Here is a 424,417-nt window from a genome sequence, read left to right as displayed (position 1 = left end):
TGATGTCAACCGTGACGGTGTCCAGAACACGGGTGACACGGCCATCCCAGGTGTGGTAGTAACGCTCTACCAAAACGGTTCGGCTATCGCTACGACCACCACGGATGTCAACGGTCTGTACTCGTTCACAGGGCTGACCCCTGGCTCGAGCAACAGCTATGCGGTGGGCTTCACCACGCCGACTGGTCTGTCGGCTACTTCGCCCAACGTGGGCTTTGATGGGCTGGACTCGGATGTGGATCCGATCACAGGGCGGACTCAGGCGGTAACCCTGAGCAGCGGGGAGAGCAACACGTCAGTGGATGCTGGCTTCTTCCAGCCAACAGCAGGCCTGGGTGACTATGTCTTCGAAGACAAGAATGCCAACGGCATTCAGGACGCGGGTGACGTGGCTATCCAAGGGGTGTTGGTGACGCTGTACCAGAACGGTACCGCTATCGCAACCACTACGACAGATGGTTCCGGTCTGTACTCGTTCACGGGGCTAACCCCAGGTAATCAGAGCGTGTACCAGGTTGGATTCGCCACACCGTCAGGCTTTATGCCGACGACGACCAATGTGGGTGTCAATGATGAGATCGATTCGGATCTGATCATGATGACTAGCCGGACAGGTACATATACACTGGCTTCGGGTGAGTTTAACCCAACTGTGGACGCTGGTTTCTATAAACCTGCTTCACTGGGTGATTATGTGTTCAATGATAGAGATCAGAATGGCGTTCAATCGCCAGGCGACACGCCGATTGCTGGAGTGACTGTTGTTCTCTACCAAAATGGTACGCCGGTCGCTACAACGACTACGGACGTAAATGGCCTCTACTCGTTCACGGGTCTGACGCCAGGCGCATCGAATACGTATAGCGTCGGTATCACAGCACCATCGGGTTTCACGGCTACGACGCCACTTTCAGGAACAGATCGCTCTGCTGACTCGGATATCAATCCGATCACAGGCCGTAGTGCAGGACTGACTCTGACTAGCGGCGAGAGCAACTCAACTGTTGACGGTGGCTTTGTTCAGCAGACAGCAGGCTTGGGTGACTATGTCTTCGAGGATAAGAATGCTAATGGCATTCAGGACGCGGGTGACGTGGCCATCCCAGGTGTAGTGGTAACGCTCTACACCAATGGCTCGGCCATTGCTACCACGACAACGAATGCATCTGGTCTGTACTCGTTCACAGGGCTGACCCCTGCTACACAGTACGTGGTAGGCTTCGGGCAGCCAGCTGGGTACATGCCAACGCTGGCGAATGTGGGCAGCGACGCCCTGGATTCGGATGCGGATAAGCTGACGGGTCTGACGGGTGTGTACTCGCTGACGGCTAACGAGTTTAACTCGACAGTGGACGCCGGTTTCTTCAAGCCTGCTTCCCTGGGTGACTATGTCTTCAACGACACGAACCGCGATGGTGTGCAGAACACAGGCGACACCCCAATCTCGGGTGTTGTGGTGACGCTCTACCAGAATGGTTCGGCCGTGGCTACAACGACAACCAACGGTTCGGGTCTGTACTCATTCACAGGGCTGACCCCTGGTTCGAGCAACACCTACTCGGTAGGATTCACAGCTCCGACAGGTTTTGTACCAACGACACCGAACGTCGGCTTCGATGGGCTGGACTCGGATATTGACCCTGTGTTGGGTCGTACGACGGGTGTAACCCTGAGCAGCGGCGAAAGCAACACCTCCGTAGATGGCGGCTTCTTCCGGCCAACAGCAGGCTTGGGTGACTACGTCTTCGAAGACAAGAATGCCAACGGCATTCAGGACGCGGGCGACGTGGCTATCCCAGGTGTAACAGTAACGTTATATACGAATGGCTCAGCCATCAGCAACGCGGTGACGAATGCAAGCGGCTATTATTCGTTTACGGGTCTGACGCCAGGTACACCGTATATGGTGGGCTTCGGTCAGCCAATGGGTTACTTGCCAACGATGCCGAACGTAGGCAGCGATGCGCTGGATTCAGATGCGGATAAAGCAACGGGTCTGACGGGTGTGTACTCACTGACGGCCGACGAGTTTAACTCAACGGTAGATGCTGGATTCTTCCGGCCTGCCTCACTGGGCAACTACGTGTTCGTCGATGTGAACCGTAACGGCATCCAGGATCTGGGTGACAGCGCACTGCCAGGCGTGGTGGTGACGCTCTACCAAAACGGTTCGGCCGTGGCTACTACGACCAGTGATGCAACGGGTATGTACTCATTCACGGGTCTGACACCTGGTACAGGCAACAACTACAGCGTCAATTTCACGACGCCAGTAGGGTATACGGCAACAACGCCGCTGTCTGGCACCAACCGGGAAAATGACAGTGATATCGGTGCTGATCCGCTGACAGGACGTAGCCAGAACATCACGCTTACGAGTGGTGAATACAACTCGACGGTTGATGGTGGATTTATCCGCAACGTGGGTGCCATTGGTGACTACGTGTGGTTCGACTACAACAACGACGGTCAGCAGGGTGCTATTGGTGTAGAGCCAGGCGTACCAGGTATCACGGTACAGCTCTTTGCTGCCGCGAATACCAGCACGCCACTGGCCACGACCACAACCGACGCCATGGGTAAGTACCTCTTCGACAACCTGCCTTCGGGTACGTATGTCGTGAAGTTCACTGCCCCTGCCGGAAGTGTGTTTACAACAAAGAACAGAACGGGCGTTTCGACTGAATTCGACAGCAATGCCGGTGTAGTTGATGGACTGACGGATGTCATCACCATCGACGTAACCCAACCGCTCTCGAGCACAGCCCGTGTTAACCTGACCATTGATGCCGGTATCGTTCCGTACGGTTCAATTGGCAACTATGTATGGCGCGATACGAACAACGACGGTATCCAGAATGACGGTAACACTGGCATTGCCGGTATTACTGTGCAGCTCTTCGGTAGCGGAGACCTCACCAACGCACTCTCTGAGACGGTGACGGATGGTACGGGTTACTATCTGTTCGATAACCTGATCTCGGGTACGTATAAAGTGAAGTTCACGCTGCCAACGGGTGAGACCTTCACCCTGAACGAGGTGGGCAATGACCGTGCGGTTGATAGCGATGCGGGTGCTGATGGATTCAGCAAACTGATCACGATCAACACGTCACTGCCGCTGGGTAACGTAGGCCGGAACAACCTGACTATCGATGCCGGTGTGCAAACGAAGTGCGCTACACCGCTGATGCTGGTAGCCGGAACAACGAATATGAGCCTCTGCGTAGGTGGTGCCACTTCGGTGAGCGCTATTGCTGCAGGTGCCTCGAAAGTGAACTGGTACCTCGACGCCACGGCGCAGGTGCTGTCGTTCACAACCGCAAGCGGTCAGTTGGTCGAAGTAGCACCAACGACTAATCTGACGTACTATGTACAGGCCGAAACAGCCGACGGTTGTAAGAGCGAGGTTAAGCCGGTGGTCATCATCGTCAACGCCCGCCCGAACACACCATCGTGCCTGAAGGAAACGACGATCTGCAAAGACAAGACGTTTGACCTGACAACGGTGAAACTGAACAATGTGCCACTTGCCGGCAGCACGCTGGAATGGCGCACGGGCATCAGTGAGACCAGTCCGCTGGTAACGAACCTGACCGCCGTAGGCGCAGGTGAGTACTACCTGTTCGAGCGCTCACGCTACGGATGCTACAGCTACCCGGCTGTACTGACGGTGAACACGATCGATTGCAGCTGCCAGAGCGTGGCCGCTGTGTCGACCAGCCTCACATCAGGCTCGGTTTGCGAAGGTGATAAGATTACGCTGGTAGCTTCAATCGGCGGCTCGGCAACGGGTGTGACCTGGATGCCATCTAACACGGCTACTGCCGGCACGCTAACAGGTAGCAACAGCCTCACGGCGATGTATACGCCGTCGGCTGCGGATATCGCTGCTGGTCAGGTGCTGTTTACGGTGGTTACCAATGACCCTGACGGAAACGGTGTTTGCACACCTGCCCGCAGCACGGTAGCCGTAGTGATTAATAAGCGGCCCGACGCACCAATTGGTGTAGCCTGCGAAGAGGAGATCCTCTGCAAAGGCAGCAGCACCAAGCTGTTCGGGTTCACAACGGGAGCAAAGCTCAACTGGTATGCAAATGGCGTGCTGATTGGTGCAACAACCAGCGGCAAGAGCCTGACCATTACACCACTGGTGTCAACGACCTACACAGCTGAAGCCGTAAGTGCGGCGGGCTGCACAAGTCTGCTGTCAACGCCGGTGATTGTAACGGTGAAAGCTACCTGCTTGGCCGACCTCGCCGTAGCGAAGAAAATAATGACGGAAGGGCCGTATAAGATAGGTGATGTAGTTGCCTATGGTATCACGGTAACCAACAACGGACCTGTCAACGCCACGGCAGTAGCGGTAACCGACATGCTGCCTGCCTCACTTGAGTTCGTGAGCGCAACGCCAGCTAGCGATTACAACGCCAGCACGGGTATCTGGACAGTAGGTAATCTGGTGAATGGTGCCGATCGCAGCCTGATTCTGCAGGTGAAGATCAAGGGTGGTGGCTCAGTAGTGAACCGGGCAACTGTAGTAGGTGTCAATGATGACCCGAACCGGCCGGAGAACAATACCTCTACCGCGGGTATCACGGTGGTGGATTGCAACACGCCTGCACCAACGATCGCCTGCGCTATCACCGCGATCTGCCAGCATGATCCAGCCGAATCGACGGTGCTCACAGCCCGCGATTGTGGTGGCACTGTGAAGTGGTCGAACGGGATGACGGGTAACCGCATCGAAGTCTTCCCAACCATGACAACGACCTACACGGCTAGTTGTGTAGTAGGTACGTGCATCAGCGAGAAGTCGAACCCGATCACGGTAACGGTAACAGAAGTGAACGCACCAACTATCCTGGCTAGCGCCGACAAGGTTTGCGCTGGTGGTGTAGTGAGCCTCACTGCGGTTGGTTGCCAGAATGGCCAGCTCTTCTGGTCTGACAGCCGACTGACCGGTTCTGTGGTGTCGCTGACGGTTACGTCTGAAACGCGCCTCACCGTACAGTGCCGGATCAACAACTGCTACAGCACGTCGACGGAGAAGGTTATCAAAGTGGGCAACGATCTGCCGAAGCCAACGGTGGTTTGCAGCACAACGGAAGCTTGCCCAGGCGAGTCGGTTGAGCTGACAGCTAAGAACTGTGTTGGTACGCCACGCTGGAGCACAGGTGAAACCACCGCAAGCATCATTGTGATGCCAACGGAGGGTAACAACAGCTACTCAGTACAGTGCGTAGATGGTGCCTGCACCAGCCCACGCTCGAACGACTACACGATCAAGGTGATACCAGCGGCGGTACCAACGGTAGTGGCCTCTGCGTCGTCTGTTTGCACGGGCACGGTAGTTTCCCTGACGGCTACAGGCTGCGCCGGAAACGTAACCTGGAGCAACAACATGACGGGCAGCGTTATCTCGGTAACTATGACCGCCACGTCGAGCTACTACGCATTCTGTAAAGTTCGCGAGTGCATCAGCCAGCCATCAAAATCGGTGACGATCCAGGTAGGCAAGCCATCTGCACCAACGATTCGGGCTATCCCGAACACGGCCATCTGCTCGGGTGAGTCGGTAACATTGACTGTCGCTGAAGGCTGTGCCAACGGAACAGTTAAGTGGATGCCGGGTAATCTGACAGGCAGCTCGGTGATTGTTGTACCAACGATCAACACCGACTACACGGCGATCTGCGTAACCGACAATTGCGAAAGCGTACCATCGAACACCGTGAAGGTGATCGTGAAGACGGCCGGAACAGCACCAACAATTGCCGCCTCGGCTATGTCGGTCTGCAACGGTGGCAGCGTAACGCTGACAGCTGGTAACTGCACGAACGGCATCGTGAACTGGTCGAACGGCATGACGGGTACGTCAATCGTGGTGATGCCAACGGCCGACGCCAACACATTCTCGGCGAGCTGCAAGCAGGCAACAACCTGCGGAAGCCCACAGTCACGTGTGATCACGATCGGTATCACGACACCACCAGCACCAACAGTAGTCTGCAGCACCTCGGTGATCTGCCCAGGCGAATCAGTTGAGCTTACGGTGCAGAACTGCTCAGGTACGCCAATGTGGAGTACGGGGGCGGCCGATAACGGAAAGGCAACGATCTCTGTGTCGCCGACCAGCACAACCAGCTACTCGGTTAAATGTGTAGATGGTGCCTGCATGAGCGCACCGTCGCAACTGTACACGATTCAGGTGGTGCCTGTAACGGTGCCAACCGTATCGGCCAGCAGCACGATCATCAGCGAAGGCGAAAGCGTGACGCTGACAGCATCGAACTGCCCAGGTACGGTAACGTGGAACACTAACCAGACGGGTACGTCAATCGTGGTGGCACCAGGTGCTGCTGTCAGCTACTACACGGCCGTGTGCCGCTTCCGTACCTGCAACAGCGATCCGTCGCCAACGATCACGGTTCGCAAGCGCCTGCCTGACATGTGCACAGCTAAAGCCGGTTCGCTGGTGGCTACTGTGAGCGAAGTATGTGCCTCGACAATGACAACGGTAACTCTCTCGGCAACCGACAACGGCGGCCGCGTGGTACCAGCCAACTTCGCAGTCCGCTACGTGCTGACGAAAGGAGCCAACCTGGTGATTCAGCAGACCAGCGCAACACCAACCTTCACGGTGCCTGCGACTGAAGCCGGAATCTACACGATCCATACGCTGGTCTACAACCCGGCTACCCTCGACCTGTCGGTGGTGGTTCCTGGAACAACGACTGGCTCGGATGTGCTGAACCTGATTCACACGAAGATGATTTGCGCAGACCTGGATGTAACGGGTGCCCGTACGAAAGTGAAGTACGTACCTGCTCCGATTATCCTTGGCTCGGGCAAAGCAAACCGTTGCTACGGTGAGGTTGTCTCGCTGACGGCTACAGGCTGCGAAAACGGTCAGGTGAGCTGGGGTGGTGGCGCCGTGGGTAGTGTCTTTACCTTCACGGTTGTTCACGACTCATGGTTCAGCGCAGTATGCACCGTAGACGGTTGCAGCAGCAAGCCTTCGGAAATGATCGACCACTACATGGTTCAGCTGAAAGTGCCAACGATCGGTTGCGACAAGCCAACTGTGTGTGCGGGTGACCCAGCTACACTGACGGCTCAGGGATGCGAGAATGCCGGTTACCTCTGGAGCAATGGCGCAATAACGTCGAGCATCGTGGTAACACCGGGCGAAAGCACAACCTACGCTGTGAAGTGTACGCTTGATGCCTGCCAGAGCGATTGGTCGCCTGCCTGCAAACTGACGGTTGGTCAGCCAGGTACGCCAACGATCACGGTCAACAACTCGACCAACAACGTAACAACCTGCTTCGGCACGCCGGTTACGCTGACGGCCAGTGGTTGCCCTGCCGGTGCCTTCGCTATCTGGAGTAACAACCAGGTAGGTAGCAGCATCACCGTGAACCCAGCCACAACGGCAACGTACACGGCGCAGTGCTGCACCTCGAACAACTGTAAGAGCAAGGTGTCTAACGCCATCGTGGTGACGGTGCTGCCAAAAGTGCCACAGCCTAAAACAACAGATCTAAGCAATGCCTGCCCAATTCTGGCCGTAAACCTGGCTAGTGCGGTAGGTCCTGTGCAGACAACTGGTGGCACGCTGGAGTACTACTCAAGCAGCACGATAAGCCCGGCTACGAAGCTGACCAACACCAACGTAACGGTGTCAGGTACGTACTACGTAGTGGAGAAAACGACCAGCGGCTGCTACAGCCTGCCATCGCCAATCCAGGTGAACATTATCGGATGCGGCGATCAGCTGCCATGCGGTGACAACCCAGTGACGGCGAGTGCTGGTCTGGATGCTGCAGTATGCGCAGCCAAGACGTATAAATTAGACGGTAAGGCAACCGGAAATAACCTGACAACCCAATGGACAACCAGCGGAACAGGTACGTTCGACAATGCCTTTAGCGGTCAGGCTCTGTACACTCCGTCGGCGACGGATGTACAGGCCGGCCAGGTCACACTGACATTCTCAGTGAAAACCAACAACACGGCCTGTGGCACGAAGAGCGACGCCATGGTACTGACCTTCAATGGACCGAAAGAGCAGCCGACCGTGTCGGTGATCGGGGCCACCCAGCTTTGCTTCGGTGACTCAGTGAAGCTTCAGGCACCAGCCGGGTTCACCTACCTCTGGACCAGCTCGACGGGCAGCAAGGCAACGACGCAGTCGATTATGGTAAAACAGGGCGGTAGTTACAGCGTTCAGGTCTTTGACCAGAACGGCTGTAGCTCGGTTCCATCGGCTCCGGTAACCATCCACGTAGCGGCTCCGGTAGCAGCTCCGCTGGTTGCCAACCTGCGCAACGCCTGCCCGGCTACTACGGTTAGCCTGAGCACGGCTCTGGCTGCTACCACGGCCGGAAGTACCTACGAGTTCCGTATGGGTGAGTCAGTATCGTCGGCACTGGTAATGAACCCAGGCGCCGCTGGTGACGGAACCTACTACGTCTTCGAGCGTACTACCAGTCAGTGTGTGAGCATGCCGGCCAAAGTGGTGGTGAAAGTGATCAACTGCGCCGTTGATAACGGGAAGTCGGCCGACGTGGCCATCACCAAACTGGTGAGTAACACATCGGCTAAGGTGGGCGAAGCGCTGACTTATACACTGAAGGTGAAAAATAACGGTCCGAACAAAGCATACAACGTGGACATCCGCGACGTACTGCCGCAGGGGCTGAACCTGGTAGTCTCTAACTCGCCCGTATCGTATACGGTAGCGAACGGAGCGATCACGAAGCGGTTCGACAGCCTGGCTGTTGGTGCCTCCGATTCGATCGTGTTCATGGCCCGCCTGACTAAGAAGGGTAGTGTGATGAACACCGCCAGCATTACCTACAGCGATGTCATTGATGCCACCACCGGTAACAACACATCGAGCGTAACGGTAACTGACAACTCACCCTTCAAAGCCGGCCTGATTGGTCTGGCCAAAGAGGTGATTGGCAGCCCATCGTTTACGAACGACAGTACACTGGCCGTAGCCTACCGGTTTGCTGTCACCAACTATGGTGATGAGGACCTAACGGCAGTTGGTGTAACGGATGATCTGGAGGCTGTTTTCGGAGCGGGTAAAGTACTTACGACCCAACTGACAACGACTGAGGGCAGCAAACTGGTTGCGAACCCCGCCTTCACCGGCGCCGGTAGCACAACTCAGATGCTGGCTGCCAGCAGCACGCTGGTTGCTGGTCAGACAGCTACGTTTATGCTGACGACTACGGTACGGCTGAACAAAGCCGACTCTGTAGACCGGACGTTCATGAACACGGCTATGGCAACGGCCATGAACTCGACTACGCAGGTGAGCGACGCATCGGTGGCTGGTAATGACGCTGACCCTGATAAGGACGGTGATCCAACCAACAACAGTGGTGGCACGTCGATCACGATTCAGGCAACGCCGAAGCCACAGGCCAAGCAACTGGGTGTAGCCATGTCGGTTGCCTCGGTGGCGAAGCAGGCTGACGATAGCTACAACGTGACCTACAAGGTGTATGTGAAGAACTTCGGTAGCACTACGCTGACAAACGTGAGTCTGCTCGATACCATTGCCAATGCATTCCCAAGCCCATCGTCGTACTCAATCGTGAGTGGCCTCGTGGCAAATGCAGGTAGCCAGCTGGTAGTGAGTGGGGACTTTGATGGAAGCAATGCGCCGTACTACCTGAACAGTTGGGCAAGTCGCCTGGCGGCTGGTAAGCAGGATACGCTCACTTACACGATCAACGTGAAGCCAAACGGAGCCAACGGACCATTCTACAGCCAGGTACATGCCTCGGGTAAGCCAGAGAATACGACACTGACGGTCAGCGACAAGTCGAACGCCGGTACAATGGTTGTGCCTGAAGATGATACGCGGACAGCGGTTCGCTTTGATCTGCCTTCGTCGCTCATTGGCCTGGCCAAGGCAGTAGGTACTCCGGTGCGGGTAGCCAACAACGTGTGGGATGTGCCTTACTCGATTAAGGTTTGTAACCTGGGTACGACGGATCTGAAGCAGGTGCAGGTAGTTGATGACCTGTCGAAAGCGTTCGGTAATGGAGCACAGGTGACAAGCGTAACGGTAACGGCCGATGCCGGTCTGAAAGTAAACCCTGCCTACACGGGTCTGGGTCTGCTGACTAACCTGCTCGATACCACGGCTAGTAGCCTGCCGGTGAAAGCGATTCGCTACGTGCAGTTGGTTGTTCGGGTTGATGTAACGCAGGCTACGTCGCTAAGCTTCACCAACATTGCTCTTGGTTCGGCCATGGGTGGTTCGGTAGCCGTGCGTGATACGTCGAACACCGGTTCGAACGTAGACCCAGACGGTGACCTGGATCCGCGCAACAATAACAACGGAACCGGTGTGGTGCTGAACAGCCTGCCAGGTGCTCCGTACATTGGGGTGGCGATGATGGTGAGCGATACGGCTCGTCAGGCCAACGGAAGCTACAATGTGACCTACCGCGTGCTGGTTAAAAACTACGGTACGGTGGCCCTGAGTAATGTGATGTTGACGGATAGCCTGTCGAAGGTGTTTAATCCACAGGTTGGCGCCAGCTTCAGTGTTCTTGGCACACCAATTGCATCGGCAGGTAGTAAGTTGAAGGTGAACCCGGGCTTTAACGGCAACACTGATCCTGTGCTCGTAACCGGTGATTCAACGAGTCGCCTTGCAGTAGGAGCAACGGACACCCTGTTGGTGCGAATCAATGTGGTGACCGCCGGACAGACAAGTACGTTCTTCAACACGGTGTATGCGGTGGCGAAGGCTGGTCTGGAAACGGTTCGTGACGTGTCGACAAACGGCATGAACCCTGATCCGAATGCGAATAGCAACCCGACTGATCTGAACGAAAGCGAAGCGACACCGCTGAACTTGCCGCTAAATCTGCAAACGTTGTTTATTCCTGAGGGCTTCTCGCCAAACGGAGACGGTGTAAACGATACCTTTGTGATCACGGGTGCGCAGGGGCTGACAGTTAATCTTGAAATCTTCAACCGTTGGGGCCACCGTGTCTACGTCAGCGAAGACTACAAGAACGACTGGGATGGTAAGCCGAACACGGGAGCACAGGTTGGTAACACCAGCAATGGGCTACCAGACGGTACGTACTTCTACGTCGTGAAATTGAGTGATGGCCGGGAATTTGTGAGATACATGACGATTAACCGGTAAAAAGTAGGTTCACTGTGGCTCGCCGCGGCGGGCTACAGTGAACCGAAAACTACCAAAGCAGTCTACCTGATATGTGTAACAAACACGCTTTTAAACTTTGGGCAGCTGTGCTGCTCCTAACCCTCGGGGTTGGAAGCAGCCGGGTCCAGGCGCAGCAGGACAAGATGTTCTCGCAGTACATGTTCAACATGATGGCGCTCAACCCGGCCTATGCCGGTAGCCGCGACGTGCTGAGCATGACAGCCCTTTACCGGGCGCAGTGGATCGGTCTGGAGGGTGCCCCGCAAACGGCCACGTTCACTGCCGACATGCCGCTGAACCGGGAACGGGTTGGCGTTGGACTTCAACTCTACAATGACCGTATCGGTAAGCAGATGGAAACGGGGGCTTATGCTTCCTACGCCTTCCGCTTTCGGGTAGGCGAACGATCAACCCTCTCGCTGGGCTTAACCGGTGGCGTATCGGCTTACAGCAACCGGCTGTCGGAAGTAGTGACGTCGCCTGGTCAGCTTGGGCCGGTCGATCCGGCTTTTGCAACCGACATCAACAAGATGCTCCCCAACTTCGGAACGGGTATCTACGTGAGCAATGACCGGTCGTATCTTGGTTTATCGGTACCCCGTCTGCTGCGCAACAACCTGAGCGATTTCAACGCTCCGGGTGTTCGTTCCCGGCAGGCCCGTCAGGCCTATGCGATGGGTGGGTTTGTGATCGGCCTGAGCCCCGCGCTGAAGCTGAAGCCGTCGATGCTGGTGAAGTACGCCGAAGATTCGCCACTTGGCTTTGACGGTAACGTAAACCTCTGGATCAATGATCGGGTAGCTATCGGTACGTCGTATCGCCGCAACCAGTTCTACACGTTCACCGACCAGACCAACGATGCCATTGTGGGCCTGCTTGAGCTGCAACTGAGCGATCAGTTCCGATTGGGCTACGCCTACGACCGCACGCTGAACGGCCTGATGAAGTTTGCCCCCAGCTCACATGAGATCATGCTTCGTTATGAATTGGGCTTCAACCGGAACAAAATCCTGACGCCACGTTATTTCTAAGAGTTCGGCAAAGTATTTGCTATTCAGAGGGTATATGCTCCAATTGGAGTGTATACCCTTTCTTCGTTCTAACCCATTCTCATACAGCATTACCACGTATGAACGTTCGTTTCTCTATCCCCGTCTGCTGGCTATTTCTCTTACTCGGGCACCTTGCTGTTGCTCAGAACGCTACCAAACGCGCCGATCAGCAATTTGCTCAGTTGGCGTATGCGCCAGCCGCTGAACTCTACGAACAAGCCATTAAAGAGGTTCAGCTACCAACCGAAGCCGAGGTACGTCAGGTTAGGGCTAAACTGGGGTACTGCTACCGTCAGCTGCGCGACACAAAAAACGCCGAACGGGTGTATCGTGAACTGATCGGGCAGGGTGAACTGCCCCCCGATTATGCCGATGCATACCTGCACTTTGCTCAGGCCCTGGCCAGCAACGGAAAGTACAAAGAAGCCCAGGAAGCTTACGAGACGTATGGCACCCTGCAGGGAGCTGACAGCCGGGCACCCCGGTTCTCGAAACTCTACCGGGACGTGAGCGCCCTGACCGAAAACGCGGGTAGCTACCGGGTCGATTTCCTGGACCTCAACACGCGACAGCCCGAATTTAGCCCGGCCTACTACCGCGAGGGACTGGTATTTGTAACGTCGTCCAAGACTGAAAATGGGGTTCGCCGTGTGTTTAAGTGGGACAATACGCCATTTCTCGACCTGTATTTTCTGCCTGAGCGTAGCACTGTGAAAGGGAGCCAGCCAACCGATATAAGCGCGGGCAAAGCCAATCGCCGTCAGTTGAGAGCCCAGTCGTACCGGCCGCTTGGTCGCGACGATTTTACGGCCAGTACGGCCAATGACAGCCGCACGCCCGGTGTGTTTGGCGGTAGTCAGATGGCGGCCGGCGAAGGCTACGGCATGGTGCCCGTCTCTGAATCGGAGCAGTTCAGCCAATCGTTGAACAGCAAATACCACGAAGGTCCCGCCACATTCAGTGCCGACGGTACCCGGGTTATTTTTACCCGCAACAACTACAACAACGGTCAGTCGGCCGCCAGCAAAGACGGAGTAAACAAGTTGAAACTATACACTGCCCGTCAGGTAAATGGTATCTGGGTCGACATTGAGGAAATGCCGTTCAATAATGACGAATATTCGACCGGGCACCCGGCGCTAAGTCGCGATAACCAGCGGCTCTATTTTGCTTCAGATATGCCCGGTGGCTTTGGCGGCACCGATATCTACGTGTCTAAGTGGGAGGGAACCCGCTGGTCGGCCCCAGTGAATATGGGTGCCGAGGTCAATTCAAAAGGAAACGAGCTCTTCCCGTTTGTCGACGAAAAGGGGAATTTATATCTGGCTTCTGACGGGTTACCGGGACTGGGTGATCTCGATATGTTTTATGTTGAGCTTACGCCCGATGGAAAGGCGACGAAGAATATACGTAACCTCGGCGAGCCACTCAACTCAGCCAAAGATGACTTCGGTATCGTGACAGACGGCGACCGTAAATCGGGTTATTTCAGCAGCAACCGTAAAAATGGAGGCTCTGATGACGACATCTACCGGTTCAGCCGCGAAGGTTCCCTATATCCATGCCGCCAGCTTACCGTCAACGTATTTGATGAGGTGACCAAAGCGCCGCTGCCAAATACACTGCTAGTGCTGCAGGGTGGCGAGCCCGGTAACGACCGGAAAGAACTACAGACCGATGCCAACGGCGATGTCAGGATATGCGTTGATGCCGAAAGTGAACTGACGCTGTTGGCTATGCATACAGGATACATCAGCAGCAAGATTGGGTTTGCGACGCACAACCTGCAGGACGATCAGCCTTCGCGGCTTGAAATAGCGTTGAGTCATCCAACGCCAGCGCCAGTGGTGGCACCAGCGGTCGCTACGGCCGGGGCCGTAACGGGGGTAGTTGTGCAGCAGCAGGGTAAGGTAGTGCGGCAACGCGATAAAGCGCCCGTGTCGGAGGCTAAGATCAGGCTGGAGAATGAATGCGACGGGTCGTCGTGGACGATGGTATCTGACGGAAACGGGCTGTACTCGTTTACGACTATTCTGGGCTGCGAGTACAAGCTGGAAGCCACGGTAGATAACATGGTGACGATTGGATCGCGTATTGCCGCCGATGGCACCGGAACCCCCGACCTGACTATGCTGATGGCCGGTGATATTCTGACGATAGACAACATCTATTATGATCGTGGTAAATCAAAAATACGCCGCGATGCGGCCCTTGAACTGGATCGGGTCGTGTACATGCTGAAGCGGTACCCCGGTATTACCATCGAGATGCGCTCGCATACAGATAGCCGGTCGAAGGCGATGTACAACAAAACCTTGTCGACTAACCGGGCCAAAGCCGCTGTTGCCTATCTAGCGTCGAAAGGCGTCACCCTGAACCGAATGAAAGCAATGGGCTATGGCGAGTCAGTCCTGGTGAATGGGTGTAAAGACGGCGTGAACTGCACCGAAAAGCAACACCAGCAAAACCGACGGACCGAAGTCAAGATCTTAACGGTAGAATAAGTGGTGGTCAGGTACGTACCTGATGCGCTACTTTCCAGAAGCCGGGCTCAGTTATACTGGGCCCGGCTTCTGCATTTAACAATTCTTATGTTGACGCAGGTTAGCCAGGCACCGCATCTTTACGCTTTAACCGAATGCGGCGTTACTTATGCGATTAACCGTTAGTTTACTTTTGATACTGGCTGGGTTACCGGGACTGGTGAGGGGCCAGTATACCCAACGGCGGGTGGGCAATTGCGTTGTGTTTACTGTTCCATTCGCTAGCCCGTTCCCCAACGATTCTGTTTCGTTTGCAGTTGTTTCATCGCGCGAGACCCTGTTAACGAAGAAGCCGATTTTTCTGTTTCGGCAAGGCTCGCTGCCTATCCCGCTGTTAACGGTTAATCCCAAAACGGGCCAGCCTGCGCTGACGGAATTACCCCGAACCTGTTACAGCCACGAAGCGGAACAGTACAGTATCATGATTGCCAAACCGGGTCTGCCGCTGGTGGTTAATGATGCGTATCTGGATACGTTGTTCAGCACTCGTGAAAAGCCCCACCCGGCTATGTACCCGGCAACGTACCTGACCCGTAATTACCTCGATTATTATGTGGCCCAAACTAACGCTGTACTCGATTTTGTGTTGAAACAGCGCTGGGCCGATTCGAAGCGAGTGGTACTAGCGGGTGGTTCTGAGGGCTATCATGTGGCCATAAAAACAGCATACACTAATAAGCAAATCACGCACTTGATTGCCTCGTCGGGTGGACTGGAAGGCCGGTTTCAATCGATTATTCGCACTGAACGGGCTAAAGCGTTTACGGGTGAATACACTCATGAAGAGGCACAGCGCCGGGTGACAGCGTTGCAGCAGGAATGGGCCGCCATCTGCCGCGATTCGCTAGCGGTAACTGGTGCTGTAGGCGACCCGAATCGAACTACGTACTCGTTCTCGCATGACCGTAACAAAGAGTACCTGCTGGCACTGACCATTCCGATTTGTATCATTTACGGCACGGCCGACGTGGGCTCCACCTCCAATGATATTCTCCCGCTCGAATTTGCCCGACGCGGCAAAACAAATCTGACGCTGAGAGCTTACCCAAACCATGACCATACCTATCATAAGCTAACGTACGACAATGCCGGCAAGTTGGTTGGCCGCGTATATAACGGCGAAGCGGTAGAGGCCGATTATTTCGAGTGGTTAAACAGGCATTGACCCTACTTTTGCATAAAACGCTGTTATGTTGCTCGAAACCCTCACTTCCCTCTTTCAACGCGATCTTGCTAAAGTCAGCAGCGAGCTCAACCAGTACTCAAACGAAGAACAGATCTGGGCTGTACCGCCAGGAATTACCAACTCGGCGGGTAATTTGTGCCTACACCTGATTGGCAACCTGAACACCTACATCGGTGGCGAACTGGGGCAGTCTGGGTACGTTCGTCAGCGCGACCTTGAGTTTTCACTTCGTGACATTCCCCGGGCGGTGCTGCTGGCTCAGCTCGATGAAACGGCCTCGCTTGTATCACGGACGTTGTTGAGCCTCGATGAAGCCCGTTTACAAGAGGAATACCCGCTGCTGGTCTTCGAGAACAAAACATCGACGGGCTTTCTATTGGTGCATCTGGCCACCCATCTGGCTTATCACCTGGGACAGATCAATTACCATCGGCGGCTGGTTACTAGGTAGTAGTGACAGTCCTTGTCGCAACAGAATTAGTCGTCGTTAAGGCAGCTACATACCTCGATTTCAGTCGACATTGTTTAGGGTCGGGTAAAATGGCTTGGGGCGGATTGCGCCATACTCAGGCGTTGTTCCTGCGTCCACTAATTGCAATGATATTGTCAATTTGGTGTTGATAATCAGACTGTTTGTCAAAAATTGTCTATCGGATTTATCCAACGGTAGGAACTGTCTCAAAATCGATAGCATTTGGCTTAAATCCAAAAGTCGGTTCGGTGGAAGCAGAGGAATATTGTAGTGTCGACGGCTACTGCCAGCGGCAGCTACTGTTATCCTCGCCACACCCATGAATACGCTCCGTACTCTTTTTCTCCTGATTGTACTGACAACCCGTGCGTCTGCTCAGACTACCCTCACCGGCGCAGTGCGTGATGGCGCTGGTAAGGGTATCCCATTTGCCAGCGTCGCCTTGTTACATGCTCGTGATTCGAGCCTTGTAAAAGGGACGATCAGCAAAGAAACGGGGAGCTATGAGTTCGTAGCTATCAGGCCCGGACACTACAGGCTATCGTCTTCGGCAATAGGCTACGGAGTTACCCAGTCAACGGTGTTTGAGGTAGGTACGTTGCCACTGGACGCTCCACCGCTTACCATGATCGAATCGGTGAACACCTTAAAGGAGGTGACGGTAGCGACTAAAAAACCATTCGTTGAACAGGAAATTGACCGATTGGTGATCAACGTGGCGGGCAGTATTATCGCGAGTGGCAGTACGGCGCTTGAGGTGCTGGAAAAAGCCCCCGGCGTAACCGTCGACCGGCAGAATGATGCCCTGCAATTGCGCGGTAAAGACGGGGTCATCGTGCAGATCGATGGAAAACAAACGTACCTGTCGATGCAGGACGTGGTAAACCTGTTGAAGAATATGCCGAGTGATAACGTCGAGAAGATTGAACTGATCACCAACCCTGGCGCTCGGTACGACGCTGCCGGTAACTCTGGCATCATCAACATTCGCCTCAAGAAAAACAACAGTGTAGGGACCAATGGAGCGACTTCGATTACGGGCGGGTCGGGCCGGCACGACCGGGAGCGGGCCAGTCTGCAACTGAACCATCGCGAATCGAAGGTAAACCTGTTTGGTAATTACAGTTTCAGCCGGGGCGGCGATTACTGGGACTTTGTTGCTACCCGCGACCAGTCTGATCCGGTGCCGGGCTCCAGCAGTTCCGCAGACATAAACCGGCGTAATAATGCTTTGCAGAAAACGAGCTTGTTGTTCAATAACCTGGCCCAAAACGCGAAGGTTGGGTTGGATTACATGCCCACCAAACAGACGACCATTGGCCTTGCCTGGACCGCTTTCTGGAGCGATAACGGCGAACGTGGCCCCGCTACGGCTGTGTTCCGGCGTGGTACTTCGTTACCTGTGTATCTGCAAACAGAAACGGATAAAAGGCAGCAGACTGACGCCAGTAATCAGTTGGGAAACATCAACTTCCAACACACGTTTTCCGAAAAAGGAGGTCAGCTAACAGCTGATTTTGACCTTGGTCATTACCAGCGGCAGTTCGAAAATACGTTGGCGACTACCACAGCTTTGTATACTGAGGGGGAGGTGCCGCCGGTAGCTCTGTTGGTTAGCCAGATGCCCACTACGGTCGACATTCGCTCGGCCAAAGCCGATTACAGCCGTTCGTTGCCCAACAAATGGAAGCTTGAGGTGGGAGTGAAAACTGCTTTTGTTCGCACTGATAATGACCTCACCATACAAACGGGTACAGAACGAACCATACAGATTGATCCGGCCCAATCGAATCATTTTCAGTATACAGAGCAGGTCAGTGCGGCATACGTCAGTATGTCGGGGAAACTAGCTACCAAAACAGACGTACAGCTGGGGCTCCGCGTTGAGCAGACCCATTCGGAAGGTAATTCGCTGACGTTACGGAATGTTGTGGAACGTACCTACCTGAACGTGTTTCCGAGCTTGTTTGTCATGCAGCCCATCGCCAAAGAACAGGCCCTGACACTGTCGTACAGCTACCGCATCGACCGCCCCAACTACCAGAACCTGAACCCTGCCCGTTCATTTATTGATCCGTATGCGTTCTCGCAGGGAAACCCTTATCTGAAACCCCAGTACACGCACTCGATCGAGCTGAAGCACAGCTACAAAAACAAGCTGTTCACGTCGCTGGGGGCCAGCTATACAACCGATCTGGTTTTCCCGATTCTGTATCCCTTCGATGGCAACAGAGCTTATCGTGTGTATGAAAACATTGGCCAGTCGCAGGGGTACAACCTCACCGTTAGCTTCCCGATCAACATTACCAAAAGCTGGATTATGCAAACAACGCTATTGGGGTATTACAACCTGTTTGACTTTACCTACGAATCTGTTCCGCTGCTTGTCAGGCAGCTATCGGGTCGTTTGACTGGTACCAGTGCGATCAGGCTGGGGAAAGGGTGGACGGCCGAACTTAGTGGGCGGTTGAGTGCCCCCAGTGTAATTGCCTTATCTACATCGCCCTGGCTGGGTTCGGCGGATACGGGTCTGCAAAAAACAGTTAGCAGTAGCCTGAAAGTGAAGCTAAGCATTCAGGATTTGTTACACACCAACCGATACATCATCACGCAGCAGGCACCATCAAACGCCCAGTCTATTCGCATCAGCTTCGATTCGCGGGTGACACTTCTGAACCTGAGCTACACGTTTGGGAACGAGAAGCTAAAAGCCGCCCGTCAGCGCCGCACGGCTGCCGAGGAGGAGATGCAGCGGACCAACTAGCTTGATTGAGAATCGATGACGTGCTGGGTAACAGCGCGCCTTTTCAGTCCATTGCGACGGGCAGACATCGGTGAAATCGACAGCTTATTTACCCTCAGCCGAGTACGAATGCACTGGGCGGTTATGGGGGCTGGATCGGGAAAGCAGTAGCGGGTTATAGCGATAGTGCTTTACGCTATATTGCCGCCTTGATTCTGGCCGCAACATCCTGATCTATAGTCTCCCATGCCCAATCCGATTTTTAAAGTCAACAGGCTCTCGTTTGTGTTGCTATTTCTTTCCTGCCTAAACGCGCCAGCACAGGAAGTGGGTATGGTAGCGGCAACCCGAAGCGCCTTTTTACAAATGATCGATCGTCCACGTGTGCCACTGGCGGCGGCGGTTAAGGTCCTGCCCAATGCAGATGGATTGACACAGGAGCAATTTTCGTACACCAGCGAACAGGCGCAGCGGGTGCCGGGAATTCTTCTGAAAAAGACAGGTCTCGGTCGGCGGCCGGCGGTCATTGTACTGCACGGTACAGGCGGCAATAAAGAAGGTCAGCTTGGGTTGCTGAAAACCCTCGCTGCTCAGGGGTTTGTGGCCATTGCTATTGATGGCCGGTACCACGGTGAGCGGCAAACCGGCACAGGCGCCACCCAATATGTAGAGGCTATGCTGCAAACTTACCGCACAGGTAAAGGCCGGCCGTTTCTGTACGATACCGTCTGGGATGTACTGCGGCTTCTGGATTATTTAGAGACAAGGCCTGACGTCGATGCCGCCCGTATTGGTGTGATCGGCTTCTCGAAAGGGGGGATGGAGACGTACCTGGCCGCTGCCGTAGACCCGCGCATTGCCGTGGCCGTACCGCTGATTGGTGTGCAAAGTTTTCGCTGGGCACTTGATAACGACATGTGGATGTCGCGGGTGGGTACGTTCCAGGCGGCAGTAGATGCAGCGGCTAAAGACGCGGGTGCAGGCCAGGTCGATGCCGCGTTTGTTCGTCGCTTTTATGATCGGGTTGCACCGGGGATCTACACCCAGTTTGATGGGCCGGCCATGCTGCCCCTTATTGCGCCACGGCCTTTGCTGGTCATTAATGGCGACTCCGATGCCCGGACACCATTACCTGGCCTGACAACTTGCATTACGGCTGCCGAACAGACCTATAAACAGACCGGAGCGGCCGATAGGTTACGGCTTCACCTGCAGAAAGACACAGGTCATGCGGTAACCCCGGCTGCTCTTACTAGGGCGACAGACTGGTTTGTTCAGTGGCTGAACCCGTAGCCTCCGTTAGTTCTTCGCCTTCAAATCAGCCACAATCTGCACCAGCGTCGCCACACGCTCGCGAAGAGCATCGGGTGAGGCAGTTTCTCCGGTAAACAGCTGTGAGCCGAGACCCACGGCCGTCACGCCCGCACCAAACCAGGTAGTGAGGCTCTCGGCGGTGGGTTCAACGCCACCGGTCACCATCAGATTCAGCCAGGGCATAGGCCCTTTTACCGCTTTAATGAACCCTGGCCCGAGTACATTGCCCGGAAACACCTTTACAGCTTCAGCACCCAACTGGGTAGCCTGGTAAATCTCGGTCAGGGTTGCGCCTGCCGGTACCCAGGGCAAGCCGCGTTTCCGGCAGGCTTCGCCTACCTCGGCGGTCATCACGGGCTGCACCACAAAGGCAGCGCCAGCGTCGATGAACCGGTCGGCGTCGGCGGCGGTCAGAATGGTGCCAATGCCCAGCGCAAGGCCGGGGCAGTGTTCGGCAACGTACCCAGCCAGTTCGGTAAACACGGGCAGGGCTGCTTCACCGCGGTTCGTGAATTCAAATACCCGCATCCCACCGTCGTAACAGGCTTTCAGAATCGATTTGGCATGTTCGGCGTCGGCGTGGTAGAATACCGGCACCAATGGATGGTCAGCTAAGGTCTGGAGGAAGGTCGACATGGTTGTATTCCGCTAATCAGCGTGTTAAGGTTAATACGTCGGCAACGGTTTGTTTGGTATCGTCGCCAACTTCGCTCAGTTTACCAAAGGCGGCGGCCGTTGCGAAATTTAAAATGGTTTGCGGTTCATGGTTGTTGTAAAGGCCATACAGTAGCCCGGCCATGAAGCAGTCGCCACTACCAATCTGGTCAACGACCGTATCGGCTTCATATAGGGGCGATACATACGTTTTACCCTCCGTAAACAGGGTTGTGTAATAGCGGATACCGGTTGGTTGCTTACTAAACCGGAATGTGTTCGCCACCACTTTGCAGCGAGGAAAATGGGCCTGAATGGCTTCAGACGTAACCTGCGAATGTGCTACGTAGTCATCCTGCGTACTTTGCTCGGTGATGTGGTCACCAACCGGGATGCCTAGCAGCGTATTGGCCGCCCAGATGTTACCCATCACCACGTCGCAGTACTGCACCAGGTCGGGCATGATAGCAACGGGTTTTTTGCCGTATTGCCATAGCCGGGCGCGGTAGTTCAGATCGATGGAAATGGAAATGCCCTGGGCCGACGCCGTGGCGAGTAGTTCGCGGCAGACCTCAGCGGCCTGTGCGCTCAAGGCCGGGCTGATGGCGCTGATATGGAGCCGCCCAACGCCCTGGAGAACGGGCTCCCAGTCAATCTGACCTGGTTTCAGCTCGGCGAAGGCAGAACCCGCCCGGTCGTAGATTACGCCCGCGTTTTTCAGGTCACTGCCCTGAGGCAGATAATAGGTGCCGATCCGGTTGCCGGTAGTCTGACCCGGCTGGTTATGAATGAGGCCAGATGGGTCAACGCCCCGCCCGGTGATGTAGTCGGTAATATCGCTGGCAAGTGCGTTGACAGGCATGCCCGTGGCGTAGCGAACAGGTACGTTCCAGTTCGACAGGGCCAGGGCCACATTCAGTTCGGCGCCACCCACAAAAACGGGCATTGTCGATTGTTGAATCCATCCTCCGTTCGCCACCGGCGAAAACCGTAACAACACTTCACCAAAACAACAAATTGTAGACATAAGAGGAATGGTAGTTGGCAATTGCTTGCGTGCGCCAGCGTGGTCAGTAAAGCTTAATTGGCGGCTAATTTAACCACCGGGATTGGTGACACCAGCATATAGGTGCCTACTCAACGTACCCAGCGCCCAGAAAATGCAGGAACGGGTGGGAGCCGCTGTCAGTGATTGGAAAAACGGCCCGTATGAAACAACTTGCAGTTGTTGTAACTCCAATCCAATGCGCTACTCTGCCCGTATTCTCTTCTTTGCCTGTTTATCAGTTGGTTGGTTACCCGTACTGGCGCAGAAAGAAGTTCTCTATTCGCAATATCAGGTAAACCCAATGGCCATCAACCCGGCTTTTGCGGGGGTGCGTGAAGATTTTAGCATGACGCTTGGCTTTCGGGGACGCCTGTTCAGTTTTTTAAGCCAGAACTCGCAGCAGGTGGCTACACCGATTACCCAGACCTTCGCCGCCGACGGTCAGCTTGGTAGCGGGCCTGTTGGGTTAGGTTTCCAGGTGCTCAACGACCGCAACAGTACACTCGGCAACGTGGGGCTGTCGACCAACCTGTCGTATAAAATTGAGTTGCCTAACCTGGCCCGTCTGTTTTTTGGCGTACAGGGTGGGGTCAATATCCTGCCCGTCGTGGGCACGGGTACCAACCTGGGTGGTAGCAGCGCCCTGCTCAGCTATGGTGTAGGAATCTACTATGACGCCTCCACATTCTTTGCCGGAGTTTCGGCTCCCGAGCTAAATAACAAAGCGTTTGGCCTGGGTGGGTTTCTGTACCGGCAACCCGTGTATGTGCAGGCAGGCGGAAAACTAGATCTCACCGATGACTTCAAAGTGATTCCGTCGGTGGTGCTGTCGCGCGCTGGCTCCGAGCCAATGGCCGTTGATCTGAACGCCCGCGTCTGGTACGCCAACCGGGCGGCCGTGGGCGTGTCGGTTCGGCAGAATAATACCTTCACCAACGGTACGTTCAGCTACGTGCAGGGTAGCCTCGAGTATCAGCTGTCGGGCAATGTTCGGTTAGGGTACCTCTACAATTCCATTGCCCCCGAGGCCCCACTGACGGCTTTTCAACGAACGATGCACGAGCTCGTTTTTAGGTATACGCCTAACCCCAATACGCTCAAATTTTCGTACTTTTAACCCCGTATGCCCAACCAACGCGTTATTCAGGACCTCTTCATTACTCACGATTTAGACCGTGAGTTTCCGCTGGCGGCTCATTTCGTTCAGACCTACGGGGAATATCCCAACTACCTCTTCACCCACGAAGATTATAAAATCGAGCTGCATGACTGGCTGCTGGCGCGTGGGTTCACGGTCATCAATCAGTCGATGCGGTTAACCCGGGAAGGGTTACGGACGAATGAACGGATTTATGCACATCCGAACGGCATCATGATCAATGGTGAGTTCATGTGGGATTCGTATTGCCGTTTTTCGGGGTTCTACCGCGACGCTGCCGTGTTGCATACGGTGCTCGAAGGAGTTGAGACCCTTATTTCCGAACAGGAGCCTGAGCAAACCAATATCTACCTGATTCAGAGTGGTCTGGGTGGTCTGCATACCGAACGGGTGGAGATTGAGCCGCCGCAGATCGATTTGGAATTGTACTATAACGACGGGTTCCCAGAGGTGCACGAGCGGCTGGTGTCGTTGCTGAATCGACCAAAGTACAAAGGGCTGATTCTGCTGCATGGCGAACCCGGTACTGGTAAAACAACCTATATCAAGTACCTGAGTTCGCAGGTGCGGAAGAACATGCTGATTCTGCCGCCCTACATGACTAACTTCCTGACTTCACCTGACCTGATTCCTTTTCTGCTTGAACAGCGCGACTCGGTGTTGTTGATCGAGGATGCCGAGCGGATATTGCAAGCCCGCGAAGCAGGTGGCGATACAAACAGCGTGTCGAATATTCTGAATCTGACCGATGGCCTGCTGGCTGACTGTCTGCATATTCAGATCATCGCTACGTTCAACGCCAATAAGAGTTTGTTGGATAAAGCGCTGCTACGCAAAGGACGGTTAATGGTCGACTATGCGTTTGGTAAGCTGTCGGCTCCCAAGGCCAATGCGCTATTAACCAGCCTGGGAAGTGATTTTCACACCAACGATCCGATGACGCTGGCTGATATCTTCAACATAGAAGGACAAACAATCTCCGGCGAGCGCACGGAGAACAACTCGAAAGTAGGCTTCTAAACCTGCTTTTGGTGGCTTACTGAGCCGTTGTTGGAATCAGTGGCGGTACGGTCACCGTTAGTACCCAGCCAGCACCTTGAACAGTCTGTTGCACCTGAAGTGTGGAGGCTACCTCCCAGGAAGGCACGTATGTGGTCGTGTTGGAGTTCCATTGCATACTTCTACGTATGCAACTATTGGGCCAGTGAACTGCAACTTGAAAGAATTGCCTACACAGTAAATAAATGGTGTAGAAGTTGGCTAAATAGCAGCCGTTTTCTTATTCTGTGCACCTCGATAAAATTAATGGCGTGGTTTTTGATAACGGCTTTTTTTTGATTGGATAAGCTACCAGTCATGTCCTGTGCTAACCCGAAACAAAGCGTAGTAGACTGCCTGATAATCAATTTGTTGTTGTATTGGCAATCGCATACCGGCTACGGTGACCTGCATAAGCAGGGAGGTAAATGCTGCTCCAGTAGCATCAGAAAAGACTAGGCACTACGAATGCCTACGTTTGCCCGCTGATGGGTGTTGATAAGCTGCCTGGCAGGCTCCGGCTACCTGTAAAAAGAGTTACCTTTGCGCCCAAGGCATGGCTCTGGAGAGTGATGTCTTTTTTTTAAGATGGAAATTCGCAAATCAGACCGGCTCACCCACCTCAAATACGACATTCGGGGGCCGGTTTATGAAAAGTCACTGGAACTGGAGAGCCAGGGCTACAAGATTATTAGTCTCAACATCGGCAATCCAGCAGCATTTGGCTTCGATACGCCCGATGAGATCGTGCATGATGTAATCCTGAACATCCGAAATGCGCAGGGATATGCTGATTCACGTGGTCTGTTTGCAGCCCGCAAAGCCGTGATGCACTATACCCAGAACCTGGGGCTACCGGGCGTTACCATCAATGATATCTATATTGGCAATGGGGTGAGTGAACTCATTTTATTGTCGATGCAGGCACTCATCAATGAGGGTGATGAAGTGCTGGTGCCATCGCCCGACTATCCGCTTTGGACAACATCGGTGGCCCTTTGTGGTGGCAAACCCGTTCACTACAGTTGCGATGAGGCGGCTGGCTGGAACCCTGATCTGGTTGATCTGGAAAGCAAAATTACTGACCGTACCCGGGCCGTGGTACTGATCAATCCCAATAATCCTACGGGTGCCGTTTATGACAAACGGATACTGGAAGGAATTGCCCGCATTGCTGAAAAGCATCAACTAATTGTGTTTGCCGATGAGATCTACGACAAAATCCTCTACGACGAGGCCGTTCATCACCCGATGGCGCGCTTTGTTCATGATACCCTATGTATCACGATGAACGGGCTGTCGAAGAATTACCGGGCGGCCGGCTTTCGGGGTGGCTGGCTGGTCATGACGGGGGCAAAGCATAAGGCTAAGTCATACATTGAGGGGTTAACCCTGCTAGCCAGTCTACGGCTGTGCGCCAACGTACCTACGCAGTATGCCATCCAAACGGCGCTGGGTGGTTACCAGAGTATTCACGACCTGGTTATCCCGGCGGGTAGGCTCTACCGGCAAATTATGCTGGCCTATGAACGCATGGTGGCCATTCCGGGCATTACCTGTGTGAAGCCGAAGGGAGCTCTATACATATTCCCGAAAATTGATCTGAATCGATTTAATATTAAAGACGACAACGAGTTTGTTTACGATCTGCTGGTCGAGCAAAAAGTGTTAGTTGTAGCTGGACAAGGCTTCAATTTTAGAAGCCCTGACCATTTTCGGATCGTATGCCTGCCCAACATCGACGAGATGACGCTGGCCCTGAACCGTATTGAAGCTTTTCTGGAAAGTCGCCGCAAGGAGCCGCAACGGGTCAGTGCCGTGCTCGTTCATCAGTAGCTTTCTATGGCCGAAAGCGGTGCTGGTTTACGAACCGGCCCCGCCGCTTTCAGAATTTGCCTGGCTAATTTAGCGACGAGCGTTTCGCGCCGAAACTGGTTGATAAACGCCGTGCGTGTGGTGGTCTCGTAGGGTGTGGTAAGCAAGTAGGTTGCCAGTGCTGCCGCATCGCCGGGGGCAAACACAAAACTATTAGGTACGTGTTTATTGATGAATTTAGCCGCATAGCCCGCCACTCCAGCCACGACGGGCTTGTCGGTAGCTGCGTATTCAAACAGTTTTGACGGTAAGCACCGTTCAAAGGCCGTCAGGTCATTGAGGTGCAGGAACAGGTAATCGGCCCGTTCATATTCAGCCAATAGCCCGGCCCGCGTTACGGGCGGCCGTATCGTGACGTTGTTCAGCCCGGCATCGGTCACGGCCTTGTCGAGCTTGCTTTTGGTAGCGCCATCACCTACTACAACAAATTGATAGGTTGGGCCAAGCAACCGGGCCGTAGCTGGAATAATTTTCTCCAGACCCTGCCCGTCGCCAATATTGCCGGCATACAGAATAGTACGTTGCTGGGGTGACTCGGTACTCGCCGGTGAGCCAGGTAGATCGAGAAAATAGTCGTCGATCCCGTTGGTGACATGGCTGTAGGTCGCCTGATCGTAATCAGCAAAATAGTCGCTGAAGCCATCCGACACCAGATTGATGTGTTTAGCGTACCCAAAGGTATATTGTTCAACTGCCCGAAGCGTAGGCGAAAGAACCAGCCGGGCGACCGGGTTTTTTATCAGCTCCAGAATATTCACTCGGAACAGATCGCGAATGTCGAGCACCAACGGTACTTGCCGACGTCTGGCTACTTGCGCACCTAAGAAAGCGGAGAACAGGCGCGACGACGACGCAACGATTACATCGTATGGATTATCGCGGGTCAGGGTAAGGGCCTGACTGTAAAAACAAACGTAGGAGCGAATCTGATCGGCAAACCCGCTGGTATGGGCTGGTACCGTGATCCGGCTAATGCGAAGGTTATCGTGCTGTTCTTCGGCGGCAGCTTCGATTTTGAACGATTGGTACCGGTTAGGTTGTGTGGTCACTACATGAACAGTACCTGAATCGCCAAGCTGCCGCGCCAGTTCATAAGCCAGCGGTGTGTTTCTAAATGAACCGGCACTGAGGTCAGGCGAGAAATAGTAGGTAAGTAAGAGTATGTTCATCATTACGTAGAAAAGTGGGTTGTTAATTCGGTACTGAAATCGAGCGAGACGCAGGGGGCGGCTACGGTATGGTTGAAGCCGAGCGAATGATCATAGCTGGCCTGGTTAATGATCGGCGGTGGGCCTTTTGTGGTGCAATGGATGGTGACAGGCCCTACCAGAATGACCTGTTGGTCGACGGTTACGCCAGACTGATGGGCAAAATAGAGGTGGGCTCGCAGCGGTTGATTGCCGGGGGAAAGGTGGTCGGTTATAGTTAGCGTATTGCCGCTGTGCAGTGTCCAGCGTCGGGTATGCTGTTCTGTCAGGTGAGCATAGCCCGTGTGGGTAGCCTCTACGCAGGAGGATGTATCGGTGTGTAGCTGCACCCGCGCACGCCGGCCTAACCGAAATGTGCTCCAGACCTCCGATGAGTTGTGCCCTCCCACGGTCACCGTATTGTGCGCCGCTGTACTGCGTTCCCACGACCGCCGCTCGCCAGCCCGATAGGTCGACGTACCCGGGTCGACCACAAGGGGCTGCCCATCCACGTGCAGGATGAACGAAAAGGTGTCGGCATGCGCATGGCCGGGCTGATGATCGGGCCCTACTGGTCCAACGTCGATAAATAACTCGAGCCTGTCGGTTGTCAGCATCCGGTAGCCGCTATCGGTCAGCGTGACAGGCGCTGGAACGAAATTGAGGGGGCGGGCTTTGGCCAGCAGTTGAGCTGTAGTAGGGGCAATGCCATGGGCGGCATCATTGACCATAGGTACCGACCCATCACGGAACGTAACTGTCACCAGCCAGTTCAGCATGGCGGCAACTTTTTCCTGTACGTACCCGCCCAGGTCAGGATCGTTGCTCCACGTATCGGCTTGTAGCGTCTCGTACACAGTCAGCAGGCGGTCAGTCAGCAGTTGATGATACACCGGGCTGCGTTCGTAGTGGCCTCCATCAGTCAGAATTTGCTCGGCGAGTTGAGCCCGCAACAAGGCTGCGCCAACGGTAAACCAGGGTCGGTGGCGGAAATGAATAGCCATAACAGTGAGCGCACAGGCATTTTCGAGCAGGTGGTTACCGCCAAGGTGGTATTCCAGACGAGTGCGCAACAGGGCTGTTTGCTGGTACAAATGCTGCTCGATCAGTGGGTCATGTATACCGTTTCTCCGAATAAAAGCCCGCCAATTCAGTAGGCGTAACGAGGTTGGGTAAGGCTCAAACCCATCACGAATGGTGGCTGTCTGTCGAATAAAATCATGAATGAGCGCCAGGCCGTCTACCCGGGAATCAAGCCAGTCGAAATAAGTCAGAGTATAAGTCCAGAGTTTACCAAACCGGGCATAGTTCCAGTCGATCTGATTAGTAAAAGTAACTGACTGGTTCAGGCAGGTAAACGACACGGGGAACGAGAGAGTCGGTCCGGTTGGGACTAGGCGTAACGTGACTGGTTGCAGGCGCGGCTGACTGCGTAGCCTGTTCCATACCTGGTAAACCAGTTGTTGTGGTTTCAGATAACGTAAGGTTCGCCAGTATAAACCTGTAGATGTCAAGGGTAGCCAGTCGCTTCGGTGGAATAGTACCCAATGTTACATCCTTTGCATGTAACTTGCCAGTATACAAGGAGCTATACAGGTTGAATTTATTAAACGAGAAGTACCCAGTTATTTTCTTGCAAACTACGCAGGGCAGCAAGTGCGGTAGCAGTCGTGTTTATGATGTCTGAAAATGGAATAATAAGGCCTTGGCCAGTGCGTAAATAGCTTATTAACTGGCTAAACTGCTCGGCGTGCCCTTTGTCCTGTTTGCCTGAAAAACTTGAAAATCCCCGAAATCCATAGCCGGTCAATGAACTAAAATTATCAAGGATGAGGGTCCGCTCTTGTGAGTAAATTTCTATGCGCTCCTTTGCGTATGCCTTACTACCATTAGCGAAATAGTTTATAACGCCGGTAGAGCCGTTTTCATAGCGTAGCAGCATGCTGGCCGAATCGGTTGTCTCAGACGGTGCTTGGCCCATAGCGTTCAGGCAAACGGCCGTTACGCGGCTGCCGGTCAGGTACGTTAGTAAATCGATATGGTGACAGGCTTCACCCAGAATCCGACCACCACCCACCGCCCGGTCGTGCACCCAGGCATTGGCAGGAATGGCCCCGGCGTTTATGGTAGCAACAATGGCCATGGGTACCGCACCACTGGTGTCACCACCCAGCAACGATTTGGCTTTACGAGCGGTTGGCGAGAAGCGTCGGTTAAAGCCCACAGTCAGTAACCGGTCGCTGGCCTTACTGGCAGCGGTAATGATCGCGGCCAACTCATCCTCATAGATAGCGAGTGGCTTTTCAACAAACACGTGTTTACCCGCCTGCAGTGCCTCAATCACCAGTCTGGCGTGGCTGTTGTGGCGGGTCGTTATCACGCAGAGGTCAATGGCAGGCTCGTCGAGTAGGGTTTGGTAGCGGGTTGTACTATGAGGAATGCCGTATTTTTTAGCGAGTAGTGTGCCGCTCATGCCGTTGGCACTGGCAATGGTATGTAGCGTCGCTCCGGCTTTCCTGAGTGCGGGTAACACCGTAGCCCCGGCGAAACTACCTGCACCGATAAGCCCCACAACCCCCGCCGAGGGAACTATCGTGGCTCTCTCACGTAGCGTAATCGACGTACCCAGCCGAGCTGTGGCCTCGGGCGTGTCGGGATAGCTCAGGATTGAGGCAATGGTATGACTACCCGACGCGCCCAGTTGTCCGTAAATCTGCTGGTAGTCGGTCAGGGGTACAATCTGCGAAATCAGGGGGGCAACCTGCAACTGCCCGGTGCTCAGGAGTTGAAGAATAGTCTGGAAGTTTCGATTCTCGGTCCAGCGCACGAAGGGCAGGGGGTAATCGAGGCCAGCTTGTTCATAGGCCGAATCGTATCGACCGGGCCCATACGAGCACGATACCTGAAAAGAAAGCTCCTTCTCGAAAAAGTCGGCCCGATTCAGGTGAAGGTTAACCACGCCGATCAGCACAATACGCCCTCGTTTGCGGCTCATCCGGGCCGATTGGGTCATAATCTCGTCGGTGCGTGTAGTAGTTGACTTTGTTGAGGCCGTAATTACAACGCCATCGGCTCCAACCCCACCTGTTAGTGTCATAACCGCTTTTATCACATCGGTATGCGATGGGTTTAGGGTTTCTATCCCAACGGTTCGGGCGAGTGTCAGTTTGTGTTCATCGGGGTCTAGGCCAATTACGCGGCACCCGTTCAGGCGGAGCAGTTGAGCGGTCAGCAATCCAACCAGCCCCAGACCTACTACAACCACTGTTTCCCCCAGGGTTGGGTTCAGGAGCCTGATCCCCTGTAAACCCACTGCACCAATGACGGTAAAGGTGGCCTGATCGTCAGTCACTGAGGTCGGAATTTTAGCCACCAGATTGCGCGGTACACAGACCACCTCGGCATGGTGCCCGTTCGACGCTACGCGGTCGCCAATGGCCATATCGGTCACGTCGGCCCCCACGGCGATAACCTCGCCAACGTGGCAATACCCAAGCGGAAGCGGCTGGTCGAGCTTCCGGAAAACGGCTTCCAGCGTTGGGAGGAGCCCGTCAGACTGAATCTTTTCGATTACCTGCTTTACCCGCTCCGGCTGCTGCCTGACCTTGCCCAACAGGCTTGCTTTGCCAAAATCCACCAGCATACGCTCTGTTCCAACCGATACCAACGTACGCCGGGTACGTATCAGGACATATCCGGCACGTACCTGAGGGGCGGCCACAGTGACCAGTTCAGTTTTGCCCGATGTTAGATGTTGTATAAGCTGGTACATGCGTAGGTGGTGGAGACGGTGGTGTGGTACAGCGTGGTAATTGCGAAGAACGAATTAATTAGCAGGCGAGTGTTGTGTCAGAATTCACTGGTCTACAGCCAGAATGGCGGCAATCCGCTCGGCAGCGTAACCGTCCCATAAGGGGGGAAGGGTGCCTTTTTTAGCCGTTCCAGTGCGAATAGCTGCCAGATGGGTCTGCACCGTCGCCGGGTTCAAGTCGGGGAGTAGCAAGTTGGTACCTAGAGTAACGGTGCAGGGGCGTTCGGTGCTGGTCCGGAGGGTTAGACACGGTACTTGCAAGTATGTTGTCTCTTCCTGAATGCCGCCTGAATCGGTCACAACCGCCTGCGCATGCTCCATCAGATTTAAAAACTCCAGATAGCCCTGCGGTTCGAGCAGCCGTATGGCTGGCTGGTCGGCCAGTTGATCGAGTAGCCCATAGCGAATCAGGTTGGCGCGGGTACGTGGGTGGACTGGAAAGACAACAGGGCTGTGTTGAGCGGCGTCGAGCGCAATTTGCGCAATCGCCTGGAGGCCGCTGGCAGAGTCGACGTTAGAAGGTCGATGCATTGTGAGCAGTACATAGCCGCCCGGTAGTAGCCCCAGCGTACCCACCGTATCCTGCTGGCTGGCTTTTGCCCGATAGTGTACCAGCGAGTCGATCATCACGTTGCCTACAAACCGGACTTTGCGACTGTCGATGCCTTCGCGCTGAAGGTTGTCGAGACCTGCCTGTTCGGTAACAAACAAGAGATCAGCGAGATTGTCGGTCAGTATCCGGTTGATCTCCTCGGGCATGCTCCGGTCGCCTGAGCGCAGCCCTGCTTCCACGTGGGCTACCCGAACGCCCATACGCACGGCCACCAGCGCGCAGGCGAGCGTGCTTGTGACATCGCCTACCACGACTACCCAATCAGGTTGTTCTACCTGAATCACAGCCTCGAATTTGACCAGTATGTCGGCGGTCTGCTGCGTTTGTGTGCCTGTAGTAACACCCAGGTAATGGTGGGGGATTGGCAGTCCCAACTGGTCGAAAAAGACACCGCTCATTCGGGTATCGTAGTGCTGGCCGGTATGTACAATCTTCGACTTCACGCCCTGTTGTTTACTGAAGGCGCGGTGAAGCGGTGCCACTTTCATAAAGTTGGGTCTGGCTCCGACGATGCTTAAAATCTTCATTTCTTCTGAAAAACAACCACAAAAAGAGTGTCAGCATACGTAGCCGGTAAGCAGTTGCGTAGCAGGCGGGCCATGGTGTTGGTACCGCCGAATGATTGCTGGGTAAGCAACTGGTAGGCACCGGCTGGCAATTGAGTAGCAACAGACCCGGGTGTGGCATACTGTACCACATGCTTTAGGTAAGGCGGTCGGCCGATGAGGGTATAAGCGAGGCGCTCTAGCCGACGATATATGGAGCGGCGGTTGGGTAAAGACAGCATTAGATAGCCACCAGGACGCAGAAACTGGTCAAAAGTCTGGAGCGTCTGGGTTAGATCAGGTACGTATTCCAGCACGCTCGATGAAACAATGACGTCGAACGGGGCTTCTGCCGGGACTTCGGTCAGGGGCAGTATCGCTACCCTGAAGGTAGCCGCCGGAACGGTTGACTGCTGCTGGCATAGCCGAATCATTTCTGCCGATCCGTCGATACCCAGCACTCTACACTGCCGGCTGGCTAGATACCGGCTGAATACGCCTGTGCCACAACCCGCGTCGAGCACGTGCGCGCCGGGTAGAACATAGATGTCGAACAGCGATGTCCAGACGGCGAAGCGTTCCCGAAAGTCGGCCGATTGTTGATACCGGTTGCCAAACGCGCTGGCAATATCGGAATGGAAGTCAACGGCGTTCATCGGGAAGGAGGTCGGGAAGAGGCTTCAATGTAAACAGTGGCTATCATAAACTGGTACAGACAGGCGTGGCTGAAATGGTAGATAAATCCGGCCCTACCATCCAGAAAGCCAAGCAGCAGCACATAGCGGTAGAAAAAATAAAGAAAAGGGCGTAAAAGTACAGGAACGTGGCCCCAGACATGCTCTTTTACCCACCGTTTGCGGTCGCGCTGGGTGTGGGCATCGGCCCAGCGCAGGGTTTTTTGACGCGCTGATTTCAGCAGATCAGCGACCTGAAACTGCGTGTAGCGCGCATGCTTTTCGTACCAGAACCGGACCGACTTCCGATCATGATGTACGAAAGGTTCGTTGAGGTAGCCGGTAGTGCCACTCACGGTAATCTGCTCGTCCATCTCGCGGTCGATACGCTGCACCGCCGACCGTCGGAAAAGTCGGAGTATATAGGTTGGGTAGTAGCCGCCATGCCGTATCCAACGGTTCATAAAGATAAACCGAAAGGGAATAAAAAAGCCGTTATGCGCGGTGGGTTGTCTTACCACCAGGCTGATCTGTTCTTTGAGGGCATCGGTGGCGTATTCGTCGGCGTCTAGAAATAGCACCCAGTCGGTTGTAATCGGCAGCGCGTGAACAGCGTAATGACGTTGGGCGGCGTACTGATCGAACGGGCGGTGAAACACGGTGGCGCCCCTTGCTGCTGCCAGTTCTGTGGTGCGGTCTGTTGAGCCCGAATCGAGCACAAATACGGCCGCGGCCCAACCCGAGAGGCTTTGCAGGCAATGCGGGAGGTTGACTTCTTCGTTAAGGGTTAGAATCAGAACGGTGATCGGCAGCATGCGCGAATAAATGACGGGATGAATGGGACACGGGGGTAGTTCAGAAATCGCTTACACGTCGATGTCGTTGCGGTCGAGCCAGTCGTCGAGTACGACCAGCAGCCAGATCTGATTCCAACTGGTACCCGGTTCGCCCCGCAAAAAGTGCTGGTAATGCGTTTGTAGGGTCGCAGTGTCGAAGAGGCCCCGCTGGCTAAGCCGTTGGATTCGTTCGGTACAAAATGCCCGCAGGTCCTGTCGCATCCACTGTGCCCAGGGAAAGCTGAAGCCCATTCGGGAGCGCTTGGCTAATTGGCCGGGCAACAAAGGCTGCAGGGCGTCGAGAAGAAGTTGCTTGGGTACGTTCGTTTGCTTGTAGTGATCGGGAACCTGAAGTAAAAACTCAATGAGTGTATAATCGAGCAGGGGTACGCGCAACTCCAGCGCATGGGCCATGCTCATCTGATCGTAGTCGCGCAGGAGCAGCGGCTCGGTATAAGTCAGGAGTTCGTTTACGGTTAGCTGACTCAGTGGTGCCAGTGGCCTTTGACCAGGCTGTGGCAACTGAGCAAACGAATGTTGCGCCAGGGGCGTACCTAAGAGCTGGTTGGCGATTGGCGCCGAAGTCGATTGTCGTAATAATGGAAACAGGTACGCCGGGTCGAGGGAGGGGAGCGAAACAAGGCTGGCTAACTTTTGCGGGTTGGCGCCCGGCAAGGCCCAGAAAAGTAGCTGGTGTCGAACGGCCGTGGGGAGCTTCCAGAGCCAGTTTAGTTGCCTTAACCGGGCGTACCGTTTGAACGTAGAGTACCCTGCAAACACTTCGTCGCCGCCCAAACCGCTTAGTGCTACGGTAATGCCTGCCGCTTTGGCCAGCTTCGAAACCATGTAGGTATTAGGCCCATCGCCGCTGGGCTGGTCCATACTGGCCAGAATACTGGGTAATTCGTCCAGTAGCTGACTGGCCGACAATGGCAATTCGGTATGCCTGGTGTTGAACCGGCGGGCAATGGCCCGGGCATGCACCGACTCGTCGAACTCCGACTCCCGAAAGGTAACGGTGAACGTATTAATCGGCTGTTCGCTCTGTTCGGCCATCAGAGCCACCACCGCACTCGAATCTACCCCCCCCGATAAGAACGCTCCGATTGGTACATCACTGATTAACCGCCGCGCTACCGATTCCTGCAAGAGGTGACGTACCTGTTTTTGAATGGAAGTCTGGTTGTGTAGCAGGGCCGGATCAGCCGCTGTAAGTTCGGTGGGAGTCCAGTAGCAGGTTTCTGCCCATTGATGTGCGGCCAGCAGCCCAAAATGGCCGGGAGGCAACTGCCTTATGCCAGCCACCAGGGTATAGGGTGGTCCCACGGTTTGGTACATGAGGTAGTGAGGCAGTACGCTGGTATTTAACCGACGTGGCACCAGCCCGGTGCTCAGCAGCGCCCGTACCTCCGAGGCAAACACAAATACGTCATTTGTCTGGTAATAGTAGAATGGCTTTTTGCCGAGTCGGTCGCGGGCGGCAAAAAGTTGTTTCGTGTGCCGGTCCCAGATGGCAAAGGCAAACATACCGTTCAGGTGTTGTAAGCAGGCGGTGCCCCACCGCTCGTAGGCCGCCAGAATAACTTCGGTGTCTGAATTTGTCTGAAATGAATAGCCGGTCAGTTGTGCTTTGAGCGACAGGTAGTTATAAATCTCACCGTTGAATGTAATAACGTACCGCTGATTACTCGCTAATAGCGGCTGATTGGCTCCCGACGTAAGGTCGATGATCGATAGCCGCCGATGTCCCAGCGCCACCTGCTCTTCAGCCCAGATACCCTCAAAATCAGGGCCCCGATGCTGTAGCTGGGTGGTCATAAACCGAACCAGTTCCGGGTTGGCTGGCGATTCTGGTCGTGTAATAAGCCCCGCTATTCCGCACATAGTTGCGATGATAAGGTATTGGTTGTCAATGCCTGATAGGTACTTAGCCACCGGTAGCTATTGGTGGTGCTATCAAACTGCTGGCGGGCCAGCGCACTCGCCTGCTGGCGGTATCGACCGTAGGTAGCGGCCGGTAAAGACAAAGATGTATCCAAGGCACGAGCCAACTCGGTTGGGTGGTTAGGTACCCAGAAGCCTGCCTCGTTGGCCGGAAGAATGGCCCAGGGTGTGCCGGTCGAGGCTATTACCGGTGTTCCCTGCGCCAGAGCTTCGACCACCACATTGCCAAAATTTTCGGTATGCGAGGGCAGTATCAGTGCATAGGCTCCTGCCAGCAAGGTCTGTTTGGCCTCGCCCGAAACGGGCGCTTCGAAAGAAACCCGATCGGCCAGCCCCAGGTCGGTAGCTTGTTGGCGAAGGAGGGAACCATAGCCCTCTGTGTCGGCACCCACCAGCCGGAGTTGCCACGGCCCCCGCCCGAAAACAGGCGATAGGGCCAGCGCATCGAGTAACCGATCGAGGGCTTTTATAGGATGCAGCCGGCCCAGGTAGAGCAGGTAGGGAGTTGGTTGCCCGGTGTCTGGCGGGGCAACGCGGGGGGGGAGGTCTATGTAGTTGGGTAACTCAATCAGTCGGGCTGTTGTGCCGAAGCAGGCTTGTACCTGTTTCGTTTCGTCGGGCGATGTGGTGTGGAACGTAACCGCCTGCGTAACCCTGGCGAGCAGGTGGAGCACGGCTCGTTTCAGTATGGGTCGGGTAGCAAGTGCCGCTGGGGCCAGTTCGCCTCGGGGCGACCAGACGACGACCTTACGCTGCCAGATTGCCAGCAGACCTAAAACGAGTGATAGCGGATAGAATAGGCTGGTTAAATGCACAATGTCGGCGGTGGGGAACAGGCGCCAGGCTTGCTGGATTGCGCCCAGGGGCAGGTTGTGGAATCGGCTGGGTACGTACCTGACCCTACCGGCGTCAGAGCTAACCCAGCAGTGCCGTGGTGTGCTGCCGGGCTGATCGGTGGCTGTCGCAACAACCGTCACCCTGACTCCTTCGCGCACCATTGCTTTTGCCAGCCAGTAGACCGAATTGCTTGGCCCGCCCGACTGAGCCGGATAAAACGTACCGATAGGATAAAGTATATGCATGATCGGCTATGTGGCTAGAATCTGGTTGTAGAGTGTACTGTACTGCGTAGCTACCTGATCAATTGTGTATCGGCTGGCGTTTGCGTACCCCGCCCGTAACAACTGCTCGCGGTACAGACCATCGGTTAGAATTCGAAGCAGTCCCTGCCGAATTGAGTCGACCGAAAATGGATCGACCAGACAGGCTGCCTGCCCGGCTACTTCGCTCAACGGCGACAGAGCCGATGTAAGCACCGGCCGTCCAATGGCATTGGCTTCAATAATGGGCATGCCAAATCCCTCATAGGTAGAGGTAAAGGCCACAACATCGCAGCTAAGGTATTCGGCCGCCATCTCTGCCTCAGAAAGGCAGTCCTTTTGCGTGTACTCAATTCCCGACGCTCGAAGCTGTTCTTCCTGACCGGGCGACAGCGTACCCACAATCGTGAGTGTACAGCTCAGTCCGGTCAGCGCTTCAATCAGGCGGGGGAGGTTTTTGTGAGCCGCCGTACCAATCTGTAGTATGGACGGCTTTTGTGCGTTGAAAAGCTTCGGAGATGCCTTGAACCGCGGATTGTAGTGGTTCGGAATAACGGTGACTTTGCTGGCTAGCGCAGCCCCCATGTAATGCAGTATCTCTTGTTTTGATTTCTCTGAAACAGTGGTGATATACCGGGCCCGACGCATTGGCAAAAAATAATAGAGTAGCCATAATACACTGAATCGAATCGGATTACCTGCTTCGCGCTGTCGGTTGAGCGATACGCAGTCGTGGATCGTCAGTATGGTACGAGCCGACGGCAGGGCCAGCATCAGGTAGTGTACATCGCCGGTAATATGGTATAAATCTGACGCTGGCTGGCGGGCAGCAAACCGGAGGTTTTCATACAGGCACGACAGGCTCAGTTCCATTCGGGGCGCATGGGCTTCGGTAATGGTGTGTACTGTTTTGGCTCGTAAATGACCAGCTAGCTGGCTAAATAAGCCTTCTATGCTGTACCCTGCGCCCCGCTTGCGAAATAGGTACGTTAGTTTCATGCAGTAAGTACCCGTTTATATAGGATAAGAGCGACCATAAACTGGAAAGCCATGCTGAGTACCATAGCGTAGGCTGCACCGGCGGTACCAAACCGAGGCAGCAGCAGAAAATTTAAACCCAGGTTGATTGTTGCCGTGCCAATTGAGTTTAGCAGAACGTACTTCGTTTTTTCGAAGGCAAAAAACGTCGATTCAACAAGCTGTGTGCTCGACAGAAACAGGTAGGCCGTGGCAATGAGTGGTACAATGGCAAATGAAGGGCGATACGTACCCGACAGAAACAGGTTGCCGATCGGCTCCTGAAAGCAGAATAGAACAAGCGCAGCACTGCCACCCAGCAACCAGACAAAGCAAAGGCTTTTTTTGAGGTCGGCCGTAGCGACAGCGGGCGACTGACTGGTTCGCCGAAGCGCATACAAGCGCATCGTCAGTTGAGTGACAAACGGGCCCGTCAAAATCATCAGCCGCGACCCCATACTGTACCCGGCAGAATAGTAACCAACTGCAGCCTGGGTCAGCAGCAGACTGATGATGTACTTATCTACGTAATTGATGAGCCAGGCAAAAATCGCCTGTGCGAAGAGCGGCGTAGCATACCGGCGAAAATGAATGCTCGCCGGACGGACGGTCACTGAGCTGGTAACTACCGGTTCGCTAGCCAGCCGGCGCCTATAATAAGCGCTGACAAGCCAGAGTGTGCCGTTTAGCAGGATGGCGCAGCCCCAAAGTGCGGTGGTGGTAACGGGCTGTCCGGTGCTGATGAGCGCAACCAGCAAGAGTAGGTTGATGGCAGGGTTTAGCGCTTGAATCAGGGCCAGCCTATTTATGTACCCGTAGGCTGTAAAATAGCTGCTGTTCATCAGGTACATACCCTGTAGGCAAGTGACGAGCCACATCAAAAGGCCTACAGCCAGCCATTGATGCGTGGCGGCATAGAGGAGTGTACCCGCCAGCGAAACAGCGTAGATAACTGCAAGCATCTTTATATAGAACCGGCGGGCCACGGTCGGATCATACTGCTGCAGGGCAGACATGTAGGTCTGTATAGTTGGCGACACAACGATGCCATGAAGCAGCATTGTTGTAGCCAGTTGCAAATTGAACGCGCCTAGGGTAGCGGGGGTAATAAACAGCGCTGTTACTTTGCCATATGCCACGCCCGTTGCCGCACTGATTCCCTGGGCCCACCACAAAGCGGCAGTACGCTGCCAGATAGAGCTGACAGCAGCAGACAAACGGGACCAGGCAGGAGCGAACGTCACGGAATTACGGGTGAATAGGAGGGATCAGAAAAGGAGCGATAGCAGTTGTTCGGCGCGATGCAGGTACGTGTGTCCTTGCTGCACCCGTTCATAGCCTCGTTGTCGAATTTCGGCCATCAGGGTAGGGGTACGCAGGGCGTTGTCGACAACCACGCACAGGCTTTCGTCGGTATCGAAGTAAAGGGCGTGTTCATCGGGCAGGAAGGTATCGGCCATCTCGGGGCAGGCACTCACAACCTGAAGCCCACGCGCAATCAATATTTCGAAAAAACGCATGTTCGCGGCGGGGTAACCAGTCGCATCAATGAGATTCAGGTTAAGTCGGCTCTGGCCAAACAGTCTGGCGCAGTCGCGACCCCGTAGCGGAGTCAGGTGCAGATGAGGCTTAAGGGCCGGGCTTTTGCTGCGTTGCCAGTTTGTGCCCCAGATGCCCAGCTTGCGCTCGGAAAACTGCGTTGCCAGCACTGCAAGCGCCCGCTCGCGCTCGGGGCGCCAGTCGCCCACAAATGAAAAATCATACCTGAACTCATCACCGGTCGGTTGGTAGCCATGCAGCGAGGGGTCGGCCGCCAGCGGTACCCAATGCGGATTGGTGAAACCCAGCCGCCTAAACATGGGTACAGATGCCTGGCTATACGTTGCCACGCAGTCGTAGAGCGCTGCCGATTCCCGTACGTGTGACTGTAGGCTCGTGAGCGGGTCGGGCCATAGCAGCACAAACAAGCAGGCGTGTACTGATTTAACAAAGGCCAGGGTGCTGAAGGTAATGCGGGCGTTACCAACTACCAGCACCAGATCGGGTTGGGCGGTACGCAGACTAAGGGCAAGGTCACGGTTCAGTTTTTGCCGCCACGCCTCAACGGTGATGTACTGGTTGAAGACCAGGCCCAGCCGCCCAAACCGAACGAAATCGCCGGCGCGTTTTTCGATATCGTAGATAGACACCGCGTGCCCCAATGCTTCGAACGCCCGTTTGTACGACTGTTCCAGGGCCGTTTCGCTGCTGTTACCTACAATACAAATGGTCATGATAAGGTGCGGAAAGCTGATTTTAACGATTCGCCAGTCTGGTGATAACTATACTGGTTTATAAGCGCTAGCGAAGCATCTCCCATCTGTTGTCGCTCGGCGGCGGTCATCGCTAGTATCCGCGAAAGCCGGTCAGTAAGCTGCTCAATATCGCCGCATGGATAGCTATATCCGTTTATGCCTTCGCGAACCAGATCTGCCGCGCAGCCAATGGCGTCGGAGAGCACAAGCGGCAACCGAAAGTTCATAGCTTCGTTGGTCGACAGCCCCCAGGTTTCTTCCTCTGTCGAGCACATTACATAGAGATCGGCAGCCGCGTAGTAGGCGCCAATCTCCGCCTGATTGATAAAGCCCGTTAGAAAGACCGACTTGAGTGCCTGCTCATGAATGTACTGTGTCAGTTCAGCCCGGAGGTATCCGTCGCCAACTAGTACAAGCGTAATGTTGGGCCGGTGAAGGCTGGCGAAGGCCCGCAACAAGTCCATTGGCCGTTTCTTGGCGATATACTTCCCTGCCGACAGAATCACCAGGCCGTCGGCCGGGAGCTTCAACCGGGTACGTATGTCGCTCTTAGACGTTGCCAATGACGCTACGTAGTGTTGAAACCGATCGTTGTCGACCGCGTACGGACAGAAAAGTAGCTTAGCTGACTTCACGCCCATTCCCTGATAAAACAGCCTATTCTGCTGCCCGATATAGAGGAAATAATTGATTAACGGAAATAAACCACGGCTCAACAGGCGTTTCCGCAGTTGTTGGCGCCAGCCCGATTTGCGCTGTTCCAGTTTCTGAGGGCTTTCGCCGCGCAGACAGACCGTGTGGCCAGATAGTCTGGCAAAGCTGATTGCGATCCAGCAGAGCGCGTAAGCCCAGCCGTGCACAATGACAATGCTTTTTCTGGGTGCTCGCCATATGTGCAGTAGTACAGATAGATTCAACAGGCCCCAGAATCCGTAAATTGATGGAGAAGGTGACTGGTTCGATAAAAATTTGTGTGTATACCCATCCAGCAACGGAATATTCCATTGTACAGCCTGCCCAAATTGTTTGTCTGTCTCCCCCGAAAGACCGTGTCTGGAGCCGTACAATACAGTTACAGAAAAGGCAGGGTCAGCTGCTAAATGCCGATAGAGCGGCGCAAAATATTGAATGGGGTGTGAGTTGATAATCAGCAGCGGAATTGATTGGTCACTCATGCTGAATCGGTTAAGGAAATGGTGTGTTTAGAAAGCAATTAACTGAGTTGATACTAGAGTTGAATAGAGAGCCGTTTAGTTGTATTCCAGAAGATAAAAATAAACGTAGCCATCGTCGCAAAACTTCCCCAAATGGTAAGCACATCGGTTTCAAGAGTAAGGCATCCAACGAACAAACAAGGTAGCCACAATAAGATGGATGGTTTTTTTTCGGCGAGCCTACAGATTTTGTGAAAACAAAAATTAAATAGTAAGCCAAAGAAAAACATAAATAGAATCCCGCCAACCCGACCAAAGTTGACGTAGGCTTCGCCGAAGGGCGAAATATTGGAGCTACTTGTGCTGGAATGAATAAACCGTGTAAAGCGCTCAATATTAGAAGCACCGCCTGTTATTGGCTTGCCATTCCAGATAAATCGGGGAATAAACGGATACACAAAATAGAGCAAAATTTCTCCGTTGGCATGCGGTACAACGCGCGGTACGTAATTCATGGTTTCTGAAATTAGCCGGCCCTGATTCATGCGGTTATAAGTTGAATAAAGGTGGTCGCTGCCGAACAAAAAATCTGTATTGCTAAGCCGGTTAACGGTCAAATCAAGCAGTAAAGATGGGTCGGCACGCCGTTCTGTGAATGACGTACCCCACGTTTTCATGCGGTACTCCATTTTGATAGATTGAACCACAAGGACAAATAGCCCGCCCAGTGCGAGAAGCCCCAGTTTGTAGCCAAAAAAAATCCCGTTTTTGCGACTTACAAGTACGATACAGAAGTAGAGGGTGACAAAATAAAGCAGGGTGCCAAACATGCCTTCGCGCACCGTATTGTACACCAAAACGCCGATGGCTATGACCAGCGAGATGGTTTTTAGTTTTCCGCCTGTGTAATGGCTGTAGAGTACAGCGGTGTATAAGCAGGCTGCAAATAAATAAACGACAGCTTTTATTTCTACAGGCATGTAGTCGAATAAAACGCTGCCGATAACGCCCAGCGCAAGCAGGACTGGAACCGCTTTTTGCTTGTCAGTCAGGTACTCACCCAACTGTTCGAGTAGGTCTTTATGGGGTGTTACTGAATGAAGGCGTAGTAACAAGCCAGTACTAAATGCCAGAGTGGCCGGTAAGGCATAACTCAGATACTCTTCCGACGATAATAACATATCTTCAGGATGTATCTGAAACGCCATTACCGGAGAAAAAACAATGGTCATCCAACAGATCAGTACAATTAGTTCGCGAATGGCAATGCTACGCCCTAACTCATAAAGAAACAGGAGCAACGCGAAAAGCGAAAAACTGAATGACGCCGCTTCCCAGGGATTCAGGTTAGTAGAAAACAAAAGCAAAGCCAATAAGGCAGAACTGATGAGCGCGAAGCGGACGTAGACCGTATTCATAACTGAAATTGTATGGTCGATTACCTGTTTTTTCCAGTCCAGAAGGTGAAGCCAAATCCCTTTTTAGTCACTTTTCTAGGGCTGATGGGTTCGCTCTCGCCGTACGTTGATCGGTACGTGTAGCCGTAGCCCGAATCATAGCCATAGCCGTAGTTATACTCATAATCCTTCTGCATATCAATGCCATTAATGACCAGACACATTGTCGGGAATCGCTTTTCCTGATAAAGCGTTTCGATATTTTTCAGGAAGCCTTTACCGGTGTAAAGGTGGCGGACAATGTAGAGCGTCATGGTAGCGTATTTGGCCAGAATGTTGGCATCCGTAACCAATCCCACTGGCGGCGTATCTACGATGATTACATCAAAATGCTCATGCAGATTTTCGAATAAATACTGCATTTTAGTGCCGCTGAGCAGTTCCGAGGGGTTGGGCGGCACAACGCCACAGGGAATAAAAAAGAAGTTCTCGTAGCCCGTTACCGGCTTAATAATTTCGTCGAGGGTAGCCTGTCCTGATAGGTAGCCAGATAACCCCTGAGAGCTTGTTTGATTGATGTAGCGGTGCAGCTTAGGCTTGCGCATATCCAATTCGAGCATCACTACTTTCTTGTCGGTAATGGCAAGGCTAGCCGCCAGGTTGAGCGAAATAAAGGATTTGCCTTCGCCGCTGATGCTGGAAGTGACCAGGATAGTTTGCTTGCTGTCGCCGTCGGGATTGAAGAACTGAATGTTGGTGCGTAGCGCCCGAATTTGCTCCGACATGAGCGACCGGCTTTGGGAGGTAACCTCGAGCGGCGACTCCTTATTGTCTGACTGAATAACTTCGCCGATGATCGGCGTATGGGTTGCCGCCTCGATTTGTGTTTTGCGGCTCACTTTGTTGTTGAAATAATCAATAAGCCAGAGAACCAGTATGGGAAGCAGTAACCCAACCAGCAAAGCCACCAAATAATAGTTACGTTTTACTGGTTTAACGGGCGTAGGATCGGCTTTGGCATCGTCGATCACACGCAGGTCAGAGATAGTTGACGCAAACGACATGGCGGTTTCCTCACGTTTTTGCAGCAGGTACGTATATAGATTGCTCTTGATGCTGGCCTGTCGTGAGATCTCAAGTAATTGTCTTTCTTTTTCCGGAATGGTCCTGAGAGTCGACTCGATTCGCTTATTTGTGGTTTGAAGGCTATTTTGGGTGGTCTGTAAGATCCGACGCAGCGTCTGTACATTGTCTGCGATATTGCGCTTGGTACTCCTGATCTGGTCATCGATGGTTTCGATAGGAATCGACTTGTCAGGAACGGTACGAATCAATTTCTCTCGCTGTCCTTCGAGCTCCAGCAAGTTGGCAATAAGGGCGCTTAGTGTAGGGCTTTCCAGACCAATTGTTGACGGAGATACGACCCGGGTATCGCCTCGGCTGGCGAGGTATGCCTCTATTTCGCGCAACGTACCCAGCTGTATAGCCACCTGGTTCAGTTGCGCGTCATTTTCTTTTACTTTATCGAGAAACAGCGTTGACTCGGCACTAAGGTCAACAATGCCGGAACTGGTTTTGTATCGTTGAATTGAGCCCTCAACCGCCGTTAACTCATTTGAGATAATGCCCAGCCGATCCTCAACAAAGCGAAGTGTATTGGCTGCCACCCTATTTTTGTCCTGTAACGATGACAATTCGTAGAAATAAATCAGGCGGTTTAGGTACAGTTCTGCCCGGTCAGGGGCGGTGTCTTCCATCGTCAAAAACAATACCGCCGCCGCTTTATTGGGTTGGGCTACGCGCAAGCGCTTCACAAACGATTTGACCACGTTGTCATGGTGTTCCATCGTAATGGTAATCTCGCGGTGCTGCTTTGTAACGCTGTCACGTTTGGTAATTAGTACCAGCCCAAGTGGTGATTGAGTAGGTTTACCAAAGGGGCAAATAACGCCTTCAATGATAGCTTTGCCGGGGGCAACATTTACCTTGAATGGGATATCAAATGATGTCTCAGTGGGTTTGAGCACCTTAACAACAATGGGGGCATCGCGGTGAATGTCGCGTATCCGCCACCGGTCGCGGTACGAGTACACCATGTCGAGCCCCAGGTCGCGAACTACTTTATCGGCTAGTTTATATGACTTCAGTACCTCGATTTCATTGTCGACTTGCTTTCGGGAGCCGAACATGTCGAGTTCTTCCATGAGCGCCTGCTTGGATGAACTTCCCATTTCGTCTTCCTCTTTGATGAGGATGCTCGCCTGGGCACTGAATGAATGTTTCAGGGTGGTCAGGTAGCTGAACATGCCTACCAGACTCATAACCAGGGCTAGTGCAAACCAGTACCAGTTGCGGAGGTACTTCGTTGCCAGAAACTTGATGTATTCCTGCCCAAACTGGTTTTCTGTTTCTCCAATCGCTGTCATGAGCTTTCGTAACGTATCGTGCGGTGCGGTATATACTGCAAGATGCGAACAAAAGTGATAGGTATAAATAATTGGTTACCTACCCGCTCATGACATCGGGTAGGTAACCAGTCTACATTACCGTACCAGGTTCAATACAACGGTCGCCAGCAGGGTTATACCGCTGAGGACAGCTGGAATATAAGGGAGGGTGCGGCTAGCCTGCACCTTCTTGCTACTCTTTGGTTCTACGTAAATTACGTCATTTGGCTTCAGGTAATAACCCGCAGACGTAAAAGTGTTGCGCTGGGTTAAGTCGACCCGGATAAACTCACGCTGGCCATTCGATTCCCGGATGATCATCACGTTGTCACGTTTGCCATACACAGTTAGGTCACCCGCCAGACTAATGGCTTCAGTTAGGGTAATTTTCTCGTTTTGTACGGTGTAGACAGACGGCCGGTTCACTTCGCCCATTACTGATATTTTGAAATTCAGTAGCCTGGCCGAGACGAAAGGCTCGCGCAGGTACTGGCGGAGGGTATCCCGGAGCATGACTTCCAGGTCAGACAGCGTTTTGCCGGCAACTCGCACCGTTCCCAGTTTTGGGAAATTAATGGTGCCAGCTTCGCTCACGCGGTAACCAATGGGCAGGTTGTTATTCTCCTGGGTATTATTGGCGCCAGATGCCAGCGTGAAACCAGTACGGGCGAAGGGATTAAAGGCCAAATCGGCGTCGGCATTCAAACTGGATACGGCAATGGCCAGAATATCGCCTGCCTGGAGCCGATAAATATATGGGCCGGGAGCCGATGCGGAACCGGTACCGATGCGCATAGCCGTGTCGGCAGTGGAGATGTCCTGAAAATAAGTAATATCGTCGCGCCGTTTTTTTGATTGGGCGGTAGCAGATTCCATCATGCCCAACAGCAGGAGGGCGCTCAATAACCAGAAAGCAGGTGTTTTTTTAAGCATCATAATTAATTGAAGTTGAGTAAATTAAAGTCAGATCCGCATAGACACTATAGCTCGGTCAAGTACAGATTTTAAGTCGTAAATAACAGCGTTGTCATGACGGCGCAGCGAACGAATATCCAGTTGCTTGAATGCCTCGTGCGCCACGGCGAGTACAATGCCATCGTAAACCCCCACCGGACTCTCAGCAAGCGTAACGCCGTATTCCGTTGCTACATCATCTGGGTTAGCCCAGGGGTCATAAATTGTAACCTCAATGCCGAAGCCAACCAGTTCGTGGTAGATATCAACAACCTTGGTGTTACGAACGTCAGAGCAGTTTTCTTTAAAGGTGATGCCCAAGAGCAGGACACTAGCCCCCGAGATTGGGTTGCCCGCTTTAATCATTGCCTTTACCAACTTGTTGGCCACGTAAATCGGCATATCATCGTTTACGCGTCGTCCTGACAGGATCACCTGTGGATGATAACCAACACTTTGTGCTTTGTGGGCCAGATAATACGGGTCAACACTAATGCAGTGGCCACCGACCAACCCCGGTTTGAATTTCAGGAAATTCCATTTAGTGCCGGCTGCTTCCAGCACGTCCATCGTGTCAATGTTCAACCGATCGAAGATGAGAGCCAGCTCGTTGACGAACGAAATATTGATGTCGCGCTGGGCATTTTCGATGGCTTTGGCTGCTTCGGCCACTTTCATTGAGGGGGCCAGGTACGTACCCGCCCTAATGATGGATTTGTATAACTGGTCGACAAACTGCGCTGTTTCGGGAGTGGATCCAGACGTTACTTTCAGGATATCGACCAGCGTCCGCTCCCGGTCACCGGGACTGATTCGTTCGGGCGAATACCCACAGAAGAAATCGATATTGTACCGAAGCTGACTGGTTTTTTCCAGGGCAGGCACGCACTTCTCTTCCGTACAGCCCGGGTACACCGTTGATTCGTAAATAACCACGTCACCGGGCTTCAGGTACGTACCTGTTAACCGTGTTGCTGCCAGCAGGGAGGATAAATCCGGGCATTTGTAATCGTCGATCGGCGTAGGCACCGTGATGATAAAGACTGTGCAGCTAGCCAGATCGGCGGGCTGGTTACTAAATAAAACCTGCGGACTAGCTTCAAAAGCTGACGGCGCTATCTCGCGGGTTTGGTCGATCTGTTGGCATAGTTTATCAACCCGGGTCGCGTTGATATCGTACCCAACTGTTGGCCACTTTTTGCCAAACTCAAGGGCAAGGGGTAGGCCTACATACCCCAGACCAATAACACCGATACGTAGTTCACGGGTGAGTGGTGTGGCAAAAGTCATTAACAGAGAACGTGCAGCGAATGAGTTATAATTACCAGTAAAGATAGAACACTACCTGCACATTGGGCAGTTAACCTGTTTAACGGTACCAGGACCGGGGCTCGATCCGGACTGAAATCTACCTACCTGATAAATGTAGGTGTTACAAGTGGAAGCTGACAGAGCTTTTGATAGTCAGTTGTTTGCATGGCTTTCTTCAGCATCGGAAGGTCGCGTGGGCTGTGCAGATCAGATGAGACGAAGTCGACGAGGCCGAGCTGGATCAGGGCATGCGCCATTCGGCGGGCTTCCTGGCCATAGCGTCCTGCCAGCGACATCAGGTTGAGTTGCAACAGACACCCTTGCTCCCGAAGCTCAGCCAGTGATTCGAGCTTACCCCGGAAATACGAATACCGTTCCGGATGGGCCAGTATAGGCTTGTACCCGTGCACCTGCATCTGAAACAGCCACGTACTAAGTTGCATGGGCAGGCTAGCCCAGCCTGTTTCGATCAACACGTAGCGCTCAGCACCAAACGAGAGCAAATCATCGGCTTGCATCCGTTTCACGAATAGCTCATCCACCATGTATTCGGCGGCTACATGGAAAGTGATGGGCAGGTTTTCGGCTTCGAGCTGGGTACGTAGCTCGTCGGCTACTGTACGCAACAGGTCCGACGTGTTCGGATACACGTCCTGGCTGATGTGAGGCGTCGTAACGATATGTTGGATGCCCCAACTGGCAAACTGACGCAGGCAGGTCAGCGCTTCTTCGGTTGAACGAATGCCATCATCTACATCGGGCAGCAGGTGGCTATGCATATCGACAACGTACCCAGCCTGGACGGGAGACGGAGTAGATATTGCTGTTTTTAGCCGGTTTGTTAACGATTGCCAGAATGATGCCAAGGTGATGAAGGAGGATCTACTGCCCACAAATTTGGGCGAATTGTCTGGGAAAGCTACCCTATTTTTGTGAAAACTATGAGAGAACTACAAACGTCGTACCCGTTAACTCCTGAGCCGCAGCCGTTGCGCTCGATGTTGTTGCTATTCGGTTTCATCATGCTCGGGATGACCCTTGGAGCAGCGGCGGCAGCACTGGTTGTCGCTGGCTCAGCTATGGCATCGGGTGGGCTGCCTGGCGATGTCACGGCACTGCTGCAACATCCGGCGTCATTGCCCAACGGCTGGTGGTTACTGATGATTGTACAGACGCTCAGTCATGTAAGTACATTTCTGATTCCTACTTTGTTATATTGGTTTCTCATTGATCGGCGGCAACTGGCTGACTTCAACGGACAGCCGGCCTATCGGGTAGCTGGCTGGGGGCTTGTCATTGTGCTGACAGTTGCCTTTATGCCAGTCAATGGCCTCATCATTGAGATAAATCAGTCGTTGAAGCTGCCTGAATCGCTGGCACCGCTCGAGCGCTGGATGCGGGCTAAAGAAGACCAGATGGCCGAGTTGACGAAGTTTCTGACCACGTTTCGCTCGGTTCCGCAATTGATAATGGCCTTCATAACCATTGCCATTATTCCGGCAATAGGCGAAGAAGTACTTTTCAGAGGAGTTTTTCAACGGAAATTCATTGTCTGGACGGGCAGCGTACACGCGGGCATCTGGCTGGCGGCAGCCCTGTTTAGTGCCATTCACCTGCAGTTTTATGGGTTTGTACCCCGCATGTTGTTGGGCGCTATGTTTGGCTATCTCTATGTGTGGTCGGGTAATTTATGGGTGCCTATTCTAGCCCATTTCATCAATAACGGGTTTACTGTACTAATGATTTTCCTGTACCAGCGCCGCATTACCTCCATCGACGTTGACAGCACCGAGTCGGTATCACTGTCAACAGCTCTGCTGGGCACGGTAGTATCTGTTGGTGCGCTGGTGCTTTTCAACCGAATGAACAAAACGATGAACAAGGTACGATGACAATTGAATGACGGTTGCGTCGCGCCTTGCCCTAAACGGGACGCTTTAGCCAACGGTCGTCCATTTTAATCGATTTATACCCGCTTCACCAACAACTATGACAACAGATTGGGAAAAAGTGCTGATGACAAAACAGCCGTATCAGGCCGAGTTGGCAAAAGCCCAACTTATCGAGAACGATATAGATGCTGTAATTATTAACAAGCAGAGTAGTTCATATCCCGAACTGTTTGGGAATTTCGAGGTGTACGTGCCGACGAAAGATGCTATTATTGCCCGTATAATCCTGGATAATGAAACAACGATTAGCTGAGCTGTCGAATCTGCAGCAGCGCGTAATTGCGGCCATATTCGGCGTAGCCGTCATTCTATTTTGCATCAGCTACAGCGTTTATACGTTCGCCCTGCTGTTTCTGGTTATCAGTGCGCTGGCCCAGATTGAATTTTATCGGTTGTTGGGGCTCGACGGTAATCAGCCGCTCACCTACTACGGAACGGTGGTGGGTTGTCTGGTGAGTGTACTGACGTTCCTGGTCGAGATGGGGTACGTTGCCGAGTCGGCGTATTACCTCATTAGCCCGGCCTCGTCGATGATCTTTCTGATCAAGCTGTATAAAAAGAAAGACATGAAGCCTTTCACCAATATCGGCTTCACTTTTCTGGGTATCATCTACGTGGGCGTACCGTTCGCTCTGCTCAATGTGCTGGCCCTGCGCACCGGTACGTATGAACCGGACGTGATTCTGGGCTGCCTGTTTCTGCTCTGGGCGTCGGACATTGGTGCCTACTTTGCCGGCACGAAATTTGGCAAGCGAAAGCTGTTTGAACGCGTATCGCCCAAAAAATCATGGGAGGGAAGCATTGGCGGGGCCGTAGCCGCCGGTCTAGTGGCGCTGGCCCTAACCTGGTATGCACCCGTGCTCGATCCCTGGCTGTGGTACTGCATTGGGGCTATCATCGTAGTGACAGGTACGTATGGTGATTTGGTCGAGTCGCTCTTCAAGCGGAGTATCGCCATTAAAGATTCCGGGACGAGTATTCCGGGGCACGGCGGTTTTCTCGACCGGTTTGATGGGTTACTGCTGGCTGCACCGTTCATCCTGACATTCCTTAAGCTATTTGCTTAAGATTGACTTAACTGGTGCGAAGTAATACGGGAAAACTCATACTAAAACACACGGCTGCGACCATTAATATTCGTTAAATTCTGGTGCCGAATGGCTTGTTGCAACCCCCAGCCCTATTACTTTGTTAGTACGTGCAACAACCCCTTGCTCTTAAGTGGGGTCTCTGTACCAACCACCCGCTGGCAAATAGGTTGTTTGCCTGGTCTGGTTGCTTTTTTCGTCCGATATGACTCGATTGATCAAACGATATAGTGTGTGGGTTGGCCTGCTGGCCATGCTGCTCTGCCTGTCTGCCGACGGGTGGGCGCAGGGGCAAGGTTCCCAGATTACGTTTACGGGTATCATTACTGGTGGGAGCTCCAACGAGCCGTTGCCGTTGGCCCGGATCTTCATTCCCCGTGCCGGTAAAGGCGTGCTGTCGGCCACCAATGGCTATTTTGCGCTGCCCGTTTTTCCCGGCGATAGCGTAATTTTTAGCTATGTAGGTTTCAAAACGCAATACCACATTATTCCCCGTCGCCTCACCGAGTCAACGTACTCGGCAGTGGTAGCGCTGCAGGAAGACGTGAAGCTGTTATCGGAAGTGAAGGTCTATCCGTATCCAACGGAAGAGTTATTCAAGCAGGCGCTTATTAACATGAAGCTGCCCGATCAGCGCGAACGCGATGCACTGGCCAAAAACACGGATCCACAGGCTTTATTACGTGCCATGGCCGCCACACCGATGGGGGCTTTGTCGAACCACCAGTATTTCATGAATCAACAGTTTTTGGGCCGTGAGTCGTTTGCCAACCGGGGTTCCGTAACGACGTTTCCTTTCCTGAATCCGTTCGCCTGGGCCAACTTTATCAAGTCGGTGAAGCGGGGTGATTTCCAGACGAAAGAGTACCGACAGGGCCTGAATAGTGCCCCGCCTGAGAATATCCGACGCGATCAGATGTTGAATAACTAGATCGGCGTAAGAAATAAAAAGAAGCGGGTTCGTGCACCAACTACATGTTTGGGATACGAACCCGCTTCTTTTTAGCCCGCTGGATAGAGCCGACGGATAAGGCGTTCCATAGTTAGCCCCTGAACAATAACCGAGAACAGCACAACGGCATAGGTAATTGTAACCAGCAATCCTTTGTCGGGGAGTTCATTCGGGATCGACAGGGCCATGGCAATGGAAAGCCCACCCCGCAGCCCACCCCAGGTAAGCATAACGGGCGCCTTGTCATCGAGGTCGAGCCAGCGCCTGGCGGTTCGGAAGGGGAGCCAGATGGAAACAAATCGCGCCAGCAAAACGAGGCCGATGACCAGAAAGCAAATCAGGATATAGCTCGATTTAAATTCTAGGATCAGCAGCTCTAGTCCGATCAGTACGAACAGTACAGCGTTCAGAATACTGTCAACGATTTCCCAGAATTTATCAACATATTCCTCGGTCGTATGGCTCATAGCCCCTTTGCGGGCATTTCCACCCACGTACAGGCCAGCAACAACCATCGCCAGCGGACCCGAAATGTGGAGGGTCTGTGCCAGCAGGTAGCCGCCCATTACCCCAGCCACCGTAATGATCACTTCGGTCTGGTAATGGTCGATTGAACGCAATAGCCGGAAGATGACAAATCCGAGCAGTAGCCCAAACAGCACGCCGCCACCCGCTTCTTCCAAAAACAGCAAGCCGATACTCCCAGCGTTGATGTTATCAGTACCGTTAACGACGATCCGGAAAATAGAGGCAAACACCACAACACCCACGCCATCGTTGAATAAGGATTCACCCACAATATTGAGCTTGACACTGTCGGGTAATTTGAACTTAGCCAGAATGCCCAGCACGGCGATGGGGTCGGTAGGAGAGATGAGCGAGCCAAATAGCAAACAGAGCGGGTAGGCCAGGCCGTAGCCGAGCCAGAGGGCAATGTAATACAAGCCAGTACCAACCAGAAACGTACTGAGCAACACGCCGACGAAGGCAAACAGCATGACCGATCGACGCTCTGCCCGCAGTTGGGCCGGGTCTGTATGAAATGCCCCCGCAAACAGCAGAAAGCTGAGCATGACATCGAACAGAACACGCCCGAAATCGATCTGTTCCACGGTTTGCCGAACGGCGGATAGCCAGCTTGGCTGAATGGCGTTAAGGGCAACAAGCCCCACCGAAAACAGCAACGACAGCACCATTACGCCAATGGCGTCGGGTAATTTCAAAAATCGAGTGTTAATGTATGCAAACAGAGCAGATACAACAAGCAGTAGCGTAATGAGGGTAAATAAGTCCATCGGCTTTAGAAGTAATGGTGTGAGGATATACAAACGTTTAACGGCGTGGTAGACTACTTGAAATTTTCTTGTCTGCCCGCTAACTGCTATATGCCAGCAGGTACGTGCCTGGTTCGGAGTAAACGCCTCCTTATTTGCCCTCTAAGCAAATTATAAGTTTGTCTTAAGCAGCTCCTTATAAGTCGTTCCTAGTTTTCAGGCGTTTTGCGAGGTCATTCATACCTACAATGGTATTGAATTGCTCCGCCATTAGTAACCCTGTCAAGTCATGCTAACGTCTCTGCTCATAATTGGGGCTATTCTGGGAGTGGGTGTGGTTAGCTACGTGACCAGCGCCCGGTTCGGAGTAAACGCCTCCCAGTTCGACAACCGCCCCATGCAGTATGCGCACCTGCGCCGTAAACTGGCAAAAGCGGCCAAAAAGCGGGTATTGTTCACCGACGACTGACCGGCAACGTACCTGAATAGGGCATTGCACCGGCTCAGGTACGCTGTCAGGCTTCTACCAGCATATCACTCATCCGTTGCAGCAGCGTATCTACATCTGATTGTCGGCCAAGCCGGTAGCGCGCAAAGGAAGCGCCCGCCCCAACTTTAATCGTGTAAGCCCAGTTTGGTAACTGCCTGAACATGTCTTCGTCGGTTGTGTCGTCGCCAATACTCACGATGAAATCATACGGTTTCTGATCAAACAGGCTCGCTGCTACGGTGCCTTTGCTATGCTGAGCGGCCTTAACTTCTATCACCTTGTTGCCCTGAATGACGGTTAGCGGAATTGGGAACGAGGTACGGCGTAAGAGTGTGGCCAGTTCAATAGCCTGACTTTCAATATCATCGGCGTCGGCCATGCGGTAATGCCAGACCAGCGCCGTTTCTTTTGTCTCAATGAACGACCCGGCAAACCGATCAACGTACGAACGCATGATGGCGTGAACCGAATCAACCCAATTGTCGGCCGAACGGTCAAGGCGTTCCCAGGAATGATCGGGCCGTTTCAGGAACGCACCGTGCTCGGCTACCAGGTGAACGGGAATAGTGGCGAACGTGGTCTCCAGGAACTGCCGGTTTCGCCCGCTGATCACGGCCAGTTCGCAGTTTTCGGCCAGTTTGTACAAAACTTTTTTCAGCGAGTCGGTGAGTTTTGCCTGAGCTGGGTCATTCACGATCGGGGCCAGCGTGCCGTCGAAGTCGAGCAGGAGCAGGCGCTGGCTGGCTTCACTGAATGCCGATAGAAACGAAGGGATTTGCAGGTTAGTCTCCAGGTCAGTCTGTTGCGCCAGTACATCGTCAAACGCTGCCAGGAAGTTGTGGCTCCACCGAAAAACGTTATGATTCTGCACCTGCTGCCGCATGTGGCGTAAGCGCTGTTCCTGCTCCTCAAGGGGCATGTTAAGGCCCTGGTGAATGGCGTCGGCTACCTCCTGCGTATCGGTTGGGTTAATGATAATGGCTTCACTTAATTCCTGGGCCGCTCCAGCCAGTTCGCTCAGGATCAGCACGCCCTTCTGGTCGAACCGACTGGCAATAAACTCCTTGCAGACCAGGTTCATGCCATCGCGAATGGGCGTGATCAGGGCAATGTCGCAGGCGGTGTACAGAGCCAGTAATTCGGTGAAGCTCAGCGATGAGTACGTATACACAATTGGGCGCCAGCCAATAGTGCCGAACAGTCCATTGATGCGGCCTACGGTTTCTTCAATATCCCGTTTTAGATCCTGATACTGTTCAATCTTGTCGCGCGACGGCACCACCGTCATCACCAGTGTAATGCGATTATGCCAGTCGGGGTGCTGATTCAGGAACCGTTCGTATCCCTGCAGGCGGTATTTGATTCCCTTGGTGTAGTCGAGCCGGTCGACCGAAAAGATGAGCCTGTTTTTGCGGAGCAGTCGCTGGTATCGCTGGCGGGTCCGGGTAACGTCGGCGTCCTGAGCGCTGTCGTTGAACTTGTTGAAATCGATGCTGATCGGGAAGTCGCTGACCAGAACAGATCGGTCGGGCAACACCACCCGCTGATTGATCGCGGGGAACTCAGCTACTTCAGCCACACTTTGCAGAAAATGCTGCACGTAGTCTGTCGTGTGAAATCCCACTACATCGGCCCCCAGTATTCCTTTGATCAAGGCATACCGCCAGGTACGTGGCAAGAGCTTGACGATCTCGTAGTTCGGAAATGGGATATGAAAAAAATAGCCGATCGTGGCCGTTGGTACTGCCTGCCGCAGCATATCGGGCAGAAGCATGAGCTGAAAGTCGTGAATCCAGACCAGATCACCCGGCTCAATCAAGGCCGTAATCTCGTCCAGAAAGCGGGTATTAGCCTGCTGGTAGGCATCGAAGTAACTTTCCTGAAACGAGGCGTACGAGGTAAAATAATGAAATAGCGGCCAGATCAGGTTGTTACTGAACCCCTCATAGAAACCCGTGTGCACGGCCTCGTCCATGAATACGGGGTGGGCAACGAAGGCATCGTTTTCGAGTGTGGCGGCGTCTAGTTGGTGAAGCGCCGCGTCGCCATGACCCACCCAGTGAATTTTGGTTGCTGAATCGGTTTGCTGGCCCATTAGCTCAGCCATAGACAGTACGGCCGATACCAACCCGCCTGAGTTCTGCTGAAGTTGAGGGCCATCGGTCGTCTGTTTTACGGAGAATGGGAGTCGGTAGGAAACAATCAATAAGCGTTTGAACGTCGAGATAGGTGTGTTCATCAGGTTGGTGCGCTGGTAGGCGCGTGGTCCATCCCCAAAAGACGGCCTACTGACTTAGAGTGGACTTAACCTAATCTTAAAATCTCCTTAGAACCTACCTGTAGACTGCCCATAGCCGTGTTTTTCGGGCAAAAAAGCGGTTTTCCGATCCTCTAAGGAATTTCTAAGCCCATTGTAAGCCGATTCTTACACCAATGCCGCAAGTTGCCCATTCAACCAGTTTCGCCGTTCTGTTTGGTAGGGTGGTGGGCTGGCCCAAACAACGTGACCATGATGACTCAACGTAAATCAGCAGCCCCGGATATGCTGCTCTGGTATAAAGGTGCTATCATCTACGAGCTACACATCAAGGCATTCCGAGATGGTGATGGCGACGGGATCGGTGATTTTAAAGGCCTGCTCGAAAAGCTTGATTACCTGCAGGAACTGGGCGTAACGGCAATCTGGCTCCTTCCGTTTTATACATCGCCCCTGCGTGACGACGGCTACGATATTGCCGATTATTACACGATCAATCCTTCCTACGGCACGATCGATGAGTTCAAAACCCTGCTGGCTGAAGCCCATCAGCGCAACCTGAAGGTCATTACCGAGTTGGTTATCAACCATACCTCCGACCAGCATCCCTGGTTTCAGCGGGCCCGCAAAGCACCTAAAGGGTCGCCCGAACGGGATTACTACGTCTGGACCGATAACCCAGAGCAATACCGCGACGTCAGGATCATTTTTCAGGACTTTGAAACCTCAAACTGGACCTGGGATCAGGAAGCGCAGCAGTACTACTGGCACCGGTTTTTCCATCACCAGCCCGACCTCAACTACGATAGTCCGGCGGTGCAGGCCGAGATTTTCAAGCTTATCGATTACTGGTGCGAACTGGGTGTGGATGGGTTCCGGCTCGATGCCGTACCGTACCTGTTTGAACGAGAAGGCACAAACGGCGAAAACCTGCCCGAAACCCACGCCTTTCTAAAGACGCTCCGCACCCACATCGACGAGCATCACCCCGGTGTCATCTTCCTGGCCGAAGCCAATATGTGGCCCGAAGAGTCAGCATCGTACTTTGGCAACGGCGACGAATGCCACATGAACTACCATTTTCCGGTGATGCCCCGTATGTTCATGGCCCTGCAAATGGAAGACAGGTACCCAATCACTGACATTTTCGATCAGACCCCGGCCATCCCCGACAACTGCCAGTGGGCCATCTTCCTGCGCAACCACGACGAGCTGACCCTTGAGATGGTAACCGACGAAGAGCGGGATTACATGTATAAAACCTACGCCAAAGACCCCCGGGCCCGCATCAACCTCGGCATTCGGCACCGGCTGGCCCCGCTGATGGGCAATAACCGGAAAAAGATTGACCTGCTCAACAGCCTGTTGTTCTCGTTGCCTGGTACTCCGGTGATTTACTACGGCGACGAAATAGGGATGGGCGACAACGTATACCTGGGTGACCGCGATGGGGTACGTACCCCCATGCAATGGTCGCCTGACCGGAATGCGGGCTTCTCAACTGCCAACCCGCACCGGCTATACCTGCCCACGATCCTTGACCCAGAATACCACTACGAGGCGGTCAACGTAGAAAATCAGCGGGGCAATACGTCATCGCTCTTCTGGTTCATGAAGCGGATGATTCACCTGCGTAAGAAACACAAGGCGTTCGGGCGGGGCGACATGGTGTTTTTATCCGTCGAGAACCCGAAAGTGCTGGCCTTTACCCGGACTTATGAAGACGAAACGCTGCTGATCGTAATCAACCTGTCGAAGTATGCACAGCCCGCTCCGATTGAGTTGGCTGGCTACAGTGGGTACGTGCCAGTGGAGCTATTCAGCAAAAATGCATTCCCCGCCGTTTCCGAAACGGGCGCATATTTCTTTACGCTGGCGGCCCACGATTTTCAGTGGTTCATGCTCGAAAAAGCGGCGGTTGAGGCCGTCAGCCTGACCCAACTACCGGCGGTCAAAATCAGTAGATGGAGCGAGCTGTTGCAAACCCCCACCCGTGAACGACTGGAAACCGATATACTGCCCGCTTACCTGGCAAAAGCAGACTGGTTTGGCGGAAAGAGAGAAGTCCTGCACGGAATCACGGTCACCAGCCAGACCCCGTTGCCGCTGGCTGAGGGCACCGCATATGTGCTCCTGATTGAGGTCGCTTACGAACGCGGTTTACCCGAAACCTATCAGTTACTACTTGCTTTTGCCACGGGGTTACAGGCCGAAAAACTAGGAAATAACTGCCCGCAATCCGTGCTGGCGACGCTGCAGGTCGGTGACCAGACGGGATTGCTCTGCGACGGCGTGTACGCGACCGATGTGCAGCAGGCACTCTTGCTGACGATGGCTGGCAGTCAGGAAAAAGCCGATGGCATATTGTCGGTTCAACATACTTCATTGCTTAGCGACTACGTGCAACTTCATCCAGATACCAGGTCGAAATTTAGTATTAATGGAGATGGCTATGCGCTGCTAACGTACGATAACCAGTTTCAACTGAAGCTGTACCGGAAGGTGGACCTGGCCACGAACCCCGACGCTGAACTCACCCGCTTTTTGTCGGAAAATGCCGGCTTTGCCAACGTACCCACATTTGCGGGGTCGCTCGAATTGGTAGCATCCGGCAACCGGGTGATGCTGGGTGTAGCGCAACAGGTGGAGGGGAGCCACGGCGATGGAAAGGGGTATGTGCTGGACCGGGTCGCCAACTACATTGAGCGCATTCTGGCTCGCGACAACGAGCAGCTAATCATCATCCTGGCTACCCCGCCCGTGCCGGTTAGCCAGGCTCCGACATTTGGCGATCTGCCCGGTGCGACACAGGAGTTACTTGGGCAACGGGCCGCCGAACAGGCGCGCTTGCTGGGTATCCGGATTGGGCAGATGCACCTGGCGCTGGCCTCTGAAACGAGCCGGAACGAAATGGCGCCCGAAGCGTTCTCGCTGCATTATCAGCGCTCGCTCTTCTCTGGATTGCAGTCGCTGGTGCGGGCGAATTACGAACGACAGCAGCCGCTGTTGCAGCAGTTACCTGCTGCTGTACGGCAGGAGGTTGACCGGGTGCTGGCTCGTAAAGAAGACATACTGGCTCTGTTCAGACGGATTTACCGAGAAAAGATCGATACGGCTAAAATCCGGATTCATGGCAACCTGCAACTCGACAAAATCCTGCTTACTGGCCGCGACTTGCTTATTCATGATTTTGGGGGCGACGCGAGCCGAAGCTATAGCGAACGCAAACTGAAACGGTCACCCCTGCGGGATGTGGCCACCATGATTCGATCGTTTTATTACGTGGCCTACGAAGGGTTTGTGCAGAATGACCAACTGACAACCGATGAGGCCCCACGGCTATTGCCTTTTGCCGAACTCTGGGCGCGGTATCTGAGCGGATTCTTTGTGAATGCTTATCTGGAAACGGTGGAAGGTAGTTCACTGGTGCCGACTCAACCCGATGAACGCCAGATGCTGATCGATACCTTCCTGCTCGAACAGGCATTGACCGATCTGACAAGCGAACTGGAACACCGCCCTGACTGGGTACGTCTGCCTTTACAGCTAATACAGACCATTATGGGCGACAGCACGTCAGAAATGAACCTACAGCAGGCATACGTACCTACAGAGACAGACGCGGCAAGTGCCTAGGTAGTTAGTTCATGGCCGTTTTGCAGACAGGAAGCCTGACCAAAGTGATGAGGTATGGTCAGGCAAAGAAAACAACCGGTACGCTACTTATGGAATAGCTCGTGCAGCGTGTGGGCATACGGTTCATCATAAAGGCAGTCGTTCCGATAGGTTTTTTCAGATGCATCTGAGGCCATTTCCTGTTCCACGAGCAGGTAATAGTGGTGCCCGTCTTTGGCTGTCAGCGCATTGGTGCATTCCCTGATGTCGGTTGGTAAGGTCGGTGCGTCGGAACACGATTGATCAACCTCAAGCCGGATCGCATCAATATGAAAGTCCCGAAACCACATCAGTATGTTTTCTATCAGGAAATGCTGACGGGCTTGCTGCTGCATATCGGCTGAAACGTGCTTGATCTGCTGGTGATAAGTGGTCGGGCAACCAACCGTCATCACTACGGCGATGCCCTCATAATGACAGGCATTGACCAGGTGCTGCAGTTGGCGATAGCCGCCAAACGTGGGTGGAATGGCAAACAGGTAATCATTGGTTACGGACTTGCCTGATGCATCTGAAAACGGCGTAAGCGGCCGTATGCTGATGGCAGTGATACCCCGTTTTTTTAGACCAGGCAAGTGGCCGATCACACTGTTGAGGGTGCCTTCGGGGGTAAATGTAGGCAGGTCTATAGGGTGAATAAGGTATTCATCTGCGGGCGGGTTGACCCAGCAGGTATCTTCCCAGTAAAAATCAACGGTGCTTACCGCCTGTGAGGGGCCATACAATCCCTGCGGTTGCGCCAGCGAAGCCGGATCGGCATAGATATCCAGTTCGTTCAACACAAATGAGTACAGGTCACCGGGCGCGAGTTCATTGGTCGTTAGTTGCCAATAGCCATTATCATGGCTGGTGAGCGGCAGGATGGCCGAGTCGCGGTACCGTTTAACGGCGACCGTGGTGGCCCAGGGTGCCCATAGCGTTATTTCGGCTTCCTGACTGGCGTTGAAGGTGACCCCGATCGATCGTTTGCTGACGTTGAGTTGGTGTATCATAGCTATTGCTGGACGGGAGCGAATACGCAGGAAAGGCCTGCTACTCATCCAGTTTGCAAGATCCATTGGTCACCTTAGAACCAACTTAAGCACGTCTTAGAAACTCCTTAGAAGGACAACCGACCGTTTATTCCACGTAGTCGAGCTCTCTCCCGTACGTTTCGTCGATGGCCCACAACGACCAGGCACCAATGGCGAAACAGAGTAGGCCAACAAGAGCGCCAGCCCCTAGCGTACCCAGCGACGGTACCGTTTTCAGGTATTGAAAGGCCGGAATACTCAGTAGGGTGGTGGCCCGCACGTTGTTGGCGACCGAGGTAGTAGCCGTAGCACGCAGGTTGGTACCAAAACTCTCGGCGGTAACCGTCAGGAACATGGCGATGTAGCCAATGCCGAAGCCCATACAGCCGCAAACGACGTAAAAAACTGGGGCCGAGTTGATGGCCCCCGACAAAAACAAGGCGGCGAAGGCACCCGTAAAGGCCATCATCCAGCCAATGGCCGCCCGTCGCGACCGCAGCCATTGGCTGAAAAAACCGCTGAACAGATCACCCGCCGCCATACCGATGTAAGTGTACATCACGCATTTGCCGGGTAAAATGGGGGTGTCGATGCCCAGCGCTTTGCCAAATTCATTGCCAAACGTAGCCAGCAGGCCAATGATAAAATAGGTGGGCAGCGAAATGCCCATGCAGCGCATGTACCGCAGGAACCGGTCGCGGTTGGTGAAGAACACGCCAAAGTTACCCCGCTTCACTGCCGACTGCACTACATCTTTATACAGCCCGGATTCCAGCACGCCCAGGCGAAGTACCAGCAGGGCCAGTCCCAGGCCACCGCCAATCAGGTACGTCAGTCGCCAGTTGCCCGTAACCTGCACGGTTAGGAAAGCGGCTACTGCCCCCAACAGACCCACGCCCGCCACCACCGACGAGCCGTAACCGCGCAGGTGTTTAGGCAGCACTTCGCTAACCAGTGTGATACCCGCTCCCAGTTCGCCCGCCAGACCCAGTCCCGCCATAAAACGCAGCCAGGCGTAGGTATCGGCCGAGTGCACCATACCGCAGGCCAAGTTAGCCAGCGAGTAGGTAATGATACTGCCAAACAACACCGATAGCCGCCCGCGTTTGTCGCCCAGAATGCCCCAGAGAATGCCACCCAGGAGCAAACCGGCCTGCTGAAAGTTGTAGATACGCCCGCCAACCAGCGAAACGTCTTTCTCAGATAACCCCAGTTCGGTTAGGCTCGGCACCCGCACAATGTTGAACAGGAGCAGGTCATACACATCAACAAAGTAACCCAGCGCGGCGACGAGCACAGGCATGGTGAGCACCGCACGAAGCGTAGGGGTAGGAGTAGGCGGTAGCGTTGATTGCATGCCGGAAATATAAGAATAAGTTGCCGTCAGCTAACGCAGCCGGCACCGATTGATACGTCGCGCTGAGACAACACTGCCAGTTCTGTCGTTACTTTTTTCTCCTTGTCGGTTGCGCCAGCCAACAGGGTTGAGGCCCCATCACTCAGGTTAGCAAACCTTCGACGTACCTGCGCCGTTTTGACTGATATAACTCAACAATCATGAAAAAGTGGATTAGTCAACTGGCTCTTTGTGTGGCCTTTATGGGTACGTATCTGGGTGTACAGGCGCAGGCAAAGCTAGAGCCTGTTTTTAAAGACAACACCTACCAGCTGACAGGCGTAGCGGTGTCGAAGGCAGGGCGGATTTTTGTTAACTACCCCTATTGGTCTGATACCTACAAGTATGCGCTGGTAGAGGTACTGAAAGACGGCTCAGTAAAACCCTACCCCGATGCTAGCTGGAACAGCTGGAAGGTGGGGCAGGACCCAACCAATAAATGGGTCTGCGTGCAGTCGGAGTTCGTCGATGCTAAAGACCGGCTCTGGGTGATCGATCCGGCAAGCCCTAAACAGAAAGGCGTGTATCGGGATGCCCACAAACTGGTCTGCTTCGACCTGGCGACTAATAAAGTGATTCGGCAATACTCGTTCAAAAACGTGGTGGGGCCAGATAGCTACCTCAACGATATCCGGGTCGATACGCAGCGGGAAGTGGTCTACATAACCGAATCGAAAAACGGCGGTATTGCCATCATCGACATCAACAGCGGTAAGATCACCATGAAGCTACAAGGCGACAAATCGGTGAAATCAGACCCGACCTTCAAATTCATCATCGATGGGCGCGAACTGCGCGACGATAAAGGGCCGGTGCGGTTCAATTCCGACGGTTTGGCCCTGACTCCCGACGGTGATATGCTCTACTACAAGTCGCTGACTGACGACCGGCTGTACCGCATCGCTACGGCCGCCTTGCGCGATGCGGCGATGAGCGACGCTGACCTGAAAGCGAAAGTAGAAGACCTGGGCCACTACACTACCACCGATGGCATGATCATCGATGAGGCAGGCAACCTGTATCTGGGCGACATCCTGAACTATGACTTGTATAGCCTGCAAACCAGCGGCAACCCGAAGCCGCCTCTGAAACGCACCAATTTGGTGAAAGACACGGTGCTGCTGCAATGGCCGGATAGTTATGCTATCCACGACGGTTACCTGTACGTGACGACCTCGCAGATTGACCACATGGCCAAGAACAACGGCGGTAAAGACACGCGCAAACGACCCTACGAGGTGATGCGGGTGAAAATTGGAAAATAACGGTTTGCCACGGAGGTACGCAGCGAGTTTATTGGGGGCTTACTCGAAAACATTCTGCGTAACTGTGGGGCAAATCGGTATGTCCCGCTTAATCAATTTGCTAACTATTTTTTTCTGCTTACTAGGATTGTGTAGGTACGTTCTATTTACTTTGCAACTCAAAGTACTTTCAGCACAATGCTTTATCCGACTAAGTTTTTGGTAGAGCGTACTCTACCCGCCGTAACACCATCAAGAGGGAAGGGGCTTATTGCCCTGACCCTGTTGACGGGTACCTGTTTCGTGTTAGCTACCGCCCGTGGCTTACTTACGGGCAACTGGTGGTTCTTTATTTTTCTGGTGTGGAACCTCTTTCTGGCCTGGTTTCCGCTAGGCGTTATGCTGGTACTGCGCGATCTGCGCCAATCGGGTATTCTGGGCCGTGGACCGCGCAATGGACTGATATCGTGGGCAATGGTTGGTGGCTGGCTGCTGTTTATGCCCAACGCGCCGTACATCATCACCGATTTATTTCACCTCCGCATGACCGACGGCAACCTGGTATGGTTCGATACGCTGATGATCTTTGTAGGCGCCTTGTCTGGCCTATTAGCTGGCCTCTATAGCACCCTGCTGGCCCACCGCACCATACGAAGCCTGGCTGGCCCCTTATCAGCCTGGGCATTTATTATGGCTTGTCAGGGATTGGCGGGTTTTGGCATCTACCTGGGCCGGTACATTCGCTGGAATAGCTGGAGTATCATAACTCAACCCATGATTCTTACCCGCAGTTTGTGGACGTCGCTGCATGACCCACTGGCGCAAAAAGTAGTGCTCACCTACGGCTTCGGATTAGCCACGCTGTACGTTGCGTTCTACATTTACGTGGAAAAGGAAGTGTCGTCGGCAGCGCGCTACTAGCTGCCCGGCTTCCTGGTTACTATGATCGACATTGGTAAAGTTTTTCGGAGTTTCCGGTTCGCCGCACAGGGTGTGATCGATCTGTTCCGATTCGAGAATAACGCTAAAATTCACTTGCTGGGAGCGCTGCTGGTTATCGGTATGGGTAGCTGGCTTGGCCTGTCGGTGATGGAGTGGGCGATGGTTGCAACGCAAATGGGCCTGGTCATGGCCGCCGAGAGTTTCAATACCGCTCTCGAAAAACTGGCCGATCGGGTTACCACTGAGCGCGACCCACTCATTCGGGCGGCTAAAGACCTGGCCTCGGGGGGGGTTCTTATCGTCGCCATCGTGGCCTTCGTTGTTGGTCTGCTTATCTTCGTGCCCAAACTCATGAAGAAGTGGGATCTTGGCGTTGGGCTTTCGGAGTGGCTACCCATGATCCCAACTGGTTGAGTAAGCGATGACCAATCCGATTTCTGTAATTCCAAATCCTATACTCAATGACTGAGTCGCGCGAACATCTACAAACGCTGACCGAGATCCGTGGCCTGATGGAGCGGTCGACCAAGTTTCTATCGCTGAGTGGCCTGTCGGGGGTTTCGGCGGGAGTCATTGCGCTGTGTGGGGCCCTGGCGGCTTACCTGCGGCTGCGAAAGGGCTGGTTCACGTTCTTCGATTCCGGTAATTACCAGGCGCTCGCACCGATGACACAACGCGAACTCGCGAAGTTTCTGTTTGTCGACGCCAGTATTGTGCTTGTATTAGCCTTATTGGCGGCCGGGTATTTTACCTTCCGGAAAGCCCGCCGTCAGGGACTGAGTGTCTGGACGTCAGCATCTCGGCGCATGATCTGGGCGCTGATGGTACCGCTGCTGGTTGGTGGTATTTTCTGCCTTGGTCTGGTCTATCACCAGCTTCTCTGGTTGGTTTGCCCGTCTATGCTCACTTTTTACGGACTAACTTTGCTAAACGCCAGCCGCTACACCTACCGCGATCTCGAATACCTGGGTTTGTGCGAGGTCGGTTTAGGATTACTGTCCCTTTTTCTGACGGGCTACAGCCTGCTGGCCTGGACCATCGGCTTCGGTGTGCTGCACGTGGTGTATGGCACCGTGATGTGGCTGAAATACGATAGACCCCAGAACGCACCCGCCGCCGCATGATGAACGACGTACTGTCTCGCTTCAACAAAGCCTTCGAGAGCAAGGCCCGCCTCAGCATCATGTCGGTGCTGATGGTTAATGACGCGGTCAGTTTTAATGAATTGAAAGAATTACTCGGCCTGACAGACGGTAACCTGTCGACGCACCTGCGGGCGCTCGAAGAGCAGGGGTACGTGCTGATTCAGAAGCAGTTTGTTGGTCGGAAACCCAATACAACGTACCTGGCTACTGAGTCAGGAAAACAGGCCTTTACCGATCATCTGAACGCCCTCGAAGCCTTCATTCGCGGTACTGTCTGATCTCATGTTGTTGATAATCAATTAGTTAGTTCTGTCTGGTTGTAGTCAGTTCGCATCGCGTGTACTGGTCGTTTTTACATCATTTTACACTTTGAAAAACAAAGTACTTTATGATCTCAAATTGTAAACTTGTTAGCAAGAGCGCATCCAGCGAGGAAGCGTACTCGACGCCTTTAAGCCCTCAACCGGGAACAGTGAGCGATCATATGGTAGACTGGCAGGCAGCTTTTCGTGATCCCATTTTTCGGGCTGGATTAGTATTTCTAGTTCTATCTGTCATCGCTTCTGTTTTGTATGGGCGGATATCAAGTGATGCTATGCAACAGCAGGAAAGTCTGATTTGGTTTTGCGTTCAATATGGACTAACTGTCCTTTTTGGTTTGCGAGTGATTGCAGGTGGTGGTGTTGCGTACGTGTTCAGAAATGATCGGCGGCAACAGGCTACTACCTGGCTATCGTTGCTGCTCAGCTATATGAGTGCGTTCGCGCTAAACCGCCAAATGGCCGTTTTTGAGCAATCGGTGCCCTGGCTATGCTGGATCATCGTTGGAAGCGGTGCCTTGTTGATACTGCATACCTGGGCTGATCTGCTACCCCGTAGAGGACAACAACTGCTTTACGCCGGGCTGGCAGGTGCTTTTCTGCTCTTTCTGTATCAGAGCGTTTATCTGGCTTCCTTGTACCTCATCAGTATTCCAGGTTTGTTTGCGCTGGGTATATCGTATCACACTTTCGTGCCAGCGCTGCTGGCGCTTGTAGTGGGACGGCAACTGTGGATGGGTGCCCGCCAGCGAACGTACCTGAGAAGGGCGGTGCTTACCGGTCTTGCGGTACCCGTTTCCCTGCTGCTTATTTTTCTGGTAAACTGGTACCACACCGCTGACCGGCTGAATCAGGTACGTATGGAAGCGCCCCTACGCAAAACCAGCGACGTACCCGTGTGGGTGCAGATGGCGCAGCAACTGACGCCCGGTTCCTTTACCGATCGGGTACTAAAGGTGGGGCTGGTGTATGGCACGTCGCCCTGGAGCCGCTCATTTGGTAACCTGACTGCCCTTGACGATGTTCGGCTGCACGATCCGCTGGTCGTCATCGCACAGAACATTTTTCCTGTTTTGCCCTTTACGAGTGATAATCAGACCAAGCTGCTGCGCACTGTTGGTCAGCAGCACTACGGCACTGAAACCAAATTCTGGAGCGGCCGTAATCTGACCACGTCGCAGTTGACCACGCAGGTACGTATCTGGCCGCAGTACCGGCTGAGCTACACCGAGAAAACGATTTGGGTACAAAGTGCCGCGCAGTGGGAAAGCCGGGAGGCGCTCTATACGTTTCACCTGCCCGCGGGCTCGGCCGTATCGGCGCTGTCGCTCTGGATTGGCGGTCGCGAAGAACCGGCTCGGTTAACTACTCAGGCCAAAGCGGATTCGGCTTATACGCAGGTGGTTGGCGTAGAAAGCCGCGCCGTTTCCCGAGATCCATCCATTGTGACCTGGCAGGAGGGTAACCGCGTAACGGTTCGAGTATTTCCGGTACTACCGGGTGAGAGCCGCCAACTGAAGATTGGCATTACATCGCCTTTGAGGTATGATGGGAAAACACTGACGTACCTGAATCCCTGGTTCGAAGGGCCAGATGCCAGCGACGCAACGGAAGTCCTGAAAGTAACTTTCGACCAGGCGCCAACAACGTTGACAATGCAGGGCTTGTCTGGCTCCCTGGCGAATCTGGAGTTAGGTCAACGCCAGTCATACCAACCTGAATGGGCTCTGCAACTAGACGCGCCGCCTCTGTCTGCTGAGCCGTTCAGGCTGGCCGGGAAAACGTATCAGATGCAGTCTGTAACGGCTGCGAATGGGGCGTTTAGGCCGGAAAATATTTATCTGGATGTGAATGCTGCGTGGGATTTTCAGGAATTTAAAACAGCCTATGATGCAGCTACCCAACAAAAAATAACCGCTATCTGGGTATTCGACGATGGCCTTCAACGACTCACACCCGCTAACCTGAAAACGGCGTATGAGCGATTGTCGGCCCAACGATTCAGTTTGTTTCCTGTTTACCGGATCAGTCAGCCCGCTACCGCGTTGCTGGTGACTAAGGGCACTCCAACCGGGCCTACATTGAGTGATTTACAGGGCAGCCCGTTTGGCGATCGGCTGTCGACGCTGGCGGCTCTGGACGGACCAATTCGAACCTTCTGGATGTCGCATAACGGAACCGATCAACTGTCGCCGTACCTGCAGTCGTTGCAGGAGCTTCGGGTGCTGCACGTAGCGCGGGGCGATAGTTTGGCTTATGTTCATCAACTACTGGAAAAGCATGCGTTTCCTACACTGACCGAAACCACCGACCAGGTATTGCTGGCGGGTAGTGGGGTGGTTATCCGGGAGACAGCCGACGTGCCCGACGCTGACGACAGCACTGCCAAAAAAGAGCCGCAACAGGCAACCCTGGCTCCCGATCACCTAGTGCGGTTGTTCACGTATAACCAACTCATGCAACGCGTGGGCCGTCAATATTTTAACAAGGCGTACCGGACCAACGAAACGCTGGCGTCACTGGCGCAGGAGGGCCATGTGGTTTCGCCCGTATCGAGTCTGGTAGTGCTGGAAACCCAGGCTGATTACAATCGATTCGGCATTAAAACCGACAAAAATGGTCTCGACAACGCTACGTTAAAGCAAGATGGTGCTGTGCCGGAACCACACGAGTGGGCCATGATGCTTGGGATCGCCCTATTGGTGGGCTGGTTCTACATGCGACCCCGCTCCAGCGTGTAAAGCAGTTTCCTGTCGGCTTAGTAAGAACGTTGATGACACGATATGCCATTTCTATAAATGCCTGATTTACTCATAGTATTAACTGTAGCGCTGATTGCGTTTGTGCTGTGGCCCGGCCAACCTAACCGGGTTACGTGGCTGCTCCGGCTGGGTACGTTGATGGCCCTATCGCCATTGCTCCGGTACGTCGAGTCTGTGTTTGGCTTTGCCGTGCGGCTTCGACTAAGTGACTGGGCTGGACAGTTGCTTCGTACAGTAGGAATGCCGGTACAGAGTGAAGGCAATCTGCTGATTTTACGCGGTCAGGAAATGGCTGTTGATCCAGCCTGCATGGGCCTGCGCATGACGGGCCTGACGCTGTTACTGGCTATTTTCTGGTTGCTTGCCTACGAACGCAGGCAGGCACATTCGCTGGCCACCGGCTGGGTAATTGGCTACGGAAGCGTGGCATTAAGCCTGACAATAGGGAGTAATCTGGTCCGGATTGTTCTGCTGGTCATGTTTGGCCTTGGCCCTGAGCATCCGCTCCATTCGCTTGTTGGCTTGTTGTGTGTACTGATCTACGCCTGGTTACCGCTTCGGGTACTGGCCCGCTGGCTGGTGGGCTCGTATGGTGTTGCTGAACGCGAATACGGCCTGGCTGGCACTATTGGCTGGCGATATGGCCTGCCTGTTTTTTTGCTGGGCTTAATCGGCTGTGCGTTCATACGTCCTGTTGAGGAACAGTACCGGGTCAATGATCGGACTGGGTACGTTCGCAAAGGCACGCTGTATGGATTTACCCAGTATAGCTGTCCCGGTCAGTTGATCTACGTGAAACCGCTTCCCAATTGGTATAGCGCTGAACATAGCCCGGCTGTGTGCTGGACAGGGCAGGGCTACACGCTCCGGCAGGTGCGCGAAGTGGTCATAGCGGGACAGCGAGTGTATGTGGGTGAATTGCGGAAAAACCACCAGACGCTGCAAACCGCCTGGTGGTTCACTAACGGGCGGCACCAAAGTATTAGTCAGATGGATGTGCGAAGCCGTATACTGCGTGGCGAGCCTGGTTTTGCCCTGGTCAACGTCACGGTACCTAACGCAACTACGTTACCAACTGCGGTCAAGGCATGGCAACAGGGTCTTTCCCAGTCCAGATTTCGCGGCTCCATTTCCGCTGAAATGGCCAGTTACGCTCCCTGAGCGCAAAGGGGCGGTACGCGTGGGCTTCTTTAGGGGTTTGCTGGAAGTACTGATCATCGTCGGTCTGCACCAGGCCCTGATACAGATTTCCTTCACGGACGGTCAGGTCAGCGAAAGGTAATTCCGGCCGCCAGGTTGGGTGTGTGGCGGCCAGCACTGTTTTCAGCAAACCACCCGCCTGAATCCCTACGACGGTGCGTGGCTGAGGGGTAAACCGCCCCTTCGACACGTCAAGGGCGTATTTCAGGTAGGCTTTCAGCATTTTGGGCCCTTCATTGGCTGTGTTTTCTACCGCCAGTTGCTCCGGGTATACGCTTGTGATCAGGTAGGTACGTTCGCGGGCTCTGGTTACGGCTACGTTTAGCCTGTTTTCGCCCCCCGACATATTGAGGCTCCCGAACTGAGCCGACAGCTTGCCGTGTTCGTCGGGTGCGTAGCCAACCGAGAAGATGATCACGTCGCATTCGTCGCCCTGCACGTTCTCGATATTCTTAACGAACCGTACGGCAGATGCGCGACCCGTGTCACTGGCAACCGCCCGGACAATGTCGACACCAGAGTCGATAACCGAAGTAGGTCCCGTACCCTCGTCAGCGGGTTTATCGCCTGCCGGGTTACCAACAGGCGTCAGCATGCTCCCCTTCCGACTGGTCAACAGCCCTCCGTTACGAAGCGGGTCGGTTGACGAGGTTGCTCCTTCCAGCAGTTCCTGGATCAGTTGCTGCTGCTGAAAATTGAAGGTCACCACCCCGATAGAGCGCCCCGGTAGGTCAGTTTGTAACTGATCGATCAGCGACAAGACCGCAGCGGCTTCAACTGGGTTCGTATTGTTAATCCATTGCCCTTTCACATACTGATAGCGAATGCCCGGCTCCGGGTTGTTCACGTCGGTAAAATCGGGCAGGAGGGTGAGCGTGTCGTTGTAGAAATGCTTGTTCGAAAACGCAATGAGGTCCAGGCTTCGGCTGCGGTAATGCCCCGTCAGCGCGAGTTGCGGCAGGTACTGTGCGGCTAGGTCAAGGAGCGACTCCACTTCCAGCATCACCGAATCGCCAGGTACGTCGGTCTGGCCAGGTTCGTTAGTCACGGTTAGTTCGTCGGTATCGAAGCGGGCACGATAGAGGTCGCTGGGGCGCAGTTGCCTGCTGTCGCCGGTGACTACAACCTGGCGGCCACGCAGCATGGCGGGCAGGCCGTTTTCGGCAAAACACTGGGAGGCTTCGTCGAAAATAACCAGGTCGAACAGGCCTTCGCGCATAGGGAACAGGGTCGACACCGATTCGGGCGAGGCCATCCAGCAGGGCACCAGCCGGAACACTTCGTCAGCATGGTGTTCCATCAGTTTACGGATAGGCCAGATGCTCCGTTTCTTCGTTACCTGATGGCGCAACTCGCGGTAGCTCACCAGGTTATTCAGCCGGTTTACAACTAGCGCCTGGTACGTTTGTTCGCGGAGTTTAAGGCCCAGAATAGCATGGGTATGCGCCTGTTTCTGCCGGATGCTATACTGCAACGCCGATTCGGTCTGGCCCATTTTCAGCGATGATACACACCGTAGTTCAGGATGTTGCCGCTCGATCTCATCTATCCAGGCTAATCGAAGCGCATTATCGAACATTGCCACGTGCTTCGCGGCGCTGTGGTCCAGTTGGTCGGGCAGTACGGTATCGGCTACGCGTTTGGCGGCGGTACGTTCCGGCGAGGTAAACGATGCCCAGATGCGATCCATCTCAATCAGGTTGTCGGCATCGCGGCGCAAGGCAGTGCGCAGGATGTCTGCCTGCCTGTCCGGGTCATTAGCAAGCATAGCCAGCTGACCGGCAGTGAGGTATGGCTGCCACCGTGTTTGGCGCGCCACAACATCGGCCAGCAAAAAACGAACGTCCATCAGCCGTTGCCCAAACGACGTACCCGACGCCTCAGTAGCAATGAACTGACGTAGCGCCGGAAACTGATCGGTAAGCGTTCGCCAGACCGATTCAGCGGCTGTAACGGCCGTTTCCAACTGCTGCAACGTTTGCCTGGTCTGGGCTGGCGTGGTGCCCACAACGTCTATGCCGGCAAACTGCTGTCCGGTTTCGTTGGCCCGCGCTTCCCACGACTGCCGGGTCACCCAGTAGGCATCGAGTCGCTGTAGATCGGCCAGTGAAGTATCCAGCCTGTGTTCCTGCGCCAGCGCAGTAAGATAAGCTTTGTCTTTGTAAAACAGCCAGTTGAATACCGATTGCCGCGCCGTAATGCCCTGCCGGAGCCGGTCGGGTAACCCGGTCAGATCGGCCGACTGAAACAGGCCACGAGCCTCGAGCTGGTTTAGGTCAGCTATGTCTGTCGCGAATGTGGCCCCGGCGGATTCGGGCAGCGATCCGGCCGACATACGGGAAAGAACGGCCCAGATCAGCGGGTCGGCTACGGTTTGGGCCAGCGAATCCAGTTCGTTTCGCTGGGGAGACAGCCGGTCGGTCAGGTCGCGCCACGAAGCAGACTGCCCAATCAACGTACCTGCCCGGCTGAGTAGTGCGGGTATCTCGGCGGTGGCTTCGTCGATCGTCTCGCGCAGGCTGTTCAGGTCCTCTCCGTTAAACATGGCGAAGTTGACCCGATCGGTAAACGGATGGTCGGGACCGACATGCACGCCATAGGCGAGGTAATTGCTCAACTGTTCGCGAAACGCACCAACCGTATCGAGCCGGAAATGGTGGAAGATATCCGAGAGTTTTGGGCCGGGCAGGCCATTGGGCGTGCTGCTGAGGTATAATTCTTTAACCGATACGCCGCAGATGCGTTGGTCAAAGAGCGCGTTCTTGAACGTCTGCAACTCGCCCACCAGCGTGTCGATACGGCGGCTTTCAATGTCGAACTCGCGTTCGAGCAAGACCGCATCGAGGCCGTTATTTTGCTGGCGATAGTTCTCTACGGCGTCGATCTGGGCGGCCAGTTGCGTGTAGAGCGGCTTTCGGTCGTCCTGAAAATCGTGCACCAGAGCGGCAAACGGTTCCATGCCCACCTGTTTCAGTCGTTGGTGCACTACGTCGAGGGCGGCACGTTTCTGGCAGACCAGCAACACCCGTTTGCCCTGCGCGGCGGCATCGGCCATGAGGTTGGCAATCAATTGCGACTTACCCGTGCCGGGTGGCCCTTGCACCACCAGTGAATGTCCGGCTTTCACGGCTCGTACCGCCGCTTCCTGCGACGCATCGACGGCCAGCGGCAACAGCAGCGATGATTCTTTGAGCGCTATATGATCGGCCAGTACGGGCAGGGTACGTGGCAAATCGGGCGTGCTTTCCTCCGTTGCTTCCGTTATTGTCAGTCGCTCCTGTTCGGCCAGTAGCTGATCATAGTCGGGCACTAAATAGGAACCGGCTTGCGGAAAAATGCCCAGAATGGCTTCGGGCATCAAAGTCAACTCGCCAACACCTTCCAATTGCGTCAGAGATTTAGCTGACTGCTTATCAAAAGGTTGAAGGAGATTGGTGAAATTTTTGGTATTGAAGTTCAGCTCGAACGGACTGCTTTTCAGCCAGTCGTACAACTGCATCCTGAACGTGAGTGGGTCTTTATCGAACTGATCGAAATCGGGGTCGAGCCATTCGTCGGGGAGCTTGATGCCATTGAAATAACTGTAGGCCAGGCCCATCGACTGGTTGAACTGCACGGGTACGTCGCTCCGTCGTTCCAGGCGCCACTCGTTGCCTTCGTTGGTGAGGTGAACGGGGAAAAATAGCAGCGGGCCATGCACAGGCGTACCATCGTTGAACCGGCCGCGTACAAACGGCCAGCCTACGTACAGATCTTCGGTGCCCCGTTCTTCTTCGATGAACCGCTCGGTACGGGCCAGTCGACGCAGGTGTTTGCTCAGCGTGTTTGTCCGTTCGTCGCGGGGGTCGCTCACGGCGCAGAGCGGGACGTGGCTCTTCCGGGCGATCAGCCCCACCACCAACTCGAACGACGATTTGTTGAGCCGGAAATCAGCCTCGTGCAGATCAACAAACTGATCGACGGGCAGGCTACTCAATAGCAATGATCGATTGCGGCTGCTGAGGTTGGTAAGGCGGCGACGGTAGGTTTTTAGAACGGAGGCTGAGAATTGCATAGACGTTTACTGAATAATGGAACCGCATCGGCGGGCCGTACAGGTAAAACGGATATAGCGGATCAACACAGATTCACGTCACGTAAAATCTGCGTAAAATCCGCTATAGCTAGTAAATCTGTACGATCCGCCGCTTCGGTTCCTATTTCTACGCGTCAACTTCCTTCTTCTCGGGAATCAGGTAGGACGCCAGAATGCTGGTTGCCAGAATCCCGATAATGACGTAGAGTGAATAAGCGGGTTTGAAACCGATGTGTTCGAGTTGCGGCTCCAGCAGCATTTTCAGGCCGATGAACGTGAGCAGAACGGCCAAACCTGTTTTCAGGAAACGGAACTGGTTCATGATGCTCGACAGGAAGAAGAACATCGACCGCAGGCCCATGATGGCGAATACGTTTGAGAAGAAGACGATATACGGATCTTTCGTGATCGAGAAAATAGCCGGGATCGAGTCGACTGCAAACACCAGATCGGTAAAGGCCACGACGATTACGACGATGAACAAAGGCGTGACAAACAGCTTCTTGTCTGTTTTGCGCCGAATGAAGAAGTTGTCGGTCACATTCCGTTTGTAGACGTTCATGTATTTCGAGACGAACTTCACCACGGGGTGATTCTTGGTGTCGATCTTTTCGTCTTCATCACCCTGAAAGAACAGGCTAACGCCCGTGTAGACCAGAAAGGCACCGAACACGTACATGATCCAGTCGAAGCGCTCCAGCAGGGCTGCACCCAGAAAGATGAAACCGAATCGCAGGACGATGGCGCCCAGAATACCCCAGACCAGAATTTTCTTGTAATACCGCTCCCGGACGCCGAATGAGCTAAAAATCAGAATGAAAACGAAGATATTATCAGCCGATAATGAATACTCAACCAGGTAGCCCGTAATGTATTCGAGCGACATATTCTTCTGGAAAATAACCAGGTTGTTGGCAAACGAACCGCCCGTTAGTTGTACGTGATCGGCGTACCGGTCGCGCACTTCCTGTAGCTTGGCCATGTCGTAAATACCGTGAACCAGGTAACCGAAGTTGCGCAGGAAGAAATAGAAACCGATGGATAGGGCAACCCAGATGGCGCTCCAACTAGCGGCTTCTTTGAAGCCAACGACATGGCTTTGCCGGGCTTTTTTAGACGAAAAGACGCCCAGATCGAGCGACATGACAAAGAGAACAAAGACGGCAAAGCCGACAAAAAATAAGGTTTCGCTGGAGAACATAAGCAATGGATAACTGCTGAAATAACGCGCCTTAGCGGGAAAAGTTGACGCTTACCCACAAAACAGGCCGCAATATCACACCTGGCGCGTTAACCGATGGCACGAAATTCGCAGTTGCCACTTCACTTACGTAATTTTGTCTCCATGTATAATGGTAAAAAAGTAGTGGTGGTGATGCCCGCCTACCGCGCCGCCCTAACCCTTGAACGTACCTACCGCGAAATTCCCTTCGATCTGGTCGACGATGTTATTCTGGTTGATGACCATAGCCCTGACAACACTGTTGAGGTAGCGAAAGCGCTTGGCATCCGTCACGTTATCCGCCACGACGTGAATAAGGGTTACGGGGGTAATCAGAAAACCTGCTACAGCAAAGCCCTTGATATCGGCGGCGACATTGTGATCATGCTGCACCCCGATTACCAGTATACCCCGTTGCTGCTTACGGCCATGATCTCGATCATCGGCAATGGGCTTTACCCGGTTGTGTTCGCTTCCCGGATTCTGGGCAAAGGGGCGCTGAAAGGTGGCATGCCTATGTATAAGTACGTAGCTAACCGGTTTCTGACCCTGACGCAAAATATCCTGATGAACCAGAAACTGTCGGAGTACCACACGGGCTACCGGGCTTTTTCGGGCGAGGTACTGCGGGCGCTTGACTTCACGTATAACGACGACGATTTCATTTTCGATAACGAGATGATCGCGCAGATTTTTTATAAGGGCTTCGATATTGCCGAAGTGACTTGTCCCACCAAATACTTCGAAGAAGCCTCATCGATCAACTTCAAACGCAGTTCTATTTATGGCCTTGGCGTTCTGAAAGTATCGCTCCTCTACCGCCTCACCCGCTGGGGCCTCATCGACTGGAAAGTGCTGAAATAAGCAAACGCATCAGCCAGTAGGCGACGTACCCAGAAACGCGTTGATGGCTTCGGCAACGGCGGGTGTGTTGGTAACGTGTATCTTGTGGTTGCCAGGTACGTTAATAAACGGCTCGTCGGGTGGAGCAATCACGGGGTCGCGGCGGTCGTGAAGGCGCAGGTCAGGTAGGCGGGTTAGGGGAGGCGCATCCGAGAAAATTAGCTCATACTGCCAGATCATATACGCCGGGTTCATGCGCTGTACACGGTCTAGCGCCGCCTGAATACGAACGCGGGATTCCCGAAACGGATACAACCGTTTGGCCAAGCCAATGCAAAACGGATGCTGCACGATACCGCTGTTCACGATTTTTCGAATCAAATCCACCCGCCGTAGCGGTGATTTTATCTTACGCGGGTTGGTCCAGGAACTTAGCTGAATCACGGTGGCTCCGGTCAACTCTTTCACGTGCGCCGCCACCCAGCCACCCATCGAATGCCCGATAAGTACATCGCTGGCGGTGATGCGGTAAGCTTGTGCAACGCGTTCGGCCACGGTTCGGGCCGTTACAGGCTGGGTGGTATCCCAGGCGTTAAAGTCAGCCTCCAGGTCAATGCAACGCACAACTGTTGGTGGTAATGACGGTAGCAACGCATCAAACGAAGCCGGAATGTCGAGGTTGCCGTGAATGAGAATCAACCGGTTCATAGGCAAAGGGCAGGGTATGTCAAGGCTGGTAACGTACCCGAATGTAGTGTAGGTACGTCCTGCCCACAAACACGCACCAGGCCTGTGGCGTGATTGTCAGTAGCCGTTGATATCCTGCATTCGTTTCCAGAGCCTGAGTTTTTCCGGGTTGACCTTGACGGGCCCTTTCTTAAGTGTATCAGTCTGATCATTATAAGGTAACCGCCAGCGGGGGTGAATGGTGTAGTCGCTCCATCGCCAGAATTTCAACACATTGATAGGCGATGTACGATACAATGGACTATCGTCTTCGTAACCTGGTTCTTGAGAATTTACCTGGTAGGATGCGTAAACGTCTTCGTATCGCTGTCCGAAAAATTGGTCTTCATACGTCCACCTTCCCTGTTTGGTAACGTAATCAAACTCATTGCCGAACAAGAGTATGATGTTGCCAACTGGGTACGCGTTAGTAATAAGAGCGATCCAGGAAAAGAGCCGAAGCCAACGTTTGATCGTTTGTTTACGGAGGTATTGTTGCATGGCTTTGTTGACTTTTGAACGCAACAAAGCAAGCTACCCGTACCCTTCTTTCACTTGACATCTATCAAGAACGTACCCGGCTATTTTCGTTTACGGAGTCGGCTGACGGTTTCGGGGGTAACGCCAATGTAGGAGGCTATCTGCTTTAAAGAGGCCTGTTTGAAGATGGCTGGGTACGTTGCCAATAGCAGATCATAGCGCTCGGCGGCGGTGTTCATCCGTAACTGAAACAGGCGTTCTTCACTAAGTGCGTAGTATTTTTCAATGAGCTGCCGCCCCACGGAATTGAATGACGGGTGTTTCTGATACAAGTGCTGAAGCTGGCTGTATGTGATACTGACCAGGGTACAATCGGTCAGTGTCTGAATGTATTCGTAGCTGGGTTTTTGCTCGATGAAACTGCGCACCGAAATAATGAAATCGTGTTGCCCCATGAACCAGGCGGTAGCTTCCCGGCCGTCTTTATAGTAAAAAGCACGCGCAGCACCGGCCGCTATAAACCAAACGTGCTGGCAAATATGGCCTGCCTCGAGTAGTATCGTTCCTTTAGGAATAGACTGCACTGTAGTAGCCTGTTCGATATCGGCTAAAACGAGGTCTGGCAACGGCTCCAAGACCGATACGAAGCTAAGCAGTAGTTCTTTAGGTGAAACGGCCATGCTTGTTTGAGTCAACTTCTGGTAGGAGCAAAGATGTACCTACACCGTGACCAGGTCGGCAGCGTTTGTTACTGTTGCTTCCGAAACCGGCGTATAGTTCGCTTCCAGAATCATGGATTCGAGCGTAAGGCCGGGACCGAAAGCGCAACTCAGAATATTGAAGGCACCGTCGCTGTTTTTGTCGGGGTCGGTGGCCGCGTTTTCCAGGTCGTTCCAGATCGCTTTCAACACAAATAGTACCGTCGCCGACGACATATTGCCGAACTCGCGCAGCACCTGGTAGGCGTAGCGGTTGTCTGTCTGGTCGAGGCCCAGTTGCCCTTCAATCACTTCCAGAATACGTCGGCCGCCGGGGTGCAGGGCATACGTACCTATGTCGCCAATGGTGAGGCCACTGCGTTCGAGCAAGCGCGATAGCATTTGCCCAATACCCTGCTGAATAAACGTGGGGACTTCTGATGTCAGCGTCATTTCGAAGCCGAAATCGGTTACGTGCCAGGCCATTGCGTCTTTGCCGGCGGGCAGCAGGTCACAGTAAAACGACCGGAGCCGCAGCGACCGATCGACCCGCGCCTGACCTTCTACGAGTACCGCCGCTGCCCCGTCGGAAAAGAGTGCGTTGGAGAGGAGGTTGTCGAGGTCGTCTTTCTTTTGAAAATGCAACGTACACAGTTCAACGCAAACCACCAGCACCACGGCGTCGGGCGTAGAGCGTACAATGGCGTCGGCGGCTTTCAATCCGTTGAAGGCACCGTAGCAGCCCATGAAGTTGATGGCCATGCGTTGCGTGGTACCGGGCAGGCCCATCGCTTCGATGATCTCTATATCGGGGCCGGGCGCGTACAGGCCTGTGCAACTCACGGTCACTACGTGCGTAATGCGTTGTTTGTCAAAGCCGGGGTAACTGGCCAGGCAGTCATCGATGGCCTTGAGCGCCAGCGGAACGGCCTCCTGGCGATATCGTACCATACGCTGCCCCACCGTTGGAAATGGTTCAAGACCTTCGGTGTTAGGGTAGAACGTATATTCACCCCGCGAACGGCTGTAATCAGGTAACACCGAATGCCGCTGATCGATGCGGGTATGCCGGTACAGGGCCGTAAGCCGACGTTGATCGCGTTCGTCCATGCCCAGGGCTTCGGCCATAAAGCGGGCGATCTGTGCCTGTGGAATGGCGTTGGCTGGTACGGCAGTGCCGAGCGACGTAATAAAACTGGCAGGTACGTTCATTAGGAATGTTGTTGTGCGGTATGACGGGTTATTTGCCAATATACGTGCTTTGTCACCAACACGATGTTATACAGATAACCACGCCGTTACCATAAGGTTGTTTACCCATTCACAATTATGACTTCACAAGTATGACTCCACGCGCTATTTGGCTGCATCTGCGGATGCCTTTCTCTATTTACCTGCTCCCCGTATGCCTATTTGCTATGACTCTCCCGCCGGGAATCAACAACTGGGGGCGGGCCGTGTGGGTGCTGCTCATCATTCATGTGCTGGTGTATCCGGCCGCCAACACCTTCAACAGTTATTACGACAAAGACGAAGGCAGTGTAAACGGCCTGGAGAGCCCGCCCCCCGTCGACAGAACGCTCTTTTGGGTATCTATGGGCCTCGAAGCGCTGTCGCTACTGGCGGCGGTATTCATCAATACCCAATTTGTGGTGTTCATTCTGGTGTATGGCGCGTTCATGAAATGCTACAGTCACACGGGAATACGAATCAAAAAACGGCCGATTGCCAGCTGGCTGTTGATCAGCACGTTTCAGGGCGGATTCGTTTTCCTGATGACCTATATGATCATGCACGATGTAAGCTTCTGGGAGTTATTTGTGATGTCGAAGTCCATTGGTTTGTGGCTGGGTACATTGATTTCGGCGCTGAATATTCTGGCCCTGTATCCGGTTACGCAGGTGTATCAGCATGCCGAAGATGCCAGCCGGGGCGACCTCACCATCAGCCGGTTGATGGGCGTTCGGGGTACATTCATCAACGCCTGGCTATGTCTGTTGGCGTCGGGTATCTGTTTTCTTCTCTTCTACGAAGGCACCTGGCCGTTTTTACTTATGGTCGCCCTGCTCATTCCGGGTGTCGTGTATCTAGCCGTGCTTACCTATAAGGTGTGGCAGAATCCCCGCGCCGCCGATTACCGCGCCGCCATGTGGATGACCCGCCTGACCGGCTGGGGTATGAATATTTTCTTCCTGATCATGCTTGCCTATAGGGGATGAATGGTCGATGAGTACTACTTAATGGCGATATAGTGATAAATATAGATGCGTCTCTATATTTGTTAGCCTAACAAGCTCATAACCAACAACGTCTACACGCTCCGTATGCCATGAAAAAGATCCTACTCTATACAACTCTGCTGGCTTTATTGTGGCTTGACGCCTGCCGTCAGCAGGAGGTACAGCCTACCACGACGACCGACTTTGCCAACGTACCTGCGGCGGTGGTACAGGCAGTAAAAAGCGCCTATCCGACAGCCACGAACCTGAGTTTTTCGGAGATCGACAAGGGCAGCGTTTGGGAGTCTGACTTCACAGTGCAGGCTGTGGCGCATCAGGCTACCGTCAACGCGAAAGGCGCTATTCTGGAAGCATATGCACTGGGTAAAGGCGACGGTAGCACAGGCACGCAGGCGGTAACGCTTCCAGCCGCCGCAAAAGTATACATCGAAAAGACGTACCCAGCCTACAAGATGACGGGCGTGGGCGAGGGGCAGTACAACAACCAGAAAGCCTACAAGGTGGCACTGCGCAACGAAACAGAAGAAGTAACGCTGATCTTCGATGCCAGTGGGGCACTGATACTTGAGTTCAAGGCGACCATCAAACCAGTTACCGAGGCTCCCAAAACGTTTCCGATCCTGAAAGCTGAGGACCTTCCCGGCGCTGCGAGCCAGTACCTGAAAGACAACAGCCTGACCTTTGCCAAAGGAGTAGCTACTGTCGATAAAGACGGTAAGAAAACGTACCTGGTGGTGGCTACCAAAGGGACCACCGTGTATGAACTGGTATTCGACAACGACGGCAAACTAACCAAATCAAGCGCGTCGATACCGCCAGTTACGCCAACTGAACTGAAGTCGATCGCTGACCTACCAGCCGCCGCCATTGCTTTCCTGACGGGTTACACCTTCGAGAAGGGCTCTGTTGCTACGAAAGAGGGCCGGAAAGTGTACTATGTGGTGGTTATGAAAGACGGCAAACGGTACGAGATTACCTTCGACGCCGACGGTAAAGTGCTGGCGAACCAGTATACGCCCCGGGCGGTAGAAAAAGCGATCAATGCGGCCGCTGAGCTACCTGCTCCCATAACCGAATACCTGAATAAAACATACCCCGGCTGGCAGTTTATGAAAGGCGTATCGGTACTAACTGACACAAAACCAACGAGCTATACGGTTGTGGTGAAGGTTGGCGAAACGCTTTACTACCTGTTGTTCAATGGCGAAGGCAAATTCGAATCGGTGAAGAAAGGGTAAACTCGTTTTTGATTACCTCATGGCGTGGTACTGGTTGATTGCCGGGTCAGGTACGTTAACAGGGCGGGCATAAACGGGGTCATACCTTTATAGTCGAGCATGGCGGGCGGGGTGGTGCTAAGTACCTGCGCCAGTTGGCGGGCTGCCTCGTTTCTGGCTGCAATCTCGCTGGCCAGCCGATTCTGATACGTATGAATTCCGAACAGGATTGCCCCCGACCGGGGAAGGCGCGTCAGGGTTTGCCGCTCGATACGGATAAAGAGCTGTTCGCCAATGATGTCGGGCGTGAGGTCCGGTAAACGGCTGGTTAGTTGTTGGTCGAGTGCGGCCGTGTGTCGGCTCGACAGGTCAAGCTGATCGGTTACTTTCAGGCTCCAGTTTGCGCGCCAAACCGGTCGGCCAACTGGCAGTCGTTCCATGAGCGTCTGTGCGGCCCGCATCATCGGTTCAACAATTGGAACGATGGGCGCGTGTATTTGCCAGAAGGGAAGCCTCACCTTCTCGTTGAGGCACCAGCCGTTGGCAAAACACAGTTGACCACCCACCAGCGTCGCCTCCGGGCCTGCCAGCAGCACCAGATCTTCCTGCGCCTGTTGCCCAACCCAGTTGAGCGGGTCGGTGGGTAACGTACCTAACTCGCCAAAGATAAAGGCCGTTTCTTCTCTGAATAGCCGGTTTTGCCAGTGCCAGTGGTCGCGTTCCCGGCGAAGTGTAAACTGCTCGGGGTAAAATCGGGCCAGGTTCTGAAGTACCAGGTCAAGTACCTCCCATTGGGCTATTTCGTAGCCCGGCAGCATCGTATAGTAGTAGTCTGGTAACTCGGTCAATAGCCGCTTTTTGAGCGCAGTCTCGGCTTGATAATGGCTGTCTACCTCGATCAGCTGGTCGCTCCCGGTCAGGGGCGCCGTGCCCATTTTATCGTTGAATCGCTGGCCGAACGGAAAATAGGGGAGCATGGCTACAAACTGACAGGGGGCGTTGCTTTTAGAAAAGGCCATTACTATTGGCTGATTCGCCAGCGATAACCTGTAGTACGTCCCAGTGCTCAACGATCTTTCCGTCTTTATCAAATCTGAAAATGTCGATTCCTGCATAGTCCGAATCACCCGGCCATTGCTGAAAACAATGAAGCATAACCAGGTCGCCTTCGGCTAGTACACGCTTGATTGTGACACGCTTACCCGGATACTCCACCGCCATGCGCTCGAAATAAGCAATGAAGCCCTCCTTCCCATCGGCAACGTGCGGGTTATGCTGAATATAGGTGTCGCCTACATACCGGGCAATGGCTTCGGCAGGTCGACATTCATTGAACATCAGTTCGTAGAAGGCAACGGCGGTCTGTTTGTTCTGTTCGGTCTGGCTCATGCCGGATGGGCGTATTCCGTCCTTTTATCGAATTGGTAGACCGGTGAAAGGATGGAGTACGTGTCTGATTGATACCTTTTTGCTGGCTAAAAACAGTCGACAATGTGTCAACGCCGGTGAAGCGGGGAGCACCTACCAATAGCCAAATTTCTTTTTGGGAAAGATAGCCTTTGGAATCATAGCGTGTACGCCCAACACCTGATCGACTACCTGGCTGATTTCGAGGTCAACGCCGGTGCTGGCAATGGAGAGGGCCTGATTGAAGGTGAAGCCCAACTCCGTCTGGATAAATTGAACGGCTTCGGCGAGGGCCTGCTTCATGGCTTTGTCCAGGTCCTTATCTAGCCCCACAGCAATGAAGTGCGTAGGCGTTTCGGCACGGGGCATTTTCAGTCCGCTGTTTTTGTGCACGATAAACTGCGCCGTCAGGTTCACGGCTGTTTCAATGGCCACCCCACTCACTTCGCCGTTGCCCTGGGCGGCATGCCCATCGCCCGTCGTGAATAGCCCACCCGGCACCGATACCGGCAGGTGAAGCGTCGAATGTTTAGTCAGGTGCTTGATGTCGAGATTCCCTCCGAAAAAAGCGGGTGGAATAGAGCTGACCCGCCCGGTTTCGGGTGGAGGCGACAAGGCCATAACCCCCATAAATGGCTTTAGCGGTATCTCAACGCCGTCGATGAACGTACCTGTGCGGCGTTTGGCATCGTAGCGATACACAAACGTTTCTCGCTGTTTCACCAAATCAGGAATGCCGCCCCCGCCCGGCCACACGCTGTTGACGCCAAAGTCGGCGGGGAGGGTGAGGTCGAGAATACGGATTTCGATGTGGTCGCCGGGCTGGGCATTTTCGATGTAAATCGGTCCGGTCAGCATGTGCCCCCGGATACCAGATGGTTCGGGTTTCACCTGTTTCATAATCGCGATCACCTCCTTTGCATGATCATCGATGGTCAGGTTATTGGTCTTGTAAAACGCTTCCGGATCGGTGCGGCTCACTCCCGACGGGTTCACGGTCTGAATTTCCACGATGTCGCCATCTTTGATGCGGCTAACGGGCGGCACATCGGCCCCAAAGTAGCCCCAGACCATGTTTTCGGGTAATGACCGCACTACACTAGTTGGCTTGAGTCGGGCTGGCTCTGCCAAGTCTATGGTCGTTGCAGCCTGTGCCGTTTCGGTAGAAAATGCCTGGAGAATGGTAGGGAGCGTTAGCGCCGCTGCCCCCCGCTGAGCAGATTGCCGAAAAAAGCGCCGTCGTGATGTACTCATATGGTTTGGGGTTTGTCGGTTGATGATAGTGATTGCTGTACGGTCGTAGTATCTATGATTCGTGAAAATTAGGCTAAATAGCCAAATAAAATGCTTGTTTAGAGCTGTGACCACCCAATTTAGTTTTGTTATTTTACGAAGGGCTTCTTCAAACGATACGACTTGCCATGACTTCACGCCGTCAGTTTATTCGTCAATCGGCCGCCGCCGCTACGGGTGCTATCACACTGCCCCCCTTTTTGCCCGATGTAGCTGGCCAATCGCTGCCCGATGCCGCGTTGAAATCACCGCTGGAATGGGCGCAGGATGAAGATTTCTGGGCGCGTATCAAGTCGGAGTATACTGTGTCGCCCAACATACTCAATCTGAATAATGGAGGCGTTTGCCCGCAACCTAAAGTGGTGCAGGACGCCCATATCCGGTTCTACCAATACAGCAACGAAGCGCCCTCCTATTACATGTGGCGTATTCTGGATCAGGGCCGCGAAGCCCTGCGCGACAAACTGGCCGAACTGGCGGGTTGCTCGTCGGAAGAGGTCGCCATTAACCGAAACGCTACCGAGGGCTTGAATACGGTCATTTTTGGTCTGAATCTGAAGGCGGGAGATGAGGTGGTACTGACCAAACAGGATTACCCGAATATGCTCAACGCCTGGAAACAGCGCGAAAAGCGCGACGGGATCAAGCTGGTATTTCTGAACCTGGAATTGCCCAGCGAAAACGAAGCGGCGCTGGTCAACCAGTACGTCAGCGCGTTTACGTCGAAAACAAAAGTGGTGCACATCACGCACATGATCAACTGGATAGGGCAGGTGATGCCCGTGCGGAAAATTGCCGATGAAGCGCACAAACGTGGTATCGAGGTCATTGCCGACGGCGCTCACTCGTTTGCCCTGTTCGATTTTAAAATTCCTGATCTGGGCTGCGATTATTATGCGACCAGTCTGCACAAATGGCTGGGTGCGCCGTTCGGTAGCGGCATGCTGTATGTGAAGCAGAATAAGATCAAAAACGTGTGGGCGTTGCTGTCGAACAACGAACCCGATGGCCCTGATATTCGGAAGTTCGAGAGTTTGGGTACCCGGTCGTTTGCCTCAGAAATGGCCATTGGCACTGCCGTCGATTTTCATAATGGCATCGGTTCTGCCCGCAAATTTGCCCGGGCGCACTACCTGAAAAATTACTGGATGGAGCGCGTGCGCGACGTACCCGGCGTGAAAATCCATACGTCGCTCAAGCCGGAGTGGGCAGGGGCCGTGGGGCTGGTGTCTATCGATGGGATGAAAGCCACCGAAGTCGATAGTCAGCTAATGGGCAAATACAAGATTCACGCCGTAGGTATCGACTGGGAGAATATCCACGGTGTCCGAATTACACCGCACGTCTATCATTCGCCCAGAGACCTCGACCGGCTGGTTACCGCTATCACGGCGATTGCCGGTAAATCGCGCAAGAACTGAGGTAAGTACGCGCTGTGTTGCTTCGCGCTGAGGCCAAAACGTATTACAAATGACTGACGGGCATGCAGCTCTCGACGGAGACGATGCCGTAGGTACGTCCGTTTCTGACCGTGTAGTTGGAAACGAGTTGCCCGGTTTCGTTCCAGGCTCGCTGAAGCCCTTCTTTTTCGCCGTTCTGGTACGTGCTCTCTTCCCGTTTCCGGCCCGAGGGAAAGTACACGAGCTGACTGCCGTGGTACTGGTCGTCGTTGAATCGAAATACGTAACGGAGCTTGCCGTTGGGCCACCACTGCCTGAAAGTGCCTTCTTTTTTGCCCTCGATAAATAGCCGCTCCAGCAGTCTTTCGCCGGTAGCATACCAGCCTATCGCCAGTCCGTTTTCGTAGCCGTCTATGATTGGTAGCTTATAGACTATACGGTCGTTAGTTTCTTTTTCAACCATGTAACCCGAAAACGGCTGGCCGTTGTAGCGCCAGCCATCGTCCGTTTTCCGAAGTAGGGTATCGGTATTAGTCACCGTAAGGTTGGGTAGCTGCCTGTCTGATCGTGGCGTTGAACAGGCCCAGGCGGCCAATAGAATGGTGCTAAGAGCAAGCTGCCTCAGAACGTGCATGTTACTGCGTCACCAGAAACTGGCCCATCATGCCGCCATCTTCATGGTTCGAAAAATGGCAGTGATACATGAACGCATTGGTATTGCTGGCGAAGTCGTCGTACTTGGCAATAACCGATACACTCTCGCCAACGGGAACGTACACGGTGTCTTTCCAGCCTGATTCGTAAGGAGCAACTGTGCCTGAACTGCGCGAAATGATTTTGAACTGGATGTCGTGAATGTGAAATGAGTGGCCAAAGATGTTGTTGTTCACAATCGTCCACTTCTCAACGGCGTTCAGCTTCACGGTCTGGTTAATCTTCGTTTCGCCGTAGATATTGTTATCGAACGAAAACGCCGTTGCCCCCTGACCACCGGTGATGGTGATCGTGCGGCTATTGGTTACGTCGGCGTTGGTCCAGTAGGTGTTGGTGGTTAATTTGGTGGGTAGCGCTGTGATGCCGGTTGCCGAGGCCGCTTTCACGTTGATATGCAGCACCGAAAAGTCTTTGTTGTTTAGCAGGCTGCCAAAAGGCCCGCCCGTATTGGGTTCGCCGCCGGGGAAACCGAATGCCTGTCCGGCGTTGTAGGCTTTCAGGTCCAGACTCGAACCTACGGCGTCGCTACCCAGGTTGACCAGAATTTCAACCCGTTCGCCAACCATCATCTTCACCCGCGTTACCGGCACGGGAGCATCCAGCAGACCGCCATCGTTGGTAATGACGTAGAATATGCGGTTGTCACTGAAGCCTAGGTTATAGCCGCGCTCAATTTCGGCGTTCAGAATACGCAGGCGAACAAACTGCTTTGGCAGGCTCACCTGTGCGTTTGGCGTGCCGTTGGTAAGCTGGTAATCACCATAGGCCCGATCTGACAGATCAAATCCGTTGGCGGCATTGTAGCTGCGGCTCGTCAGAATCAGCGGAATGTCATCCTCGCCATAGGTACGTGGTAAGGCCAGTGCCGACTCGATTGGGTCTTTGATGATGATCAGGCCACCCGCGCCATAGGTCAGCTGCTCTTTGGTTTTTTCGTGGAGGTGAGGGTGATACCAGTACGTACCGGCGTTATTCTTCACCTCGAACGAGGGCGTCCAGGTGGTGCCGGCGGCTATCAGCTGATGGGGGCCACCATCCATGATAGCAGGAATATGAAACCCATGCCAGTGCGTGGTAGTGGCCTCTGACAGGTTGTTGGTCACGTTGAGTTTCACCAAGTCACCCTTGTTCATCAACAGCGTTGGCCCCCAGAACGACGCGCCATTGTAGCCGTAGGTATTCGTCACCGCGCCCGTCCGCAACTGCTTTGTCGACTTTGCCAGCGTCAGGTTAAAGGTGGTGCCCGTCACGAGAGGAGGAATCCACAAATCACTGTAGGCGCTGGTGCCGGTAGTGGTCGTTGTGGATGTTGTGCCGGTTGGGGCCACCAGCGTATCGCTCGATTTGCTGCAACTGATGATAAGCGCAAAAGCGATAAACAAAGCCAGAATGCTTGTATTGGTCATGGTGGTGGATAGAAACGGGTGGTAATTGGATCGTGTGTTTGGATAGGTAGCGGAAAGCTTACTGGGTTAGACGACACACACGGGTATGTTCCTACGGGCTAAGTTTAAAATTGATTACTTAGCATAAACTTTTATTTATCAGTTAATTGTAACAAAAATGGCTACGGGGTATCCCGTAGCCATGCTGATGTATTCTTTGTTAGGTACCTGATTTACCCGATTTTTTCTTTGTGCAGCAAGGTGGCCACACCGCGTGTTGTTACCTTCTTCGTCTGTGTATCCCGGATTTCGCCCAGAATCTGAGCGGTGTGTTTCGCGGGATCAATCGACTGAACGGTGAAGGTTACGTCGTAGTCGGTATCCACAAACATGGGACGCAAAAACTCCAGCGTCTGACCCAGGTAAACAGAGCCAGGCCCGGGAAATTCGGTGCCCAGTACTTTAGTGAAAATGCAGGCACCCAGCATACCGTGGATAATAGGACGCTTGAAGGGTGTCTGGGCGGCAAAGTCGGCGTCGAGATGAAGTGGGTTATTGTCGCCGGTGACGCGGGCAAAGTCAATTACGTCTTCCTGCGCAAAACGGAATGCGTGGTGGTGAGTGTCGTTGGGTTGCATGGAGCCGGATTGTTGAAAGGTTAGATAGCGGGCATAGGTACGTGGGTCAAAATGGCCTCCTGCGTTTGGCGGGCCACCTGTTCGCCATTCATACCGGCGGGTTCAATGGGGGGGAGCACCGTCCAGGTCATGGGGCTATTGGGGCGTAACGGAAAAAGACCTTCCGGGTTGAAATGGCCGGTTCCGGTAATGGCAATAGGCACGATGAGCGCGTTAGGGCATTTACGAAGCAGGATGGCCAGGCCACCACCGGCAAAGGGTTTGGGGTTTCCGTCGCGGCTGCGGGTACCTTCGGGGAAGATAACTACTGAGCAGGCACCTTCCTTAAGGCGTTGCCCGAGCCGGCCCAGTTCACTCATTGCCTGCCTCGGGTCTTTACGATCAACCAGGGCTGCTCCACTTTTTCGCAGGTTGTACGATACACTGGGCGTACCTGTACTCAACTCGATTTTTGACACAAATACCGGGTTGTAACGCTTTAGATACCAGGCAATTGGCGAAATGTCAAACATGCTTTGGTGGTTTGCCACAAAAATGATTGGCCGGTCGGTAGGTGGGGTATAATCGAACCGGAATTTGTGGGTTGATCCCGTCAGAATCCAGCCCTCCATGATACATCGGTTAAGCCAGTCGGCAACGGGTTTTTGGGCGGCACGGCCGCCAATCCAGAACGCCAGCACCTGTGCTACGTGGAAGAGCAGCAGGATCAAAGAAAAATAAGTGAGATAAACCGCACTAAGCAGGTATTCAGTAGCCCGTTTCAAACGTTGATACTAATAATAACTTGTCTATACTGCACCAAAATTAAGTAATAAGCCCGTTCTTGCTTCTTTTTTTAGCAACACTGCTTAATTGAGTACAGCTAGATCCTGTAAAAAAATAGGCTACTAATTACCGTAACGCGATACCAACCAATGAATTCCCGCATCGAAGTCATGCAGTTTATCGGAACCAAGATCGACACGATCATGACCGATTACCTGAAGCCAATTGACACCAATTGGCAGCCTACCGATTTTCTGCCCGACTCTACCAAGCCGACGTTTCTTGAAGAGGTACGCGACCTGCGTGAACAGGCGGCAGCCCTTCCCTACGATTATCTGGCCGTGTTGATCGGCGATACCATTACGGAAGAAGCATTGCCGACCTACGAAGCCTGGTTGATGGACGTGGACGGGATCGATCAGACTGATCAGAAAGGATGGTCGCGTTGGGTACGTGCCTGGACAGCTGAAGAAAACCGCCACGGTGATCTGCTGAACAAGTTTTTGTACCTCTCGGGCCGGGTAGATATGCGCGCCATGGAAACGTCGACGCAATACCTGATTGCCGATGGCTTTGATATTCAAACGGGCCGCGATCCATACCGGAACTTCGTGTATACCTCGTTTCAGGAACTAGCGACCAATATTTCGCACCGCCGTACGGCTACGCTGGCCAAACAGTCGGGTAATAACCTGCTGTCGCAGATTTGTGGTGTTATTGCTGCCGATGAAATGCGCCACGCCAAAGCGTATAAGTCATTTGTGCAGGAGATCATGGAGCTTGACCCCAATGGCATGATGCTGGCGTTCGAGGACATGATGCGCAAGAAGATTGTGATGCCAGCCCACTTCCTGCGCGAAACAGGTATGAAACTAGGCGACACGTACAGCCACTTCTCTGATGCAGCCCAACGCCTGGGTGTGTATACGGTGCAGGATTACATCGCCATTATGCAGTCGTTGTTGAAAGACTGGAAAATAGACGCTGTAACTGGTTTGAACGACGAAGCCCAAAAAGCCCGTGACTATGTGATGGCTTTACCGGCACGCCTGGCCCGCGTGGCCGAGCGCACCAAGACTCCTGAACTCGCCTACGAGTTTAGCTGGATAGCTTAACTGGTTTGATGTTTGTCGTTTGAGGTTTGATGTTGCGCTGCCAGCCCCCATACGGTGAGTTGACAGCGCAACATCAAACTACTTTTGTATCAAACGCCTTGTGAATACGGGCGCGGAGCATAGCGACGTACCTGGTGGGAAATAGGCGCGTGACCCATTCGATTTGCCGGGCATCGTTGCCGATCAGTATTCGTGCTTTTTGACGAGATACCCCGTCGAGAATAACGCGGGCCGCTTCCTGCGGCGTGGTCTTGGCCGCTTTCGCAAAACTAGCGGTGCTTTGCTTCTGCATTTCGTCGGTTACAAACCCGCCCTTCCCCCTGCGTGCCGCTGCCGCAATATTGGTGCTGATTCCCCCCGGATGTACGCAGGAAACCCGCACGTCAGTAGCCATCAATTCCATTCTGAGTACATCAGAAAAGCCCCGTACACCAAACTTCGCTGTGCAGTAAGCTGACTGGTTTTCGACGCCCGCCAGCCCGAACACGCTGCTCAGGTTCACGATATGCCCCCTGTTGTGGGTGAGCATAAACGGCAGAAACGCTTTTGTCATCCGGATTACACCCCACAGATTGATTGTCAGCAGCCACTCGAAATCGTCAAGATGGGTTTCGATGAATGGGCCACTCCCTAGTGCTACACCCGCGTTGTTGATGAGTATGAGCCGCTTGGTTGGATCGAGCGAGGGAATCAGGTCGGTGGCAAATTGCAGGATAGCGTCCGCATCTGATACATCGAGGCGGTAGGTACGCAGCGAGCCTCCGGCTAATTGGTTGGTGTCGGCGAGCGTGGCCTCATTCACATCCGTGGCAATTACCAGGGCACCCTGTTGGGCCGCTTGCCGGGCCAGTTCGCGCCCAATACCCGACCCCGCGCCGGTGATCAGGATAGTCGTGTTGTCGAAAGATAGTTTCATGTGTGAAGGCTTAAGCGGTCCGCCGCTACAGTCTCAAGTTGTGGCGCTGCTACCTTACACAACGTCGTGGAGCAGCGCCACAACTTGAAACTAGATTACACTAAATGCAACGGGGCCGAGGCCATTTGGCGATGTGTGCCGCCAGGTTGGAGTTTTTCGATCTCGCGAATGACGTCGACGATGCCTTTTAAGGGAATCTTTACCCAGGTGGGACGATAGCTGATTTCATAACCCAGTTCATACACTGCTTTTTCGAGCAGGTAGATCAGCAACAGGTAGTTGATTTCGCCGTTGTCGTAGAACATTGGGTGGGGCGACCCGAACGTACCCAGATATGCATCCAGGTACGTATCGCGAATCAGCTTGTACCAGCGATCTGACACAACTTGCAGTTTGTCGGGGTCGATACCTTCCGTTTCAGAGGCATTGAACAGCTTGGCCGACACCGCATAATGGTATGATCGGATCATACCCGCCACATCTTTCAGGGGCGAATGCTTAATTTTGCGCTCGGCAATGGTGCTTTCGGGTTCGCCTTCGAAGTCGATGATGACGTAATCGTGCTGCGTAGCCAGAACTTGCCCAAGGTGATAATCGCCGTGGATACGCGTGCGGCATGAACCCAACTCGCGCGTTTTGAAATCAGCCACAAAATCATCGATCATTTCTTTGGCTTCCATAAATACCCACGCCAACCGCTGAGCCTGCTCGTCGAGCCGACCGTAGTTATTGACCAGCAAATCGTAGCGCCGTTCGAGCAGATCCGTGAATCGACCAGCCAGGAAAGTGCGGTACTCATCGGTAAATGGCTCGGATTGAAACGCCGGATCGTCGGTTTTGCTGTACAGGGCCAGGTGCATTTCGGCGGTTCGTTGTCCAAGCAACGCTACTTTTTCAAACACATCTTCCTTCACCATAAACACCCGGTTGGGTACCGCATACAGGAAATCGTTGAGGTAATCGCCGGTCATGGCCCAACTGTCTTTATCGTTGGCGACCATGCGCTGCATCATGCCCAGCGTTACGTCCTGTTCTCCCGGTTGATGCCAGGTAAAGCTGCCAGCGTAGGCTGGAATCGCCTCGAACCCACCCGTTTCGGTCAGAAATGCCACCATCTCTACTTCCGGATTGGTTTGTCCGAATAGTTTCCGGTACAGCTTCATGAAGTACATTTCGTTGAATACCAGCGCCGAATTGCTGGAATCGACAGGTAGTACACGCGATGTTACCGTATCGCTGGCAATGAGCCCTTTCCCCTTCTGGAATGTAATGGCTCCTTCGACCTGATTAGCCAACAGGTGCTTGAACAGTGTATTCCGAAACCCTTCGTCGTAGATTGCGTCGATAAGCCAGCCTGAGTCTGTGCCAAATGTAGCTTCCGTCAACATGCCTTTCTCAGGTACGTCGTTCAATTGAGTCTGACTGGTTACGAAGGCCAGGGGCAGCAGGTAGCGCTCTGGCTCGCCGTCGAGGTAGCTAACAACAACAATGAGCAGGTAATAAGGGCCAGTTAGTGAGTGTACTGTATCAATTTGAAAGCCAGCCTGTTGTCTTGCCTTTCCGGCGAACCACCGGCAGGTGTTCAGGTAACTGGGTAAGACGTTTTCGGCAATGGCTTGCCAGGCGGTGTGGTCGATGGCGAAACTTGTCCAGGGGGTCTGCATTCGTTGAGGCATGTCGTTCTGTAGGGTCTGTTGGCTCGATAAGTCTAAAGTTAGTGGCAAAAACGAATCAACCCACGGCCGGGCTCGTTATCACTGTGTATCTTGCTAGACTATGCTGTTCGATAATCACAATCGCCCTATAACGTACCTGCGGCTGGCCGTTACTGATCGGTGCAACCTTCGGTGTTTTTACTGCATGCCCGAAAGTGGCATTAAATACCTGCCGAAGCATCAGTTACTGACCTATGAAGAAATGGAACGGGTGGTGGCCGTACTGGCCCGAATGGGCGTGTCGAAGCTCCGGCTAACGGGTGGTGAACCATTCGTGCGGGCCGGACTGATGCCGTTTATGGAGCGGCTTTCCGAGATTCCCGGTCTGTCAGAACTGCACATGACTACCAACGGTGTACTCACGGCACCGCACGTAGCTGAGATGGCACGCCTCGGGGTGAAATCAGTTAACCTTAGCCTGGATAGTCTGGACCGTGCCCGCTTTCACCAGATCACGCGCCGCGACGAGCTGCCTGCCGTGCTTGGTACGTTGGATGAATTGCTGGCCCATAACATTCGCGTAAAAATCAATGCTGTGGTCATGGACGGGCAGAACATCGAAGACCTGTACCCACTGGCCGAACTGGCACGTACCCAGCCAATCGACGTGCGGTTTATCGAAGAAATGCCCTTTAATGGCGAAGGCAATCACTACCCGGTTCTGACCTGGACGCACCAGCGGATTTTGCAGGAACTGCGTTCGTTTTACCCAACGCTTGAGCAACGCCCCGCTGCCCCGCATGCCACCGCGGCTACCTGGCAGGTACCAGGCTATGTGGGCACGCTGGGTATTATTGCTGCCTATACCCGCACATTCTGCGGAAGCTGCAACAGAATCAGAATGACGGCGCAGGGAATGCTGAAAACCTGTCTTTACGACGATGGTGTGCTGGATATCCGCGCCCTGATGCGCGGTGGTGCGACTGACACCGACCTGATGGCTGCTTTCCTGAAAGCGTTTGCGCATCGCCCTCTCAACGGCTTCGAAGCTGAAAAACTTCGCCAACCTGTCACCGAATCGATGTCTACGATCGGAGGGTAAGGTAGTAAAGAAAAACGTGTGGCTCTGCTGGTGAATGATCTGGTGCACTAGCAGAGCCACACGTTTTTCTTTACTACCTTACTCCTAATTTTTTACGCCCTTGACCATCCGTTCGGCAACGACCTTATAGTGGTCGGCGGGGGCGGCTGGGGTATCAACAACCTGGACGTTGCCAGGAAGCCCCCCTTCGATAAGCGCATCTAGTTGGGGCAAAAAGGCACTACCCTCCCAGCGGAATAGCGTAGCGGGTACAGTTAGTCGTTGTAAGGTATCGGCACGCTCATGATCAAAAGCCGCCTGATAGCCCTGCGCGTAGCCCAAACCGGCATTCAGAAATTCCAGTGCGGTTTGCTGTGCCTGTTCGGGGGTTGGTGGCGGGCCAATCTGGTGCGCTTCGTCTGCCATAAACCAGGGAAAATACTGCATAAAGCCGTTGGCCATTTTCCAGGCTGCCGCCAGATGGCTACCATCAGGGCGCGGCGCTAAGTCGGGGAAAGCATTGGTCAAGATAGCGTGCCGTTCGGCTTCGCTGGCCTGAAATGCATTGTCGAGGAGCACCGTAGTCACTTTGTCGGGATAAGCATTGGCGTAGGCAATCGCTAGTTGAGCGCCGGTGCCGATACCATAAATAAGCACCTGTCGCAAGCCCATCTCCCGGAAAAAGGCCCGAAAGTGAGGGACGTATGCCTGTAGTGAGCCTGGTGGATTAGGCAACGGATCAGTACCGCCGTAGCCAGGCATATCGGGCGCAATGATGCGCATTTTGGGTCTTAGACTACCTAGCTCCGCAAAAAGAGTGGTAAACATTGTTGAGCTACGAGGCGCCGTATGAAGGAGAATAATGGCAGTTTCGGCCGAACTGTCGCCTTGTTGGTGGTAATGCCAGTAACGATTGTCAACGGCAAGCAGATGGCGCGTGGGCATGGGTATTAAATGGGGTGGTCAACGGATCGGAGCGTGGTTAAGGTTGCTCTATATGGTATACATGAGCAACGAGATTTGATACTCATTTAGCTTTTATCCGGGCCTAATAACTAGAATATGGCCCTATTTCTGAGGATATGATGTCGTCGCTAAACGATTCCGGTCATCCGCCTGCACAGGGTTCGTTGAGCGCGCATAAAAAAACGGCGGTCTCTGCTGTGAACAGAAGCCGCCGAATGCGAAAAGGAGGAGGTAGGAATAGTCTGGAAAGTTACTTAATCACATCGCGAAACGCTCGATGGATACGTGTTTTTTAAGGTTACCCAGTGCGCCAAAAATCAGGTTGTATACTGATTGAATATTAATATCCATCAGCTTCGATATTTCTTCATTGCCCATGTTCTGGTAGAACTTCAGGTAAACGGCCTCACGTTGCCGACGGGGTAAGCGGTCGAGGGCACGGGCAAGGCAACTGTTTAGGTGAGTATCCTCCTCGTTTTGAATCAGGGCCATTTCATACGAACGGTCACTATCGGTAAATCCTTCACCCGGACGAAGATCGTCGGGGTTACAGAACTTCTGCTCGGCAGTGATGTGCCGCACCAATTTACGTTTAATCGACGCCATCAGGTAAAACCGAACCGAAGTAGTTGGTCCGATATTCTGCCGGTGCCGCCATAGCTCCACAAACAAATCATGGATGCAGTCCTTAATCAGCGCACGATCTTGCGAAAAGTGGCTGCAGTAATGAAACAGAACATTGACGTACTCCTGATACAGTGTTGCGAAAGCCGGTTGGTTGCCAGACCGGAATTCGTCCCACAACTTAACTTCATCAATTTTGGGAGACGTGCGCTGCCGAGCCATATGGTTAGTAGATTAGTTAGGAGGACTACCGTAAACTTATTAATCTTTCCCTAATAATTATAGGCATAATCCAACAAAATGGCGCAACTGTAAGAAAAGTATTAATGTTGGGTAAAATAATACAGCCTTTGTTACTCCTGGTAACTTGTGAACTAATCAACAAATCATCATTTAATAACTTCCAAGCCGGTGAATCGAAAAGTGCTTCCGTCGAAGAGTCCTTTATCGCTGAGCTTAAGCGCGGGAATGACCAGTAATGCCATAAAACTGAGGGTCATAAAGGGAGCTGCAAGGGTGCTACCAAGATCGCTCTTTACGAATTGATCCAGTTCGGCATACTGCCCGGCTACTACGTACCCATCTACATCAGTCATCAGGCCAGCCACCGGCAGGGGCAGCAGCTTACGAATGTAAAGTGGCCTGGCCTCCTGGTCTATGACGCCTACGGCCGACAAGCCACCCCGCGCCCGAATAACGGCATTGACCGCCTGGCTTAGACTCTCATCGTCGCAGCCCACGGCAGTAATGTTGTGCGAATCATGCCCCACAGACGACGCGATGGCACCCTGTTTCAGCCCAAAATTCTTGATAAAGCCAATGGCTATGGGCACATCGGCATAGCGGTTTACGACCACAATCTTGAGCAGATCGCGGCTGGGGTCGGCTACCCACGCACCTTTTTCAACCCGTCCTTCCAGATGCAGCTCATTGGTGATTAGTTGCCCGTCGATGGCTTCGATCACCCGAAGCTGGCCGTAAGGCCGGTGGGCCTGCAACCAGAAATCGGCGGGTTCTTTACTTGAACAGTTAAATTGGTTGACATGCTCACTTCGCAGGTCGGGCAGGAGTGACTTACCGTCTTTGGCCACTAGTTCGCCATTGATAAAGGTGTCGAGCACCTCAAAGTTGGTGAGGTCGCTGACCACGATATAATCGGCGGGGTCCCCCTCGCGCAGCAGGCCTACGGGTAATCGATAGTGCAATACGGGGTTGATACAGGCAGCCCGCAATACATTCCATTGGTTATACCCCGCCCGAATAGCCCGGACAACCAGTTGATTGATGTGCCCCTCGGCCAGGGTATCGGGGTGCTTATCGTCGGAACAAAACATGACAAGCTGTGGAAACTCGTCGACGAGGGGAATCAGGGCGTCGAAGTTGCGGGCCGCGCTGCCTTCGCGAATCAGAATGTTCATGCCGCGCCGTGCCTTGTCGAGTCCTTCATCGTAGGTGGTGCATTCGTGGTCGGTTTCAATACCGGCGTCGATGTAGCGTTGGGCGTCGTTGCCCCGCAGACCGGGGGCGTGGCCGTCAATGGGTTTGCTGAAGGCCTTGGCGTAGGCGATCTTCATCATTACGTCTGGGTCTTCATTGAGCACGCCGGGGAAACTCATCATCTCGGCCAGGTAGCCAATATCTTTCCGACCGAGCAGGTTTTTTACATCGGTTACGTTGATGGTAGCCCCGGCCGTTTCAAAGGGCGTGGCTGGCACGCAGGAGGGCGCACCAAAGCAAAATTTGAACGGGGTACGTTCAGCATCATCAAGCATATACTCTACCCCGGCAACACCCAGCACGTTGCCAATCTCGTGAGGGTCTGATACGGTCGAAACGGTACCGTGTACAACGGCCAGGCGGGCAAACTGCGTAGGGGTCAGCAGCGAACTCTCCACATGGACGTGGGCATCCACAAAGCCGGGAAGCACATAGGGTTCGCCAACGCGTTCGGGACCAAGCCGATCGATTTGTGCCACACGGCCGCGATCGAGGTGAATGGTGCCGTAATAAATCGACTTATCGAACAGGTTTAGAATGTTGGCGGTCAGCATAGGGTATTCGGCAACGCGGATAAAGTGCAAAGCTTGTGGATTATCAAATGTTGGCAAAAGGAGCGAAGAATCACAAAGAGAACCAGAAAGTTTTAGCTTATGCTGGTACGGGTATATAGCTTCGCGGGGCTACTTTTTTACTCACTAATTGTTCGAGTAGCTAACAATACATGTCAGACTCATTGCTTAAAATTCACCCTGACGACAACGTCATAGTGGCCCTGACCAACATACCGGCGGGAGCCGAGGTCACCTATGAAGGGCATACCTATACAGTACCCCATGGCGTTTCGGCCAAACATAAGTTCGTAACTGAGGCGCGCCAGCCCGGTGAACCAGTTTACATGTACGGGGTTACGGTAGGCCGCGCCACACAGCCAATTCAGCAGGGCGAGGTCATTACGACCTTCAATCTGCGCCACGAGGCCGATCCATACGGACTAGCCCAGCGTCGGCCATATACTTACCAGGCACCTGATGCGGCGGCCTTCGCTAACCGCACGTTTATGGGCTATCACCGCGCCGACGGGCGTGTGGGTACGCGCAATTACTGGCTGGTCATTCCGTTGGTGTTCTGCGAAAACCGGAATGTACTGATCCTGAAAGACGCATTCGAGCGTGAACTTGGCTACGCCCAGTCGGACGTATACCGCGATCAGGTACGTGAACTGCTGCATCTCTATCAGCACGGGCAGATGGACGTGATAAAAAAAATGGAGCCGTTTGTGTCGCCCGAGCAGAATAAAACCCTGCACCACGCGTCGGTTGGTCGTCCATTTGCCAACGTGGATGGAATCAAGTTCCTGACCCACGAAATGGGATGCGGCGGTACCCGGCAAGACTCGGCGGCGCTGTGTTCATTGCTGGCCGGGTATATCAATAACCCAAACGTGGCGGGCGCTACGGTACTGAGCCTGGGCTGCCAGCACCTGCAAACCGATATGCTTGCCAACGAGGTACGTCGGCAGAACCCACAGGGGAAAAAGCCCCTGCTGATGTACGAACAGCAAGCCGGTACCGAGTACGCACTGATGTCGCAGGCGATCAAAGACACGTTTCTGCACCTGATTGAGATCAACAAGATAGACCGTCAGCCCGCGCCCCTGAGCCAACTGTGTGTTGGTCTTAAATGCGGCGGCTCTGATGGATTTTCAGGCATCTCGGCCAACCCGGCTATCGGCTACCTGTCCGACCTGCTGGGTACGTTGGGTGGCCGCACGGTGCTGGCCGAATTTCCGGAACTGTGCGGGGCCGAGCAAAACCTGATCGACCGGATGCCGGACGATCGGCGGGCCGAGAAATTCATGAACCTGATGGAGACCTACGCCGCGCAGGCGGAAGCCGCCGGGTCGGGCTTCGACATGAACCCGTCGCCGGGAAACATCAAAGACGGCCTCATCACCGATGCCATTAAGTCGGCCGGGGCGGCACGTAAAGGGGGACTGGCGTTTGTATCGGATGTGCTCGATTATACTGAACCCATCACGGCGCCGGGGCTTAACCTGCTGTGTACGCCTGGTAATGATGTGGAGGCTACGACAGGCATGGCTGGGTCGGGTGCCAACCTGATCCTGTTCACCACTGGACTGGGCACACCTACGGGAAACCCGATTTGCCCCGTCGTGAAGATTTCGACCAATACCATTCTGAAAAACCGGATGCCCGACGTGATCGACTTCGACAGCGGTCCGGTCATTGATGGGCAGCAAACGATTGAACAAAACGGCGCTGCCCTGCTCGACTGGCTGGTTGAACTGGCTTCAGGCACGTACCTGACCAAAGCCGAACAACTCGGACAAGACGATTTCATTCCCTGGAAACGGGGCGTATCACTCTAAAACTAGTTTGATGTTTGTGGTTTGACGTTGCGTTGCTAACACGCCATCCAACTGTACCGGCAACGTCAAACCACAAACACCAAACTCCATCTATGTTCTCATTGACGAATAAAACAGCTCTGATAACGGGCGGGGCCAGTGGTATTGGGCTGGCCATTGCAGAAACATTTGCGCAGGCGGGTGCCAGCGTGCACCTGCTGGAGTTGAATCTGGCGGCGGCTGAAACGGCGGCTGCTTCAATTCGGGTGGCTGGCGGGCAGGCAAAGGCGCATCAGGTCGATGTGTCGTCGCAGGCTGACGTGCAGGCCGTTGTTGATCGGCTGGTGGCCGAAGGGCCTATTCATATCCTCGTAAACAATGCGGGTATTGCGCATATTGGCAGCGCCGAAAGCACAACTGAAGCTGATTTCGACCGTATTTTTTCGGTTAACGTGAAAGGCGTTTATAACTGTCTGCATATAGTACTGCCTCATATGAAGGCGAATGGCGGAGGCGTCGTGCTGAATATGTCGTCGATCGCGGCTACCCTTGGCCTCTCTGACCGGTTTGCGTATTCCATGAGCAAAGGGGCCGTGCTGAGCATGACGCTCTCGGTGGCGAAAGATTACCTGGCCCATCAGATTCGCTGCAACTGTATTTCGCCAGCCCGGGTGCATACTCCGTTTGTCGACGGGTTTCTGGCGAAAAACTACCCCGGTCGGGAAGAAGAGATGTTTGCCAACCTGTCGGCCTCGCAGCCAATTGGCCGGATGGGCACACCAGCCGAAGTGGCCGCGCTGGCCTTGTACCTCTGTTCTGACGAGGCAGGGTTCATTACCGGCAATGATTATGCCCTCGACGGTGGTGTAATCCGGTTGAGCACCTAGGTACGTATCACGTCCATTTGTCATACTGTCAATCCATCTTCAGCCTGCCATGCACAGCCGACTCGCCTTACTTTTTATCAGTCAGTTTGTGCTGGTAGGGCTGTCGTGGGCGCAGGGGCCGCAGCCTGTTACAGGGCGCGTGTTCGACGGAGAAACCAACCAGCCGGTGCCGTTTGCGAGCGTGTACGTAAACGCATCGACGCGGGGCACAACCGCCGACGCCGACGGGAAGTACCAATTGCCGGGCGTGCCCTCGGGAACGGTAGAGCTGGTGGCGTCGGCGGTGGGGTACGAAACCGTGCGGCAACTGCTGAAGATCGGTGACGTAAAAAATCGCCGGATTAACTTCCTGCTCAAGCCGGACGCTATCGGGCTCAAGGCCGTGACGGTAACCGCCAAGCGTTCGGCGGCCTACAACCGGATGCTGAAACAATTTAAGCGCGAACTACTCGGCGATAACGCTACGGCCGAAAAATGCCAAATTATTAACGAAGGCGTCGTGTCGCTGTCGATGAGTGAAGGGCACTTACAGGCCACGTCCCCCGAGCCTCTGGTGATTGAAAACACGGCGTTAGGGTACCGGCTTGTTTACCAGTTGTTGTATTTCGACAGCTTTCGGGGTGCTACGTATTACGGTGGTGTCAGCCGGTTCGAGCCTCTGAAAGCAACCAACGCCGAGCAGACCGAGCGCTGGGAACGCAACCGCCAACGGGCCTATCTGGGCTCGGGGCGGCATCTGCTGGCAAGTTTGCAGGCAGGTACGTATGAGCAGGAAGGATTTCTGGTGTTTGAATCCAACTACGTGCTTTCAGCCGACATATCGGTGCCGATTGCGCGCTTTGGTAAGGAACCACCCACCAAAGCGGCGCAACCCGATAGCCTGTTTACCCCGGCTGAACTGCCGTCGGAACGAATTTTTTACAGCAAGAAGCCGCTGGAAGTATTCTACACCCGGCAGCGCGCCGCTACGCCTTACCGTGACCTCCCGTATGCCTATTCGCTGGTGTACATGCCGCGAGGCGGCGCAACCGTAACGACCGAGGGCTGGGTGGTGCACCCCAACGGCATGGAGATGCGGGGTGCCCTGAGCGCCGACCGCCTGGCTACGCTGCTACCCGCCGACTGGCAGCCTGCGGCTAAAAAACAGAACGTGCCAACGGCCACGCCTGATCAGGGCGTTGTGCTGCCCCCCGACGCGGTCATCGATTCGCTGGCGGCCAACTGGCGTTCTGCCCAGACAGGAACGGCACCAACGCTGTTTCTGCACACCGACAAAGGCCTGTACGGTACCGGCGATCAGCTCTGGTTCAGTGGCTATTCCCTTGACCCTGCCACCAGCTTACCCGCCGACCAGGCGGTAACGGCTGCAGAATTACCCCTACATGTTGAATTGATTGCACCCGGCGGCCGGCTGGTGGCGCATCAGTGGGTACGTGTCAGCGCGGGCCGTACATCGGGTAGTATTCGCCTGTCCGATTCGCTGGCCACCGGGCAGTATACGTTGCGGGCCTATACCGAAGCCGACCGGGAGAATGTCCAGGCCGCCTTCGAGCGTGCCATTACTGTCGTCAATGGGCTGGCGCTGGGTGCCGACGTCAGGCCGGGTAGTTCAACTAGCCCGGTCGATGTGCAGTTCCTGCCCGAAGGTGGCCGGTGGGTGGCGGGTTTGCCGACAGTGATGGGCATCAAGGCAGTTGATCGGCGGGGGCGGGGTATAGCCGTTTCAGGACAAATTCTGTCGGCAGAAGGCGGTGAGGTGGGTCGTTTCCAGACGAACACGCTTGGCCTGGGGCGGGTTGACCTGGTGCCGCAAGCCAACCAGACGTACCTGGCTCAGGTACGTTGGGCAGGTGACTCGGCCCTGGTTCCGTTGCCAGCCGTTGACCCAACCGGTCTGACGCTCGCCACCGACATCGTTACCGACAGCACCAGACTAGCCATTCAGGTACGTGCCTCGGGAGCGCTGGCTACTCAGCCGGTATACCTGACGGTTCAGAGCAGAGGGCAACTAATTCAGCAACTGAAGGTTACCCTTCAACAGGGTAAGGCCAGGCTGGCTATTCCGGCCGTAAAACTACCCGTTGGCGTGGCTCAGGTAACGCTCTTCGACGCGCAGGGCCATCCGCAGGCTGAGCGGCTGGTATTTATCCCCGATCGTTTTTTGCCACTCGTTGCCGATGTAACGACCAATAAACCAATCTATGCGCTCCGCGAGTCGGTTACGCTGTCGCTCCGTGTGGCCGATGGATTCGGCGATCAGGTGGCCATGATTGGCTCGGCAGTAGTGACGGATGCGCAACAAGTGCCAGCCGATTCCGTGGAAGCCACTATCCGTACGCACCTGTTGCTGACCGGCGAACTGCGCGGTCGGGTCGAGCATCCGAATGAGTACCTCATCAGTGCTCACCCAGCCAGACGGCGTGCGTTGGATAACCTGCTGCTGACCCAGGGCTGGCGGCGAATAAGCTGGCACCTTATGGATAAACCAACGACCGAACGGCCACCAGTCATGGCCGGCATGTTGTTGAAAGGAACTGTATTCAATAAGAAGAACCGCCCGCTTCCCGAAGCCAATTTGCTGCTCACGTTTGCGGGGAATGCCGATAATGCGTTTGCCCGAACGGCACGTACCGACAAACAGGGCCACTTCCTGGTCGATAACCTCTTCCTGACCGACACCGCAACAGTAGCGGTACGGGCCATGACCGCTGATTTTAAAACCATTGCCGACACCCGCGTTACGCTGGACGTACCCGGCCATCAGTTCGGGTCCGTCGATTCAGTAGGTACGTTGGCTCTGGCACCTCTACAGCCCTTTGTTACGGCTATACAGCAACGGCAGGCCAGCGATCTGAGCCGGTACCGTATGCAGGACGTTCGGCAGCTAAAAGAAGTAGTGGTGAAAACCCGGCGGCTCGACGACGATCGGGAGGCAAGGCGAGTGAGCCTGCACGGCACGCCCGACGCCACCGTCATTTTCGATGAAAACGCCCGAACGTTCAACAATGCCTATGAGATGTTGCGGGGTCGTGTGCCCGGCGTACAGGTTGCCAGTAGACGCGATGGCCAGGGCGGTTATTCGGTTACGGTGCGTGGCCCCAGTACGTTTGGCGCCAACACGGCTCCGCTTTACCTGGTTGATGGGATGCCCCTGACAGAGAACGATAACGGTACCGCGCTGCTTATGGTGAACGTAACCGAGGTAGAACGAATCGAAGTGCTTAAAAATGGGGGCGGGGCAATCTACGGTTCCCGAGGCGGGGCCGGCGTCATTGCTTTCTTTTCTAAAAAAGGACCGGCAGGTACGTCGAAAGAGGCGGAGCAGGCGGCTCCCCAACTGATGGTCTATGGCCTTCAGACCGATCGACAGTTTTATACGCCCCGATATACCCTTCCTGCTGACAGTACCGCCAGCCAGCCGGATCGGCGCGATGTGCTGTACTGGAAACCAATGCTGGCCACCAGCCTGTCCGGTTTTTCGACAATAGCCTTTCCGCTCTCGGATCAGGCCCGAACCATCCGATTGCGTATTCAAGGCGTCACCACTTATGGTCGGCCGGTAGTGATCGACCGCTTGATAAACGTCCGCTGAGGTGCATTGGGGCGCTTTCTAGTTTTGCTGGCATGAAACACACCATTACCTGCCTAACACTATTTTGCCTGACGGCCTCACTTCGTACCGCTCATGCCCAGCAGTCAGCTGATGTGCCACCCAACGAGCCGGTGGTGATGAATGGTATTGAATACGGCTACAATATCCGCAACGAGAGTAAGAAGGAGGTGGGCAGTAAAGGAACTTATGCCCGGTATGAAGTTACGCTGTACGTTACCAATCGGAGCGGGTGTAGCAAGATCATGATGCCGCGTCAAACCTTCACGGGGCTGCAGTATCAGGAATTGCTGGCTGAATTTGACTGTGTGAACGCCACGGGTATGCGCCTAACCTCAAAAAGTGGCACCCTGAAAGCCCGCGAGTTTTTCGTGCCCTACAGCACCAGCACAAAAGGGCCCGACGGTAAAGTACTGACCACATCGGTACAGGTACGTGTCGGTAACAGTCTACGCAACGGGGAAACGGTCACCAGCGACCTCATTTTCATTGTGCCCGACGGTGAGCGCCCCGCTTTACGCGTTCGGATGCAGGAACTGGGTGATTTCTAGGTGACTCTTGCTGACGGCTCATAGCGGCATCACCAGCTTCACGTGGGTGTTGGTAAATCCTACGCGTTCGTAGAACTGGTGGGTACGCAGGCGACGGCGGTTCGAGGTTACTTCCAGATTGATCCAGCCTTCCTGACGGGCCACCGCGACGATATGGTCGACCAGCAATTGGCCTACGCCGTGACTGCGCCAGTTGGGGAGGACGTACATTTCCTGAATTTCAGCGACCGGCCCGGCATGGTGCAACAGATGCTGCACATGGCAGTTCAGAAAGCCAACCGGTGCGCCATCTGCTTCGGCTACCACGTACCTGACGGCCGGGGCAGCGATGTTGGCAAGAAAGATCTGCGCAAACGAGGGCTGGTTTAGCACCGTTTCCTCCAGATCGCACAGGCAGGTGTACACAAAGGAAAGGTCGGTCTCCTGGGCAGGGCGTAGGTTAATCATAAACCAAATGTACGGCATAAAATAAGCCAGCATTGCGGCTGGCTTATTCACATAAAGTGTATGTCGGTCCTGGTAGGCAATGGCCTGCGGACCTAGTCCCGGTCGCAATCCAGCCAGTCGTAGCCAGGGTCGATAGGGGCGCCATCGGGGGCGGGGAGCACAGTGCTTGCTGCTGGTTGCTGCGGGTTGGTTTCGTACTGTTGAATAAGCCAGATCAGTTGCGAGCTGCCGGTTAGTTTGGTGGTCAGGTACTGCTGTCGAATGCGTTGAATGGCGTCGTGGGCAGTGGCACGTACCCGGCTGTCGGCATCGCGGTTGGCAGCCAGATCAATCAGGCTTTCCAGCAGGCGACGGCTCGTTAGCTGCCGAATGGCGTCTGGGTACGTTGGCGCATCGCCAGTGGTAGCACGCATGGGAGCAAAGGTGGTGTTGATCAGCCCTGTCAACAAATCCGAGAAGCCGGGCATAGCAGGGTTCAGCGCTTTCTGGTTCAACAGGCGGGCACAGCGTTCGGGGTTTAGTAGCAGGCGCAGCGTCAGGTTGGCGGCAGCCTCGGGCGGGCCCATCGGGTCGAAGGTAAGGCCAGTATGCCGCTTGAATACTTCGCGGGGATTGGCATCGATACCAAAAGCACGGGGTGGAATCAGGCTCAGAATAGCCGTTGGCACTGCCAGGTTCGCGGGATCGAGCGTACTCAGCAGGGCAGTCATGGCCCGGCGTTGCTGGTCGGGAGCAACCGTCTGGGTCACCACCTGCCCATCGCCGCGAAGGGCATAGCTGTAGGTAACGCCCCCCAGGACCTTGCTGGCGGCCTCGACCTGGTAACGGTGAAACATGTACATCGGCACCAGTACCTCTTCCAGCGTTGCCATGGGCATGCCCACCGGAATTTTGGTTTCGTTGAACTGGCTGAGGGCTATTTTACGAATGGCCATCGTGCGCAGCAGCTCCGTAGTGGCGTCGCTGGCACCATCCCAGAGGTGGGTTTGCGGGTGAGCACTGCCTTCGGGGCGCGCGTCCTGATCGCTCAAAAACTTCAGACCCCGTTTCAGGTAATTGTCGATGATGGCTTTAAGGGCCTCCTTCTCGTTGGTGCCTTTCGGAAAATCCTGATAGCCATACGCAATTGCCACTTTATCCCACTCACCAATGCCTACAGCATAGGCACTGTCGAGTTTCAGGGTGTTATTGGCGACGATATCGACCTGCGGATGGGGGTAATCCATCACCGACGACCGGTTGACGGTGCTGGCGATGTAGTTGTGGGGGAGGCCCAGCGTATGCCCTACTTCGTGGGCCGCCAGTTGCCGAAGCCGCGAGAGGGCCATTGGCATCAGGGCGGCGGTGTCGGCCCGGTTGTTCTCAAAACGCGCGGTCAACCCCTGCGCAATCAGGTAATCCTGACGTACCCGGAGCGAGCCCAGCGTGACTTTTCCTTTCAGAATTTCGCCCGTGCGCGGGTCAACAATACTGGCCCCGTAGCTCCAGCCACGGGTCGACCGGTGTACCCACTGCACCAGATTGTAGCGGACGTCCATCGGGTCGGCGTCGGCCGGGAGCAGCTTCACCTGGAACGCGTCGCGGTAGCCTGCCGCCTCAAACGCCTGATTCCACCAGCGGATACCATCCATGAGGGCCGAACGGATGGGTTCGGGGGCACCGGGGTCCATGTAATACACAATGGGCTTCACCGGATCGCTGATGGCGGCGGTTGGGTCTTTCTTTGCCAGTCGATGCCGCACAATATAGCGTTTCGTGATGGGCTGGCTAACGGGTGAGGCGTAATCGTAAAAATCGACGCTGTTCATGCCCGAGCGCGGGTCGAAGAGGCGGGGCTGGTACGAACCGTCGAGCGGGGGAAGTTCAACGAATGAATGGTGCTGGCGCATAGACACGGCCGTGGCGGTTGGCACCACCTGCCGCAGGTACGCTCCGGGCTGGTCGCCGGTGAGGGTGATGGTCACTTCAAACTCGGTGTTCTTCGGAAAGGCCTTGGTGCGGGGCAGGTACATGGCGCACCGGCTGGCGTCGACCCGGAATGAGCCCTGCCGCGTCTGAGAAATGGACTGAACAGCACCTACGGCATCCTGCAACAGAAAAGGGGTCAGGTCGACCAGAGCCTGCCCGCTCTCTTCGGCCACTACCTCAAAGCCGGCATGCACCGATTGGGCGAATGACTCAGCCACGGCCCGGCGCTCCAGCGAGTCGGTACTCAGGGCGCGGTAGCCGTAGTTGGGTTCAATTAAGAGCACCTTGTTGCCGCTCCGTTCAAACCGGACTACATGTTCGCCGCCCAGTTTCCCCCGGTCGAGGCCAATGTCGTTGGAGCCAACCCCCTGCGCAAGGGTTGGGTAGTAGAGAAATTCCTGGCCAAACTTGTCGATTTCGAGCCAGATCTTACCCTTCTTGGCATCCCAGTAATAGGTCATAAAGCCCGGATGTTTCTCCATGCCGTTGGTAAACGTAGCAATGGTCTGGGCAACGAGCGGCTGGATCACAACCGTGAACAGCAGGGTAAACAGTAGACGCATAGGTTGTATAATGAGTGTTTGGGAAAAGTAGCCAGTAAGCGTTGCATTCGCAAAAAGCAGCCTGAATCAGCTGCTATTCCGGGCATAGGATAACAAATTGATGAGAAATGGGCCATTCCGGCGATTCTGTATAAGCCTCGGCCACTGATTGCGTTAGTTTGGTTTCGGGTCAGGCCATGATGTCGCTAATCCGCGAGAAAATTGGGTGCACGTTATACCAATACAGTATTTAAGTCTATAGATTAAATGAATGAATTTGTCCAGTTTGCCCGCCGACGCTGGTATTTGCTAGCCGTCTTTCTAGTCCTGGCCATTGTCATTGCTGTCCGGCAGTATTCGTATCAGGGTGTCAACGGGGATCCATATATCTATTGGGCTGTTGGGGGAAAGTTTTTAGCTGGGCTGCCGTTGTATGAGCCTGTGCCGGGGTCACAGGAGTTTTTGTACCCGCCTATTGCCGTCCTGTTCTGTCAGATTCTGGCCCTGATGCCATTTCCTGTAGCGGTCGTTGTCTTTACGCTGATCAATTTTGCGGCCTGGCTGGTCATGATCGGGCTTACGTACCGGATCTTGCAACGCTATTTTCCCAACACCAATCTACGGGTTGCGCTGCTTGTTGGTCTTGTGGCAAGTATCCGCTATTTCTGGCATAATATCCTCTGGGTAAATGTCAATGAGCTAATCGGTATGCTCTGTTTTGGCGGTTTGCTTGTGTACATGAAAGGTCGCCGGCTCACCGGGCTGGCGTTGCTGACGCTGGCCATGTGGATTAAAGTAATGGCCTTGCTGATTGTGGTGACGCTGTTTATCCGAAAGCCACGTCAAACGGTACTGGCAGTGCTGGGTTTTAGTGCTCTGTATGCCGTGATTCTGATGAGTTTCCGGGGTGTCAACCAAGGGATTCAGGATTACTTCGACTACTGGCATATTACCTTCAAACCGTTCCTGATGGGGAAAGTATTCACCGACTGGATTGCGTTTGGTATCTCGCCGTTGCTCTCGAAACTGTTGACTGACCACGATACGATCAACGGCATCCGGTACAATATCGTGAGTTGGTCGCCGGCAGTAGTTGGTAAAATCAGCCTGATTATTCGGCTGGCTATTGTGGGTATCACCTACAGGTACGTATGGCTGACCCGGAAACACCGCCAACTCCCGATACTGGCCATTCTGCTTACGTTCCTGACCATGCTGCTGGTATCGGGGGTAGCCTGGGAGGGGCACCACGTTACGCTGCTACTGATTGTTACGGGTCTTTACCAATTGTTGAGCAAGCCCGAAACGTATAGCCTGCGGCGTTGGGTGGCAATTATCCCGATCACTGTTGGCCTGATGACCAGCGACCTGCTCGGTAACCGCCTTTCCGATTACACACAGGCTTACACACTGATCACGTACAATGTGCTGTTCCTTTACATTGTAGCCGTTTGGCTGAGCGAGCGTAGCTTAAGCTTAAAGCAGGACAATAACCTGATTGAGCCGAGATCGGAACCCAGTCGGTCGCTAAGCGGGTACGTCAATCAGGAAGCCAGCTAAGCGGTACTTCTGTGCTCCTCAAAAAGCTGCTCCTAAAAGGGCAGGCCCTAAGCGTATTGATAGCGTAACACTGCCGAATCTGGTTAAGACGTATGAACGCAGTGTCAGGTACGTTAGCATTGGTACAAGTAAACCGGGGAGATCCGGGTGAATCTGGTTAGTTAGCCACATAAATAAGGACAAGAAGTACATTCCGGTGGTCTGGGAACGTTTGCAGTAGGTAAACCCGCTAGTTATCTTCTGTAATGGACGATCCTGTTCAGGCTTCTGATAAACCTTGTCGGGTGTCTGCTGTCTAAGTTACAGATTACTCGTTCTGGTACTTGTTTTACCCAATTAACTAACCTCTGATAATGGCACAATCGCCTACTATTTCACGCGCTGACTTCCTGAAAACAAGTGCATTAGCGTTGTCTCTTCCGTTGCTGACCCGTTTCGAGGCTCAGGCGAAACCTATTAAAAATGTGGGTTTGCAACTTTACACGCTCCGGACCGACCTGAGTAAAGATCCGGATGCTACGATGAAGCGGGTCGCTGAAATCGGGTATAAGGAAGTAGAAACATTTGGTTATAACGACGGTAAATTCTTTGGTAAAACGCCACAGGCCTTTAAAGAACAATTAAAAAGTCTGGGCCTTACGTCGCCAAGTGGGCACTATATGCCGAACCAACTGAAAAGCGGTTGGGACAAGATCGTTGACGATGCCGCTACCATTGGGCAGAAATACATGGCCTGTGCCTACATCATGCCCGCTGAACGCACGAAAGCCGACGATTACAAAGGATTTGTCGACCTGTTCAACAAAGCGGCTGAGACCTGCAAAAAGGCGGGTATCCAGTTCGTGTATCATAACCACGATTTCGAATTTCAGCCCCTTAACGGTCAGCTTGGTTACGACATCATTTTGAAAGGTACAGACCCTAAGCTGGTGAAGATGGAACTGGACCTATACTGGACGATCATTGCCGGTAAAGACCCCGTCGAACTGTTCAAGCAGAACCCCGGCCGTTTCCCGCTCGTGCACATGAAAGACATCGCTAAGACTGAGAAAAAAGAGTTTGCTGAGGTGGGCACTGGCTCGGTCGATTTTCAGCGAATCCTGAACGCTGCCAAGATCGGGGGTATCCAGCACTATTTTGTTGAACAGGATGCTGTTACAAAAGGCACTCCACTGGAGGCTATCGCAACAAGCTTTAAAAACATGCAGAAGCTGAGCGTGTAGATCACAGCTCATTTTACATAGAAAAAGCCGGGTACGCTACGTACCCGGCTTTTTCTATGTAAAAGGCTACCAACTTCGTACAGTCGGCTTGGATAGAATGTATAAGCTCGACTGACATCCATGTATACATCCCCGCTCTTTTTTTCCTAAGCCTTCTGACCTAGTCTTTGGTCTTTCGTGTGCCTGGTCAGCCTACTCCAGGCATGGAAGGCGCTACTTTCCACGAGTCCGTTGCGCTTCGAGATGGCAGCACTAAACCGGACTTATTAATTCAACGCTCGTATCTATGTGGAATCATGCGTAAAGGTGGCTTAGCATAGCTGAGGTGAAAATGATTGTGTCAAGCAGTTACGTGTAGCTATTTACGAACATGCCACGCGCTCTGTTATCTACCACTTAATTAGACCCTGAAGTTTCATTAAGAAAGTGAATGTGCTTATTAGAAGTAATATGCATAGTTTGTTTAATATATAATTAATCAGGTTAATTATATATGGTACTATTGACTGCGTAATAAAAAATACTTCAGTTATGTGAGCAATTTTTACAATAAGCTATATATAAATAAGTAGTAGTGATTACTTTATAAGTTAGCAGCTAAACCTGTTTTACTCATGTACACTGGATAAGGCGTTAATTAAACTGTATTGATCAACCTATCTTTTATAGCGCAGTTGTAATTGGCCAACCTATTCTCGGGGCTTTTTGCTAATATGCTCAGAAGACATTATTTGTTTCTGTAGTACTAAAAGTAATTACTGTGTATGCAGCCACACAGTAGATTCTACGACTCAGCTGTACATCGTTACAGGTAACTTTTAGCTATAGTGTACGTACTGGCCAGTGGTGCACGTAAAACATGGTAGCCACGTAAGCAGATTCATCTGCAACTAACTGATTTAGAAAACATAAGTAGCTTAGTTGGTAGATATAACACGGACCTTTACTACGCTGATTGGAATGGGCAGATCTTAGCAAGTCTACCGGGAGTGATGACTACGCAAACCGCTTGCGACCAGGACAAATCCCGGCGATTAACTATCTGAATTTGACTAACCGAAAGTTGTTATTTATTCAAATGAAAGAATTTATATATGAATTAAATATTATGTAATTAATTCCCTAGTTGATGCTACTAATTAAACTTGTCTTAATCATGATAATATTATCCTTAATTAATGTAAATAAAATTTTTGCCGTTTAATAAACATAGATTTATAAAGTAACCTTTCATTGACTTAGCCGGTGAAAAAAACGCAATATTTACTTACATCATTTGAGACATTTAATTTAAATTAAAATACCTCCATTATATGAACATAATTACACGTTTAACCAGGATGGCGTAGCGCTAGGCTTGTCAATTTGTTTTTCGATTTATCAGAGTTTATTAAGCGTTGCGTGGTGGTCAATTGATCGATTGATGTCATCAACTCGTAATTAATTCAAGAATCGTACTTTTCAGTACTCATTTACCTATTCACATCATTTAACTAACCTTTGTCATGAAAAGCAACCCGTTTTTTCGCCTTTTTTTCGCCCTCCTGGGTTTAGTACTTATCTTCCAAAACTGTCAGCCGACGCAAGAGCTACAACCAACAGACAAGCCTAGTCGGTCCGCCAGAAGTTCTGTGTCCGCTGGTGGGTACACAGTCGCCCTGGTCAGTACAACTGGTACAAACTGGCATTACTCCATTACCAACAATCAGAATGAAAACTCAGGTAATTTGAATACGTGGAACCTCAGCCTGGGAGATTGTATTACTGAAGCCGATGTGGCCAGCATTGATGGGTTTGATAGACTGAACGGGAAGTTTGTCAAAGGACAAACCGAGATTGCCATTGCTACTGTTGCCGGCAAATCGTGGATACAAATCACAGGTATTCCTGCCTTGCCAAATGGCCAGTCGTTTGATTTGTCCTTTACGCTTGCCTATGCTGTTCCAACGGTGTCGGTACCTTTAAGTGCGACAACCTCAACGATTGACACCCAAGGAAATTCGTCTGTTTCAGGTACGTTTAATTTTGATATAGATGGACCCGGTTGCCCGCAGATTACAGGAACAGTGTACAAAGCAACCTGCTCAGGTGCAGCGGTAACTCCTTATGCGAATGTAACGGTTACTGCAGCGCCGGGCCTGCTTACCGCCATTACTGGCGTAGATGGCTCTTATACCCTTGCTGGAATCTCCGGACTTACTACGTACACGTTGTCCGTAACTGGCACTCCTGATAACGTTCAAAGCGTTAGCCCTGCAACCCAAACAGCATTTTCTACGGGAGTAGCTAATTTCACAGCCATTACTGGTCCTTGTGGCAATGGCTGCTCAATGTCGCAAGGATTCTATTTCGCGAAGCCAAACTCTCCTTGGACTACAGTAACCCTCGGAGGGTATACGTACACCTACAATGAAGCTAGAGCTATCTGGAACTCGTCGAATGCCAAAGGTATCAACGATACGAAGAAAGCCTTTTTACAGGCAGCTACCATTGCTCTCAGCGCTGGCACTATTAGTCCAACGGCTTCGGTATGGACTGATTATAATACCATCAATACTTATTTGACCAATTTGGGTAAAAAGATTACTGCTGGTGATCTAGGCCCCACCGGAAGTTCGGCCAGCAAAAAAGCGGCAACTGCTGCAGGTAATATCGGCAAGTGGATTCAGGCAAATCACTGCGATTACAGTGACGCTGTTCCCTTGTATTTACCCTAATAGCTGGTCGGCAGTTGCCACAAAAAAACCGTAGGCTACCAGCCTACGGTTTTTTTGTGGCAACTGCCTTATGTGAGGCGTTGCCGTAGTGATAGGCAGGTTGGCACAGGTGCACATGATGCTGCCAGAGAACATAAATCGCGTTAACCTGTACTCTGTGTAAGTCAATCAAAGAAACAAGCTAGCGCAGCGCTAAGCGACTGATTGGAGCCATAGTCATGGTCCGGTTAAGATGAGCAAAGGGATTAATAAGGCCTGTTTTGCTGCCGTTCATCAGGTGGCTTCCCAGTCCTGACTAGGCGAGCATAATTGATCCGGTCTGGGGCAAGTCTGCTTACTGTTCAGGTGCAACAGGCGGTGGTGTTCTACCGGACAGGCAAAAAAATAGCCGAAGTAATTCGGCTATTTTCTGATAAGTATTGATGGTGCACTATTTACTTCGCGTAAGCCACCGAGCGCATCTCGCGAATGACGGTCACTTTGATCTGACCGGGGTACTGCATTTCTTTCTCGATCTTCTGCGAAATTTCGAACGATAACGTACCTGCACGCTCGTCGGTCACGTGATCGGCATCGACCATCACGCGAAGCTCGCGTCCGGCTTGAATGGCGTAACATTTGACGACGCCCTGGAAATTAGTAGCTAATTCTTCGAGTTCTTTCAGGCGTTTGATGTACGATTCCATCATCTCTCGACGAGCACCGGGACGTGAGCCAGAAACGGCGTCACACACCTGTACGATCGGCGAAATCATGCTGGTCATTTCAATTTCGTCGTGGTGAGCACCAATGGCGTTGATCACCTCGGGGTTCTCTTTGTACTTCTTGGCTAACTCCATGCCTAACAGAGCGTGGGGTAGTTCGGCTTCTTCGGGCCAGACTTTACCAATATCGTGGAGCAGACCAGCCCGTTTAGCCAGTTTAGCGTTGAGCCCCAGTTCAGCGGCCATTGTAGCACAGAGCTTTGCCACTTCGCGCGAGTGTTGCAGCAAGTTCTGTCCGTAACTTGACCGGAAGCGCATCCGACCAATCATTTTGATCAGTTCAGGGTGCAGACCGTGAATGCCGAGGTCAATGACGGTACGCTCACCAATTTCAACGATCTCGTCTTCGATGTTCTTGCGCGTTTTGGCAACGATCTCTTCAATGCGGGCGGGGTGAATACGGCCGTCCTGTACAAGGCGGTGCAGCGATAAGCGGGCCACTTCACGCCGAACGGGGTCGAAGCCCGAAATGATGATCGCTTCCGGCGTGTCGTCTACGATGATTTCTACCCCCGTTGCAGCTTCCAGCGCCCGGATGTTACGTCCTTCGCGACCAATGATCTTACCCTTGATATCGTCTGATTCGATGTTGAAAATAGATACGCAGTTTTCAATGGCGTGCTCGGTAGCCGTCCGCTGAATGGTATCAATAACGACCTTTTTAGCTTCTTTAGTAGCCGTCAGTTTGGCTTCCTCCAGCATATTCTTCACATAGGCAGAGGCGCGGGTATCGGCTTCGCCTTTCAAGGTATCAACCATGCGTTCCAGCGCCTGCTCGGCGGAAAGACCCGCAATTTTTTCGAGTTGTGAAACTTGCTCAGCCAGCATTTTATCAGCTTCAGCCTGGCGGCGATCAACGTCTTCATTGCGGCGATTCAGGGCCTCTACTTGTTGAGCCAAGGCAGTTTTCTGTTGAGCAACCTCGTTTTTGAGCTGATTAATCTCGTTTTTGAGCTGATTCAATTCCCCTTCACGGGTACGTTGCTGATCGGCTTGCTGTGCCAGTTGCTGTTCGCGTTGCTTTAGCTTGGCTTCGTTTTGCTGCAGAAGGCCACGCTTCTCGTTGGTTTGCTCTTCAAATTCGGCTTTCAGGCGGAGAAACTTCTCTTTCGCCTCCAGCATCCGGTCTTTCTTGATCGTCTCGGCCTGGAGTTCGGCTGTTTTCAGGATATCGGCGGCTTTCGATTCGGCTTCCTGCTGTTTATCAGCGATAGCGCCCTGAAGCGATTTTCGCCCAAAAAAAACACCGATACCTGCGGCAATTACGCTACACAGGATTATCAGTATTATACTGGTCGTTGTCATTGATTGGTATCGTTTGGGTTGAACATAGTTCATTATGCACCCGCTGCAACACCGGTTCCCGTGGGGAGAAGAAGACTAACGCGCCACCTATGCGAGGCTAGGCGTGATGGTCTGGTTCAATTGGGCAATCCTGTCATAGATGCGGTTCTGCATCTGTCGCGCCTGATCTTCTGATTTCAGGCTCGCTACCAAACAATCGAGGGCCACCAGGGCCAGAATGTCCTGCGTGTCGCGCACGCCCCGGCTTCGGTGTACCTCCATGCGCTCGCGAATCAGCTTACCGGCGTCGCGTAGGAATACTTCTTCCTCGGGCAACGACTTAAAGCGGTAATCGCGGTCGGCAATTTTGATATGTATCGCTAGCCGTTCTTCCATTATGTGTGTGTGGCACTGGCTGACCGGCCCAAACTGTTCGGGTCGGGGTACGCTATTGGTTGTTATGACAAGGTACTCAGATGAGCAATGCACCGGTCAAGGTCCTGGATATACTCATCGAGTTTCTGCTTTACTTCTTCACGGGCAACCGCGTCGGGCAGGTTGCTGCTTACAAGTTTACTTAAATCTTTCGACTTTGTAAACGCCGGTGGTGCATCCACCGCTTTTTTCTGTTGTTGTTTTACCTGGTTTTGGAGGTCTCGAATCGTATTTTGATGGTCCGTGTTCTCCCGTTCCAATTGCTCAATGCGTTGCCGCTGCTGAGCAACACGCTCAGTCAGATCAAAGACTCTGTGCTCAAAGTCTTCCAGCAATACAAAAAGTCTCGATTCAGAAACCATCTTTCTAACCGTTTGACGTTTGTGGTTTTAGGCTTGACGTTGCCTTACGGATTGAATTAGCAGCGCAACGTCAAACCTAAAACGTCAAACTATTTTCTTATTACCGCGCCTAACTCTTTTTCGAACTGACTCATCAGGCGCTGCATCGTTTTGTCAATGGCTGCGTCCGTAAGGGTTTGTGTAGCATCCTGAAGCGTAAAACTGACAGCATAGGCCTTCTTGCCATTGCCCAGATTATCACCTTCATACACATCGAAGACGTTGATGTTACGCAACAATTTCCGTTCCGTTTGTATGGCCAGCTTCTGAATTTGCTCAAATGTTACCGACTTGTCGATCACCAGCGACAGGTCGCGCCGCACCTCAGGAAAACGCGGAACTTCCATGTAACTGGTTTTGCCGCTATATCGTTTGGTCAGTAATGCCCAATCAAAGTCAGCGTAGTACACGGGTTGCTTCGCATCGGCTAATTTAGCCAGTTTTGGATGCACTAACCCGAACGTGACGACTGGCTTTTTATTTATCGTGTAGGTGAGGCCATACTGGAACAATGAACTGTCGGCCTGTTGCTGGTCAGTGGGTTGGATGCGCAGCGATGCCAGCACTGTATGTACGGCTGCTTTCAGATCATGAAAGGCAACAGACTGGCCTTTTTGCTGCCAGCTTTCGGCCGTTTGATCGCCCACCATCGCTAGGGCGAGTCGGGGTGATTCGTGGTATTTTTTTGTCGGCTTGTCTAACTCCGTTTCAGTTTGGCTGCTACCGTATACCTTACCAAACTCGAACAATTTCAGGTCGCGCTGGCGGCGATTCAGGTTATACACCAGCGCCTCGAGCACCGAGAACAACATCGACTGGCGCATTACCGACAACTCATCGCTCAACGGGTTCAGGAGGCGCACGTCGGCCAGTGGCAGGCTGGTGCGGATGGCTTCGTGATAAGCCGGACGCGTCATCGACAGCGACATGGCTTCGACAAAACCGTTGGCGGCGAGTACTTGTCCAATGCGGCCCTGTAGCTGGTTTACATCAGTTGTCGGAAATTCAGATAACGTATTGGCCGACAGGCTGGGCGACAGGGGTACGTTGTCGAGGCCGAAAATGCGGAGAATCTCTTCCACGATGTCAGCTTCGCGGGTTACATCGACCCGGTAGGGAGGAACCACCGCCACAAAACCCGATTCGGTCAGTTCGTCTGTCTGAATGTCGAGCGAATGGAGAATCTCAAGAATTCGCTCGCGGTCGATCTGAATACCGATCAGCCGGTCAATGTTACGGTACGTGACCGGAATCCGGAAGTCGGCGATAGGGTTGGGGTAGCTATCGACAACCTGGGAGGTGACGCTGCCACCGGCCACTTCCTGAATGAGCAGGGCAGCGTATTTCAGCGCAAAGGGCGGCATGTTGGGGTCGGTGCCTCGCTCGTACCGGAACGAAGCATCGGTTTTCAGGCCATGATGCTGCGCCGTTTTCCGAATAGAAGCAGGCGAGAAGTACGCACATTCCAGAAAGATCCGTGTGGTTTTCTCCGATACGCCCGATGTTTTTCCACCAAACACACCACCAATACACATGCCCTCAGAATCGCCGTTGCAGATCATTAGATCAGTGGCCGACAGTTTGCGCTCAATGCCGTCTAGGGTAACGAACGACGTACCTGCGGGCAGCGTTTTTACTACAACTTCGCCCGTTGTGATAGCGTCGGCGTCGAACGCGTGCATGGGTTGACCCAGGCCGTGGCACACGAAATTGGTGATGTCAACGATATTGTTGATCGGCGTGAGGCCAATGCTCAGCAGCCGCTGTTTTAGCCATTTGGGCGATTCGCCAACCGTAAGGCCGCTCATGGTGAGGCCCATGTAACGGGGGCAGGCGGCCACGTCGTCGACACGTACCTGAATGGTGAAATCGGTGGAAGCTACGGTAAAGTCATCGACCGATGGCCACTGGATGGGCGTACCCAGCACGGCGCGCAGGTCGCGGGCCACACCCAGGTGCGACGCGGCATCGGCTCGGTTGGGTGTGAGGCCAATTTCGATGCGTGAATCGGCTTCCAGGTCGAAAAATTTGGCCGCCGGGGTGCCGTTGGGTACGTCGGTGGTAAGCACCATAATGCCCGCGTGCGATTCGCCAAGGCCGATCTCGTCTTCGGCGCAGATCATACCTTCGGAAGCAGCGCCCCGAATTTTAGCCTTTTTAATCGCGAATGGCTCCCCGTTTTTAGGATGAAGCGTAGCACCAACGGTAGCCACCACCACGCGCTGACCAGCCGCCACATTGGGCGCACCGCAAACGATGTTTAGTGGTTGTTCGCCGCCTACGTCTACGGTGGTAATGCTCAACTTATCGGCGTCGGGGTGGCGTTCGCAGGTCAGCACCGTGCCGATCACCACGCCCGTGAGGCCGCCCGGAATCAGGTCAACGCGCTCAATGCCATCTACTTCAAGGCCCGTACTGGTGAGTATATGATCCAGTTCTTGCGGCGTTTTGTTAACGTCGATAAACTGGGTAAGCCAACTATAGGAAATGTTCATGTGTCTATCAAAAAGCCCGACTGGCAGGAGTCGGGCAAACGGATTAGGGACAAAAATAAGCAAGCTTGCACGGTTTCAGACGAAACGGGTGCAAGGAAATGGATAGACTTGTTCCGCTGCTGGGTTGACGGTCGCGTAATCTTTTTATTTTTGAGGCCCTACAAATTTTTACGCACTGCGATATGATGACTGCCAGCCGCCTGATCATTGCCTGTTTATTGCTTCTAGGTACGGTTACAGGCTGCGGCAAAGCAGAAAAAAAGACCGATCAAACCACCGGTTCAGCAGATACGCTGGCCTATAAGCCGGACAGCTATGTAGAGCTGAAACACCCGGATTGGAGCAAAAACGCGACGATTTACGAAGTGAACCTCCGGCAGTACACCCCGGAAGGTACGTTCAACGCGTTTGCCACGCACCTGCCCCGGCTGAAGGCAATGGGCGTGGATATTATCTGGCTAATGCCCATTCACCCCATTGGCCTGAAAAATAGGAAAGGTACCCTGGGAAACCCCTATGCGGTAAAAGACTACTATGGCATCAATCCGGAACTGGGTACGATAGCCGATTTTAAAGCCCTGGTCGCTACCATTCATCGTATGGGCATGCACGTGATCCTCGACTGGGTAACCAACCAGTCGGCTCGGGATAATTCCCTGGTAAACGACCATCCGGACTGGTATACCCAAACGCCTGCCGGTACGCTACAGCCAACGCCGGGATATGATCGAACGGATATTGCCTATTTTGATTACAGCAAGCCGGGTATTCGGGAATACATGGCCAAGGCCCTGACCCACTGGGTACGTGAAACCGATATTGACGGCTACCGTTGCGAGGTGCCCGAATCGATACCAGTCGATTTCTGGGAGAATACCCGCAAGGAGCTTGACATGATTAAGCCCGTGTTCATGCTGGCCGAACGGGAATCCCGCAATTTGCACAAACGGGCATTCGACATGACCTATTCTTCAAGCCTGTACGACCAGATGCACAAGGCGGCTACCGAAACGAAAGGCGTTGATGGGCTGGTCACGTATATGGCGAATGAGGCAAGCACCTTTCCCCGCAATGGCTACCGGATGCTATTTACCGACAATCAGGATAAAAACACCTGGATCGGTGCGCCCTACTCCCAGTTTGGCAAGGCGCTGGACGCCTGCGTGGTACTGACCGCCACCGCGAACGGAATGCCGTTGGTCTACAGCGGGCAGGAGGCCGGCAACCCTAAGCAACTGGAGGTCTTTGAAAAGGATGTGATCGATTGGAAGAAGCACCCGAATGCCGACCTATTTAAAAAGCTGTTCGCCTTAAAACATGCGAACCACGCCCTCTGGAACGGAGCCGAAGGCGGCGAACTAGTGCCCATTGTCAATGATAAGCCCGACCAGATTATTGCCTTTTCTCGTGAAAAAGCGGGCGATCGGGTAGTGGTTATCGTAAACATGAGCGACAAGAAAACTATTGTGGCCCTGCAAACCCAAAAGCAGGCAGGTACGTACCAAAATGTGTTCAAGCCCACTAAGAATGTGTTAACGGGCAAAGACCGCTTCGCTATGGCGCCCTGGGGGTATACAGTGATGGCGGCTACAGGGTTGTAAGTTTTTGTGGTTTGAGGTTGCTCCGTGTGGGGGTAAATCACACATGGAGCAACCTCAAACCACAAAAACTTACTCATGCACATACTGTTCCCCCGCTTTGACCGTGACAGGAAGCTTATTTTCGGGTGGGGGTAGGGGGCAGGCGTAGTTGGGGTTATAGGCGCAGTAGGGATTGTAAGCTGCGTTGAAATCGATCACTACCTGGTTGTTGGTCACGTCGTCCTGATCGAGGTCGATGTAGCGACCACCGCCGTAGCTTTCCTTCCCGGAGGTACCGTCCTGAAAGAGGATAGTGAGGTCATTTTGAAACTTGAGCACCAACAGCCGACAGGTTTTGTCTTGCAGCGTAAACGTGGCGTGGGCGTACTTCTCGTACACCTCTTCGGTACCGTCTGTAAGCTTGATGACCAGTTTTTCGGCTTTCCCCTCCGGAAAAGGCTCCAGTTTGGCGAGTACCCGGAACGATGGGTCAGCGTCGAAATAGGTTAAGCCCTTAAATGCTGCTTTATCAAGAATCGGCGAATCGGCGTTGGTGCGCATGAACGTGTCTTTCTTGACGCGTTCGGCCTGTAGTTCGGCGCGGTAGGCTACGGGGTCTACCTGAGCCGAACTGTTGCTCGCTGACGGAAGGCTGTACAGCCAGATGAGGGCGGCAACAACGGGAAGTACAATCAGCCAGAAAATTGGTTTTTTCAGCATAGAAGCCATGTGGTATTGGAATAATAAAACAAAAGTAGAACGGAAACGCGTGTAATTGGCGTAGCCTCTTGCCGATAGCCGGTCCATGCCGACTTCTGGTTTTTCGTTCTACTTTAGCTCAATGATTCCATTTTTAGATCTTGGTCGAATCAATGCGCCGCACCAGGTGCGTATTCAGGCTGCGGCAGCGCGCGTGCTGGCGTCGGGCTGGTACGTGCTGGGTCCCGAAGTCGCTGCATTTGAAACGGCCTTTGCCAGGTACGTTGGCGTTGATCATTGCATCGGGGTAGCCAATGGGCTGGAGGCCCTGACACTGGTGCTGAAAGCCTGGCGCTTTCCGGCAGGAGGTGAGGTTATTGTGCCGTCGAACGCCTACATCGCTTCGGTGCTGGCCATAACGCAGGCGGGTCTTGTGCCTGTACTGGTTGAGCCCGATCCCGACACGTATACGCTTGACCCTGAACGGCTGTCGGTGGCGCTTACACCCAACACGCGGGCCATTTTGCCGGTGCATCTGTACGGCCGGGTTACCGACATGGCCCCGTTGCTGGCTTTCGCCGAAACGCACGGCTTGCGGGTGTTGGAAGATGCTGCACAGGCACACGGCGCAACGTACCTGGGCAAGCGGGCGGGTGCGTTGGGGCATGCGGCCGGGTTTAGTTTTTACCCGACCAAGAACCTGGGTGCCCTGGGCGATGCCGGAGCCATTACTACCAACGATGCCGAACTGGCCAACCAGCTCAGGATGTGGCGGAACTACGGTTCAGCCCGGAAATACCAAAACGACGTACCTGGCCATAATAGCCGTCTTGATGAACTGCAGGCGGCTATTCTAAGCGGGAAACTGCCCTTTCTGGATGACGAGAATAGCCGACGCCGACACATAGCTCACCGCTACCTGACCGAATTTGACGTACCTGAACTACACCTGCCCCCTGCCGATGCCCTTGAGCAGGATGCCTGGCATCTGTTTGTCATTCGTCATCCCCGCCGCGATGAATTTCGCGAACACCTAAATCAGCAGGGCGTTGGTTCCGATGTGCACTACCCGACTCCGCCCCATCGGCAGCTTGCCTATGCCGGTCAATGGCCCGCCGATGCCTTCCCGATTGCCGATCAACTGCACCGTGAAGTGGTCAGCCTGCCGCTAAACCCTACCCTGACCGACAATGAGGTTGACCGGGTTATTTCCGCGGTAAATAGCTTTTTACCCCACTAAATCGTTGGACCGCCCCAGCCCTTGCCCTGACAACAGGGCAGGGGAAGAATGCTTCGCTTACAAGCAAAGCCACTGTGGGGTATCGGTGGGGTAACGAATCAATCGCGGGCTTGCCTTGTTGGCAGTACATAACACATCTTTACTCACTCCCCCATGTTTACGGGCATTGTAGAAACCACCGGCCGGGTAACCGCCATCGACGCCGAAGGCACCAACCTGACGTTTCATATTGAGTCATCGCTCACCAACGAACTAAAAATTGATCAGAGTGTCAGCCACAATGGCGTTTGCCTGACGGTAACCGGCCTGTCTGGTGATGCCTATAGCGTTACGGCGGTAGACGAGACCCTGAAAAAGACGAATCTGGGGCATCTCGCTGTAGGTGACTCGGTGAATCTTGAGCGGTGCATGCCCGCCACAGGCCGTTTCGACGGGCATATCGTGCAGGGCCACGTTGATCAGACCGGTACGTGCGTGACTGTGCAGGATCTGAACGGCAGTTGGCTGTTCGATTTTCAGTACGATCCCGGCGTGGGCAACATCACCGTCGAAAAGGGATCGATCTGCATTAACGGCGTGAGTCTCACCGTGTTCGATTCGCACGACGATGGGTTTCGGGTCACTATTATTCCGTATACCTACGAACACACTACCTTCCGCAATTTGAAGCCCGGCGATGTCGTTAATCTGGAGTTCGACGTTGTCGGCAAATACATCAAAAAGATGCTGGCATCATATAAATAACTAGGTTGGGGTTCATGGGTTGCTATTTGCCGTTGCGCCGCTAACCAACCAGTTTGTGATTGAGCGGAGCAACATCAAACGTCAAGCCACAAACCCCAAACTATTTATTTCTCTTAATTTTACCGCATGACAAAACTGAGTACCCGTTCGAGCGCTGATCTCCTCATTCATATAGGCCTGATTTTGGCCTTTACGGTGGTCTTGGTGCTGACCTTCTTCTTTGTTTACCTGCCTTTCTCAACCAATCACGGTCAGACTATTACGGTGCCCGACCTACAGCACATGAGTATGGACGAACTGGAAAACTACCTCGAAGACCGCAAGCTGCGCTACGAGGTTAGTGACTGTACGTTTGTGGCTGGTGGTGTGCCACTGACGGTGTTTGCGCAGTATCCAACACCGGGGTCGAACGTAAAAGAAGGCCGTAAAATCTACCTGACAATCATTAAGCGAACCGCTCCTACGGTGGTGATGCCGAACCTGGTGGACCAAACATCGCGTACAGCGGCGTTGCTGCTGGGGTCTATGGGGCTGGTGATGGGCGATCTCACCTATGAGCCGGACCTTGGCAAAAACAAAGTGTTGCGCCAATATGCCAACGGGCAGGAAATTAAACCCGGGTCGCCCATTGCCAAAGGCACGAAAGTTGATCTGATCATTGGCGACGGAGAAGGAAATGTATTCTTCCCGGCCCCCGATGTGGTCGGTCAACCCTATGACGAAGCGGTGACAGCTATTCAGGGGTCGGGCCTAAAGGTGGGAGTACGTGTCCCCGTCGATGATCCCGAGCAGGAAGTGGGTACCGTAATTAAACAGAAACCCAAAGCAGGTGAACGTATCCGCGTGGGGCAATCTGTCGACGTGTGGGTTGTGGGCCCGGTAGCAAGCGATATAAATGAAAATCAGTAAGTTACTTCTAGTGCTTGTCGGCTTGCTGGTTGGGCAAATCGCGGTGGGGCAATCGCTGAAGCTCCCCTTCTTCGACGATTTCTCGACGGCCCGGCAAACGGCTTCGCCTACGCGTTGGGTAGCTGGCAGTAACGTATACATCAACAATACCCTCACAATCAACCACCCGACGGTCAACGTCGCTACCTTCGATGGGTTGAGGCAAACAGGCCTGCCTTATGCGCTTAATGATGAAAATGCAGAAGGCGGTACCGACACGCTGACCTCGCTTCCCATCGATCTGGGTGGGTTAACGGTCAGCAACGGCGTTTACCTGAGTTTTTATTGGCAGCGGCGGGGACTTGGTGAACTACCCGACGCTACCGATTCGCTGACCCTCGAATTTCTGGGGCGTGATGGCGCCTGGCTACAAGCCTGGACACAGGGGGGGGGGACGATCGATAACAACTTTACGTTCCAACTGCTTCAGGTTGCCAATCCGGTCTTTTTTCACCCGGCATTTCAGTTTCGGTTTCGGAGCCGGGGACGACAATCGGGCATGTTCGATTCGTGGCATATCGATTACGTATACCTGAACCAGAACCGGACCGCTACGAATATTCCGTTGCGCGACCGGGCCATGCGGCAACCCGTCACACCGTTGTTGCGTCGCTACACGGCCATGCCACTCGCGCAATTTCTGGCCCGCCCCGCTACCGACTATGCTGACACCGTCAGGAGTGATTTTACGAATCTTTTTACCGAGTTTATTCCGATCAACAGTCGATTCACAGTGCGCGATCTGGTGTCGGGGCAGGTGTTTCAGCGCGATACACTGGCCAATCGGATCAATGCCCTGGGGCTGTCACGAAATCCACTGGCGTTTCGAACCCGGTTGCCAACTGGTTTGTCGGGGCGCGCCTTGTTGCAGACCACGTTTAACCTCATTACGCAGGATGCCAGCAACCCCGACGTACCTGGCCTGAATCTGACACTCAACGATACATTGTCGGCTATTACTGTACTCGACGATTACTATGCTTATGATGACGGTAGCGCCGAAACGGTGAAGCAGGTCAATCAGCGGCTGGGTCGGGTAGCGGTGAAGTTTGTGCTGAACCGGGCTGATGCCGTTCGGGGGGTGCGCCTCAACATTTCACCAACGCGTCGCGATCAGCGTGGCCAAACCATATTGCTGGGCATCTACGCTGATAATAACGGCCAGCCAGCGGCCCAACCGATCTTGCAACAACCGTTCTCCGTATCGTATGCCACCCAGCGGAACGGCTTCACCGAGTTTACCTTTGCCAACCCGGTAAACGTACCTGACTCTGTCTTTTACGTAGCGTTCTCACAACTCGACGACCCGGCTATTCCCATTGGATTCGATCGAAACAGCCCGTTCCGTGATAAGCTGTTCGTGAATTTGGGTACGCGCTGGGATCGCGTTACCGATCAGGACGGAGCGCTGATGTTGCGGCCGGTGATGAATAATGGCCCTGCTGTAATCACTGCTACCGAACCGACAGCGGCAGCATCGGTGTTTCCTAACCCAACGGCGGGCCTTATCAATTGGAGCGGCTCACTGCGGGGAGCCGTGCAACTCGATGTGCTTGATGTAAGCGGCCGACTACTGCAAACACGACCATTATCGGCGAGCCAGATAACCACCGACCTGAGCGATTTGCCCGATGGGTTCTATTTGCTCCGGTTTATTGATGAACAAGCCCGGCCACGAACAACTAAATTGATTATCAGACACTAAACGCAACCCATACAAACGATGGATATTACTGTTCAGGAACTCCGTGAACGCCTGGAAAAGGGCGAAACCCTTAACCTCATCGACGTTCGGCAACCCGACGAATATGAAGCCGATAATATTGGAGCAACCCTCATTCCATTAGGTGAACTCCCCTTCCGGGTCGACGAACTTGACGGACTGCAGGACGAAGAAGTAATTGTACACTGCCGTTCTGGTGCCCGCTCGGCCCGTGCCCAGCAATTTCTGGAAGAAAACGGCTTCAACAACGTTCGCAATCTCGTAGGTGGTATGCTGGCGTACCGTGCCTAATCGGTTCGCCGGGCTACTAACCGTTTTGTAACTAGATTGCAACTGTTGAATATACTACAGCGTGGCGGTTCCCTTCAGGAAGGGAGCCGCCTTTTTTTTGCCATAAATGACCCAATCGTGGCTATATAGGTCTCTAAAGTAAAGGCGTTGGATCGTTAGCTAAGTTTAATTATACCTCGCTACTAAATTCTGGTAGTGTACTTAACATAGCGAACATCTGAATACAGAAGCCTAGCGTACATGTAGGTAGGCTAGCCCTTAGTAAGATAACCAAGGCTCTATGACGAGATATACATTTACTGTTAACCTTATCAGGCAATGAAACGGCGGTTTATTTCAACTGCCCACCAGTTGGTACTTTCCGTGCTACTCTGGTTGATCGGCACTTCGGGATGGGCGCAGCGAATTGGTGCCATCACGTTTCATAAGCTTCCCCAGGATTACCAGCTTTACCCCCGAAATGAGCGGAGCGAAGCGCAACTAGCGGTTTCGGGTCGGGTGGAGGAGGGTGACTGGCAGTATCTATCCGTTCAGGTAAGTAGGAATAATCAGCCGGCCAGCTACAAACGTGTAGCCTTGAGTTATACCGGCGGACAGGCCCACTTTGCCATTGACCCGGTCACTATCAGAGCCGAAAGGGCAGAATACGACCTGTCGGTTTATCTCGTAAAAGGGGCCGACTCAGTTAACGTCGTCACGCGTCAACATATCGTGTCGGGTGATGTGTATGTACTCACGGGGCAGTCGAATGCGTCGAATTTCTTTCGCGAAACGCGCACTAACGAGTTTTGTCGCACTTTTGGCAAAACAAGCGGAACATACGGAACTGAACCTTACAACCCGGCCGATACCACGTGGGCCATATCGAACCAAACGCTGCTTGCGCAGAATGTAGGTACCATGGGCTTCGAGTTCCAGCAGTTGATTCTGGAGAAGTACGGTATTCCAACCTGCCTCATCAACGGTACCTTTCACTGGTCGATGATGGCGCATCATGCTACCCGTACCCCCGGTAACCCCGCCGATCTGAACAACGGCTATGGCCGACTGCTGTACCGCCTACAAAAAGGGGGCATCGATAAAGCGGTGAAGGCTCTGATTTTGCGGCAGGGTGAGTCGGAAGCGTATGGTGAAGGAAATAACTGGGGTGGTTATTTCGACACGTACTACAAGAACCTGAAAATCGACCTGCCCTCGATAAAGCAGCTATACGTGTTTCAGGTCGACATCATCGATCCGGCGGTTCCGGCGGCACCGCTTGTCCGGGAATCGCAACGGGCGTTAGTAGACAAGTACCCCGATATTCAGGTGCTTCCCAGCGTTGGTACAACTGGTTTCGACGGGTTGCACTATACTGACGAAGGGTACATACAGAACGCGGAAGAACTGACCCGACTCGTTGGCCGCGATTTCTACAACTCGTCTGACGTTGATAATATCAATGCCCCTAGCATTCGGCGTGTTTACTACTCTAATGCTGAGCGTACCACCCTGACCCTGGAATTTGGTGAAGGACAGACAGTAAATTGGAATGAGCAGCTTGGGACACTATTGCTGAAGAATTATTTCTACCCGGATGGCCTCGATGGGCAGGTAAGTGCCGGAAAGGCGGTAGGAAGCCGCATTGTGCTGACGCTAAGAAACCCGCTGGCCGCTAGTAAACTAACGTACCTGCCGCCCAAAAACGACCCTAGTACACCGGACACGCCTTTCCGGGGGCCTTACATCACTAATAAGCGAGGTATGCGCGCCCTTTCATTCTATGAATTTCCGATCAGTGGTGTACAGATCGATTCGCCGCCGCTACCTAGCCCTTCGCTGACGGTTGGCGTTGTATCGCCAACCGCACTTCAACTTGTATGGACTGAGGTGCCGACTGCTACCACCTATGTGGTAGAGCGGCAGGACCCGCAAGGAGGGACATTTAAACTGGTGGCACAACTACCCGCTGGTACATTAACCTACCAGACCGATGGGCTTTTGGCTAATACAGACTACGTGTTTCGCCTTAAAGCACTGGGTGCTACGGCCGAGTCCGCCTGGGTGGAGGCCAGGGGAAAAACGCCCGCCTACCTTGCCTTGCCTGAGTTGATTACTACGGTGTTATACAACAACGAAGTGGACGTTGTCTGGAAGCCCATTCCAGGTGCTACGGCTTACCAGGTGGAACGGCAGGCCGGGACTGGTGAATTTCAGAAGCTGGGTACGTTTGGACCAGCAATCATGACTATAAAAGATACTGGTCTGCAACCGGGCACCGTGTACACGTACCGTGTAAAAGCCATTGGGGACAAAACAGAATCACCTGTTTCCAGTGTCAGTATCTCAACGCCCGCTCTACTTAACGCACCGGTAGTTAGCCTGGTTGTTCTCTATTATAATGCGATTCAGGTAAACTGGCAGGCTGTTCCGTCGGCAACGGGTTATCAGCTTAATCGAAAAACAGCGGGTCAGGCGTTTGAGAAGCTGGGTACGTTTACGGCTGATAAGCTATTATTTATCGATACAACTGTGCAGGCAGGAACCGCTTACACCTACAGCCTACAGGCGCTGGGGCGGCTGACAGAATCGGTTGCGGTGACGGCTAACGTGCAGTCACCCGCTTTGTTACCTACGCCAACAATCTCCCTATCGGTTGTCTACAACAATATTGTGCATGTGAACTGGAGCACAGTTCCTAATGCGACTGCCTACCAGATTGAGCGGTACGACACGACTCGGGGCTACCAGGAATTGGGTACGTTTACGCCTGGCACCGTATCGTTTCGTGATACCAGTCTTACACCCGGAACGACCTACACATACCGCATAACTGCCATTGGTAATAAAACAGAATCACCAACTGCCAGCTTAAGTGCAACGACACCAAACCAGTTGAGCCAGCCTGAACTACGCATTACGCCTACCTCATTCGACGCTGTTGGACTCAGCTGGAAAGCTAGCCCTGACGCTATGTATTACCTGCTCGAACGGCGAATAGCGGGGAGCACCACCTACGGAAATCCAGTTAAAGTAGATGGACAGCAAAGCCAATACATCGATACCCAGTTGTCGCCCAATACAACGTATCAATACCGGTTGACGGCCTATGGAGATAAAACACAGTCGATTGGTGTGCTGGCTGAAGGGACCACGCTGATGCTCCTTGCTGTTGGCCAGGAGCCGTTGATAGAGGTAAGTGTCTGGCCCAATCCAGCTCCTGAGGGACAGGTATCGGTGCAGTTTTCAGGCCCGGTTAGCGGCACCTTGCAGGTGCTTGATCTACGGGGTGTGGTACACCTAGAGCAACTAGTAACCAATGCCGATCAGGTACCGCTTACGCTAACAGGTTATCCGGCTGGCGTGTACCTAGTTTGTGTGAAGCGGGCTAATGATAAGCTTGTGAAGCGGTTGGTGATCCGCTAGCGCCCGTTGATTTGTGGGTACGTGCTAGGCTTGCTGATCAAGAATAGCCGTCAGAATTTCCGTTTCCTGTTCCGGGTTGAACCACTGAAAATGGTTCTGATGACGAAACCAGGTTATCTGGCGTTTGGCATACCGACGCGAGTTGCGTTTCAGCAGGTCAACCATCGTGTTGTGATCATAGTCGCCATCGAGGTAGGGAAACACCTCCTTATAGCCTACCGTTTGTAGGGCGGGTGTATGGCGGAATGGGAGCAGTCCACGTACCTCATCGATTAGTCCGTTGGCCAGCATGAGGTCCATCCGCCGATCGATGCGTGCGTACAGCTCTTCGCGAGGCCGTTGCAGCGCAATTAATTGAGTCGAGAAAGGGCGCTCGATCGCATTACGCTGCCGAAACCATGAATATGGTTTACCGGTGGTCAGGCATACCTCCAGTGCCCGCATTACCCGCTGGGTATTGTTCAGATCAGCAAGTGCCGCATAAGCCGGGTCGAGCTGAAGCAAACGTGACTGAAGTGGCGTGATCCCCTCGGCCTCAAACTGCTGCTGGAGCTGACTGCGCAAGAGCGGGTCACCTTCAGGCATATCATCTAATCCGTTCAGTACCGCATTGATATAAAGGCCGGTGCCGCCAGTAAGAATTACAGTGTCGAGCGTGGTAAATAGCCGGTCGAACAGCAGAAGGGCTTCGCGCTCGTATTGTCCGGCGCTTATTGGCTCTTCAATACTGTGCGAGTCGATAAAATAGTGAGGTACGTTTTGCAGCTCAGAAACTGTGGGTTTAGCAGTACCGATTGTCAGCTCACGATACAACTGGCGTGAGTCTGCCGACACAACAACGGTATTGAGCCGCTTTGCCAACTGCACACACAAGTCTGTTTTTCCCACCGCTGTGGGCCCGGCCACTACAATAACTGTCTTACTCACAGAGGAAATCCTGAAAAAGAGAAACCAAACAACTAAGCTACTCGCTCTAGGGCATACTACCGTAACGAACAGACTTACCGTAACATATATTTATCAATTTTAAGCGTGAGTAAACATCCAATTTCACCAACTTAGCGTACGTGGTATTTATATATTTTCCAGATAGTAAGATTGCCCGTTGTGGATAATTGAAAATATTAACTATTATTGATGTGAAAATGACATCTAGTTAACGGTTTTTGTATTCGATACACATATAGTTTCGCGAAAACCTTCACCCGTACATTATTATCTAATTACTACTAACAGGTACATGCTAGAGACTAATCTAGCAACCGCTCAACCAAAAATGAACGAAAGAATTCAACCGGATTTGATGGCCGAAGAAGAACGGCTAGTTGTGAAGAAAGCATTGGAGGTTGTTTGTGGTAAATGGCGGTTGTTTATTCTGCTCAATCTGGGCCAGAAAGTTCGCCGCTACAGCGAAATACGACGGCTACTTCCCGACGTAAGCGAAAAGGTGCTTATTCAGGAGTTGAAAACGCTTGTACAATTGGGCGTTTTGGAGAAAAAGTCATACAACGAGGTGCCTCCACGGGTAGAATATAAGCTATCGGAGCGCGGACTGGCTGTACTGCCTATTCTATTGCAGATTAAGGAAATCGGTCGCCATTTTCCTGAAGCATAACCCCGACTCTGGGTCTTGTTAGTAAAACCCGCCAGCTTTATACTGGCGGGTTTTAGGCGTTTAACGGGAGCGGCCAGCTATGAAATGCCGCCCATCCAGCGTTTCAATGGCTTGGTAAACAGGAGCATGATCACGCCAGCGCCTACACCAAAGTAGGCTACACTCTGAAACAGAGCGGGCATCTGCGATACGTTCTCTTCGTCGAAGCCACCGGCAAACAACCCGGCGATTAGGTTACCCAGCGACGTACCCACAAACCAGATACCCATCAATTGGCTGGTATAGCGCTTGGGAGCCAATTTTGAGAAGGCACTCAGACCAACCGGGCTAAGGAATAGCTCGCCCAGCGTAAAGAACAGGTATGTAAACGTGAGGTATAGGGGCGAGGTGCGTTCGCCAGTCAGCGCAATCTTGGCGGCTACTACCATGATGAAATAGGCTAAGCCTAACAGGATCAGACCGGTGGCTAGCTTTGCCGGGGCCGGGTAATCGATCTTGCGATTGGCCAGGTACACCCATAACATCGCCAGTAAAGGCGAGAAACTCAGAATAAATGCGGGATTGAAGTTCTGGAACCAGCTTGACGGTAATTCCCAACCAAAGAAGTTAAGGTCAGTATAGCGTTCGGCAAAGATCTGCAGCGACGAGCCTTGTTGCTCATTACCAGCCCAATACAGAGCAGCGGCAATGAAAAAGACGAACAGAACGGCTACGCGCTTTTTCTCTTCGGTTGTCAGGCCACCCGCGATCAGGATAAACAGGAAGTAGCTAACGGCGATCAGCGAAATAATGGTCCCCATGGCTTTGGCGAGGCCAATAGCGGTGGTTAGGTCGAGGGCACCACTGAATTGTAACGTACCCAGCAGGCAAACCAGCACGATCAGAAAAGCGATCAGCGGCCGGTTACCGCCCGATTTGCGTTCCGCAGGTTCTGTACGGACAGGTACGTTGCCGAGGTGACCTAAGTGCTTGTGCCCCAGCGTGCGGAAGGTGATCAGTCCCAGTCCCATCCCTACGGCTGCCGCGCCAAAACCGTAATGCCAACCTACTTTCTGACCCAGATAGCCCACCGTGGTGATACCCAGCAGCGAGCCCAGATTGATGCCCATGTAGAAGATAGAGAATGCCGCATCGCGCCGTGCACCGCCTTCCGGGTACAATTCGCCCACGATCGAGCTGATGTTTGGCTTAAGCAGCCCTGTGCCCATAGCCACTACAGCCAGACCCAGATAAAACACAGCGGTGCTGGACGGAAAAGCCAGAATGATGTGCCCGATCATGATGATGATACCGCCGTACCAGATCGATTTTCGCTGGCCCAGGATATTGTCGGCTATCCAGCCACCAGGCAGCGAGAGCAAATAAACGGATGACGTATATAGACCATAGATAGCGGCTCCTTCAATTTCACTGAGGCCCATACCACCCCGAACGTTGTCTATTAGAAACAGCAGCAGGATGGCTCGCATACCATAATAACTGAAGCGCTCCCACATTTCGGTGAAAAAGAGGACATAGAGGCCTGTTGAATGGCCGGTTTGGGGCGGAGGGGCAGGCGTTGTAACGTTCATGCAGCAGGGAAAAGGCAGACAGTCTGGCTACCGATAAAGATGTGTTTGTTGATTTTAACCCCTAAATATAGCATACAAGCCGGTTACTGAACTTCGGCCAGAATGTAGGCCTTCAACGTACTCGGTCGGGTAGCGGGGTTCAGGAACGTACCTGTCAGCTGGCTAACGTGGTAATACGGGAATGTAGCTAGTCGACGTACCTGAAAACCATTTGCCGTTAGCGAATCGGCATAGCTGGGGGTAGTCAGTACCTGAACGGGGCCAGTTGCCGCTGCGCGCCGCAGGGTCGAGTCGGCGTACACGTAGTGCGTGGGGTGCTTGGTGTAGTATTCGTACGACCAGGAGCTTTCACCGTAGGTAGAGCCCCCGTAGAACCAGGTCGTTCGGTGCAGTTCGGGCCGGGCGTTGGTATAGTCGGCGGCTACCATACCAGCCTGATACTGCATGATCGACGGGTATAGGAACAGGTTGATGAGCCCGCCCACAATGACCATCAGCCCAACCATACGACCTGTCAGCGTGGCGAGCGGGCTACCAAAGCGCGGGCTGTAGCGCCAGAAAACAACGCTTGTCAGCAGGGTGATTATAATGATCCAAACTAAGCCGGAGACCAGCCGTTCTGGCTGGTATAAGAGAAGTACGCCTGTAACGCCGACCCCAACAATAATCCCGATCACGGTCTGGGCAATAGTCCAGCGACGTATACCGGCGGTCGATAATTGACTCAGGTAGTGCGCGGCCAGCACAGCATAAAATGGGAAAACAATATTGAGGTAGTGCGGTAACTGAAACCGGGAGGCTGAGAACAGGATGAACAGCGAGAGCCCCGCTCCCAGCGACAGGTATTCGGGCAGGGGCTGAGGCGCGTCCCCCTGCCTGCGACGAAAGAGACCGATAATGGCCCGTCCGGCGGCGGCATATACCAGAAAAGCCCACGGTAGCAAAGCCCAAAGCAGGGTATGAGTAAAAAAGAGCGGATCACCGCTGCCCCGCAAAGGGCCATTGTTCAGGAAACGCCCCATCTGGCTATCCCAGAAAAAGAAGCGCAACCCCGACGTACCCGGCTGCCCATACACGATCTTCTCGGGGTGGGCATCAAACTGCTGGTACAGGGCGTAAAGCTCGGGCGATACAAACAGGGCGGTGAGCAAGCCCGCCAGCAGCCAGCGCGGGTGCCACAGTTGTGCCCATTGGTTGGTAAAGGCACAGTGGGCGACCAGACCGGCTCCAACGCTGGCGATGGGTACCACGGGCCCCTTGGTCATCATGGCACAGGCAGTCAGCAACGAGCCAAGCACCAGATGATACCACCTGCCGCCCTGCACCACCCGCATAAAGTGATAAGCAGGCCCAATGAGAAACAAGGTCAAGAACGGCTCGGCCCGTACATCGGTGTTCGACAGAATGACGTGATAAGCCGTTCCGAAGATTAGGGTGGCAATCTGGGCTACCAGGGTAGGGTAGTTGAGCCGGGCAAAGCGATAGGTGTAGAACAGACTACCGCAGAAGCAAAGCAGGGCGGGCAGTTTGTAGGCCGCCGTAGTCACGCCCAGCAACTTCATGAACAGTACGTTCATCAGGAAAGGCAACCGGGGCTTGTCGAGCCATTCCACTTCGCAGGAATACAGGTTAATGTAATCGCCGGTGAGAAACATACGCTTGGCTACGGTGGCGTATAATCCGTTGTCAGGCTCCATGATGGGCAGGCAAAGCGCAGTGAAATTGATCGCTACTACAGCCGTAAGCAGGGTGTAGAATAACCGATTGGAAAGCGGGGCGGGGGTAAGCATGCCGCAAAATTAGTCTGGAAAGTCGATGAGCGTTAAAAGAGCTACGGATGGAAAGTCGTTAATCGTATATAAAAAGCCGATCGAAACTCAGGACTAGTAACGCTCATCGACTTTCCAGACTAATTTTACCCCATGCAAACCGCTAAACTCCTGATCGTTGATGATGACCCCGATGTGCTGCTGGCGGCCAAGCTGCTGCTGAAACGTCACGTCAGTCAGGTCGACATCGAGAAAAATCCCGATAAACTGCCGTTTCTGCTGGGCAACACCCGCTACGATGCTGTATTGCTCGATATGAACTTTACCCGCGACGTTAGCTCCGGCAAAGAAGGCTTCGACTGGCTCGATCGCATTCTGGACGCCGATCCGACTGCCCGCGTGGTATTGTTTACTGCCTATGGCGACGTAGAAATGGCGGTACGGGCAATCAAGGCCGGGGCCGTTGACTTTGTGCTGAAACCCTGGGAAAATGAAAAACTGGTCGACGTTATTAAAACGGCCATTGCTGGTAAACAGGACGCCGCCGATGGTGTCGCTGTGGCCAAAAAGACTACGTCGGGCAGCACCTTTATTGCTCAGAGTGCGGCTATGCGGCAGATCGCCGAAACAATTGAACGTGTGGCCCCCACCGACGCCAACATTTTAATTCTGGGCGAAAACGGAACGGGTAAAGATGTGCTGGCCCGCGAGGTTCACCGTCTCTCAAATCGCCGCGATAAACCGTTCGTGTGTGCCGATCTGGGTGCGCTGCCCGACAGTTTGTTTGAAAGCGAGCTGTTTGGTCATGTGCGTGGTGCCTTCACCGATGCCCGCGACGACCGCGCCGGGCGCTTTGAAGAGGCACAGGGTGGCACCATTTTCCTCGACGAAATTGGCAACGTGGGGCTGGCACAACAGGCGCGGCTGCTAACCGTATTGCAGCAACGGCAGGTGACGCGGGTGGGGAGCAACAAACCTCGGAACGTGGATGTCCGGCTGATCTGTGCTACCAACGCCGACCTGACTGCCCGGGTAATCGACCGGTCGTTCCGGCAGGATTTGCTGTACCGAATCAACACTATTGAACTGCATATTCCGCCGCTGCGCCAACGGCCAGATGATATTGGGCCACTGGCTGAACATTTTCTGCGCATCTACCGGAAGCAGTACAACCGGCCAGTGGGGCAAATCAGTCCGGACCTGATCAGGCACCTGAAGCAATATACCTGGCCGGGTAACGTGCGCGAACTCCAGCACGCCATTGAGCGGGCCGTTATTCTGGCGCGGGGCACTACCCTTACCCCAGACGATTTCTTCTTCGGCTCGTCGCCGTCGGCGATGCAAAGCGGGGGTGCATTACCCGGCAACGATACGCTTCAGATCGAGGATATGGAGCGGCGGATGATTCAGCAGGCCATGCAGAAACACGGCGGCAACATTACCGATGTGGCACGCGAATTGGGCCTTTCCCGACAGGCACTTTATCGGCGCATGGAGAAGTACGGATTGTAGTTAAGCCTGGCTAGTCGTTGTGAACGAGTCCTGAGTCTGGAAAGTATCGCAAAAAAGACTATTCAGACTCAGGACTCGTTCACAACGACTAGCCAGACTATATAAAAAATGAATCGTTTTGCGTGGGGTATAGGATGGCGGATGGCGCTGCTTGGTTTGCTGGCTGGAACGATGGTGTACATCGGGCCCGCCAGCCGCTTTATGCCGTTGCTGATCGTTACGAGCCTGCTACTATTGATGGTAGCCGTGAACCTGTATCAGTACGTGACGGGCGTCAACCGGAAGCTGACGTATTTTCTGGAATCGGTGCGCTACTCCGATTTTGCCATCAGCTTCAACGCCGACAGTAAACTAGGCCCCTCTTTTGCCCAGCTTAATCAGCAGTTCAACGAAGTGCTGGAAGCATTCAGGCAGGCGCGTGCAGAGAAGGAAGCCAACCTGCAATACCTCAACACCATTGTGCAGCACGTCAGCGTGGGGCTGCTCGCCTTTGACGCCGCCGGGCAGGTTGAACTGGTGAATCAGGCCGCCCTACGGTTGCTGGATACGTATCGCCTCCGACTGCTGACCGACCTTGCCGACCAATATCCTGACCTGCCTGCCCGCCTCACTGGTCCCGATCGGCAGGCGGCCTTTGCCTACACTACCGCTAGTGGCAATGACCTGGCCATTCGCACTACCGACGTGCGCCTGCGGGGACGACTGGTTACGCTGGTTTCGTTGCAGAATATCCGGTCTGAATTGCAGCAGAAAGAAGTGGACGCCTGGCAGAACCTGACGAAGGTGCTCCGCCACGAGATTATGAATTCGGTGACGCCGCTAGTCTCGCTAACCGGCACCATGCAGGCCATCCTGGAGCATGATATCGTAGCCAACCTTCCTCCGCTGGATACTACACCCGGCAGCGCCCCGCCTACGTTGCCCAACGCGGCCATTGTACACGAAGCTGTAACTGACCTGGGAGACGCGCTCAACACCATTGCGCAGCGTGGTGAGGGAATTATGCGCTTTGTTGATGCCTACCGGAATTTTACCACCATTCCGGCACCGCGCGTGAGCTCAATCTCGGTACAGACATTGATGCAGCGGGTGGCGGGTCTGGTTCGCTCTGAATTCGAGGGTCGACGTATTGCAATTACGGTCGTGCAGCCTGATGCGCCACTAACAGTACTGGCTGACGAGGCGCAGGTAGAAATGATTCTGTTGAACCTGCTCAAAAATGCGGGCGAAGCGTTAGAAAAAACCGTCAATCCATCAATCCGCTTCGAGGCGTTGCTCGACGGTACCCGATCGGTAATTGAAGTAGCTGATAATGGCCCCGGCATCGAACCTGAGGCCCTGGACCAGATTTTTATTCCCTTCTTTACGACTAAAAAAACGGGTTCAGGCATTGGATTAAGCCTGTCGCGGCAAATGATGCAGCAAATGGGCGGGCAGCTCACCGTTAGCACCGAGGTGGGTAAAGGCAGCATATTTCGACTCTTATTTTAAACCTTTTTTCCCGACGGCTGTCTATACAGTAGACAAGACCGATAGGCTGCCGAACCATTCCATTAAAATTCTGTTATGGATTGCACAGATGGGGTAATTTGTCGAATATTGCCCTTGATTTAACAAGACATGAACCAGCTCGTTTACATACAGGCCACTTGCCATACGACGCCCTATCGGTTCAGGTCCGTGAGGACCCTATAACTATGTCCTGCCTACGTAGCAGGCCACTCTCGCACCCCCTTTTTTCTCAATTACACTTTTCACATCCATCCGGATAAAAACGTCTCCGTTTGAGGCCGCCGCCGATCGTTGAGGTCGGGCGTTCAATAAATGACGATGATCACGCAAGAAGTAATCAACGACCAGTACATTATTCAGGTAGCCAGCGACGCTCACCTTAATTTGGCTGACACCATCTGCAAAGAGATGGAAAATAGCGCGAAAGCCCGGGGAACCGGTATCGCCAAACGCTCGCCGCTTTACCTGATGCAGAAAATGCTGGAAGGGAAAGCAATTATTGCCCAAACACTGGGCGGCGAATGGGTGGGCTTCTGCTATATCGAAACCTGGGAACATGGCAAATTTGTCGCCAACTCAGGCCTGATTGTTCACCCCGACCACCGCAAAAGTGGTGTAGCGACACATATCAAACAGAAAGCGTTTGAGTTGTCGCGTACCCGCTACCCCGACGCCAAGATTATCGGGCTTACTACCAGCCTCGCCGTGATGAAAATCAACAGCGACCTGGGGTATCAGCCTGTGACCTTGAGCCAGTTGCCCGGTGACGCTGCCTTCTGGAAAGGATGTCAGACTTGCGTTAACTATGATATTCTGACGCGCACCGATCGGAAGCACTGCCTGTGTACGGGTATGCTGTACGATCCGGACGAGCAGAAAAAGGGGAGTAAGAAAGCTCCCTGGAATTTCATTAAAGAATCGAAATTGTACGAACGCTGGCAGCGCCTGAAAGAGCGCGTTCTGCTTCGTTTTAAAGACCATCCAAAGCCTGCTCCCAAGAAAGTGGAGCGTGAACTGGAGCCGGCCTAATCGGTTATTCAGGTACGTTGCCAGCTAAGATCAGGTATGTCTGACTGGATGCGGACAACGTACCTGCACCAAGTTAACTCAGAAGCCGTGGCCAGAAAAGCCCGGCTTTTTTGCGTATGGTTGGGCCGTATGCCCTGTAGCGTCGATATTTGCAGACTCATCGGCAGGCGTACCTACTTCTGTTTAAGCGTACTCGTACCAACGGCCCTGCCTGGTTATCGACCGGTTTCCCGGAAAAAGCCAGGGAGGAGCGTTAATTTTATTGATAAATGGCTGACAAACAAAAAGTCGTATTAGCATTTAGTGGAGGTCTCGATACCTCTTTCTGTGTAAAATACCTGACCGAAGACCGGGGCATGGATGTGTACTCGGTGCTGGTCGATACGGGCGGCTTCTCGTCCGACGAACTCGCTGCTATCGAAGCGCGGGCGTATTCCCTGGGCGTTGTATCGCACGCCGTAGTGTCGAAAACCGATGATTATTACCAGGAGTGCCTGAAGTTTCTGGTGTACGGCAACGTACTGAAGAATAACACGTACCCACTTTGCGTATCGGCCGAGCGTATTTTTCAGGCCATTGCCGCTGCCGAGTATGCCCGCGAAATCGGGGCGTCGGCCATTGCCCACGGGTCTACCGGGGCAGGCAACGATCAGGTACGTTTCGATATGGCGTTCCGGATCATCATTCCCGAAGCTGAAATCATTACGCCGATCCGTGACCTGCGGCTATCGCGCGAAGCCGAAATCGAGTACTTGAAAAGCAAAGGCGTTAATCAGGAGTGGCACAAAGCGGCTTATTCGATTAATAAAGGCCTGTGGGGTACGTCGGTAGGTGGTAAAGAAACACTAACATCCAACGGGTATTTGCCTGAGTCGGCCTGGCCGACACCGGTGACCAAGTCCGGGGAAGAGGTGATTACCCTGACGTTTACGCATGGTGAGCTGAAAGGTATCAAGAGTGACGCGTACGGCGACGAGAAGTTTGCTAATCCCGTCGGGGCCATTCAGCGCCTGACCGAACTGGCCGGACCATATGGCGTAGGTCGTGATATTCACGTGGGTGACACCATCATCGGCATTAAAGGTCGGGTTGGATTTGAAGCCCCCGCTCCGCTGATCATTATCAAGGCGCACCATACGCTGGAGAAGCACGTGCTGACCAAAAATCAGCTGACCTGGAAAGAGCAACTGGGCAATTTCTACGGTACCATGCTGCACGAGGGCCAGTTCATGGACCCCGTTATGCGCAATATTGAGACCTTCCTGGCCGACACGCAGGGACACGTAACCGGACAGGTGCATGTGCAACTGGCTCCGTATCGGTTCACGGTGTTGGGAATTGAATCGACGTATGATCTGATGTCATCGACGTTTGGCTCATACGGTGAAATGAATAATGCCTGGACCGGCGACGATGTGCGCGGCTTCTCAAAAGTAGCGTCGAATCAGGTAATGATTTACGAAAAAGTAAAGGCAGGAAATTAACAGTTGCGGGTTTGATACTGTGTCCTTTAGTTAGCATTTGATTTAAAAATAGCCGACTGAAGGACGCGGTATGAAGCCTGCCATTAATTGCCTATTGTCAGTTTCTTAGATTACTATATTCCCACCACCTTGGACATCGTATTTGATGCCAGTCTTCTAGGCATAGGCCATTTTCACCCGCAGGCTCGCACGGGCGTGAATCGGGTGGCCGAGCATCTGGTACGAGGGCTGGCTGATTCGCCCGATGTGTCTCTGTCGCTGGCAGCTCCTACTCACCTGAGCGAAACGCTCCGCTGGGTTGAAGACGTACTGCCTGGCTACAACCTTCCTTTTGCTAATCGGGGCGGTGAATTAAAACTGGCCGAATGGGAAAAAAATATGCTTCGGGGTATGGATACCCGAAGCCTGACCTCGAAAGTGTTGCGCCAGATATTTTATAAAGGGCGGCGCACTTTTGGCCTCGATTCGTCGAAGATCACCCTGGACCGGTATCCGCTGCGTACCATCTACCACTCGCCGTTCTTTGCTATTCCCAATTACATTGGTGCAGATCGGCGTATTCAGAAGGTGTTGACGGTCAATGATTTGATTCCCATTCATCATCCTGAATGGTTTCTGTCGGGCGAACAGGCCGTGCAACAGGCGATCCGTACGCTATCGAGCGATGCCTACGTGATTACTGTTTCGGAAGCAACAAAGAGCGATTTCTGCGAGTATACCGGATTTGACCCCGAGCGCGTCACGCCTATTTACCTGGCGGCGTCGCGACGGCTGTTTTACCCGGTAACTGATCCAGACCGGCTGCATGCTACCCAAGTCAACTACAACCTCCACGAAGAACCCTATTTGCTGAGCATTGCTACGCTGGAGCCGCGTAAAAACATCCGGCACCTGGTTCAGTGCTTCGCCCGACTGGTGTCTGAGAACGCCATTCCGACCGAACTGAAATTGGTTCTGGTAGGTACGAAAGGCTGGAAGATGGACGAGTGGCTCACCGAGATACGCGCCAGCGAACAATTACTGTCACGCCTGGTGTTCACTGGGTATGTTCCAGACGAAGACCTGGCCGCGTTGTACAGCGGAGCAACGGCGTTTCTGTTTCCATCGCTTTATGAGGGGTTTGGCCTGCCACCGCTTGAAGCCATGCAGTGCGGTTTGCCCGTAATTACGTCCAACGTGTCATCGCTGCCGGAAGTAGTGGGCGATGCTGCCATTACGGTGGCCCCCACCGACGCCGATGCGCTTTGTCAGGCTATTATTAATGTAATTAATTCCGAGAAGCTTCAGAACGAACTGCGCGTGAACGCGCTTCGGCGGGCCAAGCTGTTCTCCTGGGAAAAATTTACGCGTCAACATATCGACGTGTATCGTAACCTATCACATCCATGACAATTCAGGCAGGTATAATCGGTGGCGCAGGCTACACAGGTGGCGAACTGCTTCGCATCCTGATTAACCACCCTTTCGTTTCTATTGCGTTCGTTCATAGCCAAAGCCAGGCGGGGAAACCGGTCTGGGCTACACATACCGATCTACTAGGTGACACTGAGCTGGTATTTAGCGGTGGGGATACCCAGCCGCTGGTAGCGCAAGATGAGCTCGACGTACTTTTTCTATGTTCGGGGCATGGACAGTCGGCTAAGTTTTTGACGGACAATGACGTACCTGAGCACGTTACGATCATTGACCTGAGTACCGATTTCCGCGACGAGACCAACGAGTTTGTGTATGGGCTGCCCGAGTTACAGCGCGAACGGATTCAGCAGGCTGACCGCATCGCGAATCCCGGCTGCTTTGCTACGGCTATCCAACTGGCACTCCTGCCGCTGGCCAGTGCCGGTCGGTTGCTCGACGCCGTGCACATCAGTGCGGTGACGGGAAGCACCGGTGCAGGGCAGGCGTTGGTACCCACAACCGGCTTCACGTGGCGGAATAATAACCTGTCTATTTACAAGGCTTTTACGCACCAGCACCTGGCCGAAATTCGGCAGAGCCTGACGTACCTACAGCCGGGTTTCAGCGAAGCCATCAACTTTATTCCGTACCGGGGCGACTTCACGCGGGGAATCATCGCCAATGTGTATACGCCTTTCTCAGGTACGTTGTCTGATGCGCACCAATTGTACCGCGCGTACTACGAAGCGCACGTATTTACCCACGTTAGCGACACGCCAGTTGACCTGAAGCAGGTGGTAAACACCAATAAAGCTTTGCTTAGCCTGGAAGTGCATGATGGGCAACTGCTGATCACCAGCGTAATCGATAACCTTACGAAAGGAGCTTCGGGGCATGCAGTACAGAATATGAACCTTGTTTTCGGCCTACCTGAAGATGCTGGTCTCCGCCTGAAGCCAGTAGCATTCTAGGCACTGTGCTGCTGATTGTAGCTGGTGTGTATCTTTGAGTGGATATGGATTGTAGGTTTTGCCTACTATCTGTGGTATGAGCTATGAACGACTACCTGCCCTATTTCTTCGGTCCACAAGCTGAGTACTACACGAGGGTTGCCGACGACCTGGATGAGGGTAAGGTGCGCTTCAACGAAGGCGCCTTCTTCTTGGGTATGTTCTGGATGGCCTACCGAAAGATGTATGCCAACGCAGCCATAGCGTTTGTGCTCATCATGGCCGAGAGTGCGCTGGAGGATTGGCTCATTCCTGAACTAAGCAAAACGTTTGCCTACGCCCTGATCTCCAACCTGATTATCGCCAGCGTTGTCGGTTTTATTGGTAATCGCCTGTACATCAACTTTGCCCGCCAGCGCGTAGCTGCCCTGGTGTCAGGTGCTTCTGCTAGCTCGTTTCCCGATCGGGATGTGGTTAGTCAGTTGCGAAGCCAGGGTGGCGTTTCCTGGATGGGACCATTAGCACTCCTGCTGGCATTTATAGGGCTAACTGCCTCCCTATTCTACCTGACTATGTAATACAGCCAGTCGGGTTCAGCGCGCAGCTACTACTTTTCTCGCGGGCAGCAGGCGGGCTGAGAGGTAACGCATGAGCGGTTTTTCGATCAGCCGATGAGTGAGGATACTCAGGTATGTTACCACCAGAATCAGACCGACACACGCCAGCGGAACCCCGATGGGCGAATATGTCGGGAACAGGCGGGTTAACAGCCTTGTGAACGGGATCAGTAGGGGGGTGTGAATCAGATAGATCAGGTAGGAAGCATCACCGGTGCTGATGATCCATTGCGGTACGGTTGGCCGGCGATGGTGTTCATAGGCGAGTACAGCAATCAGAATCAGCAAACTGGCCACGCCATAATGGAGCAAACGCTCAGCGTAAAACTCGTTGGGTGTATCACCGAAGCTATATAGCCAGAGCAGTCCGAGCAGCGCTGCGCCAATGCCTTCCCACTTCGCAATGCTGTGGTGCAAAAAGCCGTAGCCAGCCAAAGCACCCAGGGCAAATTCGGCATTGAGCGGGTTGAACCAGAAATACTCCCACACATTACGCTGGTCTTCGAAATAAACCTGTTTGGTAAAGGCAACGTAGAGCGTTCCTGCCAGAAAGAAAGCAGGAATGACCCACAGCTTTCGCGAGATGATCAGGCAGGCGAAAAGGAGATAAAAAAACAATTCGTGACTCAGGCTCCAACTCACAATGTTGAGGTTGTGGTGGTGCGGTGTTAATAAAAAGGTGTCCAGACCCGGCCACCGCTCAGTAATTACTTTACCTACTCCGTTTGGCCGCAGAAGCAGACTGACGCCCATAAGTGCCGTAATGAGCAGGATCGTAAGCCAATAAATTGGATATACCCGAATAGCCCGCTTGGTCAGGTAGGTCCGTAGCGTTTCAGGCCGACCGATGTACGACTGACTGGTGTAGACGATGACGAAGCCGCTGATGACGAAAAACAGATCGACACCGGCAAATCCACGCTCAAACAAGTCGAACCACAACGACTCCGTATAGGTACCATCAACGAACTGGGTGAGGTGAAAGGCTACCACGACCAGCGCTGCCACACCCCGCACAGCCTGAATCGTTTGCAACTGCTGCCGGGCAGGCATATCTGCTGCAATAATAGGTTCGGGCAAGGGAGTAGACGGGTTAATGGACGACATAAACGACTGGCTGATTCAACGCGGAGGAAGCGGAACGATAACGGACAGCTTGTAACGCTTGGTTCACTATGCGGATACGGATGCTTTGGCCGAACGCGGAATTAATAACGACTGATAAGCACTCAACAACTGATCGGCCACTACCTGAATGTCGTAGCGCTGACGTACCAGGGCCTGGCCGGTAGTGCGAATCTGCTCGCGGTATGCCTCGTCATGCATCACTTTTTCCAGGCTGGCCAGTACGCTGTCGGGCGTAAGCTCAGTGAGGCAGGCGGCGCCGGTTTCGCGAATGACTTCGCCAAAGCCAACCCGATCCGAGACGATGGTTGGTGTACCGGATGCCATGGCTTCCAGAACGGCCATCGAAAAGCCTTCTGAATAAGAGGGTAGCACAAAAACGTTGGCGTCGGCCAGGGCGGCTTTTTTATCGTCATCCATAAGCATACCCACCAGCTTGACGCGGCCGGTCAGGTTGTTATCACGGATAAACGCCTCAGCTGTGGCCTGATAGCCATCGTCGGGGCCAGCCAGCACCAAGAGGGCATCCGGGTGGCGCTCAGCGTACTGCTTAAACGCGGGGAGCAACAGGTCGAGGCCTTTTTTAATATTTAAGCGGCTCATAAACAGAATTAGCGGCTGGCTGGCCGGAATACCATGCTGCTGCCTGAACGTACCCGGCGCGGGTAACGTCTCGAAATCGGCCATTGGGATTCCGTTCGGAATGATCACCACGTTGGGATGCTTATGGCCCAAATACCGGTATAGGTCGCCTTCTTCATCGGTATTGTTGATCTGAATAAGATCAGCCCGATTGAGCAGGCGCTTCTGCAACACGATGGTCAGGAGCTTCTTTTTCCAGTAGCTATGGCGAATGGCCCATTTATCGAGCAGTCCGTGAATGGTGATGACCTTCTTCACCGATTTGTCGAGCAAAAATGGCGCGAGGCTACCAAAATGCCAGATACCGTGGCAATGCACAATATCATATTCGTGAATATGCGCTTTGAGGTATTGATACAGCGGGGCCGAATACTCCCGAAAGACGCGGCTGATCGGTGGCGTACGCAAGACTGGAATCACCCGAACACCCTCGGGGGCCGGATACAGATCGTCGCCGGGCGACATGGGACTGAGAATATCAACCTGATGGCCTCGTTGAATGGCAACCCCGGCATGGTCGTATATGATGCGGGCAGGGCCACCAATGGCCCAGGTATACGCGCAGATATTCAGAATTCGCATGGCAAAGTATCCGGGATAGGCAGTTAAGAATTGTTTGTTGTTAGTTGAACGAGAGCGTTGTACATAGCTTTGCCGACGGTATTGGGGTCAAAGTGATCAACGATCCGGGTCGAAGCAGCCCCCATGCTAGTAAGATCTGAGGCCGAAGCGCACAGTAGACGCCCAACACGATCGGCCAGTTGACCGGGCTGGTCAGGATCGAACCGATAGCCGTTCTGTCCATCCTGCACCAAGTCGTCGACACAGCCACACCGGTCCGACACCAGCACGGGCAGGCCACAGGCCATAGCTTCATTGACCACCAGGCCCCAGGGTTCTGATTGGCTGGGGAGAACCAATACATCGGCAAGCGCCAGAAAACGGGGTACGTCCTGCCAGTTGCAACCGGGCAGAAACCGGATTTTATGGCTCAGACCCAGTGCATGGGCTTGCTGCTGAAGGGCGGATTTCTGGTCGCCTTCGCCCAGTAGAATCAGGCCCCAGTTGGCGGTCGGGTTGGCCTGGCAAGCTTCAGCGAACGCCTGGATCAGGGCGGTCAGGTTTTTGATGGCAATCAGCCGACCAACGTATATTATGTTCCTGGGTGCCAGGTCAAGGGCGCTCTGCTGCTGTTCGCGACTGGGTAGGCTGGCAGTGTACGTTTCTTGCAGAAAGGCATTATCGACAACGGCGTTGTTGGCTACCAGAATGCGCGAAGGATCGGCACCAAGTTGCACCAAGTAGTCGGCGGCCCGTGAGCCAAAGCAGAAATAGCCGTGACATTGCTTCACAAAAGCCCGCTTGATCTGTTCACGCCAACCGGTTCGCGGGTTATCCAGACTGGTCGATTCATTTTGCAGTACCACCCGGCAGCCTTTGGCTTTGAGTACCATGCCCAGCAACAGTTGGGCGGGGTCGTAATAGCCCGTCAGCAGCACCACATCGGGCTTAAAAGCCAGACCATGTGCGAGCAGGCCCCGAATTCGGCTGGGTAACGATACGGCTTCCAGCGGCCCATTATGCAGCAGCGTAAACGGATACCCCACCGCCGACGCGTCGGGAACGCCAAGCCCCTCCCGATGCCCTTCGGTGAGGGCGATCTGAATAACGAGCATGGCATCAACAGGCGTCACCTGTTCAGCTAGCTTTCTGAACAGTAGCGACTTGTAATGCGCCCAAAGGGTATTATGAATAACCAGTAACCGCATAGATTGGGTTAGGCAGGTTGTAAGGTTGGTGGCAGTGGCTGGTCGAGCGGCACTGGGGGAGCTTCAACGTACCCGGGCGTGAGGTCGGGAGTATAGTATACGCCCAGGAAGCGCACGAACAGGCAAAGTGGGTGCAGAGTTGCCATCTCGTACGGTCGACCACTGGTGAAGTAACTGACCAGGAATAGGAAGAACAGGTAGGCGCACAGGACTTCGATGTCGGTCTTCCCCCCCTTGTAGGCGATCAGGAACGATTCTTTGCCAAGCTGATAGAAAATATAGGTGTAGAGCAGGAAACCAAAAATACCCTGGTTGATCAGGGTCTCTAGTATGGGGATGTCCATGAAGAAGTATTTGTAGCCATACCCCATCAGCAAACCCAGTGGGTCACCAATAACGGCGTAGGTCACGAAGGTCCAACTCATTACCCGGTTGACAGATGAACCGTCAAATTCGGCCAGGTCTCCTTTTTCGTTTTCGGCTCCGAGTAATGCAAGGATGTTTTCGCTGAAGCGCCCGAAGATCATGTCGCCGTACAAGGTAACAATATCCCAGATTTCTGGCCTGACAATGATTAGCCCGATGAAGCCGAGGAAGGGCATCGATATCACAATCAGCGATAAGGGGCTGGTGAGCGTTTTAAATATTTTCTGGGGCGATGTATGCCGCAGATTCGCCATCATGTAAACAAAGGCGGCAATAACAGTTGATAAAATAGCTGATTTACTGAAGGTCAGCATCAGGATGATGATGTTGAAAATAACCAGCGAAATGCCAATGAACCGGATAAAGAACGATTGGTTCGGGCGATTTCCCCACATCAGGCAACAGAGCATGCCGATCTGTGCGTTACGGGAAAATACGTGTGGGTTACCCATTTTTTCGCCCGGAGGGCCAAACTGAATAGCCGCCCGTTGCCCCAGTGTCCAATCGGGGTCGGTGATCAGTGCGTACACCAGCGCCAAGTTGGATACCAGCGTAAAAATGACCCCGACAACGACGACGTACTTTGTGATTTCGTTGGGTGTGTTGACCAGGAATAGCGCGAACAGGAAAACGAATAAGTAATAGACAAGGTCACGACTTCGCTCGCCAACGGCCACTTCGTTGAACAAGAAGGAATAGATCACGCACATGATCACAAACGCCATGAGTGCGTTGAAGAGGGGTACGTTGGGGGAATACAACGTGCGTAGGGCTGTGGTCGGCAACATCATGACCAGACCAATCAGCATGAAACCCGCCGTGAAAATGGCCGATTCGATGGGGATACCGACGGTCTCTTTGAAGAAGAAGCCCAGTGGGTAGCCATCCAAGACAATGTAGAGGCCCAAGCACATCCGAATCAGGGCCCATTTGTGCAGAAACTTACTCATTATGTTGACGTAGAGTTAATCGGTGATAGATATAACGAAACTGGCCGCGGGCCAGAAACCAGAGCAATTTGCGGACCCGGCTGTAACGTCGCCACGTTGCCCCGCTCAGTTGACTGGCCAGCAACGGCTGGTACCGCTCACTGATCTGTTTGTGCTCGGTGAGTCCAACGGTAGCGGCAATCTGCGACGACTTGGCATCGGGCTGAATACGGAAGCCTCCCCAAAAGCCAGGTACGTGTTTGAACTGAACATCGCTGCGAACACCCAATCGCGTCACGATCTCGTAGTCCATTACAAACCGTAGTGACTCGTCGAGCCAGCCTGTTTCGGCCAACAGCGTTCGCCGGATAAATAACGATTGGTTAAACACTTGCATACCCTCATGCACCTGGCAACCCGCGCTAAACGACGGAACCCGTAGCTCTTCCTGAATAACGTCCTGCTCATCGATGATGTACATATCACCAAAGAAAACGTCTGTTTGCGGTGCCCGCTGCCAGGCCTCGGCCACCCGCCAAAGGGCGTCGGGCGCAAACACATCGTCGGAATTCTGGTAGGCGACATAATCGCCCGTAGCCAGGCGAAATCCTTTGTTAATGGCATTGGTCTGACCCGCGTCTTTCTCCATGACCCACCCTGTGATCTGATCGGCGTACTTTTCCAGAATAGCCCGCGTGCCGTCAGTCGATCCGCCGTCGATGACGAAAAATTCCAGGTTCGGGTATTGCTGGTTCAGCACACTCAATATGGTTCGTTCCAGGTACTCGGCCTGATTGTAGGACGGCGTAACGACCGTTAACTTAGGCAACGTACCTGCTACCAGCAGTCGTCCCGGACTAATCGGTTGTGGACTGGCAGTGACAAATTCGTGGAGCGATTGGCGGTGTCGATCGCGAAACGATGAAGTAGGCACGTGAGTAAGGTAGGTCGGTCTTGAACGATGGGTGGATTAACTTAACTGGCGGTACAGGGCCTGCGTTTTGGCGGCGGTCTTCTCCCAGGAGAAATCGGCAAGCCGTTCTGCGCCTTTACGCCGCATTTCCTGTTGCAGTGCACTGTCAGTGATGACTTTTTCAACTGCTGCTGCCATAGACTCATCCTGTTCCGGATCGAAATAAATGGCGGCATCGGCACCTACTTCGGGTAACGAACTTCGATTGCTCAGAATGACCGGGCAACCTGCACTAAAGGCTTCGAGTACCGGGATGCCAAAACCTTCGTTGAGCGACGGGAACACAAAGGCCGTAGCCTGATGGTACAGTTCGTACAGCGATAGGTCGGTGATGGACCGGTAATGAACTCGCTGCCCAAAACCAGACGCCTGAAATGTGTCGCGCTCCGTGTTGGTGAACGTACCACCGCCAGCACAGATCAGGTGCAGGTCGGGGTGTTGACGAAGCACCGGCTGAATAGCGCGAAAGAAAGCGTCGAAGTTTTTGTATAGGCCCCGTTTACCCACATATAGCAGGTAGGGATGCGATCCCGGCACGACAGGTACGTGTGATCGCTGCCGACTAAAGGCCGTGCCGAGATGAATGACCTCGATCTTCTTCTCGTCGACAGGAAAGAAACGAAGAATTTCCTGCTTCGAAAACTCCGATACGGCGATGATCTTATCTGCGCGCTCCAGTTGAATCTTTTTCGCGGCCGAGAGGTGTTCGCCTACGTCGGGGTATTGCTTGCCATAACGTTCACTGGTAGCGTCGTGGAAGGTGACGACCAGCGGTTTGTTCCCCAGATTTCGTAGGAAATAGTTGTGGTAATAGGTAGGGTGAAATACCGAATAATCGCCGGTACGTACCCGCTGATTGCTGTAGAGCCGATTCACCGCTGAGGCCAAGCGACTTACGTTTCGCCAGTGCGACAACCCATAACGGCGGTGATTACTGAACGACGCCTTATCGAGGTATTCGTTGTTCGAAAACTGAAGGGACAGTTCGAAATCGATGTCGTTCTGGTCGGCGTAAGCTTGCATTAGTTCATAAAAGTAGCGGGTAACGCCCCCGTAGGTCATGCCGGTGAAGGCCTGATGGTCGTACAGTACTTTCATGTGTTACTAATGCGTGTTTGTATTTTTCTGGGAAATCGGCCGCAAATTAGCCAAAAACACTCGGTTTTTCCCAGAATTTCTAACGAGTGGCCCGCCAGACTATGGGCTGTTCATCGGTGAATGGGCCGTATGGGCACATTGTCGATCCATTTGCTCAGTTGTATCAGCTTCCGTTTCACCGAACGCCGCCAACCCCGCAGGATAACTGGTTCGGGCTGTTGCCCATAAACGGTGGATTGAGTCGGAATATGGAGCGGTAGGCGGGCTTGTTCGTAATTGGCCAGGAGCCTTTTTACATCGGGACGATGCACGATCTGTAATCGGTTCTGCTGCTGGAACAGGCCCTCGTTTTGTTTTGAAAGGCCTAGGAAATCGGCCGTGAGTAGCGGAGAGGCGACGTTTGGGCCGCCCTGTCCGGTTACTTGCCAGCCATCGGGGGTTTCTGTAAGGGTGCGCTGGGGCAGGTTCCATAGTGCCACCTGCACGCCGGGGTTTTTCAAAATACCTACTCCGTCGAACAGCGTAGGTACGTGCATGAGCCAGAGTTGATCGAGGCAACTGCCTATGCAAAAATTGATCGCCGCGTGGTCGAGGCAACGGCTTTCCCACCAGTCGAGCATCCGGTCTGTTTCCGGGCAGCGGCGGAAGCCAATAAACCCACTGCTGAAGAGACCTACATTTTGCAGGTGTTTTTCGTCGGGCAAGCGGTCATCGGTCGGTGCGGCCAGCCAGTGTGGATTTAGCAGGATAGTATGCTGCTCTAGCTGACTTAAAATTAATGTAAGCGGTTGATACACATAGGCCGTGGGGTCGATGTACAGCAGCACTTGCTCGTCGGGGTATCGCTTAAACGCGGCTTTGATCAGGCTTGGTTTAAGAGCTGCTCTGAATTCTGTTGCGGTGTACCGGGCCGATAGCTCAGCAAGTTGGGCGGAACTCAGCCCGGTGTCGGAGATGGCCAGTTCAGTAACCCCTGATGGAGCAGTATGAGTAGCCATACCGATCTGGCCAACCAGTATGAGCTGATCAGGATGCTGCTTTTTTAGCGACTCCACCAGCAGCATGGCGTGTCCGTATTGATCGCTGGTGCAAACAGTTAAAATCATTATTCGAGAAGGTCGCCGGCAGCGGCGATATAAGGTGCCAGCCGATTGGCGTCGGCATCGGCATACCGGTGATAGTGGCCAGCCGCGAGTCCCTGACCCACTGGCCACAGACGCGCCAAACGGCTGTTGGGTAACGTAGCCCGCATGGCAACATGATTCAGGCGCTGCCGCAGATGGGTAAGGCCGGCGGCGGTTGGGCCGGTGCGCTCAATGAGCATTGTCAACAAGGTTTGCCAGCACTGCTTCTCCTGTTGGAAAGGGGCCAGTTTCAGCGCCCGTTCGCGGTTAAAGCGGTCGCGGAGCCGGACGGGCGGACCAGCCTCGGGGGGACGTACCCCAATTTGCTGGGCTGGATGCGTACGGTAAAGTTGCAGCGATTCGGCCACAAACCCGATTTGGTTAGTAGCGGCCGCTACCAGGGCCAGCCAGCCATCGTAAACGTAGCCGCCGGGTACGTTGGCGGGGATGGGAAGCGCCCTCGCCCTGAACGATTGACGAAAAGCCATTGCGCAGCCCATCACGCGGTTTCCGTTGAGTAACACATGCATGGCCGCACCCGCTGCCCATTCCTGTTGGTCGTTTGGGCCAAACCGGACAACGTCCCAGAACTGTCGGTCGGTCGGTTTCAAGTGAGGGTCGGCAACGGTGGCATTTCCAAAAACAACGTCGTGGTCCGGGTGGTCGCTCAGGTACGTTGCCAAGGCTCTTGTTTTATGCGGTAACCAGGCGTCGTCCTGATCGCAGAGGAAAATGAGGTCACCGGTGCAGGCTGCAATGGCTTTTTCGAAGTTGCCGTTGAACCCAAGCGGAGTAGTATTTTCCAGAATCGTTGTGCGAAACGGTGCAGTACCGGCCAGTTCACGAACCAGGTCCAAGGTGCCATCGGTTGAGCCGTCGTCACTGACGATGAGTTCATTGGGTAGCCAGTCCTGCGCCAGGAGGCTGTTCCACTGCTCGCGCAGGTACGCGGCCCCATTGTAGGTACAAAGGGCTACCGATAGGGTAGGTCGCTGGTCAGATGGTGTAGCCATACTGCGCAAAGATAGGACGCCAATAGTCTGTGCCGTGAATATCCCAGGCATGACAGCCAAAGGGGAGCTTCCCGTTGTTGTAAACGGAAATAGCACGTTCGGGGAAAAACTCGACCGCAAACTGCATGGCCGTTCTGAAATCGGGTACGTTGAGGTGAGGCCAGTAACGGTTTACCTCCACGCCCCAGAACACGTCTTCGTTGAACTGGTGCATGGCTACCGTTTCATAGGTTGCCAACTTCGACCGCATGCGGTGCAGCGTAGCCAGCGAATGCGCCACATGCCGAAGCGACAGCCCGCCGTTGCCCACGCCGTTGAGGGTAGTGATTTCGCGCGGGGTGATCCCGTCGGCTTTCCGGAGGTTAAGCCAGAGTGCAATTTGCTTTTTGGCGTTAAACCAGCGCTCGTCCCAGGGACTCTTAAAATCACAGTCGCGCAGCCAGGGTGCTCCCACGTAGTCGTACCCGCGCTGGCACCAACTGGCTAAGTCATCACGGAAGACAAAGGCGTCTAGCTGATGAATGAGCATGTAGTTGAAATCAGTAAATGCTTCGTAAAACGTGGTCGACAGCATGAGCCGGTTGTAACTCTGCACCGATGTGAAGTAAGCGTCACCAAACGACCGGGTTTCTACCGCGTGCGGTATCGTTTGTAAGATGGGGGTAAGGTCGAGCGTGTCTGGCTTGGCAAAGATGATCGGATAGTGACCCAAAACCCGAATGCACTGCGTCAGGGCTACTGTTTCGTAGGGAGTTAGCGTCGCTTTATAAACTGGAATAACTATACAAACGCTCACAGATAAACGGGGGTGATGTGGTGGCCACTGATGCCGTGGGTCGCTACGGTATTGACGCGGTAAAGGTACGGCCTGTGGCCCTGCTTAGCCAATCCATTCGGTCAGCTTTCGCACGGGTACGTTCAGCAGGCGGCGGATGCTGGTGTAGTAGCGTACCGGCGTAGGTTTAACGTATACGCAGGGGTAGGCCCGGTAGGCATCGTTGCCGTTGGTCAGCAGCCGGTTGTGGTAAAGCTGGAAAAGCGGCACCAGATCGGGGCGTTGGTCGAAGGTGTAGCGGGTCTGGTACTTCGATATTTCGTGGGGTTTCTGCACGCCATAGCCGCTGTAGTGAAAGAACTGAAGCGGTACGGTTTCGCCGCCCATTGGGTCTTCGACCAGCCAGGTACCGTCCTGCTCGTTGAGGGTGCGCTCGTGGATGTTCCAATAAGCTACATTGTACCCTTTATGCTTTTCAATCAGTACATTGTCGTGGTAAATCGGGGCGAAATTCACCCACTGCTGGTCTACGAACAGCCCTTCGCACAGGTCGATCCGGCACTCGTAGGTGAGCCGCTGTTTCCACCAGGTCACAAACTGCTGTGCGGTGGCATCATTACGCAGCCCAATAAAGCCCAGGTTGAAAATGCCTGTATTCAGGTGATGCTGCTCGTTGGGCGTTTCCCAGTCTGGTGTAGGGGCAACGGTATGCGGGGTCAGCACCAGACTGTTGTCTTTCAGGGCATTGGCAAGCCGTTCGAGGGGCTGAAAAACGATAATGTCGGGATCGAAATAAATAACCGCGTCGGGGCGGGCGGTTCCAAGTCCGCTCGTAAAGAAGTGATCGATGAAGAAGGGTTTCACCGCCGTATTCAGCTCCGTAATATCATAGCGGGCGCACATACCGGCAAAATCCGGGATATTTAGGGCAGCCACTTCCATCATTGGATAGTCGGGCAGAAGATGGCTGGGCAGGTTAGCGGTTTGCAGGTCATCGACGAGCCCGATCATAAACTGCCAGTCGGGATTTGTTTCTTTCAGTGAGTCGCCGAGGGTGCGGGCCTGGGCGAGGTAATTCACGGAGCAGATGGTAAATGCCAGCGTCATGATCGGGTCAGTGCGGCGACGATCGCCATAAACTCAGTTGTACTTTTTTGCAGGTTGTGCCGCTGCTGAATTTTTTGCCGTAGTGTTTGTCCCTGCTGTTGACGCAAGTCAACGTTTGTCGTTAAGCGCTGAATAGCCTGAGCCATCGCCAGCAGATCGAGGTAGGGCACCACAGCACCGCCATCGGTTTCCACCAGTTCGGCCGCGCCTCCGGCTCCCTCGAAGCAGACGACGGGTATGCCCGACAATCCCGCTTCGAGCATCACAAGCGGATACGGATCTTCGCGCGAGCAAAGCAAGAACACATCGAACCGGGCCATGTAGCGCAGCACGTCGGGTGTAGGAGCGATGAAACGTACCCGGTTGGTCATACCGGCTTTGATCACATCGAGCGTCAGGTCGTCATGTAACTGGCCGGGAGGCAAACCGACCCAAACGAAATAAATGGGTGGCTGATCAGGCTGTGGGTCAAGACTAACCAGCATTCGGGCCAGCGACACGAATAAATCGGTTCCTTTTCGCCATTCGGCGTTGCCACAGCTACCCACAACGATGGCGTTGGCGGGTAAATCGTCCAGACCCGGTAAGGAGCCGGTCCGGCTACCGGCAACATCCAGCGCCTGCTGAATGGCGGGCAGGTCGATATGCGTAAACAGGGTAATGCGCTCGGGAGCTACCTGCCAGGTGGTTTCGTAATACCGCGCTGTGGCCTGCGACACAGTTAGAATACGAGTGGCCCGTTGCAACAGAAACCGAAGGTCGTCGGAATCGGCATACAGGTTTACCGACATGGCCAACTCATGCACAAAAGCCAGCACAGGTACGTTGGGGCGTAGGGGAAGTTGCCGGAAGTACTTGCCGCTGGTTACTGTGTTTACCACTACCAGGTCGACATGGTCAAGATCAAGTGCTTCGCGTAAAGCTTCGTGCTGGCGTTTCTTCTGTTGATGTGCTTGCTGCTGCCAGAGCCCAAGCTTGCTCAACACTTTATCGGCCGTGGGACCAACTACGTGTTTCGCCGATTCGGGCCACAGGGTGACGCTTGCCAACTGTTCATAATCGGTCAGCAATGGCCCGCCGCCGCCCAGCAGCAAGTGTAGCGTAATGCCTTCAGCCTTGAGCTGTTGCATTAGCTGAAGCAGGACCAACTGAGCGCCCGCCCGGTTTGCATCGTGACCGATTAAAAGAATTGTCATTGGTAGTCATTCCGTGGCACCCGCTACCAGTCCCGGTCATTAGCAGTTTTGCTGTCAATGATCAGGGGCTGGTAGCGAATAGACCACATACTGTTTAATACGTTTCGTGGCTGGGCTGGGGGAGCTTCTTGGGTGGATTACCGATGTAAACGCCCCAGGGATCGGAGTTTTTGTACAGCGCCGACGCCATACCCAGCAGCGTGCCCTCGGCTACGGTGAGGTAATCGCGAATGGTGCTGTTGACGCCGAAGAAGCAATACGACTGAATGTGACAGTGCCCCGACATAACTACGTGTGATGTAAAAAAGACGTGGTCGTCGATGCGGCCGTGGTGGCCAATATGGTTACCGCTCCACATTACCACGTTGTTGCCGATGGTAGTAAATGGCTGGATGGTGTTGTCTTCGAGGATAAAGCAGTTCTCGCCAATCTGGTTGCCGAACGTTGTGGCTTTCGAACTGATGTAAGAGATGAACTCGTAGCCTTTGGCTTTGGCCGCCAGATACACTTTTTCGCGGTTACGGTTCATGTTTCGTCCCGTCATGGGGGCGAAAAACTGATACTGTGCTGGCGGGAAAAGCGTTTCCACATCCTCAAACGCCACAACGGGTAACCCTTTGAACGAGTCTTCCTTGAGGTATTCCCGATCCACGGTGAACGCGACGACGGTATGCTCTGAGTCGTTGGTGAGGTAGAAATGGGCTAGTTCTGCCGTATCGAGTACCCCGAAAATGATGATGTTAGCCATAAGCGATTGAATAGGTGATCGTGTTAAAAGCGTAGCTGAGCGACAGGGTGCACACAGAGGCTCACTTACTCTACTGCACGTTCACTCGTTGAAATAAGGTCAAACTGGGTCAGCAACGGACGAATGGACTCGGCATTAACGTTCATCAGCACATCCAGAATCGACAGCCAGGGCACAAACTCGGGTGCGCCAAACTGCGGGTACGTGATGCGATGAGGCTGAATGAAACGTAGCTCGCAGCCGATCGGATCAAATGCGGCTTGGTTGTACAACTCCGTGCCCCCGATCGGATTGATGTACCGCTCGGCCCCTTCCTGCCGACAAATATCAACAATTCGCTCCTGTGCTTTGAGCTGCCCGTTGCCGTAAACGGTCGAAGAAGCTACTAAACGGGTCGTGATACCGAGGTAGGCCGTCAATTCAGTGAAACTATGAAAAATATAGTCCGCAATCGAAACGTCGGATTGGCTTCCGGCCTGGAAGTTGACAATTCGCTCGGTTATAGGCATGACTGTTGTGTACTGCGGCGCTTTCCGGTAACTCTGCTCGATGGTTTTCAACAGTTTGCTCCGCCATTTAGGGTCGTTCGCCAGTGCAATTTCACGAATCGGTTTATTCTGACTAGCCTCTTTTAGTGGAATCGTGAACAGATGCTCTTTTCCGTTGACCAGCAGCCGATTCCGGTTCACCCACCCCCGGTTGATAAACGCCACATCGTCGTAAAACACGAATGTATCTACGGTATTCATCAACTGAATGTACCCGATGTAGGGCAGCACATACGGCTGCATAATGGCGAGGGTCATGGGGGTTTCGAATTTAGGAGCAGGAATGCTAGAGTGGGGATTTGGCCTGCGCAAGAAGCTTACTCACGCAACGGATCAATCTCAAATCCAACATTCGTCGTCCGGCTTTACCTGAGCTTGCGAAGATAATAATCTTCTCCCGGCACTACTACGTAGGGCGAGTGAGCCGCCGCCGTGTCAGTGCCCAGCCTGATGTCGCCGGGGCGGGGTGAGATTACGTTTTTAGAGAAGAACAGGTACGTTGCCTCCTTCGGAATGGGCTGTACACCTTTCTCGAACGGGTTGATAGGAATGAGCCGCCGGGTCAGGTGTTTGCCGTAGAGCGGGTATTCGTAATCGTCGTTGATGGTGCCGAGGGCTACAGTGGCAGAGTCGGGGACCATATCATCGAACCGTTTATAAGGCAAGTACGTATCGGGACGGCCGATGGTCATGACGCGGACACGGTCGGCTTCGAAAACAGACGGAAACCGGAAGCCATCGGGCGTAGTCCAGGCAAACGGAAGGGCCCGAATATTCATGAATACGCAACCCAACGCTGATAACGCACCTAGGCCCAGGGCTAGCGCGACGTAACTTTTCAGGATAGGTTTGCCTGGTTGCGACAGGTTAAGGCGGGGATGCAAAAAGAGCAGGGCCAGAAAAAGAATGCCAAACAGGCCGGTTTCTGTAAAGTACCTCCCTTTAAAGGGATCATATGGGGCCGAGTAGGAGAGGGCCATCAGGTGCAGCAGAATGGCAATGCCTACATACACGTGAACCGTTGACCGAAACACAAACAATAGGGTCAGCACCAGCAGCGGAATGATAAGGCCAAAACCGATGATGCCCCAGTAAGGGTTAGCATTGTAAAAGACGAACTTCCGCTGGAAGGTGAAGGGGATAATCGAGAAGTCAGTCTCTTCATCGAGGCGCATATGCAACTTGTCTTCCAACCAGACAATCGGCTTACGCATGGTCTGATTAATGGCTTCGCCGGTGGCCGTATTTCGCAGACCATCGAGGTTGATATGGTCGTAGGTATAGCGCACTACATTACGTGACCCCTGTTCAAAGAGATTCCGCAAGGGGCCAGCCCGCTCAACAGACTGGTGGCGCAGGGCGGTTGGAGGCCCAATGGGGTGGCCAAACACTTCGATGTTTTTTAAATAACCTGTGGGCAGCATCCACAGGCAGGCGCCAACACCAATAGCTGCCGCCAGTCGGGCTGTGCGTGCGGCGGTAGTAGCGATGGAGTTCGACCAGAAAACGGTGTAGATCATGATCACAAACACCGATGGCAGCAGGAGCGTGAAGGTTACTTTATGCCCGTAGGCCACGCCAAACGCCATACCGGCCAGGTACAGATAGCGGTTATCGCGCGGCGCATTAGCAGAACTGCCCGATGCCCGGTAGGCGAACAGCATATAGAGCAGCACGCTCAGGTAGGCAGTCAGGACAATATCCGTTTCGGTGGTAACGGCCTGCATCAGAAAGTCGGGCAGCAGGCTCATGGCCAGCGCAGCCAGAAAACTTGCTGACAACGAAGTGGCCGAGCTTACAGCTCCCCGCAACTGACTGATTCGCTGAACGATGCCAAATACAGCAACAATCGTAGTCCAGTAGGCGAGGTGGTGAATGAGGCGAAACCCATTTTCAAACCGGCCCGTGATCAGATAGCCATAAATCTGAAGGGTGCAAACACTCTTCGGGTACGTGTCGATATTCCAGTTGGTACCGCCAAAATGCCGCATGGTGCCCCGCTGCATGTACTGCACCACCCGATTCAGGTGGCCAGTCATGCTGTCCCATTCGTTGGGTACCGTGAACAAAACGATAGCCAGGTTCGTAACGGTTAGTACTGATAACGTCAAAAACAAGATGGCGAATAGTGCCTTTGGGTACGTTGGCAGTGCCGCAAACCACTGTCTGGTTAACTGCCAGCGCTGACTAATTAGCTGCAACGGGTTGAATGACATCTGATTGCGTAGTAACGCACGCAGGCTAAACCCGATAAGCGAGGCCGTGATAAAGACCGAAAAGGCCCAAACCCATTCGTGATTGGTCTGGTAGAGTGCCGATAGGATGAAGCCCGTCAGGATAACGCTGCTGGTGTAAAGCAGAAATGATACGAGCAGCCATTCAACTAGCGATGGGCGAGCAACACGGGCAGCCAGCCAGCCAATGTAGGCAACGAAAAGCAGCAGAAAGACAACCATCTTACACTACCTCGGCTACGATAGCCTCATTAACAAGTTGACAGATCCGGGCTACATCGGTTTCGGCCAGACTGGGATACAATGGCAGACTGAGCACGCGTAGAGCAATGTCTTCCGAAACTGGGCACGACTGCGCATTCTCCACGAAGGGCAGCGTATTGAGCGATGGGTAAAAATAACGACGGGGTACAATGCCTTCGGCGGTCAATGTCTCCACTACGTTGAGCAACACTTGCTCAGAAGCGAGTACAATCGGGTAGTAGGCGTAGTTGTAGCGTGTCATGCCCGGCGATAGAATAGGGCGGCTGATCCGGGTAAAATCGAGCAGGCTGTTATACTGCTCAGAGATAGTCTTGCGGGCGGCAATCAGTTCGTCTACTTTCGGGAGTACGCATAATCCCATTGCGGCATGGAATTCAGAGCTTTTGGCATTGATGCCCATGCTGTAATACTCATCGCCGTGATGCCCGAATGTGCCGAAATGCTGCATTTTCTTGGCCAGCTCATCATCTGACGTAATGAGACAACCTCCTTCAACGGTGTGAAATACTTTGGTGGCGTGAAAGCTGCATGTGCTTACATCCCCATAGTCGAGCACCGCCCGTCCGTTGTATTCGGCCCCAAACGCGTGAGCACCGTCGTAGATAACCTTGAGGTTGTATTTCGTTGCCAGTGCTTCAATCTGCTCAATTCGGCAGGCGTTGCCATATACGTGAGTAGCCAGAATAGCCTGGGTATTCTCGGTAATCAGAGGCTCGATCAGATCAGCGTCGATGCAGAAATCATCAGCTCTGATGTCGGCAAAAACTGGCGTGCACCCTTCCCAGAGTAGTACGTTAGTGGTAGCGCAGTACGAAAAAGGGGTAGTAATTACTTCTTTGGTGATACCCAGCGCTTTTAGGGCCAGTTGAAGCACAACCGTACCATTGGTACAGTATTGCAGGTTCCGAATGCCCAGATAGGCCCTCATATTTGCCTCTAACTGCCGAAGTAACGGGCCATTATTGGTAAGATGGACTCGTTCCCAGACGCCTTCCAGCAGACGGGTATATTCAGCGAGGTCGGGTAAATAAGATTTGGTGACGTTGATCATGAGCAGTGGGCGGCTACAAACAGGACGTTGGCGTAAAGGGCCTGTATCGCCGTCAAAAATACAGTGCAATCCCCGGAAATAGCCTACCGAACGTCAATGATAGGTTCCAGGGCGTTGACCCGGAACGGAAACTGAGGCCGAACGTACCCAGGCCATTTGCCATACCAGGCTACCCCTTCCCGGAAGTCCTCCACGTCGAAGGTGATGCCTTCTTCCATGTTGTAGAGAGGAGTAACCGTATCCTTCACGATCATGACGGAAATGGTATAGGTGCCATCGTTCAGAAAATAACCCGGAATAATGCATTCACCCTGAATAAGCCCTTTGCCATAGGCCGTGGATTCACTGCCCACGTTGAAAATGCACTCACCCGTCAGCGAGTATAGATGCAGACTTAAGTTGAGGTTGGCCCGGTCCATCATGTTCCAGAACTCGAACTTCACCCGCATGGGTGTTCTAACGTCGATATGGGTAGTGCCGGGCATATACTCGGGCACCAGTTCCATCCGGTGGACCCGCACTAAATCATTACCGGGTGCATCTTCGGGTGTGTCCCACTCACGGCGCAAACGGGTACGTGACACCTTGCTCAGATACGAGGCAACTACCTGATTTGTTTCGCCCTGCTCAATCAACTGACCTTTTTCAAAGTACAGCGTTTTGTTGCACAGTGCCTGCACAGCCGTTAGGTTATGACTGACAAACAGGATGGTGCGACCACTTGCTGAGTTGTCGCGCATCTTACCGAGGCTTTTCTTCTGGAAATCGGCGTCGCCAACGGCAAGCACCTCATCCACGATCATGATCTCCGGGTTCAGGTGCGCCGAAATAGCAAAGCCTAACCGCACGTACATACCCGATGAGTAGCGTTTCACGGGCGTGTCCAGAAAGCGTTCGACACCGGCGAAGGCGACGATCTCATCGAATGAAGCCCGGATTTCGTCGCGGCGCATTCCCAGGAGCGAGCCGTTCAGGTAAATGTTTTCGCGGCCGGTCAGTTCTGGGTGGAAGCCCGTGCCCACTTCGAGCAGGCTGGCTACGCGCCCTTTGATCCGGACTGAGCCGCTGGTAGGTTCAACAATCTTACTGAGAATTTTAAGCAGGGTAGACTTGCCCGCTCCGTTGTGCCCAACAATGCCAACACGGTCGCCCTGCTCAACAGAGAAGTTTACATCGCGCAACGCCCAGAACTCTTCATGCGTAACCTCGTCATTGGTTTCATTAGACCCGAACCAGCCTTTTACCGTGCCGCTAATAGCGTCGCGCAGGCTGTTTGTGCCTTTGGCCTTTTTGTGGTCAATGATGTAGTGTTTACTTATGTTTTCTACCGTGATGACGGACATGACGCTGATAGTTAAATATCGTCGACGAACGTAGCTTCCCGCTTTCGGAAAAATACGATTGACAGGCTTAAGCAGACCATACTAATGGCTACCGAATATACTAAACTCTGTGGATTGAAGTGTGTTTTACCGCCAAGTAAAGACCAGCGGAACCCGTCAATTATACCCACCATCGGGTTGATGATATAGTATTTTTCGTACCATTCTCCCGATACCTGTGCGCTACTGTAAGCAATTGGACAGATGTAAAACCCTACCTGCACCAAAAACGGAATCAGTTGAGCTACATCCCGGAAGCGCACATTTATCACTGCAAAAAACAAACCAAAAGCAAAGGCCGTCAGCAGGGCAAGCAACACGAAGAAGGGCATCAATAAAATGTGCCAATCGGGAATAAACTGATACCAGATCGATATGACGACAAACAGCACCAGGGCAATCAGAAAATCTACCAGGCTGACGGCTACTGCACTGAGCGGCATCAGCAGGCGTGGAAAATAAACCTTCGTAACCAGGTTGGCATTAGTGGTAATGCTAGAACTGATCTGGACAAATGCGTTTGAGAAAAACGTCCAGATGGTAATACCGGCGAGGACCATCAGGGGGTAGGGTACACCCGGATCGGGCCGGAGTTTGGCTACAACACTGAAGACGAACGCCATCACCAGCATTGTAGCCAACGGCCGTATTAAGCTCCACGAGGCGCCCAGGGCAGTTTGCTTGTACCGAACAGAAATATCACGGACCGACAGGATGTAAAGCAATTCCCGATTCTGCCATAGGTCGCGCCAATAGAACCGTTCGGGTCTTCCTGCCTGAATTATTACTTCGTGGGTTCTCATTACTTAGCTATTCGTGGACATGCTACGCAGTGTCTCACGGATGAATATGATAACAATACCAAGCACCAGACCAATGGCGAAGCCTGCCTGCATGGCAATTTTTGCGGGTATAGTGGTATACAGCGGCAGCGTAACGGGTTCGATGATTGTGAAGAGCGGCTGCTCCCGAATCAACGACAGCTGCAGGTTATCCAGGCTGGACACCGCCGTATAATACTGTTGCGTCAGGAAGGTTGAGCTGCGGTTGAGGCGGCTCTGTCTCAGTTGCCCTTCTGCAACGACTACCTGCTGATTCTGATTTAAGTAACTCGCTAGTTTATCTTCAGTACCACTCAGCACAGCGAATAAGGAATCGACACGGCGTTTCAGGAACGTCTTCATTTCCTGGGTCTTTTTGGTTTGCTTCTGCCGGTAGTCATTTTCGATCGTTACGATGTGGTTCTCCACAAACGCTTTGGCCAGTTCAATGCTTTCCATCTCAGCAACCAGCGCCATGAATGATGACTTCCGATCGACCTGCTTGATCGACATTTCGCCTTCTAGCCGGCCAAGAATGCCAGACATCGCTGCTACTTCCAGCTCATCGTAGTTAACCCGCTCTTTGGCCTCCTTAAATCTGAATTTGCGCAGCGGCTCATTCTCTTCCCATTCTTTATCTAGAATACCACTGTGCTTGATGTAGTAATTGACCAGTAGGTACGACGTGTCATTGATCACTACTGTTTTCATCAGTGTCTTCTCCAGCACAGGAATCGACTTAGTGTACAGCATGAAGTTCTCACCGGTGAAGAGGCTTGCCTCCGGCGCTGCCTGTCCGAGTCCAAACGCGCTGGCGAGTGCTCCGAGGTCAGCCATTTGATTACCGCCACCGCCGCCACCCAGATTGAAGACAATCTTAGCGGCGTACGTTATCTTTTTCCTTGATGTAGCGTCAATGATGTACCCGATGGTACCACTAATCGCGATCAGGCCAACCAGCAACAGCCAGTTGCGTTTTATGATGTGCTTAAAATTCTTGGCCCGGGCGAAGACCTCCTTGGGCGACAGCTGATCGGGCGGCAGGTTATTGCCTGGCACGACCGGTGCATTGATCTGATTAGGCGTGTTCATACGTTATGTTGTTTGCTCGCTTAGCGACCCGAGATCACCGAAATAGCAAGAAGTGTAGAGATTAAACCTAACAAGCCGCTGGCAATACCGCTAACCGTGCCAATGATCTGTTGTGGAGTAATTGGCGTCGTCTTTTGAACCGGAATAATGACTTCGGCACCTGGCTCAACGCGGGGGTATACGTTGAAGAACATGAAACGGCGCGTGCGGTCTACCGACCCGTTGGCGTACACTACGAATGAACGCTTGCGCTGCGAACGCTCTGTGAAACCACCAGCCTGCGAGATGTAGTCCTGGAAGCTCTGACCGGGGCGGTACTTCACCGTAGTTGGCAACAACACTTCACCCTGAATACGAACGGTCTCGAGTTTTTTCGGGATCCGGAGAATGTCATCTTCCTGAATCAGGATATCCTCAGACGAACCGGGATTCTGCATGATTTTTTCCAGGTTGATACCAATCGATTCCTGTTTGTCAGTTACTACTGCCTCTACTTCAACCGCCGACCTACGGTTTAGGTCGTCAGCCAGCTCAGTAACTGACCGCTGACGCTGATCAAGCTCTTCGGGGCTGAGTTTCACCCGGCGTACCAGTGTCGCACCTTTTATGTATGCCTGTGGAGTTAAGCCACCAGATACGACTACGAGGTCAGACAACTTCTGATCTTTTGTTCTGATTGGGTAACGGCCTGGCGTGATTACTTCACCTTCTACCTGTGCATACGTCTGAATCTGGTAATTGGGTGAACGACGCACAACCACCTGATCATAGGGCTGAAGGTAAAATTTGCTCTCGTTACTCAGTTCAAGATTGCGGTCGATGCTGAATTTCAGTACTTCGGCAATCTGACCAGACGTAGACGTTGGATCAACATCTTTCTTGCGGCGAACTACTTCGATTTGCGACAGGGCTGCTGATTCACGAAGGCCACCTACTTTAACCAGCGCATCTTCGAGGGTCATGTTGGATACGTACCCAATGTTACCCGGCTTATTCACCTCACCCTGAATGTTGATGTCGCCAAACTCAGCTAAATCAAATTTAGAGTTCACCACAATCTGGTCTTCACGCTGGAGAGGCAGATCGGCGTCGGTGCCGTTTAAAATCTTAGTCAGGTCGACTGTGATATTCTCAGTCGTCATGTCTTCCCGGGTGCGTACAATGTTCACGCGACCCATCAGCGCTTCACCCCGTGGTCCTTCGGCGCTGGTTACCAGCTCTTTTAATGTCTTGTTCTGGTCAAGTGAATATACGCCCGGCCGATATACTGCGCCGGAGATGGTCACCTGGTTTTCATAGCGGTTCAACACCTGCTCAACCGCGGCAACGTCACCATCCTGTAAGACAAACGACTTGTATTGATCAGCCAGCACGTCGATTACTTTCAGTTCGCGGTTGGTCAGGCGGGTTACCTTGATGCGGCTCTTGTAAGCATTCGCGGCAAATCCACCGCCGTAGAACAGCAGCTTGTCGAGCGTCTCATTTGGCATCAATTCAAAGATGTTGTTCCGACGGGTAGTTCCCTGTAGTTCAACGTGAGACAGGTATGATGGAATGCGGATATTATCGTTGTCTTGCAGGCGAACATTGTTACGCAGCACCCCTGATAGTAGCAGATCATACAGGTCAATTGTGGCGATAACGCGGTTGCCGCGAATCAGTTGAATGTTGCGGAACGATCCCAGATCACTAGGCCCACCCGACGAGTAGATCACGTTCATGGCCGACGAGAGCGACGACACCGTGTACGTACCTGGCTTTACGGCTTCGCCCAGTACCGATACCCGGATACTACGGATGTTGCCCAGCGTGACTTCCAGGTACGTGTTCTTGGGGCCAAACGAACTATTTTTCAGACCCACATAGATCTTGGACAGCCGTTCGCTGATCCGGGCTTTAGCGGCATCGATCGTGAGGCCGGCTACGTGCACCGGACCAATACCGCTTGGCAGGTAGATATTTCCTTCTGGCGTCACCGTTTGCTTAATTGCATCCTGTGAATAGCCATAGATGTTGATATCCAACTGGTCGTTGGTGCCAAGCACATAGTTAACTGGCGTGGCAATATTGATATTTGGCTGGAAGGTAGTAGCCAGCGTCGGATTGTTGAATAGCTCGTAGCCAAACAGCTTACGACGGGTAGTGGCCCGTTCCTGCGCTCTGGCGGCTTCCTGGTCAGACAGAACGTCAGCTGTTTTTTCAGCTCCTTCTTCGTTTGCGTTTAGCGGAACATCGCCGGGAATAGGTTGGCCATTGGCATCAACTGCTCCCTGACCATTCTGTCCGGTCTGGCCATCTCCCGCCTGCGTACGGCCTGCATTACCCTGGTTGGGGTTCGTGTTGGCGCCCTGTTGTGTAGTGCGGCCAGTTTGCGTGTTGCGGCCGGGTGCCTGGCCCTGCTGGATGGTTCCGTTTGGACCGACCCGCATACCGTTTGGCAGCTGAGTGCCGGCCGGAATATTGGCTGGAACCTGAACACCAGCGGGCAATTGTACATTACCTGATGGCGCTGCTTGGCCTGGCCGGCCTGTAGTGGGAACACCGGCGCCAGGCGTACCACCTCCCGAAGGGGTGATCTGGGCTGAAGATGTGGTAACCGCTCCGAAAACTAACCCAATAAGTGCGATTGTGCGCGTTGTGCAACGAAGAGACTGGTCGGAAAGGCTGGCAAACAAAGAAACCCGGGAATGTTGGAATTTGGGCAATTTTTGCATATTTTTAAGATGTCAACCCCGCTAAAGTGAGGTCAGCTGGATGGTAATGAGTTAACGACGTTTCTTGTTATTATGATATTTCAGCACAATCAGCGGGCAAAGTAAACGAACTTTTGCCGGATTATAAATAGTTTTCTAGCAAGTGGATACGTCGTGGCCGTTGGCTGTTTCGTTATAATTTTTCTAATTTTCTGTAGACCCGCCTTATTTGGTTTACAGGTCGTTTTTTGAAGAAACCCCCGATTTCGTCTATTATGGCAGAACAAACACAACCTACCGTACTGTATAACGAAGATAGTATCCGCTCGCTCGACTGGCGGGAGCATATCCGTTTGCGGCCCGGTATGTACATTGGTAAACTGGGTGACGGCGCCGCCGCTGACGATGGTATCTACGTTTTACTCAAAGAAACAATTGACAACTCCATCGACGAACACGTGATGGGAAACGGCAAGGTGATCGACATCAAGGTGACTGATCACCGTATTGAAGTTCGCGACTACGGGCGGGGTATTCCGTTGGGTAAAGTAGTCGAGGTTGTATCGAAAATAAATACAGGCGGTAAATACGACTCTGGTGCATTTCAAAAATCAGTGGGGTTGAATGGCGTGGGTACAAAGGCTGTAAATGCCTTGTCCGGCTTCTTTCGCATTCAGTCCTTTCGCGAGGGAAAAACCGTCTGGGCCGAATTCGAGCGAGGGGTACTGGTTCGCCAGGGCGAAGAAGCTACCAACCAGCGTAATGGTACACTGTCGGTTTTTGAGCCTGACGATACCGTCTTCAAAAACTACCATTACCGCGGGCAGTTCGTTTCCGATATGCTCTGGAACTACTGTTACCTGAATGCAGGCCTGGTCATGAATTTCAATGGCCAGAAGTTCGTTTCGCAAAATGGCCTGCTCGATCTGCTTCGGAGCAAGCACAAAGAAGATGATCTGCGCTACCCCATCATTCATCTGAAGGGAAGCGATATTGAATTGGCCGTCAGCCATGGTAGTCAGTATGGTGAAGAATATCACTCCTTCGTCAACGGACAGTATACCACACAGGGTGGTACGCACCAGAATGCGTTGAAAGAAGCGTTCGTGAAAACGATTCGCGACCACTTCGGTAAGGATTACGATGCTGCCGATATTCGTGCCAGTATCGTGGCGGCGATTAGTATTCGAGTGCAGGAACCGGTTTTTGAGTCGCAGACAAAGACCAAACTTGGTTCGGTAAATATGGCCCCCGATGAGAACGCGCCCTCGGTACGTTCGTTTGTGATGGACTTTTTGAAAGACCGGCTCGACGACTTTCTGCACATGAATCCGGGTGTGAAAGACGCGTTGAAACGGCGCATCGAGCAGTCGGAGCGGGAGCGCAAGGAGTTGGCGGGCATTAAGAAACTAGCCAATGAGCGGGCCAAGAAGGCAAGCCTGCACAACAAGAAACTGCGCGATTGCCGCGTTCACTTGCCTGATCTCAAAGCTGAAGAACGCCTTAATACCACCCTGTTTATCACCGAAGGCGATTCAGCCAGTGGCTCGATCACCAAAAGTCGTAATGTACAGACACAGGCCGTATTTAGTCTGCGTGGAAAGCCACTCAACTGCTTTGGACTGACCAAGAAAGTAGTGTATGAAAACGAGGAGTTTAACCTGCTGCAACATGCGCTGGATATTGAAGAAGGCCTCGATACACTCCGATATAGCCGCATTGTGATTGCTACTGACGCCGATGTAGATGGCATGCACATCCGCTTGCTGATGCTGACGTTCTTCCTGCAATTTTTCCCCGATCTGGTACGTAACGGGCATCTGTATATTCTGGAAACCCCGCTGTTCCGGGTGCGTAATCCTAAGAACCACAAGGAAACGGCGTACTGTTATTCGGAGGAAGAGAAGCAGACGGCGACAGATAAGCTTACCAAAGGGGGCAAGAAAGTGGAAATAACCCGCTTTAAAGGACTGGGTGAAATCTCACCCGATGAGTTCGGCCTGTTTATCGGCGAAGACATGCGTCTGGAACCGGTGATCATGGAAAAAGACGCATCGGTGCCTAAACTGCTGAGTTATTACATGGGCAAAAACACGCCCGATCGGCAACGTTTCATCATCGATAACCTCCGCGTTGAGAAAGACGTAGAGGACGTAGCGCTAGTGTAACAGGGTAGGGGCTTGGGGCGTATTGTGTAGGGTAAAATCTCATTTCCTATGCCCTAAGCCCCAAGCCCTCTGCTTAACTTTGCGGCATGACCCTCGAAACACTCCGTAACGATATTGATGCCCTCGATGATCAGGTGCTGGCTTTGCTGAATCAGCGAATGGAACTGGTGCGGCATGTAGGCGAACTAAAGCGCTCAACAAACTCGATTATCTACCGCCCCGAACGCGAAAGGCAGATCATTGACCGGCTGACTTCGCAAAACAAAGGCCCCCTGAACGAAGCGGCGATTGAAGCCATTTTTCTGGAAGTATTCGCCGTAGCCCGCAATATGGAGTTACCCGAACGGGTGGCTTATCTGGGCCCCGAAGGCAGTTTTACGCATCAATGTGCCGAAAGCCGATTTGGAGCGCTGAGTGCCTACACGGCCCTGCCTACAATCCGGTCGGTGTTCGAGAGCGTAGAAACAGGCCGGGCGCGGTTTGGCGTGGTACCGATCGAGAACAACCAGGAGGGGGTGGTCAACGAAACAATCGACCTGCTGAACGAGCGGGACATCAGTATTGCCGCCGAAGCCCATATCCCCGTTCACTTCACATTCGCCACCCAAACGGAAGATTTGTCGGAGCTGAAATACATCTACTCCAAAGACATCGCTTTCCGGCAGTGTAGCAAGTTTCTGCAGGATACGTTCGATGGCCTGAAGGTGGAGCTTGTGCCTGTTGAATCTACGTCGAAAGCCGCGAAGCTGGCCGCACAACAGCCTAACTCTGCTGCCATCTGTTCACACATCGCCGCTAAGTTGTTCGGCGTACCCGTGCTCTTCGACAACATCGAAGACAGCGACCTGAATCGTACACGATTCCTGATTCTGGCCAAGAATTTTCAGAATCAACCCAGCGGTCAGGATAAGACGACGCTGATTGCCCGCCTGCCCGAAACCATGAAGCCAGGGGTTCTGGCCACGTTCCTTCAGGAGTTCAACGAGCGAAATATTAACATCACCAAGATTGAAAGTCGGCCACTTCGCAATGGCGCTACGTTCCAATACTGGTTCTTGCTCGAGTGCGAAGGGCATGCGCAGGAGCCAGCGCTAAAGGATATACTTGCCAACCACGCCGCCGACCTCAAGTGCCTGGGTAGCTATGTACGGGTTTCGTAACGCTGATAGGCAATTGGCCCTTTGTAAAACACCTCACCAGTAGGCTCCATGCCGAACCGCTGATAAAAGGTGGCAGCATTGAGCCGGGCGTCGCAGCAAATGGTTGACGCGCCCAATCGGCGGGCTTCGGCGAATACGTGCCGGAGCAGTAACGTACCCAGCCCTTTATGTTGCTGATCAGGTCGGGTGGCAAATTTGCGGAAACGAGCGGTTGGTCCGTCGACAAACAGAGAGATGACCGCTACCAGCTCTGTGTCCAGGTACGTTCCGTAATGGTAACCCCGATCGTCGTCGTCAAGTATGACATAGTTGAAAGGTTTGTCGGGCCACAACACCGAGTGTCGAAGTGGGTATGTATCGACTGCTGAAATAGAACCAATGTGGGTTGACATATGGAAAGGTAAGTGAGCATAGCGTGGTCAGCATGCTGGGCAAAAATAGTCCGGCGGCCAAAAGAAGTAAATAAATCAGGAAACCGTACATAACCAACATGATCGCACTCATCACCGGCGCTTCATCGGGCATAGGCTGGGCAACCGCCGAAGCCCTTGCCAAACTAAATTACAAGCTGATTCTTTGCGGACGTCGGCAGGAAAAGCTTGATGAACTGGCTGCTCAGCTACCCGTTGAGACGCACATTGTCACGTTTGATGTTCGGGACAACGAGTCGGTGTCGGCGGCAATTACGGCTCTGCCCGACGCCTGGCAGTCGATCGACGTGTTGGTAAACAACGCGGGTAACGCCTACGGTATGTCGCCGATTCAGGATGGTGAAGTAGCCGACTGGGATGCCATGATCGACGGAAATGTACAGGGCCTGCTTTACGTATCGAAGGCGGTAGTACCCGGTATGGTAGCCCGGCAGCGGGGGCATATCGTGAACATGAGCAGCATTGCCGGCAAACAGACTTACGCCAACGGAGCGGTGTATTGCGCTAGTAAGGCTGCCGTTGAAGCCATCAGTACGGGTATGCGCTTAGACCTTACCCAGCACGGAATCAAAGTGACGAATATTGCCCCAGGTGCCGTTCAGACCGATTTTTCAACGGTTCGTTTCAAAGGCGATACTGCCCGCGCTGCTCAGGTATATGCCGGGTTCGATGCACTGCAGGCGGCCGATATTGCAGATACAATCGCTTATGCTGTATCGGCACCGGCCCACGTGACTATTGCCGACATTACGATTCTGGCCGCGGCTCAATCAGCTGCCACCACCATTCATAGAAAGTAAAACCAGCTATTGGAAGGCCATGTACGTCAATGGACCGGGAAAAGAGCAGCATGCCTACGATGCCATCGTTATTGGGTCGGGGATAAGTGGTGGCTGGGCAGCTAAAGAATTAACCGAAAAGGGGCTACGGACGCTTGTGCTGGAGCGGGGCCGCGACGTGAAACACGTAGCCGATTACCCCACGGCGATGAGCAATCCCTGGGATTTTCAGCACCGCAACCGTATGCCGCTGGCGTTTGACGAGCAAAACCCCATTGCTACCAAGTGTTATGCGCTTGATGAAGGCACTCAGCATTTCTTTGTCAAAGACAAAGAGCATCCTTACGTGCAGGAAAAGCCTTTCGACTGGATAAAGGGCTATCAGGTGGGGGGGAAGTCACTGATCTGGGCGCGGCAAACACAGCGCTGGAGCAAGTATGATTTTGACGCCAACAATCGCGATGGGTCTGCAATCGACTGGCCCATCCGGTACGACGACCTGGCCCCCTGGTATAGCCATGTAGAGCGTTTCGCTGGTATATCAGGCAACAAAGATGGCCTGGACACGCTCCCTGACGGGGAGTTTCTGAAGCCGTGGGAATTGAATTGCGTCGAGAAAGAGGTACAGAAAACGGTAGCCTCACTCTACAAAGACAGGTACGTTATCATTGGCCGTTGTGCTCACCTGACAGAGCCGCAGCAGATTCATTATGACCAGGGCCGGGCGCAATGTCAGGCGCGGCACCTTTGCTACAGAGGTTGTCCCTTCGGTGGGTATTTTAGCAGTAACTCATCGACCCTGCCCTGGGCGGCCAAAACGGGTAAACTGACCCTGAGGCCATTTTCGGTAGTGGAGTCAATTATTTATGATGATGCTAAGCAGAAAGCTACGGGGGTGCGGGTAGTTGACACCAACACCAAAAAAGTGACCGAGTATTTCGCCCGGATCATCTTTGTCAATGCAGCCGCCCTGAATACAAACTTGGTACTACTTAATTCAAAATCTGGGCGGTTTCCGAATGGATTAGGGAATGATAACGGCCTATTAGGCCGATACATCGCGTTCCATAATTACCGGGGTTCCTTAACCGCCACCTACGACGGATTCCCGGACGGCTATTACTACGGTCGTCGTCCCACCACTGCCTTTATGCCGAATTTCCGGAATGTGCACCGGCAGGAAACCGATTTCCTGCGCGGTTACATGGTTGCTTTCAGTGCAGCACGGGGACGGGGCGTTACAGGCGAGGCTACGTTTGGGGCTGAGTTCAAAGAAGATCAGACAAAACCTGGCCCCTGGCATACGTACATGATGATGCAGGGGGAAACCGTCCCTCGCTTCGAGAACCACGTTCGACTAAGCCCTGACCTGAAAGACCAGTGGGGCATTCCGCAACTGGTGACGTCTGTTGGTTATACGGACAATGACGAGAAAATGCTGGCAGATTTTTTGGAACAGGGCCGGTACATGCTTGAAAAATCAGGGCATACCCAGATCAGTGCACACGACGACAAGCGGAATCCCGGACTCGATATTCACGAGATGGGCGGCGTGCGAATGGGGCGCGATCCCAAAACGTCGCTACTGAATGCCCACAGCCAGTTGCACGCCGTTAAAAACGTGTTTGTGACGGACGGGGCAGCAATGACCAGCACCGGTACGCAAAACCCCTCAATCACGTTTATGGCGCTTACAGCCCGGGCTGCCGATTTTGCTATAGCTGAACTGAAGCGCAAGAATCTGTGAACGCACCTGAGGGGTGTGGTACGTCACTCCAGTTTGGTATTGATTTTGGCGTACTTTTCGCGTTGGTGCTTCCAGCGTTTATGCGACCAGAGCCAGTTGGCCGGTTGTTTCAGAATGGTCTCTGTCAACCGATCGCGATAGCGCTCGATGATTTCACCGTTGGGTAAATCGGTGTAAGGAGGAGTAGCCAGCAACGAGAAAGTAGCCGTATAGTAGCCGCGTCGATTACGAATCAGGTCGAGGTAGATAACGGGTAGTTTCTGGCTACGAGCCAACCGTTCGGTACCGGGAAAGAAAGGAGTCTCCCTGTTCAGAAAAGTAGTCCAATAAGCGGCTTCCGGTATGTTGGGCATCTGGTCGGCCACTAAAGCGACAATGCGTGGCAAGTGACGCCGGGCCACCATTTCGCGTGGCAGCCGGTTCATGGGGATCAAATGAGCACCAAACGTACCCCGAATCTGCTGCATGACCCGTTCAGACGAAGCGTTGTGAAGGGGCTTATATACAGAATCGACTGGTATACCACTGACAATCGTAGCGGCAGGCACCCACTCCCAGTTGCATTGATGACCAGCCGCCCCCAATATAGTCTGCCCCTGATCCAGAAACTGCTTTACCATTTCGCGATTTACCAGGGTCACTCGTTTTGCCATTTCTTCGGCCGAAATGCGGGGCAACTTGATTGTCTCGACTAGCACATCACAGAAATTGCGGTAGAAGTCCCGTGCCATTGCCTGTATCTGCTTGTCCGTCGAGTCGGGAAAAGCGTGACGGAGATTATCAAGAACGACGTGCCGGCGGTAGCGAATAATATAAGCGGTAAGCAGATACAACAGATCAGACAGCCAATACAGGGCAAAAAAAGGTAAACGGGCTAGTAAGTTCAGTATAATCATAAGGAACAAATATAGCCGGTCGACTCGCTAATCATTTTACAATGGTCTCTAACGGTCGCATATAAGCCGTTAAATAAAATGGAGTTTTTTTAATCTAAATCTAATTTAAAAAGAGACATCGTTAATAATGCTTAGGTAGAAAGTCTGTTTATTTGCGATTATAATAAGGTTAAGCCCTCAGGTTGGTTCGCATGGATCATACTGGCTTAACTGGTGTGGATATAGTCGGAAAGCTATTTAGGGATCCTGAATAGCTTTTTTTTATGCAATCCATAAACGCACGCTACTGATCCCCACTTTTTTAGGCGCTATTTCCCAGTTGCGTAGCTGTTTCTGCTGGTGCGAATTTTTTAGATTTTTACAAGTAGACCTTGCTTCTGTTTAGCGTCAATGCAATTTTTACGACGGAGTAGACGTTAATCCATTGAAATAGGAGAGTAATTGAGACGGACTTCGCTTGAGGGTCAAACTCTCGCTTATTTAGAGAGCGATACTATACAAATCCTATCTATTTTTAGTTGTCATACGGTAGGCAAATTGCCTTGTGCAGTGGCCGAAATGTATAAAGATCCTTTACAAAGGGAAGGTTGAACATCAGAGCTCGATACAGCAATGTATTAGCTCTGTAATGGTGTGGATAGAAGCGGAAAGCCGGCGGAGTTTCTCCGACGGCTTTTTTGTGCCATATCAGTTATTTAGCATTAAATCTATATTTATTATAGATTTAATGGCTATTTTCTTGAAACTATGTAATTTAGTTACGCGTTTAAGCCTCAGTACACAACAAATCTGATATATGCTCCTAGTTTCCAGAATTAGCCTTGCCCTCCTGCTCTGCCTCGTTTTAACAACTGCCGGGCAATCATCTGATACCAGTGCAGACCGCATTCTGGGCAGATGGCTTTTTCCGAAAAAACAAACCTGTGTGGAGATCTATCGGGAGAATGGACGCTACTTTGGTCGAATGGCAGCTATCAGTGCCAGTTGTGCCAGTGATTATGGCGACATCAAAAATCAGGTTGTACTGACTAATCTGTCATACACTCAGAACGAGTGGAAAGGAGGCACTATGATTCACCCTACCTCAGGGTCAAAATTTGATGTTGAACTCCGTATGACTAGCCCAAACACCCTGGTCGCAACCGTCTATAAGGGTGTACGGTTCATCAATAAAGAACTGGTTCTGACCAGGCAGTCTGCCAGTTAAGCCAGTGGCAGTTTAACCGCCTTTTAAGTCATATTCAACTCTCTTTTAACGGGATGTAGTGAAGTAGGGAGGTAGCTTTGTTCCCTGATTCAATACAACCAGTTATGAAGCTACTTATTACGCTTGGGCTAAATTGGCTCACTTGCGTTGCTTATGCGCAAACTACGCCTGTTCCCGGCCCAACGCCTACCGTTGTCGATTCTCTACCGACAACTTCATCAGTAAGCGGATTACCTGGCAGCCTTGACAAAGCTCCTCAAAAGATACCAGCAACTAAAAACGAGTTGAGGTACAATCTAAACGAGTCAGGCTCACACTTCTTTCGGGTTACTTTCCTCAACCAGACCTGGGTACGTGCTAATCAAAGTAATCCTGGCTCAACAGTCATTCAGGAGCCAGCCTCGGAGACCGTTGATTTTGGCTTGCGGCGTACGCGTATACAGCTATACGGTCAGATCAGCGACCGGGTATTCCTGTACTTTCAGTATGGGATGAATAATTTTAATTACCTGAATGGATTTCCGGCTTTCAACACGACCGGTACTCCCAGCAACCGAAAAGTAGCGGCCTTTTTTCATGATGCGCTGGGAGAATATCAGGTAATTAAAAACCGTGATTACCTCAAAGTGGGAGGCGGACTTACTATAGTGAATGGCCTTTCGCGTTTTACTCAGCCCAGCGTAGGTACGATCATGAGTATGGACGTACCTGTGTTCGCTCAGGCCACAGTTGATCAGACTGATGAGTTTGCCCGGAAACTGACGGTTTACGCCCGTGGTCAGGTAGGACAACTCGACTACCGGTTTGCCATTAGTGACCCATTTCCAATCCAGACAAATGGAGCCGCCCCCCCCGCATTAGGTCCTAATGCCAGTTTTGCGCTTAAAGGCCATCATAAGCAATATCAGGCCATGCTGGTCTACCAGTTTCTGGACAAAGAATCCCATCAGGTTCCAGGCTATATGACTGGAACGTACCTAGGGAAAAAGCGGGTACTTAATCTTGAAGCAGGCTTTATTACGCAAAAAAATGCTACCTGGCTGAAAGCGGCCACTGCATCAGATACTACCTATCAGACTATGAATCTGTGGTCTGTGGCCTCCTTTCTGGACATGCCTCTGAATTCAGCGAAAGGGACAGCTATCAACGCGTACCTGGGTTATTTTCACACTGACTATGGCACTAACTACCTGCGTTTTAATGGGATTATGAATCCGGCTTCTGGAATTGCCAATTCGTTGTCGCCCGGTGGTGGTAGTATTGGCGGCACACAGGGAAATGCGTTTCCTATGTTTGGTACGGGCAGTGTTATTTACTCGCAGGTTGGGTACCTAATGAAACAGGATCTGTTTGGGAGTGGTAATGGTACCTTACTGCCTTATGCACAGGCTCAAATAGCCAGTTATCAACGCGTAAGCAATACACTTGGTGTATATAATGTAGGTATTAACTACTTGATAAAAGGCCACAATGGCAAGTTTACTCTTGACTATCAAAATCGGCCCTATTACCAGGCGCTACTGGATGCTAACCGAATCGTGCCTGCTGGCAGATTGGGCCAGCTAACGCTTCAATATCAGGTATTTATTTAAAGAGAAGATGATTACCTCGCCCTGAGTAGAGCTAATGCTGTCATTATCTCTGGTTATGGCCAATTGTGCTACGATATTTTTTTTGCATCGTAAGAATTTTTAATGGTAGTATGTAATGTTACCACTCGTAACTTAGTCAAGCTATTCTAAGCTGCGTACGACTAAGTAAGTTGTGTTGTCTACCTGAATTCAGGTAAAAACTTATGCATTTCATACACATTATAGTACGCTTCACCTGAGTATACTCACTGTACCCGCTTTACCAACCGTATATTTGTGTAATCACTTGCGTTACATATGGATAAATTGTACTATTCAAAGTTCTTGTCCTTATTCGCTTTATTAGTTTTAACGGGTATTACCTGTTTTTCTGCGCTCGCCCAGACGCCAACCTACGTAGTGAGTGGGACAGTCGTGGATGCCAGATCTGGGCAAGGCGTTCCATTTGCAAGTGTAGCACTTGTTGGACGAAACGTAGGGGTAACTTCTGACGAAAATGGGGTTTTTGAGTTGAAAACCAGCCGGCTTACTGATTCACTGTATGTGAGTTCAATAGGCTTCGGTGTAAAGCGGTTTGGTATCGATAAAAGCAAACAGGTGCAGGTGCTTACGTTGCGCTTACCACCTGCGGGAAAAGTATTACAGGAGGTGATAGTACGTGCTGGAGAAAACCCTGCCTGGGGTATTCTGCGAAACGTGCGAAAGAATCTGGATAAAAACGATCGGAGCCGGATTAGGGCGTACGAATACGATAGTTACGCTAAGACAAGTATCTCACTAACCCATATTTCGGATAAGCTGCGCAGCAACCCACTTATTAAGAAGGTGCTGACGACAATGGACAAAAAAGATTCTGTTGTCGACGATCTCGGGCACAAAATAATGCCGTTGATGATGACCGAGTCGGTGAGTAAATATTATTACCGCGAATCGCCTGAACGCCGTCACGAAGAAATTTTGAAAACGCGGCTAAAGGGGATGGACATTGTAGAGCCTGAAATCATCTCTCAGTTCGTGGGTGGCAATGCGCTTAGCTACAATTTTTATCAAAATTACCTACGGGTTGTAGGCAAAGATTTCGCCTCACCTGTTGGTGCAGATTGGAAGGGCTGGTACTCCATGTACCTAGCTGACACCGTAAAAATCGGCAACTTTGTTTGCTTCGAGATTCAGTTCGACCCAAAAAACAAACAGGATCTGCTGTTTACGGGTAAAATGTGGATCGATACCACTACGTTTGCCCTGACCATGATTGAGGCGAAAGTAGGTGCCGAGGCGAATCTGAATTACGTGCGCCGCCTTGAAATTGAGCAGGAACTTGAGCCAGCGCTCGACTCGATCGGGAATAAGATTGGCTGGATGCCGGTTGCCATGCGCACTACGGCTGAACTCTATGGTATTGGCAAAAATTCTATTGGGGCATTAGCTCAGCAAGTGACTCGTAACGGTGGGTTTATATTGAACAGGCCTAAACCGCTGAGCTTCTATGACCGAACCGTTTCAGTAGCCGATACCGCTAAAACAAATACGGTTCCGATCGAAGAACTGGAAGGTGATGCCAAGCAAGATGCCATTGCCGAAGACATGTATTGGGCTAGTGTACGGCGTAATCTGGGCGCTGCCGATTCATTGAGTGTAGCCGACCGGAAAGTCCAAGAAATGATTGATACCCTGCGGGCCGTACCGTTGATCAGAACAACCGAGATTTTAACCCGGATTGCTACTACAGGCTGGTACCGCCGGGGGCCAATCGATTGGGGTCCTTATCCATACGCTATCGCTGTCAATAACATTGAAGGGCTGCGGTTACGCGCTGGCTTCCGCACCAATGGGAACTTCAGCAAAGCAATGGTATTGCGGGCCTATGCCGCATATGGTACTGGTGACGCTCGCTTTAAAGGAGGACTAGAATATGATTATATTCTGTCGCGGCGGAAATGGACCATTATAGGGGCCAAAGTAGCGTATGATCTTGAGCGGCTTGGCTTTACGCCCGAACTCATCAATGGGAACAAAGTATTCTACGCGTTTAGCCGATTTGGTCAGTACCGGGGCGGTTACTACAGCAATAGTCAGGAACTGTATTTCCGCACTGAACCGCTGAAAGGGGTAATGATTACCGCCGCCATTGGCGATAGAACGTTTATGCCTACGTTCCCTTTCCATTACCGGACGCAGCCCGACTTAGATAATAATTCGCCAACCCGACCCGACTTCAATGACTCATACTGGTCGGCCGAACTAAGATTGGCCCGGAAAGAGACATTCATCATGGATGGGAACGAGCGTATTCCGGTGGCGACTAAGCGCACGCCGGTCGTTTGGTTGAAATATACCCATGGACATCATGCCTTTGGGGGTGACTTTAGCTACGATCGGTACTCCTTGCGGGCGTTTCAAACCCTGAAATTCGGTAAAGCTGGCCGGTCGTCTTACGTGTTGCAGGCAGGTTTTACGCCGTCGCGATTACCGGCACCACTGCTGTTTACCCACACTGGTAACCCGACCTTCTTTTTTGCGCCGAATACATTCAACCGAATGCAGTTTTATGAATTCGTAAGTGATCGGTTTGTGACGGTACACTGGCAACACGGCTTCGACGGAATTCTGTTTAACCGTATCCCTCTGATTAAGAAACTGAACTGGCGGCTCTGGACCAACGCTGATGTACTTTGGGGAAACCGGCGGGAGCCCAACCGCCGTGTTGATGCCCCGCAGGATGTTCGGCCGGGCGTGAGGCCTACGGTATTTGGCTCGCTCGATCCAAACATTCCCTACATCGAGGCTGGTTATGGTATAAGCAATATCTTCAAATTGCTGCGCATCCAGGTTGTTCACCGGCTCAACTACCTGGGCCCCGGTGTCGATCGGTTTGTCGTAAAAGGGGGGATTGAATTCAGCTTTTAGCGCTTGGTTACTACGCCTATATGTTTTTACTGAAATACCCATTAGTACTGGCGTCGGGCTCGCCCCGACGTCGGCAACTACTGGCTGATGCCGGATTTGCTTTCACCATTGAAACGCGCCCGACCGATGAGCTTTTTCCAGCCGACATGCCGGTCGATGACGTTGCTGAGTTTCTGGCTAGGCAAAAAGCGGCTGAATTTGCCCGCGACCTGGGAGAGCGGGTTATCCTTTGCGCCGATACGGTAGTGATTCTTGATAACCAGATTCTGAATAAACCAATCGATGCCGCTGATGCCCACCGCATGTTACGGAGCTTGAGTGGCCGCGCGCATCGGGTACGTACCGGGGTGTGCCTGCTAACCCCCGCTGGCTTAAGTTCATTTACCGACGAAGCTACCGTTCACTTCGCTGAGCTGACAGACGAAGAGATCGACTACTACATTCGGGTTTGCAAGCCATTCGACAAAGCCGGAGCGTATGGTGCGCAGGATTTCATTGGGCTGGTGGCCGTACACCGCCTCGAGGGCTCGTTCTATACGGTGATGGGGCTGCCTACACACCGGGTGTATCAGGCGCTACTGCCTTATCGAGCTTGAGTAGCTACCCAGACTGAACTCTCCCCGCAACGGAACGTACCTACACTGATTTAGTCCGGTTTAGCTGTTTCACCAAACAGTTTTTGCTTTAGGTCGAAGGTATGGCCAGCAAATACGATGAGAATTTGATGCTGGTTAAAAGCGTTGTGAATGGCAATGATGGCTTCACTCTGCGCCGCTGCTGCATTTGTTGTCGACGGATCGATCCAGAACCAGAGGGCAAACTGAATGTTTTCGACCGTAAATCCCCGGTAGTTGAGGTCTACAGATCGACCATTGGCTACAAACGGTAACGCTTGCACGGCTTCTTGTGCCACGCGCTTGGCCACTTCTAAATCGTCTAGGTACGATACGCCAGCAACTACCTCAATACGTCGTAGCCCGTTGCGCGAATGATTGATGATTGGTTTCTGGAAAACATCCTTGCTGGGAATTTCCACCGTTTGTCCCTGGCCGTTATCAAGTAAAACCGACCGGATTCTGACGTTGAGTACCTTCCCGGTAAAACCGTTTGTTTCAATAGTGTCGCCAACCTGAATAGGTCGCGCCAGTGCAATCATAGTGCCCGAGATAAAGTTGGTTGTAAGGTCCTGAAAGGCAAAACCAACTGCCAGGGCAAGTACCCCTGCACCAGCTAACAGCGACGTAACCGTTTTTTCGAGCCCCAACACGCCCAGCGCGATGAAGACGCCCATGGCCATCACAACGACCCGCGCCACCGAACCCGACAGCGCCACCAGCGATTGATTGTTGCTGATCCTCGTCAGGCCGGCACACACCCAGCGACTCACCCAGCGAGACACCATGATGGCTGACGTTAGAATGAGTACGGCCAGAGCAAATCGGGGTATAAGCCGAACGCCGTAGCGCGCCCATGCGGTAAGTTCGTTATAGAGTAGAGCGATTATTTTTGCGTGATCCATAGTACAAAGGTCGGTACAACGCATGCAAACGGTGTAGTAAATGGGCCTGTATACCCTGATTTCTGCCTGACCGGCCCTCGTTAGGTGGAGATCAGCTACCCAAAGGGAGCTGACCTATTTGTACAAAAATGGGTTTTGCGAAGAATGCCCCAACTTTCTCTTGCTTAAAGTAAAAATTGGTGCCAAATTTGTAGTCCGCGTTGTTAATTCACATGCCGAATCGCCTGTTACATCGTTTCTTAACCCTCTCACTTGCCGGGTTGCTACTTCTGCTTCATAGCGGAATTGGCCCGTCGCTGCGTGCCGTTGGGCAACCGGTGAAAGCAGCTACAACGGCAAAGAAAGCTCAGAAAGCGGGCGATCAGAAGGAGGAGACCATTGTTAAGGCCGCCCTCAATGAAGCGGTGGTCGCTCCGGCGCTGTCCTTCGATTTTTCGCAGGTAACGTACCTGCTCTTTGCCGACCAGATTCGGCTCCTCACCCTCGACCGGCCCCTGCTGCGTCGGGTGTTTGATGTTCCTCACTATTATTCGTCGTACTTGCGACAGGTCTTCGGGCACCTCATTGCGCCGAATGCACCTTAATTGGGTTTGCTGTTTGTATTTTGCTGTTTGACGTTGCGCTGCTGATCAACCATTTCTCTGATTAGCAAAGCAATCTCAAACCTCAAATCCCAAACGTCAAACCCATTTTTTATTCTTTTCCATCCAAATTCCAATTCGTAACATCATGCAAAACAGAACCGTCGTTTTGGTTCTGACAGGTATTATAGCAGTGCTTTGCCTCTATTACCTGTCGTTTACCTTCGTTTCGCGTAACATCAAAAAAGACGCAGAACGATATGCTACCAATGCCAAAGGGCAACTGGATATTAAAGCAAAACAGCGTTATATCGATTCACTCTGGAAGCAGCCAGTATACCTGGGCAACACGCTCCAGGAAGTGACCGAACGTGAACTTGGTCTTGGCCTTGACCTACAGGGTGGTATGCACGTGGTGCTGGAAGTGTCGCCCGGCGAAGTGCTGCGCGGTTTGGCCGGTAACACTCGTGACCCACAGTTCAACGAAGCCATTAAGCGGGCTACCAAAGATCAGCAGACAAGCCAGTCGAGCTTCGTTGATCTGTTTGTTAACAACTACAAAGAAGTGGTGCCTGGTGCTAAACTCGCCAGCATCTTTGCCACGAGTGCCAACCGTGCCCGCATCAACTACCAGACGTCAGACGCCGAAGTAAAGCGGTTCCTGAACGAAGAAGTGAGTGGTGCTATCGACCGGTCATTCCGGGTTATCCAGGCACGGGTTGACAAGTTCGGGGTAACAAACCCGAACGTACAACGCCTGCCCGGTAGCGGTCGCATTCTGATCGAGCTGCCTGGTGTTGATAATCCAGATCGGGTACGTCGCCTGCTGACAGGAGCGGCCAAACTGGAGTTCACCGAAGTGTATAAACTCAACGAGATTTCACCGGGCCTTGAGGCGCTGGGTACGTACCTGGCCAAAGCCGAAGCAGAACGCAAACTGGCGGCTGCCAAAGCAAAGCCAACGGCTACCGTATCGGGAACAGCCAGCACAGGTGATCTGGCTGCTCAGCTGGGTGGTGCCAAGAAAGTAGCTACGGCCGATACGGCTAAATCACAGGCCGATTCAGCCCAGACGCAGGCGGCCCTGACCAACCTGTTCATCCCTATCTCGCAGGACCAACTGGCAGTTGATCTGAAAGATACCGCGCGTGCCAACGCAATCTTCAATGATCCAGAAGTACGTGCTGTATTCCCAAATGATATGGTATTTGCCTGGGACCGTAAAGCGACCGAAATCCCTGCGCAGGGAGGTACGCCACGTCGGGAGTTGCTGCCACTCTATTTCGTGAAGAAGCCAGGTGGCAAAGCACCCATGGAAGGTGGCGTTATTTCAGACGCTGGTAACGACTATGATGAGCGTGGACGGCCCGAGGTAACAATGCGTATGAACGCTGAAGGTGCCAAAAAATGGCGTGCCCTGACGGCTGCTAACGTAAACCGTCCGGTAGCGATCTTGCTTGATGGGCTGGTATACACAGCACCGAACGTACAGAACGAAATTCCAAACGGTAGCTCAAGCATCACAGGTAACTTCACCGTTGAAGAAACCAAGGATATGTCGAACGTGCTGAAAGCTGGTAAGCTGGATGCGCCTGCCAATATTGTTGAAGAGAACATTGTAGGTGCTACGCTGGGCTCACAGGCTATTCAGGCTGGTATCATTTCCTCGCTGGTTGGTCTGCTGATCGTACTAATCTTCGTGGCCATGTATTACAGCCGCGCCGGTCTGATCGCCGATATTACCTTGTTCGTTAACCTGTTCTTCCTGATGGGTGTAATGGCTGCCGTGCCTGGTACCGTACTGACCATGCCTGGTATTGCCGGTATCGTACTGACAATCGGTATGGCGGTGGATGCGAACGTACTGATCTACGAGCGGATCAAAGAAGAACTCGAACTGGGCAAAACACTCCGGCAAGCCATTTCCGATGGTTTTAAAAACGCGCTGTCGTCAATCCTTGACTCGAATGTAACGACTTTCCTGACGGGTATCATCCTGTTCCTGTTTGGTACAGGTCTGATCAAAGGTTTTGCTACAACGCTGATCATCGGTATTCTAACTTCGCTGTTTGCGGCCTTGCTCATCACGCGTTTGATGATCGAGTGGTATGTAAGCCGGGGCAACACGCTGAGCTTCTCGTCGCCCTGGTCGAAGAACCTGTTCAAAGGATCTGACTTCGACTTCGTTTCGCACCGCCGTACCTATTACATTATCTCGTCGACGATCATTGCTTTAGGTATTGTTTCGGTACTGTTCAAAGGCTTCGGTCTGGGTGTCGATTTCAAAGGTGGACGTTCGTACGTGATCAAATTTGAAAAGTCGATCACCACCGATGAGGTGCGTGCTGCAGTGACTCCGGCATTGGGTGGAATTGAGCCTGAGGTGAAAACCTACGGTGGCAATGGCATTAGCACCGATCAGGTGAAAATGACAACCAGCTACGACATAGACAACACAGCTCCTGATGCGGATAAGCAAGTCTCGGAAGCGGTATTGAAGGGATTGTCGAGCATCAATGGAAACAAGGCCAATATCGAAAGCTCGCAGAAAGTAGGTCCAACGATTGCCAAAGACTTGATCTATTCGGCCATCTGGTCGATCCTGCTGGCAGTTGCCGTCGTATTCGGCTATATCCTGATCCGGTTTAAGCGGCTTGCCTTTGGGTACGGTGCAGTTGTGGCCTTGTTCCACGACGTGCTGATCATCCTCGCTATCTTCTCGATCGGTAATGGGTTGCTTCCGTTCTCGCTGGACATTGACCAGGCGTTTGTAGGAGCCCTGCTAACGATCATGGGCTACTCGATGAACGATACCGTGGTTGTATTTGACCGGGTTCGCGAGTACCTGGCCGAAAACAAGGGTAAGAAAGAAGACATCGCTACGATTATCAACAACGCCCTGAATAGCACCCTGAGCCGCACGGCGGTAACGGGTCTGTCGACGATGCTGGTACTGCTGGTACTGTTCATCTTTGGTGGCGCTACCATTCGTGGCTTCTCATTCGCCATGCTGATCGGTGTTATCGTGGGTACGTACTCATCGCTGTTCGTAGCAACGCCTATCGTGGTTGACACGCTGAGCAAAGACACGCTCGACGCTGACAAGCCAGCTACCTCATTGGCGCCCAAGACAGGTTACAGCGCGATCCCTGCTGATTTTACCGACAAGGAAGCCGAGACACCTGAAGAGTTTTCGCAAACTGCCGCGGCTAAAGAGAAGAAAGTGAAGACGCCACTGATCAAGCCTTCACAGAAATAAGCTGATTCGTACTTGAAAAGCCGAATGAGGACAGACCTCATTCGGCTTTTTTACACATAGCTATGCGTAAAATCGGTATCTTTCAGCTAGAATTGCCAATTAATACTTCACAGAAAGCTTAAATCACCAAACTTTATTTTCCTTCATGGAAGCAAAACTCAAACCGGCTGATACAACCAGTGTGTGGCGCAAGAAGCCAATGTACCTTTACGAGCAAGACATTCAGAAGAGTGAGCTGAAGCGCGTATTGGGTAAGTGGAGCCTGACCGCTATTGGCATTGGGGCAATTATTGGAGGTGGTATCTTCGTATTGACAGGTACAGCCGCGCATTACCATGCTGGTCCGGCGCTGGCGCTGTCATTCGTTGTGGCGGGGATCGGCTGTATTTTTGCTGCCCTTTGCTATGCCGAATTTGCCGCCATGCTGCCTGTTGAAGGATCGGCTTACGCCTATGCCTACGGTACCATGGGTGAACTCTTTGCCTGGGTTATCGGCTGGGGGCTTATCCTCGAATACGCCATGGGTGCCATGACTGTGGCCGTAAGCTGGTCGGGTTATTTCAATAAGCTGCTTCACCTATTCGGGATCGATATACCCTTCTGGTTGCGGAACGACCCTGTTTCGGCGGCTAAATATGCCGTTGATAATGGCCTGGCCGATCCCGGTTTCTCGGTTAACCTACCCGCTTTTCTGATCGTCTGGGTTGTAACTGCCGTATTGGTACGGGGTATCAAAGAAGCTGCCGGTGCCAACAACGTGATCGTAATCATGAAAGTAGCCGCTGTGCTGTTCGTGATCATCGTTGGTGCGTTCTACGTTCAATCGGCCAACTGGATTCCGTTTATCCCAGCACCGGAAATAATTCCTGGTGAAACCGGTGCCCCGCACGAAGCCTATGGCTGGGGTGGTATCATCTCAGGGGCATCGGCTATCTTCTTTGCCTATATCGGTTTCGATGCCGTGTCAACGCAAGCTGGTGAGGCCATCAACCCACGCAAAGACATTCCGTTTGCTATCGTTACGTCGCTGCTGGTTTGCACCATTCTGTACATCGCTGTGTCGCTCGTTCTGACGGGTATGATCAACTACAAAGACATTGTCGGCGATGCCCTCAAAGCACCCGTAGCCGCTGCATTTGACAGTGCTGGGCAGCCTTGGGCGGTGTTCATCATCACTGCCGCCGCAACGGCCGGTCTGATCTCGGTGATGCTGGTAATGATGCTGGGTCAAACCCGGATCTTCCTTGGCATGGCGAAAGACGGCCTGCTGCCCAATTTCTTCCGTAGCATCCACCCAACGCTGAAGACGCCATTCAAAAGCACAATCCTTGTTGGGCTTGTCGTATCTCTGGTAGCGGCCTTTACGCCCATTAGCATCCTGGGCGATATGTGTTCGTTCGGTACGCTGTTTGCCTTTGCTATGGTGTGTCTGGCTGTTTGGCTATTGCGTCGTAGCGATCCAGGTCGTGAGCGTAGCTTCCGTGCTCCCTTCCTGAATGTAATTGCTCCGCTGGGTATTCTGACGAACTTCTACCTGATCATTAATCTGAGCGAACTGGCTCAACTGCTGGCTTTTGGCTGGTTGATTCTTGGTCTGGGCGTTTACTTCCTGTATGGTCGGCCAAACAGTAATCTGAACAAGCTGTAAGTACACTCGCTTTAGTTGAGGCGCAGATTTGGAGCAATAGCTGCCGATCTGCGCCTTTTTTGTTTTCCAGCTGTTATAGAGTCAACTTAATCGTATTTGCTATGCGCTTTACTTCGCTCAACCCGTACACATCAGAACAATTTGCTGAATACCCAGCTCATTCGGCCGCTCAAATCGATGCCCGCTTACAAATTGCCGAGCATGCAGCGGCCGATTGGTCAATGCGGTCGTTCGCTACGCGGGCCGAATGCTTTACCCGGCTGGCTGGCGTGCTGCGCAACAGGCAGGAGGAACTGGCCTTGCTGATGACCAACGAGATGGGGAAAACCTTAGCAGAGTCGCGGGCCGAGATTGAGAAGTGCGCGGGGCAATGCCAGTATTACGCCGAGCATGCCGAGGCTATGCTCCAGCCAACTGCTATTGCAACCGAAGCGGCGTATAGCGGAGTCAGTTACGAGCCCGTTGGTATTGTGCTGGCGGTCATGCCCTGGAATTTTCCGTTCTGGCAGGTATTCCGGTATGCAGTGCCCGCCCTGATGGCGGGTAATGTGACCCTGCTTAAGCCCGCCCCAAACGTACCTGGCTGTGGGCTGGCCATTGAGGCGGCCTTTCGGGAAGCAGGTTTCCCCGAAGGTGTAATGGCTTGTCTGTTAGTCGATGTACCTGAGCTAAAGGCAATCATTGCCGACGACCGAATTGGGATGATCACCTTAACCGGGAGCGAACGGGCGGGTACATCGGTAGCCGCGTTGGCGGGAGCAAACGTAAAGAAATGTGTGCTCGAACTGGGTGGTTCCGACCCGCTGATCGTTCTGGCCGATGCAGATCTGGACGCCGCTGCCAAGGCTGCCGTTACCTCGCGGATGGGGAATGCGGGGCAGGTGTGTATCGCTGCCAAACGCTGGCTCGTAGAAGCTCCGGTGGCAGATGCGTTTACCCAACGCGTGGCTGAGCTGATTCAGGCCATCAGACAGGGAAATCCACTCGATCCTGAGGTGCAAATGGGCCCCATTGCCCGTCTCGATCTGGCCGACACCTTACGCCATCAACTCACGCAGGCGCTTAGGCAGGGTGCGCATGCGCTGGTTGGCGGGCAGAGCGACGGAACGTCATTTACGCCCACATTACTGACCGACGTACGTCCCGAAAATGTGGCTTTTGCTGAAGAAACGTTTGGACCAATAGCTATAATCACCACCGTTAGAGACGTCGACGAAGCCATCAAATACGCCAATAACTCGCGCTACGGTCTGAGTGCGGCACTATGGACAGCCGACACCGACCGGGCAACGTACCTAGCGCGCCAGTTGCGGGTGGGGAGTGTATTCGTAAATGCAGCAGTACGGTCAGATAGCCGGCTGCCAATTGGTGGTGTAAAGAAGTCGGGCTATGGCCGCGAACTGAGCGAAACAGGAATTCGTGAGTTTTGTGCCACGAAAACGACTTATATCGCGTAGCTGCCTGAAAGCTAGACGGTGCGTAGATATGTATAATGCACTTTTAATTGAACTAGCCTGATTCTGGCACCATTCCGCTGTATCATTGCATTCAACTCCACTGCAGGCATGCGTTTATATCTACCTTTTTACTGCATCATTCTATTCGTAAGTCATAGTCATTCGTTGAGAGGCCAGAATCTTGACGCTAACGTTCGCGTTGGTTTCGATGTATTTGCTGGTGTGGTGAAAGCCGATTATTCGCCAACAAATAAACTGCTGACCGACAACGGCTACAATAGTATCAACCCAACCAGTACACGGTACGGAGTTGGCATAGCGGTATGCGGCCCACTTACGGGGAAGTTGCCTGTTAGATTAGGTTTGCAGGCCATGATGCACTCGAATGAAAACATATCGGGTAACAACCGTACAGCGATTAGCGCAGTGAACACGCAGTTGGCACTTGAACTGGATGTAATTAATAAAGGAGCTATTGTGGCTGGGCCACTTATTGGATTGGGCGTGCTGACATCAACAATCGACGCGTCGAAAGATAACCAGGTAGGCAGTTTCAACGGCTACGTGTCTGGCAACGCCCGCGGCGTTTCCCTCAACCACCTCACCTTCCCTGTGGTCTTCGGCGGGCGGGTCTGGTTTCGGTTGCGTAACACCGCTACCGGCCAGTTCAAGCGGCAGGGATTTGCTTTGTCGGGTGGTTACTTACTGCCACTCGATGGGCAGAATTGGTACTGGGCCAATAACGTCAGTTTACCCAGGGGCCCAAACCAAAACACGGGTACCTGGTACATTCAGGTAGGGTTTGGCATTCGATAAGCACAGCCTGTGTGATAAACGTCACAAAAACGAATTGCCCGACTACGTAGTTTTGTACTGTAATGATGGTACATGAGTTTTTTGGCTACGCAGCGGCAGTACTGGTTGGGCTGGTGATAGGTCTGGCCGGAGGTGGAGGCAGCATTCTGACCGTGCCCATCTTTGTCTATATCTTCGGTATCCCGACCATGCTGGCTACGTCGTACTCACTGTTTGTGGTGGGAACAACCTCGCTGATCGGCTCGCTGAACCACATCTGGAAAAAACGGGTCGACCTACGTGTGACCATTGCATTTGCAGGGCCTTCGTTTATTTCGGTGTACCTGAGTCGCCGTTATCTGGTGCCCGCCCTGCCCGATCCGCTGGTACGCTTGGGCGACATTAACGTACCCAGGAGTGACGCTATTCTCTTTTTTTTCGCCGTCGTAATGATCCTGGCTGCCCGCGCCATGATTCGGGATAAACGGCCCAGCGAGGGCATTGCCGCTGATGGTCGACCACGTTACGGTTCGCTCGCGCTCGATGGTCTCGCCGTTGGGCTACTGACCGGCATAATTGGGGCAGGCGGCGGCTTTCTTATCGTGCCGATGCTGGTGCTGCTGGCAGGTTTACCCATCCAGCGAGCCGTGGCTACCTCAGTGCTTATCATCGCCGTAAATTCGTTTATTGGCTTTCTGGGTGATTTGCAGCACATCTCGCTCAACTGGAATTTCCTGTTACCCTTTACTGGTTTATCCATTGTTGGTATCTTCCTGGGCATGTACCTTGCCCGGTACGTACCTGCCCAGGTGCTTCGAAAAGGGTTTGGCTGGTTTGTGCTGGCCGTAGCAACTTACATGATTGCGCGCGAGTTGTTGTAACAGTGTTGATGACCTCGTGCATAGGGGGCTGTTCGGTAGTTATCGCCATTTTAGTTTAGAGAAGACATTCAGTACGTTAAGAAAGAGACATATGTTTGTTGAACAACTGTATACTGGTTGCCTGGCGCAGGGAGCCTATTATATTGAAAGTGAAGGCGAAGCAGCTATCATCGATCCACTTCGTGAGGTAACGCCTTACCTGCGAAAAGCCGAGAAAGCAGGCGCCACAATCAAATATATTTTTGAGACCCATTTTCACGCCGATTTCGTATCGGGCCACCTTGATCTGGCTAAGAAAACTGGCGCTACAATCGTGTACGGTCCCAACGCCAACACGACTTACGAAGCGCATAAAGCTACTGATGGTGAGGTGTTCAAACTGGGTAATGCCTGGATTAAGGTGCTGCATACACCCGGCCATACCCTGGAATCGGCAACGTACCTGCTGATTGATGAGAGCGGTAAAGACCACGCTATTTTTACCGGTGATACGCTGTTTATCGGCGATGTAGGCCGTCCCGATCTGGCAATAAAAGGTGACCTAACTGAGCGTGATCTGGCTGGTATGCTGTATGACAGCCTGCACACTAAAATTATGCCCCTTGCCGATGACGTAATCGTGTATCCGGCCCACGGAGCTGGCTCTGCCTGTGGTAAGAACATGAGCAAAGAAACAACCGATACCCTCGGCAATCAGAAGATGTTTAACTACGCACTTCGGGCTAAATCGAAGGATGAGTTTGTGGCGCAGGTACTGGACGGACTGAGTAAGGCACCCGCTTATTTTGCTCAAAATGCTCGTCTGAACAAAGAGGGCTACGAATCCATCGATCAGGTCATGCAGCGTGGCACCCAGGCTCTTTCGCCCGATGCGTTCGAGGCGGCGGTAAACGAAACTGGAGCCGTAGTACTCGATGTGCGCAACGCGGCCGACTTCACCGTTGGCTTTGTGCCCAACAGCATTAACATTGGTTTGAACGGGCAGTTTGCTCCCTGGGTTGGTGCGTTGATTCCAGACCTGAAACAACCCATTGCGTTGATTACCCCGGCTGGCCTGGAACGCGAAACCATTGTGCGGTTGGCGCGGGTTGGGTATGATCAATGTATTGGTTACCTGGAAGGCGGCTTTGCCGAATGGCAGCAGGCCGGAAAAGAAGTCGACTCAATCGAATCGATTTCGGCTGAACTATTCGCCGATCGATTACGCGAGCAGCCGTCGGCTTTCGTCATTGATGTGCGTAAACCCGCTGAGTTTGAACCGGAGCACGTTGAACGAGCCGAGAACCTTCCATTGGATACGCTGAACGAACACCTGAGTCAGATACCCCGCCACGAGCCTGTTTATGTGCACTGTGCCGGCGGCTATCGATCGATGGTGGCCAACTCGATTTTGAAAGCGCGTGGCTTCGACCAGATCGTAAACGTAGATGGGGGCATGGCGGCGATTAAACAGACTGATATACCTGTGGTAGCCACACGGGCTGCTAACCATTAACCCCGCCCCGGGTTTTCGTCCATACCCAATCGGGGGAGGGGAGGGTTCAGCAATTTGGGTAATACTTTGACGCGGAAAACGCGCGCTCCACCCACCTCGAAGTCGCAACTATAATAGCCTCGTTCTTTTACACCCCGATACACGGCGGTGTAGTTTACTTTGGCGGGCCAGCCGTTCATGGCCAACTCGCCCGTAATGGCGTCTACAGCTTTACGCAGGTTGGAAAAGAAAACCACTGTCGGCTCGCGTTGACGAACGGTATTGAGCGAGCCAACCGGTAACACGGTCACTTCATAAATCGTAAGGGCCTGACTGCGCATGGCAAGGGTAAAAGGGTAACGTTGACTGACTGAACAGAATTTTCGCGAAAAATAACCAATCTGCGGGCTAACCTGCAATGCCGAAATAGAGCGAGGCTCATCAATCACGTTGATTGATGAGCCTTTTGGCTATATGGCCAACTATCTTGACTATATAATACACTTATCGATCACAAACTAGCACGCTATTGGCAACCAAGAGTAGTCGGATTCGGCCGTTTTCTTTCTAAAGAAAATGCATCGTGCAGCTTAGTCTGCCTCAATGATCAACTGGCATGGAAAGACGAATTGCAGTTAAACAGATGGTGCTTCTAGCCGGGGGCTTGCTAGCGCTGCCAGCCTGGGCTAATGCCTGGACAAAAGCAACTGTAGGCCTTGAGCAGCCACTATTAAGTCCAGCGCAGACCGATTCGCTGGCCAGCCTGATTGATACCTTAATTCCAGCCTCTGATACCCCCGGTGCCCTGGACTTGAACGTACCTGATTTTGTGCAGAAGATGGTAGCCGACTGCTACGAGCCTGCCGTGCATCAACAGGTAAAAGACGGGTTGACTAACGTTGATGCACTGGCGCAGGCCAGCTTCGGCCAGACTCTCACCCGCTGTACCTCCGTCCAGCGGCTCGACATACTGCAAAAAATACAGGCTGATCCTGAGGCCGGGCGTAAGGAATTCTTTACCCTGATCAAGAACCTGACGATTCAGGGCTACACCACGTCGGAATACGTGATGACAACATTTTTGAACTACAACATGGTACCCGGTCATTATTACGGCTGTGTTCCGGCACCGGTAGCCGCTCGATAACCAACAAGCGATATGGCAAATTTTGCAATTGATGCGGCGTCAAAACTATCCGGTACGTCGGACCGCTACGATGCCATCGTAATTGGCTCGGGCATTAGCGGTGGCTGGGCTGCGAAAGAGTTAACGGGCAAAGGCCTGAAAACGCTGGTGTTGGAACGGGGCCGCGATGTAAAACACGTAACCGACTATCCCACCGCTAATCTGAACCCCTGGGAGTTTGAACACCGTGGACAGGTTCCATTGGCGGTGCAACAGCAGTACGGCAACATCCGCTCGTTTATGCGTGAAGAAACCCTGCATTGGGCTATCAAACCAGATGAACAGCCGTTCGTGGAAGAACAGCCGTTTACCTGGACACGCGGCTACCATGTAGGTGGCAAGTCACTGCTGTGGGCACGGCAAACGCAGCGGCTAAGTGATTTCGATTTCGATGGCCCCGCCCGCGATGGGTTCGCTGTCGACTGGCCTATACGCTATGCCGACATTGCTCCATGGTATAGCTACGTTGAGAAATTTGCCGGTATATCGGGCAACAAAGATGGCCTGCCACACTTGCCCGACGGCGAGTTCCTGCCGCCTATCGAACTAAACTGCGTAGAGTCGCACTTGCAGGGTGTCATTGCGCAGCATTATAAAGACCGACAGCTCATCCAGGGGCGTTGCGCGCACATTACCAAACCACAACCCGTTCATACGGCGCAAGGTCGGGCGCAGTGCCAGCATCGTTCACTTTGTGTGCGTGGGTGCCCGTTTGGGGGCTATTTCAGCAGTAATGCCTCTACGCTGCCCTGGGCTGAACGAACCGGTAATATGACCCTGCGTCCGCATTCGGTGGTGCACTCGATTATTTACGATGAGAAAAAAGGGCGTGCTTCCGGGGTACGTGTTGTTGACGCCAACACAAAGGAGATGATGGAGTTTTACGCCAAAATCATTTTCGTGAATGGCTCGGCACTCAATACGAACCAGATTCTGCTGAACTCCACATCGAACCGATTTCCCAACGGGCTGGGTAATGACAGCGGCTTACTGGGTAAATACATTGCCTGGCATAACTACCGGGGGAAAATATCGGCGCAGTACGATGGCTTTCCCGATAAAATGACCGATGGTAAAAACCCGAGCAATGGCTACATTCCCCGTTTCCGGAACTTACACAAGCAGGAAACAAGCGGTCCGGCGTCCCGGTTTTTGCGCGGCTATGCCACGGGCGTTGGTGGCGGACGAGGTTACGCACAAAACCGTGAAGGTATGGGTCTGGCGCTGAAAGAGAACCTGTTGCACCCGAAGCTAGGCCCCTGGGGCGTAAGCGGCTGGATGATGGGCGAAACTATTCCGATCGAGTCGAATCACGTGCGACTCGACAAGCAGCTGACGGATAAATATGGCATTCCGCAGCTGATTACGTCGGCCCGCTGGACTGAGAACGACGACAACATGGTGAAGGACTACATCGAGCAGATGACGGAGATGTTCACCCTGGCTGGATTCAAAAACATCAATGCCGTAGATACGCACGCCAACCCCGGTTCAGACATTCACGAGATGGGCGGCGTGCGCATGGGGAAAGACCCGAAAACGTCGTTGCTCAACAAGTGGAATCAATTGCATCACTGTAAAAATGTATTCGTTACCGACGGGGCCTGCATGACCTCGACGGCCACCCAGAACCCGTCACTGACCTACATGGCCCTTACGGCGCGGGCGGCCGATTTTGCCGTAAAAGAAAGTAAAAAGAAGAACCTCTAATCTGCTTATGTACAACAAAACCACGTTCAGGCTGTTGGCCGCTATCGGTCTGTCGCTCAGTCTCAGCTACTTTCACAACGGGCAAGTGGCTGCTCAGGCGGGCAAACCCGTTTACACCTTTCCGCTTGGTCTGCAGACCTATACCTACCGGAACAGTTTCCCAAAAGATGTGGTAGGTACGTTAGATCTTATCAAATCACTTGGTTTCAAAGAAATTGAAGGCGGTCCACCAAAAGGCATGTCAGTCGAGGAGTTCAGGAAGCTGCTCGACGAACGGGGCATCAAAGTCACCTCGACAGGAGCGGGCTACGAGCAGATTGTAGCCGACCCAATGGCATCGGTGAAGCAGGCGAAGGCCCTTGGCGCTTCGTTTGTGATGGTTGCCTGGATTCCACATCAGAAAGGAAATTTCTCGCTCGAAAACGCGAAAAAAGCCGTCGATGATTTCAATCGGGTGGGGAAGGTGCTGGCCGAAAATGGCCTTACGTTTTGCTACCATAACCACGGTTACGAATTTCAGCCTTATGCTGATGGCACGCTGTTCGATTATATCGTGAAAAACACCAATCCGGCCTACGTCTCGTTTGAAATGGATATCCTCTGGGCACAGCACGGTGGTGCCGACCCCGTTGCGCTACTCAAAAAGTATGGGAGCCGCTGGAAACTGATGCACCTGAAAGACCTGAAAAAAGGCATCAAAGGTGACCTGACTGGTGGCACGCCGCCTGAAAATGACGTAGTGCTGGGCGATGGGCAGATCAATATGCCTGAGGTATTGAAAGAGGCTAAGAAGGCAGGTGTGAAGCACTACTACATCGAAGACGAAAGTAACCACGAAGACACGCAGGTGCCGCAGAGCATCGCGTATCTGAAGGGGTTGAAGTTCTAGTTTACCGGCGCGTAGCTAAATCACGAACTGGTTTTTTAGCAGCGCAACAGCAAACGAGAAACTAAAAAGGCCAGCCTGTGCAATACAGGCTGGCCTTTTTAGGAAAGCTAAAAAACGATTATTTCTTATACATTACGGCTTCTACCGCTTCCAGTGTGCGCTTCAGGCTTGGCAGAATCGCTTCGATGAGCGTTGGTGCGTAGGGGAGAGGCAGATCGAGGCTGTTAACCCGGATAACGGGTGCATCGAGGTAATCGAAGGCGTTCCGCTGAATGTTATACGTCAACTCAGACGAGATCGCCGCCAATGGCCAGGCTTCTTCAACGATTACACACCGGTTGGTTTTCTTCACCGAGTTGATAATCGTAGCGTAGTCGATGGGTCGAACCGTGCGCAGGTCGATTACTTCGGCCGATACACCGTTTTTCGCCAGCTCATCAGCTGCAGCCAGTGCCACTTTCATGATCTTACCGAATGATACGATCGTTACGTCGTTACCTTCGCGAACTACTTTCGCCTGACCAATCGGAATCAGGTACTCTTCTTCAGGCACCTGGCCCTTATCGCCGTACATCAACTCCGATTCCATGAAGATAACGGGGTCGTTATCACGGATCGAGCTTTTAAGCAGGCCTTTGGCGTCGTAAGGGTTCGAGGGAACCACCACTTTCAGACCAGGTGTATTGGCAAACCAGTTCTCGAAGTTTTGCGAGTGCTGGCTCGACAGCATACCGGCGTTACCAGTTGGGCCACGAAATACGATCGGACACGAATACTGCCCGCCCGACATCGACATGATCTTGGCGGCCGAGTTGATGACCTGATCGATAGCCACTAACGAGAAGTTGAACGTCATGAATTCGATGATCGGACGCAGCCCGTTGATGGCTGAACCAACACCGATACCGGCGAAACCAAGTTCGGCAATGGGTGTATCAATTACCCGTTCTGCGCCGAATTCGTCCAGCATTCCCTGACTGACTTTGTAGGCTCCGTTATACTCGGCCACTTCTTCGCCCATCAGGTAGACTGTCGGGTCAAGGCGCATTTCTTCCACCATAGCTTCCCGTAGGGCCTCGCGGAATTGTATTTCTCTCATGGATCAGTGCGTTGTAATCTTCTTACAAACCGAACGGTTACGTTACATGAGCCGTTCAGAAGAATGCGCAAAATTAGGCAAGGATAACCAGAGTGGCAATGCGCGAACGCAGGTACGTTTCAGGTACGTTGATTCTATCAGTATAAGCATCACTTTTTCGGTAACTTAACGAGGAAGCGCCCCTGACGGAACTGAGCCGCACGCCCTGTCGACTCAGTAGAATTCAGTTTAAAATCAATCAGATTGGCCTCGAACCGGCCTTCAAGCGTTTTTTTCCGTGGATCGTATCGTGTTACGCGTACCCAATTTGCTTTCTTTGGTTGTAGCCGAAATCCTCGCTTCAGTCCGGAACCATTGACAAGCCAGGCATACACGACGTCTTTGATGGCGAACGAACCACATTCAGCCAATTTTGACAGCGAATACGTTCCTTTTTTGAGCGGTATGTTGTTGATATACAACGCCTGAGTTGGAACACATTCACCTACACACCCATTGACAGTCTCAGATTTGCTGAACGATTCATTACCTGGGTATGGAATGTCTGTCTTTATCATCAGCATGACTTTGCCTTCAGCGCAGGGTTTGTCAATGAAATTGGCTGCATTAATTGCCTGCACCGTTCCGTACCAGGCCGAGTCATTGAGCATGGCCGTTACATCGTATGGATTGTTGTAGATAGCGGGCGGTCGCGAGCAGGCGACGCAAGAGGCTACAGCGAGTAACAGGAGTGCTTCTTTCATACAGGCAGTCTTGGCCGTGATTAACCTGTACGATGCGCTACTGGGCACAATTCCACACACATTGCGACGAGCGTGATTGGGTAGGGGGCACCAACTGGCAGAGGGGTTAAGTAGTTAATTTGATGGTATATACATGATGCTATATATTTACCGAGTGGTTTGGTGTTACTTTCTTGCTGAGTATGTGTAACTTAAGGCGCTTATTTAAGATGTAGACGCCACAGTACTAACAGCTGAGGCAGCAAACAAAAGATATACTTAGTTAGTGGTTACCAATTTATGAACGTGTCGAATCGGCCTGATACAAGGCCCATGATGCTTACTACTACCAACACGGCGAGTCGGCTTTCGTTGTACGACAAATACGGATCGGTGGCGTATGGCGTTATACTAAAGATTATTCCTCAGCCCCAACAGGCGCAGGAAGTGTTGATCGATCTATTTGCGTCGCCTGATTTACAAGCTGGTTTAGTGCCATCAGCAAACACCACTTGCGTCGTTGTTCGACTGGCCAGAGGGAAAGCATTGGCCTATTGTAAAAAAAATCAGCTGCCCATTCCTGCACTTCCTGCGGAGATTAAACAATCTGAGCTTATTTTTAATCTTTTATTTTACCAAAATCAAACGCCCGACGTTATCGCTGAGCGACTACAGATTCAACGGTCGGCTGTGTTTGGTGCAGTTCGTGAATTTTTCGCCTATCTTCTTCCGTCTTAATCAACCCGTTTGTGAAAAATTATCAGTATTTAACCGATGGCCTGCTGGAGTCCTACATGCTGGGCACATTGTCTGATGACGACCGGGCACAGGCAGAGACGCTTATCGCTACTGATCCTGAGATAGCCCTTCAACTGGAAGAGATTGAAGTCGGTATGGAGCAGTATTTTTTGCAGCATGCCGTTCCGCCACCGCCAACTATCAAAGCGGCTTTGCAACAACGTCTGGTTGGAAACGAGATTCAGAAGTGGGAAGAGCCTGTGCCCACACAGGAGATGCCCCGTCCGCAACCCGCCAGTTCGCCTTATGTTGATGTTGAAGTTGGTGACCCCACGCACATGCGTGTTCACAAAAACTGGCGTGCTGCGTTTATTGCCGTGTTTATTCTAGGCAAAGTTTTCCTGGCTTTTGGTTTATACCAGTATTTCAAGGCCAACAGTCTGGAGCAGGAGATCGAACGTCTTAAAGCCACGCAGACAACTACCTCAGCGCCCGCTGGCCGTTAACATAGTGACTGTCCCGTCATAAAAAAGCCAACCCTGATTCAGGGTTGGCTTTTTTATGGAGTTTGTCTCGGCTTATACCACTACTTCGCCTTATCCGTCGACATTGAGTAGGGGAAATCGCTGGCCGATATACCGCGCTGTTTGTTTGGGGTAGCCGACATATTGAAATCGATTGTGGCTCCCTGAAGCAGTTCGCGGTGGCTGAGCCAGTTTTTGCCATACGGTTTGCGGTTTACCTGCATCGTGTTGATGTACCGGTTCTGGTCGCTGTTGGTAGGCGCATTGATGACAATTTGCTTGCCGTTTTCCAGCGTGGCCGTCACCTTCCTAAAAAGCGGCGCTCCAACCACGTACTGATCAGTGGCCGGACAAACCGGGTAGAAGCCCATTGCCGTAAATACGTACCAGGCCGAGGTTTGGCCGTTGTCTTCGTCGCCGCAGTAGCCGTCGGGGGTTGGCAGATACATCCGGTTCAACACTTCGCGGAGCCAGTATTGTGCTTTCCAGGGCTCGCCCGCGTAGTTGTAGAGGTAGATCATGTGCTGAATGGGCTGATTACCGTGGGCGTACTGGCCCATGTTGGCTATTTGCATCTCCCGAATTTCATGAATCACTCCCCGGTAATAGCTTTCATCATAGACGGGTGGCATCGTAAACACTGAATCCAGTTTGGCCACGAATTTCTGGCGGCCGCCCATCAGATCAACCAGTCCCTGCACATCGTGGAAAACGGACCAGGTGTAATGCCAACTATTTCCTTCGGTGAACGCATCGCCCCATTTAAACGGGTTGAATGGCTTCTGGAACTGCCCGTCTTTGTTTTTGCCGCGCATTAGTCCGGTTTGTGGGTCGAACAGGTTGCGGTAGTTCTGGCTGCGTTTGGCAAAACGGTCAATTTCTTCCTGTGGACGTTTCAGCGCTTTGGCTAACTGATAAATCGCGAAATCGTCGTAGGCGTACTCCAGCGTGCGGGCGGCATTCTCGTTGACTTTAACGTCGTAGGGAACGTACCCAAGCTGGTTGTAATAAGCTACGCCTTTCCGGCCAACGGCATCCATAGGGCCTTCATTTTCGGAATTCTTCAGTACTGCTTCGTACAGCGTATTGATGTCGTAGCCACGTGCGCCTTTCAGGTACGCGTCGGCAATGACCGAGGCCGAGTTGGAGCCGACCATCACGTTGCGAAGCCCCGGACTGCCCCATTCGGGCAACCAGCCTCCTTCTTTGTAGGCATTGGCTAGCCCTTCCTGCATTTGCGCGTTCAGCGATGGATACATCAGATTCAGGAACGGAAACATTGACCGGAACGTGTCCCAGAAGCCGGTGTCGGTAAACATATAGCCGGGTAACACCTTGCCATTGTATGGGCTGTAATGCACGACTTTCTTGGCGGCATCGAACTCGAAAAATTTCCGCGGGAAGAGCAACGACCGGTAGAGGCATGAATAAAACGTTTGCATCTGAGCCAGTGAGCCACCTTCTACCTTAATTCGGTTCAACTCGGTATTCCAGGCTGACTTTGCCTTCTGCTTTACACCGTCGAATGAGTTGTTGCCGAGCTCGTTCAGGTTCAGTTCGGCCTGATCGTAGCTGATAAACGACGAGGCAATACGCACGTGTACCTGCTCACCTTTGGTGGTTTTGAAACCAACTACCGCCCCGGCATGGGCCGCCTGTAGTTCGATGGTGTCTTTAGCCAGCGTTTTGCCATGCCAGGCTTGCGCCATCGTGAACGGCTTATCGAAATAGGCCACGAAGTAGTTCTTGAAGTTGGCTGGTACGCCGCCGCTGTTGCGGGTAGTGTAGCCAATAATTTTACGCTCTTTAGGGAAAATTTTTACGTAAGAGCCCCGATCGAAGGCGTCGAGTACAACGAACGAACTGTCTGTTTTAGGAAACGTAAAGCGGAACATCGCCGCTCGTTCGGTGGGCGCTATCTCGGTGGTCACGTCGTGGTCGGCCAGATAAACGCTGTAATAATAAGGCTTGGCGATTTCGGCTTTATGCGAAAACCAGCTGGCGCGCTCGTCTTCGTCGATGCGTAGTTTGCCGGTTATAGGCATAATGGTGAACTGCCCGTAGTCATTCATCCAGGGCGACGGCTGGTGCGTTTGTTTAAAGCCCCGAATCTTGTCTGATGAATACGTATAGGCCCAGCCATTACCCATTTTGCCGGTTTGTGGCATCCAGAAATTCATGCCCCAGGGTAGCGCAATGGCTGGGTACGTGTTGCCATTTGATAAACTAGGTTTGGAATCGGTGCCAATCAGCGGGTTAACCAGATCAGCCAAGTCGACTACCGATTGCCCCGCCCGGGCAGGAGTGACGCGCCCGCCCCCCGATTGCGCAAGGCCGGAAAGCGAACAGGTAACAAGAAAGAGCAGTACTAGTGAATTTTTCATGCGGGTTGTTTTAACGAAGCAGTAAGGTACTACCTGGTGTAGCATCAGAAAAGCAAAGTAAGTCGTGGGTAACGTGTCCTGATAAAAAGAAGGGGTAAATCAACCGTATTGACTTACCCCCTTCTCACTAGTTTCGGCTGTTATTTCGCCGGATACCCCGGATTCTGTACCAGATTAGGGTTTGCTGCCAGTTGCCGCTGCGGAATTGGAAAAACCGTCTTAGTCGGGTCGCTGGGTTGGTGATCCCACCAGGTGTTGGTCGTGAACGCGCCAAACCGGATCATATCGGTGCGCCGCTTGCCTTCGAAAACAAACTCACGACCGCGCTCGGCTAGTAACTCGGCCGGGGTGAGGGTAGCAGCCGTATAAGGCACATAATCGGCCGTTGCAAATGCCCGTCTCCGTACCGCATTAACCAGTTCGAGGGCTTCCGGCGTAGCTACGTTACCGTTCTTCCGCATCAGGGCTTCCGCTTTATAGAAGTAGATGTCGGTGAGGCGATAAATAACCCAGTCGTTGCTCCAGTATTTAGCTTCCGTTTGCTGGCCAGGCCGGTATTTATTGAACCGGGCGCCACTGTTCTCTTCGCCATCAATCATCGTCGATGAGGTTTTACCTTCACTGGCCCGGCGAATTTCCTTCACAAATACCAGTTGCTTGTCGCGGTATTCTTCTGTACCCAACACTGGCTGTGTGGGATTTGCCGCCTGAAACTGTGGCCCGATCAGGAACCATGTCGATTTACGAAGGTCCTTATCGTTGTACGCATCGTAGGCGCTTGGAATCACCACCACACCGTTGTTACCGTTGGCATCGCCATTATAGATCAACCGCTGGGCGAAGTGGTAAAAATCGCTGTTCCAGCCGCAACGTGTGGGGGTAGCCTGGAAATCGTAGGTCAACTGAAACAGGGCTTCCCGTGAGTTGTCGTTTGTGTTGTTGAACGTGCTGGTCAGGTTGGCATCGAGGGCAGGCGCACCATTGAGGCCGCCCGTTTGTCCGCCGATGATCTTGTCGCAGGCGGCAATACAGTCGTCCCAGCGGGGTGTGCCGGTCCATATTTGTGCATTCAGGTACAATTCAGCCAGGATCGAATAGCCGGCCGCTTTGGTGATCCGACCAATCAGAGATTTGCTCAGGTTGGGCAGTTGGTCAACGCTCTCTTTAAGTTCTTTTTCCACGAAGGCAAACACCTCGGCACGAGGCGCGGTGGGTGGACTGAGCGGAGTACCAACGGTCGTCACGATGGGGATGTTGCCGTACAGGTCCATCAGCTTCATGTAATGCAACGCCCGGAACACGCGCAGTTCAGCCGTAAACGCTGCTTTGTCCGTATCGCTCACCCCAATCTGCGCAAAGTTGAGCCGATTGAAGTCGCCAAGGGTACTGTTGCAGAAACCAACCCCCGTAAACAGCAAGCTCCAGGGGTCCCACATATTGTTTTCGGTGTATGACCAGCTGTGGCCATGCAGGCGAATCCACTGGGCGTCGTCGTAGCCGTGACGCCCTTTTTGTGGCCAGGCTAACTGATCAGCCGTGAGTTCGTTGAGCCGCCAGTAACTATTCTGAGCCGTAGGGGCGATCCAGGCGTTCGCGTGGGTATAGGGGCGCAATACAGCTGCCAGTACTTCTTGCCGATTGTTGTAGTACTGTTCGGCGTTAATCTGGCTGTACAGCGTTTCAGTCAGGTTGGTGCAACCACTGAGGCCTGTTAAGGTGAGCACCATGCCACTGATCAACAGGGATTTATGAGAACGTTTCATGATTAGTCAGATTAAAAGCCAATTTGAAGACCTGCTGTGTATGACTGGGTACGTGGGTAGAAGCCCCGACCGTCGATGCCAGGTGCCAGGCCTACATCATTGACTTCTGGGTCAACACCCCGGTAACCAGTGATTGTTACCAGGTTGCGGCCTGTCACATACAGGCGCAGGTTACGAACGGCTTTCGTTTTGAACTTGAAATTGTAGCCCAGCGTCACGTTGTCGAGCTTCACAAAATCACCCCGCTCGAGGTAATAATCTGAATATTGCAGGGCGTCGTTGATCTGGCTGTTGCGCGTGATCGCATCCTGCAATACGTTGTTGGGCAAGTACACTTTATTGCCGAAGAATACCTGCTGCAGGTTCAAAATGTCGTACTTGAACTTACCCCGGAAGAAGAGTGTCAGGTCCAGGTTCTTATACTGAAAGCGGTTTGTCCATGAGGCGTAGTATTTCGGAATACCATTGCCGATGTAGGTGTAGTCGTCGTTCGGAACAATTTTATCAGCTGTAACAGCCTCGCCGGTAGCTTTGTAGAACAACCATCTACCTTCGGGTGTGAAGCCGGCAAAACGTTTGCCGTAGAAGCTACCCAGAGATCCACCTTCAATTGTCCGGATGGCTGGCCCGAGGGCACCGAAACCGCCAATGTCACCGAAGGTCAGGAAGGTTACTTTGAAGACATCGTTCGAGAAGGACGCCAGTTTGTTCGACTGCGTGCTGGCGATCAGGTCCATGCTCCAGCTAAAGTTGTCTTTCTTCATCACCGTGCCGCTCAATGAAAGTTCAACCCCATTGTTATCGATAGTACCTACGTTGGTGTACAGCGTCGACTGGATGTAGGGAGGCAACTGCGTATTAAAGCTCCCCAGCAGGTCGGTGGTACGGCGGCGGTATACGTCAAGCGTGCCCGTGAGCCGGTTTCCAAAGAGGCCAAAATCCAGCCCCACGTTGAACTCGGCTTTCCGTTCCCAGCGCAGGTTGGGGTTTGGGTTGTTGCTGGGGCCATAAGTTTGCCGCCAGATGCCATCATCGTTGAGGTACTGGTTACCCGTGCTGAGCCGTACCAGCGACTGGTAGTTCGGAATGCCCTGGTTGCCCGTGACCCCGTAGCCGGCCCGCAGTTTCAAGTTGTTGACAAACCGGACGTCACGCATGAACGATTCCTGACTGATTGTCCAGCCTACCGACGCCGCCGGGAAGTTACCAAACTTGTTGTTGGCACCGAAGCGGCTCGATCCTTCGCGCCGCAGAATGAACTGGGCAATGTACTTGTCTTTGTATGAGTAGTTCAGGCGGCCAAAGAAGGCGATCAGCGTATTGTCTTCCTTGAAACTGTAGAGCGACGATTTGCCTAGCTGTAGGAAGTTACCCGCGCCCAGGTTATTTTCCTGAAAAATGTTGTTGAGGAAACCGCTGTTACCTGCCGAGAAATCTTCTGCCGTGCCATACTGATAGCTATAGCCTACCAGCGCCCGTACCGTGTGATCGTCGGCGATGTTCCGGCTGTATTCGGCCGTTGGTTCAAAGGCATAGTTGTTGGTGATATAATTACGCTTGTAAGCGTAACCGGTGCCATTAACAGACGTACCGTTCAGGGTACCAATCTGCGAGAAACGCGAATCGGTACGGCGGTATTCGTTGTCGTTCCAGCTATCACGAACATATGAGCCGAATGCCGAAAGCCGCAGTCCATCAGTGGGCTCCAGCGTGACGCGGGCATCGGCCGACGTCGTCAACTGATCGCGTCGATTGCGTTCCAGCGTCAGTCGGCCAATGGGGTTGGTCGTTGAGCCTTCTTCGTAGAACGTCCCGTTTGGATTGTACACGGGTTGTGTCGGGTTACGACCCAGCGCGTTCTCAAAGTCGCCGCCCTGACCGCCAAGCAGGTTGCCTTTGCTCAGGTTGGTTGCCAGGTTGATCTGCGCCGACAGCCGGTCATTCAACCCACGCTGAAACATGCTCAGGCGACCGCCATACTGTTTCCGGTCGTTCTGGAGCGTAATGGGGTCAGCCCCATTGAAATACACCGACGCCCGATAGTTGCTGGCCGCGGTTCCGCCCGACAGCGCCATGTTATGGTACTGGCTCAGGTTCCCTTTGTTGATCAACTGGCTATACCAATCTGTTGACGCACCCAAGTCGGCCATTTGAGCCGCTTTTACGTTAGTTGGATCAGCTTTGTAGGCCCGCCACTCATCGGCCGTCAGGAAGCGCGGACGCCGGTTGACAACTTCATGCTGCACGTAAGTCGAATAATCGAAGCGAGGCGGTCCTGATTGCCCTTTTTTGGTGGTGATCAGAATAACCCCGGCGTTGGCCCGTGTGCCATAGATAGCCGCTGCCGATCCATCTTTCAGCACGTCGAATGAGGCGATGTCATCCTGCTGAAGTAGGTCCAGGTTACCACCTGGAATACCGTCGATGACGATCAGAGGTGACTGGCTCCCGTTTACCGATACGAGACCGCGCAACTGAATTGACGCCCCGGCGTTGGGGTTGTTGCCCTGGGTACGGGTAATGGTCAGACCGGCTACTTTGCCCTGAATAAGGTCGAGCGGGCTGCGTACACCACCCTGGTTAAAATCTTCGACTTTCACCGTTGATACGGCTGAAGTTACTTCGGCCCGGCGTTGCGTACCGTAACCAACTACCACTACTTCGCTCAATGATTTAACATCGGTGCGAAGCGTGACGTCGATCGTGCTGCGGTTGTCGATGGCTACCTCCTGCGTAGTAAATCCAATCGACGATACCACCAGTGTGCCCGTTCCGTCAGGTACGTTCAGCGTGTAAGCGCCATCAGCGTCGGTAACGGTACCTGTGCTCGATGTTCCTTTCAGCAAAATGGTAACCCCTGGAACGGTTTTACCTAACTCGTCTAAGACGCGACCCCGAATGGTGATTGGCGGTGCTTGTTCTGCTTCTGTGGTCAGGGCAGATGTAGCTGGTTTTGTCGCCAGCTTGCTCCGTGTGAGAATGAGGCGGCTACCCACCATCTCGTATTTTACCTGCAAAGGCCCGAGCAACGACTCAAGCACCTGGCTGAGTGGTTCGTTGACGGTTGACATAGAAATACGCTTGTCGGCCTGAATCAGGTCTGGGCTGTACGAAAACTTAACGTCGGCGAGTTTTTCGATACGGGCCAGTACACTGCTTACGTTTCGGTTTGATACCTGTATGGTGATCCGGCGGCTAAGCACATCCTGTGCGCTGCCGTCTGTAGCTAGAGAAACGTTGCCAAAAATGACGGCTAGCAGTAGTTGAAGTAAGGTTAACCTCATGACTCTCCTACCAATATCCTTGGTAAATAAGTAGTTATTCATAAATTTGACGAGGGTTTTGTTAAGAAAATAAGGACAAAATCTTCCCTGCATCCATGAAAATGGATGTTCGTTTCGCAACTAGGGAAAGTACCGGAATCAGCAATGGGCCAACATTGCTGATTCTTTTTTTACTGGTTCTTTAGGTGCATATGCTATTAATTAAGGAATGGGTAAGACTGGTCGAAACAACTCGATCACGACCCGCAGCCAGCTCCTGAAATGGTAACCTGTCTGTCGGTGATCGTATAGGTTGCTTCAATGCTTTTGCAGATGATCAATAGCTTGTCGGCCAGTGGTTCATCGGTTAAGTCGGCAGTAAGTCGGCACGTACCCAGCGTTGCTTTATCGTAAATCACATTGATTCCGTACACGCGTTCGAGCAGCGAAAATACCTCGCTCACCGGCCTGGCGTCGAACTGAAAGCTGGCAGGAGCAATAGTAAACAGGCGTTGAGCCACGGCCGATGGTAGCTGCTTTGGCGGCGTCATCCGCATCTGTTCCTTACTGAAAACGAGCTGCTGGTTCTTGGTGAGTACCACGCCATCCAGGGTAGGCGAATTGATTTTCTGTACTTTTTCTTCGTCCGACTGAGTGAATACGGCTACCCGACCTGTCCGAACCGTAACGGTTACGTCTTTATCCGATCCATACGCCTTTATAGTGAAGCTGGTACCAAGGACTTTAGTGACCAACTTGTTTGTGTACACAAAAAATGGCCGTTTGGCGTCTTTGGCTACTTCAAAGAAGGCTTCCCCCGCCAGGTATACAACCCGCTTGCCGCCAGTAAACTGTTGTGGGTACCGGATCTGGCTCCCCTTCCGAAGGATAATCGACGTGCCGTCAGATAAGGTAACTACTTGAGGGGTATCGGTTGAATTATGCTGTTCGACATACGCAGACAGCGGTTGAATCACCTCAACTTGCCCTGGTGTTACCGGATTGGCAGTAGGGTAGGTACGTTGCGCCCACCAGCCCAGGCCCAATACGATGACCACAGAGGCTGCAACTGCTAGCCAGCGCCAGTTTGTAGTGAGCTGACGAGTTAAAAAGGGAGCGGCCTGCTGGTCATTCGCCGTCAGCACATGCGTCTTGATGGAGGTCCAGATAGCGGCTTTTTCGTGGGCCGTTGCTGGAGTCGACAAGGCGGCGGTGGCGTCCGACAAGTTATTTACGGTTTCGGCAGCTAGCCGAATCGTTTCTGCTTGTTCCGGATATTTTGCCAGATAGGTCTGCCAGAAGAGCGATGAGGTTTTGTCGGGATGTTTAACCCATTGCCGAAAATAATCGTCGGCCACAAAGTCCTCAATCGTAAAGTAGGTGTAATCCATAATCGCAGCTCGTCTACCTACAATAGACCAAGAAGGCTGCTTTTAACTCTCCTCTTTTGAAGAAAATTTAAGAACTCAACGTTAATACTATGTAAAATATTGATTATCAGAAAAGAGACGCTAAAAACAGGATGAAAGGTGCTTTCAGAAAAGACGCTCTAAGCGTAGTTAATGCTCGATTCAGGTGGTTGATAACCGATTGATGGTTGATGCTCATGATGCCTGCAATCTCGTCGTTGCTAAAATCGTGGTAGAACGCCAGCATGACTGCTTCGCGCTGGCGATCGGGCAATTGAGTTATGGCGCGTTGCAGATGGTCTAATTGGATTGTGCTGGTTTCCTGTTGCGTAATCAGCCATTCTATCGAAGGTGTGAGTTCGTCTTCAAATTCGTGAACATCGCCTTCACTGACTAAATGGGCGGTTTTTTGGTGCACTTTAGATAACCTGTTCCGCATGATTTTAAACAGGTAATACCTGATCGTGTGCAGGTCGCGCAACGTTTTTCGGCGGGTCCAGATGTCGACAAAAATATCCTGAACAAGATCTTTCACCAGATGGTGATCCGCGCATAGCCGCTTACCATAGGCAATCAGCGTGGCCGAGTGCATCTCGTAAATTTCTTCAAAAGCCTCGATATCGCCCTGTTGGAACGCTTTCCAAAGCTGCGCTTCATTTTTAAACATCACACAGGTATGAAGTGTAAGCGTGTATAGTAGCTAAAGCAAATTTTCGCTCTATACTAATGGAAGCAATATTACTTTGATTCAGGCGAAAGCGTGCTACTTAAGTATTTATTCTACTGAGTGGTTTGGTAAGAGAGGAAGGTCAACTCTGCGTCAATAAAGTAGTTAATCGACTTTTAGGGGCGGCCCCACTATCTTCATTTCATGGTCGGCAAAGTGCCTGACCATTTCAGCTTCTGTTGGCTCTTTGTCGAGCTTAGACATCAGCACAAAAAACTCTTCGAGTTTGCCAGCGGGTTGCACAATCACAGTCATGCGGCCTTTTGGGCTTATCTGTGTCCAAGCGTGGGCTATATTCCGAGGTAGAAAAATGCTATCGCCAGTTGTAAGCTGGTATTTATCCTGACCCACCTGAAATAAGTACTCGCCGTCCAGAACCTGAAATATTTCATCCTGTAGGGGATGAATGTGGAGGGGCGTACCCCGTTTAGGGGATAGGCTTGTCTGTTCAAATATTGCCAGACCACCATTAGTGTCTTTGCCCGAAATTTTAACGTCCTGAATATTGGCGTTGACGCCTTTCAGTTGAATATGGCCGTGGTACCTACCTTCGCCCGCTTTCACTTTGAACCCTTTTTGGTCATGGTCAGCAATGGGTTGTTGATGAGCAGTACCAACCAATGGGGTAATGGCAAGGGATACTTCCAGAAAATGTCGACGTTTCATAGCTCACCTGTGTTTATATAGCCTTGATCATCAAGGATTTAGTTTGCTATCCTTGGTGTGCATTAAGCTACACATACGATGACTGCCAACTGTACTTTTCTTATTGAGCGTATGCTATCAGTGCACGAATGGAGATAATCGGATGAAACGGCCACTATATTCCCATAAAAAAGGGTTGCCTCGTCTGGGAGGCAACCCTTTTCCATATAGTTCAGGTACGTTAATAAGCGCGCACTACCTTGCCTTCCATGAAGTTGACAAAAGCTTTATTGACAACTTTATTGCCGCCTGGAGTTGGGTAATTGCCTGTAAAGTACCAATCGCCCGAATGGTTAGGGCAGGCAATGTGCAGATTTTCCACGGTTTGATAAATCACGGCTACTTCAGCGTTAAGGTCAACGGTATCGTTGCGGCGTGGTGTGATGATGTCGGCTACCTTGCGCGAAATTTCGTCATGCGTAAATGGCGCGAAGAGGGCTTTCACGTAGTTGACGTTTGTGGCATTACCCGACTCAATAGCCGCTACTGCCTGCGCGTACACTTCGTCGGCGATGTGGTTCATGCCACGCTCGTTGAGCAATTGCAATACCGCCCGGAACGCAACAAAATCTTTCACCTTCGACATATCGATGCCATAGCAATCGGGGAAGCGAATTTGCGGAGCCGACGAGACGATTACGATTTTCTTAGGCCCTAACCGATCAAGCATCCGTAGAATACTTTTCTCCAGAGTAGTACCCCGAACGATGGAGTCGTCTACGACAACGATAGTATCGATGCCTTTCCGAATCACCTCGTACGTTGTATCGTATACGTTGGCCACCATCTCATCGCGGTGGGCGTCATCGGTAATGAAGGTGCGAAGCTTCACATCTTTTGACACCAGTTTTTCAATGCGGGGCCGGAAAGAAAGTACCTTGTCGAGATCCTGCTCGAAGAGGATACCCTCCATAATGGCTTTCTTGCGCTGTTTGGCCAGATAGTCTTCCAGTCCTTCAACCATGCCGAAAAAGGCTGTTTCGGCGGTGTTCGGAATGTAGCTGAAAACTGTGTTCTCCAGGTCGTAATTGACTTCCTCCAGAATCTGCGGCACTAGTAAGCGGCCCAACTTTTTACGCTCGTTGTAAATATCCGGGTCGGTGGCGCGGGAGAAATAGATGCGTTCAAAGCTGCACGACCGTTTTTCGATGGGCTGGATGAACTCATACTCGCCGTATTCGCCGTATTTATCAATAATCAGGGCGTGGCCCGGCTGCACCTCCTGAATCTGGCTGTACTCGACATTGAAGGCCGTTTTGATAGCCGGCTTCTCTGAGGCCACTACTACTACTTCATCATCGGCGTAGTAATAAGCCGGACGAATTCCGGCTGGGTCGCGGGCCACGAAGGAGGCGCCGTAGCCCGTCATGCCTACCATGGCATAGCCCCCGTCGAAGTCGCGGCACGAGCGGTAGAGTACGCGTTGCAGGTCGAGGTTATCTTCGATGATGTCTGACAGGTCGGGGTTTTCGTAAATACCCTTGAACCGGTCGAATACGCGCTGGTTTTCTTCGTCGAGGAAGTGGCCGATCTTTTCCATGACCGTCACCGTATCGACAAAGTCTTTGGGGTGTTGCCCCAGTGATACCAGCTTGTTGAAGAGCTGATCGACATTGGTCATGTTGAAATTACCCGCCATAACCAAGTTTCGGCTGCGCCAGTTGCTTTGGCGGAGCATGGGGTGACAGTTTTCGATGTCGTTGCTGCCGTGGGTGCCGTAGCGCAGGTGGCCCATCCAGACTTCGCCGGTAAAGGCTACGTTCTCCTGGAGCCAGGCGGCGTCGCGGGCTTTGTCTTTATTCTTCTTGAGGGCCTTGGCAAATTTCTTATTAATCTTGCCAAAGACGTCGGCAACCGGTTGCTGCTCGACCGACCGATACCGGCTGATGTAACGATGACCGGGCGGCACATCGAGCTTAATGTTGGCTACCCCAGCCCCATCCTGACCCCGGTTCACCTGCTTTTCCATCAGCAAAAACAGCTTGTTGGCGGCGTAAAGGGGAGTCCCGTATTTGTCGATATAATACTGATAGGGCTTACGAAGGCGTAGCAGTACAATGCCACATTCGTGTTTAATAGCGTCGCTCATGAGCAGCGTTGACCAGTTAAGCACCAGCGAGACCAGCGCGGTTGGAAGTGTATGCGTATTTAACAGTCTAACGTACCCGTCGCGTCAAATCGTTCGTCGGTAGGTACGTTATCTGCATAGCTAAAGTAGCATCATTTACATAAACGGGCGTAGCGGATACTCACTTTACATCTACCGTAGCGTGGTCATCTTCGTGCCGTACGCAATCATAGCCTCTTGTCAGTCAACGTGTTGCTATCGATGTAGCCCCTAAGTTAAAAAAGGCCCTACTCGCGAAGTCGAGTAGGGCCTTTTGTTACAGTAAATTAAATCGATACTGGACCATGGTTTTAGCCAGCAGCACCAGCTTTTGTGGATCAGGTACTCGAATTCGCTCTTCCTGAATGCGGGAGGCCGGCATATCTTTGATTTTGCAGAACAGCTTCAGGTAATAAATATAGGCTAGATGTACGCCCATGCGGGCACCTTTCGGCAGGTTGAGAATACCCTGGTAAGCCTCGTCGAAGTCGCGCTGAATGTCGTCTTCGATCAGTTGTTTGGCATCGCGCGAAAAATCGGTGAAATCTACGCCGGGGAAGTAGGTACGTCCACGTTCCTGATAGTCACTCTTGATATCGCGCAGGAAATTCACTTTCTGAAAGGCGGAGCCAAGTTTGCGGGCCGGCTCGCGGAGGCGGTCAAATTCATCACAGTCACCTTCGCAGAAAACGCGCAGGCACATCAGCCCCACCACTTCAGCCGAACCGTAGATATAGTCGGAGTAACCCGCTGCGTCATAATCGTGTTGATGCAGGTCCATTTCCATGCTGCGCAGGAAGGCGTCAATCAGGTCGCGTTCAATATTATACTGACGTACTACGATCTGAAATGAATGGAGCACTGGATTCAGGCTGATGCCTTCTTCGATGGCCAGGTACGTATCGGCGCGGAATCGATCGAGTAATCGCTGCTTATCGTAATCGTGGAAGGTGTCAACAATCTCGTCGGCATAGCGCACGAAGCCGTAAATAGCGTATATCGGGAGGTGATATTTCTTGTCGAGCGTTTTAATTCCCAGCGTGAACGAGGTGCTGTAACGCTCGGTGATGAGCTTACTGCACTCCAGCGCAGTCTGGTTGAAAAGGGACATCATAACCAAAAGGGTTTAGATACTGTCTGGGTTAGGAAAGGGAAGCGGTTAGGCCACCGGGTATTCTTTGGCAACTTCATCGGCTACAACTAAACCAGAAATCAGCGAGGGCGGGACCCCCGGCCCCGGAACCGTTAGCTGTCCAGTGTAGAACAGATTACTCACTTTTTTGTTTTTAAGCGACGGCTTCAGGAAGGCTGTTTGCATGAGGGTGTTAGCCAAGCCGTACGCGTTACCCCGAAAGGCGTTGTAATCGTTCTTGAAATCGCTGTGCGCGTAACTTCGTTTGTAAACTACGAAATCGCGGACAGATTCCCCAACGTAAGCCTCTAATCGATCCATAATTAGGTGGTAATAATGCTCACGTGTGGCTTCATCGTCGACCAGGTCAGGAGCGACAGGAATTAGTAAAAACAGGTTTTCTGAGCCCTCAGGCGCTACACTTGGGTCAGTTTTTGACGGAGCTGACGCGTAAAAAAGTGGTTTGCTCGGCCACTTCGGCGTTTCATAAATTTCCTGGGCGTGCAGCCCAAAATCTTCGTCGAAAAATAAATTGTGGTGTTCCAGCTTCGGAATCCGTTTGCTGACGCCCAGGTAGAACAGGAGGGAAGAAGGGGCCATAACGCGCTTGGCCCAGTAACTATCGTCATAGTTGCGTTTGGCCGGATCAACGAGCGCCGTTTCAATGTGGTTATAATCAGCGCTGCCCACTATAACGTCGGCTTCAAATACGCCCTTATCAGTACGTACCCGTTTTGCTTTGTTCTGAGTAGTTTCGATATGCTCAACCGTTTGGTTCAGCAGAATTTTTACGCCTTGTTCTTCTGCCAGCGCTACCATGCCTTCGATAATCTTGTGCATGCCACCCATTGGATACCACGTACCCAGGGCCATCTCTGCATAATTCATCAGGCTGTACATCGCCGGTGTATTTTGTGGCGTAGCACCCAGAAATAAAATCGGGAATTCGATCAGTTGTAGCAGCTTCGGATTGGTGAAGAACTTTCGGGCGTGGCTGGCAAACGACTGAAAAACATCAAGGCGGGTAACGTCGTAAAGGAGTTTTACGCTCATGAACTCGGTAATTGACCGGCTTGGCTTCCAAACAAACTTATTGATACCCACATCGTATTTATACGCAGCCTGCCGCAGGAACTCAGTCAACTGCGCACCGCTGCCAGGTTCAATGCTGTTGAAGAGGGCTGTGAGTTCAGTTATGTTGGCGGGTAGATCAACGGCGTCGGTAGGGCCAAACACCACTTTATAGGAAGGGTCTAGCCGCACCAGGTCGTAGTAATCGGCCGGTTTCTTGCCAAATCGGCCGAAATAAGTCTCAAACACATCGGGCATCCAGTACCAACTGGGTCCCATATCGAAGGTGAAGCCATTGGCCTGAAAAACGCGGGCGCGGCCACCGGCCATCTCATTTTTTTCAACAATTGTTACATCATAGCCTTTTTGGGCCAGACTGGTAGCCACTGACAAACCGGAAAAGCCGGCGCCAATGACAAGTACACGTTGGGGCATAAAAACAGTATCGGGTTACAAGTTTCCTATCTACGAGGTCTGCTGGGGCGGGCCGTCCGGGCTAGAAAACGTCACGTCAATAAGCACAAAAAAAGTTAGATGCAAAGCACCTAACTTTTCAGAACCTTCCTCTTTTTAACCAAAAACTACTCAATCAATTTGTTTGTTCAGGAAAAGTTAAACAAATTTTCCTGTGATGAAATGAACTACGACACCTTATGAGGCGAAGTGAGCATATACGTGCAGTTTGCTTTTCAGCTCTTTGCGGGCGATGTGAATCCGGTTTTTAACCGTACCAATGGGGATATCCAGTTTGGCGGCAATTTCGTGGTATTTGAAACCCCGGAAGTGCATCATGAATGGAGTCCGGTACGTGTCATCAAGGTTGTTTACTGCCCGAGCAATATCTTCCTGAGCGAACGATGAGTACGCTAAGTTATCGGTGCTGCTGTCGGTTGAATTTATGTAGTGCAAATTATCGGTCGTATCGATAAACGTGTTCTTACGAACCATACGCTGATAATTGGTAATAAATGTATTTTTCATGATCGTGTATAACCACGCTTTCAGGTTAGTACCGTCAGTGTACTTATCGCGATTGGTGTAGGCTTTCAGCAGTGTGTCCTGCAATAGGTCATTGGCGTCTTCCGAGTCTTTCGTCAAACGGAGCGCGAACGGGCGCAGTGATTTTGAAACTTTGCCAATGTGATATGTGAATTCGAGCGCAGTCATGAGTACGAAAAGTTTTGTTGAATCAATCTTGATGACACTTAGACAAATTCCTGACCAAGTTTTAAGCGTACTGGTTTATTCCCTACTAAATGAGATCAATCAATTGATAGTGAGCTAATTAAATGGTTGGTTGTTTCTGTGCCAATTAGTATTCAATGCGGTATTCTTAACAGCAATGGGTAAATATTTCCCCACATTGTGGAATCCCCCTTGTTTACTTTGTTCAACAATTGTAGGTCAAAGGTTAAACAAAAAAATGTCTCTACAAAAAAAATCCTTAAAATCATGCCTCTTGGCTCAAAATAGCGTTACCAATTTGTTGCAACTTTGTTGCGAAACTTAATTGGAATGGCCTGTCGACTAGTTCGTTTATCGTTTACTCCCTCTGGTAGCCTGTTATACTGCCTGCTCCTGCTAGGGCTGGGTAATCCGTTCCCCATGTTGGGCCAGGAGGCTTGTAATTGCTTTGTTAAAGGCCAGGTACTGGATCGGGAGACGCGACAACCCATACCGGGAGCAACACTGGTAGTTAAAGAAACAGGGCAGGGTACCGCGACAGACAACCAGGGACACTATCGGATTGACCGGTTATGTGAGGGCTCATATACGTTGATAGCCCGCATTGTAGGCTACCGGGAAATTCAACAACAACTTCAACTCAAGCATCAGCCCGGCGAAGTTCAGCAGGATGTATTGTTGTCTGAGGAAGTGCTGCATTTACAGAATGTAACAGTAACGGCGCAGAAAACAGACGCGCTGTCCAGTCAGGCTGTTGTAGCCTTGCAGGGGCGCGCGCTGGAACAGACCCGCGGCCTTACACTGGGTGATGCACTCCGAAACTTAGCTGGCGTTACCACACTGCAAACCGGTTCGTCGGTTGTGAAGCCAGTGATTCATGGCATGCACAGCAGTCGTGTACTGATATTGAATAATGGTATTCGGCAAGAGGGACAGCAGTGGGGTTCTGAACACGGACCTGAAATTGATCCGTTTGTAGCCAGCCGGTTATCCGTGATAAAAGGCGCAGCGGGCGTTCGATATGGCTCAGATGCTATTGGGGGCGTTATTCTGGTTGAACCTGCTCTGTTGCCAACATCGGGTGGAGTGCATGGTCAACTGAATGTAGCCGGTTTTTCCAACGGCCAGCAAGGTGTACTTTCTGCGCAGGCAGAAGGAAGTTTTGGTCGCTCGTTGACCAATGGCGTGTCTCGCTTTGGGTGGCGCATACAGGGAACTGCTAAAGAAGGGGGGAACCTGAAGACGCCAACCTATTATTTGGCCAATACAGGTGTGCGTGAACGGAATGGTTCAACTGCCATAGCGTATCGGGCCAATCAGTGGCAGTCAGAGCTTTTCTATAGCCGGTTTACCTCACAGATCGGTATTTTCTCGGGATCGCATATCGGTAGTTTGACTGATCTGCAGCAGGTGCTAATCAGCGGAGAACCGTTGATAAAAACAGGCTTCAGTTACGGCATTGGCCGCCCAAATCAGAACATTACGCATGACCTGCTGAAGTGGCGCACGGCATACACAACGGCTTCCGGTACAAATTGGACCCTGACTATGGCTCGCCAAACAGACGATCGAAGCGAGTATGATCTGCATGTGCCGCGTAATGATTCATTAGCTTCATTGAATCGACCCGAACTCCGGTTCCAGCTGACGAGTTACTCCGCTGATCTGATTCGGGAAGGACAAACGCGCAACGGCCGGAGCAGCACAATGGGCGTAAGTGGTCAGTATCAGTACAATATTATGGCGGGACGACCGCTGATCCCTAACTTTCAATTGGCAACGTTGGGTACGTTCTGGATCGGCAAAAAGCGTTATGGTTCGTGGGAGTATGAGCTTGGGGTACGGATGGATTGGCGGCGGCTTCAAATTTTCAGGTACGTCAATCGAATCTATGATGATCCGGTTTTTGTGTATACCAGTCCCTCGGGTACGTTGGGCGTTACGCACTACCACAACGATCACTGGATTACGCGTCTAAATGTGGGCACAGCGTGGCGACCGCCCAACATCAGCGAACTCTTCAGTGATGGGGTTCATCATGGTGCAGCGGCCTACGAGCAGGGCGACGCCCGACTGCGTCCTGAGACCAATAGTAGCCTGAACGCCACAACGGAATGGCGAAGTAACCGGGTGCAAGCGGAAGTGGGGCTTTCATATAATTACATTGTAAACTACATGTATCTGCGCCCGCAACCTGAGCCTATACTGACCGTTCGTGGCGCATTTCCTTATTTTAAATATACCCAGACTGATGCCGTTTACATGGGTATCGACGCTACTGTAGACGTGAAATTAGACACGCGCTGGAACTGGACCACTAAGCCTGCTTATCTTTACGTTCAGGACGTTCGTACCAACCAGCCGATCGTGATGATTCCGCCCAACAGGTGGGATAATAACCTGCGATATTCTCTGTTACGTGCAGACAGAGCCGGCCGCTGGCGGGAACCCTATATCAGTGTTGGTAACCTATTGGTTGCCCGTCAAAACAGGGTACCTGCCAACAGTGATTTCGTTGTACCTCCCCCTGCCTATAGCCTGTGGACAGCATCTGTGGGCGGCACCCTACAGTTCTCTGAGAAACAACACATGGAAATCAGTCTGACAGCAACGAATCTGTTTGATGTGCAGTACCGGGACTATCTGAATCGATTCCGGTATTATGCCAACGACCTGGGTCGAAATATAGCTATTCGATTGAAATGGGCGTTTTAGAAAGGATAGGTGGAGATAGCTTGGCCATTTAAGTCATACGAACAAAAAAGCCCCTGCTGTGTAGCAGGGGCTTTTTTGTTCTAAATTGTCTAAACACCTTTTAGCGCAGGTCTACTACCTCAACACCCGGGTACTTCGCTTTGTCGAACACAAAATAGCTGTCAGCGAGGTTTGGGTTCGGTGTGAACTTACTGATGGTATACACAGTACGTTTACCGTTCTTATCGGTCGTCTGCCAGGTACGTACCGATTTGTCAGCTCGGTCAACGCTAATTTGTACGTTGGCGATCTGCGTATTCTTTTTCTCTGGTTTCAACTCGATAACGTCAAGAGTACGCCCTGCTACCTTCTGTTCGCGGAGGTAGGCATAATTGAACCCCTTTTTGTACATCGTATATACTTTAGTTGGGTTGAAATCGCCGGTTGCAGAAGCGTCGTAATCCTGGATATTTACTTCGTTCGATTCCTTGACGTAAGTCGACATCACTTTGCCGTCAGTGAATACTTCCTGACCAGCAGTTTTAAGACGGAACATTTTACCCTTTACGGCAATATCTCCTTTGTACGTTTCACGGTCGGTAGCATAACTAAATGCGGCCTGATAGCTGTTGAGTGCTTTGTACTTACCACTCATAGCGTCAAGTATCGTTTCGGCGCGTTTATCTTTCTGCGCCAGTAGAGAACCACTTGAGCCAGCTATAAAGAGGCCAATGTATAGGATTCGTTTCATTCGTGGGGAAGTCAATTTCATCTGGTTAGGTGAGAAGTCAAAAAAATGATCAGCTTCTAATATTGGTTAGACGTTTGAACCTACTGAAAAGTTTAAAAGGGCACGCTGATTGCCAGGAGCACCAGTTGAAATAGGGTTACCCGATAATCCTCCCTATTTGGAATAAAATGGTGTGTATATTAGCAGTATTATATCTACCGTAACAACCTGAAATAGTTTAAACATGAAACAGCCAGCTATCTTTCTGGTCGATGATGATGATGATGACGTTTACCTGGCTCGCCTAACGTTTACTGCGCATTTCCCGGAGTGGTTACTGACAAGTTTTGAAGATGGTCAGGCATTGATCGATTATTTCGCCACTCATCCCGACAGACCGTTACCAGACCTCATTATCCTGGATTTGAACATGCCTCGTCTCACTGGTTACGAAACGCTCACGATCCTGAAGCGGCATTCTCAGTGGAAAAAAGTACCGGTGGCGATTCTGAGTACATCTAGCAACATTGACGATCAAACGCGAAGCGAAGCGATGGGGGCTTGTGCCTTCATGGTCAAACCAGCCTCTATCGACCAGTTGGCTCTACTAATTGCCGAAGGGAAGTCCGCCTGCGAACCTGGACATTAATACCTGCCCATTTAACAAGGGAGCAAAGAGTTGATCGCTGCTAGCCCAGGTGTTTCAATAGCTCTTCAAGGTGGGTCATGTCGTGAATTAGTACGTCACGGGCTTTGCTACCTTCAAATGGCCCAACAATACCTGCCTTTTCTAACTGGTCGATAAGTCGGCCAGCGCGATTATAACCCAGTTTAAGTCGGCGCTGAATCAGTGATGTGCTTCCCTGCTGATGGGTGACAATGAGCCGCGCCGCCTCTTCAAACATGGCGTCGCGGTTTGATAGGTCGACATCCTTATCCTCGGTTGACCCGCCAGCATCTTCACCATAGAATTCAGGTAGCGGATAAGCATCGTCGTAACCGCGTTGCCCGCCAACGAATCCACAGATCTCCTCAATCTCGTTCGTATCGACAAACGGACATTGAATTCGAATAATGTCGGAGTTTGATGAGAGTAACATGTCTCCCATACCTACCAGTTGTTCGGCGCCGCCCGCGTCGAGAATCGTGCGCGAGTCAATTTTAGACGTTACTTTAAACGATAATCGAGCCGGGAAGTTGGCCTTGATGAGGCCCGTAATAACGTTTACGGATGGTCGCTGCGTAGCTACCACCAGGTGAATACCTATGGCCCGGGCCAGCTGCGCCAACCGGGCAATAGGCTGTTCTACTTCCTTGCCAGCCGTCATCATCAAATCGGCCAGCTCGTCAATAATCAATACAATATAGGGCAGGTACCGGTGGCCTTTTTCAGGATTCAACCGGCGGTTGGTAAATTTGGCGTTGTACTCTTTGATATTCCGTACTTCAGCATCTTTCAGCAAGTCGTACCGGTTATCCATCTCGATACACAGCGAATTGAGCGTGTTGACTACCTTCTTGGTATCGGTAATGATCGCTTCTTCGGCATCGGGTAATTTCGCCAGGAAGTGCCGCTCAATTTTGTTGAACAGCGTTAATTCTACCTTTTTAGGGTCAACCAGAACAAATTTTAGCTGAGCTGGATGCTTCTTGTATAACAGGCTGGTCAATAGCACGTTAAGGCCCACTGATTTCCCCTGTCCTGTGGCTCCGGCCATAAGCAGGTGAGGCATCTTGGCCAGGTCAACCACCAGAATTTCGTTTGAAATGGTTTTACCCAATACGACCGGAAGATCCATATTGGCTTTCTGAAATTTTTCCGACACCATCATCGACCGCATCGACACCATCTCGCGGTTTTTGTTAGGCACCTCGATGCCGATCGTCCCCTTACCAGGCATTGGGGCAATGATTCGGATACCGAGCGCGGCCAGATTCAGCGCAATATCATCTTCAAGACTCTTGATTTTAGAAATACGCACTCCATCAGCAGGCACAATTTCGTATAGGGTTACTGTCGGTCCAATTGTGGCATGAATACGCTGAATGCCAATGTTAAACTTCGCCAGCGTGTCAACGATCCGATCTTTATTGGCTTCCAGTTCATCGGCCGACACCTGAGCTTTACTGTTCTCGGGGTAGTTAGTTAGTAAATCAACCGTAGGATACTGGTAATGAGGTAGGTCGAGGGTAGGGTCGTATAAGCCATGCTGTGCTACCAGATCACCTTCCACAAACATATCAGGCTCGAAGGGGGGCGTGACTACCGGGGGAGCTTCAGCTAGTTCTGCTTCGGCCAGCGCAATACCTTCTGCAACGGTTAAGACAAGATCGGCCGGCGGGCTTTGTTTTGATGCGGGTCTGGGAACAACGATATCCAGCTCTGCAGTCAGGGGAGCTGGTGTAAAAGCAGGCTGGGGTACATAAGGCGCAGGCTCGTCGAAACTTGCCTCCTGGCTTGCCTCTGGCGTATACATTTCCTGTACGGGTACGTCATACCCATCTGACTCGTGGCCATATTCGGCTGAAACAGGCGCTTTAGGAACGACGGTTTCATTAGCTACTTCAGCCGCTGGCACATTGTTGAAAAACGAAAGGCTAGTGATATTAAAGAAGAACAGCGCGAACACAAATCCCAGGAAGCCGATCAGAACAATGCTGCCGAAGCCGAGCAGTCCGTAGAGAAGCCGGTTTAATTCGTACCCCAGACCACCGCACCAGACACTACCTGTACTGACTGTATCTGTAGCCATAACAACGTACCCAAGCACCAGGCTTAACCATACAGCCAGAAATAGAACGGCCTGTGTAGTACGCGCTAGCGATAGAGGTTCCCTACCCGACGTGAGTTTGAAGCCTGACAGAAAAACAACTACCGGAATGCCCAGGGCGCCCAGCCCGAACCAGCGAAACATGAAGACATGCGCCACATGAGCGCCTAATAGCCCAACCCAGTTTTGTACATCTTTGCCAGCCTCCTTTACCGATTCGTCAGAGCCGATCAGGCTTTGGTCGGCGGGGCCACTGAACAGATAGGAGACAAAAGCTACCAGTAACCCAACGCTTAGCAGCATGAGTAACACCCCAACGGCCAGATTAGTACGGCCGTCGGCCCGGACCCGCTCGAAAGGTAACGTCCAGTTGCGACCGGGTACGTCGTCGGTCCCTTTATCGCGTTTTGATGCGCCGCGGCGTGGACCTTCAGTACTGTCGGAACGGCGGGTATTCTGGCGGCTTTGGGCGGTGGTAGACTGGGCCATTTTCTGTTACAAAAAAAGTGGGTCGGCTTTGTAAAAGTAACGTCTGTTGAGCCGTTCAGCGTGGACGTTAGCTAAAAAATTGCCTAAATCATCTCACCTTTTTGAGACAGTCTCTACGTATCAGCCATTTATGAGGCCTTATCCCTGCTTAACGGATAACCAGCTTACTGCCGCACGCATGAAACAGGAATTACGTACAGATTCGTACGGCTCGTTCAGGGTGAGCGCTACGCTACTGACGCGCGTATTGCGCTGTAGCGATCAAGTTGCAAAATGCCTTATGCGAGATTTTGCATAGGCTGTAAGGTATCAATCGAACAAAGAAAAAGGCCCTCAGGTAGCAACTTGATTAGTTCTACCTGAGGGCCTTTCAGCCTTATTGCTTGTAATACTTATTCTTGTCCCTTACCTATTCGACGCCCGTTATTGGAGTTGGATGGTTAACGGTGCGTCTTATCTTCATAATCGCCAGCCGTCTACAACTGCCGCTTACCAGACTACGAACGGGGTTGCTTTTTTTTTGTTGATCGCTGGTCAATTGAGTCAACTGTTATTTAGCGAATAGAGCCGGAGATGTCACCTAGTACGCCTAAAACTACCGTACCAGCAGGTTGAAGTTAAGATTGATGTCGTCGGAGCCAGGGGATGCTGTTCCATTTTTAACGGCTACACCATTTACGGGTGGTTGGTGCCGCAGACGTACATTGAACTGCCCAGTGCCCGCTGTACCAGTACGTGCTAATCCTGTTAAGCCCACAGGAAAGTTCCGGCTGTCGACATCGCCATAAGTGTAGGTGAGCAGAGTAGCAGGAGTAGCCGCGAATACGAACAGGTGCTCGTCTTTCTTTTCCCGGATTTCATCGGTAATGCTTTCGGCTGGCGTTTTGCTCTCATCCAGTACCTCAACCGTTAGGCTGTAGCTTTTACTGGCAGTCAGCGTAACTGAATCGAACTTGGTTGGTGCGGCACCACCGTCGCCATCTTTATCCTGGAAGGTGAATGACTGCGAGTTAGTTGTTCCCTGCTCAGTGAAGCGAAGAACCACGGTTGTGATGAGCTCATTCTCGTCTGCCGGTTCTGGCTCTGTAGCTTTTTTGCAGCCATTCAACATGAGTAAACTACCGAGGGCCAGTGCCCAGCCGGCGACCGAGATGTGCTTTTTGATTTGTTGATGCATTGTAATGCTGTCGAGTTTTACGATGCAAACATACGTAAACGCAACGTTGTTGCAAATTAATTTGCAACCTTATTGCATTTGCGCTAGTTAACAACTTACTTTTGCACAACAGAATTAGATTTGATTATGAAGTTGGACAACGTTGTTGATAAGAAAGCCGATTACATTGGCATTACGGGATCGGTATTGTGTCTTATTCATTGCCTGACCGCCCCTGTGCTGGTAATGACATCCAATCTGTTTCGTGATGATACCCTGCGGGCAGGCTTTTTGAGTCTGGATTACGTGTTCATTGCCGTCAACATTGTCGCTGTCTACTTTGCCGCACGCCAACATACGTCGTCTGCCATCCGAACAGCCTTATGGGGCTTTTTATTCTTGTTTTCGGTTGGCTTACTGCTGGAAGACGTCAGTCCTTTCTTTGAATACATAGCCTATGCTGCTTCGGCAGGTCTGGTCATTTCGCACCTGTTCAATCTGCGCCAGCACCGATTAGTACATACGCATTGACTGTTAATAAACAGTATAAAACGAAACGAGGCGATCATTCCTGATCGCCTCGTTTCGTTTTATACTGTTCTGCGTCTCATAAGCGAGAAAACAGCGATCAGCACCCAGACCACATTGACCAGCGCCGATGGATAGGCCCCGTGGTAGTACGTGTTCACAATAAAGAACAGGCCCCCTACCAGATTAGCCCAGACGTACCTGGGATCTTTGGCATCTAAACGACCCTGAATATTGAGGAAGTAGGCTCCGACAATCAGTACAGAAGCAACCCAGCCAAGGGTTTCGATGAGGTAATGGAGCATAGTCTAGCTTAAAAATTGGCGATTAGCTGAAGAATCCACTCGGGCCTGATAAACAGTAGCACAACAGGAGGGACTGTAATAGCTAGCGCCACCCATTGGGCGACGGTCAGTTTCACCGGAGTATTGGCAGTGGGCTGACCAGGTACGTCGCCAACAAAGGGCCGGAAGATGAGCAGAAACGGAATTCGGATGTAGTAAAACAGGGAGATAACGGCATTGGCCAGCCCTAACCCGAATAACCAGATGAGCCAGGGATTACCCGTGGACTGGTAAGCACTAAGCAGGGCCGAGAAGGAAAATAATTTGGCCGTAAAACCAACCGTTGGGGGTAGCCCGGTCAGCGCCAGCGCCACAACGACCAGACAGAAGGTAAGCAGAGGCGATGCGCTCATACGCCCGGCGAAATCAGCGATACGCAGCGATCCGTTTAGTGCCAGGGCGTCGATCAGAAAGAAGGCAGCTAATGAGATAAACAGGTACGTTGCCGTGTAGAAGATTGCTGCCTGAAACCCCGTGTCGGATAGGGCCACTACGCCCACAAGCACGAAACCCGCCTGCGCAATGGTTGAATAGGCCAGCATTCGTTTGGCGTCGGTTTGTCTGAGTGCCGACAGGTTACCGATCAAGATTCCGGCGAGGGCTACCATAGCCAGTGGAGTTTGCATACCACCTACCGGCATCGCCGACAGGAGGCGCATCAGCACGAGCAGAGCGGCCGCTTTTGGGCCAATAGAAAAGAAAGCTGCAACCGGGACTGGAGCGGCTTCGTAGGCATCGGGCGTCCAGACTTGGAAGGGCACTGCCGATAACTTAAACAGCAGGCCCGCCATTGTTAACAGCCCGGCAATCAGGCCAATCGTCCCGCTTTTGGCGAGTTCAATGCCGAACACTGTGCTGGTGATGTCGAGTGTACCAGTCAGGCCGTAGAGCAGTGACATGCCGTAGAGCATCACAGCCGAACTAACAGCACCAAAGAGCAGGTATTTCAGGCCACCTTCCGACGCCTTCCGGTCGCCAACAAGGCCTGTTAAGAGGTATGAACTGAGCGAAACCAGCTCAAGGCAGAGGTAGATCGATAGCAGGTTAACGGCCATCGAGAGCAGGAATAGCCCGAGTACCAAGGCGGTCAGCAACGCATACCATTCGGTTGGGAGTTTCCGTTGCGGTGCAAAGCTGGCTTCTGCATCAGTAGACCAAACGCCCGTTTCCCAAAGAACCACAGCTATAGCGCCCAACGCGACAACTCCTTTTATAAGGATAGCCTGATTGTCGAGAAAAAGAAGGTCAAGAAACATACCGCCCCGGTACGTCTCCATAGCGGCTACTCCACCAGCGAGTAGCAACCCTGCCAGCGTCAGGCCAGTAAGCCAGGTACGTGTTTGTCGCTCGTCTCCGCGCCGAATTAGCACCAGTTCAGCAATTAGCAAGCCGCAGAAAACCAGCGTCAGCCAGCCTTCAGCGCCAATGCCGCTAAGGCTATCAATAATGGTTTGTAGTTGATCGGTGAGGGGCAATTGGCAGGCAATTAAGAAGTAAGAAGCAAGAATGAGATGCGTTCAATGAACCAGTATTCCTGCTTCTTAATTCGGCAGTATTAACGCTAAATCAGTCCTTCACGGCTAGCCTGTTCTTCGTATCCCCGCATGTGAATGGGTTTCTGGTTTTTGCGGAGTTTCATATTCAGAAACTCGACCAGTAACGAGAAGGCAATGGCGAAATACAGATAGCCCTTGGGTACCACACCGACGGGGGCGTTGAAGAAGACAACTTCAGACAGGTGTGCGCCTTCGGCAATGAGCATAAAGCCAATCATGATCAGGAAAGCCAGCCCCAGCATTTGAACGCTTGGGTGCTCATTGACAAAACGACCAACGGGACCAGCAAAAAACATCATAATCACTACGGACAACACTACGGCGATAATCATCACGGTTACGTTTTGCGTGAGGCCAACTGCCGTCAGGATCGAGTCAATCGAGAAAACAACATTGATGATGGCAATCTGCGCAACTACGCTGGAAACGGTTGCTTTACCCGTTTTTTTGTCATTCGCCTGTACTTCATCATTATGCGGGTCACCCTCCAGTTTATGATGAATCTCAGAGGTTGCCTTGTACAACAGGAATAACCCTCCCACAAATAGAATGATACTCTGTCCGGTAGGGGCTGCCACCAGCCACTTTGTATCGATGTGCATAAACGGTTTACTGAGCGAAATCAACACGGATATACCAAATAGCAGGGCCACCCGGAAAATCATGGCCAGCAATAAACCAATGTTACGTGCTTTGGGCTGGTCGGATGGCGATAATTTGTTGGCAGCAATAGAAATAAAAATGATGTTGTCGATACCCAGCACGATTTCCAGAAACGTGAGGGTGAGCAGGCTAACAATGGCTTCTGCCGTAAACAGTTGATCCATATAGGTTGATTGTATGAAGGCCCGAAGTTACCGGTGGCAACCGAGCGGTGCAACCGATTTACAGAAATGAACCTACACTAACAGGAAAGGTTCGTAGGCAGGATGGCAGCATACGGGCATGAAAAAACCGCCTGTTGGTCAAACAAGCGGTTCCTTTCTGTACTAGGTTTGAATCTACTCAGCTGCAACAGCTACTGGAGCTGCTACTTCTGAAGCCGGAACGATATTCACCATTGACCGGTCAGCCCGGCCTTTCGTGAATAGAACCGTGCCGTCAACGAGCGCAAACAGGGTGTGGTCTTTGCCCATACCTACGTTTTTGCCGGGGTGGTGCTTTGTACCACGCTGACGAATGATGATGTTACCTGCGATGGCCTTCTGACCACCGAATAATTTGACGCCCAGTCGCTTGCTGATGCTGTCACGGCCGTTCCTAGAACTACCGACGCCTTTCTTGTGTGCCATTTTTTAGGAAATGGTTTGATGTCTGACGGTTGGCGTTCGATGTTGCTTGGCAAACTTGCAGGGCAACCTCAAACGTCAAACAACAAACGTCAAACTAGTTTTAGACGGTGATGTCGTTGATTTGCAGTTTAGTCAGGTACTGACGGTGGCCGTTTTTCTTCTTGTACCCTTTCCGGCGTTTCTTTTTGAAGACGATAACTTTTTCGCCTTTCAGGTGCTCGACGATTGTGGCCGATACCGTTGCGCCTGCTACTGTAGGAGCACCAACGGTAATCGCACCTTCGTTGTCAACCAGGAGAACTTTCACCTGGTCGGAGGCAAGTGCAGCGTCCACGTCACCACCCAGTCTGTGGGTATAGATGAAGCGGCCCTTCTCGATTTTAAATTGCTGCCCTGCGATCTCTACGATTGCGTACATGATTCGTGTGTATATTGAAAATGAGGGTGCAAAGGTAGGAAAAAAAAATTAGTTTGTCGTTTGTTGGTCGAGGTTTGTGGTTAAGCCACTCAGTCGTGAGTTGTTTGATGAAGTGACGCACCCATAAACCATATAGAACAGACTAAAGCTTGATGCCCGTCTGCACCAAGTTGGTGCTACACTTGGCAATCAATTTGCCGGTGGCGCTGGTAATTCGGCCCTCCACATGAATGATGTTTCGCCCGGCCCGCACTACATTGGCTTCGGCAGTGAGTTCGTCGCCTAGACGGGCCGCATTCAGAAAGTCTATGGCTAAGTTTACCGAGGTGAAGGCAAACTCACGGCCCATCGCAAACACAGTTAAGCCGCACAGATCATCCAGAATAGCCGAAGCTGCACCTCCATGTAATACCTGCATAGGGTTCACCATATCGTCGCGTACAACGTACCTGGCCACAATTCGCCCCTCATCGACCTCTATTAGTGTACCGTTTAGCCAGCGCCCTACGCCCGAGGGGCTCTGATTCATCGGTTGGCCGATCAGGGCCTGAAATACGGCAAGTCTTTGGTTTATTTCCATAGAACGAAAATAGCACTTAACTAAGCTATACCGCCTAAAACGGCGTGTATGTGTGTATTTAATTGTGAGTTTCTGGTAAGTCTTGCTACTTTTGCGCGATTATACGATAACATGTACCCGTACAAGATCGAATGAATTATACGTTAACTCAAATTCCTGAACGCACCGCAAAACCACGCCACAGTGGGTTTACGATGGTTATGGACAAAGGCCTCAGCCTGCGCGAGGTAGAAGATATGTTGTCGATGTCAGCAGACTATATCGACATCGTTAAGCTCGGCTGGGCTACTTCTTTTGTCACGCCCAACCTACAACAGAAACTCGACGCCTACAAAGCTGCGGGTATCCCCGTCTATTTTGGCGGTACCTTATTCGAAGCGTTTGTGGTCCGAAACCAGTTTGAGGATTACCGCAGGCTGCTCGATAAATACGATCTCAAATTCGCTGAAGTATCAGACGGCTCCCTGGAGATGGATCCCGACGAGAAATGTGAATACATTCGTACGCTGGCCCAGCAGGTAACCGTGTTGTCGGAGGTAGGCTCGAAAGACGAGGCCAAAATTATTCCTCCTTATAAATGGATCAAACTGATGACCACCGAACTCGAAGCGGGGGCCTGGAAAGTGATCGGCGAAGCCCGCGAGGGTGGTACGGTTGGTCTGTTCCGCGCCAGTGGTGAGGTACGTCAGGGGCTGGTTGAAGAAATCCTGACTCAGATTCCGTCGGAAAAAATCATTTGGGAAGCCCCTCAGAAAGAACAGCAGGTTTGGTTTGTGAAGCTACTGGGCGCCAATGTGAACGTCGGTAACATCGCTCCCAACGAAATTATTCCACTCGAAACTATTCGGCTGGGACTCCGTGGCGATACATTCAGCTTCTTCCTGGACAAATAGCGTGAGCGTCTGAAAAGTCGGTTTAGCTGGGTAACCCTGGTAGAGCAGGCAGCACCGCCTGGTCAGATTAACTTTTACAGACTGCATCCTACCTATATATAACGACTCTTCAGATTTCTTTTCGTCCCCATGGAAATAATTAAATCTCTCCTCGATTTCCTGCTCCACCTCGACAAGTTTCTCGATCTGTGGGCTAATGAGTACGGTGTGCTGCTGTACGCCATTCTGTTCCTGATCGTTTTCACCGAGACAGGCCTGATCGTGATGCCTCTGTTACCAGGTGATTCGTTACTCTTTGCCGCCGGTGCGCTGGCAGCCCGTGATACGAATGAGCTGAATGTGGCGATCATCATCCCGTTGCTTATTGTAGCGGCTCTGCTGGGCGATAATGTTAACTATTTCGTGGGTCGTAAATTAGGCACGCAGATCAAGTCGCGCGAGCGTATCCTGTTTTTTAAACGTGAATACATCACCGAAACCGAGAAGTTTTACGCTAAGCACGGAGGACGTACGGTGATTATTGCCCGGTTCATTCCAATCGTGCGCACAATTGCGCCGTTCGTAGCCGGGGCTGGCAGCATGAATTACAGTACCTATATAAAGAACTGTATAATCGGTGCTGTGTTGTGGGTAGTGAGCATCACGCTGCTGGGCTACTTCTTTGGTAACCTCGAAATTGTGCAGAAGAACTTCGAGATCGTTGTATTCGGTATTGTCGGGCTGTCACTGATGCCAATTATCGTTCAGTTTGTGAAGCAAAAGCTGACCAGCAAGGCGGTTTAGGTGTAAATTCCTGTGTGCATCTTCCCCAATTCGCAAACGATTCGTATCTTTGCGGCCTTGTTAGCGAATGATTGAGGTGAACGAACTGCGGCAATACGATATCAATATCATTGGTTTGGAGCCAAAACGCTACGAATACGACTATTCGTCGGGCGAAGCGTTTTTTCAAGCCCTTGAGCAACAGCTGATTAAAAAAGGTGAGGTGCAGACGCACCTGACCCTTGATAAGTCAGAGACCATGATTCGTCTGGACTTTTCGATCACTGGATCAGTGGAACGTACCTGTGACCGGAGCCTCGATTTGTACGATGAACATATAGATACGCGTCAAACGCTGTTTTTGAAGTTCGCCGATCGCAATGAGGAGCTAACCGACGAAATCGAACTGATCGAGCGGAACACCGCAACCATCAACGTAGCCCGCTACATATTCGATTACATCGTGTTGTCGATGCCAATGAGAGGACTTCATCCCCGTTTTCGTGAGGAAGACCAGGACGATGATCAACTGGATGGTAAATTGATTTATTCGTCTGACGCAGCAACTGAAGCTGAGGAGGATGAAACAAACGAAGAAAAAACCGTGGTGGATCCCCGTTGGGAGGCCCTGCGTAAATTGAGTAATAACTAAAACAACTGTTTGGCGTTTGCCGGTTTACCGGTTCGAGTTGTTATCCCGCCGCAAGGTGTCTAGGTGTACAATCGATGGAAACCCCAAACATCAAACGTCAAACTGATAACTACTTATGGCACACCCCAAACGCCGCCACTCGACTACTCGCCGCGACAAACGCCGGACCCACTACAAAGTAGAAGCTGTAACGCTGGCTACTGATTCAACAACGGGTGAAGTTCACGAGCGTCACCACGCCCATGTATTTGAGGGTAACCTCTTCTATCGTGGCAAAATGATTGTTGAAGGATACCGACCTACGGTGTAAAGCCCGGTTGGTTCCCGACTCTGCCGGGGAGGGTTTTTTCGCCGAAAAAGCACCTTCCTGCGGTACATTCATCGCATGAAGTGAGAAAGTATTTCGCCGACATCGGGTCTAAGATGAACGCGGAATACTTTTTTATTGCCCCTCGGCTACTAATTTTACGCGCCCAATACCTAACTCTGCCGGATATTGGCACATTAAGCTGCTCGATAAAATGAAGATTGCCGTGGATGCCCTGGGTGGCGATTTTGCGCCGGAAGCAATTATAGAAGGCGTTGCTGCTGCCATAAAAGCTGGTCTGCCCGATGATGTTACCCTTGTGTTGATTGGCCCTGAAGCAGTACTAACAGCACAACTTGACCGATTGGGATTGACTAATCATCAAGCTATCACGCTAATCCAGGCTGATGAAGTGATTGGAATGGGCGAGCACCCAACCAAAGCCCTGTCACAAAAACCTAATTCGACCATCAGCATTGGGTTCAAATTATTAAAAGAACGCCAGATAGACGCGTTCTGTAGTGCAGGAAACACCGGGGCTATGCACGTGGGCGCTCTGTTCAGCATCAAAGCCATTGAAGGTGTTATTCGGCCCTGTATTGCAGGTTTTGTACCCCAAATAGACGGTAGCACGGCCGTAATGCTCGATATAGGGGCCAATGCCGATTGCAAGCCCGAAATGCTGGCTCAGTTTGGTGAACTCGGCTCGATCTATACAAAGCACATGTTTGGCATCGATGTTCCCCGGGTGGCCCTGATGAATATCGGCGAAGAGGAACAGAAAGGTTCGCTCGTGGCGCAGGCCGCTCACCAACTTCTGAAAGAATCGCGTCGCATCAACTTTGTTGGCAACATTGAAGGGAAAGACATGTTCATGAACCGTGCAGATGTCATCGTTACAGATGGTTTCACCGGTAACTCCCTGTTCAAGCTTGGAGAGTCTTTTTTTGCCGTGGCCACACAGCGAGGGCTAAAAGACGATTTCATTGATCGGACCAACTATGAATCCATTGGTGGGAGCCCAATAATTGGCGTGAACGGTAACGTTATCATTGCCCATGGTATCTCCTCACCTACGGCAATTAAAAATATGCTCACGCTGGCCATTCGGCAGGTAGAGGCAGATGCCCACACAAAAATTGCCTTGGCGCTTAAGTGAGTCTCCCGTAACATACTATATGATGAAAGCAGCAATTACCGGTGTCCATGGCTACGTACCTGACTATATATTGACCAATGCCGAACTGGAGCGGATGGTCGATACCAACGATGAGTGGATCACCTCCCGCACGGGCATCAAAGAACGCCACATACTCAAGGGAGAAGGTATGGGAAGTTCGCACATGGGCGCTGAGGCTGTTCGTGGGCTACTGGCGAAAACCAACACGGCCCCCGAAGAAGTTGACTTACTCATCTGTGCTACCGTTACCCCCGACTACGTTTTCCCGGCCACTGCAACGCTCATCTGCGAGATGACGGGTATTCGTAATGTGGGCAGTTTCGATATCCAGGCTGCCTGTTCAGGTTTCCTATATGCACTAACCGTAGGAACACAGTTTATTGAAAGCGGCAAATACCGCAAGGTGATCGTTGTGGGGGCCGATAAAATGTCGGCCATTACCGATTATACAGACCGCACAACCTGTGTGCTATTCGGCGACGGCGCTGGCGCTGTATTGCTCGAAGCGGCTGAAGACGGATATGGTGTAATTGACTCGATCATCCGTTCAGACGGTGTAGGGCAGTATCACTTGTTCCAGAAAGCAGGTGGTAGCCGGTACCCACCCACACACGAAACCGTTGAAAAGCGATGGCATTATGTGTATCAGGACGGTCCATCGGTGTTTAAGTTTGCCGTGAAAAACATGGCTGACGTATCTGCCGAGATCATGCAGCGAAACAACCTCGATGGAGGCGATGTGGCGTGGTTGGTGCCGCATCAGGCTAACAAACGAATTATCGACGCCACGGCCAACAGAATGGGAATTGGTTCAGACAAGGTGATGCTCAATATTCATAAGTATGGCAACACCACAGCTGCCACTATTCCACTCTGCCTGTTTGACTATGAGTCGCGGTTGACCAAAGGCGATAACTTGGTGCTTGCAGCCTTTGGCGGCGGGTTCACCTGGTCGGCAGTATACGTGAAGTGGGCCTACTAAATGAATTTGCAGTTTGCAGTCTTCAGTCTTCAGTTGCGCTGCAAAGTCATCTTTATCAACAAATGAAGCAACTGAAGGCTGACAACTGACAACTATTTTTTATGGCAACGACCGCAGATATTCGGAACGGCTTAGTTATCAATCATAACTACGACCTATTTCAGATTGTTGAATTTCAACACGTTAAGCCCGGCAAAGGTGCCGCTTTCGTTCGTACGAAGCTGAAAAGCCTGACCACTGGCCGGGTTATCGACAATACCTTTAACTCTGGAGCAACAATTATTCCAGTTCGGGTTGAACGTCGAAAATTCCAGTATCTCTACAAAGATGAGGCAGGTTATAACTTCATGGATCAGGAAACATTCGATCAGATTAATATCGATGAGAAAATCCTTGATCAGTCTGATCTGATGCGGGAAGGTCAGGAGGTAGAGATTCTGATGAATGCCGAAAACGACACCCCCTTAACCTGCGAGCTACCTGTCTCGGTAGAATTAGAGGTAACTTATGCTGAGCCAGGTCTGAAAGGCGATACATCGAGCGGTGCCAAAAAGCGCGTCGAGGTAGAGTCTGGGGCTATGATTAACGTCCCCTTGTTCATTAATCAGGGCGACAAAATCCGCGTCGATACCCGCACACGGGAATATCAGGAACGAGTTAAGTAAAAGCAGTTTACCGTTTTCAGTTGCTGTTTCCGATGCTGCCGCAAACAAGCTAAGCAGCGCGCGAGCTGCGCAACTGAAAACAGCAAACTGAAAACGGTAAACCCTTTTTTCAAGATATGAGCACACAAGACATTCAACAACTAATTGATTTCATCTCGAAATCAGGCCTCGATGAGGTGAAAATTGAGACTAGCGAGCTTAAGATCAACGTGAAGCGTTCTGCAACGCCAACGGTGATAGCTGCTTCGGCTCCAGCTCCGCTACCGGCTGCCCCAGTGGCAGCACCTGTGGCGCAACCTGTGGCTACGCCTGCCGCGGCTGCACCCGCTCCGGTTGCTGCTGAGGCGTCTGCTTCGAACCACGTTACCATCAAATCGCCAATGATTGGCACATTCTACCGGTCGGCAAATCCTGAATCCCCTATGTTCGCAGAGGTGGGTGACGAGATCAAGCCTGGTAAAGTGGTTTGTATCATCGAGGCCATGAAGCTCTTCAATGAGATTGAAGCCGAGATCTCGGGCCGTATCGTGAAGGTGCTGGTTGAAAATGCTACGCCTGTCGAGTACGATCAGCCGTTGTTTATTGTCGAACCCATTTAAGTTTGCTGTTTGCTGGTTGCCGTTTACAGTTGCTTTGCTTATCTACGATGATTGAGTTGGCAAAGCAACTGCAAACGGCAACCAGCAAACGGTAAACTGTTTTTTATGTTCAAGAAAATCTTAATTGCTAACCGGGGCGAGATTGCGTTGCGGATCATTCGTACCTGCCGCGAAATGGGCATCCGTACGGTGGCTGTTTACTCAACAGCTGATCGCGACAGCCTCCACGTTCGCTTTGCCGACGAGGCGGTGTGCATTGGCCCACCAGCAAGCCGCCAATCGTACCTCAACATTCCGAGTATCATTTCTGCAGCTGAAGTAACCGGGGCCGATGCGATTCACCCGGGTTACGGTTTTCTGTCAGAGAATGCAGAGTTCTCGCAAATCTGCGCCGACTACGGTATCAAGTTTATTGGTGCCACTGCCGAGCAGATCAATAGCATGGGCGATAAAGCTACGGCGAAAGCTAGCATGCGCGCGGCAGGTGTTCCTGTTATCCCGGGTTCAGATGGCCTTTTAGAGTCAATTGAACAGGGAAAAGAGCTGGCCGCCGGTATGGGCTACCCCGTAATTATTAAAGCCACGGCAGGTGGCGGCGGACGGGGCATGCGGATTATTAAAGCCGAAGCCGACTTCGAAAAAGCCTGGAACGATGCTCGTACAGAAGCGGGGGCTGCCTTCGGTAATGATGGCTTGTATCTGGAAAAGTTTGTTGAGGAACCCCGTCACATTGAAATTCAGATCGTCGGCGACCAGTATGGTAAGGTATGCCATCTGTCGGAGCGCGATTGTTCAATTCAGCGGCGGCACCAGAAATTGCTGGAAGAGACACCGTCACCTATCATGACCGATGACCTTCGGGCACGCATGGGTGAAGCGGCTATCCGGGGAGCTCAGTCGATTGGGTACGAAGGGGCCGGTACGGTTGAATTCCTGGTGGATAAGCACGGTGATTTCTACTTCATGGAGATGAACACCCGAATTCAGGTAGAGCACCCCATTACGGAAGAGGTAACTGATTTCGATCTGATCAAAGAGCAGATCAAAGTAGCGGCGGGCGTACCGATCTCAGGAGCCAACTATACGCCAAAACTGTTTGCGCTTGAGTGCCGCATCAATGCCGAAGATCCGGCCAATAATTTCCGGCCATCGCCGGGTAAAATCACGAACCTGCATTTTCCAGGTGGACATGGTATTCGGATCGACAGCCACGTGTATACCGGGTACGTTATTCCACCCAACTATGACTCGATGATTGCCAAGCTGATCGTTTCTGGTCAGTCGCGGGCCGAGGTGCTTACCCGGATGAAGCGGGCCCTACAGGAATTTGTTATTGAAGGCATCAAAACCACAATTCCGTTTCATATCAAGTTGATGGATGACCCTGGTTTTCAATCGGGCAATTTCACTACCGCTTTTCTCGAGGGCTTCGACTTTTCTGATCTGTAAATCAAGTCCACAAGTCAATACTAAAAGCCACGCCTGACTAATTCAGGCGTGGCTTTTTTGTGATCTCAACTACGTGTCAGGCGAGATTCTGCCGGGCAGTGGTCATGCGCTGGTACCACTTTACCTGACGACGCGTTAATGGAAGACGTCGGCGCGAAATGGCAATAGGTTGGTTGCCTTCCAGAAGGAGATATGGATGCGTGTCGCTGAAATTAGTTTCAGCCAGATACGCCAGATTTATAATGGTCGACTTGTGCACTCGGCAAAAAACAGAGTCCATCAAATCAGGTTCGAGTCGCTTTAACGTTTTCGAAGAAAGGTAGCGCTTGTTGTCTCGAGTATGGATGTACGTATAGTTGCCTGCTCCTTCCAGCCAGACTATATCAGCAAAATTCAGGACAAGTAGCCGGTTACGGAAGGGGAGTTCCAGGTGTGTAGGGACTACTGCACGAACCGATTTATTGGCAGGCAGTAGAGAGGTGACAGGAGCATGACAGAATGAAATCATAACAGGATAGTTGGTTGTTTAAGAGGTTCATATGTAAAACTACCCACAGTGTTGCAGGCTAAAAACCACTATCCGCCGAAGGCGTAGAAACCGGTTGTCAGGCGTAGATTAAGCTGTATGAACTGTAGCTGAACTGCCAACGTATCAACAAAAAGGGGCCGTACTACACTAGTACGGCCCCTTTTTGTTGATACGTTGGCAGTCGTTTTTATGGAATCTTGATGCCTGCTGTTACGGTAGCAATTCCCAGGAATCCCTTGATGTTTGTGTCGCGGTATACGCCACCCGCTGGAACAGCATACCGTACATCAAGGTCGAGCCAGCGGAGAGGTGATACACCCAATCCGGCTTCCAGCGCCCAGCTGAACCGTTTTACCTCCAGATTAGCAGCTTCGCGACGACTCAACAGGTTGGTTGTTTCGGGCGTGGCCGGAATCGGGATAGCAGTCGCGAAACCGATGGCAGCATTCGGATTAATCTGCCCCTGAGTACTGCGCTGCGCCTGCGATTTGTTGACAAACAATAGGGTTGGGCCCATGTATACCCGCAGGCGATCGCGCAGCAGGCGACGCCCGAACAGCACAGGTACGTTGAACGACTCGATTGATGATTCAGACGTAACATCAACCGTGGCGTTGAGAAGGCCAGGGGCAAAGCTGATTGGCAACTGCGCAGTCAGGCTCGAATTGGCGTTTACGTCAAGAGTCAGATTCGTGCGTTGTTTGAGCACGTACCTATTGTAGGTTAACTCAACCTGCACATACCCTTTCCGACTGTAATTATTGAAGCGGACAAATGCGCCGCCTGTATACCCTACACCGGTGCCATTGCGTTTGTTGTCGATCTGCGGAACCTGCACGCCCACGATACCCGTTGGCTGCGCTGGAATAGTCGTGTATCCGTGAACAAAGGTAGGTCCGCCTTTTATGCCCACTTCAATAGACCGGATAGGTGATTGGGCAAGCGATTGGGCCATTGATGCTGTTGATGCCAACAGCAGAGCAGCAGTTAATGAATAGAAAGAATATCTCATGTGTTAATTAATGACTGTTAGACCCAACCTGTTTCGAGCGGTATAGTGAATTGGCGAATAGCCGATAAACCAGAACCGGAAGGCTGCATCTGAGAGTGGTTAAGGTTGAACCAGCACTTTGCGGTAGCGCGTTGCGTCGACCTGCGGAACAGAGGCGCTGTACTTTGCATTGATGCTTTTTATGATCTCGTTGGCTAGCAATGCGTAGCCAGCAGGCGTAAAGTGGATGCCGTCGAGGCTCAGTACGCCACCCTGAATGTAGCCGAGATTGAAGGTAACGCCGTTCTGCACAACACCACCTGAGGCAAGCTGAGTGGTCAGCGTGTTGATATCGACCCACGCTAGGCTACGGGCGTCGGCCTGCGCTTTCATGATGCCGTTATACTCGTCGATTTTGGCGTTTACTGCCGCCACTTCTTCGGCGTCGAGTACCAGCTGATTTGCCAGTGGGTTGGTTGCTGACAAGCCATAAGCACCCACTTTGGTACCAACATCCGTGCGACCAATGGTAGCGTAAGCCGCTTGTTGACTCAGTAGGAGTAAATCACCTGCTTTCGTGGCACGAACACCGCCCGGAGCTAGCGGAGACTGAATAACCAGGGCTGGAACGGCTGGTGCACCCGGATTGGCTGCCTGTACGGCGGCTGTTACCCGCGCCAGTATCTGTGCCAGTGTTACTGTTTGGAAGAACGCCGCCGTAGTGACTTTCGGAATACCAATTACAACTCCCTGCCGACCATTGGCATTGAGCGTGCCGAGCAGTGCAGTGTAATTGGCCGTGAACAATGGCGTTGGGGTGAATGGCGTAACACCTCCTGTAGTTGCGTAACCGAGGGCGTCGTTGTTCCCCATGAAGCACGAAAAGAAAGTCGCGTCGGCGACGTTATCCCCCACATATTGCAGGTACGTGCGGTTTGGCGTAAAATCGGGCAGGATACGCTCGAAATACGGATTGCCAGCGGCTGAGCCGTAACCGGGCGTTTGAATATCGCCCATCCGAATACCGGGTACACCCAGGTTGTTGATAGGGCCCGTATATTTAGTAAACAACGGCTGTCCATTAGCCAGGCCACGAACGGCCTGCGGGGCCACCTGGGCTGTAACGGGTAAGCCACCTGAGGCTACCGTAGGCAGGCTGGTCAATTTAAGGTAACCCGTTCCTGCAGCTTGTTCGGCAGTGAAAAGAGGCTGGTTGAACGTACCCCCATTGACCAGTCGAAATTGCTGGGCTAGGATAGACGGATAGGAGTTAAGCTGTCCTTCACGGTATAGGCCGCCATCGGCATACCCGGCTGTCAGGGAATTGCCTACTGCCACGTATTTTAAAAAGTTTGCTGTTCCGGCCGATATTGGATCCGTGCGCCGGGCTAGATCGTCTTCATAACAGCCTGTTGTACTGGCCATAAGCCCAAGGAGGGCCATCCAACGCAACGGGTAAGAAATGCGAAGTTTCATAAAAAATAGAAAAATTATACGAATGATTGACACTTTGTTCAGACAAAGGTACTTATACTCTATTCAGCGGTGGGTGCATTAGATAGAATTCATTCGAGTTTAATGAGGAGTTTTTGCCCGGTTACAAGGTGACATTAGAACAATAACCTCGTCTATCTGTTGGTTTGTAGGGCGAAAGCGCGTTGTTTGTGCCTGTGTTAAACCAATTTTTCACACTTAATCTTTTTGTACACATATGGGTCTGTTAAGTTTTTTCAAAGGTGTTGGTGAGAAAGTCTTCGGTAAGTCAGAAGAAACACCAGCCGCAACTCCTGCCAGTGCTGATCCGGAGCCACTGAAAGCCAGTGCCTTACTCAACCACGTTAAGCAGCTTGGCCTCGCGTATCAAGCGCTGACGATCAAAACTAAAGGCGATACTGTGACCATCGAAGGCCGGGTAGCCAAGCAGGAAGACGCGGAGAAAATTGCCCTGGCAGTTGGTAATGTGGAAGGTGTAACGGTTGTTGATAACCAGTTGGTAGTCGACAGCCCAGAACCAGAGGCTAAGTTTCACACAGTTGAAGAAGGCGATACCTTATCGGCTATTTCTAAGAAAGTGTATGGCGACCCAATGAAATATGGTATCATCTTCGAAGCAAATAAGCCAATGCTGAAAAGCCCGGATTTGATCTACCCTGGTCAGGTACTGCGGATTCCGCAACTGTAAGTCAGTTAGATACGATAATAAAAGGCCCACTTTGTCTTATAGAAGTGGGCCTTTTTGGATTTAACCGGTAGGGAGGAGGAGGAAACTAAGTCTGGAGGCAGTAAGTACGTTTGTGTTGAATCTTCTTTAAAGCAACACATCGAGTTAGTTGTATGCTAAACCAAACTCACGTTTTCAACCACGTCAGTTACCTCTGGGATGAGGCTAAGGCTGCCGAACTGGCTACTGGCGAACCCCACGATCGTGAGGTAGCCTTACTTATATACCGCTCAAACCTGCTAGGCGCCGATCTCCGGCTTACCAATTATGGCGGCGGAAACACCTCGTGCAAAGCGGTGGCAAAAGACCCGCTGACCGGGAAACCCACCGAAGTAATGTGGGTAAAAGGATCGGGTGGCGATATTGGTACGCTTACACGCTCGGGACTGGCTGCACTGTACGTAGACCGGCTACGAAGTCTGGAAGGTATTTACCGAGGAATCGAGCAGGAAGATGAAATGGTTGAGCTGTTCAACTACTGCCTGTACGACCTGGCTTCAAAAGCTCCTTCAATTGATACGCCTTTACACGGGTTTCTGCCCTTCGCCCATATCGATCACCTGCATCCCGACGCCGCCATTGCCATTGCCGCCGCCAAAGACGGTAAGCGCATTACTCAGGAACTGTTCGACGGTCAGGTTGGTTGGGTTGATTGGCAAAAACCGGGTTTCGATCTGGGCCTGCAACTGCGCAACTGCCTGGACGAAAATGCCGCCAATGGCATTCAACTACGGGGTATCATGTTGGGCTCGCACGGTTTGTTTACGTGGGGCGATACAGCCTACGAAAGCTACATCAATACACTGGAGGTTGTAGAGCGCTGTGCTGAATACATCGCCTCGCATACGGGTAAAGACCGCCCGGTGTTTGGTGGTCAACGCATCGAGAGTGCCGCTCCCGACGCCCGGCTCGCTCAGGCAGCGCAACTGGCTCCGATCCTTCGTGGGCTGTGTAGCAGTGAGCGTCACATGATTGGCCATTTTACAGACGATGACCGCGTGCTGGAGTTCACCAACTCAAATGACCTGTCGCGCCTGGCCCCGCTGGGTACGTCCTGCCCCGATCACTTCCTGCGGACCAAGATCAGCCCACTGGTACTGGAACTTGCCCCCGACGAAGCTGTAACCGATACGGCCGCCATTCAGGAGCGGCTTGCTCCGGCATTCGATGCGTACCGGGCTATGTATCAGGAGTATTACGACATGTGCAAACACCCGAATAGCCCCGCCATTCGCGACCGCAACCCGGTAGTGTTGCTGTGGCCGGGTGTGGGTATGTTCACCTTTGCCAAAGACAAGCAGACTGCCCGTGTAGCCGCCGAATTTTATATCAACGCCATCAACGTGATGCGCGGGGCCGAGGCTATCTCTGAGTACACGTCATTACCCCGTCAGGAGGCGTTCAACATCGAGTACTGGCTGCTCGAAGAAGCGAAGCTTCAGCGGATGCCCAAACCAAAACCGCTGTCGGGCAAGATTGCCCTGGTAACTGGCAGCGGCGGTGGTATTGGTAAAGCCATTGCCAAAAAATATGCGCAGGAAGGTGCCTGTGTCATTCTGAACGACATCGATCAGGATCGCCTCGACTCGTCGAAAGCTGAGTTTGTGAAGGCGTTTGGTGCCGATGTGGTAGCAACTACTACCCTGAACGTAACCAATGCGGCCAGCATCGCCGAGGCGTACAAGGCCGCCTGTCTGGCCTTTGGCGGAGTCGACATCGTGGTAAACAACGCAGGTATCAGCATTTCGAGGCCCATCGCCGAGCACACCATCGAGGAGTGGGACCGGCTGTACGATATTCTGGTGAAAGGCCAGTTTATGGTCACCCAGGCCGCCGTAGGCGTAATGCGGAAGCAGAAAATGGGTGGTGATATCGTGAATATCGTGTCGAAGAACGCACTGGTAGCTGGGCCAAACAATGCAGGATACGGGTCGGCCAAAGCGGCGCAACTACACCTGAGCCGGTTAAACGCGGCCGAACTTGGTGGCGATCACATCCGGGTCAACACGGTGAACCCCGACGCCGTTATTTCCGATTCGAACATCTGGGCTGGCGGTTGGGCCGAAGGGCGCGCCAAAGCATACGGTATCACGGTGGCTGAGCTACCCGCTTATTATGCCAAACGTACCTTGCTCAACGAAGTCATTCTGCCCGATGATATTGCCAATGCCTGCTTTGCGTTTGTGGGCGGTCTGCTCAATAAATCAACTGGTAACGTCCTGAACGTCGATGGCGGCGTAGCCATGGCGTTTGTTCGATAGCTAATAAGCGGTTTCCGGTGGTCATTGATCACCGGAAACCGATAACTTTTCCTTCCCATGAACCTCAATCAGAACCAACTACAAGACCACAACGCCAGCCTGCTGGCCGGGCATCAACGCAAACTGGCTCCCTGGACGGGCGAACTGGAAAATGCGGAAGCCGTTATTCAAAAGCTTGTCGATTTTCAGATTGCCATTCCAAGCTGGGCCTTAGGCACGGGTGGAACGCGCTTTGGCCGGTTCCCCGGTGGCGGTGAACCACGTTCGCTGGAGGAAAAAATGGATGATGTGGGGCTACTCCACGCCCTGAACCGGAGTAGCGGTGCTATTTCGCTGCACATTCCCTGGGACGTACCCAGCGACGTGGCTGCCATACAGCAGCAAGCGTCGAAACTGGGGCTGCGGTTCGACGCAGTTAACTCCAACACCTTCCAGGATCAGCCCGACCAGGCGTTGAGCTACAAATTCGGCTCACTGCAACACGCAGACCGTGCCGTTCGGCAGCAGGCAATCGACCACAATATCGAGGTAATCCGTCATGGTGTGGCGCTGGGTTCGAAATCGCTGACGGTCTGGCTGTCAGACGGATCGTGTTTCCCCGGTCAGCTGAACTTCCGCAAAGCGTTCTCGCGGACCCTCGAGAGCCTGCACGCCATTTATGAGGCACTGCCCGACGACTGGAAAGTATTTGTTGAGTACAAGGCATTTGAGCCTAACTTCTATTCGATGACTGTTGGTGATTGGGGTAGCAGCTATCTGTACGCCAGTAAGTTAGGTAAGAAGGCCTATACCCTGGTAGATCTTGGCCATCACCTGCCTAATGCCAATATCGAACAGATTGTGGCTATTCTACTGCAGGAAGGTAAGTTAGGCGGTTTCCACTTCAACGACTCAAAATACGGCGACGACGACCTGACGGTGGGGAGCATCCGGCCGTACCAGCTGTTTCTGATCTTCTGCGAATTGATCGAAGGTATGGACGCCTGTGGTATGAATCACGCCGATGACCTCGGTTGGATGATCGACGCCAGCCATAATGTGAAAGACCCGCTTGAAGACCTGTTGCAGTCGGTAGAGGCCATTCAATTGGCCTATGCCCAGGCCTTGCTGGTCGACCGGGCAGCGCTTGAAGAAGCCCGTGAAGCAAACGACGTAGTGCGGGCGCAGGAGCTGCTGCAGGACGCGTTCCGCACGGATGTTCGTCCGTTGGTAGCCGAGGCTCGTTTGCGGGCGGGTGGCGCGCTGAATCCGCTGGCGTTGTTCCGTCAACTCGATGTACGTGGACAGCTTATTGGCGAACGCGGTTTGAAAACAATAGCGACAGGACTTTAACATTAATGAGTGAAACAGGGAAAGAGTGAAGGGGGCTAACGCTATCTTAGGCTTACTGTTCGCCCTTCCTTCTTTCTGGTATACGACAGTCACGCTTTCACTCTTTTCCTCTTTCACTCGTTGAAAACGCCCGTAATCGCCGTCGTAGATGTCGGCAAGACAAACAAGAAGGTATTTCTTTTTGATCGACAGTATAAGCTTGTTTGGGAGCGCTCAGAGCAATTGACTGAAGCAGTTGATGAAGAAGGCGACCCGTGCGAAGACCTCGAGAAGCTTATCGGCTGGGCGTTGGCCGCCGTTCAAGATGTGCTGGCCATGCCTGAGTTTGATGTGCAGGCCCTGAACTTCACGACCTACGGAGCCAGTTTTGTGTATGTCGACAAAGACGGTAAGCCGGTTGGCTGCCTGACCAATTACCTGAAACCGTATCCGGAGGAGCTTCGCGATCAGTTTTACAACCAGTACGGCCCCTCTGACCAGCTTTCGGTAGCTACGGCTTCGCCCGCGCTCGACAGCCTGAATTCGGGACTGCAACTGTATCGACTGAAACACGAACGCCCCGATCTGTATGAGCGGGTTGCCTATGCCCTGCACCTGCCGCAGTACATGAGCTACCTGATCACCAACCAGCCGGTAGCCGAAATGACCAGCATTGGTTGCCATACCATGCTCTGGGATTTTCAGCGGGCCGATTACCACAATTGGGTAAAGCAGGAACAACTAGACGGGCGTTTGTCCGTTCTGGCTCCGTCCAACAGTGTCAATACAGTATCTATCGGGGGTAAATCCTTGAAAGTAGGCGTGGGACTACACGATTCATCGTCTGCCCTTATTCCGTATCTGGCCTCATTTCGCGAGTCGTTCATCCTGATTTCTACGGGTACGTGGTGCATCAGTATGAATCCGTTCAATACCGATCCGCTCACGGCCGAAGAGCTCCAGTATGACTGCCTCTGCTACCTGACTTACAAAGGACAGCCAGTAAAAGCGGCGCGGCTCTTTGCGGGTAATGAGCACGAACAGCAGACCAGGCGGTTGGCCTCGCATTTCAACGTACCTGAATCGCATTACAAGCGGGTTGCCTATGATGCCGCTTTGATCGACCAGCTTCAGCACGCCCAGTTGGCCGAAACAGAGGGTGACGATAGCTGGCTGGGCATGACACCACCCGCGACTATTCCGCCGTTTACCCAATCGGCGTTTGTCCGACGCGATCTGGCAATCTATCCGGATTATGAAACGGCTTATCATCAACTGATGCTCGATCTGATGGCGCAGCAGTTGATTTCAACGGCGCTGGTTATTCCCGGCGATTTGGTTGGGCCCATAACCCGGATCTTTGTCGATGGTGGATTTAGCCATAATTCGATTTACATGAACCTGCTGGCGTCGGCTTTCCCCGACGTAGACATTTGGGCGGCATCGGTTGCCCAGGCTACCTCGCTCGGTGCTGCGCTGGCAATTCATGAGCATTGGAACTCCGGCCCAATACCCGACGATTTAATCGATTTAACCTATTATCCGGCTCCGCAGGCTGACTAGCGGAGTAAACGACACCTTTCGGTAGTGCTTTCCATGAAGATAGGCTTATTCATACCCTGTTACGTTGACCAGTTTTACCCGCAGGTGGCAAAAGCTACACTGATCTTACTCGGAAAACTGGGTTGTACAGTTGATTATCCGCTTAACCAAACCTGCTGTGGCCAGCCAATGGCCAATTCGGGCTACGCCCACCTGACGGGCGGCTGCGACGATAATTTTATCCGGAATTTTGGCGGATACGATTATGTCGTGTCGCCGTCGGGAAGCTGCACGCTGCATATCAAGCAGCATTTGCACGGCCACAATGCCGCCACCAACGGCGATGCCGCCGACATTCGGGGGCGTGTGTATGAACTCACCGAATTTCTGACCGATATTCTGAACGTACAGGCATTACCGGCCCAAAGCCAGGTACGTCCCCTGCGCGTTGGGCTACACCAGAGTTGTCACGGTCAGCGTGGACTGCACCTGTCGCCCATGTCGGAGCTGATGGGGAAGCAGGGGTTTTCTAAACCCGAAAAGTTGCTGCGAATGGTCGATGGACTTGAGTTGGTGGATCTGGATCGCCGCGACGAGTGTTGTGGATTTGGCGGCACCTTTTGCGTCGTTGAAGAGGCTGTATCGGCCAAAATGGGTAAAGACCGGGTGGCCGATCACCTGCGACACAACGTCGACGTAATTACGGGCGTCGACGTGTCGTGTCTGATGCACATGGAAGGTATTTTGCGCCGCCAGGGAAGTACAGTGTCTGTGAAGCACATTTCGGAGTTGTTGGTAAACGAATAATGAACACTAAATCGCACCCTGAGGCGGCCGTTGTCTTCAATAAAGACGAGGCACGCGTTGACTGGCATGACGAAACGCTTTGGTTTGTGCGCAGTAAACGCGACCGGGCGGCCCAATCTATACCCGAGTGGGAGGGACTGCGTGAAGCGGCCTCGCAGATCAAAAACCATGTGTTGTCGAACATGCATGACCTGCTGTTGCAGTTTGAGCAGAACGCGACTAAAAACGGCATTACAGTTCACTGGGCCGCCGATGCCGCGGAGCACAACGCCATTATTCACCAGATTCTGCGGGACAATGGCGTTAATCAGCTAGTGAAATCGAAGTCGATGCTGACGGAAGAGTGCCACCTGAACGAATACCTGAAGGAGCACGGCGTTGACGTAATCGACTCGGATCTGGGCGAACGCATTGTGCAGATGCGGGGCGAAGCACCCAGCCACATTGTGTTGCCCGCCATTCACCTGAAGCGGAGCGACGTGGGCGATACATTTCATGAACACCTGGGTACCGAAGCAGGGGCAACCGACCCGCAATATCTGACAGAAGCCGCCCGGCAGCACCTGCGCGATACGTTTCTGACCCGCCGCGTGGCCCTAACGGGTGTCAACTTTGCCATTGCCGAAACAGGCGGGTTTGTGGTGTGTACCAACGAAGGGAACGCCGATATGGGCGTGCACCTGGCCGATGTGCACATTGCCTGCATGGGCTTCGAGAAAATCATTCCCCGCCCCGAACACCTGGGCGTATTTCTGCGGCTATTGGCCCGCTCGGCCACCGGGCAACCGATTACTACGTTTTCGAGTCATTTCCATAAAGCCAGAAAGGGACAGCAGATTCACCTGGTGATTGTCGACAATGGCCGGAGCCGTCAGCTTGGTCGGGCCGATTTCCGCAATTCGCTGAAGTGCATTCGGTGTGCGGCCTGTCTGAATACCTGCCCGGTGTACCGGCGTAGTGGTGGCCACAGCTACCATACAGCCATTGCCGGGCCGATCGGGTCTATTCTGGCGCCCAATCTCGACATGACTAAAAATGCCGATCTGCCGTTTGCCAGCACGTTGTGCGGATCGTGCAGCAACGTGTGTCCTGTAAAAATCGATATTCACGAGCAGTTGTACAAATGGCGACAGGTACTGATGCAGGAAGGCCACGGCCCCGCGGCGAAGACCGTTGCCATGAAAACAATGGCAAGTGTGCTTGAGTCGCCCCGGCTATACCGGATGGCGGGTAAAGTAGGACGCGGTGTGCTCCGGTTTGCGCCTTTCGTCGCCTCTAACAGCTTGAATCCTTGGTACAATCAGCGCGAAATGCCCGAACCGCCCAAAGAGAGTTTTCGCGACTGGTACGTAAAAAATGAACGTAATGCTGAAGCTCCAGTTTCGGCTGAGTAACGACGTATAGATGGCCGAAGCTGGAGTTTCGGCACTACCCAACCAAATGACGTCCCGCGATAAGATATTGGCCACTATTCAGGCCAATCAGCCCGAGAGGCTGGCCCTGCCCGAGCAGTTTACTTTCGAAACAACGTACCCAGACCTGGTTACTCAGTTTGCCGAGGTACTGGCTTTTGTGGGCGGAAAGGTCGTGACCGTGGCCGATTATGATGCCATCACCACGTACCTGCGCGACGTCTACGCCGACGTTGTGAACATTGGCACTACCCTGCCCGAACTGGCTGGTGTTGCCGACGTTGACCTGACGACGATTACTGACCCGCATGACCTGGCCGGTCTGAATCTGGCCATAATTGGTGGGCAGCTTGGCGTGGCCGAAAACGCCGCTATCTGGGTCGACGAACGGCAAATACCATCGGCCTTACGGGCGTTGCCTATGATTACGCAGTACCTGGCTATCGTGATTCGGCAGGCCGATCTGGTCACCAACATGCACGAAGCCTACCGGCGAATTGAGGTGGCTGCCACTGGTTTTGGGACGTTTATTTCCGGCCCCTCGAAGACCGCCGACATTGAGCAGAGCCTGGTGATTGGCGCCCACGGCGCACGTGGGCTGACCGTCTTTATACTAAATGACTAGGCTCCGTTAGCCGATGCGGCGATGAATGCGGTACTTTTGTGGGAGCACCTCACTGGTTTGTACCACAGCCAATGCTTCAGCAGATTGCCATCAACGACTTTTCGAGTACGCCTAAGTACCTTCAAATCTACAATTCAATCACCGAAGGTATCCGGAATAAAGATATTCTGCCGGGGGATAAGCTGCCGTCCATTTTCGAGGTATGCGCCGAATTCGACGTGTCGAAACGGACAGTGGAACGGGCGTATGACTTGCTGAAAGAGAAGAAAGTAATCGAGTCGACGAAGGGGAAGGGATCCTACATCAGTGACCTCGAAATCAACCGGGCGCTGAAAGTTTTTCTGCTATTCAATAAGCTCAGTGCCCACAAGAAGATCATTTACGACGCCTTTACCAGCGAACTGGGCCCCGACGTACCTATCGATTTTTTTATCTACAACAACGATTTCAGGCTCTTCAAAACGATCTTGCCGAATCACGCCCACGGCTATACGCACTATGTCGTCATCCCTCACTTCTACGAAGGCGGCGAACGGGCCGTTGACCTGATCAACACCTTGCCTAAGCACAAACTGGTAGTTATGGACAAGTTGATTACGGGGCTGCACGGTAAGTATTCGGCGGTATATCAGGATTTTGAAAACGACCTTGTTCAGGCGCTTGTCCGTGCGTTACCGCTGCTCCGGAAATACGCCACCCTGAATATTCTTTTTCCCGACTACACCTATCACCCCGAAGGGATTCTGGCGGGGTTTCATCGATTTTGCAACGAATATGGCTTTCAGGCGCATGTCACGCCCGACATTGCGTCGGTGGATATCATGCCCGATTGTGCCTACATCAACCTGATGGAGGAAGACCTGGTTACGCTGATCAAGAAGATCAAAGAAACGCCTTACCAGGTGGGGCGTGAGGTAGGGATTCTGTCGTACAACGAAACACCCCTGAAAGAACTGTTGCTGGATGGCATTACGGTAATCTCGACCGATTTCGCGCAAATGGGGCGTACCGCTGCCCAATTGGTAATGGGCAGGGTGGCTGGTCAGATCAAGAACCCGTTTCAGCTTACGGTACGAAAATCATTGTAGGTACGTTGCTGCCTGTAGCACGGCCTTTAGTCTGTTTTTGATGGACGCAAAAACAGACTAAAGGCCGTGCTATATCAAAATCCAGCGCTTGTCTGTCTCTTCAGAGCGGCTTGTATGTCGACAGGTAAGTTGGCAAAAAAACGGAGACCGGTGCGTTTTTCCAGGTCATTGACCGAGAGCCGGTAGGTTTCCCAGCGGCTACCCGATGATGTTTGCTGGTTTGGAATGTAAACGGCAACCACTTGCGTGTTAGGGCCAATGCGGTTCAGATCATCGCTGCCGTTTGGCATGATCAGCAATACCTTCCAGAGCGCCGCCGGAACCGTGATCTTACCACCCCCAATGCTGGTGGCCTCGCCCTGCTCACCAGTACCACCTACGCCCGACGTACCTGCAACCAAATACACTTCATTACCCGTATCGAGCTGTTTACGGGCGTATTCTTCTACATACTTCCATGTTTCGCGGTTGAACTTTGGCGCTTGCGGCACGACGTTTGATAGGACGAAGGTGGCGGCATTGTCAGTAGGGTTGCTATCCCGGTCTTCTGATGGGCAGAGGTGACCCCGGTCAAAGCCTGTTCGCTCGTAATCGCTCGACCGGATGGTGGAAAAGCCAGCCGGCAGATCAGGGTCGGGTCGGAAGGTTTTGGTACGGGCAGCATCACCGCGCCACTCAGGGCTCAGGTGCCAGCTAACCCAGTTGGCAATACCCCGGCTTCGGCTGAAACTGAGCGCGAATTGTGGTTTCTCTACCAGGTAGTTGTCCGGGTCAATCGTGGCCGCCTGACTTGGGTTTCCCAGTGTAAGGTGCTCACTGAAAACCTGTGTAGGTCGGCTGGCTGGTTTTGGGCCGGTAGGCGTAGGCAGACAGCCGGCTAAAGAGAAAAGGAGGCTACCGATGACAACAGTACTTAATAGCCGATTTTGCGTGAACGTTGATTTTGTTAGCATACTTGCGGAACTTTACTTGACTTAGCTACCAGTAAACTGACGTTTACTGAAAACAGACAAAAACCACTGTTACAACGCGTTTTTTTGACAGGCGTTACTGGTTGAACAGGATTTCTTTTCTCCCGGCAATGCTTTAGTATCACAACCCATACGTATGAGTAAAAAGAAACCGGCCGTACCGCAACGTACTGGCTACACAGCCCCACAAACCGCTGCCCCCCGTCCGGTGGTAGCTACTCCTCCGCGACCGCAACCCGTAGCCGCCCCTCGCTCGTCAATACCAACCGTTTCAGACCTGCCCATCGAGCGCAGTCCGGTAGCCTGGTGGCCAATGCTCGCGCTGGCGGCCATTGGGTTATTGCTCTACGCCAACACATTCGGCCATCAGTACGCCCTCGACGACATTGCCGCTATTGGACAGAACCTATTCGTCAAGCAGGGCTTAAAGGGGCTTCCCGATCTGATGCGGACCGAATTCTGGCACTTCAGCAATATTTCGCTGGGCTACTACCGGCCGCTGTCGCTGATTACGTTTGCTCTTGAACAGGAATTTTTTGGCGATAAGCACCCCGAATACAGCCACATGATCAACGCCGCGCTCTACGGCCTTACCGGGCTGAGCATTGGGGCATTGCTGCAAAAATGGTTGCCGGGTAAAACGGTGGTCGCTTTTCTGATTGGCCTGGTGTTCATTACGCACCCGATTCATACCGAGATCGTAGCCAACATTAAAGGCCGTGACGAACTGCTAAGCTTTCTCTTTATCTCATTGATGCTGCTTACTTCCTGGAAGCAGCTCGAAGCCAAAACGTCGTTCTGGTATCAGGGACCATCGTCAGACGTCGCGCTGGGCGGTTTGTTGACGCTCTTCAACGTAGTAGCTGGCTGGGTAATCGGCAGCAGTCTGCTGGTGAACTCGTTTGGAGCTACCGTTGGTGGCGTCATCGGTGTTGTCATCATGGCCGGACTCTCTATGTCGTGGGTTGGCCTGGCGTGTGCCTCGCTGTACTTTGCATTTTTGTCGAAAGAGTCATCGGTGGTGAGCCTGGCGCTGATTCCGGCCATGAACTACTGGTTTGCTCGCCGTAACGTCTACAGGTCGATGATCAGCCTGTGGCCGTTCCTGATTATTGCGGCGCTGTTCTTCTATCAGAAGCAGAAGATGATCGGTACTCTAAGCGGGAACCCGCCCGTCGACTGGGCCAACTACCCGTACGCCATTCTGAATACGAAGACTTCAACCATGTTTAAGTTCTTCATGTATTATCTGAAACTGCTGGTGCTGCCGCACCCGCTGGTGTACGATTACTCGTTCAACGTGATTCCAACAGGAGGCAAAGGCGACGTTATGTCGTGGCTGGGCTTCTTCTCGATGGTTGGCATGGTGGTGCTTACCTGGATCGGTTTCCGCAAGCGTACGCTCTGGGGGTTTGGCCTGTTCTGGTTTTTCGTAACCATGATGCCGGGTCTGGGCTTTATCTATAGCCGCGGTGGTATCCTGGCCGAACGTTTCCTATATGCCGCCGTTATGGGCTTCGCGTTTGTACTGGTTTGGGCTGTTCAGGCGGCTGTAGCCCGGTTTGGGTTGGACAAAGCCAAAACAGACGTACCCAGCGAACCCGTTGAGGTGGCAACTAGTCAGTCGGTGATCGAGTCATTCCGTGCACCGAAGCCTGCTTTTGCCCAGTCAGCGATCAACTATGCGCCTTTGGCTCTTGTTGTGGGTCTAACCTGCGGACTGTATTCATTTAAAACGGTAACCCGCAACCCCGACTGGGAAAATAACTTTGTGCTGTTCAATTCAGCCCTACCTTATGCCCCCACGAGTTGTCAGGTACAGCGGCACGTGGCCAATGAATGGATTGAGAAAGGCCTAAAGGAACGCGCCAGAATCGATTCGGCTAATGTGCGGATGGCTCGGTTTAAAGCCAAGGCTGACTCGGTGAAGAAGTACCAGGCGATGTTGCCGGTGTATGACAAAGAAGCCGGTAAATATGCTCGTTTGGCGCTCGACCACTTACAGGAGTCATGCCGGATTTACCCTAATTTTGGCGAGTCGTACTTCTCAATGGCCTACGTTTTTCAGCGCATTACGCCCAACGTCGACTCGGCCAAGTATTACTATAAGCAGACAATCCGGGCGGCTTCGTCGTATGCGCCAGCCTACAACAACCTGGGTGTGATTTACCAGAATGAGGGTAAATACCAGCTGGCTTCGTACTATTATAACAAGTCGATGGAAGTGAACCCGGCTTATCAGGACGGCAAGAACAACTACGCCGCGTTGAAAAAAGCAACCGGCCTCGATGTTCGTTTCCTGCCCGATTCGGTGATTACCCGAAACTAATAATGTAGCGTCTATACTAAGTGGCGTGGCTAGATAAGGAGCTCGGTAACTGGCTCTTTATCAAGCTACGCCACGCTTGTTTTAGAAATAGCTAAGTTTTATGGCAAGTGATCGTGATTAGCACGTTATGTATATACGTCATTCGGTTTCGAGATACTGTACCTTTGTGGTATAGTACGTCTGTACTTAACACCACCGTTCGATCCTGCAAGTAAACTATGTCTGCCTATCCCCTGAATTCAGATCCGCCAATTGATCTGCACGCTTTATCGTCTAGAAAGGAATTAACTCTACAGGAAAAGTTACTACTGCGTGAAGCGCAGTTGAGTCAGGCGCAACGTATGGCGGGCATGGCTAGTTGGGAGTGGTATTTCGGCACTACGGAAATACGCTGGAGTCCGGAGATGTACCGGTTCTGGGGCTATATGCCAAATGAAGTCAGCGTTGATCTGGAAAGCGTTGCCAAATCGACGCACTCAGACGATCTGCCTATTTTGGAAACGGCCGTTCAACGACTCCTGCAGGGCGATGATGTGGAGATGGAGTACAGGCGATATGACAAAATGGGCCGTGAGATTTTTATCTACACCAATGGGCAGATCATCCATAACGAAGCAGGCGAGCCGATCGGTGTATTCGGCATCGATATGGACATTACCCGGCGAAAGCAGCAGGAACAGCATTTGTTGGAGTTGAATAGGCTGCTGGAAGAGAAGAATCAGAAACTCGAACAGCTGGTTTCTGAAGCCAATGCGCTTACCTATGTTGCCAGTCACGATTTACAGGAGCCGCTTCGGAAGATAAAAAGCTTCAATGAGCTTATTCTGGAAAAGGAAGCAGGTACGTTGTCGGAGCAAGGCAAAGAATTTTTTCGCCGGTCGATTGCCTCGGCTAACCGGATGCAGCACCTGATCCGGGATTTGGTCGCTTACTCACAGCTAAATGCCGTCAAACATCCGGTTGAATCCGTTGATCTGATGGAACTTGTGAACGAGGCGTGTGACGATCAATACGACGTGATTCGTGAAAAACAGGCAGAAATAGAAATCGGCGAACTCCCTGCTGTACAAGTTAGCAAGCTACCTTTCCGGCAGTTACTCGACAACCTGCTTGCCAACGCGCTGAAATACCACCGGCCTGGTTTGCCACCTACCATTCAGATTATGTATGATAGGTTGGCGATCGGGGAGACCGACCCGGCGGAGCCGTCTGACTCCGACCAGCATCAATTAACGATCGCTGATCAGGGAATCGGGTTCGAGCCTGTATACAGTGACCGGATTTTCAAGGTATTTCGGCGGCTGCACAGCCAACACCATTACGCGGGTACAGGTATTGGCCTGGCGATTTGCCAGCGCGTTATGCAAAACCACGGTGGTACTATTGAAGCCATCGGTAAACCTGGGGAAGGGGCTACGTTTATACTTCGCTGGCCAGTAGAATCGGTGCACACCTAGTTGCCACGGCTAAGCTCAATGGCCCGGTCAAGTACCTCGTCGCGACCTGCCCGGATTCCGTCGATAGTAGGCTGCACCACTATATCCGGCACGATGCCAACACGTTGCGTCTCCCGGCCATCGGGGTAGAACACACCAATGCCGCTAAAGGCCGTTCGATAGCCTCCTGGCAAAGGCACCCACGATATGTTACCATCGGCCCCGGCGGTGGTGCTACCAACAAGGGTAACCCGATCGGCCGATCGAAAGGCCATCGCGGTGAATTCAGCCTGACTTTGGGTATCCTCATTCACAAGCACAATACTGTTTCCGGCGAACAGCTTCCCCTTGGCAGGCGGCAGTCTCGACGAACCCATTTTGTCAAAAGTGCCGGGAAATGTCAGATTAGCACGTGTGAACTGGGCGAACGTTGACCGCTTGTTAGTCAGGTACCAACCCACAAGAAGCAAGGTAGCCTTCGGGTAATTGCGCAAGTCGAAAATGATAGTGCGGGCAGGTAGGAGTGGGGTCATCACGCTATCAATTTGGCGTTGCGTCAAATGCCCCATATTGACGTAGGCAGTACTGTCAGTCAGCCACTTACTGACTGGGTGCCGTGCGTTAATTGACTGAGAGGTACTTTTGCCAAACGCGTGATAAGGGTGCCGTAAAACGGTTACTGTCGTGTCGCCATTCCCTCGATCAATGGTCAGTTGTGCCTCCCTGGCCTTACTCACCCCGATAAAACCCCGAACATCACGGAGTACAACCGCTTCATTGGAGCCTGCGATGTAAGGACGAATCCGATCAATATGTGCCCGAATGGATTTGCCGTCGATGGCGCTGATAACGGTGCCAACCGAAAGGCCGGGCGGGATGGGCAGTGGGTCTGCATAAAACCGGGTTATTACGGCTTTATCATTGATAAGCTTAAGCTCGAAAGGCAACCATAACGTACCCAATTCACAGCGCAGACAGCGGGTTTTATCCGTCGACATCATAAAGCCGTGGCTGTCTTTGATGCTGGCTACTAACTGATATAGTGCTTTTTGATACGCTTCCGGGCTGGTCGCCTGTTGAAAAACAGGGATCATGTTGAGAAGTGTATTGTCCCAGCCGCCATCGATCGCATACTTATACGGAAAGAAATATTGGATAATGTTCCAGTACCGGAATAGCGCCAGCAGTCGATACGGCTGATCCGGAATCGACATGTCGGCGTACACTTTCTCATTCTCGAAGCTTGTATTTCGTATCAGTTTATCTTGCTTGACGTAAAAATTAGTCCCCTGATTCCGGTTGTCTTTCAGGTACGTCAATCTGTTTCGAACGTCTTCCGTAAACAGGAGTGAGTCAGTCAAAAAGGATACATCCAGATTCTGCCGCCCGAGCGTTGTGGAGGTTGCTTCCTGGCATTTGCGACAGCGTTTGACCACACCCAGACTGTCGATTAGCCGGGCATAAACAGCATTCAATTGCTGTCTGGTCTCCACTTGTTGAACAATAGGCAGTAGTTGAATGAACTGTTGATCCCAATCGTGCTTGCCTGTTGCTACGGTGGGGTGATAATACTTCAGAAAGCCCCAGACCTTACATAGCGAGGTTAGTCGTTGGGTTTCGGTTACTGGTTGGGCCAGTGAGGTGGAGGCAATCAAACAAAGTAGAGCAACGTAGCGCATAGTTCGGCGTATCTGTATGAGCTATAAAGACCAAAGCCGTTGCTCATGAGTTGGCAACGGCTTTGATAAAAACTCTTAAAGAACGTTAATTCGATTCAGGCAGCAACTCGCGGTCGATCTTAATGAAGCCATCTGTAGGCTGATTTCGTGCGCCTTGACTGCTCATTTTACTACACGGCAGACCCCATCAGTTCAGCCAGGATTTTCTGGGCAGCGATGGAGATAATTGTGCCGGGACCAAAAACGCCTTTCACGCCAGCATCGTACAGAAACTGGTAGTCACCAGCTGGTATTACGCCTCCGGCAATGACCATGATGTCGTCGCGGCCGATGGCTTTCAATTCATTGATCAGTTGCGGTACCAGCGTTTTATGACCCGCCGCCAAACTCGACACGCCAACAATATGCACGTCGTTCTCGGCCGCTTGTCGGGCTACCTCGGCGGGGGTCTGGAACAACGGGCCCATATCGACATCGAAGCCGAGGTCGGCAAAACTGGTGGCGATGATTTTGGCACCTCGATCATGCCCATCCTGGCCCATCTTGGCAACCAGAATCCGGGGGCGGCGACCCTCTTCTGCGGCAAACTGATTGGTCATGTTACGGGCAATGCGGAAGTTCTCATCATCAGATACCTCCGCCGAATACACGCCCGATACCGACCGGATGGTGGCTTTGTGGCGGCCAAATATCGTTTCTAGGGCATCTGATATCTCGCCGAGTGTAGCTCGTTGCCGCGCTGCTTCTACGGCCAGGGCGAGCAGGTTATCGTTACCGCTGGCGGCGGCTGTCAGGGCGGCCAGTGCCTGATCTACCTTCGCCTGGTCGCGCGAGGCACGTACCTGCGCGAGCCGGGCCAACTGTGATTCGCGCACCGCCTGGTTATCGACTTCGAGTAGCTCGATCACCGTATCGGTGGCAGGTTTGTACCGATTCACGCCGACGATCACGTCTTTGCCGCCATCGATACGTGCCTGTTTGCGGGCGGCGGCTTCTTCAATGCGGAGTTTAGGCAGACCTGTGTCGATGGCTTTAGTCATACCGCCCAGTTGTTCTACCTCCTCAATCAGGGCCCACGCCTTATCAACCAGCTCGCTGGTCAGGTACTCCACGTAATACGACCCGCCCCAGGGGTCAACGGCGCGGGTGATGTCGGTTTCGTGCTGGAGATACAGTTGCGTATTCCGGGCAATACGGGCCGAAAAGTCGGTGGGGAGCGCGATGGCCTCGTCTAGGGAGTTGGTATGTAGGCTCTGGGTGCCGCCCAGTACCGCTGCCAGGGCTTCAATGGCCGTGCGGGCTACATTGTTGAAGGGGTCCTGCTCGGTGAGGCTGTAGCCCGATGTTTGACAGTGGGTGCGTAAGGCGAGCGACTTGGCGTTTTGCGGGCCAAACTGTTTTACCAGCGTAGCCCAGAGCAACCGTCCCGCCCGTAGCTTGGCAATCTCCATGAAGTGATTCATGCCAATGCCCCAGAAAAACGACAGGCGCGGCGCAAACTGATCGATGCTCATGCCTGCTGCCAGACCAGTGCGAATGTACTCCAGCCCATCGGCCAGGGTATAGGCCAGTTCGAGATGGGCGGGTGCGCCCGCTTCGTGCATATGATAGCCGCTGATGCTGATCGAATTAAATTTCGGCATATGCTGGCTGGTATAAGCGAAGATATCGCCGATCAGCCGCATCGAAGGAGCGGGGGGGTAGATGTACGTATTACGCACCATGAACTCCTTCAAAATGTCGTTCTGAATAGTGCCCGACAGTTTCTCGGGAGTAACACCCTGCTCTTCGGCGGCCACGATGTAGAAGGCCATAATGGGCAGTACCGCGCCGTTCATAGTCATAGATACTGACATCTGATCGAGGGGAATCTGGTCGAACAGAATCTTCATGTCCTCAACCGAGTCGATGGCTACCCCGGCTTTACCTACGTCGCCCACCACCCGTGGATGATCTGAGTCGTAACCCCGGTGCGTAGCCAGGTCGAAGGCGACCGATAGCCCTTTCTGCCCCCCCGCCAGGTTACGCCGGTAAAAGGCATTTGAGGCTTCGGCGGTCGAAAAGCCGGCGTATTGCCGAATGGTCCACGGCTGCCGTACATACATGCTGCTATAGGGTCCACGCAGGTAGGGAGGGATACCTGCCTGCCAGTTGAATACGCCAGTGGGTACGTCGGCCGGTGAGAAGCGCGGTTTTAGCCGGATACCCTCTGCTGTTGTGTAGGCGGGTAGGGTAGGCTGAGCGTCTTTATCTGGCGCCGTTTTGGCGGGTTGTGAGTCTGTTGAAGGGGTGCGCATAGGAGGTTACAATGCGGGATGAAGGTGTGATACGTACTAAACTAGCACAAATACGGTGTTGGGGCCTGTTATCGAGCAGCCCGGTTCAAGGCTAGGACGACTACTCAAACTCGCTGGCTAGCCGACGAGCAGGTAGCTCAACAGGACTAGTGGACCGATAAACTGCCTTAGCGGCCTCGTCGCCGGCTTCATCATGTCTGAATTTCGTTACGCCAACCAGGACTCGCCCATTCTGTACAGCCTCAACTTTGGCGTCATACGACCTAGCCAGCTCCTGCTGAACGTACTTGGTTTCCATTGCGTTGGTCAAACCGCCTTGTTCCTGAACTTGCTGGAATAACACCCAGGCCGCTTCGGTAAGCTGGTGCGTCAGCGTTTCAATGTAGTAACTGCCTGCTGCGGGATCGGCTACTTTATCCAGGTAACTCTCAGCCTTCAACATAGTCGACACATTGCGGGCAATGCGGTGACTAAACTCGCCGGACTGGTCTTCTGCTTCGTTATGCAACACTGCGTCGTAGGGACGTACGGTCAACACATCGGCGCCGCCAATAACCGCCGCCATCGCTTCCGTGGTGGTGCGAAGCAGGTTGGTGTAAGGCGTGGCCGCCGCTTCGTAAAACGTCGACGTCTGGGCGTGTAACTGAATCCCCGGGCCTGCCGCAGCCGGAGCCACGCGGGATAGCAAGACCCGTAACGCCCGGAGTTTAGCCATTTCCATGAAATAGCTGGTGCCTACTGATATCGAAATTATGGTTTTAGCCACCAGTGGCTCGATAGCTAGCCCTTTTGCCCATAAGCTGGCATAAGTCTCTGCCAGCCGGGCCAGCGTAAAAGCCAGTTCCTGCGTGGCAGTAGCTCCGGCCGAATGAAAATCGTGGCCGCTGACGCCGATCGTGCGAAAGTTAGGCGAATCGGTGCTTTGGCTGATGAGGTCGGCGATTGCCGATGTGGATGCTGGTAGGCTGGTGAGAATACCGCCCCGTAGTTGATACGGGGCAATCTGCCGTAACGTCTGTAGAAAGTGAGCGGAATCCACATCCGCTGCCAGCCTGAAATAAACGGGCGTAGTACTCAGTTTGATGCCGTCGAGCAGGCGTGCCACAGAAATTTCACCGCCAGGTACGTCCACTACCAATGCGTCGGCCCCGTTGGTCAGGGCATCGCGCAGGATGGCGTTTATGTGTTTTTCCTGGCCTACGCCCGCAAAATAGCTCGGTGCGCTGAGCCAGCCGGGCGTAGATTTTTGAGAAATTTGTAGCGTCGAATAATCGAGCGACGCCGTCTGTTCGGCTGTGTAATACGGCTCAACAGTAAATCCCTCGGGCGAAGCCCAGCGCAAGCTTTCGTATACAGTGCTGTCTTTCAGGTCTTTTTGCACCTGGTTCAGCCAGTCAGCATGGGTGGCGGGTGGGAAGGGAGACGGAAATGAGGTCGGCATAGTCGTTTACAAAATCACAGAACGGGCTAAAGGTACGCACTGTTTTTCTCGGCCCGTAATTCATAAATTGTGCTACTTTTGTCTCCCTTTTGGCGACCGTAACCGCCGCTCCACTTAACGTTCATTCAGTGATCACCCCCGTACCACCCGGATCCATGCAACGCGAAGTACATATTGTTTGGAACAATTGTCTGCGTGTTATTCAGGAAATCGTGCCTGAACCAAGTTTCAAGACCTGGTTTGAGCCCATCATTCCTGTGCGGCTCAACGGGAAGGTACTGACGATTCAGGTGCCGAGTGAATTCTTCTATGAGTGGCTGGAAGAAAACTTCATTCATGCGCTCAGAAAAGCCCTCGATTATGCCATTGGCCGCGATGGGCAGCTTGAATATTCAATTGTTGTGGATCAGGGCGATGCGCAGAACCGGCCCATTGCCGTTAGCATGCCTACCACCAAAAGCCCGCAGTCGGCCAAGCCCGACAACGTGAGCCCGGTGCTTCGGTCGCCATTTGCCCTGAAAGACCTCGACTCGCTTACGCTCGATTCGTACCTCAACCCAACTTACACGTTTGATAACTACGTAGAGGGCGACTGCAACAGACTGGCCCGAAATGCTGGCTTCGCCGTAGCCTCACGGCCAGGCGTAACCTCGTTCAATCCGCTGATGATTTACGGCGGTGTAGGGCTTGGTAAAACGCACCTGGTGCAGGCCATCGGCAACTTTATTAAGAATAACAATCAGGATAAATTTGTCCTGTACGTTACATCCGAGAAGTTTACCAACCAGTTTTTGAACGCTATCCGTACCGACGGTATCCGCGATTTTACCTCGTTCTACATGCAGGTCGACGTACTGGTGATCGACGACGTGCAGTTTCTGCAGAAGAAAGAGAAGACGCAGGAAATCTTCTTCCACATCTTCAATCACCTGCACCAGTCGGGCAAGCAGATCATCATGACCTCCGACCGCTCGCCGCGGGCGCTCGACGGCCTGGAAGATCGTCTGCTGTCGCGGTTTAAGTGGGGCTTGACCACCGACCTGCAAACGCCCGATCTGGAAACGCGCATCGCCATTATCCAGAAAAAACTGCAGGCCGAAGGCGTGTACATCGACGATGGCGTGATCGAATACCTGGCCCACAGCATCAATACCAACGTGCGCGAACTCGAAGGGGTAGTGGTATCGCTCATGGCGCAGGCGTCACTAAACCGCCGCGAGATTGACCTTGACCTGGCAAAAGCCACGTTGCGCAACATCGTTGTCAATGATGAAAAGGAGATCAACATCGATACCGTTCAGGAGTTGGTGGCCGACTTCTATAACACGACTATTGCCGATCTTAAATCGAAGAGCCGCAAACGGGAAGTGGTGTATCCCCGGCAGGTGGCCATGTATCTGGCTAAGGAACTGACCGAACTCTCGTTGAAATCCATTGGCTACCATTTCGGCGGACGCGACCACAGCACCGTCATTCATGCTATTCAACTCGTGAATGACTTGCTGAAGGAAAACCCCGAAACCAAAGAGCAGGTCGCCAAATTGAAAGCGTACTTTAAGTAGGTTTGATGTTTATAGGTTGATGTTTGTCGTTACGCTGCTAACTCACCAACTTGTGGCCAAGCGCAACGACAAACATCAACCTATAAACATCAAAGTCTCCTTTGCTCCGCTTCCTGTCCCGCCATCAACTCGATGATCATGCCTGGGATCACTGTGTCGCCAGTGCGCATAATGCGTTGCTGTATGGGCACACGTGGTATCTGGACGCGGTAACGTACCTGCCCGGCTGGCGATGGGAGGGGCTCGTACGTACCAACGTACCTGACGGCAATCCAGTTGGGTATGAGGCTGTGTTGCCCATCCCGTTGCGCCGACGGTGGGGGCAATGGGTAGTCTACCAGCCCCTTTTCTGCCAGTTCCTGGCCATTTTTTCTAATCAGCCAATTGATCCCGGCCCGTTTATTCAGGCCGTGTACGACCGCTACCGACATGGGTCTGTCTGGCAGTTACTACTTGATAGCCCGTTGCCGGGTTTACCTGCTCAGGTACGTCAGCAGGCGTTATTCACGCACGTTTTGCCGTTACGGGATAGCTATAGAAAAACCACGCCCAACTACACGCCCGACCGGCAGATGAACGTGCGGCGTGCCCGGCGTCGGGTGGCTAACGTACTTGACTGGCAGTTGACCGAATCAATCGATGTCGAGCCGCTACTACGATTATTTCAGGAGAATCACGCGGCAGATATAGGCGTTGGTGAATGGGCCTACACCCTTTTTCGGGTTCTGTTCAAGGCGCTGCAAGCACGTGAGCTGGGTACATTGCGCTACGCCTACGCTGATGGGCAGATCGTAGCAGGCGCGCTGTTTGTGGAGCAGCACGGGCGAATTACTTACCTGTTCAATGCGGCTAACGCTGAAGGTCGCTGGTTGAACGCCCGAACGATCCTGCTGGATGAGCTGATTCAGACTGAACAAAAAAAAGCAACGCCAAAGCCAGCGTTGCTTGATTTTGAGAGTCCCGAGAAAGTGGGTGTCGTCTCGTTTTATGAAAGTTTCGGGGCAGTAGCGCAACCCTACGTACGACTCAGCTGGAGCCGATTAACGTGGATAGAGCGGTTAGCGAGAAAATGCGTAACGCGACGAACCGATTAATGGGCATGGATCGGAAACTGATTTTGGGAGGCGCTGATGTGGCGAACAACTGTGGGCTACGTACATCAGCGGCGCAACATCAAACCATAAACTGCAGATCTGTTAGTTTCTAAATGCCAGCGGGTGTTTCAGGCCTGAGTGTGATTTGATATCCATGTCGAGGGAGCCAATCGACAATTCCACTTCGACTTTCAGCGGCACTTTATTTGCGTCGTCGGATACCCACATCAACAGCGCGTTTTCTCCCTTGAAAAATCCGTTGGTCGACAGGATGGGGCTGAGCTTAATGGTGTTGATCTTCCCGAATTTTGTCTTGATCGCCTCCTTACCCCGGTACCTCACTTTCATGTTGTAGACCGTATCGTCATAAAAAGCGGGCAGTTCGATTATGGTACCCACGCCAATTTTGTTGAAGTCGATGGTGCGCAGAAAATAATAGCTGCTCACAACATCGTGCACGTTTTCAGGCACTTTAAACAGATCTTTCTCGGTGCGTTCCTCGGCCTTTACCGTATTGGTCGCGTGGTTGAAGGTCATATTTTCCTCCTTCCGATAGCTGTTTTCCTGAATGTTGGTGTAAAATTTCTGCGGAAGAATAGCCGATGTATCAATGTAAGACCGCCAGGTGTCGCGCACTTTCGTCACTAGATCGAACGCGCCGGTGGTGCGACCAAATACGTTCACCTGGTAACAGGGGCGGCCGTTTACAGAATAGAGCGCCGGAGCCACATCGACCCGTGCTTCGGCAGCGTTGATAATGCCATAGTGCACGCGATATTCGAGATGCTCGCCGGGGCCAAAGCTTGTATTAACAACCCGACGGTACGTGTTAGCCGTTGTAAAGGCGGCCGTAAGAATAAGTAATATGCCTAGCGCGATACCCGTTTTCTTCATGGCAATCAAACAGTTATAGAGACGGATAGGTGTTTTTCAGATGTGATAAATAACGCGGAAAGTCACTATTAAATTGAGTAACAAACTCAGTTTTGAACCGGTTCTGCTGTTTTCTGTACGTTAGAAACCCTACAAAGTACGCATTGTTGGGCAAGTCAGTTTTTAACCAGACCCGTCTATCCACTGAACGGTTCGAACGCATATCTGGCAACGTGTCAGTAGAAGTCATGATCGTTTCAATCAGTTTCCACTTCATAGCTTCTTTGACGGCCACCGGTGTTGAAGGTTTAACGGTTTTATAAGCACTGTCGAGTTTTTGGGTTCCACGCAGAATGTGATCATCGAACCGTTCGTAGTAAGCTTTGGTGGCCAGGTAATTCCGATAAGGCAGCGAATCCCGGCCGTATTTCTGTGCCATGAACCGCTCGGCTCCGTACTCACCCACAAAGTCGGCGAGATTCTCGTTGTATTCAAGTTGATCCTTGATAAACAGTGTACCGTGTGTCAGTTCGTGAATAATCAGTTCGGCCAGACTCCATTCATTTCGTTTCAGCATACTCGACAGAATAGGGTCTTTGAAAAACCCTAATGTTGAATAGGCGGCTACTTCGTTGATACGGGTGTCGTAGCCTTGTCGTTGCAGCGCACTATCAGCTTCTACAAGCCGTTTTCGATCAAAAAATCCTTTGTATGAGAATGTGCCAAGGAGCGGAATGTCGTAAGTGACTGGCTTGAGTTCGTAGCGCTCTGAACCAACCAGAACCCACATCAGCGGTTTTCCGGCCTGATCGTGAAATGTGGTGAAGTTACTGGATGGATTGAGCCCGAGTGAATCCTGAGCAAACTGTTTGATTTCCTGAATAAGCCGAATCTTTGTTTTCAGCGAGTCGGGATAGGTAGGGTTAGCCAGCACCTCGGCAACAGAGCGGGTATGCAGCATGATGTTTAACTGACCCTTCGCCTGCATGTAGCCGTAACTAACCCATTCGCGTTGCCAGATGCCCAGGGCAAGCAACAGCACCAGAAAACCCAGAAATAATCGCCGTATCATGTGAGCAAAGGTAAAAGGTGAATGGGTGAAAGAGGTAGGAGTGCCTCTGTCACGGTAACAACCTGATTATTCTTTGACTCCAGGCCGCTTCCACGAGTCCTGCCCCCGCGCCGCTCGTCACTCTTTCCCCTTGTATTTCTTTCACTCTATACATAAAAGCGGTACGTTCGTAGCTCACTAAACAGCACAAAACCAATGGCAGTCAATGCAAAACACCTGGCCACGTTTATTTTGGGTGCCGCCGCCGGCGTTGCACTGAATAAATACCTGCAAACTGAAGACGGCGAAAAGATGATGGCCGATCTGAAGGAAAAGGGGACCCAACTGAAGTCAGAGGCGGAAGGGGCCATCGACAATGCGCCTGAGTATTTCGAGAAGTTGAAGACACAATTGGCAGAAATGCTGAAAACGAACTTTCCTAACGCTGAACAGGCAATTGACGATGTGCTAGGCAAGAAACCCGAAACAGATCTTCCAGCTTAGGTGCGCTTGTCATCTAGCTAAAGGAGGCCATCGGATACGTCCGGTGGCCTTTTTTGTTAATTAGTAACTCGGCAGGAGGGGTATGAACTCTTCATTCGCGTAGTTCTTTCGCATCAACTGTTTATGTTTTTACTGCCTGTAGCGCAGCAGTTGTTTGCAGGAACAACTAGCCCACCTATGTACTTAATTGCCCACAAAAAGTATGCCTAACACATATGCGCAACTTTCGATATTATTGGAATAGTACAAAAATATAGGCGTTATTGCATTGTGTAATGGTATTATTTGGATATTGTAACTAAATAGGCACATTTACTGGCTATGTTTTCTGCCGCACCAAAAGGCTAGTGTGGTGGCATAATTTTGGCGATGTTTTGGGCGCATACTACCTAGCGACCAAACTATGACCAAGATCTCCCTGCTAAGGTTGACTAACATTGGAAACCAATTAGCGAAGGCCTCATTAGTTGCCGCGGTTGGTCAACGATTAATCCCCCTATTTACCTGTGTACTTCTTGTTCTGACTTCGTCGGTACAGGCCCAGGTGACAGGGACTGTTTTCCGCGACTACAATGCCAACGGAACTTACCAAAGTATTCCTCTTTCAGGTACGTATTCGTATGGCGAACCTGGCGTAGCTGGCATTACGGTAGTAGCCACTACATCCACTACTTCGTTTACAACCACATCAAGTAGTACGGGGAGCTACACGTTTACCAATGCTCAATTGCCGTCTGGTACGGCCGTCCGACTTCAATTTTCTGGCTTTTCGGCGACCAACTTCGATTTTGACGGTGGACAGTTAGCCACAGGTGGTACTACGACGTCGATCCAGTTTGTGACGGCAGGCACCAGCACTACCGCCAATTTCGGGTTTAACTACCCCGGTGATTACTGCCAGACATTTGCCCAAACTACCGTGGTCACCTCCTGTTTCAACGCAAGCGCCGTGTTGACAGATGGAGCTATTGTCGAGTTTGCGCCGTCAGAAATCTCGGATCCCGCACGTCCATTTGTAAATGGCGTTACTACCATCAGTGCCCAGTTTTCGCTGGCTCCCACCATGACCAAACGGGTACTGGCTAACCAGGCGCAGGTTGGTACAGTAAACGGCTTTGCCTATCACCGTCGAAGCAAAATTCTTTTTGCAGCCGCTTTCGCCCGCACAGCTTCACCAGTCCGGAATGGATTGGGGGCTATTTACGCGATCAACCTGTCGTCGCCTACGCCTACCACGGCAGTATTTGCGACCGTTGCCAACGTAGGGGCGCTGATCGGTGGCGTTGTGTCGCAGACAAATGTTGGTAAGGTCGGTCTGGGCAACATTGCTTTGTCGGAAGATGAACGCACGCTGTACGCGATTAACCTGAATGCCCGCACGCTGGTGAGTATTCCCCTCGGTGCCGGTACACCAACGGCTGGAACCGCCACTACCGTGGCCATTCCCGGCCCGGCAGACTGTACTGTCGATTATCGACCTTTTGCCATCCGGGTACACCGGGGCAAAATATACATTGGTATAACCTGCGGTTCGGGTACAGAGGCGAACCTGAAAGGATACGTGTATGAATACAACGGATCTACGTTTACCACCGTACTAACCATTCCGTTTACATACCCCCGCGCCGACGACGGCGTCAGTGAGACAAACTCAAGTGACGCCAACTATTACGGGTTCAACACGTACCCAACCTATATCCGTAACAACATGGGGTGGGTGGATTGGAACACGTATCCCGTGTTAGACGAATTTCCGACAGGCCCATCTACTGCTAGCACGACTGGAGCCGGTCCACGTGCCAAGACACAGCCCTGGCTAACTGATATTGCCTTCGACGGGTCAGACATGATTTTGGGTGTTCGTTCACGGCTCGCCGACGCGGTTAACCTGAGTACCTGGGTTGTAGGTGGGGATATTTTGCGGGCCTGCTCCGTAACACCCGGCAGCTGGACGCTGGAGAGCAACGGGGTATGTGGTGGTGTAAGATCATTTGTAGGCACAGCCCCGCCTACCACTGATCCCTATACGACAAGTCAGCGCGTTCAGGGCAATAGCCGTGGGCCAGGTGGCTATGAGTATTACTGGGGTGACGATGGTTTTGAAGGCGAAGCTTCACAAGGCTCTGTGCTGCAACTACCCGGATCACCAAACGTGATTGTTACGCAGGTAGACGTAGTTGGGCATACCGGGCAGGTCGGGGTGATGAGTATGAGCAACAAAGAAGGCCGCGTAACTGCCGCCGGAAACGTGTTTTACGGATACAATACGGACGGCACCTCATCAAATAACATCGGGAAATCGAATGGATTAGGTGGCCTTGAGGCTACCTGTAATCCGGCCCCCATCGAAATTGGTAACCGGGCCTGGATCGATACTGACAAAGATGGTATACAAGATCCCGGTGAATTACCGCTGGCGGGGTTGGTCGTTCAGCTATTTGCGCCTAATGGCACTACGCCGCTGGCCACTACTGTCACCGACAACAACGGGTTGTACGTATTTCGGTCGACGTCGACTACAGCGTTGACCTACAATACAGCTTACCAGATTCGAATTCCTGCCAGTCAGACCGCACTTACAGGTTATGCCTTTACGGTTCAAAACCAGGGCACCAATGATCTGATCGATAGCGATTTTGTGCCGGGAACAACAACGGCCACGCTTTCGCTCACAACGGGTGGGATAGGACAAAATAATTTCACGTTCGACATTGGTATAATTCCCTGTTCGTTTACCGCTATTACACGGGCTAGCAGCAGTAACGTATGCGTGAATCAGTCGATTTTATTGACCACACAGGTGAGCCCGTCTGGAAGCTACACGTATTCGGTGGCTGCGCCAGCTGGCGTAATTGTTACCGGAGGCAATACGGCTACAGCCACAGTTAGTAATCTGACCACGGGGGTAAACAACTTCACCGTTACTATTTTGAACGGTCCCACCTGCTTCACGACCAATGTCGTGTCTGTTACGGCCAGTGCTACGCCACTTATTACATTGACGGCGTCGCAGTCAGCTGTTTGTCTGGGGCAACCTGTCACGCTGGCTGTGAGTGGGGTACCTCTGGGTGGTGTTGTTACCTACGGTACACTGGGGCCGTTAGGCACGCTACTGAGTCCTACTACGTCGCCAGTATTCAGCCCGACCGCAACAACTACGTATACAGCATCTGTGTCCGTATTAGGCATAGGCGGGTTGACTACAATATTAACCAGCTGCCCGCTAACCGTGTCGGTCAATCAGCCGCCTGTTTTGTTGCCGATTAGTTTGAGTCTATGTGCAGGAACTGTAGTCAACCTGAATAGTCTAAGTGGGTTGAGTGGGTTGACTAATGTATTCCGTACAGGTCTTGTGACTGGTTTAGGAACACAAGTAAGCTCACCGACAACTGTGACTATCGCAACCGGAACGAATCAATTCAATGTAGTGTCGACCAATCCGGCTGGCTGTACAGCAACGGCACCAATCAGCATTACGGGTGTGGCTGTACCTGCATTGTCGCCAATCAGCCTAAGCCTGTGTGCGGGTAGTGTGATGAACCTCAACAGCCTGACAGGCCTGAGCGGGTTGACCAATGTCTTCCGCACGGGTAGTTTACTTGGGTCAGGTACGTTGGTCGGCTCGCCCACGGCCGTTACCATTGGCACAGGCGTCAACCTATTCAACGTAGTGTCGACCAATCCAGCCGGTTGTACAGCAGCCACGCCAATTTCTGTCACGGGTGTCGCCGTTCCCACCCTATCACCAATTAGCCTGAGCTTATGCGCTGGTACTGTGTTGAACCTGACTAGTCTAAGCGGATTGAGCGGTCTGACCAACGTTTTTCGGACAGGTAGCCTGCTAGGGTCAGGTACATTGGTGACTTCCCCAACCACGGTGACCATCAGTAGCGGCGTTAACCTATTCAATGTAGTGTCGACTAACCCGGCTGGCTGTACGGCGGCGGCACCAATCAGCATTACGGGTGTGGCTGTACCTGCATTGTCGCCAATCAGCCTGAGCCTGTGTGCGGGTAGTGTGATGAACCTCAACAGCCTGACAGGCCTGAGCGGGTTGACCAATGTCTTCCGCACGGGTAGTTTACTTGGGTCAGGTACGTTGGTCAGCTCGCCCACGGCCGTTACGATTAGCACGGGGGCGAATCTGTTCAACGTAGTCTCGACCAACCCGTCGGGCTGTACCGCTGCTACGCCAATCAGCGTAACTGGAGTGGCTATACCAGTTCTGTCGCCGATCAACCTGTCATTGTGCGTGGGGACGACTTTAGACCTAACCAGTTTGAGCGGGTTAAGTGGGTTAACGAATGTCTTCAGAACAGGTAGCCTGCTGGGGTTGGGGACGTTGGTGACTTCCCCAACCATGGTGACTGTCGGTACGGGGGTGAATCTGTTCAATGTGGTCTCGACCAATCCGTCAGGCTGCACAGCTGCTACCAGAATTAACGTGACAGGCATCGCCTTGCCAGCCTTGTCGCCAAGCAGTCTAAGTCTGTGTGCTGGTGTTTCGCTGGACCTGACCACCCTAATCGGTGCCAGTGGATTGACTAATGTGTTCCGGACGGGTAGCCTACTGGGGCAAGGGTCACTCATTAGTACACCGACGGCCGTAACCATCGCTGCGGGTGAAAATCTGTTCAATGTGGTGAGTACGGGTACGTTCGGTTGTACGGCGGCGGCACCGATCTCTGTCACCGGTGTGGACGTGCCCGTAACTTCGCCGATCAATCTCTCACTTTGCGCCGACATAGGTACGCCTGTCAACCTAAGCGCTATTCTGGCCAGCAATGGCAGTGTATTGGGTCTAACGTCTATCTTCCGTCTGGGCGGAATCGACGGCTCGGTGATTGCCAATCCTGAAAACGTTAGCCTGGCTGTGGGCAGCAACCTGTTCAATGTAGTGTCGACGAATCCAACAGGTTGTACCATCATTACGCCTATTCAGGTAACACTCGAGGTAAAGCCTGTACTGTCGATCGCGGCTACTATACAGTCACAGACTGTTTGCGAAGGGGCTACTCCGCTGCCCATTACGGCCACTGTAATTAGTGGTACGGTAGCCAGCAGCGCATTCTATGGTCCGCTGGTTGATATAGCCAGCCCATTGGGCACGGCTATCGGTACGGGCCTTAGCTACACGCCAACAAGTGCTCAACTGCCAGCGCCGGGCGAAACCGTCTACTTTGCACTGGTTGCCGACAGCTCGTCAAGTTGTTCAGATGTCGTTTATGTTGCGCTGACAACTGCCCCGTTACCGACTGTGACAACCACGAGCTTGAGTATTTGCCTCGGCGAATCGGTCGATTTGCGCACACGGGTGACGACGGAAGCGGGAGCTACCAGCGCGTTTTTCACGACATTCTCCAACGCCCAGAGCTTACTCAGCCCGCTGACCAGCACCACGGTGACGCCAACGCTAACGACCCCTTACTTTACACGGGTTACCTCGCTGCTTACCGGTTGCTTCAGCATCGAACCGATTCAGGTGACAGTGAAACCAAAACCTGATTTGGTAGCTAGCCAAACGCTCGTCTGCGGACCGCTGGGACAGGCGCCAACATCGGCTACTCTAACTGCTTCACCAACTGGAGGTACGTGGAGCAATACGCCCGGTAATCCATCCCTGGCTAGCTTTACCACCAATGCTGCATCAACAACAGTAGGCGGTTTAGTTGCTGGTACATACCAATTTGATTACACTGCTGACGGCTGTACTGCCACTACGTCGGTTGTGGTGCCGACTTGCGAGATTGTTTGTGCGATTACGCTAACAGCCAACGCAGCGAGTTCAACCGTTGCTGAAGGACAGCCGGCCTACCTGTCGGCCACGGTAGCACCGGCTGGTAGCTACACATATGTGTGGAGTGCTCCGGCTGGGGTAACTATCACGTCAACCAACTCGGCCACGGCGACAACGGCTGGTTTGGCATCCGGTATCTACACGTTTACAGTGACGGCAACAAATGAAGTCGCCTGTACGCAAGTGGCAACGGTTTGTGTTACGGTGCCTTTCACGGTCTGTGCGGGCAGCGACTATGCATTTAGCCTGACTACGGTGGCTGGCTTCAACACATACCAATGGCAGTATACGGCACCCGGATCAGCCACCAGCACAGTGGTACAGAGCTCAAGTGCTAACAGCTACATTGCCACACAGGCAGGCGAATACCGGGTCGTTATTCTGGACAACGCTGGCAGTAGCTGCCCTGGTAATTCGTGCTGCCCGCTTATCATTGTCGAGCGCTCGGCACCAGTTTCGTTATCAGTAACAGCCCTAGCGGCCACTTGTAGCAGCACCGCACCGGCCGCCCAGAATAATGCTCAGCTCGTGTTGGCCGCTCCAGTGGTGTCGGGAGCAACGTATAATATCAGCCCCGGCGCTACATTCTCGGCGGCTAACGCACTATTTGCCACCAATCAGTCGCTGGCGGGTTTAACGACGGGCAGCGTGCTGCAAGCGGATCTGGTTAACCCGGCAACGGCGACAGGCGACACATATACCGTACGTGTGTTCACAGCTGAGGGCTGCTTTGCCGACACAGTGGTTACCATTCCGCGTACCGATTGTGACTGTCCACCTGTTAAATGCGTGCCATTCATGGTCAGAAAAGTGGCAACAAACCGATAGATTGACTGACAGTAAGGCTGCCTCTTCAACGGAGGCAGCCTTAAAAAAGGGGGCTGCTTTGACATAAAGTGCCCGCCCAGGTTGTGGGGAAACACATACTCTATCTCCCGTCAGATCTGTACGAGCTGCCTTAGATACTAAAAAAGCCGCCAGTCTTTCGACTGGCGGCTTTTACCTGTTTAGCTGAACTCACTTCACGATTTTCCACATGGCCTCTACGCTGGTAACGGGGAGTTGACACGCGCGGTTGTAGCACACGTAAATCGCGGTTTGGTCGTTAATCGTGCCACGTTGTTGCAGCAACGGTAACGAACTGCTGTTGTGTGTGCCGGCAATAACTTTATTAGGGAAAAACTGCCGGTCAATTTCCTGCCGATAGGCCATGGCTTCGGGGCCAACGAGGGCTATTTCGGAAGTAGGACGTACCCGCATGGCATACAGCGACGCCCAGTTGGTCAGGTAGCTGACTTCATTGGTCATCAGCGGCTGAATCAGCCCAAGCATGGCGTCGGCCCGCTGCCCGTAGTCGGGGCGTTCCAGCAGTAGGCTGAGCGTGTAGAGATTGTGCGCCATGATCGAGTTCGAAGCCGGGATTACGTTGTCGAACAGCTCTTTCTTACGCGCAATCAACTCTTCGCCCGATTTATCGGTAAAGAAAAACAGTGGATCGGGCACGGCATCTGCGCCTGTTTCCGACGTACCCGGATCATCGAAGTGCGCGAGAACGTATTGCGTCAGCTTGTCGGCTTCGGTGAGCCAGCTTTCAGTAAACGTAGCCTGATACAGCGCCAGATAGCCGTCGATTACCGTAGCGTAGTCGTCGAGAAAGCCGATTTGCCGGGCACGGCCGGGCTCGCCTTCTTTCTTTTTGTAGGTGTGCCAGAGGCGGCCCCCATTGCGCTGGTCGGTCAGTGTCTGGTTGATGAAGAAGGCCAGCCGCAACGCAATCGTCAGGAAATCGGGTTCGCCAAAAACGCGGTAGGTCGTTACCAACCCTTTTAGTGCCAGTCCGTTCCACGAGCACAGAATCTTATCGTCTAGGCCGGGGCGAATTCGTTGATCGCGAACGGCCATCAGCTTCCGGTGTGTATCAGCCAGTTTCTGATCCAGTTCGGCGGCGGACCAGCCTTGTTGATCAGCAAAAGCGGGGTTCGTTTCGGTGCGGTGCAGAATGTTCGTCCGGCCATGCCCATGACCAATGTCCCAGGCACCTTCGGGCGTGATGGTGTATAGCTTCGCGAACCAGTCGTAGTCGTCGCCCAGCACCTGCTGCAATTCGTCGGCCTGCCAAGTGTAGAATTTGCCTTCAATGCCTTCACTGTCGGCGTCGAGGGCCGAGAAGAAACCGCCTTCGGGCGCGAGTAACTCGCGTTCCATGAAGCGGATGGTACCGTACACGGTGTCTTTGTACAGTTTGTTGCCGGTCAGCGTGAAGGCTTCGGAGTAGAGCGTCAGCAGTTGCGCATTGTCGTACAGCATCTTCTCGAAATGCGGCGCAAACCAATAACGATCGGTTGAATACCGCGCAAAACCGCCGCCAATCTGATCGTAGATGCCACCCAGCGCCATGCGGTTGAGGGTGAGCACTAGCTGGTTGAAAGCCGAGGGGTCGCCGGTGAGGTCGGCGTAGCGAAGAAGAAAGCCATAGAGCGCGGGCATCGGGAATTTAGGGGCCCGGCCCGTGCCGCCATCCTCAATGTCGAAGCGCGAGGCCAGCTTGCGGTACATGGCTTCCACCGTTTCAAGGGCGTAGATCGGATCGGTATTGCTCAGCTTAAACCGCTCCGTTTCCGACGAGTTCAGGTGATTGGCAAACCCCTCCGCCGACTCGGCAAGCTGGCTCCGGTTGTCGTCGAACGCCTGCCGAACGCCGTTCAGCAGGTTATGCCAGTTTTGGGGCGGGGCATAAGTGAGGCCATAGAACGGTTTGGCATCGGGCATCAGGAATACGTTGAGCGGCCAGCCGCCCTGAACACCCATGGCCTGCACCGCTTCCATATAAATGGCATCTACGTCGGGCCGTTCTTCGCGGTCTACTTTGATGCACACGAAGTGATGGTTCATTGCCTGGGCAATCGACTCGTTCTCAAACGATTCGCGCTCCATGACGTGACACCAGTGGCAGGCCGAATAGCCAATACTGACTAGAATGGGTTTGTCTTCGTCGCGCGCACGTTGCAGGGCTTCTTCCCCCCACGGATACCAATCGACAGGGTTATGGGCATGTTGAAGCAGATAAGGTGATGATTCAGTGCTAAGGCGGTTCATGGGAAGAAGAGAGGTTTACCGTTTGTGATTTGCCGTTGCGTTGCTAACCAACCACATGGGGAAGTAGCAGCGAAACGCCAAACCAAAAAAGGCAAACTAGTTTATGATCAATTGCTTGCTCACGCCACCGGTGCGTACCAGGTACAGACCGGCGGGGATCGTACTGATATCAATGACGAGCGGGCCCGAAATGTTCACAAATTGGCGGATAACCCGTCCCTGCGCGTCGATCAGGGCCACGTTTTCCCGTTGTCTGGTCTCTACCGTTACCTGATGCCGGGCGGGGTTGGGATAGAGCCGCAGGTCGGGCAGCAGGGGCGATTCGGTGGCGAGCAGGCTCAGATCGTACTGACAAAGCGCCACGTCGCGGCCGGTCAGCGTCAGGCTTCCCTGCCAGCTTTTGTAGCGGATAGGAACTACTGTTTGCTGGTTATCTGCCGCATACGGATTTTGGGCGGCAATCAGTAGTTTGTTGTTGCTGAACACGCCCCGCCAAACGGGTTGCTGGCTGTTCATCAGGTCGCGTGCGTTGGTTTCGGCCACCAATTCGTAGGTGCCCTGAAACTGACTGTTGAACTGCGAGAGTCGATACAGTCCGTGAATAAAATGCTCGTAGGCCGCGTGTATATCTTGCCGGGTGGTCGACAGGCTCAGCTGGTCCCAGAACCAGAGGCCTTTCGCGCCGGCCAACAAGGGGAAAATGGCGGTAGCCTCAGCCATTTGCGGCTGAATAAACGTGGGGTAATTGCCGCAGCAGTCGTGAAACCGCATCCAGACAAACGGAATTACCGGCTTGGCGCTCCAGGCCCGATTCGCTTCAATCTGAAACAACATGTAAGCCAGGTAGTCGCCGGCGAGTGGGCTGGGGCGGTTGTAATAGTAGTAGACCGACGGAGCCAGAAAGTCGAGCTGCTCATAGAAGTAGCCGCCCACGGCTGTTCCTGTCCCCTCTTTTGTGAGGTAACTGAGGCGGGTTGCGTTGGTGGTCCAGTCGGTCCAGGCGTTGGCCACTACGTTCAGGTACGTGTTACGAATGGGTACGTCGCTGTAGGTGCTAACGCGGGTTTGCGTTAGATCGGCCCGCTCGCGAAGGTAACGCAGTCCGTAGGCGTACAGGGCCACCATGTCATTTTTATAGGTACGCAGGAAATCAGCGTCGGGCAGGGCGCGGTACTGGGTGGGTATGGCGGGGTTTGTTTTCAGTCGAAGAATACCGGCGTCGGTGTCAATCTGCCGTTCAATATCGACCATCAGCACGTCGGCGGGGAGAACGAATTGGCCTGCTGCGTTGGTTTGACCGCCCGAGACGTCGCGGAGCCAGTTATCCCACTTGGTACGGTACAGGGCCATGTCATTCCCCCACGGACTTTCGAGCGTTTCCCACGGCTGATTCAGCCCGTAGACGAAGCCGGCGTATTCCAACGCCCGCTGTTGCCGGGTCGGGTTTTCGCCTGCCACCGGCCGCACCAGCCGGTTGAAACCGTGGGTCGATGGGCCATTGGCGTCGCCGGTCAGGCGGGCTCCGCCGTAAATGATAGTAAACGCGTCGGGGAGGGAAAAGGCCGGAAATTTGCTCCATTCGACTCGGTTAGGCTGACTAACGGGCGTGAACGACACGGGGTCGGCGCACCGCAACTGGGCCAGTCCGGGTACGTTGACCAGCAGCAGTAGCGCGAGTGTAAAAAGCTGGGTACGTTGCTGGTTATGCACGGTGTAAGGCCCGAAAGCCTGATTCGTCAGAATGGGTAGGGTATGTCTGGTTACACTCATCAGCGAAGTAACCGGGCGGCAAGGTCCTGCTGATTGGTGAAACGACAAAAATAGCAGGCCGAATCTTATCTAAAACAAGTAATCGATGTACCTGCGTATGGCTGGTTTAGGGTGAACGTCTTTTGGTTAATAAGCTATCAATCAGCCACTTGACGTTGACCATTGCTGTTAGTTTACAGATTGCAGCGCCTTAATGGTGTGTACCGTCCGGGTATTGTAAAACGCGTCGACTGTTGTGCCGTTCACTTCCAGCAGATCACTCGAAATGTAGTAGCGGAATTCGGTAATGGCTCCGTTGGGGGCTGTAATGAGTAACCGATCGGGTTCGTCGCCGGTGGTAAGTCCATCGACCCCAAGCACGCCCGTCACTTTACTGGCCGACGCCGTTACTATTGCTGGATCAGTAGTCAGCAACGACCTGCCGTTGATCTGAATGTCGAGGAGGGTATGGCTGCGCTTGCTGGTATACCGAAACGACACTGGTTTGCCAATCAGGCTGGTGAGGGTGTTGAGGCGAATAGCTGGCAGTTCGTTCAGATTAATGACAAATTGCCCGGGCGTTGGCCGCCCCGCCAGATCAATGTGTAGGGTGCAGTACGGGTAATCAGTATCTTGAACCTGTCTGAGCAGGCCCGTCGCGCTGAGTTCGTCGCTGTTGGTAGTTGTACTTCCTGTTGCTAAGAGGGGCGGTTCGGCCGTCGTTGAAGACACGGACTGCCCGCTTCCCTGCCTGAATACCAGCACGAGTAAGAGGGCAAGAAATACCGAATACCAACGTTTCATGAAATCGATTAGTCTCCCTGTTTAGTATCTGACGGGCTACCAACCAAACAACCGGCCGGGTGAATTATACCATGAACAGGACAGAAAAATCGTTCACAGTTCGTCAGCGCTGACGGGGTAATCGGAGCGATGGCGGCCAATCAGCCAGTATTATTCGGCTATAGGCTCACTAATACTGCAAAAGCCCCCCGGTATTGATAGGAGTCGCGAATCTGGTAGTTGCCGGCTGGATTGTAGCGAACAGCCGGTTCAAGTTGAAACGTAACTTGTGGCGTAACCGCGTACCGTAGCGTTGTTTGTACGCCATACCCCAGTTCAACTCGTGGGGCAACTATTCCCGTATCGGTAGTTGTAGTACTGCCAGCCGACGTAAACGTGGTTCGTTTCCCCGTTTGGGCCCTGTACTCGAACGCAATTCCACCGCCTACATACCATTGCAAACGGCTATTTGGCGCGAGTCGGTAGCCAATAGACAGCGGCGCGGTGATGAGGTGATACTCAGAATCGAACCGGAACACTCGGTTGGGATCGGGGTTAGTAATGTCGATATAATAATCAGAAGCCAGGAACGAAGCCTGGAGCGTCTGACGCTGGTAAAGCAATTTAGCGCCCACCAACCAGCGGTTTACCTGATACGAGGCATCCAGACCGCCATAAGCACTAGTGGGAATATGAATTTGTGTATAGTTTAAGTGTATGTCTTCGTCGACGTAACTGGTCTTGTTGACGCCAACCGTCGGCCCAATCATAAAGGAGCGCTTAGGTGTCGATTGAGCTAGTACCAACTGGGTAGTCAGGCAGCTAAAGGCAATAAGTAAATAAGTGGCTTTCATCGTAGATATGCGTTGAGAAAGGGTGTATACATCAGGATTAGCCTGTTGCAGTGACGGAACACGTCAACGACATACAGATTGGTACCAAGCGTTAAGACCCTTACTGCTGCTTATGGGTTGGTGCCACACCCGACTTTTAGTACTGACCGTGACGTTGATGGCCCCTATAGTCTCTCGCGGCCGGACAGCTTTTCTGGGCTTTCCCATTTTCGAATGCGTATATAGCCCCTATTAGGATCGACACCATCGTAAGGTAATACCTACTATAGTGGCCTGAATTTCAGGTGCCAACAGCAGAATAGTCTATTCAGTAGCCCGATTTTAAAGCTACCCGTCTGACCATTTTGCTCGCCAGTCAGTTAGTCTGTCTAAAGCCAGTTCAACTCTATGCACGCAATTAGTATTACACGCCCCGGTGATTCGTCTGTTTTACAGCTCGAAAATCGTCCTATACCCAAACCCGCTGCGGGTCAGGTGCTGATTCGGATACAGGCTGCAGGCATTAACCGCAGTGATCTGCTTCAGCGACAGGGCGGCTACGGAACTGATCCGACGGGGCAGATTCCGGGGCTAGAAGTGGCCGGTGTAATTGATCAGTGCGGCCCCGGCGTTGATCGCTGGCGGGTAGGGCAACGCGTATGCGCGCTGGTGAGTGGTGGTGGATACGCTGAGTATGTGGCCGTTGATCATCGGCATTGTCTCCCTGTTCCGTCTGAACTTACTTGTATTGAAGCGGCTGCGTTGCCCGAAGCCGTCATGACGGTCTGGTCGACGGTGTTTCAGTGGGGGCGGTTGAGTCCCGGCGAATCGTTGCTGGTGCATGGCGGGAGTAGCGGCATTGGCGTTACGGCAATTCAACTGGCCAAAGCGCTCGGTTCGCCGGTTTACGCCACCGCCGGGAGCGACGACAAATGCGCAGCCTGTGAAGACCTGGGTGCCACCCGTTGCGTCAATTATAAGAAAGACGATTTCGAGCAGGCACTCAACGGCATTCCCATTAATGTGGTGCTGGATATGGTAGGCGGCAAGTACACGGCCAAAAACCTGCGGTTGCTGGCGCTTGATGGTCGGCTGATGTTCATCAACGCCATGCAGGGAGCCGAAAGTCAGCTACATATTCCGACGCTGATGCAAAAGCGGCTACAATTAGCGGGAGTATGCTGAAACCGCGCGACGATGACTTCAAGGCCGCCCTAACCGAAGCGGTCACGCACCACGTTTGGCCGTTATTGGTGAATGGTCGATTAAAACCGGTTGTGTACCGTACGTTTCAGCTGGCCGATGCTGCGCAGGCACAAGACCTGATGAACAGCAGCGAGCATATTGGCAAAATCGTTCTCGAACTGCCTACATAAGCGAGAACACATTCCAGGCGATCAGAATGGTGTTGATCACGACCGTCGGTATTCTAATCAGATTCGCCAGGCGGCTGAGTGACTCGCCCATTCGGATCAGGAGGAAGAGCGAAAGGCTGCATAGGGCTACATTGAGCAGGGTCAGCAGCGTTGGGTGTTGCAGGAAATCGGGAAAATAGCCCAGGTACGTTTGCCGGGCCTGTTCGAACGACAGGCCGACACGGGTTGCCGCGTAAATCCAAAGGCCGAGGTTGAGCAGAACAAGCGCAGATAGAACCAAACCGAGGTAGAACGAAACGTTAGAATTTTTCATAGCGCGACACTGGAGAGGTAAAAACTAAGGTAACGCGGGCGGTAAAGGTACGGGTTTACGATTTAGCAGCGGGATGCGTGCCGGGTATCGTGTGCCGTTTTAAAATACGCTCCTTTTCGGTCTTGGCTGCCTCTGTTTTGCGGGGTTCGTGCAGCTTTATCCGGGCTTCGCGGCCTGTTTGCGTAATGTCGATGATGGGCGCGGGATAATCGAGGCCGACGTGAAAATGGGCCATGTTCTGTTCCAGCGGGGGCATGGTCCAGGGTTCGTGAATGTAGGCCACGGGGCAGTTGGCCAGCTCTGGAATCCACTGTTTAATAAACACCCCGGTTGGGTCGTGCTCCTGCGATTGCTTCACAGGGTTATAAATCCGGACGGTGTTGGTGCCCGTCATGCCTGCCTGCATCTGAATCTGGGCGTAGTGAATACCCGGTTCGAAATCGGTGTAGATCCGGGCCAGGTGCAGCGCGCCCTCTTTCCAGTGCTGCAGCAGGTGATGACTCAGAAAAGAGGTCAGCATGGCCCGCATCCGGAAATTGATGTAGCCCGTGGCAGTCAGGCAGCGCATGCAGGCGTCGATCATCGGGTAGCCCGTTTTGCCATCGTGCCAGGCGGCATAATGCGCTGGGTTTTGATTTTTAGTGAGCGCGTCGAAGGCCCGGTTTACATTCTCGAATTCGATACGGTCTTCGCTCTCAAATTTCTGAATAAAGTGGCAATGCCAACGTAAGCGCGACGCAAAGGCGCTGAATTGCCGGCCAAGTCCAGGTTGCGGTGGGTTCTTTGCCGTCAGCAACTGCGCCTGAAACACCTGCCGGATACTCAGGCAACCCCAGGCAATGTAAGGCGACACCCGGCTGCATCCGCGCCGACTTTCGAGTGGCTTGGAGATCGATTTGGCATAGTGGGCGATACGCTCGGTCAGAAAGCTGTCGAGGTAGCGAAAGGCGTTCTGTTCGCCGCCCGGCTGAAAAAGTGAGTCAGGTACGTGCCAGCTCGCCGGTAGGTCAGGACCACGCTCCGCCTCAAACCAGTCGTCGGGTACGTTAGCGGGTCGCCATCGGGCAAGGTCGGGGTGTTGCTGGGGAGCACGCATGGTTTTCTGCCAATCGTCGGCCCAGGTATCGCGGTTTTTCAATCGACGAATAACGCCGTTGCACTGAAACTCCTGCCAGCTAATTGCCTGCTCGCGGCAGTGACGGGCAATCGCTTTGTCACGGTCATACGTCACTTTCAAACCGGTTTCTTCATGCGAGAACAGCGTATCGATCGTGAATAGCTGATGCAACGTACCCAGCACCTCCAGTACGTCGCGTTGAAAAACCCATACCCGTGGCTGGCCGGTAACGGCTTCACTGGTTGCTTCAACGGGTTCATCATCGAACACAAACGGCAGCCATTCGTGGGTACGTACCTGTGGAGCAACTGTAGTCTGCATCAGCTTCGGCAACTGTCGGTTCAGGTCGGCAAGACACTCGGCCACAAACCGCCAGTGGCGCATGTCGTAATTAGGGTCGGCCATCACCGACGGCTCAAAACAGTATAGCAGCAGCAGTGGCTTGCCTGTGGCAATGGCCGCCTGTAACGGCGCATGGTCGCGTAGACGCAGATCGCGTTTGAACCAGAGAACGTTGATGGCTGGTCGGTGAGACATGTAGTGAGAATTCACTGTTCAGGCAAAATGTTCAGCTCACCACGCTGGCGAGCTGAACATACGCTGACAGCTACTCGTCGCGGTTCTCGTGGTTCGTTTTGCCCAAGAAATCGGGCTTCTCCATGCCATCCGATTCGTCGTTGATCTCGCTGTTATCAACGTCCGTATCCTCATCGATTGATTTTAGGAAATGGCCGGGTGGCGGGCCGTGGGGGACTGTCGACTGGGCGATGGTTGATTCGCCGGCTTCTGGATTTGGTTTTTCGGTCATGATAGTCAGTTCGTTTGCTTCCCCTAAAACCATCCGCAAAACTTAGAAAGCTATTAATTCAAGGCAACGGTTATAACTATCCAGCCCAAATTGAAGTAGTTGGAGTGGAATCAACGCGTTTACGACCACATAACACTATGGGTGATAAAAAATTGTCGGGCCAGACGGCGCTGGTAACCGGGGCCAATTCGGGAATTGGTGCAGGGGTAGCTAAGTCGCTGGGACAGGCTGGTGCCAACGTCATTATCAATTACGTGTCGAAGCCGGAAGATGCCGATGCATTGGTGGCCGAAATCAAAAGCTACGGTGTTGATGCGCTGGCCATTCAGGGCGACGTGTCGAAAGAAGATCAGGTACAGGCCATGTTCAGGCAGGTTGTAGATCACTTCGGTACAATCGATATTCTGGTGAATAATGCGGGACTGCAGCGCGACGCAAAGTTTGACGAATTGACCCTGGCGCAATGGCAAACGGTGATTGACGTGAACCTGACCGGGCAGTTTCTGTGCGCCCGTGAGGCCATTCGCGAGTTTCTGCGCCGCGGGCCACGGCCGGACGTGTCGCGGGCAACGGGCAAAATCATCTGCATGAGTTCAGTCCACGAGGCTATTCCGTGGGCAGGGCACGTAAACTATGCGGCCTCGAAAGGAGCCATTAAAATGCTGATGCAATCACTGGCGCAGGAATACGGCGACCGGCAGATTCGGGTCAACAGCATTTGTCCGGGAGCCATTCAAACACCCATCAATACCGGTGCGTGGAGCACGCCGCAGGCGCTGAATTCGCTGATGACGCTCATCCCCTACAACCGCATTGGGCAACCCGAAGACATTGGCAACCTCGCCGTTTTCCTGGCCTCCGACGATTCCGACTACATCACCGGTGCCAGCATCTTCATCGACGGCGGCATGACCGTACTGGAAAGCTTCTCGGACGGGGGATAAACTGATGGGAATGAACAGCCTTATCGTAAATCGGTTCTGTGCGGGGTAACTCGCATAGCGTAAATTGTAAGTACATGAATCCAGAATTAGACCGCTTACAGGAAAATGCCAAAAAGGCCGTGCCGCTCGAAAAGTGGGGGCCGTACCTGGCTGATCGTCAGTGGGGAACTGTACGCGAAGACTATTCGGCTAATGGCGACGCCTGGAACTCGTTTTCACACGATCAGGCCCGTAGCCGGGTGTATCGATGGGGCGAAGACGGCCTGATGGGGATTGCTGACCGGCGTATGAATGTTTGCTTCGGTCTGGCCCTCTGGAACGGAAACGATGGCTTGCTAAAGGAACGCCTGTTTGGCCTTACCAACAACGAGGGTAACCACGGCGAAGACGTCAAGGAGTTGTATTACTACCTCGACAACACGCCCACGCACTCGTACATGAAAGGGCTGTACAAATACCCGCAGGCGGCATTTCCCTACGAATGGCTGTTGCACGAAAACGGGCAACGTACCCGGAACGATCCTGAATTCGAGATTCTGCAAACCGGTGTTTTCGAGGACGGTCGCTATTTCGATGTGCTGGTTGAATACGCTAAGAACAACCCCGACGATATCTGTATCCGGATTTCGGTAACCAATCACGGCCCCGAGTCGGCCCCGCTGACGGTGCTGCCAACACTCTGGTGCCGCAACCGATGGGCCTTCGATCCAACATTTGCCAAACCAACCATCAGCCGCCGACCCGATATGCCCACGGCGGGGAACGTCTTTCTGTCGCACTTCCGGGCGGGCAACTACTACCTGTATTACCAGCCGGTCGACATTAGTCTGATGACTGATAACGAGTCGAATACGAAGCGGCTGTATGGTATGCCCAATGGGTCGCCTTTCGTGAAAGACGCGTTCCACGAAGCCGTTGCCGAGCATAACGACTACCTCTGCGACCTGCTGCGGGAAAACGAAACAGGAACCAAATTCGCACCGGTCTACAAAAAAGAGGTGGCCCCTGGCGAAACCTGGACCATTGCCCTCCGGCTGTGCAAGACCATCCAGACGCAGCCCTTCGATGCGACCTTCGATCAGGTATTTGCCGACCGGAAAGCCGAAGCCGATGCCTTTTATGAACCCCTGGTTCCTGCTGGTGCGTCGGCCGATTTGAAGCGTATTCAGCGGCAGGCGCTAGCCGGGCTGCTTTGGACCAAGCAATACTATCACTACGATATTCCGCACTGGTTGCGGGGCGATCCGGGGAATCCGCCGCCGCCGCCCGAGCGGCTGCTGGGGCGTAACCATACCTGGCGACACCTCAACAACGAAGACGTGATCAGCATGCCCGATAAATGGGAATATCCCTGGTATGCGGCCTGGGACCTGGCTTTTCACACGGTTCCACTGGCCATGGTTGACCCGGTGTTTGCCAAAAACCAGCTGATCCTGCTCATGCGTGAGTGGTACATGAGCCCGGCCGGGCAGATGCCCGCCTACGAGTGGAAGTTCTCGGATGTGAACCCGCCCGTGCATGCCTGGGCGGCGTTGTCGGTGTACCGGCTCGAACGGGCAATTTATAAGAATGAGGACATTCAGTTTCTGAAACGCGTCTTTCAAAAACTGCTCATCAACTTCACATGGTGGACAAACCGGCTCGACCCCGAAGAAGATAACGTATTTGCCGGGGGCTTTCTCGGACTCGATAACATTGGGGTGATTGACCGGAGCAACCTGCCGCCGGGTACGTTGCTCGAACAGGCCGACGCTACGGCCTGGATGGCCATGTATGCTCTGAATATGATGGACATTGCGCTGGAGATTAGCCGCCATGATCCATCGTTCGAGGATGTTGCCACCAAGTTTTACGAGCAGTTTGTGCTCATCTCCGAATCGCTGAATGAGTCGCTTTGGGACGAGGAGGATCATTTTTATTACGATCGGATCTATTCGCCAACGGCCCCGCCGAGGGTATTGCGGGTACGGTCTATCGTGGGGTTGTCGGTTCTGTTTGCCGTCTCGATTATCAAGCGGCATAAAAGCGAACCGCTGTCGGACTTCCTGAAGCGGGTACGTTTTTTTCAGACCTACCGCGCTGGCCTGAACCTGCCCATGCCCGACCAGCGGGTAACGCCCGATGGCGATATTCTGCTGTCGCTGGTATCGAAAGAACGGCTTGAATACCTGCTGGCCCTGCTGCTCGACGAGACCGAGTTTCTGTCGCCGGGTGGTGTCCGAGCTTTGTCGAAGTACCATGAAGAACACCCGTATGCGGTGCAACTCGATGGGCAGGTGCACTCGGTCAGGTACGTTCCCGGCGACTCCGATTCGGGGTTATTTGGGGGGAATTCCAATTGGCGGGGTCCGGTTTGGATGCCGATCAATTACCTGTTTATCAAATCTCTAAAAAAGTACTACCAGTTCTATGGTGATTCCCTCACGGTGGAATTTCCGACCGGATCGGGTAATCGGCTCAATCTGGTGGAGGTCTCCAACGAGCTGGCCAAGCGCATCGTGGCAACGTTCGAGGCTGATGAATCGGGCCACCGACCCATACATGGTCCGTTTAGCCCGTTCTATCAACGTCCCGAAAACGCAGACTTACTACTGTTTTACGAATACTTCCACGGTGACACAGCACAGGGTATTGGTGCCAGTCATCAAACCGGCTGGACGGCAGTAATCGCCGAACTTATCAACGACGACGCCTGGGAATGGGAGTAGGGCAAAGGTTGGATTGGCGACCGTTATGCCTACCGGTGAAATGGCGTTTACTCTGACCAGCCTGACTGGTCCGGGAAGCTACCTGTTTCGCCAATTGGCTAACGTTACCAAACCGACCGGGCAGGGTGGTAACCCGCCGTGTTGCTATCTTCGCTTTCCGTTTTCGCAGGTACGTCATGAATCTCCCCGTTTTTATTGCCCGTCGCTATTTCTTCTCCCGCCGCAAACGCAGCTTCATCAGCTGGCTGTCGTTGCTGGCCATGCTGGGCGTGGGCGTGGGTACCATGGCCCTTGTCGTGGTTCTTTCAGTGTTCAACGGCATGGAAGACCTGAACAGGCAAATCTTCAAATCGGTTGAGGCTGACCTGACTATTCAGCCCGTGACGGGCAAACGGTTTCAGGCATCACCTGCCTTGGTTGGCCAGTTGCGCAAACTCCCCGGCGTGCAGGTGCTGACGGGCGTAGCTACAGACAACGCCCTGGCCCGCTACGGCGACAGCCAGGCTGTAGTACGGGTAAAAGGTGTCGACAGTACCTACAGCCAGCGACATCAACTTGACTCGGTTATGGTTGAGGGACGGCAGGTGCTGACTCGCAACGGGTATAACTTTGCTATTGTGGCTGAAGGCGTTCGAAACAACCTGACGATTTCGCCCGAAGACCCGCTTACGCCGCTCGAGCTGCTGTTTCCGGACCGAAATAGACGACTTTCGTCTGTCTCGCCCGATGCCTTTCGGCAACAGCAGCTAAACGTCTCGGGTGTGTTTTTCATCGAGGCTACCAACTACGACGATCTTGTGCTGGTACCGCTGTCGGTGGCCCGTGAATTACTTGGCTACGCCGCCGACGAATATGCTAGTCTGGAGATTCAACTAACGCCCGGCACCGATGAAGTAGCGGTGCAAAAGATAATGCAGGAGCTTGTCGGACAGGCATTGCAGGTACGTACCCGTGATGAAATGAATCCCGACTTGTTTCGGGCTATTCGGATCGAGAAATTGTTTGTTACACTCACCCTAGCCTTTATTATCCTGATAGCGAGTATAAATACGTTTTTCTCGTTGTCGATGCTGGTGCTTGAAAAGAAGGCCGATATTGGAATTATGGGCGCGATGGGCGCAGATCCTGGACTTATCCGGCGTATTTTTTTGCTGGAAGGCGCAATTATTTCATTCACTGGTGCCGCAATTGGCTTGATTTTTGGATTGGGATTGTGTTACATACAGGAACGATACGGGCTTGTCGGATTTGGAACAACTTCGGCCATTGTCGACGCCTATCCGGTTAAAGTTGAGTATAAGGACTTGATTGTTACTGTATTAATTGTACTGGCAATAACGGCAATCACATCGCTATTTCCGGCAAAGCGGGCGGCCCACCAATTGGTGAGCGAACGAAAATAAACTATCGAAAACAGGTGTTACTTTCTATTAATATACTCGTCTTATAGACCAATCAATCGAATTTGTTTGCCAGTACGCTTTATCCAACGGATGTCAATTGAAGTACTTCAGTATTAATTATCAATAAAACTCGAAAAGATGTATTGCAAAGTCTCTTAGTTCTATGGATATTTGTAACACCTACCGAGATGACACCGTTAATATGAACTTAGACCAGTTTGTTTTACTATCGTCCGTGTTGGGCGATGAGTTGTACCGCGAAGATGGAAAGCAGTCGGCAACCGCCAGCTTAACCATTGAAAAGCATTTTCAGCTTTTGGCTAACAAGCCCATTGGAGCGTACATGACCAGCGGTTTACCGACCTTCTGGCCACGTAAAAAAACAGTACCGCGTTTCTTTTAGTGATTCCGATTCCGCGTTCACCGTAGCCAATTGCCAAGTACCGTAACGATTAACAAGGAGAGTACCGATTGCGCTTGCCCAAGTACCGTAACAAAAAGGAAGATTACCACGTAACAAACAGAAGAGTACCGAATACCAAACCAAGTAAACGTACCGTAGCTTGATCTTGAAAACCCCGCTCACCAGGCGGGGTTTTCGCTTTTTCAGGGTAGTCAAAAAGTGAGGTAAGGAGCGATCTGTTCAATGGTGCGGGCGCTCAGCACTTTAACGGCTTTCAACGCCTCGGGTGTACTAAAACCACCGTGCTGCGTCCGGTAGTTGACGATCACTTCAGCTTGTCGGCGCGACAGGTAGGGCAGACGGTCCAGATCCCCCGCCGAGGCCGTGTTGATTGGGATCTTGCGCACTGATGACTGCACTTTGGCGTATAGCGTCAACTCGGCCAGGTTAATGGAGTCGAGACCGTAAATTTCGGTGTATTGCTGCGGGGATAGAAAACCGCCAAGCCCGTCGCGATACTGTACAATGCGCGCTGCGAGTTTACTGCCAATGCCTTTCAGGGCGATCAACTGCGTAGTGTCGGCGGTGTTGATGTCGAACGGCTGAATGACCGGCTTTACGTAGCGTTCACGTGCCGGGGCCGCAGCCGGGGCGGGTAAACTTAGGCCGGTGGCCCCGGCCTCGCGTTGAGTATCGTTGGCACCACTGCCAGCCAACCGGGATGCATTGGTGGGTAGCTGAATATAGGGTTCCAGTGATTCGTACACGTCGGGCGGGAAATCGTAAATCTTCAGCAGGTCCTCTTTCTTGCGAAACTGCCCACCTTTGCTGCGGTATTTGTCGATGCGTTCGGCCATCCAGCGGGGGAGCCCTAACTGTTGCCAGCCTGCTACGCTTACCGTATTGGGGTCGAACGGAAACGGTTTCGCTTCCTGATACCGCTCCGATGTCTGGCGATCGTCGTCGGTCTGCGTCGACCCGAACGGACGCTGCTTGTCGCCGTAGCGGGCCTTGTCTTCGGCGGTCCCGGTTTGCTGCATACTGGCCAGCAGACTGTCGAGTTTCTGCTGATCACTGGCACTGGTTTCCTGGGTACGTGTAGGTCGTAAAACGGAATAAAGTAGCGGCGAAATCAGCAGCAGCACAATGAGCAGGAGCAGGGCCAAAACGCCGGTGGCTTCCTTATGCCCAATAGCGAATGTATCGGCCACAAAAGCGCGAAGTTGTTTTAACATGAAGGTGGTACGGTTGGGATACTAGCGGTAAAGTAAGTAGAAAAGGCGTGTAATAATCACTGAGGAAGGTATACGGCTGGATAGTCGGTGGTATTACGCGCAAAAGCTATCTTTGCGGCCATTATGACAACCAATACGTCGGCCGAAGGATCGGCCCCCGCTGCTCCGGCAACTACGCTACAGGATATTATCGCGCATGCGAAAGAATATGGCTTCGTATTTCCTTCGTCGGAAATATATGATGGCCTACAGGCTGTGTATGACTACGGTCAGAACGGTGTTGAACTGAAAAACAACCTCAAAACGGTCTGGTGGAAAGCCATGACCCAACTGCACGATGAGGTAGTTGGTATCGACGCCGCCATCTTCATGCACCCGCTGACCTGGAAAGCCTCCGGTCACGTTGATTCCTTCAACGATCCGATGATCGACAACCGCGACTCGAAGAAGCGGTACCGCGCCGATCAGCTGCTGGAAGCCAAAGCGGAAGAATACGCCAACGCTGGTGACGAGGCCCGTAGCAAAGCCCTGCTCGAAGAAATGGGCCGTCTGTTGGGTGCCGAAGACCTTGAAGGCGTACGCAACCTGATCATTGCTGAAGGCATTAAAGATCCAATTTCGGGCAACCAGAACTGGACCGAGGTACGTCAGTTCAATTTGATGTTCTCGACCCAGGTGGGTTCACTGGCCGAAGATACCAGCACGATCTACCTTCGCCCCGAAACGGCGCAGGGAATTTTTGTGAACTTCCTGAATGTGCAGAAAACGGGTCGTATGCGTGTGCCGTTTGGTATTGCCCAGATCGGTAAAGCGTTCAGAAACGAGATCGTAGCCCGTCAGTTCATTTTCCGGATGCGGGAATTCGAACAGATGGAGATGCAGTACTTCGTGCGTCCCGGTACCGAAATGGAATGGTACAACAGTTGGAAAGAAACCCGGATGAAGTTCCACCAGGCCATTGGTATCCCTGCCACCAGCCTGAAATTCCACGACCACGAAAAGCTGGCCCACTACGCCAACGCGGCCGTTGATATCGAGTACAAATTTCCGTTCGGTTTCCGCGAAATGGAGGGGATTCACTCGCGTACCGACTTCGACCTGAAAGCGCATCAGGAACTGAGCCGTAAGAAGCAGCAGTATTTCGATAACGACGTTGACCCGGCTACGGGCAAGCCCTACGGTAACTACATTCCCTATGTGGTGGAAACGTCGGTTGGGGCCGACCGGCTGTTCCTGGCGACATTTTGTAACGCGTTCACGAAAGAGACGGTAGGGGAAGGCGACCAGCAGAAAGAGCGGACGTACCTGAAACTACACCCGGCGCTGGCGCCGATCAAAGCGGCGGTGTTCCCGTTGGTGCGGAAAGACGGCTTGCCCGAAAAAGCGGAGCAGATCGTGAAGTCGTTGAAATCAGAGTTCCGCGTCATTATGGAGGAGCGCGACGCCATCGGTAAGCGCTACACCCGGCAGGATCTGATTGGTACGCCGTTCTGTATCGCCGTTGATTATCAGACACTGGAAGACGACACCGTGACAATCCGTTACCGCGACACGACCGAGCAGGTACGTGTGCCCATTAGCGAGTTGAAAGCCAAAATTGGATACGAGGTATCCATCGAGCGAATTCTAGAGAAAATGTAGAACTCAGTTTTATGTTCATACGTGACCCAAACCGGACGTACCCGGTCGAGACCGAAACCCGGACGATCATCCGGTTTCAAGACTGTGATCCGCTCCAGCACCTCAACAACGCCAAGTATTTCGATTACTACTTCAACGCCCGTGAAGACCAGGTGGCGAAGTTGTATGGCTTTGCACCGGCGCAGTTATTTCACGAATACAAGTCGAGCTGGGTGGTGTACCAGCATCAGATCGCCTACATCCGGCCGGCGCTCGTGAGTGAGTGGATTCGGATCATGTCGCGCATTGTCTACTTCGATATTGATACCACGATCACGGAATACTACATGACCGACGACCGAAAAGGGCAGTTGAAAAATGTGCTGTGGGTTACGTCTAAATATATCAGCATTGAAACGGGCAAACGGATTCCGCACCACCCGGCGGTAATGGACCTGCTGGATGCCACCAAGGTTCCTGATCTCGACGTACACGCGATCAACTTCAATGACCGGATTAAGGATATCAAGAATCAGTTGATGCACAACGTGTAATTCACCGAAGCAGACGCCAGAAAGGCGCTGCGAGACACCCTTCCCGGTGGCTTGCAGCGCCTTTCTGGCGTTACAGAATGCTTACACTGGTTACCTGAGAAGCGATTCGAGCGCGATTCCATTCAATCAATTTCCGGCGTGTCTAATCTTGTCTAAGCAGCGGAATTAGTCACTCATCAGGCGCGGCAGCCTGGTTAGACCAGGCGTCTGATCGAGGCTGGAAGAGAGCGTACACAGCCTGCATGCGGCTGACAGTGTGTGTTAGGTGTACGAATGGTGTATTTGGTTAAGCGATTGGTTAAAAGGTAGTTGAAACTGGTTTTAAATTAGCCTGACTGAGTGGGCGAATTACCAGAACAGATCTGTTCGGTGCGGCAGGCTACGTACCAGATAGAAGAGTTGAACTATATGAAGCCGTTAATAAAGGAGATGGCAGCTATCGTCGGGTCTGCGAGATACATATCCGGCACGTAATTTAACACACAGGCGGCTGGGTTCGCAGATTTACCATCAGTAGAATAATTCTAACTATAGTTTTCATATAAGTCAGATGAGGGTGTATTGTCTGCCGTAGAAGTACACCATTAAGGAAATAAGTCAATCATTTATACCCTTATAATCAGTATGTTAACTTCCGTCACCGCGGCTAAGCTTGGGATTGCGCTAAGTGTAATCGTTTTAGTAGGTACGTCCTGGATCAGTGGACGGCAAGTCCTGTCTGGCGAACGAATTGCCGACAGCACCAAAGTCGCCAAGCTCAAGGTACTGCCCGGCTTCAAAGCAGAGCACCTCTACAGCCCATCCAACAACAATCAGGGCTCGTGGGTGGCTATGACCTTCGACGATAAGGGCCGGATGATTACATCTGACCAATACGGGTCGCTTTATCGGCTTGAACTCCCGGTGGTTGGCTCAGGCGTACAGAGTCCCCGCGTTGAAAAGCTGAAGATCAGCATGAGTCCGCCCTCAGCGGCAAACCCAACTAAACCACGGGTGGGCATGGGCTACGCACAGGGCTTGCTCTGGGCGTTTAACAGCCTGTATGTGATGGTGAATCACCGGATCGATTCCACCTTTACGAAGGGGAGCGGGCTGTATCGGCTACAGGACACGGACGGAGACGATCAACTCGATAAGATCACCCTGTTGAAAGAACTGAACGGCGAAGGCGAGCACGGGCCACACTCGGTAGTGCTCTCGCCCGACAAGCAATCGATCTACGTGATGTGCGGGAATTTCACCGACTTACCTAAAATGGACGCTTATCGGTTGCCACCTGTCTGGAAAGAAGATAACCTGTTTCCGGCTATTAAAGACCCGCGTGGGCATGCCATTGATCGGATGGCACCCGGCGGCTGGATCGCCAAGATCGATCCCGAAGGCAAAAACTGGGAACTTGTCGGGGGTGGGTTCCGCAATACGTTTGACTTCGCGTTTAATGATGCCGGGGATATTTTCGGCTACGATTCCGATATGGAGTGGGATTTTGGCCTGCCCTGGTACAAACCTACCCGAATCTGCCACATCACTAGCGGGGCCGATTTTGGCTGGCGCACATCGGCCACCAACTGGTCGCCCTCGTTTGCCGACTGCCTGCCTGCTACGTTGAATATGGGTCAGGGATCGCCAACCGGCGTTTTTGCCGGTCATGGGGCTCGTTTTCCACAAAAATTTCAGAAAGCAATATACGCCTTCGACTGGAGCTTCGGTATCATGTATGCGGTGCATCTGCAACCGCAGGGGGCTTCGTATAAAGCCACAGCTCAGGAATTTATTTCCGGTTCGCCGCTACCCCTTACCGACGGCGTGGTTGGCCCCGACGGGGCGATGTATTTCCTGACAGGTGGCCGTCGTCTGGAATCTGATCTGTATCGGGTTACATACGCAGGTGCAGAGGCTACCACGCCGGATACGAAAGCGCCTGTGCTGACGGCAGAACATCAACTTCGAACCAGGCTGGAACAGTATCACGGCGCGCCGAAGGCGGGCGCAATTAGTGCGGCATGGCCTTATCTGAACCACCCCGACCGTTTCGTACGCTACGCCGCCCGTGTTGCCGTTGAGCATCAGCCGGTTGCCGAATGGCAGGAAAAAGCCCTGACCGAAACAGATCCGCAACGGCTCACCTATGCCCTGATTGCACTGGCTCATCACGGTGAGGCCACACTGAAAAGTCGGATGCTGGCGTCGTTGCTGAATGTGAAACTGAACGCCTTAACAGAGCAACAGCAGGCCGATGTGTTACGGGCGATTGAACTAGTATTTACTCGTATGGGCTTGCCTGAAGGCGCCGACCGCGCTAAGGCCATTGCCGTACTGAGCCCCCGCTACCCGGCTGGTTCGGCCATGCTGAACCGGGCCTACAGCAAACTGCTGATCTCGCTGGAAGCGCCGGGCGCGGTCGATAAAACGCTGAAGATGCTGGCGCTCAACAATGAAGACAACGGCCCCGTGGGCGGCGAAACCGTGACGGCATCGAGCGACCTGATCCTGCGCAACCCGCAGTACGGATTAGATATTGCCAAGATGCTGGCCAAAGTACCACCGGCTCAACAAACCTACTACGCCACCATGCTGAGCAGCGCAAAAACCGGCTGGACGCCCCAACTGCGTAATCAATATTTTGCCTGGTTCGCCAAAGCGTTTGGGTATCAAGGCGGTAATAGCTACGTTGGGTACGTCGATAAAGCGCGGAAACTGGCCCTGGCTAACGTACCTAAAGAGCAGTTCGAGCAGTATAACAAATTGTCGGGCGCTGATCTGTTGACAAAATCGGGCAATGATATTGCCACCGATTACTCACCCAAAGGCCCATACCGCAACTGGAAGCTGGAAAACGCAGTGGCAGTGGTAGATAGCGGCCTGATAGCCCGCAATTTCGAAACGGGTAAAAAGCTGTATTCGGCTGTTCTCTGCAGTCGGTGCCATTCGATGGGCGGACAAGGTGGCGATATTGGCCCCGATCTGACGCAGTTAGGGACCCGCTTCTCGAACAAAGACATGCTGGAGGCCATTATTTCGCCCGATAAAACAATCTCCGACCAGTATGCGTCGAGCATTTTCACGCTGAAGAACGGACAATCGGTGCTCGGTAGGCTCATCAACGAAGACAAGGCGAACTACTTCATTTCCCAAAACCCCTTTGCTTCGGACCAACTGCGGAAAGTGGCAAAGAAAGACGTGGTGTCGAGGAAATATTCCCCTTCATCGATCATGCTGCCCGGTTTGATCAACAGCCTGAATGCCGAGGAACTTAAAGACCTAGTCGCCTACCTGAAATCGGGCGGTAATCAGGCCAACGAAGTCTACAAACCGACCGATAGCGGTAAAGGAAAGTAAGGTGCAGGTACGTTACCGGGGCGTATCGCTTCGCCAGGCCATCTATCTCGCGAAACCTGGCCACGCAGAAAAATTGCATACATAGCTGATATCAACTCAAGACTGCATGCTTAAAAAGGTAATACTGCTGGTTGCTGTCATGGCTGCCGGCCTGACAACGACTTGTGAAGCCCAGACCAGCAAGGCGAAAAAAGACGGCTTCGTGCCTATATTCGACGGGAAGACGCTGAACGGCTGGGAAGGTGACCCTACGTACTGGCGCGTGGAAAACGGTGCGCTGGTAGGTGAAATCACGCCAGCTACGCTACTGAAAACAAACTCGTTTATTATCTGGAAAGGCGGTGAGCCTGCTGATTTTGAGTTTAAAGGCGAATTCAACATCACCGCCGAAGGAAATTCGGGTATCAACTACCGCAGCGATCGGCTGACCGATGTGCCGTTTGCCCTGCGCGGCTACCAGGCCGATATCGACGGCAGAATGCGCTATACGGGCCAGAACTACGAAGAACGCAAGCGGACCACACTGGCTTATCGGGGTCAGAAAACTACGATTCCCGTCTACTCGGGCCCGGCCACGCCCGAAGGAGTCCGCGCCAGTGTGAAGAACAACGCCTGGAACGGCCTCACGGTAACAGGTTCGCTGGGTAGCTCTGATTCGCTGAAGACTTTCATAAAAAGCGAAAACTGGAACACCTTCCACCTTATTGTAAAGGGTAACCGGCTGCAACACTATATCAACGGTGTGCTTATGAGCGACGTGACCGATCTGGACACCGTCAACGGCGCATCGAAAGGATTGTTGGGCGTTCAGGTGCACGTTGGCCCGCCCATGAAAGTGCAGTATAGGAATCTGATGCTTAAGACGTTATAGAAACTGGTTTGATGTTTGTCGTTTGAGGTTTGATGTCGCGCTGCTACCTTATCATCTGGTTGATCAGCAGCGTAACAGCAAACCCAAAAGCTCCTAATCCGCCTTGACAACCTACCCCTGGACAGATAAGATCAATAACCCGGCGCAGATCGGCGGCATCGAAACGGCTGTGCTCGACAACGGCGCTGGCCGGGGCGTTCGGGTCGCCTGGATCAACACCGGCACCGGACTACGGTTTAAAGTGGTCATCGACCGCGGCATGGACATTGCCGACGCGTTCTACAACCAGCATTGCCTGGCCTGGCTCAACCACTCGGGCATCACCACGCCACAACCATTCTCCGACCGTGGCCTCGACTGGTTACGTACCTTCAACGGGGGCCTGCTCACCACCTGTGGTCTGTCGCATGTGGGTGGCCCTGAAGCCGACGATTATGGCGAGCGGGGTATTCATGGGCACATCAGCAACGTACCGGCCGAGATCGAATCCATTCTTCAACCCGATCCCGTTACCGGCCAACTCACCATGAGCATTACTGGCCGGATGCGAGAAACAAAAATCTTCGGCCCCAGTCTGGAGCTGAAACGCACCATATCGGCCACGCTCGGTGACCCTACCATTCGGATCCACGATGAGGTAGTGAACCGGGGCAACACACCGGCACCCCATATGCTGCTCTATCATGTAAACTTCGGCTGGCCACTTGTCGACGAAGGGACGAAGCTGATCTGGCAGGGCGACTGGCAACCCCGCGAAGGCGGTATCAACGCTGCTATTTTTCGGGCCGACAATGACTTCAAAACCTGTCCAGCACCGCTGGAGTCCCACCTTGGCACCGGCGAAGCGGTCGTGTTTATCGACGCCAAACCGGATGCGTCGGGCTGGTGTACGGCCGGTTTGCACAACGCGCAACTTGGTTTGGCCGTTGCCATGCGGTTTCAGAAAGCGCAGCTTCCGTGGCTCACCAACTGGCAACACTGGGGCAAAGGCGAATACGTAACAGGTATTGAGCCCGGCACACACCCGCCCATTGGTCAGGCCAAAGCCAGGGAAAACAACACGCTGATTCTGATGCAACCAGGCGAAACACGGCAATACGATCTGGAACTGTCGGTGCTGAGTAATGCAGGGCAGATCGATGACTTTGTGACTAGTCGGTAGTCAAGGGCTACACCGGCCATCAGCCAATGACCTCTTTTCAAAAAAACTAAACCCTTTATGGAAACAACTGCCGCCATGAGTGTAGCTGAAAAAGCCCTGGAACAGGGAAAAGGAATTTTACGGCTGGCCCCCACCTGGGTGCCCCGGTCGTTTTGCGTACCCGGTCGGCGCATCAAGCTCCACCCGAATGACTATTATGTGCTAGGTGGCGAGCGGGGCGGCATCGACGAACGCTGGCTGTCGTCGACCACGCCCGCCAAGAACGGTCCGCTGACCGGCGAAAATGAGGGGCTTAGCGCCATTGTCTTTATGGATGGCGACAGGGAGAAGCAGTTTCTGCTGAAAGATGCCGTCGATGAACTGAAAGGCAGCCTGATTGGCGACCGGCTCTGGAATCAGTACCAAAGCTGGCCTATGTATTCCAAGTTCTTCGACAACATGGGGCCCCTGCCGCACCACCTGCACCATAACGATGAGCAGGCGGCGCATATCGGCCAACTGGGTAAACCCGAAGCGTACTATTTCCCCCCGCAACTGAATAATCACGGCGGCGATTTTCCCTACACGTTCATCGGTATTGCGCCGGGTACGTCCAAAGAGCAGATCAAGGAGTGCCTGATGAATTTCACCAAAGGCGACAACAAGATCACCAACTACTCGATGGCTTATCGCCTCGAGCCCGGCACTGGCTGGGACGTACCCCCCGGATTGCTTCATGCGCCTGGGAGCCTGTGTACCTACGAGCCGCAGAAAGCGTCAGACGTATTCGCCATGTACCAGTCGCTGGTCAACGAAGCCATTATTCCCGAAGAGTTGCTCTGGAATGGCACGCCCAAAGACCGCATCGGCGATTACGATCAGTTGATGGAAGCCATTGACTGGGATCTGAACGTTGATCCTCAGATGATGGCCAATCGATTTATGGCGCCGCTGCCTGTGGGCGACGTTGACGTCATGAAAGCGGCCGGGTACGTCGAAAACTGGGTTTGTTACAAGTCGGATGCCTTCAGCGCCAAAGAGTTGACGGTCATGCCGGGCGCTACCGTCACCATCGAAGACAGCGCTGCCTACGGGCTGATCGTAATGCAGGGCCATGGCAAGCTGGGTGTGTGGGATATTGAAACGCCCGCCCTGATCCGCTACGGTCAGCTCACCAACGACGAGTTCTTTGTAAGCGAACAGGCCGCTATGGAAGGTGTAACGATCGTGAACCCATCCACCACCGATCCGATCGTGATCCTGAAACACTTCGGCCCGAATAATCCAGATTTGAAACTGTGACTTAGACGCAAGAGCTAAGCCGCGGAGGTTCACAAAAATTCTCTTGACTTGCAGACAAAATAAAACCTCTGCGTAACTCCGTGGCCTGGCTTTTAACTCCATTACTCCCAAACATCATGAACGAGAATAATTATCCTAAACTACACAATGCCATGTGGCCTGGCGTGGTCGGTAAAGGACCCGACTCTGAGCCCGTTATTGCCTTCGATACCATGCTGGAACTGACCGCTGCGGCGGAGGTAGATGGCGTGAAGTTCGATGGCGTTGACTTGGCCCTTTTCGAGCATATCGACGTTAATCTGGATGATGATGGCATTAAACGTCTGGCCGATAAAGTGTCGGGCCTAAACCTGAAAATCGGCTCGCTGGTAGCACCTATCTGGGGTGGTCCGGCTATGGGTAGTAAAGAGGAACGTACCCAGTTTGTGGAGATGGTACGTAAATCGTGCCATATCGGCCAACGGCTGACCGAGCTGGGTGTTCGGCCCAGCGGTGTGGTCCGGATCGACTCGGCCAGTTCGCCGCAGAGCTGGGATGCCGACCCCGCCGGGAATACCAAACTCATTGCCCAGACTTTCCGCGAGGCCTGCGATGTTGCCGCCGATTATGGCGAGAAACTGGCCGCCGAAGGTGAAATCTGCTGGGGGGGAATGCACAGCTGGAAAACGATGGTGGAAACGCTCGAAGCCGTTGACCGCCCGAACATCGGTTTCCAGGCCGACATGGCTCACACGCTGCTCTACCTGCTCGGCTACAACCGGCCGCAGGACCGAATTCTCCCCGCCGACTTTGACTGGAACGACCGCGCCGCCCTGACCGAAGGGCTGAAAACCGTAACGGCCGCCCTGCGCCCCTGGACCATCGACTTCCACGTGGCACAAAACGACGGAACGGTATTCGGCTCGGGTTCGCACGATAAAACAGGTCGCCACTGCCAGGCGCTGGACCCCAACGGCAAACTCGACGTGGCCAATGACGCGGGTTTCTGGCTGCGCGACGAAAACGGTCAGCTCACCAAAGCGTTCAAACACATTTGCTGGGATGGCTGCATGTTCCCCAACGCCGTGATGACCAACCAGCAAACCTGGAACGATATTCTAGCCACCATGATCCAGGTACGTAACCAACACGGCTGGTACGAAGCGTAGCTGGGAAACGTCAAACTCTCACCAAAAATGGCAACCAAAAAAGAACTCAGAATCGGCTTAATCGGAACCGGCCTCATGGGTCGTATTCACACCAACGGCTACTATCAGGTAGCTCATTTTTTTCCTGAGCTCGCTTACCGGCCTGTGTTGAAAGCTGTTTGTTCGCGCAATGAAGAAAATGCCCGCAAATTCGCCGAGCAGTGGGGATACGAATCGGTGGAGACCGATTGGCGGGCGATTATTGCCCGCGACGATATTGATGCCATCGACATCTGTACGCCTAACGATACCCACGCCGAAATTGCCATTGCAGCCGCGGAGGCGGGTAAAATGATTTTGTGCGAAAAACCGCTGGCCCGCACCCTGGCCGAAGCACAGGGCATGGTCGACGCCATTAACAAAGCAAACGTACCCAATACCGTCTGGTACAATTACCGCCGTGTGCCGGCCGTAACGCTGGCTAAGCAGATCGTTGAATCAGGTAAGCTGGGCAAAATTTTCCATTACCGGGCCAACTTCCTTCAAGACTGGACCATCAACGCCGACCTGCCGCAGGGAGGCACCGCCCTCTGGCGACTCGACGCCGACGCGGCCGGTTCGGGTGTGACGGGCGATCTGCTGGCGCACTGTATCGACACCGCCATGTGGCTCAACGGGGCCATTACGGATGTGTCGGCCATGACCAAAACATTCATCAAAGAGCGGGTGCACCAGACAACCGGAAAAGTGCAGCCCGTTGGGATCGACGATGCCTGTCTGTTTCACTGTCACTTCGATAATGGTTCGCTGGGTCTGTTCGAGGCAACCCGGTACGCGCGGGGCCATAAAGCACTGTATACCTTTGAAATCAACGGTGAACACGCGTCTATTCGCTGGGATTTACACGACATGAACCGGCTGGAATATTTCGATCATGCTGATGAGTCGGTGGTGCGTGGCTGGCGGAATATCCACGTGTCCGACGGCGATCAGCCCTACATGAACCGCTGGTGGATTCCGGGCACAAGCATTGGGTACGAACACACTTTCCTGCATCAGGTGGCTGATTTTCTGACCTGCCTGGAAACGGGTGAGCCCTGTTCGCCAACTTTCCAGGACGCCCTCGAAACTCAGAAAGTGTGTGAAGCCGTACTGGCATCGGCCGCTTCGAAAAGCTGGAAAGATACCGGCGTTACGGTATAAGGTGACCGTTTTTGGGTTTTATAGTATGCGGGTTGAAGCAGATTCCTGTCAATCTCGTTGAACCGCGTACTATAAAACCGGGTGCCCGCTCACTCATCCGCGTACTAAAAAGATATGAAAACAAACCGCCGTTCTTTTCTGCAACATTCCGCCAGCTTGCTGGCGCTTAGCCAACTGGGTTTATCCGAAGCCATTGCCGGCCGACTTAAACCGGCTGGGTCGAAGGCGGCCAAACCGTATGTAGTCTTTGTTACGGGCGATCATGAATACAGTGGTGAACTGACGCTGCCGGTAATTGCCACCGAACTGGAAAAGAAGTACGGCATGCGCACGAAGGTGCTGAAAGCGTACCCGGACTACAATGCCGAAAAAGATATTCCGGGCCTCGACGCGTTGAAAGACGCTGACCTGGCCGTTTTTTATCTGCGCTGGCGGCAACTACCTCAAGATCAGTTAGATCATATCGATGCGTACCTGAAGTCGGGAAAGCCCGTGATGGGGTTCCGGACTACGACCCACGCGTTCAATTTTCCCGCCGGCGACCCGCGTGAGCGGTGGAATAGTTTTGGTGAATTTGCCTTTGGTGCACCGCCGGGCTGGGGCGGCAAAGCACAGCATACCCACTACGGCCACAAAAGCACGACCGACGTAACCATCATTCCCGAAGCCGCCCAGAATCCGATTCTGACGGGCGTTGCGCCCGAATTTCACGCCGCATCGTGGCTGTATCGCGTCTTGCCCGACTACCCGGCCAAAGGAGCGGTGCCGTTGTTGATGGGCAAATCAGTTAACCCCGACAAGGCCGCTATCGACAATCCGGTGGCCTGGACCTGGCAAAATCAGTGGGGCGGCAAAGCCTTTCTGACCACATTGGGCCATCCCGACGATTTTCAGGTCGAGGCGTTTCAGCGGCTGGTGATCAACGCCACCCACTGGGCGACAGGCAAGGCTGTTCCCAAAAAATGGAAGGGGAAACTAGACATCAACGTACCCTACGGCCATCCTAAAAAATCCTGATCGAATGAACTCGTTCAAACACCTCAAGGTCGGCATTCCGGTTGGGCTTGCCTTGTCTGGGCTGGTTGCCCTTGTCTTCAGCGCCTTTCAGTTCGATCAGGCCGATGTCCTGCCCGTAAAAAAAGGGAGCCACATTATGCTGCTGGGCAACAACCTGGGCTCGCGGATGATGAACTACGGGCATTTCGAAACCGAACTTCAGGTACGTTACCCGGATGATATGCTCTACATCCGGAACATGTGCGACCCCGGCGATACGCCTGGTTTCAGGCCCCGGTCGAGTCGTTTTTCGCCCTGGGCCTTTCCTGGTGCCGAAAAATTTCAGACTGAACTCGCCAATAAATCAGACAGTCAGGGACAGTTTGAGTCGCCCGACGAGTGGCTGAAACGACTGAAAGCCGACGTAATTGTTGCGTTTTTCGGCTACAACGAGTCGTTTCAGGGACCCGCCGGACTGGCTAACTACAAAGCCGAACTCGATGCGTTTGTAAAGCACACGTTGAGTCAGCGCTACAACGGAGCCACGCCGCCGCAACTGGCACTTGTGTCGCCGATTGCGTTTGAAGACCTGTCAGGTACGTATGACCTGCCAAATGGTAAAAAGGAGAACGTAAACCTAGCCCTTTACGCCAACGCAATGCGGGAGGTAGCCGGGCAGAATAAGGTGTTATTTATCGACGCCTACGCGCCGTCTCAGCAGTGGTACGCGGCCAGTAAAGAACCCCTCACCATCGACGGCTCGCAGCTGAACGACGCAGGCTACAAAAAGCTGGCGCTGTTGCTGGCCGACCAGCTATTCGGCAAAACAACGGCCAAAGCAGAAGCCAATCGTAAGCTGGTGCAGGAGGCCGTGCTGGAAAAAGACTGGATGTGGCATAACGACTATAAAATCCCGAACGGCGTGCACGTCTACGGTCGTCGCTACAATCCGTTTGGTCCTGACAATTACCCGGCCGAAATTGAGAAAATCCGGCAAATGACCGCTATTCGCGACACTGCCGTTTGGCTGGCGGCATCGAAAGGGGCCCGCATGGACATTACGGCCGCCGATAAGAAGACAATACCGCTGCCGCCGGTAAAGACCAATTTTAACCCCGAAAAAAACGGGAGCCTGACGTACCTGTACGGGCAGGAAGCGCTGGCTAAACTAAAAGTCCCGGCGGGATACAAAATTGACCTGTTTGCCTCAGAGCAGGAGTTTTCCGATTTGGCTAAACCCATGCAAATGTCGTTCGACACGAAGGGGCGGCTGTGGGTGGCGGTGATGCCGAGTTACCCGCACTACAAACCCGGCGATGCTAAACCGAACGATAAAATCCTGATTCTGGAAGATACCAATGGCGATGGTAAGGCCGACAAACAAACGGTTTTTGCCGATGGTCTGCACCTGCCGCTCGGTTTCGAGATTACCAAAGGCCCAACTGGCGAAACGATGGTCTATGTGTCGCAGGGGACTCACTTTAAACTGTTTACCGATACCAACGGCGACGACAAGGCCGACAAGAGCGAAATCCTGCTTAGCGGCTACGATGACCACGACACCCATCACAACAGCCACGCCTTTACGGTCGATCCGTCGGGGGCAATTTATTCGGGCGAAGGGGTTTTTCTGCACACCAACATCGAAACATCGTACGGACCGGTTCGGGCAACAAACGGTGGATTTTACCGCTACTCGCCTCAACTCCGTAAGCTGGAGCGTACCGCGCAACTCGACATTCCAAACCCCTGGGGCATTGCTTTCGACGATTGGGGACAGCCTTTCTTCGCCGAAACGTCGAGCCCGGACGTGCGCTGGATGATGCCCGGCACCGTGTTGCCGCGCTACGGGCAGGCGACCCATAAATCGGTGCAACTCATCGAAGATGCGCACCGGGTACGTCCTACCTCTGGCCTGGAGTTTGTGTCGAGCCGCCATTTCCCTGACGACATGCAGGGCGACTTTTTGATCAACAACACCATTGGTTTCCTGGGAACGAAGCAACACACGCTGGTCGACGAAGGGACGGGGTATAAGAGCAGGCACCGGCAGGACTTGGTGGTGAGCGAAGACCGCAATTTCCGGCCCGTCGATATGGAATTTGCGCCCGATGGGTCGTTGTACCTCATCGACTGGCACAACATCCTGATTGGCCACATGCAGCACAACGCCCGCGACCCCCTGCGCGACCATTCGCTGGGCCGCGTGTACCGGATTACGTACCCGTCGCGCCCGTTGGTGACACCCGCCAAAATAGACGGTGCCAGTATCGATCAGTTGCTCGACAACTTGAAACTGCCTGAATACCGCACCCGCTACCGCACCCGGTCTGAACTGCGGGGACGGAACGCCGCGGAGGTGTTGCCTAAGTTGACGGCCTGGGTGGCAAAGCTGGACAAGAACGATCGGCGCTACGAACACCACCTGCTCGAAGGCCTGTGGGTAAGCTGGGGCCTGAACAAGGTCGATCAGAAGCTACTCCGCCAACTGCTGAAAGCCAATGACTACCACGCCCGGGCGGCGGCAGTTCAGGTGTTGCGCTACACGGGGCATCAGGTAGCCGATCAGGCCGATCTGCTGATGCAGGCTGTTAGAGATGATAATAGCCGGGTTCGGCTGACTGCCATTGCGGCGGCCTCGTGGATTGGCAAAGAAAAAGGGCTGCCCATTTTGGCCGAGGCGGCTAAAAAACCACTCGACGACTGGATGGTTCATGCGCACGAAACGGCGGTAGCGCACCTCAACGGCGTAAACGTTAGCAAGAAAAAAGAGGTGGCTGCGACCTCGAAGCTGAAAGGCGACGAACTGGCCCTGTTCAATACTGGCAAGGAGATTTATAACCGGGAAGGGTATTGCACGACCTGCCATCAACCTGATGGGCGTGGCCTTGCTGCCGCTGGTTTCCCGCCGCTCATGGGTACAAAGTGGGTATCGGGCAACGAAGAGCGCCTGATCAAGCTGGCGTTGAAAGGCGTGATGGGGCCGATCGACGTGAACGGAAAGACGTATCCGGGCCAGGTGCCCATGACCCCGTTTGGCGGTTTGCTGAAAGACAGGGAAGTAGCCGCCGTGCTGACCTACGTTCGGAATTCATTTGGGAACGAAGCCCCTGCCATTTCGCCCGATAAGGTGAAACAGGTAAGGGCCGCTACAGCGAGTAAAGTTGATTTCTACTCGCCCACGCAGTTGTTGAAGGAACATCCTATGGAAAAATAGGCACCGAAGCTCTAGCTTCGGTAGTGCTGCTATCGTTCATCGACCGCCGAAGCTGGAGCTTCGGTGCTACACCTTTTTACCTATGCCTTCACAAACTACGTCGCCCGTTGGCTTCAATCTCCTGGTCTGGACGGCGGCTATATCTGAGGAAATGAACCCGATTGCCGATCGGTTAAAGCAGATCGGGTATGACGGGGTCGAGTGTTTTATTGATAACCAGGACGTTAGCGTTTACCGGAAATTTGGCGAGCACCTGAATCAGGTGGGCTTGCAAAGTACCTGTGTGACGGTAGTTGGTCCCGACGAAAATCCGGCCAGCGAGTCGGCCAGCGTCCGGCGGCAGGCGGTCGCGCATCTGAAAGGCGCGGTCGACCGGGCACATGCGCTGGGTGCATCGGTGATTTGCGGGCCGTTTCACTCCGCATTTGCTACGTTTACCCGCCGCGAACCGCAACCCGACGAATACGCCTACAGTGCCGAGGTGCTGCATGAGGTGGCCGACTATGCGCAGCAGGCTAACATTGTGCTCACGCCCGAAGCCCTGAACCGGTTCGAGTGCTACCTCTGCAACACGATGGAGCAACTCGCGGAACTGGTACGTCAGGCTAACCACCCCCATGTGCGGGCTATGTTCGATACGCATCACGCCAACATGGAAGAAAAGCGGTTTCCCGAAGCCATCCGCACCATTGCCCCGTATCTGGCGCATGTTCACATCAGCGAAAACGACCGGGGAACGCCCGGCGATGGGCATATTCCCTGGGACGATACCTTCCGGACGCTGGCCGAAATCAACTACACCGGCTGGATGACGATTGAAGCGTTTACCCGCAATGACATCAACTTCGCCAATTCCATCAACGTCTGGCGGGAATACAGCAAGCCCTGGGAGATCGCCGAAAACGGTCTCAAATTCATCAAAGCCATGCAGGCTAAATACGCTTGACGTTTGAGGTTTGTCGTCTGTGGTTTGTGGTTGCGCTGCTTACCTACGACTTGGTGTATTAGCAGCGCAACCACAAACCACAGACGACAAACCTCAAACCATATGTCTTTCCCTTTTCGCTTTGGAGCCGAGGCGTACACCTGGTTCATGAATAACAACGGTCTGACCCACACTAACCGGCAGGGGCACATGATCGACATTACGGCGCAGGCTGGTTTTGCGGGAATTGAGCCGATTTTCAACTGGATGGGCGACCTGCCCGACGCCGAAAGCCTGGGCAAAAAACTAGCTGAACGGGGCGTTGAACTCGCGGCCGTTGCACTGGCCCTCGACTGGAATGGCCCCGAAGAAACCGAACAGGAACGCCGCGAAGCCGATCGGGCAATCGACCTGCTCAGGCACTTCCCGGGCGCGATTCTCTGCACGGTGCAGAAGCCAACCGGGCGGCACGACATCGAGGTCCGTCGACGGAACCTGGTCAATATCGTCAATCGGGTATCGCGGCGGGCGGTCGATGCGGGCGTGCCCTGTAGTTTCCACCCGAACTCGCCCCATTCGTCGATTACGCGCACGGAGGAAGATTACCGGGTCATTCTGGAATCGCTCGACCAGTCGGTGACAGGCTGGACGCCGGATGTGGGCCACCTCATCAACGGCGGTATGGACCCGCTGACGAAGATGAAGGAGTACGCCTCGCTAATCAATCTGGTGCACTTCAAAGACTGGAACGGTGAGCCTGAGTTTGCGCTGCTGGGCAACGGCAAAGTTGATTTTGTTAGCATTACACGCTGGCTGGTCGAGCAGAACTACAGCGGCTGGATTATTTGCGAAGACGAAGGCCCCGAAGCCATGAATGACCCCGACGGCGTGACTCTCCATGATGGCCGCTGGGTGTACGAAACACTGCTGCCAGCTATTTGATTTGGCATTCATTTATTGAACCGGGTAAAAGCCGGTGTGACTCAACTCCCCAATTCTATGCCTTTCATCACAACCAACGGCATCAATTTACACTATATCGAACGCGGATCGGGCGAGCCGTTGCTGCTGATTATGGGTATCACGGCTCCCGGCTCGGTTTGGGAGAAACACGCTGATGACTGGCAACATCGCTTTCGGTGTATCATGGGTGATAACCGGGGCGTTGGGCATTCTGATAAGCCAGTAGGTCCCTACAGTACCGAACAGATGGCTGACGATTATGCTGGTCTGATCGATGGGCTGGGCCTGACTAGTGTGCGGGTAGTAGGCGTCTCGATGGGCAGTACCATCGCACAGCAACTGGCCCTGCGCCACCCCGACAAGGTAAAGTCGCTGGTGCTGATGTGCCCCTGGGCACGCTGTGACCGCACCGCCGAGGCTATTTTCCGGCATATGGCTACCATCAAGGCCCGGCTTCGGCCCGAGGAGTTTGCCAACTACATTCAACTGCTGATCTATTCGAAGGCGAGTTGGGATAACGACGCGATGTATGCTGATTTTCAGGCCGGTCGGCAAGCGGCGGCAATTGATGCCAATCCCCAGCCTTTGCACGGGCTGGAAGGACAGGCCGAAGCCTGCATTGCCCACAACACGCTGGCCGAACTGCCCCGACTAACGCAGCCCGTTCTGGTTATTGGCGGCTGGAACGACAATTTCACGCCGGTCTGGATGGCCGAAGAAGTGGCCGGGGCGATTCCCAACAGCACGCTTCACCTCTACGACGAAGCTGGCCACGCATTCCACTGGGAATGCATCGGCGATTTCAACCCACGCGTGCGCGAGTGGTTACTGGCTCACTAGCAAGGCCACGTACCTAGGTTTTCCGCTTTTTCTTTCTGGCCGACGGAAACAGCACGTTATTCAGGATGAGCCGGTAACCGGGCGAGTGCGTGTGCAGGTTGAGGTCTGTGGGCATACGCCAGCTACCACCGCCCCCGCGAACGTTTTCGGGGTCATGTCCGCCGTAGAACGTCCATTGACCGCGGCCCATTTCGCCGTACAGATACCGGTCTGATGTCGTACTTTGCCCCATCACGAGTGAACTTGACTTAACCGTCGATTTGCGGAAAGCGGTAGTCTGCCCCGTAAATTCTTTAATAACCGCCTCGTGATTCTGCGTCAGCATGGCCGGAATGACGTCCCATTTGGCCGAGAAGTTGAACAGCTCGAAATAGCCGCTCGACGAACCGCCGTATCCCTGTCCGGCAGCCGAATTAATGTCGGAGAACGTTGAAAAGCCACGTCCGAACCCGTTGTCGCCTTCGAGTCTGAAATTGTGAAAGGCAAACGTTTTGCTAAAGTCGAGTTTGGCCTGCGCTGCCGGGTCCATGTCGTCGCCATCGTAGGTATCACCCACAATGTCGACCCCGTCGGCGGCCAGGGCAATGTCGAGCGTTTCGGCAGCTGAGCACATAGCAAACAGGTAGCCACCGCCCGCGCAGAAGGCTTTAATGCCTTTGGCAACAGCCAGTTTCATCTGCGACACTTTTGAGAAACCGTACTTCCGGGCAATCTCTTCCTGCGCTTTAATGTCAGAGACAGTCATGCGCTGCATATTCCGGCCAAACTGACCCGTAAAGTCTTCATGGTGCAGGTGCAACCAGTCATATTTGGGCAGGTCGCCTTTCAGGATTTCTTCGTCGTACACCAGCTCGTAGGGAATCTCGGCGTACGTCAGCACCAGCAAAACGGCGTCGTTATTCTCAAACTCGGCCGGCCCCACTTTAGCGGGCGAGTACACAACGATCTTGGCCGCTTTCTGCAGGGTGACCACGTCCATGTTCAGGTCGGGGTTGGCCAGTTGTCGTTTTATCGAGGCTGCCCCGCCGTCGGTCAACAGCTCGAATGTTACGCCCCGAACGCGGCATTCGTTCTCGAATTTGGCCGAATGCTTGATCATAAAACTGCCGCCCCGGTAGTTTAGCAACCAGTCTACTTCCTGCTCATCTTTCAGCACGGCATAGGCAATGCCGTAGGCTTTCAGGTGGTCGGTCTGGCGGTCGTCCATCGGAATCAGAATCGAGTTGGCAAACGCTGGCGCGGCAAAGCTGGTGATGATCCAGAAGAGCAATAGAAACGCAGTAGTTCGTTTCATAGCAGAAGTCAGTTAACGTACCTGTAAAAGCAGATGGGAAGGCGTTTTATACCGCAAAAAACGCCGGGTAACTATTGCATTGGGGTGGAGTTAATCTAATAACGCTAATGGCCTGACTGTGTTTGACTTTCGGTAATGGGAAGTCCCTTCAGGGCTAGTCTCTTTCGGGGAGATAGGCCCTTGTCTAATTGGCTTATTAAGATACTACAGCTAGCAGGTATTTTCGTGCCGGTCGGCCAAAAAAGAGGGGGGAAGCAGCTTAAAACTGATTTAGTGAACCACCCTGAAGTTGCGAATGGCCGGGCCGCTGAAAACCGGGTAAGTTGGCGTAGGAATTGACTTTCTCTGGAAACGTCAATTCCTATGACCCCATCGCGTCGCACATTCATCCGAACACTCACCGCCGCTTCTGCTCTGGCCGTTACAGAAGCAGTGGCCCGGCCCTTTGGCCCGGTTGCTCCGGCCTATATTCCCAACCTAAGACGCGTTAGTCCGAACGACAAAATCCGGATCGCGACTATTGGCATGGGCATACAGGGTAACTATGATACACAGGCCGCGCTGCGTAATCCCGACGTAGAACTTGTGGCCGTAGCTGACCTGTACGACGGCCGACTTGAGCACGCTAAAACAGCTTTTGGCAAGGATAAAAACCTGTTTGCGAGTCGTGACTTCCGCGAAGTGCTGGCCCGGCCCGATGTAGACGCCGTGCTCGTGGTAACGCCCGACCATTGGCATGATCACATCACCATTGAAGCCCTGAAGGCGGGCAAGCACGTGTATTGCGAAAAGCCTATGGTGCAGCACATAAACGAGGGAAAACCAGTGATCGATGCCTGGAAGAAATCGGGGAAAACGATGCAGGTGGGTAGTCAGCGCATTAGCAGCTCGGCATTTCAGGAGGCAAAGCGCATGGTGCAGGCGGGTGATATTGGTACCATCAACTACATCGAGTCCAACAGCGACCGGTTCAATGCCATCGGGGCTTGGAATTACTCGATCCCAACCGATGCATCGCCTGCTACCCTCGATTGGGACCGGTTTCTGGGCGATGCGCCCAAGCACCCTTTCGACGCGAAGCGGTTTTTCCGGTGGCGCAACTACAAAGACTATGGCACCGGCGTAGCGGGCGACCTGTTTATTCACCTGATCACGGGTGTGCACTTCGTCACCAATTCAATGGGCCCGACGCGCATTTACTCGTCGGGGAATCTAGCCTACTGGAAAGATGGCCGCGACGTACCTGACATCATGACGAGCGTGATGGACTATCCTAAAACGGCTGCGCATGATGCGTTTCAGATGGTGCTGCGAGTGAACTTTGCCAATGCCGGAAAGATCAGCAACGTAACCCGCATCATTGGAAACGAAGGACAGATTGAGTTTTCGGAGGAAAACCTGATTCTGACGAAGCGTAAACTACCAATTGCACCAGGCTATAATGGTTACGATAGTTTCTTCACGTTTACCGAGCCGGTGAAGGAGGAGTTCAAGAGGCAGTATGATGCCAAGTACCCGCCCGAGACGCGAGTGGCCGAGCCAGTAAAGGAGGTTCGGTTCGATGCCCCTAAGGGTGAAGACGCCCACGGTGCTCACTTTGGCGACTTCTTTAAAAACGTGCGGGCCGGTAGTCAGGGAACAATCGAAGATCCAGTATTTGGTTTCCGGGCTGCAGCGCCGGTGTTAGCTAGTAACGAAAGCTATTTTCAGCAGAAAGTAGTGCACTGGAACCCCGAAACAATGACCATGAAAACCGGTGAAGCGCCCGCTTCGACGGTCGCAAAGAAGAAAAAGTAACGCTTGGTAAGCACGTTTGGCAGGATAAACAGAAGTACTTTAGGGGCTAACCCCAAAAGTCCTGTTCGTCCTGCCCAACAAACACCGCTAAACTGCTTCAACGGCTTCTCCTGCTACAGGGGCGGCCGTTGTTTTTTTAACGGGTATATAGTGGCGGAAGAAGCTGTTGAGCTTCATCTGGATCACGCCCAGGATGGCTTCCTTGAAGATCTTCGTCGACATTTTCGATTCGCCGCGCGTGCGGTCGGTGAAAATAATGGGCACCTCGTGAATGCTGAAGCCGTATTTCCAGCAGGTAAACTTCATCTCGATCTGGAAGGCATAGCCCACAAACCGGATCGGGTTCTGGAGCAAAATGTCGAGCACGTGGGCGCGGTAGCAAACAAAGCCAGCCGTTGGGTCCATGATGGGCATGCCAGTGATAAACCGAACGTAAATGCCGGCTCCGTACGACATAAGCACCCGGCCAATGGGCCAGTTCACCACGTTTACGCCTTTGATATACCGCGACCCTACGGCTACGTCGGCGCCTCCGGTTGCGCAGGCCGTGTAGAGCCGAACCAGATCGTCGGGGTTGTGCGAAAAGTCAGCGTCCATCTCGAACAGGTACTCATAGCCACGAGCCAGCGCCCATTTGAATCCGTCGATGTAGGCCGTACCCAACCCGAGTTTACCCCGCCGTTCGAGCAGGTGTAACTGCAAGGGGAACTCAGCCTGTAACTGCTTGACTACCTTGGCGGTGCCGTCTGGCGATCCGTCGTCGACGATCAGCAGGTCGAAGGCAGTTGGCAGTGAAAACACCCGGCGGATGATCGCCTCGATGTTCTCGATTTCGTTGAAGGTCGGTATGATTACAAGACGGTCAGTCACGGTGGCAAATCGTTTAGTACTAAAACAGGCACGTGCTCAAAAATAATGCATTTGGACCGTTAAATAACGTTAATCGATCGGCTTCGTGGCTGTTGACTGGCTTCTATGGATTGGCTATTTCGTTGTCCGTGTGAATCAGTTTTCCGTTCGCGAATTAGCTTGCTGAGGTCAACCGATCGCCCAGCGCTCTGGCTTTACCGATACAGTCGGAAAGCGAAACACCGCCGTACCAGTTGGCACAGATAAAGAGATTGGCAGCTTCTAGTGCGGCAACCGCTGGTTTTACCGCCTGTAGATTTTCGTCGTACTGCGGAATGGCTTTCGGCCAGGGAAACGACTGCTGCCGGACTGGCTTCGGTGCTGTAATGCCAAACGACTCGACCAGTTCTGCATGTACCCGCGCCTGAATCGTGGCGTCGGGGAGGCGGGCGTTTCCGGCATTCTGCTGCCCCCCTACGAAGGTGGTAAACAGTACTTCGTCGGCTGGGCAACGGCCGGCAAAGATTGAGCTGCTCCAGATATGACCAGCGGCGAACCGGCCTTCAACGGCGGGGTTCAGGCCACCAAAACCGTTCAGCGGATGAGTTACATCGGCGCGCTTGTACACCGAATGTACGGCTACCATCGGCGGATACTCGATGTGTCGTAAATCAGTTGAGAACGCCGGGGCGTGGTCGGCGAGCAACCGGGCGGCGGCTTCGGTACTAACCGCCAATACCAGCCTGTCAACCACTTGCGGACCCGTAGGCGTGTGAACCAGCCAACCCGTTTGGGTACGTTCGATACGGCTAACGGGGCAGGAGAAATGCGCCTGCGTGAGCTTGCTGGCCAGCGCGTTGGGTAGCATCTGCATACCATCGCGAAAACTGAACGACTGGCGGCGACCCGTTTTGCTCTGGTTCTTAATCAGCCCTTTCAGAACCGAGCCGTACTCGCGTTCGTACTGCAATAGCACCGGAAAGGTCTCCGATACTAATAGGCGCTCTGGATCGCCGGCGTAAATGCCCGCCACGAATGGCCCCAAGGCATAATCGACAATTTCTGAGGAAAAGCGCCGCCGGAAAAACTGTCCGAGGGTCTCACCAACTGGCGACTGGCTTTTGTTACTAAGCTCTCTAAAAACGGCCCACTTCGTTTTCAGGCTGAAAAAGCCGCCAAATAACAGGGCGGGTGGTGTACCGGGTAATTCACGATAAGCGCCGTCGCGGTAAATAAATCGGGCCTTGCTCACGGCGTTGGCAAAGACCAGATCGGGAGTCAGCCCCAGTCCGTCGAGCCAAGCTAGTAGTGCCTCGTCGCCGAGCAGCGAGTTGGGGCCAAGTTCGCACAGGTAATCGCTGTTGCGTTCCGATCGGATGTAGCCGCCCGCTTGCGAATTAGCTTCCCAGAGTTGGTAGTCCTGCCCGCGCTGTTGCAGTTCGTAAGCTAGAGTAAGGCCCGAGATACCGGCGCCGATGATGCCGGTTATCATTGGGGGGTGGGTTTAGATTTACTGGATCTCTCGGCTTTTTTCCGCTCAATCACGGTTAACTTCTCGACTACCTGCTCATATATTTTGGCAAGCTTGGCGGGGCGAGCCGAGTAATAGATGAAACTTTTGGTATACGAGGCTGTGTCAACGTCGAATTTTTTCAGCGTTTGGGACTGGAGCCGTTTGAACAGCAATGTCGACGTGTCGGTGGAGGGGATAGCCATCTTGCTAACTCTGGCCTCTGCCAGGTGAATCTCCGTCAGAATATTGGCCATTTTTTCTTCATCGACCAGGTTGGCTGGCTCGGCTCCAAGTTCGGTTGAGCCGCTGTTGCATTGAACGAGAAGCAGGCTGAGGCACAGCCAGACGGCAAGTTGACGTATCATTGTAGAGTGCGCTCGTCCGGTCGGACTACAGGGCGAGGCAGATTGCTTTAATGTGATTGTAAAGCGCCTGACAGATTCAGGACGTATTTTTACAAATTAACTCTGAATCGTAGGCAAAACGTTTGCAATAGGGGTACCAAAAATCGTTAAAAGACGCGGCATGGATGATTTTCTGGTAAAGGTTCAGGAGTTCGAGATCCGGATCCGTAAGGCTGTTACTTCGCAGCTTCGGGGAAATTTTCGGTCCGTCTTCAAAGGTTCAGGCCTGGAGTTTGCCGATTTGCGCCAGTATCAGTACGGCGACGACGTGCGGGCTATCGACTGGAACGTGTCGTCGAAGGGCCACGGGGCTTTTGTGAAGGTGTTTCGGGAAGAGAAAGACCAGACCGTCTTCTTCGTAGTCGATGTGAGTGCATCGCAGCAGGTGGGTACGCATCAACGGTCTAAACTCGATACCACCAAAGAGGTCTGCGGTACGCTGGCTATGTCGGCCCTGCGCGAAGCCAGTCACGTGGGTTTATATTGCTTTTCGGATAAGAAAGAGCAGTACCTGAAACCTGCCAACACGCAGAAACAGGGCTACCAGCTGATTACGGCGTTGGGGAAACTCCAGCCCGAATCGGTGAAGACCAATATTGCCGAGGCGCTGCTGTTTACGCTTAACGTGCTGAAACGCCGCAGCTTGGTCTTTTTGCTCTCTGACTTCATCGATCAGGGGTACGAACACAACCTGAAGGCCCTTGCCCGAAAGCACGACTTGGTGGTGATCCATTTCTACGACCCTCGTGAGGTGAACCTGCCCAAACTGGGTGTTATTCCGGTTTATGATATGGAAGAACGGCGTACCGTCTGGATCAATACGTCGGCACCTAGTTTTCGGCAGCGCCTGCACGATCAGTTTGCCCAGAGCCGCCTTCGCCTCGAACGCTTTTGCCGTCAGTATGATGCCGACTACGTGGCGCTCGATGCCCAAGCTGATTTTGTACCTACCCTGGCCGAATTGTTCCGGGTTAGAAAATACAGATAGAGAAGTTACCAATCATGCGCTACTTACTCTTCTTCTTTGCACTGCTTTGTCTGCCCGCGCTAGCGCAGCCTGTTGGTCAGTTTATCGACGACACAATTGAGGTAGGCCGGCCGTTTCGGTATGCCCTGACGGTCAAGCACCGGGCTTCGCAGGATGTATTTTACCCCGACACTGCCCGGCATTTTGCTCCCTTTCTAGTGCAAAGCGTGGCCATCTTTCCAACCAAAACGGTTAACAAAATCAGCCTGGACAGTGCTGTCTATACGCTTGTCTCATTTGAAGTTAGTCGGGCGCGGGTGTTGCAGGTGCCGGTATATATGGCCAACGGAGCTGACTGTACTGCCTTGTTGTCGTCGCCCGATACGGTTTTCCTGCGTTCGCGGGTATTAGCGACGACCCGGCCCGATACGTTGCAATTGGCTGCCAATGCCATACTCACGCCTTTACCCCAGGAATTCAACTATGCGTACTTAACCGTAGCAGTGGGCCTGATGGGCGTAGTGGCTGCCGCCATCTATATCCTGTTCGGCTCGTTATTGCGTCAACGGTGGGAACGATACCTGCTGACCCGCGATCATACCCGCTTTTTGCGGATGTACAACCAGCTTACCCGCAACCTCGGTCCCGAGTCGACTGGCGATACCACGAACCAGGCGATCGTAAACTGGAAAAAATATTTGGAACTCCTGGAAAAAAAGCCCTATACCTCGCTTACCAGTAGCGAAATTGCCGACCGAATCGGCGACGACCGACTGACCGATGCACTTCGTGAAACTGACCGGATGATTTATGGCGGTTCGTTTACCGATCAGTCGCCGCTGGCCCTGCGTGTATTGCGCGATGTGGCCGTAACCGCTTACCAACGTCGCCGGGAGGCGATCAGTTAATTAGCTTATGTCTCTTTCTCTCGACCAGATTATTATTTACCCCATTAAATCACTGGGGGGCGTTTCCGTGTCCGACGCCGTTATTGAGGTTGGTGGCCTGCAGTATGACCGGCGTTATATGCTGGTTGAACCATCATTCGATGACCGTTCAGGCGAGTCAACCGCACCGGCTGACCGGCGGGGTACGTTCATTACCCAGCGAACCGTTCACAGTATGGCCCTGATCGACGTGGCCATGAACGTACCTGACAATGAATTGACGGTTTGGCACCGACATGCGCCAACTGACGTACTAACCCTACCGCTGGTGCCTCCGCCTTCGGCAGAGTCGCCAATAAGTGTGAATATCTGGGATAGCGAAGACGTACCTGCGCAACTGGTGAGCCCTGAGGCCGACGCGTGGTTTAGTCGAGTCATTGGCAAACCTTGCCGGCTGGTATATATGCCCGATAGCACCCGCCGCACAATCACGTCACGGCACATCCGCCGCGATGAGGTGGCTGATCCGGTAGTAAGCTTTGCCGATGGGTTCCCGATACTGCTCATCACCCAGTCGTCGCTGGATGAGCTAAACCGCCGGCTGGCCGATACCGTCGATGAACCGCTGTCAATGGCTCGCTTCCGACCCAACCTGATTGTGGAAGGCCTTTGCTGGCCGCATGACGAAGATACCTGGGCGACCGTTGAACTAGGGGACGCTACCTTCTATGGCGTAAAACCCTGCGTTCGCTGCGTGCTGACTACCATTGACCCTGCTACCGGCGATCGTGGCAAAGAGCCTCTGCGCACTTTGGCTACCTACCGGGCCACAGACAGTAAGGTGTTGTTTGGCGAGAACGTCATGCCCGCACGAAGTAGTGCCGGGCAAACGATTCGGGTAGGGGAGACGGTCCGGGTGCTGGAACGGAAAGAACCGTGGCTGCCCATTGGCGTTTAACATCTGTTTACCGTCTACTGTCTTTTTAGTATGCTATGCGATAAGCGGCATAGGGAAGACAGTAACTCCCGAATTATGCTTCGTCCCGCTATTTATCTGAGTCTACCGGTCGTGCTGGGGGCCGTTTTTTCGAACAGGATGGCCGCCCGGCTGTCTGATGTCGATCCAATTCACTGGGCCACTACCCCGTTGCTGGCCATCGTCGTCTGGATGATCTACACAGTCGATCGGCTGCTGGATGTCCGTCATGCCACCGGACCACTCACATCACGTCACCGGTTTCACGCCGACAATGCCGATGTGCTTTGGGGCGTAGTCGGAGGGCTGGGCGCAGTAGGTGCCATTCTTGTCTTTTTCCTGCCAGCGCCGGTTATCCGGTTTGGACTGGGTCTCGGTGCTTTTTGTGTGGCCTACGTATTCACCGTTTACAAACTCCGCGACCGGCATCCGGCGCTGGTAGTCAAAGAACCGTTGGTCGCCATCCTGTATACTGCTGGCATCTGGGGTACGGTCTTGGTACAGCGCGAAGCTATTGGCTGGCCGTTCAAGGCACAGACGGTGCTGTTCCTGGGCATTGCGTTTCAAAACCTGCTGCTCTTTTCCGTTTTCGAGCAGCGCGACGCATCCAGTTCATCCACCAGTGTATCACTGGCGACTGCCTGGGGCCTGCGCCGATGTGATACCATACTTCGATGGCTTACGTTTCTGATTGTCGCCGGGGCGCTAACCGTCTGCTTTATGGCCGACGATTCGGGGGGCGGTGCCCGTTTTTCGCAACGTGCCAGCCTGATGCTGGGTATCATGAGCCTGGTGCTTTACGCCGTTCAGCGGTACCCGGTCTATTTTCTGAAAAATAACCGATACCGGTTTATCGGAGATGCTGTTTTCTGGTTGCCAGCACTAGTGTTGTAACTGGCTACAGTGGTTAGCCAGCCGCTGAAATGCATCAAAAAGGGCATCCTAACCTAGGTTGGGATGCCCATTCAGCTATAAAACGCAGGTACGTTAAGGCAACGCGGTCAGGTTTACCGCAACAACACGGGTGATCTCTGGTACGGCTTTAAGAATGGCTTCTTCCAGACCTCCTTTAAATGTCATTGCCGACATAGGGCAACTCCCGCACGAACCCATGAGTTCGAGGCGTACGACACCTTCATCGGTAATGTCGAGTACTTTTACATTACCTCCATCAGCGGCCAGGTAAGGCCGCATGCTGTCGAGTGCCTTATCAACGCGGGCAATCAGTGGGTTTACGTTGTCTACGACCATTTGCATACAATCAATGTCTTACTGGTAAATATAGCACAATTCAGGCATTATACCCGTGTAAACTCTACCCGTTTGGTTTCATCCTGGGTGGCGTTCCGGATAGCTACCCGGCGGGCAAGTGCTTCAGCGGCACCCCGGAAGGCATCGGCTGAAGGCCCATCACCAGAAACCAGGGCGGGTTTTCCCTCGTCGCCTGCTTCGCGGATGCTCTGCACCAGCGGCACCTGACCAAGCACAGGGACGTCGAATTTTTCAGAAAGCAAAGCCGCGCCGCCCGAGCCGAAAATATAGTACCGGTTGTTGGGCAACTCGGCAGGGGTGAAGTAGGCCATGTTCTCAACGATGCCCAGCACAGGTACGTTAATCTGGGGCTGCCGGAACATCGCCAGCCCTTTTATGGCATCGGCAATTGCCACTTTCTGGGGCGTCGTTACAATGATGGCGCCAGTAACCGGTACGGTCTGCACCAGCGATAAGTGAATATCGCCTGTGCCCGGTGGCAGGTCAATGAGCAGGTAATCGAGTTCACCCCATTCTGTATCCGAGAAAAACTGCTGTAAGGCCCGACTCGCTACGGGGCCCCGCCACAGCATGGCTTGATCGGGCGGAACAAGGAAGCCAATCGACATTAGCTTAATGCCAAATTGCTGGATAGGCTGTAGCCGATTCTGCCCGTCGATCTGAATAATCTGAGGCTGCATGTCTTCAGCGCCAAACATCACCGGAATAGATGGCCCGTAAATATCGGCATCGATAATGCCCACCTTCGCACCTGATTTATGCAGGGCAATGGCCAGGTTAGCCGTAACGGTCGATTTACCAACACCACCCTTCCCAGAGGCTACCGCAATGATGTTTTTTACACCCGGTAATAGGGGCGCATCGTTGCGGGTCGAGGTTACGTTGGCAGTCATGTCTACCTGGACAGACACTTCCGGACCAATGTGTGTATGAATGGCATCCTCGCAGCGCTGCCGGATCAACTCCTTCAACGGGCAGGCGGGCGTAGTGAGCACCACCGTAAAACGGACCGAATCGACACCCAGTTTGATGTCTTTGACCATGCCCAGCGTAACAATGTCGCGTTTCAGGTCGGGTTCTTCTACATGACCCAAAGCGGCCAGTACGGTGGGTTCGGTGAGTTTGTAACTTGACATTGGTAAGAGGAGTTTACCGTTTGTGGTTTGATGGTTGTCGTTGCACTGCTGACAGACAATATTCGACTGGACAGCGCAACGACAACCATCAAACCACAGACGACAAACTATTTTTAGAGTAAACGATTCAAAATCTCCGCGCGTTCGGCGGTGGTATCAATACTAGCCGGCAATGCGTCGATTTGGTGGCGAATTTTCTGTAAAAAGAGGCGGTGAGCGTCGGTTAAACCGTGTAACGGTCTGTGGGCTAGTGCCCGCCGAATTTGTGCCCACTGCTTAACGAATGCACAAAGGTCGGGGGAAAACGCGCTATCGGCAAACTTCGAAAACACATAATCGTGCGCCTGGGCATTGGGATGAATCAAGTCGGCTTCGTAGAACCGGTAGTCGCGAAGGTCATCTTGCACTAGTTCGTAGGCCGGGAAATAGTGTACATGATCGAACGTACCTGTCAGTTCAGCGCAGAGTACACGGAGAAGCGATTTGCTGGCCGAATTGAGCGTAAGGCCATCGCGGACATGCCGAACCGGGCTAACCGTCAGAACTACCTGTAGGCCGGGATTATGCTCGTGCAGGAGAGTTAGCAGGCTGGTCAATTCGCTGCGAACCGGGTCTATACTACTCAGGTAGTTAGTGAACAACGTACCCGGCATTTTATGGCAGTTCGCTACGATTGCCTGCGTGCTGCGTTCTTCGTACACAACCGCAGAGCCCAGCGTAAGCAACAGCCAATTGGCCTGCCGCAATGTTTCACCCGTCTGTGTGAGCTGGCTCGTGAAAGTGGCTGCTAGTTCGGCCCGTGTGTGCCCCCAGATCGAGGAGTGGGCATCATAGTGAAACCAGAGGCCATCTCGTTCTACGTACAAGGCCTCGTCAGGTACGTTATTGGTCAGCGCCAGCCTGATTACTTTACTAATTGAGAACGGGTTAAATAACGTACCCAGCGGATTAGTAAGCACCGACAGCTTATGATCGGCCAACCGATTGCCCATTACCTCGGCAAAACAGGATCCAATAGTTACGATCTTATCGGTTAACCGGAGTTGGATGGGTAGGCGGTCGGGCGTTAATTCGGTACGAAACTGCATACGAAGTCAACGCAAAAAATAGCCTGATAGTTGGTGCTGCCACCAAACGCTGTATTCAGGAAACGATGGTTGAAGCCTAATACAAATACATATGCTTGGGCACTTCGGGAGCGGTCAGCCGTTCGTTGATCCAGTGCAGACAGGCAAGCCGATTGCCTTCTGTCAGGGTGCGTAATCGGATTGCTGCATAAAGTTGACTGACCCCGCTGTCTGCTTTAGCATGCACATCACACTCGGCTACCAGTGGACACTCTTCTATAACGGTCCGAATATGAGCGATTGAAACGTTGACCCCCGCGATAGGCACAGTTTCGTCTATACGGCCCAGTACTTGTAGCTCGCGTTCAGAAATCCATTCCAGTCTGTCGGGGGCCGGGTATGTCGCTGCGGTATTTGTATTGGTAATCGTAGCGGGTGGACCCGGAAACCGCTTCAAGTAAGGAAACAGCATAAACGGCCGGTCGGGCGCGTGGCGATAAGCTATACCACCGGTATCTGACGAGCCATAAATTTCGGTCAGCCTGACGCCAGCCTCGTTGAGCTGATTGAAAAGATTGGGAGACATTGGTGCTGCTGATGATACGCCCTGGCACCGTATTGCGGGCGGGGCAGGGAGCGATCGGTACAGTAATTCCCAGGTGAGAGGTGTGCCAATGAGCAGGGTGTCTTCTGTTAAGTCGGCGGCTGTTATATGCGTTAATAAACGGATCGGACAACCCCACAGCGATGGAATCAGAATGGTGAAGATAAACCCGTAAATATGGTTGGCAGGAACAGTCGTGATTAGTTGCCTCGGTGTTGGCAGTAACTCAGTTAGAAACTGAGCTTCGGTAAGTAGCGTTGTTAAGGAGTGGGTAACCGCTTTGGCCGCGCCAGTAGTGCCCGACGTGCGGAAAGTCAGCACCTCATCAGCCTGCTCCCGCGCTCGCAGAATGCAGTTTATCCAGTGAGACAGGCTGGTGTGCGCTAATAGATAGTTGTTTGCAGAGGTTTGAAAAATGCCGAACAACTCATTCATATACGCTGCCAACTCCATACGCTGCAGGGAGTTTAAACCCAGATCATACTGGAGGTCTACAGCCGCCAATTCCTTTTCCGGAAACCTAAGGTGCGGTAGCTGAGTAATTCGGCTTGCCGTATCAAGAATAATTCGCCCGACATTATCAGTAGTCCAGATCATGCCCGTTTTCGGATTGCGTCAACCTTAACCAGAAAGTCGGTTACGTCATCGAAAAAGAACAGCAGACTATCCGGCGTGATCTTTTCTATCGTTAAGCTGAAGTGCCGCTCAATTAAGTTGTTTCCGTATGAAAAATGAATAATGTATGGCTCCTGATCGATGATGATGCCCGAATTCAAATGAAAGTTGATTAGCGCTTCCCGAATGATCGGTATGTAGCCAGACAGCGTATCGACGAGGTTGGTACCCGGAAGGTTCAGGTACGTTGCCAGCGGCATCATCAGTTGAACGGCTTTTGGATTTAATTGCCGAATTTCACCAGCTGCGTTGACTTCTACCATTGCTAATGGTGAACGATGGAAAATGGGGAGCAGCCTTTGCAAATGAAGTTGCGCTTCCATCATTAAGAAAATGATTTACGGTCAACCAGGAAGTACTGGTACTGGCTGTCTGGTGATTTAAGCAACCGCAACCGGACTTTGACAGGCTCGCACACATAAGTTAGAATGTAGTCTAGTTCTTCATCTAATTCTGGCTGCGCGTATTTTGAGGCGATCATCATGTTGTTGGCGCAGGGGGCTACTTGGGTAAAGTAGTATTTGCCTAGCGCATATTCCTGCGTAATTCCGGTGATGTGCGATTCTGACTTGCAGTAGGCTGCTACAACGCCATCGCGCGTCATACGTACAATCCCGAATGGAGCGTCATCGAGTTGGTCATCTGTTTGGGCCTCCAACCAGTTGAGCATGTTTGGATCTGAGAAAGTAGTAGGCTGAGTCACGATACGGCTGATTTGAGTGATTAGAGGAGAAGGTATAGTATGGGCAACTGGTTAAAAGATTTTGACCAGGAAGTATTGAAATTTGCTGTATGGTGACTTTAGTAACCGTAGTCGAACTCTGATAGGGTCGCACACATAGGTTAGAATGTAGTCCAGTTCCTCATCTAACTCTGGCTGCGCATATTTTGCTGCCACCATCATGTTATTGGCGCAGGGGGCTACCTGAGTGAAATAGTATTTACCCATTGCGTATTCCCTTGTGATACCTGTAATGTGTGATTCTGATTTGTAATAACCTGCCACAACACCCTCATGAGTCATTCGAACGATGCCAAAGGGGACTTCATCGAGCTGGTCATCCGTCTGGGTGTCTAGCCAGTCGAGTAGTTTTGGGTCCGAGAAGTCAACGAGTTTAATCATGATAGGCTCTGTTTTTCAGAATTTTGAGGTAAAATCTACGCGGGGAGATACACCCTGAATGTGGCTCCCTGGCCCGGCTTGCTCGACGCTGTTATGGTACCTTTGTGATTTTCAATGACTTTTCGGCAAATCGCTAGCCCAATGCCAGTACCCGGGTAGGCGGTTTTGCTGTGTAATCGTTGAAAGAGCTGGAAAATACGGTCGAGGTATTTTTCGTCGAAACCTATACCGTTGTCTTTGATGCTGATTTCGTGGAAGAACTGGATGTTACCCGAACCCTCGTTTGTCATCGACATGTCAGACTGTAGCACCATCGTAGGTAAGTCGGCGGGAGCTACCTTTTGCACCGTTATTCTAACAACTGGTGGTACATTGGGTCGATGGAAAATAATGGCGTTTAGCAGCAGGTTTCTAAACACCTGGCTGAGTTGAGCTCTATCGCCAAGAATGACAGGTAAATCGCTATAGTCAAATACGGCGTCTGATTCTTTAACCGCCACATACAGATCGTCAATGACCGTGCTGATCAGGCGCGTCAACGAAATAGGTTCAAACGGACTGCGTTGCGTGGATACGCGGGAATAGTTTAGCAGATCTGTTATCAGGGTAGACATCCGCTGAGCAGCCAGTTGCATGCGGCGAATCATGTCCCGGCCATTATCATCGAGCAACACAGCATAGTTATTGGCCAACAGGTCGCCGAACGATTGTATTTTTCGCAATGGTTCTTGCAAGTCATGGCTGGCTACATACGCGAATTGCTGCAGATTGTCATTACTTCTGCGTAATTCAGTGTTGGCTACCTCCAGTGCTTTATGCTGGTTTTTTAGCTCCGATACGTCTAGAAACGTAAACAGGACCAAGTCACCATGACGAATGAGTGATGATTTGAACCAACTGTAAACGCCATCGACGATAGTAGGGAGTACCCACTCTTTAGCAACTCCCGTTGTGGCTACTTCAGCTACCAGGTCAAAAAAAGCCTGGCCTTCCTCGTCGGGGAACAAGACAAGCATGCGCTTGCCAATCAGCTGATTCATTGTACGCTTCGACGTCTTGAGTTTGGCACTGTTGACCAACTCAATTACAAAATCGAAAATTTCACCCGGCTGTCCGTCAGCATCTTTCTTTCGGAGGGCTCTGTACAACACTAAACCCGACGGTTGCGCATTGATCACCATCTGCAACAGATCAGCCTGCTCTTTTTGTGCCAACTGCGCTTTATGCTGTTCCGACACATCCATAAAGGTCATCAACACGCCATCACCCACCCGGTTAAACTGGGCATCGAACCACCCGTCGGGGCGTTCGGTGTAGTAGGTGAGGATCATATGCTGGGTACGTCCGGTTTCTACTGTCTCCCGTAAAGCAGTCTCAAATTCAGTGCCTTTGAACCGTGGAAACAGGGTTAGCAAGTCCTGACCAATAAGATACTCATCTGTGTAACCAGTCAGGTAACTATTCATCCGGTTGGTAAGCCGGTATCGGAAATCAACAATCTGTCTGGTGCCATCCCGAACTGCATCCCAAAGCACGAGGCCGGCGGGCGTGTTGTTGCTAATTGATTGTAGAAGCTCCGTTTGCAGATGATTGGCCAACTGCGTCTTTTTAGTCTCTGTTACATCAGTTAAGGTCAGAATTAGTTGATCGCCCTTCGGCGTCATTGACGCCTGATACCAGTGCGTCTGGCTCAGGAGGTTGTAGGGCATTTCAAATTTGTACGCAGACGCTATCTCAACGCACATAATGCAGCGATTAACCAGACTCGACTCGCTATCGCTTTTTACCAGAGTTGTCAATAGTTTATCATCGTGGCTGGTAGCTATGGTACCAAATACTTTTTGAAAAGCGGTATTAGCATGGAGGATCTGAAAGTCGACTATGCGGTGGTTCGGATTTCGAATTGCTTTCAGAACAGCGAAGCCTACAGGTACACTCTCCAAAATGTCGGTTAGCAAATGAGCTTGCTGTTGAGTCGTTTCTTCCAACTTCAGGTGTAGTGTGATGTCATTGTACGTCACCATTACTCCGTTATCTATCCGAAGAATGCTGTACTCGCGCCAGATGTCATACTCTGGGTAGTACTTCTCCCCAGAGACAGGCGTACCCGTCTGATAAACTTGTACGTACTTGTCGAAGAGACCATTGATGCCAGTTGCAGGATAGATCTGCCAGAGTGTTCGGCCTATGAGTTCTTCGCGGGTATAGCCGCCACTCATCTTCAGTCCGGCTTCGTTGATCATCAAGAATCGAAAATCATCTATCTGCCCAGTCTCGTTATGTACAACCTCGAAAATAGTGATTCCGCTAAGTGAGGAATTAAAGGCCTGTGTAAGCACAGTGGCTAACCTGCCGGTTTCCTCATCGGTTTTGGTTTGTGTAATATTCGTGTAGGAAATAACAACGATATCCTCCACTGGCACTGCCGACACATCAAACCAACCCGGTTCTGTCTGGCCATTTAAAATGTATTCATTTTCGAAACGATCTGCTTTACCTGACAAGAGCACTTCCCGGAATCGTAAAAACAATTGATTGTTCACTTCGCCGGGAAAGAGCTTCTTGAATGAGGACCCCAGTAGGTTAATACCAGAGCGGCCCATGTCGCGCTCGGCAACAGCATTGAGCATAATCAAGCGAAGGTCATCGATGATACCCTTGTCATCACGCAAGCCTCTAAACAAAAGAACTCCGCTCTGAGAAGCCGTTACTAAGCTTTTCAGCAGAGCTGGAGCTGATTGAAGAATAGCATTCATATCGCTACATAAAACTGATTACGGGCTGTGAATTCGCCAAACTAATCCACGTAAGACCAGGTGACAATCAATTGTAAAGCTCATCTATGTGCATACAGGAGCAACAGCTTATTTACTTAAAGGAAAAAACTTATAAGGCTGATCCTGTTTGAGAGAGGACAACTGACAAACCGTATCGCTCGCTTTACTATACCTGGTTGGTGTAGTCAAGGCAATACGCGTAGTTAAGCTATTCGGAAGTGGCTGATCAGGCTAATAGACAACCTAATACCGATGATCGTTACTGTGTTACAGCTACGCAAGAAGGCTCTTTCGTAACTTGATTTATGGCAACCCTAGCGAAGTGCTCTGTTGCAGCGTATCGAGCGAATTTTCGGGCTAGACCTATGCTGTTTCTGTGAAAAGACCGCTTGCTATGCAATGTATTTAAGCAACAAACCTGGTTCGCTAACTAGATCAGCTACCACTACTGAGTTATCAGTTGTCCACTTCATGCAGGAGACCAAGAGAACTTTATCTGGTAAATGCGCTGTAACAACTAGATCCAACTAATAACTAGTAAGTAAAGCTGAGTAGTACTAACAGGAATGAGTAAATGTAATTACTTTGTTCAACTTTTCATAAACACCAGCCATAATCAGCATATACTATAAAATAATTTAATAAATAGTTAATTGAATAGGTTACTAAGGAGTTAACTAAACAAAAAAAACGGACCCCTGAGGGTCCGTTTCATATCAATGCAGGTAAACTTGAAGACCTACGTTAGGTTAGCTCTTAAGCTTGCAGCACAATTTCGCCAGCTACCTCTACCGTAACCTGGTGCTTCACTTCCTTATGGAGGTCAAGCGTAGCCTGGTATTCGCCCAGCGTTTTCACGTCTTCGATGGTGATTTTCTTCCGGTCGATATCGAAGCCTTTCTCGCGAAGAGCATCGGCAATTTGTGTGTTGGTAACCCGACCAAAGATTTTGCCGCTTTCGCCAGCTTTGGCGATCAACGTCAGTTTAAGATCACCGATCTGCTCGGCCAGAGCCAGAGCGTCATTTTTGATCTTCTCTACTTTGTGGGCAGCCTGACGAACGTTCTCGGCCACTACTTTTTTATTCGAGGGTGTTGCCATTACGGCAAAGCCCTGCGGAATCAGGTAATTACGACCGTAGCCCGGCTTCACCGAAACGATATCGTTCTTATACCCAACGCCGGTTATATCGGTTTTGAGAATGATTTCCATTGGAAAAATGAGTTTGTCGTTTGTTGTTTGTCGTTTGATGTTTCAAACGCTGGAACGTCAAACATCAAGCAGAAAACAGCAAACTCTATTTAAGTGAATCGGCTACGAAAGGAAGCAGGGCAAGGTGACGGGCGCGTTTAACGGCCTGGCCAACTTTGCGCTGGTATTTCAGGCTGGTGCCCGTGATACGGCGGGGCAGGATACGGCCCTGATCGTTCAGCAACTTCAGCAGGAAATTGGGATCTTTATAATCGATGTACTTGATACCGGCCTTCTTGAAGCGGCAGTATTTCTTGCGGACTTCGCCGCTATTCATTGCTTCGTTCTGTAAGCTCATGGTTATTTAGCGTCTGCAGTTTCTTGTTTTTTCTTACCCACCAGGCCGTTTTTCTTACGGTCGTTGTACTCAACGGCATGCTTGTCCAACACAGTCGTCAGGTCACGAATCACACGCTCGTCACGTAGATACTCAATGTTGAGTTTCTCGATCAGCGACGGATCACACTTAAACTCGAACACCTGATAGTAACCCGTGTTCTTGTTTTTGATGGGGTAAGCCAATTTACGCAGACCCATGCTGTACTCATGTACAAGCTCAGCTCCGTTGCCAGTTAGCAGCGTCCGATACTTGTCAACGGCGTCCTTTATCTGAGATTCAGATAAAACGGGAGTCAGGATGAACACCGTTTCGTAGTTCTTTTGGAACATGATTTAACTTATTTGATTTGAAATGAGGGCGCAAAGGTAAGCAAAAACAAAGAAAGTTTCAAGCTTCAGGTTCTAAGTTTCAAGGGTTTCCCTGATCCACAACGAGGTAGACCGGCAGAACTCCTGAAACCAGAAAGCTGAGACTTGAAACTTTACCTTGAACTTGGTAAGCTTATTTCACTGTGAACTCGCCCTGACCAATGCGGAAGCCTTCCGAGTAAATCTCGACGGTGTGCCGTCCTTCATTGAACCGCTGACCGCCCCGACCATAGATAAAGGCAATTTGCTGGCCTGTGTTGTTGAAATCGATCCGTTGCATGGCTGTGTAGATCATTTCTTTGTTGGCATACGTAAACTCGCCAGAGCCCGTGGCCATGTCAGATACAACCGCACCACTGGGGTCAAGAATGCGCAGGTAAATGTCTTTGGCGTTTTGCTGAGCCAGCGGATTTGGGCTCAGTCGGAACGACACCTTAATTTTGTCAAGGCGTCTGGCTCTGTAACTACCACCATCCTGCTCTTTGCCACGGGTATTCAGCGCAGTTACGGCAATGTCTTCAGCATGTAGGGCCGCCGCAATGGTTACCTTGTCAGTCAGTTCCCGGTTGCGCGCCTGTACCTCCCTGGCTTTGGCCGCGTAGCTGACAACTGTATCAGATAACTCCTGCTTCTCCGATTTCAAGTTGACGTTCTCTGAGGTTAATGCGGTGTTCTGCTCAGTCAGGATGCCGTTTTCTTCTCGCAATCGGGCAATTTCACGATCTTTTTCGGCTAGCAAGTTCTCGTAACGGCTGATCTTCTGATTGAAGGCACGAGCGTTGAAGTTGTTTACGTCGCGCACCTGAATTCTGTCTTTCTCAATCTGCTCCTTTACTTTCAGCAACGAATCGACGCTGCCGCCAAGCTGCTGAATCTCGGCAATTTTAGCATCCAGTTGGGCCGAGATGGAATCGAGTTTCATTTTCGTCACCAGCACCTCTTCGGTCTTGGCGGCGATGGTCGCATCTTTTGTTTTGTTGTTCTCTTTTTCCTGATACCAGAAATAAAGCAATAGCACGTTTAACGCAGCTAACGCCAATAAGGCAATGATAAGAAAACTACGACTACTGTTATCGTTTCTTTTTTCGGGTCGTTGTTCCATAAGACAGGATACAGGGAATGCGGTTAGAGTGGAAACGGCCGCTCACGGACAAATGGTATAGCTTGTTGAGCGAATTCACTGGTTTGAGGGGGAAAAACTACGGCATTCTCCACGAAACTCAAACCTATCTTTGCACAATCTTCCCTAATGGTAGGCCACGTGCCGTGCATTACATATGACAATTCAAGATTCTATACAGCAAATTGAGCAACAAATAGCAGGTAGAGCAGCGCTGGTAGCCGTTACCAAAACGAAACCAGTGGCTATGCTTCAGGCTGCCTACGACGCTGGCTGTCGGCGTTTTGGCGAGAATCGCGTGCAGGAAATGGCCGACAAGCAACCGCAGCTCCCTGCCGATGTGCGCTGGCATCAGATTGGTCACCTGCAAACCAATAAAGTGAAATACATTGCTCCCTTTGTCAGTCTGATCGAGTCGGTGGATAGCCTTAAATTGCTTGAGGAAATTAACCGTCAGGCCCGTAAAAACGATCGTGTGATCGATTGCCTGCTACAGGTATATATCGCTGATGAGGAAACTAAATTCGGGCTTCTTCCCGACGAAGTAATCGATTTGGTACAGTCCCCCGCTTTGGATGAACTGACCAATATCCGGATTGTCGGCCTGATGGGAATTGCTACCAATACAAATGATGAAGGGCAGATACGGCAGGAGTTTAAAAGCCTTAAACAGCTATTTGACGCGCTAAAGTCAGTTGAGCGGCCCAACGTGACTCTGAGTGAACTATCGATGGGGATGAGCAGTGATTATCTGATCGCTATCGATGAAGGGAGTACCATGGTGCGCGTTGGCAGTGCTATTTTCGGTAGCAGAAACAGCTAGTGAGCTACACCAGTCTTTTACTCCTTACACAATCTCCATTCACGTACCTGGATAGGCGCCTGCTGAAGAGCATTGTAGAGCGCTTTGTCATCGGTAAACATAAGCTGCGAAACGGTGTTGTACTCAAGCTGAACGCTGAACTCAGGTACGTCATAAGGCCAGGGGTCAACGCAGAGTGAACCGTCTGGTCGCTGAAGAACAAAATAATGCACGCCGTCGGGGCCAACGCTGATCTCCAATCGGCGGCCTTCCGGCGGTACCTGATTCATGCAAAGAATCAACGAAAAGGCGTCGCACCATTGCACAAAATCGTAGGCGTACTGCGCTACGGCTTTGGATACGCCATATTGCCGTCGCCACGACTTTTGATTGTCTTGCTGCTGATCCAGAAACTGATCCAGCTCAGTTGATTTGCCACGCTTTTCTTCATACAGGAATGTAGCGTGCATAGACACCATCAGGGCATTCCAGCGACTTTTCTGCAAAGCCACTTCTACCATGGTTTTAGCTTGATCAGCCGAGAATTCCAGTACCTGAAAATCAAGTGGAGCACCTGCTTCCGTCAGGTGATTACGTCCTTCGTAGGGGAGTTGACCGTCGTCGTGTTCGGTAAGGGCAATCAGCGTTTCGGGCCAGTGCTGCGGGCGCATAGCCGGTTGCCAATGCATGGCTAACTGAAAAGCCAGTAGACCATGGGCGGGTTGGTGAGCGATTTCCCAGCCCACGTCAACAAGACGAACAATCATGATTAATACGTTTGGTGCTTACAGTTTCACTGTTTGTCGTTGCGCTACTCAGGTACGTATGCTGAACTGGCAGCGTAACGACAAACAGTAAAACCGCAAACGGCAAACTATTAATTGGTGATTTTTACGTTTTCACCTTCTTTGTAGGTGTCACCAGTAATGGCGGCGCGGGCCATCTCGAAAAGGCGCACGATACGGCTGTCGTTCGAGTCCCAATATTCGGCCATTTCGGTATGTACTTTCAACAGGGTCAGTTCAGGATCCTCCTTGCCTTTGGGGAACCAGGGCTTTGCCATGTCTGACCACAGTTCGTCGATCTTAGCCCGGTTGTCTATCTCCTGGGCAGTACCCGAGATCGATACAAAATCAGAGTCTCCCGCGTCGGCGAAGCTAAGGTTAACCTTGCGTTCGTTGTGTTCGACCTGTTCTACTTTCGGCGACGACTTTGCGGTGAAGAACCAGAACGTACCATCGGCATCCATTTGCATGCAGGCCATTGGTCGACTTACCAGGTTTCCCTGTTCGTCAACGGTCGTCATCATAGCGATACGAATGTCATCGACCATTGTTTTGATTTTTTCTAAGCCGGCGTTTTTCTGTTGTTGAGTTTCCATAGTGTTGAGCAAAAAAAAAGTTTACTGTTTTCAGCTTGCCGTTTTCAGGTGAGCTGCCAGTTAAAGCAGTTCGTTGAAAGCAGGAATACTGAAAACGGTAAACTTAAAACTGTAAACTGGTATGATTAGTTATAAAGCGCGTCGCGCAGATCGATGCCGTAGAAGAGCGAAGCTGGCGTTGATGTTGCGATGGTATCCGCTTCGCGGGGCGCATCCATCTTCAGGATGCTTGAGCAGCTAACGATTGTCTGCTGGCACATAGCGTATACCTGCTTTGCCCGCTCACCAGTCAACTGCTGCGCCTCGTTTGCACACTTTTCGCACACTTCGATGCAAGTCTGAGCAAGCAAACGGGTGTTTTCTGATCCACGAACATAAAGCATAGCTACTTGACGACATAGATCGGCACAGTCCAGATTAAGAAAGATGAACCGGTACCAGTTTTCAATATCAGCTGCCCGTGATGATTCGGTGGCAGATTCGTCGCACAAAGCGGCACAGCCGGTTAATGTGTCGTAAATAGTCTTATTCCAGATCATGGTTAAAATGGGTTATCGAGGCGTTTAACTAGGCTTGAGGAAAGTTGTATGCCGATTGTGTTTGAGTGTCGGGATATGACGCACGGGCTTGCCGGCGAGCTTCAATGATACTGGCCTGAATTGCTTCCTGACGATCTACGCCACCGTTGGCCATCATCAGGTTTGCTAATTCAATCGCTTTCGCCCGAGTGCTCGGGCTTAATGACCGCATTGCAGCGGGAAAGTGAGTAGGAGTCCAGTTCATAGAAGTTGTCATATTGCCTGCTGTTCTGCCGACATAGTTAAATAATTGTGCCAGATTAGAAATAAGCTGTAATAGAAAGTAAGCAATCAAAAAAATGTATTGGTAATCAGTGTTTTATGTTTAATTATTGTTGTTTAAAGCGGCAAATGGCTGCTGTATTGCGCGAAAAAGTGTAGACTTTTTTACACACTTTTTTCCACAAAAAATCCCCGACTGTGGAAGGTCGGGGAGTCACACGGACACGTGTGAATACTGATTGTACTACGCCTAGTGACGGGTCGACTAAGTGAAAGTAACGTTGTCCTCAACGGAATTAATCGACGTCCAGGGCATCTACACGGTCGTCAACGCCATCCTTAACTGTCTCTATTGCTTTTTTAGTCGTAGTCCAGCTAGTGGCTGTAACCTGATCAAGTTGTTTCAGTAACCCTGTCATAGTAGCCCGTTCCTTTTTCAGGGTTGAAATGGCAGTTGTCATCTTGGTCTTGGCAACTCCCGAAGCCGATGCCATGTCGCGTTCGTACTTGGCTGTTTTTTCATCTATATCTTCAATTTCGGCATTCAGTTCCTTGCGCATATCATCGCGGTCGGCATCCCACGTCTTCTTGAAGTCTTTTCGGGCCGAATCAAGATCCGCCTGTTTATTCATGACCTCTTCTTTGGTAGCACCGTCTACCTGGGCATCCACCACTTCCTGCTTCGCCTCGGCTACGTTCTCGGCTTTATTCTCGGTCTTCGATTCGCAACTCACCTGGAACGTACCCAGCGCAAGGGCCAGCAGCGCTATTGCATATGTGTTCTTTTTCATAACGTTATCGTTTTTCTCTAGTAAACAGACAGACCTGCTGAAGGTTTTTTGCCGGTGAGGAATCAATTAGGCTGCCCGATCGTGTGCGATAGCTCGCTCGTTGTGCGGAGTAACTTCCCTTTACCCCCGTTTTTTCGTACCTTTGTTCCCTGATTCTTAGAAAAGTACTAAATGAACAGAGAGCAGGAAATTGCCCGTCGGCGGACCTTCGCCATCATCAGCCACCCCGATGCCGGCAAAACCACACTGACCGAAAAACTGCTGCTTTTTGGCGGAGCCATTCAAACCGCCGGCGCTGTAAAATCAAATAAAATCAAGAAGTCGGCTACTTCCGATTTCATGGAGATCGAGAAGCAACGGGGTATCTCCGTGGCTACGTCGGTAATGACCTTCGACTACGACGGAAAGAAGATAAATATCCTTGATACGCCCGGTCACAAAGATTTTGCCGAAGATACGTATCGCACCCTGACCGCTGTTGACAGCGTTATCCTGGTCATCGACTGCGTAAAAGGGGTGGAGGAGCAGACCGAACGCCTCATGGAGGTGTGCCGGATGCGGGATACGCCGGTAATTATCTTCGTGAACAAAATGGACCGCGAAGGCCGTAACCCGTTCGACCTGCTGGACGAACTCGAGGAGAAACTGAACATCCGGGTACGTCCCCTGACGTGGCCCGTTAATATGGGGTCTGACTTCAAAGGGGTGTACAGCCTTTACGAGAAAAAGTTATATTTCTTCCGTGTCAATAAAACCAAAGTAGAAGACGATGTCTTGCCTATCGAGCTGGATGATCCACTGCTCGACGAAAAGGTTAGCACTCGCGATGCCGATCAGCTACGCGAGGATGTGGAACTGATCGAAGGCGTATATGATCCGTTTGACGTAGAAGCTTACCGGGCGGGTAAGATTGCCCCCGTGTTTTTCGGATCGGCGGTTAACAACTTTGGCGTGAAGGAACTGCTTGACGGTTTCTGTCAAGTGTCACCTGAGCCTATTGCCCGGCCAACCGATAAGCGGATCGTGGAACCGGAGGAGCCCAAATTCAGTGGCTTCGTATTCAAGATACACGCTAACCTCGACCCGCGTCACCGTGACCGTATTGCATTTCTGCGGGTATGTTCGGGCTTGTTCGAGCGAGGCAAGTTTTATCACCACACCCGCCTCGACAAAGACGTGCGGTTCTCCAGCCCGTTCAGCTTTATGGCCGACGCTAAAGCCGTTGTCGATGAAGGGTTCCCCGGCGACGTGATCGGCCTGTACGATACAGGTACGTTCAAGATTGGCGATACACTGACCGAAGGTGAAGATTTTCAGTATCAAGGCATTCCGAGCTTTTCGCCCGAGTTGTTCAAAGAACTGGTCAACCTCGACCCGATGAAAACCAAGCAGTTGGACAAAGGCATTCAGCAGTTGACCGACGAGGGCGTGGCGCAATTATTTACATTGGCCCTGGGTAACCGGAAAATTGTGGGTACGGTGGGTGAGCTTCAGTTTGAGGTGATTCAGTACCGCCTCGAACACGAGTATGGGGCTAAGTGCCGCTGGGTGCCTATGAACACGAGCCGCGCCTGCTGGATTACCGCCGACGATAAAGTCAAGCTGAACGAATTTATTCGTCTGAAAGGCAACCAGGTAGCCTACGATAAAGACCAGAATCCTGTGTTCCTGGCTGAGTCGGACTGGATGCTGCGGATGAACCAGGATAACAACCCGGATATCACGTTTCACAAAACATCGGAATTCAAAACCGAGATGGCGTAAGTTGTTATTGAGTAGCTACGAAAAAGGGTCGATCATCAAGTTTGGGATCGACCCTTTTTCGTAGCTACTCAATAAGGCTATGGCTTGCGTTCTAGGGCCTGAATCTTACCCAGGTACGTGGTTGGTAGCAAAATGCGCTGCACCAATGCACGTAGGCCCAGGGAACGGCTTAAGGGGTAGATCCAGAGTAGGCTGGCCAGCCAGGGGCGTTGGGGCAGGTCGAGCATGGTGGCAACGCGGGTTGGGACCAACAGGCTCTGAGCTTGCCGTAGCAAGTCGTACCGCCAATCACCAATTTCTTCACGATACCGCCGGAACAGCGTATCAGTATACGTGCTGCGTTCGAGGTCATTGGCCAGGTGTGCTTGCCGGTCAACAACCCAGTCAGCATACGTAGCGGGTAGGCCAGGTACGTTCATGCCTTCGCCCACATGCCTGAATACCTCGAACAGGTCGTTGCGTTCGGCATCGGTGAGCGGTCGATGAAGCAGGGCATAGGCTCGTTCTGAGTAATCGATCAGCATGTAGAGTACGTCGCGGTAGGCCCAGTCGGGAATGGCGTAACCCCGTTTATTTTCGACGCCCGCATGGATAGACGCCATCCGGCCCACAGCTTGCCGAGCCTGTGCAGCATCGGCAAAAACAATCTGCTGCGCATACTGAACTGTAGAAAACAATCGTCCAATAGGATCGGCGGGGAGCTTTCCGGTAAAGAATAACCAATCGACGGCTTTGTTAAGCGCGAACTCAGCGGCCGACCCGGCGAAGACAAGTAAAATGACGTCGGCGTCTCCCCAAATACGGCGAACAATAGAAGGCTCTTGAATAGGTACCACGGCAGAAATAGAGTCAGGTGCCAAAGGTACTACGCATCGGTATACCAACGGGTTTGCTACAGCACCACAAACTCAACGCGGCGGTTACGGCGTTTATTTTCTTCTACATCGTTGGGCGCGGCCGGGCGGCTATCGCCATACCCTGCACTCTGGAGCCGGGCCTCGCTGATACCTTTTGTGGTCAAATAGTTAGTGATCACCTTAGCCCGGTTTTCAGACAGTAATTTGTTGAGGCGACGGTCACCGACGTTATCGGTATGGCCGGCAATTTCGATTCGAAGTGCGGGCTCGCCCTGGAGGGTGCGGACCAGTTTGTCGAGTTGTTCAAACGACTCGGGGCGCATGTGGTAGCTACTCTGGTCGAAATACACTTTATCGAGCTGAATGGCTTTTCCTTTGGTGAGTTGCCTGAATATGGTGTCAGTCCTGTCGAGTGGAACCGAGTAGCCGTAGGTGGCACAGGTGTCGCAGGGGGCAACCATCACAAATTCACCTTCGTCATAGCCTGGCGCTGAGGCTACCACCAGCAATGAGTCGGCGCGGGTCATGATAAATTCGAAGTCGCGGACGGGGGTGGCTGGACCAGCATAATCTTTTTTTGCCAGATAGGCATGTACTTTAAAAGCAGCGGGAAGTTTTGCGCCTGTTTTGGCATCGACCGCCGCCAGCGAGAAAAGCGTATTCGTTGGCTTGTTGGAGAGAACAATGGGCTGAGCCAACCCAAAGCAGGGCAAAAGCACCAGCAGAAGCAGTAAACGACACATAAGATTAACGGATAGAGATGGGTTAACGAAACGTAGTCAAATTTCGGGCCGAATTCGTGCTGCCGGTGAGCGATTTACGGGCAACATACCACCGTTACCGATCGTTTTGTACCTTGACAACCTAAACACAGCGTAACAATGGCTAAAGCACAGGATGCCCGTTCCGAGAAAAAAAAGGAACCGACTAAATCGCCGAAGGAAAAGAAAGCAGCGAAGCAGGATAAAAAAAATGAGCGCAGCCGCCGTCAGGATTAAATGACGACCCATTCATGTCAACGCACCAGTCCAGTAACGGTCTGGTGCGTTGTACGTTAGGGGCTACCGGTACAGAAATATCGGCCCGAAAGTTGCTGTAGTAGACTGACCGGCTCCAGAGTCGCCTGGCTGCAAATGGAGTGGCTTCGACGCCAACTCATAGCTTATGGCTTGGCTGTACGAATGGCTCAGGCACGGTACAATGACTAAGTTTTTCAGGATATCTCCACCATTTTACGGTTACTAAGCAAACGAACCTACTCTCGCATTCAATTAGGCCGCAATTTTGCCAGCTGATTGTTTTACTCAACACCCATGGATAAACGTCTCCACTGTATTTTGCTGGTCGATGACGACCCCGACGACAACTACATTCACCAGTTGGTCATTGCCGACTGGGGAAACTGCGATACAATTCGCGTAGCCGAGAATGGGAATGAAGCCCTTGCTTACCTGTCTGATACCAGCTCACCTGACTACGTTCGACCAGAGGTCATTTTGCTGGATATCAATATGCCCGGCATGAACGGATTTGAGTTTTTGGAAGAGTACCACAAACTAGCCGATAACCTGAAGAGTAATGTGGTGGTGATGATGCTGACCACGTCGCTCAATCCGAGCGATGAGAGTCGCGCTGAACAGTTCAATGAGGTAACGGGCTACCGAAATAAACCGCTTACTAAAGCGATGCTCGACGATGTGCTGATCGGGCATTTTTCGTAAGTTAGCTTCTGGCAGTGATGGTCAGGCTGGCGGTCTGACCCAACTTTCCCTGCTTCAGTTGTATGCATACGTACCTGTCTTCACCACTGGGCACCCTCCGCATCACCGGCGACGTATCGGGCGTGTCGGCCATTTCCTGCCTGGATGATCCCATGCCCGATCTGTTCCTGATGCGAAATCTGCCCCCGCCCCTTCAACAGGCTGTCGATCAGCTAACCGACTATTTCGATGGTATTCGTAAAGACTTCACTTTTCTGATGAACCCCATCGGTACGCCTTTCCAGCAACGGGTCTGGGAAGCCCTGCTGACGGTACCCTTTGGGCAAACGCGCTCGTACCTGGCCCTGGCCCGGCAGTTGGGCGACGAGCGTGCCATTCGGGCGGTGGCATCAGCCAATGGGCGTAATCCACTCGCCATTGTGGTACCCTGCCACCGTGTCATTGGCTCCGACGGTAGCCTGACTGGTTATGCCGGTGGGCTATGGCGCAAGCAATGGTTGCTGGAACACGAAGGGTCACGCCGTAAAGCCAACGCAGGTCAGTTGAATCTGTTTATGCTATAGCGTACTGCTACCAGGTACGTTACTTTCGCAAGGCCCTGTTCCGGTAATAAACCACCTCATTTATCGTTCGCTTTACTTAATCGGCTGACTATGAAGCTTTCAATATTCTGCGTACTCTTGTTACTGGTCGTTTGCCTGCCGAACTCCTTGAGGGCGCAGGATCAGTTTGTATGGGAACGTTATACGACTGCCTGGGTATCTGACGAAAATGAAGACAGCCAAGATCAACTGCCTATTAGTCGATTACCCAGTTCATTGGGAAAGCCGGGATCGGGTATCCGGCTGATTATTCCCAACAAGGATGCGATTTTTCGCCATGCTAACGGCAGCGAGTATATCAAACTCTACCTTGTCAATGCAACAGCGGATACACTGAACGTACCCCGGCAGGATGCCACCCTTAGCGGCATTGCAACAGAGGTGTTTGTTGATGGGCAATGGAAAATCCTTCAGACCTCGAGTGCCTCATCGTGCGGCAATAGTTACTGGCAAATGACTATGCGGGCAAACCATTTTCTGAGTGTAGAACTGGAGAAAAAGACCAAAGGTGGGATCACCGTTCCATATCGGGTGAGGATGAAAACCCCAACGTTCGAAGTAATCTCAAATGCCACCACGATTCAGTTGACTCCGGCCCTGTTACAGCTAGCTGGAACGAGGCCGCCCGCTATCTCTGGTTAGCCGATCAGCATTCGCTCGGTTTCGGCCCGTCCAGATGACCCAACCCAGTGCTGCGCTGGCCATTGCGGCGGCGAAGAGGCCAATAGTGGGGGCTTGCACCAGGCGCTGAGCGTGCCCGGACAGGAAGGCCCCAATGACGTCGGACAGATTAATGAGTGCCATGTAGGTTGTGAACTGCGAGCCTTCTACATCGGTGCGGCAGAGGGCCATCAGGATCGGGATGGCAGCAACGCTGAGGCTGGGGTCCATCATGTTCCAGCAAATAGCCCCCGCTGCGGCAACGACCTGATTCGTCCAGTAGGGAGCCAGCAGCGTGATGGTCAGCAGGTACGTTACATGGAATGCCATGATATAGGGTATTAGTTTGGTTGCCCCCAACCGATCGGCCAACCAGCCACCCACCAGGATTACAGCAATAACAATCAACACACCATAGCTTCCCGTAAGGCCAGAGAGTGCTGTGTCGCTCCAGCCCAGTTTCTGGATCAAGTGAACGTTATAGGCCCGTATGAACGCGTTTTGAGCCGAATACACTAGCAAGATCGGGATGAACCAGTTCAGGCTTTTGCGGGCCGTCAGACCTCGGAATAATTCTCGAAATAGCCAGCCAATGGGGTGTGTATGCTGCTGAGCGTTGGTAGCCTGTAGCGCGTTGCGGGGTTGACCGGGTATTAAAGCATCGGTGGCCTGCTCGCGAATGAAAAACGTACAGCCTGTGGCAAGTAGTAAGAAAGCCGACTGCGTAAGCACAGCCGTGTGGAAGCCCTCATGGTGCATAATGTAGGATAAACCCGCCGCGCCAAGACCCGTTCCCAGCAGAAAGCCACCGCGCATGCAGGCGTTTATGCGACCACGCTCATGTTGGGGAATGGTCGAGATGGCCATCGCGTCAACGCTGGCGTCCTGCACTGATGCGAAGGTGCCGTGAATCAGGAATGTCAAACCGAGCAGCGTGACATTACTGGCAGGATCATCGATGTACAGCATGGACAGCGAAGCCAGAAAAGCCAGAAACTGCGTTACCAGCACCCACGGTCTGCGTCGACCCAGCGCTGATCCCTGGAATTTATCGATGAATGGCCCCCAAATAAACTGAAACGTCCAGGGCAGTCCCTGCATGGCTACGAACGTACCGATGCGGTCGGGACGAAGGCCTTCGGCAGCGAGGTAGTTGGCGAGTGCAGTCGTGGCGAACCCAGCCGGAACCCCCTGCATCACATAGAGATAAAAGAACGTAACGAATCTCAATCGCCTGCTTTGGCTCAACACAAGCCCGGGGCGGGGGACAGACGGGAAAGCCGTTGTCGGTGAGTACTCTTCCATAGATAGCCTAAACTACAGAGGCCCCCCAACCGGCTATGCCGTACAGTAAAGAATCTGACGTATGGGTCGTTACAACTACTGACGCTGTTGCAAGATCCTTGGTAGTTGTACCGACTGCTTCGAATACATACATCAGGCATCTGCTGGGGTGCTGCCTGTACCGCTACTATATAAAAGAAGCCAGAAGATAGCGAAACAGCGAAACGATATCAGGTTGACCTCACATCGTTTTTCTAGTTCACTATACTCCTGGCCTCAATGTAATCCCGGTCACAGACACTGTTATCAGGATTGAGAACGGATAACTGATTATTAATTACAGTTACCTGATACGATTACTTTTTTCGACACAGATACAGTGGTTGAGTTGCTGGCTGCATTGCCTTTTACGACACCCGTAAGTGTAACGGTGTACTCACCGACGCCCAGCACTGGCTTTACTTCGTCGCCTTTAGCGCAGGTGATATTGCTGCTTGCGTTGTTGCCTGAGAATGAATCGAACAACAGAATGTCAGAGGCCATTTTGCCATTGGCGTTGTAGCCCAGGTAATTCGTAACGGTTGTGTTAGCGATCAGATCGACGTAGTTGCCGTTCGTACCGGCGTTGGTCATGTATCGGAAATCTGTGCCATTTACGATAGAGCTCGAAATCGGGGTCTCGCTCACAACAGTGCCTTCAGCATTGGTGATGGTAATCTTCAGGTCGGTAACCCGGCTTGTAAGGCCATCGTCGGCCAGCAGGCTAAACGAATACTTCAAGGGGTGCGTTTTCGACGACAGGGCAGATAGACCGGCAATGGTTACGTTAACGGGTACCTCAGCTGTTTCTTCACCACCGGTTACCTTCGAATCCCAGGCAGTAAGGGGAGCCACTGTAGCGCCTGTAACTTGATAGGTGTACGACCATTTCCAGCCTCTTGTGCCGTTTACAACTTTCGTGTAGCTGTAATCTGTCAGCTTTCCTCCAGCGTAGAATACACATTTATCGCTGAGCACATTATTATTCCCAATCGGGTCCGGTGCTGGTGCACCCGGTGATGTTTGAATAGAACCAGAACCCGTATTTACCACTGGTCCCGACGGAGCCGATGTGGTGTAGTACGTCTTGGCAGCATCTTTATTGAACGTATACACAACTCCCTGTGTGATCGTAACGGGCGTTACATCCAGGTCGGCCATGATACCCTGAGCCGTACTAGCTGACTCTTTAGCACCCGATGGGCTGGGTAAATTGCGTTGATCAACAGAATCGGTACAGGCAAGGGTAGCCATTACAAGACTGGTAGCGACCAGTGAGGATAGAATAGAAATTTTCATGATGAATAATCGAATTGAGTATCACTTAAGTGTGAATTTTCATATAAATATATGTATACAAGCAGTTTACAAAGCAATACACGAATGAACTAATGAATTATATAGTATTATACTTATGTATTTATTCTTTTAACTACATATGTGTATGCTTTTAACAGTAAAAAGTATAGTAAGTGTTGGTATAATTAAACTAATTAATAAATTAATATATGTAATTATGTTGAAATATTAGTTTGATTACTTAAGTAATAAGTTGCTATGTTATACCTGATCAGCTCTTGTCATTGTCTATTATTGAGATAAGGGTAGTTGAGATGGAATGGGCTGGTAAACTACTTTTTGCTGACAAATCGATTACCTTTCACGTAGTAGCGGTAGGGGAGGTCGACGCCCTGAGTTATGCCAATGCGGGTAGTTGTGACCATCTCAAAGTCGGTGAGTGCGCGGGGGCGAATGGCGACAGGGCCGGTAATGAGCGACGAAAAATTGTGTTCCTGCCGGTTGATCCCCAGGGAGATGACGAGTTTGCCGGGCCCATTGCACAGGTTGCGGAACCCATCGGCAGTTGTAGGGTCGACAGTGTTGTTTCGGTAACGTTCGAAGCCCGTTTTTAAGGCTTCATTACGGCGCATGGCCATCAGCCCGATGCCTTCGGTGGGTTGCAGGGCCCGAATCAGAATAGCCTCGCCCACTCCCTCCGGACCTGTTACTACGTTGATGCAATGGTAGTGGTTATAGATCTGGTATACATACAACGTACCTGCAGGACCAAACATGGCGGCATTGCGCGGAGTTGGGCGGCGATAGGCATGACAGGCAGGGTCGCCGGTGATGTAACCTTCAGTCTCGACAATGATACCCGCTGTAACGCCCTCCGGCGACTCATGGACCAGCTCGCAGCCAAGTAATAACTGAGCTAGCGTGAGGGTGTCGTGTTGCTGATAAAAGTCGAGTGGGAGCGTATTCATGGTTGTTTCTTTGTCAGAAATACAGGATTAAACGGGTTTTGTTTCGTTATTAGTTTGTACCGCCCGGTGGGTCGCTGTGCCCGTCGCCATAACTCCCTCAGACTGATGATCTATACTCCACTTGCTACGTTATTAACCAGCCTGCTTACCCTGACGTTGCTATCGTGCCAGGCACAGAAAGCGCAACCGGCCAACTATACCAATGCGGATGGTGTGTTGCTGGTGTCGGTATACTCGCGGGGGGCTTACCAATATATCCTGGCCATTCCGGACGCCAAATCAGCCACTCGTCTTTATCCGGTGAACCTGACGGAGGGCGTAAAGCAACAAGCGCTCAAGGCCGATCCAGCAGCACCCATTCAGGTACGTTTCTCGGGTAAGCTGACGGGAAAGAAAGAAACGCTGAAGCAAATTACGGCTAATGACGCCGGAGCCGCTGCCGGCCAGATTCCGCAGATCTCCATAACTGCGATTACGGTAAAGAAGTGAGTTGCGTTGGCCGATGCGGAACCCGCAGCACGTACCCATAAAAAGCCGCCCTGTGCAACGTACCTGAGAAGGCGCTGCACAGGGCGGCTTTTTGTGATAGTGAACTGTACTCAGATCACGTTCATCGTTTGCTCCTTGATTTTTTCCAGCTCATCTTTCATCTGTACCACGAATCGCTGAATGGTGGCGTCGTTGGCTTTTGAGCCGATCGTGTTGATTTCCCGGCCAATCTCCTGGGCAATGAAATTGAGTTTTTTGCCGTTTGCTTCTTCCGTTGCCAGCACCTCCATGAAATACAGGAGGTGGTTTTTGAGCCGTACTTTCTCTTCTGAGATGTCGAATTTCTCGACGAAGTAAACCAACTCCTGCTCAAAGCGATTGCGGTCAAAATCGTCGCTGTTGAGCATCTCGGTCAGGTTGGTGCGCATCCGCTCGCGAACGGCAGGAATACGGGTAACGTCCTGTACTTCGATGTCGGCAAGGCGGTTGGTGATAGTCTGGATGTACTCGCGGAATTTACCTTCCAGTGAAGCGCCTTCCTGCTGCCGGAACTCGTTGCAGCGGCGGATAGCTTCGGTCACGGCTTCCTGAATGGTGGCCCAGTCTTCCTGCGCGTTGTCGGAGTTGCTGCTGGTTTCGCTCAGGTACGCGTTGGGCATACCCATAGCCAGCCGGAACACCTCGTCGGGCGATAAGCTCAGCGACGCGCCACTGGCGGCATCGGTCAGGTCTTTGACGTATGCCGCCACCAATGGCCTGTTTACAGTTACCGTTGGCCGTAGGTCGGCCGTACGGGTAATGTTGAGGTTGAACTCTACTTTTCCGCGTTCGAGCTGCTGGGTCAGTAGGTTCCGTACCTCAATTTCGCGGTCGGAAAAGCCGCGTGGTAATCGGCAGAATATATCTAAAAACTTAGAATTCAAGGTCTTGACTTCTGCGGTTGCTGATAAGCCATTGGCTTCGACGGTCGCAGTACCAAAACCGGTCATTGATTTGAGCATGTGGAGTTCTCAGTTTGCCGTTTGTGGTTTGATGCTGCGCTGCCTAAGTCACGATCGACTGACAAGCGGAGCAACGTCAAACCACAAACCGCAAACTTATTTTTTTAGCGCGTTTGCTTCTAATTCCTGGTATTCTTTCCGACGGCGGGCAATGTCGCAGGCGGTGTAAATGGCCTGGACCATCGATGTTTCATCGGCGACACCTTTGCCGGCAATATCGTAGGCGGTACCGTGGTCGGGCGAGGTACGTACCGCTGGCAGGCCGGCGGTAAAGTTTACACCTTCTTCAAACGCGATCGACTTAAACGGAATCAGGCCCTGATCGTGATACATGGCCAGTACAGCGTCGTATTTGCGATACGAGCGGGTTCCAAAGAAACCGTCGGCGGGGAAGGGACCATAAATGAGCTGTCCTTTCTGGCGCAGTTCGTTGATGAGCGGCGTAATGATGTCGTTCTCCTCGTTACCCAGCAGGCCTCGTTCGCCCGCGTGCGGGTTAAGCCCCAGCACCGCGATCTTGGGCCGACGAATGCCGAAATCCTGTTTCAGTGACTTCGTCATCATGTCCAGTTTCTGGGTGATGGCTCCCTTATGGATGCCCTGCCGCACTTTACCAATGGGTACGTGCCCGGTAACCACACCCACTTTCAGGATGTCGCTGACCATAAACATGAGGTCGTCGGGTACACCGAAGGCATTAGCGAGGTATTCAGTATGGCCCGGAAACGAAAAGGCCTCCGACTGGATATTGTGCTTGTTGATCGGTGCCGTGACCAGGCCGTGAATTTTACCGGCTTTCAGGTCGTCAACGGCGCGGGTCAGGCAGGCAAACGCCGCGAGGCCTGCTTCGGGCGTGACCTTACCCGGCTGAATGTCGGTGGCCGGTTGGGGGGGCAGCGGCGTTTCACCTTCCGCTACGGGTGGACTGGGAATGGTGTCGCTGAAACAGGTGATAACGTTGGTCATCTTATGGCTGGCCTGCTCTACGGTTTGAATACCGTTCAGATTCCAGTCTTTCAGGTTCAGCAGGTTCCGGTACCGGTTCAACACCCGCATCGATCCGTAGATAACCGGCGTGCAGATTTTTTGCAACTGGTTGTATTGCAGAGCTTTCAGAATAACCTCTGGACCAACTCCATTGAAGTCACCCAGCGAAATACCGATAATAAGACGTTCCTGCTGACTGGCTTCCGACAAGGGCGTCCGTTCGCTGCGGCCCGACTGGTCATCGCTTTCAAACACAGAGGCACCCGCATACCGGTCAATCGCCATAGGCTCATAGCGCTCCTGTCGCTCAGGACGGGGACGCTCCGGGACTACGTCTTCATTTCGGTCATATACGCTGCGTTCCCGCTCCGGGCGTTCGGTCCGTTCGGTACCGCCCCGGTCGAAGCGCTCGCCGCCACCGCGTTCAGGCCGTTCTGACCGAACCCGCTCGGGGCGAGGGGAACCTCCGTTCGAGGTACGTTCCTGGTTATCGCGGTTACGTTCATTGCCAGGCTGGCGCTGCTGATCGCGCGGTGGCCGACCTTCACGGCCTTCGCGGGGCTCGTTGTTAGACCGGGGCTGGCCCTGGTTGGGCCGCTCACCCCGATTGGTCTGGTCACCGGCGGGACGGGGTGCCGGTGCTGCTTTATCTTTTGGTAGCCCGTTCGTCGCCTCAACGTCGGCGTTGGGTACGCCCACAATTGGCTCGCTGGTCAACTCATCGCCGGTGGCAGCGCCCTGCTCACCGCGGGGTTGCCCGGTGCGGTCCCGATCACGCCCCCGATTCCGGTTGCGGTTACGGTTCCGGTTGCGATTCCGGTCCGACTGACCGCCAGGGCGGTTTTCGGCCGAGCGCTCGTTCTGGTTGTTGGTATTATTAGGTTGTTGTTCCATTGACCTTACAGAGGTGGCTTGTCTTATCCAGTCCAGTCACCCTGAGGATATAATCAGCTTTTGTTGTCTATTAGCCTTTTTTGGCCCGATAGATTGGTATTTGCTGACTGATTCTTGATAATTGCCGTTGCAAGTTACAAACTTCCCTACATGTCAACGAACCAAGCGTCTATTCTGATTGCCGATGAAATGCACCCGTCTCTCTTTGCTATGCTGGATGAGGCCGGTTTTACGTATGATTACCAGCCTACCATTGATCGGCAACACTTACTGACGGCTATTGCCCCGTTTGAAGGATTACTTGTTCGCAGTAAAACCCGCGTTGATACAGAGGTGTTTGATGCAGCACCCAAGCTGCGCTATATTGGCCGGGCAGGGGCTGGTCTCGACCTGATTGATATGGACGAGGCTACTGCGCGCGGGGTACGTGTGGTGCATGCGGGCGAGGGGAATCGCGATGCGGTGGCCGAACATGTGGTAGGTATGCTGCTGGCTCTGTTCATCAACTTGCTCCGCGCCGATCGGCAGGTACGCCAGGGTATCTGGGATCGCGAAGGCAACCGGGGTATCGAGCTACTGGGCAAAACAGTGGGGCTGTTTGGATACGGCAACAATGGCCGCGCCACCGCCCGCCGCCTCAGCGGATTTGGATGCCGGGTGCTCACCTACGATAAATACCGCAGCAACTACGGCGATCAGTATGCCGAGCAGGTCACCGCCGAGCAGATCATGGCCGAAGCCGATATCCTGAGCCTGCACGTACCCCTGAACGATGATTCACGCCGCTGGATCAATGATGATTTTGTGGCCGGTATGGCGAAGCCGTTCTTTCTGGTCAATGCCTCGCGTGGCGAAGTGGTGGTGCTCGACGCCGTGGTGGCTGGCCTCAAGTCGGGAAAGATCCTTGGGGCCTGCCTGGATGTGCTGGAAAACGAGAAGCTAAAAACGCTTACTCCCGCCCAACAAAGCACTTTCGATTACCTCCGTCAGTCAGACCAGGTTATCCTAACGCCCCATATCGCTGGCTGGACCCACGAAAGCTACGTCAGAATTAACGAAGTGCTGGTTAGGCAACTTCTGACAATGAACAAGTAGTAACGATTACCAACGATGCTCGATCTGAACGGGTAACGCCAGGGAACGTACCTGAGCAGCGCCAGTGCGAATCGGGCATCGTTGGTATTCGATTACTTTCCTACACTCCAGAACAGCAAACCCCAGCCTGCCAGGAAGAACAGGCCACCGATGGGTGTAATGGCACCGAGCCAGTTGATGCCCAATAGGCAGAGGACGTAGAGTGAACCGGAAAAAATTAACGTACCTGCCACGAAACTATAGGCCGACCAGTTCAGCGTTTTCAGTGCCGCTGGGTTGTTGGCCAGTAGTTGCGTAATGATGCCTACTAATACCAGCGCCAGTGCGTGGTAGAACTGGTACCTTACGGCGGTTTCAAACGTGTCCATCCGGCCAGCGGCTTCTAGTTTCGCGCGCAGGCTGTGTGCGCCAAATGCGCCGATTCCCACGCCCAGTAAGCCGAGTACGCTTCCTATCTGTATGACCCAGCGGGCCTGTGCAATTAAACTTTCCATGTGGTTGCAGTCATAAATTGATGGCGCAAAGGTACGCTATACAAGGTAGCCCCCCGCTAGATCGATCAGACTACCTGAAGGCTGTCTGGCGATTTAGCGGGGGGCTACCTTATAAATGAACTACCTCTTGCTACTACACCATCCGGAGCAGCACCGACGAGCGGGCTGGGACGTTGAAGGGCTCTTTGACCGTGATCTGCCGACCCGATTCAATTTCACCAGCTGCCGTATCAATGACCACCTCGTAGTGTGTGCGTGACTTGTGCGGCGCAGGCAGGGTGAAGGGGATATCTTCCCAATAGCTATTGAGTACCCATAGGAGTTTGCTGGCTCCTTCTTCGGTTTCATTGATGTACTGGCCGGTCTCGTCCTGCTCACCAACCCGTGCTCCGTCGATCCACAGTGCCAGGCAATGCGTGTCAGGATTGCCGAAATCTTCGGGCTGGAACACCTGACCATCTGGACGCAGCCAGTCGATCTGTTCCATCTCGTAAAATTTGCGGCGGCTCAACAACGGATATTTCTGGCGCAAGGCAGTTAGCTGAGACGTGAAATCGAACAGAGCCTGGTGCTTGTCGTCCCAGTTCCAGTTGAACCAGCAGATTTCGTTGTCCTGGTTGTAGCCATTGTTGTTACCGTGCTGGGTACGTCCGTATTCGTCGCCCATCATGAACATCGGTGCGCCCTGGCTCAGGAGCAACGTGGTCATGAAGTTCCGCTTCTGCTGTTCCCGCGCCGCATTGATCGCCGGATCATCGGTTGGGCCTTCGGCGCCCATGTTCCAGCTTTCGTTGTTGCTTTCGCCGTCATTGTTGTTCTCGCCGTTGGCTTCGTTGTGCTTCTCGTTATAGCTCACCAGGTCATTCAGCGTGAAGCCGTCGTGTGCAATGATGAAGTTTACGCTGTTGCCCGGTCCGCGTCCATCGGCGTAGAGGTCTGGGCTGCCCAGCACCCGTAACGACATTTCGTGCGCCTGGTTGTTGTCACCTTTCCAGAATTTGCGGACGCAATCGCGGTACTTGCCGTTCCATTCCGACCAGCGTACGGGGAATTGTCCCACATCGTAAGAACCAATGTCCCAGGGCTCGGCAATCAGTTTCACCTGGCTTAGAATTGGATCCTGGTTGGCCGTGTCGAGGAAAGACGATACGTTGGCGTCGAGTTCGCGGAGCAGGGCCGAGGCCAGATCGAACCGGAACCCGTCGATGTGCATTTCCTGCACCCAGTAGCGCAGGCTGTCCATCACCACGCGTAGTGTTTGCGAGTGGGTGAGGTTAAACGTGTTGCCCGTACCCGTGTGGTTCATGTAGAACTGTGGCTGCTCGGCTACGGTGTGGTAGTACACTTTGTTGTCGATGCCTTTAAACGAGAGGGTAGGCCCCATTTCGTTACCTTCGGCCGTGTGGTTATACACCACGTCGAGAATAACTTCGATGCCTGCTTCGTGCAGATTTTTTACCATCTGCTTAAACTCCGCCACCACGTTGTCTGACGACGCATAGCCGTTATGGGGGGCAAAAAAGCCAATGCTGTTGTAGCCCCAATAGCTCTCGTTCGAGAACTGATGTACAGGCAACAACTCGACGGCAGTGACCCCCAGTTTCTTGAAATATTCGATTGATTCCGGCGTTCCCAGAGCGGCATACGTACCCCGGATCGACCCGTCGATCGTTGGGTGCTGGTAGGTAAACCCTTTTACGTGCATTTCGTAGATCACCGATTTGTTCATCGGCGTCCGGGGGGCTTTGTCGTCACCCCAGTCAAATGCGGTTGAGTCAATGACTACGCTCTTGGGGGCTACTTTGCCGCTGTCTACATCGCTCATGTGCAGGTAACGGTCGTTGGCTTCGCTCTCGAAATCGTAGCCCAGTATTTCAGTATTACCCCCAACAATGCCGTGTACTTCACGGGCGTAGGGGTCGAGCAGTAATTTATTGGCGTTGAAATAGTGGCCCTCCTGAGGCGCGTAAGGGCCGTCAATGCGGTACCCATAGAGTTGGCCGGGTTTGACGCCTTCCAGGTAAATATGCCAGACGTTTTCGGTCTTTTCGGTCAACTCGATACGGTGAGTTTCTTTTTCACCACGCTTTGATGAAAAGAGGCAAAGTGATACGCTGGTGGCGTTTTCACTGTAAATAGAAAAGTTTACGCCCTGTTCATCTACAGTGGCGCCCAGCGGGTAAGGCTGGCCAGGCCGCGACGGAATAGTGGCCGCAGCAGCATTCGGAGAAGTTGTCATATCGTTGAAATAAGTGGTGCAATCGCACCTGTAGAATAAACCCATATCTGAGAAAAATGTTAGGTCTTTCCCGTAGTTGGTTGAGTATGTTAGAATTGAGTATCAATAGAGCATAAAACTTGAGAATGCGTTATCTTTCAGCCCATGACTTCAAGACGAACTTTTTTGCGGGCAAGCGCACTCCTGCTTCCCCCATTACTGACGAATAAGTTAATAGCTGGCTCTTTACCAGCAGCGGCTCTAAAGCCCGTGGTCGTATCCACCTGGGATAGTGGTGCTATTGCCAATGGGGCTGCCTGGCCCGTGCTGCAACGCGGTGGCCGCGCCCTCGACGCAGTAGAGGCAGCGGGTATTGCTATTGAAAATGACGTAAACTGCTGTGTAGGCCTGGGGGGCAACCCTGACCGTGACGGTTTTGTGACGCTCGATGCCTGCATCATGGACGAGAAAGCAAACTGCGGATCGGTTGCTTTTCTGGAACGGATCAAGCACCCGGTATCGGTAGCCCGGAAGGTGATGGAAAACTCGCCGCACGTAATGCTGGTGGGCACGGGTGCGCAGCAATTTGCGCTTGCCAATGGCTTTACACTCGAATCAGGTACGTTGTCGGCTTCGGCCGAAAAAACGTACCGGGACTGGCTGAAAAAAGCAGATTACAAGCCAATCATCAACATCGAGAATCAGAAGAAAGTACGACCTCCGAAAGGGCACGGCCCATTTGCGCCCTCTTTTTTCGACGATGGTACGCCCAATCACGATACCATGGGCACGGTAGCCCTCGACGCAGCGGGGAATCTGTCGGGGATGTGTACCACCAGCGGAATGGCCTTTAAACTGCGCGGTCGCCTCGGTGACTCGCCGCTGATTGGAGCGGGCTTATTTGTCGATAACGAAGTAGGTGCCGTGACCTGCTCGGGACAAGGCGAAGAGGTGATCCGGATGGCTGGTTCGCATACAGTAATCGAGTTGATGCGGCAGGGGCTGGCTCCCGCTGAAGCCTGTAAGCAGGCGGTCGAACGCATTATCAAGCGCGATGTAGAGAAGGCTAAAACCTTCCAGGTTGGCTTTATTGCGCTAGGACGTACCGGCGAGGTAGGGGCGTACGCCGTTCAGCCGGGGTTCAGCTACACACTGACCAACACCGAGCAGAATGGGGTGCTGATTCAGTCACCGAGTTATTTTAAGTAACTAGTCAGTGAGACATTGGCTGGTAGACGGATGTGTAATCATTGACTAGCCAATGTCTTATCTAGCTACCCAACACTCAATTGCGTGCCCCGGTCAACGTTGATCAGGTACGCCCGGCCGCCGGCGCGCTCGATGGCTTCTGCAACCTGCCCAGGGGTTTCGGACGAATCCACGCCGGGCGCATAGGCAAACATGCAGCCGCCCCCGCCCGAACCGTTTATTTTTGCCCCGTAGGCACCAGCAGCTAAAGCCGCGTCGATCATCCGGTCAATTTTTGGGGTCGAAATCCGTTTGGCTTCGCGCAGGTTCGTCTGGTGTATCGTCAGCAACTGGCCAAACTGACGATGGTCGATGGTCGGTTGGCGAAGGAGTGACAGCGCCTGCCGCAGCACGTCCCGGTCTGACAGGTTGCCACGCACAAGCGTTTGCTCATCGGCTGTAAGTAGGTGAGCGTACCTGTCCAGGTCATCGATAGGCAATGTCTCCAGCGAAAAGGAGGCGTCAACTGCCCGCATCTTTTCCATCGCAGCCAGCATGCCGTACTTAACGTGCTTCAGTAAACCGATCGTGTCTTTAGGTTCGCCCGAATCCCCCAGCACGAACGTACCCAGCCGGTCTTCTGCCGGATCGGTCTGGAACGTCTCGATCCTGATTTGAGGCTGCGACTCCAGATAAATCACGCCGCCCAATGCTGTAGCATAATGGTCCATGCGGCCACCCGGGTCGCCAAATTCGAGTACCTCGGCTACGTAAGCCATCTCAGCCAGTTGAGCCGCTGAAAAACTGCGCGGCTCGTCGGCCAGCTGACTCAGCACGTTCAGCCAGCTAATGAGCAATGCTGATGAACTCGACGTACCTGCGTTAATAGGAATGTTGCCCGATACACTCCCGCTGATACCTGCTGAAAAACGTAGCCCTTCGCGATGCAGCACATTCAGGGCACTGCTGAAATAGTCGCGGTCGTGGAGATACGGTAAGGGAAATTGAGCAATTGAAAAGCTAACTTCCTGCTTCAGGTCTGGCAGGTAAAGACGTACCTGCGGTGGGCCTGCCATGCGGTGGGCTGTAACGTCGATGCGGCGGGATATGGCCGCTGCCAGTACCGGAAGCCCCAGATAATCCTGATGTTCGCCAAACAGGCAAATACGTCCGGGGGTCGAAGCGGTTAATGTCATTTTTAGTCATTGATTGTCACCCGATGGTCGTTGGCCGCCTGTGATCAACAAGCAATGGGTGACCATTGGGTGACTAGTGTACTGGTTGGGTTTAGTAAGTGTCGTCCAGGCCAAAAACGGGTTTGTTGGTTTTCCATTTCCCCCGCGTGAAATCGGGAATATCAACGGGCTTGCTGCCTTTGGCAATGCTTTGCTCAGATAGCGGACTAATGGCGCTCCAGGCGGCGGCATCGTAGACGTCGATGGGCGGCGCGGTCTGGTTCTTAATGGCTTCTACAAACGCTCGGAACACGAAATAGTCGATGCCACCATGCCCCGCTTTTTCGGCGCTGGCAGCATGCTTTTTCCATAGCGGGTGGTCATATTTATCCTGATACTCTTTGAAGGGTTCAAATACGTGCGGCTTGGTCGACACACCTTCCAGATAGATCATGTCGCCGTCGTCCATCCAAACGCCCTGTGTGCCCTGTGCCCGGAAGCCGAGTGAGTAGGGGCGGGGTGAGTTGGTATCGTGAATGATCATGATGTTTTCGCCATTGGCGCACTGGATCATAGTTGTGACAATATCACCCAGTTTGAAATTGACCTTGGCGTTAGGATGGTCTGCCCCGCCCTTATCGACTACATACTTGTGTAGGCTCCGCGACTTGGTAGCCATCGAAGTCAGGTGGAGGAACTGGTTGCCTCGGTTGATGTTCAGCCAGTGCGCTACAGGCCCCAAACCGTGGGTTGGGTACAGATCGCCGTTGCGGTCGACTGAGTGCTGGGTGCGCCAGCGTGCTTCTGACATAGCAGTGGGGCCAAATTCAACACCGCCGCCATACACCTGCTTGCCGTTGTTGAATTTTACTTCGCGCAGGTCGTGTTGGTAACCGCAGTGAGCGTACGTCATTTCCCCGAACATACCCTGCCGCACCATGTTGAGCACAGCCAGTACGTCTCGGCGGTAGCACACGTTCTCGAGTAGCATGCAGTGAGCCCCGGTTTTTTCGTAGGCGTTGACCAAATCCCACGATTCTTTGAGGGTCACTGTTGCCGACACTTCCAGCCCGGCATATTTGCCTGCCAGCATGGTAGCTACAGCCATGGGTGCATGCCATTCCCAGGGGGTGGCAATGAGTACCCCGTCGATATCATCGCGTTTCAGCATCTCTTTGAATGCCTCATCGCCCTTAGTAAATGTAGGGGGTAATGACCGACCAGCTTTTCGGAGCATTTCGTTTGCTTTTCCGATCGACATCGGGTCGATATCGCATAAGGCTGTTACCTGTACGTCGGTCCGATATAGGGCCTGCTGAAGGTGATTACGACCGCGTTCGCCCAGACCTATGAATGCCAGACGTACTTTTTCGAGGGGAGGTTTTACCCCGGACTGCGCCTGAACGGGCTGTGTCAACAGGGACGGAAAGAGGGGAAGAGCAGCGGTACTCAGTGCTGTTGTTCGTAGAAAAGAACGTCGCGAAGGGTGCATGGAAGAGATCGGAGAGTTGAGGGAATCCGTTTGCCAGGTAAATCAGCAACAGAAAAAGAGACCCATTTACCAGACCTACCCAATCCGAATGTATAACAAATAGCCCTAAAACAAAAAAGCCTGCACTCAACGAGCACAGGCTTTCCGATCCCACCATTCACTACACTACCAAAGCCAAGCGTCCCATTGTTGTATGGGCCGACTCGACTTTACTCTTCTGGTTAAGCAGTAACTCACGGGTACTAGCCGCGATGTCTGTCTGCTCCAACACTTCTTTATAGTCATTGAGGGCTTCAGAATCGCCACGCTGGCATTCTTCCGCAACTGCTTTGTCTGAACTGTTTGACACTGCCGATTTGATATTGATCCAGGCACGGTGCAGGTCTGAGGCAAGGCTGGTACCGTTATCGGCATCACCACCTAATGCCCGAATTTCGCGATCTAATTCAACCGCAAACTCGCCCCGCTGACGCGACTGGGCGAGAAACAGACTCTTTAGCTCGGCATCTTTAACGCTTTCAGCCGCTTCCTGATACCCTTTTTCGGCATCGTGGCTACGCGTTAGTAATTTATTTAGCTGATCGAGGATTTCGCCTCGTGTTTCTTTGACATTCATAACGTTGATTGTTGAAATAGAAAATAAATTTTTCAGGGTGTTGAGTAAATCAGAAAGCTGGTTGCCCAGGTTATTTCGTTGGGTCGTGGCCCCAGTTTTTAAGCGAGTAGAGCCAATTGCTCCCGTCAACTTCTGCCGGTTTCTGAGCTGAATGTCGGCGGACATAACTGACGACTTTCTGCATGTGGGCATAATCGTCGTCAGTCAGGTCCGCTTTCTTCTTGCCCAAAATGGTTTTTATCTTTTTGCCTGACTCATGGCCTATTGATTCATCATCGCCATCCTTCTTTTGTCCTACCTTCTTCGACTCGTCGGTATCGAGCCATTTCGTTAGTTCAGAAGCCGACATGTTAACGACATCGTCGAAGTCAGCGTGGATTGATTGTTTGTCTGAATCGGTGTGCGTAGCCATGGGTATAAGCAGGGTTAATCGATGTTACCGTTTTTGGCGTCGCGTTGCATCTTCTCATTAGCAAATACGGCAATATCGACGCGGCGGTTTTTTGATCGGCCAGATTCTGTGCTGTTATCGGCAATTGGCTGTGATTCGCCATAACCTTTCTCTGTTAATCGACCATTCTTTACACCAACCGATCGCAGGTAGCTCGACACGGCCTCGGCGCGTTGGTTCGATAGGCGCAGGTTCAAATCATCTGAACCCGTTGCGTCAGCATGACCCTCAATAACCAGATTCGTATCCGGATACTTGTCGAGCGTTTTGGCAAACTCACTTAGCTGACGTTTTGTCGACTCCTGTAGGTTTGCTTTACCTACGTCGAACAGAATGTCGGAGTTGAAGGTAATCTTAATGCCTTCGCCTACCCGTTCAACGGTAGCGTTCGGTAGATCGCGCTTCAGTTCTTCAGCCTGCTTGTCCATTTTGCGGCCGATTACAGCACCAGCTGCACCGCCGACAGTAGCACCTAAAATGGCACCAAGTACCGTGTTACCTGATTTACGTCCGATAACGCCACCAGCTACTGCACCTGCGCCAGCGCCCACTGCGGCGCCCCGTTGCGTTTTATTCGTATTATTCTTAACTGATTTGCAACTCATTAGGGCATCACTGGACGTGAGTCCGGCGGCCAGGAGCAAGGCTAGGAAGCCTTTGCTGTTAATCTTCATACTATTCATAGCGTGTGAGTGAAATTGATTTCGGATACATATAGCCAAAAGCTGTACCAGCTCGCCCCTTAAACGGGATAATTAACTAAGTGTTAGGCTAAATACTTACTAGACAGGGGATTGCATTTTTGTATACCGAGTTAGTGGCCGTGGTATAACTACAGCAAGACGGTTCGCTGTATAGCACCGATTCGCCACTTTGTGGAATTAATTCTACGTGATAAGTGGGATAATCAGCCTGGCTGATGAAGGCTTTGCAAAAAGAGCTCCTTATAATGGCGACCAAGCGGTATGAGTCGTTCTGCGATCCTTATCTCGTTTTCGTCGAACGTATCAACGAGTTGGGTATTAACAGCATATGACCGGTGCACGCGTACCACTTTTGGATAATCCAGTTTGTCGAGCACAGTGGTCAGTGGCATACGCAGGGAGTACTTTTTGGTGGCCGTCAGAAAGGTGGTGTAAATGTCTTCGGCCACCAGCACATGAATATCGCTGAGATTGATTTTGACAAATTGATAGCCCTGCCGCACAAAAATGTGTTGGCCACTTTTCAGAATCATTTCGCGGGCACTCACCATCGGCTCAACGGCGGGGGGCGGGGGCGAACTGGGCTGAACAGCCCTGGTGCCATTGTTGAGTGCAATTTCAATAGCCAGCCGTAAGTTCATAATGTCGTAAGGCTTGGTCAGGTAAGCAGCGGGGAATGTTTGCTTCGCGCGTGATACTGTTTCGGAGTCAGAATAGGCGGTGAGGTAAATAACAGGTACGTTGCGGATGGCGTTGATTCGCCGGGCGGTTTCGATACCGTCGAACTCACCCTTTATCGTGATATCGCAAAGCAGCAGGTCGACCTGATTGTGTTCGAAAAGGTCAATGGCTTTCGGCCCGTTATTCGCTATCCCCACTACGCGATAGCCTTCTGCTTCAAGGTGATCGCAGAGAGTCATTGCCAAAATGGCTTCGTCTTCAACAACTAAAAGATTCATCGTACTAAGTCAGAGATTAGTAATGAGCGGCTTGTGCTAATTGATCTGGACAGTTGACACCCACTCACTTGGCAATATGTAATCGAAAATGCATACCTAAACCGGGCTGCATAGAACAGGCACCACCCACTTGTTCACTCAGGCCCTCGATCAGCCGCTGCGGTAAGGCTACCCCCGCCCTCGACCAGCGTGCTGTCTGGCTCTCAATTGATGGCCCCTGATCGGTAACTTCAAGCAGTAGCCCATCGCGCTGAGACAAACTTACCGTGAGCATAGGCTGCTTTGGGGCAGCGTGAAGAGCGGCGTCTGCAACCAGTTCGTGCAGGATAAGCCCCACTGGCAAGGCAACATCGGCGCTTAGTTCGTCTATATCCAGCAACAAGGTCAAGTCGGCACCTTCTGTTGAGGTCAGGGTTTGGTAAAGTCGCTGAACGTATTGCCGCAAGTTAATGGCCGTTAGGGCGTTGCCCTGATATAACCGCTGCTGTAAAAGGGCAACTGATCGAACCCTATTCAAACTTTGTTGCAACGGCCGCCGGGCGGGTTGTTCTGACACTTGAGCCAGTTGGATCTCCAGTAACCCGATCACCACTGCTAGGTTGGTATTAACCCGGTGGCTCAGTTCGCGCTTTAATAACAGGAGGTCGTCGTCCTGTCGACGTACTGCACGCCGAAGTTGCCGAAGGCGCAGCAGCAATAGGGCACACGCAATGCCTAAGCTGCCGGGCAGAATGGCAAGCAATAACCAGACATGAAGAAAAGCGAGTAGCGATTGAAACATGAATAGGCCAACCTGTTAGTTGTAACCGATTAGCGCCCTGAAGCGGCGAACGCAATTGGCCTATCAATATGTATAGTTGACAACTCGAATGCTGCTCAATGTCGGTGAAAAGCATAATTGTGGAGGTAGGTGAATGGGTGTTGTTGGTCAACTGGGTTGCATGACCTCTGTAGGAATATGCAGTTTGAAGCAAGTTCCCTGCTGTACATCCACCTGGAGAGAAGCGCCGATCTGATCGCTCAGACTTTGAATGAGCCGACGCCCGAACGATATGGTTCGGTTCATTTCGTGCGGCGCATTCCACTGGGCCACGTTTAAACCCGGTCCGTTATCAGCTACCAATAGATTCAGCCCTGCCTCCTGCCAAATCCGTAGTGTCAGCCGGGGAACCACATCCAGGTCTGGAAAGGCGTACTTGAAGGAGTTCGTCAACAACTCATTCATAATCAACCCCAGCGGAATAGCGATATCGACGTCCACCTCAGTTACCTCAACCGATATGCGCTGGTCGAGATGGCCGGGGTCGTACCCGTAAGCGGCCATCAGTGAGTCAACTAGATTGTGGGTGTACTCAATCAGGTTTATCTGAGTGGCGGTATCCGTTTGATAGAGGCGCTGGTGAATTAGCGACATGGCCTGTACACGCTGCTGGCTTTCAACAAAGGCTTGCCGCATGGGTGTGTCACCAAGACGATTGGCCTGTAACTCCAATAGTCCCGACACTACGGCAAGGTTGTTCTTCACCCGGTGGTGCAACTCGCGCAACAGCAAGCGCATCTGTTCCGACTGGGTTTGAATTTTGGTTCGGCTATGACGTACCCGCCGGTAGAGCAGTAGCAGCAGTCCCGACAGCAGACAGAAAAGGCATGAGCCTACGCTAAGCCAAATTAGCTGCTGGCTTTGTCGGTTGTTGGCTTCGCCCAACTGCTTGATTGTTTGCTGGTTGGCTGCGCTGGCGTATTTGGTTCGTAGCTCGGCTTTATCGAGTTCCGCTTTAGCACGTACCCGCGACAGGTCACGCGCTTTGTTGGCTTCAATCCGGGCTAGATTTTCTTCAAGCTGGAGTAGCAATCGAGCGCGGGTTTCGGCAAGTAAACGATCTTTTTGGGCCGACACCTCTGCCAACTGCCGGGTGCGTTCATTGTCATACTGAGCCTGTAGCGCTACGATCTGCTTGGCTTTATCAATTCGCATGAGCGAATCTTCAATCAGCTTCTGTTCTTCGAGTTGGGCAAGTGCCTGTTTATAGTTACCCAGATCGCGGTAAGTTTCATAAGAAACCTGCAGGGTATTGAACAGTCGGTGAGGGTCTGCGATCTGCCGGGAGTAGTCAATGGCCTTCTGGGCATGAATTGCTGACGTGTCGAGAGACTTGCGCAGCCGGTAGGCTTTGGCCAGGTTGCGGTGATTGTGTTCAAGACTGGTTAACTGATTTATCTTCGTATTGATAACCAGTGCCTTATTAATTGATGCGATTGCCTGATTGTACTGGTTGTTGCTGATCATGATCTGCGCAATGTTGCCATACAGGATTGCCAGCGTTGTAAGATCTTTATTGTTTAGTGTGGCTTGTTGTGGTTCCAGGCGAGCAATGGCCGAGACATACATCTGCCGGGCCTGTTCCATTTTCTGCAAATCGCGAAGGATGATACCTATCGTATTCTGCGCATTAGCGATTACACCTGCCGAGCTTCGGTGCTGGAGAAAAATACCGTATGCCTTTTCGGCATAGGCCAAAGCCTGTTCATACAATGCCGTTACTCGCTGAAAGTCGGCCATGCGTTTGTATGTCAGACCCATACTTTGGTAAATCGTACCAAGGCCTTCCTGATCATGAAGCTTTTCCCGGAACGTAATGGCTTGCCGAAAATGCGCTACTGCATCGGCGTAGTTGCCTCGGTCACGTTCTGTAATTCCCAGCGTTAACAGACTTTGTGCCAGATCGGCAGGCTGTTTACCCTTTTGCGCCAGCTGGTGTAGTTGCTGAGCGTAGTATAGCGCTGAGTCGGGGCGAGTACTACGCACAGCCTGCCACTGCTGATGAATTCTGTTGCGCAGAAGGGTATCTGACACATAGGGAGAGGGCGCCAATGAACCGCCCCCAATCCAGACATAAGCGGAAATAAGAAGGGCGAACGTCATAGAAGGTAGTCGATCAAATAGAGCGGAAAGCTAAACTACTCAATTCGCCTCCTTGTATTAGTATATAATAGTTAGAAAGCGGTATCCTATCCTAGTAAATGGACTACAAATAAACGATTTGGGTAAATATCAAGCTACTAATAAACATTCATCCAGCCGTTTATCGTATTACTTGTATGCCAAGTGAGGCATATTGGTTTATTTGTTCATCTGGAGCATCTTGGTCAGTAATGAGCGTTTGGGCCATTGTGAGGGGGGCAAACTGCAGGTATTTGTCTTGTTCGAATTTAGACGAGTCACAGAGGAGGTACACGTACCTGGCCTGCTGAGCCATGCTGGTAGCGATACTCGCTTCTTTTTCGCTAGTGGCACTCAGTCCCCGAGCGGCTGAAATACCGTCGACACCAATAAAGGCGCGGTCAGCCCGGTACTGACGGATGTGCTGCTCAGCCAGTAAACCATGCACGGCCTGACGCTGCTTGTCTATCTCACCACCTATCAGATTAATCTCAACCGAACTATGCACAAGTTCGGCTACTAGTGGCAGCGAATTTGTGATGACATGAATCCGCTTATGGCGGATATAGGGACAGATTCTGAAAACAGTGCTGCCGCAATCCAGAAATACCGTTTCTCCTTCCTGTATCTCCTGAGCTGCCAATTGGCATATGTGGTCTTTCTGCTCGGCTCGACTAGCGGCCTTGTGCTCGAAACGGAACGGCTGTGTTGCCAGATCGACCCGCATAGCCCCTCCCCGTGTGCGGTAGAGCAATCCCTCAGCCGCCAATTGGGTAAGATCACGGCGGATGGTCATCTCAGAAGTTTGCACGTGAATGGCCAGGTCACGTACGTCTACCGATTCCCGTTGATCGACCAGTTCGAGAATTAAGCGTTTACGGTTTTGATAATTCATACCTAATCGATTCATTTGTACAAAAATGAACAAAATTGAACAAAAATAAACATAATGATGAATCCACGGGTACGAATAACCGACGAAAAGCTGCTATCTGACAACTGGTATGTACTGAAACGGTACACATTTGAGTACCAACAGGCCAATGGTACATGGACTACGCAGCAACGGGAAGCCTATGATCGGGGTAACGGAGCTACCATTTTGCTCCACAACCCTGCCGCTGATACCGTGATTCTTACCTGCCAATTCAGGCTACCGACCTATGTAAACGGAAACGACACAGGAATGCTCATCGAGACCTGCGCTGGCCTGCTCGACGACGATCATCCGGATGATGCCATTCGGCGTGAAATGGAGGAAGAGACCGGGTACCGGATTTCTGCGGTGGAAAAAGTAATGGAAGCGTACATGAGTCCAGGGTCGGTAACGGAACGCCTCTTTTTTTACCTGGCAGAATACAGCGCCGATACGACCCGAACGTCTGGAGGAGGCATTGACGAAGAAGATATCGACGTGTTGGAGCTGCCTTTGACTGATGCCATGCGGATGGTAGAAACGGGCGAAATCATGGATGGCAAAACGATAATGCTACTCTATCACCTACGGTTGAAGCAACTCATGCGATGAGGAGGGAAAGCGCCCGACAAGGGCAGTTTGGACAGGTGAACCACCTGGTACTACCGGGCCGTTCAACCAGATTTTATGCAACTCTATAGAATTTATAGTTAAATGACTAAACAATTAATTCTCCGTTTATGAAAAAGTTAATCGTATTCGCCGCCCTCCTCCTTGTAGGTACGTCGGTTTCGTTTGCTCAGGACGATGCAGCGAAAGCTGCTAAGAAGGAAGCAAAAATGGTTAAAAAAGAGGCCAAAAAAATGAAGCAAAGTGCCGACCGAGCCGATAACGAGGCGGCAAAAGACATGGCCAAAGACACGAAGAAAGCAGCTAAAGCAGCTAAAAAAGAGGCCAAAGACCTGAAAAACTAAGGCTTTCTGTTCTTGATGCTTCACAAAAAAGGGGATTGCCAGCTAGGCAATCCCCTTTTTTGTGAAGCATCATCAATTAGTTAAGCATTTTGCAGCTTGCGCCGGGCCGCTAATGGGTGCGTCGACATGGGCTTGTGCTCATCCAGGTTGATTACGTGGAAATCGCCGCCTGCCAGTTTGAAATCACGCTCGTAGTTGTGCAGGTTCTCCATGACCGTGTGGTCAACGTACCTGGCGTTGTGCAGATCAACGGTCACATGCTGACCTTCTTCCTGCGGAATGGTGTCGAGCTGTTTCTTGATTGACAGGTAGTTGGTAAACACAGCCGCCCCATTGATGGTCAGCGTGTGGTGCGTACCGGTCGATTTAAGAGTCATCTCTGGCTTGAAGAGGTATTTGAGGGGTAATCCCAGCACTACCTGAATGATGAACTCAGCCACAATACCCACGGCAATACCGATCAGCAAATCGGTGGCCAGGGTGGCAATAATGGTTACGACAAACACGATCAGCTGCTCGGGTCCGATCTGATACATATGCCGAAACTCTTTCGGGGCTGCTAACCGGAAGCCGACTGAGATCAGGATGGCGGCCAGTGCTGCAACCGGAACCAGTTTGATGAGCGGAACCAGGGCAACAACGAAGATGAGCAGGAAAGCACCGTGGAAGAAGTTGGCCCAGCGGGTTTTGCCACCGTTGCTCAGGTTGGCCGACGAACGGGCAACTTCAGAAATCATGGGCAGCCCGCCCAGCAGCGAGGCTGTCATGTTACCAATGCCAACCGCCGTCAGGTCTTTACTCAGGTTTGACTTACGTTTGTAGGGATCCAACAGGTCAATGGCCTTACCGGTCAGGAGCGACTCAAGCGAGCCGATCAGGGCGAACATCGCCAGATACTTTAGCGCGATTGGCAACAAGCCTCCGTCCATCCAGGCACCAAAATCGACGTTCATCGATAGTTTGAACTCACCCGGATTAACCAGCGGTTTAATGTCGCCGTATTGCTTTACGTCAGAGAGGTGAAAATATAAGCCCAGCGAGATCGCGACAACCAGCACCACCAGAGCCGGCGGGATACGCTTGACGGATGCGCTCTTGATCATTGGCCAGCCAAAAAGAATAACAAGGCTGACCACCCCAATCACGGCTATGTGCCATTCCATATTCATGAGGCTGTGCGGCACCATCGCAATCAGTTCGAGCGGCTCTTTGCCTTTCAAGTCAGACGGATGTGCCCCCACTGCCAGGTGAAGCTGTTTCGACATGATGATAATGCCGATTGCGGCCAGCATACCGTGAACTGCCGAAAGCGGAAAGAAGTCAGCGAGCTTGGCGACCTTCAACACGCCGAATAGCACTTGCAGCAGGCCAGCCGCCATAATCACACCCAGCGCCAGCTTCCAACCGAGGTCTACATTGCCACGCCCTAATTCTTCGACACAACCAGCTACAATCACGATCAAACCAGCCGCTGGCCCTTTGATCGTTGGCTCGGAACCAGCGAAAAACGCGACAATCAAGCCACCAACGATAGCCGTCAGCACACCCATGATTGGTGGAAAGTTACTGGCTGAGGCAATACCCAGACTAAGTGGGAGCGCAATGAGTGACACTAGAAACCCGGACAGCAGGTCCGATTGCCAGTTTTGCTTTAAGCCAGCAAGGCCTTTGGCAGGTACAAAGTGGGTGGTTGGTTTGGCAACTGTTTCCATATGATGTGTCTAATTCGGTTGTAGCGGAGTTGTAGAAGGACAAAAGTGAGCCAGCGCTATTAAGGGGCCGTTAACCATGTATTTAAATCGAATTAAACGTAGGTTAATCTTACTCCCTGAGCGCTGGAGTAGGATGGAGTTACGACGAGCGGTAGGCGGTCTCGTAAATTGACTTCACATGTGGCCCCAGAAAAATGCGGGCGTAGATTCGAATAATGGCGAGGCCGTCGAGAATGAAACTGAGCGAGACGAAGAAAGCCAGGAGTATCTGACTCTCATGGATATGGCTGAAAATCAAATCTTCGCCAATAAAGGTTGGTGTGATTGGAAAGCCCGTGACACCCAGGCAAGCTAGGAAGAAAACGAACGCTAGCTTGGGGCGGGTCAGCGAGTGGCCGTGGAACTGATCGAGGTTAATGTCTTTCTCCAATGTTTTGATCCGGCTGATGCAGATGAACCCGATGAGGCCAAACAGAGAAATGCCACTTAGATACAGCAGGGTTTGCGTGTAGTGGAAGTTCTCGTTGAAGGAGATCGCAAGGGCCACCCAGAAGTGGTTCATGATAATCAGTAGCCAGCTCATTCGGGCTTTCCGGCGTTCGGTAAAGGCTTTCAAAACCATCACCAGGCCAAGGAAGGCAAAGAAGATGGGCATGTAGCCTTCAACCGTGTCGGGGATCTTTTCTTCGAAAAACAGGCAGACCAGCCCAAGCAGATAAATCGGAACGAAGAAGATCAGCACCCGATTGACCGTTAGAAAATTGAGCCGCGAGCCAGCCCATTTCAGTGGGTTCCAGAGCGACCGGTACATCATCGAATCCAGATTCCACTCCTTAATGCAGAGCATGTAAAAGGTATTCCGCAACCGGGTCGGATACGACTTCTCAATCGACTGGCCCCGGGGCGAAGCATCATAAAACTGCTCGCGGATCAGGTAACTAACCACCGATGGCGACACCAGCAGCTGGTAGGTACGTAGGAAGGCATTACCGGCAAAGTGAAACAGGGCCAGGTTTTCGAAACCAGCCGCCACCTCTACAAAAATCAGCCCGATCTGCGCAATAGACGCATAAGCGATCTGGCTCTTCACCGACGACTGTACCCGGGCGATACCCGTAGTAATAATAGCCGTGATCAGGCCTAGCAGGGCCGTCAGCACACGCATCGAAATCTGATGCTCCCAGAAGGGGTAGGTACGTAGCAGCAGAAAAACGCCGAGGTGCACTGACAGCGAGCCGTAGAAAATGGCGCTCGATGGCGTAGGTCCTTCCATGGCACGGGGTAACCACGATGAAAACGGCAACTGCGCCGACTTGGCCGCCGCCGACAGCAGAATCATCAGTGAAATAAACACGCCGATGAACGAGTGCGTTTGTAAGTGCTCGTGTACCAGTTCGTAGTTACTGAGTTGCAGGAACGTGATGTTCTGATGCCACAGATGATGACTCGCCCACATGGCCAGAATGATACCAATATCGCCGATCCGGTAGATTGAAAACACTTTAACGGCATTTTTTACGGGCAGGTACCGGGTGCGGTAGAAGGCAATGAGCAGGAACGATGAGATGCCCAGAATCTCCCAGCCAATGAACAGCGTTTCGAGGTTGCCCGAAAAAATGGCGACTGTGTAGCCAAAGTAAAAAAACAGGATCGTGTTGAAGAACCGCTTGTAACCCGGCTCACGATGCATGTAGCTGCGGCTGTAGAGGGTGATCAGGAACGTCAGGAAAGATCCGACAAACAGGTAAACCGCCGTGATCCGGTCGAAGTCGAAGTCGATAAAGAATTCGTAACCTCTGGATTGAAACAGGACAATCTCTTTCAGATCGAGCGTTGGAGCACCGTTGACCAGCCAAAAGCCGATAAACGTGAGGGCACCAAGCAAATGCAGGCCTGCCGTCAGAAAAGCGATCAGCGAGATAAGGCTCTCCCGTTTGGCAGGAATCAGCAAACTGAGCAGGAACCCGATCAGGGGAAGGAGGGGAAACAGGGGTAGCAGCGAAATCATAAGTAAGGAGCAAAAAAAGAGAGACTGACTACCGGTATTAATTCAAGACCAGCACCCGGATATTTTCGTGTTCGGCTTCGAGCATAGGTGTCACGTCGGTAACTTCCTGCACCTGCTTCATGATGGGTTCATACAGGCTGAAACTGCCATTCTTGAACTGCCAGAACGTATGTGTATCCGGATCGACGACCACCAGGTGTACCCATTCGTTGATGAACCACTCGTAGGTGGCCGGGTTACGCTGAATGGTCTTCAGCGCCACGTCGGGGTAATGCTCCACGATCATCAGTAGCCGGATCGGGTCGTGTACTTCGATCATCTGGCTGGGTAAGCCCGGCCGCAAATCACCATCGATGCCGTTGGCGACGCCGAAGAGGCCCATTACATTATGGGGTAGCTTGGTCCCTGCGCCCAATTTCTGATTGTCGACCCGCGAAAAGAAATACTCCAGGTTGATGCCGCCGCAAACAGGTGCCGCCGCATTCAGAATACGCATGAGGTACTCCCCGTCGGGATCGACCCGATAGTCGTATGAGTTCAGGAACGAGCGGCGGTCGAGGAAGAGGTGCTTTGATAATGACCGGCGACCCACAATGCACAGTGCATTGGTGGCGTGGTTTAGCTCGGGGCGGGGTTCAAATAAGGATACCGAGCGGAGTTTAATCAGTTTATGAATCGCTTTCGGGGTGCCTTTAGTATCGATCGACATGAATCGGCGCGATCGTTCCTTGGCGTTCAGGTCCAGCGCTTCAGCGAAAATCACCTGGTTGTTCCGGTGGTTTTCCTGGTTGACGGGCGACAATGTGTCTTCGTCGAAGAAAGCAATCTCGTCGCGAGTCGTGTCGTGCAGAGCCCCGATAAACTGGGTACCGTCGGGAATAGCAATGCCGCGTTCGCGCAGCAGAGAACGTACCTGGGCGTGATTAGCCATGTACGACATGGCCCGTGAATTCACCGAACCCGCTCGTCCTGAACAGGCCCCGCAGTCATAGGCGGCATAGTGGGGATTGTTTACGCTGCTTGATCCGTGGCCAACGATGTAAACGATTGGCGCAAAGTCGGTCACCATACCAATACTCTTCAGCAGTCCCTCAACCCGCTGCGCCATTTCATCGACTCGGAACCCAATCTCAAGGCCATTCTCGGCTTTGTCGTCGGGCATGTGCTCAACGGTCAGCGTGGCCGACTTATCCATATGCCGGAACGAGGTGGCTGTGGCGGGGCTCATTGTGGGCCGGAAAATATTGAGCAACAACTTCATGGCCGACCAGAAACCGAGGGTTTGCGAAATCAGCCAGCCGCTGTGAAATGAATGCGCATGTTTACTGAAATGCACATCGCGCTCGTGCTTATGGGGCTTGCCCCGTTCCTTTATCAGAAATTTAGGCGATAGTGGAGCCGGACAAACCTTGTCGTAATACTTGCCGCCTTCGGGCTGGAAATACGTTTCAACGCCAAAAAAGCCGGGTGTGCCGAACGTTTCGCTGCTGGGGTCGAGGTGTTCGAGGTGGCGACGCAGGGAACATTCCCGGTCGTCGATGCAGAACATGGCCTGGAAACTTTTGGCGGGTATGGTCTCCGGCAGTTGCGGTTCCTGGCTAATACCAGCCAGTACCTGATCGTAATACGTCCACTCAAACGCGTCCTGCCAAAGCGAGAGCGCTTCATCCAGTTCTGTTTCGGCAACCGGGCGTAACAGATCGCCCGGTTTATTGCTGGCTTTGATGCAAATCGGTAACCAGTCAGTGCCAAACTGATCATCAAGCGCGTCGATTTCGAGCATAAGCTCGAACATGACCAGATCATGCAGCGAAATAGGTTTCTGATCGAGTAGAGCCTGGGGTTGATCTTCAACCGACGACACCATACCCGACCAGCCCTGATGGGCAAACTGCTGATCAAACATGTACTGTTTGTAGCAGGCTTCATTACCGACTACAATACCCAATAGATCAGTTAGGCTGGTGGTCTCGGAAAGCAGGAGGGCCCGGGCGCGTTTGGTCCTGAAAAAACTGGTGTAGCTGGTTCGTTCCAGATCGCGCAAGGCGGCTAAAAAGGAAGGAGCACCAACTGGAAACGCCCAGATCGAGATACCCTGATCGAGATAGCTGCACAGTATCCGGAAAAGGAGCGGGTGTACCATTGAGTCGAGATCGACGTGATACTGCTTTTTCCAGAAGGCTCGCAACGAGCCAATTCGGGGTAACTCCGTTGGAGCGTAAGTGCCGTTGAGAAGTTTTTGTGTCCAGCTCTCTACCGCTTCGGGGCCCTTTCGTCTGGCAATGGCCTGGTTCAGTACCGATGGATCAATTTGCTTGTCTGCGTATAAGGCCCGGTATTCCTCAAGTGATAGCGACACTTTGTAGCCAAAGATTTGCGATGCACTCTGAATTCCCTGATAGAATGGTAAAGTCTGAAACGCGTGTAATGTATTATGATGAATGAAGTCCTTCAACGGTGCCTGCGCTGGCAAATAATGCTTAAGGTCATGCAGCACGACCTCGGCATCGAAAGTGTTTTTCTGTGGTTTCATTCGGAGCTAATCGATAAAGATCGAGACGATATGGAATTGATTATCAGTGATCAGTATCGGATCGTTAGAAAGGTAGCCCCCCACCCGTTAAAGCGTCGTTAATCTGTCATTAAAAGGGGGTTATAACGTCATTAAGCACATTTACGCAAAATGTTTCGATGATAAAATAGTACAATTTTGAGGCTACTTAAGTGTTTAGACCGTAGCGGAAAGAAGGTTGGTCGACTTACGCATGAAACGCCACAGAGCGAACCACGCCAGAGTAAGTGTAACCAGTCCGTAGAGGGTCAGCGTCTGTAGTTCGGGCAGGATGGCTGATAGGGGCGCGTTGAGGAAAAAGACTTTCCGGAAGCCGCTCAGGAAGTGGGTCAGCGGAATGGCCTGCGCCAGTCCCTGCAGAAAGCCGGGCATCTGGGCAGCGGGCCAGGTGTAACCGCTGATGACGAAGCTTGGTGTAGCCATCACCATCAATAGTTCGGTAGCCCGCAGCTGGTTCGGTACCAGAATGCTGACCAGAATGCCCAGCCCCGTAATAGCCAGCGTAAAGGCGGCAATCAACAATAGGGTTTCGGGAAGCTGCACAATAGGCGGAATTTTCAGCAGCGGAAACAACACGCCCAGTACGAAGGCCCAGATGCCCACGCCCATGATCCAGTAGGGCAGAATTTTGGTGATCAGCGCTACCCCCGACCAGCGGGTTTTGGCCTGTACCTGATCAAAGGTGTGCTCTTCAAATTCTTTGCTGAACGCCAGCGCCAGGGCTAGCAAAAATACTTGTTGCAATACCGCGCCCATTAGCCCCGGCATCATATAGTAACCGTAGTTGCCCGACGGGTTGAAGTAGCGCGTATTGTTGATGCTGAATGCCTGAAACTGGCTACGTGCTTCAATGGCTGGTACGCCCCGTTTCATCAGGCCCTCTACCTCAATGCCAGCGTTCATCGTCGATAAGGTGGTCTGAACGGCCCGCGACACAAAATTGGCGGTCAGAATATTGGCCATGTTCAGATCGACCTGGATTTCGGGCGTGCGGCGTTGCTGAATATTGCCTTCAAACTGCTCGGGAATAGTCACCACGGCCTCGTACTGTCCGGTCTGGAAGGCCTTGCGGGCGCTTACCTCGTCGGTAAAAACGTGTTTGATATGGATAGTTGGGTTATCGTCGAGGGCTGTAATCAGCTTGCTGCTCAGCGACGACTCGTTGAGGTCGAGCACCGCAATAGGCAGGTTCGTTATGGTTGGCCGGTTGTAAGTGAACCCCAGTAACAGCCCGAAAAAGAGCGGCCCGCCAATGAATACGGCCACGGCCACACTGTTGCGGCTAAACTGCCTGAATTCGCGGGCAATGAGTTGAACGAAGGTTTTCATAACGATTTGTTGGCCGACAGTAACACGGTCTGGTTGGTGAGTAAGCTGGCCTGGTCGGCCGGAGCAATCGGATTTAGTTTCAGCTCGTAGGTCGCTTCGCCCAGTTCGTAGTTGGGGTAGCTGCTGGTGCGCGAGGCATAGCTGCTCAATTCTTTAATCGAAACCAGTTTGGCTTGCAGGGTCTTGTCGCCATACGGTAGTTTGGCTGCATAGGTAGTGCCTCTCACAAACTGGCCAACTTCCTTTTCGCTGACGGTGAAGCGCAGGTACGTTTGCCCGTCGGCGTAGCCCGTTGCCACGGCATAACCGGCCGGTGCCAGTTCGCCCTCGTGCAGGCTGATGGTCTCGATAGTCATATCCTGAGCGGCCACGATCACTTTTTCACGCAGGGCCGCCTGTACTTCTTTCAGCGCCCCTTCGGCCCGGAGCATATCACCATACGCCATCTTGATCCGTTCGGCACGTACCTGGCCGTCTACTTCGTCGCGTTTGGCCTGCGTGCCAGTCAACTGGGCTTTGGCCGACTGGTATTTGGTCAGCATCTCGTCGTACTGCTGGGCCGAGATCAGCGAATCGCGGTACATATTCTTAATGCGGGCAAAGCTTTTTTCGGCCAGTGCGTACTGATTCCCAGCGGCTGAAGCGGCTGCATCGGCCTGTTTGCGTTCGTTGGCGGTTGCCCCGTTGCGGGCCATTTCGTACTGGGCTTTGGCCGACGTGTAGGCACCCTGCGCCTGTAGCAACTTGGCTTCTGCTTCGGGAATATCGATGCTGGCAACGGGTTGGCCTTTGTGAACTTTGTCGCCTTCCTGCACCAGAATCTTCGTGATCCGACCCGTTACTTTGGCCGTCACGCTGACGGTTTCTTTCTTCACTTTTCCCTCAATGGCATCAGAGAGGGCCTGTTCGTTCTGGCAGCTGGCAAGCAGCAACGTACCCAGCGATAAAACGGCTACTAAATTGGTTTTCATGGACTTTGTCGATTGATTCTGGTTGGAGTGACTTAGCTTATTGGACATCACTGATTGTTAGGTTACCGGTTGCTTCGAGTTGAGCGACCTGCGCCATCCGCTGATTCACAATGGCCTGCAGGTAGTCGAGTTCGGCTTTCTGGAAATCGCTTTCGGCGTCGAGGCGCTCTGTGATGCGGATCAGGCCCTGCTCATATTGCTTGGTAGCAATCTCCAGCGCTTTGCGGGCCAGCGTTGTTTTTTGCTGGGCTACCGTAAGCAACTGGCTGGCCGTACCTGTTTCTGATCGCGCTTTGGCCAGATTCAGCGCAAGCAGGTCGCGGGTTTGGTCGAGGGTGTTCTGTGCGATCAGCACGTCCTGTTGGGCGGTTCGGCGTTCTGACCGGGCGGCCAGCTTATCGAACAACGTCCAGCGAATGCCCACGCCAACGTACCAGTACGGTTCAATGGCCGATAAATCCTGCCGGCGAAGCTCATTTTTACCGAACGCGTATACCTGTGGCAGATAGCCTGACACCGTGGCTTTCTGTTTGTACAGCGCCGCCTGTTCCGAAAAAGCCAGTGCTTTTACTTCGGGCCGATTTTCTACGCTACTGGTCAGGGTGTCGGCGATCATTGGTTTCAGATCGGGGCGTATTGCGCTCAGCTGTTCGGCGGGTAATCCGGTTAGCTGGGTGAGCCGGGCAATGGCGAGTTGTTTTTTGCCATCGAGTTCTACGTGTTTCGCCCGTAAATCTTGGGCAGCCAGTTCTACTTTGCTGCGGTCGTAGGGCGTGGCCAGCCCTTCTTTCACGGCCCGGTTCACAAAGGTGGCCTGTGCTTTCAGGCGAGCATCTGCTTCGGCCAATACCGTTTCTGATTTAGCCACGAGTGCCAGTTGGTCATAGGCCTGTGCCACCTCCCTAATCACGGTCATTCGTTCTTTCTCAGCCATTGCAGTCACGGCTTTCCCTTTGAAGGTCAGTGCCTTGGTGAGTGTCGGGATTTTGGTGCCCGAGAAAAGTAACATATTGGCCGATACCGTTGCCCGCAGAATGTCGCGTCCCTGAATTACCTGCGACAATTCGTAGGGTCCCTTGTACACTTGTTCGGGCAAGGGCTGGTAAGGCAGGCGGGGAATGGTAATGGAGATGTCGCGGTCAAGATGCGTATAGGTTGGGTTAAAGGTTACTTCGGGTAAATACTGGTTCCGCAACGACTGCGTTTCGATCGCTACTTTAGTCTGTTCGGCCCGGTTGGTCGACAGGGCGTAACTTTTCGTCAATGCTTGTTCAATCAGGGCGGCTCGCGTCAGTGAGGCGTTGGGTGCCTGAACGGGCATGGGCTGGGCATTGGCGACTGACGTGATCAGCAACGTAACCCAAAAAGCGGAGATGAATGACTGTTTCATTGTGCACTAATTACACTAATTATGTTTTTATAGTTTCCTTTGGGGCAAAAAAATAGGTACACGACAGTAGCTATACTGGTGCACCCGTGACAGGCAGCCGATGCTACTCGCGGTAAAACTTATCGGTCAGGATGCTCCGAAGCAACAGATTCACGACCTGCTCGATCGTTTCGCGGGGATCGTCGGCTACGCCGGTTGTCAGCGTAGGGGGAAACTGCTTCAGGAAGTCGGGATCGGTCAGGTTCTGTACGGCGCTGACGTAGATGAGTACCGCCAGTTGCCGGGTGGTATCATCGCGGATGTAGCCAACGCGAGCGCCTTCATCAAGCAACTGAGTGAAGTTCTTTAAGGGCACATCGCGCCGGAAATCAGCGATTTTCTGCCAGGCCAGGGGTTCGGCCCGTTTTAAATCGTCTAAAAACGAGCGACTTATGCTACTAAAGCTGATGCCGATATGCAGTAGGTAGGCGTTCATCTTCTGGCGGAAATTCAAGTCTACATCATTCAAAATGGTTTCCGACCCGCTCATGTATTCCTGAACAACCCGATCGATGCCCGCCATCAGAATATCGGCTTTACCACCGAAATGGTTGTAGATCGTCTTTTTGCTGATTGCCAGTTCGCGGGCAATATCGTCGACTACCACCCGGCTGTAGCCATACCGGAAGAACAGCATCATGGCTGCATCAACAATACGTTGATCCGTGCTAAGTGTACCGGCGGTGTCGTGGGTGGTTAATGTCGTGCTGCGTCTCATGTTTACGTAAGATACAATATTCGTGTATATAATAAAATTTACTTCTTAAAAGTTCGGGATGGCTTTGCTGTACAAGCCAAATAACAGAGCACTATACAGCGACGCCGTAATCTGTGCGTATCAGCTACGCGACATATCGCCGATGCTGGTTAAAGCAAGATTAAGCCGTATTTTTCGGAGTAATGATTCCACTGGACTAAATCATCTTCTATGCGTCAACTTTTCACTTCATCCTGTCTGCTTGTTGCCCTGCTGGGTGCCGCACCGTCACCAACGGCTCAGGCGCAGGCAAAGCGGACTAAAAATGCCGTTGCCACGCAGGCATCGGCAACCCCCACGATCAATGCCAGCCTGTTCAATGGCCTGCGCTGGCGGAACGTAGGACCCTATCGCGCTGGCCGGTCGCTGGCCGTTGCCGGACATCCCGATCAGCCACTGACGTTTTACTTCGGAGCAACGGGCGGGGGTATCTGGAAGACAACCGATGGTGGCCAAAACTGGGCCTGTGTATCCGACAGCACGTTCGGCTCCTCATCGGTTGGGGCAATCACCGTGGCCCCGTCTGACCCGAACATTGTGTATGCGGGTATGGGTGAGGCCGAAATCCGGAGCAACATCAGCTATGGCGATGGTGTTTATAAAAGTACCGACGGTGGTAAATCGTGGCGGCACATGGGCCTGAAACAGGCCGACGCCATTGGTAACATCGAGGTGCATCCGCAAAACCCAAATCTGCTCTATGCGGCGGCACTGGGTAATCCATTTGCGCCCAATGCCGAACGCGGCGTATTCCGCTCGACTGATGGGGGTACGTCGTGGACGAAGGTGCTCTTCAAAAACGACAGCACCGGTGCGGCCTCTGTCCGACTCGACCCCAGCAACCCCAGCATTGTGTACGCCACGCTCTGGCAGGCCTACCGGAACGGCCACTCGATGAGCAGCGGCGGTAAAGGCTGCGGCCTGTACAAAAGCACCGACGGCGGCACAACCTGGCAGTCTCTGAACGAAAAACCTGGTATGCCGCGTGGCCTGCTGGGTAAGATTGGTATCGCCGTGGCTGCTTCTAATTCGAGCCGCCTCTACGCGCTGATCGAGAATGCGAAAGGTGGTCTGTACCGGTCCGACGATGGGGGTGAACACTGGTCGCTGATCAATGAAGACAAAAATCTGTGGCAGCGGCCGTGGTATTACATGATGCTGGGCGTATCGCCCCAGAATGACAATGATCTGATCGTGTTGAACGTAAACGCGTTGCGCTCGAAAGATGGTGGCAAAACCTTTGCTCGTGTACCCGTGCATCATGGCGATACGCACGATGTGTGGTTTAACTCGAAAAACCCGCTAAACTTTGCGATTGCCGATGACGGCGGCGGCGAAATTACCTTCGACGGGGGCCGTACCTTTACCGATGTCGACGTACCCACGGCGCAGTTCTACCACGTATCGCTCGATAACGACTTTCCGTATAACCTCTACGGTGCCCAGCAGGATAACTCGTCGGTTCGTATTGCCAGCCGCACCGATGGCTACAGCATTGGCGCCAAAGACTGGTACCCCGTAGCGGGTGGCGAAGCGGGCTACATTGCTGCCGACCCGAAAGATTCAAAAATTACGTTTGGTGGCGAATATGACGGATTCATGTCGAAGCATGATGCCCGCATCAACCAGAACTACGCCATTTCGGTTTATCCGGAAGGGGCTATTGGCGCGCCTGCGTCGGTAAAAAAATACCGCTTCCAGTGGACGTACCCAATCCTGTTTTCGCCTCACGACCCGAGTGTGCTTTACGCAACCTCGAACCACGTGCATCGCTCAACAGATGCTGGTCATTCATGGGAAGACCTGAGCCCCGACCTGACGCGGCATGAACCACGAACCATTGGCGAAACGGGTGGCCCGATTACCAAAGACATGACCGGGGCTGAGATTTACGCCACCATTTTCACCTTCGCCGAAGCCCCCACTGAGAAGGGTGTGTTCTGGGCCGGGTCAGACGATGGACTCTTACACGTAAGCCGCGACGCGGGTAAAAGCTGGCAAAACGTTAGCCTGCCCGCCAGCCAGCTGGGTGAGTTTGCGCTGATGAACCTGATTCACCCGTCGGAACACGCACCGGGCAAAGCGTACCTGGCGGCTACCCGTTACATGAGCGGCGACCGGAAGCCCTACCTTTTTAAAACGAGCGACTACGGAAAAACCTGGACCAACATTAGTAACGGTATCCCCGCCGACGAATATTGCCGCGTCGTGCGCGACGATCCCGAACAGCCGGGCCTGCTCTTTGCCGGTACCGAACGGGGTATTTATGTGTCGTTCAACGATGGAGCAAGCTGGCAGAAGATGAACCAGAACCTGCCCATGACGCCCATCCGGGATTTGCAGATTCATAAGCGCGAGAAAGACCTGGTTGTTGCTACGCATGGCCGCGCCTTCTGGATCATGGACGACATTACGCCCCTGCGCGAACTGGCCCGTCAGGCTCAGGCCGGTCAGGTACGTGCCGACAGGATGCTGGTGTTTAAACCGCGCCATGCCTACCGGATGGATGGCGGCAAAGGCGGGTCACCCGATGAAGGCGAAAACGCTGAAAATGGCGTCCTGGTCCGGTATTACTTGCCTGCCAAACCTACGAAAGAACTCCGCCTGCAATTCATGACCGAGAAAGGAGACACCATCATTACGTATTCTGACCGGAAAGACAAGAAGGGGAAACCGCTCACGATCTCGAAGGAGTTTTACGAAGATGTGAAGATCAACCGCTCCGGCACCATTCCCGCACAGGTTGGCCTGAACCAGTTTGCCTGGGACATGCGCTACCCCGATGCGGTGGCCGTCGACGGCCTGAACGTGATGTGGTCGGGGAATGGGATCGGTGTAAAAGCAGTGCCGGGCCGGTATCGGGTACGGCTGCTGCACGGCGATTCGCTGGTGAGTGAGCAGCCCATCGAGATTCGCAAAGACCCCCGCCTGACGGTCTCTGATGCCGACTATGCCGAGCAATTTGCCTTCGTGAAAAAGTGCAACGATAAACTGTCGGAGGTGCACCGGGGGATCAACCAGTTGCGGACGGTTCGTTCGGCGGTGAATGGCTACCTGGGCGCGGTGAAAGACAGCACGGTAACGAAGAAGTTTTCGGCCATTACCAAACCCATGCTGGCCGAACTCGATTCGCTGGAAGCCACGCTGATGCAACCTAAAGCCAAGGCCACGCAGGATGTACTGGCGTTCCCGATTCGCCTCAATGACAAGCTGGCGGGTCTGGCTTCCATGATGGCCAACGCCGACGGGAAACCCACCAAAGCGGCGCACGTTGTTTATACCGACCTGGCACGCCAGATCGACGCCGCGCTAGCGAAGCTGAAAGAGGTAACCAGCAAGCAGGTACCGGCTTTTAATCAACTGGTTGCTGAACAGAAGATTCCAGCTATTGTAGTTGATAGCAAAGGCTTCTGATTGCTTTTACCACATTGTCGGGGGCTTCCTGAGGAAGGAGGTGACCCGCGCCACGAATGACGTGCAGCCATGCCTGAGGAAGGTATGGCTGCACTAGTTTTGGCTGGACTGAAGGCGACAAGGCCCGGTCCTGATCGCCCGCCAGAATGGTGACAGGCACGTTCACCCGTGCCATTCGATTCGAAATATCTTCCCGGCTGCCCACGGCGGGCCAGGCAATCCAGCCTTCGGGTGAACTGCGCAGGTTGTCGTAGATGATTTGCTGTCGAACGGCGGCCGAAATCGGTAATTCGGTGATGTTATCGGCGGTCTTTTCGGCGGCTTTGCGTTGTTTGGCTGGTTTCAGACTCGGCTGATCGAGCATCTCCTGCCGGTCTTTGTCGGCAATCGGTTCGGCAACGGGGGGCGATGGAGCCAGTAACAGCAACCCTTCGAGGCCAGCGGGACGGGGCCTTGCCAGCGTACCGGCGGCAATAGCCAGCGCAATCTTTCCCCCCATCGAATGGCCCACCAGCAAAAAAGGTTTTTGGTCCACCTGCGCCTGGATGGCCTCCGCTACCACATCCGCTACCTCATCGACCGTCTGGTGGTCAGAGAGCGGCGTTGAGTCGCCGAAGCCGGGCAGGTCAATCGCAATGCAGTGGAACTCCGTTGCCAGTTGATCCAGCACGGCGTCCCACGACCGGATCGACCCGCCATAATAGTGAAGAAAAATCAGTACCGGCCCGGTTGGATCAGGCGGTGTTCGTGTGAGCGTGTGAAGCATACCAGTTAAAATTCTACCTTCAGCTTGGCGGGTTGATCCGTGATTTCCAGCATCTGGCCGTAAGGTACGATGGTGATCTGACCAAATTCCTGAAGAATCAGTTTATACGCATCGGCAACGGGGCGCGGCTTACGGTCGAGGTCATAAAGCCCACAGGCGTTTACCCGGTTATTCTGCTCGGCAAGTCCCGTATCCCAGTCGATCTGATCGGTCAGGCTATACCAGGTAAAGCCCATGACGGGTACGCCATCGCGGCGCATCTGCATCACGTTGAGCCACTGTTTGTAGAGCCAGGTGGGGGCATTTTCAGCCTCGAACACGTTTGTTTCGGTGTGCATCACGGGCTTATGGTACCGGTTGTAGTACTGCTTCGTGATCTGGTACCAACCCAGCACATCCATTGAGTTCATCAACTCACCGGTGGGCAATTTGATCTGCTCATTACGGCCGTAATAGTCATTGCCCATCACCTGATAACCCGGTGGTTGGCCTGCCATAAACCAATCGTACTCTTTCCGGCTCATGCCGTTGTCGAGCAGGTACAGGCATACGCTGGCACTGGGTGGATGGGCATAAAGCAGATCGAGCGAGAGAAAGCGAAGCTCGTTATGCAGCTTGATCGCTTCGGTAGGTTGCGAACAAACCTCGTGAATGAATTCTGCGCTTTCACTCTGGACGATCACCACGTCGGGCCGACGTTTGGCAATCTGCTGTGTGCCCATGATACTGGCAGCTACGCAGTGCTTCAACGCGGTCACAAACGCTTTGTCGGTCTTTAGCTGCTCATTCCAGATGCCATCTTTGGCGCTGTGTCGTGCCGTGACATAAATCTCGTTGACCGGCGTGTAGAAGCGTACCCAGGGGTAGCGATCGGCCACAGCGGCGCAGTATTCGGCGAAGTGAATCGGCAGTTCGGGATTCTGAAAATTACCGACCCAGTCGGGTACACCAAAGTGCATCAAATCCAGAATCGGCGTGATGCCCTGTCGCTTGATCTCGTTCATGGCCAGATCGGCAAACTCCCAATCGAACTTGCCGGGGCCTTTGTGAATGAGGTGGTAGGGCAGGCCGTACCGCAGTACCTTCAACCCGAGTTCTTTCACCAGCCCGATGTCTTCTTTGTAACGGTCATAATGCCCGCATTCGAGCAACTGGTCGCGGCGTACTTTGCCGTGCTTGATGGTTGGGTACGAACATTCGATACCGGTGGCAAACATGAAGTTCGAAGGGGAGCCATCGGGCAGGCCATTGCCATTCGAAGCTGTAGAGCCGCCGTACTGGTCACCCTCATAGTTGCCAGTTCCGAAGTGCTTTTCAATATGTTTTAAAAAATCCATGGGGCGTATTGTTGATGTCTGGGCACTCACTGGCCCGTTGCTCAGGAGCGAAGAAAATGGTCGGCGGTGCGTAGTGATAAAGCCATGATAGTCAGAGCCGGATTAACGCTCAAGGCCGAGGGGAACGTGGAATTATCGCTGATATACAGATTGGGTACGTCGAACGATTTGCCGTACGAATCAACGACGGCTTCGTCGGGTGAGGTCCCCATACGGCAGGTGCCGATCACGTGGGCGGACCGCGGAAAGGCCCATACGTTTTTGGCCCCGGCTGCCGCCCAGATGTCGCGCATGACCCGGTCAGCATGGGCGTTCATTTTCTGTTCGTTGTCGCCGTTGGTGAAGTAGGTACGTGGTTTGGGTAGACCACGCGCATCCAGCTCGTCCGATAGTTCAAGGTAGTTGTGGTCGTAAGGCAGTCCGTCGCCCAGAATGTTGATGCCTGCTACATGGTTATAGCGGCTCATGGCGTCGTGTAGCGCCTGCCCCCATAAGCCCCGTGCCCGCGCCATCTGCTTTACGTAGGTGACTGGCATTACGCCAATTGACTGGAGTAGGTAACCGCCGGCAAAATCAGCCGAGCCACCCGAGAAGGGGCGGTGCATGTCTTCGGAAATCAAACCGCCGGGAATGCCCTTGTAAGGGCGTATATCTTCCTCGAATTCGCCCCAGATTTGTAGTCCTGTGTGTGCCATCAGGTTCCGGCCCACCTGCCTGCTGCTGTTGGCCAGTTCGTTGATGAGCAACAGCCGGGGCGTTTCTACGGCACCAGCACAAAGAAACACCGCATTGCAGCGCTGCCGGTACGTTTGTCCCTGCTGCACATAGACAACCGCCGTAATGCGTCCCTGGGTGTCGCGGTCGAACGAAATGACAAACGAATCGGGCCGGATTTCAGCACCGTGGTTCCGGGCCAGTGCCAGGTACGTGATGTCCATGCTGGCCTTAGCCCCAACACTGCATCCGGCCTGACAAAAGCCCCGGTTGGTACACGCCTCGCGCCAGCCAACACCAGGCTGGTAGTAACGCCTTGACAGGGCTGCGTTGGCTGCGGCCGAGGTCTGTATGCCCAGGTCGGAACAGCCACGCTCCATCAGTTGGGCCGCGCCGTTGAGGGGCAGGGGAGGCAACGGATAAGCCTGGGTACGTGCCGGGCCCCAGGGGTAGTTGGCCGGGCCGGAAACGCCCAGGAACTGTTCAATCTCGTCGTAATAGGGAGCAATGTCACGGTGAAAATCAACGGGCCAGTCGGCAGCAACGCCAAACTCGGTGCGCATGCGCAGGTCGTCGGGTTGGGCTCGGGGTGTATAGGCTGTGAAGTGCAAAGTGGAGCCGCCTACGCCCGTTCCCGAATTATTTGCGCCAAAAGCCAGCGGATCCTGGCCGGCACTGAGCCGTTCGTCGTTCCAGTAGAGAAAGTTCTGCGCCCGTTCGTCGGTAGCATAGTCTGTTTTTGGGTCCTTCTCGGGACCTGCTTCCAGGGCAACAACCCGCTTGCCCGCCTGCGCCAAGCGAGCCAGAAGCGGTGCGCCCCCTGCACCGGTACCAATGATAACGGCATCGACCGTTTCGTTTCTATTGTAAGTATGTCTCTGTTGAGTCATTTTGGTGCTCGATAAAGTCGGCATGATGGATGAGCGCCAAGGCAGAATGCCGCCCGGCCCCAGCTTCGGTAGTCAGTGTTGCGTTTATACGACTGAAGCTTCAGCTTCAGTGTTCGTTTATAATTCGTTCGGTTCGCGGTCTTCGCGTTCGTTCAGGCCAATTCGTGTCCAGCCAGGTTTGTCGGCCATACCAGCGTACCCGAATCCTTCCTGAACCAGCGGATGGCTGTAGTAAATGACTGCGAGTTCGGCCAGCAGTTCTTCAAAAAACCGGGTTGGCGATAGCTGCTGCCAAACCGTTCCCGGAGCCGTGCCCTGCTGCACCTGCCCAATCAGTTCGTCTTGTTGCGAGTTGGTCAACCGATCGAACGGTTGACCGTATAGCGCCTGTGCTGATTCGTGAAAACCCGCAATGCCCTGTCGAAATGTCTCCCTGTCGGCGGGCATCACGTCGTAGCGCCAGCCGTCGCTTTCATTATTGGTCAGCCGAAGATCAACCGGGCCAATCAGGTCGACAACGTACCCAGCCGTATCTGACTGGGGAACGAGCCGGTCGGCGATTTGCCGTAACGTGCGGGCTTCGTCGGGGGTAAAAAAGCCGAGAGGTCCGGTTGGCCGGTTTAATCGGTCAGTAAGCACCTCGCGGGTGCGGTCGCTAACATGTTCGCTGGCCAGCAAGGTGCGCACGGTGCCGGTTGGGTACTGCGTCGGCTGGCTCATCCTAATTTTCCGCCGGTTACTTCTACCAGACTTCCTGTCATGAAACTGCCGTCTGACGAGGCCAACAATACGTAGGCAGGGGCTAACTCCTCGGGCTGACCGGGCCGTTCAAGAGCTACCTCGTAGCCGAAGTTTTCTACTTCGTCGATGGGCATCGTACCCGGAATGTTGGGTGTCCAGACGGGACCGGGCACTACAGCATTGACGCGAATACCACGCTTGCCCAATTGAATAGCCAGCGATTTTGTGAACGCGTGAATGGCTGCTTTTGTGGCTGTATAGTCGATCAGGATTGGGTTACCGGTAATGCCCACAATACTGCCCGTATTCACAATGGCGTCGCCTGCCTGCAGATGCGGCAAAGCGGCCTGGGCCATGAAGAAATAACCAAAAATGTTGGTCTCGAAGGTACGGCGGAGTTGTTCTTCCGTAATGTCTTCAAACTTCTCCTGCGCCATCTGATACGCCGCGTTGTTCACGAGTACATTCAGCTTCCCATATTCATCGATCGTTTCCTGAACAGCCGCGCGACATTCGTTCGATTCGCGCACGTCGGCCTGAATGACCAGACACCGCGCCCCGTGCGATTCTACCATCCGTTTAGTCTCGTTGGCATCGTCAGTGTTTTCGTTATAAAGTATAGCCACGTCGGCGCCCTCCATGCCAAATGCAATGGCTACGGCACGGCCAATGCCCGAGTCGGCTCCGGTGATGAGTGCTACCTTGCCCTGGAGTTTATTTGCCGCTTTATAATTCGATAAATCACTGTCGGGCTGGCGTTGCATATCCGATTGCCGGGCCGGATACGGTAATTTTTCGCCTTTTATTTCGGCTGAAGTGGGTCGATGCTCCTGCATGTGCATACCGTTGATAAAAATAAATTCGGGTTTATTTCTGTCAACAGGTGGCGGTGAATCTTGGTTATATAAATAGGCTTGAACGGCCAGGAATGTGGCTTAACGTCTTTTTAACAGGGGTTTGGGGGCATTTTAATCTAAAGACGGGAGCTTGGTGGTCAATCTGCCTGCGTACCGAACTACATCTCGACGGGGGTCATTAAATAAGTCGTATTTTACACACTCTCAACTATTGATGGATACTATGTATGTTTCGGATATGAAAGTTCTGGTGGTAGAAGATGAGCCGAAGTTGGCCTCCTTCGTGAAAAAAGGTTTAGAAGAGCAAAAGTGTGAGGTAGATCTAGCCTATGATGGGCAGATTGGCCGGACAATGGCGCTCAGCAACAGTTACGATGTCATTGTGCTAGACGTAAATCTGCCCAAGATCAACGGCCTCGATTTAGCCCAGACAATACGACATGAACAGGTGCAAACGCCTATTCTGATGCTGACCGCTATGGGGTCGGTAGATGATAAACTGGCGGGGTTTGAAGCGGGTGCCGACGATTACCTGGTGAAGCCTTTCGAATTTCGCGAGCTGATGGCCCGCATTCGGGCCCTGCACAAGCGGGGTGCCGAGGGTGGCAGTGCGGTGAGTGTGCTGCGGGTAGCCGATCTGGAGCTTGACCTCAATGAAAAAGTAGCCCGCCGTGGTGGCAAGCGGATCGAGCTGACGGCTAAAGAATTTGGCCTGCTCGAATACCTCATGCGGAACCGGGGCCGGGTGGTATCGCGCATCGATATTGCCGAGAAAGTGTGGGATATTCACTTCGATACTGGTACCAACGTGATCGATGTGTATGTGAATTTCCTGCGAAAGAAAGTAGATAAGGAATTTCCGACCAAGCTCATCCATACAGTTATTGGCATGGGCTACATCATGAAAGAAGAGTGACAATCCGTGCCCGCCTGACGCTGCTGTTCTCGTTGCTGGTTGGTTCCATTCTGTTGCTCTTCTCGGTATCCATTTACTTGCTATATAGTCAATACCGGGAGGTTGACTTTTATGACCGCCTGCGTGAAAAAGCGCTCACGACCGTTCGTGTACGCGAAGATGCCGGTGATCTGGCCAGCACTGATCTGCCTGTTATGGTTGGTGAGCGAGTTACTATTTATAAGCTACCCAATCAGATCCTCTATACATCAGGGCAGGGCTTCAAGCCTGCTCTAACATCAAGTCAATTTCGGCATATTCAGGAGGGGCACGAAGTTCGGCTAACCCACCTCGATACCGAGACAATTGGCATCCGGTACCTGAGCAAAACCAATCAGACACTGGTGGTGGTGGTTACGGCCTATGACCAATACGGGTTCAGTAAGCTGCTCCGTCTCCGTGAGATCCTGATTTTTGGCTGGCTGGCCAGTTTTTTCATGGTGGGTGTCGCGGGCTGGCTTTTTTCGTCTGATGCCCTGCGGCCCGTGTCGGAAATTATCGATCAGGTCAACGACATCTCGGCCACCAACATCCACGAGCGGCTGCACGTAAGTCGTAAACGCGATGAGTTGGCCGAACTGGCCCACACGTTCAACGACATGCTGAATCGGCTGGAAGAGGCCTTCGTGAGCCAGCGGAGTTTTGTTTCCCACGCCTCGCACGAGCTACGTACCCCGCTGGCGATCATGCGCGGCAACATCGATGTAGCCTTGCTGAAGCCCCGCGATGTGCCCTACTATCAGCAGACGCTGGCCGATGTACTCGACGAAGTGCAAACGATGATCAATCTGGCCAACGGGCTACTCGATCTTGCCCGGGCCAGTTCAGAATCAACAGCGATATCGTTTCGGCCTACCCGCCTCGACGAGCTTCTCTGGCAGGCGCGGAGCAAGCTTCTCTCCAAAAATCCGGAGTACGTCATCGATATTGACTTTGAGAATTTACCCGACCAGGACGACGATCTCACCATTCCCGGCGAAGAGGCACTGCTGCGAACGGCCTTTCAGAATCTGATGGAAAATGGCTGTAAGTACTCGGCCAATGGGAGTGTGGTGGTGCGTATCTCATTTGCACCCAATCTGGTTAGTCTGGCGTTCACAGATACCGGGTATGGCATTTCAGAAGCCGATCTGCCCCACCTGTTCGAGCCTTTTTACCGGTCGTCGCTGACGAACAACCTGGCGCCAGGCCACGGCATTGGCCTGGCGCTGACTCACCGCATCGTTCGGCTGCACAACGGGCAGATAACCGTTCAGTCGAAGGAAGAGCAGGGAACAACGGTTACTGTTCAGTTTCCCCTGTCTGTCGTGCGCCCGCTGGCTATCAATGCCTGATTAGTGACTGGTAAGTCCACTGGCAAATCCGTGATTTTTTGGATAGAGACACCCAAAAACGGCACTTTCCTGCTTTGGTGAGTAGGCAGGCAACGTATGCTTAGCCAATCAGGTCAAACTATCCAGTTAACGTATTTCCTAAATCCTTACTGAAATCCTTATGTGTCAACGCCTTACCCTGTTGAGTGTTTTGTTGCTCTCAGCCCTTCTTAGTTTCGCTCAGTCGCCGGCTGGTGATGTGCCGTCGGCCCCGGGCCGGTGGTCGGCTGCCAAAGCTAACGCCTGGTATGCGAAAGAGCCTTTTCTGTTTGGGGGCAATTACAACCCGGCCAATACCATCAATGAGCTTGAGTTCTGGCAGGCCGAAACGTTTGATCCGGCTACAATCGACAAAGAGCTGGGATGGGCAGAGCAAATGGGCGTAAACACGATGCGCGTTTTTCTGCACGATCTGCCCTATCAGCAGGATGCCAAGGGGTTCATCAAGCGCATCGACACCTTCCTGGCTATCTGTCAGAAACACAAGATCCGGCCTATGCTGGTGCTGTTCGACTCGTGCTGGGACCCATATCCAAAACTAGGCAAGCAGCACGACCCGGTTCCGGGCATTCACAATTCGGGCTGGGTACAGTCGCCGGGGGCCGATGCGCTCACGGATGTATCGCAGCACCCGCGGCTGGAAGCCTATGTGAAGGGTATTGTTGGGGCTTTCAAAAATGATAAGCGCGTGTTGATGTGGGATATGTGGAACGAGCCCAACAACACCAACGACAATAGCTATGGCGATAACCACACCATAAAAACCGAACTACCTAAAGCACGCAAAATCGCGATCATTGAGAAGCTGTTGCCGCAGGTATTTCAGTGGGCCCGGTCAGTTACCCCAACCCAACCCCTGACCTCTGGCGTGTGGACTTTCTGGGTGAACGACTGGTCAAACGTGAGCACCATTCCTGCCTTCGATAAAATGCAACTGGCCAACTCCGACATCATCACCTTCCACCAGTATGCCGATGCACCTGCGCTGGAAAAGCTGATTGCCGGTCTGAAAAAAATGGGCCGTCCGCTGATTTGCACTGAGTTCATGGCGAGGGGCGTAAACAGCAAGTTCCAGACGCACCTACCCATTGCCAAACGCGAAAAAGTGGGCATGATCTGCTGGGGCTTTGTAGCGGGTAAATCGCAAACTTTCCTACCGTGGGACAGCTGGCAGAAACCGTACGTAAACGGTCGTGAGCCAAGTGTCTGGTTCCATGAAATTCTGAAAGGAGACGGCACCTTCTACGACCCCGCCGAAGAAACAGCCATTAAAGCAGCTATGGGCAAAAAATAGCGTTAAGCTGAACCCTACAACACACAAAAAAGCGGCTCTGGGTAATCCAGAGCCGCTTTTTTATACCTGAGAGACGCGTGCTTACGCCTTCTTCGTTTTAGTAGTCGTTTTCTTGGTTGTACTCTTCTTGGTGGTAGTACCATCAAGGGTGTTGATCCAGCTAGCCAGTTTTACGGCATCTTCTTTTGGTACCTGCTTCATGGGTGCCATAGCGATATAACCAGGCCAGTTGCTAGGCTTTGGGTTGTAGATCAACTCGACGATCTGCTCGTCGGTATAGTTACGCTTGGCCACGTCTTTATAGGCCGGTCCAACCAGACGAGCATCAACCCGGTGACAGGCAATACAGGTGTATTTGGTCATAAGGGCCTTCATATCATCAGGAATATTATCCTGCGCCTGGGCCGAGAATGATGCCGACAACAAACCGGCGGTAGCAAGGAGGAAGCCGAACGCTTTTTTCATCGTAAAAACTTGATTGGCAATTGAGTTAACTAAGTTGTATTGTAGTATTCTGGTGAAACAAAGGTAAACCGTAGCCAGCGCTGAATCCAATTCAATACCGACTTATTACCCTAGTAACAGGTATAAGACTGCTTTTTACCCTAAAAGTTTAGTCTGTGTCAGGAATCTATGCCAAAAATAACTTGACCGAACTTGCCCAGGCCGCCCGGGGTTTTGACTCTATGACAACCTACGATTTCAAAACTTTCCATACGCGGTCGATCAACGCGGCCACGGCAGAAGAACGGGCGGCCATCAATCAGGAGCTTAAAGAGCTGTATACAAATCTGCCAGACGAAGAGAAGGACGAGTTTAATCAGCAACTCCAGCGCTTCCTGGCCCGCGAAATGGGTCGCCTCAAGTCTGACTATGAATCGGTGAAAGGCGGGCTTCAATAAGGGTGGGCAATACGCTATCTGGTGACTGAAAAGGGCACGGGCAGCGTATAGAGAATGGCTACTGCACGACCTTTTTGCTTACCGGGCGTCCAGTTGGGCATCCGTGCAATAACCCGAACCGCCTCTTCATCAGTCCCGTAATTAAGGCCTTTCAGTAACCGGATCCGGTTGATACTGCCATCCGTATCGACGACAAAACTAACCAGCACCTTACCTGTGATATTATTTTGCCGGGCTGCTTCCGGGTAGCGAATACTGGTTGTCAGGTACGTGTTTAGTGCCTCCAGACCGCCGGGATAAACGGGGTTCTCGTCGGCCTCAGTGATGACTTCGCCGCTGGCAAGTTTGTAATCTCCGCTGGCAAAAGGGACTGCCGTACTCGTCGCTCGTTTGGTATCGGTGCCTAAAATAGACGGGTCGATGCCTTCTCGCAGGGCCATTTTAGGTGAAAAACTGGTCGTTGTTGGTGACACGACCACTGATGTAAGCTCGTAGCCAAATTTACTGATTGATAGCAGATTGTTTTGAGGTACGTCGATCGTGTAGCGGCCGGCACCGTCTGTTTTTGTAGTCCAACCGCGTCCGGATACGCTCACGTCGGCACCTTCTAGGGGTTGCCCTTCGGCAGTGCGGACGACACCGGACAGGTGAACTAGTGGGGCAACAGCGACGATTTCAGAGCCGTCCAACCGCCGAAGTTTTAAACTATGCTTTTCTGCACCTTTCGCCGAAACGAGTATCCGGAAAGTCTTGTGTTCGTCTGCCGAAACAAGGAGGACGGTGCCGCTCGGTATAGCCAGCTGGCAATTACCGGTTGCATCGGTCAATATCGACTGTGTGCCATCTGTCGATGAAACAGTAGCACCCGACAGCGGTCCTGCTTCATCAAAAACGCTGATCCGGACCGAAACAAGATTTTTCGATACGATTCGCGTCATCGCTTGTTCGATGGGCTTCAGGGTAGTGGTGGATGCTGACGCTAGAGCAAGTGCCCCAGTACAGACAGAGAGTAGCGTGAACTGGTTTGCTAAATGCATGGCTATCAGGGTTTAGAGGGTGATGCTAAACCTGATGGATGCTTGCGGTCGTGTGTTTCCACAAACCGAAACGGGCTCAAGTTATCAGCCGGACAGTTGGGCCGATGGATTGTGTCTTGTCGATTGTGGGAAAATGTCGACTTATAAAAAAGCCAGGTACGTCATCCACGTACCTGGCTTGGTAGATTAAAGCGATACAAAAATCAGTCTTTCAGGCTGCTCAGGTACGTCTTGTTGCCGTTTTTATTGATGTAATATTTGCCGCCGCGTGGTCCGGTCATCACCTGCTCTCCATTTGGGCCTTTCATCGATCGATCGACGGGGGCTTTGTAGTCGGCTGGGGTTGCTTTGGTTTCGGCCTTTGCCGTGGCTTTGGCTACCCGGGCTTCAGCTTTGTCGGCTTTCTTTTCGGCCCTGGCTTCCATTTTATCAGCCTTAGCGTCGGCTTTCTCTTTCTTGTCGGCTTTGGTTACCGCGTCGGTCGATTTTCCTTTGGCTTCCTTTTTATCAGCAGCGGCTTCTTTCTTATCCTCTTTTGCGGCCTTCTTTTCTTCTTTAGCTGCTTTTTTCTCAGCTTTAGCCTGCTCTTTGTCAGCGTCAGTTTTAGCGGCCTTCTTCTCGGCTTTAGCCGCTTTCTTGTCTTCTTTAGCTTCCTTCTTATCGGCCTTCGCTTCTTTCTTCTCTTTCTTGGCTTTAGCTTCCTGAGCTGGTGCGTTGAAGGCGATCAACAGGCCGAGCATCAGGCTCAGCCACACTACAGACTTTTTCATGTACATGGTTTGATTAAGGTTAACTCGGTAATTGGACGGAAAAGTGAGTGAAAAGTTGCCCAAAACCAATTCCTTAAGAAAAATTTAAGGTGAGTTATCCTTAAGTAAATATCAGTGCTGCGCTAAAATGGCAACGGGTGCAGCGACTGACTTTTTGAGTACGTATTGAGCCAGTACCGGGAAGTGGTCGGAAAAGGAAACACCTGAGAGCGTTCGGCACGTTTGAATGTGCCATTCCTGGCTCACAAATTGCTGGTCGATACGGACACAGTAAGGGTGCCGATTCAGCGTAAAGCCAAGACCCTGACCGGCTTCTTCAAACGCATTTCTGAAATTTCGGCTCAGTTTCCCATAAGAATAGCCGATTGGCGTTTCATTGAAATCACCGCAGATGATGACCGGGTACCGGCTACCGGCTACATACGATTCTACTTCCTGAAGTTGCTCATTCCGGTGTTCAAAGCCTTCTTTCAGCCGATAAAATGTGTCGCCAACTTCGGAGAAAAATACCCGTAATTCACCTGCTTTCAGGGCGTCTATCGCTTTGCTCGTCCGCACACCCATTGACCAGAGATGCGTGTTGACCACCCGGATCGTATCTGCCCCATACGCGATGTCGGCGCATATAAACCCGTTGATGTCGGGGCCCTGCGTCCGGTTCCAGATGCGGCCGTATTGTTTTACAATTGGGTAGTTCGAAAACAGGGCCAGACCAACCTGTCGATCTGGCGCAAAACAGGTAAGGGTTTCAATTTTGTCGGTGTACTGGCGTTCGATCTGGGCGTTGGGCGAGTATTCCTGAAAACAGGCAATATCGGCTTGTAGTGACCTGTTAAACTCGGAACTGGTGCCGGGTGGAAACGTTTCGCTGTTGAAACTCAAGACCCTAAGTGCCTGAGACTGATTCATTGTCAGGTTGCCCGTACTTGTGCCTACCACTCGTTTCACGAGTACGAAGGAAAACAGAACCCACACCAGCCCGGCCATGCCAATGATATGCTGCCGCCTGTAGAGTAAGTAGATACAAGCCGCAATGCCGCTAAGAATAGCCAGCGGCAAAGTCATCATTACGAATCCCGTGAGCCAATGACCAACGACCGGATAATAGCAGAGAGCGACCGTGCCGAATAGATACAGCAGGGCGGTAAACGCCAGCGGAAACTGCTTGTAGCGCCGCAGAAATAGCCGGGCAGCTTCCACGAGCGTTTCGCCGAAGAAGGGGAGCGCTGATAAGAAACTGACGATATGTTTTCGGATAGTTGTCATAGGGGAAACGGTAGGTTACTGAACACACCAAAACGCATCGGGCTACTTCACGTCGAACTGGCCATCGCCAACCCGGAAGCCATCTGCGTACAGCTCCACGCGGTAGCTGCCCGGTTTGTAGGGCGCATCCCGATGAAAAAAGATGTCGATTCGCTGGTCTGTCGGTTCCAGGGCGATTGTGTGCCGGGTGCTGTACCCAATCTCGCGGCCTTCGTGCCATAGCGTGCCCGCGCTGATACTCTCGCTGACTACGGCGCCCGTTGCGTCGACAATACGCACGTACAGCTCTTTGCTGCCGTCCTGGTTTACCGGGTTTGACGGGATAATGAAAGCAATTTTTAGCCGGTCGATGCGCGACGCTTTATAGGTGCCGCCAGTTCGTTCTTTACCACTGGCTGTCAGCGCCGACACGTTGACAGCTACGGCTTTGATGGTTGAGGCCAGGGTTACTTTTTTCTTCAGGTCGGCATTCTGAACCGAGTAGTCGACTACCGTTTTGGCCAGGGCAGCCCGCTCATACTTCAAGCCCTCGTTTTCGCTCAGAATAGTCTGTTTCTCTTCTTCCAACAGCCGTGCCCGACTGAGTAGGGAGCCATTCTCGGCCTTGAGCTTACCGATCGCGACTTCATTTTGAACCAGGTAGCTTTTGTAATCCCTGATTTTCAGGTCGTATTGCTGAAGCGAGAACGTTAGGTCATATTTCAGCTTCTTCTTGTCGTTTTCGAGCTGCTGCCGAATTCGCTCCAGACCGGTTACGCTGCCGCCTAGCTGACGTACCTCAATTATTTTCTCGTTGAGCACGTTGGAAATCGAGTCGAGCTTCAATTGAACCGACGCAAACTGCTCTACTTTGGTGGTCAGTTGCTTTTGAACTTCCAGTGTTTCGTTGCGCGAACCAATGAACAGATACGCCAGTAGGGAGAGTATGCCAACCAATGAGCCAATCGTCATGTTGATCGCTCCCTGCTTCGTAGATACTGTTTCTGGCTCCATAATCTGGCGGTTGTAGTGTGCTGCAAAGCAACGACACCCAACTTAACCACGACTTAAGCTAACTTTAAAACCACCTTAAATTGGGGCTGCATTGGCCAGTGTCAGCGTAAATGTGGTGCCTTCTGCTCCAGAGCGAACCGCAATGGTGCCTTTGTGAAGCTGGGTAACCTGCAGAACAACGGCTAGCCCCACACCATGCCCTTTGCTTGATTGGGCGGTTGAATTACCCCGGAAGAAAGGCTGAAAAATATGCGCCAGGTCGGCCTCGGCTATGGGCGGACCTTCATTGAACACAGCGATGGTAATCGTATTTGGTTGGGTTTGAAACGTGACCTCAGCTGTTTTTGTGGGGGAAAACTTACAGGCATTATCGATCAGATTCATCAACAGTACTTTCAGGGCGGCTCTGTTTCCGTGGGTGATCAGGGCTTCTTCCTCGTCAGGGAAATCGGTGAACGATAGCCGGACACTGTATGTATCGTGCCACGCCTGTAACTGCGTTTTTGTTTCCCAAAGCAACTCATCCATCCGCACCGGCTCAAAGGGCAGGGCGTTGGCCTGGATGGATGAGTTTGCCAGTTCGAGCAGGGCATTGGTCAACTGGGTTAGGGTGCGTACGTCTTCCTGCAATGACTGAAGCGTTCGTTCATACACTGCCGGCTCGCGCTTTTGGATGAGCGCCACGTCAATCTGCGAATTGATCTTGGTCAAGGGGTTTTTAAGCTCATGCGACACGTTGGCAATAAACATCTTCTGCGTGTTCAGGGCTTGCTCAATACGGTCGAGCAACTGGTTGAAGGTGTTCACCAGCAAGCCAATCTCGTCTGACCGGTTCGGATGCTCTACCCGTCGTTGCACATTGGTCGGAAAGATAGCGTTGACCTGCCTGATGATTCCGGACATGGGCGCCAGAGCCCGATCGGCGAAGAACCAGCCTGAGATGCCCAGCAGCAGAATGGCCGCCAGAATCATAATCAGCAGAATCTTTTTCAGGTCACTCAGTGCGTCGGCTCCAACGTCATCGATACCGCTGGCAATCACCCAGTTGCTACTGTCGCCATTGGTGAGGCGAATGGCGACGAGTTGGTACTCGTTCTGGCGCAGATACAGGGTCTGGGCGGTTGAGTCGAGCTGCGGGATAAACTGTTGGTGAAACTGCGTATTGGCCGGATTAGTCGAAAACAGCATCTCTTTTGTTCGTTCGTTGTAGACCGAAATGCTTTCATTGAGCAGCAGTTTCTTTTCGGCCGTTTCGATGAGCCGCAATACGGTACTATCTGTCTGTTGTAGATCGAACAGGAGGGTAGTGGTGGTCAGGGCCCGGTCTTGCAGCCGCTTGTAAAACCGTTTTTCAAGGTACAGCTTGCTGAAAAAATAAACACCCAGCGAAAACAGGAGCAGAATCAGCGTGACCAGAATGGCAAACTGGTAAGTGAGCCGGGTACGTATATTGACCATCACGACGCTAGCTTTACAACATAGCCCATGCCAATCTGGGTATGCAGCAGTTTGGGCTCAAAATCCCGGTCTATCTTTTTGCGGAGGAAATTGATGTAGACCTCAATTACGTTGGTGCCGTTGTCGAAGGTCACATCCCAGAAGCGTTCGGCTAGTTCTACTTTCGAAATCACCCGCCCCTGATGCCGCAGGAAGTATTCGAGCAACTGAAACTCTTTGGCCGTCAGGGTTATCTCTTTCCCGGCCCGTACCACGCTTTTTGTATCCGGATTTAATTCCAAATCGGCGATTTTCAGCACGTTAGCCGTTTGTACAGTCCCCTGAGTTCGCCGGGTCAAAGCCCTGACGTGGGCCATCAGTTCGCGAAACTCGAAGGGCTTTACCAGGTAGTCGTCGGCGCCGGCGTCAAGACCAAGAATCTTGTCGTCGGTTGTGCCAAGAGCGGTCAGCATCAGAATGGGGGCCGTAACATTGGCATCGCGCAGTTTGCGGCAGAGGTCGAGGCCGTTGATGCCGGGCAGTATAATGTCGGAAATAATAAGGTCGTAGGTTGCCTGACTGGCCAGCCGAAACCCTATCGCTCCGTCGTAGGCAACATCAACATCCCAGTGATGCTCTTCAAGCCCCTGTTTAATACTTTGAACTGTTTTGACCTCATCTTCGATAAGCAGAATTTTCATGATAAACCGTGTTTTGGGCATCATAACACCGGGTTAATATAGCCAACAACCAATAAAACGCGCGTTTTGACTCATCTGACTGGCCGGTAGGGGGGACTTCCCCGGTCGCCAACTGCGCACTTTTTCGTATCTTTACTATACTAAATTTCTCTTTTGCCACCGTATGTTAACAGCGCATTCAGCCCCTTCAACCCGTCCGGAACCTACTGGTCAGGATCCCGTGGTATACCTCAAACGGTATTACGGGTATGATCAATTCCGCCCGATGCAGGAGGCCATTATCCGGTCAATTGTTAGCGGACGCGATACGGTGGTGCTGATGCCGACGGGGGGCGGTAAGTCGGTTTGTTTTCAGATTCCGGCCCTGATGCTGCCCGGTCTTTGTGTAGTGGTGTCGCCGCTCATTGCCCTCATGAAAGATCAGGTGGAGGCGTTGCACCTCAACGGTATTGCGGCTGCCTACATCAACAGCTCGCAGGGGGTAAAAGAAATGCGCGATGTAGAGGCCAACTGCCTGAGCGGTAAGATCAAACTGCTGTACGTATCGCCCGAAAAGCTGCTCTCTGAGTCGTTTTACGTGTTCCTCAATCGGATGACGATTTCGATGTTCGCAATTGATGAAGCGCACTGTATCTCGTCGTGGGGGCATGATTTTCGACCTGAATACACCCAGCTCAACACGCTGCGAAAGTGGTTTCCGAACGTACCCATCATTGCGCTGACCGCCACCGCCGACCGCCTCACCCGGCAGGATATTTCGGAGCGGCTCGATATGCGCGATCCGGCGGTGTTCATTGCGTCGTTTAACCGCACCAACCTGAGCCTCCAGGTGATGCCCGGCACTAACCGCATCGGGCAGATCGTGAAGCTACTGAGCCTGAAACCCGATACGTCGGGTATCATTTATTGCCTCAGCCGAAAATCGTGCGAAACGCTGGCTACGAAGCTGATGGAGAAAGGCTACTCGGCGGCGTTCTACCACGCGGGAATGGACTCGTCGGAACGGGCCCGCATTCAGGAGGCATTCCTGCGCGACGACGTGCGGATCATGTGCGCCACGATTGCCTTCGGCATGGGAATCGACAAGAGCAATGTGCGCTGGGTAATGCACTACAACATGCCCAAGAATATCGAGGGCTATTATCAGGAAATTGGTCGGGCCGGTCGCGACGGACTGCCCTCGCAGACGGTGCTGTTCTATAGCTTTGCCGACGTGGCTACCTACACGCAGATGCTCACCGAGAACAAGCCCGCCAACCTGGACTTACAGTTGGCAAAGCTGGAACGGATGAAGCAATACGCCGAAGCCAACACCTGCCGCCGACAGATTCTGCTCTCGTATTTCTCGGAACAATTAGCTGAACCCTGCGGCAACTGCGACGTCTGCCGTAGTCCACGTATTACGTTCGACGCAACCACAATTGCGCAAAAAGCCCTGTCGGCCATTATCCGGCTGGGCGAACGGGTGCCCATGAATACGCTGATCGACGTGTTGCGCGGGTCGCGGAACTACGCCATCATTTCACAGGGGTTCGACAAGATCAAAACTTACGGTGCCGGGGCTGACCTTAAATTTGAGGAGTGGCGGAGCTACCTGCACCAGCTCATCAACATCGGCGTGATTGAAGTGGCCTACGAAAACCACTATGCCCTCCGCAAAGGCTTATTGGCTGACGATGTGCTTTTCAACGGCAAAACGATCAGCCTCGTTCGCCCCGACGACGTACCCAAGCCGGTTGTTGAGAAAGCAACACGTACCCGCGGTGACGCTGCCGGTTCGGCGGGTCGCGACGAGCTGTTCGAGCGGCTGCGCGTACTCCGCAAGCGCATTGCCGATTCGCAGAATGTGCCGCCGTACGTGGTCTTTACCGACTCGACGCTGGAAGACATGGCCCGGCAGCGCCCCACTACGCCCGATGCCTTCCGGAACGTTTCGGGGGTAGGCGAACGCAAGCTGGAAATGTTTGGCACTGCCTTCCTGACTGAGATCGCTGAATTTGTTGGCGTACAGGTTGGCGAAAGCCCGAGACAGATACGCAGTGAAGGTACCAGCAGGCCTCGTGAAACGGCAAAGCCAAAAGGTTCTACGCAGCAGATGACGCTGGAACTCTACCAGCAGGGCCTGACCATTCAGCAGATTGCGCAGGCGCGTGAGCTGGGTCCGTCGAGCATCGCTAATCACCTGATCCAACTCAGTCAGGGGGGCTACGACGTTGATCTGGCAAGCCTGATTACCCTGGCCGAACGTCAGGAGATCGAGGCGGCTATCGCTACTGTTGGCATTGAAGAAAACCGCACCAAACCCGTTTTTGAACACTTAGGAGGCCGCTACGATTATGGTAAGATCAACATCACGATTGCGTTGATGGGCCGGTAGGGGACGGGTAACATACCTGATGCGACACCAAACGCTAGTTTATTCCGAAGCCTTTTTACTACCCAAGCCAAGGACTCGGGACAGGGTCATTGTCAGGGCCATGCCTGTAATAAAACCGTCGAGGACAGGGGGAATATCGGCAAGCTGCTTGGCCAGTATGTTGGCAAGTAGTAGCGCGATGCCCATATAGGGCAATGCCTGAATCAACGTCTGTTTATTCATCAAGGCTGGTTAAAGTGAGCGGAGTACACTCGTTATTTTCTTAAATAATTCCCCGATTCGATCAGCGTTTGCTGCCCGTCTGCTTTCAGGAAAACATACATCTGGCAGGTCACCTGTTCGTCGCCCATCTGCACAGGTACGTCGATACGGGCGTATTCATCGTCGGGGTGGTTTTCGATGCCTTCATAGTCATCGAGTTGCTTCAGAATCGATTGGTCGTCGGTTAGGGTAAATACGTCGCCCCAAACGCGATAAAGGCTGTCTGGTTCATAAGTAGCACCGGGGTACCAGCCCAGATCAAACAGGCGGCCGGGTACGTAGCCGTGACCAAGCAGGCGAGCGTTTTTCCGAAGCAGTTGTGCCATCGGATTATCGTAGGTGTTACGCAGGGTGCCGTAGACAAATAGATTCATGCCTAAACTTTATAAAGTAGGTACTGACTGTACTGGTCTATGTACATAAATTTGTACAGAACAAGATGCAGGAAGTGAGATTATCTGATTTTCGGCAGAATTTACGTGAAAAATTGGATGCTGTTGTTAATGATGCCGATGTGGTGGTTGTAAATCAGCCTAACAACAAACATGTAGTTGTGATTTCTCTGGACGAGTACAACAGCTGGCAGGAAACACTACACGTATTGAGTTCCGAACGAAACCGTCAACGACTGGCAGCGGCCGTTTCCCGCACGGAGCAGGGACACTATGACAGCCACGAGTTGATCGATGATGAACAACCATGAAACGACAACTTTCATGGGATACTGACGCCTGGGGTGACTACGTGCACTGGCAGCAAACCGATAAGCAGTTGCTGAAACGAATCAATGAGCTAATTAAAGACTGCCTACGTTCACCAGTCAACGGTATTGGTGAACCAGAAGCTTTCAAAGCTGACCTGCGTGGCTACTGGTTGCATCGTATTACAGATGACCACCGACTAGGCTACAAAGTAGATGATGAGCATATATTGATTATTCAGTGCCGCTTCCACGACTAAATTAGTGATTGCCGAAGCTTGCCTACATCTGCTAGGTCGAAACCAAATTAATTAATGAATCCCGAAGAATCCCAAACCCGCCACAGCCAACGGTTGCCGACGTTGTTGTCGGCGTTACATATGCTTTATGTGGGGCGGGCGCTGGCTGGTTTCGTAGCCGACGACCAATCGCCGCGTTTGCCCGTCGACCTTGACGTTGTAGACGCTACTATTGAGGCCTTCACCGACGAAATCTGCGCCACCGAATTGCTGCACGAAGCTGCCCTGCTGGTTGGCGATGTGGCGTAAAAAAAAACAGGTTTCAAGTGCGCTGTTCACTAACCCAATGTTGGTGTTGCAGCGCACTTGAAACCTGATACTTGAAAGCTGAAACGCTCTCTATTTCACCGTCATGGCTAGTTTCACGGCTTCGTAGGCGTTCACAATGCCGCCCGACTTGCTTAGGCTGCTAAACGGAACCAGTGAGCCACCGGCGCGACCGGGTAGCCGAACCATCACATCGGGTTTGTAAGCACTCTTCAGCAGAATGTCTTTCACCTGAACGGCAGTCAGGTTTGGGAAATAAGAGCGGAGTAACGCCGCTACCCCCGCCACGCAAGGGGCTGCCATACTCGTACCTGTTAATTTCTGATAGGTGTTATGAGGCGTCGTGGCGTCGATATCTGTGCCCGGCGCAAACAGGTCGACCCGCGTGCCGTAGTTCGATGACGATGCAGGTAGGGTAGAGCCTAACCGGATGGTTGAGTTACCCACGGTGATGTAATTTTTGGCAATGCTACCATCTTCGTATTCAGGCCGTGGGTACGTTGGCAGCGAGTCAACGTTCTCGCCGTTGTTTCCGGCGGCGTGTACCAGCAGCACATCTTTCGATTCGGCGTAGCGAATGGCTTCGTCGACGGCATCTTTGTAAGGCGAGAACCGCTTGCCGAAGCTCATGTTGATGACCTTGGCGCCATTGTCTACGGCATAACGAATACCGTTGGCTACGTCTTTGTCGCGCTCGTCACCGCCGCTTGGTACCACGCCAACCATCATCAGGCGCACGTTGTCGGCTACGCCGTCAACACCAACACCGTTATTACGCTTAGCGCCAATAATGCCAGCTACGTGAGTGCCGTGCATGGCTAGTTCTTCTGAGCTGCCAATGATCAATTTTGGGCTTCCGTAATAGCGTTCATTCGGATTGTTTGGATCGTCGCCTACAGCTTTACGGGCATTCACGGGTGGCTCGCCAGTGCCAACGTCGGCGATAACCAGCTCTTTCAACTGAGCGTACAGGTCTTTCACCCGCGACGTCAGGAAATTGAATGAACCAGCGCGTGGGTCAAAAATTTCACCAATCAGATACTTGGCACCAATGGCAGCGGTATCGGTTCCAACCTGAGCCGCCGCAACACTCTCGGCCACAAACGGCTTACCAGCAAGGGCCGCCGCCATGGCGTCGATTCCCCGAACGTAAGAGGCCGAATCGCGCACCAGGGCCCGTAGAGAGGCCGACCGCACGTTGGGCTTCAGCGATTGCGCTTTGGCCTTTTGGTAGATGTCATACTGCTTCTTTTCCTTCGCAGATAGCCTGGCAGGATCAGCTTTATCGAATTTGGCTTTCCAGTCGGTGGTAATCTGGCCTACTTCGTCCAGATCAGCTTCGTAGGTGGTACCATCTTTGGCACCCATGAAATTCCAGCCGTTCACGTCGTCGACGTACCCGTTCTTGTCGTCGTCGGCATTGTTGCCGGGCGTTTCTTTCGGGTTTTTCCAGATCACATCGCGCAGGTCTTCGTGCACCAGATCAATGCCCGAATCGACTACGCCAACCGTAACTGGTACGGATTTACGGCCTTTCAGCAACTGATAGGCCTTATCGAGACTGATCCCCGGAATAGAATCGGTAGCCGGATCTTTATACGACCACTGGTTGAATCGGGTAGAGGGATTGAGCGATTGGGCCTGCCCGCAGAAAGGCAGGCTAAGGCTTGTCATCAGGGCCAGCGCTAAAGGCCCGGTGATTGATGTGTTTTTCATTACTGTAAATAACGTTTAAATCCTCGTTTATGTGCGGTCACTCACAGGTTATAGCAAGAGTAAATCTATTTTAGACCTAACTTGCGGCCATTAATCATCGCGTGTTGCTGTCCGTATGAACATCCACGAATATCAGGGTAAAGAAATATTGAAACGCTACGGCGTTCGGATTCAGGAAGGCATCGTTGCCGAGTCACCCGAAAAAGCGGTTGAGGCCGCCAAATTGATCATGGCTCAGACAAACTCAAAGTTTGTCGTCGTGAAATCACAAATCCATGCCGGTGGGCGCGGAAAAGGTCAGGTAAAAGGCGGTACGCAGCGCGGCGTGGCGTTAGCCAAATCGGTTGATGACGTACGTGAGATCGCCAAAAACCTGATCGGTAACGTGCTGGTGACCATCCAGACCGGTCCGGAAGGCAAGAAAGTAAATAAAGTGCTGGTGGCGCAGGATGTGTACTATCCGGGCGAAAGCGACACGAAAGAAATGTACATCGGCATTCTGCTCGACCGGGCGAAAGGCTGTAACGTGATCATGGCCAGCACTGAAGGTGGTATGGACATTGAAGAAGTTGCCGAGCACTCGCCCGAGAAGATCGTGAAGGAATGGATCGATCCGACGGTGGGTCTACAGCCTTTCCAGGCGCGTAAGGTCGCTTTCGGACTGGGTATGACCGGTGAGGCGTTCAAGGAGATGGTCAAATTCGTAACCGCTCTGTACAAAGCCTACGTAGACACCGATGCCTCGATGTTCGAAATTAACCCGGTGCTGAAAACGTCGGATAATAAGATTCTGGCTGTCGATGCCAAAGTAGACATCGATGACAACGCCCTGTATCGTCATCCTGATCTGGCCAACTACCGCGACGTATCGGAAGAAGATCCGCTCGAAGTAGAAGCCTCGGCCAATGACCTGAACTATGTGAAGCTCGACGGTAACGTGGGTTGTATGGTGAACGGTGCTGGTCTGGCGATGGCGACGATGGATATCATCAAACTGAGTGGTGGTGAGCCGGCCAACTTCCTGGATGTTGGGGGTGGAGCCAACGCTAAAACGGTAGAAGCTGGTTTCCGGATCATCCTGAAAGACCCGAACGTAAAAGCCATCCTGATCAATATCTTCGGTGGGATCGTTCGTTGCGACCGTGTGGCAACGGGTGTGGTTGAGGCCTACAAAGCTATCGGCGATATTCCGGTTCCGATCATCGTTCGCCTACAGGGTACCAACGCCGCCGAAGGTGCACGCATCATTGACGAGTCGGGCCTGAAGGTACAATCAGCCGTTGAGTTGAAAGAAGCTGCCGAGAAAGTTCGTCAGGTAATCGCTGCGCTGTAACGTACCTGAGTCAATATAAAAAAGGGCGCTCCTGTTAACAGGAGCGCCCTTTTTGCGCTATTAGAAGGGCCTGCCTGAAGAAGCAGTACGCGTAAGCAGCAATGCCCGACTCTTACAAATTCACCGTCTGCTTACCGGGCTTAAGCGGCAGTGTACGGCCCTGCCAGCGGAGCATGCCGGGTACGTTCGGGGGGAGTGTCACTTCACCTTTCAGCGTGTTGTTTGGACCTTTCTCAAAGTGAACGGCTATGGTACCGGCGGGGTGGGGGAGGCTACCATCCACGCTGGGCAACGTACCCAGGTAAGGCGTGATGTTCACGGATCGGAAGCCCGGTTCGGCAGGGTTAATTCCGCAGACAGTCGACAGGAATTCATACACGGGCGAGGCACTCCAGGCGTGGCAGTCCGAGCGGGTCGGTTCGGGCTGTTCGGCAAAGGTGGTCAGTCCGTTAGCGATCATCTTGTGCCAGGGTTGCAACTGCGGGATGAATTCATCGCCCATCCCGGTCTTTTTCAAGGCCTGAAACAGATAGAACTTGAAATAGTACGTTGCGGGTCGCAGGCTGTCGGCCGGGGTGGGGCGCATCACTTTCGCCAGCAGCTCGCGCTGCTGGGCGGCGGGAATGGCGTTGGTCAGAATGGCCAGAATGTTGGCGTGCTGGCTGAACTGCTTCTTGTCGGGAGCGTCGGCCACCAATCCCCGGGCGGGCGACCAGCAGCGTTCCATAACAGCTTTGTTGAGGCGGCGGCTTAGCTCGCGGTAATGCTCTGCTTTCTGGTTCTGGCCGTAATGGGCAAACAGGTCGGCTGCGCGCAGGTACGTGTACGCCTGCTGCAAGGTCAGAATGCTCGACCCGCCAACGTGTGCCCCGGCTGGTACCCCGCCAATATTATCGGCCGGATTCCAGGGCCAGGCCCAGTCAACGAAGTTCCACCAGGTGAGGTCGCCGTTCAGGCCGGTAATGCGGTCGAGGCGGTTTTCGTGCCAGTTCAACACTTGTTCGATGCCATCGAGACGGGCGCTGACAAAGGCATCGTCGCGGCGGTGCATCCAGAAATCGTGGACCATACAGACCCAGAACAGCGAAAACGTAGGAATTACCTGTTGATCGGCCGATGGATATCGGCTTTGGGTCAGGCCTTCAGCCAGGCGGCTGTTATCGTATTCGAGAAGCGCTTTCCGCATCAGTCGGTCGTCGCCGGTGACATAGAGTGAGATCAGTGACTGAATTCGGGTGTCGCCGACGTACTGTAACTGTTCATAGTAGGGGCAATCGAAATACGTTTCGCCGGCGCAAAGCTGCGCGGTTCGCCAGCCCACGTTCCAGACCTTCGTTAAACTACTGTCGGGAACAGTAAACCGGGCTTTCTGCTCAAAGGGGTAAGCCGTGTAATCGCCCTGCAGGCGGTTGATTGTCAGTGGTTCATCGGCCGTCTGGATGGTCAACTGTAGATACCGATACGTGCGGAACCAGAGCGGTCGGAAAGTGCGTTGCTGGCCGCCATCGGCTACGTATTCGTCGTCGAACCCCTTTATCTGTTTCCCTTCGATTTCGTCTCTGTTGCCTTTTTGCCCTTTTGCATCGACCAGACTTTCGGCGTAGGTGAGCGTCATCGAAGCGCCTTTCCCCGCTGAAACGGTCAGCTCAGGGTAGGCGTTTGTCAGCGTTTTCTGATCAAATAGGATAGTGGCTTTGGTTTTTGCCGGCACAACAACGGTGGCTTTTCCCGTCAGGAAATCGGCCGGAACGGTTACGCCCTCGGCCCGCCGGACGGTGGCTAACTGAACGGGTGCGCTGGCCATCTGTGGAATGGTGCGCGGCACCAGCGCCCAGTTGCCGTCGGAGCCCAGGCCGCGGGGTTTTGCCGAAAACCAGGCGGGTTTAGCAGCGGGCCAGGCCGTGTCGTCAAAGGCGGGTTGTTCCCAGCCCCATGGGTACGTGCCGGCATCGACCCGATCCCCATCACCCACGACGATGTACGTTTTCAGCTTGGCGTTGTCGTTGACAACGGGACTATACGCTTTATTGTGCAGCACCTTCCAACTGGCGTTGGTAGTCACCAGCTTCTCTCCGTCGCCGTCGCCCTGCATCACAAAGCCCAACTGGTAGCTCATCTGTGATACCGGTGCCGATTCGCCCATGTGCCATACCTGCGCGGCCAGTGTGTTGGAACCAGCGGTCAGAAAAGGCCCCAGATCAATGGTTTCGTAGTTCCAGTGTTGCGGATCGCTGCGCGCCGGGCCCATTGCTACGGGCTTGCCGTTCAGAAAGAGCCGGTAGCGGTTATCGGCCGACACATGCACGATAAACCGGCCAGGTTTCTGAGGCAGGCTGAAGCTTTTACGAAAATGATACACACCGTATTGCCGGGCCGACGCGGTGGGGTGAACCAGCCACTTGGCTTCCCAGGTGGTGGTTTGCCATTTCGAGAGCGGAGCTGCCTGTTGAGCGGGCTGGTACACCGTCTGGGCGTGCAGCGTAACGCAGGCGAAAACTAGGAGAGGTAGAAGCAATTGGCGCATGGGCCAAAGATACATAACACAGGCTTCAGCCTGTTTGCCAAAACGGAGGTGCGAATCTTTCCCGCTTCGGCAAACAGGTTACAACCGGTGTTACCGGACTGCCGATCGTAATAGTCCCGCCGGCACACTCAACTCACCGGTTTGCGGGTCGATCAGTCCGTTACGTTCATCTTCGATATTGGTAGCCTGTGTATACACATCACCACCGATAGCCCGGGCGCGTAGTTCCTGCTTAAACTGCCGGATACGCTCGGTGCGGCTTTCAGCGTCTTGTGGGCCGCCATAGTCAGCAAACCCAAATCCGCCCCATTCGCTCACTACCAACGGCACCTGCCTGCGGAAGAAGAACGGGTCGCCAACCACCAGCGGCCGGGCCGCCACCCCCTCTATGTCGCCACGAACGAGCCTGTCGAGCATGCTGCGCCAGTGTTCCAGATCGGGGGTGTAAAGATGGGCCGTGAGCAGGTCCGATTTCAGGCGGCCTTCCTGCGAAATATGGTGCCATCCGTCGTTGTCGACAACCAGAAATTGCGGATGGTTGATCTGCATATAGTGGTACGTGTCGACGATATACTGCCTGGTTTCGGCGTTAGTGGCAATGTCTTCGGCGCCCCAGTCTTCGTTGTATAAGCTCCAGATAATGACCGACGGGTGTGTTTCAATCAGAGCCAGCATCCGATCCAGCTCCGCCCGGTGGTTCTGCCTGCTTCGGTGATTCGACTGGTGAGGACTGGGCACCTCTACCCACAACAATAGCCCCAATTCGTCGGCCAGGTTGTAGATACGGGGGTCAATTCCGGCAATGTGAACGCGCACCAGGTTACAGCCCAGCTTCTGCATGGCGTAGAAGTGACGCTGCATCTCTTCGTACGTTGCCCGACCGGGCTGGTACAGAATACCATCCAGGTACGTCGACTTGCCGTTCAGGTACACACAGCAGCCGCGGGCCTCGGCCTTGCGCAGTCCAAAGTGTGCTTCTATCTGAGCCTTGTTGCCTGTTGAGTCGATCAGTTGTGCCGTGAGCCGGTACAGGTGCGGATCATCGGGCGACCAGAGGCGGGCATCGGGCAGTTCAACGACTACGCGCTGGTTTTTCTGCCCGAATTCGAGCTGAAGCGGAAACTCTTCAACAGCCAGTGCACCTGCTTCGGGGTTGCCCTGATCATCTATTTGAAGCCGCAATGTATAATGGCCGGGGTCATGAATGCGGGTTGTCAGATTGAATCGCACCAGGTTATCCTCAATTATGCTGACGACACCCACACGGGAGCGTAGCCGGTTACGTTCCACCGGTTCGAGCCATACGCTTCTGACGGGGCCCGTATAGGTCTGGTACCAGATGCCTCCCCGTTTATATACCAGCGACTCCTGTTTGCCGCGTGGCAGATCGGCATCCATCGTATCGGCGATACGCACCGTCAGGCGATTAGTGGTTTGCAGCAGTTTCTCACCTAGTTCGTAAGAGAATGAGGTGTATTCGCCATAGTGAATCAGCTCACCCTCGATGGTTTGCAATGGCTTGCCATTCAGCCACACCTGCGTTTCGTAGCCGCAGGCACCAAACGTGAGCTGAAACATGGGTTGTGTGCCGTTGTCGCTGCCCGACTCGCGCTCCGGTAGTTCGAACTCGCGTTCGTACCAGACTACTACTTTATCCTGCCAGCCGGGCCCATCGTTCACCTGGTGAGCCTGGGCAATATGGTCTTCTACCGAGCCGGGCCAATGGGCTGTATAATTGTATTCATGGCCCAACTGCCAATTTTGGGTCAGGCCCTCATCGGCCATGTCGTGTGTAAACTGCCATTCGCCATCGAGGAGCAGGTACGTGTTGGTGCGGAGTACGGCTCGGGGAAGTGGGTTGATTGGGTCGGCACTCAGCGCCGGAGTTGGCAGACTTTCTGTCGCGTTGAAGTTTCGGTACGTGGGATGCATTGTTGGGTCTTTAGGTATACGTACCCAACGCCAGCCAGCCACACGAGTTTAGTAAAACTGATTTACTGTACAAATGGTCGGCAGGCTGTTGGCCCAAGGCAATGAACCACACTACTTCATCTCGCGCAGGCAGAAGCCATACATGACGGCAAACAGTACGCTGAAGAAAACGGTAAACGACGTACCTATCCCGGCCAGCCCCACAAAATAGACCGGTAGTATCGCGCCCAGCAGTACCCCCACCACATAAACGTAGAAGCCAATACGGCGAAGTTTAAAGATAAGTGCAACACCGATCAGGGTGACCAGCGAGTAAACGAACTGCGCCAAACTTAACTGCCGAACAACGCGCGGGTCTTCGGGCATCGGGTTATCGCTGTTGGCTCCACTGTCTTCGTAAAAACTACGGGGGTCTCGGCGATCCGGGTTGGCCTCATTCGACGGTTTATGGCCGGTGAAGGGGGTAGAGGCTACCCGTTCAGGGTTCGACAGCGCCACACTACTTTCTATAAGGCCCCAGGTGCAACTGAGAAAAGAGAAGATGCAAAGAATGGTAAGAAATTGAGAGCGCATAAAGGAGAGTTTGAGGTTTGTCGTTTGCCAATTGTACTTGCTCCACTCAGCCAACGAACGGGTAGTTAGCGGAGCAGCCACAAACGGCAAACGACAAACCTCAAACTATTTTTAGTTGTGAACTTCTGGTTACAGGAATAGTTTTACCCCGTAAACGAGTACAAAAAAACCATATTTCAACTAGAATCATGACACTTCAGGAACTGACCGACAACATTCGCACCCGTGTGACCCAGGCCGATAGCCTAGACGCTACCGCCAAACTCGTTACCGATCAGGGTATTGTCTTTATCGATGCGAAGCAATCGCCCACGGTGGTGTCGAACGACGATCAGCCGGCCGACACGGAATTACACGTTAAGGTGGCCGACCTGGAGCGTATGGCGTCGGGTGATCTCAACCCAATGATGGCCTTCATGACGGGTAAATTGAAGGTAAAAGGCGACATGGGCATCGCCATGAAGATGGGCCAGGTAATGGGCTAATTTCGATAGGTGGATTAGCGAATGAATGAATTAGTGAATAGCTTAGAACAGCTTTCAGTAGAAATAGTCTGAGCCGGGCTATTTACTAATCCACTCATTCGCTCATTACTACTTGTGACCTCTCGAAGAACCTTTATTAAATCAGGTACGCTGGCTGCCATTGGCGGGGCGGCGGCCTTCACTATTGTTCCCCGGCACGTATTGGGGCGAGGCTTCGTTGCGCCATCTGATAAACTCAATATAGCGGCGGTCGGCTGTGGTGGCAAAGCCGATGTGAACATTAGGCTGGCCGTCAATGGAGGTACCGACAACCTGGTGGCGCTTTGTGATGTCGACGACCGGCAGGCTGCTAAATACCGCGCTCAGTTTCCTAAAGCGCCTTACTTCCGTGATTACCGGGAAATGCTCGACAAGGCGGGGTCATCCATTGATGCTGTCATAGTATCAACTCCCGATCACATGCACGCGCCCATTGCCATGGCCGCCATGAACCTGGGCAAGCATGTATACGTCGAAAAACCACTGACCCACGATATCTACGAGGCCCGCATGCTTACCGAAGCAGCACGCCGAAACAAAGTAGTGACGCAGATGGGTAATCAGGGCAGCAGCGGTGACTCGACCCGCTACATTGAGGCACTGATTGAGGCAAAAGTGATCGGTACTGTGCACACCGTTTACTGCTGGACGAACCGCCCCGTCTGGCCGCAAGGTGTACAATCGCCTAAAGACAAGAAAGAATCACAGCCAGTACCCGCTGAGGTAGACTGGAACAAATGGCTCGGCACAGCCCCGTACCGCGACTATCATCCGGCCTATATGCCCACCCGCTGGCGTGGCTACTGGGACTTTGGTACCGGCGCACTGGGCGATATGGGTTGCCATTTTATCGATGTCCCGTTTCGGGCGCTGAAGCTCAAGTACCCCACTTCGGTCGAGTGTAGCGTTGGCTCGGTCTACGCCGATTTTTTTCGGGAGGCTTTCTACGATGACGTTTGTCCGCCTTCGTCGAGCGTGCACATGACGTTTCCGTCGACCGATAAGAAAGGCAAAGAGATCAAGCTGTCGTGGTTCGACGGGGGAATTCGGCCACCCTTGCCGGAAGGGGCTCCCTACGAGCAGGTCTTTTTCAATCAGGATGGTGGCATGCTGTTTATCGGTTCGAAAGGCATGCTGTCGGCGGGGCTGTTTGGCGACAACTACCGGCTGTTACCCGTTGAGAAGTTTGCGGGACGTACCCAGCCTCCACCCATTCGCCAGCTTGTTGACGGAAAAACAGAAGGACATCAGCAGCAGTGGGTGAAAGCCTGCAAGCAGGGATTCGGTGCCTATACATCGTCATCATTCGATCAGGCCGGACCGCTGACTGAAACCGTGCTGATGGGTAACCTGGCAACGCGGAGCTACCTGGCGCGCGACAACGGGCAGTTTCCCGGCCGCAAGAAACTACTCTGGGATGGCGACGCCATGAAAATTACCAACTACAATTACGCCAATCAGTTTGTCAAACGCGACTACGCGAACGGATACACACTGTGATTGATTAGGCACAGGCCACCAATGATAGCTGTTGCCGGCTGGCTCGCCCAACAACTGTCATGGAGTCGTTCAAAAGTGGAAGTGATGGCTGTTCATCAGCCAGTTACGTTTATTTGCACGAATCTTTTGCCTGGTTATAGCTGGCCTGAATGTCGTCGCGCTGGGCCTGTGTGTAGAGCGACGAGCAGGCCAGGGCCGCATCGGCGTAGGCTTTGTAGGCATCTACGTAGGCGTTGCATTTCGTTTTGTTGGTAGGGTCAGCTGCAAACGCATTGGCGGCAGCGGTGAATTTATCAGCCATTGCTGTGGCGTTATTGCAGTCGCCTGGAGAAACGGGATCACTGCTTTTTTTGCAACTGACGAGCAATAGAACGCCGACGAACAGCGAGAGGGATAGAGTGCGGATTGTCATGGGTCAACGCGAGTTTTAGATCAACTGTACGATCAAAATTCGCTGCTGTTCATGCATCCCGAGTACGTCGTTGTGTTAACGGATAACTGACTAATTTAACGGTTAGTTTTTGGCTTGGAGCCCACAGATAGCCCCATGACCACACCCCCGGTTCGATGGGTATGCTGGACATTTTCAGTAGGTTTGCAGTGTTAAATCAATCTGATGCGCGCTTCATTACTAACCTGCCTTTTCTTCTTCGTTTCCTGTTTTTGTCTCGTAGCACAAGTGCCTGTCCGCTATACCGTTAGTGGATACGTGCATGAAGTCGGGAGTCGTGAAGCCCTGTTGGGAGCCTCCATTCGGTTGAATGGCCGGCCGGTGGGTACTCAAACCAACACGTTTGGCTTTTACTCCATCACGTTGCCCGAAGCCGATTCGGTCAGGCTGACCTTTTCGCTCATCGGCTACGAATCGCAGGTACGTGTTCTTGCCCTGCATCAAAATCAGGTACTGAACGTCGAACTGGCGGCGGGCGAATTGCTCAACGAGGTGGTGGTGAGCGAGAAGCGGCAGCAGGACCGTGTCAGCGACAGCCCCCAGATGAGCCAGATCGACTTGCCTATCGCCCAGATTAAGAAGATTCCGGCCCTGTTGGGGGAGAAAGACGTGCTCAAAGTGCTGCAACTCATGCCGGGGGTGCAGAAGGGCTCGGAGGGCCAGAGCGGGCTGTATGTGCGGGGCGGTGGTCCGGATCAGAACCTGATCGTGCTCGACGACGCGGTGGTCTACAACGCCAGCCATCTGTTTGGTTTTTTCTCGGTCTTCAACGGGGATGCCCTCAAGAGTGTGGAGCTGACCAAAGGGGGCTTCCCCGCCCGCTTCGGGGGCCGGCTGTCGTCGGTACTCGACCTGACCATGAAAGATGGTGCCCGCGACAAGCTGCATGGCGAAATAGGGTTGGGACTCATTGCCAGCCGGATCATGCTCGAAGGGCCATTGACCAAAGGGAAGCGACCGGGTCAGCGCTCCGGCTCGTTTGTTATCTCTGGTCGACGAACGTACCTGGATGCCATTTCAGCGCCGATTGTGCGGGCACAAACCAACGGTGAAACATCGGCAGGTTACTATTTCTACGACCTCAACGCCAAAGCCAATTACGACCTCGGCCCGCGCGATCGGGTTTACCTGAGTGGGTATTTCGGACGCGATCGATTTTACGCTTCCGAGACAGTCGATAACACTGGAGTTGGCATGGGTTGGGGCAATGCTACCGGCACGCTCCGCTGGAATCACCAGTTCAACCAGAAACTGTTTGCCAACACCTCCCTGATTTTCAGTGACTACAAATTCGCCATCGACGCCAATCAATTGATCGACTCCAGAAATCGATTTGTGCTGGATTACACGTCGGGCATCCGCGATTTTTCGATAAAGCATGACCTCGATTTCTATCCGGCGCCCAATCACGCCCTGCGATTTGGCATTCAGGCCACGGCCCACCGATTCACCCCGTCGGCCATCGTGTTGCAGAACAATAGTTTGTCGGGGATTCGCCGTGAAGTAGATGAGATCGACGTGCTCGAATCGGGGATTTATGCCGAAGATACCTGGCGGCCGTCTGACCATTGGCGACTAAATGGCGGCCTGCGGATTAGTGCCTTTACGGGAGCTGGCGTCAGGTACATTCGCCCCGAACCCCGGTTGTCGGTGGCCTACATCGTTAAGCCCGATTTGTCCTTGAAAGCCTCCTATGCGCTCATGAACCAGTATGTTCATCTGCTGAGTAACACGGGCATCGGCCTGCCCACCGACTTATGGGTGCCCACCACCGACCGGGTACGTCCCCAGCAATCGCAACAGTGGGCCATGGGAGTAGCCAAAGATTTTTCTAAAGGGAATGGGTTTACCCGTGGTCTGGCGCTGACCGTTGAAGGCTACTACAAGCGGATGGACAATATCATCAACTATAAAGAAGGCGCGAGTTTCCTGCTCGTCGATGATCCGACTTCGGCCAATCGGGTGCGTTGGGAAGATAACGTAACGGCGGGCCGTGGCTGGAGCTACGGAGCCGAGGTGCTGCTACACAAAAAAGAAGGCCGGTTTAGCGGCTGGATAGGCTATACGCTCTCCTGGACACAATGGCAGTTTGCCGAGCTCAACGGTGGCCGCGCATTCTTTCCCCGCTACGACCGCCGCCACGATATCTCACTGGTTGGTATGTACGATCTTACCCCGCACATTACCCTTTCGGCTACCTGGGTCTATGGTACTGGTCAGGCGCTGACCGTTCCCAACGCTCGTTACCGGTCATATGGGCTAAGCAATAGCCTCGATTATCCGAAAGACGCAAGCGGACTAATTACCGGTGTAACCCCGGCAGTGTTTGATGGTGGCGTAGGGGTACGTGATTTTGGCCAGGATAAAAATACCTTCCGTGCAGAACCGTACCACCGCCTTGATCTGGGCGTTCAGTTTCACCGGAAACGCCGGACGCATGAGAGCACCTGGGAGTTTAGCGCCTACAATGCTTACAATCGCCGTAACCCTTTCTTCTACAACATCGAAAGCAAACGGCAGGCAACTGGCCAACCAGATATTACTGTATTGTACAAGTATTCGGTATTTCCCATCGTTCCGGCGATTAGTTACGCCTACAAGTTTTAAAACGGGCTATGCCTGCCTGTCAATTATGAAAGCATTGCTCTGTAGCTTACTTTTTTTCGTGCTCGCTGCCTGCGGAAGTTTGCGTAATGAAGTAAGCCCCTCGTTGTTATCGACCGAAGGCGAAAAGCTGGTGATAAACAGCTATATATCGCCTCAGGACACGGTGTTAACGGTAAAAGTGTCACGCTCGAAGCCCGTATTGGGTGAGCAGACCGATGCACTGCCCTATAATGTAGCCAACGCAACGGTGTCGCTTACCGACGGTAACCGGGTAGTGGTGTTGCGCTACGTGCCGGCTAAAGAGTGGTACCAGGCAAAGGCTAGCTTGCTGCCAATCCTGACCGGGAAAACATACAGCCTGACCGCCAGTACGCCCGACGGTAAACAGGTAACGGCCAGTGCTACAGTTCCGAAACCGGTAGCCATCAACCAGGGTGTGCTCGATTCCACCATCGTGCCACTGTCGAATCGGCTGCAGAAGGTTTATTCGATCCGCTTCGACTGGCATGATCCTGTTGCCGAAGCCAATTACTACGAATACGCCGCCTATTTTTTCTGGGGTAGTGATTACCCTGTCAATAATCAGCCCGCTGACCGGGCTGTTGCGCTTCGCATGCTGGTGTTCCCACGCGAAAACAGGACAGGAAATTTGGTGACCGACGATCGGCAGGACGGAAGCGTACTGACCTCATTGTCGGCCGAAGTAGGGGTGGTGGAAGTCAATGCGAACACGATCAATCCGGAAGCGGCTTTAAAACGAACTACACTGGGAAGGGTATTGCCCGGCGCGCGTGTCATTGCGCAGTTGCTTAGTGCCGAACCGCTGTACTACCGATATAAAGATGCTATTATTCGCCAACGCGAGAACCGCAACAATCCCTTCGCCGAGCCGGTGTTGATCCCCACCAACATACAGGGGGGGCTAGGCTGTTTTGCTGCTTACAACCGCACTGAAAAAGTAATTCCAATTCGTTGACGGGCAGAATAGGCAGGCGAGTGGGCCAGGATCTACTTTTGTAGATTGATGAGCACGCTTCCAACCCCCGAGGTTAGAAGCGGCTCCTGCCTAAAAAACGTCTATGAAAAACCTTGTACTGGCTGCATTACTCAGCTGGCTAAACCTCCACGTGGCTTATAGCCAGCCTAAATCATCTGCTTCGACTGTTACCATTAGTGGGTACGTTCGTGAGGCTGGCTCTCAGGAAGCGCTGATTGGCGTCAACGTATACCGAACAGGCGCAGCAACCGGCAGGTCATGGTCTGGAACCACGACCAACACCTACGGATTTTATTCGTTGACGATCCCGGCGCAGGATAGCCTCCAGCTCACCTATTCGATTGTGGGCTATGACACGCAGCGATTAACACTGGGCGCGCAGAAAAGTCAAACTCTCAATGTGTTGCTGACATCCGGCCGACTGCTCAACGAGGTGGTGGTGAGCGAGAAGCGGCAGCAGGACCGTGTCAGCGACAGCCCCCAGATGAGCCAGATCGACCTGCCCATCGCCCAGATCAAAAAGATTCCGGCCCTGTTGGGGGAGAAAGACGTGCTCAAAGTGCTGCAACTCATGCCGGGGGTGCAGAAGGGCTCGGAGGGCCAGAGCGGGCTGTATGTGCGGGGCGGCGGTCCGGATCAGAACCTGATCGTGCTCGACGACGCGGTGGTCTACAACGCCAGCCATCTGTTTGGTTTTTTCTCGGTCTTCAACGGGGATGCCCTCAAGAGTGTGGAGCTGACCAAAGGGGGCTTCCCCGCCCGCTTCGGGGGACGGCTGTCGTCGGTGATTGATCTGAATATGAAAGACGGCAACAAGGAGAAGCTCCACGGCGAGGGAGGACTGGGTCTAATTGCCAGCCGTCTGACGCTGGAAGGGCCGTTGACCAAAAAGAAAACCGGGCCGGGGTCTACGTCCTTTCTGGTGTCGGGCCGACGTACCTACCTGGATGTATTGGCCGCTCCGCTGATTGCCGCCGAGAGCGACGGAAAGACCAGTGCAGGCTATTATTTCTACGACTTCAACGCGAAGGTCAATACCGAGTTGGGTTTAAAAGATAAGTTGTATCTGAGTGGGTATTTTGGCCGTGATCGATTCTACGCTGATGACCGGTCGTCTGCCAGGCAGAGCACGAAGATTGGTATTGGCTGGGGCAATGCTACTGGTACGTTGCGCTGGAATCACCTGTTTTCTGACAAAGTATTTGGCAACGCTTCGCTTATTTTCAGCAACTACGATTTCTCGATTTCGGCTGACGAAAAAGAAACGTTTGATAACCGTACGAACGAATTTAACCTGCGCTACACGTCGGGGATACGTGATTTCGGCCTGAAATACGACCTGGATATTTACCCTAATCCGCAACATTCGCTGAAGGTTGGCATTCAAGCAACGGCGCACCGGTTTACGCCCAGTGCCGTAGTGCTTCAGAATACTGATATAAACGAAAACCGGTTTGACGTTGAGAAAATCGATGTGCTCGAATCGGGAATTTATGCCGAAGATACCTGGAAGCCCAACGACCGCTGGCGGGTGAATGGCGGTCTGCGGCTTAGTACCTTCCTGAATGACAAGGTCACCTACGTTCGTCCCGAACCGCGTTTGTCAGCGGCCTACATCATCAAGCCAGACTTATCTGTAAAAGCATCGTATGCGCTCATGAACCAGTACGTTCATCTGCTAAGCAACACGGGTATTGGTCTGCCCACCGATTTGTGGGTGCCCACTACCGACCGGGTACGTCCCCAACAGTCGCAGCAAGTAGCGGTGGGTATAGCCAAGGACTTTACCGAGCGTGGGCTAACGCTGACCGTTGAAGGCTACTACAAGCGGATGGACAATATCATCAACTATAAAGAAGGGGCCAGTTTCCTGTTGATCGACGACCCAACCTCAGCCGAGCGGGTACGTTGGGAAGATAACGTGACAGCGGGTAGGGGCTGGAGTTACGGAGCCGAAGTGCTGTTGCAAAAGAAGGTTGGTCGGTTCAGTGGCTGGATAGGGTATACCCTGTCATGGACACAATGGCAATTTGCGGACCTGAACGGTGGGCAGCCTTTCTTCCCCCGGTACGACCGCCGCCATGATCTCTCGCTGGTAGGAATCTATGAGTTAAGTCCACGCATCACCTTATCGAGTACGTGGGTGTACGGAACCGGCCAGTCCCTGACAATGCCACAGGCTACCTACGCAGCCTACGAACAGGGGAATGCTAATTTTTTCAATAGCTCGAGTGGGCAGGTGCCACTAATCAATCAGTTATTCGGCTATTACAGAACAGTCCAGGATTACGGCCCTAAAAATAGCTTCCGGGCGGAGCCTTATCATCGATTTGACGTGAGCATTCAGTTGCATAAGAAAATGAAACGGCATGAACGTACCTGGGAGTTTAGCGCCTACAACGCCTATAACCGTCGTAATCCCTTTTTCTATCAGTTGAATAACGTGTACGAACCGGGAGTGAACGGTCAGCCGGGATCGACCCGTACTGTGTTGAACAGGTACTCGGTATTTCCTATTGTGCCATCGGTCAGCTATAACTTCAAATTCTAATGCGAGCTACATACTACATCGCCCTGTCGGTTGCGTTGCTGTGCCTGATGGGGTGCGGCGGTCTGGTGCAGGAAGTAGACCCTGGTAACGTACCCACGACCACGGCTAAACTGGTTGTGCACAGCTATATTTCTCCGCAGGACACTGTCCTGGCCGTTTTGGTTGAAGCACCAAGGGCGATATTGGGTCAGCAGGCCGACTACAATCGCGTCAGCATCAGCAACGCACTTGTTGATTTATCTGACGGAACAACGACCATACGGCTGCCCTACAATGTCAAAAACAGCTTATACCGTATTGATCCGAAGCAACTGCCGATCATTGCCGGACGCACGTACGTTCTTACGGTTACTGCCCCGAACTATCCAGCCGTAACGGCTCAATGCACGGTACCAATGCCGGTGACACCCTCCGAAATTCGGATAGACTCAACCTATCAGGACTTTTTCGAGCAGCGCCAGCTTGTCACAGTTAGTAAATTGGTTTGGCAGGATCCAGGTGGTCAGGCCAACTATTACCGGGTAACGGGACTATTTTCCAGAACGATACGCACACAATACGCAACCAGTCCTACCAGACCAGCACGCGATACAACGATCGTACAGAGTGGAAGCCTGCGTTTTGATGTCACAGCCGCCCTGGCCAGTGATCAGGGTAAAGATGGCCAACGATTTGTTTCGCCTGCTGCCTATCCGGTAAGCTATGGCTACGGCCAGCAGGAACAGGTCCTTGCGCTCCAGTATAGCATGACGCTGCTCAATGTTGACGTAAATTATTATCGGTACCATGACGCTGCTCAACGCCAGGCCGAGACAGGCGAAAATCCGTTTGCTGAACCTGTACTTATCCCAAGCAACGTTCAGAATGGACTAGGCTGTTTTGGCGCGTTCAACCAGTCATCGATCACGGTACGAATCAGGTAAGCAGTACAAAACACAGCACTGCCGAGTACATAGAGCGAAGAAAACGTCAACTCTATGTACTCGGCGGCGCTGTATTTACTACGTTTCGTTTAAGCGACCGGCGTGCTGTTGATCACCTCAGTCTGCTTCCGGATCGACTCCATGTGGATGATCTTGTATATTTCTTCTACCAGTTCAGGGTACAGGTTCAGCTTGGCGCCCAACTGCTTCCGTGACTCCAGAATTTCTTTCCAACGATCGGGCTGGAACATCGATACGTTATTGTCACGCTTGTATTCGGCCAGTTTCTCAACCAGCGACATACGAGCGGCCAGGTGTTCAACCAATTGACGGTCAACGCTGTCGATTTTCACGCGGATCTGCTCCATGGCGCTCTGGAACTCCCGGTCGCTCGATTCGAGCTGGCGGATGTGCAGATGCTCCAGCATTTCGCCAAACGCGGCTGGCGTCAGCTGCTGTGCCGCATCGCTCCACGCTTTATCAGGGTCGATGTGCGACTCTACGATCAGACCATCATAGTTGAGGTCCATGGCCATCTGGGCCAGTTCGTTCAGGTACGCCCGCTTACCGGCCATGTGGCTCGGGTCGCCAATGATTGGCAGGTGCGGGAACATGGTCCGCAGTTCGATCGCCATCTGCCACATCGGAATGTTGCGGTATTTGCTGGCTTCGCCCGTTGAGAAACCACGGTGAATAGCACCGAGTTTGGTGATACCTGCGCCGGCGATCCGCTCGAATGCACCAACCCAGAGAGCGAGATCGGGGTTAACCGGGTTTTTCACCAGTACAGGTACATCAACACCTTTCAGAGCGTCAGCAATTTCCTGTACGTTGAACGGGTTTACTGTGGTGCGGGCACCTACCCAAAGAATATCGACGCCATATTTCAGGGCCAATTCAATATGTTGCGGAGTAGCTACTTCAACAGCAAACGGGAGACCCGTCTCGGCTTTCGCCCGCTGAATCCAGGCCAGGGCGGGTTCGCCCATACCTTCAAAGCTACCTGGCCGTGTCCGGGGTTTCCACACACCGGCACGAATCGCGTGAACCGACCCCAGCGCAGCTAGTTGGCGGGCGGTTTCTACGAGTTGATCTTCTGTTTCTGCACTGCAAGGCCCTGCAATAATGAGGGGTTTGCCGTCGGTCTTAATCCACGAATCGAGCGGCTCTACGGCTAAATCTGGTTTCATGAGGTTACGTGTACGCTAGTTGTAAGGTTTACTATTTCGCTTGTAAAATTTCCGGGTGCAAATTTATAGTATCTTTGCAGGAGCAGAAGCCCTTTGCGGGGCTCATTCTCACCCAAGTTTTGTACGATTAGTAGTCTGTTAAAAAAAGTAGAGGATAGCTTGAAAACCTTTTTTGGCCCAAAATACGTTTATATTTAGGCCGTTAATGTCAAGCTACTGAACGACCGTATGGCGAACGCACCGGAAACGGCGCATTGACTATGTCGAACCGAAGTAATCTAATCACATCCCCCGTCCAGCCGACTGCTGCTTCAAAACTGAATGCCGCTTTGCCGGTTTCTTTTGAGGACACGTCGATTGCCTTCTCTTCCCAGTCGAATTTCAAACTTCGAAAAACGTACTGGCTTTTTGCGTTGATGAACCAAGGATGGCTCGTAAAAGTAGGGACTTTTTTTATAAAACTGGCCCTGAAACTACAGCTTCCTATTAAAAAGCTCATCAAGAAGACAATTTTTGAGCAGTTCTGCGGAGGCGAATCCATCCGCGATTGCGAGAACACGATTCTACATCTCCACACCGCGCAAGTGGGTACTATTCTCGATTATTCAATTGAGGGTGAGGAGAATGAGAAATGCTTTGATAGCACTGTGCTGGAAATTCTCCGCACGATCGAACGGGCCAGCGAATCGGCCGACATCCCATTTTCTGTATTCAAGGTAACCGGTCTGGCCGAAACTGAATTACTCGAAGCCGTACAACGCGGTGACAAGTTGACAGACGACGAACAGGCCGCTTTTAACCGGGTTCGGGAGCGGGTTGACGTACTTTGTCAGCGTGCCCATGACCGCCATGTCCGGATCTTTATTGATGCCGAAGAAAGTTGGATTCAGGATGCCATCGATTGCCTGGCCTATGAAATGATGGACCGCTACAACCATGAGCAGTGTGTTGTGTACAACACTTACCAGATGTATCGCTGGGAAATGTACGATCAGCTGGTGAAAGCTACTGAGTTGGCCCGCGAGAAGGGCTATTTCCTAGGGGCGAAGCTGGTGCGCGGTGCTTACCTGGAAAAAGAGCGCATCCGTTCACACGAGGAAGAATACCAGGATCCGATTCAGGCAACCAAAGAAGATACTGACCGTGACTTTAACCGGGCCATCGATTTTTGCTTGTCGAACCGTGACGAAGTATCGATCTGTTTGGGAACGCACAACGAGTATAGCTGTCAGTATACGATTGCGCAGATGAAGCGGATGGCCATTGCGCCGAATGATCCGCATATCTACTTCGCGCAACTGCTGGGTATGAGCGACAATATCTCGTATAACCTGGCCAACTCGGGTTACAACGTAGCGAAGTATGTACCCTACGGTCCAGTCGAAGCGGTGATGCCTTATCTGTTCCGCCGGGCTGAAGAAAATAAATCAATAGCCGGCCAAAGCAGCCGCGAGTTTACCCTCGTAAAAAGCGAGCTCGAGCGCCGTAAAGGTTGTAAATAACCAGTTTGAGGTTTGGAGTTTGAGGTTTGAGGTTGCGCTGCTTAAGGAAAGTCCTGAAAAGCAGCATCGTAACGTCAAATGTCAAACATCAGACCTCAAACCTTTTTGTATGATTCAGAAAAATCCCATTCGTTTTTTTTTGCTGGCGTTATTGCTGATTGGTATTGATCAGGCGTCGAAACTTTGGATTCTGCAGTACATGCAGGAACATTTGTACATGCCGATCAACATCATTGGCGATTGGTTCAAGTTCCAGTATGTGCTGAACCCCGGCATGGCGTTTGGGATGGAGTTGAACCATCAATATGGAAAATTAGTCCTGAGTATCTTCCGCTTGTTTGCCATGGTCGGTATTGGCTGGTACCTGGTCTATCTGGCAAAACACGGCGCACCAAATGGCTTGCTTTATGCGATGGCGCTGATTTTGGCCGGTGCCATTGGCAACGTGATCGATAGTACGTTTTATGGGGTTTATCTTCACAACGCTCCCTTCGGCGCACCAACCCCCTGGTTTCATGGACAAGTAATCGACTTTATTTTCTTTGATCTGTGGGAGGGAATCCTACCACGCTGGATTCCAATCTGGGGCGGCAGCTACTTCTCTATGCCCATCTTCAACTTCGCCGATTCCTGCATTTTCGTTGGCGTATGCTTAATTTTATTCTTCCAGCGCCGTTTTTACCAGTTGCAGGCTGAACGCGAAGGATTACTGCCAGATGACCCCGATGCGACCAACGCTTCTGTACTGCCAATGGCGGAAGTTAGTGAGGAACTTGGTGTAAATACAACAGAATCGACTACTCAGGAGAATGCCACAACAGAGTTGATAGACCGGGAGGGAACTGAACCGGAACCAGTCGATAAGCCTTTTCCGGTTTCCGACGAGCCGCTGAAAGAGAAAGAGACGTAACGAGTTCAAGCAATCAAAAGAGGGTCATTACCATGTGGTGATGACCCTCTTTTTTGTTTTTCGGCTAGTTCTACTTCAACAGGGTCAATTTTACCGACGAATCCGGGCTCAGTTGAATTGTATTTTTCTGGAAATCGCCGTCGCTTGCAGTGCTGATGTTCACGAACGTTTGTGGATTGCGATCAACGAGCGGAAACCATGTTGACTGTACTTGAACCATCAACCGGTGCCCCTTCTTGAAGGTGTGCAGGGCGTCGTTGAGTGTAAATGTTACGGGTGTAGGCTGACCCGGCACAAACGCTTCGGGTTTTTCCATTGACTTGCGGAATTTGCCCCGCATCACATCACCCCGAACCAGTCGTTGGTAACCGCCCAACGTGACGTTTTTCGAACCAGTTGTGGTTGGACTAGCCGTTCCAACAGTTCTGTTGGTTGTCGTGTCAGGCAATACATCGATGAGTTTAACGATAAAATCGGCATCGGTGCCGGTCATGGTGACCCGTAAATCGATGCTGATAGGCCCGGCTAGTATGAGATCATTTTGTAACGGCTCGCTTTGAAAGACAACAACGTCGGGTCGACGAGCAGCGAAGCGCTGGTCCTCGATCATGTAGGCATTGTTCCGGCGCGCCCAGGTGCCATCTGTATACGGAACCGGTTTGGCTGGATCGCTCGTGTATTCGACTGGTAGAGCCTGCCCGGCACTAGCGGGCGTTAGCAGATTGCCCGCCAGGAAAAATGATTGCGCCGCAGCGGCTTTAGGAGGCCAGGTTTCGAAGGTACGCCATTGATTGGCACCCGTATCAAACATCCGTGCTTCGGCAGGTACGTAGCGGCCTTTGTCTTTCAGGTGAAACAGGAAGAACGGTGTTTCGACCGAATCGCGGTACGCTTTGGCGGTGTTACTGCCAAACTGGAAATCACCGAAACCTGTCCACTCGCGTCGTGCCCAGGCTCCATGTGTCCAGGGGCCCATTACCAGCTGGTTTCGGTTATTGGCATTCTTCTCCAGCGTTTGATAGGTGTTCAGGGCTCCAAATAAATCTTCGGCATCGTACCAGCCGCCTACCACGAGTGTAGCTGGTGGGGTTGCGCCGGGACGTATCTGGCCCAAGTGCCGCCGAATATCACGGGTCTGCCAGTAGGCATCGTAGGTTTCGTGGGCCAAGTACTCATTCCAGATTTTGCCTTTGTTGTTGTAATAAGCCGGTCCATTCGCATTCTTTAACGGACCTAGTTGCAGGAAAAACTGGTAGGCATCTTTTGCCTTGTAGCTGAATACTTCCGGGTAATCCTCCACGGGCCCTTTGCGGGGAGCATCGAAGTAATTCATGAACGTGAAATTGTCGAGCAGGAAAAACGCGCCATTGTGGCGGGCATCGTCGCCTATAAACTCGTCGGTGACCGGTGCTTGTGGCGATACGGCCTTGATAGCCGGGTGCGCGTTTGGCAGAGCGGCCGTGGCGTAGAAACCGGGATAGGAGATGCCCATAATACCCACACGGCCATTGTTATCAGGTACGTTCTTGAGCAGCCACTCAACCGTATCGTACGTGTCGGTGCTTTCGTCGGTTGGGCCAGCAGATACGTTGGTTGCTCCGCTTGCTTTCCGAGCCGAGCGAGCTGGACGAGGCATCTGATGGGGTGACGGGGTTAGGCCTTTCACTGCCGGGGTCATTTCCTCAAACTGACCTTCGCTCATGTACCGGCCGCGTACATCCTGATTCACGAAAATGAATTTTTCCTGCGAAAGCTCAACTGATGGACCTGGTCCTTGCTTTGGGTAGTTTGTTTCGCCATAGGGGCTGGCGGAGTATGGAGTCCGTTCCATCAGAAATGGATACCGGTTGGTCGGCGACGCATCCTTCGGTACATAAATGACCGTATATAGTTTGGTGCCGTCGCGCATCGGAATCTGCCGGTCGATCTTTGTGTAGTTTGTGCGGACAAAGGCTGTATCAGGTACGGTTTGGGCAACGAGCGTGCTAGCGAAACAGCAACAGGCCAGCACGGTAAGGTAACGGAGAGTCATGAAATATGTAGGTGTTAAGCCAGCAAAACTACAAGGAATGGTACGTTTATGCTGTATGAAAATAATTTTGTTAAATCTTATTATTGTGCAATGATTACAACGTTAAGAATTAAAAAATGGTCTGTATACTTGAGTGAATCCAATTTTTTCGTTAGTTGGTAAATCGAATTAGTCCAAACCACTTGATAACCCCGCCATATACCTTACTAATCGATCTGCACTACCTGCCTTGCCTCGACGTGATGCGAGGGATGGTACTCGCCGACGAGGTGCTGATTGAAGCGCACGAAAACTACCAAAAGCAAAGCTACCGCAACCGTTGCTACGTTCTGACGAGCAATAAAATAGATTGTTTAACGGTGCCTGTGTTGGCTGGCTCACGCCGACAGCCAATACGTGAAGTTCAGATTGATTACGGCCAGCCCTGGATGGATCGGCATCTACGCTGTTTGCAATCGGCCTACGCTAAATCCCCGTATTTTGAGTACCTGATGCCGGAAGTAGAACATATTTTACACCAGCGTCTGCCCTTTTTATTCGACTTAAATTGGTCATTGCTGACATTCTGTCGGAAATGGTTACGTATCAATACCCCGATTAACCTGACAGAATGGTATGAAAAAACACCGCCAATCGGCGTTTTTGACGCCCGTTCCCGCCTTGATCCAGGCCGGCAAGCCGAAATTGGACTGTTTGGTCCAATACCGGCCTATCAGCAGAACTTTGGTGCTGAATTTGTACCAAACCTGAGTGTACTGGATTTGATGTTTATGCAGACGACATTGAGTTAAAGAGACGAATACTAGAGGAGCGAAAGACCATTCTTTTGGCCTTCTTGCCTGACAAGCAGAGCTTCTTCGCTTATTCATACTTTATCTTTTTCACTCATTGGCCTAGCCTGAACAAACCCAAATTAAAATACGTTATTTCAGTAAGACGCTAATACGATTAGGAACCCCAAGCGAATGGAAGCAAAATTCTCAAACCGCGTAAAAGAAGTCATCTCCCTTAGCCGGGAAGAGGCTTTGCGGCTCGGTCACGATTACATCGGCACCGAACACTTGCTGCTGGGCATGATTCGCGAGGGCGAAGGCGTGGCGGTGGGGCTGCTTAAAAAACTGTCGATTTCACTCGACGAACTGCGCATCACCATCGAGCAAGCCACGAAAGGAACCGCAACCAATAACGTTAAAAATCTGGCCAATATCCCCCTGACCCGTCAGTCGGAGAAAACCCTGAAGATTACGTACTTAGAAGCGAAGATTTTCAAGAGCCCGCTGATCGGCACAGAACATCTGTTGCTGTCGATTCTGCGCGACGAAGACAACGTTGCCACGCAGATTCTGCACAAATTCAACGTCAACTACGAAGTGATTAAGGAGATGCTGGAATATCAATCAACCGGAACTCAGCCCAATATGGCGCACGATACCGACGACGACGATGACGCTTCGCGCGGCATGTTCGGCGGTGGTGGTAGCGGCACCGGGCAGGGCAAAGAAAAGGGTTCAGAGAAATCGCGTACACCTGTACTCGACAACTTTGGCCGTGATCTCACCAAACTCGCCGAAGTAGGCAAACTCGACCCGATTGTTGGTCGTGAAAAAGAAATCGAACGCGTGGCCCAAATCCTGAGCCGCCGCAAGAAAAATAACCCGATCCTGATTGGTGAGCCTGGTGTTGGTAAAACTGCCATCGCTGAAGGTCTTGCGTTGCGGATCGTACAGAAAAAAGTATCACGGGTACTCTTTGGCAAGCGCGTTGTTACGCTTGATCTCGCCTCACTGGTTGCCGGTACAAAATACCGGGGTCAGTTCGAAGAGCGGATGAAAGCCGTAATGAACGAGTTGGAAAAATCGCCCGAGGTGATTCTATTTATCGATGAGTTGCACACGATCGTGGGTGCGGGTGGTGCCTCTGGCTCACTCGATGCCTCGAACATGTTCAAGCCGGCGTTGGCCCGTGGCGACATTCAATGCATCGGGGCTACTACGCTCGACGAATACCGTCAGTATATTGAGAAAGATGGTGCTTTGGCCCGTCGTTTTCAGATGGTAATGGTCGATGCCACGTCGATTGACGAAACCATCGAGATCCTGAATAACATTAAGGATAAGTACGAAGATCACCACCACGTAAATTATACGCCGGAGGCAATTGAGGCATCTGTGAAACTGTCGGAGCGTTATATCTCTGACCGCTTCCTGCCCGATAAAGCCATCGACGTAATGGACGAAGTAGGTGCTCGGGTACACATCAGCAACATCACCGTTCCTGAAGATATTCTGAAACTCGAAGAGTCGATCGAGAATATCAAGAAGGAAAAAAATCAGGTGGTGAAGAGCCAGAAGTACGAAGAGGCCGCTCAACTCCGTGATAAGGAAAAGCGCCTGATCGACCAACTGGATCGGGCCAAGCAAGCTTGGGAAGAAGATACCAAGAAGCGCCGCTACACTGTAACCGAAGAAAACGTGGCCGAAGTGGTGGCCATGATGACCGGTATCCCCGTAACAAGCGTATCCAATGACGAGGGCAAGAAACTCGTTCGGATGGGCGACGAACTGAAGGGCAAAGTTATCGGGCAGCAGTCGGCGATCGACAAACTCGTGAAAGCCATTCAACGTACCCGCGTTGGTTTGAAAGATCCCAAGAAACCAATTGGTTCGTTTATCTTCCTGGGCCCAACGGGTGTAGGTAAGACTGAGCTGGCAAAAGTGCTGGCAACGTACCTGTTCGACAAAGAAGATTCGCTGGTTCGGATCGACATGTCGGAGTACATGGAGAAATTTAGCGTATCGCGACTGGTTGGTGCACCTCCGGGTTATGTAGGGTACGAAGAAGGCGGTCAGTTGACCGAGAAGATTCGTCGGAAGCCGTACTCGGTGGTACTGCTTGATGAGATCGAAAAAGCGCACCCAGATGTGTTCAACATCCTGTTGCAGGTGCTTGATGATGGTATCCTGACCGATGGTCTGGGTCGCCGTGTCGACTTCCGGAACACGATCATCATCATGACGTCAAACATCGGGGTACGTGATCTGAAAGACTTTGGTGCCGGTATTGGTTTTGCGTCGAAACGCTCGGCCGAAAGCCAGGACGACATCATGAAGGCTACCATTCAGTCGGCCCTCAAGAAAGCGTTCTCACCGGAGTTCCTGAACCGTCTCGATGACGTGATCGTCTTCAACTCACTGCAGCGCGAAGACATCCACCACATCATTGATCTGATGCTTGGCAAACTGCTGGGTCGCGTACTGAACCTGGGTTACAATGTTGAACTCACTGAGAAGGCGAAAGACTTCCTGGCTGAGAAAGGCTACGACCCTCAGTATGGTGCCCGTCCGTTGGCCCGCGCTATCCAGCGCTACCTGGAAGATCCCGTCGCTGAAGAGATCCTGAAAGGAGAGCTGAAAGATGGCGATGTGATCCTGGCCGATTATAGCGGAGAGGGTGAGTCACTGACAATTACGGTGAAAAAGCCAGAAGCTGTAACTGAGTAATCGGTTTCCCGTTTCATAAACAAAACCCCGGATGGTGTATAACTGTCCGGGGTTTTTCGTTGTACCAGTACGCTTTATACAAACTCAACGAACTGGACTATGAGCATTTCTCTACGTTTAGCCGGGCTTGTCTTCTTGATTTGTCAGGCAAATGGTATTCAATCCGCACTGGCACAGACAGAACAGGGTGTGGGCTGGCTGTCGGGTAGTGTGGGTTGGCAACAAGGCAGTACCGATCTTTTTCAAAACAAAGAAGATCGCATGAGCATCAACGGAACGTTGACGCAGGGAACGTTCATTCGGGATAATCTGATGGTCGGCGCTGATTTGCGACTGGTGCGCACCCGTATCCAATCACAGCAGGGCTTCAACTTCGACGCCATCAGCGATTCACGGGAAACAACCTTCGGCGCAACTCCATTTATCCGGCGATTCTGGGGTCTCAATGCATTGCGTGGGTACGTTGGCGGCGGGCTGGCGGTCACTTACGGGCGCAATCGGCTGCTGACAACTAATACGCAGCAACGCCTTTCCGAGCAGGAATCAACGCAATGGGGGTTTAGCCCCGAATTTCAGGCGGGCCTGTTCTATGCCATTGATACTCGCTGGGGGCTTGAATTGAGCACGCGGTCGGGTCTGTTTCCGGTCTCATTTACCAACCTAAATCTGGGATTGGTTTTGCTGACCGACGTAAAAACCAAGCGGGCTATCATCACCTCAAAGCAGACGCCGAGCCAGTTACTGACTGGCAACTGGCTGCTTAGTGGTGGGTTCGAACTGACCACGAACCGCCAACAATTAATCTCCGGCAGTGATCGCTTAACTACTGTGCAGCGGCAAATAACGAAGCAGTTTACGGTCAGCCCGTCGGTGGGGTATATGCCAGGAAAACGCTGGGTAATAGGCGTAGCAGTGCCAGTACGTCAGCAGGAATTGACCAATGAGTTCAATCGATCAGCCACCGACTTTCAGACGGCTACTGTACTAACTAAATCGATTGGCGTGGAGCCTTTTGCCAAAAAATACCTGTCGAAGACACAATTTGGTCCGTACGTAGCGGGTCGGGTTGGCTGGCGTAGCGAAGCGATTTCGGGAGGCGGGGCCATTGCCTCGAACGCCACTGGGTACAACTGGCGGTTAAGCGGCGGACTGGCTTATTTGCTGGGTACGCGCTTCATCGTGGAAGGAGAAATTGGCGGAATCGGTTCTGATTGGAGTGATACCAAGCAAAACGATGATTCGCGCCGTAGCACAGACCTGACCCTGTCATTGCGGCCAGCCCTATCGTTAACCTACGTGTTTTTGTAATTTTAAGAAGAAATAACTCATACAAATCCGCGAATTGGTTTGAGAGTAAGTATGTTTGGTAACACCAAATGATACCTAAACGTACTCTCTATGAAAAGGCTTTTTGTACTCATTTTTGTTGGCTTGCTGGGTCGTCCATCAGTTGCGCAAACGCAGAAAGGCCAATCGATCACGTCGGGAAATGTAAACCTATCGTTTGACAGGGGGCATCTCGACTCAGACAAGCGAGTCAGCTACTCAGCAGGATTTCTTATAAATCGTGGCCGGTTTGTCCGTGATAATTGGCTACTGGGTGGTACGTTAGGGTTTAGTTATGGTCAGACGACTTACGATAACTCAAACTCTAGTACGTCTCTGAAATCAACAGCTAACAGTGTATCGGCAGGCATTTTCCTGCGTCGCTATTGGCCCATCCTGGATAGGTTATATGTGTATGCTGGTGGTGGTTTGGGAAGCTACCAGTTTAAGAGTAATTACACCAACAACGTTACGTTTGGCACCAGCATCAGGGAATCGTCTGGTGCTTCATCAAACTGGCAACTAAATGCAACAGGACAGCTAGGAGCACTCTATACGCTTACAAACCGGATCGCTATAGAGATGGGTATAAGCAATGAGTTTCCGACCGGGCTGTATAACGCTAATTTTGGCGTGGCCATTTTGGCTGGAAACAAAAGCACATCTATCCCTGTTCTGCCAGATTTTGAGGCGCCCCAAACCCGTAAAGGGCGGTGGTTGCTTGGAGTATCTGCCAACGTAACCGGAACTAGCACGAGTCAGGTCAACGACGAACGAATATCGAGCGTACAATCATCGGCTACCACTGGCGTATCTGCTGGGAATTTTGTCAAAGACAATTTAATCGCTGGTGTGGCTATCAACTATTCGGCGAATCGGTTGGGCGATGCTGATGCGCCTGGTGCAGTGAACTACTCACTGGCAGCGGTCCCTTTCGTTCGCTCCTATAGGGGGGCAAGCCGTTTGCGGCCGTTTGTAGAGGGCAGGGGCGAATACGGGATCATTAAATCGGAAACTAACACGGTTGTTGGCACTCGCTATGTTGGTGCAGGCATTAGCGCAGGCCTAGCTTACATGGCGAGTGAGCGGTTTATCATCCAGACAACGTTGGGGTCACTGGACGGGCGCTATACCTGGTATCCCAGTGCGGGCGGTAGCGAGGTCTACTCAAACTACACGATCAACGCTACAGCAACAACGCTGTCGAACATTTCGGTGGCCTACTCGCTGTAGCTACTTCATAGCAGCAACACACTCGTCCACTTTATCAGTATTGATGATGTCGACGCCAAGTTTATGCAATTTTTTCCAGGTGTTGGGGGTGTCGGGCGTATTCCAGAAACGGATCGGGCAACCGGCTTCATGCGCGCGCTTGATGATGCGCTTTAGCTTGGCTTTGTCTTCGTCAGGTACGTCGCCGATGCCATCCCAGCGGGCGTAGGATCGGAAATTATCGGAGATCAAGGCAACACGTTTGGCGGTTTCATCATCGTATAGTTCACTGGGTCGACCGTCGAAAAACAAATACGATGGGTAATCGAGATAATGCTCGGGCCGGGGGCGATTGCCACTAATCACAACCCGCATGGCCTGCTGCGATATTGACTGGCTAAAGGCAACGAGATTGGCTTCTATCAGGGGCTGGAGTAAGGGAAGAATGTCTTCGGGCTTGTCTTTTAGATCGATGACCAACGTAGGAGCATACCGCCGATCTGCGCTAATACGACCTTGATTTTGGCTGAAAAGCGCCACAATAGGCTTTATGTACAGGTCTTCGAGAAGGCGGGTTGATGTATCAGCCTGTTCTTTTTCATGCGCCACAACCAGTTTTCCGTTGCGAAGGTGTACGTCTACTTCGATGAAGTCTGCTTTGGCGGCAACAGCCCGCAACAGGGGCTGTGACTTGTCATAGTCATTATGCGCAAAAACCTGCTGGGCATAAGCGCCTGTCGAGAGTAACGCAACAAGCAGGAGTGATTGACGTAGGAAATATCGCATGTGTTAGTGAAAAGACAGGCAGTAAAGAGTATGATCAAGGTACACCGCTTAATCGGCAAATGAGCGGGTTAGTTTATGATTCACCAATTTACATCTCTCCAATCGGAAAAGAAGAGGAGGCCTTACGTATACTTAAGCACTGACCAGGAACCAGTTTGAACGAACCTGCTACTCAGCCAATGAAACGCTACTTCTTTTTAGCCCTAAGCTTGTGTCTGTTTGTTGGTTGTCAGAAAGAGTCGACCGATACCGTACAATCAATCCAATTACCGATCACGATCAAAGAAGGCTTCGGACCTTTTTATCCATCGTTTGGCATCCTGAGTCCTGAACTGCCAGATACGCCGATTTGGGGAAAATTAGCCTGTCCATTAAAGGGTAAACCCGCGAATTGGAGCCGGTTGACCCAGACAAAGGTGTGGCTCGATGCCCATCAACTAGTTTACCAGAACGTAAAGGCAGGGAAGGTCGCGTTGGCCGACTACCAGTTTTTGCAGAGAGAGTGGAAATGGACGCCCGATACGACGCAACTGTCGGCCACACCGATTAAGTGCTTCGTCTACATCATTAAAGGCTTCGATGAAAGCCAGGGCAAATGGGCTGTACTGATGGACACAAACAATGATCTGGATTTCAGCAATGAAACACCGGTGTATCCCGAACCAATCCCCCTGGAGCCAATTCCTGACAAACTAGCCAATACGCGGCTAATCCAATATGAGATATATCGGGAGGGGAAGGTCGTTGAGTCACGGGTACCGCTGGTTGTTGGTATCTTAAAGGGAGATTTCGTGTATGGTTTGCCACAGCACGCCGTGGCCACGATACGGCATGGCAACAAGGCCTACGATGTATGTATTACCTCGGGCGCTGGCCGTCCCAGTTTTGAGTCTACCCAGCTCTGCCTCCCCTCATCAATACGATCGTCTGGGAAAGCAGACCCGCAGCAAGTAGTGCAGCCGGGTGAGGTCATAGCCATTGGCGGGGTGCTGTATGTTAACCGGGGTGTCGACCCATTTCATAATTGGCTGACGCTGGAAACAACCGATGCTGCCGCCGTTACAGCCTCACATTCCTTGCAGGTTGGGCAGCCATTTAAACCGTTCGCCAGCCGTGAGGTCAGCACGGGGCAGCTCATTTCGCTTGACAATCTGCGCGGAAAATACGTGTACATTGACTTCTGGGGAACCTGGTGCAGGGGCTGCGTAGAACAGCTGCCTGGTTTAAAAACAGTGTATGAGTCGGTCGACAAAAAGCAGGTGGCGTTTCTGGGCATTGCCTGCAAAAATACACCCGCTCAGGTACGTCAGTTTGCGCGTGCCCGGCACCTGACCTGGCCTCAAATTGTGTCGGACGATACGAATAAACTGGCCGATCGGTATCAGGTAAACTCGTTCCCTACGTCTATACTGCTTGATAAGAAAGGAATTATCATTGCCCGAAACCTGCACGGGGATGAACTGCAAAAAAAACTACGCGAACTAACCAGGCCAAACTAGCAGTCGGTCATCACTTCAGGGGTCCGGGTACGTTGTCGACTAGAAATTTTGTCAATTCCTCCATTCGAACGTCCCGGCGGACGATTCGTCCCTGCTGGTCGAGCAGAAAGTTGCTGGGGTAGGCGTCGATGGCTAAAACGCCGGATGCGAATTGGCCGGATTCGTCGAGGTATTGCGACCAGGGAAGTTCGTGTTTCTGAATCGTCTTTTTCCAAAGGGCTATTTCCGCCTGTTTATCAATCGAAACCTGAACGATGTTGAAATCAGTGCGGGGGTACTGGCTGAACAGCGATTTAAGGGCTGGAAACTGGTCGATGCAGGCACCACAGCGGCTGAACCAAAAATCGACCAGCGTGTAGCGTGCCTGTTGGGGATTCGTTAGCTGAGCGGGTTGACCATCAATCGTGCGGAGCGAGACCGTGGGGAATAGATTACCGATAGCCGCTATACGGGCTGAAGCAAGCATGGTGCCGAGTCGCGCACCGGTAAACGTCTTTTTGAGCGCAGAGTTAAAGGCCAGGTACGTCGAATCCAGGAGGGGGTGGTAGCCGAAACCAAGCAATTGCACTGTTGCCCACAGGCCAACGTACGAATCGGGATGCTGCTTCGCAAAGGCCAGTAGGTTCTGTTTCTGTTGAGTACCTACTACCAGCCGGACAAAAAAGTTGACTGGCGCAGCGTTTACTTCCTGCATACTCCGATTAGTAATACAGGGCACTTCCCGAATAGAATCAGCATTGCATTGAATCGATTGCGTACCTGCTTCGATGATAAACGGATTTGATACATATTCCGGGAAGTTGGCAATCATGAATGCCAACGGGTAGGGTGCCTCGCCAGTAAATGTAAAGCGACCGTCGACAATCGTTGTCTGGTACGTAGCTGTCGTAACCGGATGATTCTCTTTACCCCCAAGCGGAAGGAGTTGAATCATTCCGTTCGGCCGATTAATGGTGCCGACCAGCGTGAATCGGTTGCGTGGTGCCTGCGCTACTGCCGATTCGGAATAAAGCAGATTCAACAGCACCAAAAGGACCAAGAGGTTGATACGGACTAATTTTTCCATCGGAATGCATCATGAGTATACTGGATGGACCCAATATGGGGTGAATAGGTTGGGTCGGTACCAGTTTAGTGCGTCGCGTTTGTTAGGCTCCGCGCTGAGCAATCTACCAAAGCGGTTCCCAGATTCAGGTGAATTGGCAACTGGAAGACTAAACAATGAAAGCCCCCTTTGGCAATTGGCCAAAGGGGGCTTTCGTCTCAAACCTAACGTACCTAGACTAGCTTCCAGCCGTCGCGGTAGTTGCGGGAAACAAACTGGTTAGCTTCGTCGAAGTTGGTGATCTTCATGTTTTTACCGTCCCAGCTCAGTTGCTTGCGGCCAGGGTAGTTGAAACCTTTGCCGTCGGCTTTAGACTCGCGCAGCGTGTAGCTGCGGATAGCCAGGTTACCCATCAATACCGACTCGGTCAGCGGACCGGCAAAATCAAACGATGAGGTAAGCGCTTTGTGCTCCTTGCTGTTGAAACCTGCCTTACACGCCTCTGTCCAGAACGCCTGGTGCCCGTTTTCCGGGAGCGATACGGTGCCGGCAGTCCCCGCTTTAGGCTTAGGAGCTGCTTCGCGTCTGTCGCCGCTCTTGGTGTATAACTTCGGGTTGTCGCCGTACATACCGCAGGCAATCATGCCTTTGTCGCCGATCAGAAACACGCCGTTTTCGCCGTTCTCGGGGAAAGGCTCGCCCGCAGGCAGCATCTCTGGCCGGAACGGACGCAATCCGCCATCCATCCAGATCATTTTTACGGCCGATTTGTTCTTGCTCGATTGCGGGAACTGCAATTCGACATGCGAGGAGGGAGGACATCCTTCCGGATTATATTCGGGAGTCCAGTCTTTCAGGAACACCGAACTGATGCTGGACTCTACCTGTGTGGGGTAGCCCAGACCCAGCACCCGGAACGGTACGTCCATGATGTGGCAACCGATATCGCCCAGCGCACCGGCCCCGAAGTTCCACCAGCCGCGCCACTTGAAGGGATGGTACGCAGGTGTGTACCCCACTTTCTGTGCAGGTCCGAGCCAGAGATCCCAGTCGAGGTCGACGGGTGTTTCAGAGGCTGCCTGTGGTACCGGAATACCTTGTGGCCATACGGGGCGGTTGGTCCAGAGGTGAACCGTGTGAACGTTGCCGATCAGTCCTTTATCAAACCAGTCGACCATTTCCTTCTGTTGCGGGTTCGACGATCCCTGGTTACCCATTTGCGTAACCACCTTGTATTTACGGGCCGCCTCGGTGAGCATCCGGGCTTCGTGGATGTTGTGTGTCAGGGGCTTCTGTACGTATACGTGCTTCCCGCGCTGCATAGCGGCCATTGCTACCACAGCATGCGTATGGTCGGCGGTCGATACCGTTACGGCGTCGATGGTTTTGCCTTCCTTATCAAGCATTTCGCGGAAATCCTTGTACCGTTTGGCGTTTGGGAATTTGGTGAAATTCTCTTTCACCCGTTGCAGACCCCAGTCTACATCGCAGAGGGCCACTACATTGTTGGCACCGTTGTTATACGAGTTGTTCAGGTCGCTGGCTCCTTTTCCCCCGAAGCCTACGCTGGCAATATTTAGTTTATCGGAGGGTGCAATGAACCCTTTCCCCAACACGTGGCGGGGTACGATGAAGAACGAACCAGCCGCCAACGCGCCGGTTTGAAGGAATTTCCGCCGAGTAGGGTCGGTGGGTTGGTTAGTCTGACTCATGAATGAGCGTTGTTAAGGTCGATTAACAATCTACTGTTGTACTAATAAGAAAGACGTAAACGTGATGGCCTTACCTGACCAAGACCGAAAAATAGCGCTATAACCTTCTCAGAGGGCCCGGAAAAGGCCACGTCAGGTACGTTCCCATCGGGGTAATCAGGCCGGAACGCTCTATTTTTTGTTCTTCTTCTGATCTACTTTTGCTCATATCACATAGTTCACCTAAGCCGAGTACATGGATTCATTGACTAAGCCCAAAAAAACGGACACCCTCGACCGGAAAAACGCTGAAGCCCTGTTGGGTGGCGGCCAAAAGCGCATTGACGCGCAACATGCAAAAGGCAAATTAACCGCCCGCGAACGGATTGCTCTCCTCGTTGATGAAGGCTCCTTTGAAGAGATCGGCAAGTTTGTGATGCATCGGACCAAAGATTTTGGCCTCGACAAAGAATATTACCTCGGCGATGGTGTAGTAACGGGTTACGGCACAGTAAACGGACGGCTGGTGTACGTGTTTGCGCAGGACTTCACGGTATTTGGCGGTGCTCTGTCGGAGACCCATGCCGAAAAAATTTGCAAGCTGATGGACCTGGCCATGCAAAACGGAGCGCCGGTGATTGGTCTGAATGACTCGGGTGGTGCCCGCATTCAGGAAGGCGTATTATCGCTGGCCGGTTACGCCGATATCTTTTATCGCAACACGCGGGCGTCGGGCGTCATTCCACAGTTGTCGGCCGTAATGGGTCCCTGCGCGGGTGGGGCGGTGTATAGTCCGGCCATTACTGATTTCATCTTCATGGTCGAAAACACAAGCTACATGTTTGTGACCGGCCCCAACGTGGTGAAGACCGTGACGCACGAAGAGGTTACTGCCGAAGAATTGGGCGGTGCCAGTACCCACAGCACTAAATCGGGGGTGACGCATTTTGCCTGTGCCAACGAACTGGCCTGCATTCAGCACATCAAGCAGGTGCTTAGTTACATTCCGCAGAACTGCGAAGACCAGCCGCCCATGCTGGCTTACGAGTCGAGCGGGCCGGATGCTGAGAGCCGCCCTGCCCTAAATACGGTCATTCCCGACAATCCGAACCAGCCCTATGATATGCGCGAGGTAATCGATGCTATCGTGGATGCAGATTCTTTTCTGGAGGTGCACAAGAACTTTGCTGAAAACATCGTGGTGGGGTTCGCCCGGATCGGCGGGCGAAGCATTGGCGTGGTTGGCAATCAGCCAGCTGTACTGGCGGGGGTGCTCGACATTCAGGCAAGTACCAAAGCGGCCCGCTTCGTGCGTTTCTGCGATTGCTTCAACGTACCGTTGCTGGTGCTGGAAGACGTACCTGGTTTCTTGCCGGGTACCGATCAGGAGTGGAACGGCATTATCACCAACGGGGCCAAGCTATTGTATGCCTTCTGCGAAGCCACCGTGCCACGGGTAACCGTGATTACGCGTAAGGCCTACGGAGGAGCCTATGACGTGATGAACTCGAAACATATCGGCGCCGATCTGAACTACGCCTGGCCAACTGCCGAAATTGCAGTGATGGGGGCGAGCGGGGCTGCCGAGATTATTTTTAAACGAGAAATTGCCGAAGCCGAAGACCCGCAGGCGCGCTTGCAGGAAAAGGTGCAGGAGTATACCGAGAAGTTTGCCAACCCGTATCGTGCGGCGCATCGGGGCTACATCGACGAGGTGATCTACCCCGAAGAAACCCGCCAAAAGCTGATTCGGGCGTTTCAGATGCTGGAAAACAAGGTGGCAACGTTACCCCGGAAAAAGCACGGCAATATCCCACTGTGAGGAGTCTTCTGTCTTCCGTTGTCTGTGGGTTGTCGTGCTGATAATTTACCCAAATTCGTGCCCCGACAGCGCACCAGCGCACAGACAACGAAGAGCAGAGGCTACCAAACTGTAGGCAGTAAACTGAGAATCTGGTCATATCTTTTTAACAGCCAAAATCGTTTATCTTAAAACGACTACCCATACACTATATGAGAGCGAGTTATACTGGCTGGCTGCTGGCCCTGCTGCTGGGTATTGGCCTGCTATTGCCCAATGCGGCGCAGGCAACCCACGTTCGGGCTGGTGAGATTACCACCCGACGTTTGCCGGGTGACGGACTGCGTTATGAGATCACCCTTACTGCATACTACGACATCATTGGTGGCTCTGGCGCCGCCGCTGCTGCCGAACAAGTTCAGTTTTGTTTTGGCGACGGGACGCCTTTCCGCGACGTGCCCCGCTTGCTGCCGATCCGTCCCCTGAACCGGGGTACATCGATCAACATCTATCGGGTTATCTACACCTATCCGGGACCGGGGGTTTACTCGATTTCAGCCCGGGTCGTGAACCGGAACGACGGAACGCGCAACATCCAGAATGGTGCTTCGCAAAACGTGAGTTTCTTCGTTACCACGACCATATCGGCCAACTCGGCACTAGGCTTCAACAGCAACCCCATTCTGCTAAACCCCCCTGTTGATACGGCTCGGATTGGTCAGAAATACTGCCATAACCCGGCCGCCTATGACCCGGATGGTGACAGCTTGGCCTATCGGATTGCCATTCCACAGTACTCGGCTGATGGGTCTCCATGTCGGTCATTTGCTGTACCTCAGTATCAGTTGCCTAACCAAATTCAGGCACCGGGCCGCACTGAAGCTGGTGCCAGTCCGGCCACGTTCACGGTCAATTCCCGAACGGGTGATGTCTGCTGGGATGCACCCGTTGAAGCAGGCCAATACAACTACGCGTTCATTATCGAAGAGTGGCGAAATGGGGTGTTGATCGGGGAAATCACCCGCGATGTACAGGTCATCGTGCTGGACGCCAACAACCGACGACCGCTGATCGATCCCATTGCCGACATCTGCGCTGAGGCAGGTACGTTGATCACCCAGAACATCCGGGTGACCGATCCCGATGGCAATCGGGTGGTCGTCGTGGGCTTCGGTGGCCCCTTCAACCGATCCCCCGATAATGTACTCTACAGCCCGCCGATCATCAGTCCGGCCTATGCCACGCTGACACCCAATGGCACCAGCCAGCCAACGCCCGCTACCAGCGTATTCTCCTGGCAGACCAACTGTACGCAGATTCGGGACGAGCCTTACCAGATCACTATTAAAGCGACCGACCAGCCTACCAACCGGGCTCCGTCGCTGGCGTCTTTTGCTCCCTTCAATATACAGATTATCGGACCCCGGCCACAGAACCTGACAGCCCGTGGCGCTACAGTAGGTAACACCTCTGGGCGAGCTATTCAGCTTGCCTGGACGCCCTATTCGTGTAGCCCGGCGGGCGGGGCCGACCAGCCGGCCGCCCAGATGCTCATCTACCGCAAAGAAGGCTGCGACAACCGGCCAGTGCCCCCTTGCTTTACCGGCATCCTGCCCGGCTACACCCGCATCGGGCAGGTGCCCCTGACAAGCTCGACCTTCACCGATACCACCGCCCTGCGGCGGGGCGTCTCCTACAGCTACCGCATCGTGGCCCAGTACCCCCTGCCCGTGGGT

The 424,417-nt window shown here is 52.8% G+C and carries 338 protein-coding genes and 1 pseudogene; 156 read left to right on the top strand and 183 right to left on the bottom strand.

Translation table 11 applies throughout. The features are described 5' to 3' along the window. The 7 genes from F7231_RS21755 to F7231_RS21725 all read left to right on the top strand — a co-directional run. Positions 1-11,191: SdrD B-like domain-containing protein (locus F7231_RS21755; RefSeq protein ID WP_166693509.1), on the top strand; the 11,191-nt coding region annotated here is incomplete at its 5' end. 71 nt (positions 11,192-11,262) lie between these two features. Then, positions 11,263-12,243, top strand: a complete 981-nt coding sequence (locus F7231_RS21750) for a PorP/SprF family type IX secretion system membrane protein (RefSeq protein ID WP_166693508.1) — start codon at positions 11,263-11,265, stop codon at positions 12,241-12,243. Positions 12,244-12,341: 98 nt separating this feature from the next. Next, positions 12,342-14,768: an OmpA family protein gene (locus F7231_RS21745; RefSeq protein ID WP_166693507.1), complete on the top strand. Its 2,427-nt coding sequence runs from the start codon at positions 12,342-12,344 to the stop codon at positions 14,766-14,768. A 148-nt stretch (positions 14,769-14,916) separates the two neighbouring features. Beyond that, the gene (locus F7231_RS21740; protein ID WP_166693506.1) at positions 14,917-15,972 is read left to right on the top strand and encodes a hypothetical protein; all 1,056 of its coding nucleotides are present in this window, start codon (positions 14,917-14,919) and stop codon (positions 15,970-15,972) included. A gap of 25 nt (positions 15,973-15,997) precedes the next feature. Next, the gene (locus F7231_RS21735) at positions 15,998-16,444 is read left to right on the top strand and encodes a DinB family protein (RefSeq protein ID WP_166693505.1); all 447 of its coding nucleotides are present in this window, start codon (positions 15,998-16,000) and stop codon (positions 16,442-16,444) included. A 340-nt stretch (positions 16,445-16,784) separates the two neighbouring features. Continuing rightward, positions 16,785-19,229, top strand: a complete 2,445-nt coding sequence (locus tag F7231_RS21730) for a TonB-dependent receptor (protein WP_166693504.1) — start codon at positions 16,785-16,787, stop codon at positions 19,227-19,229. A 225-nt stretch (positions 19,230-19,454) separates the two neighbouring features. After that, entirely contained in the window at positions 19,455-20,501 is a 1,047-nt protein-coding gene (locus tag F7231_RS21725) for an alpha/beta hydrolase family protein (RefSeq protein ID WP_166693503.1), read from the top strand. A gap of 6 nt (positions 20,502-20,507) precedes the next feature. On the opposite strand, the gene F7231_RS21720 is transcribed toward F7231_RS21725, so the two are convergent. Together F7231_RS21720 and F7231_RS21715 are read right to left on the bottom strand one after the other, a co-directional pair. After that, a complete protein-coding gene (locus F7231_RS21720) occupies positions 20,508-21,158 on the bottom strand; it encodes a beta/alpha barrel domain-containing protein (RefSeq protein ID WP_166693502.1) in 651 nt (216 codons plus the stop codon). Between the two features lie 16 nt (positions 21,159-21,174). Beyond that, positions 21,175-22,203 carry a sugar kinase gene (locus F7231_RS21715; RefSeq protein ID WP_166693501.1) on the bottom strand — a complete coding sequence of 343 codons (1,029 nt, stop codon included), beginning with the start codon at positions 22,201-22,203 and terminating at the stop codon, positions 21,175-21,177. A 217-nt stretch (positions 22,204-22,420) separates the two neighbouring features. Here F7231_RS21715 and F7231_RS21710 point away from each other — a divergent pair, with 217 nt between their 5' ends. Continuing rightward, positions 22,421-23,341 carry a PorP/SprF family type IX secretion system membrane protein gene (locus F7231_RS21710; protein ID WP_166693500.1) on the top strand — a complete coding sequence of 307 codons (921 nt, stop codon included), beginning with the start codon at positions 22,421-22,423 and terminating at the stop codon, positions 23,339-23,341. A 6-nt stretch (positions 23,342-23,347) separates the two neighbouring features. After that, the gene (locus F7231_RS21705; protein ID WP_085412727.1) at positions 23,348-24,403 is read left to right on the top strand and encodes an AAA family ATPase; all 1,056 of its coding nucleotides are present in this window, start codon (positions 23,348-23,350) and stop codon (positions 24,401-24,403) included. A 16-nt stretch (positions 24,404-24,419) separates the two neighbouring features. Here F7231_RS21705 and F7231_RS21700 read toward each other — a convergent pair whose 3' ends face one another. Beyond that, entirely contained in the window at positions 24,420-24,560 is a 141-nt protein-coding gene (locus F7231_RS21700) for a hypothetical protein (RefSeq protein WP_157510616.1), read from the bottom strand. A gap of 449 nt (positions 24,561-25,009) precedes the next feature. Between F7231_RS21700 and F7231_RS21695 the strand changes: the two genes are divergently transcribed. Further along, positions 25,010-26,257: a pyridoxal phosphate-dependent aminotransferase gene (locus F7231_RS21695; RefSeq protein WP_085412728.1), complete on the top strand. Its 1,248-nt coding sequence runs from the start codon at positions 25,010-25,012 to the stop codon at positions 26,255-26,257. On the opposite strand, the gene F7231_RS21690 is transcribed toward F7231_RS21695, so the two are convergent. The 17 genes from F7231_RS21690 to F7231_RS21610 form a co-directional block, all read right to left on the bottom strand. Further along, on the bottom strand, positions 26,251-27,468 hold the full coding sequence (locus F7231_RS21690) for a glycosyltransferase family 4 protein (protein ID WP_310589372.1): 1,218 nt from the start codon (positions 27,466-27,468) through the stop codon (positions 26,251-26,253). The genes F7231_RS21695 and F7231_RS21690 overlap by 7 nt on opposite strands. Beyond that, on the bottom strand, positions 27,468-28,847 hold the full coding sequence (locus F7231_RS21685; protein WP_310589371.1) for a heparinase II/III domain-containing protein: 1,380 nt from the start codon (positions 28,845-28,847) through the stop codon (positions 27,468-27,470). Before F7231_RS21685 ends, F7231_RS21690 begins: the two co-directional genes overlap by 1 nt. Positions 28,848-29,089: 242 nt before the next feature. Continuing rightward, entirely contained in the window at positions 29,090-31,255 is a 2,166-nt protein-coding gene (locus F7231_RS21680) for a bi-domain-containing oxidoreductase (protein ID WP_166693498.1), read from the bottom strand. 84 nt (positions 31,256-31,339) lie between these two features. Next, complete coding sequence (gene wecB, locus F7231_RS21675; protein ID WP_166693497.1) at positions 31,340-32,434, bottom strand: non-hydrolyzing UDP-N-acetylglucosamine 2-epimerase; 1,095 nt, start codon at positions 32,432-32,434, stop codon at positions 31,340-31,342. Then, complete coding sequence (locus F7231_RS21670; RefSeq protein ID WP_085412732.1) at positions 32,431-33,108, bottom strand: class I SAM-dependent methyltransferase; 678 nt, start codon at positions 33,106-33,108, stop codon at positions 32,431-32,433. The genes wecB and F7231_RS21670 overlap by 4 nt, the downstream gene beginning before the upstream one ends. Beyond that, on the bottom strand, positions 33,105-33,941 hold the full coding sequence (locus F7231_RS21665) for a glycosyltransferase family 2 protein (protein ID WP_166693496.1): 837 nt from the start codon (positions 33,939-33,941) through the stop codon (positions 33,105-33,107). The genes F7231_RS21670 and F7231_RS21665 overlap by 4 nt, the downstream gene beginning before the upstream one ends. Before the next feature lie 51 nt (positions 33,942-33,992). After that, positions 33,993-35,846, bottom strand: coding sequence for an asparagine synthase (glutamine-hydrolyzing) (gene asnB / locus F7231_RS21660; protein ID WP_166693495.1), 1,854 nt, complete (start codon positions 35,844-35,846; stop codon positions 33,993-33,995). After that, positions 35,834-36,988 carry a glycosyltransferase gene (locus F7231_RS21655; protein WP_166693494.1) on the bottom strand — a complete coding sequence of 385 codons (1,155 nt, stop codon included), beginning with the start codon at positions 36,986-36,988 and terminating at the stop codon, positions 35,834-35,836. The genes asnB and F7231_RS21655 overlap by 13 nt, the downstream gene beginning before the upstream one ends. Before the next feature lie 6 nt (positions 36,989-36,994). Continuing rightward, a complete protein-coding gene (locus F7231_RS21650) occupies positions 36,995-38,005 on the bottom strand; it encodes a glycosyltransferase family 4 protein (RefSeq protein ID WP_166693493.1) in 1,011 nt (336 codons plus the stop codon). Next, entirely contained in the window at positions 38,002-39,267 is a 1,266-nt protein-coding gene (locus F7231_RS27780; protein WP_166693492.1) for an MATE family efflux transporter, read from the bottom strand. Before F7231_RS27780 ends, F7231_RS21650 begins: the two co-directional genes overlap by 4 nt. A gap of 24 nt (positions 39,268-39,291) precedes the next feature. Then, positions 39,292-40,296 carry a CgeB family protein gene (locus tag F7231_RS21640; RefSeq protein ID WP_166693491.1) on the bottom strand — a complete coding sequence of 335 codons (1,005 nt, stop codon included), beginning with the start codon at positions 40,294-40,296 and terminating at the stop codon, positions 39,292-39,294. Further along, positions 40,293-41,492 (bottom strand): glycosyltransferase family 4 protein, encoded by a 1,200-nt coding sequence (locus F7231_RS21635; RefSeq protein WP_166693490.1) that lies wholly within the window; start codon positions 41,490-41,492, stop codon positions 40,293-40,295. Before F7231_RS21635 ends, F7231_RS21640 begins: the two co-directional genes overlap by 4 nt. Before the next feature lie 53 nt (positions 41,493-41,545). Next, a complete protein-coding gene (locus tag F7231_RS21630) occupies positions 41,546-42,703 on the bottom strand; it encodes a DUF8712 domain-containing protein (RefSeq protein ID WP_166693489.1) in 1,158 nt (385 codons plus the stop codon). Between the two features lie 206 nt (positions 42,704-42,909). Then, complete coding sequence (locus tag F7231_RS21625) at positions 42,910-45,294, bottom strand: GumC family protein (protein ID WP_085412741.1); 2,385 nt, start codon at positions 45,292-45,294, stop codon at positions 42,910-42,912. Positions 45,295-45,411: 117 nt separating this feature from the next. Next, positions 45,412-46,251, bottom strand: coding sequence for a polysaccharide biosynthesis/export family protein (locus F7231_RS21620; RefSeq protein WP_085412742.1), 840 nt, complete (start codon positions 46,249-46,251; stop codon positions 45,412-45,414). A 27-nt stretch (positions 46,252-46,278) separates the two neighbouring features. Next, positions 46,279-47,559, bottom strand: a complete 1,281-nt coding sequence (locus F7231_RS21615; RefSeq protein ID WP_166693488.1) for a nucleotide sugar dehydrogenase — start codon at positions 47,557-47,559, stop codon at positions 46,279-46,281. A gap of 122 nt (positions 47,560-47,681) precedes the next feature. After that, the gene (locus tag F7231_RS21610) at positions 47,682-48,446 is read right to left on the bottom strand and encodes a tyrosine-protein phosphatase (RefSeq protein ID WP_166693487.1); all 765 of its coding nucleotides are present in this window, start codon (positions 48,444-48,446) and stop codon (positions 47,682-47,684) included. Positions 48,447-48,521: 75 nt separating this feature from the next. Between F7231_RS21610 and F7231_RS21605 the strand changes: the two genes are divergently transcribed. The 4 genes from F7231_RS21605 (at position 48,522) to F7231_RS21590 (ending at position 51,551) form a co-directional block, all read left to right on the top strand. Further along, positions 48,522-49,472, top strand: a complete 951-nt coding sequence (locus F7231_RS21605; protein WP_166693486.1) for a CPBP family intramembrane glutamic endopeptidase — start codon at positions 48,522-48,524, stop codon at positions 49,470-49,472. Positions 49,473-49,569: 97 nt separating this feature from the next. Then, positions 49,570-49,785 carry a putative signal transducing protein gene (locus F7231_RS21600; RefSeq protein WP_085412746.1) on the top strand — a complete coding sequence of 72 codons (216 nt, stop codon included), beginning with the start codon at positions 49,570-49,572 and terminating at the stop codon, positions 49,783-49,785. Next, entirely contained in the window at positions 49,766-50,599 is an 834-nt protein-coding gene (locus tag F7231_RS21595; protein WP_085412747.1) for a phosphatidate cytidylyltransferase, read from the top strand. The genes F7231_RS21600 and F7231_RS21595 overlap by 20 nt, the downstream gene beginning before the upstream one ends. A gap of 226 nt (positions 50,600-50,825) precedes the next feature. Beyond that, positions 50,826-51,551 carry a carboxypeptidase-like regulatory domain-containing protein gene (locus F7231_RS21590; protein ID WP_085412748.1) on the top strand — a complete coding sequence of 242 codons (726 nt, stop codon included), beginning with the start codon at positions 50,826-50,828 and terminating at the stop codon, positions 51,549-51,551. A 71-nt stretch (positions 51,552-51,622) separates the two neighbouring features. Here the strand turns inward: F7231_RS21590 and F7231_RS21585 are convergent, their stop codons facing one another. Beyond that, on the bottom strand, positions 51,623-52,867 hold the full coding sequence (locus F7231_RS21585; protein ID WP_166693485.1) for a cation:proton antiporter: 1,245 nt from the start codon (positions 52,865-52,867) through the stop codon (positions 51,623-51,625). A 268-nt stretch (positions 52,868-53,135) separates the two neighbouring features. On the opposite strand from F7231_RS21585, the gene F7231_RS21580 reads away from it, so the two are divergent. Continuing rightward, positions 53,136-53,315, top strand: coding sequence for a hypothetical protein (locus F7231_RS21580; RefSeq protein ID WP_166693484.1), 180 nt, complete (start codon positions 53,136-53,138; stop codon positions 53,313-53,315). 46 nt (positions 53,316-53,361) lie between these two features. On the opposite strand, the gene F7231_RS21575 is transcribed toward F7231_RS21580, so the two are convergent. Next, positions 53,362-55,575 carry a bifunctional alpha,alpha-trehalose-phosphate synthase (UDP-forming)/trehalose-phosphatase gene (locus tag F7231_RS21575; RefSeq protein ID WP_166693483.1) on the bottom strand — a complete coding sequence of 738 codons (2,214 nt, stop codon included), beginning with the start codon at positions 55,573-55,575 and terminating at the stop codon, positions 53,362-53,364. Between the two features lie 273 nt (positions 55,576-55,848). On the opposite strand from F7231_RS21575, the gene treS reads away from it, so the two are divergent. After that, the gene (treS, locus tag F7231_RS21570) at positions 55,849-59,229 is read left to right on the top strand and encodes a maltose alpha-D-glucosyltransferase (protein ID WP_166693524.1); all 3,381 of its coding nucleotides are present in this window, start codon (positions 55,849-55,851) and stop codon (positions 59,227-59,229) included. Between the two features lie 83 nt (positions 59,230-59,312). Here the strand turns inward: treS and F7231_RS21565 are convergent, their stop codons facing one another. Further along, positions 59,313-60,260, bottom strand: a complete 948-nt coding sequence (locus F7231_RS21565) for an alpha-amylase family glycosyl hydrolase (protein WP_085412753.1) — start codon at positions 60,258-60,260, stop codon at positions 59,313-59,315. Between the two features lie 127 nt (positions 60,261-60,387). Next, positions 60,388-61,638, bottom strand: a complete 1,251-nt coding sequence (locus F7231_RS21560) for an MFS transporter (protein ID WP_166693482.1) — start codon at positions 61,636-61,638, stop codon at positions 60,388-60,390. 200 nt (positions 61,639-61,838) lie between these two features. Between F7231_RS21560 and F7231_RS21555 the strand changes: the two genes are divergently transcribed. The 7 genes from F7231_RS21555 to xrtN all read left to right on the top strand — a co-directional run bounded on the left by F7231_RS21555 (position 61,839) and on the right by xrtN (position 69,251). Next, complete coding sequence (locus F7231_RS21555) at positions 61,839-62,942, top strand: L-dopachrome tautomerase-related protein (RefSeq protein WP_229370196.1); 1,104 nt, start codon at positions 61,839-61,841, stop codon at positions 62,940-62,942. Between the two features lie 177 nt (positions 62,943-63,119). Beyond that, positions 63,120-63,842 (top strand): DUF1361 domain-containing protein, encoded by a 723-nt coding sequence (locus F7231_RS21550; RefSeq protein ID WP_166693481.1) that lies wholly within the window; start codon positions 63,120-63,122, stop codon positions 63,840-63,842. 21 nt (positions 63,843-63,863) lie between these two features. Further along, positions 63,864-64,277: a diacylglycerol kinase family protein gene (locus F7231_RS21545; RefSeq protein WP_166693480.1), complete on the top strand. Its 414-nt coding sequence runs from the start codon at positions 63,864-63,866 to the stop codon at positions 64,275-64,277. A 47-nt stretch (positions 64,278-64,324) separates the two neighbouring features. Further along, positions 64,325-64,987, top strand: coding sequence for a hypothetical protein (locus tag F7231_RS21540; protein WP_085412758.1), 663 nt, complete (start codon positions 64,325-64,327; stop codon positions 64,985-64,987). After that, positions 64,984-65,286: a winged helix-turn-helix domain-containing protein gene (locus tag F7231_RS21535; protein WP_166693479.1), complete on the top strand. Its 303-nt coding sequence runs from the start codon at positions 64,984-64,986 to the stop codon at positions 65,284-65,286. Before F7231_RS21540 ends, F7231_RS21535 begins: the two co-directional genes overlap by 4 nt. 110 nt (positions 65,287-65,396) lie before the next feature. After that, positions 65,397-68,069 carry an XrtN-dependent VIT domain-containing protein gene (locus F7231_RS21530; protein WP_166693478.1) on the top strand — a complete coding sequence of 891 codons (2,673 nt, stop codon included), beginning with the start codon at positions 65,397-65,399 and terminating at the stop codon, positions 68,067-68,069. Between the two features lie 57 nt (positions 68,070-68,126). Beyond that, positions 68,127-69,251 (top strand): exosortase N, encoded by a 1,125-nt coding sequence (xrtN, locus tag F7231_RS21525; RefSeq protein WP_166693477.1) that lies wholly within the window; start codon positions 68,127-68,129, stop codon positions 69,249-69,251. Here the strand turns inward: xrtN and F7231_RS21520 are convergent. Both F7231_RS21520 and F7231_RS21515 read right to left on the bottom strand, forming a co-directional pair. Beyond that, positions 69,172-73,344, bottom strand: a complete 4,173-nt coding sequence (locus tag F7231_RS21520) for an AAA domain-containing protein (protein WP_166693476.1) — start codon at positions 73,342-73,344, stop codon at positions 69,172-69,174. The genes xrtN and F7231_RS21520 overlap by 80 nt on opposite strands. A gap of 148 nt (positions 73,345-73,492) precedes the next feature. After that, positions 73,493-74,566, bottom strand: a complete 1,074-nt coding sequence (locus F7231_RS21515) for a TerC/Alx family metal homeostasis membrane protein (RefSeq protein ID WP_085412763.1) — start codon at positions 74,564-74,566, stop codon at positions 73,493-73,495. Between the two features lie 144 nt (positions 74,567-74,710). Between F7231_RS21515 and F7231_RS21510 the strand changes: the two genes are divergently transcribed. Beyond that, entirely contained in the window at positions 74,711-75,451 is a 741-nt protein-coding gene (locus F7231_RS21510) for a glycosyltransferase family 2 protein (RefSeq protein ID WP_085415131.1), read from the top strand. Positions 75,452-75,460: 9 nt separating this feature from the next. Here F7231_RS21510 and F7231_RS21505 read toward each other — a convergent pair whose 3' ends face one another. The 4 genes from F7231_RS21505 to F7231_RS21490 form a co-directional block, all read right to left on the bottom strand. Further along, positions 75,461-76,138 (bottom strand): alpha/beta hydrolase, encoded by a 678-nt coding sequence (locus F7231_RS21505; RefSeq protein ID WP_085412764.1) that lies wholly within the window; start codon positions 76,136-76,138, stop codon positions 75,461-75,463. A 96-nt stretch (positions 76,139-76,234) separates the two neighbouring features. Continuing rightward, positions 76,235-76,657 (bottom strand): hypothetical protein, encoded by a 423-nt coding sequence (locus F7231_RS21500; RefSeq protein WP_085412765.1) that lies wholly within the window; start codon positions 76,655-76,657, stop codon positions 76,235-76,237. A gap of 80 nt (positions 76,658-76,737) precedes the next feature. Then, positions 76,738-77,316 carry a Crp/Fnr family transcriptional regulator gene (locus F7231_RS21495; protein WP_166693522.1) on the bottom strand — a complete coding sequence of 193 codons (579 nt, stop codon included), beginning with the start codon at positions 77,314-77,316 and terminating at the stop codon, positions 76,738-76,740. A 39-nt stretch (positions 77,317-77,355) separates the two neighbouring features. Further along, positions 77,356-78,546, bottom strand: coding sequence for a type III polyketide synthase (locus tag F7231_RS21490; protein WP_166693475.1), 1,191 nt, complete (start codon positions 78,544-78,546; stop codon positions 77,356-77,358). Positions 78,547-78,677: 131 nt separating this feature from the next. On the opposite strand from F7231_RS21490, the gene F7231_RS21485 reads away from it, so the two are divergent. Then, complete coding sequence (locus F7231_RS21485) at positions 78,678-79,553, top strand: UbiA family prenyltransferase (protein WP_166693474.1); 876 nt, start codon at positions 78,678-78,680, stop codon at positions 79,551-79,553. Between the two features lie 110 nt (positions 79,554-79,663). Continuing rightward, positions 79,664-80,812, top strand: coding sequence for a PepSY-like domain-containing protein (locus tag F7231_RS21480; RefSeq protein ID WP_085412769.1), 1,149 nt, complete (start codon positions 79,664-79,666; stop codon positions 80,810-80,812). A gap of 17 nt (positions 80,813-80,829) precedes the next feature. Here the strand turns inward: F7231_RS21480 and F7231_RS21475 are convergent, their stop codons facing one another. From F7231_RS21475 to F7231_RS21465, 3 genes are all read right to left on the bottom strand, one after another. Next, on the bottom strand, positions 80,830-81,810 hold the full coding sequence (locus F7231_RS21475; protein WP_229370194.1) for a heme-dependent oxidative N-demethylase family protein: 981 nt from the start codon (positions 81,808-81,810) through the stop codon (positions 80,830-80,832). Continuing rightward, a complete protein-coding gene (locus tag F7231_RS21470) occupies positions 81,797-82,180 on the bottom strand; it encodes a nuclear transport factor 2 family protein (RefSeq protein ID WP_166693473.1) in 384 nt (127 codons plus the stop codon). Before F7231_RS21470 ends, F7231_RS21475 begins: the two co-directional genes overlap by 14 nt. Before the next feature lie 132 nt (positions 82,181-82,312). Further along, positions 82,313-83,452, bottom strand: coding sequence for an acetamidase/formamidase family protein (locus F7231_RS21465; RefSeq protein WP_166693472.1), 1,140 nt, complete (start codon positions 83,450-83,452; stop codon positions 82,313-82,315). 167 nt (positions 83,453-83,619) lie between these two features. Here F7231_RS21465 and F7231_RS21460 point away from each other — a divergent pair, with 167 nt between their 5' ends. After that, positions 83,620-84,912 (top strand): aminotransferase class V-fold PLP-dependent enzyme, encoded by a 1,293-nt coding sequence (locus F7231_RS21460; RefSeq protein WP_166693471.1) that lies wholly within the window; start codon positions 83,620-83,622, stop codon positions 84,910-84,912. 43 nt (positions 84,913-84,955) lie between these two features. On the opposite strand, the gene F7231_RS21455 is transcribed toward F7231_RS21460, so the two are convergent. The 4 genes from F7231_RS21455 to F7231_RS21440 form a co-directional block, all read right to left on the bottom strand. After that, positions 84,956-85,429 (bottom strand): toxin-antitoxin system YwqK family antitoxin, encoded by a 474-nt coding sequence (locus F7231_RS21455; RefSeq protein WP_310589369.1) that lies wholly within the window; start codon positions 85,427-85,429, stop codon positions 84,956-84,958. Between the two features lie 97 nt (positions 85,430-85,526). Beyond that, positions 85,527-87,011, bottom strand: a complete 1,485-nt coding sequence (locus tag F7231_RS21450) for a multicopper oxidase family protein (RefSeq protein ID WP_166693469.1) — start codon at positions 87,009-87,011, stop codon at positions 85,527-85,529. Positions 87,012-87,223: 212 nt separating this feature from the next. Next, a complete protein-coding gene (locus tag F7231_RS21445) occupies positions 87,224-87,628 on the bottom strand; it encodes a MaoC family dehydratase (protein WP_166693468.1) in 405 nt (134 codons plus the stop codon). Between the two features lie 20 nt (positions 87,629-87,648). After that, positions 87,649-88,392: a lysophospholipid acyltransferase family protein gene (locus F7231_RS21440; protein ID WP_166693467.1), complete on the bottom strand. Its 744-nt coding sequence runs from the start codon at positions 88,390-88,392 to the stop codon at positions 87,649-87,651. 150 nt (positions 88,393-88,542) lie between these two features. On the opposite strand from F7231_RS21440, the gene F7231_RS21435 reads away from it, so the two are divergent. Further along, a complete protein-coding gene (locus F7231_RS21435) occupies positions 88,543-89,508 on the top strand; it encodes an acyl-ACP desaturase (protein WP_229364866.1) in 966 nt (321 codons plus the stop codon). A gap of 73 nt (positions 89,509-89,581) precedes the next feature. On the opposite strand, the gene F7231_RS21430 is transcribed toward F7231_RS21435, so the two are convergent. Next, positions 89,582-90,424 (bottom strand): SDR family NAD(P)-dependent oxidoreductase, encoded by an 843-nt coding sequence (locus F7231_RS21430; RefSeq protein WP_166693466.1) that lies wholly within the window; start codon positions 90,422-90,424, stop codon positions 89,582-89,584. Positions 90,425-90,519: 95 nt separating this feature from the next. Then, positions 90,520-92,100: a putative maltokinase gene (locus F7231_RS21425; protein WP_085412777.1), complete on the bottom strand. Its 1,581-nt coding sequence runs from the start codon at positions 92,098-92,100 to the stop codon at positions 90,520-90,522. Between the two features lie 100 nt (positions 92,101-92,200). Between F7231_RS21425 and moaA the strand changes: the two genes are divergently transcribed. Then, on the top strand, positions 92,201-93,181 hold the full coding sequence (gene moaA, locus F7231_RS21420; protein WP_166693465.1) for a GTP 3',8-cyclase MoaA: 981 nt from the start codon (positions 92,201-92,203) through the stop codon (positions 93,179-93,181). Positions 93,182-93,265: 84 nt separating this feature from the next. On the opposite strand, the gene F7231_RS21415 is transcribed toward moaA, so the two are convergent. The 3 genes from F7231_RS21415 to ade form a co-directional block, all read right to left on the bottom strand. Next, on the bottom strand, positions 93,266-94,105 hold the full coding sequence (locus F7231_RS21415; RefSeq protein ID WP_085412779.1) for an alpha/beta fold hydrolase: 840 nt from the start codon (positions 94,103-94,105) through the stop codon (positions 93,266-93,268). Positions 94,106-94,384: 279 nt separating this feature from the next. Continuing rightward, a complete protein-coding gene (locus tag F7231_RS21410; protein WP_085412780.1) occupies positions 94,385-94,972 on the bottom strand; it encodes an RNA polymerase sigma factor in 588 nt (195 codons plus the stop codon). A 167-nt stretch (positions 94,973-95,139) separates the two neighbouring features. After that, a complete protein-coding gene (gene ade, locus F7231_RS21405; RefSeq protein WP_166693520.1) occupies positions 95,140-96,801 on the bottom strand; it encodes an adenine deaminase in 1,662 nt (553 codons plus the stop codon). A 170-nt stretch (positions 96,802-96,971) separates the two neighbouring features. Here ade and F7231_RS21400 point away from each other — a divergent pair, with 170 nt between their 5' ends. The 4 genes from F7231_RS21400 to F7231_RS21385 all read left to right on the top strand — a co-directional run bounded on the left by F7231_RS21400 (position 96,972) and on the right by F7231_RS21385 (position 103,666). Continuing rightward, a complete protein-coding gene (locus F7231_RS21400; RefSeq protein WP_085412782.1) occupies positions 96,972-98,639 on the top strand; it encodes a UxaA family hydrolase in 1,668 nt (555 codons plus the stop codon). Positions 98,640-98,731: 92 nt separating this feature from the next. Then, positions 98,732-99,505: an SDR family NAD(P)-dependent oxidoreductase gene (locus F7231_RS21395; protein WP_166693464.1), complete on the top strand. Its 774-nt coding sequence runs from the start codon at positions 98,732-98,734 to the stop codon at positions 99,503-99,505. A gap of 49 nt (positions 99,506-99,554) precedes the next feature. After that, positions 99,555-103,097, top strand: coding sequence for a carboxypeptidase-like regulatory domain-containing protein (locus tag F7231_RS21390; protein WP_166693463.1), 3,543 nt, complete (start codon positions 99,555-99,557; stop codon positions 103,095-103,097). Positions 103,098-103,129: 32 nt separating this feature from the next. Continuing rightward, positions 103,130-103,666 (top strand): ABC transporter permease, encoded by a 537-nt coding sequence (locus F7231_RS21385; protein ID WP_229370191.1) that lies wholly within the window; start codon positions 103,130-103,132, stop codon positions 103,664-103,666. An 18-nt stretch (positions 103,667-103,684) separates the two neighbouring features. Here the strand turns inward: F7231_RS21385 and F7231_RS21380 are convergent, their stop codons facing one another. Then, positions 103,685-104,113: a GNAT family N-acetyltransferase gene (locus F7231_RS21380; protein ID WP_166693462.1), complete on the bottom strand. Its 429-nt coding sequence runs from the start codon at positions 104,111-104,113 to the stop codon at positions 103,685-103,687. A 92-nt stretch (positions 104,114-104,205) separates the two neighbouring features. Then, positions 104,206-106,644, bottom strand: coding sequence for a zinc-dependent metalloprotease (locus tag F7231_RS21375; RefSeq protein WP_166693461.1), 2,439 nt, complete (start codon positions 106,642-106,644; stop codon positions 104,206-104,208). 246 nt (positions 106,645-106,890) lie between these two features. Here F7231_RS21375 and F7231_RS21370 point away from each other — a divergent pair, with 246 nt between their 5' ends. The 3 genes from F7231_RS21370 (at position 106,891) to F7231_RS21360 (ending at position 112,123) form a co-directional block, all read left to right on the top strand. After that, positions 106,891-108,183: a glycosyltransferase family 87 protein gene (locus tag F7231_RS21370; RefSeq protein WP_166693460.1), complete on the top strand. Its 1,293-nt coding sequence runs from the start codon at positions 106,891-106,893 to the stop codon at positions 108,181-108,183. A 353-nt stretch (positions 108,184-108,536) separates the two neighbouring features. Beyond that, positions 108,537-109,406 carry a sugar phosphate isomerase/epimerase family protein gene (locus F7231_RS21365; protein WP_085412789.1) on the top strand — a complete coding sequence of 290 codons (870 nt, stop codon included), beginning with the start codon at positions 108,537-108,539 and terminating at the stop codon, positions 109,404-109,406. Between the two features lie 1,505 nt (positions 109,407-110,911). Beyond that, positions 110,912-112,123, top strand: coding sequence for a carboxypeptidase regulatory-like domain-containing protein (locus F7231_RS21360; protein WP_166693459.1), 1,212 nt, complete (start codon positions 110,912-110,914; stop codon positions 112,121-112,123). Between the two features lie 434 nt (positions 112,124-112,557). On the opposite strand, the gene rny is transcribed toward F7231_RS21360, so the two are convergent. The 4 genes from rny to pheT all read right to left on the bottom strand — a co-directional run bounded on the left by rny (position 112,558) and on the right by pheT (position 117,502). Then, complete coding sequence (gene rny, locus F7231_RS21355) at positions 112,558-114,192, bottom strand: ribonuclease Y (protein WP_085412791.1); 1,635 nt, start codon at positions 114,190-114,192, stop codon at positions 112,558-112,560. Positions 114,193-114,279: 87 nt separating this feature from the next. Continuing rightward, on the bottom strand, positions 114,280-114,567 hold the full coding sequence (locus tag F7231_RS21350) for a cell division protein ZapA (protein ID WP_085412792.1): 288 nt from the start codon (positions 114,565-114,567) through the stop codon (positions 114,280-114,282). 62 nt (positions 114,568-114,629) lie between these two features. Next, positions 114,630-114,968 (bottom strand): hypothetical protein, encoded by a 339-nt coding sequence (locus F7231_RS21345; RefSeq protein WP_085412793.1) that lies wholly within the window; start codon positions 114,966-114,968, stop codon positions 114,630-114,632. 89 nt (positions 114,969-115,057) lie between these two features. Beyond that, complete coding sequence (gene pheT, locus F7231_RS21340; protein WP_166693458.1) at positions 115,058-117,502, bottom strand: phenylalanine--tRNA ligase subunit beta; 2,445 nt, start codon at positions 117,500-117,502, stop codon at positions 115,058-115,060. A gap of 182 nt (positions 117,503-117,684) precedes the next feature. On the opposite strand from pheT, the gene F7231_RS21335 reads away from it, so the two are divergent. Further along, positions 117,685-119,103: an alpha-amylase family glycosyl hydrolase gene (locus F7231_RS21335; protein ID WP_166693457.1), complete on the top strand. Its 1,419-nt coding sequence runs from the start codon at positions 117,685-117,687 to the stop codon at positions 119,101-119,103. 69 nt (positions 119,104-119,172) lie between these two features. Here F7231_RS21335 and F7231_RS21330 read toward each other — a convergent pair whose 3' ends face one another. Further along, a complete protein-coding gene (locus F7231_RS21330; RefSeq protein WP_229370189.1) occupies positions 119,173-119,811 on the bottom strand; it encodes a DUF1684 domain-containing protein in 639 nt (212 codons plus the stop codon). 112 nt (positions 119,812-119,923) lie between these two features. Here F7231_RS21330 and F7231_RS21325 point away from each other — a divergent pair, with 112 nt between their 5' ends. From F7231_RS21325 to F7231_RS21300, 6 genes are all read left to right on the top strand, one after another. Next, complete coding sequence (locus F7231_RS21325; RefSeq protein WP_166693456.1) at positions 119,924-121,021, top strand: DegT/DnrJ/EryC1/StrS family aminotransferase; 1,098 nt, start codon at positions 119,924-119,926, stop codon at positions 121,019-121,021. Between the two features lie 153 nt (positions 121,022-121,174). After that, positions 121,175-121,765: a riboflavin synthase gene (locus F7231_RS21320; protein WP_166693455.1), complete on the top strand. Its 591-nt coding sequence runs from the start codon at positions 121,175-121,177 to the stop codon at positions 121,763-121,765. A gap of 126 nt (positions 121,766-121,891) precedes the next feature. Beyond that, entirely contained in the window at positions 121,892-122,674 is a 783-nt protein-coding gene (locus tag F7231_RS21315) for a PASTA domain-containing protein (protein ID WP_085412799.1), read from the top strand. Beyond that, a complete protein-coding gene (locus F7231_RS21310) occupies positions 122,661-124,418 on the top strand; it encodes a T9SS type A sorting domain-containing protein (RefSeq protein WP_166693454.1) in 1,758 nt (585 codons plus the stop codon). Before F7231_RS21315 ends, F7231_RS21310 begins: the two co-directional genes overlap by 14 nt. A gap of 18 nt (positions 124,419-124,436) precedes the next feature. After that, positions 124,437-124,727, top strand: coding sequence for a rhodanese-like domain-containing protein (locus F7231_RS21305; RefSeq protein ID WP_085412801.1), 291 nt, complete (start codon positions 124,437-124,439; stop codon positions 124,725-124,727). A 318-nt stretch (positions 124,728-125,045) separates the two neighbouring features. Continuing rightward, positions 125,046-128,132, top strand: coding sequence for a sialate O-acetylesterase (locus F7231_RS21300; protein ID WP_166693453.1), 3,087 nt, complete (start codon positions 125,046-125,048; stop codon positions 128,130-128,132). 24 nt (positions 128,133-128,156) lie between these two features. On the opposite strand, the gene miaA is transcribed toward F7231_RS21300, so the two are convergent. Beyond that, complete coding sequence (gene miaA / locus F7231_RS21295) at positions 128,157-129,059, bottom strand: tRNA (adenosine(37)-N6)-dimethylallyltransferase MiaA (RefSeq protein ID WP_085412803.1); 903 nt, start codon at positions 129,057-129,059, stop codon at positions 128,157-128,159. 349 nt (positions 129,060-129,408) lie between these two features. On the opposite strand from miaA, the gene F7231_RS21290 reads away from it, so the two are divergent. Continuing rightward, the gene (locus F7231_RS21290; RefSeq protein ID WP_085412804.1) at positions 129,409-129,747 is read left to right on the top strand and encodes a winged helix-turn-helix transcriptional regulator; all 339 of its coding nucleotides are present in this window, start codon (positions 129,409-129,411) and stop codon (positions 129,745-129,747) included. Positions 129,748-129,824: 77 nt separating this feature from the next. On the opposite strand, the gene F7231_RS21285 is transcribed toward F7231_RS21290, so the two are convergent. Together F7231_RS21285 and F7231_RS21280 are read right to left on the bottom strand one after the other, a co-directional pair. Continuing rightward, entirely contained in the window at positions 129,825-131,318 is a 1,494-nt protein-coding gene (locus F7231_RS21285) for a peptide MFS transporter (RefSeq protein WP_085412805.1), read from the bottom strand. Positions 131,319-131,401: 83 nt separating this feature from the next. Next, entirely contained in the window at positions 131,402-133,108 is a 1,707-nt protein-coding gene (locus tag F7231_RS21280; RefSeq protein WP_166693452.1) for an ArnT family glycosyltransferase, read from the bottom strand. Between the two features lie 132 nt (positions 133,109-133,240). Between F7231_RS21280 and F7231_RS21275 the strand changes: the two genes are divergently transcribed. From F7231_RS21275 to F7231_RS21245, 7 genes are all read left to right on the top strand, one after another. Beyond that, positions 133,241-134,599, top strand: a complete 1,359-nt coding sequence (locus F7231_RS21275; protein ID WP_166693451.1) for a sigma-54-dependent transcriptional regulator — start codon at positions 133,241-133,243, stop codon at positions 134,597-134,599. Positions 134,600-134,707: 108 nt separating this feature from the next. After that, positions 134,708-136,090 carry a sensor histidine kinase gene (locus tag F7231_RS21270; RefSeq protein ID WP_157510624.1) on the top strand — a complete coding sequence of 461 codons (1,383 nt, stop codon included), beginning with the start codon at positions 134,708-134,710 and terminating at the stop codon, positions 136,088-136,090. A gap of 339 nt (positions 136,091-136,429) precedes the next feature. Beyond that, on the top strand, positions 136,430-137,140 hold the full coding sequence (locus tag F7231_RS21265; RefSeq protein ID WP_085415135.1) for a GNAT family N-acetyltransferase: 711 nt from the start codon (positions 136,430-136,432) through the stop codon (positions 137,138-137,140). A gap of 269 nt (positions 137,141-137,409) precedes the next feature. Continuing rightward, entirely contained in the window at positions 137,410-138,624 is a 1,215-nt protein-coding gene (locus tag F7231_RS21260; RefSeq protein ID WP_166693450.1) for an argininosuccinate synthase, read from the top strand. Between the two features lie 129 nt (positions 138,625-138,753). Continuing rightward, entirely contained in the window at positions 138,754-140,013 is a 1,260-nt protein-coding gene (locus tag F7231_RS21255; RefSeq protein WP_166693449.1) for a glycosyltransferase family 4 protein, read from the top strand. Further along, entirely contained in the window at positions 140,010-140,990 is a 981-nt protein-coding gene (gene argC / locus F7231_RS21250) for an N-acetyl-gamma-glutamyl-phosphate reductase (RefSeq protein ID WP_166693448.1), read from the top strand. The genes F7231_RS21255 and argC overlap by 4 nt, the downstream gene beginning before the upstream one ends. An 83-nt stretch (positions 140,991-141,073) precedes the next feature. Continuing rightward, the gene (locus tag F7231_RS21245; protein WP_085412812.1) at positions 141,074-141,547 is read left to right on the top strand and encodes a DUF2628 domain-containing protein; all 474 of its coding nucleotides are present in this window, start codon (positions 141,074-141,076) and stop codon (positions 141,545-141,547) included. Between the two features lie 15 nt (positions 141,548-141,562). Here F7231_RS21245 and F7231_RS21240 read toward each other — a convergent pair whose 3' ends face one another. From F7231_RS21240 to F7231_RS21150, 19 genes are all read right to left on the bottom strand, one after another. Beyond that, positions 141,563-142,693, bottom strand: coding sequence for an acyltransferase family protein (locus tag F7231_RS21240; protein ID WP_166693447.1), 1,131 nt, complete (start codon positions 142,691-142,693; stop codon positions 141,563-141,565). A gap of 66 nt (positions 142,694-142,759) precedes the next feature. After that, complete coding sequence (locus tag F7231_RS21235) at positions 142,760-143,935, bottom strand: glycosyltransferase (protein WP_166693446.1); 1,176 nt, start codon at positions 143,933-143,935, stop codon at positions 142,760-142,762. Positions 143,936-143,958: 23 nt separating this feature from the next. After that, complete coding sequence (locus F7231_RS21230; protein ID WP_166693445.1) at positions 143,959-145,122, bottom strand: glycosyltransferase family 4 protein; 1,164 nt, start codon at positions 145,120-145,122, stop codon at positions 143,959-143,961. An 8-nt stretch (positions 145,123-145,130) separates the two neighbouring features. Beyond that, complete coding sequence (locus F7231_RS21225; RefSeq protein ID WP_085412816.1) at positions 145,131-146,498, bottom strand: O-antigen ligase family protein; 1,368 nt, start codon at positions 146,496-146,498, stop codon at positions 145,131-145,133. Next, positions 146,491-147,411: a glycosyltransferase family 2 protein gene (locus tag F7231_RS21220; protein ID WP_310589365.1), complete on the bottom strand. Its 921-nt coding sequence runs from the start codon at positions 147,409-147,411 to the stop codon at positions 146,491-146,493. The genes F7231_RS21225 and F7231_RS21220 overlap by 8 nt, the downstream gene beginning before the upstream one ends. A 36-nt stretch (positions 147,412-147,447) precedes the next feature. Further along, positions 147,448-148,548 (bottom strand): glycosyltransferase family 4 protein, encoded by a 1,101-nt coding sequence (locus tag F7231_RS21215; protein ID WP_166693444.1) that lies wholly within the window; start codon positions 148,546-148,548, stop codon positions 147,448-147,450. A gap of 110 nt (positions 148,549-148,658) precedes the next feature. Continuing rightward, the gene (locus F7231_RS21210) at positions 148,659-149,654 is read right to left on the bottom strand and encodes a hypothetical protein (RefSeq protein ID WP_166693443.1); all 996 of its coding nucleotides are present in this window, start codon (positions 149,652-149,654) and stop codon (positions 148,659-148,661) included. Next, the gene (locus F7231_RS21205) at positions 149,654-150,685 is read right to left on the bottom strand and encodes a glycosyltransferase family 2 protein (protein ID WP_166693442.1); all 1,032 of its coding nucleotides are present in this window, start codon (positions 150,683-150,685) and stop codon (positions 149,654-149,656) included. The genes F7231_RS21210 and F7231_RS21205 overlap by 1 nt, the downstream gene beginning before the upstream one ends. Further along, positions 150,669-151,481, bottom strand: coding sequence for a DUF5672 family protein (locus F7231_RS21200; RefSeq protein WP_166693441.1), 813 nt, complete (start codon positions 151,479-151,481; stop codon positions 150,669-150,671). The genes F7231_RS21205 and F7231_RS21200 overlap by 17 nt, the downstream gene beginning before the upstream one ends. An 84-nt stretch (positions 151,482-151,565) precedes the next feature. Further along, positions 151,566-152,567, bottom strand: coding sequence for a glycosyl transferase (locus tag F7231_RS21195; RefSeq protein ID WP_166693440.1), 1,002 nt, complete (start codon positions 152,565-152,567; stop codon positions 151,566-151,568). Continuing rightward, a complete protein-coding gene (locus tag F7231_RS21190) occupies positions 152,564-153,763 on the bottom strand; it encodes a glycosyltransferase family 4 protein (protein WP_085412823.1) in 1,200 nt (399 codons plus the stop codon). Before F7231_RS21190 ends, F7231_RS21195 begins: the two co-directional genes overlap by 4 nt. Positions 153,764-153,857: 94 nt before the next feature. Further along, a complete protein-coding gene (locus tag F7231_RS21185; RefSeq protein ID WP_085412824.1) occupies positions 153,858-154,511 on the bottom strand; it encodes an acetyltransferase in 654 nt (217 codons plus the stop codon). A 65-nt stretch (positions 154,512-154,576) separates the two neighbouring features. Further along, positions 154,577-155,317, bottom strand: a complete 741-nt coding sequence (locus F7231_RS21180; protein WP_166693439.1) for a WbqC family protein — start codon at positions 155,315-155,317, stop codon at positions 154,577-154,579. A 107-nt stretch (positions 155,318-155,424) separates the two neighbouring features. Then, positions 155,425-157,515 (bottom strand): protein O-mannosyl-transferase family, encoded by a 2,091-nt coding sequence (locus F7231_RS21175; protein ID WP_166693438.1) that lies wholly within the window; start codon positions 157,513-157,515, stop codon positions 155,425-155,427. Position 157,516: 1 nt separating this feature from the next. Then, complete coding sequence (locus F7231_RS21170) at positions 157,517-158,608, bottom strand: DegT/DnrJ/EryC1/StrS family aminotransferase (protein ID WP_166693437.1); 1,092 nt, start codon at positions 158,606-158,608, stop codon at positions 157,517-157,519. Positions 158,609-158,691: 83 nt separating this feature from the next. Continuing rightward, positions 158,692-159,951 (bottom strand): ABC transporter ATP-binding protein, encoded by a 1,260-nt coding sequence (locus F7231_RS21165; RefSeq protein WP_085412828.1) that lies wholly within the window; start codon positions 159,949-159,951, stop codon positions 158,692-158,694. Positions 159,952-159,962: 11 nt separating this feature from the next. Further along, positions 159,963-160,793 (bottom strand): ABC transporter permease, encoded by an 831-nt coding sequence (locus F7231_RS21160; RefSeq protein WP_085412829.1) that lies wholly within the window; start codon positions 160,791-160,793, stop codon positions 159,963-159,965. 3 nt (positions 160,794-160,796) lie between these two features. After that, positions 160,797-161,903 (bottom strand): GumC domain-containing protein, encoded by a 1,107-nt coding sequence (locus F7231_RS21155; protein WP_085412830.1) that lies wholly within the window; start codon positions 161,901-161,903, stop codon positions 160,797-160,799. A 20-nt stretch (positions 161,904-161,923) separates the two neighbouring features. Then, positions 161,924-164,617: a polysaccharide biosynthesis/export family protein gene (locus tag F7231_RS21150; protein WP_085412831.1), complete on the bottom strand. Its 2,694-nt coding sequence runs from the start codon at positions 164,615-164,617 to the stop codon at positions 161,924-161,926. A gap of 254 nt (positions 164,618-164,871) precedes the next feature. Here F7231_RS21150 and F7231_RS21145 point away from each other — a divergent pair, with 254 nt between their 5' ends. Next, positions 164,872-166,764 (top strand): DNA topoisomerase IV subunit B, encoded by a 1,893-nt coding sequence (locus F7231_RS21145; RefSeq protein ID WP_166693436.1) that lies wholly within the window; start codon positions 164,872-164,874, stop codon positions 166,762-166,764. A gap of 86 nt (positions 166,765-166,850) precedes the next feature. Then, positions 166,851-167,924: a prephenate dehydratase gene (gene pheA / locus F7231_RS21140; protein WP_166693435.1), complete on the top strand. Its 1,074-nt coding sequence runs from the start codon at positions 166,851-166,853 to the stop codon at positions 167,922-167,924. Here pheA and F7231_RS21135 read toward each other — a convergent pair. Continuing rightward, entirely contained in the window at positions 167,906-168,316 is a 411-nt protein-coding gene (locus F7231_RS21135) for a GNAT family N-acetyltransferase (RefSeq protein WP_085412834.1), read from the bottom strand. The two genes, pheA and F7231_RS21135, sit on opposite strands and share 19 nt — an antisense overlap. A gap of 98 nt (positions 168,317-168,414) precedes the next feature. On the opposite strand from F7231_RS21135, the gene F7231_RS21130 reads away from it, so the two are divergent. Then, complete coding sequence (locus F7231_RS21130; RefSeq protein ID WP_166693434.1) at positions 168,415-169,155, top strand: SDR family NAD(P)-dependent oxidoreductase; 741 nt, start codon at positions 168,415-168,417, stop codon at positions 169,153-169,155. 19 nt (positions 169,156-169,174) lie between these two features. After that, positions 169,175-170,881: a GMC oxidoreductase gene (locus tag F7231_RS21125; RefSeq protein ID WP_166693433.1), complete on the top strand. Its 1,707-nt coding sequence runs from the start codon at positions 169,175-169,177 to the stop codon at positions 170,879-170,881. A gap of 23 nt (positions 170,882-170,904) precedes the next feature. Here F7231_RS21125 and F7231_RS21120 read toward each other — a convergent pair whose 3' ends face one another. After that, complete coding sequence (locus F7231_RS21120) at positions 170,905-171,777, bottom strand: lysophospholipid acyltransferase family protein (RefSeq protein ID WP_166693432.1); 873 nt, start codon at positions 171,775-171,777, stop codon at positions 170,905-170,907. A gap of 796 nt (positions 171,778-172,573) precedes the next feature. On the opposite strand from F7231_RS21120, the gene F7231_RS21115 reads away from it, so the two are divergent. From F7231_RS21115 to F7231_RS21100, 4 genes are all read left to right on the top strand, one after another. Beyond that, complete coding sequence (locus F7231_RS21115; RefSeq protein ID WP_085412838.1) at positions 172,574-172,984, top strand: DUF2147 domain-containing protein; 411 nt, start codon at positions 172,574-172,576, stop codon at positions 172,982-172,984. 104 nt (positions 172,985-173,088) lie between these two features. Beyond that, positions 173,089-174,576, top strand: coding sequence for a hypothetical protein (locus F7231_RS21110; protein ID WP_229370187.1), 1,488 nt, complete (start codon positions 173,089-173,091; stop codon positions 174,574-174,576). A gap of 297 nt (positions 174,577-174,873) precedes the next feature. Further along, positions 174,874-177,483 carry a DUF5686 and carboxypeptidase-like regulatory domain-containing protein gene (locus tag F7231_RS21105; protein WP_166693431.1) on the top strand — a complete coding sequence of 870 codons (2,610 nt, stop codon included), beginning with the start codon at positions 174,874-174,876 and terminating at the stop codon, positions 177,481-177,483. Positions 177,484-177,503: 20 nt separating this feature from the next. Further along, a complete protein-coding gene (locus F7231_RS21100; RefSeq protein WP_085412840.1) occupies positions 177,504-178,079 on the top strand; it encodes a Maf family protein in 576 nt (191 codons plus the stop codon). Positions 178,080-178,129: 50 nt separating this feature from the next. On the opposite strand, the gene F7231_RS21095 is transcribed toward F7231_RS21100, so the two are convergent. After that, positions 178,130-179,002 carry a mechanosensitive ion channel family protein gene (locus F7231_RS21095; protein ID WP_085412841.1) on the bottom strand — a complete coding sequence of 291 codons (873 nt, stop codon included), beginning with the start codon at positions 179,000-179,002 and terminating at the stop codon, positions 178,130-178,132. Positions 179,003-179,214: 212 nt separating this feature from the next. On the opposite strand from F7231_RS21095, the gene F7231_RS21090 reads away from it, so the two are divergent. From F7231_RS21090 to F7231_RS21060, 7 genes are all read left to right on the top strand, one after another. Next, complete coding sequence (locus F7231_RS21090) at positions 179,215-179,586, top strand: hypothetical protein (RefSeq protein WP_166693430.1); 372 nt, start codon at positions 179,215-179,217, stop codon at positions 179,584-179,586. 145 nt (positions 179,587-179,731) lie between these two features. After that, entirely contained in the window at positions 179,732-182,842 is a 3,111-nt protein-coding gene (secDF, locus tag F7231_RS21085) for a protein translocase subunit SecDF (RefSeq protein ID WP_085412843.1), read from the top strand. 145 nt (positions 182,843-182,987) lie between these two features. Continuing rightward, positions 182,988-184,490: an APC family permease gene (locus F7231_RS21080; protein WP_085412844.1), complete on the top strand. Its 1,503-nt coding sequence runs from the start codon at positions 182,988-182,990 to the stop codon at positions 184,488-184,490. A 101-nt stretch (positions 184,491-184,591) separates the two neighbouring features. After that, the gene (locus tag F7231_RS21075) at positions 184,592-185,947 is read left to right on the top strand and encodes an NAD-dependent succinate-semialdehyde dehydrogenase (protein ID WP_166693429.1); all 1,356 of its coding nucleotides are present in this window, start codon (positions 184,592-184,594) and stop codon (positions 185,945-185,947) included. Between the two features lie 108 nt (positions 185,948-186,055). After that, positions 186,056-186,763, top strand: a complete 708-nt coding sequence (locus F7231_RS21070; protein WP_085412846.1) for a hypothetical protein — start codon at positions 186,056-186,058, stop codon at positions 186,761-186,763. 62 nt (positions 186,764-186,825) lie between these two features. Then, positions 186,826-187,623 carry a sulfite exporter TauE/SafE family protein gene (locus tag F7231_RS21065; protein ID WP_166693428.1) on the top strand — a complete coding sequence of 266 codons (798 nt, stop codon included), beginning with the start codon at positions 186,826-186,828 and terminating at the stop codon, positions 187,621-187,623. A gap of 91 nt (positions 187,624-187,714) precedes the next feature. Beyond that, positions 187,715-189,118, top strand: coding sequence for an MBL fold metallo-hydrolase (locus F7231_RS21060; protein WP_166693427.1), 1,404 nt, complete (start codon positions 187,715-187,717; stop codon positions 189,116-189,118). Here the strand turns inward: F7231_RS21060 and F7231_RS21055 are convergent. Further along, complete coding sequence (locus F7231_RS21055; RefSeq protein ID WP_085412849.1) at positions 189,115-189,438, bottom strand: hypothetical protein; 324 nt, start codon at positions 189,436-189,438, stop codon at positions 189,115-189,117. The genes F7231_RS21060 and F7231_RS21055 overlap by 4 nt on opposite strands. Before the next feature lie 275 nt (positions 189,439-189,713). Between F7231_RS21055 and F7231_RS21050 the strand changes: the two genes are divergently transcribed. Genes F7231_RS21050 through F7231_RS21040 form a run of 3 tightly spaced genes read left to right on the top strand, consistent with a single transcriptional unit; the run spans position 189,714 to position 192,882 of the window. After that, positions 189,714-190,244 (top strand): gluconate 2-dehydrogenase subunit 3 family protein, encoded by a 531-nt coding sequence (locus tag F7231_RS21050; protein WP_166693426.1) that lies wholly within the window; start codon positions 189,714-189,716, stop codon positions 190,242-190,244. Positions 190,245-190,256: 12 nt separating this feature from the next. Then, the gene (locus F7231_RS21045) at positions 190,257-191,993 is read left to right on the top strand and encodes a GMC oxidoreductase (RefSeq protein ID WP_166693425.1); all 1,737 of its coding nucleotides are present in this window, start codon (positions 190,257-190,259) and stop codon (positions 191,991-191,993) included. A 7-nt stretch (positions 191,994-192,000) separates the two neighbouring features. Beyond that, on the top strand, positions 192,001-192,882 hold the full coding sequence (locus tag F7231_RS21040) for a sugar phosphate isomerase/epimerase family protein (protein WP_166693424.1): 882 nt from the start codon (positions 192,001-192,003) through the stop codon (positions 192,880-192,882). A gap of 118 nt (positions 192,883-193,000) precedes the next feature. Here F7231_RS21040 and F7231_RS21035 read toward each other — a convergent pair whose 3' ends face one another. Together F7231_RS21035 and F7231_RS21030 are read right to left on the bottom strand one after the other, a co-directional pair. Next, on the bottom strand, positions 193,001-193,981 hold the full coding sequence (locus F7231_RS21035; protein WP_166693423.1) for a pyruvate dehydrogenase complex E1 component subunit beta: 981 nt from the start codon (positions 193,979-193,981) through the stop codon (positions 193,001-193,003). Positions 193,982-194,130: 149 nt separating this feature from the next. Continuing rightward, positions 194,131-194,724, bottom strand: coding sequence for a hypothetical protein (locus F7231_RS21030; RefSeq protein ID WP_166693422.1), 594 nt, complete (start codon positions 194,722-194,724; stop codon positions 194,131-194,133). A 315-nt stretch (positions 194,725-195,039) separates the two neighbouring features. Here F7231_RS21030 and F7231_RS21025 point away from each other — a divergent pair, with 315 nt between their 5' ends. Together F7231_RS21025 and F7231_RS21020 are read left to right on the top strand one after the other, a co-directional pair. After that, complete coding sequence (locus F7231_RS21025; protein WP_166693421.1) at positions 195,040-195,441, top strand: hypothetical protein; 402 nt, start codon at positions 195,040-195,042, stop codon at positions 195,439-195,441. Positions 195,442-195,452: 11 nt separating this feature from the next. Continuing rightward, positions 195,453-195,947: a hypothetical protein gene (locus F7231_RS21020; protein ID WP_166693420.1), complete on the top strand. Its 495-nt coding sequence runs from the start codon at positions 195,453-195,455 to the stop codon at positions 195,945-195,947. Positions 195,948-196,027: 80 nt separating this feature from the next. Here the strand turns inward: F7231_RS21020 and F7231_RS21015 are convergent, their stop codons facing one another. From F7231_RS21015 to F7231_RS20970, 10 genes are all read right to left on the bottom strand, one after another. Then, on the bottom strand, positions 196,028-198,349 hold the full coding sequence (locus tag F7231_RS21015) for a GH92 family glycosyl hydrolase (RefSeq protein ID WP_166693419.1): 2,322 nt from the start codon (positions 198,347-198,349) through the stop codon (positions 196,028-196,030). Between the two features lie 140 nt (positions 198,350-198,489). Then, entirely contained in the window at positions 198,490-200,112 is a 1,623-nt protein-coding gene (locus tag F7231_RS21010) for a RagB/SusD family nutrient uptake outer membrane protein (RefSeq protein ID WP_166693418.1), read from the bottom strand. An 11-nt stretch (positions 200,113-200,123) separates the two neighbouring features. After that, positions 200,124-203,396: a SusC/RagA family TonB-linked outer membrane protein gene (locus F7231_RS21005; protein ID WP_229364872.1), complete on the bottom strand. Its 3,273-nt coding sequence runs from the start codon at positions 203,394-203,396 to the stop codon at positions 200,124-200,126. 236 nt (positions 203,397-203,632) lie between these two features. Continuing rightward, positions 203,633-204,766 (bottom strand): FecR family protein, encoded by a 1,134-nt coding sequence (locus F7231_RS21000; RefSeq protein WP_166693417.1) that lies wholly within the window; start codon positions 204,764-204,766, stop codon positions 203,633-203,635. A gap of 106 nt (positions 204,767-204,872) precedes the next feature. Then, positions 204,873-205,451, bottom strand: coding sequence for an RNA polymerase sigma factor (locus F7231_RS20995; RefSeq protein ID WP_229370205.1), 579 nt, complete (start codon positions 205,449-205,451; stop codon positions 204,873-204,875). Positions 205,452-205,616: 165 nt separating this feature from the next. After that, on the bottom strand, positions 205,617-206,177 hold the full coding sequence (locus F7231_RS20990) for a cupin domain-containing protein (protein ID WP_085412860.1): 561 nt from the start codon (positions 206,175-206,177) through the stop codon (positions 205,617-205,619). A 220-nt stretch (positions 206,178-206,397) separates the two neighbouring features. Next, the gene (locus tag F7231_RS20985; RefSeq protein ID WP_166693415.1) at positions 206,398-208,305 is read right to left on the bottom strand and encodes an amidophosphoribosyltransferase; all 1,908 of its coding nucleotides are present in this window, start codon (positions 208,303-208,305) and stop codon (positions 206,398-206,400) included. A 295-nt stretch (positions 208,306-208,600) separates the two neighbouring features. Next, complete coding sequence (locus F7231_RS20980) at positions 208,601-209,437, bottom strand: phytoene/squalene synthase family protein (protein WP_166693414.1); 837 nt, start codon at positions 209,435-209,437, stop codon at positions 208,601-208,603. A 45-nt stretch (positions 209,438-209,482) separates the two neighbouring features. After that, the gene (gene crtID, locus F7231_RS20975; RefSeq protein WP_166693413.1) at positions 209,483-210,961 is read right to left on the bottom strand and encodes a bifunctional phytoene desaturase/3,4-desaturase; all 1,479 of its coding nucleotides are present in this window, start codon (positions 210,959-210,961) and stop codon (positions 209,483-209,485) included. Between the two features lie 216 nt (positions 210,962-211,177). After that, entirely contained in the window at positions 211,178-211,693 is a 516-nt protein-coding gene (locus F7231_RS20970; protein WP_085412864.1) for an RNA polymerase sigma factor, read from the bottom strand. 348 nt (positions 211,694-212,041) lie between these two features. Here F7231_RS20970 and F7231_RS20965 point away from each other — a divergent pair, with 348 nt between their 5' ends. Further along, positions 212,042-214,426, top strand: a complete 2,385-nt coding sequence (locus F7231_RS20965; RefSeq protein WP_166693412.1) for a TonB-dependent receptor — start codon at positions 212,042-212,044, stop codon at positions 214,424-214,426. A gap of 100 nt (positions 214,427-214,526) precedes the next feature. On the opposite strand, the gene lolA1 is transcribed toward F7231_RS20965, so the two are convergent. After that, positions 214,527-215,156: an outer membrane lipoprotein periplasmic chaperone LolA1 gene (gene lolA1 / locus F7231_RS20960; protein WP_085412866.1), complete on the bottom strand. Its 630-nt coding sequence runs from the start codon at positions 215,154-215,156 to the stop codon at positions 214,527-214,529. Positions 215,157-215,379: 223 nt separating this feature from the next. Here lolA1 and F7231_RS20955 point away from each other — a divergent pair, with 223 nt between their 5' ends. Continuing rightward, positions 215,380-215,784 carry a response regulator gene (locus F7231_RS20955; protein ID WP_085412867.1) on the top strand — a complete coding sequence of 135 codons (405 nt, stop codon included), beginning with the start codon at positions 215,380-215,382 and terminating at the stop codon, positions 215,782-215,784. 40 nt (positions 215,785-215,824) lie between these two features. On the opposite strand, the gene F7231_RS20950 is transcribed toward F7231_RS20955, so the two are convergent. Further along, positions 215,825-218,395 (bottom strand): FtsK/SpoIIIE family DNA translocase, encoded by a 2,571-nt coding sequence (locus F7231_RS20950; RefSeq protein WP_166693411.1) that lies wholly within the window; start codon positions 218,393-218,395, stop codon positions 215,825-215,827. Positions 218,396-218,990: 595 nt separating this feature from the next. Further along, entirely contained in the window at positions 218,991-219,572 is a 582-nt protein-coding gene (locus tag F7231_RS20945; protein ID WP_166693410.1) for a hypothetical protein, read from the bottom strand. A gap of 126 nt (positions 219,573-219,698) precedes the next feature. Here F7231_RS20945 and F7231_RS20940 point away from each other — a divergent pair, with 126 nt between their 5' ends. Next, complete coding sequence (locus tag F7231_RS20940) at positions 219,699-220,082, top strand: MerC domain-containing protein (protein WP_166693409.1); 384 nt, start codon at positions 219,699-219,701, stop codon at positions 220,080-220,082. Between the two features lie 59 nt (positions 220,083-220,141). Here F7231_RS20940 and F7231_RS20935 read toward each other — a convergent pair whose 3' ends face one another. The 6 genes from F7231_RS20935 to F7231_RS20910 form a co-directional block, all read right to left on the bottom strand. Then, entirely contained in the window at positions 220,142-220,384 is a 243-nt protein-coding gene (locus F7231_RS20935) for a CBU_0592 family membrane protein (RefSeq protein WP_085412871.1), read from the bottom strand. 8 nt (positions 220,385-220,392) lie between these two features. Beyond that, positions 220,393-221,898, bottom strand: coding sequence for an NADH-quinone oxidoreductase subunit N (locus tag F7231_RS20930; RefSeq protein ID WP_166693408.1), 1,506 nt, complete (start codon positions 221,896-221,898; stop codon positions 220,393-220,395). 86 nt (positions 221,899-221,984) lie between these two features. Next, positions 221,985-222,806, bottom strand: coding sequence for a TerC family protein (locus F7231_RS20925; RefSeq protein WP_085412873.1), 822 nt, complete (start codon positions 222,804-222,806; stop codon positions 221,985-221,987). A gap of 174 nt (positions 222,807-222,980) precedes the next feature. Then, the gene (gene rpmA, locus F7231_RS20920) at positions 222,981-223,271 is read right to left on the bottom strand and encodes a 50S ribosomal protein L27 (protein WP_085412874.1); all 291 of its coding nucleotides are present in this window, start codon (positions 223,269-223,271) and stop codon (positions 222,981-222,983) included. A gap of 100 nt (positions 223,272-223,371) precedes the next feature. Continuing rightward, the gene (gene rplU, locus F7231_RS20915) at positions 223,372-223,689 is read right to left on the bottom strand and encodes a 50S ribosomal protein L21 (protein WP_085412875.1); all 318 of its coding nucleotides are present in this window, start codon (positions 223,687-223,689) and stop codon (positions 223,372-223,374) included. 142 nt (positions 223,690-223,831) lie between these two features. Then, positions 223,832-224,269 carry a PaaI family thioesterase gene (locus tag F7231_RS20910; protein ID WP_166693407.1) on the bottom strand — a complete coding sequence of 146 codons (438 nt, stop codon included), beginning with the start codon at positions 224,267-224,269 and terminating at the stop codon, positions 223,832-223,834. Between the two features lie 131 nt (positions 224,270-224,400). Between F7231_RS20910 and F7231_RS20905 the strand changes: the two genes are divergently transcribed. From F7231_RS20905 to accC, 9 genes are all read left to right on the top strand, one after another. Then, entirely contained in the window at positions 224,401-225,162 is a 762-nt protein-coding gene (locus tag F7231_RS20905; RefSeq protein ID WP_085412877.1) for a phosphosulfolactate synthase, read from the top strand. A 129-nt stretch (positions 225,163-225,291) separates the two neighbouring features. Further along, positions 225,292-225,945, top strand: a complete 654-nt coding sequence (locus tag F7231_RS20900; protein ID WP_085412878.1) for a DedA family protein — start codon at positions 225,292-225,294, stop codon at positions 225,943-225,945. A gap of 76 nt (positions 225,946-226,021) precedes the next feature. Next, on the top strand, positions 226,022-226,576 hold the full coding sequence (locus F7231_RS20895) for a YceD family protein (RefSeq protein ID WP_166693516.1): 555 nt from the start codon (positions 226,022-226,024) through the stop codon (positions 226,574-226,576). 115 nt (positions 226,577-226,691) lie between these two features. After that, positions 226,692-226,886, top strand: coding sequence for a 50S ribosomal protein L32 (rpmF, locus tag F7231_RS20890; RefSeq protein WP_085412879.1), 195 nt, complete (start codon positions 226,692-226,694; stop codon positions 226,884-226,886). 211 nt (positions 226,887-227,097) lie between these two features. Beyond that, on the top strand, positions 227,098-228,042 hold the full coding sequence (gene plsX / locus F7231_RS20885; protein ID WP_085412880.1) for a phosphate acyltransferase PlsX: 945 nt from the start codon (positions 227,098-227,100) through the stop codon (positions 228,040-228,042). A gap of 19 nt (positions 228,043-228,061) precedes the next feature. After that, on the top strand, positions 228,062-229,045 hold the full coding sequence (locus F7231_RS20880) for a beta-ketoacyl-ACP synthase III (protein ID WP_085412881.1): 984 nt from the start codon (positions 228,062-228,064) through the stop codon (positions 229,043-229,045). Between the two features lie 101 nt (positions 229,046-229,146). After that, complete coding sequence (gene efp, locus F7231_RS20875; RefSeq protein WP_085412882.1) at positions 229,147-229,710, top strand: elongation factor P; 564 nt, start codon at positions 229,147-229,149, stop codon at positions 229,708-229,710. A gap of 116 nt (positions 229,711-229,826) precedes the next feature. After that, positions 229,827-230,309, top strand: a complete 483-nt coding sequence (accB, locus tag F7231_RS20870; RefSeq protein ID WP_166693406.1) for an acetyl-CoA carboxylase biotin carboxyl carrier protein — start codon at positions 229,827-229,829, stop codon at positions 230,307-230,309. A gap of 105 nt (positions 230,310-230,414) precedes the next feature. Next, entirely contained in the window at positions 230,415-231,758 is a 1,344-nt protein-coding gene (gene accC / locus F7231_RS20865) for an acetyl-CoA carboxylase biotin carboxylase subunit (protein ID WP_085412884.1), read from the top strand. A gap of 76 nt (positions 231,759-231,834) precedes the next feature. On the opposite strand, the gene F7231_RS20860 is transcribed toward accC, so the two are convergent. The 3 genes from F7231_RS20860 to F7231_RS20850 form a co-directional block, all read right to left on the bottom strand. After that, complete coding sequence (locus F7231_RS20860; protein ID WP_085412885.1) at positions 231,835-232,266, bottom strand: LytR/AlgR family response regulator transcription factor; 432 nt, start codon at positions 232,264-232,266, stop codon at positions 231,835-231,837. Positions 232,267-232,474: 208 nt separating this feature from the next. Then, complete coding sequence (locus F7231_RS20855; protein ID WP_085412886.1) at positions 232,475-233,299, bottom strand: outer membrane beta-barrel protein; 825 nt, start codon at positions 233,297-233,299, stop codon at positions 232,475-232,477. 99 nt (positions 233,300-233,398) lie between these two features. After that, positions 233,399-234,754: an SGNH/GDSL hydrolase family protein gene (locus F7231_RS20850; RefSeq protein WP_085412887.1), complete on the bottom strand. Its 1,356-nt coding sequence runs from the start codon at positions 234,752-234,754 to the stop codon at positions 233,399-233,401. A gap of 235 nt (positions 234,755-234,989) precedes the next feature. Here F7231_RS20850 and lysM point away from each other — a divergent pair, with 235 nt between their 5' ends. The 8 genes from lysM (at position 234,990) to F7231_RS20810 (ending at position 244,545) form a co-directional block, all read left to right on the top strand. Further along, positions 234,990-235,460 (top strand): peptidoglycan-binding protein LysM, encoded by a 471-nt coding sequence (gene lysM, locus F7231_RS20845; RefSeq protein WP_085412888.1) that lies wholly within the window; start codon positions 234,990-234,992, stop codon positions 235,458-235,460. Between the two features lie 152 nt (positions 235,461-235,612). After that, on the top strand, positions 235,613-237,760 hold the full coding sequence (locus tag F7231_RS20840; RefSeq protein WP_166693405.1) for a bifunctional aldolase/short-chain dehydrogenase: 2,148 nt from the start codon (positions 235,613-235,615) through the stop codon (positions 237,758-237,760). A 57-nt stretch (positions 237,761-237,817) separates the two neighbouring features. Further along, a complete protein-coding gene (locus tag F7231_RS20835; protein ID WP_166693404.1) occupies positions 237,818-239,092 on the top strand; it encodes a sugar isomerase in 1,275 nt (424 codons plus the stop codon). A gap of 120 nt (positions 239,093-239,212) precedes the next feature. Beyond that, on the top strand, positions 239,213-240,634 hold the full coding sequence (locus F7231_RS20830; protein WP_166693403.1) for an FGGY-family carbohydrate kinase: 1,422 nt from the start codon (positions 239,213-239,215) through the stop codon (positions 240,632-240,634). 33 nt (positions 240,635-240,667) lie between these two features. Then, entirely contained in the window at positions 240,668-241,420 is a 753-nt protein-coding gene (locus tag F7231_RS20825; RefSeq protein WP_166693402.1) for a (Fe-S)-binding protein, read from the top strand. Further along, positions 241,420-242,814 (top strand): lactate utilization protein B, encoded by a 1,395-nt coding sequence (locus F7231_RS20820; RefSeq protein ID WP_166693401.1) that lies wholly within the window; start codon positions 241,420-241,422, stop codon positions 242,812-242,814. The genes F7231_RS20825 and F7231_RS20820 overlap by 1 nt, the downstream gene beginning before the upstream one ends. A gap of 10 nt (positions 242,815-242,824) precedes the next feature. Then, complete coding sequence (locus F7231_RS20815) at positions 242,825-243,457, top strand: LutC/YkgG family protein (RefSeq protein WP_229370183.1); 633 nt, start codon at positions 242,825-242,827, stop codon at positions 243,455-243,457. Positions 243,458-243,528: 71 nt separating this feature from the next. Next, positions 243,529-244,545 carry a GntR family transcriptional regulator gene (locus F7231_RS20810; RefSeq protein WP_085412894.1) on the top strand — a complete coding sequence of 339 codons (1,017 nt, stop codon included), beginning with the start codon at positions 243,529-243,531 and terminating at the stop codon, positions 244,543-244,545. Positions 244,546-244,619: 74 nt separating this feature from the next. Here F7231_RS20810 and F7231_RS20805 read toward each other — a convergent pair whose 3' ends face one another. Then, on the bottom strand, positions 244,620-245,498 hold the full coding sequence (locus tag F7231_RS20805) for a DNA/RNA non-specific endonuclease (protein ID WP_085412895.1): 879 nt from the start codon (positions 245,496-245,498) through the stop codon (positions 244,620-244,622). A 154-nt stretch (positions 245,499-245,652) separates the two neighbouring features. Between F7231_RS20805 and F7231_RS20800 the strand changes: the two genes are divergently transcribed. Both F7231_RS20800 and F7231_RS20795 read left to right on the top strand, forming a co-directional pair. Next, positions 245,653-247,845 (top strand): tetratricopeptide repeat protein, encoded by a 2,193-nt coding sequence (locus F7231_RS20800; protein ID WP_166693400.1) that lies wholly within the window; start codon positions 245,653-245,655, stop codon positions 247,843-247,845. Between the two features lie 218 nt (positions 247,846-248,063). Further along, positions 248,064-249,302 carry a sensor histidine kinase gene (locus F7231_RS20795; protein WP_166693399.1) on the top strand — a complete coding sequence of 413 codons (1,239 nt, stop codon included), beginning with the start codon at positions 248,064-248,066 and terminating at the stop codon, positions 249,300-249,302. On the opposite strand, the gene F7231_RS20790 is transcribed toward F7231_RS20795, so the two are convergent. The 3 genes from F7231_RS20790 to F7231_RS20780 form a co-directional block, all read right to left on the bottom strand. Next, positions 249,299-250,960, bottom strand: coding sequence for a S41 family peptidase (locus F7231_RS20790; protein ID WP_166693398.1), 1,662 nt, complete (start codon positions 250,958-250,960; stop codon positions 249,299-249,301). The two genes, F7231_RS20795 and F7231_RS20790, sit on opposite strands and share 4 nt — an antisense overlap. A gap of 170 nt (positions 250,961-251,130) precedes the next feature. Continuing rightward, positions 251,131-253,257, bottom strand: coding sequence for a methylmalonyl-CoA mutase (gene scpA / locus F7231_RS20785; RefSeq protein ID WP_166693397.1), 2,127 nt, complete (start codon positions 253,255-253,257; stop codon positions 251,131-251,133). 100 nt (positions 253,258-253,357) lie between these two features. Continuing rightward, entirely contained in the window at positions 253,358-254,698 is a 1,341-nt protein-coding gene (locus tag F7231_RS20780; protein ID WP_166693396.1) for a methylmalonyl-CoA mutase family protein, read from the bottom strand. A 155-nt stretch (positions 254,699-254,853) separates the two neighbouring features. Between F7231_RS20780 and dnaA the strand changes: the two genes are divergently transcribed. Together dnaA and F7231_RS20770 are read left to right on the top strand one after the other, a co-directional pair. Beyond that, entirely contained in the window at positions 254,854-256,260 is a 1,407-nt protein-coding gene (gene dnaA / locus F7231_RS20775) for a chromosomal replication initiator protein DnaA (RefSeq protein WP_085415140.1), read from the top strand. 101 nt (positions 256,261-256,361) lie between these two features. Next, positions 256,362-257,354: a GNAT family N-acetyltransferase gene (locus F7231_RS20770; protein WP_229370179.1), complete on the top strand. Its 993-nt coding sequence runs from the start codon at positions 256,362-256,364 to the stop codon at positions 257,352-257,354. A gap of 102 nt (positions 257,355-257,456) precedes the next feature. Here the strand turns inward: F7231_RS20770 and F7231_RS20765 are convergent, their stop codons facing one another. Together F7231_RS20765 and F7231_RS20760 are read right to left on the bottom strand one after the other, a co-directional pair. Then, positions 257,457-258,248: a DUF3108 domain-containing protein gene (locus tag F7231_RS20765; RefSeq protein WP_085412901.1), complete on the bottom strand. Its 792-nt coding sequence runs from the start codon at positions 258,246-258,248 to the stop codon at positions 257,457-257,459. A 13-nt stretch (positions 258,249-258,261) separates the two neighbouring features. Beyond that, the gene (locus F7231_RS20760) at positions 258,262-259,299 is read right to left on the bottom strand and encodes an aminopeptidase (protein ID WP_166693395.1); all 1,038 of its coding nucleotides are present in this window, start codon (positions 259,297-259,299) and stop codon (positions 258,262-258,264) included. 195 nt (positions 259,300-259,494) lie between these two features. Between F7231_RS20760 and F7231_RS20755 the strand changes: the two genes are divergently transcribed. Then, positions 259,495-259,782: a YtxH domain-containing protein gene (locus F7231_RS20755; protein ID WP_085412903.1), complete on the top strand. Its 288-nt coding sequence runs from the start codon at positions 259,495-259,497 to the stop codon at positions 259,780-259,782. Between the two features lie 403 nt (positions 259,783-260,185). Then, positions 260,186-266,407, top strand: a complete 6,222-nt coding sequence (locus F7231_RS20750) for an SdrD B-like domain-containing protein (protein ID WP_166693394.1) — start codon at positions 260,186-260,188, stop codon at positions 266,405-266,407. A gap of 189 nt (positions 266,408-266,596) precedes the next feature. Here the strand turns inward: F7231_RS20750 and F7231_RS20745 are convergent, their stop codons facing one another. From F7231_RS20745 to F7231_RS20730, 4 genes are all read right to left on the bottom strand, one after another. Further along, the gene (locus tag F7231_RS20745; protein WP_166693393.1) at positions 266,597-268,675 is read right to left on the bottom strand and encodes a thioredoxin domain-containing protein; all 2,079 of its coding nucleotides are present in this window, start codon (positions 268,673-268,675) and stop codon (positions 266,597-266,599) included. A gap of 96 nt (positions 268,676-268,771) precedes the next feature. Further along, complete coding sequence (locus F7231_RS20740; protein WP_166693392.1) at positions 268,772-270,445, bottom strand: T9SS type A sorting domain-containing protein; 1,674 nt, start codon at positions 270,443-270,445, stop codon at positions 268,772-268,774. Between the two features lie 168 nt (positions 270,446-270,613). Next, positions 270,614-271,228 (bottom strand): hypothetical protein, encoded by a 615-nt coding sequence (locus F7231_RS20735; protein WP_166693391.1) that lies wholly within the window; start codon positions 271,226-271,228, stop codon positions 270,614-270,616. Between the two features lie 158 nt (positions 271,229-271,386). Continuing rightward, positions 271,387-272,061 (bottom strand): outer membrane beta-barrel protein, encoded by a 675-nt coding sequence (locus F7231_RS20730; RefSeq protein ID WP_085412908.1) that lies wholly within the window; start codon positions 272,059-272,061, stop codon positions 271,387-271,389. A 387-nt stretch (positions 272,062-272,448) separates the two neighbouring features. On the opposite strand from F7231_RS20730, the gene F7231_RS20725 reads away from it, so the two are divergent. Together F7231_RS20725 and F7231_RS27775 are read left to right on the top strand one after the other, a co-directional pair. After that, complete coding sequence (locus F7231_RS20725; protein ID WP_310589364.1) at positions 272,449-273,225, top strand: NAD(P)H-quinone oxidoreductase; 777 nt, start codon at positions 272,449-272,451, stop codon at positions 273,223-273,225. After that, entirely contained in the window at positions 273,219-273,416 is a 198-nt protein-coding gene (locus F7231_RS27775) for a zinc-binding dehydrogenase (protein ID WP_310589363.1), read from the top strand. Before F7231_RS20725 ends, F7231_RS27775 begins: the two co-directional genes overlap by 7 nt. Here F7231_RS27775 and F7231_RS20720 read toward each other — a convergent pair. The 3 genes from F7231_RS20720 to F7231_RS20710 all read right to left on the bottom strand — a co-directional run bounded on the left by F7231_RS20720 (position 273,409) and on the right by F7231_RS20710 (position 275,654). Beyond that, positions 273,409-273,729, bottom strand: coding sequence for a hypothetical protein (locus F7231_RS20720; protein WP_166693390.1), 321 nt, complete (start codon positions 273,727-273,729; stop codon positions 273,409-273,411). The genes F7231_RS27775 and F7231_RS20720 overlap by 8 nt on opposite strands. Positions 273,730-273,784: 55 nt before the next feature. After that, complete coding sequence (locus F7231_RS20715) at positions 273,785-275,383, bottom strand: cryptochrome/deoxyribodipyrimidine photo-lyase family protein (RefSeq protein ID WP_166693389.1); 1,599 nt, start codon at positions 275,381-275,383, stop codon at positions 273,785-273,787. Positions 275,384-275,453: 70 nt separating this feature from the next. Then, positions 275,454-275,654 carry a hypothetical protein gene (locus F7231_RS20710; protein WP_157510630.1) on the bottom strand — a complete coding sequence of 67 codons (201 nt, stop codon included), beginning with the start codon at positions 275,652-275,654 and terminating at the stop codon, positions 275,454-275,456. A gap of 137 nt (positions 275,655-275,791) precedes the next feature. Here F7231_RS20710 and F7231_RS20705 point away from each other — a divergent pair, with 137 nt between their 5' ends. The 4 genes from F7231_RS20705 to F7231_RS20690 all read left to right on the top strand — a co-directional run bounded on the left by F7231_RS20705 (position 275,792) and on the right by F7231_RS20690 (position 281,112). Then, positions 275,792-276,598, top strand: coding sequence for an SDR family oxidoreductase (locus F7231_RS20705; RefSeq protein WP_085412913.1), 807 nt, complete (start codon positions 275,792-275,794; stop codon positions 276,596-276,598). Positions 276,599-276,672: 74 nt separating this feature from the next. Further along, positions 276,673-279,306 carry an MGH1-like glycoside hydrolase domain-containing protein gene (locus F7231_RS20700; RefSeq protein WP_166693388.1) on the top strand — a complete coding sequence of 878 codons (2,634 nt, stop codon included), beginning with the start codon at positions 276,673-276,675 and terminating at the stop codon, positions 279,304-279,306. Positions 279,307-279,482: 176 nt separating this feature from the next. Further along, on the top strand, positions 279,483-280,709 hold the full coding sequence (locus F7231_RS20695; protein WP_166693387.1) for an ABC transporter permease: 1,227 nt from the start codon (positions 279,483-279,485) through the stop codon (positions 280,707-280,709). 163 nt (positions 280,710-280,872) lie between these two features. After that, positions 280,873-281,112: a hypothetical protein gene (locus F7231_RS20690; RefSeq protein WP_085412916.1), complete on the top strand. Its 240-nt coding sequence runs from the start codon at positions 280,873-280,875 to the stop codon at positions 281,110-281,112. A gap of 212 nt (positions 281,113-281,324) precedes the next feature. Here the strand turns inward: F7231_RS20690 and F7231_RS20685 are convergent, their stop codons facing one another. Then, entirely contained in the window at positions 281,325-282,347 is a 1,023-nt protein-coding gene (locus F7231_RS20685) for a ComEA family DNA-binding protein (protein WP_166693386.1), read from the bottom strand. A 123-nt stretch (positions 282,348-282,470) separates the two neighbouring features. Between F7231_RS20685 and F7231_RS20680 the strand changes: the two genes are divergently transcribed. The 13 genes from F7231_RS20680 to F7231_RS20620 all read left to right on the top strand — a co-directional run bounded on the left by F7231_RS20680 (position 282,471) and on the right by F7231_RS20620 (position 300,445). Continuing rightward, the gene (locus tag F7231_RS20680; protein ID WP_166693385.1) at positions 282,471-283,988 is read left to right on the top strand and encodes a glycine--tRNA ligase; all 1,518 of its coding nucleotides are present in this window, start codon (positions 282,471-282,473) and stop codon (positions 283,986-283,988) included. A gap of 11 nt (positions 283,989-283,999) precedes the next feature. Then, entirely contained in the window at positions 284,000-284,521 is a 522-nt protein-coding gene (locus F7231_RS20675) for an acyl-CoA thioesterase (RefSeq protein ID WP_085412918.1), read from the top strand. Between the two features lie 624 nt (positions 284,522-285,145). Continuing rightward, a complete protein-coding gene (locus F7231_RS20670) occupies positions 285,146-287,860 on the top strand; it encodes a c-type cytochrome (RefSeq protein ID WP_166693384.1) in 2,715 nt (904 codons plus the stop codon). Between the two features lie 106 nt (positions 287,861-287,966). After that, positions 287,967-288,731 (top strand): 3-keto-disaccharide hydrolase, encoded by a 765-nt coding sequence (locus F7231_RS20665; RefSeq protein ID WP_166693383.1) that lies wholly within the window; start codon positions 287,967-287,969, stop codon positions 288,729-288,731. A 103-nt stretch (positions 288,732-288,834) separates the two neighbouring features. Next, positions 288,835-289,893 (top strand): aldose 1-epimerase family protein, encoded by a 1,059-nt coding sequence (locus F7231_RS20660; protein ID WP_166693382.1) that lies wholly within the window; start codon positions 288,835-288,837, stop codon positions 289,891-289,893. Positions 289,894-289,950: 57 nt separating this feature from the next. Continuing rightward, on the top strand, positions 289,951-291,174 hold the full coding sequence (locus tag F7231_RS20655; RefSeq protein ID WP_166693381.1) for a class I mannose-6-phosphate isomerase: 1,224 nt from the start codon (positions 289,951-289,953) through the stop codon (positions 291,172-291,174). 116 nt (positions 291,175-291,290) lie between these two features. Continuing rightward, positions 291,291-292,322, top strand: coding sequence for a sugar phosphate isomerase/epimerase family protein (locus F7231_RS20650; RefSeq protein WP_085412923.1), 1,032 nt, complete (start codon positions 291,291-291,293; stop codon positions 292,320-292,322). A 27-nt stretch (positions 292,323-292,349) separates the two neighbouring features. Then, entirely contained in the window at positions 292,350-293,504 is a 1,155-nt protein-coding gene (locus tag F7231_RS20645; RefSeq protein WP_166693380.1) for a Gfo/Idh/MocA family protein, read from the top strand. 114 nt (positions 293,505-293,618) lie between these two features. Next, complete coding sequence (locus F7231_RS20640; protein WP_166693379.1) at positions 293,619-294,521, top strand: ThuA domain-containing protein; 903 nt, start codon at positions 293,619-293,621, stop codon at positions 294,519-294,521. 4 nt (positions 294,522-294,525) lie between these two features. Beyond that, positions 294,526-297,717 carry a PVC-type heme-binding CxxCH protein gene (locus F7231_RS20635; RefSeq protein WP_166693378.1) on the top strand — a complete coding sequence of 1,064 codons (3,192 nt, stop codon included), beginning with the start codon at positions 294,526-294,528 and terminating at the stop codon, positions 297,715-297,717. A gap of 82 nt (positions 297,718-297,799) precedes the next feature. After that, positions 297,800-298,663, top strand: coding sequence for a sugar phosphate isomerase/epimerase family protein (locus F7231_RS20630; protein WP_166693377.1), 864 nt, complete (start codon positions 297,800-297,802; stop codon positions 298,661-298,663). Positions 298,664-298,765: 102 nt separating this feature from the next. Next, complete coding sequence (locus F7231_RS20625; RefSeq protein WP_166693376.1) at positions 298,766-299,584, top strand: sugar phosphate isomerase/epimerase family protein; 819 nt, start codon at positions 298,766-298,768, stop codon at positions 299,582-299,584. Positions 299,585-299,641: 57 nt separating this feature from the next. Then, positions 299,642-300,445, top strand: coding sequence for an alpha/beta fold hydrolase (locus tag F7231_RS20620; protein WP_166693375.1), 804 nt, complete (start codon positions 299,642-299,644; stop codon positions 300,443-300,445). A gap of 13 nt (positions 300,446-300,458) precedes the next feature. Here the strand turns inward: F7231_RS20620 and F7231_RS20615 are convergent, their stop codons facing one another. Then, on the bottom strand, positions 300,459-301,739 hold the full coding sequence (locus F7231_RS20615; protein WP_085412930.1) for an asparagine synthetase B: 1,281 nt from the start codon (positions 301,737-301,739) through the stop codon (positions 300,459-300,461). Positions 301,740-302,102: 363 nt separating this feature from the next. On the opposite strand from F7231_RS20615, the gene F7231_RS20610 reads away from it, so the two are divergent. Next, positions 302,103-303,536 (top strand): Gfo/Idh/MocA family protein, encoded by a 1,434-nt coding sequence (locus F7231_RS20610; RefSeq protein WP_166693374.1) that lies wholly within the window; start codon positions 302,103-302,105, stop codon positions 303,534-303,536. An 87-nt stretch (positions 303,537-303,623) separates the two neighbouring features. Here the strand turns inward: F7231_RS20610 and F7231_RS20605 are convergent, their stop codons facing one another. The 3 genes from F7231_RS20605 to F7231_RS20595 all read right to left on the bottom strand — a co-directional run bounded on the left by F7231_RS20605 (position 303,624) and on the right by F7231_RS20595 (position 306,263). Then, positions 303,624-304,406, bottom strand: a complete 783-nt coding sequence (locus tag F7231_RS20605; RefSeq protein ID WP_085412932.1) for a polyprenol monophosphomannose synthase — start codon at positions 304,404-304,406, stop codon at positions 303,624-303,626. A gap of 154 nt (positions 304,407-304,560) precedes the next feature. Beyond that, positions 304,561-305,877, bottom strand: a complete 1,317-nt coding sequence (hemG, locus tag F7231_RS20600) for a protoporphyrinogen oxidase (RefSeq protein ID WP_166693373.1) — start codon at positions 305,875-305,877, stop codon at positions 304,561-304,563. After that, positions 305,874-306,263 carry a DUF4296 domain-containing protein gene (locus tag F7231_RS20595; protein ID WP_085412934.1) on the bottom strand — a complete coding sequence of 130 codons (390 nt, stop codon included), beginning with the start codon at positions 306,261-306,263 and terminating at the stop codon, positions 305,874-305,876. Before F7231_RS20595 ends, hemG begins: the two co-directional genes overlap by 4 nt. A gap of 160 nt (positions 306,264-306,423) precedes the next feature. On the opposite strand from F7231_RS20595, the gene F7231_RS20590 reads away from it, so the two are divergent. From F7231_RS20590 to F7231_RS20575, 4 genes are all read left to right on the top strand, one after another. Then, the gene (locus F7231_RS20590; protein ID WP_085412935.1) at positions 306,424-307,290 is read left to right on the top strand and encodes a DUF58 domain-containing protein; all 867 of its coding nucleotides are present in this window, start codon (positions 306,424-306,426) and stop codon (positions 307,288-307,290) included. A gap of 14 nt (positions 307,291-307,304) precedes the next feature. Next, a complete protein-coding gene (locus F7231_RS20585; protein WP_085412936.1) occupies positions 307,305-308,177 on the top strand; it encodes a hypothetical protein in 873 nt (290 codons plus the stop codon). A gap of 7 nt (positions 308,178-308,184) precedes the next feature. Beyond that, entirely contained in the window at positions 308,185-309,114 is a 930-nt protein-coding gene (locus F7231_RS20580) for an MOSC domain-containing protein (RefSeq protein WP_085412937.1), read from the top strand. Positions 309,115-309,189: 75 nt separating this feature from the next. Further along, complete coding sequence (locus F7231_RS20575; protein WP_166693372.1) at positions 309,190-310,026, top strand: hypothetical protein; 837 nt, start codon at positions 309,190-309,192, stop codon at positions 310,024-310,026. A 93-nt stretch (positions 310,027-310,119) separates the two neighbouring features. Here F7231_RS20575 and F7231_RS20570 read toward each other — a convergent pair whose 3' ends face one another. From F7231_RS20570 to F7231_RS20515, 12 genes are all read right to left on the bottom strand, one after another. Further along, the gene (locus F7231_RS20570) at positions 310,120-310,389 is read right to left on the bottom strand and encodes a NifU family protein (RefSeq protein WP_085412939.1); all 270 of its coding nucleotides are present in this window, start codon (positions 310,387-310,389) and stop codon (positions 310,120-310,122) included. 41 nt (positions 310,390-310,430) lie between these two features. Beyond that, positions 310,431-311,540 carry an Mrp/NBP35 family ATP-binding protein gene (locus F7231_RS20565; RefSeq protein ID WP_085412940.1) on the bottom strand — a complete coding sequence of 370 codons (1,110 nt, stop codon included), beginning with the start codon at positions 311,538-311,540 and terminating at the stop codon, positions 310,431-310,433. Between the two features lie 113 nt (positions 311,541-311,653). Beyond that, a complete protein-coding gene (locus F7231_RS20560) occupies positions 311,654-312,628 on the bottom strand; it encodes a GSCFA domain-containing protein (protein ID WP_166693371.1) in 975 nt (324 codons plus the stop codon). Between the two features lie 76 nt (positions 312,629-312,704). Beyond that, positions 312,705-313,808, bottom strand: a complete 1,104-nt coding sequence (locus F7231_RS20555; protein WP_166693370.1) for an AMP-binding protein — start codon at positions 313,806-313,808, stop codon at positions 312,705-312,707. Then, positions 313,805-314,149, bottom strand: a complete 345-nt coding sequence (locus tag F7231_RS20550; RefSeq protein WP_085412943.1) for a hypothetical protein — start codon at positions 314,147-314,149, stop codon at positions 313,805-313,807. The genes F7231_RS20555 and F7231_RS20550 overlap by 4 nt, the downstream gene beginning before the upstream one ends. Before the next feature lie 62 nt (positions 314,150-314,211). Then, positions 314,212-314,556: a photoactive yellow protein gene (locus tag F7231_RS20545; protein WP_166693369.1), complete on the bottom strand. Its 345-nt coding sequence runs from the start codon at positions 314,554-314,556 to the stop codon at positions 314,212-314,214. Between the two features lie 84 nt (positions 314,557-314,640). Continuing rightward, a complete protein-coding gene (locus F7231_RS20540; RefSeq protein ID WP_085412945.1) occupies positions 314,641-315,009 on the bottom strand; it encodes a photoactive yellow protein in 369 nt (122 codons plus the stop codon). 35 nt (positions 315,010-315,044) lie between these two features. After that, entirely contained in the window at positions 315,045-317,765 is a 2,721-nt protein-coding gene (locus F7231_RS20535; protein WP_166693368.1) for a PAS domain-containing sensor histidine kinase, read from the bottom strand. Positions 317,766-318,542: 777 nt separating this feature from the next. Beyond that, entirely contained in the window at positions 318,543-318,998 is a 456-nt protein-coding gene (gene rplI / locus F7231_RS20530; RefSeq protein WP_085412947.1) for a 50S ribosomal protein L9, read from the bottom strand. An 85-nt stretch (positions 318,999-319,083) separates the two neighbouring features. Beyond that, positions 319,084-319,335 carry a 30S ribosomal protein S18 gene (gene rpsR, locus F7231_RS20525; RefSeq protein WP_085412948.1) on the bottom strand — a complete coding sequence of 84 codons (252 nt, stop codon included), beginning with the start codon at positions 319,333-319,335 and terminating at the stop codon, positions 319,084-319,086. Positions 319,336-319,337: 2 nt separating this feature from the next. Next, complete coding sequence (gene rpsF / locus F7231_RS20520; protein ID WP_085412949.1) at positions 319,338-319,706, bottom strand: 30S ribosomal protein S6; 369 nt, start codon at positions 319,704-319,706, stop codon at positions 319,338-319,340. Positions 319,707-319,878: 172 nt separating this feature from the next. Beyond that, positions 319,879-320,847: a DUF8428 domain-containing protein gene (locus tag F7231_RS20515; RefSeq protein ID WP_085412950.1), complete on the bottom strand. Its 969-nt coding sequence runs from the start codon at positions 320,845-320,847 to the stop codon at positions 319,879-319,881. 175 nt (positions 320,848-321,022) lie between these two features. Here F7231_RS20515 and F7231_RS20510 point away from each other — a divergent pair, with 175 nt between their 5' ends. Beyond that, positions 321,023-321,688, top strand: a complete 666-nt coding sequence (locus F7231_RS20510) for a YggS family pyridoxal phosphate-dependent enzyme (protein WP_166693367.1) — start codon at positions 321,023-321,025, stop codon at positions 321,686-321,688. A gap of 17 nt (positions 321,689-321,705) precedes the next feature. Here the strand turns inward: F7231_RS20510 and F7231_RS20505 are convergent, their stop codons facing one another. From F7231_RS20505 to F7231_RS20485, 5 genes are all read right to left on the bottom strand, one after another. Further along, entirely contained in the window at positions 321,706-322,434 is a 729-nt protein-coding gene (locus F7231_RS20505) for a DUF3891 family protein (RefSeq protein ID WP_166693366.1), read from the bottom strand. A gap of 110 nt (positions 322,435-322,544) precedes the next feature. Beyond that, positions 322,545-323,048: a pyridoxamine 5'-phosphate oxidase family protein gene (locus tag F7231_RS20500; RefSeq protein ID WP_085412953.1), complete on the bottom strand. Its 504-nt coding sequence runs from the start codon at positions 323,046-323,048 to the stop codon at positions 322,545-322,547. 125 nt (positions 323,049-323,173) lie between these two features. Beyond that, positions 323,174-323,587 carry a four-helix bundle copper-binding protein gene (locus F7231_RS20495; protein ID WP_085412954.1) on the bottom strand — a complete coding sequence of 138 codons (414 nt, stop codon included), beginning with the start codon at positions 323,585-323,587 and terminating at the stop codon, positions 323,174-323,176. 28 nt (positions 323,588-323,615) lie between these two features. Then, positions 323,616-323,921: a hypothetical protein gene (locus F7231_RS20490; RefSeq protein ID WP_229364875.1), complete on the bottom strand. Its 306-nt coding sequence runs from the start codon at positions 323,919-323,921 to the stop codon at positions 323,616-323,618. A gap of 223 nt (positions 323,922-324,144) precedes the next feature. Continuing rightward, on the bottom strand, positions 324,145-324,639 hold the full coding sequence (locus F7231_RS20485; protein ID WP_166693365.1) for a hypothetical protein: 495 nt from the start codon (positions 324,637-324,639) through the stop codon (positions 324,145-324,147). A 171-nt stretch (positions 324,640-324,810) separates the two neighbouring features. Here F7231_RS20485 and F7231_RS20480 point away from each other — a divergent pair, with 171 nt between their 5' ends. Further along, a complete protein-coding gene (locus F7231_RS20480) occupies positions 324,811-326,403 on the top strand; it encodes a peptide chain release factor 3 (protein ID WP_085412957.1) in 1,593 nt (530 codons plus the stop codon). Positions 326,404-326,480: 77 nt separating this feature from the next. Here the strand turns inward: F7231_RS20480 and F7231_RS20475 are convergent, their stop codons facing one another. Then, a complete protein-coding gene (locus F7231_RS20475) occupies positions 326,481-327,239 on the bottom strand; it encodes an oxygenase MpaB family protein (RefSeq protein ID WP_310589362.1) in 759 nt (252 codons plus the stop codon). A 56-nt stretch (positions 327,240-327,295) separates the two neighbouring features. Continuing rightward, positions 327,296-328,003 (bottom strand): OmpA family protein, encoded by a 708-nt coding sequence (locus tag F7231_RS20470; protein ID WP_166693363.1) that lies wholly within the window; start codon positions 328,001-328,003, stop codon positions 327,296-327,298. A gap of 570 nt (positions 328,004-328,573) precedes the next feature. Here F7231_RS20470 and F7231_RS20465 point away from each other — a divergent pair. From F7231_RS20465 to F7231_RS20455, 3 genes are all read left to right on the top strand, one after another. Continuing rightward, positions 328,574-328,981, top strand: coding sequence for a response regulator (locus F7231_RS20465; RefSeq protein ID WP_085412960.1), 408 nt, complete (start codon positions 328,574-328,576; stop codon positions 328,979-328,981). Between the two features lie 62 nt (positions 328,982-329,043). After that, complete coding sequence (locus tag F7231_RS20460) at positions 329,044-329,544, top strand: methylated-DNA--[protein]-cysteine S-methyltransferase (protein ID WP_166693362.1); 501 nt, start codon at positions 329,044-329,046, stop codon at positions 329,542-329,544. Between the two features lie 90 nt (positions 329,545-329,634). Further along, positions 329,635-330,225 (top strand): hypothetical protein, encoded by a 591-nt coding sequence (locus tag F7231_RS20455; protein ID WP_166693361.1) that lies wholly within the window; start codon positions 329,635-329,637, stop codon positions 330,223-330,225. Here F7231_RS20455 and F7231_RS20450 read toward each other — a convergent pair. The 3 genes from F7231_RS20450 to F7231_RS20440 all read right to left on the bottom strand — a co-directional run bounded on the left by F7231_RS20450 (position 330,190) and on the right by F7231_RS20440 (position 333,833). Then, positions 330,190-331,548, bottom strand: a complete 1,359-nt coding sequence (locus F7231_RS20450) for an MFS transporter (protein WP_166693360.1) — start codon at positions 331,546-331,548, stop codon at positions 330,190-330,192. The two genes, F7231_RS20455 and F7231_RS20450, sit on opposite strands and share 36 nt — an antisense overlap. A 312-nt stretch (positions 331,549-331,860) precedes the next feature. Further along, positions 331,861-332,865 (bottom strand): hypothetical protein, encoded by a 1,005-nt coding sequence (locus F7231_RS20445; protein WP_166693359.1) that lies wholly within the window; start codon positions 332,863-332,865, stop codon positions 331,861-331,863. Positions 332,866-333,197: 332 nt separating this feature from the next. After that, a complete protein-coding gene (locus F7231_RS20440; RefSeq protein WP_166693358.1) occupies positions 333,198-333,833 on the bottom strand; it encodes a DNA-3-methyladenine glycosylase in 636 nt (211 codons plus the stop codon). A 105-nt stretch (positions 333,834-333,938) separates the two neighbouring features. Here F7231_RS20440 and F7231_RS20435 point away from each other — a divergent pair, with 105 nt between their 5' ends. Continuing rightward, a complete protein-coding gene (locus F7231_RS20435; protein ID WP_166693357.1) occupies positions 333,939-334,322 on the top strand; it encodes a hypothetical protein in 384 nt (127 codons plus the stop codon). 110 nt (positions 334,323-334,432) lie between these two features. On the opposite strand, the gene F7231_RS20430 is transcribed toward F7231_RS20435, so the two are convergent. Both F7231_RS20430 and pdxA read right to left on the bottom strand, forming a co-directional pair. Beyond that, positions 334,433-335,323, bottom strand: coding sequence for a YicC/YloC family endoribonuclease (locus F7231_RS20430; RefSeq protein WP_166693356.1), 891 nt, complete (start codon positions 335,321-335,323; stop codon positions 334,433-334,435). Positions 335,324-335,419: 96 nt separating this feature from the next. After that, the gene (gene pdxA, locus F7231_RS20425) at positions 335,420-337,204 is read right to left on the bottom strand and encodes a 4-hydroxythreonine-4-phosphate dehydrogenase PdxA (protein ID WP_166693355.1); all 1,785 of its coding nucleotides are present in this window, start codon (positions 337,202-337,204) and stop codon (positions 335,420-335,422) included. A 150-nt stretch (positions 337,205-337,354) separates the two neighbouring features. On the opposite strand from pdxA, the gene F7231_RS20420 reads away from it, so the two are divergent. Next, positions 337,355-338,299 carry a 2-hydroxyacid dehydrogenase gene (locus F7231_RS20420; RefSeq protein ID WP_166693354.1) on the top strand — a complete coding sequence of 315 codons (945 nt, stop codon included), beginning with the start codon at positions 337,355-337,357 and terminating at the stop codon, positions 338,297-338,299. Between the two features lie 92 nt (positions 338,300-338,391). On the opposite strand, the gene F7231_RS20415 is transcribed toward F7231_RS20420, so the two are convergent. Together F7231_RS20415 and glgX are read right to left on the bottom strand one after the other, a co-directional pair. Further along, positions 338,392-338,793 carry a DUF423 domain-containing protein gene (locus F7231_RS20415; RefSeq protein WP_085412970.1) on the bottom strand — a complete coding sequence of 134 codons (402 nt, stop codon included), beginning with the start codon at positions 338,791-338,793 and terminating at the stop codon, positions 338,392-338,394. A 133-nt stretch (positions 338,794-338,926) separates the two neighbouring features. Further along, complete coding sequence (gene glgX, locus F7231_RS20410; protein ID WP_166693353.1) at positions 338,927-341,032, bottom strand: glycogen debranching protein GlgX; 2,106 nt, start codon at positions 341,030-341,032, stop codon at positions 338,927-338,929. A gap of 144 nt (positions 341,033-341,176) precedes the next feature. On the opposite strand from glgX, the gene F7231_RS20405 reads away from it, so the two are divergent. Beyond that, on the top strand, positions 341,177-342,220 hold the full coding sequence (locus F7231_RS20405; RefSeq protein WP_085412972.1) for an isoaspartyl peptidase/L-asparaginase family protein: 1,044 nt from the start codon (positions 341,177-341,179) through the stop codon (positions 342,218-342,220). A 65-nt stretch (positions 342,221-342,285) separates the two neighbouring features. Here F7231_RS20405 and F7231_RS20400 read toward each other — a convergent pair whose 3' ends face one another. The 9 genes from F7231_RS20400 to F7231_RS20360 form a co-directional block, all read right to left on the bottom strand. Then, positions 342,286-343,395 (bottom strand): mevalonate kinase family protein, encoded by a 1,110-nt coding sequence (locus tag F7231_RS20400; protein ID WP_166693352.1) that lies wholly within the window; start codon positions 343,393-343,395, stop codon positions 342,286-342,288. A 91-nt stretch (positions 343,396-343,486) separates the two neighbouring features. Beyond that, complete coding sequence (locus F7231_RS20395; RefSeq protein ID WP_166693351.1) at positions 343,487-344,866, bottom strand: Gfo/Idh/MocA family protein; 1,380 nt, start codon at positions 344,864-344,866, stop codon at positions 343,487-343,489. A gap of 160 nt (positions 344,867-345,026) precedes the next feature. Next, positions 345,027-345,482: a ferritin-like domain-containing protein gene (locus F7231_RS20390; RefSeq protein ID WP_085412975.1), complete on the bottom strand. Its 456-nt coding sequence runs from the start codon at positions 345,480-345,482 to the stop codon at positions 345,027-345,029. 70 nt (positions 345,483-345,552) lie between these two features. Then, on the bottom strand, positions 345,553-345,894 hold the full coding sequence (locus F7231_RS20385; protein ID WP_166693350.1) for a DUF3140 domain-containing protein: 342 nt from the start codon (positions 345,892-345,894) through the stop codon (positions 345,553-345,555). A 14-nt stretch (positions 345,895-345,908) separates the two neighbouring features. Beyond that, positions 345,909-346,607, bottom strand: a complete 699-nt coding sequence (locus F7231_RS20380; protein WP_510186190.1) for a YiaD family glycine zipper/OmpA-like lipoprotein — start codon at positions 346,605-346,607, stop codon at positions 345,909-345,911. Positions 346,608-346,840: 233 nt separating this feature from the next. Beyond that, entirely contained in the window at positions 346,841-347,596 is a 756-nt protein-coding gene (locus tag F7231_RS20375; protein WP_085412978.1) for a response regulator, read from the bottom strand. A 64-nt stretch (positions 347,597-347,660) separates the two neighbouring features. Then, positions 347,661-348,377, bottom strand: a complete 717-nt coding sequence (locus F7231_RS20370; RefSeq protein ID WP_085412979.1) for a sensor histidine kinase — start codon at positions 348,375-348,377, stop codon at positions 347,661-347,663. A gap of 147 nt (positions 348,378-348,524) precedes the next feature. Then, on the bottom strand, positions 348,525-350,519 hold the full coding sequence (locus F7231_RS20365; protein WP_166693348.1) for a histidine kinase dimerization/phosphoacceptor domain -containing protein: 1,995 nt from the start codon (positions 350,517-350,519) through the stop codon (positions 348,525-348,527). A gap of 160 nt (positions 350,520-350,679) precedes the next feature. Further along, positions 350,680-351,432, bottom strand: coding sequence for a DeoR/GlpR family DNA-binding transcription regulator (locus F7231_RS20360; RefSeq protein WP_166693347.1), 753 nt, complete (start codon positions 351,430-351,432; stop codon positions 350,680-350,682). 54 nt (positions 351,433-351,486) lie between these two features. On the opposite strand from F7231_RS20360, the gene nudK reads away from it, so the two are divergent. Both nudK and F7231_RS20350 read left to right on the top strand, forming a co-directional pair. Next, positions 351,487-352,065, top strand: coding sequence for a GDP-mannose pyrophosphatase NudK (gene nudK / locus F7231_RS20355; protein ID WP_085412982.1), 579 nt, complete (start codon positions 351,487-351,489; stop codon positions 352,063-352,065). Between the two features lie 128 nt (positions 352,066-352,193). Further along, positions 352,194-352,427, top strand: coding sequence for a hypothetical protein (locus tag F7231_RS20350; RefSeq protein WP_085412983.1), 234 nt, complete (start codon positions 352,194-352,196; stop codon positions 352,425-352,427). 80 nt (positions 352,428-352,507) lie between these two features. Here the strand turns inward: F7231_RS20350 and F7231_RS20345 are convergent, their stop codons facing one another. From F7231_RS20345 to F7231_RS20315, 7 genes are all read right to left on the bottom strand, one after another. Beyond that, the gene (locus F7231_RS20345; RefSeq protein ID WP_085412984.1) at positions 352,508-354,139 is read right to left on the bottom strand and encodes a SulP family inorganic anion transporter; all 1,632 of its coding nucleotides are present in this window, start codon (positions 354,137-354,139) and stop codon (positions 352,508-352,510) included. Positions 354,140-354,278: 139 nt separating this feature from the next. Continuing rightward, positions 354,279-356,147: a proton-conducting transporter transmembrane domain-containing protein gene (locus F7231_RS20340; RefSeq protein WP_166693346.1), complete on the bottom strand. Its 1,869-nt coding sequence runs from the start codon at positions 356,145-356,147 to the stop codon at positions 354,279-354,281. A gap of 37 nt (positions 356,148-356,184) precedes the next feature. Continuing rightward, positions 356,185-358,680, bottom strand: a complete 2,496-nt coding sequence (locus F7231_RS20335) for a YbcC family protein (RefSeq protein ID WP_166693345.1) — start codon at positions 358,678-358,680, stop codon at positions 356,185-356,187. Positions 358,681-358,875: 195 nt separating this feature from the next. Continuing rightward, a complete protein-coding gene (locus tag F7231_RS20330; RefSeq protein WP_166693344.1) occupies positions 358,876-360,048 on the bottom strand; it encodes an ABC transporter permease in 1,173 nt (390 codons plus the stop codon). Continuing rightward, entirely contained in the window at positions 360,045-361,019 is a 975-nt protein-coding gene (locus F7231_RS20325) for an HlyD family secretion protein (RefSeq protein ID WP_166693343.1), read from the bottom strand. The genes F7231_RS20330 and F7231_RS20325 overlap by 4 nt, the downstream gene beginning before the upstream one ends. Positions 361,020-361,056: 37 nt before the next feature. Further along, entirely contained in the window at positions 361,057-362,409 is a 1,353-nt protein-coding gene (locus F7231_RS20320; RefSeq protein ID WP_166693342.1) for a TolC family protein, read from the bottom strand. Between the two features lie 103 nt (positions 362,410-362,512). Continuing rightward, the gene (locus F7231_RS20315) at positions 362,513-363,166 is read right to left on the bottom strand and encodes a TetR/AcrR family transcriptional regulator (protein WP_085412990.1); all 654 of its coding nucleotides are present in this window, start codon (positions 363,164-363,166) and stop codon (positions 362,513-362,515) included. A gap of 210 nt (positions 363,167-363,376) precedes the next feature. On the opposite strand from F7231_RS20315, the gene F7231_RS20310 reads away from it, so the two are divergent. Next, a complete protein-coding gene (locus F7231_RS20310) occupies positions 363,377-366,619 on the top strand; it encodes a WD40/YVTN/BNR-like repeat-containing protein (protein WP_166693341.1) in 3,243 nt (1,080 codons plus the stop codon). Here F7231_RS20310 and F7231_RS20305 read toward each other — a convergent pair. The 5 genes from F7231_RS20305 to F7231_RS20285 all read right to left on the bottom strand — a co-directional run bounded on the left by F7231_RS20305 (position 366,591) and on the right by F7231_RS20285 (position 371,909). Continuing rightward, positions 366,591-367,385 (bottom strand): alpha/beta fold hydrolase, encoded by a 795-nt coding sequence (locus F7231_RS20305; protein ID WP_166693340.1) that lies wholly within the window; start codon positions 367,383-367,385, stop codon positions 366,591-366,593. The genes F7231_RS20310 and F7231_RS20305 overlap by 29 nt on opposite strands. A gap of 5 nt (positions 367,386-367,390) precedes the next feature. Further along, the gene (locus F7231_RS20300) at positions 367,391-368,722 is read right to left on the bottom strand and encodes a family 1 glycosylhydrolase (RefSeq protein WP_085412993.1); all 1,332 of its coding nucleotides are present in this window, start codon (positions 368,720-368,722) and stop codon (positions 367,391-367,393) included. Between the two features lie 41 nt (positions 368,723-368,763). Beyond that, a complete protein-coding gene (locus tag F7231_RS20295) occupies positions 368,764-370,326 on the bottom strand; it encodes a GMC family oxidoreductase (RefSeq protein WP_166693339.1) in 1,563 nt (520 codons plus the stop codon). 117 nt (positions 370,327-370,443) lie between these two features. Further along, the gene (locus tag F7231_RS20290) at positions 370,444-371,046 is read right to left on the bottom strand and encodes a gluconate 2-dehydrogenase subunit 3 family protein (RefSeq protein WP_166693338.1); all 603 of its coding nucleotides are present in this window, start codon (positions 371,044-371,046) and stop codon (positions 370,444-370,446) included. Next, positions 371,043-371,909, bottom strand: a complete 867-nt coding sequence (locus tag F7231_RS20285) for an SDR family oxidoreductase (protein WP_085412996.1) — start codon at positions 371,907-371,909, stop codon at positions 371,043-371,045. The genes F7231_RS20290 and F7231_RS20285 overlap by 4 nt, the downstream gene beginning before the upstream one ends. A 253-nt stretch (positions 371,910-372,162) precedes the next feature. On the opposite strand from F7231_RS20285, the gene F7231_RS20280 reads away from it, so the two are divergent. The 3 genes from F7231_RS20280 to F7231_RS20270 all read left to right on the top strand — a co-directional run bounded on the left by F7231_RS20280 (position 372,163) and on the right by F7231_RS20270 (position 375,546). Next, positions 372,163-372,840: a response regulator gene (locus F7231_RS20280; protein WP_198172226.1), complete on the top strand. Its 678-nt coding sequence runs from the start codon at positions 372,163-372,165 to the stop codon at positions 372,838-372,840. Beyond that, positions 372,837-374,213 carry a HAMP domain-containing sensor histidine kinase gene (locus F7231_RS20275; RefSeq protein WP_166693337.1) on the top strand — a complete coding sequence of 459 codons (1,377 nt, stop codon included), beginning with the start codon at positions 372,837-372,839 and terminating at the stop codon, positions 374,211-374,213. Before F7231_RS20280 ends, F7231_RS20275 begins: the two co-directional genes overlap by 4 nt. A 160-nt stretch (positions 374,214-374,373) precedes the next feature. Beyond that, entirely contained in the window at positions 374,374-375,546 is a 1,173-nt protein-coding gene (locus tag F7231_RS20270; RefSeq protein WP_166693336.1) for a cellulase family glycosylhydrolase, read from the top strand. Between the two features lie 81 nt (positions 375,547-375,627). On the opposite strand, the gene F7231_RS20265 is transcribed toward F7231_RS20270, so the two are convergent. Then, entirely contained in the window at positions 375,628-376,011 is a 384-nt protein-coding gene (locus tag F7231_RS20265; protein WP_085412999.1) for a c-type cytochrome, read from the bottom strand. 221 nt (positions 376,012-376,232) lie between these two features. Here F7231_RS20265 and F7231_RS20260 point away from each other — a divergent pair, with 221 nt between their 5' ends. Further along, positions 376,233-376,448 carry a hypothetical protein gene (locus tag F7231_RS20260; RefSeq protein ID WP_157510634.1) on the top strand — a complete coding sequence of 72 codons (216 nt, stop codon included), beginning with the start codon at positions 376,233-376,235 and terminating at the stop codon, positions 376,446-376,448. Between the two features lie 14 nt (positions 376,449-376,462). On the opposite strand, the gene F7231_RS20255 is transcribed toward F7231_RS20260, so the two are convergent. The 6 genes from F7231_RS20255 to F7231_RS20230 all read right to left on the bottom strand — a co-directional run bounded on the left by F7231_RS20255 (position 376,463) and on the right by F7231_RS20230 (position 382,652). After that, positions 376,463-377,485, bottom strand: coding sequence for a TonB family protein (locus F7231_RS20255; RefSeq protein ID WP_166693335.1), 1,023 nt, complete (start codon positions 377,483-377,485; stop codon positions 376,463-376,465). A 203-nt stretch (positions 377,486-377,688) separates the two neighbouring features. After that, complete coding sequence (locus tag F7231_RS20250; RefSeq protein ID WP_085415144.1) at positions 377,689-378,255, bottom strand: hypothetical protein; 567 nt, start codon at positions 378,253-378,255, stop codon at positions 377,689-377,691. A gap of 111 nt (positions 378,256-378,366) precedes the next feature. Then, the gene (locus F7231_RS20245) at positions 378,367-379,521 is read right to left on the bottom strand and encodes an endonuclease/exonuclease/phosphatase family protein (RefSeq protein ID WP_166693334.1); all 1,155 of its coding nucleotides are present in this window, start codon (positions 379,519-379,521) and stop codon (positions 378,367-378,369) included. Between the two features lie 42 nt (positions 379,522-379,563). Continuing rightward, positions 379,564-380,514 (bottom strand): DUF8428 domain-containing protein, encoded by a 951-nt coding sequence (locus F7231_RS20240; protein ID WP_166693333.1) that lies wholly within the window; start codon positions 380,512-380,514, stop codon positions 379,564-379,566. 75 nt (positions 380,515-380,589) lie between these two features. Beyond that, the gene (locus tag F7231_RS20235) at positions 380,590-381,972 is read right to left on the bottom strand and encodes a sensor histidine kinase (RefSeq protein ID WP_166693512.1); all 1,383 of its coding nucleotides are present in this window, start codon (positions 381,970-381,972) and stop codon (positions 380,590-380,592) included. Next, positions 381,972-382,652, bottom strand: a complete 681-nt coding sequence (locus F7231_RS20230; RefSeq protein WP_085415145.1) for a response regulator transcription factor — start codon at positions 382,650-382,652, stop codon at positions 381,972-381,974. The genes F7231_RS20235 and F7231_RS20230 overlap by 1 nt, the downstream gene beginning before the upstream one ends. Before the next feature lie 163 nt (positions 382,653-382,815). On the opposite strand from F7231_RS20230, the gene recQ reads away from it, so the two are divergent. After that, positions 382,816-385,029, top strand: coding sequence for a DNA helicase RecQ (recQ, locus tag F7231_RS20225; RefSeq protein ID WP_085413005.1), 2,214 nt, complete (start codon positions 382,816-382,818; stop codon positions 385,027-385,029). A gap of 39 nt (positions 385,030-385,068) precedes the next feature. Here the strand turns inward: recQ and F7231_RS20220 are convergent, their stop codons facing one another. Then, positions 385,069-385,251, bottom strand: coding sequence for a hypothetical protein (locus F7231_RS20220; RefSeq protein ID WP_166693332.1), 183 nt, complete (start codon positions 385,249-385,251; stop codon positions 385,069-385,071). A gap of 32 nt (positions 385,252-385,283) precedes the next feature. Beyond that, complete coding sequence (locus F7231_RS20215) at positions 385,284-385,664, bottom strand: gamma-glutamylcyclotransferase family protein (protein WP_085413007.1); 381 nt, start codon at positions 385,662-385,664, stop codon at positions 385,284-385,286. 65 nt (positions 385,665-385,729) lie between these two features. Here F7231_RS20215 and F7231_RS20210 point away from each other — a divergent pair, with 65 nt between their 5' ends. Genes F7231_RS20210 through F7231_RS20200 form a run of 3 tightly spaced genes read left to right on the top strand, consistent with a single transcriptional unit; the run spans position 385,730 to position 386,538 of the window. After that, entirely contained in the window at positions 385,730-385,993 is a 264-nt protein-coding gene (locus F7231_RS20210) for a type II toxin-antitoxin system Phd/YefM family antitoxin (RefSeq protein WP_166693331.1), read from the top strand. Continuing rightward, positions 385,990-386,250, top strand: coding sequence for a Txe/YoeB family addiction module toxin (locus F7231_RS20205; protein ID WP_166693330.1), 261 nt, complete (start codon positions 385,990-385,992; stop codon positions 386,248-386,250). The genes F7231_RS20210 and F7231_RS20205 overlap by 4 nt, the downstream gene beginning before the upstream one ends. 54 nt (positions 386,251-386,304) lie before the next feature. Continuing rightward, positions 386,305-386,538 carry a hypothetical protein gene (locus F7231_RS20200; protein WP_085413009.1) on the top strand — a complete coding sequence of 78 codons (234 nt, stop codon included), beginning with the start codon at positions 386,305-386,307 and terminating at the stop codon, positions 386,536-386,538. 90 nt (positions 386,539-386,628) lie between these two features. Here the strand turns inward: F7231_RS20200 and F7231_RS20195 are convergent, their stop codons facing one another. Further along, positions 386,629-388,272: a S8 family serine peptidase gene (locus tag F7231_RS20195; RefSeq protein ID WP_085413010.1), complete on the bottom strand. Its 1,644-nt coding sequence runs from the start codon at positions 388,270-388,272 to the stop codon at positions 386,629-386,631. Positions 388,273-388,387: 115 nt separating this feature from the next. On the opposite strand from F7231_RS20195, the gene sucC reads away from it, so the two are divergent. Continuing rightward, on the top strand, positions 388,388-389,605 hold the full coding sequence (gene sucC, locus F7231_RS20190) for an ADP-forming succinate--CoA ligase subunit beta (protein ID WP_085413011.1): 1,218 nt from the start codon (positions 388,388-388,390) through the stop codon (positions 389,603-389,605). 112 nt (positions 389,606-389,717) lie between these two features. Here sucC and F7231_RS20185 read toward each other — a convergent pair whose 3' ends face one another. The 3 genes from F7231_RS20185 to F7231_RS20175 all read right to left on the bottom strand — a co-directional run bounded on the left by F7231_RS20185 (position 389,718) and on the right by F7231_RS20175 (position 394,634). Next, positions 389,718-392,129, bottom strand: a complete 2,412-nt coding sequence (locus F7231_RS20185) for a family 78 glycoside hydrolase catalytic domain (RefSeq protein WP_085413012.1) — start codon at positions 392,127-392,129, stop codon at positions 389,718-389,720. A gap of 90 nt (positions 392,130-392,219) precedes the next feature. After that, the gene (locus F7231_RS20180) at positions 392,220-394,061 is read right to left on the bottom strand and encodes a glycoside hydrolase family 2 protein (RefSeq protein ID WP_085413013.1); all 1,842 of its coding nucleotides are present in this window, start codon (positions 394,059-394,061) and stop codon (positions 392,220-392,222) included. A gap of 111 nt (positions 394,062-394,172) precedes the next feature. Continuing rightward, positions 394,173-394,634: a hypothetical protein gene (locus F7231_RS20175; RefSeq protein WP_085413014.1), complete on the bottom strand. Its 462-nt coding sequence runs from the start codon at positions 394,632-394,634 to the stop codon at positions 394,173-394,175. A gap of 188 nt (positions 394,635-394,822) precedes the next feature. Between F7231_RS20175 and F7231_RS20170 the strand changes: the two genes are divergently transcribed. Continuing rightward, positions 394,823-395,119, top strand: coding sequence for an SCP2 sterol-binding domain-containing protein (locus tag F7231_RS20170; RefSeq protein ID WP_085413015.1), 297 nt, complete (start codon positions 394,823-394,825; stop codon positions 395,117-395,119). A gap of 114 nt (positions 395,120-395,233) precedes the next feature. Then, a complete protein-coding gene (locus tag F7231_RS20165) occupies positions 395,234-396,658 on the top strand; it encodes a Gfo/Idh/MocA family protein (protein ID WP_166693329.1) in 1,425 nt (474 codons plus the stop codon). A 109-nt stretch (positions 396,659-396,767) separates the two neighbouring features. Here the strand turns inward: F7231_RS20165 and F7231_RS20160 are convergent, their stop codons facing one another. Continuing rightward, positions 396,768-397,070 (bottom strand): hypothetical protein, encoded by a 303-nt coding sequence (locus F7231_RS20160; protein ID WP_157510635.1) that lies wholly within the window; start codon positions 397,068-397,070, stop codon positions 396,768-396,770. 204 nt (positions 397,071-397,274) lie between these two features. On the opposite strand from F7231_RS20160, the gene F7231_RS20155 reads away from it, so the two are divergent. The 4 genes from F7231_RS20155 (at position 397,275) to F7231_RS20140 (ending at position 404,187) form a co-directional block, all read left to right on the top strand. Next, a complete protein-coding gene (locus tag F7231_RS20155; protein ID WP_166693328.1) occupies positions 397,275-399,716 on the top strand; it encodes a TonB-dependent receptor in 2,442 nt (813 codons plus the stop codon). Positions 399,717-399,741: 25 nt separating this feature from the next. Beyond that, on the top strand, positions 399,742-400,692 hold the full coding sequence (locus tag F7231_RS20150) for a DUF4249 domain-containing protein (RefSeq protein ID WP_166693327.1): 951 nt from the start codon (positions 399,742-399,744) through the stop codon (positions 400,690-400,692). Positions 400,693-400,795: 103 nt separating this feature from the next. Beyond that, the gene (locus tag F7231_RS20145) at positions 400,796-403,264 is read left to right on the top strand and encodes a TonB-dependent receptor (protein WP_166693326.1); all 2,469 of its coding nucleotides are present in this window, start codon (positions 400,796-400,798) and stop codon (positions 403,262-403,264) included. Continuing rightward, positions 403,264-404,187, top strand: a complete 924-nt coding sequence (locus tag F7231_RS20140; RefSeq protein WP_166693325.1) for a DUF4249 domain-containing protein — start codon at positions 403,264-403,266, stop codon at positions 404,185-404,187. The genes F7231_RS20145 and F7231_RS20140 overlap by 1 nt, the downstream gene beginning before the upstream one ends. A gap of 89 nt (positions 404,188-404,276) precedes the next feature. Here F7231_RS20140 and F7231_RS20135 read toward each other — a convergent pair whose 3' ends face one another. Beyond that, entirely contained in the window at positions 404,277-405,377 is a 1,101-nt protein-coding gene (locus F7231_RS20135) for a bifunctional 3-deoxy-7-phosphoheptulonate synthase/chorismate mutase type II (protein WP_085413022.1), read from the bottom strand. Between the two features lie 260 nt (positions 405,378-405,637). Between F7231_RS20135 and F7231_RS20130 the strand changes: the two genes are divergently transcribed. Together F7231_RS20130 and F7231_RS20125 are read left to right on the top strand one after the other, a co-directional pair. Further along, entirely contained in the window at positions 405,638-406,879 is a 1,242-nt protein-coding gene (locus F7231_RS20130; protein ID WP_166693324.1) for a proline dehydrogenase family protein, read from the top strand. Between the two features lie 109 nt (positions 406,880-406,988). After that, entirely contained in the window at positions 406,989-407,789 is an 801-nt protein-coding gene (locus F7231_RS20125) for a lipoprotein signal peptidase (RefSeq protein ID WP_166693323.1), read from the top strand. Positions 407,790-407,859: 70 nt separating this feature from the next. Here F7231_RS20125 and F7231_RS20120 read toward each other — a convergent pair whose 3' ends face one another. After that, positions 407,860-409,821, bottom strand: coding sequence for a CocE/NonD family hydrolase (locus F7231_RS20120; RefSeq protein WP_208295655.1), 1,962 nt, complete (start codon positions 409,819-409,821; stop codon positions 407,860-407,862). A 269-nt stretch (positions 409,822-410,090) separates the two neighbouring features. On the opposite strand from F7231_RS20120, the gene F7231_RS20115 reads away from it, so the two are divergent. From F7231_RS20115 to F7231_RS20100, 4 genes are all read left to right on the top strand, one after another. Next, complete coding sequence (locus F7231_RS20115; protein WP_310589360.1) at positions 410,091-410,612, top strand: WbqC family protein; 522 nt, start codon at positions 410,091-410,093, stop codon at positions 410,610-410,612. A 174-nt stretch (positions 410,613-410,786) separates the two neighbouring features. Next, positions 410,787-413,321, top strand: coding sequence for an ATP-dependent Clp protease ATP-binding subunit (locus F7231_RS20110; RefSeq protein WP_085413027.1), 2,535 nt, complete (start codon positions 410,787-410,789; stop codon positions 413,319-413,321). Between the two features lie 99 nt (positions 413,322-413,420). After that, positions 413,421-414,629 (top strand): hypothetical protein, encoded by a 1,209-nt coding sequence (locus tag F7231_RS20105; RefSeq protein ID WP_166693322.1) that lies wholly within the window; start codon positions 413,421-413,423, stop codon positions 414,627-414,629. 90 nt (positions 414,630-414,719) lie between these two features. After that, complete coding sequence (locus tag F7231_RS20100; RefSeq protein WP_166693321.1) at positions 414,720-415,880, top strand: outer membrane beta-barrel protein; 1,161 nt, start codon at positions 414,720-414,722, stop codon at positions 415,878-415,880. On the opposite strand, the gene F7231_RS20095 is transcribed toward F7231_RS20100, so the two are convergent. Next, a complete protein-coding gene (locus F7231_RS20095; protein ID WP_166693320.1) occupies positions 415,881-416,645 on the bottom strand; it encodes a PI-PLC domain-containing protein in 765 nt (254 codons plus the stop codon). A gap of 179 nt (positions 416,646-416,824) precedes the next feature. On the opposite strand from F7231_RS20095, the gene F7231_RS20090 reads away from it, so the two are divergent. Continuing rightward, entirely contained in the window at positions 416,825-418,144 is a 1,320-nt protein-coding gene (locus F7231_RS20090) for a TlpA family protein disulfide reductase (RefSeq protein WP_166693319.1), read from the top strand. 10 nt (positions 418,145-418,154) lie between these two features. Here F7231_RS20090 and F7231_RS20085 read toward each other — a convergent pair whose 3' ends face one another. Next, positions 418,155-419,210 carry a TlpA disulfide reductase family protein gene (locus F7231_RS20085; protein WP_166693318.1) on the bottom strand — a complete coding sequence of 352 codons (1,056 nt, stop codon included), beginning with the start codon at positions 419,208-419,210 and terminating at the stop codon, positions 418,155-418,157. A gap of 212 nt (positions 419,211-419,422) precedes the next feature. Beyond that, on the bottom strand, positions 419,423-420,901 hold the full coding sequence (locus F7231_RS20080) for a Gfo/Idh/MocA family protein (RefSeq protein WP_085413033.1): 1,479 nt from the start codon (positions 420,899-420,901) through the stop codon (positions 419,423-419,425). A gap of 235 nt (positions 420,902-421,136) precedes the next feature. Here F7231_RS20080 and F7231_RS20075 point away from each other — a divergent pair, with 235 nt between their 5' ends. Next, on the top strand, positions 421,137-422,702 hold the full coding sequence (locus tag F7231_RS20075; protein WP_166693317.1) for an acyl-CoA carboxylase subunit beta: 1,566 nt from the start codon (positions 421,137-421,139) through the stop codon (positions 422,700-422,702). A 191-nt stretch (positions 422,703-422,893) separates the two neighbouring features. Continuing rightward, positions 422,894-424,417, top strand: a pseudogene (locus F7231_RS20070) (gliding motility-associated C-terminal domain-containing protein); the annotation flags it as partial.

The organism is Fibrivirga algicola, assembly GCF_011742925.1.
Taxonomy (GTDB): Bacteria; Bacteroidota; Bacteroidia; order Cytophagales; family Spirosomataceae; genus Fibrella; species Fibrella algicola.
This window is presented reverse-complemented; position numbering and strand designations above follow the sequence as displayed.

Excerpts from the sequence above, each read along its gene's own strand:
- hemG (WP_166693373.1), bottom strand. The coding sequence starts at position 305,877 with ATGATAACCGGCATCATCGGCGCCGGTATCTCGGGCCTTACTCTAGCT.
- F7231_RS20800 (WP_166693400.1), top strand. The coding sequence starts at position 245,653 with ATGAGTAAAAAGAAACCGGCCGTACCGCAACGTACTGGCTACACAGCC.
- F7231_RS21505 (WP_085412764.1), bottom strand. The coding sequence starts at position 76,138 with ATGAACCGGTTGATTCTCATTCACGGCAACCTCGACATTCCGGCTTCG.
- rpsF (WP_085412949.1), bottom strand. The coding sequence starts at position 319,706 with ATGTTCCAAAAGAACTACGAAACGGTGTTCATCCTGACTCCCGTTTTA.
- F7231_RS21115 (WP_085412838.1), top strand. The coding sequence starts at position 172,574 with ATGCTCCTAGTTTCCAGAATTAGCCTTGCCCTCCTGCTCTGCCTCGTT.
- F7231_RS20325 (WP_166693343.1), bottom strand. The coding sequence starts at position 361,019 with ATGAAAACCAATTTAGTAGCCGTTTTATCGCTGGGTACGTTGCTGCTT.
- F7231_RS20135 (WP_085413022.1), bottom strand. The coding sequence starts at position 405,377 with ATGAAACCAGATTTAGCCGTAGAGCCGCTCGATTCGTGGATTAAGACC.
- efp (WP_085412882.1), top strand. The coding sequence starts at position 229,147 with ATGGCAACGACCGCAGATATTCGGAACGGCTTAGTTATCAATCATAAC.
- F7231_RS20905 (WP_085412877.1), top strand. The coding sequence starts at position 224,401 with ATGAATTATACGTTAACTCAAATTCCTGAACGCACCGCAAAACCACGC.
- F7231_RS21590 (WP_085412748.1), top strand. The coding sequence starts at position 50,826 with ATGACTCGATTGATCAAACGATATAGTGTGTGGGTTGGCCTGCTGGCC.
- F7231_RS20880 (WP_085412881.1), top strand. The coding sequence starts at position 228,062 with ATGATGAAAGCAGCAATTACCGGTGTCCATGGCTACGTACCTGACTAT.
- F7231_RS20760 (WP_166693395.1), bottom strand. The coding sequence starts at position 259,299 with ATGATACGGCGATTATTTCTGGGTTTTCTGGTGCTGTTGCTTGCCCTG.
- F7231_RS21270 (WP_157510624.1), top strand. The coding sequence starts at position 134,708 with ATGAATCGTTTTGCGTGGGGTATAGGATGGCGGATGGCGCTGCTTGGT.
- F7231_RS21040 (WP_166693424.1), top strand. The coding sequence starts at position 192,001 with ATGTACAACAAAACCACGTTCAGGCTGTTGGCCGCTATCGGTCTGTCG.
- F7231_RS20235 (WP_166693512.1), bottom strand. The coding sequence starts at position 381,972 with ATGGTCAATATACGTACCCGGCTCACTTACCAGTTTGCCATTCTGGTC.
- F7231_RS21120 (WP_166693432.1), bottom strand. The coding sequence starts at position 171,777 with ATGATTATACTGAACTTACTAGCCCGTTTACCTTTTTTTGCCCTGTAT.
- F7231_RS21290 (WP_085412804.1), top strand. The coding sequence starts at position 129,409 with ATGAACGAAAGAATTCAACCGGATTTGATGGCCGAAGAAGAACGGCTA.
- F7231_RS20350 (WP_085412983.1), top strand. The coding sequence starts at position 352,194 with ATGAAAAAGTTAATCGTATTCGCCGCCCTCCTCCTTGTAGGTACGTCG.
- F7231_RS20250 (WP_085415144.1), bottom strand. The coding sequence starts at position 378,255 with ATGAAAAAGTCTGTAGTGTGGCTGAGCCTGATGCTCGGCCTGTTGATC.
- F7231_RS21695 (WP_085412728.1), top strand. The coding sequence starts at position 25,010 with ATGGAAATTCGCAAATCAGACCGGCTCACCCACCTCAAATACGACATT.
- F7231_RS21325 (WP_166693456.1), top strand. The coding sequence starts at position 119,924 with ATGATTCCATTTTTAGATCTTGGTCGAATCAATGCGCCGCACCAGGTG.
- F7231_RS21585 (WP_166693485.1), bottom strand. The coding sequence starts at position 52,867 with ATGGACTTATTTACCCTCATTACGCTACTGCTTGTTGTATCTGCTCTG.
- pdxA (WP_166693355.1), bottom strand. The coding sequence starts at position 337,204 with ATGGAACAACAACCTAATAATACCAACAACCAGAACGAGCGCTCGGCC.
- F7231_RS21385 (WP_229370191.1), top strand. The coding sequence starts at position 103,130 with ATGAAACACACCATTACCTGCCTAACACTATTTTGCCTGACGGCCTCA.
- F7231_RS21065 (WP_166693428.1), top strand. The coding sequence starts at position 186,826 with ATGATGGTACATGAGTTTTTTGGCTACGCAGCGGCAGTACTGGTTGGG.
- F7231_RS21105 (WP_166693431.1), top strand. The coding sequence starts at position 174,874 with ATGGATAAATTGTACTATTCAAAGTTCTTGTCCTTATTCGCTTTATTA.
- rplI (WP_085412947.1), bottom strand. The coding sequence starts at position 318,998 with ATGGAAATCATTCTCAAAACCGATATAACCGGCGTTGGGTATAAGAAC.
- F7231_RS21210 (WP_166693443.1), bottom strand. The coding sequence starts at position 149,654 with ATGATTTTAACTGTTTGCACCAGCGATCAATACGGACACGCCATGCTG.
- F7231_RS20725 (WP_310589364.1), top strand. The coding sequence starts at position 272,449 with ATGCACGCAATTAGTATTACACGCCCCGGTGATTCGTCTGTTTTACAG.
- F7231_RS20610 (WP_166693374.1), top strand. The coding sequence starts at position 302,103 with ATGACCCCATCGCGTCGCACATTCATCCGAACACTCACCGCCGCTTCT.
- F7231_RS21230 (WP_166693445.1), bottom strand. The coding sequence starts at position 145,122 with ATGCGGTTACTGGTTATTCATAATACCCTTTGGGCGCATTACAAGTCG.
- ade (WP_166693520.1), bottom strand. The coding sequence starts at position 96,801 with ATGCTGACCGCCAACATTCTAAACCTGTTCGATAAGTCGATTTATTAC.
- F7231_RS20685 (WP_166693386.1), bottom strand. The coding sequence starts at position 282,347 with ATGTTAAAACAACTTCGCGCTTTTGTGGCCGATACATTCGCTATTGGG.
- F7231_RS20230 (WP_085415145.1), bottom strand. The coding sequence starts at position 382,652 with ATGAAAATTCTGCTTATCGAAGATGAGGTCAAAACAGTTCAAAGTATT.
- F7231_RS20795 (WP_166693399.1), top strand. The coding sequence starts at position 248,064 with ATGTCTGCCTATCCCCTGAATTCAGATCCGCCAATTGATCTGCACGCT.
- F7231_RS21735 (WP_166693505.1), top strand. The coding sequence starts at position 15,998 with ATGTTGCTCGAAACCCTCACTTCCCTCTTTCAACGCGATCTTGCTAAA.
- F7231_RS21195 (WP_166693440.1), bottom strand. The coding sequence starts at position 152,567 with ATGACGCTGGCATTTACCATCTGCTCCGTGAATTACCTCGCCCAGGCC.
- F7231_RS21335 (WP_166693457.1), top strand. The coding sequence starts at position 117,685 with ATGATGACTGCCAGCCGCCTGATCATTGCCTGTTTATTGCTTCTAGGT.
- rpmA (WP_085412874.1), bottom strand. The coding sequence starts at position 223,271 with ATGGCACACAAGAAAGGCGTCGGTAGTTCTAGGAACGGCCGTGACAGC.
- F7231_RS21720 (WP_166693502.1), bottom strand. The coding sequence starts at position 21,158 with ATGTCGACCTTCCTCCAGACCTTAGCTGACCATCCATTGGTGCCGGTA.
- rny (WP_085412791.1), bottom strand. The coding sequence starts at position 114,192 with ATGACAACGACCAGTATAATACTGATAATCCTGTGTAGCGTAATTGCC.
- F7231_RS21550 (WP_166693481.1), top strand. The coding sequence starts at position 63,120 with ATGCTTTATCCGACTAAGTTTTTGGTAGAGCGTACTCTACCCGCCGTA.
- accB (WP_166693406.1), top strand. The coding sequence starts at position 229,827 with ATGAGCACACAAGACATTCAACAACTAATTGATTTCATCTCGAAATCA.
- F7231_RS20320 (WP_166693342.1), bottom strand. The coding sequence starts at position 362,409 with ATGAAACAGTCATTCATCTCCGCTTTTTGGGTTACGTTGCTGATCACG.
- F7231_RS21170 (WP_166693437.1), bottom strand. The coding sequence starts at position 158,608 with ATGATCAACGTCACCAAATCTTATTTACCCGACCTCGCTGAATATACC.
- F7231_RS21350 (WP_085412792.1), bottom strand. The coding sequence starts at position 114,567 with ATGGAAGAACGGCTAGCGATACATATCAAAATTGCCGACCGCGATTAC.
- F7231_RS20570 (WP_085412939.1), bottom strand. The coding sequence starts at position 310,389 with ATGCAAATGGTCGTAGACAACGTAAACCCACTGATTGCCCGCGTTGAT.
- F7231_RS20440 (WP_166693358.1), bottom strand. The coding sequence starts at position 333,833 with ATGAATACGCTCCCACTCGACTTTTATCAGCAACACGACACCCTCACG.
- F7231_RS20700 (WP_166693388.1), top strand. The coding sequence starts at position 276,673 with ATGAATCCAGAATTAGACCGCTTACAGGAAAATGCCAAAAAGGCCGTG.
- F7231_RS21160 (WP_085412829.1), bottom strand. The coding sequence starts at position 160,793 with ATGAGAACCCACGAAGTAATAATTCAGGCAGGAAGACCCGAACGGTTC.
- F7231_RS21620 (WP_085412742.1), bottom strand. The coding sequence starts at position 46,251 with ATGATGCTTAAAAAAACACCTGCTTTCTGGTTATTGAGCGCCCTCCTG.
- F7231_RS21285 (WP_085412805.1), bottom strand. The coding sequence starts at position 131,318 with ATGAACGTTACAACGCCTGCCCCTCCGCCCCAAACCGGCCATTCAACA.
- F7231_RS20335 (WP_166693345.1), bottom strand. The coding sequence starts at position 358,680 with ATGAAACCACAGAAAAACACTTTCGATGCCGAGGTCGTGCTGCATGAC.
- F7231_RS21370 (WP_166693460.1), top strand. The coding sequence starts at position 106,891 with ATGAATGAATTTGTCCAGTTTGCCCGCCGACGCTGGTATTTGCTAGCC.
- F7231_RS20710 (WP_157510630.1), bottom strand. The coding sequence starts at position 275,654 with ATGACCGAAAAACCAAATCCAGAAGCCGGCGAATCAACCATCGCCCAG.
- F7231_RS21390 (WP_166693463.1), top strand. The coding sequence starts at position 99,555 with ATGCACAGCCGACTCGCCTTACTTTTTATCAGTCAGTTTGTGCTGGTA.
- F7231_RS21635 (WP_166693490.1), bottom strand. The coding sequence starts at position 41,492 with ATGAGTGACCAATCAATTCCGCTGCTGATTATCAACTCACACCCCATT.
- F7231_RS21605 (WP_166693486.1), top strand. The coding sequence starts at position 48,522 with ATGAGAGAACTACAAACGTCGTACCCGTTAACTCCTGAGCCGCAGCCG.
- F7231_RS21460 (WP_166693471.1), top strand. The coding sequence starts at position 83,620 with ATGACTTCACGCCGTCAGTTTATTCGTCAATCGGCCGCCGCCGCTACG.
- F7231_RS21300 (WP_166693453.1), top strand. The coding sequence starts at position 125,046 with ATGAAACGGCGGTTTATTTCAACTGCCCACCAGTTGGTACTTTCCGTG.
- F7231_RS21495 (WP_166693522.1), bottom strand. The coding sequence starts at position 77,316 with ATGGCCGTTTCACCTAAAGAACTACTGCTTAGCTTCGTATCGGTCTTG.
- F7231_RS20145 (WP_166693326.1), top strand. The coding sequence starts at position 400,796 with ATGAAAAACCTTGTACTGGCTGCATTACTCAGCTGGCTAAACCTCCAC.
- F7231_RS20590 (WP_085412935.1), top strand. The coding sequence starts at position 306,424 with ATGGATGATTTTCTGGTAAAGGTTCAGGAGTTCGAGATCCGGATCCGT.
- F7231_RS20790 (WP_166693398.1), bottom strand. The coding sequence starts at position 250,960 with ATGCGCTACGTTGCTCTACTTTGTTTGATTGCCTCCACCTCACTGGCC.
- F7231_RS21080 (WP_085412844.1), top strand. The coding sequence starts at position 182,988 with ATGGAAGCAAAACTCAAACCGGCTGATACAACCAGTGTGTGGCGCAAG.
- F7231_RS20970 (WP_085412864.1), bottom strand. The coding sequence starts at position 211,693 with ATGACTGCGCTCGAATTCACATATCACATTGGCAAAGTTTCAAAATCA.
- secDF (WP_085412843.1), top strand. The coding sequence starts at position 179,732 with ATGCAAAACAGAACCGTCGTTTTGGTTCTGACAGGTATTATAGCAGTG.
- F7231_RS20735 (WP_166693391.1), bottom strand. The coding sequence starts at position 271,228 with ATGAAACGTTGGTATTCGGTATTTCTTGCCCTCTTACTCGTGCTGGTA.
- F7231_RS20815 (WP_229370183.1), top strand. The coding sequence starts at position 242,825 with ATGGCCGAAGCTGGAGTTTCGGCACTACCCAACCAAATGACGTCCCGC.
- F7231_RS21280 (WP_166693452.1), bottom strand. The coding sequence starts at position 133,108 with ATGCTTACCCCCGCCCCGCTTTCCAATCGGTTATTCTACACCCTGCTT.
- F7231_RS20080 (WP_085413033.1), bottom strand. The coding sequence starts at position 420,901 with ATGAGTCAGACTAACCAACCCACCGACCCTACTCGGCGGAAATTCCTT.
- F7231_RS20285 (WP_085412996.1), bottom strand. The coding sequence starts at position 371,909 with ATGCACATGCAGGAGCATCGACCCACTTCAGCCGAAATAAAAGGCGAA.
- F7231_RS20090 (WP_166693319.1), top strand. The coding sequence starts at position 416,825 with ATGAAACGCTACTTCTTTTTAGCCCTAAGCTTGTGTCTGTTTGTTGGT.
- asnB (WP_166693495.1), bottom strand. The coding sequence starts at position 35,846 with ATGTGCGGAATAGCGGGGCTTATTACACGACCAGAATCGCCAGCCAAC.
- F7231_RS20175 (WP_085413014.1), bottom strand. The coding sequence starts at position 394,634 with ATGCGCTCTCAATTTCTTACCATTCTTTGCATCTTCTCTTTTCTCAGT.
- F7231_RS21640 (WP_166693491.1), bottom strand. The coding sequence starts at position 40,296 with ATGACCATTTGTATTGTAGGTAACAGCAGCGAAACGGCCCTGGAACAG.
- F7231_RS20675 (WP_085412918.1), top strand. The coding sequence starts at position 284,000 with ATGTTCATACGTGACCCAAACCGGACGTACCCGGTCGAGACCGAAACC.
- recQ (WP_085413005.1), top strand. The coding sequence starts at position 382,816 with ATGTTAACAGCGCATTCAGCCCCTTCAACCCGTCCGGAACCTACTGGT.
- F7231_RS21150 (WP_085412831.1), bottom strand. The coding sequence starts at position 164,617 with ATGCAAAAATTGCCCAAATTCCAACATTCCCGGGTTTCTTTGTTTGCC.
- F7231_RS20860 (WP_085412885.1), bottom strand. The coding sequence starts at position 232,266 with ATGATTTCATTCTGTCATGCTCCTGTCACCTCTCTACTGCCTGCCAAT.
- F7231_RS20215 (WP_085413007.1), bottom strand. The coding sequence starts at position 385,664 with ATGAATCTATTTGTCTACGGCACCCTGCGTAACACCTACGATAATCCG.
- xrtN (WP_166693477.1), top strand. The coding sequence starts at position 68,127 with ATGCCTGATTTACTCATAGTATTAACTGTAGCGCTGATTGCGTTTGTG.
- F7231_RS20560 (WP_166693371.1), bottom strand. The coding sequence starts at position 312,628 with ATGCAGTTTCGTACCGAATTAACGCCCGACCGCCTACCCATCCAACTC.
- F7231_RS21490 (WP_166693475.1), bottom strand. The coding sequence starts at position 78,546 with ATGAACGTACCTGCCAGTTTTATTACGTCGCTCGGCACTGCCGTACCA.
- F7231_RS20395 (WP_166693351.1), bottom strand. The coding sequence starts at position 344,866 with ATGCACCCTTCGCGACGTTCTTTTCTACGAACAACAGCACTGAGTACC.
- F7231_RS21010 (WP_166693418.1), bottom strand. The coding sequence starts at position 200,112 with ATGAAACGTTCTCATAAATCCCTGTTGATCAGTGGCATGGTGCTCACC.
- F7231_RS20730 (WP_085412908.1), bottom strand. The coding sequence starts at position 272,061 with ATGAAAGCCACTTATTTACTTATTGCCTTTAGCTGCCTGACTACCCAG.
- F7231_RS21380 (WP_166693462.1), bottom strand. The coding sequence starts at position 104,113 with ATGATTAACCTACGCCCTGCCCAGGAGACCGACCTTTCCTTTGTGTAC.
- F7231_RS20415 (WP_085412970.1), bottom strand. The coding sequence starts at position 338,793 with ATGGAAAGTTTAATTGCACAGGCCCGCTGGGTCATACAGATAGGAAGC.
- F7231_RS20125 (WP_166693323.1), top strand. The coding sequence starts at position 406,989 with ATGATTCAGAAAAATCCCATTCGTTTTTTTTTGCTGGCGTTATTGCTG.
- F7231_RS20305 (WP_166693340.1), bottom strand. The coding sequence starts at position 367,385 with ATGCTTCACACGCTCACACGAACACCGCCTGATCCAACCGGGCCGGTA.
- F7231_RS21045 (WP_166693425.1), top strand. The coding sequence starts at position 190,257 with ATGGCAAATTTTGCAATTGATGCGGCGTCAAAACTATCCGGTACGTCG.
- F7231_RS21480 (WP_085412769.1), top strand. The coding sequence starts at position 79,664 with ATGAAAAAGATCCTACTCTATACAACTCTGCTGGCTTTATTGTGGCTT.
- F7231_RS21320 (WP_166693455.1), top strand. The coding sequence starts at position 121,175 with ATGTTTACGGGCATTGTAGAAACCACCGGCCGGGTAACCGCCATCGAC.
- F7231_RS21700 (WP_157510616.1), bottom strand. The coding sequence starts at position 24,560 with ATGCAATGGAACTCCAACACGACCACATACGTGCCTTCCTGGGAGGTA.
- F7231_RS21415 (WP_085412779.1), bottom strand. The coding sequence starts at position 94,105 with ATGCCCACGCGCCATCTGCTTGCCGTTGACAATCGTTACTGGCATTAC.
- crtID (WP_166693413.1), bottom strand. The coding sequence starts at position 210,961 with ATGCCCCAACGTGTACTTGTCATTGGCGCCGGCTTTTCCGGTTTGTCA.
- pheT (WP_166693458.1), bottom strand. The coding sequence starts at position 117,502 with ATGAACATTTCCTATAGTTGGCTTACCCAGTTTATCGACGTTAACAAA.
- F7231_RS21485 (WP_166693474.1), top strand. The coding sequence starts at position 78,678 with ATGACTCCACGCGCTATTTGGCTGCATCTGCGGATGCCTTTCTCTATT.
- F7231_RS20430 (WP_166693356.1), bottom strand. The coding sequence starts at position 335,323 with ATGCTCAAATCAATGACCGGTTTTGGTACTGCGACCGTCGAAGCCAAT.
- F7231_RS21400 (WP_085412782.1), top strand. The coding sequence starts at position 96,972 with ATGTCAGACTCATTGCTTAAAATTCACCCTGACGACAACGTCATAGTG.
- F7231_RS21260 (WP_166693450.1), top strand. The coding sequence starts at position 137,410 with ATGGCTGACAAACAAAAAGTCGTATTAGCATTTAGTGGAGGTCTCGAT.
- F7231_RS21095 (WP_085412841.1), bottom strand. The coding sequence starts at position 179,002 with ATGGATCACGCAAAAATAATCGCTCTACTCTATAACGAACTTACCGCA.
- pheA (WP_166693435.1), top strand. The coding sequence starts at position 166,851 with ATGACCCTCGAAACACTCCGTAACGATATTGATGCCCTCGATGATCAG.
- F7231_RS21055 (WP_085412849.1), bottom strand. The coding sequence starts at position 189,438 with ATGCGCAGTCAGGCCCTTACGATTTATGAAGTGACCGTGTTACCGGTT.
- F7231_RS21715 (WP_166693501.1), bottom strand. The coding sequence starts at position 22,203 with ATGTCTACAATTTGTTGTTTTGGTGAAGTGTTGTTACGGTTTTCGCCG.
- F7231_RS20985 (WP_166693415.1), bottom strand. The coding sequence starts at position 208,305 with ATGAGCGACGCTATTAAACACGAATGTGGCATTGTACTGCTACGCCTT.
- F7231_RS20485 (WP_166693365.1), bottom strand. The coding sequence starts at position 324,639 with ATGAAAAAGAACACATATGCAATAGCGCTGCTGGCCCTTGCGCTGGGT.
- F7231_RS20455 (WP_166693361.1), top strand. The coding sequence starts at position 329,635 with ATGAAGCTTTCAATATTCTGCGTACTCTTGTTACTGGTCGTTTGCCTG.
- F7231_RS21655 (WP_166693494.1), bottom strand. The coding sequence starts at position 36,988 with ATGCATATACTTTATCCTATCGGTACGTTTTATCCGGCTCAGTCGGGC.
- F7231_RS20400 (WP_166693352.1), bottom strand. The coding sequence starts at position 343,395 with ATGACATTAACCGCTTCGACCCCCGGACGTATTTGCCTGTTTGGCGAA.
- F7231_RS20315 (WP_085412990.1), bottom strand. The coding sequence starts at position 363,166 with ATGAGACGCAGCACGACATTAACCACCCACGACACCGCCGGTACACTT.
- F7231_RS20100 (WP_166693321.1), top strand. The coding sequence starts at position 414,720 with ATGAAAAGGCTTTTTGTACTCATTTTTGTTGGCTTGCTGGGTCGTCCA.
- F7231_RS20665 (WP_166693383.1), top strand. The coding sequence starts at position 287,967 with ATGCTTAAAAAGGTAATACTGCTGGTTGCTGTCATGGCTGCCGGCCTG.
- F7231_RS20715 (WP_166693389.1), bottom strand. The coding sequence starts at position 275,383 with ATGTCTCACCGACCAGCCATCAACGTTCTCTGGTTCAAACGCGATCTG.
- F7231_RS21430 (WP_166693466.1), bottom strand. The coding sequence starts at position 90,424 with ATGAAACTATCTTTCGACAACACGACTATCCTGATCACCGGCGCGGGG.
- glgX (WP_166693353.1), bottom strand. The coding sequence starts at position 341,032 with ATGACAACTTCTCCGAATGCTGCTGCGGCCACTATTCCGTCGCGGCCT.
- F7231_RS20925 (WP_085412873.1), bottom strand. The coding sequence starts at position 222,806 with ATGGATCAACTGTTTACGGCAGAAGCCATTGTTAGCCTGCTCACCCTC.
- F7231_RS20955 (WP_085412867.1), top strand. The coding sequence starts at position 215,380 with ATGAAACAGCCAGCTATCTTTCTGGTCGATGATGATGATGATGACGTT.
- F7231_RS20365 (WP_166693348.1), bottom strand. The coding sequence starts at position 350,519 with ATGACGTTCGCCCTTCTTATTTCCGCTTATGTCTGGATTGGGGGCGGT.
- F7231_RS21100 (WP_085412840.1), top strand. The coding sequence starts at position 177,504 with ATGTTTTTACTGAAATACCCATTAGTACTGGCGTCGGGCTCGCCCCGA.
- F7231_RS20515 (WP_085412950.1), bottom strand. The coding sequence starts at position 320,847 with ATGGAACAACGACCCGAAAAAAGAAACGATAACAGTAGTCGTAGTTTT.
- F7231_RS21410 (WP_085412780.1), bottom strand. The coding sequence starts at position 94,972 with ATGGCTCGGCAGCGCACGTCTCCCAAAATTGATGAAGTTAAGTTGTGG.
- F7231_RS20360 (WP_166693347.1), bottom strand. The coding sequence starts at position 351,432 with ATGAATTATCAAAACCGTAAACGCTTAATTCTCGAACTGGTCGATCAA.
- F7231_RS20640 (WP_166693379.1), top strand. The coding sequence starts at position 293,619 with ATGAAAACAAACCGCCGTTCTTTTCTGCAACATTCCGCCAGCTTGCTG.
- F7231_RS20465 (WP_085412960.1), top strand. The coding sequence starts at position 328,574 with ATGGATAAACGTCTCCACTGTATTTTGCTGGTCGATGACGACCCCGAC.
- F7231_RS21710 (WP_166693500.1), top strand. The coding sequence starts at position 22,421 with ATGCGCTACTCTGCCCGTATTCTCTTCTTTGCCTGTTTATCAGTTGGT.
- F7231_RS20505 (WP_166693366.1), bottom strand. The coding sequence starts at position 322,434 with ATGATTGTTCGTCTTGTTGACGTGGGCTGGGAAATCGCTCACCAACCC.
- F7231_RS20995 (WP_229370205.1), bottom strand. The coding sequence starts at position 205,451 with ATGTTTAAAAATGAAGCGCAGCTTTGGAAAGCGTTCCAACAGGGCGAT.
- F7231_RS21165 (WP_085412828.1), bottom strand. The coding sequence starts at position 159,951 with ATGTCCGTCATCACGGTAGAAAACATAAGTAAACACTACATCATTGAC.
- F7231_RS21175 (WP_166693438.1), bottom strand. The coding sequence starts at position 157,515 with ATGGTTGTCTTTCTGCTGCTTTTCGTTGCCTACATTGGCTGGCTGGCT.
- F7231_RS20680 (WP_166693385.1), top strand. The coding sequence starts at position 282,471 with ATGACAACCAATACGTCGGCCGAAGGATCGGCCCCCGCTGCTCCGGCA.
- F7231_RS20390 (WP_085412975.1), bottom strand. The coding sequence starts at position 345,482 with ATGAATGTCAAAGAAACACGAGGCGAAATCCTCGATCAGCTAAATAAA.
- F7231_RS20765 (WP_085412901.1), bottom strand. The coding sequence starts at position 258,248 with ATGAAGAAAACGGGTATCGCGCTAGGCATATTACTTATTCTTACGGCC.
- F7231_RS21075 (WP_166693429.1), top strand. The coding sequence starts at position 184,592 with ATGCGCTTTACTTCGCTCAACCCGTACACATCAGAACAATTTGCTGAA.
- F7231_RS20510 (WP_166693367.1), top strand. The coding sequence starts at position 321,023 with ATGACAATTCAAGATTCTATACAGCAAATTGAGCAACAAATAGCAGGT.
- F7231_RS21265 (WP_085415135.1), top strand. The coding sequence starts at position 136,430 with ATGATCACGCAAGAAGTAATCAACGACCAGTACATTATTCAGGTAGCC.
- F7231_RS21515 (WP_085412763.1), bottom strand. The coding sequence starts at position 74,566 with ATGTTCTCCAGCGAAACCTTATTTTTTGTCGGCTTTGCCGTCTTTGTT.
- F7231_RS20370 (WP_085412979.1), bottom strand. The coding sequence starts at position 348,377 with ATGTTTCAATCGCTACTCGCTTTTCTTCATGTCTGGTTATTGCTTGCC.
- F7231_RS20540 (WP_085412945.1), bottom strand. The coding sequence starts at position 315,009 with ATGATTAAACTCGTTGACTTCTCGGACCCAAAACTACTCGACTGGCTA.
- rpsR (WP_085412948.1), bottom strand. The coding sequence starts at position 319,335 with ATGAGCTTACAGAACGAAGCAATGAATAGCGGCGAAGTCCGCAAGAAA.
- F7231_RS21030 (WP_166693422.1), bottom strand. The coding sequence starts at position 194,724 with ATGAAAGAAGCACTCCTGTTACTCGCTGTAGCCTCTTGCGTCGCCTGC.
- F7231_RS21060 (WP_166693427.1), top strand. The coding sequence starts at position 187,715 with ATGTTTGTTGAACAACTGTATACTGGTTGCCTGGCGCAGGGAGCCTAT.
- F7231_RS20340 (WP_166693346.1), bottom strand. The coding sequence starts at position 356,147 with ATGATTTCGCTGCTACCCCTGTTTCCCCTCCTTCCCCTGATCGGGTTC.
- F7231_RS21435 (WP_229364866.1), top strand. The coding sequence starts at position 88,543 with ATGAATTCCCGCATCGAAGTCATGCAGTTTATCGGAACCAAGATCGAC.
- F7231_RS21330 (WP_229370189.1), bottom strand. The coding sequence starts at position 119,811 with ATGGCTTCTATGCTGAAAAAACCAATTTTCTGGCTGATTGTACTTCCC.
- F7231_RS21680 (WP_166693498.1), bottom strand. The coding sequence starts at position 31,255 with ATGTACCAGCTTATACAACATCTAACATCGGGCAAAACTGAACTGGTC.
- F7231_RS20095 (WP_166693320.1), bottom strand. The coding sequence starts at position 416,645 with ATGCGATATTTCCTACGTCAATCACTCCTGCTTGTTGCGTTACTCTCG.
- F7231_RS20720 (WP_166693390.1), bottom strand. The coding sequence starts at position 273,729 with ATGAAAAATTCTAACGTTTCGTTCTACCTCGGTTTGGTTCTATCTGCG.
- F7231_RS21225 (WP_085412816.1), bottom strand. The coding sequence starts at position 146,498 with ATGAGTAAGTTTCTGCACAAATGGGCCCTGATTCGGATGTGCTTGGGC.
- F7231_RS20405 (WP_085412972.1), top strand. The coding sequence starts at position 341,177 with ATGACTTCAAGACGAACTTTTTTGCGGGCAAGCGCACTCCTGCTTCCC.
- plsX (WP_085412880.1), top strand. The coding sequence starts at position 227,098 with ATGAAGATTGCCGTGGATGCCCTGGGTGGCGATTTTGCGCCGGAAGCA.
- F7231_RS21305 (WP_085412801.1), top strand. The coding sequence starts at position 124,437 with ATGGATATTACTGTTCAGGAACTCCGTGAACGCCTGGAAAAGGGCGAA.
- F7231_RS21580 (WP_166693484.1), top strand. The coding sequence starts at position 53,136 with ATGCTAACGTCTCTGCTCATAATTGGGGCTATTCTGGGAGTGGGTGTG.
- F7231_RS20820 (WP_166693401.1), top strand. The coding sequence starts at position 241,420 with ATGAACACTAAATCGCACCCTGAGGCGGCCGTTGTCTTCAATAAAGAC.
- F7231_RS21465 (WP_166693472.1), bottom strand. The coding sequence starts at position 83,452 with ATGAGTACATCACGACGGCGCTTTTTTCGGCAATCTGCTCAGCGGGGG.
- F7231_RS21450 (WP_166693469.1), bottom strand. The coding sequence starts at position 87,011 with ATGACCAATACAAGCATTCTGGCTTTGTTTATCGCTTTTGCGCTTATC.
- F7231_RS20380 (WP_510186190.1), bottom strand. The coding sequence starts at position 346,607 with ATGAAGATTAACAGCAAAGGCTTCCTAGCCTTGCTCCTGGCCGCCGGA.
- F7231_RS21670 (WP_085412732.1), bottom strand. The coding sequence starts at position 33,108 with ATGAACGCCGTTGACTTCCATTCCGATATTGCCAGCGCGTTTGGCAAC.
- F7231_RS21750 (WP_166693508.1), top strand. The coding sequence starts at position 11,263 with ATGTGTAACAAACACGCTTTTAAACTTTGGGCAGCTGTGCTGCTCCTA.
- F7231_RS20550 (WP_085412943.1), bottom strand. The coding sequence starts at position 314,149 with ATGGTAGAAGTCAACGCAGCTGGTGAAATTCGGCAATTAAATCCAAAA.
- F7231_RS20580 (WP_085412937.1), top strand. The coding sequence starts at position 308,185 with ATGTCTCTTTCTCTCGACCAGATTATTATTTACCCCATTAAATCACTG.
- F7231_RS21615 (WP_166693488.1), bottom strand. The coding sequence starts at position 47,559 with ATGACTTTTGCCACACCACTCACCCGTGAACTACGTATCGGTGTTATT.
- F7231_RS20620 (WP_166693375.1), top strand. The coding sequence starts at position 299,642 with ATGCCTTTCATCACAACCAACGGCATCAATTTACACTATATCGAACGC.
- F7231_RS20585 (WP_085412936.1), top strand. The coding sequence starts at position 307,305 with ATGCGCTACTTACTCTTCTTCTTTGCACTGCTTTGTCTGCCCGCGCTA.
- F7231_RS20385 (WP_166693350.1), bottom strand. The coding sequence starts at position 345,894 with ATGGCTACGCACACCGATTCAGACAAACAATCAATCCACGCTGACTTC.
- F7231_RS20565 (WP_085412940.1), bottom strand. The coding sequence starts at position 311,540 with ATGTCAAGTTACAAACTCACCGAACCCACCGTACTGGCCGCTTTGGGT.
- F7231_RS20755 (WP_085412903.1), top strand. The coding sequence starts at position 259,495 with ATGGCAGTCAATGCAAAACACCTGGCCACGTTTATTTTGGGTGCCGCC.
- F7231_RS21185 (WP_085412824.1), bottom strand. The coding sequence starts at position 154,511 with ATGGCTAACATCATCATTTTCGGGGTACTCGATACGGCAGAACTAGCC.
- F7231_RS21375 (WP_166693461.1), bottom strand. The coding sequence starts at position 106,644 with ATGCGTCTACTGTTTACCCTGCTGTTCACGGTTGTGATCCAGCCGCTC.
- F7231_RS21130 (WP_166693434.1), top strand. The coding sequence starts at position 168,415 with ATGATCGCACTCATCACCGGCGCTTCATCGGGCATAGGCTGGGCAACC.
- F7231_RS20945 (WP_166693410.1), bottom strand. The coding sequence starts at position 219,572 with ATGCATCAACAAATCAAAAAGCACATCTCGGTCGCCGGCTGGGCACTG.
- F7231_RS20670 (WP_166693384.1), top strand. The coding sequence starts at position 285,146 with ATGTTAACTTCCGTCACCGCGGCTAAGCTTGGGATTGCGCTAAGTGTA.
- F7231_RS21240 (WP_166693447.1), bottom strand. The coding sequence starts at position 142,693 with ATGTCGTCCATTAACCCGTCTACTCCCTTGCCCGAACCTATTATTGCA.
- F7231_RS20290 (WP_166693338.1), bottom strand. The coding sequence starts at position 371,046 with ATGAGCCAGCCGACGCAGTACCCAACCGGCACCGTGCGCACCTTGCTG.
- F7231_RS20345 (WP_085412984.1), bottom strand. The coding sequence starts at position 354,139 with ATGGAAACAGTTGCCAAACCAACCACCCACTTTGTACCTGCCAAAGGC.
- F7231_RS21600 (WP_085412746.1), top strand. The coding sequence starts at position 49,570 with ATGACAACAGATTGGGAAAAAGTGCTGATGACAAAACAGCCGTATCAG.
- dnaA (WP_085415140.1), top strand. The coding sequence starts at position 254,854 with ATGCAACGCGAAGTACATATTGTTTGGAACAATTGTCTGCGTGTTATT.
- F7231_RS20835 (WP_166693404.1), top strand. The coding sequence starts at position 237,818 with ATGAACCTCAATCAGAACCAACTACAAGACCACAACGCCAGCCTGCTG.
- F7231_RS20220 (WP_166693332.1), bottom strand. The coding sequence starts at position 385,251 with ATGAATAAACAGACGTTGATTCAGGCATTGCCCTATATGGGCATCGCG.
- F7231_RS21145 (WP_166693436.1), top strand. The coding sequence starts at position 164,872 with ATGGCAGAACAAACACAACCTACCGTACTGTATAACGAAGATAGTATC.
- F7231_RS20240 (WP_166693333.1), bottom strand. The coding sequence starts at position 380,514 with ATGGAGCCAGAAACAGTATCTACGAAGCAGGGAGCGATCAACATGACG.
- F7231_RS20270 (WP_166693336.1), top strand. The coding sequence starts at position 374,374 with ATGTGTCAACGCCTTACCCTGTTGAGTGTTTTGTTGCTCTCAGCCCTT.
- F7231_RS20120 (WP_208295655.1), bottom strand. The coding sequence starts at position 409,821 with ATGACTCTCCGTTACCTTACCGTGCTGGCCTGTTGCTGTTTCGCTAGC.
- F7231_RS20750 (WP_166693394.1), top strand. The coding sequence starts at position 260,186 with ATGACCAAGATCTCCCTGCTAAGGTTGACTAACATTGGAAACCAATTA.
- F7231_RS21530 (WP_166693478.1), top strand. The coding sequence starts at position 65,397 with ATGATCTCAAATTGTAAACTTGTTAGCAAGAGCGCATCCAGCGAGGAA.
- F7231_RS21535 (WP_166693479.1), top strand. The coding sequence starts at position 64,984 with ATGATGAACGACGTACTGTCTCGCTTCAACAAAGCCTTCGAGAGCAAG.
- F7231_RS21365 (WP_085412789.1), top strand. The coding sequence starts at position 108,537 with ATGGCACAATCGCCTACTATTTCACGCGCTGACTTCCTGAAAACAAGT.
- F7231_RS20825 (WP_166693402.1), top strand. The coding sequence starts at position 240,668 with ATGAAGATAGGCTTATTCATACCCTGTTACGTTGACCAGTTTTACCCG.
- F7231_RS20495 (WP_085412954.1), bottom strand. The coding sequence starts at position 323,587 with ATGATCTGGAATAAGACTATTTACGACACATTAACCGGCTGTGCCGCT.
- F7231_RS20535 (WP_166693368.1), bottom strand. The coding sequence starts at position 317,765 with ATGAATGCTATTCTTCAATCAGCTCCAGCTCTGCTGAAAAGCTTAGTA.
- F7231_RS21470 (WP_166693473.1), bottom strand. The coding sequence starts at position 82,180 with ATGAGCCAGACCGAACAGAACAAACAGACCGCCGTTGCCTTCTACGAA.
- F7231_RS27775 (WP_310589363.1), top strand. The coding sequence starts at position 273,219 with ATGCTGAAACCGCGCGACGATGACTTCAAGGCCGCCCTAACCGAAGCG.
- F7231_RS20615 (WP_085412930.1), bottom strand. The coding sequence starts at position 301,739 with ATGAAACGAACTACTGCGTTTCTATTGCTCTTCTGGATCATCACCAGC.
- F7231_RS21625 (WP_085412741.1), bottom strand. The coding sequence starts at position 45,294 with ATGACAGCGATTGGAGAAACAGAAAACCAGTTTGGGCAGGAATACATC.
- F7231_RS20110 (WP_085413027.1), top strand. The coding sequence starts at position 410,787 with ATGGAAGCAAAATTCTCAAACCGCGTAAAAGAAGTCATCTCCCTTAGC.
- scpA (WP_166693397.1), bottom strand. The coding sequence starts at position 253,257 with ATGCGCACCCCTTCAACAGACTCACAACCCGCCAAAACGGCGCCAGAT.
- F7231_RS20435 (WP_166693357.1), top strand. The coding sequence starts at position 333,939 with ATGATCTATACTCCACTTGCTACGTTATTAACCAGCCTGCTTACCCTG.
- F7231_RS20210 (WP_166693331.1), top strand. The coding sequence starts at position 385,730 with ATGCAGGAAGTGAGATTATCTGATTTTCGGCAGAATTTACGTGAAAAA.
- F7231_RS21745 (WP_166693507.1), top strand. The coding sequence starts at position 12,342 with ATGAACGTTCGTTTCTCTATCCCCGTCTGCTGGCTATTTCTCTTACTC.
- F7231_RS20330 (WP_166693344.1), bottom strand. The coding sequence starts at position 360,048 with ATGAAAACCTTCGTTCAACTCATTGCCCGCGAATTCAGGCAGTTTAGC.
- F7231_RS20140 (WP_166693325.1), top strand. The coding sequence starts at position 403,264 with ATGCGAGCTACATACTACATCGCCCTGTCGGTTGCGTTGCTGTGCCTG.
- F7231_RS21690 (WP_310589372.1), bottom strand. The coding sequence starts at position 27,468 with ATGATGAACATACTCTTACTTACCTACTATTTCTCGCCTGACCTCAGT.
- F7231_RS21050 (WP_166693426.1), top strand. The coding sequence starts at position 189,714 with ATGGAAAGACGAATTGCAGTTAAACAGATGGTGCTTCTAGCCGGGGGC.
- F7231_RS21180 (WP_166693439.1), bottom strand. The coding sequence starts at position 155,317 with ATGACCCTCGCCATTATGCAGCCGTATGTGCTGCCCTACATCGGGTAC.
- F7231_RS20450 (WP_166693360.1), bottom strand. The coding sequence starts at position 331,548 with ATGGAAGAGTACTCACCGACAACGGCTTTCCCGTCTGTCCCCCGCCCC.
- sucC (WP_085413011.1), top strand. The coding sequence starts at position 388,388 with ATGAACATCCACGAATATCAGGGTAAAGAAATATTGAAACGCTACGGC.
- F7231_RS20780 (WP_166693396.1), bottom strand. The coding sequence starts at position 254,698 with ATGCCGACCTCATTTCCGTCTCCCTTCCCACCCGCCACCCATGCTGAC.
- F7231_RS20940 (WP_166693409.1), top strand. The coding sequence starts at position 219,699 with ATGAAGTTGGACAACGTTGTTGATAAGAAAGCCGATTACATTGGCATT.
- F7231_RS21035 (WP_166693423.1), bottom strand. The coding sequence starts at position 193,981 with ATGAGAGAAATACAATTCCGCGAGGCCCTACGGGAAGCTATGGTGGAA.
- F7231_RS20545 (WP_166693369.1), bottom strand. The coding sequence starts at position 314,556 with ATGCTCAACTGGTTGGAGGCCCAAACAGATGACCAACTCGATGACGCT.
- F7231_RS21315 (WP_085412799.1), top strand. The coding sequence starts at position 121,892 with ATGACAAAACTGAGTACCCGTTCGAGCGCTGATCTCCTCATTCATATA.
- F7231_RS20805 (WP_085412895.1), bottom strand. The coding sequence starts at position 245,498 with ATGCTAACAAAATCAACGTTCACGCAAAATCGGCTATTAAGTACTGTT.
- F7231_RS21555 (WP_229370196.1), top strand. The coding sequence starts at position 61,839 with ATGAAAAAGTGGATTAGTCAACTGGCTCTTTGTGTGGCCTTTATGGGT.
- F7231_RS21155 (WP_085412830.1), bottom strand. The coding sequence starts at position 161,903 with ATGAACACGCCTAATCAGATCAATGCACCGGTCGTGCCAGGCAATAAC.
- F7231_RS20850 (WP_085412887.1), bottom strand. The coding sequence starts at position 234,754 with ATGAAACTTCGCATTTCTTACCCGTTGCGTTGGATGGCCCTCCTTGGG.
- F7231_RS21000 (WP_166693417.1), bottom strand. The coding sequence starts at position 204,766 with ATGGATTACACCTACTTTACGATTGAGGACTTTGTGGCCGACGATTAT.
- F7231_RS21545 (WP_166693480.1), top strand. The coding sequence starts at position 63,864 with ATGATCGACATTGGTAAAGTTTTTCGGAGTTTCCGGTTCGCCGCACAG.
- F7231_RS20645 (WP_166693380.1), top strand. The coding sequence starts at position 292,350 with ATGGCAACCAAAAAAGAACTCAGAATCGGCTTAATCGGAACCGGCCTC.
- F7231_RS20690 (WP_085412916.1), top strand. The coding sequence starts at position 280,873 with ATGGATATTTGTAACACCTACCGAGATGACACCGTTAATATGAACTTA.
- lolA1 (WP_085412866.1), bottom strand. The coding sequence starts at position 215,156 with ATGAAACGAATCCTATACATTGGCCTCTTTATAGCTGGCTCAAGTGGT.
- F7231_RS20130 (WP_166693324.1), top strand. The coding sequence starts at position 405,638 with ATGTCGAACCGAAGTAATCTAATCACATCCCCCGTCCAGCCGACTGCT.
- F7231_RS21070 (WP_085412846.1), top strand. The coding sequence starts at position 186,056 with ATGCGTTTATATCTACCTTTTTACTGCATCATTCTATTCGTAAGTCAT.
- F7231_RS20160 (WP_157510635.1), bottom strand. The coding sequence starts at position 397,070 with ATGACAATCCGCACTCTATCCCTCTCGCTGTTCGTCGGCGTTCTATTG.
- F7231_RS21025 (WP_166693421.1), top strand. The coding sequence starts at position 195,040 with ATGCTTACTACTACCAACACGGCGAGTCGGCTTTCGTTGTACGACAAA.
- F7231_RS21275 (WP_166693451.1), top strand. The coding sequence starts at position 133,241 with ATGCAAACCGCTAAACTCCTGATCGTTGATGATGACCCCGATGTGCTG.
- F7231_RS21705 (WP_085412727.1), top strand. The coding sequence starts at position 23,348 with ATGCCCAACCAACGCGTTATTCAGGACCTCTTCATTACTCACGATTTA.
- F7231_RS20650 (WP_085412923.1), top strand. The coding sequence starts at position 291,291 with ATGAACGAGAATAATTATCCTAAACTACACAATGCCATGTGGCCTGGC.
- F7231_RS20195 (WP_085413010.1), bottom strand. The coding sequence starts at position 388,272 with ATGAAAAACACATCAATCACCGGGCCTTTAGCGCTGGCCCTGATGACA.
- F7231_RS21540 (WP_085412758.1), top strand. The coding sequence starts at position 64,325 with ATGACTGAGTCGCGCGAACATCTACAAACGCTGACCGAGATCCGTGGC.
- F7231_RS21630 (WP_166693489.1), bottom strand. The coding sequence starts at position 42,703 with ATGACCATTGTTTTTTCTCCGGTAATGGCGTTTCAGATACATCCTGAA.
- F7231_RS21135 (WP_085412834.1), bottom strand. The coding sequence starts at position 168,316 with ATGTCAACCCACATTGGTTCTATTTCAGCAGTCGATACATACCCACTT.
- F7231_RS21730 (WP_166693504.1), top strand. The coding sequence starts at position 16,785 with ATGAATACGCTCCGTACTCTTTTTCTCCTGATTGTACTGACAACCCGT.
- F7231_RS20900 (WP_085412878.1), top strand. The coding sequence starts at position 225,292 with ATGGAAATAATTAAATCTCTCCTCGATTTCCTGCTCCACCTCGACAAG.
- rpmF (WP_085412879.1), top strand. The coding sequence starts at position 226,692 with ATGGCACACCCCAAACGCCGCCACTCGACTACTCGCCGCGACAAACGC.
- F7231_RS20300 (WP_085412993.1), bottom strand. The coding sequence starts at position 368,722 with ATGGATTTTTTAAAACATATTGAAAAGCACTTCGGAACTGGCAACTAT.
- F7231_RS20180 (WP_085413013.1), bottom strand. The coding sequence starts at position 394,061 with ATGCATCCCACGTACCGAAACTTCAACGCGACAGAAAGTCTGCCAACT.
- F7231_RS21740 (WP_166693506.1), top strand. The coding sequence starts at position 14,917 with ATGCGATTAACCGTTAGTTTACTTTTGATACTGGCTGGGTTACCGGGA.
- F7231_RS20695 (WP_166693387.1), top strand. The coding sequence starts at position 279,483 with ATGAATCTCCCCGTTTTTATTGCCCGTCGCTATTTCTTCTCCCGCCGC.
- F7231_RS21475 (WP_229370194.1), bottom strand. The coding sequence starts at position 81,810 with ATGGCCTTTTCTAAAAGCAACGCCCCCTGTCAGTTTGTAGCCATGCTC.
- F7231_RS21510 (WP_085415131.1), top strand. The coding sequence starts at position 74,711 with ATGTATAATGGTAAAAAAGTAGTGGTGGTGATGCCCGCCTACCGCGCC.
- F7231_RS20150 (WP_166693327.1), top strand. The coding sequence starts at position 399,742 with ATGAAAGCATTGCTCTGTAGCTTACTTTTTTTCGTGCTCGCTGCCTGC.
- F7231_RS21005 (WP_229364872.1), bottom strand. The coding sequence starts at position 203,396 with ATGAGGTTAACCTTACTTCAACTACTGCTAGCCGTCATTTTTGGCAAC.
- F7231_RS20705 (WP_085412913.1), top strand. The coding sequence starts at position 275,792 with ATGGGTGATAAAAAATTGTCGGGCCAGACGGCGCTGGTAACCGGGGCC.
- F7231_RS20635 (WP_166693378.1), top strand. The coding sequence starts at position 294,526 with ATGAACTCGTTCAAACACCTCAAGGTCGGCATTCCGGTTGGGCTTGCC.
- F7231_RS21500 (WP_085412765.1), bottom strand. The coding sequence starts at position 76,657 with ATGCAACAATACCTCCGTAAACAAACGATCAAACGTTGGCTTCGGCTC.
- treS (WP_166693524.1), top strand. The coding sequence starts at position 55,849 with ATGACTCAACGTAAATCAGCAGCCCCGGATATGCTGCTCTGGTATAAA.
- F7231_RS21725 (WP_166693503.1), top strand. The coding sequence starts at position 19,455 with ATGCCCAATCCGATTTTTAAAGTCAACAGGCTCTCGTTTGTGTTGCTA.
- F7231_RS20280 (WP_198172226.1), top strand. The coding sequence starts at position 372,163 with ATGAAAGTTCTGGTGGTAGAAGATGAGCCGAAGTTGGCCTCCTTCGTG.
- F7231_RS20245 (WP_166693334.1), bottom strand. The coding sequence starts at position 379,521 with ATGACAACTATCCGAAAACATATCGTCAGTTTCTTATCAGCGCTCCCC.
- F7231_RS20470 (WP_166693363.1), bottom strand. The coding sequence starts at position 328,003 with ATGTGTCGTTTACTGCTTCTGCTGGTGCTTTTGCCCTGCTTTGGGTTG.
- F7231_RS20085 (WP_166693318.1), bottom strand. The coding sequence starts at position 419,210 with ATGGAAAAATTAGTCCGTATCAACCTCTTGGTCCTTTTGGTGCTGTTG.
- F7231_RS21235 (WP_166693446.1), bottom strand. The coding sequence starts at position 143,935 with ATGCGAATTCTGAATATCTGCGCGTATACCTGGGCCATTGGTGGCCCT.
- F7231_RS20310 (WP_166693341.1), top strand. The coding sequence starts at position 363,377 with ATGCGTCAACTTTTCACTTCATCCTGTCTGCTTGTTGCCCTGCTGGGT.
- moaA (WP_166693465.1), top strand. The coding sequence starts at position 92,201 with ATGCTGTTCGATAATCACAATCGCCCTATAACGTACCTGCGGCTGGCC.
- F7231_RS20625 (WP_166693376.1), top strand. The coding sequence starts at position 298,766 with ATGTCTTTCCCTTTTCGCTTTGGAGCCGAGGCGTACACCTGGTTCATG.
- F7231_RS20630 (WP_166693377.1), top strand. The coding sequence starts at position 297,800 with ATGCCTTCACAAACTACGTCGCCCGTTGGCTTCAATCTCCTGGTCTGG.
- F7231_RS20375 (WP_085412978.1), bottom strand. The coding sequence starts at position 347,596 with ATGAATCTTTTAGTTGTTGAAGACGAAGCCATTTTGGCAATGACTCTC.
- F7231_RS20555 (WP_166693370.1), bottom strand. The coding sequence starts at position 313,808 with ATGATCTGGACTACTGATAATGTCGGGCGAATTATTCTTGATACGGCA.
- F7231_RS21520 (WP_166693476.1), bottom strand. The coding sequence starts at position 73,344 with ATGCAATTCTCAGCCTCCGTTCTAAAAACCTACCGTCGCCGCCTTACC.
- F7231_RS21125 (WP_166693433.1), top strand. The coding sequence starts at position 169,175 with ATGTACGTCAATGGACCGGGAAAAGAGCAGCATGCCTACGATGCCATC.
- F7231_RS20460 (WP_166693362.1), top strand. The coding sequence starts at position 329,044 with ATGCATACGTACCTGTCTTCACCACTGGGCACCCTCCGCATCACCGGC.
- F7231_RS20500 (WP_085412953.1), bottom strand. The coding sequence starts at position 323,048 with ATGGAAACTCAACAACAGAAAAACGCCGGCTTAGAAAAAATCAAAACA.
- F7231_RS20170 (WP_085413015.1), top strand. The coding sequence starts at position 394,823 with ATGACACTTCAGGAACTGACCGACAACATTCGCACCCGTGTGACCCAG.
- F7231_RS20420 (WP_166693354.1), top strand. The coding sequence starts at position 337,355 with ATGTCAACGAACCAAGCGTCTATTCTGATTGCCGATGAAATGCACCCG.
- F7231_RS20855 (WP_085412886.1), bottom strand. The coding sequence starts at position 233,299 with ATGAGATATTCTTTCTATTCATTAACTGCTGCTCTGCTGTTGGCATCA.
- F7231_RS20950 (WP_166693411.1), bottom strand. The coding sequence starts at position 218,395 with ATGGCCCAGTCTACCACCGCCCAAAGCCGCCAGAATACCCGCCGTTCC.
- nudK (WP_085412982.1), top strand. The coding sequence starts at position 351,487 with ATGATGAATCCACGGGTACGAATAACCGACGAAAAGCTGCTATCTGAC.
- F7231_RS20105 (WP_166693322.1), top strand. The coding sequence starts at position 413,421 with ATGAGCATTTCTCTACGTTTAGCCGGGCTTGTCTTCTTGATTTGTCAG.
- F7231_RS21015 (WP_166693419.1), bottom strand. The coding sequence starts at position 198,349 with ATGAAAAATTCACTAGTACTGCTCTTTCTTGTTACCTGTTCGCTTTCC.
- F7231_RS20935 (WP_085412871.1), bottom strand. The coding sequence starts at position 220,384 with ATGCTCCATTACCTCATCGAAACCCTTGGCTGGGTTGCTTCTGTACTG.
- F7231_RS21215 (WP_166693444.1), bottom strand. The coding sequence starts at position 148,548 with ATGAAAGTACTGTACGACCATCAGGCCTTCACCGGCATGACCTACGGG.
- F7231_RS20260 (WP_157510634.1), top strand. The coding sequence starts at position 376,233 with ATGACAACCTACGATTTCAAAACTTTCCATACGCGGTCGATCAACGCG.
- F7231_RS20990 (WP_085412860.1), bottom strand. The coding sequence starts at position 206,177 with ATGAAACGTCGACATTTTCTGGAAGTATCCCTTGCCATTACCCCATTG.
- F7231_RS20255 (WP_166693335.1), bottom strand. The coding sequence starts at position 377,485 with ATGCATTTAGCAAACCAGTTCACGCTACTCTCTGTCTGTACTGGGGCA.
- F7231_RS20075 (WP_166693317.1), top strand. The coding sequence starts at position 421,137 with ATGGATTCATTGACTAAGCCCAAAAAAACGGACACCCTCGACCGGAAA.
- F7231_RS21190 (WP_085412823.1), bottom strand. The coding sequence starts at position 153,763 with ATGACAATTCTTTTAATCGGTCACGATGCAAACCGGGCGGGCGCTCAG.
- F7231_RS21595 (WP_085412747.1), top strand. The coding sequence starts at position 49,766 with ATGAAACAACGATTAGCTGAGCTGTCGAATCTGCAGCAGCGCGTAATT.
- F7231_RS20575 (WP_166693372.1), top strand. The coding sequence starts at position 309,190 with ATGCTTCGTCCCGCTATTTATCTGAGTCTACCGGTCGTGCTGGGGGCC.
- F7231_RS20445 (WP_166693359.1), bottom strand. The coding sequence starts at position 332,865 with ATGAAAATTTCTATTCTATCCTCACTGGTCGCTACCAGTCTTGTAATG.
- F7231_RS20295 (WP_166693339.1), bottom strand. The coding sequence starts at position 370,326 with ATGACTCAACAGAGACATACTTACAATAGAAACGAAACGGTCGATGCC.
- F7231_RS20655 (WP_166693381.1), top strand. The coding sequence starts at position 289,951 with ATGGAAACAACTGCCGCCATGAGTGTAGCTGAAAAAGCCCTGGAACAG.
- F7231_RS20480 (WP_085412957.1), top strand. The coding sequence starts at position 324,811 with ATGAACAGAGAGCAGGAAATTGCCCGTCGGCGGACCTTCGCCATCATC.
- accC (WP_085412884.1), top strand. The coding sequence starts at position 230,415 with ATGTTCAAGAAAATCTTAATTGCTAACCGGGGCGAGATTGCGTTGCGG.
- F7231_RS21425 (WP_085412777.1), bottom strand. The coding sequence starts at position 92,100 with ATGCCTCAACGAATGCAGACCCCCTGGACAAGTTTCGCCATCGACCAC.
- F7231_RS20595 (WP_085412934.1), bottom strand. The coding sequence starts at position 306,263 with ATGATACGTCAACTTGCCGTCTGGCTGTGCCTCAGCCTGCTTCTCGTT.
- F7231_RS21650 (WP_166693493.1), bottom strand. The coding sequence starts at position 38,005 with ATGAAACTAACGTACCTATTTCGCAAGCGGGGCGCAGGGTACAGCATA.
- F7231_RS21665 (WP_166693496.1), bottom strand. The coding sequence starts at position 33,941 with ATGCTGCCGATCACCGTTCTGATTCTAACCCTTAACGAAGAAGTCAAC.
- F7231_RS20205 (WP_166693330.1), top strand. The coding sequence starts at position 385,990 with ATGAAACGACAACTTTCATGGGATACTGACGCCTGGGGTGACTACGTG.
- F7231_RS20980 (WP_166693414.1), bottom strand. The coding sequence starts at position 209,437 with ATGATGTCCCTTTTCAACCAGACTGCGCTGGAGTGCAGTAAGCTCATC.
- F7231_RS20745 (WP_166693393.1), bottom strand. The coding sequence starts at position 268,675 with ATGAACCGCCTTAGCACTGAATCATCACCTTATCTGCTTCAACATGCC.
- F7231_RS20185 (WP_085413012.1), bottom strand. The coding sequence starts at position 392,129 with ATGCGCCAATTGCTTCTACCTCTCCTAGTTTTCGCCTGCGTTACGCTG.
- F7231_RS20740 (WP_166693392.1), bottom strand. The coding sequence starts at position 270,445 with ATGAGTGTAACCAGACATACCCTACCCATTCTGACGAATCAGGCTTTC.
- F7231_RS21245 (WP_085412812.1), top strand. The coding sequence starts at position 141,074 with ATGAACGACTACCTGCCCTATTTCTTCGGTCCACAAGCTGAGTACTAC.
- argC (WP_166693448.1), top strand. The coding sequence starts at position 140,010 with ATGACAATTCAGGCAGGTATAATCGGTGGCGCAGGCTACACAGGTGGC.
- rplU (WP_085412875.1), bottom strand. The coding sequence starts at position 223,689 with ATGTACGCAATCGTAGAGATCGCAGGGCAGCAATTTAAAATCGAGAAG.
- F7231_RS20840 (WP_166693405.1), top strand. The coding sequence starts at position 235,613 with ATGCTAAACCAAACTCACGTTTTCAACCACGTCAGTTACCTCTGGGAT.
- F7231_RS20810 (WP_085412894.1), top strand. The coding sequence starts at position 243,529 with ATGCTTCAGCAGATTGCCATCAACGACTTTTCGAGTACGCCTAAGTAC.
- F7231_RS21310 (WP_166693454.1), top strand. The coding sequence starts at position 122,661 with ATGAAAATCAGTAAGTTACTTCTAGTGCTTGTCGGCTTGCTGGTTGGG.
- wecB (WP_166693497.1), bottom strand. The coding sequence starts at position 32,434 with ATGAAGATTTTAAGCATCGTCGGAGCCAGACCCAACTTTATGAAAGTG.
- F7231_RS20910 (WP_166693407.1), bottom strand. The coding sequence starts at position 224,269 with ATGGAAATAAACCAAAGACTTGCCGTATTTCAGGCCCTGATCGGCCAA.
- F7231_RS21110 (WP_229370187.1), top strand. The coding sequence starts at position 173,089 with ATGAAGCTACTTATTACGCTTGGGCTAAATTGGCTCACTTGCGTTGCT.
- F7231_RS21360 (WP_166693459.1), top strand. The coding sequence starts at position 110,912 with ATGAAAAGCAACCCGTTTTTTCGCCTTTTTTTCGCCCTCCTGGGTTTA.
- F7231_RS20265 (WP_085412999.1), bottom strand. The coding sequence starts at position 376,011 with ATGAAAAAAGCGTTCGGCTTCCTCCTTGCTACCGCCGGTTTGTTGTCG.
- F7231_RS21445 (WP_166693468.1), bottom strand. The coding sequence starts at position 87,628 with ATGCAACCCAACGACACTCACCACCACGCATTCCGTTTTGCGCAGGAA.
- F7231_RS20155 (WP_166693328.1), top strand. The coding sequence starts at position 397,275 with ATGCGCGCTTCATTACTAACCTGCCTTTTCTTCTTCGTTTCCTGTTTT.
- F7231_RS21575 (WP_166693483.1), bottom strand. The coding sequence starts at position 55,575 with ATGAACACACCTATCTCGACGTTCAAACGCTTATTGATTGTTTCCTAC.
- F7231_RS20200 (WP_085413009.1), top strand. The coding sequence starts at position 386,305 with ATGAATCCCGAAGAATCCCAAACCCGCCACAGCCAACGGTTGCCGACG.
- lysM (WP_085412888.1), top strand. The coding sequence starts at position 234,990 with ATGGGTCTGTTAAGTTTTTTCAAAGGTGTTGGTGAGAAAGTCTTCGGT.
- F7231_RS21345 (WP_085412793.1), bottom strand. The coding sequence starts at position 114,968 with ATGGTTTCTGAATCGAGACTTTTTGTATTGCTGGAAGACTTTGAGCAC.
- F7231_RS21565 (WP_085412753.1), bottom strand. The coding sequence starts at position 60,260 with ATGATACACCAACTCAACGTCAGCAAACGATCGATCGGGGTCACCTTC.
- F7231_RS21205 (WP_166693442.1), bottom strand. The coding sequence starts at position 150,685 with ATGGCTACACCATCTGACCAGCGACCTACCCTATCGGTAGCCCTTTGT.
- F7231_RS21090 (WP_166693430.1), top strand. The coding sequence starts at position 179,215 with ATGCCGAATCGCCTGTTACATCGTTTCTTAACCCTCTCACTTGCCGGG.
- F7231_RS21395 (WP_166693464.1), top strand. The coding sequence starts at position 98,732 with ATGTTCTCATTGACGAATAAAACAGCTCTGATAACGGGCGGGGCCAGT.
- F7231_RS20965 (WP_166693412.1), top strand. The coding sequence starts at position 212,042 with ATGGCCTGTCGACTAGTTCGTTTATCGTTTACTCCCTCTGGTAGCCTG.
- F7231_RS21560 (WP_166693482.1), bottom strand. The coding sequence starts at position 61,638 with ATGCAATCAACGCTACCGCCTACTCCTACCCCTACGCTTCGTGCGGTG.